Raw genomic sequence first — 446,462 nt, 5'->3', positions numbered from 1 at the left:
CTGCTCGACGAGACCTGGTGCTCGACCCCGCGGGGGGCGATCTGCCACGAGGCGCTCATGCGGCTCTTCAGCACCGAGGGCACCCTGCCGCGCATCGGCTTCACCGACCCGGACTTCGCCACCCACGTCGCGCTCGCGGCCGACGGCGCGGCGCTCGCCCTCGTGCCGCGCCTCGGCCGGCCCGAGCTGCCCCCGGGCGTGGTCGCGAGGCCGCTCGCGGGCGAACGCCCCCGGCGGCTCGTCTCGGCCGCCTACCGCCGGACGATGTCCGCGAGCCCCGGCGTGCAGCTCGTCGTGCGGCTCCTGCACGAGGCGGCCGGGGGACTAGCCCCCGCGACCGCGGCGTAAGCGCGTACACTTTTCGCCATGCGCATGACAGCCTTCGAGGACGTGAGCCTGCGCGCCCTCATGCTGCTGGGCGCCCTCGATCACCGGCAGCCGCTCGCCACGCGGGCGATCGCCGACGGGATCGGGACGCCGTACAACCATGTGAGCAAGGCCGTGCTCCGGCTCAGGGAGCTCGGCTTCATCGAGGCGACGCGGGGGCGTTCGGGCGGGGTCCGGCTCAGCGCGGCAGGGCGCCAGGCGACGGTCGGCAGCGTCCTGCGGGCGCTCGATACCCGCGAGGACCTCGTCGAATGCGAGTCCCCGACCGGCCACTGCCCGCTCAACACCGAGTGCGGGCTCCGCGGCGCGCTGCGCCGCGCCCGCGAGGCCTTCTACACCGCCTTGGACGACGTCGTCATCGCCACACTCCCGCACGAGCGGCAGATGCAGCCCATACTCCTCCAGCTCGGCCTGCGGCCGCCGGCCTGAGCCTGCTGCCTCAGTTTGCCTTTCTCTACGCCGCGCAGAAGACTGGGGTCCAATTCAGCGCGTGCAATGCTGGATTAGACCCCGGCCGGGGGGCAATCGGGGGCTTCGGGGGAACGAAGGGGGGCCGCCTCCGGGACCATATGGGGGGTCCCGGGGGCGGCCCCTGCCGCATCACCGTTGCGGGGTCACCTCCCTGCGTTGCGGGGTCACCTCCCAACGATGCAGGGTCACCTCCCAACGATGCGGGGTCAGTTGGCGGCCGTGAACCACTGGCCGCGGAACTGCGGCTGCTCGAGCTCGTCGAGGGCGGCGACGGCGTAGTCCTGGCTCGAGATCGAGTGCCCTGCTGCGGGGACCCCGACGGCGGTCGTGTAGGCGCCGGTGCGCTCGCCCGGCGCGATGACCGCGGCAGGCGCGTGGACGGTCACCTCGACGCCCGCGTCACGGAGCGCCTCGTAGGCGGCGAAGACGGCGTCCGACTCGCCCTTGTACTCGGCCGGGAAGCCCGGGGCATCCTTGATCTGCACACCGTCGGCGTTCTTGAGGCCGCCGAAGCCGCCCACCATGTAGACGCGCGCTTGGCTCGGGACCTGCCCGATCGCCCGGTGCGCCTCGACGAAGGGCTCGCGCGAACCGCCGGTGCGGTCCGGCACCGTCGCGAGCACGACGACGTCGTGCGCCTCCGCGACGGAACGGTACGCTTCGACGTCGGCAAGGTCTGCGGCGCGGGCCGCGGCCCCCTCGACGGCGGCGCCGCTCCGGCTCAGGGCGGTCACCTCGTGACCACGGCGGACGGCCTCGGCTGCGATCTGGCTGCCGATCATGCCGGTGGCTCCATAGATGGCGATCTTCATGCGGGCTCCTAAGTTGAAGGGTCAAGCAGTTGCCCGGCAACAGTATCCAATTGATACCAAGTACTTCAACGTTCTATAGTTACCAGATGGAAACCAGGCCCTTCGACGTCATGAGCGCGGACTGCCCCTCGCGCGTGGTCCTGCAGCGCATCGGGGACAAGTGGACCCCGCTCATCGTCCAGGCGCTCAAGGACGGCCCGCGCCGCTTCTCCGCTGTGCGCTCCGCGGTCGAGGGCGTCACGCCCAAGGTCCTCACGCAGTCTCTGCGCTCCCTCGAGCGCGACGGGATCGTGGCCCGATCCGTCTACGCCGAGGTCCCGGTCCGCGTCGAGTACCGCCTGACCCCGCTGGGAGAGAGCCTCCTCGTGCCCCTCGACGCAGTCCGCGAATGGGCGGAGTCCCATGCCGGGCGCATCCTCGAGGCCCGCGAGGCGTTCGACGCCGTCGCGGACTGACGCGTCCCACGGCTCCCCCCGCTCCTGGTCACCTCGGGCGGTACGCGGCCGACCCCGCAACACAGGAACGTGACCCCGCAACGTTGGGACGTGACCCCGCAACGTTGAGAGGTGACCCCGGAACGCTGGGAGGTGACCCCGCAACGGTGGGTGCGGGCCTCAGAAGAGCTGCCTCCAGTTGGTCTTCGCGAGGTTGAGCAGCTCGTCGCCCCTCCCCGAGAGGACGGTCCGCAGGGCGTAGAGCGTGAAGCCCCTGGTCTGCTCGAGCGTGATGGCCGGCGGGATGGCGAGCTCCTGCCGGGCGGTCACGACGTCGACGAGCGCCGGCCCGTCGTGCGCGAACGCCTCCTTGAGCCCGGCCTCGAGCAACGCCGAGTCCTCGATCCGCACGCCCCTGATCCCGATGGCCTCCGCGAGCGCCGCGAAGTCGGGGTTCTCGAGGCCGGTGGCATAGTTGACAAACCCCGCGGACTTCATCTCGAGCTCGACGAAGTTCAATGACGAGTTGTTGAACACGATCACCTTGACCGGCAGCCGGTTCTGCGTGAGCGTGAGCAGCTCGCCGAGCAGCATCGCGAGGCCGCCGTCGCCCGAGAGCGAGACGACCTGCCGGCCGGGGAACGCCGCCTGGGCGCCGATGCCGTGCGGGAGCGCGTTGGCCATGGTCCCGTGGTTGAACGAGCCGATGAGCCGTCGCCTCCCGTTCATCGTGAGGTAGCGCGCGGCCCACACGACCGGGGACCCGACGTCGGCCGTGAACACCGCGTCCTCGGCGGCGAGCCCGTCGAGGACCCGCGCGACGTACTGCGGGTGCAGCGGCTCGCCTGCCGGGGTCGGGGTCGCGAGGTCGTCGAGCCTGGCCCGCGCCTTGGCATAGTGCTTGAGCGCGGACTCGAGGTGCGAGCGGCGGCGCTTGCGCTCCAGGAGCGGGAGGAGGGCGGCCGCCGTCGTGCGCACGTCCCCGACGAGGCCGAGGTCGAGCGGCACCCGCCGGCCGAGCTGCTCGCCGCGCACGTCGACCTGCACGATCTTGGCCTTCTCGGGATAGAACTGCCGGTACGGGTAGTCGGTGCCGAGCATGAGCAGCGCGTCGCAGCCCTCCATGGCGCGGTAGCCGGAGCTGAAGCCGAGCAGGCCGGTCATGCCGACGTCGAACGGGTTGTCGTACTCGACGTGCTCCTTGCCGCGCAGCGCGTGCACGATCGGGGCGCCGAGCGCGTCCGCGAGGGCCAGGAGCTCGGCGTGGGCGCCCTCGGTGCCGGCGCCGGCGAGGATCGTGACCTTCGAGGCGCCGTTGAGGATCGCGGCGGCCTCGGCGAGCTCGGCCTCGTCGGGGACGATGCGCGGGCGGGCGCGGCGCACCGTCGCGATCCGGTCGGACACCGCCTGCGCGAGCGCGACGTCGCCCGGGAGCACGACGACGGCGACTCCGCGCCGCTCGACGGCGGCGCGGAGCGCGATCTCGAGGATCCGCGGCATCTGCTCGGGGTCGCTCACGTGCTCGGCGTAGACGCTGCACTCGCGGAAGATCTCCTGCGGGTGCGTCTCCTGGAAGTAGGTCGAGCCGATCTCGGCGCTCGGGATGTGCGCCGCGAGCGCGAGGACGGGCACGCGGGAGCGATTCGCATCGTAGAGGCCGTTGATGAGGTGGAGGTTGCCGGGCCCGCACGAGCCCACGCACACCGCGAGCTCGCCGGTCAGGGCGGCCTCGGCCGCGGCCGCGAACGCCGCGGCCTCCTCGTGGCGGACGTGGACCCAGTCGATGCTCGGGGTCCCGCGGAGGGCCTCGGTGAAGCCGTTGAGGGAGTCGCCCGGGATGCCGTAGACGCGCTGGATCCCGTTGGCGGCGAGGGTGTCGACGATGTTCTGCGCGATGGTCGCCATGCGGCCACGCTAGTCCGGCCGGCCGCGGCCGGGTACCCCTGACGGATCACTCGCGCGTGAGCAGCGGCAGCACGACGTCGTCCACCACGCTTTCGAGGAACTCGGCGTCGAGCAGGCCCGGCCCGAGGAGGAAGCGCATGCGCAGGAGCGCTGGGCCGGCCTCGAGCCGCTGCTCAGTGAGGGCCGACGCCGGGCACTCGCCGCGCGCGGCGGCGCGCTCGGCGATCGTGCGCATCATCGCGAGCGCGCTGCCGCGGCTCAGGGCGGCGAGCCGGTCCGGCGCGGGGTCGCGCAGCGCCTCGCCGAGGAGCCCCCGGAGCGCGAGCCCGACCGGGCCCCGCAGCTGCTCGGCGGCGAGGGTCATGACGGCGAGCGCGTCCCCGCGAATGCTTCCCGTGTCGGGGAGCCGGCCCGGGCCGGGCATGGCGTCGCGGACTGCATCGAGGACGAGCGCCGGAAGGCCGTCCCAGCGGCGGTAGAGGCTCGCCTTCCCGGTCCCCGCCCGGGCGGCGATGCCCTCCATGCTCAGCCCCGCGTAGCCCTCCTCCGCGACGATCGCGAGGACGGCGTCGAAGATGGCCCGGTGCAGGGCGGCCCCGCGGCGCCGGGGCAGGCTCCGGTGGTCGGGCGGGGCGGCCGACGGCGCGTGCCCGCCGATTGGCTGGGCGGTCACCGCGCCGCGTCCGGGGACGTCGAGGCGCCCGGCGGCGTCGCGGCGCCCGCAAGCTCCGCGCCGCCCGCCGGCTCAGCCCCATCCGGGAACACCGCGCCCGCCGAGCCGTCGACGACCACGCGCTGGCCGTCCCGGAGCACGGCCGTCCCCCGCCCCGTCCCCATGACGGCGGGAATCCCGTACTCGCGCGCGACGATGGCCGCGTGCGAGCCGAGCCCACCCGTGTCGACCACGACGGCCGCTGCGCGCTGGAACAGCGGCGTCCAGGACGGGTTCGTGTAGGGGCACACGAGGATCTCCCCCGCCGCGAGACTCCCGAACTCCTCGGGCCCCCTGACCAGGCGAGCCGGCCCGGAGGCCCGGCCCCGGCTCGCGGGCGTCCCGGTCACGAGGGCCCCGTCGACGCTCCGGCGGCCCGCGAACAGCAGCGCCGGCTCGAGCAGCGGGAGCCCCTCGAGGCTGCGCCGCTTCTGCGCCCGCGCCGCGACGAGCGCCCGGTACGCCTCGCGCACCCAGGCCGGCAGCGCCCCGCCGTCGTCTGTCCCGCCGTCGTCTGTCACCGCGGCGAGCTCGCCGAACGTTAGGTGCCAGACGTCGTCGGGCGCGTCGAGGACGCCGGCCTCGGTGAGGCGCCGCCCCAGCTCGAGGAGGGCGCCGCGCAGCGGCGGGAGCACCATGGTCGCGCAGAAGTGCGAGTCCTCGCGGAAGGCCATCCCAGCCCGCGCGCGCTCGACGCCCTCGAGCAGCGCGCGCCGCAGCGGCGGCAGGGCCCGCACGAGGGGGTGCGCCCGGAGCTCGTCGAGCGCCGCGCCCGTCTGGTCGGCGGGCCTGGGCCCCTCCCCCAGGAGCGTGCGCACGATCCCGAGCACGGTCTCCGGCGTGTCCCGCCACGTCGGCGCGCTCGCAACGACGACGCTGACGGTCTCGCGGTGCCCGAACTCGGCCAGGAACTCCTCGAGCGCGTGCCGGAACTCGGCGAAGCGCGGCTCGGTGCGCACCCGCTCGAGGACGGCCGACGGCGGGCCGGCGGCGATGGCCTGGGACAGCTCGCCGTCGGCGGCGGCGCGCCGGGCGAGGGCCGAGAGGGCCTCGTTGGCCGCACTCGTGCGCGTCGGCGCCCCTGCGACGAGGGCAGGGCCGAGGCGCCGGAGGCCGAGGGCCGCGAGTGCGATCCGGAGCGGGGCCTGCGGGAGGAACGAGCTCGGGAGGTACGAGACCCGCAGCTCCGCGACGAGGGACGTCGCGGCGAGCGCGTCCTCCGCGGCCCCCACAACCCCGCGCCATGGCAGCGCCCGGAGGTCGGCGGCCTCGAGCCGGCGGATCTCGGCGAGGAAGGCGGCGAGCCGCGGGTCCTCCGTCCAGTGCCGGGCGTCGTAGCGGCGCACGCGCCTCAGGATGGACGCGGGCGCGGCGAGGGTCCGCAGCGTGGGCCGCGGCACCGGGGGCACGAGCTGGACAACGACGCCGTCCTCCTCACGCAGGAGCCGCGACTCGTCGGGGAAGACGACGCCGACGCTGCCGGCCATACGTTGCAGCATGTCCACGATCCCGTGGCGCAGCCAGCCCGTGACGTCGAGCGGGTAGGGGCGGACCTGGAACATCTCGAGGAAGAAGGGGCCGACGAGGCGCTGGAAGCGGTTGAGGCGCGGCGGCTCGGGCGGGAGTCCCGTGAGCGGGCGGGACTGGACGACCCACACGCGCCCGCCGGCGAGGGCCCACTCGAGGTCCTGGGGCCGGCCGAAGTGCTCCTCGGCGCGCCGGGCGAGCCGCGCGAGCTCCGCCAGCTGAGCGGGTGCGAGGAGCGGCCGGGGGCCGCCGCCGTCGCCCGGCGCATGCTCGAGGACCCGGCCGTCCGGCGCGAGGACCCAGTGCTCGGGCGTCACGAGGCCCGAGACGACCGCCTCGCCGAGCCCGGCGGCCGCGTCCACGACGGCCGTCCCCCGCTCCCCTGTGACGGGATTCGCGCTGAACAGCACGCCCGCCGCCTCGGCCGGGACGAGCCGCTGGACGACGACGGCGATGCGCACCTCCGCGTGGTCGACGCCGGCCCGGGTGCGGTACGCGACGGCGCGATCCGTCCAGAGCGACGCCCAGCAGGCGAGCACGGCGTCGAGGACCGCCTCAGCGCCCACGACGTCGAGGAAGGTGTCCTGCTGGCCCGCGAACGCGGCGTCGCCGAGGTCCTCGGCGGTGGCGCTCGAGCGCACGGCGACGGGACCGCCGCCGAGCCCGGCGTACGCGCGCACCACGGCCTCGCGCACGTCCTCGGGCAGGCCCGCTGCCCGGACGGCCTCCCGGAGGCGGGCGGCGGCGCCGGCACCGTCAGGGGAGGCCGCAAGGGATGCCGCCGCCACGGCCCGGCCGGATCCCTGCCCGGCCGCGCCCGCGCCGAGGGCCTCCTCGACGAGCGCCGCGAGCCCAGCCCGGTCGGCCATCTGGGCGTACGCCGCCGTCGTCACGAGGAAGCCCTGCGGGACGGGGAACCCCGCCCGCATGAGCTCGCCGAGGTTGGCGCCCTTGCCCCCAGCGAGCGGCAGGTCGCCGGCGCCGAGTGAGGCGAGTGGACGGACGAGCTGCTCAGGCATGGCGGCCCCCGGGGGTCGTTCCGTGGCCCTCGGCGAAGGCCTCGGTGCGCAGTTCGCGCTCGGGCAGGAACAGGGTCAGGACGAATGCGCCAGCGAGCATGACGGCGGAGAGGGCGGCCACGGGCGGCATCGCCGCCCCGAAGGCGGCGGAGACGTCTCCCGCGAGCCCGGGCGGCAGGGCCGCGAGGGACGCCGGGTCGAGGGAGCCCGCGCGGTCGCCGAGGGCACGCGCGGCCCCCGCGGGCAGCCGGGACGTGAACCCGGCCGTGAGGACCGCGCCGAGGCCCACCACCCCGGCCGCCGCCCCCACCTGGCGCACGAGGGCGACGGCGGACGTCGCGGCCCCGAGGGTCTCGCGGGTCGCGGCGTTCTGGGCCACGACGACGACGATCTGCATCGTGAGCCCCACGCCGAGGCCCGTCAGGGCGACGGCCACGACCGCGGCCGGCACTCCCCCGGCGGGGCCGAACAGCGCGAGCGTCCCCTGGCCCGCTGCTGCGAGCGCTGTGCCCAGGACGGGGAAGGCCCGGTAGCGGCCGGTCCGGCTCACGATTGAGCCCGAGGTGATGGCGGCGGCCAAGAGTGCGGCCATGAGGAGCAGGAGCACGGCGCCGGAGGCGGTGGCGGAGAGGCGCAGTGCAATCTGCAGGTAGGCGGGCAGGTAGGCGACCGCGGAGAACATCGCGAAGCCGAGCAGGAAGCCCAGAGCGACCGCGAGCGTAAACGACCTGTCGGACCACAGGGCGCGCGGAAGCGGCGGGCCGCCGTGCCGAGCGGGCGGCGGAAGGCGGATGCCGATCAGGACGGCGTATCCGGCCGCGGCGACGAGCGGGAGGTAGCCGAGGAAGACCCACCGCCACGAGGCGAAGTCCACGACGGCTCCCCCGGCGAGGGGCCCGACGACCGCCGCCGCCATGAAGGCGATCCCGAGCAGGCCCAGGTACCGCCCGCGCTCGCGGGGGCTCACGAGCTCGCCGAGCGTTGCCTGCGCGCCGATCATGAGCGTGCCGCCACCGAGGCCCTGGAGCGCGCGGTAGGCGGAGAGCTGGGGCACGCCCGTGGCGGACGCGCACAGCGCCGCGCCGAGCGCGAAAACCGCGAGCCCACCGAGCAGCATGTTCCGGTGGCCCATGCGGTCGCCGAGGAAGCCGGCCGCGGGCATGGCCGCCGTCGCCGCGACGAAGTACGCGGCCAAGATGAGCGGCATGTGCTCGGGACCGCCCAGGTCCCCCGCGACGCTCGGCAGGGCCGAGGCCATGGCGGTCTGGTCCACGGTCCCGAGGAACATGACGAGCATGAGCCCCGGGAAGGCCTGGCGGACGCGCTCGGGGATGGGTTCCCTGCCCTCCATGCGGCCACGGTACGCCCGCTGGTTAGAGAACGCAACGTCCTCTAATGGCAATCGTCCGAGAGGTGGCGAACACGACGACGGCGGCGCCCCCACGCGAGGTGGGGGCGCCGCCGTCGTGCGGTCAGTCCGGGACTACGAGAGGCGCGCCTTGAGCCCCTCGAGCTCGGCCAGGATGCTGTCCGGGAGGGAGCCGCCGAACCGGTCGAACCAGTCCTGCAGGCCCGCGAGCTCGGCCACCCACTCGTCGCGGTCGAAGCGGACGGCCTCCTCGACCTCGGCAGGGGTCATGTCGAGGCCCGTCAGGTCGAGGCTCTCCGGGGTCGGCACGAAGCCGATCGGGGTCTCGACGGCGTCGGCGGTGCCCTCGATGCGCTCGATGGCCCACTTGAGCACACGGGCGTTGTCACCGAAGCCCGGCCACGCGAAGCCGCCCTCGCGGGTCCGGCGGAACCAGTTGACGAGGAAGATCTTCGGCAGGCGCGCCGGGTTCGCCTTCGCGGAGAGGGTCACCCAGTGGTTGAGGTAGTCGCCCGCGTCGTAGCCGATGAACGGCAGCATCGCCATGGGGTCGCGGCGCACGACGCCGACGGCGCCCGCGGCGGCCGCGGTCGTCTCCGAGGAGAGCGTGGCGCCCATGAAGATGCCGTTGGCCCAGTCGCGGGACTGCGTCACGAGCGGAACGGTCGTCTTGCGCCGGCCGCCGAACAGGATCGCCGAGATCTCGACGCCCTCGGGGGCGTAGTACTCGTTGGCGAGCATGTCGATCTGATCGATCGGCGTGCAGAAGCGTGAGTTCGGGTGCGCGGCGGGGCGGCCGGACTCCGGGGTCCAGTCGTTGCCCTGCCAGTCGGTGAGGTGGGCCGGGACCTCGTCGGTCATGCCCTCCCACCACACGCCGCCGTCATCCGTGAGCGCGACGTTCGTGAAGATGCTGTTGCCCTTGGCGATGGCGCGCATCGCGTTCGGGTTGGTGCCCCAGCCGGTGCCGGGGGCGACGCCGAACAGGCCCGCCTCGGGGTTGATCGCGCGGAGCTCGCCCTCCTTGCCGAAGCGCATCCAGGTGATGTCGTCGCCGAGGGTCTCGACCTTCCAGCCCTCGATCGTCGGGTCGAGGAGCGCGAGGTTGGTCTTGCCGCACGCGGACGGGAAGGCCGCCGCGACGTTGTAGACCTTCTTCTCGGGGCTCGTGAGCTTGAGGATGAGCATGTGCTCGGCGAGCCAGCCCTCGTCGCGGGCCATGACCGAGGCGATGCGCAGGGCGTAGCACTTCTTGCCGAGCAGCGCGTTGCCGCCGTAGCCCGAGCCGAAGGACCAGATGGAGCGCTCCTCGGGGAAGTGCACGATCCACTTCTCGGGGTTGCACGGCCAGGCCACGTCCTCCTGGCCTGGCTCGAGCGGGGCGCCGACCGAGTGCAGGGCCGGGACGAAGAACGCCTCGGTGGACTCGATCTTGTTCAGAACCTCCGTGCCGATGCGGGCCATGATGCGCATCGAGGCGACGACGTAGGCCGAGTCGGTGATCTCGACGCCGAACTTCGGGTCCTCGGCGTCGAGGTGGCCCATGACGAACGGGATGACGTACATGGTCCGGCCACGCATGGAGCCCTCGAAGAGGCCGCGCAGCTTCTCCTTCATGGTGGACGGATCCATCCAGTTGTTGGTGAAGCCGGCGTCGCGCTCGTCCTCGGAGCAGATGAAGGTCTGCTCCTCGACGCGGGCCACGTCCGCGGGGTCGGAGAAGGCCGCGAAGGAGTTCGGGAAGAGCTCCTGGTTCAGCGGCGTGAGGGTTCCGGCGGCGACGAGCTCGTCCGTCAGCTGGCGGTACTCCGCCTCGGAGCCGTCGACCCAGTGGATGCTCTCGGGCTTGGTCAGCTCGGCAACTTCCTCGACCCAGGAGAGCAGCGGCTCGTACGTGGTGGGGGCTTCCGCGAGCAGCGGCAGACGAGTTTCGCCCATGTCTTACTCCTTTGATCGGGTCGGCGTGTCCTTCCACTGTAGGGAAGGTGGTCTGTACCACCGGGCGCCCAAGTCCTATGAAACGAGAGCGAAACATCCGAAATCGCGAGATCTCGGGGGACCACGCGTCCAGACGCTCGATTTAAGTGATGAAGGTCACATAGACCGGTCTAGCTGCGAAACGTCATGTTTACGTGCCCAGGGCCACAGCCGCTCGATTTGGAACTGCGGGCGAGTTCGCGTAAAGTTATTCGAGGCCGAGCGGGGCGGGAAACGCAACGAACGGCAGCAAGCGCCCATAGCTCAGCTGGATAGAGCGTCTGTCTACGGAACAGAAGGTCAGGGGTTCGAATCCCTTTGGGCGCACAGAATGTCGGAATCCCCCGGTCCCTCGGACCGGGGGATTCCTGTTTCCCGCCGATTATGCCTCGCGCTTCCCCTGGCTCTCGGGGCTCTTCATCTCGCGCTCATCTGTTTTTCTCTGCCTTTCCTCTGGCATCTCCCTGCTTTCTTCCTGCTGTCACGTCTGCTTTCCCCGCCCACGCCGGATCCCCCTGAACCCCGTAGCATGCTGGAGTGGACAGCGAGTTTGACGTCATCGTGATCGGCGGCGGCGCCTCGGGCGAGAATGCCGCAGAGCGCGCAGCCAAAGGGGGCCTGACCGTCGCGATCGTCGAGGCCGACCTCCTGGGCGGCTCGCACTCCTACTGGGCCTGCCAGCCCTCCAAGGCGCTCCTGCGTCCCGGGACCGCCCTCCAGGCCGCCCGCTCGGTGGCGGGGGCGCGCGAGGCCGTGACAGGCCCGCTGGACGTCGCCGCCGTCCTCGGCCGGCGCGACGCCGCCGTCAACGGCTGGGACGACTCCGCCCAGGCGGAGTGGGCCTCCGACGCCGGCGTCACGCTCATCCGCGGCCGTGCCCGTCTCTCCGGCGCCCGCCGCCTGAGCGTTACCGACACCCATGGCGACCGCCTCACGCTCACGGCTCGGCACGCCGTCGTGCTCGCGACCGGGTCCGCGCCCGCCGTTCCCCGCATCCCCGGCCTGCACGACACCCCCTTCTGGACGACGAAGGACGCCACGAGCGTGCGCGAGGTGCCTGAGAGCCTCCTCGTCGTGGGCGGCGGCGTCGCGGGCGCCGAGCTCGCGCAGGGGTTCGCCCGCCTCGGCGCGGACGTGACGGTCGTGGCGCGGGGGCCGCTCCTCGCGGGCTTCCCGGTCGACGCTCGCGAGCTCGTCGCAGCGGGCCTGGCTTCGGACGGGGTCACGATCCTGGAGGGTGCCTCGACGGAACTCGTCGAGCTGACCGAGCAGACGGGGCGAACCGAGCAGATAGCGGGGACGGAGCGGACCGAGCAGACGGGGCGGATCGGGCAGACGGACGACGGCGGCGCGCGGCAAGGCGTCCGGCTCACGCTCACGGACGGGCGCACGCTCGAGGCCGCGCGGCTGCTCGTCGCGACCGGCCGCCGGCCCGCCCTGGACGGCCTCGGCCTCCCGGCCTTCGGGATCGAGCCCGTGTCGATGCGCGTGGACGAGACCGGGCGCGTGCAGGGGCTCTCGTGGCTCTACGCCGTCGGCGACTGCGCCGGCGGGGCCAAACTCACCCATCAGGGCAAGTACCAGGCGCGCATCACCGGCGACGCGATCGCCGCCCGCGCCCGGGGCGAGCTCGACGCCCGGGCCACAGCCGAGCCCTGGAGCCGGTGGGCCCGCACGGCGGACAGGCTGGCCGTGCCCCAGGTCGTGTTCACCGATCCCGAGGTCGGAATGGTCGGCCTCAGCGAGGAGGACGCGTGGGAGGCAGGCCTGCGCGTGCGGGCCGTGGCCGTGCCGCTCAACGTCGCCGGCGCGTCGCTGCGCGCCGAGGAGTACGAGGGCTGGGCGCAGATCCTCGTCGATGAGGATCTGCGCACGATCGTGGGCGCGTGCTTCGCGGGGCCGGACGTCGCCGAGCTCGTCCAGGCGGCGACGATTGCGATCGTCGGGGAGGTGCCGCTCGACCGCCTCTGGCACGCCGTGCCGGCGTTCCCGACGCTCTCCGAGGTCTGGCTGCGGCTCCTCGAGGCCTACGGCCTCTGACGCCGGACGAGGCGCTGGACGGCGCGCCGGCCGACACGCCGGCCTGCTCCGCGAGGGCGTGAGAGCGCGCCTCGACGCGTGAGCGCGCCGCGCCGGGAATTGTCGGTGGGCGCTGCCAGAATGAGGGCATGGCCGCCCCGCACCCCCGCTTCCAGCCCCTGCGCACGAGCGCCCGGGCGACCCTCTGGTCTGCGGGAGCGGCGGCCGCCTCGGCCTTCGTCACGGCCCTGACGCTCGACGGCGGCGCGGCCTCCCTGACGCTCACGGCCCTCGGCGCGTTCGTCGCGTGCGCGCTGTACGCGATCCTCGGCATGTCCCGCTACGCGGTCGCCGCCCTCGCGGCCGTCGGCGCTGCCCTGTCCATCGGGGCTGGGCTGGCCTTCCTGCGACTCATCGGCCTTGCGTGGGACCAGGACCCCGAGGTGGTCTCCGCCGTCTCGAGCCGGGATGCCGACCCTTTCTTCCTCGGGGCCGTCCTGGCCGCCGGCATGACGCTCGCCGTGCTCTTCGCGGGGGCCGTGTGGCCGCAGCCGCGGCGGAAGGGGCGCGCGTTCCGCCCCAGCGGGCACCGGCCGGCGGCCGCATCACGGCGCCCGCGCCCGGCTTCGCCCGCGTCGCGGTCCGCCCAGCGGGGGGCGGCCGCCAGAGCAGCCACCCCGCGCGGACCCGCGGTCAGCGTCCCGCAGCGCGCGGCACAGCGAAGTCGGTGAGCCGGGCGTCCTGCCCGTCGAGCTCTGCCCACGGCCCCTCGACCTCGAAGACGGCGAGGCCCGTGGTCGGGAAGTGGCTCGCAGCATCCATGTAGGCCTCGTGGTCTGAGTCCCGCGAGGCGAGGCGAAGCACGAGGTCCTGGACCCCGGGCATGTGCGCGATGAGCAGGAGCGTCCGCACGGTCTCGGGAACATGGTTGACGACGGCGAGCATGCGCGCCGCGCCGGCGGCGTAGAGCCCCGACTCGAGCTTGGGGGTCGGTGCAAGGTCGCCGAGCTCGTCGCAGACCCACGTGCACGTCTGCCGGGTGCGCAGGGCGATCGAGCAGAGGATGAAGTCTGGGACCACCCCGTGGGCCAGGAGCCACTTGCCTGCCTCGGGCGCGTCGGCGTGGCCGCGCTTGGCGAGCGGCCGCTCGAGGTCCGGCACGCCATCGGGCCACGCCGCCTTCGAGTGGCGCAGGACCACGAGCCGCTTGAGATGGTGGTTGCTCATGGGGCAAGCCTAGGCCCCGCCCCGCTGGCCCCCGTCAGATGGAGTACTCGGGCGCAGCCCAGACGATGACCTCGGGGTGCTCGTAGAAGCGGTAGCCCTGGCCGCGGACGGTGCGGACCGTGTTCGCGAGGCGGCCGAGCTTGGAGCGCAGGCGACGGATGTGGACGTCGATCGTGCGCTCGTTGGGCACCTCCTCGGCGTTCTTCCAGAGGCCGTCGAGGAGCTCGTCGCGGCTGACCGTGCGAGTGCCGTTCTCCACGAGGTAGTTCAGGAGCTCGAACTCCTTGAACGTGAGGTTGAGGGTCTCGCCGTCGAGGTGCACCTCGCGGCGGGCCAGGTCAATGAGGACGCCGGACGGGCGGGCGTCCTGCTGCGGGGCCTGGCGGGGCTCGGGGCGCTGCTGGCGCGAGGCGATCGTCGGATCGCCGAAGGTCGAGCGGACGACCTCGAGCGAGGAGCCGGGGGCGTTCGCCGGGGCGACCGCGACCGCAGCGTAGCTCTCGACGCCTTCGACGAGGTTCTGGGCATAGGCCCTGATCTCCTGGGCGATGCGGGCGATCGAGGTGCCGGCCGCAGCGGCCTCCTGCTCGGAGAGGCCGACATAGAGGACGAAGCCGTGCGCGACATTGTCCGCGGCGACGGCGCGGACGGGCTCGGCCGAGGGCGCGATGACCGGCGTCGGAGCGGTGAGCGGCGCATAGTCCTCGGCGACAGGCCGCAGCGGCTGCTGCTGGGGGCGAACGGGGTGCGCGGCGCCGTAACCGGGGGCGTACGGATCGGCCTGCCCCGGAGCGCGGGTGCCGAACGGCTGGCGCTGGGTTCCCTGCTGGGCCTTCTGGGCGTTGCGGACGGAGATGTGGACGTAGCCGGATGCAACAGACATAGTGTGCTGACCTCGTTGGTGACTAGCCGCGGTCGCGGCTTCGAATGCGGAGCGTTGACGCCCGCGTGGCGGAGGATGCCCGACGCTGGGCTGTGGACGTGCGACGTGCGGGGGTGGTGCAGTCAGCTCGACATTCGACAGCAGCACATTGCCCGCGCGGCAGGTGAGCTCGCTGGGCGGTCGGCGGCGACAGGTGCTGCTGAGTCCATGTTCACAATCACGAGTGTGTCCCGTAACAATGCCTACAAGCAAGTAACAATGCTCGATTTGTCTCACATTCTGAGACGCAGAGTTGCGATGTGATGATTGTCACCATTCGGCAGAATAGCCTTGCGCTTTCCTTTTTTCGCCGCTAGCGCTCTTTTCTCGCTCTGCGTCGAAGATTATTCGACAGCGTCGCACCCAGCCCCCGACGAGGCGCGTCAAATGCGGGATCTCATAATGCGGACAGGGCTGGACGCGTGAGCGGTTCAACGCTTGTTGGCTGGACTTGGCCTCGGAACTTGATGTATCAAGCGCAAACCGCTGTTATCCAAATGTGACTTTCCGTGATCGTTCCGTTACCGTGGAACGGTGCCCGCGCCACCGCGGGCAACCCCCAGGCCCTGTCCGCCGAGCTCTGCCGACAGCCTGAGAGGACGTATCAGGCAGAGACGGAGGACCCACGTCCGGCCGCGCGCCCCCGCCCCCCCAGGGATCAGGCGCGGCCTCGGGGTGAAGCCCATGCCCTCGGCTGGGCCGGATGACTCTCATCCGAACCCGACAGCTAACTTCGCAGGCGCCAACGAGAGGCCCACACGCTTGAGCAAGTCCCCCTTCCGCGCTGCCGCGCGCCCTCAGGGCCGCCGCCGCGCAACGCACACCACGCACAGCCCCCACAGCACATCTGCCCTGGCCCGCATTGCGGCGTCCACTGGCGCCACCCCGGGCAGCCCCGTCGAGCGGCTCGGCCACCGCAGCGCCGCCGTCGCCCTCTCCCTGGGCCTCATCGCCCTAGCCGGGGGCGGAGCGGTCGCGACGACCGCCGGCAGCGACTTCGCCGCAGCCTCCCATGTCGAGGCGGTCCCGGCCGCCACCGGCATCGAGAACACAGCCATCGCAGCCGACGCCCAGGCCCGCGTGAAGGCCGAGGAGGTCCGTGCTGAGGCGGCAGCTGCCGCTGCTGCGCAGGCTGAGCTCCAAGCCGCTGAGGCCAAGGCAGCGGAGGCCAGCAAGGCCGAGGCGGCCCGCGCTGCCGAGCAGGCGCGCAAGGCCGAAGAGGCGCGACAGGCCGAAGCGGCCGTCGCGGCCGCGCGGCCCGTCGACGATCCGGCCGCCGCCAAGGCCTACGCCGCCTCCCGGCTCGCCGCCTACGGCTGGGGCCAGAACCAGATGAGCGCGCTCGAGATCCTGTGGACCAAGGAGTCTGGGTGGCGCACCACCGCCACGAATCCCACGTCCGGTGCCTACGGCATCGTGCAGTCCCTGCCCGCCAGCAAGATGAGCTCGGTCGGCGCGGACTGGCAGACCAACTTCCGCACGCAGATCGACTGGGGCCTGAACTACATCAAGGAGCGGTACGGCTCGCCGTCGAACGCCCTGAATTTCCACTACGCCAACAACTGGTACTGAGCCGACCCCAGCCTCCCGTGCAGCACTAGGCTTGCGTCCACAGCTCATTCACAGCTGCGGCTCAGGCTCGGACTACGACTGCACGGGAGGCTGGATCCATGGCAAGGCCCTACTCCGCGAACAACCTGCCCGCGCTGAGCCACCCGGACGGCACGCCGATCCGCGCCCTCGTGGTCGACGACGAGCCGAGCCTTGCCGAACTCATGAGCATGGGCCTGCGCATGGCGGGGTGGAGCGTCCAGGTGGCGGGCGACGGCCCCTCGGCCGTCACGGCCGCCCGCGAGTTCCGGCCCGACGTGCTCGTGCTGGACGTCATGATGCCGGGATTCGACGGCGTCGAGGTCCTCACGCGCATCCGCCAGTTCCTGCCCGAGGTCCCCGCGCTGTTCCTCACCGCGAAGGATGCCGTCGAGGACCGCATCACGGGCCTCGCCGCGGGCGGCGACGACTACGTGACGAAGCCGTTCAGCATGGAAGAGGTCATGCTCCGGCTGCACCGCCTCGTCCAGCGCTCGGGCGCCGCGGCCCAGGACGACGCCGATCTCGTCGTGGGCGACCTCGTCCTCAACACGGACACGCGTGAGGTCACGCGTGGCGGCGAGGACATCCAGCTCACGGCGACCCAGTTCGAGCTCCTGCGCTACCTCATGGAGAACCCGCGCCGCGTGGTCAGCAAGGCCCAGATCCTCGACCGCGTCTGGCAGTACGACTTCGGCGGGCAGGCCAACATCGTCGAGCTCTACATCTCCTACCTGCGCAAGAAGATCGACGTCGACCGCGCGCCCATGATCCACACGGTCCGCGGCGCCGGCTACGTCATCAAGCCCGCGGAGGGGTGAGCGCGCGCATGGGCACGCTCTCGGCCGCAGAGCGCCGCACCGGCCGCTCGTGGCGGCACCCCGACACGTGGCACCTGCGCACCAAACTCCTGCTCGCGACCATGCTCCTGCTCGTGGGGGTGTGCGCGGTCGTCGGGGCCCTCCTGTACACCTTCATGGACCGCCAGCTCACCCGCCAGCTCGACGCGGACCTCGCCCACGCCAGCCGCCGTGCAGCCGAGTTCCGCACACCACCCGGTCAAGTGGGCAAGCGCCCGGACCCGCTCGAGGCCAGGGGCCAGGGCGCCGGAACCCTCAACGCGCGGCTCAGTGGCGGGCGCGTCGAAGTCAGCGGCCTCATCAGCGCGGACGGCACACGCGTGCCACTCCGGCCGTCGGACATCGCCGTCCTCGCTGCGCTTCCGGTCGCGGGAGAGGACGCCTCGAGCGGCGACCGCCTCGCGGCCGTGGACCGCTCGCTGAGCGCCGGCGACTACCGCCTCATCGCGGTCGAGACCGCGTACGGCGACGTCGTCGTCACGGGCCTGCCGCTGTCCCAGAAGCAGGCCACGCTCGACTCGCTCGTCCTCACGACCGTGCTCGTCTCCGGGGCCGGGCTCGTGCTCGCCGGGGTCATGGGGACCTGGATCATCCGGCGGACCATGGCCCCGCTCGAGCAGCTCTCGACGGTCGCCGGGCAGGTCGCCAGGCTGCGGCTCGACTCCGGCGAGGTCGCCCTCGCGATCCGCGTCCCGCCGTCGGCCGCTCACCCCGCGACTGAAGTGGGGCAGGTCGGGCTGGCGCTCAACCGCATGCTGGACAACGTCGCCGGCGCCCTCGAGGCCCGTCAGGCCTCGGAGACCAAGGTCCGCCGATTCGTCGCGGACGCCTCGCACGAGCTGCGCACGCCGCTCACGGCGATCCGCGGCTACACCGACATGCTCCGGCTCACCGAGCCGCTCACCGCCCAGGGCTCAGAGTCCCTCGGGCGGGTCGAGAGCCAGTCCCTGCGGATGAGCCGCCTCGTCGAGGACCTGCTCATGCTCGCGCGGCTCGACGAGGGCCAGCCGCTCAAGCTCGGCCCCGTGGACCTCACCCAGCTGCTCGTCGAGACTGTCATGGACCAGAAGGTCATCGCCCCGGACCACGTGTGGCGGCTCGACCTCCCCGAGGAGCCCCTCGAGGTCCGCGCCGATGGCGCGAAGCTCCATCAGGTCCTCGTGAACCTGCTCTCGAACGCGCGCAAGCACACGCCCGTCGGGACCACCGTGAGCGCCGCTGTCGCCCGCTCGGCCAGGGGCGATGCCATCATCACCGTCACGGACGATGGCCCCGGGATCCCTGCGGAGCTTCAGGAGCGGGTCTTCGCCCGCTTCGCCCGGGCCGACCAGGCCCGCTCGGGGCACGAGGGTTCGACCGGGCTCGGGCTCTCGATCGTCCGGGCGATCGTCGAGGCCCACGGCGGCACGGTCGAGCTCACGTCACGGCCCGGGCGGACCGAGTTCGCCGTCCGCCTTCCGGCGTAGGGCCGCCGTCATCGTGGGCGCCCGCCCGAGTCGCGAGGAACGTCCCGGCGAGCACGAGGACCGCCCCGGCCCCAATGAGCGGGGTGAGCGGGTCCCCGTGCAGGGCGACGCCCAGGGCAAGGGCGACGACGGGGTTCACGTAGGCGATCGCCGTCGCCCGTGAGGGACCGGCCGCGGCGATGAGCCGGAAGAACAGCAGGAAGGCGAGTGCCGTGCACAGCACGGCGAGGAGCGCGAGCGAGCCGAGCGCCGTCGCGCTCGGGACGTCCGCGGGCCACGTGAGCGCCGCGAACGGGGCGGAGATGACGGCCGCGATGCTCAGGCAGACGGCCGTGAGGGACAGCGGCGGGACCTCGCGCAGGCGGACGGCGGCGATCTGGGGTGCGATGCCGTAGCCGAGGGCGACGAGCAGCATCTCGACGACGGGCCACGCGCCCGAGGCCTCCATGCCGCCCCCGCCGAGCGCCGCGACACCGCCCACGGCCAGCACGAGGCCCAGGACGCGCACCCGGCCGATCTTGCCCTCGAGCCCGGTCACGCGGGCGACGACGAGCGCGATCACCGGCGCGAACGCGATGAGGAGTCCTGCGAGCGAGCTCGTGAGATGGCGCTCCGCGTCGCTGAGCAGGAACCACGGGCCCACCATCTCGATGAGCGCGAAGGCGAGCACGGGCCAGCGGTGCTCCCACACGGCGCGCAGGCCGCGCCAGGCGAACGGGAGGAGCACGACGGCGCCCACAGCCGTCCGCGCGAAGACGACGACGGCGGGGCTCACCTCCTCGACGGCCTCACGGATGAGGAGGTACGGCACGCCCCAGATGAGGCCCATGGCGACGAAGAGGGCCCACGTGCGGCGGGTCATGGGCAGCCTCGCCGAGAGGACCACGCGGATGAGGTGCAGATCACTCGACCACCATAGGAGCCGCCTCCGACAGTCGTCACCCTTCGGCAGGAGCCGAATCCTCGGCCAGTGCTCACAGTGGCTGGGCCCCTGACGGACCCCCCGAAAAAAACTTTGCGCACCGCGTGACCTCCCGGGGGTCCACGTCGGTTGAGAGGGTGTCGGCCGCTTCCGGGCGGCCGCCCACAGACCTGAACGCAAACTCCCCAGGAGCAAGAGCATGTCCCTCTTCACCCTCATCGCCTCGAGCAAGCTCGCCGCAAGCGCCGTCGCCCTCGGCACCCTCGCCGTCGGCGGCGTCGGCACCGCCGCCTTCGCCGGCGCGCTTCCGGAGCCCGCGCAGCAGGCGGCCCACGAGCTCATCGGCGCCCCCGCCCCGAGCGTCAAGGACGTCGTCGCTGCCGCTCCGGAGCTCCCGACGGCCACCCCGTCCGCCTCCCCGTCGGCCTCCGCCAACGCCAAGGCCTCGGCCGCGCCGGTCGGCCCGGACGCGCTCGGCCTCGAGGCCTCCGCCCTGTGCGAGGCGTACGGCGCGGGTGGGCTCGACGTCTCCTCCGTCGCATACCGCAACCTCACCGCCGCCGCCCAGGGCGAGGCGAACATCAAGGCGTACTGCGAGGTCGCCGGCACGTCCTCGACCAAGGCCGGTGTCGGCGCCGAGGCCAAGGTGGACGCGCAGGCCCAGGTCGGCGCTGCCCTGCCGGACGCCGCCAAGGCTCTTCCGTCGCTCCCGGCCGAGGCCGCCGTTCCGACCGCTCCGGCCCTGCCGTCCGCCCCGGCCGTGGACGCCAAGGAGCTCCCCTCCACGGAGCTGAGCAAGTAGCACTGAGGTAGGCTGTCTGACCGTGCGCGCCCTGGCACGATCCGCGGGCGCGCACGGTGGACAGATCCATCCCGCACGGACTTCCCTCGTGCGGGCCAGCACCACGAGAGGGAGACGGCTTGCAGCTGTGGAAGGAACGCCGCCGTGCACGCGCGCCTGAGGACGCCGACACTGCCAGCGGGCTCTTCACCACCGCGTACCGCACGTACTCCCCTGCCATCCTTGGCTACCTGCGGGCACGGGGCGTCGACGACCCCGAGGCCGTGACCCAGGACGTCTTTCTCGCCTTCTATACGCGCATCACGCCACAGCCGAAGGCAGAGAACGAGGCAGAGAACGACGCCGCGTTCGCGGCCCCGGCCGATATCGGGGAAACCGAGAGCGAGCGCGAGGGCGGATTCGCCGCAGACCCCTCCGCGCAGCCCCCGCGGCTCACAGGCGGACTGGACGGGGCCAAGGCCCTCCTCTTCACGATCGCCCACTCACGGGCCGTGGACCACCACCGCCGGCGCGGCCGCACGCCGTCGCTCGTCCCGCATGAGGCCGAGACGGACCCCCGCACCGCCCCCGCCACCCCCGAAGACCTGACGATGTCCCAATCGGACACGCTCCGCCTCCTCGGCTCCCTCACCGAGGACCACCGCGAGGTCCTGCTCCTGCGCGTCGTCGCCGACCTCTCGATCGAGCAGACCGCGGACATCATGGGCAGGTCCACGGGCGCCGTCAAGCAGCTCCAGCGCCGAGCCCTCGACGCCCTCAAGACCCACGCGCTGAGAACGGAACTGAGTCCCGCATGAACGCCACCCGCGATCCCAACGGCCTGACCGCCGTCGATCAGCTGCTCGCCGAGCTCGACGCCGAGGACGCGACCGCGCTGCGGCCCGTCCTGACGGGCCTTCGCTCCCTCGGCCAGGGGGACCCCGTGGAGCCGAGCCCTGCCATCCAGGCCCTCCTCGAGTCCGCCGACGAGACGCCCGTCGCTCCCGTCGTGAGCCTCGATGCGGCCCGTGAGCGGAGAGGCCGCCGCGTGGGCGGTCGGCGCCGCACGCTCGCCGCGCTGGCCCTGACCGGCGCTCTCGGCGTCGGAACCGCCGCTGCTGCCGTCGCGGATGCCGACTTCCGGGAGAACCTCGGCCAGGGCATCGCGACGATCATCGGCACCATCACCGGCCAGCCCGCGCCCAGCGCCCCGGCCCCGCAGTCGCCTGCGGCGGAGCACATCCCGGCACCGCCGTCCACGGTGCCCGTCCAGCCCTCCGCAACGGCGCCCGCTCCGGCTCCCACGGCGCCCGGCGCCACGACCGCCCCGGCCGGGACTCCGACGTCGTCCTCGGCGCCGACCCCCGGGCTCAACGCACCGACCCTGCCGAGCCTGCCGATCGAGGCGCCGCTGACCCCGCCGACGCTGCCCGCCCAGCTCCCGGCCCCGCCGGCGGGCACGCTGCCGTCGCCGGACACGGGCCAGGTCCCGGGCACGCGCGTGCCCTGACAGGTCCGCGGGCCTCGGGTGGGCTCAATCTCGAGGCGGTGCAGCTACTTGGCGAGCCCGTACAGCCGGTCGCCCGCGTCGCCGAGCCCGGGGACGATGTACGCCTTCTCGTTGAGGCGCTCGTCCACCGAGGCGAGCACGATCGTGACGTCCTTGTCGGAGAGCTCCTCCTCGAGCGTCGCGAGGCCCTCGGGCGCGGCCAGGAGGCAGATGCACGTGACATCCGAGGCGCCGCGGCGGAAGAGGAACTTGATGGCCTCGCGCAGCGTCCCGCCCGTGGCGAGCATCGGGTCCAGGACGAACACCTGGCGGCCTGTGAGGTCCTCGGGCAGCCGCTCGGCGTACGTGATGATGTCGAGCGTCTCCTCGTCCCTGGCCATGCCGAGGAAGCCGACCTCCGCCGTCGGGACGAGCTTGACCATGCCCTCGAGCATGCCCAACCCCGCGCGCAGGATCGGCACCACGAGCGGCGTCGGCTTCCTGAACGCCGTGCCCACGGTCGTCGCGATGGGGGTCTCGATCGTGACCGGCTCCGTGCGCACGTCCCGCGTGGCCTCGTAGGCGAGGAGGGTCACGAGCTCCTCGGCCAGCTGACGGAACACCGGGCTCGGCGTGTTCCTGTCCCGCAGGATGGTCAGCTTGTGGGCGACGAGCGGGTGTTCCACGACAAGGGTGCGCATGCGAGACAAGCTACCAGTCTCAGGATGCGGACGGTGGCGACTCCGCCGACCCGGCGCCGTCGTCCTGCACGGCCTCCCGCGACGCCCGCAGGGCCCGGGAGAAGGCCCGGCGGTCGCGCACGACCCGGAACACCCGATGGGCGAAGATCACCATGCTCAGCCAGGCGAGTCCGATGAACCACGCCGCGACGACGTCCGTGAGCCAATGGTGGCCGAGGTAGACCCGCGACAGGCCCATCATCACCGCGTAGAGGCTGCCCAGCGCGATGGCCGCCGCCCGCTGCCATGCGTCCTTGAGCCGCAGGCAGACGAGGTAGACGACGATCCCCGCGAGGACAGTCGCGTTGAGCGTGTGGCCGCTCGGGAACGACGCCGAGTACTCATACGGGGCGACGGCGGACTCGAGCGGCGGCCGGGTGCGGCCCGCGAGGCCTTTGCCGAAGACAGTCACGAGGAGGGCTCCCGCCGCCGCGGCCGGCATGAGGACGAGGGCCCGCCAGTGCCGCGTGCGGATCGCGATGAGCAGCATCGCCGCAGCCGCGGTGATGGGGGCGATGACCCCGCCGCCAAGGTTCGTGAAAGCGGTGATCGCGGCCATGAGCTCGGGAGTGCGCAGGCCGACCGCCGCCTCGAGCACGGGCTGGTCCATCGACGCGAGCGCGCCCTTCTCGACGACCGACTCGTAGACCTCGCCGCCTGCCCAGCTGAAGCCGAGCGTGAGCGCCGCGCCCACCGCGAGCAGCATCCACATCGAGGCGTTGGGCCCCAGCCGGTGGGCCAGGGCCTCGATCAGGCGGCGCACGCTTCCTCCCCAGGGGTCGACTGGCCTCGAACCTATCATTGGAGCCATGCCCGTCCCCGACACCATGGACCTCGACGCCGACGCCGGACCCCTCGGCCAGGACCGCCGGCACGAGGCCTGGATGCGGCTCGCGCTTGAGCAGGCCAGGGCCGCGGAGGGTACCGGCGACGTGCCGATCGGCGCCGTGGTCATCGGGCCCGACGGCGGGGTCCTCGCCGTAGGGCGCAACGAGCGCGAGGCCGTGGGCGACCCGACGGCCCACGCGGAGGTGCTTGCGATCCGCGCGGCGGCCGCCCGGCTCGCACACGACGGCGCCGGCGACGGCTGGCGGCTCGAGGACTGCACCCTCGTGGTCACGCTCGAGCCGTGCGCGATGTGCGCGGGGGCGATCGTCCTCGCGCGGATCCCGCGGGTCGTATTCGGCGCGTGGGACGAGAAGGCCGGCGCCGCCGGGAGCGTCTTCGACGTCCTGCGCGAGCGGCGACTCAACCATTGGGTCGAGGTGTTCGGGGGTGTGCTCGCGGCCGAGTGCGGGGACCTGCTCCGGGCCTTCTTCGAGAAGCACCGGCACAATCAACAAGACAGTCAGCCCCGGTAGACCAGTGGCCGAACCCGACCTCACATTCCGGGCCTCTGCGGCGTCTGCAAGGTGATGGACACGAAACAGCCCTTCGAGAAGCTCGTCGACCTCCACGGTGCGACCGTGCTGAGGGTGTGCCGTGCCGTCGTCGGGCCGGGCGAGGCCGACGACGTGTGGCAGGAGACCTTCCTCTCGGCCCTGCGCGCCTACCCCGAGCTGCCGGCCGACGCGAACCACGAGGCCTGGCTCGTGACGATCGCGCACCGGCGCTCGCTCGACTCCGTCCGCGCCGCCGGGAGGAGGGCGATGCCCGTGGGCGAGATGCCGGACGGCCGCTCGCCGCTCGGCAACCCCGGCCCGGAGGGCGACGGCGTGTGGGAGCACGTCGCGCGGCTGCCCGACAAGCAGCGGCGCGTCATCGCCTACCGGTACCTCGCCGACCTGCCCTTCGCGGACATCGCCGGGATCCTCGGCGGCACGCCGGCCGCCGCACGCCGCTCGGCGGCAGACGGCCTCAAGAAGCTCCGGACCCTCATGGCGGAGGCACCGCCGCAAGGAGGAACACCATGACCAGCACGGACCGCGAGCCCAGCATGGGCCCCATCGACTTTGCGTTCGCCCCGCACCTGATGGCCATCGAGCCCGGGGCGCTGCACCGCCTGCGCAGCGCCCTCGCCGAGAGCGCGACGCGCGAGGGGGTCCTCGACATCGCCTACCGGATCGTCGACTCGCCCGTGGGGCCGCTCCTGCTCGCGGCCACGGGCCGGGGCCTCGTCCGGGTCGCCTACGAGCGCGAGGACCACGACGCCGTCCTGCAGCAGCTCGCCGAGCGCCTGAGCCCACGCATCCTCGAGGTGCCCGGCCGCCTCGGCGCGGTGGCGGCGCAGCTCGAGGACTACTTCGCCGGCAGGCGCCGCGGCTTCGACGTCCCGCTGGACCTGAGCCTCTCGGCCGGCTTTCGCCGCACAGTCATCCAGCACCTCGAGGGCATCCCCTTCGGGGCCACGGAGAGCTACACCGAGGTCGCCCGGGCCGTGGGCAACCCCAAGGCCGTCCGGGCCGTCGGCAGCGCGTGCGCGACCAACCCGCTGCCCGTCGTCGTCCCGTGCCACCGGGTGCTGCGCTCCGACGGCAGCCTGGGCGGCTACATCGGCGGCCTCGAGGCGAAGTCGGCGCTCCTGGCCCTCGAGGCGGCCGCATGAGCACGCTCTTCGGCGATGAGCTCCTGTCCAGGCCGCGCCGCGAGATCTCCCCGGGGGCGGTGCACGTACCCGGCTGGCTCAGGCTGGACCAGCAGGCGTGGATCGCCGAGAGGTTCCGCGAGTGGGCCGCCGGGCCGGTGCCGCCGCGCTCCGCCTCGGTGCGCGGGCACCCCATGTCAGTGCAGACCGTGTGCCTCGGGTGGCACTGGCAGCCCTACCGGTACACGCGCGAGGCCACCGACGTGAACGGAGCCCGCGTGCTCGGCTTCCCCGACTGGCTCCTGCGCGTCGGGCGCCTGGCGCTCGCCGAGGCCTACGGGGACGACTATCCCGCCGGGGACTACACCCCGGATACGGCGCTCGCGAACTTCTACGACGCCGAGGCACGCATGGGCATGCACCAGGACAAGGACGAGGTTTCCCGCGAGCCGGTCGTCTCCCTGTCAATCGGCGACAGCTGCCTGTTCCGGTTCGGCAACACGGACACGCGGGCCAAGCCCTACGAGGACCTCCTCCTCGCCTCGGGGGACCTGTTCGTCTTCGGCGGGCCCTCGCGGCTCGCCTACCACGGCGTCCCCGCCGTGTACCCCAGAACGGCCCCCGAGGGCTGCGGGCTCGAGGCGGGGCGCATCAACATCACCCTGCGTGTCACGGGCAAGGCCTGACGCGCGCCACCTGGATGGAAGGAGAACGGCATGAGCGAGGCACTCATCACGGGAGAGGACGGCCTGGCCAGGCCGTCCTGGGCGAGCGCGGACGCGCTCATGCGGGAGTACTACGACACCGAGTGGGGCATGCCCGTGACGGACGAGCAGGGCCTCTACGAGCGGATCTGCCTCGAGGGCTTCCAGTCCGGGCTTTCCTGGGCCACAATCCTCCGGAAGCGGCCAGCCTTCCGCGCTGCCTTCGCGGACTTCGACCCGGACGTCGTCGCGGCCTTCACCGAGGACGATGTCGAGCGGCTCCTGCAGGACGAGGGCATCGTGCGGAACAGGGCCAAGATCAACGCGGCCATCACGAATGCCAGAGCGACCGTCGCCCTGCGGGAGGAGGGCGGGCTCGTGCAGTTCGTCTGGTCCTTCCAGCCGGACGAGACCCCCGCGCCGCTGACCTACGCGGACATCCCCTCGACCTCGCCGGAGTCCGTGGCCCTGTCCAAGGCCCTGCGGAAGAAGGGCTTCTCCTTCGTCGGCCCGACCACAATGTTCGCGCTCATGGAGGCCATCGGCATGATCGACAACCACCTCGTGGGCAGCCACCGGCGCGGGAGCTCGGGAATCTGGCCCCTGGCCGCCAAGGGCTAACCGGAGTCGCTGCCGGATGTGCTGGAACTGCTGCCCGTCCGGTTGGCCCTGATGCGCTTGACGACCCAGACCGCCACCATGAGGCCCATGGCGACGAGGATGAGGTTGCTGAAGCCGCCGACATAGGGCCGCACGGCCTGCCAGTTCTCCCCCAGCAGGTAGCCCGCCAGGATCAGCCCGCCGTTCCAGAGCAGGGAGCCGCCCGCCGTCAGGAGGGTGAAGAGCACCGGCGCCATCTTGGTCATCCCGGCGGGGATGGAGACGAGGCTGCGCACCACTGGAACCATCCGGCCGAAGAAGACGCTGCTCTTGGCATGCTTGCCGAACCAGTCCTCGGCCTTCTCGACGTCCTCGAGCTTCACGAGCGGCAGCCTGTCGAGGAGCCGATGCGTCCGCCTGCGCCCCAGAAGCGCGCCGAGGGCGTACAGCGCCCAGGCGCCGGCGAGGGACCCCGCCGTGCACCAGAGGATCATCTCCACGAGGCCCAGAGGGCTCTTGGATGCGGTGAAGCCGGCCAGGGGCAGGATGAGCTCGCTGGGTATCGGCGGAAAGAAACTCTCGAGGGCAATCAGCAGGGCCGCTCCGAATCCGCCGAGCGCCTCGATTACGCTGACAGCCCACGCTCCGAATCCGCCGAGCTCGTCGGCCGAGGACCACTGGGCGAGAATCAGGGCTCTGTCCTTCCCTACGGAGGTGCTATCGAGGGCAATACCCACTCGGTCCTGCGTGAACCTCAGGACGTGCGTCTGGCCGCCTCCCGCAGGCCCCGGATATCCAGCACCACGACCCGGCCGCGCCCCTGCCGGATCAGGCCCTCGGCCGCCAGCTCTCCCATGGCCTTGCTCGTGGCCTCCCGGGTGGCCCCCAGCAGGCCGGCGAGCTGCTCGTGCGTGAGCCGGACGGCGGGCGGAAGCCCGATCCGGGACGGTGGAGCGGTTTCGGCCAACTCCAGCAGCATCGACGCCGTCCGGGCGTTCAGGGGCCGCAGTGCCAGATCCGCGAGGCGTGACTCCAGCCGCACCACCTGCTCGGCGAGAAGGCGCGAGACGCGGACGGCGATCCGGGGGTCGGACAGGAGATGGGTCTCCACGTCGGCGGCGGTGAGCTCACAGATCACCGAGTCCTCGATCGCCTCCGCGTAGTTGTCGTACATGCGCTGGCCCACCAGGACCATCTCGCCGAACACCGCGCCCGGCTCGAGGATCGCCATGGTCAGCGCCTTGCCGTCTTCGGCCAGGCGGAAGATGCGTACACGGCCCTGCTTGAGGATGAACAGGGCGTTCATCGGCTGGCTCTGGCTGTAGATGATCTCACCCCGGGCGAACCCGCGCAGCGGCACCGCCCGCCCGAACGCCTCCATCTCCTCCGGGGAGAGGTCGGCGAACAGGTCCACCTCCGTCAGGCAGCTGAAGCCCCCGGGTGACTGCAGCATCTCTCCTGCGCCCTCCTCGTGGGCGGCGCCCAGGTCGGCCGCCCCTGCCGGCCATCCGGGCGCCGCGGGCTTCATTCACGCGCGGCTTTGAGCACCCGCGCGGCGGTCAGGGCCAGAATAGCCCCGTAGGCCAGATGCCCGAGCAGCGACATGAGGGCCATTCCGTCCACCATGAACAGCGGCATGCCGAGCATCGCCGGCATGATCACGAGCGCCCCCAGCGCCCACCACACGACACCGTAGGCGAGGCCCACGAGCACTGCACGGCCGTAGCCGGACAGCAGCCGGGCGAACGGCACCGTCAGGCCCCAGCCGATCAGGACGGAGATCACCAGATGGACGGCGAAGCCGATCCACGGCGAGGACGACCTGACCAGCGCGGCGACCATCGGCAGGATGCCCGTCACCGCCATCAGCACGCCGAACACCAGGCCTCCGGCAAGGCCGCCGAGGGCACCGGCCGCCAGACGCCGACCGAAGGACCCGAGGCCCACCCGTCTCGGGTAGGCAGCAGCATGGGACTGTGACATCGGACTCTCCCTTCACTTCCAGCTTCCCCTTCAACCGTAGGAAGGGCGGTCCCGACGCTTCAGCAATCCAGGACACACACCAACAGGGCCGGACGAGAGGGGCTCCGGGAGGCCGGTTTGGTCTTGCCACGAGTCCCGGGTAAAGTAATCACCTGCTGGTGGTGTGTCCGAGCGGCCGAAGGTGCATCACTCGAAATGATGTTTGGTGTAAAAGCCAACGGGGGTTCAAATCCCTCCACCACCGCACAGTGAGAGCCCGCCCCGGGAGACCGGGGCGGGCTCTCGGCCTTTCTCCGGGCGGGCCCCGAAGGCACTGGACAGGCCCCGGGAACGCGCCCACACTGGCCGCATGCGAGCCAAGATCAGCACCACCCACCGGCCGCACCGGTCCCAGACGGCGACCCGGAGCACCCCAGCGGCAGGCTCCCCAGAAGCCACCGCCGCGCCCTCGCCGTCGTCGGCCGCCGCTCCCGCCGCGGACGCCGCACGGCCTGCCCCCGCCGCAGCCCCGAGCACGGGCCCGCTGACCTCGGAGGAGCTCGAGCTCGGCCGCCGCAACCACTCGGCCCCGCTCGAGGCCCTCCGCTGGGCCGTCACCCCGCCCGGCATGCACTACACCCTCATCCACTTCGACGTCCCGCAGATCGACCCGGAGACGTGGCGGCTCGGGATCCACGGCGCCGTCGAGCATCCCCTCGAGCTGAGCCTCAGCGACCTCCGCCGCCGTCCCCGCCGCACCGTCCCGGTGACCCTCGAGTGCGCGGGCAACGGCCGCGCCCGCCTCGACCCCCGCCCGGTCAGTGTCCCCTGGGACACCGGCGCGTTCGGCACCGCGGAGTGGACCGGCACCCCGCTCGCGCCCCTCCTGCACGAGGCCGGTCTCGCGTCCGAGGCCGTCGAGCTCGTCTTCACCGGCGCCGACCGCGGCATCCAAGGCGGCGTCGAGCAGGACTACGCCCGCTCCCTGAGTGTCGCTGACGCCTCGGCCGACGAGGTCCTGCTCGCGTACGAGATGGGCGGCCAGCCGCTCCCACCGCAGCACGGGTACCCGCTCCGGCTCCTCGTCCCCGGCTGGTACGGGATGGCGAGCGTCAAATGGCTCGTCTCGATCGAGGCCGTGACCGAGCCGGCCCGGCTCTTCCAGAACGAGATCGCCTACCGCATCCAGGACGCCGCGGACGAGGCCGGGGCACCGGTCACGCGCCAGCGGGTCCGCTCCCTGCTCGCTCCACCCGGGATCCCCGACTTCCTCACCCGCCGCCGCATCGTCGACGCGGGGCCCACCATGCTGACAGGCCGGGCGTGGTCCGGCGCTGGTCCCGTGCGCCGGGTCGAGGTCGCGATCGACGGGCAATGGGCGGACGCCCACCTCGAGCCCGCCCCCGGCCCGCATGCGTGGCAGGGGTTCAGCTTCCCCTGGGTCGCGACGCCGGGGAGCCACACTCTCGCCTCCCGCGCCACGGACGATGCCGGCAATGTCCAGCCGGCAGAGCAGGCCTGGAGCTATCAGGGAATGGCGAACAACGCGGTGCAGGAGATCGAGGTCGAGGTCAGGCCCGCCTAGGGGGCCGGCCGGGAGAACGCGGCCGAGGGTCCCCGGTAGAATCGTCGCTGGCCCGCTACGGGCCGCCGTCGATCCCGGGAGGTGCCGCATGCGAGCCATGCCGCGGCCCGGGTGCGCCCGCAGGCCCCTCACGGCCCTCGGCAGCGCGAGGGCGACGGCGGTCGGCGGCACGGTTATGGCCCTCGCCGCCGGGGCCCACGCCTGGGCGGGCGGCGGGCTTCCGCACCCGCTCATCTTGGCCGCGCTCCTCGCGCTCGTGGCCCTCGGCTCGACGGCGCTCGCCCGCCTGACGCTCCGCCTCCCGGCGCTCGCCGGCGTCCTCGGCGCGGGCCAGCTGGCCCTGCACGAGGCCTTCACCGCCTTCTCCTCCTCGCAGGCGGCCTCCCCCGAGGCGGCCGCGGCGCTCGCCCGCGGCCGGCACCAGCACGCAGGCGACGCCGCCGCCGCGCTGGGCTCGCTGCACTCTGCCCCGGACGTCCTCGCCGGCCACTCGCACGCGTCGCCGGCCATGCTGGGGCTGCACGTCGCCGCGACGCTCGCGTGCGCCGTCGTGATCCGCCGCGCCGAGTGCGCCGTCGAGGCCATGGCCGCGTGGCTGCGCCCGCTCGTCCGCCTGCCGCTGCCGGCCGCCGTCGTGCCCGCCGCCCGCCTGCGGCCCGTCCCGCCGCGGCCGGGCCGCCGCGTGCTGCCATGGCGGCAGCTCGCCCCGCCGCCCCTGCGCGGCCCACCCGCAGCACCCGCCTTCGCCTGACCCGCGCCCCGGCTCCGCCGGCGGCGCCCCCTCTCTTCCTCTGGCGCGCCCTGTGACGCGCCGCGAAAGGCCCTGCTGTGAAGAACACCTCCCTCTCCCCTGCCCCCTCCCCTGTGCGGAAGGCAGCCCGTCTCGCGGCCCCCGCCGCCCTCGCCGCGGGCCTCCTGCTCGCCGGAGCCGGGGCGGCCTCGGCCCACGTCGGCATCGACCCCTCCACGACCGAGGCCGGCGGCTACGCCCTGCTGAGCTTCGGGGTCCCCCACGGCTGCGGCGCGAGCCCCACGACCAAGGTCACGATCTCGCTCCCGGCCGAGCTCACCGACGCGACCCCCACGGTCAATCCCAACTGGGACGTCGAGAAGGTGACCGAGAAGCTCGCGACCCCCCAGACCCTCCCCGATGGGTCCCGGATCACCGAGCGCACCGGATCCATCGTCTACACGGCCAAGACGCCGCTGGATGCCCATCTGCGCGACGCGCTCGTGCTCTCGGTCAAGCTGCCGGAGGATGCGGCGGGCAAGACCCTGTACTTCCCGACGCTGCAGACGTGCGCCGAGGGCAAGACGGACTGGGCCCAGATCCCGGCCCAGGGCCAGGACGCCCATTCGCTGGACTCCCCGGCCCCCTCGGTCGCAGTGACGGCGGCGTCCGACGGCGGCTCCGGGCACGGCGCGCACGGCGCCGCTTCCGGGATGGCCGGCACCGGGACCACTGGCACCGGGGCCGCCGGAACCGAGGCCGCCGTCGCGACCGACGGCGGCTCCGCGGCCGCGGGCTGGATCGGGCTCGGGGCGGGCCTCGCGGGCCTCGGCCTCGGCGGGGCCGCCCTCTACCGCACGCGCTCGCGCGGGGCCTGACCCGCAGCCCAGGTTGGGGGCAGCTGCCCTGCCCCCGACCTCCGGGCTGGTGAGGGGCCGGAGTCTTGACGCAGGTGTGACGGGAGTGAATGGTGGGACTATGACTCTCCTGCCCAGGGCCGCAGCCGGCCTCGCACCGCTCCTGCTCGTCGCCGGGCTCGCCGGATGCGGCCAGGGCACTTCCACGGGAACCACCTCGTCGCCCTCCCCGACCACGGCGTCGCCGTCGCCCACCAGCGCGAGCGCAAGCCCTACGCCGTCGGGCACGCCGGCCGAGACGACCGCATCCCCGACGGCCTCGGGGGGTCTGGCCCGCTGCCTCTCGACTCAGCTCGAGGGAAGCATCCAGCCCGGCTCGGGCGGCGCGGCCGGAACCGTGTACCAGAAGGTCGCGCTCAAGAACGTCTCGCAGACCCCGTGCCTCCTCGAGGGCTTCGCGGGGCTCTCCCTCACGGCCGGGCCGGAGGGCGCCCCTATCGGCGCGCCCGCGGACCGGGACGCGGCCGCGCCCGTCGTGCCGATCGTCCTCGCGCCCGGGCAGAGCGGCGCGGCCGACTTCGGGCTCGCCCAGGCCGCGAACTACGCGAACTGCACCGTCGTCGAGGCGGCCGGGTTGCGGGTCTACCCGCCGGAGGACTACGGCTCGCTGTTCATCCCGGCCGCCTTGACGGCGTGCAGCAACGAGGACATCCACCTGCTCACGCTGCGCGCCTTCCAGCCGGCCTGACCCGCTGGGCGCCGCAGCGCCCTGATCCTCCGACGCCCCCGCGAGGACTGTCGGCGGGGTGGGGGATGATGGACGCGTGACGGAGAGGACGCCCACCGGAGGGAGCGGGGACGCCGCGGTCATGGAGCGCTTCGGCGCTCCGACCCGGGAGTGGTTCCTCGGCGCCTTCCGGGCCCCGACCCCCGCGCAGGCGGGGGCCTGGGAGGCCGTGTCCTCCGGCAGGCACGCCCTCGTCGTCGCGCCGACGGGCTCGGGCAAGACGCTCGCGGCGTTCCTGTGGTCCCTCGACCGGCTCATGCGGCACGACGGCGGTCCTCACCGGGAGAATCGGCCGGCACCGGAGGCTCGGGGCAGCGAGGACGACGGCGCCCTGCCGGGCCTGGATGCCGCATCCCTGCCGCCGAGCACGGCGGCGGGCGAGACGCAGGAGGGCGGGAGGCGGCGCCGTCGGCCGCCCAAGGACCGCACCAAGGTCCTCTACATCTCCCCGCTCAAGGCGCTCGGCGTCGACGTCGAGCGGAACCTGCGCGCGCCCCTCATCGGCATCTCGCAGACGGCGCGGCGGCTCGGCCTGCCCGCCCCCGACGTGAGCGTGGGCGTCCGCTCGGGGGACACGAGCGCCTCGGACCGGCGGGCGCTCCTGGCCAACCCGCCGGACATCCTCATCACGACGCCGGAGTCCCTCTACCTCATGCTCACGTCCCAGGCACGGGACACCCTCGCGGGCGTCGAGACGGTGATCGTGGACGAGGTGCATGCCGTCGCGGGGACCAAGCGCGGCGCGCACCTCGCGGTCTCGCTCGAGCGGCTCGACGCGCTCCTGCCCCGCCCGGCCCAGCGGATCGGGCTCTCCGCGACCGTCGAGCCGCGCGCGCTCGTCGCGCAGTTCCTCGCGGGCCAGGCCCCGTGCGAGATCGTCGCCCCGCCCGCGGCCAAGACGTGGGAGCTCACCGTCACCGTCCCGGTCGAGGACATGAGCGACCTTCAGGGCGCGGCCGCCGCGCACGACTCCGGCCCGGCATCGGGCCTGCAGCCGCAGGCGTCGATCTGGCCGCACGTCGAGGAGAAGATCGTGGACCTCGTCCTCGAGAACCGCTCGACGATCGTGTTCTCCAACTCGCGCCGGCTTGCCGAGCGGCTCACGGGCCGGCTCAACGAGATCTACTCCGAGCGGATGCAGCCGAGCGTGTGGGACGAGCCGCTGCCCGAGGAGCGCGGGCTCACGACGGCGGGCGCCGCCGCCGGTGTGGCCGCGGCCGCGGTCGCCAAGCGCACGCCCGCCGAGATGATGGCCCAGGCCGGGCAGACCTCGGGGGCCGAGCCCGTCCTGGCCCGCGCGCACCACGGCTCGGTGTCCAAGGAGCAGCGGGCCCAGATCGAGGACGACCTCAAGTCCGGCCGGCTGCGCTGCGTCGTGGCCACGTCGAGCCTCGAGCTCGGCATCGACATGGGCCTCGTGGACCTCGTGGTCCAGGTCGAGTCGCCGCCCTCGGTCGCTTCGGGCCTCCAGCGCGTGGGCCGCGCGGGCCACCAGGTCGGCGAGGTCTCGCAGGGCGTGCTGTTCCCCAAGCACCGCGCGGACCTCGTGCACACGGCCATCACGGTCGAGCGCATGCTGGCCGGCCGGATCGAGCCCCTGCGCATCCCGGCGAACCCGCTCGACATCCTCGCGCAGCAGACCGTCGCGGCCACGGCGCTCGGACCGGTCGACGTCGAGGAATGGTTCGACGTCGTCCGCCGCGCCGCGCCGTTCGCGACCCTGCCCCGCTCGGCGTTCGATGCGACCCTCGACCTCCTCTCGGGCAAGTACCCCTCCGACGAGTTCGCCGAGCTGCGCCCACGCATTGTGTGGGACCGCACCGAGGGGGTCATCGAGGGCCGGCCCGGCGCGCAGCGGCTCGCCGTCACGAGCGGCGGCACGATCCCGGACCGCGGGCTCTTCGGCGTCTACATCGTCGGCTCGGAGGAGGGCACCCGCGGCGGCCGGCGCGTGGGCGAGCTCGACGAGGAGATGGTCTACGAGTCGCGCGTCGGGGACGTGTTCGCGCTCGGGGCCACGAGCTGGAAGATCGAGGACATCACCCACGACCGCGTGCTCGTCTCCCCCGCCTTCGGCCAGCCGGGCAAGCTGCCGTTCTGGAAGGGCGACGGCGTGGGGCGGCCGGTCGAGCTCGGCCGCGCCCTCGGCGCGTTCCAGCGAGAGGTCTCCGGCGCGGACCGCGAGCGCGCTTTGGAGAGGATCGAGGCGGCGGGACTTGACGCGTTCGCCGCGGGCAACCTCCTGCAGTACCTGGACGAGCAGCAGCAGGCCACCTCGGTGGTCCCGAGCGACCGGACGCTCGTCGTCGAGCGCTTCCAGGACGAGCTCGGGGACTGGCGGGTCGTGCTGCACTCCCCCTTCGGGATGCCCGTGCACGCCCCGTGGGCCCTCGCCGTCGGGCGCCGCCTGAGCGAGCGGTACGGGCTCGACGGCTCGGCCATGGCGGCCGACGACGGGATCGTCCTGCGCGTGCCGATGATGGAGGACGAGCCGCCCGGCGCCGAGCTGTTCGTCTTCGAGCCCGAGGAGCTCGACGGGATCGTCACGGAGGAGGTCGGCGGCTCGGCGCTGTTCGCGGCCCGCTTCCGCGAATGCGCCGCCCGCGCCCTCCTGCTGCCCCGGCAGAACCCGGCCAGGCGCCAGCCCCTCTGGCAGCAGCGCCAGCGCGCGTCGCAGCTGCTCGACGTCGCCAAGAAGTTCCCGCAGTTCCCGATCATCCTCGAGGCGGTGCGCGAGTGCCTCCAGGACGTCTACGACCTCCCGGCCCTGCGCGACGTCGCCGCGGCCGTGCAGCGCCGCGAGCTGCGCCTCGTCGAGACGACCACGCAGCAGCCCTCGCCGTTCGCCCGCTCCCTGCTCTTCGGCTACGTCGCTCAGTTCCTCTACGAGGGCGACTCGCCCCTGGCCGAGCGCCGGGCGGCCGCCCTCTCGCTCGACTCGACGCTCCTGAACGAGCTCCTGGGCCGCGCTGAGCTCAGCGAGCTCCTCGACGCGAAGGTCATCGAGCAGACCGAGCGCGAGCTGCAGCGACTGGCCGAGGACCGCAAGCTCAAGGGCCTCGAGGGCGCGGCAGACTTGCTGCGCCTCTTGGGGCCCTTGTCCGTCGAGGAAGTTGCCGCACGGCTCGTTGACGACGGCGATGCGCGGCTCCGCGCGCACCTCGCCGACGTCGCGGGTCACCTTGAGGAGCTGGTGGCGTCCCGCCGCGCCCTTCTTGTTTCTCTTGGGGGAATCGAGCGGTATGCCGCGATCGAGGATGCCTCCCGGCTGCGGGATGCCCTTGGCGTTCCCCTGCCGATTGGGGTTCCCATCGCGTTCCTCGAGCCGGTCGCCGACCCGCTCGGGGACCTCGTCGGCCGATACGCGCGCACGCATGGCCCCTTCACGGCAGGCGAGGCGGCGGCGCGGCTGGGGCTCGGAGTCGTCGTCGTCCACACGACCCTCAGGCGCCTCGCGGCGGACAGCAGGGTCATCGAGGGAACCTTCCGCCCGGCCAGCTCACCCGAGCTGCCACGAGACCAAGGCGAGCCGACTGCGAGCCGTGGCCCAGACGCCGAAGGTGAACCGACAGCAAGCGGCGGCCCCCACTCCGGTGGAGCCGCGGAGGCGACAGAAGCAGCAGAAGCGACGACAGCGCCGAAGGCAACCGTCCACCGCGAGGAGTGGTGCGACGCCGAGGTCCTGCGGAAGATCCGCCGGCGGTCGCTCGCCGCGCTGCGGGCCGACGTCGAGCCCGTGGACCAGCCCGCCTTCGCGCGGTTCCTCGCCGCCTGGCAGCACGTGGGGGACGTCGGCCCGGCCGCTGCGGGCCGGGGAGCGCGGCGGGGCGGGGCGGCGCTCAAGGGGCACGACGGCGTGCTGACTGCCGTCGACCAGCTCGCCGGGGTGCCGGTCCCGGCGAGCGCGTGGGAGCCGCTCATCCTGCGCTCGCGCGTGCAGGACTACACGCCCGCGCTGCTCGACGAGCTCATGGCCAGCGGCGAGGTCCTGTGGACCGGGGCCGGCGCCCTCCCCGGCAACGACGGGTGGATCAGCCTGCACGTCGCGGAGTCGGCGGCGCTGACCCTCTCCCCTGACGAGGAGTTCGCGCCCGACGACGCCCAGCAGCGCGTGCTGGACTTCCTCGCCGGCGGCGGCGGGTACTTCTTCCGCCAGCTCGCCGAGCAGGCCGGCGGGATGGACGCCGTCCTCTCCGACCAGGCGGCGGTGCAGGTCCTGTGGGACCTCGTCTGGGCCGGGCGCGTCACCGGGGACACGTTCGCCCCCGTCCGCGCGCTGCTCGACGGCGGCCGCACGGCGCACCGGCAGCCGGCCCGGACGCCCCGCGCGCGGTCCTACGGCGGCGGCTACGGCTCGGTCCGGGGCGGCCGCCTCCCGCGGCTCGGCCGGCTCGGGGCCGTCTCGGGCCACGGCTTCGACGCGCCCTCGACCGCCGCGCCCCCGCTTGCCGCCGGCCGCTGGTCCGCGGTCCCGCGGGCCCCCCTCGACCCGACGGTCAAGGCGCACGCGTACGCCGAGCTCCTCATGGACCGCTACGGGGTCCTGACCCGGGGCTCGGTCATGGCCGAGGAGGTCCCCGGCGGCTTCGGGCTGCTCTACAAGGTCCTCACCCGGCTCGAGGAGGCCGGCAAGTGCCGCCGCGGCTACTTCGTCGACCGGCTCGGCGCCGCGCAGTTCGCGGTCCCGGCGACCGTGGACCGGCTGCGCTCCTTCTCGCGGGACGAGACCCTCGGCGCCGAACCGCCGCGGGAGCCCCTCGCCCTCGCCGCCACGGACCCGGCGAACCCGTACGGCGCGGCCCTCGCGTGGCCTGAGGTCCCGGGCGCGGCCACGGGGCACCGGCCCGGCCGCAAGGCGGGCGCCCTCGTCGTGACGGTCGACGGCGCCCTGGCCCTGTACGTCGAGCGCGGCGGCAAGACCCTGCTCGCCTTCACGGACGACGACGAGGTGCTCCGCCCTGCTGCGGCCGCACTCGTCGGGGTCGTGCGCTCCGGGGCGGTGGACAAGCTCGCGATGGAGAAGGTCAACGGCCACGACCTCCTGGACACCCCGCTCGCCCGCGCCCTGACGGACGCGGGGGCCTACTCGACGCCGCGGGGGGTCCGGATCCGTGCCTGAGGGGGACAACGTCTGGAACGAGGCGGCCCGCATGCACGCCGCCCTGGCCGGGAAGGTCCTGGCCGCATCGGACTTCCGCGTCCCCGCGTTTGCGACCCTGGACGTGGCCGGGTGGACGGTGCTCGAGGTCGTCTCGCGCGGCAAGCACCTCCTCCATCGCCTGGCCGGCCCGGACGGGGAGGCCCTGAGTGTCCACTCGCACCTCAAGATGGAGGGCACCTGGCAGGTCTATGCCCGCGGCGAGCGGTGGCGGAAGCCGGCCCACACGGCCCGGGCGGTGCTCACGGCCGAGGACGGCACGAGCGCCGTCGGTTTCTCCCTCGGCACGCTCGAGGTCATCGCGACTGAGGAGGAGGGCGGCGTCGTCGGGCACCTCGGCCCGGACTTGCTTGGACCCGATTGGGACCCTGCCCTCGCCGAGGCGAACCTGCGCGCGCAGCCCGACCGCGCGATCGGCCAGGCCCTCCTCGACCAGCGCAACCTCGCCGGGATCGGCAACGTCTACCGCTGCGAGCTGTGCTTCCTCGGCCGGGTCCACCCCGCCGACCCGGTCGCAGCGGTCCGGGACCTGCCGGGCATGGTCGCGACCGCCAAGCGGCTGCTCGAGGCCAACAAGTCCCGGCCCCGCAACACGGTGGGCGGCTTCGGCCCCCGGAACGGCACGTGGGTGTACGGCCGCACGGGCCAGCCGTGCCTGCGCTGCCGGACCCGGATCCAGCACGCGACGCTCGCCGAGCCCACCGAGGGCACGGGGGCCCGGCTCGGGGACACGCGCGAGCGGGACATCTGGTTCTGCCCGAGCTGCCAGCCGCGCGAGAGGGGTTAGGCGTAGAGGCCCTCGAGGTACTTTCCCCACGCCGCCTCGTGCTGGGCGGCGCGCTCCCGCCGCTCGGCGTCGGAGCCGGTGCCGAGCGAGAAGTCGTGGACGGTCAGGCCCACGCGGTCGCCGAACGCGTTGCGCCCGAACACCCGCACGAGGGCCGTTTCGGTGCGCAGGCCGAGGAAGTTCTCGTCGAGGTAGTCCACCGTGGCCTCCGAGAGGCCCAGACCGGGCAGGTCGAGGTCGCGCTTCTCCCCGGGCATCGCGCCCTCTAGCCCGAGCGCCGTGAGGAGCCGGGTGAAGGCGTCCGCCGAGGTCGCGCCGTCGGGCCCCAACGCCTCACCGAACGCGACGGCCCGTCCGTCGAAGTGCTCGAGGTACTCCCCGAGCGTGTGGAGATAGAACCGCGTGTGCTTCACGGCGCCGTCGTACTGCCGCTCCCAGTCGTCGGTGAGCACGCCCGAGTGCACGTAGTGCAGGTGCGTCCCGTCCGGGCCCGGGATGAGGACGTGCTCGAGCTGGTTGTACCAGCCCTCCGGGCCTTCCATCCGCTGGACGAGCCGCGTCGGGTAGTCCTCGGCGATCCGCTCGTGCGGGTAGCGCTCCTGGAAGGGGTACATCCACGCGGCCGTGCCCTCCGTGATGGCACTCCAGATCCGCTCGGGCGATGCGCGCAGCACCGTGTCCTGGACGATCTCGAACGGGTGGTTCTGCGGGGTCTCGTTCTCGGTCATGGCTCGACCTCCTTCTCGGCGGGCTTCTCTACAGGCTTCTCGGCAGCTGTCTCTACTGGCCTCTCGGCTGCGCCGGAGTCCTCCTTGAGGCTCGGGTGGAGGGCGACGACGAGGCGGTGCCTGCGCGCGCCCGGCGCCCCCGCGTCGTGGTACTTCGCGGCGAGCCTGGCCACCTCGGCGCCGAGCTCCTCGGCAAACGCCGCCCGCGACGCCGCGGACGCGAAGGCGATCTCGCCGTCGACCGCGAATGTCGCGAGCTGCTGCCGCACCGCGACGGCGCCCGCGATGAGCCGGCCGACCTCGCGCACCATCCGCGAGGCCAGCGCGAGGAGCCAGTACGCGCTGAACCTGTCCCGCAGGTGCGCGGGGTCCGGCTGGACCGCGGCGAGCGCGGCCGGCGAGATGACGTAGGACGCCGCCGTCGCCTGCAGCACGCGCTCCATGACGTTGCCCTTGCGCCGCTCCTCGACGAGCGCCACGAGCCCGTGCTCCTCGAGCGAGCGCAGGTGGTAGTTGACCTTCTGCCGCGGCAGGCCCACCCTGGCGGCGAGGCCGGCGGCGGACGACGGCGTGGCCAGCTCCCGCAGGAGCCTCGCCCTGAGCGGGTCAAGACTCGCGGCGGCGGCTGCCGCATCCTCGATCACCAGGACGTCCTGCACGCTTCGAGGGTCGGACCGAAAAATCTTTTTGTCAAGAACGCTAAGTGATTCGGAAGGGGACTCCTGTTCGAACCCCCGCGGTCGTACCCTGAGGGCAGCCGCCGCGTCGGCGGCCCAGCCGCAGCGCATCCGCGGGAGGCAGCCATGGGCGCCAGTCAGGACCTCGAACTCGGCCATCTCGACGGGGACCTGCCCGCCGGAGTCGCCGCCTACACCGCCGCGGGTCTCGGCGCCGTCGCCTCGGCAGCCCTCGCGGTCATGTTCGCCGTCGAGGTTCCGCGCAACGGCCCGTATGTCTTCGGGGGCATCAACGACCTCACGGGCGGGCTCTTCTTCGCGGCCTCGATCCCGGCGATCGTCCAAGTGCACCGGCGGCTCGGGGACGGCCCCGGGAGCCGGGCTGCCCTGGCGGGGGTTGCCGCCGGCTCGGCCGCCGCGGCCGCGAGCGGCGTTCTGCTCTCGGCGCACCTCATCGAGTATGCGCCGTCGACGGCGGTCTCCATGGTCGGCATCGTCAGCCAGGCAGCGTGGCTCGCCGCGGCAAACCACAAGCTCGCCTCGAGCCCCGCGTACCCGCGCCGGCTCGCCCTTGCGGGGCGCGCGATCGGCGTCGGCATGCTCGCCGCGCTGCCGGTCCTCGGGGTGGGATACGCCGCCTCAGGCGCACCGGCCCTGCGCACGGCGCTCTTCACCGCCGGCGGTGCCGCCGCGGGCGTGGCGTACCTCGCATGGCCGGTGTGGCTCGCAGCCGCGGGCCGGCACCTCACGGGTGCCGCCGGGCGCTCGCCCAGACGGAGGGCCACCTTCCGGCCGAACGGGCTCCACCGCGCCTGACGCCCTGGCGTCTCGGGCGCGGATCTCGCCGCCCCTTCGGGTTCCTGGCACGCACGACGCCGGGTGCCCGCCCCGCGTGGGCCGGGCACCCGGCGTCGTCCTTCCGTCAGCCCCGGGTCACCTGGATCTTGGACGACGGCGGCGGGCTCGGCTGGGCGGGGACAGGAACCCGGACCTCGAGGACGCCATCCCTGTAGGTCGCGGTGACATCGTCCGCCGTGGCGCCCTCGGGGAGCGGGAGGGTGCGCGAGAAGGAGCCATAGCGGAACTCCGTCCGGTAGGAGTCCTTCCCCTTCTGCTCTGCGCGCTCCTGTCGCTCCGCCCGGAGGTGCAGCGCGCCGTTCGCGACGCTCACATCGACGTCCTTCTCCGGATCAATGCCGGGCAGTTCCGCCCTGACCACGAGGGTGTCGCCCTCCCGGACCTCCTCGACCTTGATCGCCGCGCTCGAGGCCTCGCCCTCGAAGAGCCGCTCGAGCAGCTCGAACGGCGTGCGGCGGCTGTCGAACCACTTGGTCAGCTCTGACATTGGTCTTCCCCTTTCCGCTCGGGGGCCGCCGGGCGCGGCCCCGGTGCTTCCAGCATTACCCAGGCAGGGGCAGCTGGCGAGCCCCGGGGCCCCGTCTACCCCGTGTTGCGCAGGCCGGCCGCGACGCCGTTGATCGTGATGAGGAGCGCCCGCTGAAGGCTCTCGGCCATCTCGGGCTCGCTCGCTGAACCCTCCTCGCGAATCCTGCGCAAGAGCTCCACCTGCAGATAGCTGATCGGGTCGAGGTACTGGTCCCGGATCTCGAGGGTGCGCTTGAGCGTCGGCGCCGCGTCGAGGAGCTCGGACTCGCCCGTGAGCCACTCGACCTCGGCCACCGTCAGCTCGTACTCCGCCCGGATGGCCTCGAACACGTGGTGCAGGGCCGGCGGCACGAGCGTCGAGACGTAGTGCGAGGCGATCTCGAGGTCTGTCTTGGCCAGCGTCATCTCGACGTTGGAGATCACCGAGCGGAAGAAGTGCCAGCGCTCGGCGATCTCGCGCAGCTCGGCCTCCTTGCCCGCCTCCCGCGCGGCCCGGAGGCCGGAGCCGACGCCGAACCAGCCCGGGACGATCTGCCGCGACTGGGTCCAGCCGAACACCCACGGGATGGCGCGCAGGCCCTCGAGGCCCGCGCCCGAGTCGGGACGCTTGGACGGTCGCGAGCCGATGTTGAGCTGGCCGAGCTGCTCGACCGGGGTCGAGGCCACGAAGTAGGCCGGCAGGTCCGGATCGTCGATGAGGCTCCGGTACCGCGCGAACGCCGCGTCCGAGATGAGGTCCATGACCTCGGAGTAGCGCTCTCGCTCGTCGACGGTCGTGCGCGGGGCGACGTGCAGGGCCGAGGCGCGCATGACGGCGGCGAGCGAGAGCTCGAGGTTCTCCCGCGCGAGCTCGGGCAGCGAGTACTTGTCGCTGATCACCTCGCCCTGCTCGGTGAACTTGATCTCGCCCTCGAGGACGCCGTTGGGCTGGGCCAGGATCGCGTCGTAGGTCGGGCCGCCGCCGCGGCCCACCGAGCCGCCGCGGCCGTGGAAGAGGCGCAGCCGCACGCCGTGGCGGGCGGCGACGTCGCGCAGCTTGCGCTGGGTCTTGTGGATCTCCCACTGGCTCGTGAGCACGCCGGACTCCTTGTTCGAGTCCGAGTAGCCGAGCATGACCTCCTGCACATCCCCGCGCAGGCGCACGATCTCGCGGTACGCCGGCTCCGAGAGCAGCTGGTCGATGATCTCCGCCGAGGCGCGCAGCTCCTCGACGGTCTCCAGGAGCGGCGCGAAGCCCACGTGCGCGTACGGCGCCTCGCCGTAGAGCCGCACGAGCCCGGCCTCGCGGGCCAGGAGCGCGGGGGCGAGGACATCGTCCGCGCCGCGGGTCATGGACACGATGTAGGTCTCAATGACGTCCGGGCCGTAGACGCGGCGGGCCTGCCGGATCACGCGCATCGTCTCGTACACGCGGCCGGCGTGGCCGGGCAGCTCGACGGGGTGGCCGGAGAGCGGGCGGCGGGAGCCGAGCTCCTGGGCCAGGACGCGGCGCCGCTCGGCGCGCGGGAGCTCGGTGTAGGGCCGGGACAGCTCGCCGAGCGGGTCGAGCAGGAGCCCGACGGCCTCGTGGTGGTAGTCCGCGTGCTCGCGGATGTCGAGCGTCGCGAGGTGCAGCCCGAACGAGGCGAGGACGCGGCGGGTGGTGGCCAGCACGCCGTCGGCCGCGAGCGGGGCATGGGTGCGCAGGGAGCGCTCGAGGACGGCGAGGTCCGCCCCGAGCTGGTCCTGGTTGACGTAGTCGCGGCCGGGCTCGTGCGGGGTGCCGGCGGCGGCGCGGCGGCCGGTGTTGAGCAGCTTGGCCTTGATGCACGTGAGCTTGAGCCGGTAGGGCTCCTGGGCGTTGAGCTCGAGGATGCGCCGGTCGAGGCCGGGGAGCTTCTCGAGGTCCACGCGGATGGACTCCTCGAGCTCGGGCTCGACCCCCGCGAGCGCCGTCGAGTTGGAGAGCGTGCTGATGAGCTCGTCGATGAGGCCGACGGCGATGCGCACCGCGGCCTGGTTCTGCAGCGCCAGGATCTCGCGCGTGACCTCCGGGGTGACGTTCGGGTTGCCGTCCCGGTCCCCGCCGATCCACGAGCCGAAGCGCAGCGGAGCCCGGTCCTCGGGCAGGGCCACGCCGTGCTCCGCGAGCAGGCCCGAGAGCTCGTCGAGGACGTCGGGCATGGCCCCGGTGAGGATCTCGCCGAGGTAGTAGATGGCGTTCCGCGCCTCGTCGATCGGGGCGGGACGGACCTGCCGCAGCTCGTCCGTCTGCCACATCTGGTCGATGAGCTCGGCCAGGTGCCGGTCCTGGCGGCGGCGCAGGGTCGAGCCCTCGGCCGACGGCACCGCGAGCGTCCGGGAGATCGCGCGCAGCTTGTCCAGCACCGAGCGGCGCGAGGCCTCGGTCGGGTGCGCGGTGAACACGGGGCGGACGTCGAGGCGGTCGACGGCGTGCTGGAGCCCCTCGGGGCCCACCTGCTCGGCGATGTCCCGCACCGCGGAGGCGAGCCAGGCCGAGTCCTCCGGCCGGCCGCCGAGCTCCCGCACGCGGTGCAGCTGCTCGGCGGCGTTCGCGAGGTGGAAGTAGAACGCGAAGGCGCGCACGAGCTCGGTCGCCTCGTCGAGCGGCAGGGAGGCGAGCAGCTCGCGGACCTGCTGCGCGACGTCGGCCGCGTTCCACGGCCCGAGCGCGCCCGCGCCGCCCCGCGCGGCCTCCTTCGACTCCTTGGTCAGGAGCCGGACCTCCTCGACGAGCCGCAGGAGCTCGGGGCCGTGCTGGCGCACGAGGGACTCGCCCAGGAGGGTCGAGACGCGGCGGACGTCGGCCCGGAGCTCTGCCGCGGGCGCCGCGGCGGGGGCTGCCGCGTCGGCCCGTTCTCTCGGGTCGGCGTCGGCGGCGGCTTCTGGGGCATCGGCGGGCGCGGGCATGGCGACTCCAGCGGGTGAGGGGCTCGTATGCGGCGCTGGATACTGTGAGCCGGACTACTAGTTTCCAGCGAATGAGGATACCGGAGCCCCTCGCGCCCCGCGCCGGGTGTCCGCATGCTGGCGGGCCCGCCCCGTACCCTAGAGGGGTGATGAAATCCCCCCTGCCCGTGCGCGACGGCGTCAACGCCACGCGCCTGCGCCTGCCCGCGCACGGCTGGGACACGGCGCTGGACTACATGCTCGACCGCTGGGGGCACATCGACCCGGAGGGGATCCTTGAGAGGTTCGACGGCGGGGAGATCGTCGCCGCCGACGGCTCGCCGCTGCACCGCGGCACGCCCCTGTCCGAGCACACCTTCATCTGGTACTACCGCACGCTCCCCGAGGAGGAGCGCCTGCCGGTCGAGCTCGCCATCCTGCACCGGGACGAGCACGTGCTCGTCGTGGACAAGCCGCACTTCCTGCCCACGACCCCGGGCGGGACCTACATCCAGGAGTCGGCGCTCGTGCGGCTGCGGAACGCCCTGAACCTGCCGGACCTGATCCCCATGCACCGCCTCGACCGCATGACCGCCGGGGTGCTGCTGTTCTCGGTCAACCCGGCGACGCGGGGGCGGTACCAGGTGCTCTTCGAGCGGCGCGCCGTGGAGAAGGAGTACGAGTGCGTCTCGGCCTTGGATCCGGCGGGTGGCGCGCACGATGCCGGGTGGGCGGTCGAGCGGTTCTCCTCGCCCGTCGTCGTGCGCAACCGCATGGAGAAGCGGCGCGACTACCTGCTCGCCTCGGTCGTGGATGGGGAGCCGAACGCGGAGACGCGGGTGACGCTCGAGCGCGTGGGCGGGCCGGGGGACGCGCCACGGGCGCTGTTCCGGCTCGAGCCGCACACGGGCAAGACGCACCAGCTGCGTGTGCACATGGCCGGGCTCGGGGCCGGGATCATGCACGACCCGTTCTACCCCGTGCTCCTGGACAAGGCCCCCGATGACTACGCGCGCCCGCTCCAGCTCCTGGCCCGCGGGATCCGGTTCCGCGACCCGCTCACGGGCGCCGAGACAGAGTTCCGGAGCCGGCTCGAGCTCCAGGAGGCCCCGCCGGCCTGACCCGTGCCGCACACTGGTTCCATGCGCATCGAGATCGTCGAAGGGGACATCACCACGCGGGGGGTCGACGCGATCGTGAACGCCGCCAACTCCTCGCTCCTGGGCGGCGGCGGCGTGGACGGCGCCATCCACCGGGCCGCCGGGCCCGAGCTGCTCGAGGCGTGCCGCGAGCTCCGCCGCACCGAGCTGCCGGACGGGCTGCCGGTGGGAGCCGCCGTCGCGACCCCGGGCTTCCGGCTCCCCGCGCGGTGGGTCATCCACACGGTCGGCCCCAACTGGCACGCGGGCGAGCGGGACCATTCCCTCCTCGCCTCGTGCTTCGCGGAGAGCCTCCGGGTGGCCCGGGACCTCGGCGCCACCTCGATCGCGTTCCCCGCGATCTCCGCCGGCATCTACGGCTGGGACCGCCGGGTCGTCGCGGAGACCGCGATCGGGACGGTGCACTCCGCCGAGCCTGGACCGCTCGAGCTCGTCGAGTTCGTGCTCTTCGGCGCCGAGATGGCGGCCGCGTTCCGCACAGCGTTCAACGAGCTGGGCTGAGCCGCGGCCATGGGACCCGACGTCGCGGCGGACCTCACGGGCCCCTGGCTGTTCGCGTGGCTGCTCCCGATCATCGTGCTCGACGGCTTCCTCCCGCCCGTGCCCTCGGAGATCGCGCTCATCACCGCCGGGACGATCGCCGCGGAGGGCCGGGCCCACCCCGTCCTGCTCGTCGCGGTCGCGGCCGTGGGGTCCTGGCTCTCCGATCTCGGCGTCTACCTCGTGTTCCGGCGCCGTCTCACCGGCCTCCTGGACCGGACCGGCTGGGGCCGGCGCACGCACAAGACGATCCACGACGCCGTCGAGCGCTTCGGCAGGTCCTCGACCTACGGGGCGATCATCGGCGCGCGCTTCCTCCCCGGGGGCCGGCTGGCCACGAGCGCGACGGCGGGAATCGCCGAGGTGCCGCTGCGCGGCTTCGCGGCGAGCGCCGCGGTCGGCGGGCTCCTGTGGGCTGCCTGGCACGTGGGGCTGGGCTTCGTGACGGGCCATGCGACGGGCCTCCCTTTCTGGGCGAGCGGGGCGATCGGGGCGGGCATCGGCCTCACCGTGGGCCTGTGCATCGCGGCCGTCGCGGCGGCGCGGCACCGCCGGCGCCGGGACCGCCAGCGGCCGCTCGGCAGCGAGGCCGCTGAGTAGCGCGCGAAACTGCACAAGTCGGGGCCGTCTGGCCCCCGAAACCGCCGACAAGGCCCTCGAGTGATGCAGTTTCGTACGGCCCTCGCTGCTTCGCGCCTACACGGGCACCCAGGCTCCGCGGCGCCTGCGCAGCACCTGGAGCCGCCCGGTCGTGGCGACGTCCTCGACGGCGTCCTGCATCACGAGGGCTGCCGTGCGGGCTGCGGCGAGCTCGTCGTCGTCGTTCGCCGCCTCGACGAGGTACCGCACGGTGATCTGGGGGACCCCGCGGACGACGTCGAGGCGGTCCGCCTCGACGAGGTGCAGCGAGCCGACGGCCTCCTTCGCCGCCTCCATGACCCGCTCGGGGGCGTTCCCCGGGCGCAGGCCGGTGATCTGCAGGACGGCGCGGTAGCTCGGCATGGGCCCACCGTATCCTTGGACGGTGACCCTGACGGACTCCCTCCTCGGCTTCGCCGCCATCGCCGCGCTCATCACCGTCATCCCCGGGACCGACACGGCGCTCGTGCTGCGCTACACCCTCAGCCAGGGCCGCCGGCACGCGTACACGGCGGCGCTCGGGATGATCACGGGGGCGTTCGTGTGGGGCGCCGCGGCCGCGACGGGCGTCTCGGCCCTCCTGACCGTCTCGACCGTCGCCTACGACGCCGTGCGCCTTGCCGGCGCCGCGTACATGGTGTGGCTCGGGGTGGGCCTGTGGCGCGCCTCCTTCGCGAAGGACGACGCCGACCTGCCGCCGGGCGTCCTGGCGCACCACAGCCTCGAGCCGCTGCGGCGGACGTGGGTCAAAGGCTTCGTCTCGAACCTCCTGAATCCGAAGTACGGGATGTTCTGCATCGCCGTGATCCCGCAGTTCCTCGTCCCGGGCGTCCCGCCCGTGCTCATGGGCCTGGCGCTGACGGTCGTGAGCAACCTCGAGGCGATCGTGTGGTTCGCCGCGATCGTCTCAGCTGCGCAGTTCTTCTCCAAGTGGCTCAACGGGGCACAGTTCCGGACGTGGATCGACCGCGTCACCGGGACTGTGCTGGGGGCGTTCGGCATGGTCGCGGTGCTCGAGACGCGGCACGCGTAGGCGCCCCGGGAACAGAACCGTCTGCGGGCGGGTTGGGGACTCTCGTGATGACTTCCCAGGACCTCGCCCCGAACCCGACCGACGCCGCCCCCTCCGCCGCCCCCGCGCCGTCGTCCGCGGCGAGCCCCACGGCGCCGCGGCTGCCCAGCGTGCATGAGCGCGCGCTCGTGACGTGGCTTGCGATCTTCCCGCTCGTGGCGCTCGGCCTGTGGGCCCTCGGCCCGGTCATGGAGGGCTGGCACCCGGTGCTGCGCGCGCTCGGGCTCACGCTCGTCGTGGTCCCGCTCGCGGTGTACGTCGTGGTCCCGCGGCTCATGGAGGCCTACCTCCGGGCGCGGGCCCGGCTGCGGAAGTAGCCCTCAGGGTCTGGGAATACCCCCGGCACGCGTGGCATTGTCGGAGCATGACCGAGGATTCTCAGCTCGCCCGCTGGCAGCGCTTCCGCGAGAACCGCAACAACGCCCTCGCCGAGGAGCACGGCTGGCTCTCCCTGACCTCCCTCCAGTGGCTCACGCCCGAGCCCTCCCGCATGGAGTTCGTGCCGGGCCTGTGGCACACGGACGAGTCCACGGGGCTCGAGACGGCCGTGCTCACGGCGCGGGCCGACGAGGGGCTCATCTTCGTCGAGGAGGGCGACCCCGTGGACGGGACCTTCGCCGCGCACCTGGACAACGAGGAGTCGCTGAACTGGGTGCGGTACGGGACGATCGTCGTCGAGCTCGTGATGCGCGGTGGCTCCTACGCGATCCGCACGCGCGACTCCCAGTCCCCCACGCTGACCGAGTTCCGCGGGGTTCCGGTCTTCGACTACGCCCCCGAGTGGGTCGTCGAGGCCCGGTGGGAGCCGTACCCCGAGCCCCACAAGGTGCCGATCTCGACGGCGAACCCGCTCGTCGACGGCGTGCATGTCACCGCCGGCGAGGTGGTGTTCCATCGGCACGGGCACGAATACCGGCTCCAGGCCGAGCAAGGCCGCATGAAGGACCTGACGATCACATTCCACGACGAGACGAACGGCCAGAGCACCGACGAATGGCGCAAGGTCACGACTGCCGCGCCCCGGCCGGACGGGACGGTCATCGTGGACTTCAACCGGGCCATCAACTACCCGAGCGCGTTCACGCCCTTCGGCACGTGCCCGATGCCTGTCAAGGGGAACTCGCTCGACCTCGCCGTCGAGGCCGGGGAGAAGCTGCCGAACCCGGTGTAGGTCTCGCGCGATCGCGCTCGACGTCTGAGTAGGCGGCGGGCAGTGCGCCGACGGTGGCCCGCGCCGTTACCGCGGTGCCATCCGGATGGCGCCGTCGAGCCGGATCGTCTCGCCGTTGAGCATCGCGTTGTCCACGATGTGCGCGACGAGGGCCGCATACTCCTGAGGCCGGCCGAGCCGCGACGGGTGCGGGACCTGCTTCCCGAGGGACTCCTGCGCCTCGGCGGGCAGCCCGGCCATCATGGGGGTCTCGAAGACGCCTGGGGCGATGGTCACGACGCGGATGAGGTGCCGGGCGAGCTCGCGTGCGAGCGGCAGGGTCATCGCGTGCACGCCGCCCTTGGACGCCGCGTACGCGGACTGGCCGATCTGCCCGTCGAACGCCGCGACCGAGGCGGTGTTGACGATGACGCCGCGCTCGGGCCCGCCGAGCTCCGTCTCGACGGGCTCGGTGGCGGCCATGGCCTCGGCCGCGAGCCGGACGACGTTGAACGTCCCGACGAGGTTGACCCGCACGACGCGCTCGAACTGCCCGAGCTCGAGCACGCCCTCGCGCCCCAGTACCTTCCCCGGCGTGGCGATCCCCGCGCAGTTGACGACGACGCGCAGCGGCCCGAGCTGACCGGCGCGCACGACGGCGGCGCGCACCTGCTCCTCGTCCGTCACGTCCGCAGGCGCGAACGCGGCCCGCTCCCCCAGCTCGGCCGCGAGCTCGCTCCCCGCGCTGCCGGGCAGGTCCACGACGACGACTGCCGCGCCGCCCGCGTGGAGCCGCCGCGCCGTCGCCGCGCCGAGCCCCGAGGCGCCGCCGGTGACGAGCGCAGTCGTTCCCTGAAGCTCCATCGCTCCCCCTGTGAGTTAATCAGCGCTAACTGGGGCCATCCTAGCCAGCGGCGGTGGATGCGTCACGGGGCTGGTCCACGTCAGTAGGCTGGCGGGCATGGATCAGGCCCCCGGAGTCCAGACCAGCGCGGCCGAGTGGGCCCGGCGCGCCCAGGCGGCGGCCGACAGCGTCAACGCCGGCTATGGCGGCCGCCTCTTCGGGTTCGTCCCGGGCACGTGGCTCGCCCGGACCGCCCGTCCGGCCCCTGCCCGCGGCGGGCCGTGGCACTACTGGTGGCAGGCGCACTACCTCGACTGCCTCGTGGACGCCTCGTGGCGTCGGCTCGGTGACCCCGCAACGCAGGGACGTGACCCCGCAACGTTGGGAGGTGACCCCGCAACGGAGGCGCGGGAGCCGCGGGAGCTGGCGCTCGCCCGCCGGCTCCTGCGCACGATCCGCCTGCGGAACGCCTTCCGCTTCCAGAACGCCTACTACGACGACATGGCGTGGCTCGCCCTCGCCGCCGGCCGCGCCGAGGCGCTCAGCGAACGCGTGCGCAGGCGGGGCCTGCGGGCCGCGCGCACGGCCGCGCGCGTCCTCGGCCGTCAGCTCGCCTCCGCGGACACGGCCGACCTCGACGGCGGGCTCTTCTGGAACACCCAGCGCGACTTCAAGAACACCCCCGCGACGGCCCCGGCCGCCCTCTTCTTCGCCCGCGCCGGGGAGCGCGGGCGTGCCCAGCGGCTCGTCGACTGGCTCGGGGCCCGGCTCTTCGATCCGGACCTCGGCCTCTACCTCGACGGACTGCGGATCGGCCCGGGCGGTGCCGTGGACCTCGTGCGGGACGTCTGGACGTACAACCAGGGACCCGTGCTGGGCGCCCTCCTCGAGCTCGGCGGCGAGGCCAACCTCGCCCGCGCCGAGGCGCTCATCGCCGCGGTCGGGCGCGGCCTCACTGCCGAGGTGCGGCTGCACCGCGGCGCGCACGACGGCGCCGCAGCCGGCGGCGCCCAGGCCCCCGGCGGCGTCGTGCGCGCGCTCCATGCCAACGGCGACGGCGACGGCGGGCTCTTCATGGGCATCCTCGCCCGCTACCTCACGGTCGCCGTGGCGCACGGCGGGCTCCGGGCGCCTGCGCGCGACGAGGCGGCGCGGCTCGTCGTCGGCACAGCCGAGGCCATCTGGCAAGGGGCCGAGGAGCGGCCGGACCCGCGCGGCCGGAGACTTCTCACATTCCCCATGCACCCGGGCCAGCCGGCCGCGGCGGCCTACCCGCCGGGCGCACGGGTCGAGCTGTCCACGCAGCTTCAGGCCTGGATGGTGCTCGAGTTCGCGCACCAGATCGCGCGCGATTCCCGCAACGCCGAGAAATAGAGCATGCGCCAATTGCCTATTTGAGGCGGTTTCGGTCAGAATGGCGGCCAGATCTGCCGCCACTTAGGTGTGGCTAACCTTTGGTGAACGCGGCGGCCACCAGGAAGAGAGACCACCATGACGTTCCGCCCCCGAGCCCTCGCCAGCATCGCGCTGGCGGCAGCCGCCGCCCTCGGCCTCTCCGCGTGCGCAGGCTCGCCCCAGAGCCAGCAGCCCGCCGAGGACCCCAACGCCCTGATCGTGTACAACGCCCAGCACGAGTCCCTCACGAAGGAGTGGATCGAGGCGTTCACGGCCGAGACGGGCATCAAGGTCACCTACCGCCAGGGCTCGGACACGGAGATGTCCAACCAGATCATCCAGGAGGGCGCCAACTCGCCGGCGGACGTCTTCCTCACGGAGAACTCCCCGGCCATGACCCAGGTCGAGAACGCGGGCCTGTTCGCCGACATCGACGCCGCGACCATCGCGCAGGTGCCCGCCGAATACCGGCCCTCGACCAACAAGTGGACCGGCATCGCCGCGCGCTCCACGGTGTTCGTCTACGACAAGACCAAGCTCACCGAGGCGGAGCTGCCGAAGTCCCTCGTGGACCTGCAGAACCCCGAGTGGAAGGGCCGCTGGGCCGCCTCGCCGTCGGGCGCGGACTTCCAGGCCATCGTCTCGGCGCTCCTCGAGCTCAAGGGCGAGGCCGCCGCGAAGGAGTGGCTCGCGGGCATGAAGGAGAACGCGAAGCCCTACAAGGGCAACGTCACCGCCATGAAGGCCGTCAACTCCGGCGAGGTCGAGGGCGCGGTCATCTACCACTACTACTACTACGGCGACCAGGCGAAGACCGGCGAGAACTCCACGAACGTGGGCACGCACTACTTCCGGAACCAGGACCCGGGCGCGTTCGTCTCCGTCTCCGGCGGCGGCGTGCTCAAGTCCTCCCACAAGCAGGAGCAGGCCCAGGCCCTGCTGAAGTTCATCACCGGCAAGAAGGGCCAGGAGATCCTCGAGAAGGGCACCTCGTTCGAGTACGCCGTCGCGACCGGCGCGCCGTCGAACCCCAAGCTCGTCCCGCTCGCCGAGCTGCAGGCCCCCGCGGTCGATCCGGCCAAGCTCAACTCCGCCAAGGTCACCGAGCTCATGACCGAGGCCGGGCTGCTCTAGACCGTGGACCCAGTTCCAGCCGCCGCCCCGCCTGCCGCTCCACGGCAGGCGGGCGGGGCGCGCACGACGGCGGGTGGGGGCAGGCGCCCCCGCCCGCCGCAGGCGCGACCACAGCAGGCGCGGCCGCCGCAGTCACGCCCGCAGCAGTCACGACCGCCGGTCGGGGTCGTGCTCGTCGCGTGCCTCGTCGCGGCGGCCTCCCTCGTCCCGCTCGGCTTCATCGTCGCGATGACGGTCGCGACCGGGTGGGACACCGCCGTCGCGCTCATCCTGCGGCCGCGCACGGGCGAGCTCCTCGGCAACACGCTCGCGCTCATGGCGCTCACGGTCCCGCTGTGCATCCTGCTGGGCGTCGGCGGCGCGTGGCTCGTCGAGCGGACCGCACTGCGCGGGAGCAGGGTCTGGGCGGTCGTGCTCGCCGCGCCGCTCGCGATCCCGGCGTTCGTGAACTCCTACGCGTGGGTCTCCGCGGTCCCGAGCCTCGAGGGCGTCCTCTCCGGCGTCCTCATCGCGACGCTCTCCTACTACCCGCTCGTGTACATCCCCGCGGCCGCGACCCTCGCCCGGCTCGACCCGGCAATCGAGCAGTCGGCGGCCTCGCTCGGGCTCGGCCCGTGGGCCGTGTTCCTCCGGGTCGTGCTGCCGCAGCTGCGGATCGCCGTCTCGGGCGGGGCGCTGCTCGTGGCGCTGCACCTGCTCGCCGAGTACGGCGCCTTCGCGATGATCCGCTTCGACACGTTCACGACGGCGATCATGGAGCAGTACCGCTCGACCTTCAACGGCACCGCCGGGAACATGCTCGCGAGCGTCCTCGTGGCCGCGTGCCTGGGCCTCCTGCTCGTCGAGGCCCGCATCCGCGGAAGCGCCCGATACGCCCGCCTCGGCTCGGGCGCCCAGGCCGTCCCGACGAGGCTCGCGCTGGGCGCGTGGCACGTGCCCGCACAGGCGGCCCTCGCCGCCGTCGGGGGCCTCGCCGTCGGCGTCCCGCTGTGGATCGTGGGCCGGTGGGCCCTCGCGGGCGGCGCCGGGATCTGGCAGACGGCGGAGCTCGGCCGGGCCCTCGGCTCGAGCCTGTGGCTCGGGCTGCTCGGGGCCCTGGCGGCGACCGCCGTCGCGTTCCCGATCGCCTTCCTCGCCGTGCGCTACCCGGGCCGGCTGAGTCGCGGCCTCGAGCTGGCCAACTATGTGACGAGCGCGCTGCCGGGCATCGTCGTGGCCCTCGCGCTGGTCACGGTGTCGCTGCGCTCCGTCCCCGGGGTGTACCAGACGACGGGCCTGCTCGTGGCGGCGTACGTGCTCCTGTTCCTCCCGCGCGCCCTCGTGAACCTGCGCGCGGGCCTCGCCCAGGCTCCCCGCGAGCTCGAGGAGGCGGCCCAGGCCCTCGGCACACCGCCGCTGCTCGCGTTCGCGCGCGTCACCCTCCGGCTCGCGGCCCCCGCGGCAGCCGGCGGCGCCGCGCTGGTGTTCCTCGCCGTCGTCAACGAGCTCACCGCGACGCTCCTGCTCTCGCCGATCGGCACCAAGACGCTCGCGACCGAGTTCTGGAGCCTCTCGAGCGAGATCGACTACATGGGCGCGGCCCCCTACGCGATCCTCATGATCGCGCTCTCGGCGCCCATGACATACCTCTTGTTCCAGCAGTCCAAGAAAGCGGCCGGACAGTGACCGAGCAGAGCCCCACCCCGATCGCCGCGGCCCGCCTGCCCGAGCCCCGGATCGCACCCGAGATCGCCGAGACGGCAGACCACCATTTCGAGATCGAGGACGTCACCAAGTCCTTCGGTGGCCAGCAGGTGCTCAAGGGCATCAACCTCTCGGTCGCGCGCGGGGGCACGACGGCGATCGTCGGCCCGAGCGGGTCCGGCAAGACGACGCTCCTGCGCCTCATCGCGGGCTTCGAGGCCCCGGACGCGGGCCGGATCCTCCTCGACGGCCGCGAGGTCGCCGGCGGCACGTGGGTCCCGGCGCACCGGCGCAACATCGGCTACGTCGCGCAGGACGGCGCGCTGTTCCCGCACCTCTCGGTGGGGCAGAACGTCGCCTTCGGGCTCGACGGCGCCCGGTACCGGGGGCGGCGCGCCGTCGCCACGCGCGTCGAGGAGCTCCTGCACATGGTGGCGCTCGACGGCTCGTACTCCCGGCGCCGACCGCACGAGCTCTCCGGCGGCCAGCAGCAGCGCATCGCCCTCGCCCGGGCCATGGCCCGCGAGCCCGAGGTCATGCTCCTCGACGAGCCGTTCTCCGCCCTCGACGCGGGCCTACGGGTCGCGACCCGGCGGGCGATCGGCAAGGTCCTCGCCCACGCTGGCGTGACGACGATCCTCGTGACCCACGACCAGGCCGAGGCGCTCTCCTTCGCCGACCAGGTCGCCGTCATGCGCGGCGGCCGGCTCGCGCAGATCGGCAACCCGTTCGTCGTCTACACCCGGCCTGCCGACCGTGCGACGGCCGAGTTCCTCGGCGACGCCGTGATCCTCGAGGCCTGGCTCGAGGGCTCGCTCGCGATGTGCTCGCTCGGGGCGATCCCCGTGCGCCGCCCGCCCGCGCAGGGCCGCGTCCAGCTCATGCTGCGGCCCGAGCAGATCCGCATCGCGGCCGACTCGCACATCCACGGCACGGTGCTCGACTGGGACTACTTCGGCCCGGAGTCGTCGGTGCGGATCAAGCTCCCCGAACGCCCCGCGGATCCCCGCATCCCCGGCGGCGGCGAGGTCATCACGATCCGCCACTGGAACGCGGCCATGGCCAGGGCGGGCATGGACCTCGCGCTCAGGGTCATCGGCGAGGGAGTGGCCTTCCCCCTCGACTGACCCCGCCGCCCTCGCGTGGCCGCGCGACGAGCAGTCCGCTTCCGGCCATCAAGCGCGCTTGAAGAGCACTTGACGGCGAAAGGCGAACTGCCGGCGGGCCCCCGCCGGCGTCCCCGGCCACGCACGCGCGGCTAGGCTAGCCCCATGGCCGACGACGCTGCCCCCGACCGCTGGACCGCGAGCTCAGCGCTGACTCGCTCCCGGCTCGCGCCGAACCCCGGCCCCATGAGCCTCGACGGGACGAACTCGTACGTGATCGCCGCGCCGGGCTCCGACTCCGCCGTCGTCGTGGACCCGGGTCCGCTCGACGGGGAGCACCTCGCCGCGCTGGCCGGCGCGGGCCGCGTCGAGCTCATCCTCCTCACGCACCACCACCCGGACCACACCGAGGCCGCCGCCGAGTTCCACCGGCTGACCGGCGCGCCCGTCCGCGCCCTCGACGCGGCCCTGTGCCTCGGCGCCCCTCCGCTGGCCGACGGAGAGGTCCTCGAGGCGGCCGGCGTGCGGATCGAGGTCCTCGCGACGCCCGGGCACACCGCCGACTCCGTCTGCCTCTACCTGCCCGACGACGGCGACCAGGGCTCCGTCATCACCGGCGACACGATCCTGGGCCGCGGCACGACCGTCATCGCCTTCCCCGACGGGCGCCTCGGCGACTACCTCGCGTCGCTGCGCCGCCTCGAGACCTTCGGCGACGCCGCCGCCCTGCCCGCGCATGGGCCCGTGCTGGAGAGCATCGGGCAGATCGCGCGCGCCTACCTCGCCCACCGCGAGGAGCGGCTCGGCCAGGTCCGCACTGCCCTCGCGCAGCTCGGCCCGGACGCGCCGATCGCAGCCGTCACCGACGCCGTCTACACGGACATCGACCCCTCCGTGCGGCGCGCGGCCGAGAACTCGGTCGCGGCACAGCTCGACTACCTCCGCGGCTGGGCCTGAGGCTCGGCGGCGGCGAAGAGGACCCGGCGCGCACCTCAGAACAGGCTGAACCGCGTGAACTCGCCGGTCGCCGGCCCGATCGTGGCGTCGACCCCGTCCACGCGCCCCGGCGTGTTCCCCGAGCGCAGCCAGTCCAGGAGGGCCTCGACGTCGTCGCGGGTGCCCTCCGCCGTGACCTCGACCGTCCCGTCGAGCAGGTTCCCGGCGGAGCCGACGAGCCCGCGCTTCTCCGCCTCGCCGAGGGTCCAATAGCGGAAACCGACCCCCTGCACGACCCCCCGCACCGTCGCATGCAGCCTTGCCTCGGGCACCTCGACGGGCTCGCGCCCCGTCGCCTCCGCTGGCTCGCGCTCCTCAGACTCCCCGCCCCTGCGGCGCCCCTGCCGGAACCACGTCATGGTTCCAGTGTCGGCCGGACCTGCGCGCCCGGCCACCCCTCCCGCAGCCCCGGCGGGTCCAGTAGCGTGGCCCGCATGAGCGCCCAGGCACCGCTTCAGCCGTCCCTGCACCGCCAGCACGTGGCCCTCGCGGCCCCCACCCAGCTCTGGCTCGATGCCGACGGGCGGCTCGAGCCCGGCCCGGCAGGCGGTGGCCTCACCGGCATCTTCCACGGGGACACGCGCTTCCTGGCGCGGGCTCTCGTCACGGTCGGCGGCGCCGAGCCGCAGCCCGTCGGCGTCTCCGGCTCGGGCTCCCGGCTCACCGTCGACGGCCTCGCCCGCGCCATCCCCGGCCCCACCCTCGACCCGGCCGTCCGCGTCCGGCAGCACTGGAGCGTCGAGCCTGGGCGGGTGCGCCACAGGATCGAGCTCAGCACGTCCCTCGAGCGGCTCGAGTGCACGCTCGCGGTGCACCTCGGAGCGGACTTCGCGCCCATGGACGCGGTCCGCGTGGGCGGGGCCGGCGAGCCGGTGCCGCCGCAGGCGCACGACGGCGCGCACGACGCTGGGCAGGTCGCCGGAAGCTCCGTGCGGGGCCAGGCCGCGGCGCACGACGGCGCCGGGCTGGCGTGGTCGCACGGCGCGCATTCCGCCGTGGTCGCAGCCCGCCCGGGCCTGCCCTCGAAGACCCCGGCGGCCGCGACGACCGCCCTCGACGAGGACGCCGACGACACGGACGGCTTCCCCACCGGCCACCCGGCCCTCACGTGGGCCGCGGTGCTCGGCCGGGGCGAGCCGTTCCGCGCGGAGTGGAGCCTGGCGCTCGAGGACGCGGACGCCGTCGTGCTCCCCGCCCCGGACGCGCCGCTCGCGGCGGACGCGCGGCAGGACGCCCTCGGGCGGCTGCTCTCGACGTCGCTCGAGGAGCTCGCGGGCCTGCGGCTCGCGACCCGGCGCGTGCCGGACGCGCCGTTCCTCGCGGCGGGCGCGCCGTGGTACTTCACGCTGTTCGGCCGCGACTCGCTCTGGGCCGCCCGGCTGCTCCTGCCGCTCGACACCGCGCTCGCGTCCGGGACGCTCCGCGCGCTCGCGGCCTACCAGGGCGGCGAGCACCGGCCCGAGTCGGCCGAGGACCCGGGCAAGATCCCGCACGAGGTGCGCGCCCGCGAGCTCGTGCTCGACGGCGGCCCCGGCGGGGACCAGCTGCGCCTGCCGCCGGTGTACTACGGGAGCGTCGACTCGACCCCGCTGTGGCTGTGCCTCCTCGGCGAGCTGTGGCGCACGGGCCGCTCGCCGGACGCCGTGCGGGCGCTCGTGCCGCAGGCCCGGCTCGCGGCCGAGTGGCTCCTCGGCGCGGGGGCGGGGAGCGCCGAGGCCACCGCCGGGTTCCTCTCCTACCGCGACGAGACCGGCCACGGGCTCAGCAACCAGGGCTGGAAGGACTCGGCGGACGCGATGCAGTTCCTCGACGGGCGGCGGGCCCAGGGGCCGATCGCGCTCGCGGAGGTGCAGGCGTACGCGCACCAGGCCGCGGTCGAGGCGGCCGCGCTCTTCGAGGAGCTCCGCCCGGCGGGCGGCGGCGAGGGGCTGCGGGCGCAGGCGACGGCGCTGCGGGAGTTCGCCGCGGCGCTGCGGGCCCGCTTCCGCGAGCGCTTCTGGGTCGAGGACGAGGCGGGCCGGTTCCCCGCCATGGCGCTCGACGGCGCCGGGTCGCCGCTCGATGCGCCCGGCTCCAACATGGGCCACCTGCTCGGCACGGGGCTCCTGTCCGAGGAGGAGGCCGGGCTCGTCGTGGCCCGCCTGACGGGCCCGGAGCTGTTCAGCGGCTTCGGGATCCGCACGCTCTCGACGTCCGCGGCGGGGTACTGGCCACTGAGCTACCACTGCGGCTCGGTGTGGAGCCACGACACCGCGATCGCCGTGCGCGGGATGCTGACCGATGGGTTCCGGGCGGAGGCCGCCGCGGTGGCGCGGGGGCTCGTGCGGGCCTCGGAGTCGTTCGGGCATTCGCTGCCCGAGCTGTTCTCGGGCGAGGGCTCAGAGGAGACCGACCACGCCCTGCCGTACCCCTCGGCGTGCCGACCGCAGGCGTGGAGCGCGGCCGGCGCGGCGGTCGCGGCCCAGGCCCTCGGCCGCTGAGCGGGGCTACCCTGGCCTACGGCCTGCGCTTCTGCGGGTACACGGTCTCGTGCCGGGCGAGCATGTCCACGAACTGGGCGATCTTCCGTGCCCGGGTCTCGGGCCGCTTGACCTGGGTCGTGCGGTAGATGAGCGCGAAGCGGTTGGCCGAGGTCAGCACGTCGAACATGGCCTGGGCCTCAGGCACGGCGGCGATCGCGGCGGCGAGGTCCTCGGGCACCTCGGCCGTCGCGGGGCCCGCGTAGGCCATCTCCCAGCGGCCGTCCGCCTTGGCGGCCTCGACCGCGGAGCGTCCCGCGGGCGTCATGCGCCCCTCGGCCTCGAGCCGGGCCACCCGCTCGACGTTGGAGGTGGACCAGCGGCTCGTCTTGGTCCTCGGGGTGAAGCGGATGGCCGAGCTCCCCGCGTCCCGCGGCCGCAGCTGCCCGTCGATCCAGCCGTAGCACAGCGCCTCGAGGACGGCCTCCTCGTACTGCAGCGCGGTCACGGTCCCGCCCTTCTTGGACAGCACGAGCCAGACTCCGGGGGTCTCGGCGTGGTGCTCGGCGAGCCAGTCGTGCCACGCGGCGGCGTCGGGGACGAGGAGCTCGGGCAGTTCGGGAGCCATGGGCCCCACTCTGGCGGGCCCTGCGCCACAGCACAAGACGCCGGGAATCTGCCCCTGTGGTGGGAGGATGGAGCGAGCCGAAAGGAAACTCTCTATGCTGCGCGTCCGCCCCACCCGCTACACGTCCGCCCTCCCGCAGCTGCGCGGGCTGCTCGAGTCCCTGGGCCTCGTCGCGACCGAGGAGGGGAACGGCTGGACCACGATGGACTCCTCGAGCGGCCGCATCCTGCTCCGCTCCGTCACGGCGGGGGCCACCGGAGCCGCGGGCGACGGCGTGACCGAGTTCGGCGTCGAGATCCGCGAGCCCGAGGAGTTCGCCCGCCGCACCCTCGAGGACGGCGGCACCGCGGTGCTCGAGGACGGCAACGGCGGGCAGCGCGTGCGGGTCACCGGGCCGGACGGGCTCACATTCCTCGCCGAGCCGTCCCAGCACGGCGCCCAGTGCGCCGACGCCGACCCCGCCATCGCCGTCCGGCTCGAGTGGCTCACCCCGGACGTGCCGGGCGCGCTCGCGACGCTCGCCTCGATCGGCGCCCGGCCCCGCACCGCGCACACAGCCCCCGAGCCCGCCCTCGCCACCCCGGCCGTCCAGCCCGGCGCCGAGCCGCTCGGCACGGAGTTCACGGCGAAGAACGGCGGGGTCCTCGCCGCCCTGCCGGCGCCGGTGCCCGCCGTGAGCGGGATCGTCCTCGAGTACGACGGCGACCTGGCCGCCTTGGGCGAGCGCCTCGCCGCCGACGGGTGGCAGCCCGGCAGGGGCGAGGCACCCGGCCAGCCGGGCGCCGTCGTGCGCCTCACGGTGCCGATCGCGGACGGAAGTCCGATCGTCATTCTCCCGGCCCCGCCGACGCATACGGTAGAACAGTAGGCATGGCAGTGCGCACCCCAGACCCGTACCCCGGCTGGCTCTCCCCCGAGGACCTCTACGAGGCCAGGAATCGGCTGCCCATGCTCTATGTCGAGGCCCTCCCGGTGCGCCTCGACCCGCTCGGCTACGTGAGCGAGGTCGGGCTCCTGCTCCAGGCCGACGACGAGGGCAACATGATGCGCAGCCTCGTCTCGGGCCGCGTCCTGTACAAGGAGACGATCCGGGCCGCGCTCCTGCGCCACCTCGAGAAGGACCTCGGGCCGCTCGCACTGCCGCAGCTGCCGGTGAGCCCGGTCCCCTTCACGGTCGTCGAGTACTTCCCCTCGCCGTCCCAGACGGGCTTCGTCGACGAGCGCCAGCACGCCGTCGCCCTCGCCTACGTGATCCCCGTGGCCGGCGAGTGCCAGCCCCGGCAGGACGCGCTCGAGCTCACCTGGATGGCGCCCGCCGAGGTGCTCAGCGTCGAGGTCCAGGCCGAGTTCGTGGGCGGCCGGGGGGAGCTCGTGCGCCAGGCGCTCGCGTTCGCGGGGTACACGCCGTAGGGGTCTGACAGCCTCCGGCGCCGCACAGTGCTCCCCGGCGCCGCGCGCCTCAGCCGGGCCGTTATCGATTCGTCATAGGCTAGAAGGCGGACCGACAGCCAGCCCGGAGGATCCCCATGCACCACTCAGGACCGCACGAGACGCACGGAGCCACCGAGTTCCACGAGATCGACGCCCACGAGCTGCGGCCCGGACAGCGCCTCCTCCTGCCGGACGGGGAGGCCAGCGCGGAGATCCTCGAAGTCGACACGGTCCTGGACGACTACGACAACCCCGCCCTGTACTTCGTGGTCCTCGACAACCACGCGAACCTGCGCGCCGCGCACGGGACGCGGGCCAGGGTGTCCCGCGGCAAGGCCCCCCGGCCGGCGGACCTGCTCTTCTCGGGCCCCACCGCCGAGGCCGGGTCCCCTGACGCCGAGATGGGGTCCCCCGACCGCGAGATGGGGTCCCCCGACGCCGAAGCGGGGTCCTCTGTCGCCGAGATCGGGTCCGCGGCGCACGACGCCGGCCGCTCTCCGTCGTCGTCCGCCGCACCGGCGGAGGCGGCCACCCTGCTCGACCCCACCCCGCTCGCCCCCGCCCACGCGGCCCCCGCACGGCCCCTGCTCCCGCCCCGCGGCCCGTCCGAAATCACGCTCGACACGGGGGACGTCGTCGTCGTCCCGGGCGCCGCGCCCGTCCGGGACGGCGGCCCGAGCCCCGAGCTCCTCGCCCGCATCCCGGCCCGCGAGGAGAAGCCCGAGGACCTCATGCGCCGCCTCGATGCCGCCCACCCCGGCCGGCACACGGTGCACGAGCTCGCGGAGCGGCTCGCGAAGGGCATCAACGTCAAGTCCGGCGCGTGCCTCGCCGACCTGCGCGCGCTCGCCTATGAGCTCTACATCGGCCAGCGCGACACTGAGGGCGCGCTCTCTGTCGCCGACCTGCTCGCCGTCCTGCCCTACGACGGCAACCCCGCGCGGTGGGCCTCGATCGAGTCCGCGCTGAGCCTCGCCGCCCACCTTGCCCGCGAGCGCGGCGAGACGGACCGGGCGGACGCCTATGGCGAGCTCCTCCGAGCCCCCGAAACGGCGGAGACGGACCCTTTCCGGGCCCGCATGGCCGAGCGCGTGCGCCAGCGCGCCCTCAACGAGCCGAACCTGTACGACAAGGAGATCACGCGCGCCGTCGAGTCCAAGGACCACGGCGAGGAGCGCGGCTGGCGCATGCTCCGCCTCGGCGCGCTCCTGCACCTGCGCGCGCACGGCGGCTCCGAGTCCCTCGCCCAGGACGAGCTGGACCGCCGGATCGAGGTCGAGCTCGACGCCGTGCGCGCCTGAGGGGGCGGATCAGTACAGCTAGGAGGCCTGCCCGAGCGCGCCGAGCGGCCCCTTGAGCCGGTCGAAGAGGATGGCAGGGCCGTTCGGGTTGGGCAGCTGCGTGTTGATGAGGATCGCGATGGTCGTGCCAGCGGCCGGGTGGTGCAGGGTCAGGGCCTGGTAGCCGAGGCCGGTCCCGGTGTGGCCCCACCAGCCATTGATCTCCCCTGCCCCGAGCCCATAGCCGGTGTAGTAGGGGCTCCCCGGGCTCTCCACGGAGGGGTTGGAGAGGGAGGCGAACCGCTGGTCCTGCAGCGGGGGCGGCAGCAGCTGCCCGGAGCCGAGGGCCCGTCCCCACGACAGGAGGTCCCCGACGTCGCCGAAGAGGCCACCCGAGGCCCCGTAGAGGCTCGGGCTGACCTGGGCCAGCCCGATCAGACCGGCTGCACGGGACGCGTAGGGTTTGGCCACGGCGCCCGCCTCGGCGGGGTCAGCGCTGCCGGCGTAGTCGACGGAGGACAGGCCCAGCGGCTCCAGGATCCGTGAGCGGACGGCCTCGTCCCAGCTCTGGCCGGTCACCTCGTGCACGATCTCGGCCAGCACGAGCGTGTTCGAATTGCTGTACCCGTAGGCCGTTCCCGGGAGGAACCCGAGGGGGACGCTGAGGGCGTAGCCGAGCAGCTCGTCGTCGGTGAAGGCGCCCGTGTAGTCCCTCTGGAGGCGCGCGGAGAAGGCCTTCGTGGAGGAGAACTCGGCCAGCCCGGTGCGCATCGCGAGTGCCATGCGCACCGTGATGTCGCGCCCCACCGGCTTGCCGCCATAGGTGAGCGTGGCGATCCCGGGGACCCACTCGGCGACCGAGTCGTCGAGCCCGATCCTGCCCTCGGCGGCGAGCTGCAGGACAACGGTCCCCACGAGGCTCTTCGTGATGCTCCGGTAGGCCGAGCGGGTCTCGAGGGTCCACGGCTGTTGAGCGTCGGCGGTCCCGAGGGCCGTGGCGTAGCGCGCGGTCACCCCGGAGCCCGTGTCCGCCCCGGTCGATACAGCCACCGCGATCCCAGCGGCCCCCTGCTCGTTGAGGAACCCCCGGACCGTCGCCTCCATCTCCTGGGGGAGGTCCTGCCAGGCGGGCTGCCCGGAGGACGCCGCAGGGCCGGTGCCCCGCATGCCGGCACCGGCCGTCTGGGCTGACGGGGTCTGGGCCGGCGCGGCCTCCGCCAGCGCAGTCTCTGCCGGAGGGGCCTTGGATGGCGCCGCCTCCGCCGGCGCCGTCTGAGCCGCCGCTGCCTCTGCTCGCTCCGTCTGGGCCTGCGGAGTCTCTGCCGGAGCAGTCTGGACCAGTGGAGCCTGGGCCGGCGCGGCGCCGAGGTCGGTCGGTCCGCCGCCCCTCGGCCCGACGATCAGGGCCCCGACCGTCGCCACCGCGAGCAGGAAGAGCGCGACGACCGCCCGCGCGGGGCGCCGTCGGCGTCGTCCTCGGTCTCGGTGGCCCACAATCGTCCTTCCAGAGTGTGCGGCCCCCCGCTCGGCCCACGATAGGCGCGCAGGCTGTGCCCACGCTGTGGATCGGCTGAGAGACGTTCCTCCCCCGGGGGTGCGGCAGACTGGGTGGGTGCATGATTCCGTCCCGCGCCACCCTCGCCAGTCCGAGTTCTCCTTCACGGTCGGCGCCCGCCTCGGCGGGGAGGACGGCGCCCACGACGGCGGGCCCTCCCTGGGCAGAACCGGGACCATCCGCACGCCGCACGGGGAGATCCGGACGCCCGCGTTCATCGCCGTCGGCACGAAGGCCACCGTCAAGGCGGTGCTGCCGGAGTCGATGGCCGAGCTCGGCGCGCAGGCGCTGCTCGCGAACGCCTACCACCTCTACCTCCAGCCCGGCGCGGACATCCTCGACGAGGCCGGCGGGCTCGGCCGGTTCATGAACTGGCCCGGGCCCACGTTCACGGACTCGGGCGGGTTCCAGGTCATGAGCCTCGGCTCGGGGTTCAAGAAGGTCATCGACATGAAGGGCCCGGCCGCGGACGGCCCGGCCCCCGGCGGCGCCGGCTCCAGCGACGCGGATCGGGACAGCGCCGTCGCCCCCGGCAAGGAGCGCCTCGCGCACGTCGACGACGACGGCGTGTGGTTCAAGAGCCACCTCAACGGCGACCGCCACCGGTTCACGCCCGAGATCTCGATGCAGGTCCAGCACCAGATCGGCGCGGACATCATGTTCGCGTTCGACGAGCTGACCACCCTGCACAACTCGCGTGCCTATCAGGAGGAGGCCCTCGAGCGGACGCGGCGCTGGGCCGAGCGCTGCGTCGCGGAGCACTTCCGCCTGACCGACGAGCGCACGGGCAAGCCGTACCAGGCCCTGTTCGGCGTCATCCAGGGCGCGCAGTACGAGGACCTGCGCCGCAAGGCCTGCTCCGATCTGGGAGCGATGCCGTTCGACGGCTTCGGGATCGGCGGGGCGCTCGAGAAGGAGAACCTCGGCACGATCGTGGGCTGGTGCTCCGAGGTCCTGCCCGAGGACAAGCCGCGGCACCTGCTGGGCATCTCCGAGCCGGACGACATCTTCGTGGCCATCGAGGCCGGCGCCGACACGTTCGACTGCGTCTCCCCCACGCGCGTGGCCCGCAACTCCGCGTTCTACACCGCCGAGGGCCGGTTCAACCTCGCCGGCGCGAAGTACCGGCGCGACTGGGGCCCGCTCCAGGACGGCTGCGACTGCTACACGTGCGCGAACTACTCGCGCGCCTACATCCGGCACCTGTTCAAGGCCCAGGAGATGCTCTCCCACACGCTCATCTCGATCCACAACGAGCGCTTCATCGTGCGGATGGTCGACGGCGCGCGGGCGGCGATCGAGGACGGCACCTTCTGGGAGTTCAAGGCCGAGACGCTCGGGCGGTACTACGGGGCAGGGACCAGCCCACCGAGATAGCCCTTCTCCTTCGAGATGGTCCCTCTGATCCCGTGGAGAAACGACCATCTCGAAGGAGAACGACCACCTCGTCGGACGGCCGCTCTCGGGGTCAGGCGGCGGCCCCCAGGATCAGGCGGCCGCCCTGGAGGATCAGGCGGCCGCCCTGGAGGATCAGGAGGCGGACCGGCCGGACCGCGCCTGGTGCCGGGCCGCGAGCCGCACGGCCACGAGCGTGCCGACGCTGAAGGCCAGCACGGACCCGAGGATCACGAGCAGCGGCGGGGTCCACGATCCGGAGGCGTCGTGGACCAGGCCGACGAGGGTCGGGGCCGTCGCGGCCGCGGAGTAGCCGAGCCCCTGGACCCACGCGGACATCCGTCCCGCCGAGGCCTGGTCGGGGGCGATCCGCATGACGGCCGTGAAGATCAGCGTGATGCCCCCGCCCTGGGCGGCCCCGCCCAGGGAGCACCATAGCGCCCAGAGCTCCGGCGCCATGAGGAGCCCCGCCGGCACCGTGAGCCAGAGCGCGGCCAGGACCACGGCCGCCGTCGTCGGCCCGGCGAAGCGGGCGAGCAGCGGCGTGCCGAGCGCGCCGAGGATGGCGAGGATCTGGAACAGCGAGGCGCCGGCGCCCGCGGCGTCCGCGGAGAGCGCGAGCTCGTCGCCCAGGAAGCTAGGAAGCCACGCGGTCACGCCGTAGTAGGAGAACGCCTGCCCGCCGAAGCCGACCACGAACGCCACGAGGATCCCCCGCCCCGGTCGCCGCACGCCCTTCGGGGCCGGCGCGGGAGGCGGGGTCGCGGCGGGGGCGAAGGCGCCGCGGAGGCCGACGGCGGCCGCCCAGACCGCGAGCGCCACGACGGCGAACACCGCGCTCGCCGCGAGCGAGAGCCGCCACCCCACGGCCGCGGCGAGCGGCGCCGAGGCCACCGAGGTCAGGAACGCCCCGACGTTGAGCGAGGCGGTGTACACGCCGAGAGCCATGCCCTGGCGGGCGGGCGTGAAGTCGCGCCGGACGATGAGCGGGACGGCAATGTTGCCCACGGTGATCGCCACGCCGATCAGGACCGTCCCGAGCATGACGACGACGGTGCCGTTCACCGAGCGGAGCACCACGCCGGCCAGGACGCCCAGGAGCGTGAGTGTCACCGCGACCTCGGCCCCGAGCCGGCGCGCGCACAGGGACGCGAGCGGCGAGGCGAGGGCGAAGCACAGGACGGGGATCCCCGTGAGCAGCCCGAGCTCCGAGGCCGAGAGCCCCAGCTCCGCCGCGAGGGGCCCGACGACGGGCGCGACGGCGACGAAGGGGCCTCGCATGGTCAGGGCGATGAGCCCGATGGACACGAGCAGCAGCCCCGCGCCGACGGCCCGAGCGCGTGCTCGGGAGGACGCGGGGGCAGGGCTGGGATGGGGGCGCATTGCCTTTCGGTCTATCACGGCCAACCCCACCGCCTCCCCGGAAGGCCCGGTCAGCGCCGTAGGAACACGTTTTCCCGGCGTGTGATCTTCACCCCACCGGCGTCTGACAGACTGGCAGCATACGGCACACGCTCGGGGAGGGGGGCGCGTGGCATCGAGGGGAACAGAGCGCGTGGCGGTCGATGGCCGGGCGATTGCCCTGGGGACCGCCGTCACGTGGCTGACGCGCGGCCCTTCCCAGGCGTTCGCCGTCCTGACGCTCCTCACCGCGGTGTGCGCCGCAGTCGGGCGCGCGTCGCTGTGGGGCCTCGCCCGGCGCGAGTCCGTCGCCGCACCTGCGCAGGCGGAAGGCCCCGGGCCACGCGGAGCGTGAACCGGGGCCTTCCGAGAAGCTCACCCGAGGCGAGGACGATGGCGGGTCAGCCGACGCGCTCGAGCTCGCCGTCGTCGTCGTGCGCGGCACGCGCCGTGCCACGATCTGCGCCAGTCCCCGCCGCGGCGCCGAAGGCGGAGCCCTGCTCGGCGTCGAGGTGCGTGTCCTTGCGGTTCTTGAGGCAGAACACGTAGACGAGCAGGGACGCCGCGATGCAGACGGTCACGTAGGTGAACAGCGCCTCGACCTGGCCGGCCTTCTGCAGGGCCGCGCCGATGAGCGGCACGGTCCCGCCGAAGAGCGAGTTGGCGATCGCGTAGCCGAGGCCCACGCCGAGGGCGCGGATCGAGGCGGGGAAGAGCTCGGCCTTCACGAGCGCGTTGATCGACGTGTACCCGCCGACGATGACGAGCCCGCCCATCATGAGGAAGAAGGCCGCGACCGGGTCCTGCGTGCCGCCGAGGGTCGAGAGCAGCGGCCACGTGCACAGCACGCCGAGGATGCCGAACCAGAGCAGGAGCGGCTTGCGGCCCACGCGGTCCGAGATGAGCCCGTACACGGGCTGGAGGCACATGAAGATCAGCAGCGCCCAGAAGTTGATCTGGCTCGTGGCCTCCTTGGGGATGCCCGAGGTGTCGTTCATGAACTTGAGGATGAAGTTCGTGTACGTGTAGAACGCCACGGTGCCGCCGAGGGTCACGCCGATGCACACGAGGAGCGCCTTCCAGTGGCGCGTGAGCAGGAGTCGCATCGTGCCGGGCTGGGCCTCGGGCGAGGCCGCTCCCCCGGAGGCACCCTTGCGGGCCGCAGCCACCTGCTCCTCGGAGACGGTCTCCTCCATCGAGCGGCGAAGCCACAGGACGACGAGCGCCGCGACGCCGCCGAGCAGGAACGGGATGCGCCAGCCCCACGCTGTGAGCTCCTCCTTGGACAGGACCTGCTGGAGGATCACGAGGACGAGGAGCGCGAGCATCTGCCCGCCGACGAGCGTCACGTACTGGAAGCTCGAGAAGAACCCGCGGCGGCGGGCGGTCGCGGCCTCGGACATGTAGGTCGCGCTCGTGCCGTACTCGCCGCCCACGGAGAAGCCCTGCAGGAGCCGGACCGCGATGAGCGCGACGAGAGCGAGGATGCCGATCTGCTCGGTGGTGGGCAGGATCGCGATGGCGAACGAGCCCGCGCTCATGAGGCTCACGCTGAGCGTTAGGGCGGCCTTGCGGCCCTTGCGGTCCGCGTACCGGCCGAAGAACCACGAGCCGATGGGCCGCATGAGGAACGTGACGGCGAAGACGGCCATGGCCTCCATGCCGGCCTGGAGCTCGTCGCGCGAGCTGAAGAAGTGCGACTGGAAGTACGCGGCGAAGACCGTGTAGACGTAGAGGTCGTACCACTCGACGAGGTTGCCCGCCGAGCCCTTGAGGATGTTGCCGACGGCGCGCCGCGTCTGCGCGGCCTCGCTCGTGGGCTGAGTCTGGGTGCTGGTCATGGCTTCGACGCTAGGGGTGACCCGGACCACAGCCCAAGGCGCGGGCCCGGATCCTAACTGTTTCTTAAACCTCACCCTCGGCGGGGAGAGTAGGCTCCTACGGACGCGGAAGGTCGCCACGCGGAAGTAAGGAACCCGGGATGCGAGTGCTCATCGTCGAGGACGACGACGCCATGGCGTCGGCGCTGCTCGCGGCTGTCGGCTCAGCGGGCCTCGACGGGCACCGGGTGGCGCGCGGCGCCGACGCCCTCCTGGCCCACCGGGACTTCGACGTGGTCCTGCTCGACCTCGGCCTGCCGGACATGGACGGCCTCGAGGTCCTGCGCAAGCTGCGCCAGGTCACGCACTGCCCGATCCTCATCCTCACGGCCCGGGACGACGAGCGCAGCGTGGTCCTCGGCCTGCGCCAGGGCGCGGACGACTACCTCGTCAAGCCCGTCAAGCTCGTCGAGCTCCTCGCGCGCATCGAGGCCGTCGCGCGGCGCGTGGCCCGGGGCGGCGGGACCGTCGCGCACAGCCTCCGCGCGGGCCCGGTGAGCGTCGACCTCGACCGGCGGGAGGCCGCCGTCGACGGCCGCGCGCTGCACCTGACGGCGACCGAGTTCGAGCTCCTCGCGCTCCTCGTGCGGCACGCGGGCTCGGTCGTCACGCGGGAGCAGATCCTGGACGCCCTCTGGGGCGACGCCTTCCTCACGACGTCCCGGTCCCTCGACGTCCACCTCTCCGGCCTCCGCTCGAAGCTCGGCCTCCCGGGGTTCATCGTCAACGTCCGCGGGGTGGGGTACCGCGTGGAGAACGACGGCGGGGCTGCCGCCGGCGGCGGGACGTGAGGCGCCCGTGAGGCTGAGGGTCCTCGGCATCCTGAGCGTCGTCACTGCGCTCATCGTCCTCGCGGTCGCGGCCTCGATCCTGGCCTCGGCGAGCCGCGAGCTCACCCAGGAGCTGCAGATCAACCGCGCCGCGGCCCTCGGGCGCTTCGCCCAGGTGGCCTACGACTCGACCCTCGATGGCGACTCGGCCCAACTGCAGCGGGACATGGACCGGTACTCCTCGCTCTACGGCGAGGGCCTCGTCATCCGAACCCCGACGGCGACCCTCACCTCGGGCGGCCTCAGCCCGGCCCGGCCCGACATCGCGGAAGCCCTCGCCCGGGCGCGGCTCAACCTCGACGACACGGCGCTCTCCCCGCTCGCGCCCTTCGGCCCTGCCTCCGAGACGATGTCCCGGCCGTTCGGCACCGGGAGCCAGGTGCTCGGCGAGGCCGTGCTCGACGTCGACCTCGAGCCCGCGCGGGCGAGGCTGCGGGAGCGCTGGGCGTTCGTCACGCTCGGGGCGGCCGCCGTGTGGGCGCTCCTGCTGCTCGGCGCGGGGCGCGTGACCGGCTGGGTGCTGCGCCCGGTGCACCGGCTCACCGAGGCCGTCACTGAGCTAGGCTCGTCGGGCCGCGCGGCCCCGCTGCCGGAGGACGGCCCGCCCGAGCTCCGGGCGCTCAGCCGGGCCTTCACCTCGATGTCGCAGACCGTGGCCGAGAGCCTCGAGTCGCAGCGCCAGTTCATCGCGGACGCGGCGCACCAGCTGCGCAATCCCGTCGGCGCGCTCCGGCTGCGCACGGACCTCCTCGGGCTCGAGCTCGCCACGGAGGCGCAGCGGGAGGCCGCCGGCAGGGCGTCGGCCGAGCTCGAGCGCGTCGAGTCCGTCCTCGCGGACCTCCTCCGCCTCGCCGCCGCCGAGCACCGGGCGTCGGAGCTCGCGGCGCCGGCGGAGGCCGGAGCCCCCATCTCCCTCGACCCGTACCCGGTCCTCGCCGAGGCCGTCGAGCACGCCGGGCCCGAGGCGCGCCGGGCCGGCGTCGAGCTTCGCCTCGCCGGGCCTCCGCCGGAGCCCCTGCGGATCCGCTGCGACGAAGGGGACCTGGCCGACATGGCCGGCGAGCTCATCGGCAACGCCCTCAAGTACGCGCCCGGTGCACACGTCACCGTGTCCGCTCGGGCTCGCGGCGGGGTCGTCTCCGTCCAGGTGGCCGACGACGGCCCCGGCCTGAGCGCGGACGAGCTCGCCGCCGCGACCACGCGCTTCTGGCGGTCCCCGCGGCACCAGGGCATTCAGGGCACGGGGCTCGGCATGGCGATCGTGGAGCGGCTTGCAGGGGCGAACGGCGCCCGCCTCGTCCTGGCGCCGGCCGAGCCGCACGGGCTCGTGGCCCGGCTCGACTTCCCCGAGGCGGGGCCCGGGGAGACCGCGCCCGGGGAGACCGCGCCCGGGGAGGCCGCGCCCGGGGCGGCCGGGCCGCGAGGGACCAGGCCCGGGGAGGCTGCGCCAGGGGAGGCGGGGCCATGAGCGACAGGGCCATGAGAGGCGGGCCCGTCATCGGGCGGCGCACACTGCTGCGCGGAGGCGCCGGCGCGGCCCTCGCCGGCCTCCTCCCGGGATGCACCCGGGCGCCGGCACCGGGGGCGGTCACCGTCGCCGGCGGCGAGCCCGGCGGCTTCTACCTCGAGTTCGCCTCCCTGCTCGCCGATGCCCTGACCCGGCACGGCGTGGCCCAGACGTCCAGGGCGCTCGAGACCGGCGGCAGCCTCGACAACATGGACCGGCTCGCTGCCGGCCAGGCCACCCTCGCGATCACCCTCGCCGACGCCGCGGCCGAGCGCCTGGCCGGCCCCGCGCCGTCGTCCGCGCCCGGGCGGCTCGTCGCGCTCGGGAAGGTGTACGAGAACTACGTCCACTGCATCGTCCGGCGCGACGCGGGGATCTCCACCCTCGCAGACCTCGCGGGCCGCTCGGCCGCGGTCGGCGATCCCCGGGCGGGCACCTCGCTCACGGCGAGCCGGCTCATCGAGGCCTCGGGCATCCCGGAGGGGTCGCTGCGCGAGGAGCCGCTCGGCCTGAACCAGGGGCTCGCCGCCCTGCGCGACGGTGCCGTCGACGCGCTCTTCTGGTCGGGAGGCGTCCCGACGGCCGCGATCGCCTCGGCAAGCAGGGAGCTGAGCCTGGCCCTCCTCGACCTGTCGCCGCTCATCGCTCCCACTCGGGCCCGGCACGGCGCCTTCTACGACCGCGTCCTCATCCCGGACGGCACCTACGCCGGCATCCCTGCGACCTGGACGGTCGGCGTGGCGAACCTGCTCCTGTGCCGCGAGGACCTCGACACCGACGTGGCCCGGCGCACGGTCGAGCTCCTGCTCACGCGGGTCGCCGAGCTCGTGCCGCGTTCGAGCCTCGGCGTCCAGTTCCTGAGCCCGGACACCCTCATCAACACCGCGGGCATCCCGCTGCACCCGGGCGCCGAGGCCGCATACAGGGCCTTCCACGGCTGAGCGCGGCCCATCGCCTACCCGCATGCCACCTCCAACCGCAATTGTCGAGTTGAGGACGGTCCGCGCCCTCGGCACCGACCCCCAGCCGACAATTCCGGAACGGTTGGGACGCGCCCGAGGAGGCACCCACTAGATTTCCGCCACCGTGGGCGTAAGGTGAAAAGGTGAGCCAGCTCACACCACGCGTCGGGAGGTCACCATGAGCCTGTTCAAGAAGCGCAAGGATGCCGAGGCGGGCGCCGAGGCGCCAGAGAAGCCCAAGCGCGAGGTCCATGCCTTCCGGCAGATTCCTCCGTACGAGATGGACGAAGAGCTCGCCCGGCGCATTGCGATGCGCGCCTACGGCGACGACGACCACGACGGCGAGCCCGACATCCCGGCCGCCCAGTTCCCCGGTTGAACAGTTCCCGGCTGACCAGTCCCGGCTGACCAGTCCCGGCTGAACTCCGACCCCGGGCTTGACCCCCCGCAGGCGACAGCCGTCCCCTGCGGCTGCCCCTATGAGCCCGAGTGCGCCTCGAGGAACGCGTACACCTCGGTCTCGTCCACACCGGGAAACGCCCCGGGCGGCATCGCCGCGAGCAGGTGCGAGTGCGCCCGCGCGGAGGGCCACGCGTTGCCGGCCCAGTGCTCGCTCAGCTCGGCGGGCGGGCGCTTGCAGCAGTCCGGGTCGGGGCAGCGAGAGGTGGCGCGCGCCGTCGTGTCCCTCCCTCGGAACCACTTCACGTGCTGGTACGGCACGCCGATGCTGAGCGAGAACTCGCCGCTCGCGCTGCGCTCGGTGCGGGCGGTGCACCAGAAGGTCCCGTTGACCGTGTCGGTGTACTGGCTGTAGGCGCTGAACTTGTCCGGCACGTCGAACACAGCCCGGCTCGTCCACGCCTTGCACGATGGCTGGCCCTCGATGGCGCCGGTGTGGTCCATCGGGAAGTTGACGCCGTCGTTCTCGTAGGCCTTGTAGATGATCCCGGACTGGTGCGTCTTCTGGAAGTGCGTCGTGATGCCGAGGTGCTGGGTCGCGAGGTTCGTGAACCGATGCGCGGCGGTCTCGTAGCTCACGGCGAACGCGTCGCGGATGTCCTCGACGGCGATCTCCTTGGCCGCCTTGGCGCGCTGCAGGAACTCGACCGTGGCCTGCTCGGGCAGCAGGAGCGCCGCGGCGAAGTAGTTGGTCGCGACCCGCTGGGCGAGGAAGTCCCCGTAGGAGCTCGGCGTCCCGTGGCCCAGGACGTAGTGCCCGAGCGCCTGGAGCAGCACCGAGCGGGGGTCGTGCTCTGAGCGCTGGTTGTGCGTGAGGTAAATCCTGCGGTTCTTCAGGTCGGTCACCGACCGGGTCGAGTGCGGCAGGTCGCCCACATGGTGGAGGCTGAAGCCGAGGTGGCTCGCGATGTCCGAGATGACGTGCTGGCTCAGCGGCCCCGACGTGTACCCGACCTGCGCGAGGACCTTCTGCGCCTCGGCCTCGTACTCGGGGAAGTAGTTCCCGCGCTCGCGCATCATGCGGCGCAGCTCGCCGTTGGCCCGGCGGGCCTCCTCGGGCGTGGCCACCTGCTCGTTCATCTTCCGCTCGAGCTCGCGCAGGAGCCCGAGCTGGGCCTCGAGCACGTCGAGCGGGAGCCGCGAGGACACGCGGATCTTGGGCAGGTTGAGGTTCTCGTACAGGGGGCTGCGCTGGTACCGCTCGAGCTCGATCTCGAGGGCCGCGCGCCGGCTCGGCGGCTCCGCGCCGAGGAGCGCGTCGACCCCGACGCCGAGGGCGCCCGCGAGCTGGTTCAGGAGGCTCAGCTTGGGCTCGCGCTTGCCGTTCTCGATGAGGCTCAGCTGGCTCGCGGCGGCCCCGACGGCGGCGCCGAGCTCGTCCAGTGTCAGGCCCGCGGCCTTGCGCAGGTGGCGCACGCGGCGGCCCAGGGCGATGACGTCCAGATCGTTGGTCGTGGGCGCGGCAGCTGGGGCTGGCTGGGCCCAGGAGGCTTGACGAGGCATTTCTTGAGAATACGTGAAGAACTGCAATTCTTTCCAGCAAATTTCCCTGTTGCACGGCTTGCAGAGGCGGAAAAGTTGTTCTCACGAAGAAGCCACTGGCACCCACGAGTCGAAGGAGACCGCCATGACCGCAGCGTTCGAGGCCCCGAACCAGACCCCCGAGCAGCAGGCCGAGGCCCTGGCGCTCGAGTGGTCCGCCGACCCCCGCTGGGACGGCATCACCCGTGACTACACCGCCGAGGACGTCGTCAAGCTGCGGGGCCGCGTCCCCGAGGAGCACACGCTGGCCCGCCGCGGCGCGGAGAAGCTGTGGAAGGCCGTGACCGAGGGCCGAGCCGACGGCAAGGGCTACATCAACGCCCTCGGCGCCCTCACCGGCAACCAGGCCGTCCAGCAGGTCAAGGCCGGCCTCAAGGCCATCTACCTCTCCGGCTGGCAGGTCGCCGCGGACGCCAACCTCTCGGGCAACACCTACCCCGACCAGTCGCTCTACCCCGCGAACTCCGTGCCCGCCGTGGTGCGCCGGATCAACAACGCGCTCCAGCGCGCGGACCAGATCGAGTTCTCCGAGGGGAAGCAGAGCGTCGAGGACTGGCTCGTCCCGATCGTGGCCGATGCCGAGGCCGGCTTCGGCGGCCCGCTCAACGCCTACGAGCTCATGAAGTCCATGATCCAGGCCGGCGCCGCGGGCGTTCACTGGGAGGACCAGCTCGCCTCCGAGAAGAAGTGCGGCCACCTGGGCGGCAAGGTGCTCATCCCGACCCAGCAGCACATCCGCACCCTCAATGCTGCTCGGCTCGCCGCCGACGTCGCCGGCGTGCCGAGCGTCATCATCGCCCGCACCGATGCCGAGGCCGCGACCCTCATCACGACGGACGTGGACGAGCGCGACCGGGAGTTCATCACGGGTGAGCGGACGGCGGAGGGCTTCTACCGGGTCCGCAACGGCGTCGAGCCCTGCATCGCCCGCGCCAAGGCCTACGCCCCGTACTCGGACCTCATCTGGATGGAGACGGGCACCCCGGACCTCGAGCTGGCCAGGAAGTTCGCCGAGGCCGTCAAGGCCGAGTTCCCGGACCAGATGCTCGCCTACAACTGCTCGCCGTCGTTCAACTGGAAGAAGCACCTCGACGACGCGACGATCGCGAAGTTCCAGCGCGAGCTGGGCGCGATGGGCTTCAAGTTCCAGTTCATCACGCTCGCGGGCTTCCACGCCCTCAACTACTCGATGTTCGACCTCGCCCACGGCTACGCCCGCACCGGGATGAGCGCGTACGTCGACCTCCAGGAGCGCGAGTTCGCCTCCGAAGACCGCGGCTACACCGCAACCAAGCACCAGCGCGAAGTGGGCACCGGCTACTTCGATCTGGTCTCCACGGCGCTGAACCCGAACGCCAGCACCCTCGCCCTCGTGGGATCCACCGAAGAGGGCCAGTTCCACTAGCCGCTACGGCACAGCACAGTTTCGGCATAGGCCGACGACGCCGGTGTGCAGCTTGCGCGAGCTGCACACCGCCGTCGTACTCACCCAGGAGACCCGCCATGAACAGCTTCACCGACACCTTCAGCATCAACGGCGTGACGCTCACCGCACAGCCGATGGCGCGCCAGAACGAGGTCCTCACCCCCGACGCGCTCGAGTTCATCGCCCGCCTGCACCGGGCCACGGCCGAGCGCCGCCAGGAGCTCCTCGAGGCCCGCCACGCCCGCCGGGCGGAGATCGCCCGCGGCGTCGACCCGCGGTTCCTTCCCGAGACCGCGGAGATCCGCAACGACCCGAACTGGCGCGTCGCCCCGCCGGCGCCCGGCCTGACGGACCGCCGCGTCGAGATCACGGGCCCGGTGGACCGGAAGATGACGATCAACGCCCTCAACTCGGGCGCGAAGGTCTGGCTGGCGGACATGGAAGACTCCCAGACGCCGTCGTGGCGCAACGTGGTCCGCGGGCAAATCAACCTCATCGACGCGCTCGAGGACCGGATCGACTTCACGTCGCCCGAGGGCAAGGAGTACCGCCTCCGCCCGTTCGCCGAGCGCCCCACGATCGTGGTGCGCCCGCGCGGCTGGCACCTGCCGGAGAAGAACATGCTCGTGGACGGCAAGCCGGTCGCGGGCGGCATCGTGGACTTCGGCCTGTTCTTCTTCCACAACGCCAAGCGCCTCCTCGCGCTCGGCCACGGCCCCTACTTCTACCTGCCGAAGATCGAGAACCGCCTCGAGGCGCGCCTCTGGAACGACATCTTCATCCTCGCCCAGGACCTGCTCGGCATCCCGCAGGGCACGATCCGGGCGACGGTGCTCATCGAGACCATCACGGCCGCGTTCGAGATGGAGGAGATCCTCTACGAGCTGCGCGACCACGCGGCCGGGCTCAACGCGGGCCGCTGGGACTACATCTTCTCGATCATCAAGAACTTCCGCACCCGCGGGCCGCGCTTCGTGACCCCGGACCGCGGCCAGGTCACGATGACCCAGCCGTTCATGCGGGCCTACACCGAGCAGCTCGTGCGCGCGTGCCACCGCCGCGGGGCGATGGCGATCGGCGGCATGGCCGCCTTCGTGCCGAACCGCAAGGACCCCGAGGTCAACGCGATCGCCTTCGAGAGGGTCCGCGCCGACAAGCAGCGCGAGGCCAACGACGGCTTCGACGGCTCCTGGGTGGCCCACCCGGACCTCGTGCCGGTGGCGCGCGAGGTGTTCGACGCCGTCCTCGGCGACCGGCCGAACCAGATCGACCGCCTGCGCGAGGACGTCGTCGCCGACGACCGCGCGCTCATCGACCTGAGCACGTGCGAGGGCACGATCACCGAGGCCGGCATCCGCAACAACATCGAGGTCGGCATCCGCTACATCGAAGCCTGGCTGCGCGGCTCCGGCGCCGTCGCGATCCACAACCTCATGGAGGACGCCGCGACCGCAGAGATCTCCCGCTCGCAGATCTGGCAGTGGATCTACTCCCGGGCCATCACGGACCAGGGCGAGATCGTGACCCGGCACTGGGTCGAGGAGATCCTCGACGAGGAGTTCGCCAAGCTCGAGCGCTTCGACGGCGACCGCTTCCGCGACGCCCGCGAGCTCTTCGAGGAGTGCGCCCTGGGGGCCGAGTTCCCGACCTTCCTCACGATGCCGGCCTACGCTCGCTACCTGTGCGAGACGGCGGGCAAGGAGGACGAGTTCGAGGCCGGCCTGCCCGAGCGGCAGTTCGCCGCGGCCTAGAGGCTTTCCCATTCCCTGCGCGCGGAATCGCAACACGCACCCCGAAGGACGGGGGCAGGGCAACGGGGAGGAACGCCGAGGGGCTGCTCCCGCGTAGTGGTGCTGCGCGGGGGCAGCCCCTCGGCACGTGCGGGGCCGGGAATACTTCCCTGGCCGGAAGAACTTGAAGCTTCCATGAACGTAGACATCTGGTCCGACATCGCCTGCCCGTGGTGCTTCATCGGCAAGCGCCGCTTCGAGAAGGCCCTCGCCGGGTTCCCGCACCGCGACCAGGTCACCGTGACGTGGCACAGCTACCAGCTCGACCCCTCCCTGCCCGAGCACTACGACGGGACGGAGCTGGACTACCTCAGCGAGCGCAAGGGCCTGGCGGCCGAGCAGGTCCGGCAGATGTTCGACCACGTCACCCGGGTGGCCGCCGCCGAGGGCCTCGACTACGACTTCGGGCGGATCGTCGTCGCCAACTCCTTCGCTGGGCACGAGCTCATCCACCACGCCCGGGAGCACGACGCCGCCGCGGGGGGCTCCGGCTCGACGGCCGACGCCGTCAAGGAGGAGCTGCTCTCGGCCCACTTCGAGCGCGGGCTCGACATCGGCAGCCGGGAGGTCCTCGTCGGGATCGGCGCCGCCGCCGGGCTCGACGCCGCCGAGGTCGAGGCTGCCCTCGACTCCCACCAGCACGCCGACGCCGTGCGCGCCGACATCGCCCACGCGCGGGCCCTCGGCATCCAGGGCGTGCCGTTCTTCGTCCTGGACAACAGGTACGGGATCTCCGGGGCGCAGTCCCCCGAGCTCTTCGCCCAGGCGCTCGAGACGGCGTGGGCCGAGGCCAACCCGCTCGTCATGGTCGGCGCTGCTGGCGGCGGAGCCGCACATGACTCCGCGGACGACGGCGGCTCCGGACTGGACGGGCAGGCCTGCGGCCCCGAGGGCTGCTAGTCCCCCCGCGCGGGGCCTTGCACGGGATCGGCCGACCCGATAGGAGTCGTGCATGGACGATCACGAGCACCCTGCGCATGGCCCCACCCCGCGTCCCTCGGAGTTCTGGGACGGCTTCTACCGCGAGCGCGAGCAGGTCTGGAGCGGGAAGCCGAACGCGGCGCTCGTGCGCGAGCTCAGCATGCTCGCGCCCGGCACTGCGATCGACCTCGGCTGCGGCGAGGGGGCCGACGCGATCTGGCTCGCATCCCGCGGGTGGCGCGTGACCGGCGTCGACATCTCCCCCGTCGCGCTGGGCCGAGCGGCCGAGCACGCGGCAAAGGCGGGCGTCGGGGACCGCGTGACGTGGCTCCACCGCGACCTCGCGACGTGGGAGCCGGAGGCGCAGTACAGCCTGGTCGCGGCCCTCTTCCTGCACTCTCCGGTCGAGCTGCCGCGCGAGCACATCCTGCTCGCGGCAACACGGGCCGTCGCACCGGGCGGCCTGCTGTTCGTCGTCGGGCACGGGGCCTTCCCGCCGTGGTCGCGCCACCCCGCCCCGGAGGGCGGGCTGCCCTCGGCTCAGGAGCTCGCGGCCTCCCTCGGGCTGCGGCCCTCGGAGTGGGCGGTCGAGACGGGCAGCAGCGAGGGCCGTGTCGCGACAGGGCCCGAAGGGCAGACGGCGGTGCTGACCGACACCGTGCTCAAGGCCCGGCGCCTGGCCTGAGCCGGCGCCGGGCCTCAAGCCTAGTGCGGCTTCTCGACGGCGAAGTCGCCGCCGGGGAAGACGACGGATTCGTGCCCGTCGTCGAACTTCACGAGGTACGGCGGTTCGCCGTTCTCGCCTTTCACCTCGATGATCTGGCCGTGCCTGTCGGCGGCGCCGACGGTCCGGCCGTGGATAATGATGCGGTCTCCTTGCACTGCGTTCATGCAGCATCACCTCCCTGCCAACGAGCGTACGCAGGCGGCCGCACCGCGTGAAGGGCCTGTCACGGGCCCGGCCGGCTCCCCCGGCAGATCACTCCCAGCGCAGGATCACTCCCAGCGCAGGAGCGCCCCGACGCCGTGCCCCGTGCCGAGCACGCCCTTCGGCACGAGGACCGTGTCCGCGTCCGTCAGCACGGCCGCGCGCAGGAGCGCCGGGGCGGGCCGGGCCCGGCCGAGGATCGGAGCGTTGAGGCTCTCGCCCTCGTGCAGGGCGATCCACGGCTGCGCCCCGAGCGCGAGCAGCGAGCGGTCCGCGACCCCGTCGGGGTCCAGGAACAGCGTGTCGACCCGCGCCTGCTGGAGCGCCGCGACGGTCTCGCCCCAGCCCCGGGCGCCGAGCGCACCGTTCCCCTCGGCCGTCCGCTCGAGGACCCGGGCCTGCCGCCTGGCCGCGGCCTCGGCGACGAGCAGGCCGACCTCATGCTGGAACCGCTCGCGGTCCGCGCCGGGCGCGGCGGAGTTCATGTCCACGGTGCGCAGGAGGCTGCGGGCCCGCTCGCCGAGGGCGTCGCGGATCTTCTCCTGCGCCCGCTCGTCTCCCGCGAGGACCACGAGGGCCACGCTGCCGTCGGCGACGAGTGCGTCGACCTCACGCGCGACGTCGGCCCCGTTGCGCCGCCAGATCTCCTCGGTGCGGTGCTGGTACCGGCCCTGGGACCACCCGCCGGAGGGCACCTTCGTGAGGTTCTCGGTCGTTCCGTGCAGCTCCTGGACGTCGAGGGCGCCCCCCTCCGAGGCCCGGTGGCGGCGGATCTCGGCGTCTGCCCGCTCGGCCTCGACCACGAGGTAGACGAGGTCCCCGCCCAGGTGCACGGCGAGCGGCATGAGGTCGGGGATCGGCCCGACGTCGACGAGAGTCCCCGTGGGCGGCGCCCCGGGAAGGACCTCGTTGACCACGACCTCGCCGCCGCCGATGACGACGAAGCGCGAGACCGGGGCGGGCATCCCCTTGGCAGCCCACGTGAGCCGCCCGGCCGCCGTCGTGCTCGCCTTGTCCGCGCCCGCGTCGGCGAGCGCCTTCGCGACGTTGTCCCCGAGGACGTCCGTGGCCTCGAGGCTGTCCACGGTGCCAGTGCTGACATCAGCGTGGATCGTGCACCACGGACCTTCCCCCCTGAGCAGGTCCGCATACTGTTCGAGCGCGCGCATGGTTCCTCCTTGATCGGCACTGGTCGGCAGTGTTCGGCGCATGGCCTCTGATTCCGTGTCGTGCGACTCAGGCGCCTCTTACCCCGTCGTGCCGGCCCTACGCGCCGAGCCGCGCCGAATCAGCCGGCGCCGACGGAGGCGCCTGAACTGCCGGCAAGGGCGGCCTCGATGCCCGCCGGGGAGAGGACGTGCTGGGCCACGAGCTGGCTCGCGCCCATGACGGCGGCGCGCTCGCCCGCCCGGGAGAGGACGACGCGCAGGTTCGTCGTCGCGAGCGGCGGCGAGCGGTGGTAGACGACCTCACGCACGCCCGCCATGACGTGCTCCCCCGCCGCGGCCATCGAGCCTCCGATCACGATCACGGCCGGATTGAGCAGGTTCACACACGTCGCGAGGACCTCGCCGATGTCCCGCCCGGCCTGGCGCAGGGCCTGGACAGCGGGCAGGCTCCCGTCGGCGGCGAGCGCGACGACGTCGGCGCCGCTCGCGGCGGCGACGCCCTGGGCAGTGAGGGCCCGGGCCACCGCCGTCCCCGAGGCGACCGCCTCGAGGCATCCGATGTTCCCGCATTGGCACACCACGCCGTCGCCCCTCGCCACGCGCACGTGGCCGAGGTCGCCCGCCGTCCCGTCGGCGCCGCGCTGGAGCTGCCCGCTCGAGATGATGCCCGAGCCGATGCCTGTGGCCACCTTGACGAAGAGGAGGTCGTCGACGTCGGGCCAGAAGCCGGCCCGCTCGCCGAGCGCCATGATGTTCACGTCGTTGTCCACGAGGACGGGGACGGCGAAGGAGTCCTGCACGAAGCCGACGACGTCGAAGCCGTCCCAGCCGGGCATGATCGGCGGCTTGACCGGCCGTCCGGTCGAGTGCTCGACGGGCCCGGGCAGGCCGATCCCGACGCCCGCGAGCCGGGTGCGGGGCCAGCCGGCGTCGGCCATGAGGCGCGTTCCCGTCTCGACGACATGCCCGAGGACGGCCTCGGGGCCGTCCGCGACGGGCCTCTGCGCGCGCTCCTCGGCGAGGACCGTCCCGCCGAGGTCGGTGAGGGCCACGCGCACGTGGCTCGCGCCGACGTCGGCCGCGAGGATGGTCCGGGCCTGCCGGTGGAAGGCGAAGCGCGACGGCGGGCGGCCGCCGCTCGAGAGCGCCTCGCCGACGGAGACGACGAAGCCAGTGTGCATGAGCAGGTCCACGCGTCCCGCGACCGTCGAGCGGGCGAGCCCCGTCGTGCCCGCGAGCTCCGCCCTCGTCCACGGCCGGCCGTCCCGCAGGAGCTGGAAGAGGTCACCCGCCCGCGCCGCGAAGACCCTCTCCGCCGGGCTCAGCTCGGCGGCGTCGCGCGCGGCGTCGTCGTGGTTCGGCATGCGCCCCAGTGTCCCACGGGGCACTTCTGATCGTCCAGAATCAACTTTTGCTTGTCCATCGACAAAAGGGGTCCTAGTCTGGTGAGCAGCATCACGCCGGCGCGGGCCATGGCAGGCCGCCGGGAGAATCTCCTGACGAAGGGACATCTGTGACCAGCTACTCCGTCCAGCTCTACACGGTCCGCGACGCCGTGGCCGCGGACCTCCAAGGCACCCTCGGCCGGCTCGCGCAGATCGGGTACACGCAGGTCGAGCCGTACGACTTCGTGGCCCGCACCGACGAGCTCGCGGCCGGCTTCGCCGAGCACGGGCTGTCCGCGCCCACGGCCCACGCGCCCCTGCTCAGCACGGACCAGGACGCGGTCTTCGCCGCCGCGGTCAAGCTCGGCATCGGCACCGTGATCGATCCCTACATCCCCGCGGAGCACTGGCAGGACGCCGAGACGATCCGCGGCACGGCCGAGCGGCTCAATGCCGCGGCGAAGGAGGCCGCGGAGCACGGCCTCCGCGTCGGGTACCACAACCACGCGTGGGAGCTCGAGTCCACGATCGAGGGCACGACGGCCCTCGAGTACTTCGCCTCGCTCCTCGATCCCGAGGTAGTCCTCGAGGTGGACGCCTACTGGGCCGCGGTCGGCGGGCAGGACCCGGCCGCGCTCGTGCGCCGGCTCGGCCAGCGCGTCATCGCCCTCCACCTCAAGGACGGCCCCATCTCCACCGACACGTCGGCGCAGCTGCCGGCCGGCCAGGGCGCCATGGACCTCTGTGCCGTCCTCGACGCGGCCGAGGCCCTCGAGGTCGGAGTCGTCGAGTTCGATTCCTACGCGGGGGACATCTTCGAGGGCGTCGAGGCCTCGCTGCGCTACCTCCAGGCGGGTGCCCGATGAGCCGCGGCCCCGTCGGCGTCGCCGTCATCGGCGCCGGAAACATCAGCAAGCAGTACCTCGACAACCTCACGCGCTTCCCGGACCTCCAAGTCCACGTCGTCGCGGACCTCTTTCCCGAGGCGGCCGCGGCGCGCGCAGCGGAGTACGGCATCGCCGAGCACGGCGCCCCCGAGCTCGCCCTCTCGCACCCGGACGTCGAGATCATCGTCAACCTCACCATCCCCGCCGCCCACGTCGAGGTCGCCACCGCGGCGGTGCGCGCCGGCAAGCACGTGTGGAGCGAGAAGCCGTTCTCCCTCGACCGCGAGAGCGGGCTCGGGCTGCTGAGGGAGGCAGACGACGCCGGGCTGCGGCTCGGCTGCGCGCCGGACACCTTCCTCGGGGCCGGGCTCCAGACGGCCCGCCGGGTGATCGAGCGTGGCGACATCGGCGTGCCCCTCACGGCCCAGACGGTCTTCCAGACCCCGGGCCCCGAGTCCTGGCACCCCAACCCCTCGTTCCTGTTCCAGCGCGGCGCGGGCCCGCTCTTCGACATGGGCCCCTACTACCTCACGGCCCTGGTCCAGACGTTCGGCAGCATCCGCCGCGTCGCGGCGCTCGGGTCCACGGCCAAGGCCACGCGCGTCATCGGCACCGGCCCCAAGGCAGGCGAGTCCTTCGAGGTCGAGGTCCCCACCCACGTGAGCACGCTCGCCCAGTTCGAGGGCGGCGCCTCCTCGCACAGCATCTTCAGCTTCGAGTCGCCCCGCATGCGCATGGGCTTCGTCGAGATCACGGGCACCGAGGCCACCCTCTCGCTCCCGGACCCGAACTACTTCACGGGCGAGCTGCAGATCTGCCGCACCGGGGAGACCGAGTGGACCTCCATCCGCGCCACCGGGCCGGCCGACGGCCGCGGCATGGGCGTGCTCGACATGGCACGCTCGATCCGCAGGGGGACCCCGCACCGCGCGACGGGCCAGCTCGCCTACCACGTCCTCGATGCGATGGTCTCGATCTCCGAGTCCGTCGACTCCGGCGCCTTCACCGAGGTCGCCAGCAGCGCGCCGCCGTCCCCGCCCCTGCCCGAGGACTGGGCGCCGACGGAAGCCACGCTCGGCGGGGTGCGCGCGTGAGCGCGGCCCGGCCCGAGGTCCGGCCGCTGGGTGTCGCGGCCGTCGGCTACGCGTTCATGGGCAAGGCGCACTCGCACGCGTGGCGGAACGTCTCCGCCTTCTTCGACGTCCCGACGGTGGAGCAGAGGGTCCTCGTGGGCCGCAACGCCGACGAGGTCGCCGGGGCCGCGGCCCGCTACGGCTGGGCCGAGTCGGCCACGAACTGGCGCGAGGTGATCGCCCGGGACGACGTGCACATCGTGGACATCTGCGCGCCGGGCTGGCTGCACGCCGAGATCGCCATCGCGGCACTCGAGGCGGGCAAGCACGTGCTCGTGGAGAAGCCGCTCGCGAACACGATCGAGGAGTCCGAGCGCATGGTCGCCGCCGCGCAGGCGGCCCGGGAGCGCGGCGTGGTCTCGATGGTCGGGTTCAACTACCGCCGCGTGCCCGCCTTGGCCTACGCGAAGCGGCTCATCGCCGAGGGCCGGCTCGGCACCGTCCGCGAGGTCCGCGCGTCGTACCTTCAGGACTGGCTCGCGGACGCGACGGCGCCCATGACGTGGCGCCTCCGGAAGGAGACCGCCGGGTCGGGGGCGCTCGGGGACATCGCCTCGCACGCGATCGACCAGGTCCAGTTCCTCACGGGGGACACCGTCACGGAGGCGTCCGGGCGCCTTCACACCTTTGTGGGCCAGCGGCCAGGGCCAGGCGGTGCAGAAGCCGTGACGGTCGACGACGCCGCGTGGGCCACGCTGTCCCTCGCCTCGGGCGCGGTCGCCTCGGTCGAGGCCTCCCGCGTCGCCACCGGGCGGAAGAACTCGCTGCGGATCGAGGTCTACGGCTCCGCCGGGGCGCTCGCGTTCGATCTCGAGCGCCTCGGCGAGCTCGAGTTCCTCGACGCGACCGCCCCCGCCGAGGAGGCCGGGTTCCGCCGGATCGTCGTGACCGAGCCCAGCCACCCGTATGCAGGAGCGTGGTGGCCGCCGGGCCACATGATCGGCTGGGAGCACACCTTCACGCACCAGGCGCGGGACTTCCTCGCCGCCATCCGCGACGGCTCGCCCCTGAGCCCCTCCTTCGAGGAGGGCCTGCAGGTCCAGCGGGTTCTGGCCGCGATCGAGGAGTCCGCCGCCGCCAAGTCCGCAGCGGTGCAGGTCTGACCCGCCGCCCACCCACCCGAGCCCACCCCGCCCGAGAGGAGCATCATGACCCGCCCGTTCACCCTGTTCACTGGCCAGTGGGCCGACCTCAAGCTCGAGGAGGTCGCCGAGCTCGCGGCTGGCTGGGGCTACGACGGCCTCGAGATCGCCGTCTCCGGCGAGCACCTTGATGCCTCCCGCTGGGACGACGGCGCCTACGTCGCCGAGCGCCTCGGCATCCTCGCCCGGCACGGCCTCAAGCTGTTCGCGATCTCCAACCACCTCAAGGGCCAGGCTGTGTGCGACGACCCGATCGACTTCCGCCACAAGGCGATCGTCGGCTCGGCTGTGTGGGGCGACGGCGACCCCGAGGGCGTGCGCCAGCGCGCCGCCGAGGACCTCAAGAACACCGCCCGCCTGGCCAAGGCCCTCGGCGTGAAGACGGTCGTGGGCTTCACGGGCTCGAGCATCTGGCGGTACATCGCCATGTTCCCGCCCGTCGGCGCGGACGTCATCGAGGCCGGCTTCCAGGACTTCGCCGACCGGTGGAACCCGATCCTGGACGTCTTCGACGAGTGCGGCGTGCGCTTCGCGCACGAGGTCCACCCCTCGGAGATCGCCTATGACTACTGGTCCACCCAGCGGGCCCTCGAGGCCATCGGGCACCGCGAGGCGTTCGGCCTGAACTGGGACCCCTCGCACATGGTGTGGCAGGGCCTGGACCCGGTCGCATTCATCACCGACTTCGCAGACCGGATCTACCACGTGGACTGCAAGGACACGCGCATGCGGATGGGCAACGGCCGGGCCGGGATCCTCTCCTCGCACCTGCCCTGGGGCGATCCGCACCGCGGCTGGGACTTCGTCTCCGCCGGCCGCGGCGACGTGCCGTGGGAGGACTGCTTCCGCGCCCTGACCGCGATCGGCTACGACGGCCCGATCTCGGTCGAATGGGAGGACGCGGGCATGGACCGCCTCGTCGGCGCCCCCGAAGCCCTGGCGGCGCTCAAGAAGTTCGACTTCGCCCCGAGCGGCCAATCCTTCGACGCCGCCTTCAGCAGCCAGGCCTGACCCTTTCGGGTACGGACCTCAACGCCATCCCGCGTTTTCGGGGTCGGAGCCGCTCACGGCAGGATCGTGAGCGGCACCTCCCGGGCCGCACACGAGGCCAGGACGACGGCGCCGGGCCGCCCCGCCATCGTGCCCGCCGCCCGCCCGACGCGGTTGTTCCTCCCCGTGTCGTCGCACCAGTCGAGGCCGTACGGGTATGCCGACACGTGGCCGGGACCCGGCACCGCACCCGCGGGAACGACGACCTCGAGGCGGAACCCGCCGGCGTCGCGCATGGGGGCGAGCTCCCGCACGAGGGTCCGACCCTGGGCGTCGACCAAGGTGACCTCGATCCGCGCGCCGCCGCCGTAGCGGGGGTCGCACGTCGCGTCGGGGGCCGATACCGTCACGCGCTGCCCCGCGGCGGCCCTGTCCGGCGTCACGGTGTACTCCGGCGGGAAGCATGGCGGGGCGGATGGCTGGCCGGCACATGACGTGAGGCCCGCGGCGGCCAGCGCGATGATCAATCCAGTCGCCCTGAGCTGGAGCACGTGCCCAGCGTAGCCACGGGACACACCGCGAGGTAGATCGCGGCCTGCGGCCTCCTCAGCCGATGCTGTTGAACGTGAAGAGGTGGATCCCCGCAAGCTCCGCGCGTGCCGCCTCGAGCTCCGCCACGAGCCCCTCCGGCGAGTAGGTCCCGCCGCTCAGGAGCCGGCGGGCCAGGGGCCCCTTGCGGCTGAGGAACGTCAGCGACTGGCCGACGCCGATCTTGGCCGCGAGCGCGACGAGCCGCGCCCGTGGCACACGGCCCGCCACGCCCGCCCACACGGGCAGGTCCACGCCTTCACCGCGAAGGAGCGCCACCTAGTCCGTGATCGCGGCGGCGGAGAAGCACATCTGGGTGACGACGCTCGAGGCGAGGTGCTGCTTGGCCAGGAGCGCGTCGAGGAGCTCGGCGCCCGTGCGGTCGGGGTGCCCCTCGGGATAGCCGGCGACGCCGATGGCGAACACCTCGGTGATTCCCGCGGCCTCGAAGTCCGCGATCATCCGGGCGAGGCGGGGGCGCTCGCCGATGCTGCGGGCGGCGAGGTGCGGAACCACCCGGTAGCCGAGGTCGGCGAGGCGGAGCGATGTGTCCGAGGTCGGCTCGATCCCATGGTGCGGCAGGCACGCGACCGTGAGGGCCGAGCTCGGGGACGGCGGCCGCGACCTTCGCGACGACGCCCTCGGTCGGGACGGAGTTTCCGCGGACCTGCTGGCGTCCGCTTGCACCGTCGGTGAGCCCTGGTGGGCTGCTTTCCAGAGGTGCCTCACCGCGGCGGTACGCGGGCCTGAGAGATTCCTGGGGAGGATTTGCTCCTACGGCACCCGCTGGCCGCGCCGGCGGGACTCTCCCGCCCCGGATCATCGGCGTCTTCAGTTGTGCTAGCGGCCGCGGCGGCCGCATCCGTTCAGTGTCTCGGACGCCCCAGCAGTGTCAAAGGATCCGCCCTTGACGTATGCCGTCACGGCGACATGCGGCGCCATGACGGGTGTTTACTGACACACCGACATAAAATGTGAACATGCCCCGCATACAGGCCGAGTCCAATGCAGCACAGCGCGCGCTCACGCAGCGCCGGATCCTGGACGCCTTCGGCGAGCTGCTCTTCACGCGCGGACTCCCCGGCCTGACCATGACCGACGTCGCCCGTCAGGCTGGCGTCGGGCGCACCGCCGTCTACAACTACTACGCGGACATGGAGGAGCTCCTCATCGGGTACGCACTCGACGAGACGGGCCGCTTCCTCGCCGACCTCAAGGCCGAGCTCAGCAGCCTCGAGAACCCGATCGACCGGCTCGCCGTCTACATCCGGGCCCAGGTCGAGGACCTCTCCCGCCGCCACCTCCCCCCGGGGCCGGCGATGCGGGCGGTGCTCTCGCCGTCGTCCTTCGCCAAGCTCGGCGACCACGTCGGCGAGCTCAACGCCCTGCTGACGCAGATCCTGCTCGACGCGATGGCCGAGGGCTACCTGCCGCAGGCGGACGTCGAGGAGCTCGTCCGCCTCGTCCACGGCTCGCTCACCGCGAGCGCGGACCGCGGGCGCGGCGAGGATGGCGCGGCGGACGACGACGATGCCGAGCGCCGCACGGCGGCCACCGTGCGCTTCATCCAGCTCGGCGTGGGCGCGCGCTTCGATGCCGAGGGCAGGCCCGTGCGCCGCTGAGCGCGGGCAGGGCCGGATCCGGCTCAGCGCACGGGTTTCGTTGCCGTATGGGTCGGGGCGGTGCAGGAGATCGTGCCCGGCGTCTGGTCGACGAGTCCCGGGTCCGCGAGGGCCTCGTAGCCGGGCCCGAGGATGAGGTCCACGCTCGCGTCGCCGCGCTCGTCCCGAACGAAGACGCTTCCGGGGACGTTGCGCTGGAGGGTGAAGGCCGCAGGCTCCCCCGCGAAGCCGCCCCGGATCACGGCGGTCGCCTCGGTCAAGTAGCGCTCGTTGCCCACGTTCCCCACGGCGAACTTCCGCTCGATGAGCTGATCGGCGACCTCCCGCGCGAGCCCCTCCCGCCCGGCCGCGTTGAGCACGTTGACGCTGACCTGCTCGGGCGGGAGGTAGTCGTAGGTGCCCGTGGGGCAGGGCGCGAGGCTCGGGGCCTCGGCCGCGTCTGGCAGGCGGATGAGGCCGGTGATGACGGCCAGGGCCGTCCCCGCCGCGGCCACCACGATGAGGGCCAGCAGGATGATCACGGCTCGGTGGCGGAGGTGGCGCCACATGCGGGGGCGGTCCTCGGCTGCCGGCTCCTCGTCGGGGAACTTCGAGCGGAGCTCCTTCCAGGAGACCACGCGGTGGCCGTGATGGACGCTCAGGTCCTTGGGCTTGCGGGACATGCAGGCCTCACTGGTCGAGATCGAGGACGCGGGCGTGGATCGCGGTGCGCTGGTGGAGGGCCGTACGGACGGCGCGGTGCAGCCCGTCCTCGAGGTAGAGCACTCCCCGGTACTGGACCACATGCGGGAAGAGGTCGCCGAAGAAGGTCGAGTCCTCAGCCAGGAGCGCCTCGAGGTCGAGCGTGCGCTTCGTCGTCACGAGCTCGTCGAGCCGGACCGGCCGGGGCGGGAGGGACGCCCAGTCCTTGGGCGAGCTGTAGCCATGCTCCGGGTACGGACGTCCCTCGCCCACCGCTTTGAAGATCACCTGACAAGATTATTCCCGGCCGCGGCTCGCGTCAGTGCCTCCCTCGATGCCCCGCGCATTGTGGCCAAACGGTTACTCGCTGCCAGAATGGGGCCATGAACGCCAGCCCCGCCTTCGCCCTGCTGCTCGACGTCGACGGCCCGATCGCGAGCCCGGTGACCCGGGACGTGAAGCCCGAGATCATCGAGCTCCTGGGCGAGCTGGGCAGCGCGGGCATCCCGATCATCTTCAACACTGGCCGCTCGGACACGTTCATCCGCGAGCAGGTCATGAAGCCCATGCTCGCCGCCGGGATGCCCGAGGGCGTCACGGTCCACGCGATCTGCGAGAAGGGCGCGACGTGGTTCTCGTTCTCCGCACGCGGCCCGGGCATGGTCCACGTGGACCACGATCTCGCGGTCCCGACCTCCTACGCGGACGACATCCGCGCCCTCGTGGCCGAGCGCTACGCGGGACACATGTTCTTCGACGAGACGAAGCGGGCCATGGTCTCGGTCGAGCAGCTCGTCGAGGTCGCCAACTCCGACTACCGCGAGGAGCAGCAGCGCTTCGACACCGACGCGATGGCCGTCATGGCGCGGCACGATCTCGGCGTCGTGCGCCTGGACCACCACGTGCCCGGAAGCGACGACACGGTGGACTACCGCGTGGACCCCACCATCATCTCGACGGACATCGAGTCCGTCCGGCTCGGCAAGGACCTCGGCGCGAGCCGCGCGTGCGAGCTGCTCGGCCGGGACGGGATCGTGCCCGTGGCCTGGTACACCGTCGGGGACTCCCGCACGGACTACGCCATGGCGGACTGGCTGCACCACAACGACCACCTCGTCAGCCACGTGGACGTCCGCCCGGCGGACGGCGTCCCGGACAAGCCGTACGAGGTGCTCACCGCCGCATACCTCGGCCTCGACGATGACGTGATCCACGACGACGCCGGGCTCGCGTTCCTGCGCCGCTGGCGGGATTCCCTCGCCCTCGCGGACTGAGCGGACGACGGCGCCCGGCCGGGTCCGGCGTCAGCCCTCGGCGCGGGCCTGGGCCTCCTTCAGGGCGCGGGCGCCGGCGGCATGCTGGCGCTGCCTGGCCGTGGCCGTCCCCGGGCCCACGGGGACGTGCCCCGTCGCCCGCGCGAGGCCGAACCGCGGCATCCCGCTGTAGATCGTCTCGATCCCGGCGGCCGGCACCTGGTACGTCTCGTGCCACACCCCGACGTCGCCTGTGCCGGCGACCGTCTTCGTGAAGCGGCGCCACGGCTCGAGGTGGGGCGCCTCCCGGTCTGCCGCGAAGCGCATGAGGTGCTCGGCGCTCTCCCAGTAGCTCACGAGCAGCGTGGTGCGCCCGAACCACTGGTGGAACCCGAGCATTCCCGCCTCCGGCTGCGTGGCGAGATACCGGAGCATGCGCGGCATCGCCGAGGCCACGCGCATCACCGTCCCGAGCTTCCACCACCTGTTGGCGCGCATCCCGATGAGGAACACGGTCACGGAATCGCGCCCCGGCTCTGCTGTGAAGCGCCCCGGGAAGACCTCTTGTTCCACAGCCCCTCCTTCTTGCCCTCCCGCCGTTACCGGTTTCCGTAACGCTGTTACAAAACGATGTTACGGATAGGCTGAGGGCATGGCAAGACCCGTTGTGCACGACAGCGCCCTCCGCGACCGCCTCCTCGAAGTCACCGCCGAGCTCGTGGACCGGGACGGCCCCGCACGGCTCGCGCTCCGGGACGTCGCCCGGCAGGCAGGGACCTCGACGACAGCCGTCTACTCGCTCTTCGGCGGCAAGGCAGAGCTCGTGAGCGCAGTGCTGGATGCCGGGTTCGCCTCGTTCGCGGCGTCCCAGCGCGCGGCGTCCGATGGCGGGCTGCGCGCCTTGGGCGCGGCCTACCGCGAGTGGGCGGTGGCGCACCCAGCGCTCTACCGGCTCATGTTCGGCGGCGCACTGGCGCTGTCAGAGGGGTGCTCGCCGACGCCGGAGATCGCTGACAGCGCCATTGCGCCGCTGCACGCCGCCGTCGCCGATGGCCAGCGTGAGGGGCGGGTCCGCCCTGGCCCCGTCCCCGAGATCGCCCTCGTCATCTGGGCGCAGGTCCATGGCCTCGTGAGCCTCGAGCTGAGCCAGATGGCCCCTCCGGGCGTCGACTGGGCTGCCGGGTTCGAGGCGGCGCTCGACGCCGTCGGGCGGGCGTGGGCGGCGACCCCCGGGAGCAGTGGGCGCTAGACGCCCGCGGGCTCGGGAAGAAGGGCCTCGATGGCCGCGCGCAGCTCGGGGGCCTCGGGCTCGACCGACGAGCGGAAGCGGCCCACCGTCTCGCCCTCCGCGCTCACGAGGAACTTCTCGAAGTTCCACGCGACCTTCTCGCCGCGCTCGTCCCCCGCAGGGAACCGCGTGAGGGCCGCGTAGAGCGGGTGCTGGTTCTTGCCCCGAACGTTGGCCTTGGCGGCGAGCGGGAAGCTGACACCGAAGTTCAGACGGCAGAACTCCTCGATGTCCGCGTCCGTCCCGGGCTCCTGGCCCGCGAACTGGTTGCACGGCACGCCCAGGATCACGAGGCCGCGGTCGCGGTACTGGCGGTAGAGGGCCTCGAGCCCGTCGTACTGACGCGTGTAGCCGCACTTGGAGGCGACGTTCACCACGAGGACGGCGCTCCCGGCGAACCGGCCGAACGTCGTCTCGGTGCCGTCGTTGAGGGTCAGGGCGATCTCGTGCAGGCGCATCCGGCCAGTCTAGGCCCGCCGGCGGAGCCGCACACACCAGCGGGGCCGGCCGGGATGCTCCCGGCCGGCCCCGCTCGAGGGTGCCTACGACGCCGGCGCGGCGGCAGTCGGGTCGACGACAGCCGGGGCGGGCTCCGCGGGGACGGCGGTCGGGTCGGCGGTGACCGTCGACGGCGCGGCGATGACCACCGGCGCAGGGGCCGGAGCCGGTGCGGGCGCGACAGCCACGACCGGGGCCGGCTCGTACACCGGCGCGGGCGCAGGGGCCGGCTCGTACACCGGCGCGGGCGCAGGGGCCGGCTCGTACACCGGGACCGGCTCGAGAACCGGCGCGGGGGCCGGCTCGGGCGCGGGGGCAGGAGCGGGCTCAGGCGCCGGTTCAGGCGCAGGAGCCGGAGCCGGAGCAGGCGCAGGAGCCGGCGCGGGTTCAGGTGCGGGAGCCGGCTCAGGCGCGGGTTCAGGTGCGGGAGCCGGCGCGGATTCGGGTGCGGGAGCCGGAGCCGGAGCAGGCGCCGGAGCCGGCGCAGGAGCCGGCGCAGGAGCCGGAGCGGGAGCCGGCGCCGGAGCAGGCGCGGTGCTCTGCCTGGTGTATGGCCTCGTCAACGGCGCAGCCGCCGGCGGGCCGACGGGGGTCGGATCGAAAAGCTGCGGGGCTGCCGGCGGCTGCCAGGTGGGGATGACGACCTCGTCGTCGAGCGGCTGGGCCGCCCGAGCCGGGATGGCCCAGCTCTGGCGCTCGTTCGTCGCGACGCCGTCCCTGGGCGTGTAGTCCGTGACTTCGAGCGGCTCGTCGAGGAGAGCCTCTTTCGGGATCGGGATGAACTCAAAGGTTCCCGGATCGACATGCTCGTCGTCACGAATCGTCTCGAAATGCAGGTGGCAGCCTGTCGAGGAGCCAGTGGAGCCCACGACGCCGATGACCTGCCCGGGCTTGATCACGTCGCCCTTCTCCACGGCGATGCCCTGCATGTGGTTGTAGGTCGTGATGAGGCCGTTGCCGTGGTCGATCTCGACACGGTTCCCACCGCCCCACGGATGCCAGCCCGCGGCCCGTACCTCGCCGGCGTCGGCCGCGTAGACGCGCTCGCCGCACGGGGCGGCATAGTCCTGTCCCCAGTGGAACTCGCCCGCCTCGCCCGTGATCGGGTTCGTGCGGTAGCCGAAGACCGAGCCGGGGGTGAAGGATTCAAGCGGCGTGTAAAGACTCCCAGCCTCGGGCCGCTTGAGGTCTGTCGACTCTGCGGCGACGGGCGTCGCTGTCGCCTCCGAGGTATCCGGGCTGGCCGTTACGGTGCGGACGTCGCTCCGGTAGAAGGCCACCGCGGCGTCGGGGTCCGCGGTGATCGACCGGATGTCGCCAGCGAAGGCGGGCATGGCCGTGAGGGCAGTAGTGCCCAGGGCGGTGAAGAGAGTTGCTGCTGCCCTCACCCGGGCTCGCCGGAGTTTGGCGGGTGTGGCGCGGTGCATAGCGCGGTGCATGATCGGACTGCCCCCATCGGTCATGGCGCCGCAGGCACGGCGCATCAATCGGATTTAATTGGTCCGCGCACCCAGCCTGCGCAATGCGATAATTCTCACGTCCTCGGCAGCGGCTTGAACACCCCTTTTCCGCCAAGTCACGTACTCGTCAGAGGCAAACAAGTAGTCCTCGAAGGCGAAGCCACGTAGTCGTCGGAGGAGACCACGTACACATCGGGAGCGACAAGAAAAAAGACACCCCCGGTCATGGACCGAGGGTGTCTGCGCGCGGAGGATGGGGGATTTGAACCCCCGAGGGCTGTTAACCCAACACGCGTTCCAGGCGTGCGCCATAGGCCGCTAGGCGAATCCTCCAGGCTTGCTCGTTCAGAGCAGACTCCAGAATACCCGACCCTAGCGCGTGGACCGAATCGGCGGTCTCAGGCCCCGAAATCCGGGCCTTCTGCGCCAGTGACAGGGCACCCGGATGCGTCGGGTAGACTGTTCCCCGGCCCCTCATGTGGCGTCATCCTGCTGAACTCCCCCAGGACCGGAAGGTAGCAAGGGTAGGTGGGCTCTGGCGGGTGCATGAGGGGTCCTTTCGTTCCCCCGGCCGGCAGCCGGCGCCTGTGGATAACTGGGCTCGGCCCCTGGCGAGATTGGTAGGGTTTCCCTGTGAGTTCTCCCGCTGCCCTCTACCGCCGGTATCGGCCGGACACGTTCAAAGACGTGATCGGGCAGGAGCACGTCACCGAGCCGCTCATGACGGCGCTCCGCAAGGACCGGGTCAACCACGCCTACCTCTTCTCGGGCCCCCGCGGCTGCGGCAAGACCACCTCCGCGCGCATCCTCGCCCGCTGCCTCAACTGCGAGCAGGGCCCGACGCCGGATCCGTGCGGCGTGTGCCCGAGCTGCGTGGAGCTGGCGCGCGGCGGCGCCGGCTCACTCGACGTCATCGAGATCGACGCGGCGAGCCACGGCGGCGTCGACGATGCCCGCGACCTCCGCGAGCGCGCGACGTTCGCCCCCGTGCGGGACCGGTACAAGATCTTCATCATCGACGAGGCCCACATGGTCACGTCGGCGGGCTTCAACGCGCTCCTGAAGATCGTCGAGGAGCCGCCGGAGCACATCAAGTTCATCTTCGCAACGACGGAGCCGGACAAGGTCATCGGTACCATCCGGTCCCGCACGCACCACTACCCCTTCCGGCTCGTCCCGCCCGAGCCCCTGCTTGCCTACCTCGAGCAGCTGTGCGCGGCCGAGAGCGTGCCGGTCGCCCCGGGTGTCCTCTCCCTCGTGGTCCGTGCGGGAGGCGGCTCGGTGCGCGACTCGCTCTCCGTCCTCGACCAGCTCATGGCGGGTGCAGGTCCCGACGGGCTCGACTACGAGCTGGCCGTCGCACTCTTGGGCTACACGCACGCGGCCCTGCTCGACGACGTCGTCGATGCCGTTGCGGCGGGCGATTCCGGCACGGTGTTCCGCGCCGTCGACCGCGTGATCCAGACCGGCCACGACCCGCGCCGCTTCGTCGAGGACCTGCTCGAGCGATTCCGCGACCTCATCATCGTCCAGGCCCTGCCTGACGCCGCCGAGTCGATCCTGCGCGGCGTCCCGGCCGACCAGCTCGCGCGCATGCGCGTCCAGGCCCAGAACCTCGGCGCGGCCGAGCTGTCCCGGGCCGCCGACGTCACGAACGAGGCCTTCAACGAGATGACCGGCGCGACCTCGCCCCGGCTGCACCTCGAGCTCCTGTGCGCCCGGCTCATGCTCCCGGGCGCGGAGGCGACCGAGCGCGGCTGGGCGGCCCGCGTCGACCGGCTCGAGCGCCGTCTCGCGTTCGCGCACGACGGCGGGGAATCGCCTGCCGCGGTAACGGCACCGGAGCCGGGACCGAAGGAAGCCGGCGCGCACCCGCGTCCGGAGGTTCGAGCCGCGGTTGCCCCGGTTGTGGCTCAGGCCTCCCAGCCGGCCACGGCGGACGGTCGGACCGAACCGCCCGCGGTCGTTGAGCGGACCGATTCCCAGCCGGAGCGTGGGGTAGATGCCCCCATCTTGGCGCCGCAGGCCCCCACCCCGGCGGCACAGGCCCCCACCTCGGCGCAGCAGGCAGGCGGGGGCGCCGGCAGCGTAGAGATGTTCCGCCGGGCGTGGCCCGAGATCCTCGACACGCTCGCGAAGGTCAAGCGCAGCACGTGGGCACTCGTGGGCCCGAACGCCTCGGTGGCGGGCTTCGACGGTCGCACCCTGGCTCTCGCGTTCGGCACGTCGGGCCTGGCCTCGGCGTTCATGCGCAGCGACCACGCCGACAACCTGCGCCGCGCGATCCAGCAGGTCCTCGGAGTGGACTGCCAGATCGACGCCGTGACCGGAGGCAACGGGCCCGGCGTCGCCCCGTCCGCGGCGGCGAGGGGTGGCGGCTCCCCAAAAGCACCGGCTGACCCGGGTCGGGGCACACCTGTGCCCGCGCCCGAGTCGCCTGCTGCCGAGTCACGCGGCGCGACGCCCGAGGCGGCCCAGCCGACGACGGGTCGACCCGCGGAGGCCCAGCCCGGCACCGCGGGGGCGGGCAACGAAGCCTCCGGTGCGTCTGCCAACAGCACGCGCTCCAGCACTCCCGAGGGCAGCCCGGCCTCAACACCGGCAGCGGCTAGCGCACCCCCGACGCCCTCCGAGGCAGACATCGCGTGGGGCCTCGCCCCGGCACCGGCCCAGAGCCCGGCGCCCAGCCAGAACCCAGCGACGATCCCGAGCCCGGGGCGGATTCAGACGGCGGGGCCTGCCCAGAGTGCGGCTGCCAGGCCCGCCGCCCCGTCCCCGAGCGCCGACCCGTCCCCGAGCACTGCCCCAGCCCCGAGCACTGTCCCTCCGGCCGCTGTCCCCTCCAGCCCCCCGAGTCCCGCCCAGGCCAGCCCGTACGACGACATCCCGTACTCGGACGAGGAGCCGCCCAGCGAGTGGGACGAGCCGTACCCCGAGGACGACGGCTATGCGCCTGCCCGCGGGGCATCCCGTCCGGCGCAGGCGCCCTCCCGGCCCGCGGCCGCCTCCGGCTCCCCCGGCCCAGCGCCCGAGACGGACGCCTCCTCGCCCACGTCGTCCCCCACGACGGCGGACCCCTGGTCCTACGCGAGAGAGTCCTCGCCCGGCGTCTGGAGCGTCGGCTCCGAGACCAACGTCCGGACGGAGGGCGGCCCTGCCGCCGCAACGTCAGCGGCACCCGTCCCGTCAGGCACCCCCGCGGGTGCCGGCTCGTCGCACACGTCGCCCGGCACGGGCATCGCGCCCGCGCCCTCGGCGCCTCAGGCATCGGCCCCCGGCCCGACGCCGTCGTCCGCGACCGCCTACGCGCCGGCGGCGGCGCAGCTGCCCCGGAACGGGAGCTCCGCGACCCATGCAGCGTCGAACGGCGGCTCCCCCAACGGCGCCTCCGAGGGCGGCCGCCGGCTGAGCATGTACGAGAGGCTGAGCCGGTCCGCGGCCGAGCGTGGGACGCAGGAACAGCCGCAGGCCCCGCAGGCCTACGTCGAGGACGTCCCGAGCGCGGACGACGAGGCGATCGAGGTCTCGAGCCTCTTCGGGCGGGCGGCCGTCGAGCGCATCCTCGGCGGGAAGCTCATCGAGGAGCGGGCCCTGGACGGGACTGTCATCGCTCCGCGCTAGCTACAGAGGGCTGTAGCGTAGAGGAGTGTATGAAGGCGCAGTCCAAGACCTGATCGACGAACTCGGCCGGCTCCCCGGCATCGGCCCCAAGTCGGCCCAGAGGCTCGCCTTCCACATCCTCGAGGCGGACAAGGACGACATGCTTCGCCTGGCGGCCGCCATCACCGGGGTCAAGGAGCGCGTCAAGTTCTGCCAGATCTGCGGCAACGTCTCGGAGCAGGACACGTGCTCGATCTGCCGCGACCCGCGTCGGGACGCGAGCGTGATCTGTGTCGTCGAGGAGTCAAAGGACGTCCTCGCCGTCGAGCGCACGAGGGCCTACCGCGGCCGCTACCACGTGCTCGGCGGGGCCATCAACCCCATCGCCGGGATCGGGCCGGACCAGCTGCGCATCCGGGAGCTGCTCACGCGGCTCAACGACGACGCCGTCACCGAGATCATCATCGCCACGAACCCCAACCTCGAGGGCGAGGCGACCTCGACGTACCTCGCGCGGATGCTCAAGACCATCGGCGTCACGGTCACGCGCCTCGCCTCGGGCCTGCCGGTCGGCGGGGACCTCGAGTATGCGGACGAGGTCACCCTCGGCCGGGCCTTCGAGGGGCGCCGCAGCGCGATCAGCTGATCGAGGCCGCCGCGTCGAGTCTCGGACTCGAGCGGGCGAGGGCATGACGGTCGCGGCCCAGACGGAGCATGCTAGGAGGCATGAGCACCGCGCGCACCTCCATCCCGGTCCTCGACCTCTCCGCCGCGAAGGCGGCGGACGGATCCTTCGCCCCGGGCTTCCTCGACGCCCTGCGGGACGCCGCGCACAGCGTCGGCTTCTTCCAGGTCACCGGCTACGGGGCGCGGCACGGGCAGGAGCAGGAGCTCCTGGACACCGTGGCCGAGTTCTTCCGCCTCCCGCTCGAGGACCGGCTCGCGCTCGACAACCGCAACTCCCCGCAGTTCCGCGGCTATACGCGGCTCGGCACCGAGATCACGCGCGGGCGGGCGGACGCGCGCGAGCAGATCGACTTCGGGCCCGAGCTCGATCCGCTCCCGGACGTGCCAGCCGACAGGCCCTATCTCCGGCTCCAGGGGCACAACCAGTGGCCCGCCGGCTTCCCGGCCCTCGAGAAGGCCGCGATGGAGTGGGCCGACCTGATGTGCCACGTGGGCGCCGAGCTCCTCTCCGCGATCGCCGTCTCGATCGGCCTGCCTGCGGACCACTTCGACGAGCCCTTCGCGGGCACGCCGGCCTGGATGGGCAAGCTCGTCCACTACGTGGGCACCGGGGTCGTCCCGGAGGCGGGCGAGCAGGGCGTGGGCCTGCACGCGGACTACGGCTTCGTCACGCTCCTCCTCCAGGACGCCGTGGGCGGCCTCGAGGTCAAGCCCTACGGGCAGGAGACGTGGATTGAGGTCCCGCCCATCCCGGAGGCGCTCGTCGTGAACCTCGGCGAGATGCTCGAGGTCGCGACAGACGGCTACCTCATGGCCACGATCCACCGGGTCACGGCCCCGCGAGCGGGCGTGGACCGCTACTCGGTGCCGTTCTTCTGGTCGCCGCGGCTCGACGCCGTGATCGAGAAGGTCGAGCTCCCGCCCGCCCTCGCCGCCGACGCCCGCGGCGTCTCCGACGACCCTGAGAACCCGATGCTCGCCTCCTACGGCGCGAACGTGCTCAAGGGCTGGCTGCGCGCGCACCCGGAGACGGCGCGGATCCACTACCCCGAGCTCGTCGGGCAGGCGGGCGGGGGCGGCGCGGCGGGGTAGACCCCCTCAGAGGCGGGCTCAGGCTACGCGCGTGCCCTTGGCCAGGCGGCGCGCGGGGGTCACGAGCCGCCCGCGCGCGGCGGCGAACAGCCCGCCGGCGAGGACGATCTGGAGCCCGAGCCCGAGCGGCCACAGCGGCGTTGTCTGCACGAGGTACGAGGGCTTGGGCTCCCCGTTCGCGCACGGGTAGACGGCGTCCGGTCCCGCGAGCGCGGCCCGAGCGCCCTGGCTGATCGACTCGATCGCGCCCTGCGGGTATGGATTCGTCTGGCCCCTGCGGTCCGGGTACGGGATGGCGTCCGCGACCACGACGTACGGGTTCATCGCGAGGAACCACGCGACGCGCTCGGTCCGGACCACCTCCCGCTGGGTGAGCGGCCCGCTGCACGTGTACCCCGGGGACGCCGGGTCTGGGATGTGCTGGGCAGGGGTGCTCTCGAGGTACGACGGCGTGTTGGCCCGGATCGTGCCTCGGGCGAGGGACGCGCCGAACCCGAACGCGATGAGCGTCCCGACGACGAGCAGCGCCACGAGCAGGTAGGTCACGACGATCGAGAACAGCGGCCTGCCGGCGAGCGCCGAGACGCCGACGCCGATCGAGCACACGACGGCGAGCTCGACCGCGAGCATGAGCAGCGAGACCGCAATCGTGGCCGGCGACATCCCGCCGAGGGCCACGCCGATCCCGAGGAAGGGCGCCGCGGCCGCGAGGAAGGCCAGGGCCGCGACCCACGCGGCGGCGAGCTTCCCGGCGAGGATCTGGCCCGGGCTCAGGAGCGTGGCCTGGACGACGGCGAGCGTGCCCTGCGCCCGGTCCCCGTTGACCGCGTTCGCGGACAGGGCCGGGGCCACGATGAGCGCGAGGAACAGCACGAACGCGAGCACGACCTCGAAGATCATGCTGCCCGGGCCGGCCGATTCCGGCGGCAGGTCGGGGACCACGCCGTCCGGCGAGGTGACGGAGCGGTTCAGCTCCTGCTGCGCCTTCCAGCTCGCCCAGGTCAGCCAGGTCACGAGCCCAATCACGACGAACCACACCGCGAGCATGATGTACCAGCCGCGCGAGCGCAGCCGCTGCTTCGCCTCGAGCACGACGACGTCCCACACGCCGCGCAGCCACGCCCCCACGCCTGCCCGCTCCCGGGCGCCGGCCACGTGTGCGCTCATCGCCGCTCGACCCCCATCTGCAGGTACGCCTCCTCGAGCGCCCCACCGGCGGGGGCGAACGCCGTCACGGCGACGCCTCCGGCGACGAGGTCGCGCAGGAGGCGCGCGGCGTCGTCCTCGGTGGCGAGCACGATGCTCAGCCACGGCCGCCGCCCCTGCTCGTCGGCGAAGGCGACGCCGAGCTCGGCCAAGCGCATCCGCGCTGCGCCGAGGTCGAGGGCGTGCAGCGCGTAGCGGCGGCCGCCGGACGTGTCGTCGACGCGCTGGTGCCTGACCGTGCGCCCGGCGCTGACGAACACGGCCGAGTCGGCGACCTCGTCGAGCTCGCTCAGCACGTGGGACGAGACGAGGATCGTCGTCCCCTCGGCCGCGAGGCTGCGCAGGAGCCGGCGCAGCTCGACGCGCGAGGCGGGGTCGAGGCCAGCGGCGGGCTCGTCGAGGAGGAGGGTCGTGGGGCGGTGGATGAGCGCCCGGGCGAGGCTCAGGCGCTGCTGCTGCCCGCGGGAGAGCACTCGCGCGGGCTGGTCGGCGAGCTCGCCGAGGTGCACGAGCTCGAGGAGCTCGGCGGCGCGGGCCGAGGCGTCGGCGGAGGGCAGGCGGTAGAAGCGGCCGATCTGGACGAGGATCTCGCGGGCCGTGAGGGACTCCCACACCCCGAGCGTGTCCGGCATCCAGCCCACGCGCCGGCGCACCTGGGCACGGTCCCCCATCGGATCGAAGCCGTCGATCCGGAGGCTGCCGGCGTCCGGCGCGAGCAGCGACGCGAGCATGAGCAGGAGCGTCGTCTTGCCCGCGCCGTTCGGCCCGATCAGGGCCGTGACCTGCCCGGGCGGCGCGTCGAAGTCCATGTCGACCACGGCCTGCACGGGGCCGAAGCTGCGCGCGACGCCCCGCACCTCGATCCCGGCCGCTGGCGCCCTGCGCCCCGGTGCGGCGCCAGGCTCGGCCAGCGCGCCGCCGTCGTCCGTGCCGTTGTCCGCCGGGGCGGGTTCATCACTCACGGCAGCTTCCCCCTGGATCCTGCGCCTGACGTCCTGCGCCCACCCTACTGCGCCTGGCCCGCCCGCGCAGGGCCCCGATGCCCACGAGGACGGCGGCCGTGGCGGCGAGCTGCGTGTGGCCGAGCACGTCGAGGGGCGCCGGCGTGCCGGGACTCGTGCTGTGCCCCTCGAGGCAGGGCTCCCACGCGGACGGGCCAACGGCGGCGGCCTTGTACGCATCCGCCGTCCACGCCACGACCGAGCCCCGCGGCATGGCGTCCCCGGTGGCCGCCACGGCCACGAGGACGGGGTTGGCGGCGGCCAGCCAGACCACCATCTCGGGCCGCTGCCCCGTGTACGGGGTCAGCTCGAAGTCGGTGCACTCGTAGGAGACGAGCATCCCGTCGGCGTCCCGCTCGACGTTCACAGCGTAGTGCCGGGCGATCGTGTCCTCGGTCGTGGGCAGGAGCCAGGCCGCGGCGGCCGCGTTCCCCGCGCCCAGCCACAGGACCGCGGCCGCCGCAGCGGCCCAGGACCAGGCCCGATGCACGACGGCGGCCCGCACCCCGGTGCCGACCGCGGCCAGCAGCGCCGCGGTCCACGCGCCGGAGGCAGCCGACGCCGCGACGAGCGGCCCGTAAGCCCCGAGGGCGGCGCCGGCCAGCGCGTGCACGGCGGCCGCGGCGGCGCCGACGAGCAGCCCGCGGCCGACGATCCGGGCGAGGGCCGCATGGGCCGTGGCGTGCCGCGGCCGCAGCGGGGCCGCGACGCCTGTCAGGAGCGCCCACGGGCACACGGCGAGCGGGAGGGCCCAGAGCGCGAGCACGGGCAGTGCCTCGGCGACGGCCACCTTGGGGTCGCGCCAGGGCTCGGTGTAGTCGGCCGCGGCGAGGAGCAGGGCGTGGAGCGGCCCGATGACGGTCCCGACGGCCACCGCGACCGAGACGGCGAGCCCCAGCCACCAGCCGGGGGTCCGGGCGAGGGAGACGAGCTCGCGGCGGGCCCGCGAGAGGACGGCGAGAGAGTGCCATCGCAGCGCCGCGCCGCGCTCGAGGCGCCGGGAGCCGCGCTCGGGGGGCACGCCGTCGGCCATCACGGCTCCCGCGGGCGCGAACCGCCCCACGGCGCCGAGGTCCTCGGCGGCCGGGTCGGGTCGGCGGGCCCCCTCCGGGGCGCGCGCTGGTTCCATGTCCTAGCTCCACTCTGGCCCCAGCAGCCGTACAACCATCCTAGGTCCGGGGCTCTGGGCGGGCACCGGGCGGACGTCACGATTTCATCGGCGCCCCCTGCCGGACGGTAGAATGGCGGGGACCATCCCTGAAGTCTTCGAGCCCTGTGAGCGTGCCCGCATGTCGATGCCCCTCGAATTGCCCACCCGGCAGCTGATCGTCCAGAAGTTCGGCGGCTCCTCCGTCGCGGACGCTGCGGGCATCAAGCGGGTGGCGCAGCGCGTGGTGGACAACCAGCGCGCCGGCCACGAGGTCGTCGTCGTGGTCTCCGCGATGGGCGACACGACGGACGAGCTGCTCGACCTCTCGGCCGAGATCACGGACAGCGCCCCCGCGCGCGAGATGGACATGCTCCTTTCCGCGGGCGAGCGCATCTCGATGGCCCTGCTCGCGATGGCGATCAACCAGCTCGGCTCCAGGGCGCAGTCCTTCACGGGCTCGCAGGCCGGCATGATCACGGACGGCATCCACGGCAAGGCGCGCATCATCGACGTCGACCCGCACCGCGTCCGCACCGCCCTCGACAAGGGCAACATCGCGATCGTCGCAGGCTTCCAGGGCATGAGCCGCGAGAGCAACGACATCACGACGCTCGGCCGCGGCGGGTCGGACACGACCGCCGTCGCCCTCGCCGCCGCGCTCGACGCGGACGTGTGCGAGATCTACACCGACGTCGACGGCGTCTACACCGCGGACCCTCGCGTCGTCCCGGCCGCGAAGAAGATCGACCGCATCTCGAGCGAGGAGATGCTCGAGCTCGCCGCCTCCGGCGCCAAGATCCTCCACCTGCGCTGCGTCGAGTACGCGCGCCGCTTCGGAGTGCCGCTGCACGTGCGCTCGTCGTTCAGCCAGCATGAGGGGACGTGGGTGCTGCCCAGCCCCGAGGACAAGACCACCGTCAGCGAGGGAGTCGCTTTGGAACAGCCCATCATCTCCGGCGTCGCGCACGATCGCTCCGAGGCCAAGGTCACCGTCGTCGGCGTCCCGGACACCCCGGGCAAGGCCGCGGAGATCTTCCAGGTGATCGCGGACGCCCACTCGAACATCGACATGATCGTGCAGAACGTCTCGACGCACGGCCGCGGCTCGACGGACATCTCCTTCACCCTGCCGATCGTCGAGGGCGCCGACGCCCTCGATGCGCTCAAGTCCGCCCAGGACCGCATCGGCTTCGAGAGCATCGAGTACAACGCCGAGATCGGCAAGCTCTCGCTCATCGGCGCCGGCATGCGCTCGCACCCGGGCGTCTCCGCGACGTTCTTCAAGGCCCTCGCCGACGCCGGGATCAACATCGACATGATCTCGACCTCGGAGATCCGCATCTCGGTCGTGACCCGCGCCGACCTGCTCGACGACGCCGTCCGCGCGATCCACTCGGCCTTCGAGCTCGACGCCGAGACCGAGGCGACCGTCTACGGCGGGACGGGCCGGTGACCGCGGTTTAGAGCCCGCATCGCGGCGCCCGCTCGGCGCCCGCCGCGCACGACGACGGCCGGTGGCCTTCCGCAGGGGAGGTCGCCGGCCGTTGTGGTTCAGTGGGACTGCTGGTTCGGTGGGACTGGCTGGTTCAGCGGGGGTGTTTCGGAGGGGACGCTTCAGTGGTGCGTCCTTGGAGGCTTCTCGTCCTTGCGGACGGCGTAGTGGTGTCCGTCGGAGTCGGTGACAACCTCGAAGGTCGTGAGCTCGATATCCGAGGCATCCTCATAGGCGTCGTGCTTGTGCAGGACCGGCGCGTTGGGATCCGACCTGGCCGCCGGTCCCCAGATCGCAGCAGCCCTTCCGGTTGCGCGCATGAACGTCTCGAGCACTCCTCTGCGCGTGCGGGGCATCCTTCTTCACCCCCTTTCCGGTAGGCGTCATTGTACGCCCGGAGGTGATGCGGGTCTCAGGGTGGAGGCGCCCCGATCGGCAGGCTCCGCGACGATCAGCGCAGCGACTGGTCGCCCGGGTCCTTCGGGACGACGTAGGTGCTGCCGTCAGGCCTCGTGACCGTGACCCACTGCTGGGTCTCGGCCTCGCGCTGGGCGAGCAGTGCGCGGTTCGTCTCGGTCATCTCATGGGTGAGGGAGCTGCGGTGTGCCGGGCCGAAGATCGCCCGGAGCTTCCCCGTCACGTTCATGAACTTGTGGGTGAAGCTCTCCCCGGCCATGGCAGGTCCTTTCCTCGGCGCGAATCGACAACCAGTCGCACAAACCATAGTACCCTGATGATTAGTGCACTAATGAATCGCGAAAGGGGTGCCATGGCCGCCCAGGATGAGGACCTCCTGCTCGAGAGGCAGCTGTGCTTCGCGCTGAGCGTCGCGAGCCGCAGCGTCGTGGGCGCCTACCGGCCGGTCCTCGAGAAGCTCGGGCTCACGCACCCCCAGTACCTCGTCATGCTCGCGCTGTGGGAGCGCAGTCCCCGCACCGTCCGGGACATCAGCGAGGCGCTGCTGCTTGAACCGGCCACAGTCACGCCCCTGCTCAAGCGGCTCGAAGAGGCCGGGTTCGTGACCCGGACCCGGCAGCCGGGCAACGAGCGGGCCCTCGACGTCGCCCTCACCCCCCGCGGGGCGGCCCTGCGCCGACAGGCGCTCGACGTGCCGGGGACCATGATGACCCGGCTCAATATCTCCCGCGAGGAGGCCGTCGAGCTGCACGGGTCGATGATGCGGCTCATCGCCGCGGCCCAGGCCAGCCGCACGGCGGACGCCCTCCCCTAGATCCGGGGTCACCTCCCTGCCTTGCGGGGTCACCTCCCAGCGATGCGGGGTCACCTCCCAACGATGCGGGGTCACCTCCCAACGATGCGGGGTCACCTCCCAACGATGCGGGGTCACCTCCTAGAGTTGAGTTGTGCCGCCTGACCAGCCAGGAGGAAGCATGCAACTCCATGCCCGCGCGCTGATGCTCGCCACAACGGTGCTCGGTCTGCTGACGGCCTGCGCGCTCGGGCCCTCGACCCCCGGTCCCATTGGCCCCACACCATCCACGCCGAGCCCCTCCAGTTCCACGCCTTCCACCTCGGGGCAGTCGAGCGGCACCCAGGGCGGGCAGATGGCGGACCTCGAGGTCGTCGTCGTCCCTGCCCCAGGCGAGCCCGAGCACCGCTGGACGCTGCGCTGCTCGGGTTCCACGCCACTGCCGGAGAGCACGCATCCGACCGCCGCCGCGGCATGCGCGCTCGTCGACGCGAGGCGGGACGTGCTCGCGCCGCCGGTCCAGAACCGGCTCTGCACGCAGCAGTACGGCGGACCGGACGTCGCGACGGTCACGGGGACACTCGATGGCGCCCACGTGGACCGCCGGTTCACCCGCACCGACGGCTGCCAGATCGCCGACTGGAACGCGGCTGAGGCGCTCATCGGACCGCCGAGCGGCGTCGTCTGACCCCGCATCCTAGGGACGTGACCCCGCAACGCTGAGACGTGACCCCGCATCCTAGGGACGTGACCCCGCAACGCTGAGAGGTGACCCCGCAACGCTGGTGGATCCGGGGGCACGCCCCACTGCCCCTCACCTCTCGGGCGTCAGCACCTTCGAGAAGACGGTCTCGCCGAGCGCGTTGCGCAGGCTCACGGCGAAGGTGTCGCCGCCGTCGATCTCCACGTGCCCGAAGAACTGGCTCTTGCCGTCGCGCGGGGACTGGTTGGCGCGCACGCCGGCCTTCGCGAAGACGACCTCGGGCCCAAACGTCAGGTCCATCGCGTTGGGCCCGAAGGAGCCCGCGTTGATGGGCCCGGCCACGAATTCCCAGAACGGGTCGAAGTCCCGGAACGCGGCGCGCTGGGGCGAGTAGTGGTGCGCGGCGCAGTAGTGCACGTCCGCCGTGAGCCACACGATGTTCTTGACCCCGGCGTCCTTGAAGGCCTTGAGCACTCGGGCGAGCTCGAGCTCGCGGCCGAGCGGGGCGCCGTCGTTCCGGTTCGCGATGGACTCCTGTGCGGCACCGTCCGGCACGACGATGCCCAGCGGGAGGTCCGCGAGGATCACCTTCCAGGTCGCCTTCGAGCGCGTGACCTCGCGGATGAGCCACTGGACCTGCTCCTCGCCAAGCAGCGGGGTCGCCGTCGGTTCGAGGCCGGCGGTATTCTCGCCCTTCGACGAGCGCATGTCGAGCGCGAAGAGGTCCAGCTGAGGCCCGCGCGGGACGTGGCGGTAGATGCGCGCAGGCTCGAACCCCGTGATCCCCGGCGCCATGGCCCGGCGGTCCGCGATGGGCTGGTACTCCTGCCAGGCCTGACGCCCGCGCGCCGCGAGCGTGTCGACGCTGCGAACCGTGTAGCGCGGGTCCTCGATGACCTCGCCGTGCCACCAGTTGTTGTGCGTCTCGTGGTCGTCCCACTGCGCGATGACGGGGACCTCGGCGTAGAACGCGCGGACGTTGCGGTCCATGAGGTTGTAGCGGTGCCGGCCGCGGAACTCGTCGAGCGTCTCGGCAACCTTGGCGACCTCGGGCGTGACGAGGTTGCGCCACACCTGCCCGTCCGGCTCGGTGACCGAGGCCTGGATGGGGTTGTCGGCATAGACCGTATCGCCGGAGTGCACGAAGAAGTCCGGACGCGTCGCGTGCATCGCCGCGTAGGCGAACATGCCACCGATCTCCTCGTTGATCCCCCAGCCCTGGCCCGCCGTGTCGCCGGTCCACACGAAGCTCTGCCCGCGGGGGACCTCGTGGCCGAGCGCGGCGGTGCGGCCCGCGGCGTCCGCGCCCGCCGGCGTCGTGAAGGAGCCCTGGGCCGCCTCGCCGAGGTTCCCCTCCGGGTCCTCGAACTGGAGCGCGAGCTGGAAGCGGGTCCCCGAGGGGAGCTGGTCGGCGGCGATCTTGGCGGTGAAGTCCGTGTCCGCGCTGGCCCACGAGCCGCGCAGCGTGCGCTCGAACGCCCCCTTGCCGCGCAGAATGGCGCCGTCCGCGTCGACGGCGCGGAGCGTCGCGACGAGGCGGCCGGGACCCGACGCGCGGGACCACAGGACGGCGGAGTCGGTCGTGACGTCGCCGGTCTGGATGCCGGACGGGAGGGTGAGGCGGCTGCGTACGAGCGGCGCCGCGGGCACCGAGGTGGCGGCCGACGCCGGCCCCGCGGCGGCGGCGGTCAAGGCACCGGCGGCGCCGGTGGCGAGGGCTCCGAGGACGAGGGAACGACGTGAGATGTCAGTCATGTCCCCGACTGTCGCGCGCCGAGCTGACGGGGCAGTGACGCCGGGGTGAATTCAGCCCGGCGCCGCCGTGCCGCTTTCGGGGATAATCGATGGGTGCCCTCCCCCGCTCCCGCGCCGCCCGCCGTCGTCCTGTTCCAGGACGAGTGGCTCCCGCGCGCCCGGGCGCACGCTGAGCGGGTCGCGGCGTTCGCCGAGCCGTTCGTGGCGCGGCGCAACGCGGGGAGGAAGCACCCCGTCGAAGACTTCCTCTTCACGTACTACACGCACAAGCCGGGGCAGCTCGGGCGCTGGCACCCGGGTGCGGGGATCGCGCTCGCCGGGGACGCCGCCGTCGAGCGCCTGGGCTGGAAGCACTACCGCGCGCTGACCGACGCCGAGCGGGAGGCGGCGCAGATAGCGCCCGGCGCGCCCGCCGTCGTGCTCGACGTGCCCGCCTACGCCGCCGAGCGCGAGGAGACGCTCCGCTTCTGCGGGGTCATCCTGCGCGGGACCGCGGCGCGGCCGGCGCAGTTCGGCTGCTTCGGGCTGCACGAGTGGGCGATGGTGTACCGCTCGGAGAAGTTCGGGATCCGGCACGAGTACCTGCCCCTGCGGCTCGGGGCCGAGGGGACGGACCGAGTCGTGGAGGAGCACCGGATCCGCTGCACGCACTTCGACGCGTTCCGCTTCTACACGCCGGACGCCGCGCCGCGCAACGAGCTCCAGCCCACCCGCGCGACCCAGCGCGAGCTCGAGCAGCCCGGCTGCCTGCACGCGAACATGGACCTGTACAAGTGGGCGTACAAGCTCGGCCCCGCCGTCCCGAGCGAGCTGCTCATGGACTGCTTCGAGCTGGCCTGGCGCGTGCGGACCATGGACATGCAGGCCTCCCCTTACGACCTCTCGGAGTGGGGCTACGCGCCCATCCCCATCGAGACGGCCGCCGGCAAGGCCGAGTACGTCGAGGCCCAGCGCGGCTTCGCCGCCGAGGCCACCGTGCTGCGGGAGCGGCTGACGACGGCGCTCGCGCCCCTCGAGGCCGCCCTCGCCTGAGCGCCCGCTCCCCCGGGGGAATGGCCCAGAGGTTCCGTCGCCAGGCAGGGCTGACCCCGCATCCTTGGGAGGTGACCCCGCAACGTTGAGACGTGACCCCGGATCGTTGAGACGTGACCCCGCAACGCTGGGACGTGACCCCGGATCGTTGAGACGTGACCCCGCAACGCTGGGACGGGACCCCGCAAGGGTGGAGGGGTGAGCATGCAGGAGAGGGGCGCACCGCTTGCGGTGCGCCCCTCCTATGGCATCTGTAGTTGTTTTGTACTACCGGCCCCTGGGGGCGGGACCGTCGGCAGCCGAGGCCTAGTCCTGCCGCGGTGTCCCCGTGTCCGTGCGCTGCGCTGCCCGTGCCTCCCTGTCCTCTTTGATCTTTCTCAGGACCATGCGCGCGAGCCCTGCAGCGACGGCCACCGCCATGATGAACGGCAGCGCCGTCTGGGGCCTGCGCGCCACGAGGGCTACCGGTGCTCGTAGGTGAGGCAGTCGGCGGCGTCGGCGCCGGGGCCGACCCTCACGTCATGCGCGTTGCACATGAGGTGGTCGTTGTGGATGCACTCGTTGCGCTGGCACGCGCCGACGTGCGCGAGGACCTTGGGCAGGCCACCGAGCGACGACGTGTCGATGAAGGTCCCGCAGCTCGCGTGGTCCTGGCCGCCCGCGACGGTGATCGCGAAGGCGTTGCACTCGTGCTCGTGGTTGAAGGCGCAGTTGTCGACAGTACAGCCGGAAACTTCGGTCACATGCATCGTCATGGTTCCTCCTCAAGCCGGTGGGACGTGGTCAGGAATTTACTCCCCTCCGGGCCCGAAAGCGCCGGCGGAATAGCGCACTTTTTCCGTGCGGTTTCCGCCCCGCCCTCCGTCATTCGGCGATGTCCCCGTCGAGGTAGAACCACTGCCCGCCCTCGCGCACGAAGCGCGAGTGCTCGCGCAGGACGCCCCGCTCGCCGTCGGGTGCCTGGGTGTAGTGGGCGGCGAAGTCCACGGTGCCGTGCGCGTCGAAGGGGCCGCCCGCCGTCGTGCGAACGACGTCGAGGCGTCGCCATCGCGTCGAGCCGTCCAGCTCGAGCGTGGCCGGCCTCGTCGACGCGTGCCACGTCGCGAGCAGATATCGGGTCAGCTCCGGGCCGCCGATCGCGTAGGCGCTGTAGCGCGAGCGCATGAGCGCCTCGGCCGTCGGCGCCGGGGCGGGGCCCACGTGGAACCGGCCGCAGCACGCGGCGTAGGTGTCGCCGCTGCCGCAGGGGCAGCGGGAGTCTGGATCGGGGGTACCGGGGTGCATGCGGGCCATGGTAAGCGGCTGGCGTAGAATCGGGTTGCAAGCCCCAGTGCTTGCCCAACCACCCCCAAGCACAGGAGCCCCTTTCGATGCCGCGGATCGTTGTCGATGTCATGCCCAAACCCGAGATTCTCGACCCTCAGGGGAAGGCGATCGTGGGTGCGCTGCCGCGGCTCGGATTCACCGCGTTCAGCGGCGTCCGCCAGGGCAAGCGCTTCGAGCTGACCGTCGAGGGCCCGGTCACGGACGAGGTCCTCGAGCAGGCCCGCAACGCCGCGACGACGATGCTCTCCAACCCGGTCATCGAGGACGTCGTGAACGTCGAGGTCCTCGCAGAAGACACAGAGGATGCCGAGGCCAAGGGCGCTGCCGCCGCGACCGCGGGTGCCGAGGCCTGAGCATGAGCGAGACTCCCCTCATCGCCGACCTCGGCGGAAAGCCCGAGGAGGCACGCCTTTCCGGTGCCCGGATTGGTGTCGTGACCTTCCCCGGCACGCTCGATGACCGCGACGCCGCCCGCGCCGTCCGGCTCGCGGGCGGGACGCCAGTGGCGCTGTGGCACGCCGACGAGACCCTCGGCGACGTCGACGCCGTCGTCCTCCCGGGCGGCTTCTCCTACGGCGACTACCTGCGCGCCGGCGCGATCGCGCGCTTCGCCCCGCTCATGTCCAAGATCGTCGATGCGGCGAACTCGGACGCGAAGCTGCCGGTGCTGGGCATCTGCAACGGCTTCCAGATCCTGACCGAGAGCCACCTCCTTCCGGGCTCGATGATCAAGAACGACCACCTGAAGTTCATCTGCCGCGACCAGGTGCTGCGCGTCGAGAATGCCGAGACGGCCTGGACCAACGAGTTCGAGGCCGGCCAGGAGATCACGGTCGTGCTCAAGAACCAGGACGGCCAGTACGTCGCCGACGAGAAGACGCTCGACGAGCTCGAGGGCGAGGGCCGGGTCGCATTCCGCTACGTCGGCTGGAACCCGAACGGCTCGCGCCGAGGGATCGCGGGCATCACGAACGCCGCGGGCAACGTCGTCGGCCTCATGCCGCACCCCGAGCACGCGGTCGAGGCGGGCTTCGCCCCGCTCGACGGCGACACCGGTGCCTACTCGACGGACGGCCTCGGCTTCTTCACGTCCGTCCTCAACCAGCTCGTGGGAGGCTCCAAGTGACCCAGACTGCTCGGAAGTTCAACATCGACACCGTCGAGCACGCCGCCGAGACCCCGGACACCGAGCTGCCCTGGGCCGAGCTCGGCCTCAAGCAGAACGAGTTCGAGGAGATCGTCAAGCTCCTCGGCCGCCGCCCCACCGCCGCCGAGCTCGCGATGTACTCGGTCATGTGGAGCGAGCACTGCTCCTACAAGTCCTCCAAGGTGCACCTCCGCCAGTTCGGCGAGAAGCTCACCGAGGAGATGAAGAAGGACATGATGGTCGGCATCGGCGAGAACGCCGGCGTCACCGACCTCGGCGACGGCTGGGCCGTGACCTTCAAGGTCGAGTCCCACAACCACCCGTCCTTCGTCGAGCCCTACCAGGGCGCCGCGACCGGCATCGGCGGCATCGTCCGCGACATCATCTCGATGGGCGCCCGCCCGGTCGCCGTCATGGACCCGCTCCGCTTCGGCGCGATCGACCACCCGGACACGGCCCGCCTTGTGCACGGCATCGTCCACGGCATCGGCGGCTACGGCAACTCCCTCGGCCTGCCGAACATCGGCGGCGAGGTCGTGTTCAACTCGGTCTACCAGGCCAACCCGCTCGTGAACGCGCTCGCCGTCGGCGTCCTGCGCCACGAGGACCTGCGCCTCGCGAACGCCTCGGGCGTGGGCAACAAGGTGGTCCTCTTCGGCGCCCGGACGGGCGGCGACGGGATCGGCGGCGCCTCGGTGCTGGCCTCGGAGTCCTTCGACGACACGAAGCCGTCCAAGCGCCCCGCCGTCCAGGTCGGCGACCCGTTCGCCGAGAAGGTCCTCATCGAGTGCTGCCTCGAGCTGTTCAAGGCCTCCCTCGTCGAGGGCATCCAGGACCTCGGCGCGGCCGGCATCTCGTGCGCGACCTCCGAGCTCGCGTCCAACGGCGAGGGCGGCATGCAGGTCGAGCTGACCTCGGTCCTGCTGCGCGACCCGACCCTGACCCCGGGCGAGATCCTCATGTCCGAGTCGCAGGAGCGCATGATGGCGATCGTGCGCCCCGAGAACGTCGAGGCGTTCGAGAAGGTCATGGAGAAGTGGGCCGTCGAGTTCTCGTGGCTCGGCGAGGTCACGGACACGGGCCGGCTCATCATCACGTGGGACGGCGAGACGATCGTCGACGTCGACCCGCGCACCGTGGCCCACGAGGGCCCCGTCTACCACCGCCCGTACCACCGCCCCGAGTGGCTCGACGTCGTGCAGGCTGACACCTTCCGCTCCTCCGAGGCCGGCAGGGACCTCCCCTCCACGGGCGAGGAGCTCAAGGCCGCCGTGCTCGAGCTCATGGCGAGCCCGAACATGTGCGACAAGTCGTGGGTCACCAAGCAGTACGACCACTACGTGGGCGGCAACACGGCCCTCGCCTCGCCCGACGACGCCGGCGTGATCCGCGTCGACGAGGAGACCGGGCTCGGCGTCGGCATCTCGACCGACGCGAACGGCCGCTACGCCTACCTCGACCCGTACACGGGCGCCCAGCTCGCCCTGGCCGAGTCCTACCGCAACGTCGCCACCTCCGGCGCCGTGCCGATGGCCGTGACCGACTGCCTCAACTTCGGCTCCCCCGAGGACCCGGAGGTCATGTGGCAGTTCGCCGAGGCCGTGCGCGGCCTCGCCGACGCGTGCCAGACCCTCGGCATCCCGGTGACCGGCGGCAACGTCTCGCTCTACAACCAGACGGGCACGACGGCGATCCACCCCACGCCTGTGGTCGGCGTCCTCGGCAAGTTCGACGACGTCGCCCGCCGCACGCCGTCGGGCTGGCGGAAGGACGCCGACGGGCAGGCGATCTACCTGCTCGGCACGACGCGGGACGAGCTCGACGGCTCCGAGTTCGCGAACCTCCGCGGCCACCTCGGCGGCCTCCCGCCGAAGCTGGACCTCGAGGCGGAGAAGACGCTCGGCGCGATCCTCATCAACGCCTCCCGCGACGGCATGGTCGACGCCGCGCACGACCTCTCCGAGGGCGGCCTCGCCGCGGCCCTGTCCGAGATGGCGCTGCGCTTCGGCGTGGGCGCGCGGGTCTCGCTCGACGAGCTGTGCGAGCGCGACGGGATCGACGTGTTCACAGCGCTCTTCTCGGAGTCGCAGGGCCGCGCGGTCGTCGCGGTGCCGCGCTCGGAGGAGGTCCGCTTCAACGACATGGCCACGGCCCGGAACTACCCGGTGATCCGCCTCGGCGTGGTGGACGTCCTCGCGACCTCGCTCGACGTCCAGGGCCAGTTCGAGCTCCCGCTCGAGACGCTCCGCGAGGCGCACGAGGCGACGCTGCCGAAGTACTTCGGCTGACGCCCTCGGGCTCGCCCCCAGAGAACCCCGTCTTTCGGACAGGACACCGCGCCACGGCACGGGGTTCGGTCCGAAAGGCGGGGTCCTTTCGTCTGCCCGGCGTCAGCGCCCCGAGCCCACGTCAGCCCGCCCCGATCTCGAGGACGGCAGCGCCCGTGATCCTGCCCGCGGCGAGGTCCGCGAGCGCGCGGTCGGCGTCCTCGAAGGGGTACGGCACCGTCGTCGTCCTGACGGGGATCTCGGCGGCGAGCCGGAGGAACTCCGCGCCGTCCTCGCGCGTGTTGGCCGTGACGCTGCGCAGCTGGCGCTCCTGGAAGAGGTGCTCCTGGTAGTTCAGCGCCGGGATGTCGCTGAGGTGGATGCCGGCGACGGCGAGCGTCCCGCCGCGGTCGAGGGCGCGCAGCGCCGGGGGCACGAGGCCGCCGGCGGGGGCGAACAGGATGGCCGCGTCGAGCTTTTCCGGCGGCTCCTCGTCGGCCGCCCCGGCCCACGCGGCGCCGAGGGCCAGGGCGAGCTCCCGCGCCTCGGGCGCGCGGGTCATGACGTACACCGTCGCTCCGCGGTGGAGGGCCAGCTGGGCCGTGATGTGGGCGCTCCCGCCGAAGCCGTAGATCCCGAGCCTCCCGCCCGCCGGGACCTCGGCACGCTCGAGCGCGCGGTAGCCGATGATCCCCGCGCACATGAGCGGCGCGGCCTCGCGGTCGCCGAAGGCCTCGGGGATCCGGTAGGCGAAGGCCTCGGGCACGACGGCGAGCTCCGCGTAGCCGCCGTCGTCGTCCCACCCCGTGAACCGGGGTGCTGTGCAGAGGTTCTCCCGGCCCGAGCGGCAGAAGCCGCACGTCCCGCACGTGCCCCGGAGCCACGCGATGCCGACCCGCTCCCCCGGCGCGAAGCGCGCGGCCCCGGGGCCCCCTGCTACGACCGTGCCGATCACCTCGTGGCCGGGGATGACGCCGTGGCGCCTCGGCGGGAGGTCTCCCTCCGCGAGGTGCAGGTCCGTGCGGCACACGCCGCACACCGACACCCTGAGGAGGACCTCGCCGGGCCCCGGGACGGGGTCGAGCCGCTGGCCGAAGACCAGCGGCCCGGGCCGTCCGCCCGCGGGGCCGGGGACGTCCACCCACCATGCGCGCATGCGGCCATTGTGCCGCGGCTCCCGGCGCAGGGGCAGGGGCGTCGGCCCCCGCTCCTCCTTGCCCGGCCTGGGGCTACAGCTGGACCACCGTCACGAGGTGCGTCGCCGGGTCGTAGCGGAAGGCGAGCGGCCCGCCGTCGTGCGAGAGTTGGATGTTCGCACCGTCCTGCACGCCGTTCTCGCCGTAGTTGACCGTCCACGCGCCGTCGTGGGCGACCTTGAACGAGTGCTCGCCTGCCGGCAGGGAGGCCAGGCGCAGGATCCACCCGCCCGAGCGCGGGTCCCACGTCGCCTGGGTCGCGGGGCATGCGGGATCCCAGTCGGCGGCGCAGCCGGCCTCGGTCTGGTACGTGCCCGGGAGGTTGACGCTCGCGGGCTGGAGCACGGGCCAGCCGAACGAGAGCACGTGCGTGGCCTCGTTGTAGCTGAAGGTGATCGGCCCGCCCGGGTGCTCGACGGCGATGTTGGGCCCGTCCTTGACCCCGCCCTCGCCAAAGTTGACCGTCCACGAGCCGTCGAGCGCGGCCTTGGCGGCGTAGGAGCCGGCGGGCAGGTCGAAGGTGCCGCGCCACACGCCCTGCCCGGCGTCGTACGCGAGCTGGGCCTGGGGGCACGCGGGATCCCAGTCGGCGGCGCAGCCCATTTCACTGTTGAGCGTCCCCGGCACCGAGACCGCGCCGGGCTGTCCTGCCGGGGTGGTGGTCAGGGTCAGGTGCGTGTCGTGCCGGTACGTGAACGTGACAGGCCCTCCCGGATGCGCCGCGAGGGCGATGTTGGCCCCGTTCGGGGTGCCGCCGTCGCCGTAGTTCTCGGTCCAGCCCCCGTTGAGGGCGGCCTTGAACTGCCAGTCCCCGGCCGGGACGTCGAGGGTGAGCCGCCACTCCTGCGCCACGGGATCGTAGGTCGCCATGGTCCCCTCGCAGCCGGGGTCCCAGTCGGCGGCGCAGGCGGCCTCGCTCTGGAGGTCCCCGGCGATCGTGACGGAGAGCGGCTGCCGAGCCGGGCCCTTCGGGGCGTTGGGGTCGACGGGCTCGGGCACGACGCCGGCCACGGCTGCTGAGGCGGCGGTGTGCCCCGCGTTGTCGAGGGCCACGGCGCGGTACTCGACCGTGTCCCCGGGGGTCATGCCCAGGGTCGCGTGGAACACCTGGTACGGGTAGGTGTCGTCCGTGCCGATGTTCTTCCACTGGCCGCTCTCCCCCTGGCCCCCGGGCGTCCGGGCCTGGAAGGTGACCTCGTAGAACGAGTCCGTGGGGAGGTCCGCGACGACGTTGAGGCGCGAGTTGTCTCCGCCCTTCGCGACGGGCGTCCGGAGCACGGGCACCGGCGCGGCCTCGGAGTCGGGGATCCGGCCCTGGGAGGCGTAGACGACGGCGGAGAAGGGGGGCACCGTGACGGGCAGCGCGCCGTCGGTGTCCGCCTTGGCCCGGTCCGGGGCCTCGGTCCCGCCGTAGACCTTCTCGAAGGGGCGCTGGGGGAGGTATGTCGGGACGCTCGCGGTGCGGGGTGCGCCCGTGTTGTTCACGGCCACGACGTACTCGCGCTGCGCCACGGCGTCGATGCGGGAGAACGCGTAGATGCCAGCGGTGTCCTCGGCGTACCGGTCCTGGTGCGCGCCCGTGCGCAGCGTCGGGTGGTCCCTGACGAGCTGGGCGAGCCGGCTGATCGAGGAGTACAGCGGGTGGCCGGGCGAGTAGTTGTCCTGCTCGTGGGTCGCGTCGGTGCCGAGGAGGTCGTCGTCGCGGTACTCCGACGTCCGGGACGCGAACATGTCCTGGCGCGCAAGCTGGTCCCCCGCGGCATTGCCGTCCCTGTCCAGGCCCGTGAAGCCCTGCTCGTCGCCGTAGTAGATGACGGGGTTGCCGCGCGAGAAGTACATGAGCTCGTGGGCCAACCGATCTCGGGCGACCTTCTCGCCGTCGTCCGCCCCCGCGTTCCCGTCCGCGATGAACGCGCCGATCCGCCCCATGTCGTGGTTACCGAGGAACGTGGGCAGCTGGTAGACGTTCGAGTCGGCATCGGTGTACCAGTCGTCGCCGAGGAACAGCGAGCGCAGCGTCGTGGCGGGCTCGGAGTCGGCGGCGTAGGAGCGCGCCGCGAGCTGGAACGGGAAGTCCAAGACGGCCTGCATGCTGTTCGACGTGGTGTACTTCGAGGTGAAGTCGCGCGAGGTGTCGAAGACCTCGCCGAACATGAAGAAGTCCTTCTTCCCGGCGTCGTGCGCGGACTGGAGGACCTCGGGGCCGAACTTCTGCCAGAACTCGTCGTTGACGTGCTTCATGGTGTCGATCCGGAAGCCGTCGACGCCGAAGTCCCGGATCCACGCCGTGTAGATGTCGATCATGCCGTCGACGACCTTGGGGTTCTCGGTGAAGAGGTCGTCGAGGCCCACGAAGTCGCCGTAGTAGGCGCTCTCCCCCGCGAAGCTCGAGTCGCCGCGGTTGTGGTACAGCGTGACGTCGTTGAGCCAGACCGGGACCTTGAGGTTCTCCTCGCCCGGCGCGACCTCGGGGCGGTAGGGGAACGAGACGTCGGGGTCGAGGGCCGGGAACGTGTCCGTGCCCGCGTAGTCGGCGTCGTCGAACGGGTTGCCGGCGGCGTCCCGGTAGGGGCTCGCGGTCTTCGAGACGTATGCGACGCGCTCGCCCTCCTCGAACCCGACGACGTCCGCCGTGTGGTTCGTGATGATGTCGAAGTAAACCTTCATGCCGCGCGCGTGGGCTGCCTCGATGAGGTCCGCGAGGTCTTGGTTGGTGCCGAGGTGCGGGTCGATCTGGGTGAAGTCGGTGACCCAGTAGCCGTGGTAGCCGGCGCTCCCGTCCTCGGTCTGCACGGCCTTGTTCTTGAAGCTCGGAGTGAGCCAGAGGGCGGTCGTGCCGAGGCCCTGGATGTAGTCGAGCTTGCCGAGCAGGCCCTGGAGGTCGCCGCCGTGGTAGAAGCCCTTTGAGGTGGGGTCGAAGCCCGAGACCATACGGTCCGCGGGGAGGCCGCCCGTGTCGTTCGCAGTGCTGCCGTTCGCGAAGCGGTCCGCCATGACGAAGTAGTAGTTCTCCTTCCCAGCCGCCGTCCGCATCGAGTGCTCGGCGCCCGTTGCGTCGACCGGCCCGGGCGGTGCCGGCGGCGGGACGGCGGCAGCGGGCGCGACCCCCGCCGTGAGCATGCCGGCGGCGAGGACGACGGCGGCCGCGGCCGAGGCGGCCCGGCTGCCGGTGCGCGAGTGGCCAGGGCGGGTACGGGAGGGGCAGGGGCGGCGGCGGTGCGTCATCGAGACCTCCTGGGGAAGTGGTGCGCCGGGGCCAACTATGGTCGAGGTCACACGGGCTGACAAGTGCCGTCATGGACGCGACAAGGACGACTGCGCAGACCGATCAGGAATCGAGAAGCCCGGCCCCTCGGCGCGGGAGTAGCGTGACAGCCATGGACATCACCATTCATGCGAGCTTCCTCCCCCACACCGACCCCGAGGCGTCGCTGGCCTTCTACCGAGACATCCTGGGCTTCGAGGTCCGCAACGATGTCGGGCAGGGCACCATGCGCTGGATCACCGTCGGCCCCGCCGGGCAGCCGGACACCTCCATCCTCCTGGCCCCGGCGGCCACCGACCCCGGCATCACCGACGAGGAGCGCCGCACCATCTCCGAGATGATGGCAAAGGGCACCTACGGCTGGATCCTGCTGGCCACTGCGGACCTCGATGCGCTCTTCGAGAAGGTCCAGGCGACCGACGCCGAGGTCGTCCAGGAGCCGGTCGACCAGCCCTATGGGCTGCGGGACTGCGCCTTCCGCGACCCGGCCGGGAACCTCGTCCGCATCCAGGAGAGGCGGTAGCCACCCATGGCGACCCAGAAGACCGAGGCGACCGAGCCGGCGTCGTCCGCGTTCAGCGCCCAGGAGCGCGCGGCGATGAAGGAACACGCCGCGGAGATGAAGAAGGCCAAGGCCCGTGCGGGCGCGGCGGACAAGGCCGCGGCCGAGGCGGCGGACGTGCTCGCGAAGATCGCCGCGATGGACGAGCCCGACCGCGCGATGGCCGAGCGCCTGCATGCGATCGTCGCCGCCGCTGCGCCTGATCTGGCCCCGAAGCTCTGGTACGGGATGCCGGCGTATGCGCGGGCCGGCAAGGTCGTGTGCTTCTTCCAGGAGCGGAAGAAGTTCAAAACGCCCTACGCGACGCTCGGTTTCAGCGAGGAGGCCAACCTCAACGACGGCGCGATGTGGCCGACGTCGTACGCGCTGACCGAGCTGAGCGACGAGGTCGAGGCGCGGATCACCGAGCTCGTGACGAGGGCGGTGAGCTGACGTGCTCAGGGTGCGGTCAGGGACAACCCTGACTGCCCGCCCTCGCCCTGACCGGCGATAATCGAAGGGTGAGCATCCCCGGACAGCCACCGCGGCGGAATCCCTACCGGGACCCGAGCGCCTACTGGCCTGACGGTGTCCGGCCAGGCAGTGTGCCGCGTTCCGCCGATCCCGACGGCCTGCTGGCCGACGATGGCCTGCTGGCGGAGGGCTGGCACGGCGGCGAGCTCGTCCCGCGGCCCGGCCACGCGCCCTCGTCCGAGGTTCAACGTGCCCCGCGCCCGGCCCGCGCCCGAAAGCCCGCCTCGCGCCTAGCGACCTTGCTGGGCGGCGTCTCGCTCGGCTTCGGCCTGTTCGCCCTCATGCTCGGGCTTGTTCCGTATATCGGCCCGGTGCTCGCCGCGGCCCCGCTCGCGATCGCAGTCCTTGCCGGCTGGGGCGGCCTCGCCCGGGCCCGCGCGCGGGCGGCGCGCTACCCTGCAACGGCGTTCACTGGGCTGGGCCTGAGCCTGCTGCACATCGTGCTCATGTTCATGGGCTGACCCGCATCACAAGCCACGATGCGGGGTCACCTCCCTACGATGCGGGGTCACCTCCCTACGATGCGGGGTCACCTCCCTACGATGCGGGGTCAGTCCTCGCTGTGGAGCTCCCTCCGGCGGGCGCTGAGCAGCTCGAGCTCGGGCCGGCCCGCGACGAAGCGCTCGACGGCGTCGAGCACCTCAACCGCGTGCGCCCGGTCCGCGGTCACGAGCCCCGCCCCCACCTTGGCCCGCCGGTAGAGGTCCATCTCCCCGACCTCGGCCGCAGACACGTCAAAGCGGCGCCGCAGCTCGGCCACGAGCGGCCGCACGACGGAGCGCTTCTCCTTCAGCGTGTGCACATCTCCGAGCAGGAGGTCGAACTCGATCCAGGCGATCCACATGGGCCCATTTTCCGCACGCTCCCACCCGCAGTCACCTCGCGGCTAGCGGGGTTCCTGACCCCGCATCCTTGGAAGGTGACCCCGCATCCTCGGGAGGTGACCCCGCGTTGAGGGGTCAGCCGAGGCCGAGCCGCGCGAGCCGCCGGCGCGCGGCGGCCTCGCTCGGCGGCATCGGGTCCAGGGCGCGGGCGACGACGGCGAGCGTCACCTTCGCGGCGGCCGCGGTCGGGAGGGGTACCGGGCCCACGCTCGGGCGCTCGAGCCCGAGGAGGTCGAGGTACCGCTGCGGCATGGTGCCGATGGCGGCGGCGAAGAGGAGCCGGTAGCCGGGGCGCAGGAGCGGATCTAGCGGGGGCCGCCGGAGGAAGGCGACCACCTCGTCGAGGCGCGGGCCGCCGCCCAGCTGCCCGGCGTCGTCGTACGCCGCGAGCCGCTCCCCGAGCTCCCGCTCCGTGCGCGGCGGGTCCTTGACCCCCATGAGCCTGCCCGCGCGGGCCCACTCGGCCACGTAGCGGTCCGCGCCGCCGGGCACGGGGCCCTCGAGGGCCTCATAGGTGCGCAGGAACGCGTCGGTGAAGGCGAGGTGCACCCAGGCCTCGAGCTCGGGATCGTTCGCCGAGTAGGGGCGGCGGATCCCGGCGGCGTCCGTGTAGGTCCCCCGGACGGGGCGGTGCCGCCGGCGCACCCAGGCACAGGCCCGCGCCGCGGCGGCAGTGTCCCCGTAGGTGACAGTGAAGATCCAGCGGATCGTGCCGGCGAGCCGGGCGAGCGGGTCGGCGCGGTAGTCCGAGTGCTCGGCGACGCCGGCCAGGACGCCAGGGTGGAGGGCCTGGGTCAGGAGCGCGCGGATGCCCCCGACGATCGGGGACATGCCCCCGTGCACGGCCCAGACGGCGGAGCCGGGGCCGAAGTAGCCGGCGTCGTCGCCCTCCTCGAGGGCGAGCTGCCACGACGGGATGCCCTCCGACTGGCCGGAGAAGGTGAGCAGGAGGCGGCGCCGCAGGGGAGCGATGAGGCGTTCGACGGGCGGGCTGGGCTGTGTGCGTGTACGCACACTTCCAGCGTACGCCGCGCCCGCGGCAGCATCACAGCACGCCTGAGAGGGGCCCATCAGATGGGTGCCGCGATGCCGCCCGCGGGGTGGATGTGGCGCGCGCGGCCCCCTCCGATGAGGGGAGCCGGGGCCGCAGGCGCGTAAGGGCTACTTAGCCCAGAACACGTGGTTCGTGAGGGGGACGAAGCCGTCCGGATCCGAGACGTTGACTACCTCGCCGATCAGGATGACGTGATCCCCCGCGTCCACCGTCTGCCAGAGTCGACACTCGAGGCGCGGCACGTCGTCGGCCACGATCGGCGAGCCGAGCACGCCGGGCTCCCAGTCGAGCCCCGCGAACTTGTCCGTCCCCTTAGCCGCGAACCGCTTCACGAGGTCCCGGTGGGACTCGGAGAGGATGTGCACGGCATAGTTGTCGGCGCGGTTCCAGGTCTCGAAGGAGCTCGACGCGCGGTCCACCGCCCAGGAGACGAGCGGCGGGTCGAGGCTGATCGAGGTGAACGAGTTGCTCACGATTCCCGCGAGCGTGCCGCCGTCCGAGGTCGTGATGACGGCGATGCCCGTGGCCCAGTGCGCCATGGCGCGGCGGAGATCCGCACCCTCGACGAGGTCCAGGGGTGTAGCTGTCATGCTGCCCTCCAGCATTTCGGCCGGACGCCCAGTGTCTGGACGCCGTACTTGCCGCGGATGTCCACCGCGGCCGGATCCTCATCTGGGGCACCCCACTACGGGAGAGGGTTGCCGCCCGGCCAGCCAGAGCTTCGCGCCGGGACTCTTGATCCTGTCCTCAACCCTACGAAGGGGTTTCGGAGCGGTCCACCCTAGCGGAAACAGGGGGACACATGTGCTTTTGTGACGCCAGGGACGAGGGCCCTCAGGCGTCATATGTGCTTTTGTGACGTGAGGGACGAGGACCCTCCAGCACCGCCGGGGCTGGGCTCCTAGGGCAACGAAAAGGCTCCCCGGAACCGGCCGTCTTCTTCAGCCAGTTCCGGGGAGCCTTACCGTTGTTCGTCCGCTCAGAGCACCTTCTCGAGGAAGGACTGGGTGCGGGCCTCCTGCGGGTTGCCCAGGACCTCGCGGGCGTCGCCGCGCTCGATGATGTAGCCCTCGTCCATGAACACGACCGTGTCGCCGACCTCGCGGGCGAAGCCCATCTCGTGGGTGACCACGACCATGGTCATGCCCGCCTTGGCGAGGTTCTTCATGACGGCGAGGACCTCGCCGACCTTCTCCGGATCCAGCGCGGAGGTCGGCTCGTCGAAGAGGATGATCTCCGGGTCCATGGCCAGGGCCCGGGCGATCGCGACGCGCTGCTGCTGCCCGCCGGAGAGCTGGGCCGGGTAGTGGTCGCCGAAGGCGCCCAGCCCGACGTCGGTCAGGAGCTCCTGGGCGCGCTTGGCAGCGGCCTTCTTGTCCCCGCGCTTGACCAGCACGGGCCCGGCCATGACGTTCTCCCGCGCGGTCATGTTCGGGAACAGGTTGAACGACTGGAACACCATCCCGATCCGGGTCCGCTGCTCGGCGAGCTTCTTCTTGGGAAGGGCGTGGTAGGCGTGCTCGGTCTCGTGGTAGCCGAAGTCCTCGCCGTTGACCCTCAGCACCCCCGAGTCGACCGTCTCGAGGCCGTTGAGGCAGCGCAGCAGGGTGGACTTGCCCGAGCCCGAGGGGCCGATGATGCAGGCGACCTCCCCGCTGGCGATGTCGAGGCTGATGTCCTTCAGGACCGTCTTGTGCCCGAACGACTTCTTCAGGTTCCGGACGTGGATCGTGCCGTCAGGGATGGTGCCGGTGGGGGTGGTCATCGTGCCGCCCCTTCCGGGCTCGTCAGCGCCACACGCTTGGCCTTCCTCGGAAGGGTCGCCGCGGAGCGGTTGTACTTCTGCTCGAGCTTGGACTGGGGGTAGCTCAGCAGCAGGGTCATGACCAGGTACCAGAGGCTGGCCACGATCAGCAGCGGGATGGTCTCGTAGGTGCGGGCGTAGATCAGCTGCGCGCTCTGCAGCAGCTCCGCCACGCCCAGGACGGACACGAGCGAGGTCTCCTTGAACATGCCGATGACCTGGTTGCCCGTGGCCGGGATGATCGAGGGCATCGCCTGCGGGATGATGACCTTCCGCATCCGCATCCCGGCGCTCATGCCCAGGGAGTCCGCGGCCTCGAGCTGGCCCTTGCCCACGGCGGAGAACCCGCCGCGGATGATCTCGGCCATGTAGGCGGCCTCGTTCAGGGTCAGGCCCACCAGGGCCGCCGTGATCGGGCCCATGATCGCGTTCGTGTCCACGGCCACGCCGAGGTCGGTGAACGGGATCCCGATCCGCAGGTCCGGGTACAGGGCGGAGATGTTGAACCAGAAGATCAGCTGCACCAGCACCGGGGTGCCGCGGAACAGCGTGATGTACAGGTTCGCGGCGATCGAGACCGGCTTCACGTGCGAGGAGCGCATGACCGCCAGGGCCAGGCCCAGCAGCGTGCCCAGGGCCATGCTCGCCACGGTGAGGAAGATCGTGAGCATCAGGCCGCGCAGGATGGACTCGGCGAAGAAGTACTTCCCGACCACGCCCCACCTGAAGTTGGGGTTCGTCAGGACCGAGGCCAGGATCCCCAGGCCGAGCAGGATGCTGAACGCCCAGCCCGCGTATTCCGAGGGCGTCCGCAGCCGGATCCGCGGCTTGAGCGCAGAGCCGGACGCGTTCGCCGTGGGCTCGCTTCCGCGAGTGATGGTTTCCAGCATGGACATCCCCTAGTTGAGCTTGGCGTCGGTGATGGCGCCGGACTCGAGGCCCCAGGTCTCGAGCGCCTCCTTGTACTCCGGGCTGTCGAGGACCGACTGGGTCGCCGCCTGCAGGGCGGGGGTCAGCGGGGAGTCCTTCTTGATGCCGATCGCCGTCACGTCGCTCGAGCCGACGTTGACCCGGCCGATCACGGTGAAGCTGTCCGGCTGCTGCTTGGCGGCCCACCCGAGGGCGGTCGTGTCGTAGAGGATGCCGTCGACCCGCTTGGAGTGCAGCTGGGTCAGCGCCTCCTGGATGTTGGGCAGCGTCACGGCGTTGATCTCCGGCTGGCCCTTGGAGGTGCACGTCTGCTCGTTCAGGGCCGGGAGGCGCTTGAGCTGGCCGGTCGAGCCCTGGGTGACGGCGATGTTCTTCCCGCACAGGTTCTCGACGGTGAGGTTCTGCGGGTTGCCCGCGGCAGCGGCCACGGAGGTGCCGGCCTTGAAGTAGTCGATCATGTCCAGGACCTTGAGCCGCTCATCGGTCTTGGACATGGTCGTGGCGGTGAAGTCGAAGCGCCCGCCGTCCAGCCCCGGGACGATCGTGTCGAACTTCGTGTCCACGAACTCCAGCTTGAGGTCGAGCTTCTTGGCGATGAGCCGGGCGATGTCCGGGTTGAGCCCGATCGCGGTCTGGTTGTCCTCGGCCAGGAAGGTCGTCGGCGGGTAGTGCAGGTCCATCGCGACCGTGAGCTCGCCCTTTTCCTTGAAGGACTGCGGGACCAGGCTCACTGCCTTCGGATCCGGCTGGACACCCTCCGAGATGTCCCTCGTGAGGTTCGTGAGGCTCTCGGACGCTGCCGGGGCGCTGGTGGCCTCGCCGCCGCAGGCACTCAGAGCCAGGATCGCGGCCAGACCCGCCGCAGCGGCGTGAACCTTGTTGATCTTCTTCACGGTGCTTCCCTTCGAATGGCTTCAGCACATGACGTGTTAGGGGTATGGGTGAGATGGTGCCGCACCATCCGACGGGTTCCTCCGCAGCCGTCTCCGTCGAGGCCTCGAGGTAACCAAGCCTGAGCGCTGAACGATGCCTCAGGCTTGCCGGCGAGAGTTGATGTGGTGTGCATCTCGTCACGCTGTGTCTGATGCAATAGAACCCCCTGATCGCTCGGTTGTCAACAATCGACCGTCACTGCGTTGACAATCTACAATCCCGGTCCTAGAGTCCAACTCACCGCTTGCCCGCGTCAGGAACCGAGAAAGCTATGACATCTAGGACGTCACGCTCCCCGGAGAGCAGAGGGGCAGGGGGCCCCGGCAGAAGCAGACTCGAAAGGGACGCCGCCGGGATCCGCGAGATCCCGGCTGACGTGTATTGGGGCCTTCAGACGCTACGCGCGCTGGAAGCGGTACCGATCGCCTGCACACAGATCTCGTCACGACCGGCGCTGGTCAAGGCACTCGCCCAGGTCAAGCGGGCATCTGTCCTGGCGCACGCCGGCCCCTGCCCCATGGACGAAGCGAAGAAGACGGCGATCGTGCAGGCATGCCGGGAGATCGAGTTGGGCAGACTGCTGGACCACTTCGTGGTCGACGTCCTCCAGTGCGACGCCGCTGGGGCGACGAATGCCAACGCAAACGAGGTCATCGCCAACCGCGCCCTCGAAATCCTGGGGCACGAACGGGGCACGTATTCAGTGATTCACCCCCACCATGACCTGGATGCGGGACTGTCTGCGAAGGACGTCTATTCGACCGCCACCAGGCTCGCGGCCATCGAAGGCACCCACGAGTTCCTCTCCGTCATGGCGGAACTCCGCCAGGAATTCGTGGCGCCCGCTCTGGAGGCGCACGAATGCCAGGTCCGCGAGGCCCTCGGCTTCCTTGACCCCATCGAAGCCGGCGGGCACAATGCCGGCCCCGGAGGGTTCGTGCTCCTCTCGGATGCGCTCACCCAGGCAGCAACCGGGCTCTCGAGATTCGTCCCATGCGTCGAACCTGCCCTTGCGGAGGTCATGGACCACGTGGCCTTCGATGTCATGGGCAACGACCTGACCATCAGGCTAGCCGCCGAGGCGGGACGGCGGACTGCCTTCGAGCCCGTCATCGCGGAGGCCCTCTTCGGGAGCCTGAGCCGCCTCACGTCGGCCTGCGCGGCACTCGCCGAACACACGCTTTCACCCGCACTCGAGACCCTGCCACTTCTGACAAGGAACTGACGATGCCCTCTCTCGCTCAGGCGTACATCGCCCACTCGGCGGACTCCCCGCTCCAGCCCGGCGTCATCGTGCGCCGCGATCCGGGCCCGTTCGAGGTGCGGATTGCCATCAGATTCACGGGGATCTGCCACTCGGATATCCACACGGCCCGAGGCGACTGGTCCAGTGTCCGGTACCCCGTCGTCGTCGGCCACGAGATCGCCGGGGTCGTGGAGGCGGTCGGAGCCGAGGTGAGGCGCCACGCGGTCGGCGACCGGGTCGGCGTCGGCTGCTTTGTGGATTCCTGCCGCGAATGCGACAACTGCCTCGCCGGCGAGGAGCAGTACTGCCTCAAAGGTTCGACCAGCACCTACAACTCCATCGGTCCCGACGGGCTCCCCACCGCAGGGGGCTACAGCACGAGCATCGTCGTGGACGAGAAGTACGTCGTGCGGATCCCGGACGGCCTCTCGCTGGAATCGGCCGCGCCCCTCCTGTGCGCGGGGATCACCATGTACTCACCCCTGGTGCAGTGGGGGGCGGGGCCGGGGACGCGGGTCGCGATCATCGGCATGGGCGGTCTCGGCCACATGGGGGTCAAGATCGCCGCGGCTCTCGGTGCAGAGGTCTCGGTCCTCAGCCAGACCCTCAAGAAGGAAGAGGATGCGCGGCGGCTGGGCGCAGCCCACTACTACGCCACCTCAGACCCCTCGACCTTCGAGGCCCTCAAGGGCCGCTTCGACCTGATCATCAACACGGTCTCTGCGACCCTCGACCTCGACGACTACCTCTCCCTCCTCGCCTTGGACGGGACCCTGGTCCTCGTGGGGCTTCCCACCGAGCCGATGAAACAGCGCGCCTGGTCCTTGGCCAGCATGCGTCGGAACCTCGCCGGCTCGAAGATGGGCGGAATCAGGAAGACCCAGGAAATGCTCGACTTCTGCGCCGCCCACGGTCTCGGGTCCGAGGTCGAGGTCATCGCGGCCCACCAGATCAACGAGGCGTTCGAGCGTGTCCTCGCCAGCGACGTCCGCTACCGCTTCGTCATCGACGCGAGCACTTACTGAAGAGGTGACCGGGGTTCAGACGTAGCGGGTGGGCGCGAGCCCCGAGCGGAGCATCGCGGCCGAATCCTCGTCCCGGCGGGCCCGCAGCCTGGCGTCCGTCCGGGCGGCGGCGCGCACGCGCCCGATGAGCCACCCGCCCGCCCGCCCCAGCCCCCGGCGCAGGGCCGAGAGGTCCGGCAGCCCGAGGAGGTCGCCGGAGACATCCGGCACGGCGGTCGGAGCGACAAGGGGCCGCGTCGAGGCGTCGGCTCGGTTGCCCGCGTCCGTCTCGCCCGGTGCGGGGCGGGCGGACGACGGCGCGGGGCCGGCCGGCGTCGTGAGCCGGCCTACGCCCGCGCCGACCCCGAGGACGTGGTGCGGGTCGCGGACGGGCCGGCGGGAGGCCGGCCGGACCGGGTGCAGGGCCCGCTCAGCGGCGGGGTCGGTCGTGTGCTGGGTGCGGGTGTTGGTTGTCATGTCCACGAGTCTCCGCCGCCGAAGCGGGCCCAGAAACGATTCGGTGAGCGCCGAATCCTCGCCGCCGCGCGCCGAAAGTCCCTACGCTGGATCCATGTTCATCACGCTCACGAGCGAGGACCTGACCCGGGTACGCTTCGAGGCCTCGCCCCTGTGGGAGACGGTGACGAGCCTGCGCGCGCTCCAGTCCGGCACGCCCATGCACCGCCCATGGATCACGGAGGCCCGCCGACGCATCACTGCGAGCGAGGACCCGCTCGCGCGCGAGCACCTGCGCATCCTCACGACGCTCGTGGCGCCCCAGGGCTTCATCGCCGACTCGCTCACCCCCACCCCCGAGCGGCAGGCCACGTTCGCGGAGGCGCTCGACGCCGTCGCCGCCGTCCCGGGCGAGCTGTGGCTGCGGGACTTCGGGTACCTCGAGCGGCGCAAGCCCACCGGCCACGTGCTCGCGACGCTCGAGGAGCTGCGCGCGGACGTCGGCGCCGCCGTGCCCCGCATCGTGGCGGCGCTGGGCTGGTACTTCAGGACCGCGGTCGAGCCCTACTGGCCACGGCTGCGCTCGGTGCTGCTCGCTGACATCGATTCGCGGCTCGAGGAGCTCGCGCACCACGGCATCCAGGAGGTCTTCAAGACGCTCCACCCGAGCGTGCGGCCCACGGCGACCGGCCTCGAGATCACCCGCGGCTGCGAGGCCACCGACCTGCCCGAGCCCGGCCGCGGGCTCATCCTCGTGCCGAACGCGTTCGTGTGGCCGAACACGCTCGTGATGAACATCGCCCCGTTCGTCCCCACGATCACGTACGCGCCCCGCGGCGTCGGCCGGCTGTGGGAGGCCACGCGCGAGACCCGCGAGAGCCCCGTCTCGCGCCTGCTCGGCCGCACGCGCGCGCAGATCCTCGCGCAGCTGGACGTGCCGATGACGACGACGCAGCTCGCCTGCGCGCTCGACCTCGCCGCCGGGACGGTGAGCGAGCACCTCAAGGTTCTCGCCGAGTCGGGCCTCGCGGAGGCCCTGCGCTCGGGCCGCGAGGTGTTCTACCAGCGGGGGCGGGTCGGCGAGGAGCTCCTGGCCCGCGCCTGAACCCGGCTCGCCTTCTGCACAGAAGGCGACCCGCCGCCGTCGTGCTTAAGCACAGTGATGTGACGTGGACAACGATGGATGATGGTGTCATGACTACCACCGCCAGCAACCCGAGCACTCGCGACGAGCCCGGCTACCGCGTCCTCAACCCCGCGACCGGCGAGATCGTCGAGACCTTCCCCACCGCGACCGACGCCGAGGTCGAGTCCGCGATCGCCGCCGCCCAGTCGGCCTTCGAGTCGTGGCGCGAGACGCCGATCGAGACGCGCGCCAAGGTCGTCGCACGGGTTGGCGAGCTCTTCACCGAGCGCGCCGAGGAGCTCGCGGCCATCATCACCGAGGAGATGGGCAAGCCGCTGGGCCAGGCCAAGGACGAGGCCGAGTTCTGCACCGACATCTTCAGCTACTTCGCCACCGAGGGCCCCACCCTCGCCGCGGACCAGGAGATCAAGACGTTCGCGGGCGGCCGCGCGTTCGTCCAGAAGCTGCCCATCGGCCCGCTCCTGGGCATCATGCCGTGGAACTACCCGTACTACCAGGTGGCCCGCTTCGCCGCGCCGAACCTCATGCTCGGCAACACGATCATCCTCAAGCACGCCGAGTCGTGCCCGCGCTCGGCCCTCGCGATCCAGCAGATCATGGACGACGCCGGCGTGCCGAAGGGCGCGTACGTCAACGTCTTCGCCTCGCACGCGCAGATCGCGGACATCATCGCGGACCCGCGCATCCAGGGCGTCTCCCTCACCGGCTCGGAGCGGGCCGGGGCGATCATCGGCGAGCTCGCCGGCAAGAACCTCAAGAAGGCCGTCCTCGAGCTCGGCGGCTCGGACCCGTTCGTGGTCCTCGACGCCGCGGACGTCAAGGCCATCGCGGACACCGCGTGGGACACGCGCATGGAGAACACCGGCCAGGCCTGCAACTCCAACAAGCGCATGATCGTCATGGAGGACATCTTCGACGACTTCGTCGCCGAGCTCACGGCCCGCGCCGCCGCGCTCAAGCCCGGCAACCCGGCCGAGGACGCCGAGAACACCTTCGCGCCGCTGTCCTCGCGCGCGGCCGCCGAGGGCATCGCCGCCCAGGTCCGGGACGCCGTCGAGAAGGGCGCCACGCTGCACGCCGGCGGCCAGCTCGCCGAGGGCGACGCCGCCTACTTCTCCCCCGCCGTCCTCACGGGCATCACGCCGGAGATGCGCGCGTACCACGAGGAGCTCTTCGGGCCAGTCGCCGTGGTCTACAAGGTCGGCAGCGACGAGGAGGCCCTCAAGCTCGCCAACGACACCCCGTACGGGCTCGGAGGCTGCGTCTTCTCGACGGACACGGCCCGTGCCGAGCGCATCGCCCGGCGCCTCGAGGTCGGCATGGCCAACGTCAACATCGCGGCCGCCGAGGGTGCGGAGGTGCCGTTCGGCGGGGTCAAGCGCTCGGGCTTCGGCCGCGAGCTCGGCCCGCTCGGCATGGACGAGTTCGTGAACAAGCGCATGTACTTCGTCGCCGACTGACGCCCCTGACAACGCCACGTCGCAACACGGGGCTTTCGGGCGCGCGACGGCGGCCGGTCGCCTTCCCCACGGAAGGTGACCGGCCGCCGTCGTACTTTTCGAAAAGTCAGCCGCCGGCGGCACGGGCAGCCTCGATGCCCCGCCGCGCCCAAGCCTGCTGGGCCGGCGTGCCGTAGCGCTCGGCGTACTGCTCGGCGAGCTGGAACTCGACGAGGGCGCGATGGTGTTCCCCGGCCTCGGCGAATCGGTGGCCGAGGTTGCCGTGGAGTTCCACACACCAGCGGCGGGCGCGGAGGCTGTGGGCGCCGGCGGCGTACTCGATGCCGGAGCGGCTCCAGGACTCGGCATGGGCCTCGTCGGCGAGGGCGAGCATGTGGAACGCGTCGGCGGCGAGGAACTCCTCGCCGAGGTGCTCGCCGAGCTCCGCGGCCTGCTCGAAGAGCGGCACGGCCATCTCGCGGTGCCCCGCGGAGTGCAGGAGCCGGCCGCGCTCGAGGAGCACCCGGACGGCGATGGTCGGGTCCGGGCCGGCATCGATCGCGTCCAGGAGCGCGTCCGCCTCCTCGATCCGGCCCTGCAGCCCGATCGCCCGCCCAAGCTGGGTCGTGAGCTCGGCACGCTCGGCCCGATCATAGGCCGGGTCCTCGAGGGCCGCGCGGAAGGCGGCCTCAGAGGCCCCGGGATGCTCGAAGTCCCAGAGGGAGTCGAGGACGGACTGGTCCAGCATGCGGGCCTCCTCGGGGCTCCTCGGGCGCGGGCGGGCGAGGGCGAGTTCGGTGGGACGCCCCCAATCTAGCAAGCGCGCGGGGGTGGGACCGCCCTGCCCGGCCGCCTACCGCGCGAGGCGGCTCCAGCCGAGCGCCTCGCGCTGGGCCTTGGGCAGGGACGCGACCACGAGGTCGTACGAGTCCTCGACGAGGTCACGCACGTCGTCATCTGAGAGGGCTCCGTCGAGCCGGACGTCGCTCCAGTGCGTCTTGTTCATGTGGTACGCGCCCGTGATCTCGGGGTGGGCGGCGCGCAGCTGGACGACAAGCGTGGGCTCGCCCTTGAGCGCGACCGTCAGCGGCACGGCGTCGAGCACCGAGAGCGCGAACATCTTCCCCGGCCGCTCGGCGCCGCCAGCGGGCGCGCGGACCTTGAAGACCGAGGCGTCGGGCCCGAACGGGAAGTCCTCATACGCGCCGGGGAAGCTGAGGCACAGGGACTTGAGCGCCGCGGCGTCCATCAGGCGCCCGACCGGCCGACGGTCCGGATCTCGCGCTGCGGGCATGAGTCCATGACGACGTCGAGCCCGGCAGCCTTGGCGCGCTCGGCGGCAGCCTCGTCCACGACACCGAGCTGCAGCCAGACGGCCTTCGCGCCGACCTCAATGGCCTGGTCCACGACGGCGCCGACGCGCTGGGAGTTGACGAAGCAGTCGACGACGTCGATCGGGTGCAGCTCCACGGGGATGTCCGCGAGCCGGGCGTACCCGGTCTCGCCGTGGACCGCCTCCGCGCGGAGGTTCACGGGGATGATCCGGTGGCCGAGCCGGTCGCGGAGGAACTCGGCGACGCTGTAGGCCGCGCGCCACTCGTGTCCGCTCAGACCGACGACGGCCCACGTGCCGGGCGTCGAGATGAGCCGCTCGATCACTGCGGGGTCGTTGACGTGCGCCATGGGGCCCACTCTACGCCCGGCGTGCTGCGGCGCTGGGCCGGGCCGCCGTGACGGTTCGGCGGCTCAGCGCCCCGAGCCCTTGCCCTGGCCCTGACCCTGCTGGCCCTGGCCCTGGCCCTGCTCTTGCGTCCCGGGAGCCTCGCCGCGGGAGACGCGGGCCAGCTCACGCAGGGCGGCGAGGGAGTCCTCGGCCGCTGCCGTCTCCGGAGCAAGCGCCGAGCCCGCCCCGGAGCCGTCCTCCGTCCCGGAGCCGACGTTCCCGGACTCGGGCCCCGGCGCGGAGTCGCCCCCACCGGCCTCGGCACCGGAAACCGCGCCGCCAGGCGCGTCCGACGCCGAGCGCTCCGCCGCGGCGAGGCCGCCGCCAGCGGCGTCCTTCGCGGCCTCGCGGCCCCCTCCCGCGGTGCCGTCGAGGAGGCCCTGGCCGGTCTTCGCCGCGGCGGGCTTCGTGGGGTGGGCGCCCTTGGCCGCGCCATGGCCGGCGGCGCGGCGCAGCCAGGGCGGGAGCACGCCGTCGTCCTCGGCCTTGCCGGCCACGGGGGCTGGGGCGGGCGCGAGGGGCTCGAGGGCGGGCGACGGCGTGGCCCCGGCGGGCGCGGCGGCCGGCGGCTCGGACATGGCTGCCGGAGGGTCGGGGATGAGCCAGCCGAACGGGCCGCCGCCGAGGGCGGCGACGCCCGTCGCTCCGAGGCCCATGCCGGCCACGACGATCGCGCTGATCATCGCGCCCCGGTGGCGCTTGACCGGGCGCGGGAGCAGCGGTTGGACGACGGCGGCCGGCCGGGCCTCCGGGATGGCCGGCACGGTCGTCGACGCCTTGGCGAGCAGGGCCGCGAGCGGCCCGGACGGAACCGGAGCCGATGCCGGGCGCAGCGCACGGATCCCCTCGAGCGCGCCCGCGAGCGCGCCGTCGTGCGCGAGGCCGGCCTCCGCGAGGACTTCCTGCACCACGGCGCTGGGCTGCCGAGCACTCATCGAACCCATTCCTCCTCCGACACATGATCACGCAGGGCCTTGAGGGCCCTGCGCTGCAGCTGCTTGACCGCGCCGGGGCTCTTCCCGAGCACGTCAGCCACCTCTTCGATGCTCAGCTCCCCGACGATGCGGAGCATGATCACCTCCCGCTGATCGCCCTTGAGCCGGCCGATCAGCAGTTCGGCGTCCGTCTGCCCGGTCGCGACGAGGGCCTCGTGCTCGGCCGAGGAGGCCCTGCGGTCGTCCTCGTCCGGGTCGTAGTCCACCGTCCGCGGCCTGCGTTCGGTGCGCCGGTAGTGGTCCACCACGCGCGCGTGCGCGACGGAGAACACGAAGGTCCGCAGCCCGGCCATCCCCCCGGTGATGCCGTCGAGCCGCGGCAGCACGCTCAAGAAGACGTCCTGGGCGAGTGCCTCGGGGTCGTCGACTCCCCGCCCCCTGAGGTAGCCCAGCACTGCCGGGGCGAGGGCGCGGTACACGAGGGTGAACAGCTCATGCTGCGTGCGGGCGCCGGGGCCTAGGTCTGATTCACTCAGTTCTTCCACGGTGTTCCCCCATGGTCCTGCTGCTCTCGGCGAGGCCACCGGCGTTTCTGACCTGCCGCTGTCACAGTGCGCTCGTCACAGCATATGAGAGAAGCCGGGCTGGAACATGATGGGGGACAGATTCCAGCCCGGCTTGCACTCTGGTTATCGTCCGGGGACGGCTCAGGGTTACGCCGTTCCACAAATTCTTTTTTGGACTAGTCGATGAGGTCCCGGACCACGATCGTCTGGTCCCTGTCCGGGCCCACGCCGATGGCCGAGAACCGGGTCCCGGAGAGCTTCTCGAGGCTCTCGACGTAGTGCCGCGCATTCGCCGGCAGGTCGTCGAGACTCTTGGCCCCCGAGATGTCCTCGGTCCAGCCGTCGAAGTACTCGAAGATCGGCTTCGCGTGGTGGAACTCGGTCTGGGTCATGGGCATCTCGTCGTGCCGCACGCCGTCGACGTCGTACGCCACGCACACGGGGATCCGCTCGATGCCCGTGAGCACATCGAGCTTGGTCACGAAGTAGTCCGTGAAGCCGTTCACGCGGGAGGCGTGGCGAGCCAGAACGGCGTCGTACCAGCCGCAGCGGCGTGGGCGGCCCGTGTTGACGCCGAACTCGCCGCCGGTCTTCTGCAGGTACTGGCCCATCTCGTCGAAGAGCTCGGTGGGGAACGGGCCGGCGCCGACGCGGGTCGTGTACGCCTTGATGATGCCGATCGAGCGCGAGATGCGGGTCGGGCCGATGCCCGAGCCCACCGAGGCGCCGCCCGCCGTCGGGTTCGACGACGTCACGAAGGGGTAGGTGCCGTGGTCGACGTCGAGGAAGGTCGCCTGGCCGCCCTCCATGAGAACCACCTTGCCCTCGTCGAGGGCCTGGTTCAGCACGAAGGTCGAGTCGATGACGAGCGGGCGGAGGCGGTCGGCGAAGGAGAGGAAGTAGTCCACGATCTCCTCAACGAGGACCGCGCGCCGGTTGTACACCTTCACGAGCAGCTCGTTCTTCTGCTTGAGCGAGCCCTCGACCTTCTGGCGAAGGATCGATTCGTCGAAGACGTCCTGGACGCGGATGCCCAGGCGCGCGACCTTGTCCATGTAGGCGGGGCCGATGCCGCGGCCGGTCGTGCCGATCGCGCGCTTGCCGAGGAAGCGCTCGGTGACCTTGTCGAGCGTCTGGTGGAACGGCGCGACGAGGTGCGCGTTCGCCGAGACGCGCAGGCGCGAGGTGTCGGCGCCGCGGGCCTCGAGCCCGTCGATCTCCTCGAAGAGCGCCTCGAGGTTCACGACGCAGCCGTTGCCGATGATCGGGATCGCGTTCGGGCTCAGGATGCCGGCCGGGAGGAGCTTGAGCTCGTACTTCTGGCCGCCGACGACGACGGTGTGCCCCGCGTTGTTGCCGCCGTTGGGCTTGACCACGTAGTCCACGCGGCCACCGAGCAGGTCTGTGGCCTTGCCTTTGCCCTCATCGCCCCACTGGGCTCCGACGATCACGATTGCTGGCACTGGGTCCCTCCCCGGACTCCGCCGCGGCCGGATGCCGGCGGCCTACATGGGAACGCCCCGGGACTCGCCGCGACGACAGCGCTGCAAGAAAGGCCGGGGCTCTTGCCACCCAAGTCTACCGAAGGGGCGCGCCGAGCCGCGAAAATGGGCGCAAAGGGCGGGTGAGGAGGCTCTCGATGGTCGGCGGAGGCCAGGCGGGGCGTGCGGCGGACGACACGGTGCGCGCGGCGCGCTCGCGGGGCGGCCGGATCCTCGCCCGCGGCGGCTTCGTGTTCGTGGGGCTCGTCCACCTGATCATCGCCTACCTCGCCCTGCGCGTGGCGCTGGGCGGCCGCGCGGCGCTGCGCGGGGGCGAGCACGCCGACCAGAGCGGCGCGGTGGGCGCGATCGCCGATGCGCCGTTCGGGCTGGCACTCCTGTGGGCGGGGGCGGTGTGCTGCGCCGCGCTCGGGCTGTGGTGGATCAGCGAGGCGGTCCTCGACGCGCGCCGGCGCTCGAGCGGGACGTGGGACGTGTTGAACTCGGCCGGGAAGGCGGCGCTGTTCCTCGCCGTCGGCGGCCTCTTCCTCTCCTTCGCGCTCGGTGGCGGGCTGGACTCGCGCGAGAAGGCGCAGGAGATCACGGCGACGATCCTCGCGGCGCCGGGCGGCCAGCTCGTGCTCTTCGCGATCGGCGCCGTCCTCGTGGGCGCGGGCGCCTACTACGTGTGGCGCGGCCTGACCAGGACGTTCCTCAAACACGAGGTGCATGCCCACGGCCGGGCCCGCCGGCCCGTCGCCGCGGTGGGCGTGCTGGGCTACGTGGCCAAGGGCGTCGCGCTCGCGATCGTGGGGATCCTCGTCGTCGTCGCGACGGCCCGGCACAACCCGGCCGAGTCGACGGGGCTCGACGGCGCCCTCCGCGGCCTCGCGGCGCAGCCGTACGGGACGTGGCTCCTGGCAGCGGTGGCCCTGGGCCTGGCCTGCTTCGGCGTCTACTCGATGGCCCGGGCCAAGTACGGCACCATCTGACCCCGTGCCCCTTCCGGGTACATGTCCCGCAGGGACACGCGACCCTGCACGCCCCGGACTAGGCGTACTGCCTGCGGAGCTCGGCCTTGCGGATCTTCCCGCTCGCCGTGCGCGGCATCTCCTCGACGAACACGACCGACTTGGGGATCTTGTACCGCGCGAGCCGACCGTCGAGGTGGGCGCGGATGTCCTCCGCGCTCAGGGACGTGCCCTCCCGCAGGGTCACGATCGCCTTCGGGACCTCGCCCCACTTCTCGTCCGGGACGCCGATCACCGCGACGGACGCGACCTGCTCGAGCTCGACGATGAGCGCCTCGACCTCGGCCGGGTAGATGTTCTCCCCGCCGGAGATGATCATGTCCTTGAGCCGGTCCGAGATGTAGAGGAAGCCCTCATCGTCGAGGTAGCCCATGTCCCCGGAGCGGAACCAGCCCTCGTCGAACGCCGCACGGGTCCCCTCGGAGCGGTTCCAGTACTCGCGGATCACGTTCGGGCCCATGATCTGGATCTCGCCCACCTCGCCCGGCCCCACGCGGTCCCCGAGCGGGTCGGCGATGCGCATGTCCGTGAAGAAGTGCGTGAGCCCGGCCGAGCCGGCTTTCTCCCGCGAGCGCTCGGCCGGCAGCATCGTCACGCCGGGCGCGGTCTCGGTCATGCCGTAGCAGCTCGTGAACCCGATGCCGCGGGCCTCGTAGGCCTCGAGGACCCGCGCCGGGATCGCCGAGCCGCCGCACGTGAGCTTCTCGAGCGTGCTGAGGTCGGTGCCCGCCCAGTCGGGGTGCTCGGCGAGGAGCTGGAACGTCGTCGGGACGCCGCTGAGGCTCGTGACCCCGTGCTCGGCGATGAGCGCGAGGGCCCGGCCCGGGTCGAACTTCTGCTCGAGGACCACCGTGGCGCCCTTGAGCAGCATGGGCAGGAGCCCCATATCGAGCGAGCGACGTGGAACAGCGGCGAGATCATGAGTGCGACGTCGTTCCGGCTCAGGTCCATGTCGACGAGCACGTTGTAGCAGTTCCACGTGAGGTTGCCGTGCGTCAGGAGCGCGCCCTTAGGCCGGCCGGTGGTGCCGGACGTGTAGAGGATCATGGCGCCGTCGTCGAGGCTCACCGCCTCGTCGATCGGCTCGGCCGGGGCGGCGGCGAGGGCGTCGTCGTAGCGTTCGACGGCCGACGCCGGGCGGGCGGCGCCGGGGGACCCCACGTGGGAGGTAGGGGCCCCCGTCTCGGCGGTCCAGTCCCCCATCTCGGCGACGACGAGCCGGTGCTGGACCCCCGTGCCCTCGGCGGCGGCCGCGGCGAGGGCCTCGAGCGGCGCCGCGTTGACGAGCACCCGCGCGCCGGAGTCCTGGAGCTGGAACTGCAGCTCGGGCGCCGCGAGCCGGGTGTTGAGCGGGACGAAGATGGCCCCGAGGAGCCCGGCGGCGAAGAACGTCTCGACGAAGGCTGGATCGTTCTCGCCCAGGTACGCGACCCGGTCGCCGCGGGAGACCCCGCGGCGGCGCAGGGCGTTCGCGAGCCGGTCGGCGCGCTCGTCGAGCTCGGCGTACGTGAGCGCGCGCTCTCCGGCGACGATCGCCGTCTTGCGCCCCGACTTGGGCCGCCGGCGGCGCAGCCAGGAGCCAACTCCGTTGTTGTGCACGTGGTCCTCCTTTGAGGAGAGGGCTTGGAGAGAGAGTACGTCCGTCAGCGGACGGTGGTGAGGTCGTTGTCCTTGGATTCGCGGGTGAGCAGGATGAACACCGCGGACACGGCGGCCATGACGGCCAGAAACGCGACGACGGCGCCGATGCTCTGGCCGGAGTCCTTGTAGAGCGAGGCCACGATGCCGGGCGTGAAGCCGGCGCCGATGAGGGTCGCGAGCTGGTAGCCGAGGGCCGCGCCGGTGTACCGCGAGGTCGTCCCGAACTGCTCCGAGACGAACGCCGCGAGGGGGCCGTACAGGGTGGAGTGCAGGATGAGCGCGACCGTGAAGGCCAGGAACACGAGCCAGACGTGGCCTGAGCCGAGCAGCCCGAACATCGGGAACAGGTACGCGACAAAGGCCACGAGGCCGGCGACCATGACCGGCCGGCGCCCGAACCGATCGGAGAGCCGGCCGCCGAAGAGCACGAACGCGATCGAGAGGGCCGAGGCCGCCGCGAACGCGTAGAGCACGCCCTGCTGCGGGGCGCCCTGCGAGACCGCGTAGGTCACCGAGAACGTCGGCAGCACGACCTGCAGCCCGAACCCGGCGGCGCCGGCGAGCATGATGAAGATGAGCGCCTTCGGCCGGCGCAGGACGTCGAGCAGCGGCACCTTGGGCTTGTGCTCGGGACCCATCCCAGCGGCCTCGGCAGCCTCTTCTGCCGCAACAGCCGCCTTGAAGATGGGGCTCTCCGAGACCCGCATCCGGATGAAGAGTCCCACGATCAGCAGCACGAACGAGAGCAGGAACGGCACGCGCCAGCCCCACGCGAGGAACGAGTCCTGGGGCAGTGCCGAGAAGATGCCCATGACGACGGTGCCGAGCACGGCGCCCGAGGGCGCGCCGGCGTTGACGAACGACGCCGAGAAGCCGCGCCGCTTCGGGTCGGAGTGCTCGAGCGCCATGAGCGCCGCCCCGCCCCACTCGCCGCCGACGGCGATGCCCTGGAAGACGCGCAGGACGACGAGGATCACCGCGCCCCACGGGCCGATCACGTCCGCGCCGGGGATGACGCCGATGAGGGTCGAGGCGACGCCCATGACCGCCATGGACACGATGAGCATGCCCTTGCGGCCGAGCCGGTCGCCGAAGTGGCCGAAGATGATGCCGCCGAGCGGACGGGCCACGTAGCCGGCTGCGAACGTCGCGTATGCGGCGACGACGCCGACCCACGGGTCCGTGCCCGCGAAGAACACCTTGGGGAAGGCGACCGCCGCGGCGGTTGCGTAGAGGAGGAAGTCGTAGAACTCGATCGTGCTGCCCAGGTAGCTGGACAGGATGACGCGCCGGGCTTCCTTGCGCTGCGCGCCGGTGCCCAGGGAGGAGAGCTGGGAGGTTCCGGACATGGCGGCCTACTTGTAGAACCGGGCGAGGAACTCGGCGACAACCGCAGGCCGCTCCTGGCCCTCGATCTCGATGGTCGCGGCGACCTTGATCTGGGCCCCGCCCTTGACCTCGGTCACCTCGGCGATCTGGCCGGACATGCGCACCTTCGAGCCGACCTTGACCGGCGAGGTGAAGCGGACCTTGTCGAGACCGTAGTTGACCTTGGTCGTGACGCCCTCGACGTCGAACAGCTCGCCCCAGAACGGGATGATGAGCGAGAGCGTGAGGAAGCCGTGCGCGATCGGGGCGCCGAACGGGCCCTCCTTGGCGCGCTCGGGGTCGACGTGGATCCACTGCTGGTCGTCGGTCGCGTCGGCGAAGAGGTTGACGCGGTCCTGGGTGATCTCGAGCCAGTCGGTCGCGCCGAGGTGCGTGCCGGACAGGGTCAGGAGCCTGTCGAAGTCGACGACGAGCCTGGGCTCGATGGTCCGGGGGGTGGTCATGGGGATTCTCCTGGAGTTGGTGATCACTGGGTGAAGGCGCTCGTGCCGGTGAGGGCCCGGCCGACGATGAGGGCGTTGATCTCGTGGGTGCCCTCGTACGAGTAGACGGCCTCGGCGTCGGCGTGGAAGCGGGCCACGTCGGTATCGAGGATGATGCCGTTCCCGCCCACGACCTCGCGGGCGAGGGCGACGGTCTCGCGCATGTGCAGGCACGTCTGCATCTTCGCGAGCGCGGAGTCCTGGTCGCGGTAGACGCCCTTCTCCTGCTGCTCCGTGAGCCGGACGACGAGCGAGAGGCTCGCGGTCAGGCTCCCGAGCATCCGGGCGAGCTTCTCCTGGACGAGCTGGAACGAGCCGAGCCGGCGGCCGAACTGCTCGCGCTCCTTCACATAGGCGAGGGCGGCCTCGAACGCGCCGGCCTGGATGCCGGTCGCGATCCAGGCGACGTCCGAGCGCATCGCGCGGAGCATCGCCGCGACGTCCCTGAACGAGTCCACGCCCTGCAGGCGGTCAGCGTCGGTGACCCGGACGCCGTCGAGCGTGATGTGCGCGTTCTGCATCATCCGCAGGGACGTCTTGCGCTCGATCTTCTCCACCGTGACGCCGGGCGCCGTCCGCGGGACGAGGAAGGCCTTGACCTGGCCGTCCGACACGTCCCGGGCGAAGACCGCGAGGACGTCCGCCGTCGCGGCGCCGCCGATCCAGCGCTTCGCCCCGTCAATCACCCACTCCTCGCCGTCGCGCCGGGCAGTCGTCGCGAGCCCGCCGGCGATGTCCGAGCCGTGCTCCGGCTCGGTGAGCGAGAAGACGCCCTTGAGCGAGAAGTCGACGACGCGCGGCATCCACTCCCGCTGCTGTTCCGGCGAGGCGCCCACGCGGATCGCGGTCCGGAAGAGCCCGGCCTGCGCGGTGTAGTACGTCGCGAGCGAGGCGTCGGTGCGGGCGAGCTCGAAGATGCGGAAGCCGTGATAGAGCCCCCGGGCCGGGGTCCCGCCACGCGTGAGCTCCGCCGGCTCCATGAGGTCCAGGTCCACGAGCGGCTGCCGGAGCTGATCGGGGAACTCGCCGCGCTCCCAGTGGTCGGCCAGGAGCGGACGCGCCGTCTCGTCGAGGAACCTCCGGAGCCGGCCGAGCACGCGGCGCTCGTCGTCGGTCAGGAGGGACGCGGCGTCGTACCAGTCGCAGACGTCGTAAAGGCTGTCGTCAAGGGTGTCGGCACCCACGGCAGGCTCCGCCGTCGTCGTCATCTCGCCCCTCCGAGCCCGAGGACGCGCATGGCGTTCCCCTTGAGGATCTTGGGCCGGACCTCGTCCTTGAGCGGGAGGTCCGCGAACGCGCCGAGCCACTTCGCCGGCGTGATGAGCGGGAAGTCTGTGCCGAAGAGCACCTTGTCCTGCAGGACCGAGTTCGAGGCGCGCACGAGCGACTCGGGGAAGTACTTCGGCGACCAGCCGGAGAGGTCGATGAACACATTCGCCTTGTGCGTCGCGATCGAGTTCGCCTCCTCCTGCCACGGCACCGAGGGGTGGGCCATGATCACGGTGAGCTCGGGGAAGTCCGCGGCGACGTCGTCGAGCAGGAGCGGGTTCGAGTACTTGAGCTTGATCCCGTGGCCACCGGGGAGACCCGCGCCCATGCCGTTCTGGCCGGTATGGAAGATCGCCGGAAGGCCGAGCTCGGCCAGCGTCTCCCACAGCGGGTAGAACTCCTCGCTCGAGGGGTCGAAGCCCTGCAGCGACGGGTGGAACTTGAACCCCCGCGCGCCGAGCTCGAGGGCCTGGTGCTTGGCGCGGGCGATCGCGTCCTCGCCCCTGCGTGGGTCCACGGACCCGAAAGGGATGAGGACGTCGTTGTGCTCCGCGGCGCCGGCGATGAGATCCTCGATCGAGTTCGGCTCGTGCCTGAGCTGGGTCCGCGCGTCGACGGTGAAGACGACGGCGGCCATGTTCAGCGCGCGGTACGTGTCCGCGATCTTCTCAAGGGTCGGGTGCCGGTCCTCGGCCTTGAAGTACTTCGAGGAGGCCTCGTTGAGGTCGTCCGGGAGCGAGCAGTGCCCGTGGCCATCGATCTCGACGTGCACGTGCATGTCGATCGCCTCGACCGAGGCGACGTCGATGCCGAGCTCGTAGCGGGCCATGTCAGCGCGCCCCCGCGTTCTCGGGCTGCGCTGCCTTCGCAGCCTCCGGCTGCAGTTCCGCTGGGAGCGGGAGGAACTCCTCGCCCACGCGCTGCAGGTGGGAGCCGATGACCTCGGCCCCGCGCTCCTGGAGGGCCTCGTAGGTCCAGCCGCCCTTGCGGTAGTCAGTCGAGGCGGGCTCGGGGTGGGTCCAGACCTGGAGGCGGTCGCCGCCGGCGCCGATCGCCTGGCCCGTGATGCCGGCCGCGGCGTCCGAGGCGAGGTACGCGACGAGGCCCGCGACGTCGTCGGCCGTGCCGAAGCCGAGGTCGTGGCGGAAGAACGCCGGCATCGCCTCGCCGCGCTCGTCGGCCTCGACGGCCTTGGCGAAGTACGGGACGGTCTTGGTCATGGCGGTCGCGGCGACGGGGATGACCGTGTTGACCGTGACGCCACTCTTCTTCATTTCCAACGCCCAGGTGCGGACCATGCCGACGATGCCGGCCTTCGCCGCAGCGTAGTTGGTCTGGCCGAAGGTGCCGCGCTGGCCCGTCGGCGAGCCGATCGTGATGATCCGGCCCTGCACGCCGTTCTCCTTGAAGTACGCGAACGCCTCCCGGACGCACGTGAAGGTGCCCCTGAGGTGGACGCCGATGACGGCGTCGAAGTCGTCGTCGGTCATCTTGAGCAGGCTCTTGTCGCGCAGGATGCCCGCGTTGGTGACGAGGATGTCGAGGCGGCCGAACGCGTTCACGGCGCCCTCGACGAGGGCCTTCGCGGCCTCCGTGATGCCGACGGGGACGACGACCGCGGTCGCCTTCCCGCCGTCGGCCTCGATCCGCGCGACCGCGGCGGCGGCGGTCTCCTCGCTCACGTCGTTGACGACGACAGCGGCGCCCTGCCGTGCGAGCTCTCGGGCGTAGGCGAGGCCGAGGCCCTGCCCGCTGCCCGTGACGATCGCTACCTTGCCTGCCAGGCTCATGCCGTGCTCCCTTGCACTCGATTCCCGGTCCCACCGGCGGCGTGAGACCCTTGTCACGATCCATGAAAAGCCCGATCATTGAAAAAGTCAATGATTGATTCTGAAGACTGTTGGAGGCGGACGTGAGCGTAGAGAACGGGGTGGAGGCGGGCGCTCCCCGGCTCGCAGAATCGGCGATCGCGGACGACGTCGGCCTGCTGCTCGCTAAGCTGCACGCGGCCGGGTCGGCGCTCAACAACGCGGCGCTCGCCCAGTTCGAACTGCGTGAGCGCTCCTACTCGGTACTGCGGCTCGCGTGCAGCGGGCTCGAGCCGACGCAGCGCGAGCTCGCCGAGTTCCTGAGCCTGGACCCGAGCCAGATCGTCGCGCTCGTGGACGAGCTCGAGAAGCGCGGGCTCGTGGCGCGCGAGCAGGGCCGCAGGGACCGGCGGCAGAAGATCGTGCTCGCGACCGCCGACGGCGAGCGGCTGCATGCGAAGGCCGAGGCCGTGCTCAGGGAGTGCGAGCGAGAGCAGCTCTCCTCGCTGACCCGCCCGGAGGCGGACACCCTCAGATCACTGTTGAGGAAGGCCCTCTGGGGCTGAAGGGACTCAGCGTCACGAGCCGCATACGTTTCGGCGGCAGTTCGCCCCGAACCCCATCAACCGGCCTCAGGCCGCTCCACAATGAGCTGACCCACACGGTTCGTCCTGAGAGCGAGAAGTGCCATGAACCGGTCACGTGCCTTCGGAGCAGCGATGTCAGCAGCGGTCTGCGCGGCGGGGCTTCTCGTGGCCTGCGGCCCGCCCGCTTCAGCGCCCACGGCCAGCCCGGACCACGTCTCCGCGTCCCCGGCCACGCCGACCCCGGGGACTTCTTCCCCCGCTCCAGCGGATTCGGGAACCGCTGATCTCGGCACCCGAGAGGCCGCTCCCACCACTCCTGAAGCGCCGGCGGCTTGGACGAGCTACACGACGGCGGACGGCGACCTGACCTTCGACCTGCCCCGAACCTGGACGATCAAGGACCCGGCCGGAGAGCTGCCCGAGGGGGGTGGGGTCTTTGTGGAGGTCTCGAACGAGGCAGGCAAGCCGATGGCAACGCTGCGCACCAACATGGCGACAGGCTCGACCTGCACCGAGCGGCATCCGTACTCGGTGCTGCGGTCCCAGCCGCTGGCGGCCCTGGCGCAGGGCGGAGAGACACCGCGCTTCGTCTTCGAGACACGAGGCGATCCCTCCGCCGCCGAACCCAGCCACACCACCGTCGCCGGCTACGGCATCGTGACAGGCCAGGAACCCACCGGCGACACGGCCTGCCCCCTCTTCCACTTCTTCCGGTGGCCTCCCAGCGCGGCCATGTTCGGGGCGTTCTACAACCCGGAGAACAACGCGACCCCGCGCGATCCCTCGGCGCCCTACCTCGAGAAGGCCAAGCTGTACGCCGGCACGCAGGAGTTCCAGGACATCGCGCGGATGATCACCTCGCTCCGGCCTGCCGGGTAAGCCAGGGCTTGGGCGCGTCAGGCACCGCCGACTCAGGGTTCGAGCAGGTCCTTGAGGTTGCCGAGCACGATGCGCCAGGTCTTCTCCGATTCCCGCGCCTCGTCCTCGCTGCTGTTGTTGCCCTGCGTGATGGTCACGTTCGATCCGGCGGGGACCGGATCGATCCGGTACTCGACTGTGTGGTAGTTCTCCGCGAGATCCGGCTTGCCACTCAGCGGGCTGTAGTGGCTGATCCGCAGGAGCGTTGGGGGCTCCGAGGCCAGGATCTCCCCGTGGTCCTCGTAGTGCCTGCCCTGCCACTCCCCCTTGAACGTGATCGGGCTGCCCACCTCCCACGTGGACTCGGCATCCGTGCCGAGGAAGTACTCCTTGATCTGCTCCGGAGTGGTGAGGGCCTCCCACACGCGCTCGGGCTGTGCCTCGATGGTCATGGACGCGACGGCGTCCCTCGCGATGTTGTTCATGACGTCCTCCTCGCCGCCCAACGTACGCCGGGCGGCGGGGCGTGCCAACGTTTCAGGAAGGCGGTTTGTAAGCGTCAGCGCTTGGAGCGGCTCGGCCCGGCCTTGTCGTAGCTGGCCCGGGCCTCTTCAATGCTCGGGTAGTTGGCAATGGCCCAGCTCGCGAGTGCCAGGGACGGCTCGATGAGTGTCCGGCCCACGCTCGTGAGCTCGTACTCCACGCGCGGAGGCACCTCGGCGTGGACAGTTCGGTCGATGAGGCCGTCCCGTTCGAGCTGCCGCAGCGTGAGGGTGAGCATCCGCTGGGAGATGCCGGGGATGTGGTGCTGGAGCTCGGTGAAGCGGAGCCTGCCGTCCATGAGGGTGCCGATCACGAGCAGCGACCACTTGTCCCCGATGCGGTCGAGGACCTCCCGGATGGCCTTGCCATGGCTGTCGTTCCCCTTGCACGAGCCCTCGTACGCGCTCTTCGGCTCCTCGGCCCTCAGCTCGGCGGCGTCCATGGACTGCTCCTATCCGTCATCCTGATGTGCCCCACGCACACGGAAGTGCCTTTTGTAGGCCTCTTCCAGGTGGCGCATCATGGCGTTACTTACTCATCGTAACAGTACACATGTTTTGTCTGTTACCCAACGAAGGAGAAGCTGCCATGCTCGTCGCCCTGTGGATCATCAACGGCCTCCTCGCACTCCTCTTCCTCGCAGCCGGAACCGTCAAGACGGTCCGGCCCAAGGAAGCCCTGGCCAGCGCGGGCATGCCCTGGGTCGAGGACTTCGGGCCCCGCACGGTCAACCTCATCGGCCTCGCCGAAGTGCTTGCGGCAATCGGACTCGTGCTTCCCCTGCTGCTGGGCATTGCGCCGGTCCTGACGCCGCTCGCGGCGCTCGGCTTGGTCATCGTGATGATCGGCGCCGCCGTCGTCCACCTCCGCCGAAGCGAGAACGCCAGCGTGCCCGTCGTCCTCGCGGCCTTGGCCGCCGCCAGCGCGGTCATCGGCTTCGCCGTCGTCCTCGGGTGATCCGCCGGATCCGGCCTCAGGCCGGAGTCCGGGTGTTATCGGGAGGGTCTCGATGCCACGCCTGTCGCGGGCCGTCGACGTGGCACGGCCGAGCCAGATCGTCGTCTCCGGGTCCCACCCCGGCTACAGCCACCTTGAAGGTCGCTCGTTGATTCCGGCCGAACGATGGTGAGGGTCCCACCTGCCTCCGCGTGTCAGAACGGTGGTGGTTCTTGCCCAGATGTGCTGGGCGGTGGGCTCTTGGATGGGTTGTCGGGTGGACTCTCGGGCGGCCTTTCGGGCGGGCGGGGCAGACCGGGCGTCGTGATGTGGGTGCGGCCAAGGGGTGAGGTCCAGGCGATCGTCCCGTCGGTGCCGGGCTGGGAGGCGGTCCAGTGTCCGAGGGTTTTGAAGCGGTGGTGCTCCGAGCACAGGAGGGCGAGGTTGGCGGCGTCTGTGGTGCCGCCGCGGGACCATTCATGGGTGTGGTCGGCCTCGGTGTGGGGGTGGGTGCGGTCGCAGGCGGGGAAGCGGCATCCGGTGTCCCTCGCGGCGAGGAAGCGCCGCAGCGCCGGGGGCGGGGTGTAGCGGGTTCGTCCGAGGGCGAGCGGGGTGCCGGTCTGCGGGTGGGTAAGGATCCGCAGCCAGGTGTCGGCCTGGGCGGCCAGGCGGCGGGCGGTGGCCGCGTCGATGGGGCCGTAGCCGAGGATCTCGCCGGGTGCGTCGCCGAAGGCCAGGCCGGCCGCGGCGAGCTCGACGGCCAGGCCGTCGGAGGGGCTGTCGGCGGAGGGGCTGTCGGCGAGTTCGCTGGTGGAGCTGCCGGCGGGAGCGTCGGCTGGGGCTGGGAGCGGCTGGGGGACGAGCGTCGTGGCGGGGACGGTCACGACGATCTCCATGCGGACTCCACCGCGGGGCGAGCCACCGGCCGGGGCGCCGGCAGCCGGGGAGCCATCAGCCGAGGAGCCGTCGGTCGGGGCGAGGAGGATGTCGGTGAGGGCGTCGGCGCGGCGCTGCGCGGTGGTGCGGGGGTCCTGGGGGGATGCCTGGGCTCGGGCGGCGGCCTGGAGCCGGGCGTCGATGGCGGCGCCGGCCTCCAGCGGGAGGTAGGCCCAGAGGTGGCACATCCCGTCGTCGCCGGGCTCGAGGTCGACCCGGCGATGCTCCCGGGCCTGCCGGGCCCTGGTGGTGAGGGTCTGGGCGCTGTGCTCCTCGGCCATGCGCCGCAGCGCCCTCGAGAGCGCGGGCACGGAGGGCCGCTCCGGGCCCTGGGCCGCGGGCTGGGCCGGGCCGCCGGCGGGCTCGCCGGCGGGGGCGGCGAGGGCGACGGCACGCTCGAGGAACCCCGCGACGTCGGCCGCGGGGACGGGGGCGGCGGAGCGCAGGATGGTCTGGGCCCGGGGCCGGTCCAGCCGGCCCTGCTGCAGCGCGGTGAGCACGGGGGCGGCCTCGGGCGCCGTCATCTCCAGGGCCTCGGCCACGAGCGCCCTTGCGGCCCGCGGGGGGAGGGAGCGCTCGGCGGCGATCTCGGCCGCCGTCAGGGACGGGGCCTGGGAGCGCTCGAGCGCGCCCGGCGCGTCCGCCCCGAGGAGGTTCGCGATCCCGCGGACCATGAGGACCCGCAGGGCGTGCAGCTGTGCCTCGGCCGCGTCGGCGCCGGCCAGGCCCGCCATCAGCGCCTCGATCGAACGCTGCCGTCTGCGGGCAGCGGCCGCCGCCGGATGGAGGATCACGGGGCCGCCCTCGGCATCCTCCTCCTCGGCCTCCCAGTCCCGGCACTCGTAGTCGGCCCGGCCGGGATCCGAGGCGGGGTCGTCAAGATACGCCGGGTAGTCCCTACCGTCACACGCCTCCGCCTCGTCAGAGAACAGCTCGGGATCCTCAAACCACGGCTCTGAGTCCTCGGATATCGGCCCCGGATCCCCGAGCCACGGCCCCGGATCCCCGAGCCACGGCTCCGGATCCCCAATCGGCAGCGGGACGGGCCCGGGCGGCATGGACGACGCCCCCAACGCGTCGTCGTCCGCCATCCCCCGGAACTCCTCCATGACCCCACCCCATCACAGGGGTCCGACATTTCTCGCGGCCGCGAACTACCTGACCATCCGGACGTCGACGAACGCCCCGGTCAGCTCGTCCACGACCTCGGCGCCGTCGGCCACGAAGCCGTTGCGCCGATAGAACGCCTGGGCCCTCGCGTTGTCCTGCGCGACCCAAAGGAAGCCGGGCCGCATGCCGAGCACCTCGTCGAGCAGCGCCTGCCCGATGCCAGTGCCGTGGTGCGAGCGCAGGACGTAGAGCATGTTCAGCGCCGTGGGCCTCGGCGCGTCCGCCCCCTCGACGGGGCCCGCGAGGGCGAACCCGACGATGAGATCAGCATCGGTCTCCGCCACCGCGGCCCGCCACTCCGCGGACACGTTCTGGACGATCCACGTCCACTGGCGCCGCCGCTGCTCGAGCACCGCGGCCGAGAAGTAGTCCGCCGGCAGCAGGTGGGCGTAGGTCTCCTTCCACGTGACGACGTGAAGGCTCGCGAGGACGTCGACGTCGTCCTCCCGCGGCGGCCGGATGCTGAACGAGGGCGATCCCATAGGCAGAGCCTAGGCCAGCACCCGGTCCAGGAAGGCGTTGCGGAACGTGCCCTCCGGGTCGCGCTTCGCGACGAGGTCGCCGAAGTCCCCCAGGCGCGGGTACGCCGCGGCGAGCTGCGCGGCGTCGGCGGCGAAGAGCTTGCCCCAGTGCGGGCGCGCGCCGAACGGGGCCAGGGCGGCTTCGAGCTCGGGCAGCACCGCCTCGACCTCGGGCTGGCGCGGCTTCCACGTGAAGTGCAGCGCGACGCTGTCCTGCCGGTAGCTCGGGCTGAGCCAGAACTCGTCGCCGGCCACAGTGCGCACCTCGGAGACGAACAGCAGCGGCAGGAGCGTCGGCGACAGCCGCCGCAGCTCCCGGAGTGCCTCGGCCGCGTGCCGGCGCGGGAGCAGGTACTCGGTCTGCAGCTCGTCGCCGTTGCTGGGCGTGAACTCGTGCCGGAAGTGCGGCAGCCGGTCCAGCCATCGGCCGGGGACGTCGAGCTGCTCGGTGCAGTTCTCGGCGGACATGTCGGGCAGCGGGTGCCGCGAGCGCGTCGCGGGAACGGCGCCGTGGAAGGACGACGGCGCCGCCTCGCCCCCGCGGGCCAGGCCGGCGCGGTCGTGGGCGGCGCCGTCGTGGGCGGCACTGTCGTGGGCGGCACCCTGCACGCGCACCTTCCGCCACACCTGCGGGATCGTGTCCCCGGCGTAGTCGGTGAAGAGCGAGACGCTGTAGCCGTCCCCGGCGACCTCGTCGAAGGAGGCGAGCGCCGCCTCCCAGGGCAGGCTCTCGAAGACCTGCTGCCGGATCTGGTAGGTGGGCTCGACGGCGAGCTCGAGCGCCGTGACGATGCCGAGGGCACCGAGGCCGACGACGCTCGCGAGGAACTCCTCGCCGTCGGCCTCCTCGAGCCGCTCGACCTCACCCGAGGCCCGGACGAGCTCGATCGCCGTCACCGCGGAGGCCAGCGCGGGGCTCGCGATCCCCGAGCCGTGCGTGCCCGTCTGCACGGCGCCGGCCACCGAGATGTGCGGGAGGGAGGCCATGTTGTGCAGGGCGAAGCCCTCAGGCTCGATCGACCGAGCCAGCTCGCCGTAGCTCATGCCCCCGGGCACGCGGACGAGGCGGCGGGCCGTGTCGAGCTGCGCCTCCCCCGGCAGCCGATCCAGGACGACCTGCATGCCATCGGTGTCGGCGATGTCGGTGAAGCAGTGCCGAGAGCCGAGGGCTTTGACCCGCTCCCCCCTCTGTGACGCGCGGGCGACGAGCTCGGAGAGCTCCTCGACTGAGCCCGGGCGCTCCACGGCGGCCGCGGCGTAGTCCAGGTTTCCGGCCCAGTTCTTCATGCGTCTCGCTTTCCAGGGGTCTCTGCCGCCGCTGCCGCCGCTGCGCGGTAGCGCGCGAGAACGTCGGGGATGGGCTCGGCCGTGACGGTGGTCGTGGCAGCAGTCTGCCAGGCCGGGAACGCGCCGAGGAGGACACCGGCGGCCTGCCGCGCGGCGCCGTCGGCCACGTACTCCCCCGGCTCGGGCACGGCGACGGGCAGCCCGAAGATGCCCGCGGCGCTCTGCTGGAGGGCGGCCGAGCGGGCGCCTCCGCCCACGAGCACGATCCGCTCCGCCGCGACGCCCAGGTCTGTGAGGGCCTTGAGCCCGTCGGCGAGGGAGCACACGATGCCCTCGACGGCGGCGCGGGCGAGGTTCGCGGGGGTGAAGCTGTGCAGGGTCATGCCGTGCAGCGACCCCGTGGCGTCCGGCAGGTTGGGCGTCCGCTCCCCCTCGAAGTACGGCACGAGGGTCAGGCCCCCGGCGCCCGCGGGGGCGGACAGGGCGAGCTCGGACAGCTCCGGGAGTGTGACGCCGAGGAGCGCCGCCGTCCTGTCGAGCACCCGGGTCGCGTTGAGGGTGCAGGCGAGCGGCAGGTAGTTCCCCGTAGCGTCGGCGAAGCCGGCGACGAGGCCCGAGGCGTCCGCGGTGGGCTGCTCGGCGACGGCGAAGACCGTGCCGGAGGTGCCGACCGAGACGACGACGTCGCCGACGCCGGCCGCGACGCCGAGCCCGGCGCCCGCGTTGTCCCCAGCGCCGGGGGCGATGAGGGCCCCGCCCGGCGTCTTGAATTCAGGGGCCAGGGGCGCGAGGACCTGGGGCAGCACGGGCACGTGGCCGAGGGTCCGCTCGAGCACCTCGGGAAGATACTCCCCCGTCCGCGGCGACCAATAGCCGGTGCCCGAGGCGTCGGAGCGGTCGGTGCGCAGGGCGGCGAGGCCCTCGGCGCCGCTGCCCGGGCCGAAGCCGGCGAGGCGCCAGCTCAGCCAGTCGTGCGGGAGGCAGACGGCGGCCGTGCGGGCGGCGTTCTCGGGCTCGTTCTCGGCGAGCCAGCGCAGCTTCGTCGCCGTGAGCGACGCGACCGGGACGGTGCCCGTGGTCTCGGCCCACCAGCGGGCGCCAGCGTCGGCGTCGCCGTTCCCTGCTTCTACGACGAGCGACGCCGCGGCGCCGGCCGAGCGTGTGTCGTTCCACAGCAGGGCAGGGCGGACCACGGCGCCGTCGGCGTCGAGGCACACCATTCCGTGCTGCTGGCCGCCCACCGAGATGGCCGCCACGCCGTCGAGCCCGCCGGCCGCGGCGATGGCGGACTGCAGCGACTCCCACCACGCGTCGGGATGGACCTCCGTGCCCTCTGGATGCCGGGCGGAGCCCTCGCGGACGAGGGCCCCGGTCTCGGCGTCCCGGATGACGACCTTGCAGGACTGCGTGGAGCTGTCGACTCCGGCGACGAGTGGCATGTGTTGATGATCCTCTGTGACAGCGCGGCTGGGCGGGCCGTGAGCGGGCGTGACGAGGGCGGGCGGGCGGATCTTAAGGTAACCGCTCAGCGGGCCCCAAGCAGGTGCTCGATCGCGAGCTGGTTGAGCCGGATGAAGGCGTACGAGCGCTCGGCGGCCGCGTCGGCGTCGAACGCCTCGAAGGCCGAGGCGTCGGCGAGCAGCTCCGCCGTCGTCTCCCCCGCGGCGAGCGTCGGCTCGGCGAGCTCGCCCACGCCCGAGACGGCGAGCGCCTCCTGGACCTCGGCGTCGGCGCGGAAGGCCAGCGCGCGCTCCTTGAGCAGGAGGTAGGTGCGCATGTTGGCGCGCGCGGACTCCCACACGCCGTCGTACCCGTCGGTGCGGGAGGGCTTGTAGTCGAAGTGGCGCGGGCCCTCGTAGCGCGGGCCGCCGTTGGGGAAGCCGTTCTCGAGCAGGTCCACCGTGAAGAACGCGCTCGTGAGGTCGCCGTGGCCGAACACGAGGTCCTGGTCGTATTTAATGCCGCGCTGGCCGTTGAGGTCGATGTGGAAGAGCTTGCCGGCCCACAGCGCCTGGGCGATGCCGTGGGTGAAGTTCAGCCCCGCCATCTGCTCGTGGCCCGTCTCGGGGTTGAGGCCCACGATGTCGCTGTTCTCGAGCTCAGCGATGAAGGCGAGGCCGTGACCCACGGTCGGCAGGAGGATGTCGCCGCGGGGCTCGTTGGGCTTGGGCTCGAGCGCGATGCGCAGGCCGTAGCCCTTCTCCTTGATGTATGCGGCGGCGGTGTCGACGCCCTCGCGGTAGCGGTCGAGGGCCGCGTTGAGGTCCTTCGAGCCGTCATACTCGCTGCCCTCGCGCCCGCCCCACATCACGAACGTCTCGGCGCCGAGCTCGGCCGCGTGGTCGATGTTCCGCAGGACCTTGCTCAGGGCGAAGCGTCGCACCGAGCGGTCGTTGGAGGTGAAGCCGCCGTCCTTGAAGGCGGGGTGGCTGAAGAGGTTGGTCGTGACCATCGGGACCTTGAGGCCCGTCTCCTCGAGGGCGGCGCGGAAGCGCTTGAGGATGAGCTCGCGCTCTGCGGCGGGGGCGGCGAACGGGACGAGGTCGTTGTCGTGGAACGTGATGCCGTAGGCGCCGAGCTCGGAAAGCTTGTGCACGGCCTCGGTGGGGTCGAGGGCCGCGCGGGTCGGGACGCCGAAGGGGTCGTTGCCGGTCCAGCCGACGGTCCAGAGGCCGAAGGTGAACTTGTTCTCAGGCGTGGGGGTCAGGGACGTCATGGGCACCTCGTTGGGCTAGTTCCCGGGCGGGGGAAGAATTAGTATGAGTTCTGAACTATATGAGGACTATAGGGGCCGTGATGTGATGTGGTCAACAGCCCTGAGGGAGGGACCATGGATTCTCGCGCCGCCGAGGCCCCGGGCCGCGTCGGGGACGTGCGCCGCCGCAACCTCGCGCTCGTGCTCGGCCGGCTCGAGCCCGACGGCGTTGCGACGCGCGCGGACATCGCCGCTGCGACCGGCCTGACCAAGGCCTCCGTCTCGAGCCTCGTGGCGGACCTGCTCGAGACGGGCCTCGTCGAGGAGCTTGGGGTGACCCGGGCCGGCGAGCGCGGCCGGCCCGGCGTCGGCCTCGCGCTCAGCGCTCGGCGCGGGGCCCTCGGCGCGGAGGTCAACGTGGACTACCTCGCCGTCGGCGTCGTGGACCTGCGCGGCGCGCTGCGCTTCCAGGAGGTCGCCGAGCGCGTGAACCACGGGCGCCCGCCGCACGAGGTCCTCGCCGACCTCGCCGGCCTCGCTGCCCGCGCGGCAGAGGCCGCGGCCGGGGAGGGCATCGAGCTCCTGGGCGGCGGACTGGCCGTCCCCGGCCTCGTGGACCCGGACCGGGACACGGTCCTGACGGCTCCCAACCTCGGCTGGCGCGGCGCCTCGCTCGGTCCGGCCCTGGGTGCGCTCGCGCCGGACGCCCCGTTCGGCGTCGTCCTGACGAACGAGGCCAACAGCGCTGCCCTCGCCGAGCTCTGGTACGGCCGCGGCGCCGAGCTCGGCGACTACCTCTACATCTCCGGCGAGGTCGGCGTGGGCGGCGGGCTCGTCATGGGCACGGAGCTGTTCCCGGGTCCGGGCGGCCACGCGGGCGAGGTCGGGCACCTCGTCGTCGCGCCCGGGGGCGAGCGCTGCAGCTGCGGGGGCCGCGGGTGCCTCGAGACCGTCGCGGGCCAGGACGCGATCCTCGCCGCGGCGGGCATCGCGGCCGACGCCGGGGAGTCGGCGGCGGCGCGGATCGCCGCCCTCGCGGACGCGCTCGCCGCGGGGGACGCGAGGGCGCTCGACGCCGTCGGCCGCGCGGGCGCGGCGCTTGCGGTCGCCGTCGTGGGTGCCGCCCGCCTCGTAGACCTCTCCGCCGCGGTGCTGGGCGGGCACTTCGCCGCGCTGCGCGAATGGATCGAGCCCCCGCTCGCCGCGGCCCTGGCCGACCTCGCGCCCGGCCTCCTGACCCCCGGAGCCATCGCCTTCTCGGACCTGGGCACGACGGCGGCCCTCCGCGGGGCCGCGGGGGCCGCCCTGCGGCGCGCGCTCGAGGCGCCGCATGTCCTCATCCCGTCGGGGGCGGTCGCCGGGTAGATGCGGGGTCACCTCCCAACGATGCGGGGTCACCTCCCAACGATGCGGGGTCACCTCGGCCCGTGGCGGGCTGGGGACCGCTCTGACTCCTGACATCGATGCCGAGGAGGACGACAATCTCGCCATGGACAACCCACCCGTGCAGAACACAGCCCCCGTCCTCGTCGTGGGCGGTACCGGCTTCCTCGGGAGCAAGGTCGCCGCCGAGCTCCTGGCCCGGGGCAAGCAGGTGCGAGCCCTCGTGCGCCCGGGCTCGGACGCAGGCCGGCTCGAGCAGGCCGGGGCCAGCATCGCGCGGGGAGACATGATGGACCCCGCCTCGCTCGATCAGGCCATGGCGGGCGTCGACGCCGTCGTCACCTCCGCCGCCGGCTACACGCGGCACCGCAAGGGCGACACCGCGGTGACGGACACCGTGGGCAACGCGAACCTCATCACCGCCGCGCACCGCGCCGGAATCCGGCGGTTCGTCCTCACGAGCATCCTCACGTGCGACAGGGTCCCGGAGGCGGCACACTTCTGGCACAAGAAGCTGGCTGAGGACCGACTCGAGCACCTCGGCGTCCCCTTCGTGGCCCTGCGCCCGGGGGCATTTCTGGACATGGTCGGCCAGTTCGGGGGCGATCCGTTCGCGAAGGGCCGGCTGATTTGGCCGGGCTCTCCTCTCGTCCCGCTGACCTACGTCCTCACCTCCGACGTGGCCGGCTGCCTCGCCGCCGCCGTCGACGCCCCGGGCATCGAGGGGCAGCGGATCGACATCGGGTGGGACCGGCCCGTGAGCATGCAGGACGTCGCGGAGATCTCGGGACGGCTGCTCGGCCGGCGGATCCGCGTCCGCCGCATCCCGCTCGCGCCCCTCCGGGCCCTCGGGGCGCTGCCCACGCCGGCCAAGCCCATGCTGCGGGACCTCACCGCGATGCTCGACTGGTTCCAGACGGGCGGCTACGTCGCAGACACGGCGCGGCAGCGCGAGGTCTTCGGGGCGGTGCCGCGGGCCGAGGATGCCATCGCCAGGATGCTGAGCGCCTTGGGCCACACGCCGGCCTCGCAGTCGACTGCCTAGCGAGTCGGCTGCCTAGGAGGTCCTCACCTCGGCCCGCGCGATCTCCGCGAGCCCGACGGCGGGCGGCCGCTCGGCGGTGCTCTCGATGGCCATCGCCCGGCCGCTGTGCGCCGAGTCGAGCAGGGACTCCATGATCTCGAGCACGTGATAGGCCAGCTCCCCGCCGGCCCGGGGCTCCTGCCCCTCGGGCGCCGCGGCCAGGTCCGCGATGCCGAAGCCGCGCCCGGAGTCAACGTAGCCGGCGGAGACCGGGAGCGTCTCCCACTCGGAGCCGCCGAGCGCGAAGAGCCGCACATCGCCGTCGAAGTGGTTCGGATCCGGGACCGCGAGCGTCCCCTTCTCGCCGTGGACCTCGATGTTCGACGACGTCGTCGTGACCGCGTCGAAGCTCATGACGAGCGTCGAGAGGGCCCCCGAGGCGTGCACGAGCACGCCGGTGACGTGCGTGTCGGTCGTGACCGGGATGCGCTCCCCCTGCCGCGGCCCGGAGCCGATGGTCCGCTCGGCACGGGTGTGGCTCGCGGCCCCGACCACGGAGACCACCGGCCCGAGCAGCGTCACGAGGGCCGTGACGTAGTACGGGCCCATGTCCAGCAGCGGCCCGCCGCCGGGCTGGTAGTAGAAGTCGGGGTTGGGGTGCCACCGCTCGTGCCCCGGGGTGACCATGGTCGCCGTCGCGGCGACCGGCGGCCCGATCAGCCCGTCGTCGATCGCCTTCCGCGCGGTCTGGATGCCCGTCCCGAGCACGGTGTCCGGCGCGCAGCCGACGACGACGCCCGCCGCCCGCGCGGCGTCGAGCACCTCGCGCGCCTCGGCGGCGGTCGCGGCGAGCGGCTTCTCGCCGTAGACGTGCTTGCCCGCGGCGATGGCCCTGAGTGCCACCTCGGCGTGGGCGGCCGGGACGGTCAGGTTCAGGACGAGGTCGACGTCGTCGGCGGCGAGCAGCTCGTCGACGGCGAGCGCGCGCACGCCCTGCCCGTACTCGGCGGCGACGTCCTGCGCCCGCGCCGGGTCGAGGTCGGCGACGGCGGCGAGCCGCACACCGTCGAGCCTGCGGAAGCTCTCCAGGTACTGGCCGACGATCTTCCCGCAGCCGACGATCCCGACGCGCAGCGGCTCTTCAGTGGTCAGCGGCTGGCCCACAGCAGGCCCCTTTCGATGATGGTGCGGACATTCGGATCCTGCAGGACCTCGACGCGATGCCCGGGCGTGCAGACGAAGATGCGGCCCCGGCCCCACTCGCGCGTCCAGATGGCCGGCGAGGTCACCTCGCGGTGCCACGGGTCCCACTCGCGGACCTTCTGCGTGGTGGTGGCGAGGACGTCGATGTAGTCGTCGGCGAGGACCCAGTACTGCTCGGTGACGAGGTCGAAGTCGGAGATCCCCTGGGTGATGGGGTGCGAGGCGGCGGCCGGCAGCATGGTCACCGTGTACGGGACGTAGTTGTCCGACTGCTCGCCGATCCGCTCGTCCGGGTGCTTGCCCGGATGGCACGCGAACTGCCCCCCGATGAGGTGCAGGTAGTCCGAGGTGTTCCGGTACGAGTCGGCGATGCCGCCGTGCCAGCCAGCCAGGCCCGTGCCGTTCTCGACGGCGGCGCGGAGCCCGGCGAACTCGTCCTTCTCGATCGTGGACATCGTCACGCACTGCATGATGAGGTCCACCCCGGCCATGTACTCGGCGTCGGCGTAGATCTTGGGCGACTCCTCCACGCGGACCTCGTAGCCATGCTCCGTGAGGAACGGGATGAAGAGCTCGGTGGCCTCGACGGGCTGGTGCCCGTCCCAGCCGCCGCGCACCACGAGCGCTGTCTTGGATGTTGTCATGTGGTTCCTTTGCTGCTGAAGGCGGCGTCGAACGCCGCGGCGGGCGGGGCGATGGCGGCGAGCTCCCTGACCAGGGCAAGCGCCTGCGGGGCGCCGACGAGGCGGTCCATGCCGGCGTCCTCCCACTCGATGCTCGTGGGGCCCTCGTACCCGATCGCGTTGAGGGTCCGGAAGATCGGCTCCCACTCCACGTGGCCGTGCCCGGCGGTGACGAAGTCCCAGCCGCGCCGCGGGTCGGCCCACGCGAGGTGCGAGCCCAGCAGGCCGTTGCGCCCGTTGAGCTGGCGCACCGACTCCTTGACGTGGACGTGGAAGATCCTGTCCGCGAAGTCCTGCAGGAACATCACGGGGTCCAGGTCCTGCCAGATGAAGTGCGAGGGGTCGAAGTTCAGCCCGAAGCTCTCCCGGTGCCCGATCGCCTCGAGCGTGCGCTTCGCGGTCCAGTAGTCGTAGGCGATCTCGGACGGGTGCACCTCGAGGGCGAACCGGACCCCGGCCTCGTCGAAGACGTCCAGGATCGGGTTCCACCGGTCGGCGAAGTCGCGGTAGCCGGCGTCGATCATCCCCTCCGGGACCGGCGGGAACATCGCGACGGCCTTCCAGATCGAGGAGCCGGTGAAGCCCGTGACGGTCTGCACGCCGAGCCGGGCGGCGGTGCGGGCGGTGGCCTTCATGACCTCGGCGGCGCGCGTGCGCACGCCCTCGGGGTCGCCGTCACCCCACACCTCCGGAGAGAGGATGCCCTGGTGGCGGGCGTCGATGGGGTCGTCACAGACGGCCTGGCCGGTGAGGTGGTTGGCGATCGCGTAGACCGTGAGATCGTGCTTCTCGAGGATGTCGAGCCGGGTCTGGAGGTAGGCGTCGTCCTCGGCGGCCCGGACCGGGTCGAGGTGGTCGCCCCAGCAGGCGATCTCGAGGCCGTCGAAGCCCCACTCCCCCGCGAGCCGGGCCACCTCCTCGAAGGGCAGGTCGGCCCACTGGCCCGTGAACAGGGCGATAGGTCGCGTCATGGTCAGGCCCCTCCTACTTTCGTCCATCGCGAATCGTCCGCCGCGCTCGCCTCGACGGCGGCGAGCACCCTCTGCACCTGCAGCGCGTCGGCGAACGACGGCGCGGGCTGCTGCCCGCGGGCGATCGCGCCGACGAGGTCCACGACCTGGTGGGTGAAGCCGTGCTCGTAGCCCAGGCCGTGGCCGGTGGGCCACCAGTTGCCGGCGTAGGGGTGGTGCGGCTCGGTGACGAGGATCCGCCGGAAGCCCGCGTCGGGGTCCGCGCCGTCGTAGAACCACAGGACGTTCAGGTCCTCGAAGTCGAACGCCAGCGAGCCCTTCGAGCCGTTGAGCTCGAGCCGCATCGCGTTCTTCCGTCCGAGCGCGAAGCGGGTGGCCTCGAACACTCCGACAGCAGTCGAAGAACCAGTGGCGCCGTCGAAACGGACGGAGAAGATCGCGGCGTCATCGACCGTCACCGGCCCGCGCTCGACGTCGCTCTTCTCACCCGCCCCGCCACCCAAGCCGTGCCCGCCCAGCCCCACGAAGTCCCCGCCCACGGGGCGCTCCTTCACGAACGTCTCGAGCAGCGCCGAGACGCCCGCGATGCTCTGGCCGGTGATCCACTGGGCGGCGTCGATCGAGTGCGCGCCGATGTCGCCGAGGGAACCCGAGCCGGACTTGGACCTGTCGAGCCGCCACGTCAGCGGCGCGTCGGCGTCGGAGAGCCAGTCCTGGAGGTACTGCGCCCGCACGTGCCGGATCTCGCCGAGCCGGCCCTCCTCGACGTACCGCTTGGCCAGCGCGAGCGCGGGCGTGCGGCGGTAGGAGAACCCGCACATCGAGAAGACCCCGCGCACGGCCGCGGAGTCCGCGGCCGCCGTCATCCGCTCGGCCTCCTCGACGGAGTTCGCGAGCGGCTTCTCGCACAGCACGTGCTTGCCGGCCTCGAGTGCCGCGATGGCGATCTCGGCGTGCGTGTCGCCGGGGGTGCAGATGTCGATGAGGTCGATGTCGTCCCGCTCGATGAGCCGGCGCCAGTCCGTCTCGGCGGACTCCCAACCGAGCTTGGCGGCCGCGGCCTGCACGGCGTCGGCGTGCCGGCCGGCGACGGCGGTGAGCTGCGGCGCGAGCGGCAGGTCGAAGAAGCGCGGGGCGGTGCGCCAGGCGTGGGAGTGGGCGGCGCCCATGAAGGCGTAGCCCACCATGCCGACGCGCAGCGGCTTCGGCTTGGTCATCGGTGAGTTCCTTTCACTTGCTGAATCCGGCGGTGAGGCCGCTGAGCAGCTGGCGGCGGGCGACGACGTAGATCACCAGGAGCGGCAGGGTCGCCAGCACGACGGAGGCCAGCACCGCAGGGATGTTCGCGGTGAACTCGCCCTGGAAGGTCCACAGGGACAGCGGGAGGACGCGGGTGGACGGGCTCTGCGTGAGGATCAGCGGGAAGAGGAAGCCGTTCCACACGTGCAGGGCGTTGTAGATGCCCACGGTCACGACCGCCGGGCGGACGAGCGGCAGCGCGAGCCGCCACATCATCGTCCAGTCGCTGCACCCGTCGAGCCGCATCGACTCGAACAGCTCATTCGGCACGTCCCGCAGGAAGTTGGAGAGGATCAGCACCGAGATCGGGATGGCGAACGCGATCGAGGGCAGGATGAGCGCGAGCAGCGTGTCGTACAGGTGCGCCCGGGTGATCATCCAGTAGATCGGGATGATCGTCGCGTGCAGCGGGATGGCCAGGCCCAGCAGGAACAGCTTGTTCGTGAAGGACAGGAAACGACCCCTGCCCCGGACGATCGCATAGGCGGCCATGAACGAGACCACGAGTGTGGGGACCACGCTGCCCACCGTGACGATGAGGCTGTTCGCGAAGTACAGGGCGAAGTTGTTCTCGAGCACGAGCTGGTAGTTCGCGAGCGTCGGCTCGGCCGGCGGGGCCATCGGGTTCGTCGTGAAGAACCCGGCCTGGTCCTTGAGGCTCGTGATCACCACGTAGTAGATCGGCAGGATGATGACCGCGAGCCAGATCCAGCCGCCGAGCCCGCCGAGGAGGTTCGGGGCGGAGCGCCGCGCCCGGGCCGGCCACGCTTCGTCGTGCGCACGACGACGCGCGGGCGCCGCCGGGGGTGCAGGGGCTTGCGTCGTGGACACCATCAGGCACCTTCCAGTTGGCTCGCGCTGGCGTTCCTGCCGCCGAGGCGCTGCAGGAGCAGGGCCAGGACGAGGCCGATGACGACGAGGATCACTCCGAGGGCGCTCGCCGCGCCCATGTCGTTGGCCTTGAAGCCCGTGAGGTACATGTGCAGCGGCAGGAGGCGGGTCGAGTAGCCCGGGCCGCCCGCGGTGAGGACGAACACGAGGTCGAAGTAGGCCAGGGAGCCGACGACCATGAGCGTCGAGGACGTGATGACCGTGTACTTCAGCTGCGGAAGCGTGATGTGCAGGAACTGCTTGACCCGGCCGGCGCCGTCGATCTGCGCGGCCTCGTAGAAGGACGCCGGGATCTGGCGGACGCCGCCCTGGTAGATGAGCGTGTGGAACGGCACGAACTGCCACGCGATGACGAAGACGACGACGAACAGCACGAGGTCCGAGCTGCCGAGCCAGTCCTGCGCGAGCGCCGGGACGCCGAAGCCCGGGCCGACGCCGAAGTTCGGGTCGAGGAGGGCCTTGTAGGCGATGGCGACGGCCGCCGAGGAGAGCAGGAGGGGCACGAAGTACAGGACGGCCAGGGCGGCGCGGTACTTCTGCCCGCCCGCGGTGAAGACGCCGAGCAGGAGGCTGATGGGCGCCTGGACGATGAAGGAGAAGAGCATGATCTTCGCCGTCACGACGAGCGCGTTGAGCGTGAGCTCGTCGGTGAGGACGCGCGCCCAGGAGGCCACGCCGTCGAGCGTGATCTCGCTCAGCCCGTCCCAGCGGGTGAAGCTCAGCGCGAGGACGCCGAGCAGCGGGACGATCGCGAAGACCACGAAGAACACAAGGGCTGGGGCGGCCAGCCACCCCGACGGGCCCGCTGCACGGGCCCGCCGGGAGGCGGTGGAGGTGAGGGCTGTTGTTGGTGCCAAGGCAATTGCCTACTTGCCGATCGTGGCGTTCATCGCGGAGACGAACTGCTCGGAGGTGATCTTCTTGAGGAAGATCTGGTCGAGGTTCGAGAGCATCGTGTCGCCCTGGGCCGGGCTCAGCGCCTGGTCCCACGAGAGCGTGAAGCTCGGGGCGTCCTTGGCCATGCCGTAGACGAAGGTCAGGAAGTCCTTGTCCGGGGAGGCCTCGAGCTTGCTCTCGATGCCCTTGACCACGGGCACGGCGCCCGAGTCGATGAGGTCCTGGGTGTTCTGCTCCGTGAACATCCCATCCTTGATGTAGTCCAGCGCGGCCTTCTTCTGCTCCCCGGTGGCCTTCGAGGACACCGACCAGAAGTTGGAGGGGTTGCCGACGATGTTCTTCGGGTCTCCCACGCCGCCCTCGACGGTCGGGAAGGTCGTGAAGCCGAGCTTGCCGCTGCCGACGAACTGCGCGGCGTCCTTCTTCATGCCCTGGTAGATCCAGCCGCCCTGGAGGATCATGGCGGCCTTGCCCGTGTACAGGAGGGCCTGGTCGGCGCTGCTGTCCGCGGCGATCGAGGAGAAGCCGTTGACGAAGCCGCCGGCGTCCACGAGCTCCTGGATTTTGGTCAGGGCCTCGGTGACGGCGGGGTGGGACCACGCTCCGGGCTTGTTCGCGGCGATGTCCGCGAAGACCTGGGGGCCGCCGATCCGCTCGACGAGGTACTCGAGCCACATGAGGTTGGGCCACTTGGACTGGCCGCCGAGGGAGAACGGGGCGACGCCGGCGGCCTTGAAGGTCGGCACGAGGGCCATGAGCTCGTCCCAGGTCTTGGGCGGCTGGGCGCCGACCTTCTCGAAGACGTCCTTGTTGTAGTAGAGGACGATCGGCTGGGCGTTGTTGTTCGGCAGCGCGTAGGTCTTGCCGTCGATCTCGCCGTTCTTGAGCACCGAGGGCAGGTAGCGGTCCCTGACGTCCGGGTTGTCCTTGAGGAACGTGCTGAGATCCTCAACCTGGCCAGCGTCGACGTAGGACTTGAGCACGCCGCCGCCCCAGCCGTAAATGAAGGTCGGGCCCTGCCCTGCGCCGACGGCGGTGCGGACCTTGGTCTTGTAGGCGTCGTTGGCGAAGAACTCGAGCTTGATGGACTCGGCCGGGTGCTCCTTGTTCCACGAGTCCACGGACTTCTGGAGCGAGGGCTGGTTGCCGCCTGTCAGCCCCCACATCGTGGCCGAGCCGGCGCTCACGGCCCCGCCGGGACCGGCGCTGCCGCAGGCGGCGAGGGTGAGGGCCAGGGCACCAGCGGCGGCGGCCGTCGCGGCCGCGCGCAGTTTCCGAATGTTCATGGTCTTCCGTTCATCCTCAGGGGTCGTCAGCGACCGCAAGGCTCCGAAATCTTTCGAATAGCTTTCGGCGTGTAGTGCCACGGTAGTGGGTGATCCAGCTCACGGTCAACGGGATCATGTCAAAAAGTTCAGGGCGTAAACCAAACGGGGTTTGACGCCATCGCCGTGAACGCGGACACTGGAGTGGATCGAAATATTTCGAAAGGTGGAGGGCCATGGCCAGCACGGAAACCCGGGCGAAGCCCACGCTCGCCGACATCGCACGCCTCACGGGCGTGTCCGCCCCCACGGTCTCGAAGGTCGTCAACGGCCGCCAGGACGTCGCCCCGGAGACGCGGGCCAAGGTCCTCGCGGCGCTCGAGCAGACGCGATACTCCTCCCCCGTTCAGCGCCGCTCCGCGGCCTCAGGGCCGGACATGGTCGAGGTCGTCTTCGACGCCTTCACCTCGGCCTACAACACGGAGGTGCTCACGGGGCTTCTCGAGGCCGCCGCAGCGGCCGGCGTCGAGATCGTGCTCAGCATCACGGGCGGGCAGGCAGGCGGCGGGGCCCACCCTGGGCCTCAGACAGCCAGCCCCGAGCGCCGGGCCCAGCGTCTGCTCGACGAGGGCCGGGCCGGGCTCATCGTGGTCACCTCGGCCTTCAACGAGGCCCAGCTCTCAGCCTTCCGCCGCCGGCAGATCCCCGTCGTCGTCATCGACCCGCTCAACCCGCCACCGCCGGACCTCGTGAGCGTCGGCGCGACGAACTGGGCCGGGGGCAAGGCGGCCGCCGAGCACCTGCTCGAGCTGGGGCACCGACGCATCGCCTACCTCGGCGGGCCCGAGGCCGCCGAGTGCAACCAGGCCCGCCTCCACGGCTACCTGTCCGCCCTCATGTCCCGGGGCGTGACCGTCGAGCCCGAGTGGATCATCCACGGCCAGTTCCGCACCGAGCACGGCGTCGAGGGGCTCCGGGCGCTGCTCGGGCGCAAGGAGCGGCCGACGGCGATCTTCGCCGCGAGCGACAGCATCGCCGTCGGCGTCCTGCGCGAGGCCCGCAGGCAGGGCGTCCGCATCCCCGACGAGCTGAGCCTCGTCGGGTTCGACGGCACCGCCCAGGCCGAGGACGCCGTCCCCGCGCTGACCTCGGTCTCGCAGCCCCTCCAGGACATGGGCCGCGCCGCGCTGCGCGCCGTCCTGCGCCAGGCGCGCGGCGAGGAGCTCGACTCGCACCGGGTCGAGCTCGCGACCCAGCTCGTCGTTCGCGAGTCGACCTCGGCGCCGGTGGACGCCCCGAAGGAGTCGCCCCGTAGCTGAGGGCGGCTGTCAGATCCAGCGGGGGGCCGCCGGGATGACGACCAGGTTGCCGTCGCGGGTTGCTGCCAGAGTCTGGCCCGGCTCGGCGCCGCGGCCGGCGGCCCAGCGGACGACGGCGGCGAGCGGCCCCTCGACGACCGTCACCCCGGCTGCGTCCACGCCTTCTGCGCCGGGACCGCCCTCGCCGAACGCGAGCCCGGCGTCGTCCCCACCGTCGATCCGGACCGCGAGGCCCGCGGTCTCGCCGCGTTTTTCCCACGCGCCCCAGATGTCGCCGAGGAGGCGCCGGAGCACGTCGGCGGGGATGTCGGCGAAGCGCGCGCCGTTGTCGAGGTCGACGGCGTGCAGCCAGACCTCGCGCGTGCGCATCCACACGGTCTCGGACACGGGCACGAGCCGGCCCTGCGCCGTGCGGACCTGCTCGCCCCAGCGGTCGGCGGGCAGGTCGCGCCACTCCACGGAAAGGTGCACGGCCGAGTGCTCGAAGAGGTTCAGCAGCGCGATCGGCGGCAGGGTCGCGCCGAACTCGATCTCCTCGTTGCGCGCCTCGGGCGAGGCGTACATGGGGGTCTCGACGCCGGTCGCGGCCCACTCGACGAGCCGGGCGATCGCGCGGGCGTTGTAGCCCACGTGCGCTATGACGTGCCGACGGGACCAGCCGGGCAGGAGCGAGGGCTCGTCCATCTCGGCGTAGGAGAGTTCGCCGAGCTTGCGGGCGAAGAACGCCGTCCCCCGCCGGGCCGTGAGCAGCCCCGCGCGGATCTCGGCGTCCTCGGCACGGTCGTGTCGAGCAGCCATGTCAGGCCTGCACGGAACCCACGACGCCGGCCGGCGGCACCGCGGGCAGCTCGGCCTGGGCGCGGGCCAGGTTGCGCAGCTCGCCGATGCCCTCGATGGCCACCGTCACGGTCTGCCCGTCGGCGATGTACACCTCGGGCGTGCGGGCGCGGCCGACGCCGCCCGTCGTGCCGGTGAGGATGAGGTCCCCCGGGTTGAGGGTGATCATCTCCGAGATGTAGGAGACGAGGTACTCGGGCCCGTGCACGAGGTCCCCGATCGAGCCGAGCTGCATCTGCTGCCCGTCGAGCTCTGTCGTGATGGCGGCATTCCGGTCGAGCTCGTCCGGGGTCACCATGACCGGGCCGACCGGCGTCGAGCGCTCCCAGATCTTGCCCTGGAGCCACTCCTTGGTGCGGAACTGGTAGGAGCGCATCGAGATGTCGTTCGCCGCCGTGTACCCGGCGATGTACTCCCCCGCCTCCGCCTCGGAGACGCGCCGCGCGCGCCTGCCGATGACGACGACGAGCTCAGCCTCCCAGTCGATCGCATGGTCGGCCGCGGGCAGCTCGATCTCGTCGTACGGGCCCGTGAGGGTCTCGGCGAACTTCGCGAAGAGGGTCGGGAACTCCGGCAGGTCGCGGCCCATCTCCTTGATGTGCGAGGCGTAGTTGAGCCCGACGCACAAGACCTTCGACGGCGAGGGGACCACCGGCGCGAGGTCGGCGCCCTCGAGCGGGTGCCGCACGCCGTCGGCCTTCTGGGCGATCTCGCGCCAGCCCTCGACGGCGAGCAGCGCGCCGAGGTCGGCGTACCCGGTCACCTCGACATTGGCGTCGGCGTCCTGCCGCACGGCGACGGTGCCGACTGTGGGGGCGGGGAGGCGCAGCGTCGCGAGCTTCACTTGTTTTCTCCTTCGATGAACGTGCGGTTGAAGTGCAGTCGCTCGAAGATCGGCTGATCGCCGAACCTGAACAGGTCGAACTGGGTCTCGGCCTCGATGGACCATGCGGCCCACGAGGGCACCACGATCATGTCGCCCTTGCCGACGGCGGTCCGCTCGCCGTTGAGGACGAATGCGCCCTCGCCCTCGAAGACCTGGTAGACGCTGGAGCCGACCTCGCGGGTCGTGCGGGTCGCGACGCCCGCACGCAGGCGGTGGAACTCGGCACGGATCGTGGACATGACGTCGCCGCCCGTGGTCGGGTTGGTGAATCGCACAGCGGCGTGGCCCTGGCTGACGGTCGCGGGATAGCCCTCGTCCTCGAGCGCGAGCTGCTCGGTGAGGGCCCGGTCGGTGTGCTCCCACCGGTAGGCGCCGATGGGCGAGCTCACGGTGTTCTCGAGCTGCGAGATCGGGCGCAGGCCGGGGTGACACCACAGCCGCTCCGAGCGGGAGATCTCCGGGGTCGCCTCGTCGGTCACGCGCTCGGTGCCGAACTCGAAGAAGCCCGCGTCCATGCCATGCACGAACGGGATGTCGAGCCCGTCGATCCACGCCATGGGCTGGTCGGTCTCGTTGTGGTGGCCGTGGAAGTTCCAGCCCGGGGTCAGCAGGAAGTCCCCGCGCGACATCCGCACCGGGTCGCCGTTGACGACCGTCCACACGCCCTCGCCCTCGACGACGAACCGGAACGCGTTCTGCGAGTGCCGGTGCTCGGGGGCGACCTCGTGCCCGCCGAGGTACTGGATCGCCGCCCACAGCGTCGGCGTCGCGTAGGGGCGCCCGCCCAGGCCCGGGTTCGCGAGCGCGATCGCGCGCCGCTCGCCGCCGCGGCCCACCGGGACGAGGTCCCCGGCCCGCTCGGCCAGCGGCAGCAGTGTGTTCCAGCGCCACACATGCGGCACCGCCGCGGGCGCCGGGACCATGGGCATGAGCTCGTCCAGCTGCGTCCACAGCGGGATCATGTTCTCCTTCGCCATGGTCGCGTACATCGCCTCGAGCTCGGCCGCCTCTTCGGGCGTCGGCTCGCTCGCGACCATGGCGTTCGTCGCGGTTCCATGGGTCACGTCGCCGTGGATCCTCACTCTGGCCTCCTTGCCGTATCGGTGTGTCCTGCCTCTCACACTAGGAAGCCCGGCCGCAGGCGTGCCAAAACATTCTGCTGTCCAGAAGGAGGTTCCGCGGAGATGCGCAGGAGAAGAGGAACAAGCTGTTGAGCAGCATTCCGCCATGCAGAATCACTTTGCCGCCCTGCACGGCCCTTCCCATCCTGAGACGCATGACACAGCTCAACCCCACCAAGCTTCCTCCCACCCCCACCCAGCAGCCCTCCGCCGTCGTCGTGGGAGGCGGTATCGGCGGCGTCGCCGCCGCCCTGCGCCTCCGCCAGAGCGGCGCCGCAGTGACCCTGCTCGAGACGGCGCCCGAGTTCGGCGAGGTCGGCGCGGGCCTCCAGCTCGCGCCCAACGCGACGCGCCTCCTCAAGGACTGGGGACTCCTCGAGAAGGTGCTCGCGACCGCCGTCGCGCCCCGGCGCCTCGTCTTCCGCGACGCCGTGACGGGCCAGGAGATCCTGCGCCAGGACGTGCGCGGCGAGTTCGAGGAGCGCTACGGCGCCCCGTACATCGTGGCGCACCGCGCCGACCTGCACGCGATCCTCGTCGAGGCCGCGCGCGAGGCCGGCGTCGAGCTCGTCAACGGCGTCACCGTCGTCGCTGCCGAGAACACGCCGGCCGGCGCGAAGGCCGTGGCCGAGGACGGCCGCGCGTTCGAGGCCGACGCCGTCATCGCCGCGGACGGCACCCGTTCCGTCGTGCGGGCGGCCTTCGCGGGCGACGACGAGCCCGTCCCCTCGGGGTACGTCGCCTTCCGCGGCGCCCTGCCGATCGCTGACGTCCAGCACGCCTCGGACTTGGAGGACGTCGTCGTGTGGCTCGGGCCGCGCTGCCACCTCGTCCAGTACCCCCTCCGCCGCGGCGAGATGTTCAACACCGTGGCCGTGTTCCAGTCCCCCGCGTTCCTGCGCGGCGAGGAGGCCTGGGGCTCCGAGGACGAGCTCGAGGAGGCCTACAGGGACTGCGTTCCCGAGGTCCGTTCCGCCCTGAAGAACCTATGGCGCGTGCGCTCGTGGCCCATGTTCGACCGCGTGCCCGTGGCGAAGTGGACGGACGGGAACGTGGCCCTGCTCGGCGACTCGGCCCACGCGATGCTCCAGTACCTCGCCCAGGGCGCGTGCCAGGCGCTCGAGGACGTCGAGGTCCTCACGCGCGAGGTCCGCGAGACCGTGGTCCCCGCCTCGGCACCGGAGCGCCGCGGGGCCTGGGCCCGGGCACTGCGGGCCTACAACGAGGTCCGCGAGCCGCGCACCACGCGGGTGCAGACGATCGCGCGGATCTGGGGCGAGTCGTGGCACGTCGACGAGCCGGTCGCGGTCCTCGTGCGGAACATGCTCTTCCAGGCCGCCGAAGCGCGCGGCGGATTCCCCTACGCGGACTGGCTCTACGGCGTCGACTCCCTCGCTGCAACAGAGCGCGTCCGCGAGGAGCTCGCCGCCGTCGCCCAGAACGCCTGAGCGCACCCTTCCTTTTATCCATTCGATAGATTTATACTCGAGGAGTCGGCCGGCATCCCACCCAGCACGCGCAGCGTGCGCAACAGGAAGGAGACCGCCATGGCCAGATTCGTGGGCTCGTGGTGGATCAAGGACGGGATCGATGGCCGCCGGCTCGAGGCGCAGGGGTTCGCCTCGACGCTCGGCGGCCTGTCCCACTTCGACTGGACCCAGGACCACGGCGATTCGGGCGTCGTGCGCAAGGACTTCGTCACCACGAGTGGGCTGACGCAGCGCACGGACTCGGTCGACGCCTTCCAGATGTCCAGCCACGGCTGGAGCGGGGGCTTCGCGACGTGGGACGGCAACGTCACCACGGCAGACGCCGTCGACTTCGGCAAGAACGACCTCGAGATCTTCGCGACGCACGCGTGCGACCTCCTCGAGCACACCTCCTCGAATTCCGTGGGCCGCTGGATCCCCGCGTTCCAGCGCCTGCACTACATGCTCGGCTTCCACAACTCCTCGTACTCGGGAGGCGGCCAGGACTCGCGCGGCACGTGGTTCGCCATCTACGCGGCGTGGGCGCACTACGCCCTGCCCTTCGGCTGGTGGGACCTGCCGGTCCGCGAGGCCTGGGCCGAGGCGAACGAGATCGTCGAGGGCTCCAACGTCCAGTGGGCCTACCTGCGCGCCACGAGCCCCACGGCCCCGACCTACAACGAGTTCCTCCGTGCCGGCGAGCCCGCCGATCCCACCTCCAACCGGTCCTTCTTCACCGCACGCGGCACCTGCTAGGAGTCAGCCATGTCACCGACCATCCATGACATCGACTTCCGCACCCAGCTCCCGGACGTCTCGGGCAGCCTGCCGGTGGCCCGGGTCGCGGCGCCCTGCCCGGGCGGACGCACCGAGGCCGCCCGCGCCCTCGCGGACGTCCTCGGCCTCGGCGGCACGACGCACGTCGACCTGCCGTTCGGCCATGCGCTCGCCTCGAAGGCCGGGCAGGTCGAGGTGTTCGCCGCGAGCGGCGCCGTCCGCGCGCGCAGCACCGAGCGCCTCAGGGCGCACGACGACGAGCGGCGGCGCTGGCCCGACGCTCACCGAAGCGACCGGGACGGCACCTGGGAACTCGACCCCGGCATGGGGCGCAGACTGCTCTCCGAGGCCTCGGAACTGCTGGGCAAGGCGGGCCTGTTCGAGGAGCCGGCGCGCACCGACGTCGTCCTCGGCCAGTGGGCCGAGCTCGACGAGAAGGGCAACGAGGTGGACTCCGGTCCCGGCCGGGCGACCGTCCGCTTCGCCTACGAGGCCGCGGGCGTCCCGTTCATCGGCCCGGGCGCGAAGACGCTCCTGCACTACGACCCGGTCGACGGCGGTGCGGCGCTCGCGCGCCTGTTCCACGTGTGCCGCCGAACCGAGGAGAGGGGCGAGGTCGCGGGCACGGATCCCGAGCGGCTCTTCGCGCGGTTCCTGGCCGAGCCGATCTTCGCCGTCGACAAGCAGCCGGACGCGAAGATCGCCGTGACCTCGGCGGAGTTCGGCCTCCTGGCCCTGCCCGCCGACGTCCCGCAGCGCGCGGCCCTCCCGGCGCTCGCCCTCGAGGGCGTCATCGAGGGGCTCGTGGACCCGGAGGGGCGGCCGTACGAGCTGCGCTTCGCGCGCTACCTCACAGTGCCCGAGCCCGAGGCGCTCGCGAAGGCGGGGTTCGCCTCCGCCCCCGCGCTCGCCACGAGCACCCCGGTGAAGAGCCGGGGCGAGGCGGCATAGCCCAGCGGCGGCCTCGAACGCGAGGAGCCCCCGCGTCGGGAAGGCGCGGGGGCTCCTGCTCGTCAGGCCAGATCGGGCATCAGCCGGGCCGTCAGGCCCCCACCCGGACCTCCACAGGGGCCTCTGCGTTCTCAGGCTCCGCCTCCAGCGGGTAGATCGTCTCCGCGGGGGCGCGGTTGGTCGCCGTCGCCCACGGGTAGTAGACGGCCGCGGTCACCGCGATGCCGACGAGCCATGAGATGTCCGCCCCGCCCAGGAGCTTCGTGATCGGCCCCGTGTACATCGCCTGGGCGAGGAACGGGATCTGGACGACGACGCCGATCGCGTAGGAGACGAGCGCGACGGCGTTCCACTTCCCGTAGCGCCCCGCCGGCGAGTACAGGGCGGGGATGTCGAGCCGGTCGCGGGAGACCTTGTAGTAGTCCACGAGGTTGATGACGGACCACGGCGTGAACACCATGAGCAGGAGCAGGACGAAGTTCTTGAAGACGTTGAGGAAGTCCTTGGTAGCAAGCAGGGCGACGAGGACGCTCACGGCGATCACGGCGATGACGAACAGCGCGCGGACGATCGGCCGCACCCCGTTGCGCCCCGAGAACGCCGTCGAGATGGTCACCGAGCACATGAAGGCGCCGTAGGCGTTGAGGCAGTTCACGGTGAGCTTGCCGGTCACGATCATGAGGTAGACCGCGAGGGCGAGCATGCCGCCGCCGGCGAGGTCGCCCATGTAGCCGACCTGGTTCTTGATGAAGTCGCCGCCGAGGCCCGCGGCGGAGAGCCCGCCCGCGAGGGCGCCGAGGGTCATGGCCCACTGCGCGCCACCCACCGAGCCGGCGAACGTGTACCAGAAGGTGCGCTTCTCGGGGGTGTCCTGCGGGAGGTAGCGCGAGTAGTCGGCGACGTACGGGCCGAAGGTCAGCTGCCAGCCCGCGGCGAGCGAGATGGCGATGAGGAACGTCGGCAGCTCGAACGGCTTGATGAAGATGGCCTGCGAGATGTCGAAGCGCGTGAATGTCACGACCGTGAGGTACAGGAAGCCGGCGAGGCCGAGCACGGTCGCGACGCGGCCCATGGCGTGGATGTACTTGTAGCCCATGATGGCCAGGACGGCCGTGGCGCCGCCGAAGATGAGGATGCCGACGGCGGGGGCATCCGTGCCGAGCATGAGGTTGATGGCCTGCCCGGAGAGGACCGTGCCCGTCGAGGCGAAGCCGATGTACATGAGGATCACGAGGATCAGCGGGATCACGGCACCGTAGACGCCGAACTGCGCGCGGCTCGAGATCATCTGGGGCAGGCCCAGCTTGGGGCCCTGCGCTGAGTGCAGGGCCATGACGATCCCGCCGAGCACGTTGCCCACGAGCAGGCCGACGATCGCCCAGAACGCGTCGGCCCCGAACACGACGGCGAGCGCGCCGTCGACGATTGCGGTGATCTGGGCGTTGGCGCCGAACCAGAGCGTGAACTGCCCCCAGGGGCGGCCATGGCGCTCGCCCTTGGGCACCATGTCGATGGATCGGGTTTCTACGGCTGCACCAGCCATGTTGACTCCTCGGGAGGGAACGGAATAGTCATCAATGTCACATCACGGGCTGCGGTCGGGCCACGGCTTGCCGCCCATACGCGTCCGGGTTTCCAGACACCGACTGTCGCGCGGATCCGCGTCTCGCCTCGGTAGAGTGGAGAGCATGAGCGAGGGAATCGTCGTCGGCGGCACTGAGGACATCCAGGAGGGCAGCGCGAAGGTCGTGGAGCCCGAGGAGTCGGGGTTCGACGAGCCGATCGCCGTCTTCCGCACTGAGACCGGCTGCTTCTTCGCGCTCAACGACACGTGCACGCACGAGGAGGCGTCCCTCGCGGACGGCTGGATCGAGGGCGAGGACGTCGAGTGCCCGCTGCACTCCTCGACCTTCAGCCTCCGCAGCGGCAAGGTGAAGGGCCTCCCCGCGACCGAGGACGCCCGCACGCACCGGGTCGAGGTCCGGGACGGGCAGATCCTCCTCTTCCCAGGCACCGACGCGGACCCGGACGCCTGCCCGAGCCAGTAACTCCATGAGCGCGCCCCGCCGGGTCGTCATCGTGGGCGGGGGCGTCGCTGGCTTCAGCGCCGCGGCCGAGCTGCGCGCCCGCGGCTACGACGGCGCCCTCGATCTCATCGACCCCTCGGGCGCGCCCTATGACCGGCCTCCGCTGAGCAAGGGCTACCTCCTGGGCACGAAGGACGCCGCGGGACTGCGCCTCGCGCCCGAGTCCTGGTACGCCGAGCACGCCGTCGAACTGCACGCTGCCCGCGCCTCCGCGCTGCGCCCCACCGAGGCCGCCGTGGAGCTCGACGGCGGGCGCCTGCTCGCCGCTGACGCCGTCCTCCTCGCCTCGGGCGCCCTCGCCCGCCCGCTGCGCGTCCCCGGCGGCGAGGCCACCCTGACCCTGCGCACGCGCGACGACGCCGACCGGCTCCGCGCCGCCCTCGCGCCCGGGGCGCGCATCGCCGTCGTCGGCGGCGGGCTCATCGGCGCCGAGACCGCCTCGGCTGCCGTCGCCCTGGGCGCCGAGGTGACCCTCATCGAGCCGCTCGACCCGCCGCTCGTCCCCGCGGTGGGCGAGGCGCTCGCGCGCCGGCTGCATGACCAGCACGCCGAGCACGGCGTCCGCGTGCTCACGGCGGTGCCGGAGCGGATCGACAGCGCAGGCAGCGCCGGGCGGGCAGCCCATAGGGTCACCCTCTCCGACGGCACGGCGGTCGGGGCCGACGCCGTCGTGGTGGGCATCGGCGTCGTGCCCGACACAGCCCTCGCCGCCGCGGCGGGGCTCGTCGTGGACGACGGCGTGCTCGTCGACGCCTCGCAGCGCACCTCGAACCCGGCCGTGTTCGCCGCCGGTGACGCGACCAGGCTGCGGCGCCCTGACGGGACCCTCGCCCGGCGCGCCGAGCACTGGGAGGCGGCCGTGCGCTCGGGCCAGGCCGCGGCGGCGGGGCTGCTCGGCCAGGCCCCGCCCGAGTTCGGCGCCCCCTGGTTCTGGTCCGATCGGCACGGCGTCCACGTCGAGGCGGTGGGCAGCCTCGAGGGGCCCGGCGCCGTCGTCGTGCGCCGGACGGACGACGACGTGCCCTCCGCGGCCTTCCGGCTCGCCGAGGACGGGCGGCTGCTCGGGTGCGCGGCGGTGGACGGGGGGCTGCTCGTGCGAGCGGCGCGGCGGCTCATTGACCGCGGCACGCCTGTGGATCCCGAGGTCCTCGCCGATCCGACAGCGGATCCGCGCAAGCTCGTGCGCTAGCCCTACGGCAGCTCGGCCGCGATCGCCGCGCAGCACGCGTGCAGCGCCTCGACCACGGCGGGCTCCTCGAGGGCGGCTGCACGCGAGCGCGGTGCGCTGAGCGAGACCCCGAGCCAGACCCGGCCGCGCGGCGCCGGGACGATCGCCCCGATGGCCGCGATGTCCGACTCCGTCCTGCCGATGTTGAGCGCGTACCCCTGGGCGCGGACGCTCCCGAGCTCCGCCACGAGCGCCGCGAGCGCGTCAGGGGCGAGGTAGTCCCCCGAGAGCTGGGAGGAGCGGCCCGAGTAGATCTGGCGCACGGCGTCGTCGTCGAGGTCGGCGAGCATGGCCCGGCCGGCCGAGCTCAGCGACGCCGGGAGCACCGTCCCCGTCCTGTCCCCGATGCGCAGGAGCTGGGGCCCCTCGACGCTCGCGAGGAAGCGCGCCGTCGTGCCCGTGCGCGTCACGAGGTTGGCCGTCTCGAGCGCGGTGGCGGCAAGCCGCTCGAGGTGGGGCAGCGCGATCGTGACGATCTCGCGGAGCCGCCCCTGCCGGCCGGGGCCGAGCAGGGCGGGGCCGGCGGAGTAGCGCCGCGACTCGTCCTGGAGCGCGAAGCCACGGTAGACGAGCGTCGCGAGGAGCCGGTGGGCGGTCGACGGCGCGACCCCGAGCCGCTCCGCCGCCTCGCCCACGCGGACGGCCTCGCGCTCCTGGAGCATGAGCAGGAGCTGGAGCGCGTTGTCGACGGACTCGACCGCGTACGTCGGCTTCTTCACGATCCGCATCTTCTGCACTCCAGAATCTTATGGTCGTGGCGCTCGCCACAACAGACCCTTGATGGCATGACTTCTTCTGCCGCGGCGACGTCGGCAACGGCGCGGAGCCGGCAGGGCCGCCGGTCGTCGATCATCGCCATCGCCATCTGCTGGTCGCTCATCGTCTTCGACGGCTACGACCTCATCGTCTACGGGTCCGTGCAGAACGTCCTCATCGAGAAGGCCGGCTGGGGGCTCACCGCGGCCTCTGCGGGAACGCTCGGCTCGATGGCCTTCGTGGGCATGATGATCGGCGCGGTCTTCGCGGGCCGACTCTCCGACGCGTGGGGCCGCCGCAAGGCGATTCTGCTCTGCGGGATCGTGTTCTCGGTGGCCACGGTGCTGTGCGCCTTCGCGCCGGGCGCGGTGGCGTTCGGCGCCCTCCGCCTCATCGCGGGCCTCGGCCTCGGCGGGCTCGTGCCCTCGGCGAACGCGATGACCGCCGAGCTCATCCCCGACCGCTGGCGCGGATCGATGGCCACGCTCATGATGTCCGGCGTCCCGATCGGCGGCACAGCCGCCGCCCTCCTCGGCCTCGTCCTCATCCCGGCGTTCGGCTGGCAGTCCATGTTCCTCGTCGCCGTCCTCGCCCTCGTCGTCCTCGCCGCCGGGTATCGGTACCTGCCGGAGACCCTGCCCTCCACGCAGCCCCCGGCGGCCAGCGACGCGGGCGGCTCCGCGGGCCGGCCCCGCAGCCAGACCGAGAAGGCCGGCTTCGGCGGCCTCTTCCGCGCCCCGTTCCTGGGCCTCACCGTCCTCTTCGCGGCCTCGACCCTCTTCACGCTCTTTGCGTGGTACGGCCTCGGCACGCAGCTGCCCAAGATCATGCGCGACTCGGGCGCGGACCTCGGCCCCGCGCTGACCTTCACGATCGCGCTCAACCTCGGCGCCGTCGCGGGCTCCATCGTCACGGCATGGGCCGGCGACCGGTTCGGCACCGTCCGCACCTCAGTCGTCGCGGCCTTCCTCGCGGGGGCCGCCCTCGTGGCCCTCATGGGCGGCACGACGAACAGCACGCTGATCTACGCGGCCCTCGTGCTCGCCGGCGTCGGGACGCACGGCACGCAGTCCCTCGTGATCGGCGCGATCTCCTCGCACTACCCCGGCCAGCTGCGTGGCACTGCCCTCGGCTGGGCGCTCGGCGTGGGCCGCGTCGGCGCCGTGCTGGCCCCGCAGATCTCGGGCCTCCTGCTCGCGAACAAGGCGATCCCGCCGGCGCTCAACTTCCTCATGTTCGGGGGTGCGGCGCTCGCCTCGGCGGCCTTCCTCGCCGCCGTCGTCCTCCGAGACGCACGACTCCGGGCGGCCGGGCTCTCGGTCGCATCCTCGCCGGAGCGGGTGCCCGCCGCCCATTAGACAGCCGGCCACATGCCGCGGCGCCCGGCCCCACGAAGGGGACCGGGCGCCGTCGTGCGCGAGGGTGCTAGGTGCGTGAGCGCCGCTAGCCCGCCAAGCCCGCGAGGCCGAACACCACGGCCGCGATCGCGAAGCCGCTCACGCCGATGAGGGTCTCCATGACGGTCCACGTCGCGAGGGTCGTCTTGACGTCCATGCCCATGAACCGGCCCACGAGCCAGAAGCCGGAGTCGTTGACGTGCGAGACGACCACCGAGCCGGCCGCGACCGCGATGACGAGCGCCGCGAGCTGCATGCCGTTGAGGCCAGCGGCGGCGACGGCCGGCGCGATGAGGCCCGCCGCGGTCGTGAGCGCGACGGTCGCGGAGCCCTGGGCGATGCGCAGGATCGCGGAGATGAGGAAGCCCGCGACGATGAGCGGGATGCCGAGCCCACCGAGCACGTCGGCGAGCGCCTTGCCAATCCCGGACGTGCGCAGCACGCCACCGAACATGCCGCCGGCACCGGTGATGAGGATGACGGAGCACACGGGGCCGAGCGAGGACTCGAGGAGCTTCTCGAGCACAGAGCCGTGCACGCCGCGGCGCGTCCCGAGCACGACGGCGGCGACGAGGAGCGAGATGAGCAGCGCGACGGGCGTCTCGCCGAGGGTGCGCAGGATCTGGTACCAGGACTGGCCCTTGACGGACTCGTCAATAACGCCGGACGTGGCAAGCGTGTTGAGGCCCGTGTTGAGGAAGATGAGCACGAGCGGCAGGAGCAGGACGCCGACGACGGTGCGGAACCGCGGCGGGTGCGCCTCGGCGTCGGCACTCGCGTGGCCGAGGATCTCGGGCACGGGCAGCACGAGGCGCTTGCCCATCCAGAGGCCGTAGAGGTAGGCGGTCAGGTACCACGTGGGGATCGCGGCAACGAGGCCCGCGATGACGACGAAGCCGACGTTCGCGTCGAAGAACGCCGACGCCGAGACCGGGCCCGGGTGCGGCGGGACGAAGATGTGCATGACCGAGAAGGCGCCCGCGGCGGGGAGGCCGTAGCGGAGCACTCCCCCGCCGAGGCGGTGGGCGACGGCGAACACGACCGGAAGCATGACCACGAGGCCGGCGTCGAAGAAGATCGGGAAGCCGAAGATGAGCGACGCGAGGCCGAGGGCGAACGGCGCGCGCTTCTCGCCGAAGATGCCGATGAGGTAGTCCGCGAGCACCTTCGCGCCCCCGCTCGTCTCGACGATCCGGCCGAGCATCGCGCCGAGGCCAACGAGGAGCGCGACCGAGCCGAGGGTCGTGCCGAACCCGTGCACGAGGACCGGGACAATCTGGTCTGCGGGAATGCCGGTCGCGACCGCGGTGCCGAGGCTCACGAGGATGAGCGCGACGAGCGCGTGCATCCGGAAGCGGATGATGAGGACGAGCAGGAGCGCGATGGCCGCGGCCGCGATGAGCAGCAGCGGGCCTGCGCCCAAGGTCTGGGTCCATCCTTCGATGGTCATGGTTCTCCTTTGAAACGGGGGAAAGCAGAAGGGGGAAGCTCAGGGCCCGGGCTCAGGCCGGGGTGAGGTGCAGCGAGGCGGTGATTGCGCGGACGAGCTGCTCGGGGCTGACGGCAATGTCGAGGCGCATGCTGCCGGAGGCGTACTCGTCGGCAGTGAGGGGCTCGAGGGTCGCGAGCTGGCTGGGCAGGAGCGTGGGCGGCATGAAGTGCCCACCGCGCGAGGCCATGCGCTCGGCGAGGAGCTCGGGGGCGCCGTCGAGATGGGCGAAGACGACCCGGCCCTCGGCCTGGGCGAGGAGGCGCCGGTAGGAGCGCTTGAGCGCCGAGCACGTCAGGACGGTGCTGCGGCCCTCGCGGGCCTGCTCGGTCATCCAGTCGCGGATGCTGCGCAGCCAGGGCCACCGGTCCTCGTCGGTGAGCGGCTGCCCGCCGGCCATCTTGGCGATGTTCGCCTCGGAGTGGAACTCGTCCGCCTCGGCGAGCTGCCATCCGAGCTGCGTGGCGAGGGATGCGGACACGGTCGACTTGCCGGCCCCGGCAACGCCCATGACCACGATGTGCAGTGGGCCCATGGCTACCTCCAGTGAAGACGTCGTTGGCTTCCGAAGAAGCGCGTGCCGGGTGCGCTCTGCCGCCGGCCGACAAGAAAGGTATCACCATTGCTTCGGCATTGGTAGTACTTTTTGTGCCAAAGGTCATATTTTTCCGCAGGCCCCGGTAGGCTGGTCTCCGACGAAGGAGGGCACAGGTGTCAACGGGGACAGGGCCGGCCGCGACGGAGCCGAAGGGCTTTTCGCCCGCGGGGGAAGGCGGCCTCCACGAGCGCATGCTCGATACGCTCGGAGAGCGCATCGCCTCGGGCCTCCTGGCGCCGGGGACCCGGCTCACGCTCGAGGAGCTGCAGCAGGAGTTCGCGGTCTCCCGCACCGTCGCCAGGGACACGATGCGCGTGCTCGAGTCCATGAACCTCGTCTACTCGCGCCGCCGGGTCGGCATCGTGGTCCAGGACCCCTCTCGCTGGAACGTCTACGACCCCAAGCTCGTGCGCTGGCGGCTCGCCTCGGGCCGACGCGAGGAGCAGTACGCCTCGCTCACCGAGCTGCGCATCGCCATCGAGCCCATCGCCGCCGCGGGCGCTGCGCAGCGGGCGACTCCGGCCCAGCGGGCCGAGCTCGCGGCCCTCGCCGCCGAGCTCCGCCGCTCGGGCGAGGCCGGCGACCTCGAGACCTTCCTCGCCGCGGACATTGCCTTCCACCGGCTCGTGCTGCACTCATGCGGGAACGAGATGTTCGCCGCGCTCGACGACATGGTCGCCGAGGTCCTCACGAGCCGCACGCGCCAGGGCCTCATGCCCTTCCACCCGCGCCCCGAGGCGCTCGCGGCGCACGAGGACGTCGCCGCCGCCGTCGCGGGCGGCAAGGCCGTCGACGCCGAGGAGTCGATGCACCGCGTCGTCGTCGAGGTCCGGCAGGCCATGGGGCTGGAGTAGCGCTCGCCCGTAGACACAGACGCACGACGGCGCGTGGCCGGCCTCCGTGCGGAAGCCGGCCACGCGCCGTCGTGCGTCAGAGTGGGCCTGGGGAGCCCGGCGCTGTCAGGGCGTCAGAGCGCCTCGATCGCGGCCTTCGCCGTCGGGTCCGAGCCCTCGAGGAACTTCTCGATGCGCTCCGGCTCGTCGGCCTCGCCGATGGCCGAGGAGGCCCGGCCGAGGGCGTAGAGCGCGCGCAGGAAGCCCTGGTTCGGCTCGTGCTCCCACGGCACGGGCCCGGCACCGCGCCAGCCGTTGCGGCGCAGGGCGTCGAGGCCGCGGTGGTAGCCCACGCGGGCGAACGCGTAGGACTCGATCGTGCGGCCCTCGTTCCAGGCCTGCTCAGCGAGGATCGCCCACAGGAGCGAGGACTCCGGGTGCTCGACCACGAGGTCCTCGGCCTTGTGGCCGAGGGCGAGGCCCTGGTAGACCTCCGACTCGGCCGGGAGCCGCGTGGGCTCGGGGCCGAGGAGGTTGGTGCGGAACTCGTCGCTCATGCGTCCCCCCGAATCCCGCGCTACTTGATGGACTTGCCGGCGGAGCCGAGCTGCTGCGCGGCCTCGACGACGCGCGCGGCCATGCCGGCCTCGGCGCTCGCGCCCCACACGCGCGGGTCGTAGGTCTTCTTGTTGCCGAGGCCGCCGTCGACCTTGAGCACGCCGTCGTAGTTCGAGAACATGTGGCCGGCCACCGGGCGGGTGAACGCGTACTGCGTGTCCGTGTCGATGTTCATCTTGATGACGCCGAAGGAGACGGCGTCCGCGATCTCCTGCTCGGACGAGCCGGAGCCGCCGTGGAAGACGAGGTCGAACGGGTTGGCCTTGCCGATCCGCGCGCCGACCTGCTCCTGGATGTCCTTGAGGAGCTCGGGGCGGAGCTTGACGTTGCCCGGCTTGTAGACGCCGTGGACGTTGCCGAAGGTCAGGGCCGTGATGTAGCGGCCGTTCTCGCCGGCGCCGAGGGCCTCGATGGTCGCGAGGGCGTCGTCGACCGTCGTGTAGAGCTTCTCGTTGATCTCGTTCTCGACGCCGTCCTCCTCGCCGCCGACCGTGCCGATCTCGACCTCGAGGATCATCTTCGCGGCGGAGGTGCGGGCCAGGAGGTCCTTCGCGATGCGGAGGTTCTCGTCGAGCGGCTCGTGCGAGCCGTCCCACATGTGGGAGTTGAACAGCGGGTCGCGGCCGGCCTTGACCTCGGCCTCGGAGGCCTCGAGGAGGGGCAGGACGAAGCCGTCGAGCTTGTCCTTCGGGCAGTGGTCGGTGTGCAGGGCGATGTTGACGTCGTAGTTCTTGGCGACCTCGCGGGCGAACGCCGCGAAGCCGAGCGAGCCGGCGACCATGTCCTTGACGGACGCGCCGGACCAGTACGCGGCGCCGCCGGTGGAGACCTGGATGATGCCGTCGGAGCCAGCCTCGGCGAAGCCGCGGATCGTCGCGTTGAGCGTCTGCGACGAGGTGACGTTGACCGCCGGGAACGCGAAGCCGCCAGCCTTGGCGGCGTCGATCATCTCGGCGTACTTCTCGGGAGTGGCGATAGGCATAGAGGGCTCCTCGATCTGGGTCCACACGGGTCCACGCGGTTGTACGCGTGCTGGCCACTGCCCATCCTAGCGAGGCCCCGCTGCGGCCGGGTGCCCGCGCTCACACATGACGGACGACGGCGCGCTGGTCGCCTTGGTTCGGACTCTCACCTCCCGAGAAACTCTCGAATCCTTCTCTAGAAATGATGACCCTCATTCGATAGAGTTAGAACATACGTTCGATTCATGCACAGCTCAGCAAGGCATCCAGGAGGGGGCCCGAATGTCCGTGGAAGCAGTCGCGCCTGCCGATGCGCTCGTCTTCGGCTCCCGCGACCCGGACGTCCTCCACGGCGCCCTCTGGATGGATATCTCGACCCTCAACACTGCCGAGGGTGCCGCGCGTGGCCTCGCTGCTCTTGCCGATCTGGACGCCTTCAGGGCGAGCTTGGCCGCCCTCCTGGTCACGGGTCTGAACGACCACATCGCCGAGCAGCCGCTCGAGGGCCGGGATGGCCAGCCGACGCGGCTCGGGGGCGAGCTGGCTCACGCGGCCACGGTCTCCGAGCTAGCGCTCGTCCACGGGACGTCCGAGGCCGCTGCCGCGCGGACCCTGAACTTCTCCACCGCACTCGTGGGAACGCATCCAGGCGTCCACGAGGCACTCGCCTCCGGGGACATCACCGAGGCCCATGCGCGGGTCATCGTCGAGCAGGCCGCAACACTGCCTGAGGAGGCAGCGCACGCGTTCGGCATCGAGGCCCTCACGAAGCTGCGCTCGAGGAAGGGCCTCCTGCGGACGCCGAGCGAGCTCCGCACCATCGTCCGGAACCTGCGGGAACGACGTCATCCCGAGTCGATCGTCGCGCGTCGGGCGCGGGCCCGATCCGACCGGGGCGTGTGGTTCCGGCCTGAGGACGACGGCATGTGCTCCCTGGCCGCCCTCCTGCCTGCCGAGACCGGCCTCGCCATGTACGAGCGCATCGACGCCCTCGCCCGGGCGGCCCAGGCCCCCGAGGACGAGCTCCGGACGCTGCCCCAGCTGCGGGCCGACGCCCTCGCCCAGCTCACGCTCACCGCCACGGGATGCGGCCCCGACGGAACCGAGGCCACATCAGACCTCCAGCCCGGGGGAATGCCGGAGCAGATCGCAGACCTCGAGGAGCTCACCGGGCGCGTCAAGGCCGAGATCGTCGTGCACATCCCGGTTGCCGTTCTGCTGGGGGGCTCCGACGATGTGGCCGAGCTCGAGGGCTACGGCGTCGTCGATGCGACGACCGCCCGGCAGCTGGCTGCGGCGGCGCCCACGTGGGAGCGCCTCCTGACGGACGACGAGGGGGTGCCGGTCAAACTCGCGCGCACGGCGTACCGCCCACCGGCCGGATTGAGGCGCTTCATCAGATACCGCGATGGGACCTGCATCGTTCCCCACTGCACCTGCCCCGCCGAGCGGGCCGAGGTCGACCACACGATCGAATGGCAGGACGGCGGCACCACTGACGCGGACAACCTGGCCCTCCTGTGCCGGAAGCACCACGCCCTCAAGTCGCTCGCACTCTTCCACCTGCGCCGCGAGGCGGCCGAGCGGGGGGACAACGCCCGGGTCAGCGGCCATCTCGTCTGGGAGACGCTTCTCGGGCGGAGGTATCCGGCCGAACCCGTGGACCGCGGCCACATCCTGGGACCCGAATCGCCCCCGTTCTGACGGGCCTTCCTGACGGGCCTTGACCGCCGCCTGGTTTTGCGGCACGCGAGGGCCTGCCCCTACACTGAACACTGCGCAGGGGAGTATCCCAAGCGCTGCACACGTCAGCACGTCGGGCGCGGGAGCCCGGCCGGGTGCAGCGGCCAGCCCAGTTGTTCAGGGGATGGCGGAGAGACTTGTGGCGATCGCGCCTACCTGCGAAAGGGACTCACTACACATGTCCGTCTCACCCCTTGTCTGGGGCATCACGATCGTTCTGATCCTGGGGCTTCTGGCCTTCGACTACTTCTTCCACATCCGGAAGGCCCACGTGCCGACGCTCCGCGAGGCCGCGATCTGGTCGTCGATCTACGTCGGTACCGCGATCCTTTTCGGCATCCTCGTGCTCGTCTTCGGCGGGGTCCAGATGGGCAGCGAGTTCTTCGCGGGCTTCATCACGGAGTACGCCCTCTCCGTGGACAACCTCTTCGTGTTCCTCGTGATCATGGCCAGCTTCCGCGTGCCGCGTGAGGACCAGCAGAAGGTCCTGCTGTTCGGCATCGTGTTCGCGCTCATCGCCCGCGCGGCGTTCATCGTCCTCGGCGTCGCGCTCATCAACAGCTTCTCCTGGATCTTCTACGTGTTCGGCATCATCCTGCTGATCACGGCGGGCAACCTGCTCAAGCCCGAGGACTCGGGCGAGGAAGAGGCAGACAACTTCATCATCCGTCTGGCCCGCAGGTTCCTGCGCACGTCCGAGCACTTCGACGGCGACAAGCTCTTCACCATCGAGAACGGCAAGCGCGTCCTGACCCCCATGCTCCTGGTCATGGTCGCGATCGGCGGCACGGACCTGCTCTTCGCGCTCGACTCGATCCCCGCGATCTTCGGCCTGACTCAGAACCCGTACGTCGTCTTCACGGCCACGGCGTTCTCGCTCATGGGCCTGCGCCAGCTGTTCTTCCTCCTCGACGGCCTGCTGGACCGCCTCATCTACCTCTCGTACGGCCTCGCCGCGATCCTCGCGTTCATCGGCGCGAAGCTCGTCCTGCACGCGCTGCACGAGAACACCCTGCCGTTCATCAACGGTGGCCAGCATGTCCCGGTCTTCGAGATCACGACCGGCCTGTCCCTCTCGGTGATCGTCAGCGTCCTGCTCGTGACGATCTTCGCCTCGCTCTTCAGCAAGGCCGGCAAGGCGCACGCCGTGGTCAACAACGCCCGCCGTCACGCTGAGAGCTACCTCGACCTCGAGTACACGACCGACGCCGGCGAGCGCGAGCGCGTGTACCGCGATCTCATGAACGAGGAGCAGGCCATCCAGGCCCTGGACACGAAGTACCGCGACAAGGTCAAGGACATCGAGGAGATCCGCGAGAAGATCGCCGAGGCGCACGCCCGGCACGCGGAGTTCGTCGCCAAGTAGCCCCAGCTCCCGCATCGAGCGGGAAAGACGCACGACGCCGGGCGGTCACCTTCGGGTGGCCGCCCGGCGTCGTCTTCAGACCCACGGCCTCACGTGCCCTGGGGAGCGGAGCTGACAATCCCGTGGTCGATGGCACGCGTCGCGGCCTGCGTCCGCGAGCTCACGCCGAGCTTGTCGAAGATGTTGCTCACGTGGCGGTGGACGGTCCGCTCGCTGAGGAACAGCTCGCGCGCGATGGCTCCGTTCGTCAGCCCGCGCACGATCAGCCGCAGCACCTCGACCTCCCGCGGCGAGAGGCCGAAGGGCACTTCATGCGGCCGGAGCAGGCCCTCGACGGCGGTCAGATCGGGCCCGGCGCCGAGGTGGGAGAATACCTCCCGGGCCGCGCCCAGCTCGAGCATGGCGGCCTCCTCGTCGCCGACGGCGCGGTACGCGGAGGCGAGCAGGACCGACGTGCGGGCCGTCTCGTAGGGCACGTCGAGGGCACGCCACAGGTCGGCGGATCTCCGCAGGGTGGGCAGCGCGGCCTGCCAGTCCCCGGCGGCCACGGCCAGCTCACCCGCTGCACGCGCATGCCCTGCCCGGAGGCTCTCGGAGTCGAAGGCTTCCGCCAGCGCGCCCAGCTCGTCGGCCGCGGCGCCGGCCTCGTCGAGCTCATCGGCGGCGATGAGGACCGTGACCGCGGCAGGCAGCAGCCCGACCCGCGCCGCCGGGAGCTCGGACTCCGCCAGGGCACGGCGGATCCCGGCCAGGGCCGCGGCGATGTCGCCGCGCGAGAGCCTCAGCAGGGCGAGCCCGGGCTGAGTCGGGCCACCGGAGAACGCCGCGGCCCGGTACGCCGCCTCGGCCTCTGGGACGTGCCCGAGGAGCCGGTGGGATTCGCCGAGCTCGTAGCGCGCATGCCCGATCACGAGCGCCCCGGCCCCCTCCTCGAGGCCCCGGCAGGCTGATTCCAGGGCCGCGAGCGCCTCGGCCCAGCGCCCGGCCTGCCGGAGGTCGACGGCCCGGTAGGTGAGGCAGTTGCCGTAGAAGGGGCCGCCGAACGGGGGCACCGTGTCGAGCCACGCCCCGAGGGCGGCGCTCCACTCCCGCACCCGCGCGTCGTCGTGCGCCTCCTCGTGGCAGTTGCCGATCGCGGCGCAGAACAGGAGGCTCGTCCCCCGGGGCGAGGTCTCCCTGGCCAGGACGCCGACCATCGCCTCGTCGATCCGCTGAAGGCCGCCATGGAGGTGGCCTGACTTGAGCAGGACCCGACCCGTGAGGAGCGTCGAGAAGGCGAGCAGGTCGGCGTCGCCCGCCAGCACTGCCTCCTCGCGCGCCCGCTTCAGGAGGGGGAGGGCCTCCTCGAAGGCCCCCGACCTGATCATGCCCTGGGTCTGGGTGATCAGCAGCCAGCCCGGCTCTGCCCACGCCGTCGGCGGTTCCCCGGCCGTGTGACCCCGGGACGCCGGCTCCCTGAAGGCCTGCTCCCTGAAGGCGTGCTCACTGAGCTCGCGGGCCCTGGCCACCCAGCCGCTGCCGCGCGCGAACTCGCCGTTCAGCGTGTAGGCCTCCCACAGCCAGAAGGCCGAACCCCATGCGGCATGCAGCTGGCCCGCCTGCAGGCGCAGCGCGAAGGAGCGCTCGAGGGCCTCGATGGCCTCAGGGCGGAGGCCGACGATCTGGGCGCATTCCGCGAACTGCTCGAGGTCCTCGACCTCGAGCCCCTCGACGCCGCCCGCGGCACGGAACTCATCGCAGGCCGGGCCCCACTCCGAGTTCCGGCGGAGCTCCCGGGCGCGGGCCAGATGGACTGCTGCGTCCGCCACGTCAACCTCCGGCACCACTATGGCACCGGCGGACTGGGCAGAACTACCCACGAGCGCATGCCCAGAGTCGGCCCGGCCTGCCGATGCCCGGGCCAGGCGCGAGCGGGACCCTGAAGGTGACCCGCACAGGGCGGGTCCAGCACCGAGGAGGCCGTCATGTCCGAGCCGTTCATCTACCTCAGCACGTACATCGTGCGCCCGGGTCACCTCGACGAGGCGCTCGAAAGGTGCCGAGAGGTCGCGAGGCTCGTCGAGAGCCGCGAGCCCCGGATGCTCGTGTTCCAGTTCTTCGCCGACGAGGCGAGCCGGCAGATCACGTGCGTCCAGGTCCATTCCGAGCCGGAGTCGATGGCCCACCACATGTCCGTGATCAGCGAGCACCTGGCGCAGTCGGGATCGTGGCTCGAGTCGCTCACCAATTCTGTAGCTATGGGCCAGCCCCCCGCGGTCCTCGCCCAGTGGTACCGGGAGGCCGGCGAGCCCCTGGCCCAGTTCCCGCAGCATGTTGCGGGAGTCATGCGCGTGGGGTCGCCGGTCGGGTGAGCGCAGCCGAGCTGGCCCTGACCTGGGACACTCACCCGAGCCGGGCGAGGACTTGCTCCCGGGTCGGGTACGCGGCCTGGGTGCCCTTGGCCGTCGTGGCGAGGGCGGCGGCCACCGCACCGTAGCGCGCAGCCTCCGCGAGGGAGTCGCCCGCCGCGAGGCGCGCGGCGAGGGCACCGGTGAACGCGTCGCCGGCGCCGGTCGTGTCCACGGCGTCGACGCGCAGCGGCGCGATGGGGACGACGCGCTCGCCCGCCGCCTCCCCGGCGTCGAGCACGACGGCGCCTGCCGCACCGAGCGTGACGACGGCCAGGCGCACGCCGCGGGCGGCGAGGGCCCTGGCGACCGGCCGCCACGCCTCGGCCGGCTCGTCGGCCGTGGGGAGCCCGGCCGTCGAGTGCCCCGAGCCGTGGAGCAGCTGCGCCGCCTCGTGGGCGTTGACGAGCAGGACGCCGACGGCGTCGAGCAGCTCGGGTGCGAGCTCGCCGAACGGCGACGCGTTGAACACGACCGTCGCCCCCGCCGCCCGGCCGGCGCGCGCGGCGGCGAGGACGGCGTCGTCGGCCACCTCGCGGCACAGGCACACGACGGCGGCGCCCTCGAACACAGCGCTCGCCCGCGCGACGTCGTCCGCCGAGACGAGCCCGTTGGCGCCCGCGGTGGTGACGATGCAGTTCTCGGCGGAGTCATCGACGGTGATGATCGCCATGCCGGTGGCCTCGCCGGGGACGGTGCGCACGTGGGTGACGTCGACGCCCGCCGCGGCCACGGCGTCGCGCAGCATGGCGCCGTTAGCGTCGTCGCCCACGGCCCCGACGAGGGCGACCTCGGCCCCCGCGCGGCTCGCGGCCACGGCCTGGTTGGCGCTCTTGCCGCCCGGGCCGAGGACGGTGCCCGTGCCGGCGACGGTCTCCCCCGGCCGCGGCAGGCGCGTGCAGTACACCGTCAGGTCGGCGTTGAGCGAGCCGACGACGACGACCCTGTGCCCTAGTGGCCCGGTCACCCCTGCTTCGTGAACTTCCCGACGAGCTTCGCCGTCGCGAGCGTGTGCGGCTCGACGGCGGCGAGGAAGTGCTTGAGGTCCCCCCTGCCGCGGACGTCGACGTGCTCGGCGTCGAGCGCGTAGAGGATGAAGTCGTAGTCGTGCGTCCCGGCCGGCGGGAACGGCCCCTCATAGGGGGAGACCTCGCGCGCCCCGCCCGGCAGGCCGGCGTCGTGCGCCCCCTCCTCGAGCCCGCGGGCGTCCGCCGGGAGGTCGACGACGAGCCAGTGCACGTAGCCGCGCGCGACAGGGTGCCAGTCGACGACGGAGAGGGCGAACGAGCGCGTGCCCTCGGGCGGGTCGGTCCAGGACAGCTCGGGCGAGACGTTCTGGACCTTCTTGCCGTGCTTCTGAGGGATCTCCTGCCCCTGGGCGAAGGACGCCGAGCTGAGCCCGAACACGGCTACTCCGCCGGTCCGTAGCAGAGGTGGACGACCCCGTTGCTGTACGTCTCGGAGTCCTTGAGTGCGAGCTTCGTCGAGTCGACGCCCTCGCCCCAGAGCTTCTCGCCCTTGCCGAGCGCGATCGGGTAGACGAAGAGGTGGAGCTGGTCGATCAGGCCGTCGGCGAGGAGGGCGCGCACGAGCTGGCCGCTGCCGCTGATGTAGATGTCGCCCTCGGTCTCCGACTTGAGCCGGCGGATCTCGTCCGGGTTGTACGTGCCGATCCAGTGCGAGTTGTTCCAGTCCACCGTCAGCTCGTTCGAGGCGACGACGTACTTGGGCGTCTCGTTGAAGAACGGCGCGCCCGGATCCTCCTCGGCCGTGCGCGCGCTCCACGCGGGCGCGAACATCTCGTAGGTGGTCCGCCCAAGCAGGATCGCCGTGGAGGCTGCCGTGATGCCGCCGACCGCCTGTTCCATCCGTGGGTCCCATGGCCACCACTCGGCCGTCCACGCGGGGTTCTCGAAGACTCCGTCAAGCGCAATGAACTCGTGTACCTGGATCTGACCCATGGCTCGACACTATCGAGGGGTTCCGACAGTTCCAAGGACCCGCCGACTTCTGCGCGGCCATGGGCTCAGGGTGGCCCCGCGGCCATACTGGTCCGATGGAGCTCTGGCAGAAGCTGCAGATCAAGCCCGACATGACGGTCGCGGTGCTCAACGCCCCGGCCGACGGCCCCGAGATCTCCGGCCCCTTCACCCTCACGGCCAATCCCTCGACGGCGGCCGCGACCATCACCTTCGTGCGGACCGCCGAGGACCTGACCGCCCAGCGGGCCGCCGGCGTCGTCGCCGCCCGCGAGGACCGGATCTCGTGGTTCGCCTACCCCAAGGCCGGCAAGCTCGGGACCGACCTCAACCGGGACACCCTCAACGCCACGCTCCTGCAGGAAGGCGTGCGCGGCATCCGGCAGGTGGCGCTCGACGACGTGTGGTCGGCGCTGCGCTTCCGTCCGGCGGACTAGGGGCTCCGCTCCCGCCATGCGCCGATCGTCCGGCTGGTTCCTGGCCCTCGGCCTCGGGGCCTGCCTCGGCCTCATGGCCTGCCTCGGCCTCGTCGCGGGCCCCGGGCTGGGACCGGCGTCGGGCCCGGCCCGGGCCGAACCGGTGCCCGCGGATGCGTTCCGCGCCCTCGACGAGTACCTGCGCGAGCAGATGGCGGCCATCGGGTTCCCCGGCGCCGCCGTCGTCGTCCTCGAGGCCGGCCGTCCGGTGCACGCGTCCGCCGTCGGCCGCACGGGTGGCGATGGGCGGTCCATGACCGTCGAGACGCCCGTGCTCCTGGCCTCCACGACCAAGTCGCTCACGGCGATCGCGGTCCTGCAGCTCGCCGAGGCCGGGCGGCTCGAGCTGGACCGGGCCGTGGTCTCCTACCTGCCCTGGTTCAGGGTGCGGGACGCGAGGTCCGACGAGATCACCGTCCGCCACCTGCTCCAGCAGAGCAGCGGGCTGTCCACGGCGGGCAGCACACCGTTCGAGGCGTCCGACGCCCAGGACCCCGGTGCCCTCGAGCGAGGGGTGCGGGACCTGGCCGGCGTCGGGCTCGTGGGCCCTCCCGGAGAGGCGTTCTCGTACTCCAACGCCAACTTCAACGTCCTCGGCCTGCTCGTGCAGGAGGTCTCCGGCCAGCCCTTCGGCGACTACCTCCAGCAGCATGTGTTCGGCCCCCTCGAGATGGAGCACGCGCACGCGACGAGGGCCGCCGCCCGGGCCGACGGCCTCGCCCCCGGGCACACCCTCTGGTTCAGCGCGTTCTGGAGCGAGACCGCCACGCCCGCGTCCGCGGCCGGAACGCCCTCGACGTCGGTCTACGCCTCGGTGCAGGACCTCGGCCGCGAGCTCGAGGCGCTGCTGGGTGGGGGCCTCTACCGGGACCGGCGGGTCCTCCGGCCCGAGAGCGTCGACGCGATGCTGAGGCCTGCCATCCGGGTGGACGAGTCCAAGGACTACGCGATGGCCTGGTTCGAGCGGCCCCTGTGGGAGGCGGCGGATCCCGCCGCGCCGCCGCCCGAGGACCAGGTGCCCCGGCTCCTCGAGCACCAGGGGGAATGGGGCAACACGCACACCTACCAGGCGATCGTGCCGGAGACCGGCCTCGGCCTCGCCCTCGTCATCAACGGCAACGACCCTGCCGCGCCCTCGCGGCTCAAGGCCGTGGACTCCAACCTCCTGCGGATCCTCCATGGCCAGGAGCCCCAGCCGATCCAGCCGCAGGAGGACTGGCTGCAGCGCTACGGCTGGGCCCTCGCCCTCGCGCTCCTGCTGGCGGAGCTGGCGAGCCTCGCGCTGTCGGTCGCCGTCCTGCGCAGGAGGGGCACCGCCGCGGCCGGCCGACGGTGGCGGATCTGGCTCCTCGCCGCGGCGGCGCTGGCCCTCGACGGGCTGCTCGTGTGGCTGAGCTTCGTCCACGCGCCGGCGCACTTCGCCGTCGACCTCGCCGTGTTCGTGACCCAGCTCCCCGACGTCGGCGTCGCGCTCGTCCCGGCGCTCACGCTCGCCGTGCTGTGGTCGGTTCCCCGGACCGTCCTGCTGAGGGTCAGCGCCCTCAGCCGGCGCGCTGCCCGAACACGTGCCGCCGAACCCACGCGTGCATCGCGATCGCCGCGGCCGACGCGGCGTTGATCGAGCGGGTCGAGCCGAACTGCTCGATCGAGAGCGTCGCGTCGGCGGCGTCGTGCACCTCGGGCGTCAGGCCGGGGCCTTCCTGGCCGAAGACGAGCACGCAGCGGCGCGGGAGATCGTAGGTCTCGAGCGGGACCGAGTCGGGGAAGAGGTCGACGGCGAGGATCGGCAGGCCCTCGGAGTGGGCCCACGCGACGAAGTCCTCGACCGTCGGGTGGTGGCGGACGTGCTGGTAGCGGTCGGTGACCATCGCGCCACGCCGGTTCCACCGCCGTCGTCCGATGATGTGCACCTCCCGGGCGAGGAACGCGTTCGCGCTGCGCACCACCGTGCCGATGTTGAGGTCGTGCTGCCAGTTCTCGATCGCGACGTGGAACTCGTGCCGGCGCGTGTCGAGCTCGGCGACGATCGCCTCGTGCTTCCAGTACCGGTACTTGTCCAGGACGTTGCGGCGGTCGCCGTGCGCGAGGAGCTCGGGGTCCCACTGCTCGCCCTCGGGCCAGGGGCCCTCCCAGGGGCCGACGCCTACCTGATGCACGACGACGCCGGTGTGCTCGGGGTCGCCGCCCGCCTCACGCTCTTCGATCACCGGACTAGCGTAGGGGCTCCTCCGGGCATCTTCATTGTTGAACAATCACTTGCCGTGATTGTTCAACAACCTATAGAGTGGTCGGAGTCATACACTGTGACTCCGGTCACCCGACACTCGGACGGTTCCCATGGCAGCAGACACCCAGCCGCACGTCGTCATCAAGGCAACGTCGGGCAAACGCGCCGCACTGCTCGGCGCCATGTTCCTCATGGCCACGAGCGCCATCGGCCCCGGCTTCATCACCCAGACCGCGGCGTTCACGGTCCAGCTCGGCGCAGCTTTCGCCTTCGCGATCCTCGTGTCGATCCTCGTGGACATCGCCGTCCAGACGAACGTGTGGCGAGTCATCGGCATCTCAGGCCTGCGGGCCCAGGAGCTCGGCAACAAGGTTCTCCCGGGCATCGGGTGGTTCCTCGCGGGGCTGGTCTTCCTGGGCGGACTCGTCTTCAACATCGGCAACATCGCGGGCACCGGCCTCGGCCTCAACGCGATGATGGGCCTCGACACCAAGCTCGGCGGCATCATCTCCGCCGTGATCGCCATCCTCATCTTCCTCAGCAAGAAGGCCGGCCTCGCCCTCGACCGCATCGTCGTGCTCCTCGGCGCCGTCATGATCCTCATGACCCTCTACGTCGCGATCGTCTCCGCTCCGCCGCTCGGCGAAGCCCTCGTGAACACGGTCATGCCGAAGGAGGTCGACTTCCTCGTCATCACGACCCTCATCGGCGGCACGATCGGCGGCTACATCACCTATGCCGGCGCGCACCGCCTTCTCGCCTCCGGCGCGACCGGAGCCGAGCACGCCGCCCAGATCACGCGCTCCTCGATCGTCGGCATCCTCGTCACGTGTGTCATGCGCGTCCTGCTCTTCCTCGCGATCTTCGGCGTCGTGGCCGGCGGCGTGACCCTGACGGGCAACAACCTCGCGGCCTCGGCGTTCTCCGCCGCGGCCGGCGAGATCGGCATGCGCATGTTCGGGGTCATCCTGTGGGCCGCCTCGATCACCTCCGTGATCGGCGCCGCCTACACCTCGGTCTCCTTCGTCACGAAGCACACGACCAGGGAGCGCACCTCCAACCTGATCACCGTCGCGTTCATCGCCGTCTGCGCCGTGGCCTACATGCTCATCGGCCAGGCGCCGCAGCAGCTGCTCATCTTCGCAGGCGCCTTCAACGGCCTCATCCTCCCCGTCGGCTTCGCGGTGCTCCTGTGGGTCGCGTGGCGGCGCCGGGACCTCCTGCACGGCTATGTCTACCCGAAGTGGCTCCTGATCATCGGCGCCCTCGCGTGGCTCCTGACCCTCTACCTCGGCTGGAACTCCCTCTCGGGCCTGGCCAAGCTCTGGGCCTAGGAGGAGGACGGTGACCATCCCCGCCCAGTCCCCCGCCGCCGTCGTGCGTCCCGCGCTCCCCGAGGACCCCAGCGCCCTCTCCCCCGCCAAGGCGCGCGCTCTGTTCCGCGGGGGCCTCGTGACCCCCACGGCGGGGTGGAGCGCCGGCTACGCGCAGGCGAACCTCATCATCGTCCCCCAGGCCCAGGCCTTCGACGTCCTGCTGTTCGCCCAGCGGAATCCCAAACCATGCCCGATCCTCGGCGTGCTCGACGCCGGCGAGACGTCCGGCCCGCTCCTGGCCGGCGGCGACATCCGCACCGACGTCTCCCAGTACACGGTCTACGAGAACGGCGTGAAGATCGCCGAGCCGACCGACATCACCCCGTACTGGCGGGACGACCTCGTAACCTTCATCGTCGGCTGCAGCTTCACTTTCGAGGCCGCGCTCCAGGAGGCCGGCATCCGGATCGCGCATATCGACCAGGGCGTCAACGTGCCGATGTACCGCACGTCGGTCCGGTGCGAGCCCGCGGGATCCATGGCGGGCCCCCTCGTCGTCTCGATGCGCCCTATCCCCGCCTCGCAGGTGGCCGACGCCGTCCGCGTCACCTCCCGCTACCCCGCCGTCCACGGCGCGCCCGTCCACGTCGGGAACCCCGCCGAGCTAGGCATCGAGGACCTCTCCCGGCCCGACTTCGGCGACCCCGCCGACATCCCCGAGGGCCACGTGCCCGTGTTCTGGGCCTGCGGAGTCACGCCGCAGGCGGCCGTCATGGAGTCCCGGCCCGAGCTCGCGATCGGCCACGCGCCCGGGCACATGCTCATCACGGACGCGAGGGACAGCTCCTACCTCGTGCCGTAGCGCCGGGCATCAGGGTCTGGGCTCCAGGGTCTGGGCATCGGGGCGGCGCCGCACATGCGGTGCCGCCCTTCGTGTTGATCAGGTTGGGCGTACCGATCTCCCCATCTTTTGGTACCAAGTTCCCCAGCTTTGCCCCCAGTCCAGGACGGCCTCGCTGCGGATCCCCATGATGACGCGGCTCCTTCAGGACTTCCTCGACCGGGACGGGGCCAAAGATGGGGAAGTCCGGCGGCAATGCCGGGGTGGTCTGCGCTCTGCGCCCCCGCTCTCCTCACCCCGCTCCGTCACGCCGCGCCGATGTGGACGAGGAGCTCGTGCTCGGCGGCCTCAAGGTACTCGCGCAGGTCTTGGGCCGCGGCCTCGCGCTCTCCGGCCCGTATCCGGTCGACGAGGGCCGCGTTCCGCTCGACGTAGTGGCTGTGGAAGTCCGGCGTGGTGGCCATCGCGTGGAACACGAGGCGCATCTCGGCCAGCACGCGCTCCATGAGCTCCTCGAGCGATGCGCTGCGGCCCATGGCGACGATGGCCTTGTGGAGCTCCTGGTTCGCGTCCGCCATGCCCGGGACGGAGCCCTCGGCAAGGGCCAGCCGGGCCCGCGCGATGACGGCGTCCATGGCAGCGAAGTCGGCCTCGTCCGGCTCGCCCCACAGGACGGCCGCGGGCTCGATGAGCCGCCGGACGCGGTACATCTCACGCACGTCGTCGGCGCCGGGGGAGGCCACGAAGACGCCCCGGTTCGGGATCCGCTGCACCATGGACTCGCCCGCGAGGACCGTGAACGCCTCGCGCAGCGTGTTCCGGGAGACCTTGAGGGCCTCGGCGAGGGCCTGCTCGGAGAGCTTCGTCCCCGGCGGGAGCTTGCCCGCGGAGATCCGCTCGCGCAGCACGGCAGCGACCCACGCGCCAGTGTGCGCGTGGGTCGCGTGGGTGCTCTCGATCCCCTCGAGGGCGGCGTTCATCGGCATGCCCCCAATCTACCGACGCGCGCGCCCTCCGGGCGCTGCGGGTCAGCCGATCGTCGCGAGCGTCTGCCCGCGCACGACGGCGCCGCCCGGCTCGAGCTCGGCCCTCGCCACGGTGCCGGCCCGGTGGGCCGAGACGGTCGTCTCCATCTTCATCGCCTCGAGCACGGCGACGGGCTGGCCGGCCTCGACCTCCGCCCCGTCCTCGATCAGCCAGGCCACGAGCGAGCCGGCCATCGGCGAGGCGAGCTCGCCGTCGTCGTCCGTGTTCCCGGAACCGGCAGCGGACGTTGCAGCGCTTGCGCCGGCTCCCCCTCCGGTGAGCAGCGCGTCGTAGAGCCTCGCGGGCAGGCCGAGCTGGACGGCGCGGCCGTCGATCTCGACCGTCAGGGTCGTGCGGGCGGCGTCCGGGGCGGTGCGGGCGATCTCGGGCGAGGCCGCGAGCGGCTCGGCGAACTCGGTCTCGATCCACGTCGTGTAGACGCCGAGGCGCTCCGGGGAGGAGAACTCGGGGGCGCGGACCACGGCGCGGTGGAACGGCAGGACGCTCGGGATGCCCTCGATGGCCATCTCGTCCAGGGCGGCCCGGGCGCGGCGCAGGGCCTGCTGCCGATCCTCGCCGTGGACGATGAGCTTGGCCATGAGCGAGTCGTACTCGCCGGGAACGGTCGAGCCGGAGCGCACCCCCGTGTCGACGCGGATGCCCGCGCCGGTGGGCGGCTCGAACCGCTCGACCAGCCCGGGCGCGGGGAGGAAGCCGCGTGCCGGGTCCTCGGCGTTGAGCCGGAACTCGAAGGCGTGGCCCTGCGGCTCGGGGTCCTCGGGGAGGTCGAGGACAGCGCCGGCGGCGATGCGGAACTGCTCGCGCACGAGGTCGACGCCGAAGACCTCCTCGGTGACGGGGTGCTCGACCTGGAGGCGCGTGTTGACCTCGAGGAAGCTGATGGTCCCGTCCGCGCCCACGAGGTACTCGACCGTGCCCGCGCCGTGGTAGCCGGCCTCGCGGCAGATCCGGCGGGCGGACTCGTGGATCTCGCGGCGCTGCGCGTCAGTCAGGAACGGGGCCGGGGCCTCCTCGACGAGCTTCTGGTGGCGGCGCTGGAGCGAGCAGTCGCGCGTGCCCAGCACGGCGACGTTGCCGTGCATGTCCGCGAGGACCTGGGCCTCGACGTGGCGGGGCCGGTCGAGGAAGCGCTCGACGAAGCACTCGCCGCGGCCGAACGCGGCCACGGCCTCGCGCACGGCGGAGCCGAAGGCGTCCTCGACGTCCTCAAGCCGCCGGGCGATCTTGAGCCCGCGCCCACCGCCGCCGAAAGCGGCCTTGATCGCGACCGGGAGCCCGTGCGCCTCGGCGAACGCGCGCACCTCGGCCGCGTCCGCGACGGGACCGTCGCTGCCGGGCACGAGCGGGGCACCGGCGCGGACGGCGATCTCCCGGGCCGTCACCTTGTTGCCGAGCGCACGGATGGACTCGGGGTCCGGGCCGATCCAGGTCAGGCCCGCGTCCGCCACGGCCTGGGCGAAGTCGGCGTTCTCGGAGAGGAAGCCGTAGCCGGGGTGGACGGCGTCGGCGCCCGCGCGCCTCGCGGCGTCGATGACCTTGGTCATGTCGAGGTAGCTCTCGGCGCTCGTCACGCCGCCGAGCGGCACGGCCTCGTCGGCGAGGCGTACGTGCAGGGCGTCGGCGTCGGGCTCCGAGTACACGGCGACGGAGGCGAGGCCCTCGTCCGAGCACGCGCGGATGATCCGCACGGCGATCTCCCCGCGGTTGGCGATGAGGACTTTCTTCATGGCTGGGTTCCTTCTTCAGGTCTGGGCGGGGTCGGCGATGCGGAACCGGAGGCGGGCTCCGGGCGGGGTCTGCGCGGCGAGCGGGAGGTCCTCGGGCACGACGACGGCGATCACCGGGTAGCCGCCCGTCACCGGGTGGTCGGGGAGGAACAGGACGGGATGCCCGCTTGGGGGGACCTGGAGGGAGCCGGTCGCGGCGCCCTCGCTCGCGAGCTCGCCTGTCCGGGACCTCTCGAGGGCAATTCCCTCAGGCCCCGGGCCCTCGCCCCCGTCCCCTCGCACGGGCCGGAGCCTGATGCCGATGCGGTTGGACTGCTCGGTCACGAGCCAGTCCTGGCCCGTGAGGGCCACGATGGCCTCGGGCGGGAACCAGTCGTCGCGCGGGCCCAGGGTCACGCGGAGCTCGGTCGGTGCGCCTGCCTGCACGACGACGGCGGGCCGCTCCGGCACGCCGACGGCCGCGAACGGGGCGGCGGGCTGCGCGACGGGCAGCCGAGTCCCGGCGGCGAGCGGGGCCGGGCCGAGCCCGGACATCGTGTCGGCCGAACGGCTCCCGAGGGTCTCGGGGACGTCGAGGCCGCCGCGGGCCGCGAGGTAGCAGCGCAGCCCGGCCTCGGGCGTGCCGAGTTCGAGCACCTCGCCGTCGAGAAGCGCGAAGGGAGCGTTGGCAGCGGGCCGGCGCAGGAGGGCGCCCTCGGCGTTGCGGATCTCGAGGCGAGCGGCCGCGCCCGCGAGGGCGAGGACCTGATCCCCCTCGGCGCGGAGGGCGAGGCCGCCGAGGAGGTTCTCGATCACCGCCGCGCCCGGGGCGTTGCCCACGAGCCGATTGGCCTGGCGTGCCGAGACCTCGTCCGCGGCGCCGGCGGCCGGGACGCCGAGGTCCCCGCGGCCCGGGCGGCCCAGGTCCTGCACGAGCGACTGCAGCCCCGGCGAGAGGACGACGAGGCCCGGCCGGGCAGCGGCCGGGGACACGCCGTCGTGCGCCGGAGCGGAGGCCGGCTCAGGGGTAAGCACGGCCTGCTCGCGCACCGCGACGTAGCTGACGGTGTCCCCGGGGCGCACAAGGGCGGGCTCGTCCCGGCCCAGGTCCCACATGCGGGCGGACGTGCGGCCGATGAGCTGCCAGCCGCCCGGGGACTGGCGGGGATAGACGGCGGAGAACTGCCCGCCGAGGGCCACCGACCCCGCGGGGACCGCCGTACGCGGAGAGCTCCTGCGGGGCACCTCCAGACGGCGGTCCTCGCCGACGAGGTAGGCGAAGCCCGGAGCGAAGCCGCCGAACGCGGCGGTCCAGACCTGGCCGGTGTGCGCGGCGACGACGCCCTCGGAGCCGAGGCCCGTGAGCCGGCCGACCTCGGCGAGGTCCTCGCCGTCATACACGACCTCGATCGTGAGGTGCCTGGTCGCCGCGGCTGCCGCCCCGGCGAGCCCCGCGTCAGCGAGCCGCACGATGGCGCCGCGCGCTGCGCGGGCGTGGGCGGCGGTCGCGAAGGTGACGAGGATGGTCGTGGCCGCGGCGACGGCGTCGACCTGACCGGGCAGCGGCTCGGCCGCGAGCCGGCCGTGGAGGCCCAGGACGGCCTCGAGCGGATCGGGACCCCTGAGCTCGACGAGCAGGCCGCGCGGCCCGGCCCAGCGCAGCTCGACCGCCGCCTCCCTGCGTTGCGGGGTCACCTCCCTGCGTTGCGGGGTCACCTCCCTGCGTTGCGGGGTCACCTCCCTGGGTTGCGGGGTCACCTCCCTGCGTTGCGGGGTCACCTCCCTGGGTTGCGGGGTCACCTCTCGAGGATGCGTGGTCATGCGAAGCTCCGGACGGCCACGCCGGCGGCGTCGAGGGCAGCCCGGACCGCGGCGGCCATCGCGACCGCACCGGGGGTGTCGCCGTGGACGCAGATGCTCTCGGCGTCGGTGCGAAGCTCGGAGCCGTCCCGGGCCACGATGACGCCCTCGGTCGCGAGGCGCACCATGTTCTTGGCGATCACCTCGGCGTCGTGCAGGACGGCGCCCTCCTCGCGGCGCGAGACGAGCGTGCCGTCGGGGTTGTAGGCGCGGTCCGCGAACGCCTCCGCCACGGCGCGCAGACCTTTGGCCTCGGCCTTCGCGAGCGCCACGGAGCCCGGGAGGAGCAGGAGGGGCAGGCCCGGACGGAAGGCCGCGACGGCGTCGACCACCGCCTGGGCGTGGGCCTCGTGGTGGACGATCGTGTTGTACAGCGCGCCGTGCGGCTTGACGTAGCGGACCTCGCCGCCGGCCGCGCGGGCGAGGGCCTCGAGGGCGCCGAGCTGGTAGAGCACGTCGTCGGCGAGCTCGCGCGGCGTGCAGTCGAGGAAGCGGCGCCCGAAGCCCGCGAGGTCCCGGTAGCCCACATGACCCCCGATGGCGACCCCCGCCGCGACGGCCTCGCGGCACGTGGCGGCGATCCCGCTCGGGTCTCCCGCGTGGAAGCCGCAGGCGACGTTGGCGCTCGTGACGTGGCGGAAGACGGCGGCGTCGTCGCCCATCGTCCACGCGCCGAATGACTCCCCGACGTCGCTGTTCATGTCGATGACAGGCATCGTGACCTCCGTCTCAGTGTGTTCTGACTCCATGATCCACGAAGACGGAAGATTGTTCAACAATTTCTTCTTGAGCATCGATGTCCCAGGGTCACAGCGTCAGAAACTGCACAAGTCACCACCGCGAAGGGGCGTTCCGGACCTCCCTGCGCCCCGAGTTGTGCAGTTTCTGACAGCCCCGGACGCCTAGACGCTGTAGAGCGCCACCGATGCCGCCTTGACCGACAGGACCACGGCCGAGCCCGGCGCGAGGTCCAGCTCGGCGGCGGCCGCGGGGGTCACGTCGGCGACGAGGTGCACCGTCTCCCCTTCGGCAACCTCCCCCTCGACAGCCGCCGGCCCCGCCTCGCAGTGCACGCGCACCTGGGCTCCCCGCGGCTCGAGCTCGCGGACGGTCCCGGTCCACGCGTTGCGCGGGGACCCGTGCGGCGCCTCGCCGGGGCGGAACACCGAGACCCCCTCCGGACGGAACACCGCGACCGCCTCCCCCGCGCCCCGCAGCTCGGCGCCCTCCGGGACGGTGCCCGCGACCTCCCCCAGACCCGGCACGTCGAGGCGACCTCCCGCCGTCGCCCGTCCCGCCACGAAGTTGAGCCCCGCGAGCCCGGCGGCGAACCGGCTGCGCGGCCGCTCGAGGAGCTCCGCGGTGGCTCCCGACTCGGCGACGCGCCCGGACTCGAGGACGACGACGCGGTCCGCGAGCAGGTGCGCATCGAGGGGCTCGTGGGTGACGACAAGCGCTGTCCTGCCCGCGAGGACGCGCCGCAGGAGGCGCCGCAGGGCGGGGGCGGCGGCGGCGTCGAGGGCCGCGAAGGGCTCGTCGAGCAGGAGGACGCGGGGCCCGGCCGCGAGCGCCCGCGCGATCGCGACGCGCTGCGCCTGGCCGCCCGAGAGCTCGGCGGGGCGGCGTGCGGCGAGGTCGGCGGCGTCGGCCTCCTCGAGCCAGCGCTCCGCCGCGGCGCGTGCCGCGCGGCGCGACACGCCGGCCGCCCTCGGAGCGAAGGCGACGTTCTCGAGCGCGCTCAGGTGCGGGAACAGGAGCGGCTCCTGAGCGAGCAGAGCGATGCCGCGCCGATGCGGCGGGACCCAGGCCCCCGAGGCGTCGGCGAGCACGCGCCCGGCCAGCCGCACGGCGCCCTCGTCGGGCCGCAGGAGCCCGGCGCAGAGCCCGAAGAGCGTGGACTTCCCGGCGCCGTTCGGGCCCATGACGGCCACTGTCTCGCCCTCTCCCACGCCGAGGGCGAGCCGCACGCCGCGCGCCGCCACGCCGGCGTCGACCGCGAGGAGCGGCGCGCTCACCGCAGGCCCCCGGCCCGGCGCCCGTAGGCGAGGCCGACGACGGCGGCAGCCACCGCGACAAGCACGAGGGCGAGGGCGACCGCGGCGTCCGGGTCGGCCTCGCGCTGAAGGTACACCTCGAGCGGGAGGGTTCGCGTCACGCCCTGAAGGCTCCCCGCGAAGGTGAGCGTCGCGCCGAACTCGCCGAGCGAGCGCGCGAACGCGAGCACGAGGCCCGAGGCGAGGCCCGGCAGCACGAGCGGGAGCGTCACGCGGCGGAACGCATGCGTCGGGGACGCGCCGAGGGTCGCCGCGACCGCCTCGTACCGCCCGCCCGCAGTGCGAAGAGCGCCCTCGAGGCTCACGACGAGGAACGGCAGCGAGACGAACGCCTGCGCCATGACGACGGCGGCGGTCGAGAAGGCGAGCTGCACGCCGAGGACGTCGAGCCACCGCCCCACGAGCCCGAGCCGCCCGAACGTGTACAGGAGCGCGAGGCCCCCGACGACGGGCGGCAGCACGAGCGGCAGCAGGACGAGGGCGCGCAGGATCCGCAGCCCCGGCACGGTGCCGCGGGCGAGGGCCATCGCCATCGGCACGCCGAGGAGGAGGACGACGGCGGTGCTCGCCGCCGCGGTGCCCAGGCTCAGGCGCAGGGCCGCGAGCGAGGGCTCGGAGGTGACGAGCGGGAGGAAGTCGATCCAGTCGACGCGGGCGAGGATCCCCACGAGGGGCACGACGACGAACAGCGCCCCGAGCGCCGCGGGGAGCCAGATCCAGCCGGGAAGGCCCGTGAACCCGCGGGGGGTTCCTTTGCGTCGCGCGGCCCCCGATGCGGGGTCACCTCCCTGCGATGCGGGGTCACCTCCCAACGATGCGGGGTCAGGGCGCGCCGAAGCCGGCATCCTCGAGCACCTTCCGCGCCTCAGGCCCGGCGACGAAGTCCGCGAACTCGCGCGCGAGCCCCGGCTCGCGGGACCCGCGCAGCGCCACAATCGGATACCGGTTCACGGCCGCCGCCGATTCGGGGAACGCGACTCCCTCGACGGCGCCACCGGCCCCCCGGACGTCCGTCACGTACACGAGGCCCGCGTCGGCCTCGCCGGAGGTGACCTTGCCGAGCACGTCCGTGACGTTCGGCTCCTCGCTCACGGGCTTCAGGGCGACGCCGGCCCGGGACGCCGCGGCCTGCGCGGACGCCCCGCACGGCACCTGCGGCGCGCACTGCACGAGCCTGAGCCCCGGCCGCGCGAGGTCGGCGAGGCCCGCGATGCCGGCCGGGTTCCCGGAGGGCACAGCGATCGTGAGGACGTTGGTCGCGAACACGGCCGCCTCGCCGTCGGCGAGCCCGGCCCCCCTGACATTGTCCATGGTCGCCGTGTCCGCGGAGGCGAAGACGTCCGCGGGCGCGCCCTGGGTGATCTGCGCCGCGAGGTCGGAGGAGCCCGCGAAGTTGAACGCGACCTCGACGCCCGGATGGGCGGCCTCGAACTCCTCGCCGATCCGCGTGAGGCTCTGCCGCAGTGAGGCGGCGGCGTACACCGTCAGGGACCGCTGCCCCGACCCCGGCGAGGACGACGACGCGGCGCCGCCCGCCGTCGTGCATCCCGCGAGCAGCAGGGCAGCGGCGACGGCGGCAACGGCGGAGAGGGCGCGGCCGACGGTTCGCTTCACTAGGCCTTCCTTCCCGAGGTCTCGACGATCACGGTCGTGGCCTTCACGACGGCGGTGGCCACGCTGCCCGGCTCGAGCCCGAGCTCCCGCACGGCCTCGGCGCTCATGAGCGACACGACGCGGTGCGGGCCGCACTGGAGCTCGACCTGGGCCATGACCCGGTCCTGGACCACCTCCGTCACGAGGCCCACGAACTGGTTCCGGGCCGAGCGTCCGACGCCGGCCTGGTCGGCGGGCGCCGAGGCGGTGCGCCGGGCATGCGCGGCGAGCTCGGCGCCGTCGACGGCGGCGCGCCCGGAGGCGTCCCTGGTCCCGGTGAGCGTGCCGGCGTCGATCCAGCGGCGGACCGTGTCGTCGCTCACCCCGAGCAGCCGAGCTGCCTCTGCAATGCGGATGAGTGTCATAGAGGCATTCTAGATCCGCTGATGCGGCCCCTTCACCTTCAATCCACCGCAGACGCGGAGATCCTCTCAAGCCCGTCCTTCCGCGCTCACATGCTGGGCGCGCCGCTGTCTCGCACGGGCGCCGGATGGAAGACTTGAGCTGTCCGTGCCCCCGATCCCTGGAGCGTCCATGAGCGAGTCCCCCGCCGTCGAGCCTGCACGTCCCCTCTACCGCAGCGGCCAGGAGATCGAGTGCTGGCTCACGGACATGGACGGCGTGCTCGTGCACGAGAACCACCCGATCCCCGGCGCGCCTGAGCTCATCCAGCGCTGGGTCGACACGTCCCGGCGCTTCCTCGTCCTGACCAACAACTCGATCTTCACGCCCCGCGACCTCGCGGCGCGGCTCAGGTCCTCGGGCCTGTCCATCCCCGAGGAGAACATCTGGACGTCCGCCCTCGCGACGGCGCAGTTCATCAAGGACCAGATGCCGGGCGCGCGCGTCTACGTGATCGGCGAGGCGGGGCTCACGACGGCGCTGCACGAGGTAGGCGTGATCCTCACCGACCAGGACCCGGACTATGTGGTGCTCGGCGAGACCCGCACCTACTCGTTCAACGCGATCACGACGGCGATCCGGCTCATCCTCGCCGGCGCGCGGTTCATCGCGACGAACCCGGACGCCACGGGCCCGTCCCGCGACGGCGTCCTTCCGGCCACGGGAGCGATCGCGGCCCTCATCACGAAGGCGACCGGCCGCGAGCCCTACACGATCGGCAAGCCGAACCCCATGATGTTCCGCTCCGCCATGAACCAGATCGACGCGCACTCCGAGACGACGGCGATGATCGGCGACCGCATGGACACGGACATCATCGCCGGCATGGAGGCGGGCCTGCACACGGTGCTCGTGCTCTCGGGCATCACCCAGCGCCAGGACATCTCGACCTTCCCGTTCCGGCCCAACCAGGTCGTCGGCTCCGTCGCGGAGCTGCTCAACCAGCTCTGACGCACGACGGCGCGGGGTCGCCTCCCAGCGTTGCGGGGTCACCTCCCAGCGTTGTGGGGTCAGTGACCCCGGATCCTTGAAAGGTGACCCCGCAACCTTGAGACGTGACCCCGCAACGTAGGGACGTGACCCCGCAAGCTTGGGACGTGACCCCGCACTGTGGAGCGGGTGCGCGGGGTCGGGCGGGTTTCAGTACAGCTAGCCCGCGCCGCCCCCGCGGCCTCCCATGCTGTGCGCGAGGGGCAGGAGCTCGGGCAGGAGCCGGCCCAGGACCTGGTTGTAGACGATGCCGCTCCACTGTGGGCTCGCGTGGGCGGGGAAGGCGCCGATCGTCTGGAGGTCGGAGCTCACGAGGTTCGCGGCGAAGTACCGGCCCCACCGGGACCGGGCCGCGGCGTAGTCCACGGTTTGGTCCCCCGGGTTGCCGATGAACGCCATCCTCGCGGTCCCCATCCCGTCCCCGAACCGCGTGCCGTCCCACAGGTAGATGTACTCGGACTGGCTCTGGATGAGGACGCTCGAGGGCGCGAGCGGCGAGAGCTGCTCGAGCGTCTGGTCCACAACTTGCCCCCAGGTGCGCTCGTTCTTGTGGACAATGCGCTCGCCGAGCTCGTACCCGCCGCGCACCACGGACGGCACGCGGAAGCCGAACTCGTACAGGTGCACGATGGACTCGAACATCGCCTGGTCGAGCACGTCGAACTTCGACGCCGGCGAGGAGTCGAGCACGATCACCCGCACCTGCACGCCGTCGTCCTCGAGGAGCCGCGCCGCGACCTCGGTCGCGACCATCCCCCCGAACGAGTGGCCGTAGAAGTACAGGCGCCGCAGGCGCCGCTGCCGCACGTAGGCGCGCAGGGCGTCGAGGATCTCGTCGAGGTCCAGGCCCAGGTTGGAGTAGCCGACGGCGGCGAGCTGGCCGCGCTCGGCGAGCGAGCCGCGCAGGGAGGCGAGGATGATGCGGGCCTCCTCCCAGCTCGTCTTGTAGCCGGGGAACAGGATCCAGGAGGCGTCGGGGAAGCGCTGCCGCGCGGCGTCGTCCACAAGCTCGAGCAGCGCGACCTGGCGCCGCCGGTTCTGCACCTCGCGGGTGACGAACATGTCCGCCGCGAGGAGCGCAGAACCCGTGAGGCCGCCGAGGAAGGCGCGCCGGGAGAACGCCTTGAGCCGCAGCGCGGCCCTCAGCATGGCCGGATCCACAGTCCCGCCTTCCCCCTCGGCGCCCTGGCGCGTGCCGTGCGTGTGCCCTTCCGGCGGGCCTCAGTCGAGGCCGAGCTCGTCCTTGCCGAACGCGTACAGGTACGGCACGCCGGCCTCCGCCTCGATGCGCTCCTTCGCGCCCGTCGCGCGGTCCACGATGACGGCGACGGCGGTCACCTCGCCGCCGGCATTGCGCACGCCCTCGACGGCGGCCAGGGCCGAGCCGCCCGTGGTCGAGGTGTCCTCGAGGACCACGACCTTGCGGCCCTCGACGCCCGGGCCCTCGACCTGGCGGCCCATGCCGTACGACTTCTGCGCCTTGCGCACGACGAACGCGTCCACGGCGCGCCCGGCCTCGCGCGCGGCGTGCATGACGGCGGTGCCCACCGGGTCCGCGCCCATCGTGAGCCCGCCTGCGGCGTCGACCTGGACGCCCGCCTTGTCGATGAGGTCGAGCATGACCTGGCCGACGAGCTGGCTGGCCTCGTGGTGCAGCGTGATGCGGCGCAGGTCCACGTAGTAGTCAGCCTCCTTGCCGCTCGAGAGGACCACCTTCCCCCGCACGACGGCGAGCTCCTTGATGAGCTCGAGCAGGCGGGCGCGGGCAGCGGCGATGTCCAGGGGTGCGGCGTCAGTCATGGCACCGATTCTAGAGGGCGAGGCGTTCCGCAGGTGGGCGCGCGGCGTCGTGCGCCTATCATGAGCGTGAACCTTCCATGCCCTAGGAGGCCTGTGAACACGTCCCTGACCCCTGCCGAGGTCTACCACGCGACCACCGATGCCGAGGAGGCCGCGCCCCTGGCGCTCGAGGTCACCTCAGCCGCGGCGGGCCGGCGCCTCGCGGACCGGGACGACGTCGTGCGGCACAAGAAGCGCGGCTACGCCCTGATCAACCGCACCCAGACGCCGCACGAGGCCATGGTCGAGGACCTGCTGTTCGTGCGTGACGTCCTCGAGAAGGCCGAGATCCCGTACCTGCTCGTGCGCGGCAACGATGCGCGGCCGGTCATCGCCGTCGACTACGAGCTCCGCAAGGACCTGCGCCGCGCCCTTGTCGAGGCCTGCCGCGACGAGCCGTTCTACTCCTTGACGGTCGACGCGCGGAAGGACCGCGCGCTGCTCGTGGCCGACGGCAAGCTCGCCGAATCCGGGCAAGCGCGCATGTTCCGGCTCTACCGGCCGCGTATCGAGCCCAACGGCGGCCTGCACTACGGGCAGGAGACCGGCGTGCAGATCGAGCTGTGGAAGTGGGAGGGGGACGTCCTCCACCTGCCGATCGAGAACTCGCTCACGCGCCGGACCCTGCCGGTCGCCGAGGCGGTGCGCGGGACGGTCGAGCGGTTCGGGATGACCTGGCCGACGATCGAGAACATGTTCGCCGACCACGCGACGGACATCGACTTCGAGATCGACATCGTCTTCTCGTGGGTGGACGGCTCCGACCCGGAGTTCCGGAAGTACCGCTCCTCGTTCCTGCCCGGCGTCGTGCACGGCGAGGGCGACGACGCCGAGGCCCGCTTCCGGCAGATCGATGAGCTCAAGTACGCGCTGCGCAGCGTGCACATGTTCGCCCCGTGGATCCGGCGGATCTTCATTTGCACCGACTCCAAGGTCCCCGCGTGGCTCGACGACGCGCACGAGAAGATCACGATCGTGCGCGCCGAGGACCACTTCAAGGACAAGTCGGTCCTGCCCGTGTTCAACTCGCAGGCCATCGAGGCCCAGCTGCAGCACATCGAGGGGCTCTCCGAGTACTTCCTGTACTCGAACGACGACATGTTCTTCGGGCGCCCGCTCGGCCCGGACATGTTCTTCTCCCCCGGCGGGATCACGAAGTTCATCGAGGCCACGACCCGGATCGGGCTCGGCGACAACCACCTCGACCGGTCGGGGCACGAGAACGCCGCGCGCGTGAACCGGCGCCTGCTCTACGAGCGGTTCGGCCGCATCACGACGAGGCACCTCGAGCACACCGCGGCGCCGCTGCGCAAGAGCGTGCTGCTCGAGCTCGAGCAGGAGTTCCCGGCCGAGTTCGCCAAGACAGCGGCCGCGCGCTTCCGCACGTGGGACAGCATCTCGGTGACGAACTCCTTCTACCACTACTACGCCCTGCTCACGGGGCGGGCCGTGACGAAGGTCGGCTCGAAGGTGCTCTACGTCGACACGACCGTGCAGTCCGGCCTCGACCTCCTGCCGAAGCTCCTCAAGAAGCGCAACCAGGACTTCTTCTGCCTCAACGACGGCTCGTTCCCCGAGGTCTCGGCCCAGGAGCGGCAGGAGCGCGTGACGGACTTCCTCGAGAAGTACTTCCCGATCCCCGCGCCGTGGGAGCGGCTCGACACCCCCTAGACAGGGGCGCTCAGACGATCGGGAGCATGCCCGTGGTCGGGTGCCGGCGCGTTTCCGCCCCGGTGTCCTCGGGGATCACGACGCCGGCGGCGTCGAGGATGCGGGCGATCTCGTCGGCGTCGTGCGGGGCGCCCACGGTCTCGCCGCCCGCGGCGGGGACCACGGAATGGACCACCGTGTCCGGGTACACGTGCACGAGGTTGTACGCCTGCGCGGCGTCCCGCCCACGCGTGGGCCGGATGCCGGAGACCGGGTCGACCAGGCCCGCGAGGTCCTGCGTGTAGCAGGTCGCGGAGGCCACCGAGACGGGGATCCCGGCGAACGTCCCGGACGTCGAGTAGTGCAGGTGGCCGGCGAGGATCGCGCGCACGTCGCTGCCCTGGAGCACGTCGGCGAGGGCCGGCTGGCCGCGCAGCTCGACGAGCACCGCGAGGTCCTGGACGCACGGCACCGGCGGGTGGTGCATCGCGAGGATCGTCCCGTCCGGGGCCGGGAGCTCGAGCTCGGCCCCGAGCCACTCGAGCTGGGACTCCTCGAGCTCGCCGTGGTGGTAGCCGGGGACCGTCGTGTCCAGCGTGATGACGCGCAGCCCGCCGAGCCAGTGGATCCTGTCGTAGGGCTCCTCGGTCGGCGCCTCGCCGAGCAGGTGCTCGCGCATGGCCCCGCGCTCGTCGTGGTTCCCCATCGCCCAGATGAGCCTCGCTCCGAGCGCCTCGGCGGCGGGCTCGGCGATCTTCTTCAGGCGGGCGTAGGCCTCGGGCTCGCCGCGGTCGGCGAGGTCGCCGGTGACGATGATCGCCCCGGGCGAGCCGCCGGCGTCGCGCATCTGGTCGAAGAGCGCCACGAGCCGGGCTTCGGGATCAAGCGTGCCATGCAGGAGGCCGTCGCCGATCAGGTGGGTGTCGCTCACATGGAGGAGGAAGTGGCGTGGCCGGGGATGCTCGGCCTGGATACTGCCCATCGTCTCGAGCCTTCTCACATCGATCGGGTCGGTCCCTAGGAAACTTATACAAGGACATTTCCAAGTTAAAATGTCCAGTAAACGCCGCAAATCTGGGAATTCGCCGAAATGTTGAGAAATGCTCACGGGGCGGAGGACGGCGCGTGGTGCGATTCGTCGTCGTCCGCCCTTGCGCTGGGCGCGGGAACTTCCTACTCGGCGCGCAGCCAGGCCGCGGCCTCTTTCGCGATGCGCTGCGGCGGCTCGGCGATGTCGAAGGCGGCCCCGCGCTCGTCGGGCCCGAGCTCCTCGAGCGTCTCGAGCTGCGAGTCGAGGAGCGAGAGGGGCATGAAGTGGTGCGGGCGGGCCGCCATGCGGGCGGCGAGGAGCTCGCGCGTCCCGTGCATGTGCACGAACACGGTGTCGGGGGCCGCGGCGCGGATGATGTCCCGGTACGCGCGCTTGAGCGCGCTGCAGCCGATCACCATCGTGCCCGGAGCCGCCGCCATGCGGGCGCCGATCTCGCGCAGCCACGGTTCGCGGTCGGCGTCGTCCAGAGGGATGCCCGCCGCCATCTTGGCGACGTTCGACGGCGGGTGGAGCTCGTCGCCATCGAGGAAGTCGCCGCCGAGCTCGCGGGCGAGCAGCGCCCCCACCGTGCTCTTGCCCGAGCCGGCGACGCCCATCGCGATGACGTGGAGCGGCGCTGCACGGGATGACTCTGCGCTCACCAGTCGTGCACCGTGCCGTCGACGAGGCGGTTGTAGGGCAGGTAGGCCTGCTGGTACGGGAAGGAGTTCGCGGCCTCCTCGTTGAACTCGACGCCGAGGCCCGGCTGGTCGCCGGGGTGCAGGTAGCCGTCGACGAAGGTCATCGACTGCTCGAAGACCGTGTTCGTCTTGTCCGAGTGCTGCATGTACTCCTGGATCCCGTAGTTGTGGATCGCGAGGCCCACGTGGAGCTGCGCGGCGAAGCCCACGGGCGAGATGTCGGTCGGGCCGTGGAAGCCGGACTTGATCTGGTACTGCGCCGCGTAGTCCATGACCTTCTTCAGCGGCGAGATGCCGCCGAAGTGGGTCGAGGCCGCGCGTACGTAGTCGATGAGCTGCTCGCGGATAAGGGTCTGGAAGTCCCACACGGTGTTGAAGACCTCGCCGATGGCGAGCGGCGTCGTCGTGTGCTGGCGCACCAGGCGCAGGGCGTCCTGGTTCTCCGCCGGGGTGCAGTCCTCAAGCCAGAAGAGGTCGTAGGGCTCGAGGGCCTTGCCGAGCTTGGCGGCCTGGATCGGGGTCATGCGGTGGTGGCCGTCATGCAGGAGGGGGATCTCGGGGCCGAACTCGTTGCGGACGGCCTCGAAGACCGTGGGCAGGTGGCGCAGGTAGGCCCTCGTGTCCCAGTCCTCCTCGAGCGGGTAGGCACCGCGGCCGGCGGGCTCGTAGTCGTAGCGCTCGCCCGAGGCCTGCGCCTGGGCCGCGACGCCGTAGACGGCCTTGATGCCGGGTATCGCGGTCTGGATGCGGATGGACTTGTAGCCGAGCTCGAGGTGCTCCCGGATCGAGTCGAAGAGCTGCGGGATGTCCGTGCCCGAGGCGTGGCCGTAGGCGCGCAGACCGTTGCGGGAGGCTCCGCCGAGGAGCTGGTAGACCGGCATCCCGGCGGCCTTGCCCTTGATGTCCCACAACGCCATGTCGACGGCGGCGATGGCCGCCATGGTGACCGGACCGCGGCGCCAGTAGGACGAGCGGTAGAGGAACTGCCACGTGTCCTCGATGCGGTGCGCGTCCCGGCCCACGAGCAGCTGGGCCACGTGCTCCTGGAGGTAGGCGGCGACGGCGAGCTCGCGGCCGTTGAGGGTCGCGTCGCCGATGCCGGTGATCCCGTCCTCGGTCGTGAGCTTGAGGGTGACGAAGTTGCGGGTCGGGCTGGTCACGAAGACTTCGGCGGAGACGATCTTCATGGACGGTCCTTTCTCATCAGGTGCGCGGGGGTCAGTCGGCCGCGAGCGAGCCGCGGAGGTCGTCGATGCGGCCCACGACGGCGGGGTCGGCGGCGAGCGCGGGCGAGACGAGGGCCAGGAGGGCGCGGGTCCGCTCCGTCCCCTCGAGGGCGACGGCCTCGAGGACGGCGTCGCGGAGCGGGTCCTGGAAATCCTCCGCGGCCCGGCCGTCCCCGGATCCGGCCGACGAGACGAAGTCCATCCAGGCCGCGATCATGCGGGCGGCGCCCGCGCCGGAGCGGCCCGCCGCGAGCTCCGCGCGGAGGACCGGGGCGGCGCGCTCGCGCAGTTTGGTGGTGCCGTCCGCCGCGATCTGGGCGAGGTGGTGGGCGATCCGGGGGTTGGAGAACCTCGCGACGAGCGCTTCGCGGTAGCCGGGCACGTCGAGCCCGGGGTGCGTGAGGTGGCGGGCGGCCTCGTCCCAGAACTCCTCCATCGCCGCACGGCACGCGGCGTCCGCGAGGGCCTCGGCGACAGTCGCGTGCCCACGGAGCAGGCCCGCGTAGGCCAGGAGCGAGTGGGCGCCGTTGAGCAGCCAGAGCTTGCGGTTCTCGAACGGCTCGAGGTCCGTCACGAACTGCGCCCCGGCGTCCTCCCAGCGCGGGCGGCCCGCGGGGAATTCGCCCGCGAGGATCCAGGAGGCGAACGGCTCCGCCACGACGGGGGCGGCGTCGCGGTAGCCGCAGCGGGCCGCGACCTCGGCGACGTCGTCCGGCGTCGTGCGCGGAGTGATGCGGTCCACCGAGGTGCCCACGAAGCTCACGTGCTCGCGGATCCACCCCGCCAGACTGCCCTTCGCCGCGCCGGAGCCGGTGGCTCCGTGCGCCAGGCGCTGCGAGTCGAGCGCGGCGGCATCAATCCTCTCGGCGATCCGGCACACGGCCGCCTCCGCGACCTCCCCATTGCCCGCGAGGTTGTCGCAGCTCACGACGGCGATCGGCCCGGCCCCCGCGGCACGCCGGGCCGCGAGGCCGCGCACGAGCCGCGCAAGGGGCGAGTCGGCGTCCTCGCGCTCGTACACGGCCTCGGTCACGGTGAGGGTCACGATCGCCGTGGCCGGGGCGGCGAGCAGCTCCTCGAGCCTGGCCGTGTCGGCGCCGTCGACCGCCTCGGCGATCGAGCCGACGAGCTCGAAGCGGTCGCCGTCGGGCCCCCGCTCGACGAGCGTGAAGACGCCGTCCTGCGCCGCGAGCGTGCGTGCCGCGTCGGGGCGGCGTCCCGTGAAGGACGCGACGCCCCACTCAGCGGCGTCCGGCGCGTGCGCCGTGAACCAGGCCTGATGCGAGCGGTGGAAGGCGCCGAGGCCGAGGTGGACGATGCGGACGGGCGGCGCGGGCTCGCCGCCCCGGCCCACGAGGGGCAGCGCGGTGGCCGTGGGCTGGACCGCGGTCACAGCTTGAACACCCGTCGGGGTGCGGCGTCGACGAGGTCGACGATGATCTCGTGGGCCCGATCCTCGGTGATCCGGTGCTCGGCGACGAGGCGGGCGAGGAAGCTCGCCTCGATGCGGCGGGACGCGTCGTGGCGGGCGGGGATCGAGCAGAAGGCCCGCGTGTCGTCGATGAATCCCGAGGAGCGGGAGAAGCCCGCCGTCTCCGTCACGGCCGAGCGGAAGCGCAGCATCGCGTCCGGCGCGTCGAGGAACCACCAGGGGGCGCCGAGGTACACCGAGGGGTAGAAGCCCGCGAGGGGAGCCAGCTCCCGCGAGAACACCGTCTCATCGAGGGTGAAGAGCACGAGGTGGAAGCCCTCCGCGGTGCCGAAGTCCGCCAGGAGCGGGCGGATGCCCTCGGTGTAGTCGATCGCGAACGGGATGTCGTGGCCCGAGTCCGCGCCGTAGGCCTCGAAGGTGGGCGTGTGGTGGTTGCGGAACGAGCCGGGGTGGATGGTCATGACGAGGCCGTCCTCGACGCTCATCCGGGCCATCTCGTACATCATGTGCGCCTCGAACGCGTCCCGGTCCGCGGCCGTCGCCTCGCCGCGGCGGGCCTTGGCGAAGAGGGCCTCGGCGTCGGCCGGCGCGAGCTTGAGGGTGAGGGGCGTGCGGACGCCGTGGTCGGCGCTCACGGCGCCGTGGTCGATGAAGTAGCGGCGGCGGTTCTCAAGGGCGCGGAGGTAGCCCCGGTAGCCGTCGACACCGTCGGCCGCCTCCGCGGTGAGCCGGTCCACGTTCGCAGACCAGGACGGGTGGGCGATGTTGAGGTACGCGTCCGGGCGGAAGGTGGGCAGGACCCGTCCGGCGAAGGACTCGTCCTTGGCGAGGAGGGCGTGCGGCTCGAGCGTGTCGAGGGGGTCGTCCGTCGTGGCGAGGACCTCGAGGTTGAAGTCCCGGAAGAGCTGCCGGGGGCGGAAGCCGGGCTCGGCGAGCTTGGCCGCGATGGCGTCGTAGGCCGCGTCGGCGATGTCCGAATTGTCGCCCAGCCTGTCGACCATGCTGGCCGGCAGGCCGAAGACGTGCTCGAACTCGCCGCGGAGCCAGTACCCCGAGGCGGTCCCGTCGAAGAGGGGCCACGCCGCGGCGAAGCGCCGCCAGACCGCCCGGGAGTCGACGGAGTCATCCGGCACGCCCACGCCGAGCTCGCCGAGGGAGACCCCGCCGGAATGGACGAGGCGCGTCACGTAGTGGTCGGGGCCCACGAGCAGCGCCGCGGGATCCGGGAACGGGGTGTCCTCGGCAATCCACTCGGCGGGCACGTGGCCGTGCGGGGAGACGATGGGCAGATGCTCGACGTCGGCGAGCAGCTCGCGCGCGATCGCGCGGGTGCCGGGGTCGGCGGGCAGGAGGCGGTCCGGGTGGGCCGCGAGGGAGGCTGTCATGGGTCCCTTCCGTGTGTCTGTCAGTCCGCCGTGACGGCGGCGCGCTCGAGGAGCCTCGCGAAGGCCCTCGCCGCGACGCCGAACGCCTCGGGGCCGCTGAAGCCGCCGAGCGCGAACGCGTCGGCCAGGTGGGGTTCGAGGGAGGCGAAGCCCGAGTAGCCGCTGTCGCGCAGCGCCTCGACGGTGGCGAGCACCTCGCCGTCGCCCTCGCCGGCCGGCACGACCTGGCCACTGCCGGCGAGCGCGTCCTTCACCTGGAGGTAGACGACGTGGGGGCGGAGCATCTCGTAGCCCTCGGTGAACGGCTTGACGCCGACTTGGACGAAGTTGGCCGGGTCCCACGCGAGCTTGAGCGCCGGGGAGTCGACGGTCTCGACGATGTCGCGCACGCGCTCGGGGATGTCCCCGAAGATGTCCTTCTCGTTCTCGTGCACGAGCACGACGCCGGTCCCCTCGGCTCGGCGGGCGAGCGCCGTCATCCGCTCGATCACGGCATCGCGGACGTCCTCCGGGGACTTGCCCTCGTAGTAGAAGGAGAAGATCCGGATGTACGGCGCGCCGAGGACCTCGGCGGCGCGGAGGGCCCTCCCCAGGCGCCCGACCTCGTGCTCGACGGGGAGCCCGACGTCGACCTTCCCGATGGGCGAGGCGATCGCCGAGGCCTTGAGCCCTGCCCCGTCGAGGACGGCCTTGAGCTGGGCGAGCTGCTCCTCGGACAGGTCCACGATGTTGGTGCCCCACGCGCTCCGGACCTCGATGTGCCGCGCCCCGAGGGCGCGCAGGACCGCCGCCTGAACCCGCGGATCCGGATCGATCTCATCGCCGAACCCCGAGAGGTCCCAGTGCACAGCCGTATTTCCCGCTGCCTTCTCTTCCGCTGCGCCCATGGTGGTCACTTCACTCCTCCGGCGGTCAGGCCGCCCACTAGATACTTCTGGAAGAACAGGTAGAGGATCACGACGGGAGCGGCGCACACGAGCGCGCTCGCCATCATCTGGCCGTAGTACGGGACCGCGCCGCCCTCGGTGCTGGTCGCGAAGATCTGCAGCGCGACGGCCGCCGTCTGGCTCTCGGGCCGGGTCATGATCGAGGCGAACAGCACGTCGTTCCAGCCGAGCAGGAAGGCGAAGATGCCGGAGACGATGATCCCGGGCCAGCTCAGCGGCAGGATGATCCTCGTGAGGATCCCGAGGTTGCTCGCGCCGTCGATCCTGGCCGCCTCCTCGAGCTCCTTCGGCAGGCCGCGGAGGTAGGTGACCATGACCCACGTCGAGAACGGCAGGGCGAAGGTCAGGTAGGTCAGGAAGAGGCCCCAGTGCGTGCCGATGATCTGGATCTTGAGGTAGGTCGCGGCGGACGAGTAGAGGACGAACACCGGCAGGAGCAGGAGCGTGCCCGGGATGCTCTGGAGCGCGAGGAGCCCGCGCAGCATCGTGAGGCGGCCCCGGAACTCATACCGGACGAGGACGTAGGCCGTGGCGACGGCGAGCGCGGCGGAGACGACGGCGGTCGCGCCCGCGACGACCACAGAGTTCGCGAGGCCGTTCGCGAGGCCCACGCTCGTCCAGATCTTCGAATAGTTCTCGAGCGTGAACGCCTCAGGCCAGAAGTCGCCGCGCGCGACGCTCAGATCCGTGTTGACGGACGCGAGGAAGATGTAGGCCAACGGCAGGAGAACGAAGGCGCACAGGGCCGCGATGACGACGGCGAGCAGCCACGTCGGCAGGAGCCGGGTCACCTCCTTCTGCTGGCTTGAGCCAGGGCGATCGACCTCGGGCGGGGCCGGGAGGACGGGGACGTCGAGGGTCGCGCTCACTTGGTGCCTCCGCTCCCGCCGTCGTCGAGCTTGACGGCGCGCAGGTAGATGAACAGGGGGATCGCGATGAGGATGAGGGACACGACCGCCATCGCGGCGCTGAGGCCGAAGCGGAAGCTCTGGAAGCTCGTCACGTAGGTCAGCATCGGCAGGACCTCGATGTCGTGCGGGGCCGGGATGCCGAAGAGCACGAACGGGAGCGTGAAGTTGTTGATGTGGTGCAGCATGCCGATGAGGAAGGCGAGCGAGAGCGGGCCCTTGAGGTAGGGGAAGACGACGAAGCGCAGCTTCTTCCACCACAGGGCGCCGTCGAGGGCGGAGGCCTCGTGCACCTCGTGGTCCACGGCCTGGAGTCCGGCGAGGGCCAGGAGGTAGATGAATGGCCACGAGGCCCAGATCTGGACGAAGATGATGGTCCAGTAGGTGTTGGGCCCGTTGAGCCAGAGGCCGGGATCCATGCCGAGGCCGTTGAACGTCCGGTCCACGACGCCCTCGGGCTGGAACATGGTGCGCCAGACGGTCGCGACCACGAAGGTCGGCAGGACGTACGGGATGAGGAAGATCGACCGCACGATCCCCCGGCCCCGGAACGCGTTCTGCGTGGCCACGGCTGCCCCGACTCCGAGCGGGAGCGTGATGAGCATGGCGATGAGCGAGTACGAGACGCTGAGCCAGACGGACCGCAGGAGCCCAGAGCTCACCACCGACTCGATGTAGTTGCCCAGGCCGATGAACGGCGAGGACACCCAGCGGCGCAGCGTGTACTGGTCGAGGTCGAGCATCGACATGTAGATGCCGAGGATCATCGGTCCGACGATCACGATGAGCATGAGCACGCCGCCCGGGATGAGCATCCACAGGGGCCGGTTGCGTCGCGAGAGGCCTCGGCGGGGCGCCTCGGGGGCGGGCCCCCGGCCGGCCGCGGTGGCGGCGGGCCGGGTGCGCGTTGCTGAGTCTGTCTGCATGAGGGCCATGTCCTGGGGGGCCTACTTGGAGCCGGCGCGGTCGAGGGACGACTGGGCCTTGTCCTGGGCGTCCTTGAGCCGCTGGCTCAGGGAGGCGTCGGGGACGTTCCCCGCCTCGAGCTCGGGCACGCTCTGGACGGTCACGTTGAGCAGGCCGAGCTGGATGTCGCCCCACGCGCCGGTGAACGGGGTCGCGAAGGACTTCTCGGCCGCCTCGGTGATGGCGCCCATGTGCGGGGCGCTTTCGAGCGCCGCGAGGCCCTCCGCGTTGGCCGGGAGGTCGCCGAACGTCTTCTGGTAGTTCAGCTGGACGTCCTTCGAGGTGACCATCTCGATGTACGCGAACGCGAGGTCCTTGTTCGGTGAGTAGTCGGCGACCACGATGTTGTCGCCCGAGAGGATCGACGCCGCGGGCTTCGCCCCGGCCCGGGGCGAGGAGTCGCCGGGAGCCGCGACGGGCATGAGGGCGTACTCGTACTTGCCGGCGAGCGGGGACTTGTCGAGCGTCGGGATGGAGTTCGACGTCGTCATCGGGAAGAACGCGGCCTTGCCGGCGGCGAACTCCGCGAGTGCCTGGCTGTTGCTCCAGCCGACCGCGGCCGGGTTGACCACCTTGTCCCGGGTGAGCCAGCCGAAGTACGTCTCGTAGGCCTTCTTCATCGAGGGGTCGTCGATCGCTGCCTTACCGTCGTCGACGATCCCGTTCCCTGCCTGGACCGACATGGCCCAGATGAACTTCCACGGGTCGAAGTTGTCCTTGTAGGCCACCGCGAGACCGTACTGGCCCTTGGACGCGTCGGTGGTCTTCTTCGCCTGCTCGAGGAGGCCATCCCACGTCGTGGCCGGCTTGTCGATGCCGGCGGCGGCGAGGATGTCCTTGTTGTAGGCCATGACGAAGGGACGCGAGACGAAGGGGACGCCGTAGAGCCTGTCCTCGCTCGGGCCGGAGATCCCGAGGGTCGCGGGGTTGAAGCGGTCCTTGCCGCCGACCTTCTTCCACTCCTCGTCGCCGAGCTGGACGAAGGCGCCCGTCGCGACGGCCGTCGGCGTGAAGGTCGTGCCGAGCGAGTAGACGTCCGGGCCCTGGCCGGAGACGACCGAGGTCTGGATGCGCTGGAGCTCCTCGTTCGCGGACGTGAAGGTCTCGTACTTGAGCTCGGCGCCCGTCTTCTCCTTGAACTTCTCCTGCATCTCGGCGAACCACTGCTTCTGCTGCTCCGGGTAGAGCGTGTTGACGTTGACGAGCACGTTGAGCGTCTTGCCCGCGCCGTCGACGGCGCCGCCAGAGCTCCCGCCCTCCGGGCTCCCCCCGCTGCAGGCGGTCAGGGCCAGGGCCGCCGCCGCGGTGACGGCGGCCAGGGTGGCCGAGATGCGCATTCGCATGATGTCTCCTCTTCGAGAACTCGAGGCTTCAGGTTTGCGTGATCCGCATCACGCCCCCGCTTCGGTACTGGGAGTCTAGGAAGGACGGAAACAACTCGGCAAGCGATTGCCAAAATTTGCCACGGCTGGTGCAATTGAGTGCATGACCGAGGAATCGCCGATGCCGCAGGACCGGATGCCCACGATCCGCGACATCGCCGAGAAGGCGGGCGTCGCGACGTCGACCGTCTCCCGCGCCCTCTCCAACCCCCAGCGCGTCAACGCGCGCACCCGCGAGAAGATCGAGCGCATCGCCGCCCAGCTCAACTACGTGCCGAGCACACAGGCCCGCGGCCTGAGCTCGGGCCGCACCGGCGCGATCGCCGTCCTCGTCCCGGACGTGACGAACCCGTTCTACTTCGACATCATCCGCGGCACACAGAACCAGCTGAAGGCGGCCGGCTACACGCAGCTGCTCGTCGACACCGAGGAGGCCACCGACGTCGAGCTCGAGGCCCTGCGCCGGCTGCGCCGCACCGCCGACGGCATCATCCTCGCGGCGTCCCGCCTGACCGACGACCAACTGGCCGACGCCGCGTCGCGGCAGCCGCTCGTGACGATCAACCGCGCGACGGCGGACGCGCCCACCGTGCTCATCGACACGCCCGGCGCCATGGTCCAGGCCCTCGAGCACCTCGAGTCGCTCGGACACGCGAAGGTCACGTACGTCAGCGGCCCGACGAGCTCGTGGTCGACCCACCAGCGGTGGCACGCGCTCCAGGAGGCCGCTGCGCAGCGGGGCTTGGAGGTCACGAAGATCGGGCCCTACTCGCCCAAGACGTCCTCTGGCGCCGCCGCGGCGGACTCGGCGCTGCGCACCGGCGCGACGGCGTTCATCGCCTTCAACGACCTCATTGCCATCGGGATGCTCCAGCGCTTCCGCGCGCGCGGCGTGCGCGTCCCGGAGGACGTGAGCATCGTGGGCTGCGACGACATCTTCGGCGCGGACTTCTGCAACCCGCCGCTGACGACGATCGCCTCGCCGATCGAGCAGGCCGGCCGCACCGCCGTGTCGATGCTGCTGGCGCAGCTCGACCCGCTGCGCGGCGGCACGCCGCGCAGGCTCGCGGTCATGCCGACCCACCTCACGATCCGCTCCTCGACCGGCCCCGCAAAGGCCTGACCGCCGCCCCTCGCGGGACGGCGGTCAACGGGCGGGCCGGGGCAACGGGCGAGCGGCGTCTCAGGAACGCTGGGGGAACTTGCCCTCCTCGGCGATCCGCTTGTTCAGCTCGGTGAGGAACTCGTTCTCGTCGAAGTCCATCGGCACCTCCCTGCCGGTCCATGCCGAGAGGTGGATCGCGTTGGCCAGCCGCACGCCGAGCATGCCGTCGCTGCCGGGGGCGATGAGCGGCGTCCCGTCGAGGATGTTCGCGGCGAAGTTCGTCAGCACCGCGGCGTGCTGGCCACCCCAGGCGGTGTCGACGTCGAGCGTCTCGTGCGTGTAGTACTCATCCGGGTCGAACTGGTCGCTCGTCATCTTCCAGATGTCCTCGGCGGGAATGCCGGCGCTGATCTCCTGCTCGGTGGAGCGGAACCGGGTCACGACGGCCGTCTTCGAGTTCTCGACGACGATCTTGCCCCTGTCCCCGGTGATCTCGAAGCGGTCCGTCCCGACGAGCTCGTGCGTCGCGGTGGTGAAGGTCCCCGTCGCCCCGCCCCCGTAGTCGACGACGGCGACGACCTCGTCCTCGACCGCGATGTCCCGGCGGAAGCCGAAGCCGGCCTTGGCGAAGACCTTCTCGGGGACGCCGCAGATCCACTGCCAGAGGTCGAGCTGGTGGGGCGCCTGGTTGACGAGGACGCCGCCGCCCTCGCCTCCCCACGTCGCGCGCCAAGCGCTCTGGTCGTAGTAGGCCTGCGGGCGGTACCACGTGGTGATGATCCAGTTGGTGCGCCGGATCGCGCCGATCTGGCCGGTCTCGACGATCTCCTTGAGCCGCCGGTACAGCGGGTTGGTGCGCTGGTTGAACATGATCGCGAAGGTCAGCTCGGGCTTGGAGGCGGCGAACTCGTTGAGCTCGCGGACCTGCTTGGTGTAGACGCCGGCGGGCTTCTCGACGAGGACGTGGATGCCCCGCTCGAGGGCCTGGATTCCCATCTGCGGATGGAGGTAGTGCGGGACGGTCGTGACGACGGCGTCCACCCGCCCGGACTCGAGCATCGCCACGTAGTCGTCGAAGACCCGCACGCCGGGGTGCCGCTCGGACACGAGGTCGCGGCGGGCCGCGTTGGTGTCCGCCACCGCGGTGAGCACGATGTTCGGCACCGCCCCCTCGGTGAGGAACTTCGCGTAGGCGCTGCCCTGTGTGCCGAAGCCGACGATACCGAGGCGGACTGTCCTGCTCATTGATGCGTGCTCCTTTTCTAGAAGAGATCGCCGAAGCCGAGGGCGACGAGGTTGTCGTGGGAGGTCTTGAGGGCCTCGAAGACCGTCCGGCCGTAGAGCTGGTCCTGCTCGACGAGGAGGTACTCCGCGCCGGACTCGAGGGCCGCGGGGACGATCGAGGCGAAGTCGAGGTTGCCCTCGCCCACCTCGGCGAACTGGACGACGTCGGCGAAGTGCCGCATGAAGGCCGCATGGTCCCCGGCCTCGTAGGCAGCGATGCCCTCCTCGGAGAGCGCGCCGATGCGGTAGTCCTTGAGGTGGACCATGGCCGTGCGTCCCGCGTACTTCTCGAGCGTGCGCACGGGGTCGAGGCCACCGCGGGCCACCCAGTGGACGTCGATCTCGAGGCCCATCGCCGGGGCGGTGTCCGCGAGGATGTCGAGGACGTGGCGGCCGCCCATCCTCGCGAACTCGACGTGGTGGTTGTGGTAGTACAGCGCGATCCCGTGCTCGCCGAGGGCCTCCGCGGCATCGTTCGCGCGCCGGGCGTAGTCCCGGACCTTCCGCTCGTCGCGCAGCTGGCCCATTGGCAGCATGCCGATGCGCAGCATCTTCGCGCCGAGCCGTCGGCAGTCCTCCACCGTGCGCTCGAGGTCGCTCAGGACTGCGTATGGGGTCGAGCCCGCCTCGCCGTCGACTTGCGCCGAGAGGGCCGCGAACTCGATGCCGAGCTCGGCCCTGGCCCGCTCGAGCTCCGCGACGTTGCCCTCGTCCATGGGGATCTGCGACACCTCGACGGCCCGGTAGCCCAGCTCCGACACCGCGGCGAGCGTGGCGAACGGGCCGCTCTCCGCAAAGCTCTCCTTGAGCATCATCGCCTGCACGCCGATTCTGGCCATGGTTCTCCTTCGTCCGTGCGTCCTGCCATCGTCTTGTGCGTGGCGGTCCGGCCTGTGGCGGGCGTCACCTCACCTCTCGACCACCGTACGCAGGCAGGCTGCTGATGGAAACCGTTTGCCATCAATTGCCATTGAGCTCTTCCGTCAGGCGGGAGATCCGGCGGGAAAGCTGGGGAGTTTCGGCGCGCGATCATGCTGCAGCAGGATTCAGTAGGACGGCAGTCCGCCGAGAGGCCCGACCCCGGCCCGAATCCCTCAGCAGCCGCCTAGACCCACTCCCCCGGGGCGTACGAGCGCGCGTACACGTCCTTGATGAGCCGCAGCGACTCGGCCGCCTCCTCGGCCCCGATCCAGAAGCGCTCGCCCGCACGCACGGCACGGTAGAAGTCGGCGATGAGCAGCTCGTGGGACACGCCCCAATAGCTCCGCTCGCCCGTCTGGACGCCACGCTCGCGCACGGTCTGCGAGCGCCCGTCCGCCCAGCGGACCGTGAGGTCGCCCCGCAGGCTCAGCTCCGCGGCCTCGGTCTGGATGTCCAGGGTGGCGGGCGCGTTGAGGCCGTTCGCGTTCGTGGCGAAGAAGACACTCCGCACGGGCTCGGGCACCGCGCCGTCGTGCGCGGGCACCGCGTGCTCGAGCAGGAGGTCCGCGGTGTCCTCGACCTCGATCGCGCCCGCGAGTGCCCGCGTCGAGGCACCGCCTCCCACGACTCGGGCCGGGCCCAGAAGCCACTGGAGCAGGTCGAGGGTGTGGATGGCCTGGTTCATGAGGAGCCCGCCGCCGCTGCCCGCCCACGTGCCGCGCCATGGGCGCGCAGCGTAGTACGCGGGCGTGCGGTGCCACATGACGGTGGCCTGCGCGCCGAGCACGCGGCCGAGCTCCCCGCCGTCGAGCATGGCCCGCATCGCCCGTACCGGCGCGTTGTAGCGGTTCTGGAAGCACACGCCGAGCTGCACCCCGCTCCCAGCGAAGGCCTTCCCCGCCGTCTCGGCGAGGCGTTCGGCGTCGGCGAGGGTGTGCGCGACGGGCTTCTCCGTGAGCACGTGGACGCCGGCCTCGAGCGCCTCCTCGGCGAGCGCGGCGTGTGTGCTGTGCGGGGTGCAGAGGTGGACGACGTCGATCCCTCCCTCCGCGAGCAGCTCGCCGAGGCTCGCGGCACCGGGCACGCCGTGCGCTTCCTGCGCGGCGCCGCGCGCCTGGCCATCGGGGTCAACGACGGCGGCGAGCACCGCGCCGTCGTTCGCCACGACCGCCGCGGCGTGCACGGCTGAGATGTCCCCGCAGCCGACGACGGCGACCCGCAGCGGCGCGGGCGAGTCGGGCACGGACAGCGGGTCGGGCGGCGCGTCGGCGGGCATAGCGTCACGGTAGTGACCCGGCCGGCGGGAGGGCAAGCGTTTGCCAACTCGTTGCCTGAGCCCTCCCCGTTCCTGTCGGACCCCTGCAGTACGCTAGGCCGTATGCGCGAACTCCAGGCGAAGATCATCGAGGAGATGGGCGTCAAGCCCGAGATCGACCCCGCCCAGGAAGTGGCGGACCGCGTCGAGTTCCTCAAGGACTACCTCAAGGCGACGCACACGAAGGGCTTCGTGCTCGGCATCAGCGGCGGCCTCGACTCGTCGCTCGCGGGCAGGCTCGCCCAGCTCGCGGTCGAGTCCCTGGCCGAGGAGGGCATCGACGCGGACTTCGTGGCCGTGCGCCTCCCCTACGGCGTCCAGCATGACGAGGAGGACGCCCAGGCTGCCCTGGCGTTCATCCGGCCCAAGACGCAGTGGACCTTCAACGTCAAGGCCGCCGTGGACGGCATCGACGACCAGTTCGCCGAGTCGACCGGTGCCGAGCTGAGCGACTTCAGCAAGGGCAACGTCAAGGCGCGCGCCCGCATGGTGGCGCAGTACGCCCTCGCGGGCGAGCGCAACCTGCTCGTGATCGGCACCGACCACGGCGCGGAGTCGGTGACCGGCTTCTTCACGAAGTACGGCGACGGCGGCGCGGACATCCTGCCGCTCTTCGGCCTCAACAAGCGCCAGAACCGCCAGATCCTGCACTACCTCGAGGCCGTCGAGCGGATCTGGAAGAAGGTTCCGACGGCGGACCTCCTCGACGACCAGCCCGGCCGCACGGACGAGCACGAGCTCGGCCTGAGCTACGACCAGATCGACGACTACCTCGAGGGGCGCGAGGTCCCGGCGGAGATCGCCGAGACCATCGAGCACAAGTACCTGCGCACGCGGCACAAGCGCACCGTCCCCGTGACGATCTTCGACACGTGGTGGCGAGAGACCTCGGACGTCCCCGCGAGCTGAGCCTGCAGGGGGACGGCGCCGCTAGCCCCGCCCGCTCGCGCGGATGATCGCGGCGATCTCGGCGTAGCCGAGCCGCTCCGCGTTCTGCAGCGCGGTGCGGCCCTGCGGGTCCCTGATGCCCGGGTCGGCCCCGGCCTCGAGCAGGAGCCGGACGGTCTCCTGCTGGCGCGGGCCGCCGTCGTTGAGCAGGATCGCCTCCTGCATGGCCGTCCAGCCGAGGTTGTTCACGTGGTCCACGGGCACGCCCGCGGCGATGAGGATCTGGACGGTCTCGACGTGCCCGTGCTCGCTGGCCGGGATGAGGGCCGTCCCGCCGAAGCGGTTGGTGCTGCGCACGTCCGCGCCGTGGGCGAGGGTCAGCTCGAGAATCTCGTTGAACCCCTCCGCGCCCGCGTACAGGAACGCGGAGTCCTGGATCGCGTCCTTCGCGTTGACGTCGGCGCCGGCGTCGACGAGCCGGCGCACCTCGGCGCCGTCGCGCCGCTTGGCCGCGGCCACGAGCTCCTGGTCGATCACGCGCTGCTCCTCGGGGCTCAGGGCCGGGCGGGTGGGCGCCGGCGGCGGGGTGGTTGCCGGTGGCGTGGCTGGGGCCGCCGGGGCTGGCGCCGCCGCGGCGACGGCCGACGACGGCGACGCGGCCTCGGCGGGGCGCGTCGCCGTCGTCGTCGGTGCAGCGTTCCCGGCGCAGCCTGCGAGCAGGACCGCGGCCAGTCCCATCGCGGCCCCGCGTCCGACGGTCCCGCTGCGCGCTCGCGTCACAGGCCTCACCCGGCGAGGATCGCCTCGGCGCCGGCGGTCGCGCACGCCTCGTCGAGGGCGCCGTCGGGAGCGCCGCCCACGCCGATGCCCGCGACGGAGAGGCCGTTGACCTTGAGCGGAACGCCGCCGGCCAGGAACAGGGTGCCCGGGAGGTCCGCGATGGAGGGCTTGCCGTTGCCGCTGATCCGGCCCGCGAGCTCGCTCGTCGGGGCGCCGAAGGCGGCGGCGGTGTAGGCCTTCTGCTGGGCGGCCTCGATCGTGTGCTCGGCGGCGTTGTCTCCGCGCAGGAGCGCCTGCACCGTGCCGAAGCGGTCCACGACCGCGATCGTCACGAAGGGGAGCTTGTCGGCAGCGCACTTCGCGAGCGCCGTCTGGACGGCCTTCGCGGAGGCCGTGGCCGAGACGCGGTTCTGCGCGACGGTCGTGCCCTCGCCAGCCGGGACGTCGACGGCGGGCACGGCCTGGGGCGCGGGCTGCTGCGGCGCTGCTGCACTTGTCGCATTCGCGGCGATGATGATGCCGCCCGTCAGGACGAGGGCGCTGACGGCTGCGGCGAGAGAGGTGCTCTTCTTCACGGTTCCTCCGGAGGTTCGGGAAAGGTCTGAAAGCAGCGCCGGGCGTCGGGCTGCCTCTCGCTTCCATGCTTCCGGTCCGGGCGGGCGCCGGGCATCGGCCGGGTGGGTGGCCCGTACTAGACGAAAGGATGAGATGCGCGCGGAACCCGCCGAAGGGGCGCGCGGGGGCTGGGCACGGGCCTAGCATGAACGGCATGCCCGTCGCGCCTCCAGCAGTCAGCCCCGCCGGCCCCCGCCGGATCGAGGCCGTCGTGCACGTGAGTTTCGCGGTGCTCCTCGTCGCTGCGGGCGTCCGCTACGTCATGCGGCACAGCCCCGAGGAGAACGTCCTCGTCCTCGTGCTCTCCGTGACCGCGAGCGCGCTCTACGCCGTCTTGGCCCTCGTGCCCGCCGGCGCCGCGGCGCGCCGTGCCCTGGGCTTGGCCGTGCTCGCGGCCTGGAGCATGCTCGTCGTCCTCGCGCCGAGCTTCGCATGGTGTTCCCTGCCGCTGTTCTTCCTGTTCCGCTCCGTTTTTTCGGGCCCCGCCTTCTCCGGCTCCGCCTTCTCGGGCTCCGCGGGTGGGTGGGCCGTGCGGGCGGCGACCGCCGTGCTCGCGGTGGCGACCGCCGTCGGACTCTTCAAGCTCAGCGGATACACCGACCTCGCGATGCTCCTCGGGCCGCTCGCGGCCGGCGCGCTCCTGACGCTCGTCTCGGAGCGGATCGAGGAGGACGCGCTCGAGCAGGCGCGGCTCGAGCAGACCCTCTCGGGCACGCGCGCCGAGCTCGCCGAGAGCCAGCGGCGCGCGGGGGCCGCCGAGGAGCGAGCCCGCGTCTCCCGGGAGATCCACGACACCGTGACCCAGGGCCTCGCCTCGAGCCTGCTCCTCCTCGAGGCCGCGCAGCGCTCCGGCACAGCATCGGCCCGCGAGGGCATGGGCGGCGAGGGCGTAGGCGGGGAGGTGCGCGAGGCCGCGGCCCTCCTGCGCGAGAGCCTCGCCGACACGCGCGCCCTCGTCCACGACCTCGCGGCCCCCGGCCTCGACGCCGCGCCGCTGCCCGAGGCCCTCGTCCGCGCCGCGGCCCGCTACGTCGAGGCGCCCCGGCTACTCGTGAGCGGGCCCCCGCGCGAGGTCCCGGCTGAGGTGCGGCACGCCCTCCTGCGCGTCGTCGCGAGCGCGGCCGCGAACGTGCGCCGGCACGCGGGGCCCGCCGAGGTCACCCTCAGCGTGGGGTTCCTGCCCGACGCCGTGACCGTGGACGTGCACGACTCGGGCCGCGGCTTCGACCCCGCCTCGGTCGCGGAACCCTCGGCCTCCGGCGGGTACGGGCTCCGGGCGATGCGCCAGCGCGTCGAACAGCTGGGCGGCACGTTCTCGGTCGAGAGCGCGCCCGGCGAGGGGACCATCGTGGCCGCCGAGGTGCCCACCGGGTGGGGCGAGGCGACCGCCCGGGGCGAGGGGCCGGCGTCGTGAGCGGCGGGCGCCTGACGATCCTCCTGTGCGACGACCACCTCGTGGTCCGCTCGGGGCTGCGCGCCCTCCTGCGCACGCAGGAGGACCTCGAGGTCGTCGCCGAGGCCGGCAGCGGCGCCGAGGCCCTCGAGCTCGCCCAGCAGCACCTGCCCGACGTCGTCGTCATGGACCTCGGCATGGGCGCGGGGATGGACGGCATCGAGGCCATCCGGCGCCTGCGCGCGGCCCGGCCCGGCCAGGCCGTCATCGTCTTCACGACGTATGACTCGGACGCGGACATTGTCCGGGCCGTCGACGCCGGGGCCATGGGCTACGTGCTCAAGGACGCCTCGCCGGAGGAGATCTTCGCGGCCGTGCGCGGCGCTGCCGCGGGCCGCCCCGTCATGAGCGCGCCCGTCGCGTCCAAGCTGTTCCGCCAGCGCGCACGCCCCGAGGAGGCCCTCACGCCGCGCGAGGCCGAGCTCCTGGGTCTCCTCACGGAAGGCCTGAGCAACCGCGAGCTGAGCCGGCGGCTCTTCATCTCCGAGGCCACCGTGAAGTCGCATCTGGCCCACATCTACGCGAAGCTCGGCGTGGACTCGCGCGCGGCCGCGATCGCGGCGGCGCTGCGCCGGGAGGGCATGCGCTGAGTGCTGCCTCCGGTGTGCCGTTTCGCCTGCCGCGGGCAGAGTGCCGGATCCCGCGCGGGTTGATAGCGTGGGCGCGTGAAGATCGCTACCTGGAATGTGAACTCCCTCCGAGCCCGCGCCGACCGCGTCGAGAGCTGGCTCCTGCGCAGCGACGTGGACGTCGTCGCACTCCAGGAGACGAAGTGCAAGGACGACAACTTCCCGTGGGAGCTCTTCGAGCGCAACGGCTACGAGGTCGCGCACTTCGGCGTGAGCCAGTGGAACGGCGTCGCGATCGCCTCGCGGGTGGGCCTGACCGACGTCGAGCGCACCTTCCCCGACCAGCCCACGTTCGGCAAGGGCGGCAAGGACCCGGTCCAAGAGGCCCGCGCGATGGCCGCCACGTGCTCAGGCGTGCGCGTCTGGAGCCTCTACGTCCCCAACGGCCGCTCGCTCAACGACGAGCACATGCCGTACAAGCTCGACTGGCTCAAGGTCCTCAACGGCCACGCCGCCGAATGGCTCTCGGCGGACCCGAAGGCCCAGATCGCGCTCATGGGCGACTGGAACATCGCCCCGCGGGACGAGGACGTGTGGGACATCGAGCTCTTCCGCACTGAGGGCTACACGCACGTCTCCGAGCCCGAGCGGGACGCGTTCCGCGCGTTCGAGGCCACGGGCTTCGAGGACGTCGTGCGGCGCCACGCGCCCGGCCCGGGCGTCTACACCTACTGGGACTACACCCAGCTGCGCTTCCCGAAGAAGGAGGGCATGCGCATCGACTTCGTGCTCGCCTCCCCCGCGCTCGCGGCACGCGTGGTCAACGCGCACATCGACCGCGAGGAGCGCAAGGGCAAGGGGGCCTCGGACCACGCGCCGGTCGTCGTGGAGCTGGCGGCGGAGCAGCCATGACCCCCACGGGCCCCCTCGGGGCCGCCGGACGCCGGAGGCCGAGATGAACGCGCCGAACCCCAGCGCGGGGCGGCCGTTCGCCTCGCAGCTGCGCGTGTACGAGCCCCTCGAGGCTTTCGGCGCCGAGGAGCGCGCCCGCATGGAGCACAGCATCTCCGAGCGGGGGCCGGGGCGCCGCAAGCTCGACGCCGCCGAGGCCGTGGCGGCGATCGGCCGGATCATCTCCGCCTCGGGGGACCCGTTCCCGGACAGCGGCATGGAGTTCACCCGGACCCTGACGATCGACGGCCGCACACTCTACTGCCCATCCCAGCTCGTGCTCCGCGCGGGCCTTGCCGCCGAGTCCGTCCTGACGACCGCCCCGGCCTCGCTCGCCGACGTGCTCCTGCCCGAGGACGCGCGCTCGCGCCACCAGGAGCGCGTGGACCGCATCGCGGCCGAGTCCGCGACGCCGCGGGTGAACACGCGCGAGTCGCTCTGGGGCATCCCGTTCAGCTGGTTCGTCCTCTTCCACCAGCAGGACCCGACCGAGGTGGTCGAGGACGAGGGCCACATCCGCACCGTCCGGATCACTGCGACGTGGTCCCGGGCCATCGGGCGGGCACGGTTCGCCGTGGCCAACCTCGCGCTCGCGGCGCCCGAGATGAACATGCTCGACGAGCTGACGACCCTCACCGAGTGGCTCGAGGAGTTCCACCCGGACTCGGCCATCGAGCTCGACTACGGCGCGGTCGCGGAGCGGGTCCACCCCGACGAGTCCCCGCTCGACGTCCTGCTCGGCATCGAGTGCCTCGCCGAGGGCGACATGACGGGGGCCGCCGCCGCGTACCGCCGGCTCGCCTCCCGCTGGATCCCGATCCGCCAGCTCGCGCGAGCCTCCTGACGCGCCGAGGCCGCGGAGACATCGGTCTCCGCGGCCTCGGCCTGACGTCCTGGTCAGGTCAGGTCTCGCGCAGGTTCTGCCGCGCCTGCTGCGTCCGGTCCTGGACCGCGGCGCCCTGATCCTGGGCTTCCTCCTTGACCGCCTGCACCCCCTCGGTCGCCGACTGCTTGACGTTCTCGACGGCCTCACGGGCGGGCTCCCTGAGGTGCTCCGCCATCTCGGACGCCGCACCGGAGAGCTCCTGCGTCAGGGGCTCGGCCTTCTCCTTGAGGGCCCGCGCCGCCTCACGCTCCTTCTCGCTCGGCGGGATGAGCGAGGAGACGAGCATGCCGGCGCCGAAGGCGATGAGGCCCGCGGCGAGAGGGTTGCCCTGCGTCTTCCGCACGACCTTCTGCTCGGCACGGTCGACGGCGGCCCCGGCGTCGTGCGCGGCGCCGCGGGCGCCCGCTGTCATGTCGTCGGCGGTGCCCATGATGCGGTCCTTCATGCCGCCCATCGCACCCTTGATCCGCTCAGTCCGGCGGTTGATGATGTGCGACGGGCTGACCTTGTCGGCCACCGCATCGACGTCGTAGCCGAGCCGCTCGCGGGTCTGTTCGATATTGGCTCGGATGGCATCGGGATTCTGGCTCATCGTGGCTCCTCACTCGGCTTGAGCGATTCAGGAATCTTCTTCACGGTCTCGGTGGTGCGGGGCATGCCCCGGACGGCCTCCATCTCCTTCTTGGCGCGGGCCGCGAGGACGGCGGCCACGATCGCCCAGATGACCGCGACGATCACGGCGGACCAGCCGAAGCCGGTCAGGTACGCGCCCAGGGCCCACCACAGGGCGATCGAGAGGAACGCCAGGACGAAGATGCCCGCGACCGCTGCGCCGCCGTACATGCCCGCGCCCTTGCCGGCCCGCTTGCCCGACTCCCTGAGCTCCGCCTTGGCCAGCTCGAGCTCCTGGCGCATGAGCGTCGAGAGGTCCTGGGCGACGTCGCCGATCAGGTCGCCGAGGGAGTTCGAGGCGGCCTTGGACTCAGCGGGCGGAACGCCCGCCGGGCCCGCCGTGCCGGGTGTACCAGGAGCGGACCCCGGGACCCCGGGGCCCCCCGGCGAGCCGTAGTCCGGAGGATAGGTCATCGCTGATCATCCCCCTCACGGCGCATCCGGTTCTCCTCGTCGAGCGGGATCTTCCCCTGCTTGTCCCCGACGCCCGGGATCGGCTTCCCGGCGGCCTCGGACGGGGTGGCGTACTCGGAACCCCGATCAGTGGTGCCGTACTGGGCCGCGTTCTCGGACTCCTCGGTCGGCGGGTTGGCGTCGCCACCCGTGGGCGCCCCGTACGGGGCCTCTCCCGGGCCGGTCTGGTAGGCGTCCCCTGCGGTTCCGCCGTAGGAGCCCTGGGTTCCGGCGCCCTCGGTTCCGGCGCCCTCGGTTCCCCTGCCCTGGCCCATGGCTCCCTCGTCGTAGCTCTGGGAACCGGCCATGAGGCCCGCGGAGGCCGCTGCCTCGCCGTAGCCCTTCGACCCTGCGTAGCCGCCCTCGCCGGTGGTCTGGCCGCTGCTCGGGGTTGCATCCTCGCCCATGCTGCCCGTAGCGCCAGCGGTCTGGCCGTAGCCCTGGGTCCCGTACTCACCCTGGGCACCCGTAGGCTGGCCGTAGCCTTGGGTCCCGTACGCGCCCGCAGTGGCCGCGGTTCCCGCGGCGCCAGCGGTCTGGGGGTAGCCCTGGGTCCCGTACCCGCCCATCGCGCCCGTGGTCTGGCGGTAGCCGCCGGCATCGACGTACTCCCCGCCGGGCATGCGGGTCCGGTCGTAGCCCTCCGGGACTGCCGTGCGGTAGCGCATCCCCTCGGTCCGGTCCTCCGTGGCCTCCGCCACGAGCGAGCGGCTCAGCCGCCCGGCGAGGAGGCCCGCACCCGCTGCGATGGCAAGGAACATGCCCGGACGGCGCCGCGCGTAGGACTTCACCTCGTTCAGGAGCGAACCCGGGTCGCGCTGGTCGAGCCAATCGGCCAGTGACGCCGTCCTGTCCGCGGCCTGGCGGACAAGGTCGGTGCCGACGCCGGGCTGCTCGCTGTTCGAGGCCATCGAGCTGAGCTCACGGTGGATGGACCTCAGGCCCTCCGCAGCGCGGGACTGCTGTTGGGCTGCCTGATCCATGAGCTCCCTGCGGCTCTGCGCCAGCAGGTCCTTGGCCTGGTAGGCCGCCTCGTGGGCGACGGTGGACGCTTCTTGCTTCGCGACGTCACCCACTGCGCTCGCCGATGCGGCGGCCTCGTGGGCGACTCCTCTCGCTTCTTCCTTCGCTGCGGCCGTGGTGGGCTGGTTCCGTTCCGGGACACCGGTGCCGCTGTACAGGGGATCAGTGGTCATCGCTTTTCCTCGCACTCCGTATCTGGATTGAGCGGGTGACGTTCCTAGCACTACCCGCTTGCAGGAGACTCAGACACGAATTGCGCATCACGGATGCTGGTCGGCTTCCCTGAGCCGGCTCCTGACCCCGCTCCTGACCGGCTCCTATGACCGGGAGGGAGGCGCGGTGCTCTCTCGGATGACGAGGCGCTGCTCCGCCGTCTCGCTGTGGACGGCACCGGCCTGGCCGGCAAGCTCCGCCAGAAGCATCTGGGCCCCGCGGCGCGCCTGCGCCGTCGGGTCCTGCCAGACTGTCGTGAGGCCGGCGGCGACGCCCATCTCGTGGCCGTCGATGCCGACGACGGAGAGCTCCTCCGGGATGCGGACCCCCTGGCGTCGGGCCTCGAAGAGGACGCCGAGCGCCATCTCGTCCGAGGCGCACACGATCGCCGTCGGCCGTGGGCCGGGCATCTCCATGAACCGGCGCATGGCCTCGACGCCGCTCTCGACCGTGAAGTTGCCGAAGAGGGATGCGTCCGGGTGCAGCTCGAGGCCCGCGGCGTGGACGGCGTCGTGGAAGCCCTCGACGCGGATCCGCGGGACCGAGAAGTTCAGGTCCGAATCGTCCTGACCGTGCAGGAGCGCGATGTGCCGGTGCCCGAGCGAGATGAGGTGCTCGGTGATCGTGCGGGCGGCCAGGTAGTCGTCGATGCCCACGTTGGAGCATCCCGGCACCGGTCCGCCGACGACGACGAGCGGCATGTCGATCGCGTGCAGGTCGTCGATCTCCTCCTGGTGGAGGAACATGCACAGGAGCAGGAGGGCGTCGATCTGCTTGTGCACCATGGCACGGCTGAAGAGGCGCTCGCGGGGCGCGGTGCGCCCGCCGAGATTGAAGAGCGAGAGGTTGTAGCCATGTCCGTGGAGCTCTTCGTCGACTCCCGCGATCGCCTTGCCGAAGAACCAGCGGTCCACGTACGGGGCGAGGACGCCGATCGTGCGCGTCTTCCCGCTCGCGAGGCGGGAGGCAGCGGAGGACGGGACATAGCCGAGCTCCTTGGCCGTTTCGAGGATCCTCGCCCTCGTCTTGGGCGAGACCCTCGGCAGGCCACGGATGGCCCGGGAGACCGTCGCCGTGGAGACTCCCGCAGCCGCGGCAACGTCCTCGATCCCTACCACCGTGGCCCTCCCGAACCTCTTCCGTCCTTCCGGGCGGCCGGGCGATCAGCCCTTGTCTTCGTGCTGCTCCCCACGGAGCACCTTGCGCCGCAGGGCCCACAGGCCCACCATCGCGAGCACGACGGCGAGGAGCCCGAGCGCCCATCCGAGCGCGAACTGGCCGGTGATCTCGTGCCACACGGTGACCACGAGCAGAACAAGTCCCCAGAATGCCAGAAATCCCATGAAGATCTCGAACTGCTCGACCACGGCCTGGCGGTGGCGGTGGGAGCGGCGGTAGGCCGCCCCTCCCACCGACAGCGGGTCGATTCCCGATCCGCCCATCACTTCACGGCACCCGCTGTCAGGCCGGCGACGATCTTGCGCTGGAAGACGAGGACGAGAATCACGAGGGGGATGGTCACGATCGTGCCTGCGGCCATGACGGCCGTGTACGGCTCCTGATGCGGCTGCGCGCCGGCGAAGGACGCGATCGCCACCGTGACGGTCTTCGTGGCATCCGACGAGAGCTGGCTCGCGATGAGGAACTCGTTCCACGCCGAGATGAAGGCGAGGATCGCCGTCGTGAAGGTGGCCGGAGCGGCGAGCGGGAGGATGACCTTCCGGAACGCCTGCCCCTGGGTGCAGCCGTCGATGCGCGCCGACTCCTCGAGCTCCCACGGCATCTCGCGGAAGAAGGAGGTGAGCGTGTAGACGGTCAGCGGGAGCACGAACGAGATGTTCGGGATGATGAGCGCCTGGTAGGTGCCCATCCAGCCGATGTTGGTGAACAGCTGGAACAGGGGCGTGACGAGCGCGACGCCGGGGAACATGGATGCGCCCAGGACGAAGCCCATGACCGCGAACTTGAACCTGAAGTTCAGGCGCGCGAGGGCATAGGCCGCGAAGACGCCGACCACGAGGGCCACGAGCGTCGTCACGCCCGCCACGATGAGGCTGTTCAGCAGGTTCCGGCCGAAGTGGTTCCCGAGGTTCTCGTCGAACACTGTGGCGAAGTTGTCCCACGTGACGTGCGTGAAGAAGAACGTCGGGTCGAAGGTGAAGGCCGTGTCGCGGAAGGCCGTGACGATCATCCAATAGGCTGGCGCGAGGCACCAGATGAGGATGATGGCGGCCGAGATGTACGTGCGGACCTGCCCCCAGTCGAAGGGGCGCTTGCGGACGTCAAGCGTCTGGCTGGAGCCGGAGCGAGTGCCGGCCGCTGTTGCGGTTGCCATCTCACTTCCCCTTTCCGGAGGCGGTCGCGGCTCCGACGGCATTCGCACCGAGGAACCGGACGAAGATGAACGCCACGAGGAAGATCACGAGGAAGGTGATCGTCGATAGCGCCGCGGCGCTGTTAAACCCTTGGCGGATTTGGTCGACCACGAGGATCGAGAGCGTCGACGTGTTGTTGGCGCCCTGGGTCATGATGTACGGGAGGTCGAACATGCGCAGCGCGTCGAGGACGCGGAACAGGATCGCCACCATGAGCGCTGGCTTGACGAGCGGAAGCGTGATCTGGGTGAACCGCTGCCACGTCGAGGCTCCATCGACCTTGGCCGCCTCGTAGACCTCGTCCGGAATGAGCTGGAGCCCGGCAAGGATGAGCAGGGCCATGAACGGCGTGGTCTTCCAGACGTCGGCGATGACGATCGCCCACTTGGCCGGCCACTCGGATCCCGTCCACAGGATCTGCGTGTTGAAGAGCTTGTTGGCAATGCCCTCGAACGCGAAGATGAAGAACCACAGCTTCGCCGTGACGGCCGTCGGGATGGCCCACGGGACAAGGACGGCGGCGCGGATGGCGCTGCGCCCCCGGAAGCTGCGGGCCATGATGACCGCCATCCAGAAGCCGAGCACGGTCTCCAGCGCAACGGTCACGACCGTGAAGAAGAAGGTCGTGCCCATGGAGTTCCAGAACTGGGCACCGAGCGTGCCGGGGGGGCACGGCGCGCCGGCGCATTGCTGCAGGAGCCAGTGGGCGTAGTTGTCAAAGCCGGCTGGGCCGCCTTCGACGAAGAAGCCCGTCGCAGGATCGAGCCCTGAGTCCTTCTGGAAGGACATGATGATGGCGTTGATCACCGGGTAGATGATCACGACGGCCAGCAGGATGAGCGTCGGCGCCAGCAGCGTGGCCGCCCATCGGCCCTGTGTCACCTGCTTGCGGTCGGCGCTCTCGCGGCCGGGCATGTGATGATCAGCGCGTGCTGTCTTGCGACCAGTCCGCTCGGGGAGTGTCGTGGACATGGATCCTCCTGTTCGGACCCGATGGCCCGGCCGCCCAGGCGGCCGGACCATCGGCTCACGAGCGTTTTACTTAGCTGCCTCGATGGCCGACTGCATGTCGCTCAAGGCCTGGTCCACCGACTTCTCCCCCTTGAGGGCGGCGTAGGAGTTGTCCTGGACCGCCTTCGTCACGGCCGGATAGAACGGCGTGATCGGACGCGGTTCCGCGTTCTCGATGGACGTCTTCAGGACAGGAAGGAAGGCGAGCGTCTTCACCAGCTCGGGATCGGTGTACAGGTCACCGAGGACCGGCGCGAGCGATCCCTTGGTCGCGAAGAACTTCTGCTGCTCTGCCTCCGTGACGAACTTCAGGAAGTCGAGCGCAGTGGCCTTGTTCTTGGAGTAGACACTGATGGCTGAGCTGTGGCCGCCGAGCGAGGAGGCGCCGGGGCCGTCCTTGCCCGGGAGCGGGGCGATGCCGAACTTGTCGGCGACCTTGGATGAGCCGTCAGTCTTGGACACGAGGTTGTAGACGTAGGGCCAGTTGCGCAGGAACAGCAGGTTGCCGTTCTGGAAGGCCGTGCGGCTGTCCTCTTCCTTGAACGTGATGGCCTCGGCCGGGATGTTCCCGTTCTTGAAGGCCTCGGCGAGCTTCCCGAGGCCGGTCTTCGCCTCGGACGAGTTGACGGAGGCCTTGCCATTTTCGTCGACGACCTTGCCGCCGAAGGTGTTGATGGCCTCAGAGGCGTTGACCGTGAGGCCCTCGTACTTCTGGAACTGCCCCGCGTAGCAGCCGATGTTGTTCTGCTTCGCGATAGAGCACATGCCCATCATCTCGTCCCACGTCTTCGGCGGCGTGGGCACGAGGTCCTTGCGGTAGTAGAGCAGGCCGCCGTCGGAGGACTGCGGCGCCGCATAGAGCGTGCCGTTGTAGGTCGCAGCCTTGACTGTCGGCTCCAGCATCTTCGAGGTGTCAAGCGCCATCTTGTCCTTGAGCGGCTGGAGCCAGCCCTTCGCGGCGAACTCGGCGGTCCAGACAACGTCGACGCTCACGACGTCGTAGTTGGGGTCCTTGGCCTGGAAGTGCTGCACGAGGTCGTCGTGCTGCTGGTCGGCGCTGTCCGACTGCTCCTTGAAGGTGACCTTCTCGTTCGGGTGAGCCGCGTTCCACTTCTCGATGAGGGGGCGGACGACATCCGAGTTGTCCTTGCCCTGGACGTAGGTAATGGGTCCCCGGCCGTCGAGGTTGGCATTGGCGTCGCCGCCGGCCTGGCCGCCGCCCCCGCCCCCTTGGCCCCCGCCGCCGCCACCGGCACAGGCAGAGAGGGTCAGGGCGAGGACGCTTGCCGCTGCGAGCGGGTAAGTCATCCTGGAGAACTTGCGGTTACTCATGTGCTCGACTCCCATGTCGGTCAAAGGCAGCTGCCACTCGTGACACAACCGCCTCAAAGGGTGTGTGGTGGACCTCACACTAGGCGGGAGCGCGCTACGAGTGCAAGCGCTTACGCATTTCGTGTCCAGTCCGTGATCCAGAAGAGGAGACAGGACGGGGATGCGTGTTCACAAGTTGAAGCGATAGCGCGCTTCGCGCACAATGCACCGCGAAAGGCGGCGCAAACAGCGGGACGCCGTCTTCCGACGGCGCCCCGCTGGTGGCTTTCTGGGTGGCCCGGCTGGACCGATCCGGCCTCGGCGGATGCCCTAGGCGCTCTTGTCTCCCCTGAAGATCCCGGCAATCCTCGACCCGAGGTCCTTCACGTTCTCCGCGACGTCGCCCGCGAGATCCTTCGCGTGCTGCCCCACGTCCCCTGAGAAGAACTCCTTGACGTTCTCGACGGCGTCCACCGTGAGCTCCTTGCCCTTCTCGACCGCCTCGCCCGCGAACTCCTTGGTCTTCTCGGGTGCCTCGCCGGCGAACTCGCGGATCTTCACTGCGGCCTCGCCGGCGAACTCCCGGCCCTTCTCGACCGCCTCGCCGGCGAACTCCTTGCCCTTCTCCACCGCGGCGTCGAATCCCTGCTTCGCACCCTCGGTGCCGTTGGTCTCGCTCATCGTTCCTCCTTGTGGGGCCGGTGTGGGCTCTTCTGGGAGCGCGAATATGCGTCTCCACGCATTCAACCTAGGCAGGCTCCTGCGGGCGAATCAAGGCTCATGACAGAGGCACGTCCCATCCCGCCAGAAGGGGTCAGCGAACCCGCTCTGTCCGGCTGAGCCGGGCTCGTGCGCCGGACGCGATGTGGACGAGGACCGGGGTGCGGATGCCCATGACGACCTCGAGGCTCGCCACGAGCCGCTCCGCCTCGGCGGCGAGGGAACCGGGATCGGCGCCCTGCCGCGCCACGATCTTCAGGCGCAGCGCGGTCCGCCCCTCGAAGCCGACCGCCGCGACCGAGGTGCCGAGGACGTCCTTGCGCTCGGCGAGGCCCGAGCGGAGGGCCTGCTCGATGGCGCTCGCTGCGATGCTCACGGTGCCGGGCACCTCCCCGTCGGCAAAGGAACCGTCCGGCCCCGCACCGCCGTCGGGCGGCGTGGCCGCGACCAGGTCCCGGCGCCCGCGGCCCTGCTCGGCCAGCCACCACACCATGAGGAGCGCGATCAGGACCGTCACGACCATCGCGCCGATCCACAGCCAGCTCACGCTCGTTCCGGGGACGCGCGCCCCCTCGAACACGCGCCCGACGGCGTGGGCCGCCTGAGACGCCCAGGCCCGCCACCACGTGGCGACGGCCGGGACGGCGGCTAGCAGCACGAGCAGAACTCCGGCGGCCAGCAGAACGAGCCCGGCCAGGAGGATGAGCACGCGGTTGAGCGTTCGCGGTGTTGCGTTCATGCCCCGACGACCCCCGTTCCCTCGACGCGGACGCGCAGCACGGGGTACGGGTCGGGCTGGAGCCGCACGAGCTCGTCCTCGACCGCGGCCAGCACATCCTCCGCCCGCACGGGGATGCCCGATGTCGGGCGGACGTTGACCACCGCCTCCCGCTCAGTGAGGACGACCCTGACCTGCTCCCGGCGCACGACGGCGGCGGTGCGCGCCCGCACGGCGAGGGCCGAGGCGAGCACCTCGTCGTCGACCACGACGGCGACCCGCCCGCCCGGGAGCGAGCGCCGGCCCCGGCGGCCCTGGCGCACGGCGAGGCCGACGAGGACGAGCCCGGCCATGGCGACGACGGCACCGACGAGGCCGAGGACGCCCCGATTCGTGCCCTCGGGCAGTCCGGCGACCGCGCGCGCGGCGGACTGGGGGTCGATGAGCCACGACGGCTGGCCGAGGGCCTGGAGCGTCGACTCGAGGAGGATGTAGGCGCACAGGGCGATCACGGCGAGGGCAACGAGGGCCGCCGTGGACGAGCGCGAGGAGGTCGTCTCGCGGCGGACCGCGGCGTCGAGGCCGTGCGGCGATGTGCTTCGGGCGACATGGTCAGCCATGGTGACCCCCTTCCGCGGGGACGGCCGGGCGCCGGTCCACAGTCCTCAGGCTAGGGCTGACCCGCACCCCGGAGACCCGCAGGTCCACGCGGCTAATGAGGGCCCCGCTGAGCGAGGCCACCGACTCGAGGATCTGGCCCTTCGCCCGAGCCGCGCGCTCCCACACGCTCCCGCCCCACGGGGCGAGATCCGCCGGAGAGCTGACCGACGCGAGCGGGGGCACCGCGACGGGCGTGACGAGGGACAGCGCGAGCAGGCCGGCGTCGTCCGCCCACTCCGCGCGCACGTCGGCGGGCTCGACGCCGAGCTCTGCCGCGGCGGCCGCGCGCGCGAGGGACGTGAGCGCCTGGGTGCTGACGCGATTGTGCCCCGCGAGCGGCGGCGAGGCGGCGGCCGGCGGCCGTCCCGGCGGCACGGGGATGGCGGGCCCGGTGCCGGCGTTCTCGGGGAGGCCGTTCACGACGACGAACGCCGGCCCGTCAGCGCCTCCCACACTCGGCGCAGGTCGAGCCTTCCCTCTGCGGCCCGGCCGAGGATCGCGCCGATGATGATGAACACGAGGGACCCCAGGAACCCCCCGATGCCGAACTGGAACGACATGAAGGCGAGGAACGCCCCTACTGCCATGCCCACGACCACCAGATTCACTGGACCTCGATTCCCGGCTTGCCGCCGTGGCGCGGCTCGCCGATGAAGACGTCGGCGATCTCGACGTTGACCTCGATGACCTGCAGGCCCGTGAGCCGCTCGACCGCGCGGTACACGGCGGCGCGGACCTGGTCGGCGAGCCGCTGGAGCGGCACGCCGTAGGAGGCCACGAGCGTCACGTCCACGGCCGCCTGCGTCTGCCCGACCTCGGCGCGCACGCCGGCGATGTGGTCGGGCTGCCCGACCGCGTCCCGGATCGCACCGAGCGCCCTGATTGGCGCCGTTCCGAGGGAGTGCACGCCGGGGACGTCGCGCGCGGCCGCCGCCGCGACCTTCGCGACGGCCGCCTCGTGGATCACCGTCCGCCCCGTCGCGTCCACCGAGAGGAGGGGATGCTCCGGCTCGGCGGCGTCCCCGGGCATGGCGCTCCTCTCGGGCACACCGCCCTCCGCGCCTGGTACCTGGACCACCCTGCACTCCCGTCGCCGTCGTCCGGCCGCGCCGAGCCCGTGCGCCTCGCGCACGGAGCGGGCCCCTTCACGCATGGAGGCGGACCCTTCCGCGGCTCTCGCGCTCTACCTTAGTACGGGCTCCCGGGCCCGCATCCTCTCCGCGCCGCTCGGGATCTTTCGTGCCGCATAACCCTGTGACAGCATGACGCTAGCCGTTTAACTCTTGGTGTCAGGCTGGCTGGGGAGCCCATGCCCGACGAAGGAGACAAGCATCAGTGGTGACCGGCCCAGCGCCCGCTCCGACGGGGCCGTCGGCCGGCGGCGGGTGGCTGATCGAGCACCTGGCCGCCGAGCCGCTGCCGCCTGAGGTCTTCGACCTCTTCCCGGACGCACTGCTCGCGCTCCTGGACGCCTATCTGCTCACCGCCCCGCCCGTGGCCTCCCCCGCGCTGGTCACCGTCGAGCTGCCCGCGCACGCGGGCGCGGCGGAGACTGCCGTCGTCGTCCTGCGCCCCGGCGCGCGGCCCGAGATCGCCCCGGGCCAGACTGTGGACCTCGGCGCCGCCCTCACCGTCCGGCTCTGGCTCACAGCGGGCGACGACGGGACGCTCCTCGCGGTGCTCGCCGTCGGCCGGGTGCCCCTCGGCGAGCCTCCACCGATTCCCCGGGCGCCCGTCGAGGCCTTCCCTTCCGCCCCTCCCCCGCCGCCGGCCATGGCACCGCCGCCGGCGATGGCGCCGCCACCTGCCATGGCGCCTCCTCCCGCCATGGCACCTCCTGCGCCACCGGCACCGCCGACCGCCGCGCCCAGCCCTCCCGCGCCCAGTCTGCCCACCGACAGCCTGCCCGCGCCGCGGCACGTGCCCGCGTGGCTCGCGGCGGGCATGCCCTCGGCCCTGAGGCCGGGCGAGCGGGCCGCGGTGAGGGTCCGCGTCTCGCGCGCCGAGCTCGGCCCGCTCGGCGACGAGGCGCATGCGAGCAGGAGCCTCCTGGGCCGCCCCGACCAGCCGCTCCGGGTCAAGCTGCGTCGCCGGAACCTCGGCGTCGTGCCCGGCACGCCCGACCGCCGCGAGGTCCCCTTCCCCGCCATGGACGAGGTCGTCACCTGCACGTTCGATGTCGTGGCCGGTCAGGAGGGCATCGCCGAGGCCGAGGTCGTGCTCGAGCAGGGGGCCTCGGCCATCCCGCTCGCGGTCGTGCGGCTCGCCGTGGCGGTCACGAACGACGCGCCGGAGCACGCCGGGCAGGCGGAGGCCGTCGCCGCCACCTCGGCCCCGGACCCGCGGCTCGCCGGCCTGCCTGTCCTGCGCGTGGACGAGGACCAGTTCGGCGACCGCTGGAGCCTCGAGTTCGACCTCACGCTCGGCGACGACCTCGTCACCCACTACGAGATCGCCCCCGAGGTGCCCAAGGACGCGTTCCTCGACGCGCTCTACGCGCGGATCGGCGAGGGCTGGGCTGCCTCGGGCCAGTCGCCGGCGGGCGGGGAGGCGGCGGACTTCGACGCCCGCCTCGCCGCCCTCGGCTCCGAGCTGGCCGAGGCGCTCATGCCCGAGGGGCTCCGCGCCGACCTCGACGCCGCGTGGGACCGGCTCGCCGGGCTTGCCGTGCTCAGCAGCGAGGGGCGCATCCCCTGGGAGCTCGCCCAGCTCTCCCGGCCCGGGGAGCCGGCCCGCTTCCTCGGCGAGACGGGGCTGGGCAGGTGGGTGTACGGCGTCGTGCATCCCCACCGGCTGCGCGTCCGCGCCGCGAGGAGCCGCTACCTCTGCCCCGCGTACACCGGCGAGCTCGCGTTGCCGCAGACCCCGCTCGAGGCCGAATTCCTCGCCGGGCTCGGCGCCTCTGCCCTCGAACCCGGCGACGCGGGCTCCCTCTCGAGCCTGCTCGCCGGGCGAGGGTTCGACCTCCTGCACTTCGGCGGGCACGGGGCCTCCGACGCCCAGGGTCAGCGGATCCTCCTGGCGGCGGCGGGGGCCTACCCGGCCGCCTCGCTCGCGACGGACTTCCCGCGCCGGGCGCCGGATCCCTCGGGCGAGCCGGGGCCCGTCGTCGTGCTCAACGCGTGCCGGCTCGCCGACGCGCCCCGCACCGGCGCCGAGGCCTTCGCGCCGGCGTTCCTTGCGGGCGGCGCCGGCGCGTTCATCGGCTGCCTCTGGAGCGTGGGCGACCGCCCGGCGCTGGGCTTCGCCGAGGCCTTCTACTCTGCGCTGCGCGGCGGCGAGACGGTTGCCTCGGCCGTACGCGCCGCGCGCCTCGCCGCGCGCGCCGCGGGGGACGCCTCGTGGCTCGCCTACACCGCCTATGCCCACCCGCTCGCGACGGTGGAGTTCGCGCCCTGACGCGTGCCGCCGTCGTCCGTGGCACCCCTCACGTCCCCCGTCCAACACCTGCCAGCACACGGAAGGACCGCCATGACCACCACCGCCACCGACCCGGGCGCGGCCCGGGGCTCCGGGCTGAGCGCCGAGGAGCTCGCCGCGCTGAAGCCGCATGTGATCAACCTGCGCCGCGGCTTGCTGTCCGAGGGGACAGGGGGCCCGGACGGCGAGTACTGGACCACGGCGGACGAGGTCCGCGCGATCTTCGAGACCCACCTGCCGGCCTTCCTCGCCGGGCGGCAGGGGCCCGTGCCGCTCCTGGTCAACGCCCATGGAGGCCTCGTCACGGAGGCCTCCGGGCTGCGAGCGGCCGCCTCCCGGATCCCGTGGTGGACGGCGAACGGCGTCTACCCGGTGTTCTTCGTGTGGGAGACGGGCCTCGTGAGCTCGCTCGCGGACGCCCTCGCCGGCTGGCTCGGCGGGAGCCGGGGGCCGGGCGACATCAAGGACCGCATCGTCGAGCTCGCCGCCCGGTTCGGGCAGGGCGAGCGCGTCTGGGGGCAGATGAAGGAGTACGCCCGCGCTGCGAGCGACGACGGCGGCGGCGCCTCGTTCTTCGCCGACCTGCTCGGGACGTTCATGACGGACAGGCCCGACGCGCTCACGGTGCACGCCGTCGGGCACAGCGCCGGGTCGATCTTCCACTCGCACTTCATCCCCACCGCGCTCAAGGCAGGGGTGCCGCGCGTCGAGACCGTGAGCCTGCTCGCCCCTGCCGTGCGGACCGACCTCTTCAAGGCCGCGCTCCTGCCCGAGGTCGACGCCGGGATCGGCAGGCTCTCGATGTTCACGATGACCGACGAGCTCGAGCGCGCCGACAACTGCGTCCGCGTGTACGGCAAGAGCCTGCTGTACCTCGTGCGGGCGGCGTTCGAGCCCGCCGTCGGCGACCCCATCCTCGGCCTGCAGGACTCCGTGCGGGCCGACGCCGAGCTGAACGAGTGGTTTGGGGCGCCCGGCTCCGGCTCCTCGGCCGAGGTCGTGTGGGCGCACGCGGACGAGGGGCCGTTCAGCAGCACCGACGCCTCGAGCCACGGGGCCTTCGACGACGATCCGGCCACCATGGAGTCCGTCATGCGGCGCATCCTGGGCAGGAAGGACATCCAGCCCATGCCGGCCGCCCGCGGCGTCGAGGCCCTGTGGCCCGCGCAGCCGCGAACCACGAGCCTCGACACGTGGCCGCGGACAGCCTCCAAGAAGGCCCTGTGTGTGGGCATCAACGCGTACGAGCGGCCCGACGACCGGCTCAACGGCTGCGTCGCCGATGCCGGGACGTGGGGCACCGAGCTCGAGAAGCTCGGCTTCGCGGTGCACGCGCTGACGGACGCGGAGGCCACGCGCGAGGGGATCCTGCTCAAGATCCTCGAGCTCGTCTCCACGAGCGCCGCCGGGGACACGCTCGTGGTCCAGTACGCGGGGCACGGCACGACGGCGCCGGACCTCGACGGCGACGAGGCCGCGACCGCGCAGGGCGGGAACCAGGAGGACGAGGCGCTGTGCCCTGTCGACTTCCGCTCGGGCGAGCTCATCCTCGACGACGACCTGGCCCGGATCTGGGACGTGCTGCCCGAGGGCGTCTCGCTCACGCTCTTCTTCGACTCATGCCACTCCGGGACCGCCCGGCGGAACGTCGTCTCGCCCGCGGAGCTCGACGCCGCCACGACGGCCCGGAGCCTCCCGCGCCGCGTCGTCCTGAGCGAGGAGGACCGCGAGCGGTTCCGGGCCCGCCGGGGGGCCGCCGGGGGCAGGGCGTCGGTGACGCGGACGACGGCGGGTGGGTCGCCGTCGTCGTCCGCTGACCGCTATCGGATGGCGCGGGAGGTGCAGTTCGCCGCATGCGCGCCGGACGAGCTCGCGTACGAGACGGCGGGCCACGGCGACTTCACCTCGAAGGCCGCACCGCTGCTTGCGGAGGCGGCGGAGAAGCTCACGAACGCGGAGTTCCTCGAGCGCGTGGCGGACGGCTTCGGCAACCGGCAACGTCCTGGCATCCACGCCTCCGAGGAGTGGCACGCCCGCCTCTTCCTGGGCGCGCCTGACGGTGCGCAGGCCCCCACCTCGGCGGCACAGGACCCCACCTCGGCGGCACAGGGCGCCATCTCGGCGGGGATGCGGGCGGACGATGCCGAGCTCGCGGCCCTCGACGCGGCCCTCACCGGGGAGGCGGCGGCCGCCGGACACCGTTCGGCCAAGGTCGCGGCGCTCCTGCGCGCGATCGCCGACGTGCTCGAGTAGTCCGGGACACGTTCCCGGAAAGCAGAAGGACCCCCACAGAGTGGGGGTCCTTCACGTGCTGGTGGCTCCGACCGGCGTCGATCCGGTGACCTTTCGATTTTCAGTCGAACGCTCTACCAACTGAGCTACAGAGCCTCGGTGATCGCTCACCGAAGGCAACGTGACCGTAAGCCATGTCGCCGAAGCGACCCTGACGGGACTTGAACCCGCGACCTCCGCCGTGACAGGGCGGCGCGCTAACCAACTGCGCTACAGGGCCTTGTTTGTTCCCGGGGCTTCCCCCGCTCACAAGACCTAAATCCTACCAGAGCCTCAGGCCCGGTCAAAATCAGCTCTTGCGAGTACCCCCAACGGGATTCGAACCCGTGTCGCCGCCGTGAAAGGGCGGTGTCCTAGGCCACTAGACGATGGGGGCGAGTGGACCCTCAAACTATAGGGCGGGCCGGCAGTACCACACAAATCGCTAAAGTGAGGTGCATGGACGCGGCGTGGATGGACGAGGACGAGTTCGAGGAGGCCGTCGATGCGGCCCTCGCGCAGATCCCCGATCGGATCGCGCGGCACATGGACAACGTCGCCGTCTTCATCGAGGACCGCTATGTGCCGGGCCCGCACGAGGACCCGGACACGGTCCTGCTCGGGCTCTATGAGGGCACCCCGCTGACCGAGCGCGACACCTGGTACGGCGCCGGCTCCCTCCCGGACCGGATCATGGTCTACCGCGAGCCCCTCCTCGAGATGTGCTCCTCGCGCGAGGAGGTCGTCGAGGAGATCCTCGTGACCGTGGTCCACGAGATCGCCCACCACTTCGGCATCGACGACGAGCGGCTCCACGAGCTGGGGTGGGGCTGACATGGGCCACGCACACGCGCACCACGGCCACGCTCATACTCACGGCCACAGCCACGGCGCGACGACCGCGACGGGGAGGCACCGGCGTCGTCTGCTCACGGTCCTCGGGATCACGCTCGCCGTCGTCGTCGTGCAGCTCGTGGCCGGATTCCTCTCCGGCTCGCTCGCGCTGCTCGCGGACGCCGGGCACATGTTCTCGGACGCCGCCGGGCTGGGGATCGCGCTCACGGCCGCGTGGATCGCCGGGCTGCCGGCCACCGACCAGCGAACGTTCGGCTTCCTGCGCGCCGAGGTGCTCGCGGCCCTCGCCAACGCGCTCGTGCTCATGGTGGTCGCCGTCGTGATCTGCATCGAGGCTGTCCAGCGGCTCGGTGGGGACCATGAGGTGCAGACGACGACGATGCTCGCCGGCGCGGTGCTCGGCGCCGTCGCGAACCTGACGGGGCTGCTCATCCTGCACGGCGCGCACCGGGAGAGCCTCAACGTCCGCGGGGCCTACCTTGAGGTGCTCGGAGACCTCCTGGGCTCGCTCGCGGTCATCGCCGCGGGAGTCGTGATCCTGACGACGGGCTGGGTGCAGGCGGACGCCGTCGCGTCGCTGCTCATCGCCGTGCTGATCGTGCCCCGCGCGTGGGCCCTCCTGCGGGACGTCGTCGACGTCCTGCTCGAGGCCACGCCGAAGGGCGTGAGCGTCGAGCGAATCCGCGAGCACATCCTCTCCGCGCCGGGCGTGGTGGACGTGCACGACATCCACGCGTGGACCATCACCTCGGGGATGCCGGCGTTCTCGGCGCATGTCGTGGTCGAGGACAGGCTGCTCGATGCCGAGGGCATGGACCGGGTCCTGGACCGGCTCGCCGCGTGCCTCGGGGAGCACTTCGACACCGAGCACTGCACGTTCCAGCTCGAGCCCGCCTCGCACCGCGACCACGAGCCCGACCAGCACGCCTGACAGGCCAGCCCGCCAGCGATACGATCGAGCCGTGACGCAGGTCACGATTGCCCGAGGCTCAGCGTCGGGATCCGGCGAACCGGGAAGCACCATGAAGACGAGTCGCAGACTTCACGCCGCCGCGGCGGCCCTGGCCCTGGCCCTGACGCTCAACGCCTGCGGTGACTCCGCTGGCGGCGGGCCGACGGCCAGCCCCACCGAAGTGGGCCTGAGGGACATCTCGGAGGGCGTCCAGCCGGACCCCAAGGCAGTGAGCCTGCTCCCCCAGTCGTACAAGGACAGGGGCGAGCTCACGGTCGCGATGGACCTGCACTACCCGCCGACCACGTTCCTGGCCGAGGACAACCAGACCCCGATCGGGCTCAACCCCGACATCGCCCGGCTCATCGCCAAGAAGCTCGACCTCAAGCTGAACTTCGCGGACACGAAGTTCGACACGATCATCCCGGGCCTCGACGGCGGCCGCTACGACTTCACCGCCACCACCATGTCCAAGACCGAGGAGCGGCTCAAGGTCCTGGACATGATCGACTACTTCAAGGCCGGCAACTCCGTGGCCGTGGCCGCCGGCAACCCGCAGAACCTCACCGTCGAGAACCTGTGCGGCAGGAACATCGCCGTCACCCAGGGCTCCACGGGCCAGCTGCTGCGCCTCCCCGCCCTCTCGGAGCAGACCTGCACCTCCAAGGGCCAGCCCGCGATCAATCCGGTGACGCTGCCCAACATCCAGGAGGCCCTGACCCAGCTGCACTCCAAGCGGATCGACGGCATCCTCTACGACACGACCTCGCTCGGGTGGGCCGCCAAGCAGCAGCCCGAGAGCTTCACCGTGATCGGCCGGGTCGAGGTCGGCTCGAGCGACGTGACGGCGATCGGCCTCAAGAAGAACTCGCCGCTCACCCCTGCCCTCCAGGCGGCGACCCAGTCGGTCCTGGACAGCCCGGAGTACAAGGAGGCCCTCGAGACCTGGGGCCTCGAGTCCGGAGCCATCACCGAAGCCAAACTCAACTAGGGCGCCTCGACGGGCATGGCCTAAGCATCAGGAAGTGAGGCGACGATGAGCGGCACGGACGCAGCCCTCAAGCCCCGGATCCGGCGTCGAACGCCAGCTGAATACGCGGGATGGGCCTTCGGCATCCTGGTCGGCATCGGGATCCTCTTCTCCGTCCTGACCAACCCCAACTTCAAGTGGCACGTCGTCGGGAGGTACTTCTTCGCCGAGTCGATCCTGCGCGGGCTCATGCTCACGATCTTCCTCACGGTCGCGAGCATGGCCCTCGGAACGCTGCTCGGCCTGGTCCTCGCGATCATGCGGTCGTCCAAGGTGAAGCCCGTCTCCATGGCAGCCGGGCTCTACATCACCCTGTTCCGGGGCACCCCGGTACTGGTCCAGCTGATCTTCTGGTTCAACATCGCGGCCCTCTACCCCGACCTGACGATCGGGATCCCGTTCACCGACATCGGCGTGGCGGTCGACGTCAATGCACTCATGGGGCCGATCACGGCTGCCCTCGTCGGCCTGACCCTGAACGAGGCCGCCTACATGGCCGAGATCATCCGCGGCGGCTTCTCCGCCGTGGGCAAGGGCCAGATCGAGGCCGCGGACTCCCTCGGGATGAGCGAGAGCATGAAGATGCGCAAGGTCATCATCCCCCAGGCCATGCCCTCGATCATCCCGGCCACGGGCAACCAGGTCATCGGCATGTTCAAGGAGACCTCGCTCGTGAGCGTCCTAGGTGTCGCCGAGCTGCTGCAGAGCGCGCAGCTGATCTACGCCCGCACCTTCGAGACCATCCCGCTGCTGATCGTGGCCAGCCTCTGGTACCTCGTCATGACGCTCCTGCTGAGCTACCCGCAGTCCAAGCTCGAGCAGAGGTACGCGCGGGCGACGGCGCCCCTCCCCCGCAAGATGAAGGGCGTTCAGCTCACGGACACCGAAGGGGCGGCCCGGTGATTCCGGACGGAATGCCTGTCTGCAGTTAGCCGGTTGGGCTGCAGTTAGCCGGTTTGGTCAGGGCGCGAGCATCGGGCCGAAGGCGGCGCGGTCCTTGAGCCGCTCGTCCTCGCGGTCCGGGACGACCATGATGGGGCCCTTCGCATGGTGCAGGACGCCATCCGTCGTCGATCCGAGGAGCATGCCCGTGAACCCACCGCGGCCGCGCGTGCCGAGCACGAGGAGCTCGACGGTGCGGCTTACGCCGACGAGGACATCGACGGGCGGGCCGTCGAGGAGGCTCGTCTGGACCTCGAGCCGCGGGAAGTGGCTCTGGAGCCAGGCCGTGCCTGCCTTGAGCTGGGAGCGGATGTCCTCGAAGAGCTGCTCGCGGTCGATCGGGGCGGGCACCCACGCGAGGCTCCCGCTGAACTGCGGGACGGCGCACACGATCCGCAGGGGCATGCCCAGGAGCATGGCCTCCTCGGCCGCGGCGAGCACCGCGACGCGTGCCTGCTCCGAGCCGTCGACGCCGACGGCCACGACGCGCTCGAGCTCGCTCGGACCCTCCTTGGCCTGCTCCGCGAGCACGTGCTTGTCCTCGACCTTCTCGCCGATGCGCTCGGCGTAGCGCAGCGGGACGGTCACGGTCGCGCAGTGCGCGTGGGCGGGCAGGGCGCTCGAAACCGAGCCCAGGAGCCGGCCCACGAAGCCGCCACGGCCGCGCGTGCCGAAGACGAGGAGCTCGGCGGCCTTGGAGAACTCGAGGAGCACGCCCGAGGCGTCGCCGGACTCGACGGACGAGGTGACCTCGACGCCGTCGAGCGGCCCGAGCCCGTCGAGGGCCTCCTTGAGGACCGCCTCGGCGCCGTCGCGGATCACCGTGTCGTCGAAGGTCGCGTAGCCGCCGTCGAGGCCCGACGCGGCGAAGAGCGGGACGCTGTATGCGGTCACGACGTGGAGTGAGGTGCCCCGGCGCCCGGCCTCCCGCGCGGCCCATTTGAGCGCGCAGTTGCCATGCTCGGAGCCGTCGACGCCCACGACGATCCCGGTCGGAAGATCCGCATCCTCGGGGCCGTTTCCGGCCGTGCCGTCCTGCGGGTGGAGCTGGTCTGCCATGGCTGCCTCCTCGACTCGCTGCGAGCCTAACACCAGGCCCCTCAGCTTCCATGGTGGACCGTTTCCCGGGCGGGTCAACCCTCAAGATCGCTGGGCTCTGGGGCACTTCCACGGGGCTGCCACAGGGTCTCGTCAGCCCTCTTACGAAAGCCCTCGGAGGGCCCGTGAGTCGCCTACCCATGGGGGTGGGTTTTTCTGTAGGGTTCAACACGTTGCCGCCGCGCACCGGCTCTTGTTCAAGGTGGGGCGCGCTGGCAGCTGTGACCTGCAAGCCGCTGGGGGGCTACGCGAGCAGCACCACATCCAGTCCGTCTCGCCGGAAGGAACACGCTCGTGCCGACGCCCCGCTCCGAGGACCTGCCTGCGTCCCTCCCTCACGGCGAGTCGACGGCAGCGGTCGTGATCGGCACAGGCCTCTCGGGCCTCGCCGTGGCCGCCGAGCTCAACCGGCACGGCGTCCCAGCCACCACCCTGGGCGGCCTCGAGAGCGCCTCGCCGAGCACGGCGACGAGCCCCCTGCGGGTCGCCGACCTCTCGAGCGCCGAGTCGGCCGAGTACCTCGACGTCCTGCGGCACGTGCGCAAGTACGCCGTCAGCCACGCGCTCGACGTGCGCCACCACGTCCACGCCCGGCACCTCGCGCTCGTCGAACCGGCGGAGTCGGGAGATCGCGGGACCGTCCGCTGGGCGGTCAGGACGGACGACGGCGTGCTGTTCGCCGACGCCGTCGTGCTCACCCGCTGCGCGCACAACCAGCTGCGGCGCTTCCTCGCGGACCTCGGCTACTCCCTCGGCGAGAACCTCATGGCGGCGCTCGCGGAGATCGGGCTCTACCTCATCGGCGTCGCCGAGCTCGAGGCCCCCACCACCCGCGACCTCGTCCGTCAGGCCAAGTCCGTCGGGGCCGAGGTGGCCGGCCGCATCGCCGGGCTCTCGGCCGACGGCCGGGATGGCGGCTCGGGCGGTCCCGACGGCGGCGAGCGCCGGACGGCCTGAGCGAGCCCTAGCTAGGAGACCGCTGAAGAATTGGGTTGGCCCGTAGTCCGGGCTGGGAGCCGTAGCCGGTGCTGTGAGCAATTCCGGGGGCTCGCCGCAGTTCCCCAGCTTTAGGCTTCAAGTCCAACCGGCACGGAGTCCCGGCCCCGTCATCCCGCGGCCCCTGCTCGAATGATGGGGAGGTCCCGCGGTAAAGCTGGGGAGCTTCGGCGCGCCATCAGGCTCCCGGAGGATTCAATAGGCCCGGGCGCGAGTCCCTTCCCGCTCACGCAGGAGCGGGCAACAGGCCCGAATCCTTCAGCAGCCTCCTAGGACTCGTCCCCCGCCCGCAGCCGACGGCGTGCGCCCCAGCCGAGGGCCGCGAGCAGCGCGACCGCGACGATCGCGAAGACGATGATCAGCCACGGGACATCCTGGGAGGGTGCCCGGGACGCGGGGGCCGGCGTGGCCGTGGCACCGGGCTCGGCGCTCTGGATGGCGGGGCCCGAGACGCCCGGCGAGCCGGAGGCAGCCGGGGAGGCGGCCGGCGTCGTGCTTCCCTCGGCGACCGTGAAGCCGAAGGTGCCCTCGATGGGGTGCGAGTCCGAGCTGACCACGCGCCACACCACCGTGTACGCGCCGGCGGGGGCGCCCGCACGGAGCGGCTGGTGGACGCTGCGGTCCACAACCTCGGGCGCGCCCTCCGACCACGATGCCCCGGAAGCGTCAGTGACCCGGACCTCGACGCCGACCCCGAGCGGGCGGTTGCTGAAGTCGAGCCGGACCTCGGACGGCGCCGCCTGCAGCGTCTGGCCCGACGCGGGAGCCGAGCCCTCGAGCGCGTCGTGGGCCATCGCGGGGCCCGCCGGAGCGAGGAGCACGAGCGCACCCGTGAGCACGGCCGAGGCCAGAATCGCGAGGAGCGACGGGAGGGCCAGGACGGGGCGGAGCCGCGTGAGGAGATGCATCACACCAGCCTAGATTTCGACCGCCTGTAGAAACAACTGGACAGTAGGATTGACCGCGCGGCCGCCCCGGCGCGCTGCCCTCCCCGTTCTTCCCCGCCACCTGCCCCAGGAGAAGCCATGGCATCGGCCCTGGACCGCTATTTCAAGATCAGCGAACGCGGTTCCTCGATCAGCCGCGAGATCCGCGGCGGTCTCGCAACGTTCTTCGCGATGAGCTACATCGTGGTCCTCAACCCGCTCATCCTCGCCGGCGCCGACTCGGCCGGGGACACGCTCGGGATCCCGCGCGTCGCCGCGGCGACCGCGCTCGTCGCCGGCATCCTGACCATCACCATGGGCCTGTGGGCCAAGCACCCCTTCGCGATCGCGACGGGCCTCGGCGTCAACGCGTTCCTCGCCGTCACGGTCGCGACCCACCCCGGCGCGACGTGGCGGGACATGATGGGCCTCGTCCTCGTCGCGGGCGCGGTCATGTTCGTCCTCGTGCTCACGGGGTTCCGGACGGCCGTGTTCAGGGCGGTGCCCGAGGGGCTCAAGACGGCGATCGTCGTCGGCATCGGCATCTTCATCGCGCTCATCGGGCTCGTCAACGCCGGGTTCGTGCGCCGCATCCCCGACGCGGCCGGCACCACCGTGCCGCTCGGCCTGGGCGAGGGCGGACGTCTCCTGGGCTGGCCCACGCTCGTGTTCGTCGTGGGCCTCGTCCTCACGATCGCCCTCATCATCCGCCGGGTCCCCGGCGCCCTGCTCATCGGCATCCTCGCCGCGACCCTGCTCGCGAACGTCCTCGAGCTCGTGTTCCGGATCGGGCCGTCCGTCGCGCCCGGGCAGGAGCCGAACCCCGCGGGCTGGTCCCTCGTCGTGCCCGGCCTCGGGACGGTCGCGCCCGTGGACCTGAGCCTCATCGGGCAGGCGGACCCCGTGGGGGCCTTCACCAACCTTGGCGTGCTCGGGGCCTCGATCATGGCGTTCGTGATCCTGCTGAGCATCTTCTTCGACGCGATGGGCACGATGGTCGGCCTCGCCCGCGAGGCAGGGAGCATGGGCCCCGACGGGCAGATCCCGAACGTGGACCGCGTGCTCCTCGTCGACGCGTTCGGCGCGATCGCCGGCGGCGGCTCCTCGATCTCCTCGAACCAGATCTTCGTCGAGTCCGGCGCGGGCATCGGCGAGGGCGCACGGACGGGCCTCGCATCGGTCGTGACGGGCGTCCTGCTCCTGCTCGCGATGTTCCTCACGCCGCTCATCAACCTCGTGCCGTTCGAGGCGGTGGCCCCGGCGCTCGTCGTCGTCGGGTTCCTCATGTTCCAGCAGGTCGCCCGGATCGACTGGAAGGACCTCGGGATCGCGATCCCTGCGTTCCTCACGATCGGCCTCATGCCGTTCACGTACTCGATCGCCAACGGCCTCGGCGCGGGCTTCGTCTCCTACGTCCTCGTCCGCGCCTTCCAGGGCCGCGCCCGCGAGGTGCATCCGATCATGTGGGCCGTCGCCGCCGCCTTCCTGCTCTTCTTCGGCATCGGGCCTGTCGAGGAGCTGCTCGGGCTGTAGTCCGGGATTCCGGACCGCTCCTCCCCTGGGCCCTTCCGCGGCACGTGCCCGATGCTGTGTGCTGGGAGCATGAGCCCTGCCCCCGTCTCCCAGATCCCCTTCACCCCCTGGACTGGCCGCCACGACGGCGACTCCGCCGAGCACCGGCGCTGGTGGCAGGCCGTCCGGGAGCACACGCCGAACGCCCTCGCCGAGGCGGTGGCGCGCGCCTGGGACGGGGTCCCGGACGGCCGCGGCGCGGGGACGCACGACGCCGGCGGGCCGGGCCGCGCGGGCGGGGCACCCGCCGTCGTGCGCGCCCCCGCGGTGCTCGTGGGCTTCTCCTCGGACGAGGGCGTGCGGCGGAACAAGGGCCGCATCGGCGCCGCCTCCGGGCCCGCGGCGATCCGCTCAGCGCTGGGCCCGCTCGCGTTCCACCTCGACCGCGAGGTGTTCGACGCCGGAGATGTCGCCGTGCCGATGAGCTTCAACGACTCCGCCGGGCCGCTCGAGGAGGGCCAGGAGCGCTTCGGCGGGCTCGTCGCCTCGCTGCTCGACGCGGGCGCGCTCACGATCGGGCTCGGCGGCGGGCACGAGACCGCCTTCGCGAGCTACCTCGGGGTGGCGGGCTCGCAGCGCACGGGCGGCGCCCGCGTCGGCGTGCTCAACCTCGACGCGCACTTCGACCTGCGGGACGAGGAGCTGCCCAGCTCGGGCACCCCGTTCCTGCAGATGGCCCGCGCCGAGGCCGCCGAGGGGCGCACGCTCGACTACGCCGTCGTCGGGATCTCGCGGCCCGGCAACACGCGCGCCCTGTTCGAGCGCGCCGACGAGCTCGGCGTCCGCTACCTCCTCGACGAGTACACGACGCGCGAGACAGCGGAGTCGTTCGTCGAGGACTTCCTTGCCGACCTCGACGCCGTGTACCTCACGATCGACCTCGACGTCCTCCCGGCGGCCGTCGCCCCCGGAGTCTCGGCCCCCGCGGCCCTCGGCGTGCCGCTCGAGGTGATCGTCGCCGTCGTGCGCCGGGTCGTGGCGAGCGGCAAGCTCCTGCACGCGGACCTCGCCGAGCTGAACCCGGCCCTCGACATCGACGGGCGCACGGCCCGCGTCGCGGCGCGGCTCGTGGACACGCTGCTGGGCTGAGGCCCACCTGCACACCGCACCGCCAGCACTGCGTCAGTGCTGGCGGTGCGTGCATTCCGGCCGGCCATCGGGCGCGGGCCTGCCTTTCGCGAAGGTCAGCGGCCCCCGCCGATCACCCCCTTCTCGACGGCCTTGGCCGCGCCGTCAGCCTCGGCCTGAGTCAGGGTGCCGTTGGCGACGGCGGCATCGAGGCGGGTCTTGAGGGCAGCCGCCCGCTCGGCCTGGCGCTGCGCCTGGATCTCGTCGAGGGCCGTCTGGACCGTGGCCTGGTCGACGCCGAGCGTCTGGGCCAGGGAGGCCGCGAGCGCGGACTCGAGTGCGGCGCGGTCGGGCCTGGTCCCGGTGTGGGCCGCCGACGAGGGCTTGTTGGCCTCGCGGTAGGACTTGAGGGCATCCTTCACCTTTGCCTCGTCCACGCCGAGCTTGCTGGCGAGCTCCGCGGCGTTGACGCCGAAGACCCCGAACCCGTGGCCGCCCCTGCCCTTGCCGTCGGTCGCCGGGCCGTCCTCTGGTGCCGAGGCGTCGGTGCTCACGCTCACGCTGGCCGACGGCGTCGGCGCGGGTGTCGTGGCCGCGTTGGCCGCTCCCGCGGCCCCGAGCCCCACGCTGAGCGCCACGGCGCTGGCCGCCAGGCCCAGGGCGATCTTCTTCTTCTCGATCATGTCTTCTCCTCGGATCTCGCGTCCCACCGGCTGCTGGGCAGCCGGGTCAATGGGCGGTACCCAGTCAGGATCGAGACGGAAGATAGGGAGGCACTTTGGGGAACCTGTCGAGCGGCTGTGAAGCCAGGAGCGGCGGCGTTGCCGGGCCACCGAACGTTGACGGCCGCCCGAGGAACGGCGAAGGGGTCCGCACCTGTTCGGTGCGGACCCCCTCCCGGTTGCGAGCGTCTGCAGACGCTGCCGCCGACGGCCGCTTGTCAGGCCCGGCGGACGAGCACGCCCTCGGACTTGAGGAAGAGCTGGCGCTCCTGCCTCGATGCGGGGACGATCCACAGGACGTTCCCGCTCAGCGAGACCTCCTCGACCTCGCCGCTGGCGATGACCTGTGCGTGGCGGACGATCTCCACCGCGTCACCTGCCCGGAGCACCCCCCAGTTCTCAACCGGCGCCTGATGCGCTCCGCGCCTCGTGAGAACTGCTCCTCGTGCCTTCATGTAGACGTCACTCCTTTGTGGTGTCTGCGTGCTGAATATTGCGGTTCTGGTGGATCACTCTGCCCCCAGACAAGTCCCGACTGTGGGATTTGTCATAGTGACACTCCCTTTCTATCGTGTCCGCGAGGCCTCCGCTATGTGGAGGCTGACGAGGAACGGCAGAAAGTGCTGTGCAGTAGGCCAACGACTTACTGACACAGTGTCACGAAAGGGGTCAGCGAAGGCCGCCGACGGCGTCGTTCACCGCGGCGAGGAGCTCGCCAGAGGCGAGCACGCGGTCCGCCTCCTCGAGTTCCGGGGACATGAACCGGTCGGTGCCCGGCCCCTGGACCGTCCGGCGGAGCACCTCGAGGGCCGCGGCGCCGCCCGGGCCGGGGACCAGCGCGCCGTCGGACATCGCAGTGCGGATGTCAATGGCGCGGGCCGCCGTGACGAGCTCGATCGCGAGGACGCGGCGCAGGTTCTCCACGGCCTTGCGGAGCTTGCGTGCCGCATGCCAGCCCATCGAGACGTGGTCCTCCTGCATGGCCGAGCTCGGGATCGAGTCCACGGACGCGGGCACTGCGAGGCGCTTGCAGTCCGAGACGAGGCCGGCCTGCGTGTACTGGGCGATCATGAGGCCCGAGTCCACGCCCGGATCGTCGGCGAGGAAGGCCGGCAGGCCGTGCGAGCGGGCCGGGTCGAGCATGCGGTCGGTGCGGCGCTCCGCGATCGAGGCCAGGTCGGCGACGGCGATCGCGAGGAAGTCGAGCACGTACGCGACCGGCGCCCCGTGGAAGTTGCCGTTCGAGCTCACGCGCCCGTCCGGCAGCACAACCGGGTTGTCGATCGCGGCCTCGAGCTCGCGCTCGGCCACGGTCGCGGCATGCGCGATCGTGTCCCGGACGGCGCCGGAGACCTGCGGGGCGCAGCGCAGCGAGTACGCGTCCTGGACGCGCGAGTCGCCCTCCTTGTGCGAGGCCACAATAGCCGAACCGGCGAGGACGGCGAGCATGTTCGCGGCCGCGTCGGCCTGGCCCGGGTGCGGCCGCAGCGGTGTGTGCAGCTCGGGCAGGAACACCTGGTCCGTGCCCATGAGCCCGTCGATGGAGAGCGCGGCCGTGACGTCCGCGGTCTTCACGAGCTGGCCGAGGTCGTGCAGGGCCAGGAGCAGCATGCCGAGCATGCCCTCCGTCCCGTTGACCAGCGCGAGGCCCTCCTTCTCCGCGAGGGTGATCGGCGCGATGCCCGCCTCGGCGAGCAGCTCCGCCGTCGGGCGCTGGACGCCGTCGGGGCCGACGGCCTCGCCCTCGCCCATGAGCACGAGCGCCACGTGGGACAGCGGCGCGAGGTCGCCCGAGCAGCCGAGCGAGCCGAACTCGCGCACGACAGGCGTGATGCCCGCGTTGAGCAGCTTGACGAAGGTCTCGAGGACCACGGGGCGCACGCCCGTGCGACCCGAGGCGAGGGTCTTGGCGCGCAGAAGCATGAGGGCCCGGACCACTTCGCGCTCGACGGCCGGTCCCATGCCGGCCGCGTGCGAGCGGATGAGCGACTTCTGCAGCTGGGTGCGCTTCTCCTGCGGGATGTGCAGGGTCGCGAGCGCGCCGAAGCCGGTCGAGATGCCGTACGCGGGGGTCTCGGAGGCGGCGAGCTCCTCGACGTGGGCGCGGACGCGGGCGACGGCGTCGAGCGCCTCGGGCGCGATGCTCACCCTCGCGCCGTGGCGGGCGACGGCGACGACGTCCGCGGGCGTGAGGCCGTGGGTCGAGAGGGTGACCTCGGTGGGGAGGTGGGTCTCGGGGGATGCGGTGAGGGTCATGTCAGTGTCTCTTCTGCGTCTCTCTGTTGTTCTCAGCGGCCGGCCATCGGGATCTTGACGCCGCGCTCGGCGGCGACCTCGATGGCGCGCTCGTAGCCGGCGTCGGCGTGGCGGATCACGCCCATGCCCGGGTCGTTGGTGAGCAGGGCGGTGAGCTTCGCGGCGGCGAGCTCCGTGCCGTCGGCCACGGAGACCTGGCCGGCATGGATCGAGCGGCCGATGCCGACGCCGCCGCCGTGGTGGATCGAGACCCAGGTCGCGCCGGAGGACGCGGCGGTGAGGGCATTCAGGAGCGGCCAGTCGGCGATCGCGTCGGAGCCGTCCTTCATGGCCTCGGTCTCGCGGTACGGGGAGGCGACGGAGCCGGAGTCGAGGTGGTCGCGGCCGATGACGATCGGGGCCTTGACCTTGCCCTCGGCGACGAGCCGGTTGAACAGCAGGCCGGCCTGGTGGCGCTCGCCGTAGCCGAGCCAGCAGATGCGGGCCGGGAGGCCCTCGTACTCGACGCGCTCGGCCGCGGCGTCGAGCCACTTGTGCAGGTGCTTGTTCTCCGGGAAGAGCTCCTTGATCGCCTCGTCGGTGACGCGGATGTCCTCCGGGTCGCCCGAGAGCGCGACCCAGCGGAACGGGCCGAGGCCCTCGCAGAACAGCGGGCGGATGTAGGCCGGGACGAAGCCGGGGAACTCGAAGGCGCGCGAGTAGCCGCCCTTGCGGGCCTCGTCGCGGATCGAGTTGCCGTAGTCGAAGACCTCGGCGCCGGCGTCCTGGAACTCGACCATGGCCTGGACGTGGCGGGCCATCGAGGCCTGCGCCTTCTTCGTGAAGCCCTCCGGGTCGGCCTGGGCCTCGTGGTGCCACTGCTCGACGGAGTACTCGGTGGGCAGGTAGCTCAGCGGATCGTGGGCGGAGGTCTGGTCGGTGACGACGTCGATCGTCAGCTCGCCGGCCTTGTGGCGGCGCAGCAGCTCCGGGAAGACCTCGGCGGCATTGCCGACGTAGCCGACCGACCAGCCGCGGCGCTCCTCCTTGGCCTTGAGGACCTTGGCGATGGCGGCGTCGAGGTCCGTCTCGACCTCATCGAGGTAGCGCTTGCCGGCGCGGCGGCGCAGGCGGGTCTCGTCGACGTCGACGATGAGGCACGCGCCGTCATTGAGGGTCACGGCCAGCGGCTGTGCGCCGCCCATGCCGCCGCAGCCGCCCGTGAGCGTGAGGGTGCCGGCCAGCGGCCCCTCCGTGGAGCCCTCCGCCGGGGCGGCGGGGTGGCGGCCCTCGGCAATCAGCTTGTTGCCGACGGCGGCGAACGTCTCGTACGTGCCCTGCAGGATGCCCTGCGTGCCGATGTAGATCCAGGACCCGGCGGTCATCTGGCCGTACATCATGAGGCCCTCGGCCTCGAGCCGGCGGAACTCGGGCCACGTGGCCCAGTCGCCCACGAGGTTCGAGTTGGCGATGAGAACGCGCGGCGCCCACTTGTTGGTGCGGAAGACGCCGACCGGCTTGCCCGACTGCACGAGGAGGGTCTCGTCGTCGTCCATGTCCTTGAGGGTCTCGACGATCGCGTCGAACGCCTTCCACGAGCGGGCGGCGCGGCCGGTGCCGCCGTAGACGACCAGGCTGTCCGGGTGCTCGGCGACCTCCGGGTCGAGGTTGTTCATGAGCATGCGCAGCGGCGCCTCGGTCTGCCAGGACTTGGCCGTCAGCTCGGTCCCGCGGGGGGCGCGGACGGGACGTGCGCCGGTGGTGAAGTCCGCCTTGGGGGTGGTGTGGGTGGTGTCCGTGGTCATCGTGACTCCTGCGTCAGCGGTTCGGTGTCTGGTGGGCGGGGCCTTGCCGGCCTTCTAGATCAATGACACCGCGCCGGAGTCCCCGGAAACAGGGCTTTCGCGAGGGTCTGGTCTGGGATGACAGACAGGCCCCCTGCTGCCGTGGCGGGCGGACGACGGCGGGTGCATACCGCCGTCGTCCGCCCGCCAGTGACCCGCACGCGGCGGCGTGGTTCACTGGGAGCGGCGGTCGCGCCGTGGCGTGAGGGGGCACATGGACTGGTCCGATCCGGAGGCCTGGCGGCGCCTCCTGTTCGACGGCGCGTGGGGCCGCGCGGCGCGGGCGGGCAATCCGCGCGGACGGCACATCCTGGGCGCGGCCTCGGCCGTGTGCGGGGCCTCAGCTCTCGCGGGTGCCCTCGCCATCTCGTGGTTCCTGGGCTCGGGCCTCGGCTGGTACGGGCCGCGCGCGGAGGCCGAGCTGGGCCTGTGGCTCATGGTCCAGTGGAACGCGATGTACGGGGCCTGGGTCTGCGCCGGGGTGGCCGTCGGCGGGCTGGCGTGCGGGATCTCCTCGCTCTTCCTGCGCTGGTCGCTCGGGCTCACGCTCGCCGGCCTCGGCCTCTCGGCCGGCGCGGCCGCGGCGACGGTCCACGCCTACGGGCTGTTCTTCTGGAACCACCTCTGACAGCCGATGCGGGGTCACCTCCCTGCGATGCGGGTTGCTCCTATGTCAATGGGCGGCCCGTTCCTCGGGCTGTGAGTGTGCCCGTGTCCTTGCCGTGGTCAAGGCCGGGGCCCTCCGGGTGGCCTGCGGCCAGCCTTGACCTCGGCTGCGGCTTTCGGGCGGGCAGCCTGGATCGGGGACGGGCCTTGTAGTGGTGGTCAGGCGGCGGCTGGGAGGGAGCTGCTGTTTTGTGGGTATGGGCGTCGGCGAGCAGGGCCCGGTAGACGGTGTTGCTGATCCGGCGTTTGAGGCAGCGCAGGGCTTCGCGCCTGCTCTTGCCGGAGCTGAGCTGGCGCTTGTAGTAGTCCTGTCCGGGGCCGGGCAGGCGGGCTTGGGTCACGGCGATCCGGTGCAGGGCGGCGTTGGCCTTGCGGTCGCCGCCGCGGTTGAGCCTGACCCTGCCGTGGGTGGCCCCGGACCAGGCCTGGATCGGCGCGGTGCCGTTGAACATCGCGAACGCGTCCGCGGACCGGAACCGGGCCACGGGGCCGGTATCGGCGATCAGCCGGGCGGCCGACAGCGGCCCGCAGCCGCGGATCTGCAGCAGGGCGCAATCCCTGACCAGCGCGGCGATCTCCTTCCCCAACGCGGCGATCTTCGCGGTGAGGTCCTCGATCCGGGCCAGCTCGTCGCGGGCGATCCGCGCCACCACGCCGGCCTGGCCGTGGAGCCACCGGGCCAAGGCGGCGCGCACCTTGGCCCGGTCCAGGGTCCGCGGCGCGGGCTCCCGCTCGGGGTCCAGGCGCTGCAGGAGCTCGCGCAGCCGGTTCTCGTCCCGGGTGCGTTCGCCGACCACCGCGTCGCGGTAGTCGACCAGCAGCTTCAGCTCCTCGGCGGCGGCATCGTGCGCTGGGCCGGGCAGGCCGGGCTCGCGCAGGACCGCCCTGGCGATGGCGAGGGCGTCGATCGGGTCCGACTTCCCCCGGGTCCGGGCCGAGGCGCGGGTGCGTGCGGTCAGCTTCGCCGGGACCCGCACCACGTGCTCCCCCGCGGCGCCCAGCTCGGCCTCGAGTCGCGCGGAGACGTCCGGCAGTCCTCGATCCCCCAGATCCGCTCGCCGTCGCCCAGCCCGATGGCCCAGGCCAGTGCTTGGCGGTGTCCGGCAGCGGTTGCCGGGACGGTGATCTCGTCCAGGCGCCGGCCGTTGCCGTCGACCGCGACCAACGTGTGGGTCTTCTTATGGACGTCAATGCCCAGGACCACGACCATGGTCAGTGACCCTCCCTTTCAATCCGCAACTTGCAGGGGCTCGGGTCGGGACCGGTCGGCGGGCACACCTTGGTGGGGAAGCGCACTCCACGCTCCTATCAAGCCATTGCCGACCGGAACCCTTCCCTCCGGGGGCGCCGGCAGAACCCGCACAAGCCGCCCACCGCGGCAGTCACTTCAAGAGCCAGACGCCCTCGGACGGAAGGATCCAACCACCGGGAACGCCCCGGCACCAGAGAGCATCACACCAAGGTCACCTCCCGGCGATCCGGGGTCACCTCCCTGCGATCCGGGGTCAGACGTGACACCGCACCATTGAGGCGTGACCCCGCAACGTTGGAAGGTGACCCCGCAACGTTGGAAGGTGACCCCGCGTCGCCGGAGGGCAGGGTTCACCCGCGGCCGTAGATCCTTGCCGAGAGCTCGCCCGCCACGCGGTGCACGCGCTTGGCGAGGTCCTCGCGGTCACCGAGCGGCACCCGCTCGGTCTGGAAAGTCACGGCGACGGCCGCCGTCGGCCATCCCGTGTGGTCGAGGACGGCCGAGGCGACGGACGAGAGGCCGGGGGTGACCTCGCCGTCCTCGGTCGAGTAGCCGCGCTGGCGGACCTGGTCGAGCTCGGACTGGAGGGACGCGTAGGAGCGGATCTGCTCGCCCTCCTCGGTCCGACTCGAGAACGCCGCGGCATTCGGGTAGAGCGCGCGCACCTGCGACTTGGGCAGCGCCGCGAGGATGGCCCGGCCGCTCGCGGTGAGGTGGCTGGGCAGGCGCACGCCGACGTCGGTCACGAGCGAGGGGCGGTTCTTCGCCCGCTCCTCGACGATGTAGAGCACGTCGCGCCCGTGCAGGACGGCGAGGTGGGCGCTCTCCCCGATCGCGTCGACGAGCGCCGCGAGCACGGGCCGGCCCAGGCGCGAGAGGGGCTCCTGCCGGGAGTAGGCGCTCGAGAGCTCGAAGGCTCCGATCCCGAGCCCGTAGCGCTGCTCCTCGGCGAGGTGCAGGACGAAGCCGTTCTGCTCCATGACCGAGAGCAGGTGGTACACGGTCGAGCGCGGGAGGCCGAGCTGCGTCGCGATGGCCGAGGCAGGCTGCGGCCCGCGCCGCGACGCGAGCAGGCGCAGGATGCGCAGCGTGCTCTCGGCCGCGGGGACCTTGGACTTCTGGGCGGGCTCGGGCATGGCGGGGACCTCGGAGTCGGGTGTCTGTAATACCGAACTCCAGTGTGCGCCCGGACGACGGCGGCGCGCACCCGCCGTCATCCCCTCTCCGTCTGGAATACCGGACACGGCAAGTCTGCGATGCGAGACGGCGAAGGCCCGTGACAGCACTCACAGGCGGTTCCGGACCCCGAGAGTGGAAAGGATCCTTCCCAGAGTCGTGAGGAACCCCCCATGCAGCACACTCCCCCAGGCAGCACCGCCGCGCTCAGCCGCGGCCTTAACGTCCGCCACATCCGGTTCATGGCCCTCGGCTCGGCCATCGGGACCGGCCTGTTCTACGGCTCGGCCTCCGCGATCCAGGCCGCCGGCCCCGCCGTCCTCATCGCCTACATGGTCGCTGGCGCCGCCGTGTTCATGGTCATGCGCTCCCTCGGCGAGATGGCCGTCCGGCACCCGGTCTCGGGCTCGTTCGGGCAGTACGCGGGCCGCTACCTCGGCCCCTTCGCTGGCTTCGCGACCGGCTGGACGTACGTGTTCGAGATGGCGATCGTCGCCCTCGCGGATGTCACGGCGTTCGGCATCTACATGGGCTTCTGGTTCCCGGACGTGGACCGCTGGATCTGGATAGCGGCGGTCATCCTCTTCCTGACCGCCGTGAACCTGCTCAGCGTCAAGGTCTTCGGCGAGCTCGAATTCTGGCTCACCCTCATCAAGGTCGCCGCGATCGTGGCGATGATCGTGGGCGGCGCGGCGCTCATCGTGTTCGGCTTCTCCTCCGCCGGCGGCCAGGCCGGCCCGCACCACCTCGTCGAGCACGGCGGGCTCATGCCCAACGGCTTCGGTGGCCTGCTCGCGGCGTTCTCGGTGGTGGTGTTCGCGTTCGGCGGCGTCGAGACGCTCGGCGTCACTGCGGGCGAGGCCGCCGACCCCAAGCGGGCCATCCCCGGCGCCGTCAACACGGTGCCGGTGCGCATCCTCGTCTTCTACGTCCTGACCCTCGCGGTGCTCATGAGCCTCTTCCCGTGGAACCTGGTCGGCGCCGAGGGCAGCCCGTTCGTGCAGATCTTCGACGGCCTCGGCATCCCCGGCGCCGCGCACGTGCTCAACGCCGTCGTCATCACGGCCGCGCTCTCGGCCATCAACTCGGACATCTTCGGCGCCGGGCGCGTCCTGTTCGGCCTCGCCCAGCAGGGGCACGCGCCGTCGTCCTTCGCGAAGGTGTCCCGCCGTGGCGTACCGTGGATGACGGTCGTCGTGATGACCGGGGTGCTGGCCGTCGGCGTGGTGCTCAACGCCGTCATCCCGAAGGACGTGTTCACCGTGATCGCCTCGATCGCGACCTTCGCGACCGTCTTCGTGTGGTGCATGATCCTCGCGAGCCACGTGGCGATGAAGCGCGAGCTCCGCCGTGACGGCCTGGCCCCGAGCGAGTTCCCCTCGCCGCTGTGGCCCGCGGCGTCGGTGGCGGCGATCGCGTTCCTCGCCCTCGTCGTCGTGCTCCTGGGCTGGTTCGAGGCCACGCGCGTCGCCCTCGTCGTGGGCGGGGTGTGGATCGGGCTGCTCGCGGCGGCCTACGCGCTGTGGGTGCGCGGGGACGGACGACGCCGGCCCGCCCTCCGCGACGAGACCTCGCCGGTGCCAGTGGTCGCCCCGGCCGGCGAGGAGGTCCGCGTCTAGGTGACCTGGGTGTGGGCGCCCCTGCCTGCAGATGCTGCGGGCGGAGGCGCCCACGCCGTGTCACATCGTCATCGTTTCTTCCTCCGCGATCCTGATCAGGCGGAGCTCGTCCTCCACGGCATGGGCCGGCCAGTAGTCCTTCGCCAGCTCGTCCGCCCAGGTCTTGTCCGCCGCCGGGAAGAGCTTGGCGAGCAGCCCGGCCGCCTGGAGCAGGGCGATGAGGGCCACGGTTCTGTCATCGGGCGCCTTGGCGCGCGGCTTCGCGGCCTCGGGCATCCCTGCCTCGGGCGTCGATGCCTCGGGCGTCCCGGTCCCTGCGGTCGCCGCCTCGGCCGCCCCTGCCTCGGCCGCCATGGAGCCCGCCGCCCCGGGACCGTAGGGGGCGCCGCTGAGCGCGGCCTCGATCCTCGCCAGGAGCGCCGCCTCCGGGGCGTGGTCCTTCTCCGCGTACCGTCTGGCCCGGAGCCATCCCCGGTGCCCCTCGCCGACGCGCTCCAGGATGCCCAGGGACTCCATCCCCTCGTAGACGCGCTGCACCTCGGCGCGGCCCTCGAGCATGGCGACCCACTGCTTGGGCGTGTGGGGCCGGGACTTGCCGCGGATGAGCTCGAGCTCCTGCTGGAAGTCCGTGGCGGGGGCGGTGCCGGTGGCCCTGACGTGCTTGCCCTGCAGCTCGATCGCGCCGAGCAGGTCCAGCTCGGCCAGGATGGCCCCTGCCAGAGTGGTCCTCAGAGCGAAAACCGGCACCTCGGGCCTGCCGTCCTTGTCGTTGGTGGCCAGGAGCAGGAAGGCCTGGGGGAGGCTCAGTTCCACGGCCCGGGGCGTCTCGGCATCCATACGTTCATGGTGGCGCAGCCCGGCTGCCACGACAACGAGTGACGCCGAGGCGCGTGAGGCGCACGAAACTGCACAACTCAGGGCCGATCCCGCCTCTGTGGAGAGAGAATCGGCCCTGAGTTGTGCAGTTTCCGACGGGTGCCCACTACCGAGCCGACCAGCCGCCGTCCATCGTGTACGACGCGCCGGTGACCATGCCGGCGTCGTCCGAGGCGAGCCACGCGACGAGGGAGGCGACCTCCTCGGGCTCGACGAGGCGCTTGACGGCCATCTCGGCCAGCATGACCTTCTCCAGGACCTCGGCCTCGGGGATGCCGTGTGTCGCGGCCTGGTCCGCGATCTGCCGCTCAACGAGGGCCGTGCGCACATACCCGGGGCTGATGCAGTTCGAGGTGACCCCGTGCTCCGCGCCCTCGAGGGCCGTGACCTTCGAGAGCCCCTCGAGCGCGTGCTTGGCCGTGACGTAGGCGCCCTTGAAGGCGGAGGCACGGATCCCATGGACCGAGCCGAGGTTGATCACCCGGCCCCAGCCCCGCTCGTACATGTGCGGAAGGGCCGCGCGGATGAGGAGGAAGGGCGCCTCGACCATGAGCCGCTGGATGCGGCGGAAGGCCTCCGGCTCGAACTCGTGCAGCGGGGCGACCTTCTGGATGCCCGCGTTGTTCACGAGGATGTCGCAGTCGAGGCGCAGGTCCTCGAGGGCGGCGGTGTCGAGCAGGTCCACGGCCCACGCGCTGCCGCCGAGGTCCGCGGCGAGCTTCTCGGCGCCGTCCCGGTCGAGGTCCGCGACGACGACGTGGGCGCCGCTCTCGGCCAGCGCCCGGGAGGCGGCGGCGCCGATGCCCGCCGCTCCCCCGGTCACGAGGGCCTTGCGCCCGGCGAGGCTCACGCCGTGGCCTTCGCGTCGGCGGACTCGCCGCGCAGCTTGGCGGCGTCCGCGGCGTCGAGGGCGTGGAGCGAGGCGCCCTTGGTCTCGCGCATGCTCACCACCGCGGCGGCCGTGATGACGCCCGCGACGAGCAGGTAGACGGCGGTTGGCCACCACGAGCCCGTGGACTTGAGCCACTCGGTGGCGAAGACCGGGGCGAGCGAGCCCGCGACGATCGAGGTCACCTGGTAGGAGATCGAGACGCCCGAGTAGCGCATGCGGGTCGGGAACATCTCGGCCATGATGGCCGGCTGGCTGGCGTACATGAGGGCGTGGAAGGCCAGGCCGACGATGATGGCCAGCAGGATCACGGCCGTGTTCTGTGTGCCGAAGGCCGGGAAGGCCCAGAAGCCCCATGTGCCGCCGAGCACGGCCCCGGCGAGGTAGACGGGCTTGCGGCCGAACCGGTCCGCGAGGCGCCCGACGACAGGGATGAACACGAAGTGGGCGACGTGCGCGATCGCGATGACGCCGAGGATCGAGGACGTGTTCATCTTCAGGCCGGTGCCGAGGTACACGATCGAGAAGCTGACCACGAGGTAGTACATGATGTTCTCCGCGAAGCGAAGGCCCATGCCGGTGAGGATGCCGCGCGGGTAGCGCTTGATGACCTCGAAGACGCCGTAGCCCACGGCCTTCTCGCTCTCCAGCTCGGCCTTGGCCTTCTCGAAGATCGGGGCGTCGGTGATCTTGGTGCGGATGTAGTAGCCGACGAGGACGACGACGGCGGAGAGCCAGAACGCGACCCGCCAGCCCCAGCCGAGGAACGCGTCCCCGGTGAGTGTCACGGACATGATCCACAGGACGGCGGTCGCGAGCAGGTTGCCCACGGGCACGGCGGCCTGGGGCCACGAGGCCCAGAACGCGCGCTGCCTGTCCGGGGAGTGCTCCGCGACAAGGAGAACGGCGCCGCCCCACTCGCCGCCGAGGGCGAGGCCCTGGACGAAGCGCAGGAGCACGAGGAGGATCGGGGCCCACAGCCCGATCTGGGCGAAGGTGGGCAGGCAGCCCATGAGGACGGTCGCCGCGCCGATGAGGAGGATCGTGATCTGGAGCGTCGCCTTGCGCCCGAGCCTGTCGCCGAGGTGGCCGAACACGACGCCGCCGAGGGGGCGCGAGATGAAGCCGACGGCGTAGGTCAGGAACGCGGCGATGATCGCGTCGTACTCGTTGCCCATCTTCGGCAGGAGCACCTTGTTGAACACGAGGGCCGCCGCGGTGGCGTAGAGGAAGAAGTCGTACCACTCCACAACCGTGCCGGCCATCGAGGCGGAGACGATGCGCTTGAGGAGCGAGGGATCTGTCTGGCCTGGCTGGCCGATGGAGCGGTGGTCGACGCTCATGGGGTCCTCCTGGTGTCTTCGGTGACACGGGCTCACACTTCTGAAGAGCTCACATATCTGCGGCTCACACTTCTGCTCGCGGGGGCGTCTTCCTTGTGTGACAGCCCTCACGCTACGGACGAGTATTTCCCGCACATCGATGCGCACTCAATGGCCAACTCGGCACCGGTCCTGTGCAGAAATGCAGACAGGGCCCCTCCCGGTCGCCGTCACGGATCGCTACCGTTGGCCCCATGACGACGGCGCCCCCTTCCCCGGACCTGCTCCTGGTCCTCCTCGAGGTGTCCCGCAGCGGGAAGTTCACGACGGCGGGGGAGAGCCTGGGCCTCAACCACACCACGGTCGCGCGCAAGATCGCCGCGCTCGAGAAGGCCCTCGGCGGCCGGGTGCTCGCTCGCGCGGCGGGCGGCTGGGAGCTGACGCCGCTCGGGGAGCGGGCGGTGGGGGTCGCCGGGCAGGTGGCGCAGGCCGTCGCGCGGCTCGGGCCGGGGGCGGCGGACCCGGTGGCGGGGGTCGTGCGCATGACGGCGACGGACGGCTTCAGCGCGTACATCGCCTCCCCGGCGGTGGCGGGGCTGCGGGCGCGCCACCCGGAGCTCACGGTCGAGCTCGTGACGGTGACCCGCCGGGCGATGCAGCAGCGCTCGGGGGTAGACATCGAGGTCGTCGTGGGCGAGCCGCAGGTGCACCGCGCCCAGGCCGTCCGGCTCGGCGACTACACGCTCGGCATGTACGCCTCCCTGGACTACCTCGAGCGCCACGGGACCCCGACGACGCCCGAGGAGCTCGCCAGGCACGGGCTCGTCTACTTCGTGGACTCGATGCTCCAGGTCGACGACCTCGACGCGCCCCGGCGCCTCGCGCCCGAGATGCGGGACGGGCTCACCTCGACCAACCTCTTCGTCCACGTGGAGGCGACGCGCGCGGGGGCGGGGGTCGGGTTCCTGCCGTGCTTCATGGCGGACCGGCACCCCGACCTCGTGCGGCTGCTGCCGGACTACTTCCGCGAGCAGCTCCCGTACTGGATGGTGCTGCGGCCCGACTCGCTGCGGCAGCCTGCGGTCGCCGCGGTGGCCGAGGCCCTCCGCGCCGAGACCGAGCGGGCCCGGCCGATGCTGCTCGGGAGGGCTTCGGCGGGCGGCGACTCGGCGGGCGGGGATTCCGCCGGCGGCGCCTCGGCCGGCAGGGACTCCGCCGGCGGGGACTCGGCGGGCCGGGACTAGGACGTCCCGGGGCTAGGACGTCCCGGGGCTAGGGCGTCCCGGGGCTAGGGCGTCCCGGGGACGTCCTCCGGCGCCTCCTCACGCGGATCCCGTCGGGGAGGCGCATCCCCGATCCAGGCGCGGACCTCGGCGTCCTCCCACACCTGCGCCGGGAGGCCGCCGCCGAGCAGGCGGCGACGCAGCGCGGGCGAGGCGGGGATCGGCGTCGTGCTTCCCGCGATGATGATGTTGCCGTAGCGGCGGCCCTTGAGCATGGCCGCGTCCGCGACGATGGCGGTGTGCGGGAAGACCTCCGCGATGGCGGCGGCCTCGATGCGGGCTGAGACGTGGTCCGGTGCGCTGCCGACGTTGGCCAGGTACAGGCCCCCGGGGTCGAGGAGGCGGGCGGAGGCATGGGTGAATTCGACGGTCGTGAGCGGGCTCGGCGTGAAAGCGCCCGAGAAGACGTCGCGGATGACGACATCGCGCGTGTGCGGCGTGAGGGACTCGGTGACGGCGCGGGCCTCGCCGACCCGGATCCTGACGAACGGGGCCCGCGGAAGGTCGAACCACTGGCGCACATAGTCGGCGAGCTTCGCGTCGAGTTCGACGACGACCTGCCGCGCGTCCGGATAGCGGGCGGCGAGGTAGCGCGCCATGGAGCACCCTCCCCCGCCCTGGTGGAGGACGCGCATCCGGGCTACGGGCTCGGGTGCGAAGCGGTCCTCGATGAGGGCAGTGATCCACCGCATGTACTCGAAGTCCAGGCGCAGCGGATCACTGAGGACGATGTGCGAGCTCTGCACCCCGTTGATCTTGAGGAGCCAGCCGTCGGGCGAGTCGCCGTCCGCGATGAGCTCCGCGAAGCCCGTGCTGATCGGATAGAGCCCGGGCTGGGGGCCGGGGGCCGACGGCTGGGCCTCCGCTCGCTCGCCCTCGGCCCCGCGCGTGCGGGCCGCCTTCCGCCCGCCCTGCCTGCGGGCCATCAGGCCCCGTCCGGGTGTGTGCGCATGGCTCTTAAGCTAGTCCAGTCGGCAGGCTGGGCGGACCGCGAAGGTCCCGGCTGCCCCCTCCGAATCGGATGACATTCCGCGTCATGAACATATTGGAAACAGTATTGGGACATTTCCCTATGGGTTGATATTCATTCGCGACGGCTGACACGATGGCAAAGGGGACAGAAATCCAACCGATTCTCAAGGAGGGCCTATGGGTTTCCCGTTCATCAAGAGTGCGGCAGCCGTCGCCGCGGCAGTTGCCATCACGGCAGGCGGTTCCACCGCAGCATTTGCAGCAAACACCACGACCCACGCGCCCGCAGCCGTTGCAGCCGAGCGCACTGCTCTCGTGCCGCTCGTTGAGCACGACGACGCGTATCCGCCCCCTCCGCCCACCGACCCCATCGTGACCGAGGAGGAAGTGGCGGCCGCCAAGGCCGCATTCGAGGCTGCCCGCGAGGCGGCCCGGACGTCGGAGAAGGCGGCGCTGGAGGCCAACCGCGCCGAGGAGAAGGCCCTGCTCGACGCGGCCAAGGGCAGCGACGCGGACAAGAAGGCTGCCCTCGAGGCGTTCCACGCGCTGAAGGAGCAGAACAAGGAGGAGCTGACGGACCTCAAGGAGGCCAACAACGACGCGGTGGACGACGCCAAGGCCGAGTACCAGCACCTCGTCTCGCTGTGGGGCCAGCAGCACAGCCTGAACAACAACGGGGACGGCCACGGCAGCGATTCCTGAGTCTTCCCTTCACGAGGCCCCGTCCGGACTGCTCCGGACGGGGCCTCGCCTTGTGCGGATTTATCGACATAATGACCGCGATTCACCGCCAAATGCCCGCCATGGCGGGATTCTCGGCTATCGCCAGGGGATATCATCCTCAGGATTGTGCACGAGAAATGAAATTCTGATATGCGCAGCATCCGCCCCTCGCGCATCCATCGACATGCACAGTGACCTTGCGCACCCCCGGACTAAGAGCGGGAGCCTCCTGCGTTAAGGTCAGAGCCAGAGTCAAGCCTCCGGCTCAACCACCCCCGACAGACAGCGGCAGCCTTCGCAATGACAGCCCTCGGATACCTCGCGGCCTCGATACCGCCCAGGATGGCCTTGGCCGGCTCGGCCGTCGCCATCCCCATCCTCGCGGTGCAGGAGCTCGGCGACATCGGCCTCGGCGGCGCCCTGGTTGCCGTCTCGCTGGGCCCGAGCATCGTCGCGGCCCCGCTCGCGGGGGTTGCCCTCGACAGGGCCCGCCGCCCCGGCCTCCTGGTGGCGGCCGCCGGGCTGCTCACGGCGGCGGCATTCCTGCTCATGGCCTTTCTCGGCGACGTGCCGCTCCCGCTGGCCTTCGCCGCCCTCGCCGTCGCTGGGGCCGTCTCGCCGTTCTTCATGGGAGGGCTCTCGAGCTTCGTCTCGGACATGGTCCCCGACCAGAAGCGCGCCTTCGCCTACGACGCCCTCTCCTACAACGTCTCCGCCGTCGCGGGGCCGGCCCTCGTCGCCGCCATCGTCACGGTCCTCCCGGCTCCCGCCGCGATGGCCGTGCTCTCCGCAGCCGCCCTGGCCGGCTCGGCGAGCGTGGCCTTCAGCCCCCTGCCCTCCCACCACGGGACGGACATCCCGCTCTGGGGGTCCGTGGCGGCCGGCTTCAGGCACATCTTCGGCCACCGCCGGCTCGCGGTGGTGACTGTCTCCTCGACCCTCACCCAGCTCGGGCAGGGCGGGCTTGCGGTCGCCGCGATCGCCCTCTCGATGGAGCGCGTCGGCTCCCCCGGGCAGGGCGCGCTGCTCGTGACGGCGTTCGCCGTCGGCAGCCTGCTCGGCGCACTCGTCGAGACGGCCCGCCCCACGCGGGCCCGGCCGCACGTCGTCATGGCTCTCGGGTTCCTCGCCACGGGCGTCTTCACGGTCCTCGCCGTCCTGGACCTCGGGCTGGTCTGGACGGTCCTCGCCATCGGGCTCTCGGGCGCGTTCACGGCCTCCACTGCGGCGGCGATGCTCTACCTGCGGAGCGCCCTCAGCCCTGCCGAGCTCCGGTCCCAGGTCTTCACCGTCGGCGCGGGGCTGCGCGTGAGCGCGTCCGCCGCGGGGGCGGCGCTCGCCGCGTCGGCGATCAGCCTCGGCGGCGGGCTCTCCGTGGCGGCGGTGGGGGCAGTATGGATCGCCTCGGCGGCACTCATGGCCGCCTACCCAGGCGGAGCGGAGTAGGCGGCAGCGCCCCTACACCGCCTCGAGCACGCTCACGTAGTTCGCAATGCCCACGCCGCCCATGTTCTGCACGACGGCCCGCCGTGGGTCCGGCAGCTGCATCGCCCCCGCGGTCCCGGTGAGCTGCATCGCGGCGAGCACGTGCTGCGAGACGCCCGTGGCGCCGACCGGATGGCCCTTGGCCTTGAGCCCGCCCGAGGCGTTCACCGGCAGCCTGCCATCCCTGGAGACCCAGCCCTCCTCGATGGCCCGCGCTCCTTCGCCCGGCGCCGTGAGCCCCATCGCCTCGTACATGAGCAGCTCGGCGATGGTGAAGCAGTCGTGCACCTCGGCGAGGTCGACGTCGTCGAGCCCGACGCCGGCCATGGCGAAGGCGCGCTCGAAGGACAGCCGCGTGGCCGCGAACGCGGTCGGGTCGCGCCGCGCGGCCGGGAGGAAGTCGTTGGCATGCCCGAAGCCGGCGAGCCGCACGGGCGCGGTCGCGGCCCCCGCGGACGGCGCGACGCTCAGCACGACGGCGGCGGCGCCGTCGGACACCGGGGAGCAGTCCGTGCGCCGCAGCGGGTCGGCGACCATCGGGTTCTTGTCCGAGACGGTCCGGCAGAACTCCTCGCCGAGGTCCCTGCGCAGCTGGGCGTAGGGGTTGTCGACGCCGTTGCGGTGGTTCTTCGCGGCGATCGAGCCCAGGACGTCGCCGACCGGCCCGTACCGCTTCGCGTAGTGCTTGGCCACCTCGGCGAAGAGCGCGGTGAACCCGGCCGACGACGGCTGGCCGGCCATGTCGTAGTCCGCACCCAGGAGCGCCGCGCCGACCTTCTCGGCACCGGCCGGCGTCATCATCTCGGCCCCGATCACGAGGACGTTCCGTGCGGTGCCGGCTAGCAGCGCCTTCACGCCCTGCTGGACGGCCGCCGAGCCGGACGCGCACGCGTTCTCGACCCGCGTGGCCGGCACCCCGAGCAGGTCCGGGGATAGCTGGAGCGCGAGCGAGGATGGGAAGGCCAGCGGCATCATCCCCACGTTGAACTGGCCGACGTAGACCTCGTCGACGTCGCCCGGCTCGAGCCCCGCGTGCGCGAGGGCCTCGCCCGCAACCTGCACGATGAGGGACTCGAGGGTCTCGTCGGCGAGCCTGCCGAAGCGGCTGTGGCCCCAGCCGGTGATGAGGACGTCCCTGCCGAACTGCTCCTTGAGGCTCATGCGAGCGCCCCTTCCTGTGCATCTTCGAGTACGACGGCGAAATCCGGCTCCGTCTTCTCCCGCACCTCGGCGAGGTCGACGCCAGGGGCGAGCCTGCGCAGCACGAGCCGCCGGCCGCCGTCGTCCTCCACCACGTCGAAGACGGCGAGGTCCGTGATGATGCGGTCCACCACGCGCTGGCCCGTGAGCGGCAGCGAGCACCGGCTGACGATCTTGGGCGAGCCGTCCTTGGCCACGTGCTCGGTGAGCACGACGATCCGCGGCGTCCCCGCAACGAGGTCCATCGCCCCGCCCATGCCCTTGACCATCTTGCCGGGGATGGTCCAGTTGGCCAGGTCGCCGTCGCCGGAGACCTGCATCGCCCCGAGCACGGCGACCTCGACGTGCCCGCCGCGGATCATGCCGAAGGAGGTCGCGGAGTCGAAGATGCTCCCCCCGGGCAGTACCGTGACGGTCTGCTTGCCCGCGTTGATCAGGTCGGCGTCCTCCTCGCCCTCGTACGGGAACGGGCCCATGCCCAGCAGCCCGTTCTCGCTCTGCAGCACGACCCGCACGCCCTCGGGCAGGTTGTTGGCAACGAGCGTCGGGATGCCGATGCCCAGGTTCACGTAGTCCCCGTCGTTCAGTTCCTCGGCCGCGATCGCGGCCATCTCATCCCGGCTCCAGGCCATGGTGGTCTCCTCCTCGTCAGTTCTGGGCCGCGGCGGCCACGGGACGCGGCCTGACCGTGCGCTGCTCGATGTCCTTGACCCGCGGCCGGGCCCGGACGAGGTGCTGGACGTACACGCCCGGCGTGACGATCTGGTTCGGGTCCAGCTCCCCCGGCTCGACGATGGCCTCGGCCTCGGCAATCGTGACCCTGCCCGCCGTGGCCACGACCGGGTTGAAGTTCCGCGCGGTGTAGCGGTAGACGAGGTTCCCTTCCGTGTCCGCGGTGTGCGCGTGGACGAGCGCGACGTCGGCCACGATCGCGCGCTCCTGGACGTACGTCACGCCGTCGAACTCTGCGTGCGGCTTGCCCTCGGCGACGACCGTCCCCACCCCGGTCCGGGTGTAGAAGGCCGGGATGCCTGCTCCCCCGGCCCGGAGCTGCTCGGCGAGCGTGCCCTGCGGGGTGAACTCGACCTCGAGCTGCCCCGAGAGGTACTGCTCGGCGAAAAGCCTGTTCTCCCCTACGTACGAGGCGATGACCTTCCGCACCTGGCCGGCCTCGATGAGGATCCCCAGGCCCTTGCCGTCGACGCCCATGTTGTTGGACACGACCGTCAGGTCCCGTACGCCGCTGTCCCGCACGGCCTCGATGAGGTCCGCCGGGATTCCGCTGAGCCCGAAGCCGCCGACGGCGAGCGTCACGCCGTCGCGCAGCACGCCCCCTTGCAGAACACCGCGAAGAACCTCCGCCGCGTCCCCTCTGAGCTTTCCCATGCCCCTCTCCTTCCTGCACTGTCACCACGTTGTGGACAGGCGTGAGCCTCCATCGAGGCTAGGAAAGACGATGGCGCGCGGCAACGCTGGCCATACCGGCTGCTGCACACTGTGGACGTCTCCTTTAACAACGTCCACAATGTGGAGGATTTCGCTACTTCACCACGGCGAGCGCGAAGCCGTCCCAGCCCTTCGACCCGGCGGTCTGGATGACAGTCGCATCGAAGAGCGGCCCGCCGAGCAGCTCGAGGGCCTCCACGATCCCGGGGCCGTTCTCCTCGTCGCGGCGCGGGTCAAGCATGATGCCCTCCCACACGGCGTTGTCGAGCACGACGACGGTCCCCGGCCGCCCGAGCCGGACCGCCCACTCGAGGTACGCGGCGTCGTTCTGCTTGTCGGCGTCGATGAACACGAGGTCGTACGGCCCCTCGAGCCGCGGAAGGGTCTTGAGCGCGGCGCCGACGTGCACCGTGACGCGCTGGGCGAGCCCGGCAGCGGCGAAGTTCTCGCGCGCGACCTCGGCGTGCTCGGGCAGGTACTCGAGCGTGTCGAGGTGCCCGCCGTCGGGCAGGGCCTGGGCCATCCAGACAGTGCTGTACCCGGCGAGCGTGCCCACCTCGAGCACGCGCCGCGCCCCCGAGATCCGCACGAGCAGCGAGAGCAGCTTCCCCGCCGTCGGCTGCACCTCGATGGCCGGCATGCCGCGCTCGACGGCGGAGCGCAGCGCCCGCTCGTGCTCGGGGCCCGGCCTCACGATCGTCTTCGTGAGCCAGCGCTCGGCGTCGGTCCACTCGGGCTTGGCGACGTGCTCGATCATGCGGCCCAGTCTGTCCCGGGCCGCCTCTTCCCGCAATTGCCGGCGGGGCTCAGCCCTCCTGGGCGGCGATCGCCCGCTCAAGCCTCTCGACCTTGCCCTCGATCTCGCCCGTGTGGCCTGGGCGGATGTCCGCCTTGAGCACGAGGGACACCCGCGAGCCGTAGCGGCCCACGGCCTCGGTCGCGCGCTTCACGACGTCCATGACCTCGTCCCACTCGCCCTCGATTTCGGTGAACATCGAGCTCGTGCGGTTGGGCAGGCCTGACTCGCGCACGATCCGCACGGCGGCCGCGACGGCCTCGTGGACCGAGTCGCTCGCGGCGCTCGGAGAGGTGACGGACGACGGCGCGTCCCCGGCTGCGGAGGCGGCGCCGGCGTCGGGCGCGGGGCCCGAGGGGGCGACGGAGAAGGCGACGATCATGCGCCCAGTCTCCCACGCCGTCGTGCGCGGGACAGTGCCGGAATCCGCCCGCCGGGGGCACGGAGGCGCCCGTCACACAGGCGACTGAGCCACTCTCGGATGGGTACTGTGAAGGCATGCAGGAACGAGCGTGGCGCAAGCCGATGCGGGCCGACGCAGCGCGCAACATCGAGAAGATCATCTCAGCAGCGCTCGAATGCTTCCGCGAGGAAGGCCCGCACGTCTCGCTCAAGACCGTCGCCGACCGGGCCGGCGTGGGCCCCGCGACCCTGTTCCGGAACTTCGCGGACAAGGAGGAGCTCGTCCTCGCGGCGATCGAGCGCCAGCTCAAGGTCAAGGTCGACCCAGTCACCGAGCTTGCCCTCGAGAACGCCGACCCCGCCGCCGGCCTCGTCGAGGTCCTCGGCGCCGTCATGCAGGTCGCCAACGAGGAGCACCACCTCCTCTCCGCCGTCGCGGGCCGCCGGGCGCTGCTCGTGGGCCTCGCGGGCAAGCTCATCGAGTCCATGGGCGTCCTGCTCTCCCGCGGCCAGCAGCAGGGGACGCTTCGCGAGGAGCTGCGGCTCATCGACATGGTCCGGCTCGTCGCGATGCTCATCGGCGCGGGGGACACGGTCGAGCCCGGCTCGATGGCGTGGCAGCGCTACGTTGCCCTCGTCGAGGACGCCATCCGCACCCAGCGCGAGGACCGGCCGCTGCCGCCGCTCGAGCCGATCCCCGACGTCGACCTCCCGCTCTGAGGCGCCGGACGGCCGCCGGGCAACAACTCTGTAAATTCTTCGGGAACGGGGCAGTTCTCCCCATGGGGCGGGCCATGCTGAGCGGCTAGTGTCTCCCCCATGACAACCTTCTCTGTCGCTGCTGCGACAACCTACGGAGACTCCGGCGCGGCCGTCGGCCTCGTCATCCTGACCACGGTCATCAGCCTCGTCTTCGCGTTCGCCATCACGGGCCTCATGTGGATGGGCGTGTTCACGAAGGCCGGCAAGCCCGCGTGGGCGGCCTATGTGCCCTTCTACAACTACTGGATTGTCATCACGGAGATCGTCGGGCGCCCCGCGTGGTGGTTCTGGCTCTTCCTCGGCGGAACGCTGCTCTCCTTCATCCCGTTCCTCGGGTTCCTCCTCGCGATCGGGCTCCTCGTCCTGTGGGTCTTCATCATGAACGACGTCTCCAAGTCGTTCGGCAAGGACACCGGCTGGACCGTGGGCCTCGTTCTCCTGCCGATCGTCTTCCTGCCGATCCTCGGCTACGGCTCGGCCCAGTACCTCGGCCAGGGCGCGCTCTTCGGCGCGGGCGGCTACGGCGTGCAGGGCTTCTACGGCCAGCCCCAGCAGGGCGTCCCGCAGGCGTACGGCCAGCCCTACGGCCAGGCGCCGCAGCAGCAGCCCTACGGCCAGCCGGGCCAGCCGGGCCAGGAGCCTTATGGCCAGCCGGGCCAGCCGGGCCAGGAGCCCGCGCCGTACGGCCAGCAGCCCTACGGCCAGCAGCCCTACGGCCAGCAGCCTTACGGCCAGCCCGGCCAGCAGCAGCCGGGCCAGCAGCCGCCGCAGACGTAGGCCGCCCCGGCCCCGGCGGCAGACCTGCCCCGGGTTTCGGACTAGGCCCCGCGCCACGGCGGGGGGCATCGTCCGAAACCCGGGGCATTTTCTGTGTCGTGGCCCCGCCCCGCCGGCGTGGGCTCGGCCCCAGCGGAACCGCTCAGCCCCAGCCGAGCAGGCGCAGGAGCGCCGCAGCCCCGGCCCCCGCGATGACGACGACGAGGAACGGCGCCCGCAGCGAGAGCGCCACCGCGGCGGCCGCGAGGGCGCCGATCCGCGCGTCGAGCACGAGCGCCTGGCCGCTCGCGACGGCGTTGACCGCCGTGAGCGAGGCCAGCAGCCCGATCGTCACTGTCCCCGCGATCCGCAGCATCCGCTCGTTCTCCATCCACCGCCGGGGCAGGAGATAGCCGAGCAGCTTGAGCCCGTACGCCGCCGCGCACGCGATCAGGATCCATGCCCACAGAGTCACGGGGTTTCCCTCTCCCCCTGCGCGTCGTGCCTCGCCTGCGCGTCGTGGCGGCCGTGCCCGTGACGGCCGTACGGATCGAGGTCGGCCTCGAGGCCCTCGGCGCCGCGGCCCAGCTCGCGCGCCGCGACGGCCCGCGCATGGCTCACCCAGCCGAACACGGCGGCGACGAGGGCCGCGACGAGGATCGGCACGCCGGCCGGGACGAACGGCACGACGAGGACCGTCGCGAGCGCGCACACGACGGCGATCGCGGCCGGCTCGCGGCCCGTGAGCCGGGGCCAGAGGAGCCCGAGGAACGCGGCGACGGCCGCGCCGTCGAGGCCCCAGAGCTTCGGGTCGCCGAGGGCGTTGCCGGCCAGGGCGCCGACGGCCGTGAAGAGGTTCCACAGGACGAACACGCCGAGCCCCGCGACCCAGAAGCCGCGCCGCTGCTCCACCGGCCCGTCCTGCCCCAGCGCGGTGGCCGTGGACTCGTCGATCGTGATCTGCGCGGCCGCGAACCTGCGCCAGCCGCGCGGGGCGAGGGCTGCGTTCATCTGCATGCCGTACACCGCGTTGCGGACGCCGAGGAGCGCCGCCGCGGCCGCCGCGGCCGCGCCCGATCCGCCGCCGGCCACCACCCCGATGAACGCGAATTGCGACCCGCCCGTGAACATGAGCACGCTCAGGGCGATGGTCTGGAGCACGTCCAGGCCGGAGGCGACGCCGAGGGCGCCGAAGGAGACGCCGTAGAGGCCCGTCGCGACGGCGATCGAGAGCCCGACCCGCGCCGCCGGCGAGCGCCGCAGCGCGACCGCGCCGCCGCCGTCGTCCGCCGTGCCGGGCCCGGCATGACCGTCAGCCAACGGCCGCCGCCACCTGCGCGAGGACCTCGGCGGGCCGGTTGGTCGTGATCTCCTGGACGCCGACGGCGAGGCAATGCTCGACGTCTGCAGGGTCGTCCACCGTCCACACGCGCAGGCGCAGGCCCGCCTTGAGCCAGGCCCGCACCCGGTTCGGGTTCTCGCGCACGTAGGAGACGGCGGGGCCAGCGAGGCCGGTGCGGCCGGCGTCGAGGATCGCCTCGGCGTCCTGCTGCATGGCCTTGAGCGCGTTCGCGACGGCCCCGCCAGTGAAGCGGCCGAGGGCCGTGGCCTCGCGCAGTTCCTCGACGGTGACGTCGTCGACGAGCATGCACACGTGCCGTGCCGGGACGCGCTCGAGCAGGTACTCGACGGACTCTGGGTCGAAGCTCATGAAGCTCACCGTGACGTTGCCCAGGACCGAGGACTCGGGCTCCCAGCCGCGCGCGGCCAGGAGGGCGAGGACGCGCTCCTCGACCTTGAGCCGGTACGGGGACGGGTGCTTGAGCTCGATCGCGAGCCCCACGGGCCGGCCGGCCGCGGCGAGGAGGTCGATGAGCTCGGGCAGGGTCAGGAGCTGCTGGCTCGTCGCGCCGTACTCGTCCGGGATCCGGGTGCCCTTCCACGACGAGAAGTCGAGCTCCCGCAGCTGGGCGAGCGTGCGCTCGCCCACGGGCCCCGTACCGGTGGAGGTGCGGTCGAGGTTCGCGTCGTGGATGAGCACCGCGTGCTGGTCCCGCGTCAGGTGCACATCGCACTCGACGCCGTCCGCGCCGTCGGCGAGCGCCTGCAGGTAGGCGGCGCGGGTGTGCTCGGCGAACCGTGCGCTCGCGCCACGGTGGGCGTAGACGAGGGGACGCGGGGAGGTCATGGGAACCACCGTACCGAATCGGGTTCCGCCGGCTGAGGCCCGGGCGGGCGGACGACGGCGGGCGGGCGCCCGGGCCTGCGGCGGACGGTTCGGCTGTCGGCGGGCGCGGGTAGGGTGAGTCCATGGCGACGCTCAGCAGCCCACCCACCATGCGGCCCGGGCCGGGCCGGCCCGCAGCGCCCGGCCCCACCGACGCCGAACGCGCCGTGGCCCTGCGCCGCATGAAGGCCCTCGCGCTCGGCCTCCTGCTGGCCATGGCGGCGGTCTTCCTCGTCTCCTTCGCGTTCCAGGACCAGTACCCCTGGCTGCAGTACGTCCGCGCCGCGGCGGAGGGCGGCATGGTCGGCGCGCTCGCCGACTGGTTCGCGGTCACGGCCCTGTTCCGCCACCCGATGGGCCTCAAGATCCCGCACACGGCGATCATCCCGACGCGGAAGGACGCGATCGGGGCCTCGCTGAGCGGCTTCGTGCGGGACAACTTCCTCTCCGCGGAGATCATCAAGGCCAAGCTCGACTCGGTGGACGTCGCCCGGAAGGCTGGCACGTGGCTTGCGAGCCCTGCGGGTGCCGAGCGGGTCGCGAAGGAGGGCGCGGCCGTCATCCGCGGCGCGTTCACCGTGCTCAACGACGAGGACGTCCAGACCGTGGTCGAGGGCATGGTGCGCCGGCACCTCGTCGACCCGCCGTGGGGGCCCCCCATGGGCCGGCTCGCCGAGCGCGTGTTCGACGCCGGGCACCACCACGCGCTCGTCGACATCCTTGTGGACCGCGCCTCGGAGTGGGTCGCCGGGAACTACCAGACCATCACCCAGCTCGTGACCTCCCGCGCCCCCTCGTGGGTGCCGCACTTCGCCAACGACCTCGTGGGCGACAAGGTCTACGTCGAGCTGGCCAAGTTCGTCGCCGCGGTCCAGTCCGACCCGAACCATCAGGTCCGCCGGTCGATCGACGCGTACCTGAAGGACCTCGCGCAGGACCTCCAGCACGACCCGGTCATGATCGCCCGGGCCGAGGGGGTCAAGGCGCAGGTGCTCGGCGACCCCGAGGTGCGCCAGCTCGCCGGGCGCACGTGGGCCACGGTCAAGAAGGCTCTCCTCGAGGCCGTCTCCGACCCGCACAGCGAGCTCCACCACCGCTTCACGACGGCGGTACGGGACTTCGGCGCGCGGCTCGTCGAGGACGATGAGCTCGCGGGCAAGGTCAACGCGTGGGTCGGGGACGCCGCCGGCTATGTCGTCACGACCTACCGGCACGACATCGCGGGCGTCATCGAGGACACGGTCGCCCGCTGGGACGCCGAGGAGACCTCGCGCAAGATCGAGCTCCAGGTGGGCCGGGACCTGCAGTTCATCCGGCTCAACGGCACCGTGGTCGGCGCGCTCGCGGGGCTCGTGATCTTCGCCGTCGCCCACGCGGTGTTCGGCTAGGGGCCGCGCAGCTCCGCCTCGGCCTGCTCGCGCAGGCGCGCCCGGCGCTCCTCGATCTCGCGCTCGACCTGCTGCTCTGGCGTCTCGCCCGGCAATCCAGCCGGCCTCTCGGCCGGCGTCCCCATCCCCAGGATCGCCTTCGGTACCGACGCGGCGCCCGGGCGCGTGCCGGCGTCGTCCGCGAGCTCGCCGGGCAGGACCTCCGGGGCCGGGCCGAACGCCTCGCGCGTGGCGCGGATGACGGCGCGGCCCATCATGAGGTTGCCCGCGCCGCCCACGACGGCGCCGACCCCGAAGGGGATCGCGCGGCCGAGCATGGCCGTGCCCTGCCGCTTGAGCAGCCACGCGAGGAAGCGCTTCTTGATCCGACCCTGGACGGCCCTGACCGCCGAGGACGGCAGGGACCTGTTGAGCGCGGTCCCCCAGGCCCCGTTGGGGCCCCCGCCGCGGCCGAGGGCCTGCCCGCTGAAGGCGCTCAGCAGGGCGGTGCCCTCCTCGCCGAGCATGATCGCCATGACCGTGGTCCGGGCCCGCTCGGGATCCTCGAGGTGCACGCCATGCAGCTCGGCGATCGACGCCGCGTAGAAGGCCGTGGCCTCGAGGAAGCCGATAGTCGCCGCCGCGGAGAGGCCCAGGGAGGCGACGGTCCCGACGCCGGGAATCGCGGCCGAGCCGCCCACCGCCGCGCCCGCCCCGGCGACGGCTGTCAGGTAGTCGCGCTCGAGCCGGGCGCTCAGCTGCGCTGGCGTGTCCTGGGGCCGCTGCCGGCGCAGGCGTCGCAGGTTGGCCAGCACGAGCGGGCGCTGGATCTCGACGGCGCGCAGGAGGGCCTTGTGGACCCCCGGCGTGGCACGCCCCTCGGCATCGAACATGGCCTGATGGGCGGTGTCCTGCGCGATCCGCAGGGCGCGGTTCTGTCTCGCCATGTCCCCAAGCGTAGCGCCGCCCCGGTGCCGGTGCCCGAGCAGAATCACCCGCGATGTTTGGCCCCCTGGGGCCCGGGAAAGGGTGGAGCAGGGCCGGCCCGTCGGTGGGCTGGCACGCGCTGCCAAGCGCCCAGTGGAAGGAGTTCGACATGGGCATCGGTGCTTCCATCTTCCTGATTGCCGTTGGAGCGATCCTCGCCTTCGCCGTCACGCCAGGTCTCATCCCGTTCGTCGACCAGACTCTCATCGGCTACATCCTCATCGGCGTGGGCGTCCTCGGCCTCGTCGTCTCGCTCGTCATGATGAACACCGGCCCGCGGCGCCGCGTGACCGAAGCGCGCAACTCGGTGGATCCCGCTACGGGTGACACGGTGACCCGCCGCGACACGCGCGAGGTCTAGCACTTCCTCAGCCGCCTCACCCCGGAGCCCGCGTCGCCGGCTCCGGCTCTGGCCGCGACGCCGCGCGTGAATCCCGGCTGATGGCCGCGAACCTCACTGAAGACAAAGAACCATCCGCATCGGCTCGGCGGAGGGGCATCACAGCCCCCCTGCCGGGCCGATCTGTGTTTGTGTGGGAACCGTTGACAATGCCACACAAACAAAGATAAAGTCGATCAATCCCAAGTTGATGTGACTGGCGCCACAGGCGCTGGCGACAAGGGCGTCGAGGAGAGAGTGATGTTCGCAGAGGAGCGGCAGCGGCTCGTGGCCGCGCGCGTGGCCGAGGCCGGCCGCGTGAGCGTCACCGAGCTCGCCGAGCGCTTCTCCGTCACGACCGAGACCGTCCGCCGCGACCTCGCCGCGCTCGAGGCGGCCGGAGTCCTCCGCCGCGTCCACGGCGGCGCCGTCCCTGCCGACCGCGCGAGCACCGCCGAGACGGCCCTGTTCGAGCGCCAGGTTCAGAACCTCGCCGAGAAGCAGCGGATGGCTGAGGCCGCCGCCGCGCTCATCACCTCCTCGCGGGCGGGCAGCATCCTGCTCGACGCCGGGAGCTCGACCGAGGCGGTCGCCGAGCGCCTCGTGGGTTCCCGCGCCGACAACGGCCACGAGCTCGTGGTCATGACCAACGCCCTCCCGATCGCGGACAAGCTCGCCGCGGAGCCCGGCCTCGCGGTGCACCTCCTCGGCGGCCGCATCCGCCCCGTGACCCGCGCCGCCGTCGGGCAGGCGACGATCGACGCCGTCGAGCGCCTCCGCCCCGACCTCGCCTTCGTCGGCGCGAACGGCGTGCACCCCGCCTTCGGGATCAGCACCCCGGACGCCGAGGAGGCGGCCGTGAAGGCGGCGTTCGTGCGCTCGGCGCGGCGCGTCGTCGTGATCGCCGACCACACGAAGTTCAACGTCGAGACGCTCGTGCAGTTCGGGCGCCTCGACCAGCTCGACACCCTCGTGACCGACCGTGCCCCCGACGGGGACTTGGCCGCCGCACTCGCGGAGGCCGGAGTGGAAGTGGTGACCTCATGATCGTGACCCTGACCGCCAACCCGAGCCTCGACCGCACGGTCGAGCTCGGCGCCCCGCTCGCCCGCGGGGAGGTGCAGCGCGCTGTGTCCGTCCGGCAGGAGTCGGGCGGCAAGGGCGTGAACGTCTCGCGCGCGCTCAAGGCCTCGGGCCTCGAGACGCTCGCCGTGCTCCCGGGCGACGCGGGGGATCCGGTCCTGGCCGGGCTCACCGCGACGGACGTGCCGTTCACGGCGCTGCCGATCGGGGCGCCGCTGCGCTCCAACGTGGCCCTGACCGAGCCGGACGGCGTCACGACCAAGGTCAACGAGCCGGGCCCCGAGCTCTCGGAGCAGCTCACGAAGGAGCTCGTGGACCTGCTCGTCGAGCGCTCGCGGGGGGCCGCCTGGGTGGTCCTCGCGGGCTCGCTCCCGCCCGGCGTGCCGGCGGACTTCTACGCGACCGTCGCCGAGCGCCTCCGGGCGGACGACGGCGGGGCCTCGCCGAAGATCGCGGTCGACTCCTCGGGCGGGCCGCTGGCCGCCTCGCTCGCGGGCCGGCCCGAGCTGCTCAAGCCCAACGCCGACGAGCTCGCCGAGCTCGCCGCGATGGCGGGCCTGCCCGACGTCGGCACCCCGGCGGAGCTCGAGGCTTCGCCGGAGCGCGCGGCGGCGGCGGCCCGGGCACTCGTCGAGGCCGGCGTGGGTGCCGTCCTCGCGACCCTGGGCTCCAAGGGGGCCGTCCTCGTGACGGCCGAGGGTGCGTGGCACGCGACGCACTCCCCCATCCGGGCCGTCAGCACCGTGGGTGCCGGCGACTCGTCCCTGGCCGGGTACCTCCTGGCCGACCTCTCCGGGGCGGACGCTGTGGGCCGCCTGCGCCAGGCGGTGGCACACGGTGCCGCGGCCGCGTCCCTGCCGGGATCCACCGTCCCCGCAGTGCACCAGACCGATCCCTCTGCCGTGACCGTCACGGCCCTGTAAGAAGGACTGACCATGACCGATCTCCTCACCACCGAGCTCGTGGTGCTCGACGCCTCCCTCGGCGCCGGGTCCGCGGACGTGATCAGGCACCTCGCCGGACGCGTGGCCGACGCCGGCCGCGCCACCGAGGTGGAGGGCCTGTTCGCGGACGCCTACGCCCGCGAGCAGAAGACCGCGACGGGCGTGCCCGGCGGCATCGCGATCCCGCACTGCCGCTCGGCCGCCGTCACCGTCCCCTCCCTTGCGATGGCGCGCCTGGCCCAGCCGGTCGACTTCGGCGCGAAGGACGGCCCGGCCGACCTCATCTTCTTCATCGCCGCCCCCGAGGGCGCCGACCAGGAGCACCTCAAGCTCCTCGCCAAGCTCGCCCGGAGCCTCATCAAGAAGGACTTCACGGCGGCCCTCCGCGCGGCCTCGACGGAGCAGGAGGTCGTGGCCCTCGTCAACGACGCGCTGGGACTTTCCACTCCCTCCCCCGCTGAGGTGGGCACGACGTCGACGGCGGCCACAGCGGCGGCCGGCACCGGCGTCCTGGCCAAGGACAGCCTCCCGGCCAAGCGCATCGTCGCCGTCACCGCGTGCCCGACCGGCATCGCGCACACGTACATGGCCGCCGACTCGCTCGTCGCCGCGGGCAAGGAGCGCGGCATCGACGTCCAGGTCGAGACCCAGGGCTCGGCGGGCGCGACGCCGCTCGCGCAGTCGGTGATCGACGCGGCGGACGCTGTCGTGTTCGCGGTCGACGTCGACGTGCGCGGCAAGGAGCGCTTCGCGGGCAAGCCGTACATCCAGTCCCCGGTCAAGCGCGGGATCGACGAGCCCGGCGTCATGCTCGACGAGGCCCTCGCGACCGCCGCCGACCCCAACGGCCGGCGCATCGCAGCCACGGCGGGCGCGCCGTCGTCCGCCGCGGGCGGGGACCGCGAGGAGTCCATCGGCGGCAAGCTCAAGCGTGCCCTGCTCACGGGCGTGAGCTACATGATCCCGTTCGTGGCCGGCGGCGGTCTGCTGATCGCGCTCGGCTTCCTGCTCGGCGGCTTCGACATCACGGCGTACGCGGACAAGATCGTCCTCGCGAACAATCTCGGCAACCTGCCGACGGAGTTCGGCCCGCAGGCCTGGGGCCCGCTCGGCGCCTACCTCGGCGCGGTGCTGTTCAAGATCGGTGCCCTCTCGATGGGCTTCCTCGTCCCGGCGCTGGCCGGCTACATCGCCTACGCCCTGGCCGACCGGCCGGGCATCGCCCCCGGCTTCGTCGCCGGTGCGGTCGCGGGCTTCATGGGCGCGGGCTTCCTCGGCGGCATCGTCGGCGGCCTGCTCGCCGGGTACGTCGCGCACTGGCTCGCATCGCTCCCGGCCCCGCGCTGGCTGCGCGGCCTCATGCCGGTCGCGATCATCCCGCTCGTCGCCTCGATCATCGCCTCGGGCCTCATGTTCCTCGTCCTCGGCGGCCCGATCGCCGGGCTCACGCAGGCCCTCAACGCGTGGCTCACGGGCATGAGCGGTGCGACCGCCGTCGTGCTGGGCGTCATCCTCGGCCTCATGATGTGCTTCGACCTCGGCGGCCCGGTCAACAAGGTGGCCTACGCCTTCGCCGTGGCCGGCCTGAGCGCCGGCAGCGCCGACAACACCGCGCCGTACCTCATCATGGCCGCCGTCATGGCCGCGGGCATGGTCCCGCCGCTCGCGATGGCGCTCGCAACCGTCCTCGACCACCGGAACTTCAACGTGACGGAGCACGAGAACGGCAAGGCCGCGTGGCTCCTGGGCGCCTCGTTCATCTCGGAGGGCGCGATCCCGTTCGCCGCAGCCGACCCGCTGCGCGTCATCCCGGCCTCGATGCTCGGCGGTGCCGTGACCGGCGCCCTGTCGATGGCGTTCAGCGCGGGCTCCAAGGCCCCGCACGGCGGAATCTTCGTCTTCTTCGCGATCGACAACTTCCTCCTGTGGCTCGTCGCGATCGCCGCCGGCGTGGTTGTCACCGCTCTGGCCACCATCGCGCTCAAGCGCTACGTTGGCCGGAAGGCCCCCGTGGCCGCCGAGCCGGTCCCCGCCGCCGCCTGAGCGGCAGACACGAGAGGTCGAATCAATGCAGCAGTTTCACGGCGTCGGTGTGACCCCGGGGCGTGTCCTGGGCCGGGTGCGGCAGATGCCGGCGCCGGTCTCCGAGCCCCCGGCGGGGGCGGTGGCGGGGGCCGACCCGCTGGAGGAGGCCGAGCGGATCCGGACCGCGGCCAAGGCCGTCCAGGCCGAGCTCAAGGCCCGCGCCGCGACCGCGACCGGTGACGCGCGCGGGGTGCTCGAGGCCACCGCGCTCATGGCCGCGGACCCGATGCTGGTCAAGGGCGCCGTGAAACTGCTCGACCCCGCCGCCGACGGCGGGCCCCGCACCGCCGAGCGCGCGGTGTGGGAGTCCGGCACCGCGGTGGCGGAGAAGCTCAAGGCCCTCGGCGGCTACATGGCCGAGCGCGCGACCGACGTGGCCGATGTCCGGGCCCGGATCGTCGCCGAGCTCGCGGGCCTGCCCGCCCCCGGCATCCCCGACTCGCCAGAGCCGTTCGTCCTGGCCGCCGAGGACCTCGCCCCCGCCGACACCGCGACCCTGGACCCCACCAAGGTCCTGGCCCTGGTCACCTCCGGCGGCGGCCCCCAGTCCCACACCGCGATCCTCGCCCGCGCCCTGGGCCTGCCCGCCGTCGTCGCCGCCCCCGGCGTCGACGAGATCCCGGACGGGACCCTGGTCTACGTCGACGGCGCCGCCGGCACCGTCGCCACCGACCCCGGCCCCACCGAGCGCGACGCCGCCACCGCCTGGAAGGAGCAGGCCGCCGCGCTGGCGGTGTTCGAGGGCCCCAACACCCTCGCCGACGGCCACCCCGTGCCCCTGCTGGCCAACGTCGGCACCGGCAAGGACGCGGCCAAGGCCGCCGCCGCCGGCGCCGAGGGCGTGGGCCTGCTGCGCACCGAGTTCTGCTTCCTGGACCGCGACACCGAGCCCCGCCACGACGAGCAGGTCGCCGCCTACTCCGCCGTCCTGGCCGCCTTCCCCGGCAAGAAGGTCGTCATCCGCACCCTCGACGCCGGCGCCGACAAGCCCCTGCCCTTCCTGACCAACGCCGACGAGCCCAACCCCGCCCTGGGCGTGCGCGGCTACCGCACCGACTCCACCACCCCCGGGGTCCTGGCCCGCCAGCTCGCCGCCATCGCCGACGCCGCCGCCAAGAATGACGCCGACGTCTGGGTCATGGCCCCCATGATCGCCACCCCCGACGAGGCCGCCCACTTCACCCGCCTCGCCCGCGAGGCCGGCCTCAAGACCGCCGGGGTCATGGTCGAGGTCCCCTCCGCCGCCCTCACCGCCGAGCACATCCTCCACCACGCCGACTTCGCCTCCCTCGGAACCAACGACCTCACCCAGTACGCCATGGCCGCGGACCGCATGCTCGGCCCCCTCGCCACCCTCAACGACCCCTGGCAGCCCGCCGTCCTGCACCTGATCAAGGCCACCTGCGACGGCGCCGCCCGCGCCGCGGAACGCACCGCCGACAACCCCGACGGCCGGCCCAAGCCCGTCGGCGTCTGCGGCGAGGCCGCCGCCGACCCCGCCCTGGCCGCCGTCCTCGTCGGCCTCGGCGTCACCACCCTCTCCATGTCCCCCCGCGCCCTGGCCGCCGTCAACACCGTCCTGAAGACCATCACCCTCCCCCAGGCCCAGGACCTCGCCGCCCTCGCCCTCACCGCCCCCACCGCAGCAGACGCCCGCACCGCCGTCCGCACCCACCTCCCCATCCTCGACACCCTCGGCCTGTAACCTGCGGCACATGCCGCGGCGGGCCCCTGTAGCCTGTCTCCAAACCCTTCCCCGACGACAAGGAGCACTCCATGGCAGAACGCACCGCAACGATCGGCTCCCGCGTGGGCCTGCACGCCCGCCCGGCGGCGATCTTCGCCGAGGCCGCTGGCGAGGCCGGCCTCGAGGTCACGATCGCGAAGGTCGGGGACCCGGCTGACGAGGCCATGGACGCCTCGAGCATCCTGTCCCTCATGAGCCTGGGCGCCGAGTTCGGCGAGCAGGTCGTGCTGCGTGCCGATGGCCCGGGCGCGGACGAGGCCCTCGCGCGGCTCGTGACGATCCTCGAGACGGACCACGACGCCGCCTAAAGGGCACGCGCCAGAGGCCCCCGCCCCGGACTGACCCAAGGTCAGACCGGGGCGGGGGCCTTCTGCGTTTGGGCCTCCACGAGGCCCCCTGGGCGTCGAAACATCACAAAACGGTAACGGTCCCGACTCTCACTTGATGCCGCGACTGGGCGCGAACAGGGGGCGGCGGGCATTCGGCGTCGTTCTCTCCGGATCCGCATGAGGATGGGATGCACGACGGCGGGCGGCAGCACCTCTCGCACCACGGTGGGGCGCGTGGGACGGGCGAGCGGGGGTGACCCACATCACGCTCAAAGGCGAGAGTGTGCCCTCATATGCCGTTTCGGTGCACTAGACTTGATGGCCATGTCACGAGACCGCAGTCAGATGACCGCCCCCGCCCGCCCCGGCCGCGTCATATTCCGCAAGCGCCGCCTCAGGGTCGACGACGTCAACGTCGTGGACCAGCCGATGCTCAAGAAGGCCATCGGCGGAACCATCGTCGGCAACACGATGGAGTGGTTCGACGTCGGCGTCTTCGGCTACCTCATCACCACCATGGGGCCGGTGTTCCTGCCGGAGGCCGACCCGTCCGTCCAGACCCTGTTCCTGCTCGGCACCTTCGCGGCGACGTTCATCGCCCGTCCGGCCGGCGGCGTGTTCTTCGGCTGGCTGGGCGACAAGATCGGCCGTCAGCGCGTGCTCGCGGCGACGCTCATCATGATGGCCGCCTCGACGTTCGCGCTCGGCCTCCTGCCAGGCTACGCGCAGATCGGCGTGTGGGCCGCCGTCCTGCTCGTCACGATCAAGCTCGTCCAGGGCTTCTCGACCGGCGGCGAGTACGCCGGCGCCACGACCTTCGTGAGCGAGTACGCGGCGGACAAGCGCCGCGGGTTCCTCGCGAGCTTCCTCGACATGGGCTCCTACCTGGGCTTCGCGCTCGGCGCGGCCCTCGTCTCGGTCCTGCAGATCACCCTCGGCCAGGAGGCCATGGAGGCCTACGGCTGGCGCCTCCCGTTCCTCATCGCCGGCCCGCTCGGCCTGGTCGCGATCTGGTTCCGCCTCAAGATCGAGGAGAGCCCCACGTTCCAGGCCGCGCTCGAGGCGCAGGAGCAGGCCGGCAAGGAGCTCGCCGCGAACGACGAGGCCGCCGCGAAGGGCCCGATCGGGATCGTGCGCAGCTACTGGCGCGAGCTCCTCGTCGCCATGGTCCTCGTGGCCGCCGCGAACACGGTCGGCTACGCCCTGACCTCGTACATGCCGACGTACCTGACGGTCTCGAAGGGCTACGACGAGGTCCACGGCACCCTCCTCACCATCCCGGTCCTCGTCGTCATGAGCCTCTGCATCCCGCTCACGGGCAAGCTCTCCGACCGGATCGGCCGCCGGCCCGTGCTGTGGATCGGCGCCGTGAGCACGATCGTGCTCGCCGTCCCGGCGTTCTGGCTCATCGGTCTCGGCACCACGGCCGCCACGATCGCGGGCCTCGCGCTCGTCGCGTTCCCCGTGGCGTTCTACGTGGCCAACCTCGCCTCGGCGCTGCCGGCGCAGTTCCCGACCGCGAGCCGCTACGGCGCGATGGGCATCGCGTACAACGTGGCCGTCGCGGTGTTCGGCGGCACGACGCCGTTCATCGTCGACGCGCTCATCCAGGCCACGGGCGACGACATGGCCCCGGCCTACTACCTCATGGGCACCTCGGCAGTGGGCGCCGCGGCGATCTGGTTCCTGCGCGAGTCGGCCCAGTGTCCGCTCCCGGGCTCGCTGCCGAGCGTGGACACCCCGGCCGAGGCGCGCGAGGTCGTCGAGATCCAGGACGAGGATCCGCGCCTCGACCTCCCGCACATGCCGCTGCCTGAGGTGCCGCTGGCCGTGACGGACGACGGCGAGGCGCTGCAGCTCGCGCTCGACCACCCGGCGGCCGTCGAGGCCGCCGAGCGCGAGGGCATCGACCTTCAGGCGACTGCACTGGAAGCGCAGGCCCGCGGGGAGGAGCCCATCGCCTCGGGGCCGGTCTCGGGCCAGATGCCCGTCGTGGCCGCCGCGGGGGCGGCACGCTAAGACGCCCACTCGCACCACGCCAGACCCCTCCGCCTGGATTCAGGCGGAGGGGTCTGGCGTCGTGCACTTACGGCTTCAGCTCCTGCGTGAGCACCTCGTACTCCTCGACATTGAGGATGTTCATGTGCTGCTCGGCCGCCGTTTCGGCGCGGATGGTGTCTGCCGCGTCCCTGCTGCGCTCCATGGCCTCCCTGTCCTCCCACAGCGAGAGGGACAGCGACGTGCCGCCCTGGGAGAGCAGGTAGTAGAGGCCCCTGCATCCCGGGAGCGCCAGGACGCGCTGGACGGTCTCGTCGGAAGGCTTCCCGGTGCTTCCAGCCTCGGGCCTGTACGTGCTGACTCTCATGAACATCGCTCTCTCCCTTTCGTTCCGGCGTATCGACGGACACCGTGCGCCTCCCTACCCAGTAGGGACCGGAACGCCGGAGGCCACAAGGAACGGTGCAGACGAATCGGCCGAGGCTGTCCCGGCCTAGGCTGTCCCCATGACGCCTGAGACCCCGATGCTCAAGATCGCCATCCTCGACGACTACCAGGGCGTAGCCCGCGAGCTCGGCGACTTTTCCCGCCTCGAGGCCGCGGGCGCCGAAGTCACCGTCTTCCGCGAGCACCTCGGGCACGACGACGCCGCCGTCGCCGCCGCGCTCGAGCCGTTCGACGCCCTCGTGGCCATGCGCGAGCGCACGCCCCTGCGTGCCGAGCGGCTCGCGCTCCTGCCGAACCTCAAGCTCATCGTCTCGACGGGCCGCCGCAACGCCTCGATCGACCTCGCGGCGGCCGCCGAGCGCGGCATCACGGTCTGCCACACGGGCTACCTCCCCTCCCCCGCCGCCGAGCACACGTGGGCGCTCATCCATGCGGCGACGCGGCGGCTCGACGCCGAGCTGGGCGGCGGCGGGGCGGGGTGGACGGACGACGGCGGGTGGCAGAGCACCATGGGCCGCGGCCTCGAGGGGCGGCGGCTCGGCGTCGTCGGGCTCGGAAACCTGGGCTCCCGCGTGGCCCGGGTCGGGCTCGCCTTCGGCATGGACGTCGTCGCGTGGAGCCAGAATCTCACCGACGAGCGCGCCGCCGAGGTGGGCGTGCGGCGGGTGGAGAAGGAGGAGCTCTTCGCGACGTCAGACATCGTGACCGTGCACCTCGTTCTGTCCCAGCGCTCCCGGGGCATCGTCGGGGCAGAGGACCTAGCGCTCATGAAGCACGACGCGATCCTCGTCAACACCTCCCGCGGGCCCCTCGTCGACGAGGCGGCGCTGCTCGAGGAGCTGCAGGCGGGCAGGATCGGGCTGGCGGCGCTGGACGTGTTCGACGTCGAGCCCCTCCCCGCCGGCCACCCCCTCCGCACGGCGCCGCGGGCGATCCTCACGCCGCACATCGGCTACGTGACCCGGGAGCAGTACGAGGTCTTCTACCGCGACGCCGTCGAGGACATCGAGGCCTGGGCGGCCGGCTCGCCGATCCGGGTCATGGAGCCGGCGGCGCGGTAGCCGCTCAAGCCCCGTTGAGAAGGGCCCGGCCCGGCGCTCACTGATCCATGGGCCGGCGGGCCGGGAGGCCCAGGATCCGGTCCGGCAGGATCTTCGAGGCGAGCACGCCGACCTTGTACCGCAGCGACGGCACGGACACGCTCCGGCCGGCGAGGCTGTCCCTGAGCCCGTCCCGCACCACGCGCTCCGCGCTGAGCCACGTCCAGCGCGGGATCCAGCGCGTTTCCATGCCCATGCGGTGGTGGAACTCCGTGCGCGTCATGCCCGGGCACAGTGCCGTGACGCTCACGCCCGAGCGGCGGTAGTGCGCGTTGGCCCAGCGGCTGAAGTTCACGACCCAAGCCTTCGCCGCCGAGTACGTGCCGCGCGGGAGGAACGCCGCGATCGAGGCGACGTTGATGATCCGGCCCTCGCCGCGCGCGAGCATCCCGGGCAGCACGGCGTGGCACAGGCTCATGACCGCCTCGACGTGCAGGCGCAGGTGGGCGACCTCCTCCGCGAGCGGGTTGTGGTGGAAGTCGTGCAGGAGGCCGTGGCCGGCGTTGTTCACGAGGATGCCGACCGGCCGGCTCGGGTCCTGGGCGCGCAGGACGGCGGCGGCGAGCCCCGCGGGGTCGGTCAGGTCCGCGGCGAGCACCTCGACCTCGACCCCGTGCCGCGCCATGAGGTCCCGGGCCGCCGAGTCGAGCCGGTCGCGGTGGCGGGCCACGAGCACGAGGTCATGCCCCTGGGCCGCGAGCTGGCGGGCGAACTCCGCCCCGATGCCGGAGCTCGCGCCGGTGATGAGCGCCGTCGTCATGCGCCCCAGCCTACAGACCGGCCGCGCGCCCCTACCCGCGCAATTGTCGGCTTGAGGCCGGTGGTACGCGCCGGAAGCGACCTCAAGCCGACAATTGAGAGGGGACAGGCCGAGCGAGGGGCCGGGCCCAGCGAGGTGATCAGCCCCGGAGGGTCGCGAGGACGTCCCCCGCGACCCGGCCCGCCGCCGTCGACCACTCGGCGAGCAGCCCGGCGAGGTCCTCGCCGTCGGCCTGCCGGGCCGCGACGCTGCCGGCCACGGAGGCGAGGACGGCGGTGCGCAGCTCGGTGTTGACGTTGACCTTGCCGACGCGGAACGAGGCCGCGCGCGCGAGGTCCGCGGCCGGGATGCCCGAGGCGCCGTGCAGCACGAGCGGGACCGGCGACTCCTGCGCGATCCGGCCCAGGACGTCCCAGCGGATCTGCGGCTCGCCCTTGTACCGGCCGTGCACGTTGCCGATCGCGACGGCGAGCAGCTGCGCGCCGGAGCGCTCGACGAAGCCGCGCACCTCGTCCGGGTCGGTGAGGCCGGCGGCCTCCTGCGCGAACGCCTTGTCCTCGTCCCCCGCGAGCCCGCCGAGCTCGGCCTCGAGGACCGTCTCGGGCCCGACGAGCGAGCGCACGTGGCGCACGAAGGCGATGTTGTCCGCCAGCGGCAGGGCCGAGCCGTCGGCGAGTACCGCGTCCGCTCCGGCCGCGACGGCGTCGGCGATCACGGCGGCGTCCGCGGCGTGGTCGAGCTGGACGGACACCGGCACGAGAGCGCGGTCGGCGAGCGTGCGCAGCGCGGCGATGAGCCGCAGCCCCGCGCGCATCGCGGCGGTCTTGGGCGCGACGTTGAGCACGACGCCGAGCCCCGCCTCCTCCGCGGCGGTCACCACGGCCGTCGCGGTGGCGAAGTCGTAGCACGTGAACGCCGGGACGGCCCCGCCCGCGAGGAGCGAGGCCGCCACGGTCTCGTCGAGGCGAGCACGCATCAGTGTGCGAGCCCGCCGACGAGGATCCACGCGACGTACGTGAGCACGAAGCCCGCGACGCCGAGGATCGTGGTGAGGACGGTCCACGTCTTGAGCCCATCCGCGACCGTGATGCCGTAGTACCGGACCACGACCCAGAAGCCGGCGTCGGTCACGTGGCTCAGGCCGAGGGAGCCGAAGCCGATCGCGATGACGATGACGGCGATCTGCGCCGGCGTGTAGCCGCCGGACTGGATCGCGGCGGTGAGCAGGCCCGTCGTCGTGACGATCGCGACGGTCGCGGAGCCCTGGGCGGCGCGGAGGGCGAGGGAGATGATGAAGCCGAGGAGGATGATCGGCAGGCCGAGCCCGTCGAGGGTCGAGGACAGGGCCGCGCCGATGCCGCTCACGCGCAGCACCTCACCGAACACGCCGCCGGCGGCGACGATCATGAGGATCGAGGCGATCGGGGGCAGGGACTCCTCGAAGATCTCGCCGGTCTCCCGGAGCGACCAGCCGCGGCGGACCGCGAGGGTGAAGAACGCGAGGCCCACGGCGACGAGGAGGGCGAAGAACGGGTTGCCGATGAACGAGGCGACGCCGTAGAGCGGGTCGGTCTTCGGGATCGTGAGCGTGCCGATGGTGCCGACCATGATCTGCACGATGGGCGCTGCGATGAGCGCGACGATGAGGCCGGGCTTCGGCGGGGCGACGACCTTGGTCTTCGTCTTGGTCTTCGTGGCGACGCCGCCAGCGGAGCCGGCGGAGCCGTGGTGCACGGCCTCGTCCTCGGTCTCGCCGTACTCGTCCAGCTGGGCCTTGACCGAGGGCAGGAGCTCCATCTCGCGGCGGTTCATGATGCGCCCCACCCAGTAGGAGAGGAAGCCGAGGGGCACGCAGATGGCGAGGGAGATCATCGTGATGAGGCCGATGTCCGCGCCGAGGACGCCGGCGCCGGCCACGATGCCCGGGTGCGGCGGGACGGCGACGTGGATCGCGAGCATGATGCCGGCCATGGGCAGGCCGAACTTGATCGGGTGCACGTTCAGGAGCTTGGAGAACGCGTAGACGATCGGCACGAGGACGATGATGCCGACCTCGAAGAACACGGGGATCGCGACGAGGAAGCCGACGAGCGTGAGCGAGACCGCGACGCGGGTGCGGCCGAAGCGCTCGACGAAGTGATCGGCGAGCGACTGCACGCCGCCCGAGACCTCGATCATCCGGCCGAGCACGGCGCCGAGGGCGATGAGCAGGGCGACCTTGCCCATCGTCGAGCCGACGCCCGTGGAGACCACCGTGAAGATGTCCTTGAGCGGGATCTGCGCGGCCACGGCGACGGCGATGCTCACCGTGAGCAGCGCGACGAACGCCTGGATCTTGAAGCGGATGATCATAACGAGCAGCACCGCGACGCCGAGGGCGGCGATCGTGAGCAGGAGTGGGGTGCCGAGCTCGACGGCGGGCTTGATCGGCGGGGTCTCGGCGAGCGGGACCGCCGCCGCGAGGCCGAGGGTGGTCAGGGGGTTCACGTCTCTAGTCTCCTTCGACTGGGAGCCGGGTGCGAGCCGGCGAGGGTGGGGGTGGGGGGGATGAGTGGAGGTGGGGGGATGAGCGGTGGAGCTGGAACTCAGGCCGTGCGCTTGGCGGGCGCGACGACCTTGATGACGGCGGAGTCGTCCGCGGCGGCGAGGCCCTGGGCCTGGCCGATGAGGTAGAGCTGCTCGGCGGCCGCAGCGACCGGGGCGGCGAGGCCCACGGAGCGCGCGGCCTTGCCGACGATGCCCATGTCCTTGACGAAGATGTCGAGGCGCGAGAGGACGTCGGCGCCGTCCTCGGTGTAGGCCTCGAGCATGCGCGGGCCGCGGTTGGAGAGCATGAAGGAGCCCGCCGCGCCGGCGCCGAGCGCCTCGAGGGTCTTGGCGGTGTCGAGCCCGAGCGCGTCGGCGAGGGCCAGCGCCTCGGCGGCGGCCGCGATGTGGACGCCGCACAGGAGCTGGTTGACGGTCTTGAGGGCCTGGCCGTCGCCGGGCTTGTCGCCGACCACGGTCAGGGTCGAGGCGAGGAGCTCGAGGACGGGGCGCGCCTTCTCGTAGTCCGACGGCGTCGCGCCGACGACGATGAGCAGGTCGCCCTCCCCTGCGCGGACCGGGCCGCCGGAGAGGGGGGCGTCCACGAGGCCGACGCCGAGCTCGGCCAGGCGCGCGGCGGTCGCGGGGATCGCGTCGGTGCCGACGGTGCTCGTGAGGATCACGACGGCGCCCGGCGCGAGCGAGGCGGCGACGCCGTTCTCGCCGAAGAGGACCTCGTCGAGCTGCTCGCCGTTGCGCACGGCCAGGAGGAGCGCGTCGGCGCCCCCGACGGCCTCGCGGGCGGAGCCGAAGGTCGCGATGCCCGCGGCGGCGGCGAGGTCGAGGCGGGCCTGGGCGATGTCGAAGCCGTGGACCGTGAGGCCGGTCGCGAGGCGCGTGGCCATGGGCAGGCCCATGGCACCAAGGCCGAGGACGGCGACGGTTCGCGTCTGGGTCTGGGTCACAGCGGGGGCAGAAATGTCGGACACGGGTGTTCTCCTATGAACGCGGGGCGGGATTCAGGGGGCCAGGGGGTCAGAACGTGGAGCTGAGGGTCCGGGTCACGGCCGCGAGGGACTCGTCGTCGCCCACGTTGCCGGCGAAGACGATGTACGGGATGCCGCGCGCGGGGCCGTCGACCGGCTCCCACAGCGAGACGATGCCCGGCAGCATGGGCCCGCGGACGATCGCGCGGCGGATCTCGAGGCCGTGCGCGGCCACATCCGAGGATGTGATGCCGCCCTTGGCGATGACGAAGCGCGGCGGGGTCGTCTTCAGGACGGTGTTGACCACGCGCACGACGGCGGCGCTCACCGTGCGCGCGATCTCGAGGCTCTCGGCCGGGTCGTCCGTCTTGACGAGGCCGCGGCTCGTGTGGACGATCACGTCGCCGTCCGCGAGGGCGCGCACGACGGCGTCGACGGTCGCCGCGAGGTGGGCCTCGGCGCGGGCGGGGTCGAGGAGCTGCTCGACGTCGAGCTCGACCGTGCGCGCCGAGGAGTGCTGCTCGGTCAGGCGGCCGAGCTGGCGGGTCGTGAGGCCCACGTGCGAGCCGACGACGATGAGCCCGCCCGCGGCGAGGTCGTCGCGCACCTCGGAGGTCTGGCCGGCGCCGGAGGCCCGGCCGCCGTAGATCTCCTCGGCCGTGAGCGGCTCGCGGACCTCCTGGCCGATGCGGCCGCGGACGAACGGCGGGCCGACGCGGTAGAGGAGGGACTTGCCGCGGCGCTCGGCCTCCTCGAGGCCGAGGGCGAGGGCGCGCATGTCGTTCTCCCCCACGACGTCGGCCACGATGGGGGTCGAGCCGGTCGCGGGGGCGATCGCGTCGGCGATGGCCTCGGCGCCCGCGCGGATGATCCCGAGGTCCAGGACGATCACGTCGTCGGCGTGGAAGCGGCCGCCGGACTTCTCCTCGACGTACGCGGGGAGGAAGGAGGTCGAGAAGCCGAAGGTCGCGTCGCGGGCGAACTCGGTCTCGCTCACAGGGGTGAGGCCAGGCTGGGAGCCGGGGGCCGCCGTCGTGCGCATGTAGTGCTCGCCGCCGATGGTGACGCGGCCGGCGTCGGGGAAGGCGGGGACCATGACCACGCCGTCGACGCCCGCGCCGGGGGCGTCGCCGCCCAGCTCGGCGACGGTGCTCGCGATGACGTCCGTCTCGAGCGGGAAGTGGCCGCGGAGGGTCGAGTCGCTGCGGCTCACGAAGGCCAGCGGCGTGCCGCTCTCGCGGGCGGCCTCGAGCGCGGCCGTGACGACCTGGCGGTTGCGCTCGGCCGCCTCGGCCGGGTCGAGGCTGCGGGTGTTCGTCAGGACGTAGACGGCGGCCGGGCGGGCGCCGCCCAGGCGCGTGGCGAAGGCCCAGCGGAAGTCCTCGACCTCCCAGCGGGTGAGGACGGGCAGGTCGGCGACAGACTGCGTGCCGGTGGGATCGTCGTCGAGCACGACCAGGACGCGGCCTGAGGCGGCGACGGCCGCGGCGACGTCCGCCGCCGGGACCTGGCGCTCGGACGGGTAGGCGGCGAGGGCTTCGGCTTCGAGGAGCATGTGGCGACACTTCCTTGTGCGGGCAGATCGGCGGCTGCGGAGTAGCTAGTAAGATGTCAGACATCTAATATCTGCACTCAGGGTGACATAGAACGCGTTTCCGCGCAAGGGGCCCGTAGACTGGCCGCAGCCGGGCCGGAACCAAGCCGGCGGACCGCAGCGAGCGGCCGCGCGCGCGGCGGAAGGGGTAGGACGCGGTGGCACGGAAGTCCCTCGTGGTCGAGGTCGCGGAGGAGCTCCTCGACCGGATCCTGGCCGGGGAGTTCCCGCCGGGATCGGTGGTGCCCGGGGAGCTCGAGCTCTCGTCGCGGCACGAGGTGAGCCGCATGACCGTGCGGGAGGCCGTCAAGACGCTCGCGGCCCAGAACATCCTGCGCGTCGAGCGCGGGCGCGGCACCTACGTCAACCCGGTCAACCGCTGGAGCTCGCTGCACGCCGTCCTGCGCGCGACAACCGAGGGCACCGACGCCGCCTCGGCCGCCGTCCAGCTCATCGAGCTGCGCCGCATGCTCGAGACGGGCGCGTGCGAGCTCGCCGCGACGCGCATCTCCGACACCGACCTCGCCGCGCTCGACGTGTTCGTCGCGCAGATGCGCGCCGCGCATGACGCGCAGGACCTCGAGTCCTTCGTCGAGGCGGACCTCGCGTTCCACGACGTGATCCTGCACGCCTCCGAGAACGCGTTCGTCGCCGTCCTGTTCGAGCCGCTGAGCCAGGTGCTCGCCCAGCGCCGCGCCGAGACCTCCGCCGTGCCCGAGATCCAGGAGCACGCGATCGCGATGCACGAGGGCATCGCCGAGGCGCTCCGCAGCCGTGACCCGCAGGCCGCCCGCAGGGCCATGGACGTGCACATGCAGCAGACCCTCGACGACCTGCGCACCTACGTCCTCAAGGGTTGAGGGCACGAAGCTGAGGACGCGAAAAAGCCCCCGGGAATCGCCTCCCGGGGGCCGCATCGCGCTCTGGTGGTGACGCGAGCGCTCTGACTACGACAGCGTCGCCGTGTCGATCACGAAGCGGTAGCGCACGTCCGAGGCGAGGACGCGCTCGTAGGCGTCGTTGATCTTCTCGGCGGGGATGACCTCTATCTCGGCGCCGATGCCATGCTCGGAGCAGAAGTCGAGCATCTCCTGCGTCTCGCGGATGCCGCCGATCATGGAGCCGGCGAAGGTCTTGCGGCCCGGGATGAGGGAGAAGGCCTGCAGCGAGAGCGGCTCGGCCGGAGCGCCGACGTTGACCATCGCGCCGTCCACCGCGAGCAGGGACAGGTACGCGTTGAGGTCGATCTGGGCGCTGACCGTGTTGAGGATCAGGTCGAATGAGCCCGCGAGCTGCTCGAAGGTCGAGGGGTCGCTCGTGGCGTAGTAGTGCTCCGCGCCCAGGCTCAGCCCGTCCTCCTGCTTCTTGAGCGACTGCGAGAGCACGGTGACCTCGGCGCCGAGCGCGGCGGCGATCTTCACGGCCAAGTGGCCGAGCCCGCCGAGGCCGACGACGGCGACCCGCTTGCCGGGACCGGCGCCCCAGTGGCGCAGCGGGGAGTAGGTGGTGATGCCGGCGCACAGCAGGGGCGCGGCGATGTCGAGCTCGAGCGCCTCGGGGATCGACACGACGAAGTCCTCCGTCACGACGACGTGGCTCGAGTAGCCGCCCTGGGTGATCGTGCCGTCGCGGTCCACGGCACCGTAGGTGCCGGTCATGCCCTTGAGGCAGTACTGCTCCTCGCCGCGGAGGCAGCTCGCGCACTCGCGGCAGGAGTTGACCATGCAGCCGACGCCGACGCGGTCGCCGACGGCGTGCTTGGTCACCGCGGTGCCGACCTCGGTCACGACTCCGGCGATCTCGTGCCCGGGCACGAGCGGGTAGGACGCGGGACCCCAGTCGCCGCGGACGGTGTGGATGTCGGAGTGGCAGATGCCGGCGTACGCGATCTCGATGAGGACATCGTGCGCGCCGAGCTCGCGGCGCTGGATCGTGGTCGGCACGAGGGGCTCGGTCGCGGAGGTGGCGGCATAGGCGTGGGCGGTGAGCATGCTTCTCCTGGTCTGGATCTGCCCGGATCTCGGGCGGGACACCGTTCCATCAAAGCGCACCCGGCGAGGGGCAGGGAGATCCTGTTGAACCGGGGTCTGGCAGAACCCCCCTCGCAGTGGGAGCCTGTCAGTGTCCATCTTCGACGTCCAGTTCTCATGCGAGGAGGCGGCCATCATGGCCGAGAACAACTGGTCCGTGAACATCGTCATCGACGAACACCAGGGACAGACGCGGGCGACGGCGAAGCTGTCGGCCGAGGGCCGCGCCGGGTGGGAAGGCGTCGGCCTGGCACGGCTGAATCCGGCGGATACCGACGTCCCGGCGATCGGCGAGGAGCTCGCGGCGGCACGGGCCCTCGCGGACCTGGCGCATCAGCTCATCGAGACCACCGCTGCCGACATCGAGAAGTCGACGCACAACCCGGCGCGGCTCGAGGCGTAGCCACAAGCCCCGGTCTCGCCACCGGCTCAAACCTCGCCACGGGCCTAGGTCTCGTCACGGGCCGGCGCCTCAGACCGCGTCGGTGGGCGCGGCGCGGTGGTCGATCTCGGCCGTGAGGCTGTCGATGCGCTCGAGCGCGGCGTCGAGCTTCTGGACCGTCGACCACAGGTCAGGGTGCTGGTCCCGGACCTCCTCGAGGGTCTTGCCGGCTGATCGCAGGGAGGCCAGGTCGAAGCTGACGTTCGTGCGTGCGCCGGCGACCGCGGCCCGCAGGGCCCCGAACGCGACGACGACATCGGCAATGAGTGCCGGGTTGCCGTTCGAGGCGAGCCACGCGAGATCGCCGATGGCGTCCATGGCCCGCTCCCCCAGCGCGGCGGACGAGCGGGCGGCCTCCACCGAGGCGCGGTGCACGGCGTCGTCCCGCTCGGGGCCCGGGGCCAGCCGGAACGCGGCACCGAAGGCCTCGGACGCCGCGGCGTCGTCGTCGGCCAGTCCGAGGGCGGCCTGCCGGAGGGACTGCGCCCGCGCGCGGACGGCGTCGGCCTCCTCCCTGTGCTCCTTCGCCTCGGTGTAGCCCGCCACCATGGACGCCAGGGAGGCGGCGACGGCGAGCATCACGCCCGTCCCGGCGCCCCCGCCCGGCGACCCGGTCGACTCGGCGAGGGCCCGGGTCCATTCCTCCACCGTTGAGCTCTGTGTGCTGACCGCCTGCGCATCGTCCATGCGGTCAGTGTTTCCCGGTGCTGCGTCAACGACACGGCCTGCTGGCAGGCATGTGTGCCTCGCGAGAGGCTCAGTCCTCGCGGCGGTCGAAGGTCAGGCCCCCGGGCACCTGGAACGTCGGCATGATCTCGATCAGGCCGAGGTTGACGTGGCGCGGGGTCTGGATCGCGTAGTCGACCGTGTCGGTGATGTCCTCGGTCGTGAGCGACTCGTAGCCCTCGTAGTACGTCTTCCAGGCCTCCTCCATGGCCTCGGGGCTGCCGCCCATGTTCCGGCCGAAGATCTCGGTCTCGACCCGTCCCGGGCAGATCTCGGTCACGCGGATGCGCTTGCCGACGGTGTCGTTCCGGAGCTGGCGCGAGATCTGGTGCACGGCGGCCTTGGTCGCGTGGTACACGGTGTGCCCGTAGAAGTTGTAGAGGCCCGCGATCGAGCTGATGTTGACGATATGACCGCGGTCGCGCTCCGCCATCCCGGGCAGGACGAGGCGCGTGAGCTGCAGGAGGCCGCGCAGGTTGACGTCGATGAGCTCGTCGATGTCGCCCTCCGAGGAGCTGAGGATGTTGCCCGGGCGGGACACGCCGGCGCAGTTGACGAGGACGTCGACCTCGAGGTCGCCGACGGCGGCCGCGAGCTCGGCCGTGCTGGTGAGGTCGACGACGTGCGGCACGGCCCCGGTCTTCGTCGCGAGCTCGGCGAGGCGCTCCTCGCTGCGGGCGAGGGCGTGGACGGTCAGGCCGCGCTTGGCGAGCCGCTCGGCGATGGCGGCGCCCATGCCGGTGGAGGCACCCGTGACGACGGCGGTCTGGTAATCGGAGTAGGGCATGGAAGTCTTCCTCGAGGAGTGGGGGGCCGGGCCCGCGCCCGCGGCGCGGGCCCGGCGATGGTCACCGGACGGCGATGGTCACTGACGGCTCAGGCGTCGCGGAGCGGCTCGTGCGCCCGGTCCTTGACCTTCATCACCGCGGCGAAGGTGACGAGCGCGGTGAGGACGGCGTAGAAGGCGGGCATGTAGATGTTGCCGGTCGTGGAGATGAGCCAGGTCATGAGCAGCGGCGCGGTGCCGCCGAAGACCGCCGACGAGATGTTGTAGCCGAAGCCGTAGGCCGAGTAGCGCACCCGGGTCGGGAACAGCTCGACGATGAGGATGTGGATGACGGCGGTGTGCCCGGCGAAGACGACGGCCATGAGGCACGCGCCGAGGATGGCCAGGGCCATCTCGCCGGTCGCGATGAGGGCGTAGGCGGGGATTCCGACGAGGGCCATGGCCAGGGCGGCGCCCGCGATGACCTTCTTCCGGCCGAGGCGGTCGGAGAGGGCCCCCATGAAGGGGATCGCGATGCAGATGACGACGAGGCTGCAGGCCGTGACGAGGAGCGCCTCGCCGATGTCGAAGCCCAGGGCCTTGCTCTTGAGGAACGTCGGCATGTACGAGAACAGGACGTAGTAGCCGGAGCCGTTCATGAGCGGGATGAAGAAGGCCAGAGCCATCGCGCGGCGGTGCACGGGGGACTTGAAGGCCTCCTTGAGCGGGTTCTTGGCGAGCCCGCCCTCCTCCTTGAGCTTCTCGAAGTTCGGGGTGTCGCTGATCTTCCGGCGGATGTACCAGCCGATGACGCCCATCGGGATGGCGACGAGGAACGGGATGCGCCACGCGAAGGAGCCGAAGCCGCCGCCGTCGATCGCCGCCTGCGTGAGCCACGGGGACATCGAGTAGGCGACGAGGGTGCCCGTGAGCAGGGCTGCAAAGGAGGCGATCTGGGCGTAGGAGGTGATGAGGCCGCGCTTGCCCTCGGGGGCATGCTCGGCGAGGAAGGTCATGGCGCCGGCGGCCTCGCCGCCGACCGAGAAGCCCTGCGCGAGCCGCAGCAGGACCAGCAGGATGGGGGCGGCGATGCCGATGGCCGCATACGGGGGCAGGAGGCCGATGCCGGCCGTCGCCACGCTGATGAGCATGATGACGAAGACGAGCATCTTCTGCCGCCCGATCCGGTCGCCGAGGTAGCCGCAGACGACGGCGCCCAGCGGCCGGATGAAGAACGAGACGGCATAGCCGGCGAAGACGAGCAGGAGCGCGCTGTCCGGATTCCCGGGGGCCAGGAAGACGAGGGCGAGGGTGCTCGCCATGAAGGCGAAGATGCCGTTGTCGTAGAGCTCGACGAAGATGCCGACGCAGCCCGCGACGACGACCTTCCTGGTCTGCCGGCCGGTGAGGCGCTCATGCGGCTGGGCCGCGGTAGTGGATGTCATGCGCTTGTCCTTGATACGTGGAGCGTACAGCGTGCTCCTAGCGGGGGATGGTGGTCAGAGACCGATGGCCGGCTCGAGGTCCTGCCAGTGGGCGGGGCCTCCGACGCCGAGGAGTCCGAAGACGGAGGTGACCGTCTCTCTGAGCTGGTCGATGCGCCGCAGCGAGTCCTGGTAGGACGCCGTCGCGGCCTCGACAGTTGTCTTCCTGAAGGTGACGCGGTCCCCTGGCCTGGCCTGGGCCAGGGTGTCGAGGGAGGCCGTCGTGACCACCGCGAGGACGGGGTACCCTGCGGTCACCCCCCGCCCGCGGTGCAGCACGAGGAGCTCCTCCTGGGAGGGCACCTCGACGGCGCCGACGGGCACCCCGCGCGAGAGCAGCTCCCGCTCCGTCGTCCGGCGCGGCAGCGTGCCGCCGAGCCGGAGTCCGATGTGGTTGCTGCGCCCGCTCACGGTGTAGGACGAGCCGTAGATGAGCTCGGCGGTGTCGCCGAACTCCTCGACGTCGGGTCCTTCCGTGGCCTCGACCACGAGGTCCGGGCCGAAGTCGGGCCGCTGGACGCCGAGGCGGAACAGCGGGAGGTCGAAGTACGGGTGCCGGATCGGCGGGCACGTGGTCCGCAGGCCGAGCCGGGTCCCGTCCTGGAGCCTGAGGCCGAAGCCGATGACGGTGTCCGGCGCGCAGCTGCCCAGGAGCGTCGGCGCGTCGACGGAGCCGTGGACGGCGATGTAGGTCCGCAGGCCCTGGCTGATGCCGCGCACCGAGAGGATCTCCCCGGCGCGGACGGAGACGGGTTCCCACTGGGGCCGGGGGCGCCCGTTGACCGTGACCGACGCAGGGGCGCCGGTGACGGCGACGAGGGTGTCGGCGTCGGTCGCCACGCGGAAGCCGAGCGCGGTCAGTTCGATGAGCGGGGCGCCGTCCGGGTTCCCGGCCAGGACGTTGGCGATCCGGGCGGACTGCTGGTCGAGGGCCCCGTTGACGGGGAGCCCGAAGTGCGGCCCGCGGAAGCGGCCGAGGTCGGTGACGACGGAGTTGCCGGCCTGCTGGACGGTGAGGGTGCCCTTCATGGCGTCTCCTCGGGGCTCGGCCTCGATGGCGCCGCCTCCAGTTCCCGGCCCGCGTAGAGGGCGAAGTCCTCGGCGGGGATGGGGCGGAAGCGCAGCGTGTCGCCGGGCGCGTACGGAACGAGCGGCTCCCGCGCGATGTTCAGGACCTGCAGCGGGGTCTGCCCGATGACGCACCAGCCGCCGGGCGCGGTGGCGGGGGCGATGACGGCCTGCCGGCCGGCGACGGCTACGGCGCCGGCGGGGACGCTCAGGCGCGGGTCCTTGAGCCGGGGCACGGGGAGCGGGAAGTCGGGGCCGTCCATCATGGGCGAGCCGGCTGGCGCGCCGAGGCAGCGGACCGTGTAGGTCGTGGCCGAATGCAGCGCGACGACGTCGTCCGCCGCGAGCCCCTCGTGCTCGGCGACCCGCTCGAGGTCCGGGCCGTACTCGCCGCCGTAGACGACGGGCACCTCGAACTCGCGGGGCTGGCGCCGGCCCGAGCCGGAGACCTCGAGCATCTGCAGGCCGACCTGGACGAAGGAGCCGATCTGGCCGGCCGTCGTGACGACGGGGTCGAACTCGATGAGGACGGAGTCGTAGGTCGGCACCGTGCCCCGGAGCCCCACGATCCCCGCGGCGTCGAGCCACTCGCCGAGGCGGTGGACGAGCCGCCAGTTGAGCTCGACGTCGTCCGAGGAGGCCACGGCGCGGACGGCCGCGTCCCCGGAGGCGAAGACGTCCACGGGGGCGCTACGCATGCTGGGCTGCTTCCTCGCGGGCCGCGAGCACCTCGGCCAGGGGCGCGATGCGCACGCCGGCCTGCTCGAGCTCGGCGCGGATGAGCCGCGCGAGGCGGACGGCGGACGGCGTGTCCCCATGCAGGAGGACGGTGTCCGCCTGGATGGGCAGGAGCGTCCCGGCAACGGTCTCGATGACGCCCTCGGCGACCATGCGGACGGTCCGCTCGACGATCGCGTGCGGGTCGTGGACGACGGCGCCGGGCTGGCTGCGCGGGACGAGTGTGCCGTCCTCCTGGTAGGCGCGGTCCGCGATCCCGACGATGCCGACGCGGAGGCCGCGCCCGGCAGCGGCGCGGGCGAGCTCGCCGTCCTGCGCCAGGACGATGAGCTCGGGTTCCACGCGGACGGCGGCGTCTGCCACGGCCTCGGCGTAGTCGGCGCGCGTGGCGACGAGGTTGCCGAGCCGGCCGTGCGGAGCGACGTGAGCGACGCGGGTCCCGTGGTAGGCCGCGAAGCCCGTCAGGGCGCCGAGCTGGTACAGGACGTCGGTGCGCACCTCCTCGGCGGCCAGGTCCATGGCACGGCGGCCGAAGCCGCGCAGGTCGGGGAAGCTCGGGTGGGCGCCGACGGCCACGCCGCTCTCAGCGCAGCGGGCCACGGTCGCGTCCATGATGGCCGGATCGCCGGCGTGGAACCCGCACGCGATGTTTGCGCTCGAGACGATGTCGAGGAGGGCGGCGTCGTCCCCGAGGGTGTAGGCGCCGAAGCCTTCGCCGAGATCTGCGACGAGATCGATGACGTGGTTCATGGGTGCCTCTTCCAATGAATCGGGAAAATCGGGAACGCGGCGCAGGCAGAAACAAACTCCGGATTCCGGGGAATCCTGATTTCCTTGGTTTCTCCGCTTTTCTCAGCGGTACGCCGGGAGCTGGCCTGCTTCGATTTTTCCACCGGCGTCGGGGCCCCGACAAAGACATGTTGACTATTGGGGCATAGGGGAAGCGTATGACCCACGCCACCCTATGATGGATGGATCGCCCCGCACGTCGACGGGGACCAGGGAAGTTGGTAGCGATGGACACGAGGAAGCTCGCCTATTTCGTGGCGATCGTCGATGCGGGGAGCATCACGAAGGCCGCGAGCGCCCTCCACGTGGCCCAGCCGGCCCTCAGCCAGCAGCTCTCGGGGCTCGAGAGCGAGCTCAAGCAGCGCCTGCTCATCCGCAGCAAGCAGGGCGTCACCCCGACCGCAGCGGGCAACACGCTCTACCGGCACGCCCAGGCCATCCTCCGCCAGGTCGAGCAGGCCCGCAGCGACGTCGCGGCCTCGGGCGCCGCGCCGTCCGGCCGGGTGTCGATCGCCATCGCGCCGTACAGCATGGCCTCGAGCCTCACGCCGCAGATCGTCGCCGCGGTCAACGAGCGGTACCCCGACATCATGCTGCACCTGACGGAGATCTACGGCGGTGTCCTGAGCGAGGCCATCAAGAACGGCCGGCTCGACATGGCGCTCATCTACGAGCCCGGCAAGATCCGGGGCGTCCAGTTCACGACGATGATCGTCGAGGACCTCCACCTCGTCGTGGGCCCCGGGGCGGACGCAGATCCGGACGCCACCGAGATCACCCTCGCCGAGGCGGCGCGGCACCGGCTCTTCCTGCCCGAGAGGAACCACACGCTCCGCCAGCTCGTCGAGCGGTCGATGGTGGGCCAGTCCCTCGAGCTCCGGCTCGCGGCGGAGGTCGAATCGGTCCCGTCCCTGACGCGCCTCCTGAGGGCGGACATGGGGGCGACGATCATGCCCCGCTCGGCCGCGGACGCGCTCTTCCACGAGGAGGACTTCCGGGTCCTGCGCATCGTGGACCCGGTCATGCAGTGCCGCACGGCGCTGTGCACGCCGGACCACGAGCCGCTCTCGGAGGCCGCCTCGGCCGTCCTGATCATCCTGAAGGAAATGCTGCAGCAAATGCTGAGCCGGAAATACATGTCGCAGCCCGCAGCGGCGGAATCGGCAGCGGCGGAATCGGCATCATAGCCTTCCCTTATCCCCTCACCGCGTTTCGATCTTATTCATGCCCGCGGAATAAACCTACGATTGAGGCAAAGCCGGGGACATTCCCTCGACGCCGATTATCGAAGGGGAAATCATCATGAAGAAGAGGAACAACCCGCTGCGCAGCACGGGTGCCCTGGGTTCCGTGCCGACCGCCCTGACCGGATACCACTGCCCGTCGAACGGCTTCTGGCAGCCCGCGGGCCAGTCGACTGAACCGCTCTTCATCTTCGAGGGCAGCATCATGTCCACGAGCGGCGGCGAGAGCACGCTGTGGCACCTCGTCGACCCGGCGCATCTGTCCCCGGCGCGGGGCTCCCAGACTGTGTCCCCCGCGTCCGCGGCCTTCGCCATGGGCAGCCCGGCCTTCGGCTGAACACCCCACGCCCGAATGGCCCCGGTGAGTCTCCGCACCGGGGCCATTCTGGGGTCCGGACCTACTCCTCGACGAGCAGGCCCTTCCGCTTGAGCACGTCGGTGAGGTTGCACAGCTCGATCGTCGTGCCGCCCGCGCGGTACTTCTCGATGAGCTCGCGCTCGTGGTTGTCGCGGGCCTGGGAGAGGGCGATGACCTCCTCGGCCTCCTCGCGGCGCACGACGACGACGCCGTCGGCGTCCCCGCGGAGGATGTCCCCCGGGTAGATGATCTCGTCGCCGAACACGACCGGGTGGTTGATGGGGCCGAGGGTCTCCTTGACCGTGCCCTTGATGCAGACGTTCGCCGAGAAGACCGGGAGCCCGAGCTCGATGAGGTCATCCGTGTCGCGGACGCCGGAGTCCGTCACGAGCGCTGCGAGGCCCTTGGCCTTCATGGCGTTGCCGAGGACGTCGCCGAAGATCCCGGCCTCCTCGTACTCGCCCGTGGCGACGAGGACGACGTCGCCCTCCTCCGCGTAGCTGATGGCCACCTGCAGCATGAGGTTGTCCTGCGGGGCGCAGCGCACGGTCACGGCCGGGCCGCAGAAGGACATGGACCGGTCGATGGGCTTGACCTTCGAGCTCAGGGCGCCCTTGCGGCCCTGGGCCTCGTGGATGGTCGCCGAGGAGAACTGGGCGAGCTTCTTCACGAGCAGCGGGTCCGGCCGGTCGATGCGCGTCTTGACGTGGATCATGGGAGCTGTCCTTCGGTTGTTCGGGAGGGGATCAGGAGAGGGCGCGGACGGCCTTGTCGATCGCGGCGACGGCCTCGTCGATGACGTCCCGGCTCGTCGCGAAGGAGATCCGGAAGTAGGGTGAGAGGCCGTAGGCCGAGCCCTGGATCACCGCGACGGAGGCGGCCTCGAGGAGGTAGAGGGTGAAGTCCCGGTCGTCGGCGATGACCGTCCCCTCCGGGGTCGTCTTCCCGAGGGCCCCGGAGCAGTTCACGTACGCGTAGAACGCGCCCTCGGCCGGGATGCACGAGAGGCCCGGGATGGCGTTGAGGCCCTCGACGGCGGCGTCCCGGCGGCCGCGGTACACCTCGACGCTCGAGGCGATAAACCCCTGGTCCCCGGACAGCGCGGCGGCCGCCGCGGCCTGGCTCACGGACGAGGGGCACGAGGACATCTGGGACTGGAGCTTGTTGATGGCCGCGACGAGGCCGGCCGGGCCCGCGCCGTAGCCGAGGCGCCAGCCGGTCATGGCGTAGGCCTTGGAGACGCCGTTGACGAGGAAGATGCGGTCCTTGAGCTCCGGGGCGACCTCCACGAGGCTCGCGATCCGGCCCTCGCCGAAGTAGATCTCGTCGTAGATCTCGTCCGTCAGGACGTGCACGGCCGGGTAGTCGGCGAGGACGTGGGCCAGGGCGCGCAGCTCGGTGCGCGAGTACACGGCGCCGGTCGGGTTCGATGGCGCGTTGAGCACGAGCCACGTGGTGCGCTCCGTGATGGCCGCGCGCAGGGCCTCGGGCGTGAGCTTGAACCCGGTCTCCTCGCCGCACGGGACGATGACGGGCTCGCCCTCGTTGGCGAGGACCATGTCGGGGTACGAGACCCAGTAGGGGGCCGGGATGATGACCTCGTCACCGGCGTCGAGGGTGGCCATGAAGGCCAGGAAGATGACCTGCTTGGCCCCGCCGCCGATCGTGAACTCGTCGCCGGCGTAGCGGATCCCGGTGTGGCGCTCGAGCCGGCCGAGGATGGCCTCGGCGAGCTCGGGTGTCCCCGTCACGGACGTGTACTTCGTCTCCCCGCGGGCGATCGCGGCGATCGCCGCGTCCTTGATGTGGCCGGGGGTGTCGAAGTCCGGCTCGCCGACCGTGAGGTCGAGGATGCGGCGGCCCTCGGCCTTGAGCTCGCGGACGCGCGCCGCAGCGGCCACGCTGGGCGACGACTTGATCCGGGTGACGCGGGACGCGGGGGAAATGTTCGGCATGGTCTCTTCCGTGACTGTCCAGGGCGGGCGGGGGAACGCCTCTGAGGGCGCGCTTCGACCGCGGCTTCCTTCGAGCCTAGGGACGCCGGAGGCGCCGTGGATAAGACCGAAAGTGCGTGGACGGATAAGGCGCGCTTATGGCTCGCGCGCCTCCGATCCCCATAAGGAACCGCTATTGGTCCACGCACGATGCGTCTTATCCACTGCCCTCCGGCCCCGCCTACGATTCACGGCAGACACTTCCTCCGCCGAAAGGACTCGGGCATGCACTATGCAGGACCGCCGCTCATCGTCATGGGGGTGTCCGGCTGCGGCAAGAGCACCGTGGGCGCCCTCCTGGGCGATCGGCTCGGGGTGCCGTTCGTCGACGGCGACGACCTCCACCCGCAGGCCAACAAGGACAAGATGCGGGCGGGCCAGGCGCTGGGCGACGACGACAGGCGGCCGTGGCTCACCGCGATCGGCCAGGCCATTCGCGAGGCCCTCGCGGCGGGGACGCCGACGATCGTCGCGTGCTCGGCGCTCAAACGCGCCTACCGCGACCGCCTGCGCGACGCCGTGCCCGGCCTCGTGTTCGTCCATCTGGCCGGGGAAGCGACCACGATCGCCTCCCGGCTCGCCGCTCGCAGCCACGAGTACATGCCCGCGGGCCTCCTCGCCTCGCAGCTCGCCGCGCTCGAGCCGGTGCAGGACGACGAGCCGCACCTCGTCGTCGACCTTCGCGACACCCCCGAGGCGATAATCGATCGGATCGCCGCGCACCCGCTCCTGGCCCCCGCCCTCCCGGCCGCCCTCGATGCCTCCGGGAGCGCCCGATGAGCACCCTCTTCGACCTGACCGGCCGCGTCGCCCTCGTCACGGGCTCCAGCCGCGGCATCGGCAAGGCCATCGCCGCCGGGCTGGCCGAGGCCGGCGCGACGATCGTGCTCAACGGCCTCAGCGAGGAGCGGCTGAAGGCCGCGCACACCGAGTTCGCCGACCGCTTCGGCGACGACCGCGTCCACGCCGTGGCGTTCGACGTCACCGACGCTGCCAGCGCGGCCGACGGCGTCGCCTGGGTCGAGGAGCACGTCGGGCCCCTGCGGATCCTCGTCAACAACGCGGGCATCCAGCACCGCGTCCCGATGCTCGAGCTCGACCCGGCGGACTGGGACCGCGTCATCGCCGCCGACCTCACGAGCGCGTTCCTCGTCGGCCGCGAGGCCGCGCGCCGTATGATCCCCCGGGGCCAGGGCAAGATCATCAACATCTGCTCGGTCCAGACCGACCTCGCACGCCCCACCATCGCCCCGTACGTCGCGGCCAAGGGCGGGCTGCGCAACCTGACCCGCGCCATGACGGCCGAGTGGGCCGCGAGCGGCCTCCAGGTCAACGGCATCGCGCCCGGCTACATCCACACCGAGATGACCCAGAACCTCGTGGACGATCCCGACTTCAACGCCTGGATCCTCGGCCGCACGCCCGCCGCCCGCTGGGGCACCACGCAGGACCTCGTCGGCCCGTGCGTGTGGCTCGCCTCCGACGGCGCCGACTACGTCAACGGCCAGACCATCTTCATCGACGGCGGCATGACCGTCGTCGTCTGACGGCCGCCGCACGATCCCCCGAAAGAGAACCTATGACCGTGACCATTCCCCATGAGTCCCTGGCCGTCGTCGCCCATGCCGCCGGCGACCTCCGCCTCGAGGCCGTCCCGCTGCGTGCCCGCCGGACCGACGAGGCGGTCGTCCGTATCGCCTACGGCGGGATCTGCGGCTCCGACCTGCACTACTGGCTGCACGGCGCGGCGGGCGAGTCCGTGCTGCGGGCCCCGCTCGTGCTCGGCCACGAGATTGTGGGCACGGTCGTCGAGGCGGCGGCCGACGGCGCCGGGCCGGCTGTGGGCATGCGGGTCGCCGTCCACCCGGCGACCCCGGGCGGCGACCCCGCCGCCTACCCATCCGACCGGCCGAACCTCTCCCCCGGCTGCACGTACCTCGGCAGCGCGGCGCAGTTCCCGCACACCGACGGCGCATTCTCAAGCCACGCCGTGCTGCCGGCCCGCATGCTCCGTCCGCTTCCGGAGGGCCTGTCCCTGCGCGACGCCGCGCTCATCGAGCCCGCGAGCGTGGCCTGGCACGCCGTCGCCCGCGCCGGGGACGTACGCGGCAAGCGGGCCCTCGTGATCGGCAGCGGTCCCATCGGCGCCCTCATCGTAGCCGTGCTCAAGCGCGCGGGCGCGTCGGAGATCGTCGCCGTCGACGTCCACGAGAAGCCCCTCCAGATTGCCCGCGAGCTCGGCGCGACGCGCACCCTCAGGGCCGGAGACGCTGGGGCGGCCGACGCCGTCGCCTCCGTCGCGGCGGACGTCACCTTCGAGTCCTCCGGGAGCCCTCGCGGCCTCGCCTCCGCGATCCGCGGCACCGCCCGCGGCGGGCGCCTCGCCATGGTCGGGCTCATCCCGACCGGGGACCAGCCCGTGCCGATCGCCCTCGCGATCACGCGCGAGCTCGAGCTCATCGGCTCCTTCCGCTTCAACGACGAGATCGACGAGGTCATCGCGGCCCTCGCCGACGGGTCCCTCGACGTCCGGGCCGCCGTCACGCACGAGTTCGACCTCGGGGACACCCTCGAGGCGTTCGAAACCGCGAAGGACTCGTCCCGGTCGGGCAAGGTCCTCCTGCGGTTCACGTGACAACTGAGGCGACGGCCGGGCCGACACCTGCACTCACGACGGCGCCGCCAGCGGCGCGGGACGCCTCGCCCGCGGCGGCCGCCCTCGCGGAGTGCCGCGACCGGCTGCGGATCTCGCTCGCGGCTGAGCGGCAGGCGCGGGCCGTCCTCTTCGCCTCCGTCGCCCACGCCCTGGGCGAGGGCGTCCCGCCCGAGGCCATGGCCCACGCCGCGGGCATGAAGCCGGGCAGGCTCGCCCGCATCCGGCGCACCGCGACGCTCACGGACGAGTGGCCGGCGTCGAGGTCCGCGGACGAGCACCTCACGGCGGTGGACGCCGCCCGCAGCCGCCTCGAGGATCTCGTCTTCGAGCGCCGGTGTCTCGAGGACGAGCGGCGCCGGCGGGTGATCGAGGCCCTCGGCCACGGGCTCCTGAGCGCGCACGACGCCTCCGCCCTTGCGGGCCTGTCCCTCCTGAGCGTGCGCGCCCACCTCCAGCACGCATCGCCGTAAAATCCTTGGCGGCCGTCCTTCGAGCTAGGCGGCGACTGCCTGAACTACGCGGCCGCCTGCGGGAGGCCCACGGGCGGCGTCGGCTCGACGGGCCACTCGATGCCCAGCCGGGGCAGGCCCTGCAGCACGTCTGCGAGCACGGCCCGCTCGGGAACCTTGGCGGCAGAGGCGTCGATGGTGACCCGAGGCACGGGGTCGAAGGCTCGGACGCGATCCACGACGGCCCGCAGCGCAGCGACATTCTCAGGGGTGACGGTGCCCTCGACGACGACAACCGCGGCGGCGCGGTCGAGGTCAAGCTGGACGGTGAGGCTGAGCTTGGGGTGCAACGGATCTCCTTCATGGACTCCGGCCGCTGCTCAACCGCCCGATGATTCTAGCGCCGTGTGAGCCAGATCTCATAGTGGACATCGTGGTCCTCACTGACGGGTCTGGGCCGCGCTCAGCGTTCCCACCGCGGCGGCGGCATCGAGCTCCTCGTCCTCCTCTACTCGCGCCTCAAGTCCGACGCCGGCGAACAGCCCCGCCGTGATCCGCGCCTGGGCGGCACTCGCCTCGAGCACGACGCTGCCGCCCGGGGCAAGCCACTCCCCCGCCTCCGCTACGACGCGGCGGTGCAGGGCCAGCCCGTCGGCGCCGCCGTCGAGGGCCGCTAGCGGCTCGTGGTCGCGGGCCTCGGGCGGCATCGTCGCCACGGCCCCCGTGGGGACGTAGGGCGCGTTCGCCACGAGGACGTCGATGCGGCCGCGCAGAGAGTCCGGGAGCGCGGCGAACACGTCCCCGACGTGCACGCGCCCAGACCACGGCGCCACGTTGCGCCGCGCGTACTCCGCCGAGACGGGGTCGATGTCCGCCGCGTGCAGCTCGCATCCGCGGCCCTCGGCCGAGAGCGCCGCCGCGACCGCGGCCCCGATCGCGCCCGAGCCGCAGAACAGGTCGACGACGACGGGCGCGTCGACAACCGGTGCGCTGGCGGCGGCAGCCGTGCGACCGCCGTCGTCCCGGTGCCCGCCGTGCGCGCGCCTGCCGTCGCGCGCGAGGGCCAAACCCGCGGCGAGGCGCACGAGCAGGCGGCTGCGCTGCCGCGGCACGAACACCCCGGCGCCCACGGCTATCCGTAGGCCGGCAAAGTCGGCCCAGCCGAGGACGTGCTCGAGCGGCTCGCCCGAAGACCGCCGGCGCACGAGCTCCTCGAGCTCGGCCGAGGTGCGCGCGGCCTCGAGGACGAGCCGCGCCTCGTCCTCGGCGAAGACGCATCCGGCCCCGCGAAGACGCGCCACGACGGCTTCCTCAGGAGGCAGCGCGGCACGCCGTCCGGGCTCTGGCCAAGCACTCACCACGGGGATAGTCTGCCAGCACGGTCCGGCCTCCGGCCGGGCGACGGCCGCCCCGGCGGCCCCCCGCACGATGCACAGGAGGAACCATGGCAGGGCACACCTACAGCGTCTCGGAGATTGTCGGAACCAGCCCGGATGGCGTCGACGACGCCATCCGGAACGCCGTCGCGGCGGCCGCCCAAACTGTTCGCCACCTCGACTGGTTTGAAGTGCAGTCGATCCGCGGGCACCTCGAGGAGGGCAAGGTGGCCGACTGGCAGGTGACCGTCAAGCTCGGCTTCCGCCTCGAGCGCTAGGAAGGCCCGCAGCGCAGGTCCACTCTGGAAGGGCCCCTCACCGCTGAATCGGTGAGGGGCTCCTTCGCGTCAGGAGTCCGAGAATCCTGGCAGGCCTGTTCCCCCATGGTCAGAAGGGTGGGGATGGGTCGCTGTGGGGGTAGGTCCTGTGCTTCCGGCCTGAGGGTCCGGTCCATTCGAGGGTTCCGGGTGGCGGTGGTGGGCTCTTCTGGTCGGCCTCCTGCTCGGCCGTTTGCTGGGTGGCGCCGATGTGGCGGACTTTCCAGTAGCCGAGGGTCTTCTGGCGGTGGTGTTCGCGGCAGAGGAGGGCGAGGTTCCCGACGTCTGTCTCCCCGCCTTGGGACCATGCGTGGGTGTGGTCGGCCTCGCAGGCGGGGCCGGGCTTGTCGCAGGCGGGGAAGGTGCAGGTCGCGTCCCGGAGGGTGAGGAAGCGCCGCATCGCGGCGGTGGGGGCGTAGCGGGTGCGCTCGATGGCCAGCGGGGCCCCGGTGAGGGGGTGGACGACGAGCCGGGTCCAGAGCTCAGTCTGCGCCGCCAGCCGGCGGGCGGCCTCGGGGTCGATGGGCCCGTAGCCGAGGATCTCCCCGGGCGTCTCTGAGGTGCCGGCCAGGGTGGCTGCAGGGACGGTGACGACGAGCTCGGTCCGCACGCCCCCGGCCGGGCCGCTGGCCGAGCCGGTCCCGGTGGTGAGGAGGAGGTCGGTGAGGGCGTCGGCGCGCAGCTGGTTGACGGTGCGGGCCTCGTCGGGGGCCTGGAGGGAGCGGGCGATCGCCGTCAGGCGGGTGTCGATCAGGGCCCCGGTCTCGAGCGGGATCAGGGCGGTGAGGTGGGCCATGCCGTCCCCGCACGGGGTGATGTCCACGCGCCGGTCGGCCATGGCCTTGGCCTTGCGCTGGGCGAGGGGCGTGTCGGCGTAGCCCTCGGCGAGGCGGCGCAGCCTCCTCCCGAGGGCGCCGGGGGTGGGGACCAGGTCGGCGTCCTCGGGGACGGCGATTCCCGCGGCCGCGGCCGCGAACTCGGCCAGCTTCGACCTGGGGATGGGGATGGCGGCGTCGAGGATGACCGCGGCCCGGCGCCGGGTCATTCTGCCGGCGCGCATGGCGGCCAGGACGGGGGCCATGCTCGGGTGGGTGAGGGCGAGGGCCTCCTCGACCATGGCGCGGGTGGTGCGCTGGGCGAGCTTGAGGACCGCGGCGGCCTCGGCGGCGGCCACGGCGGGGGCGTCGAGCCGTTCCACGGGGACCTCGCTGGAGGAGCCCTCGGCGCGGGCGAGCGCGGCGAGGAGGAGGACCCTGTCGGCGTCGAGGCGGGCCTGGTCGGCCTCGTTCGCCTCGAGCGCGTCCAGGACCTCCGCGGCGCGCTCGAGCCGGATCTGCGCCATCGCCGCCTCCGGGGAGGGCAGCTCGCCGGATGGGTCCATCCCGGGAGCGGCAGCCGGTTCAGGTGTCTCGCGTGCCTGCCCGCAGGTGCAGCCGCAGCGGCAGCCGCCGTCCGTCGTCGTGCCCGCGGTGCCGGGAAGGGGATCGAACAGGTCCGGGTCGAACCGCGGGGCCTCGACCCACCGCACCTTCCCGGAGCAGATCGCGGCGAAATCCTCCGGACTCATCGGGTCCACGACCCCGAGCTCCTCGGGGCTCAGGTCATCCCAGTCCACGGGCTCGACCACCTCCAGATCCTGGTCCCAGTCCGGCACAGGCGACCCGGGGAGGTGCGCGCCGCCGGCCGCCCCCTCCTCGAATCCGTGTTCCCCTGCCATGGACATACCTTCGCACAAGGCTCCGACAATTCTCGCGACCCCTGACAGGAGCACGAATCAGACTGAACGGTTGTCCTGTGGGGATCCCTCATCTGGATTCAGGCCTAGGAGAAACGCCATGACTGGGACATACGTGAGGGGCCAGCTCATAGCCACGCCGCTCGTTGGTGTCGTCCTCTTCCTTGCTCGAGCCGTCAATGTGCTGATGATCATCGCTGGTCTCGGCTTGATTGTCTGGATGCATATGTGGTCCCAGAAGGTGATCGCCGCCTATCCAGTCAAGCCGGACAACGATGACGCGGGGGTTCGTCATCGGTATGGCGGAGGCCTGGGTATAGCAGGACTCTCAGTCATAGCGCTGGTCGGTCTGGCGCGGGGCCGGCGTTGGGGCGGGATACTAGATGTATTCCAATGGTTGGCCATCTGGTGGCCCTTCGCAGTTGGTCTTCGCCAATTCACGGCTGACTCTTACTCGATCTCCACTGCTGTTTCCGTCGTCGGCGCCATCGTGGGCGCGCTAGCCATAGTTGTCCCCAGAGAGCGTATGCCTGAGACAGAGTCCTGACGGACTCACATGCTCGTCGAGCGAAGTCACCTAAGGGCCTCTCGACCAGAGCGCTCGTCGATGTGTCCGGCCGGTCACCTTTGACGAAGTCCAGTGAACTGGGTCCTGGTCCATCCCGCTGCAGGGGGAGGCTGCCCCGTTTCCCCTCGGGGTGCCTCCCCCTTCCCCCTCCGTGGACCCCCAGCGGCGCGAGTCGGGGCTCCACGGACATCACTGTGGCGCGCTCTAGGCACGCTCCCGGCCGGTCACCTTCGGCTCCTCGGACGTCGTCGATGAAGACGTGGCTGGAGCGGAGGATGACGCGCTGGCCGTCTGCGCCGTGCCCCCGGCATCCGAGGTGCCGGCATCCGGAGTGCCCGCCCCGCCGTCGCCCGTGCCGGCGAACTGGGCGTCGTCCGTGCGGTAGCGGACCGATTCCACGGAGATGGCGACCGTCCCAGGCGTGCCCCAGCCGAACAGGCCGGTCCCGCCGTCGGCCAGCGGCGAATTGAACTGCACCGAGCCGAGCACCTGCCCGTCCAGGGCAACGGTCACGACCGTGGCCTTGATGGTCAGCGCGAGCCGGTAGTCCGCCCCTGCCACGAGCGGCCGGGCGAAGGAGCGGTCGACGACGACTCCGCGGGGTGAAACGTGGCCCACGACAACGCGCTGCCCAGTCAGGTCGAGGGCCACGAACTTGTAGTCGGACGGGCCGTACCAGTCGATCACGACCCCCGAGAAGCCCGTCGCCCGCAGCACGACCTCGAGGTCGAGGTACGCGAGCGGGTCGAGGGCCTCCTGCCCGAAGGAGAACAGCGACAGCGCGAGCCCGGAGGCCGCCGTCGTGCCCTCATAGCGCACGGACCCGTTGGCCCGGGTCGCTGTCCAGGTCCCGGTCTCGGGTGCGAGACCGGGGGCCTCGCCGTCCTCGAAGTCCGCGCCGTCCTCGAACTCCACGGCCGCATCGAGCGTGATGGCCGGGGAGATCACGGTGAGGGCGACGTTGTCGAACCGGCCGCGCGCCTGCTGCGAGCCGAAGCCCACGAGCCCGCGGTTGAGCGCGACCTGGTCCCCGCCGAGGATCCGCGGGGCGAACGTGTGGCTGAAGGCGTTCCGGCCGTCGATGGTGACCGTCACGACGAGCCCGTTCACGACGACGGCGAGCGCGTAGGACCTGCCGGCCACCACGGAGCCCGGCACGACGCCCTGCGCGTCGTACCTCCAGCCGCTCGCGTCACGGTGGCCGATGACCATCTTGTTGATCGACTGGTCCACGCCGGCGAACTTGAAGTCGGTCGGGCCGAAGTAGTCGAACACGACGAACGCGTTCGCCCTCCAGCCCGCAGTCGGCTTGTCCATGGAGATCGTGGCCGCGAGCTCGTAGTACACGCTCCGGTAGACGTCCGAGTACCAGACGGCGACGGCGTCCCCCGAGCTGTCCGTGGCCGTCACCTGCAGCACGCCCTGCTGGACCGTGAAGGCGCCCGAGTCGGTCGCGAAGCCCTGGAGCGTGCCGTCGTTGAAGTCCGCGCCGCGCAGGGTGTCCCGCCGGCCGCCCGGGATGTTGCCGGCCTGCGGGTCCGTGGGCCCGCCGGTCTGCGTCTGCCAGTGGCCGTGGTCGTGCTGGGTGATGAGCCCGAGTTCCCCGTACGGCTCGCCTCGGCGGGCCTGCTCGGTGCCCTCGTCGGACCAGCGCGTCGGATCGGCGCCCTGGCTCGCGCCGAGCGCGTAGAGGAACTCGGGAAGCTGCGGCTCGACCTGCCGGGACACCGTCGCGATGCCGAACGGGGCGAACGGCACGAGGTAGGTGTTGAACTCGCCGACCCAGTCGATGAGCCGGTCCCCGCCCGTGTTGCCGATGAGGACGTCGAGCCCGGCGCCGCCGAACGCGCGGTCCTGGTAGGTCGAGTTGACGCCGTCGGGGACGTCGTTGAGGCCGCCGTTGGTGCGCAGGTCGTCGTCCGCCTGCGAGAGGTCGTTGCCCCACCCGGCCCACAGGGTGTCCTTGCCGGTGCCGCCCACGAGCCAGTCGTTGCCGAGGTCGCCGAACACCGCGTCGTCCCCGTCAGACGGCTGGTTGGCGACGGTCTGGGTGCAGTTGCCCTGATGGCCGACGGCGGTGCACGCCGTGGTCCAGTTGCCGTCGGTCACGTCGTTGTTGAGGAAGAACGGGCGGGCCCAGGGGGCGGTGCCGGCCTTCCACACGGTGCCGTCCGCGGTGAAGAGGATGGCCCGGCGGGGGTCGTATTCGTCGTAGAGGTAGAACTCGCCGAGGCGCAGCTCGTTGTGGTTGTTCGCGTGCCACGGGTTGGTGTCCGCGCCGAAGTGGAGCACGTCGCCCGGGTTCCACGGGTGCCAGAAGTCGAGGTACTCGAGGCCGAGCACGTCCCCATCGGCGTCGAAGTGCTGCACGAAGCCCGACGGCGTGGTCCCGGCACCCAGCGCCTCGGCACCGGAGACCGCGTCGTCGCCCGCCCCGCCGTGGATCCAGTCCGACCCGAGGCCGCCGAAGATGATGTCGTCCGAGTTGTTCGCGTCGAGCGTCGGCTGGTTGGCCACGTGGTGCTGGGACTGGTTGGTGTCCGGGCCGAGGTTGTAGACCGTGAGGTCCGCGGCCTTGGCGAGGGCCCCGGCCACGTTGATCGTCGCGGTCTGGACCTGGCCGGGCGTGTAGATGAACTCGTTGAGGACGTCGCCCTGGCTCGTCTTCGTGTCCGGGTCCACCGTGCGGAGCCGGTAGACGCCGTAGAGCGGCTCGGCGTACTCGGTGCACGGTGTTGAGGAGGCCACCGAGCAGCCCGCGTTGCGGGAGGTGAAGATCCGCCCGTCGTCGCCGAGGATGCCGTCCGCGCCCGTGCCGCCCGAGATCCAGTCGTTGCCCCAGCCGCCGATGAGGTCGTCGTCCTGCGCGTCGCCGTAGATCGCGTCGTGGTCGGCGCCGGTGTAGACCGTGTCGTCGCCGGTCTCGCCGTGGACCTCGTCCCGGCCCCCGATCTGCGTGTACTTCCAGGCGCCGGAGGAGGTGTCGAGGATCGAGGAGCATGTGGGCTGTGTCGCGGAGCCGTTGCAGTCTGCGCCGACGGGCAAGCCGAAGTTCTCGGGCCTGTAGTCCGGGCCGCCGGGCGTGTAGTCGAGCAGGTGGACGCCGCGGACCACGATCTTCTGCGTCGGGCTGTAGCCGAAGGCCGGCGAGTCGTAGACGAAGGCGACGTAGTTCGCCCAGGCTTGGGCCGCCGTCGTGCGCCCCGTCCCAATGGCTGTGATCTTGTCGATTTCATCGACACCGTTCACCCCGACGATCCGGATGATGCGCCCGTTGTCGCCCACGATCGTGTCCGCGTCCCGCGCGTGCACGGCGGACGACGGCGTGGCGTCGCCGAGGGTGCCCCCGGCCAGGCCCGGGACGCTCGGCACGCCGGAGACCTGGTTGCCGATGCCGATCTGGAGGCCCGCGCCGCCGAAGAGCAGGTCCGCGCCGCGGTCGTCGCCGGGCAGGTACGCGAGGGCCGGGGACGCGACGCCGTCGGGGCGCAGGTCCGGCGTCGTGAGCGAGAAGAAGTCGCTGCTGCCGCCCACGATGTCGTCCTGCCCGAGGCCGCCGAAGACCACGTCGTTGCCCGCATTGCCCTCGAGGTAGTCCTCGCCGTCCGTGGCCGCCTCGGCCGAGCCGAGCGTGAACAGGACGCCGGTGTAGTCGCAGACCATCGAGCCCGGTGCGCCCACGCAGCCGGCCGGCTGGCGGGAGGCGCCGACGTGGTAGGCGGCCGTGCCGCCCGAACGAGGTGAGTCGTCGACCCAGCGGCGGAACGCGGAGTCGATGCCGCCGTCGCCCTGGATCACGTCGTTGCCGAGCTGGCCGAGGACGACGTCGTGTGCCTGGCCGCCCGCGAGGTAGTCGTTGCCGAAGCTGCCGGCGCCGGCCGTGCCCTCGTCGAAGGCGATCGTGTGGAATTGGTCCGTCACGTCGTACTCGGCCCACCACGGGGCGCCGTCCGGGTCGCGGTAGGCGCGCGGGGTGCCGTCCGTCAGGAGCAGGCCCGAATCGTTCTCCGTGCCCGTGATGCCGCACGCTGTCCGGTCGGAGCGCGAGTAGAGGAGCGTGCCGCACAGCGTCTGGAAGTGCGGGCTCGTCCAATCGCCGATCGTCCGGGCCAGCGTGACGCTGTCGCCGAAGAGCAGGTCGTCGGCCTCGTCGCCGTCGGCCATGTCGTGGCCCGCTCCGCCCACGAGGAGGTCCTGGCCGAGGCCGCCGAAGACGATGTCGTCGTCGCCCTTCTGGAGGTTCTTCGACTCGATGCGGCGCCACGTGTCGCCGGTCGGGTCCTCGCCGAGGCCCGCCCAGCGCGTCGTCTGGATCTTCTGCAGGAGCGGGCTCGGGGTGTTGGTGTCCGCGACGTGCTGCACGACGGCGCCGTGGTCGCCGAAGATCACGTCCTCGAAGGCGCTCTCCGGGCCGGAAGAGCTGCCAGCGCTCTCGCCGAAGAGGAGGTCGCGCCCGGCCACGAGGAGGTCGTCGACGACGGCGGTCACCCCGCCCGCGACGGGCGGGAGCGTCGTGCCGTTGTTGAGGTATCCGGCGCCCGTGATGGTGGGCCGCATGGCCTGGTTGACGGTCGCGATCTGCAGGGCGCGGGTCAGGACGTCCACGTTGACGCCCGAGTCGCCGTAGACCTGGTCGGTGCCGCGGCCCCCGCGGATCTCGTCGTCGCCCGAGCCGCCCGCGAGGAAGTCGCCGGCCTGGGAGCCGATGAGGAGGTCGTCGCCGCGGCCGCCGTAGGCCGTGATGCCGACCGTCGGGAGCTCCCAGCCCTGCAGGCCCGTGGGCAGGTCGGCGAAGAGGCCGGAGGCGTCGATGATGTCGTTGCCGTGGTGGTCGAACGGGTTGGCGAGCCCGAAGACCCACTCGTCGTCCTCGTTCTGCGCATCCGGGATGGCGGTGAACGGGTCGAACGGCTTGGGGCCGAACTCCATGCCGAGCGCGTCGCCCGGACGTCCCGAGTACCAGACGCCGTCCTGGGACGTGTCGCCATAGACGACGAGCGGCGAGCCGGGCCCGGCGGTGTGCGAGCCGTCGCACGCGATCGGGTCATCCTCCGCGCCGTCGCCGTCCGCGTCGATCCGGAACAGGAGCGAGGAGCGGTTGCAGACCGTGATGACGTCCCCGCCAATCGAGGCACCCCCGTCGCGGCCCTCGTCGAGGCCCGTGACCGTGAACATCGGCGCGTGCCACACGGCCACGCCGCTCGAATCGAGCGTCACGGTCGGGGCGAGCGCGGCGTTGGCGAGGAACATCTCGGAACGGTCCGCGGAGAAGCCCGCGATCGTGAACGGCCCGGCGAGGCCAGAGACGCGGACCTGCATGCCGACGAGGAAGTCGGCCGAGAAGGCGCCGGAGGTGATCTTCAGGGACGAGGTCCCAGCGGAAGGCTGCGTCCGCACCTGCATCGGCGCAGTCACCGTGGCGGTGTGCGGGACGGCGACGTGGATGTCGGTCGCGACGGTGCCGGTCACGCCCGTGAGCGGGCCGGAGAGGACGACGACGGCACCCTCGCCGCAGTGCGGGAACGGGTCTGCGAACGGGCACGCGGCGTCGGCGAAGCCCAGGATCATCCGGGTGAAGGACTCCCCCGCGAGCTGGACGTGCTGGTACGTGCCGTACGGGGCGCCGGCGACGTAGCCCGAGCCGGGCAGGAAGTCGGTCACGGCCCATGGGCGGCCGTCGAGGCGTGTGAGCACGAGGCCCGCGCCCGGGTACTGCGCCGCCTGAGCCGGTGTGGGCTGCGAGCGCTGCATCTCGAAGGCGTTCTGCAGCGGGGCGTTGCCGCCGCCGTGCACCGAGGTCAGGCCGCCATGCGGGCCGGGGACGAAGGCCGTGAGCGTGCCGCTCACCACAGTGCCCAGAGGCCCGACGGCGTCGCCGCGCCGGAGCGTGAGCGTGAGCCCGTCGGCGGAGATGCCCATGATCCGCCACCGGCCGACGAGTTCGGGGACGCCCGCAACCCCGAGCCGCTCGAGCATGAGCAGCTGCCCGACCACGAAGCCGTCCGCGGCCCACGAGCCGCCCGCCCGGGTGAGCGTCCCGCCGTCGACCGTGCCCGCCGCGTTCACCAGGTTCGCCGTGAAGGTGAGCTGTCCGGTGAACGCCACGGGGGTGTCGAGGCCGACGACGGTGCGCACCGCGGTGCCGCTTGTCACTGTGCTCGTGTCGGTGCCCGACAGCAGCGCGAGGTACATGACCGTGCTGTCGGTCGTGTCGGACGGGTCGTCGTCGCCGAAGCCCACGACCCTCCAGGCGCCCGTCATGCCTGTGTTCTGATCTTCGATCCTCACCGGCTGCCCGACCAGGAAGCCCTGCGCCTTCCAGTCGAACGGCGCGGGCCGCGAGAGCCGGTGGGTCGAGCCGAACTGGCCCGCCGAGGCGGCGAGGACCACGGTGCCGGTGAGCTTGACGGCATCGTCCGGCTGGAGCGTGCCCTGGATGTCGAGGCGGTCGTTGCCCGAGCCGAGGAGGACGGTCAGGACCTCGATGCTGCTCCGGCCGCCGTCGGTGACGTACGCGCCGTCGACCACGGCGATCGAGCCGAAGCTGATGCCGCCCGGGAAGATGCGCGGCTCGCCGAACGTCTCGCCCTGCGCCCCGCCGTAGCCGGCCCCGAAGTCGAGGTCCGCGGCCATGCCGAGCCCGCGCAGCGCCGTCGAGGTCATGGCGCCGCGAGTGTGGGCCTGCGAGCCGTCGCCGTAGACGGTGAGGACGTCGATCTGCTTCGACTCGGGTGCCTGGGCGCCGATCGCGAACAGCGGGCCGTCCTGCTCGCCGGGGAGCTTGAGGCCGAGCTCGAGGCTGCGGTCGGCGCCGGAGACCCCGCCCTCGACGGCGAGCGGGCCCCGCAGCCGCGTGAGCAGGTGCTGGCTCACGGGGAACTGCTTGACGCCCTGGCGGACGATCGGCTGGTAGTAGCCGAGGTCGGCACGGAGGACGACCTGCTGGTCGCGGAACCACGCATTCGGGTCAGCGTCGACGTTGCTGAACGTGGCCTGGGCCGCGATCCGCGCGACGGTGTACGGCCCGGCGCCGAGGGCGGCGAGCGAGTCGTAGGACGTGGGCCGGAACTCGAGCTGCTCGTCGTGGCCCGCGTTGGTGCCGCGGATGTTCTGGATCTTGACCCGCACGCACACGCTCGCGGCATCGCAGACCTGGACCCACTGGCCCTCGAGGAACCCGTCCGCGAGCCAGCCCGAGGCGTCGGCGCGCGTCAGGCGGTAGTGCGGCAGGCCGTCGTCGCCCGTCACGACGCTGAACGTCGCCGCGCCGTCCCACAGGCCCGAGCGAGTGAGCACGTTGATGGACGTGCCCAAGACAACACCGGCACAGCCCGCCCCCAGCGCGGGCGTGACGGTGAAGGATTTCCCGTCGAGGGCCACCGTGAGCACGGTGTAGACCGTCGCGGGGCAGGCCGCGAAGCGCAGCCGCTGCCCGGGCGCGAGGCCCTCCTCGAGGAAGCTTCCAAGATCCGAGCCGCTGGCCCGGGAAACCGTGCTGGTCGTCGCCGTGCCGGCGAGGAAGCTCAGGTTGCCCAGGAACAGCCGGGACGGGAGGTCGCCGCCGACCACGGCGTAGTCGGCCGGGGTGACGAGCTGCAGGACGCCGTTGACGACGATCCCGTACACGTCCACGAGGCCGTCCGGCGTGATCGCGACGGTGACCGGCGCCGTGGGCTTCGCCGTGAGCCGCAGCCAGTACCCATCCGTCTGGTTCGGGTAGGTGCCCGGGAGGCTGCACGCCGCGTCGCCGCACTGGACGACGACGGTGTCCACGCCCGTCGGGATGGTCACCGCGCCGGCAGTCTCGTCGTCGTACACGAGGACGTCGGTGCGCTGCACGCCCGAGCGGAGGTTCGGGAAGCGGTAGGCGGCGGTCGGGTTCGCCTGGCCCCACGTGATGACGGCCGTCGTCGGGTCGCCCGGGTCGGAGTTCGGGCGGGCCGTGAGCCGCAGCAGGACGGGGACGTCCCAGTTGGTGCCGTCGAACGTGAGCAGGTAGTGCGTGCCGTCGGCGTCGACGACCTGGGTCCAGCGGCCGGCGGCGAGCGGGCTCACGAGGGCCAGCTGGAGGAGGACCTGCGAGGCTGCGTCCATCGTGATCTTCACGGTCACGGTCGTCGCGCCCGGGTCCTTCGCGAGCTGGACGAGGAGGTCGTCCTGGCGCTGGGTTGTTCCGGTCCCCTCGATCACGAGCGAGCGGTCGTCGAGGACGCGCCCGGCCGTCGCGTTGTTGGGCGCGCCGACGCCGGGCTCGACCTGGGTCACGTAGGCGCCCGGGGTGTCGTTGTCGTAGACCCGGACGTTGACCTGGCGCACGGCCGCGCCGTGGAACTCGGCGTCATTGACCCGGTCGGCGGCTATGACGGTGTGCTGGACGACGACGGTCCGGTCGCCCTCCGAGCGCGGGTCGTCGACGGCCCACACGTAGACCCGCTGCGGGACGTTCCACGTGCCGGGGAGGAACGTGAGGACGACGGCGCGCCCGGCCTCGTCGACGACCACGCCGTTGACGATCAGGTGCCGCTGGAACTCGGAGAGCTCGTCGCACTGGGCGTCGGAGGCGCCCACGCACAGCCAGACCGTGTCCGCCTCGCCGTCCGTGAGGCCGAACCCGGCCGGGTTCGCGAACGCGTCGTCGGCCTCCTCCTGCGGAGAGCGGGCGGCGGAGACGGTCACGTAGACGGGGGCGTTCGGGGCGTGGCTCAGCTCGACGGTGTAGTAGTCCACCCGGGTGACAGGGCCCGCCGCCGTGCCCTCGCGGACGCTCGTCGACGTGCCGGTCTCGCGGATCACGACGACGCCCGTCTCCGGGGTGGCCAGGTTGTACGGCACGCCGTCGACGACGATGCCGTCGTAGCGCGGGTCTGTGCTCGTGACGATGTGGTCGACGGCGCCGGAGAGGCCCTCGAGCTCGCGCGTGACGATGTCCGCCGTGACGTCCCCCGCGGCCGAGATCTGGTCGGAGCCGAGCCCGCCGATGACCCGGTAGGCGACGCCGAAGGCGGTCGAGAGGACGAAGAACTGGTCGTCGCCCTCGAGGCCGTCGACCTCGACGATCTCGATCGTCGCGTACCTGACGTTGAGGCCGGCCCCGAAGATGCCCTTGTCGGTGATCGCGAAGTCGTCCGCGAACTCGGTGCCGACCACGACGAGCTTGTCGAAGCCCGTGCCGCCGTCGACGTTGACGGGCGCGTTGACGTTGTACTGAACCTCGTCCTCGCCGCCTCCGGCGCGGATGTCGAGCGGGCGGGCCACCGAGAAGCCCAGGCCGATGACGGGGACGGCGACGCCGTTCGCGTCGAGAGGGATGACATCGTCGGCCCACATCGTGTGGTCGAGGTCGATTCCGGAGCCTGGCGCGTGGTTGAAGGTCGTGTGGGCGTCGGCGTTGTTGCAGACGCCGTCGCCGTTCGTGTCGTAGCGGACGTACCCGTTGGCGAGGCTGCACTGGCCGAACGGCACCGTGGTCGGGAAGGCGCCGGTGACCGGGTCGCCGGCGAAGGTGACGTCGGAGAGGCCGCAGCCGGCGATGTTGTCCGCGTCCGTGTCGCAGACCGCGGCGATCGCGAAGGCGCGGACCACGAAGAGGTCGTTGTCGTCGTCGCCGTTGAGCTGGAGCTCGGCCTGGTTCGAGTAGACGGTGAAGCGGTCGTTGCCCGTGCCGCCCGTTGCGAGCAGCGGGGCGTGCGTGCCCGGGCTGAGCCAGCCGCGCGTCGTCGGGATGAGGGCGGGGAAGGTGTCGGCGGGGAGCAGCGCCCCGCCGTCGGGAGCGTTCTCCGAGTCCCGCTGGGTGCCGAAGATCTGTCCGATCTGGAACGTGTCGTTGCCCGCGCCGCCGTCGAGGGTGATCGTCGTGGTCGTGTCGTCCGAGTAGAAGGCGTCGTTGCCGCCGAGGCCGAAGACCGTGAGCCGGCCGTTGAGCGCGGCGTCGTACGTGATGCGCTGGACCATCCAGGACGGCTCGTTCCCGGCGATCCGGTCGCGGTAGGCACCGATGCCGCCGTCGGCCGCGCCGCTGCCGGCGAGGAGGGCCACGAACGCTGGCCGGTCCGCGGCCTCGGTCGGGCTCGTGCACGTGCCCGGGACCCCGGCCGCGAGGCCGAACGGGCTCTGGTTGTCGATGCAGGTCAGGGCGCGCAGCAGGAAGATGTCGTCCGTGGCCCGGTTGACGCCGGGGGCCGAGGAGCCGTTGACGGCGGGGTCGGCGTTGTCGTGGCCGTAGACCTCTGCCTCGTCGACGCCGTTCGCGGCGTGGCCCGTGTCGAGGATCTGGACGATGTAGTTGCGGATGCTGCCGTGCGAGCCGTTCGTGAAGACGCGGTAGTGGTCGGTCTCGCCCTGGCCGTCGAGGGTCAGGACGTGGCCGGCTCCGGTGCCTGTTCCGATCGCGGGGCTCGGGTTCTGCAGACCCGTGGGCGACGTGAGCACATCCATCGACTGCAGGTACCAGACCGTGAAGCGGTCCTCGCCGTCGGCCGCCAGCGTGTTCGGGGCGAGGGCCGCGGCGCCGTGCACCGTGGTCTTCGAGCCGAGGAAGACGTAGCCGGCGCTGCCCCACGTGGTCTTCGCGCCCGGCTGGGCCAGGTCGAGGCCGGACGGGTCGCCGAGGTCGAACGTGTCGGCGTCGGCGTTGCCCCAGACGTTGGTCGCGTGGGCGGGGACCGGGGCGGACGACGGCGTGTAGGTCCCCATCGGCTCGCCCGTCGCCGCGCCGGCGCTCACGACGGCGTCGGCAACGATCGCACCGCGCAGGATCATCGTCGTCCCGTGCTCGTCCGCGACGTCCGGCGAGGCGACGTTGCCGCCCACGGTGTCGAGGTTGAGCCAGTCGCCGCGGAGGTCGATGTTCCCACTCGCGACGATCTGGGTGAACTCGTGCAGGGTCACGTCATCGCCGACCCGGAGCTCGACGTTCCCGCTCTCGGCGAAGACCGTGCCGTTCGGGATGACGCGCGGGTGGTCGAGGTCGTTGCCCGGGAGGGTCGAGTTGTCCTCGGCGAACGTCGCGCTGCCGTTCCGGATGAGGAAGAGGTCCTCGTCGAGGTCGCCGGACTCGCGGACGGTGAGGCGGATGTCCCCGCTCGTCGCGTGGGCGAGGAGGAGGCGCAGGTAGGCGTCGGTCTCGGTGAGCCAGATGCCGGTCGCGGCCTCGAGGGCGACGTCGTCCGCCACGGCGGCCAGGCCGGCGTCGGACGTCCCCGCCGCCGGACCCGGGCCCGGGCTGTTCGCGCAGTTCGCGTCCGTGCACGCGAACGGCGAGCCGACGAGCGAATCGATCTCGAGGTCGTTCGCGCTCCCGCCGATCGAGCCGCCGTTCGCGTCGAGGTCCACGGTCTGGCCGATCACGTCGGCCGCGGCGTCATTGAGGGCGTCGAGGATGCTGCCGCCGCGGGTGCGGAGGGAGACGTTGCCGGTCGCGAGCGAGGCGTCGCCGGCCGTGTGGACGATCCCGATCCACAGGTCGTCGGCGACCTGGTCGAGGTAGACGCCGGGCGTCTTGTCGTCGTCGGCCGCGGTGTCGGAGGCGTCGAGGTGGCCGAGCGGACCGCCGACGGCGTCGACGTGGACCTCGAGGAAGTTGCCGGGGAGGCCGACGCCGCCGACGCCCGAGACGCTGCCGGCCTCGCCGAGGCCGTTGTCCCCGGCGACGAGCGTGATGTTCCGGCCGGTCACGTCGACGCCGTTCGCGACGCCCGAGATGTCGAGGTCGTAGGCGTCGGCCTGGAGGCCGTCGTCGTCGGTGTCGATCACGCCGGCGTCGAGCTCGGCGTCGAGGATCCGGGCCGGCGAGCGCAGCGTCACGTCGGCGGCGAGGGCCGCCGATCCCGCGGTGCAGGCCTTCGGCGTCGCGCCGGTGCACAGGCCGGTCGCGTGGATGTGGCCGACGCGCAGGTCGCCCTTGCCGGACTGCTCGACGACCGTGATCGTGCCGTTGGTGAGGACGTCGGTCTTGCCCGAGCCGTCGATGAGCCCGTGCACGGCGCCGGTGTCCCCGTCGGTCCAGGCCGCGTCGACGTCGGTGTACGCGACGACGTTGACCTCGGCGGCCGCGGAGGCGTGGAAGACGCCGATGTTATGCCCGGCCCGGAGGTCCGCGAACGTGACACTCGAGCGCTGGGCGGCGAGGTCGGTGCCGAAGGCGGTGGCGACGATCGCGCCGCCGACGATCACGGGGGCGTCGGCGCAGCCGGCCGCGTCGGGGCGGAAGTAGCACGTCGTGTCGACGCTCTCGGCGGGGCTGCCGCTGCCGTACGGAGCGGGCATGCTGTTCGGGGTGTACACGTCGACACGGACGTCGCCGACGGCCGGCGGGGTGACGCGCTCGCCGCTGTCACGCAGGATCACGACGGCGTCGTGGCCGGCCTTGATGCTCGCGAGGACCGGCGCGTAGGGCGTGGTGCTCGCCGTGGTCGAGCTCGCGCGGACGGCGCGGAGGTCGAGGTAGGCGTCCTGGCCGGCCTCGGCGTCGAGGTGGATGGGCTTGAGGACGGGGGCGACGCCGGGGGTGCCGGTGTGGAAGATCTCGAAGAGGACGATCGCGAGCGGGTTCGGGACGGTGCCGATCGAGCCGTTCTCGGCGTCGAGGGTCAGGCGGTTGGTGTACACGGTCTCGCTGCCGGCGTCGGTGCCGCGCAGGATCGAGCCGCGCTGGTTCGTGATGCGGGTGGAGCCGATGTTGTTGACGATGTCCCCGTCGAGAGTGATGTCGTGGCCCGTGGTCGTCGTTGTCCGCAGGCTCTCGATCACGACGTCCGTGGCGGGGAAGAGGTGCTCGAGGTGCCAGCACCAGTAGCTGGCTCCGGTGCCGGGGCAGGCCGGGGGCGCGTTGGCGCCGTTCGTGAGGGAGACGCTGATGACGGCCTCGGGGGTCGTGCTCAAGTGGCTGTTGAGCGTGTTGATGGAGACGCTCTGCGGATCGGCCGTGCCCTTGATGACGATCTTCTTGTCCGAGCTGTTGCGGATCAGGACGGAGTCCCACGTCTCCTGGAGGTAGAAGATGCCCCGGTTGCCGTGGATGAGGCTGTTGCAGTCGGCGTCGCAGCCGTCCTGGGGCGCGTTCGCATGGAACAGCGCGGCGGGCAGCTCGTCGTAGAGGATCGGGTCGATCCAGATCGTGTCGGAGCCGATGAGGTCGCCGACGCTGAGGGCCGGGCCGAACTGGCTCGCGCGCACGGTCACGTTGTAGGTCTTGGCCACGATGCGGCCCGCGGCGTCGACGACGAGCACGGGGTTGGGCTCGCCGAGCAGGTACACGGTGGACTCCCACGCGATGTCCCGGCGCGGCGTGTACTGGATGTCGGTGTCGGCGTCGCCCACGTCGAAGAAGCCGCCCGAGCGGTGCGCGTGGACATACAGCCGGCTGTACGAGGTCAGCGCGTAGACCACGAGCTCGGCGGTGCGGATCGTCGACTCGTCCGCCCCCACCACGGACGAGTCGCCGACGAACTGGACCTCCGCGTACGCGTCCGTGTCGCCCCCGCCGCAGCCGCAGTTCGCGTTCGCGTCCGCGGTGAGGTTCAGATTGGCGTGCTCGGCGCGGATGGTGACGGCGTCGCCCTCCGTGAGCGAGCCGCCCTCGAGGGTCACCGTGACGTTGTCGTTGACGTAGACGTAGGCGCTCGCGTCGGAGTCGGCGCCGAGGGCGTACGCGTCGGCGTCGGAGGCGGCGAGGGCGCGGACCGTCTCGTCCACGCGGTCGATCGAGCCGTCGCCGAGGTCGATCGTCCAGCGGACGCCCGAGCCCGCGGACTCCTGGACCGTCGCGCCGCGCAGGCTCGCTGTCGAGCCGATGACCGTGTCGGCCTTCGCCGTGTGCTCGCGGCCGACGCCGACGCCCTGGTTCGAGTCGTCGTTCGCGTCGGAGTTGGTGCCGAGGCCGCCCGAGCCGGAGGACGCGCGGGCGACGCCGTTGTAGCCGGCCGCCGCGTCGGCCAGGACCGAGCGGTTGGCGGTCAGGCCGCCGTCGACCTCGGTCAGGACGGTGTAGCCGATCTCGACATCCACGTCCGTGTCGGCGCCGGCGATGAGGCCGCCGGTGCGGTTGACGGCCTCGCCGTTCGCGCTCGTCATGGCGAACGAGGTGGCCTGGAGGTCGGTCGCGGAGAAGACGCTCGCGCCGCCGGCGATGCGGGTCGTGACGTTGTTGACGGCGTCGACGATCGCGTTGGAGGCGCCGAAGCCGAGGAAGCCGCCGCCCTTGCCCACCGACGAGGCGGAGGTCTTGAGGTAGGAGCGCCCGTCGACGACGACGGCGCCGCCCCGCAGCGTCCCGCCCTGGACCTCGACCGTGACGTCGATGGTCACGTTCGTCTCGGAGTAGACGTCGCTGAACCGGAAGAGCCCGCCGCCGATGCCCGTGCTCGTCGCCTCGACGACCCCATTGACCCCCGTCGCGCTCGGCGAGCCGAGGCCGCCCACGCCGAGGAGCTGGTGCGGGGACCCGTTGAGCGTCGTCGAGGGACCGAGGTCGAGGTAGAGCTCGTGGATGCCGGTGCCGGGGCCGGTGATGCCGAGGCCCTGGTTCCGCAGGACGTGCGTGCCGAGCTTCGTGCTCAGGCCGCCGATCGTGTTGCCGGCCGCGTCGCGGAGCTGGATCTTGTTGTCGTCGGCATCGTCGATGAGGTGCACGTAGTACATGTGCCCCTCGGTGAGGCCAATGGATTCGTAGCCCACGCGCCGGAGCGTGTGGCTCGCGATGATCGCCTTGAAGAAGTTCGCGTCGAGCGGGTTCGTGATGGTCGAGAGGCTGATGGCCTGGATGTCCGAGGCGCCGCAGTCCTCGAGGTCGACGCCGGGGCCCGGGTCGACGTCCTTCTGCCCGAGGCCCGTCGCGCACAGGGACGTGGCGAGGCGGATCATGTGGGCCCCGCTGGGATCGAGCGGGCAGAAGAAGGGGCACGAGCCGTCGGGGTCGGCGGTGAGCACGTAGTAGGTCTGGCCGTTGACGAGCCCGCCGATAGCCATCGCCGGGTCCGTCACGGTGTACACGACGGCGTCGCCGTTGCTCCAGCCATGGGACGGGGCGTAGATCGTGTTCCACGAGCCGTCGCGGACGATTCGGCCGTCGCCGTCGACCTCGAGCTGGCCGCTGCCGTTCGCGTCGATGTCGATGAGGGTGCTCTTGAAGTCCACCGTGGCGGGCGCGTAGTACACGACCGCCTGGCCCTCGGTGAGGCCCGCGTGGCTGCCGACGTTGATCGTGTTCCCGCCCGTGAGCGTCGAGCCGTCGGGGGTGAAGGAGCGGACGATCACGCCGTCGGCGTCGAGCAGGCTCGTCGAGAGCCGGATCCGGTTCGGGTCGACGACGAAGATGTAGTAGGAGGCGCCGCACACGAGTCCGCCGGCCGGCGACGTGCCCAGGGCCGCGCCGCCCGCGCCGCACGAGTAGACCACGCGGTCGCCCGTGCGGAAGTGATGCCCGTTCGGGAAGTAGAGGCTGCCGGTGTCGAGCTGGATGAGCTGGCCGTCGTACGGGATCGTCGGGTCGTCCGGGTTGGACGCGTCGAACCGCTCGCCGAGGCGCAGGGTCGCGCCGTCGACGACGATCACGCCGTAGGTGCGCCCGTCGCCGAGGCCGCCGATCGCGAGCGGGTTGGGGACCACGCCGTCGTCCACGAGCGGGTTCCCCGTCACGGGGGCGCTGTAGGTGACGATGTCCCCCGTGTCGATGCCGTGCGCTGCCGAGAAGCACAGCGTGTCCGCGCCGCTGCAGTTCACGCCCGTGATCGTGCCGTCGGAGACGGTGCCGGGGACGACGCCGTGCAGCGCCGTGATCCTCAGGGTTCCTCCGGCCTGGACGAAGCCGCCCGTGACGGTCGCGAAGACGTCCGGGTTGGCGTGCGACTCGGCCGTGAAGCCGGCCTGGATGTCGATGAGCCCGCCGGAGACGGCGTCGGCGAACGAGTCGGCGTCGGTCAGGGACTGGGCGAAGAGCGTGACGCTGCCCGAGGCGGTGACGTGGCCGCCGCCGAAGGTCGCCCGGACCACGGGCTCGGTGCGGGCCTCCGCGGTCGAGGTCGAGACGGCGATGAGGCCGATCCCGAAGGAGTCCACGCTCGCCTTCGTCGCCGAGTCGCCGACGGCCTTGGCCTCGACCTCCGCGGCGCCGGCGTCCCCGACGGTGCCGAGGGCGGGGTCGGTGTGGGTCGAGCCGACGTGCCCGTCGATCGCGGCCCGGGTGACGGAGGAGTCCGTCGCGAGCGGGTACATGACCGTGATGCTGATGCCGCCGAAGCCCTTGCCGCCGGCCTTGGCCGTCGAGCGGTTCACGGCGTGGGCGTAGACGAACACCTTGCCGGTGACGCCCGAGACGCTGCCGGTCGAGCCGATCACTGCCGAGGTGTCCGCGCCGGAGGTGACCTGCGCCGTCGACGCGCCGCCCGTCACGGCGGCGATGCCGGTCGCGAGGACCTTGGCCGTCGCGGTCGCGGTGTTCTGCGCGTCCGCCTCGAGGGTGAGGGACGACGCCGCGGTGAGGCTCCCGCCGTACGCGGCGGACGTGGGGGCCGAGACGTCCGCGACCGGCGAGCTCACAGCGACGCCCGCGAGGAGGCCGCCGGTGACGATGTTGGAGACGGCCGTCGCGCCGTTGTGGCTCGTGGCCTTGAACGTGACCGGGGCCCCGGAGGCCGAGATCCCGCCGGCGCCGTTGGCGACCGTGCCGCCCGTGATCTTCGAGTCGGCGGCGCCGATCGCGAGGGCGCCGAGGCCGATCGCGGTCGAGAGCGCCCGGGCGTCGGTCGTGTTCGTCGAGGTGGCCAGGACGTCGACGCTCGCCGCGCCGGTGACGGCGCCGTCGAGCGTCGCGCGGGTCTCGTTCGCCACGGTGGCGATCGCGACCATGGCCTTGAGGTCGAGCAGGCCCACCGAGATGGACTCGACGATGCCCTTGGCGAGGTTGCCCGCGCCCTGGGTCTCGGCCTTGATCGTGATGGCGCCGGTCGAGCCGAGGCTCGAGCCCGCCTCGGCGATGGCCCGGATGGAGGCGCCCGAGGTGATGCGGGCGCTCGCCCACGCGCCGCTCAGGCCGAGGAGGGCGCCCTTCTCGAGGATGACGTTAGCGTCCGCCGTGTTCGCCGCCCGGGCGCGGACCTCGATCGACAACGCGCCGGAGACGGAGCCCACGGCGCGGGCCAGGGTGTGGCCCGCGAGCTCGGCGAAGACGACCGTGATGCCGATGTCGACGCCGGCGATCGCGAAGGCCGGGGCGCGGACGGTCACGGTGTTCGTCGCCGTCGCGGTGGACGCGACGGGACCCGACGTGGTCACGGCCCCGCCGACCGTGGACTCGAGATGCCGGGCCGAGTTGGCCCGCGCCACGGTCACGCCGACCGTCACTGCGCCGAAGGTCACGTTGTACGCCCGCGAGGTCACGGCGCGCGTGCCCGTCGCCGTCGCGTGGACGCCGTGGGCGCCGACCGTCCCGACCGGCGAGGCGCTCGCCGAGGCCGTCCCGGAGAGGAACACGAAGGCCACGACGCCGCCGATCGCCGCGATGCCGCCTGCGGCGCTCACGGCGAGCGCGTTGACGGTGATGTTGTCGGTGACGCTCGCGTCGAAGCCGGTCACCGTCCCGGCGGAGCCGACGGCGACCGCGCCGGCAGTCGCGGTGTTGTCGCCCGAGACGTTGACGACGGAGACCGAGACGCCCGCGCCGACGGCGCCGATCGCGGCCGCGATCGTGTACGTCTCGAGGCTGCGCTCGGCGGTCGAGCTCACGAGGACGCCGCTGCCCCCGGCGGCCTTGCGGATCTCCGCGCCGCCGTCGACGTGGGCCCGCTGCGTCCCGGAGTCGTTGACGACGACGACCTGGCCCGAGATGCCCACGATGCCGCCCCCGCCCGCGAAGCCGATGCCGACGCTCGTCTCGTGCATGCCGGCCGCGACGACGACGTCCCCCGCCGCGGTGATGCGCGCGGCCGCCCCTATCCCGGCGTCCGTGACGGACTTGATGTTGAGGACGAGGACGGAGACGCCGATGCCCACCGCCCCGCCGGCCGCGGCGCCGGCGACGCCGAGGACGCGCAGGCGGTCCGTCGCGATGACGCGCACGTTCCCGCCCGCGGTCACGGTCGCGTTGAGCGTCGCCGTCGTGCCTCCGGTCGGCGGCATGCCGAGGGCCGTCGCCGCGGGGTTCGCGGCCGGGGCCGCGCCGGAGATCCGCGTGCCGACGCCGCCGAGGTGGCCCGCGAGACGGCTGTTGGTCTTGAGCTCGGCACCGGAGATCTCGCGCCAGTTCGTTGGGTCGGCGGTGGGGTCGGTCGCGCTCGGGCCCACGGCGTTCTTTGCGGCGAAGGTCCGGCCGCCGAAGGTGACGCGGTCGCCCTCGTCGTAGGAGGCCGCGGCGCTCCACGCGGCGACGGGGCCGGAGGACGCCGTCGTGCCCGTGAGCGTGCTGTCCCGGTAGCCGCCGCTGCCGCCCTGGGCGGCCTCGCCGCCGGCGGTCGCGGAGCCGAGGACGCCGCCCTTCTTCCAGTGCGTGCTGTTGCCGTCGCTGTCGTAGGCCTGGCCCACGGGGTCGACGCCCCCGAGGCCGTCGGTGCGCGCCGTGTAGTAGTTACCGTCCGAGCCCTTGACCTCGTCGCCCTTGTTGTAGACGGCGCTGGCGCTGTAGTCGCCGCGGCCGAGGGCGCTCGTCTCGCCGAGCCACTGAGCGGGGTTCGCCTCGGGGTTCGTGCCCACGGCAGGGTTGTCCACCTTGGCGGAGTAGCGCTTGCCGTTGTGGGTCACGACATCGCCCTGCCGGTACGTCGTGCCGGCGTCCCACGCGCCGCGGTCGTCGCCGCCGTCGGCCGCGTGGTAGGCGCCGGTCGGCGTCGTGCCCACGGTCCAGACCGAGACCGCCGCGGCGACGCCGACGAACCCGCCCGCCGCGCTGACCGCGAAGGTGCTCACGTCCTTGGTCGAGACCGCGTAGACCTGGACGTCGCCGCCGACCGTCACGACGAGCCCGCCGCCGAGGGCGGCCTGCACCGAGGTGTTCGCGACGCCGATGTCCACGCCGCCCGCGACGCCGACGAAGCCGCCGGCGATGCCGCCCGCGATGGTCAGCGAGGTGAAGCGGTCCGTCGAGGAGACGTTGAGGCCCGCGCCGTCGAGCGTCCCGCCGCCGCCCACGAAGGCCTTGACGTCCACGGTCAGGAGCGTGACCTGGACGCCGCCTGCGACGCCGACGAAGCCGCCGCCGATCGAGGGGGCGAGGCCGAAGACGCTCTCGGAGGAGCCGGCGCGGACGACGGTGCCGGAGAAGGTCTGGCGGCCGAAGCCCGTGGGATCCCCCGTGCTCACTGTGCCGTCGGACACCCCGGCGACGCCCGCGCCCTGGCCCAGAGCGGTCACCGCGCCGTCGCCTCCGAGGTACGCCCGGACCTCCTTGTCGAGGACGAGGACGCCCACGGCTGCCCCGACGCCGACGAGGCCGCCGGCCATCGCGATCGTGAGGAGGACCGCCTTCGTCTCGTCGGTCGCGGAGACGACGACGTTGTTGTCCGCCCGGAGGGTCGCGCCGGCGCCGAGGCACTCGTACGCGTCAGCCCCTGTCGGCGTGCCGGTGCACGCGAAGGTGTGGACGGTGAGGACGGTGACACCGACGGTGCCGGCGACGCCGACCGTGCCGCCGCCCGCGCCGGCCGCGACCGAGACGACCGTGTCCTTGCCCTGGGCGAGGACCTCGATGGTCCCGCGGGCCCGGACCGTCGAGCCGGTCGCGATGTAGGCGTAGGTGTCGATGTCAGCGACCCGGACCGCGACGGGGACGGCGACGCCGGCGGTGCCGCCGATTGCGAGGGCCGCGGCGATGCCGAGCTCGTAGTAGACGTTCGCCGCGGCGACGCGCACGCCCTGGGCGGCGTCGGCCCCGGCGACCGTGCTCGCGCACGTCACGCCGCAGTTGACCTTCGCGTTCGCGCCGATGTGCGCCGAGGTGTTGACCGTGTTGACGGCGACGGAGCCGGTGATGGCGACGCCGGCCGTGCCGCCGATCGCGAAGCCGATGCCGTAGGCCCCGATGTCGTCGACGTTGTTGGCAGTGACGGCGACGCCACGGAAGCCGGCTTGGGTTCCCGAGGTGATCTCACGGGGGCCGAAGGCGCTCGGGTCGCCCGAGGGGGCCGTGCCGGTCGGGGTGAGGCTGTGCGCCCGGCCGAGTTGGGCGAGGCTCAGGCCCGTGATGTCGAGGTCGACGATCTGCGAGCCGGCCTCGGTGCTCTTCTTGGTGCGGAGCTTGAAGGTCGTGCCCGAGAGGTCGGAGATAAAGTAAGTGCCGCCGTCGACGAGGCCCCCGATCGGCGTCCCGCCGCCGGCCGTGTAGACCACGGCGTCGTCGTTGGCGATGGTTCCGAGGTCGTGCGTGATCGTGTCGGCGCCCGAGTTGACGGCCGTGGCGGGGTTGAAGCGCGGTGTCGAGTCGGCGGTGACGTTGGCCTCGTCGGCCCGGTAGAAGCGCTGGTTGACGCTCGTGCCGGTGCCCGTGATGTCGACGGGTGCGCCGCCCCTGGTGAGCGAGACCTGGAACGTGTTCGCCGTCGCGCCCACGATGTAGTACGCCTGCGTGCGGTGGGTGAGGCCCGGCGTCGTGCAGGCGGGGACGTTGGCGCAGCCGGCGTCGAAGTAGACGACGTCGCCGTTGGCGAAGCCGTGGTTCGCGAGCGTGATCGTGTCCGTGCCCGTGTTGACGTCCGCGGGGGCGAACCGCATGTCCTTGGTCGTGACGGTCGTGCCGCCGGTGGCGACGGTGAGCGGCGAGCCGCCCTTGGCCGCGACCGTGGCCCAGGCGCCGATCCAGGCGTGGGTCTCCTTGGTCGTGACCGGGACGGCGACCGAGGCGCCCACGCCCGCCGTGCCGCCGGCAGAGATGTTGCCGCCGATCACGTCAAGGTCGAGGGTCTCGCCCGCGGCGACGCGCACGCTGCCGTCGACGGCGACGTTCGCGGCGTCGAGCGCGCCCGTCCCGTCGGCGATGAACGCCTTCGTCGTGATGGTCAGGGCCGAGACGGCCGCGTTGACGTTGACCGCGGCGGTGCCCGCGAAGCCGCCGCCCACGGAGATCGAGGTGATGTCCTCGCTCGAGACTGCGTCGACCGTGAGGCTGCCGCTGCCGACGACGTCGGCCGTCTTCGCGAGCCAGGCCTGCGTGTCCTTCGTGATCACCTCGACGTCGACGCCAGCGCCGACGCCGGCCGTGCCGCCGATGGTGAGCTGCCCCGCGAGGGAGAGGATCGCCGTCGTGTCCTGGGCGAGGACGGCGACGTGGGTCGTGGGGGCGCTCGTCGCGCCGTCGAGATGGGCCTTGGTCGAGTGGTCGATGACGTCGACGACGACCGAGCCGGCCACGCCGGCCGTGTTGCCGCCCGCGCCGGCGACGGCGATGAGCGTGAAGTCCGCGGACTGGACCGCGGAGACGGTCAGGCCCGCCCCGCCGGCCTGGAGGTCGGCGCCCGCGAGCACGCGGGCCTCCACGTCCGAGCCGCGCACGTTGACCACGGCGGCGGCGCCGACGCCGGCCGATCCGCCGCCGATCGAGAGGTTGCCGGAGGAGAAGGCGCCGGTCGCGGTGCGCGAGGCGGTGACGTTCACGGCGCCGAGGGCGTGCACATCGCTGTCGCCGATGCCCGCGAGGACCATGGGCGAGGAGCCGCCCTGGTTCACGACGACGACGAGCACCGAGCCCGAGACGCCTGCCGAGTTGGCCGAGATGGCGCCGGCGACGGCGAGGGCGAACCAGTCCTCCGCCGCCGCGGCGGCCACGGTCACGGCGCCGCCCGCGCGGACCAGCGCCCAGTCGCCGATCCACGCGCGGACGTTCGAGTTCACGATCGCGACGACGACCGTGAGGCCGATCCCGGCCGAGTCCTTGCTCGCCGCCAGGGCGCCGCCGACGTCCACGAGCCGCAGGGCGTCCGTGGCCCGGACCGTGAGGGTCTGGCCGGCGCCGCCGATCGCTCCCTCCTGGTTCACGAGCGCGCCGTCGGCGATCCAGGCCCGCGTGTCGAGGCTCAGGATCTCGACGATGAAGCCGCCCGTGACGGCCGCGCCGCCCGAGCTGGCCCCGCCTGCGATCGCGACGGACGAGAGCTTGAGCCAGTCGACCTTGCCCGCGAGCGGCGCGGGGAGGTCCGGGACGAGCGGGTTGACGCTCGTGCGGGCTGTCACGGAGGTGGCGCCCGAGGCGTCCGTGCGGGTCTGGGTCACGGCGGTCGAGTCGATCCACGCCGTCGTGTCCACCTCGAGCCAGTTGACCGAGAAGGCCGCGCCGACGGCGGTGCCGCTGTTGGTGGACAGAGCGCCGACGATGGCGGGGTTCTGGAACCGGATTGGGGCGTACGCGCCGACCGTGATGCCGCCGGCCGGGGCGTCGAGCTCGGCGCCCGCGCCGACCCAGGCGTTCGAGGAGATCAGGAGGATCTGGACGGCCGCGCTCCCGGCCACCGAGGTGCTCTTGCCGCCCGCTGCCGAGAACGACCAGACGACGAAGTCGTTGTAGCTCGGGTCGGCGACGTCGGCGTTGAAGGGGTCGTCGTCGGCGTCCGGCGTCGGGACGGTGGCCTGGACGGTGATGCCGGTCTGGCCCGTGACGTGGGCGCCGGCGCCGATGCTGGCCTGGTTCGTGAGGTCCTGGACGTTGAGGCCGATCGTCGCGGCGACGCGCGTGCCGTCCTTCTGCAGGTCGATCGACGAGCCGAGGGCGAGGGCGTTGGCGCTCGCGAGGAGCGTCGAGCGGACGGTGACAGCGCCCGCCGTCGCCGTGACGGTGCGGTTCGCGGCGATCCGCGCCGCCGAAGTCGCGACGACCCAGTTGACGGCCAGCGCCGCGGCGACGCCCGTGCTCGAGCCCGAGGCCCCGGACTCGCTGCTCTGCTGCGAGTTCGCGCCGCTCGCGCCGTTGGAGCCGTTCGTCCCGCCGCTCGAGCTCGGCATCGACGAGGTCGAGGACTGCGTGCCGGACGTGTTCGGGTTCGAGCCGTTGACCTGGCCGTTGGCCTTCGAGTCGCCGCTCGAGTCGCCCTCGTCGGAGCCCTTCGCGCTCGCCACGGACTTCGCCTCGGTCGTGATGGCGGAGACCGCGAGGACGTCCACCGCGGTGCCCTGGGTGTTGCGGGCGATCTCGGCGAGCGTGTCCCAGCCGACCACGGCGTTGATCGCGAGGTCGATGCCGACGGCGGTGGACTTCCCCGCGGCCTCAGCGTTGCCCTCGGTGACGATGCGGCTCGCGTGGGCGGCACGGACGGTGACGGCGCCGGTGCCGGAGTACCCGGTGCCCCCGAGGCCTGCGGCGCCGAGGCGAGCCGTGACGGCGTCGTCCACGCTGACGACCATCGCGAGGACCGGGGTCACGCCGGTCTTGCCCTCGGATCCGCCCTCGGCCTCGGTGAGCATCTCGCGGAAGCCGACGGCGAGGACGGCGAGCGAGGTGCCGCCCGTGAGCACGGCCGTGTCCTCGGCCTCGGCCCTGACCGTATTTGTCGGGGCGGAGCCCCCGACAATCTGCATGGCGACGGAGGCCCCGACGCCCGTCGCCGAGCCGACCTCGGCCCTCGCGGTCGCCGTCGCCCGGTCCAGCTCGTTGGCCTTCGCCGAGATCTCGACGGCGGCGCCCGTGAGGGTCGCGGAGGAACCGGCCCCGAGCACAGCCCGGGTGGTGTTGCTCAGGATGTTAAGGGCGAGGGCGCCAGCGATCCCGACGCTCGTGGACTTGGACGCGCCGGCCCGGGCGGTGGCCGTGACCTCGTGCTCCCAGAGCCGGAACATCTGGTCTGCCGTGGGGCTCGTGGGCAGGGCGTCGCCGTCGGCCAGCGTGGCCGCGGCGAATTTGAACTCCCACGTGTGGTCGTCCTTGCGCTGGTAGAAGCCGGCCGCATTGGCCCCGTCCGCCTCGGTGAGGTGGAACCAGGACTTCTCCTCGATCGTGTCCCGCGGGAGCTCGACCTTCTCCTTGACCGCGTGGCGCGTGACGAAGACCCAGTTCCCGGCCTCGCGCTTCCAGATGCTGCCGGCCGGCTTGCCGTCCTTCGCGGCGGCGAGCCAGTAGTGGTCGCCGTCGGAGGCCGAGCCCGGCAGGGCCGCTACGGGCTTGGTCTTGTCGGCCTGGGCAAGCGAGACGTCGGTCGTGAGGTTCCAGGCCGTCCCGTCGAACGTGTAGAGGCCGTCGTTGCCGTCGTCGGTGCCATCGCCGTCGGAGTCGCCGCCGTTCGTCGTGACGAAGGTGGCGTCGTTCTTGCTCGGGCCGGGCAGCTGCTTGCCCTCCTCGACGATCTGCCATTCCTTGGCCTCGTCGTCCCACCGGCGGATGACGTCGTTGCCGTCGCCGCCGCGTAGCCCCGCGGAGAGGACGAGCCCGGCGCCCGTGATCGTCGCGGTGCCCGTGAGGGCCTCGTTGACGATGGTCACGCGGTTGACGGCGACCCCGGCCCCGACGCCGACCGAGCCGTCGGTCGCGGAGTCGCCCTTGGCCTCGGCCTTCACGTCGGTGTTGGCGAGGCTCTTGACGGTCACGACGCCGCCGGAGGAGAACGTGGCGCCGTTCCCGAGCCAGGCACGGACCGTGCTCGTGACGAGGTTGATCGCGATGGCGCCGGCGATCGAGACCGAGTTGCCGCCGTCGTCGTTCGTCGCGGCCTTCGGGGTGGACGACTCGCTCGTCGAGCCGCCATTCGCGTTGCGGGAGGCGTTGGCCTTGGCGAGGTTGGCGTCGGCCTTCTCATTGACGTCCTTGCCACCGCCGTCAGAGCCCTCGGACGGGTCGGCGCCCTTCGTTGCGGCCTCGGCGAGGGTCGTGGCGGAGACGCTCTGGGTCGCCGTGAAGGCGACGGCGCCGGTGGCGGTGATGCTGCGCGCGCTGCCCGAGTCGGCGACGACGTTGTCGAGGACTGCGAGGGCGAGCGAGACGCCGATGCCCGCGGTGCTGCCTGCCTGGGTCGAGCCCTTCGCGGTCGTGCTCGCGGTGACGGTCTGGGTGGCCGCGGCGGTGACGCTCGCGGCGATGAGGGGCGCCGTGCTCGCGCCGAGGGAGGCGCTGGCGGTGAGGGTCGCGAGGGTGATCGCGACGGCGGGGACGATCGTGACGCTTCCGGACTTTCCGCCGGCCTCCGCCTCCGTGGTCAGCGTCGCGACCTGGGTGGCGGTGATGCTCAGTGCGCCGGCGTCGGTGAGCGGGGGCCCGCGGGTCGGGTCGAGGACCTGGTCGATGCCCGCGTAGACGCGCGAGGTGATGAGGTTGAGCCCGAAGGCGGCGCCGATGCCCGCCGTGCCGGTGCCGGACTGGCTCGCCTTGCCCGAGGCCTTGTGGGTCGCGGCCGAGGCAGCGGTGAGGGCGACGGCGCCGGAGCCGAGGATCGCGATCCCGGGCACGGGCTGCGGCGCGGGGCCGGGCGTCTGGTCGCCGTGGATGACGGCGAGGGTCGTCTCGTCGACGAGGTTGAGGGCGAACGCGCCGGCGATCCCCAGCGTGCCGCTGCCGTCGGTCGCGCCAGCCTTCGCGGTGGCCTCGAACGCATGGATGGTGTCCGCCGCGACGGGCTTGACGGTCGCGCTGAGCGTGAGGCCGCCCGCGGTGACGGATGCGCCGACGCCGATGCTCGCCTCGTTCACGAGCGTGATCCGGTTGACGGCCAGGCCAGCACCGATGCCGGCGCTCGTCGCACCCGTCGAGGTGCCGTCGGCGACGGCCTTCGCGTCGGTGTTGTTCGTGGTCGTGAACGAGACGGGGCCGGTCGCCTTGAGCGCCGCCGCCGGGGCCAGGAGCGCCGTCGTGACGCTCGTGACGAGGTTGAAGGCGATCGCGGCGGCGACGGTGACGGCGGTGCCGTCCTCGTTCTGCGCCGCCGGGGTGCTCGAGTCCCCCGAGCCGCCGCTCGAGCGCGAGGACGCGTTCGCGAGGTGGCCGTCGGACTTCTGGTTCGCGGTCTTGCCCGTGCCGTCGCCGCTCTCGTCCGGCGCGCCGGCCGCGGAGGCCGTCGCGGTCGTCGCCGTCGCGGAGACTCCGTGTGCGGCCATCGCGACGGCGCCCGTGACGTCGGCGTCGCGGTAGAGGGACGCGTCGACCTCGTGCGTGGCCGAGGTGAGCGCGAAGGAGACGGTTGCCCCGAGGCTCGCGCCAGCGCCGGCGGTCGTGGCGCCCGTCGCGGTCGTCGTGGCCTTGGCCGTCTGGTCCGCCGTCGCCGTGAGGGCGCCCGCGGTCGTGAGCTCCGGGCCCGCCAGGATCGAGGCGACCGTGCGCACGTTGTGGATCGCGATGCTCGCGACGCCCGTGAGCGAGGCGGAGGAGCCGCCGCCGGCACCGCCCTGGGTCTCGGTCGTCGTCTCGTCCGTGCCGGTCGCGGTGAGCGTGAGGTTCCTGATGCCCGTCACGGCAGCGGCGGCCGCAAGGCCCGCCCGGACGGTGGCGTTGACGATGCTCAGGGCGACGGACGCGCCGACGCCGACCGAGCCGCCGTCCTGCTTCGCGCTCGCCTTGGTGTGGTTCTTCTGGGCGCCGCGGGCGGTGAGCGTCACGTCGGCGGCATTGAGCGCCGTGCCCGCGCCGCGGAGCTCGGCCGCCGTGTACGCCGTGAGGAGGTTGACGGCGAGCGAGCCGGCAATCGAGGCACTGCCGCTGTTCTTCTTGCCCGACACGGCCGTCGCGGTGAACGACGAGTCCCCGGCGGCGGGCCCGGCGGCCTCGACCGTGAGGCCCGAGGTCTCGAGCCCGGTGCCGGCGCCGACGAACGCCTCCGTGAGGAGGTCGATGATGTTCACGGCCACGCCGATCGCGAGGCCGAAGCCCGTCGAGCCGCCGCTGCCGTCGGCCGTGCCGGCGTCCGCCGACGTCGTGACCGTGTTCTTCGCGGTGGACTTGACCGACTGCGCGCCCGGGGTGTGGACCTTGGCACCGGCGATGAACGCCTTCGTGTCCGTCGTCAGGGCGGAGACGGACAGGGCGCCCGCGACCCCGATCGCGCCGTCGGACGTCGACGACTGGCCGTTCGCCCGGTCGGAGCTGTTGGCGTCCTTGTTGTTCTGGGTCGCGCCGCCCTTGCCGGCGTTCGAGCTGGCCGTCAGGGTGGCCTCCTGCTCGGCGAGCACGGCCAGGGTCGCGGCGGTGGTCGGCGTGGTGCTCGCCGAGTCGATCGAGGCGCGTGTTGTCTGGTCGAGGTGGACGACGGCGATGCCCGCGCCCGCCGCCGCGTCCTTCGCGTCGGCGACGCCGTTGAGGGTCGCGGCGTTCTTGGCCAGGACCTCGAGGGCGCCGATGACCGCGAGCCGGGCCGTGCCGGTCACGGCGCTGATCGCGGTCGCCGTCACGGTGAGGAGGGCGACGGCGGCATCGAAGCTCGCGCTGCCGTCGGAGCCCGCGGTGCCCTCGTCCTTCGCGGCGTCCGAGCCGGGGGTCGCTCCGGCGTCGACCGTCGAGGTCGAGGTGATCGTGGCCTTCCCGCCCGCGGTGACGACGGCCGAGCCGCCGACCGTGACGGTGGCGTCCGAGGCGATGATGGCGGCGTCGCCGTACTTCTTCGAGAGGGTCACGGGGCCGACGGTCGAGGCGGCTGACAGGAGCGCGTCGCCCGTCATCGCCGTCAGCTGCGAGGAGCCGAGGACCGAGACGGCGGCCTTCGAGTCGACGACGACCGCGTAGGCCGTCGCGTGCGACGCGTCTGGCGTAACGGCCGCGGTGGCCGTGAGCGAGATCGTGTCCGCCGTGATGGTCGCGCCGTCGACCGTGACCGAGGCGTCCGCGCAGTGGGTCGCGAGCGCCAGGACGCAGCCGAGGCTCGGCCCGCCCGTCGCGGAGGCCGCGGCGGTCAGCTCAACCCCGGCGGCGGTGACGGCCGCACCGGACGCGACGGTGATCTTCTCGACGTTGATGACGAGCTTCGCGCCGAGGAGCGCGATCGCGCCCGTGAGCGTGATCGTGTCAGCGCCGTCGCCGCCGTTGATCGTGAGCGTGGCGCTCGGGGCGGTGAAGTCCGTCTGCTCGAAGGTGCCGTTGAGACTGCGCAGCCGCAGGCCGCCGACGATCTCCTCGAGCACGGCCTCGTCGTCGCTGCCGCTGAGGGTGAAGAGGATGTCCGTGGCTGTGCCGGCGTTCGTGATCGGCTCGATGTTCGCGTAGACCACCGTCGTGGCGCCAAGATGCAGGGTGCCGGAGCTGCCGTTGACCGGGAGGGAGCGGATGCTCCCGCCGCCGACCGTGACGAGCGTGTCGAAGCCCGCGGCCCCGTCGAAGGAGACCGTGATGGCCGCGTCGGCGCCGCTGCGGTCGAGCGTGAAGACGTCGTCCCCGGCCGAGCCCCGGACCTCGATGGCCGTGAGGCCCGCGAGCGCGCGGGTCGTGTAGCCGGTCGCGTCCGAACCGAAGCTCACGGTGCCGTCCGCATGGAAGGCGAGCGTCGCCGTCGTCCCCGCCATGGCGAGCTGCCACACGGTCGACACCGCCGCCCCCGCCGCGCCCGCTGAGATGGGGTCCTGGGACGCCGGCCCGGCGGCGGGCTCGGGCACGACGGCGGGCGCCGGCTCCACCGGCTCGGGCACGACGGCGGGCGCCGGCTCAGCGACCGGCGCCGGCTCGGCAACCGGTGCGGGCTCGGCGACCGGCTCAAGGACCGGCTGGGGCTCGACGATGGGCTCGACCGGCTGGACGGGCTGGACCGGCTCGACGGCGGCAACGGGCTCCGGCGCTGGAGCCGGAGCCGGGCTGAGGACCGAGGCGTACCGCCGCTCGCCGGGGTAGAGCACCCGGCTCATGAGGTCGCTCCCGCCCTCGAGGTCCGGCAGGCCGAGGACGTGGCCGAGTTCGTGGGCCACGACGGTCAGCAGGTCCATCCGGTTCGGGTCGGTGCCGCCAACGCTCCAGCCCCAGCCCGCTGCCGTGGCGTCCACGGTGATGGTCGTGCCGGAGGTGACGGCGAGGGCCGTGCCCGGAAGGTCCGCGAGCACGAAAACGGCGGCATCCACATTCTGGCCTGGCCAGAGTGCGGCTGCCGCCGGGAGGACCGCGAAGAGGTCGCCGTACCCGATCGCGGTGCCATCGGGCACCGCCGGGAGTGACGCCGCGTCCTGATGCTCTCCCACGGGGTCCAGCTGCGGATACCCCAGGGTGGCTGCGCCTGCGGCGTCTGCCGCGGTGGACCCGGGGGCCGTGACCGTGAGGACCATGCACAACGACGCGAGGACGGCGATGAGCCGCCTCAGCGTTCGTCGAAGCACAGTCCAGAGCACGCGATCACTTCCCCCTCGGGCGCGCCGAAGCGCGCCGAATCGCGGAGCAGGCCAGAGCCCAAAAGGTATCGGTCGCTGGCCTGAGACAGGGGCCGCGAGAGCGATGTGCGGATCTCATGCCGGACGTACCGGCGGTGCGAGCCGAGCGGGCGGCCTGAGGCCGCATTCCCTTCCAGCCACCGGCGTCCGGTGGTTCCCCCTGGTTGGGTTTCGAGGCCCCGTCGGGGGTCTCGAGCACGACGGTAGACCCGGCTCCGAATGCCGGTCAACAGATTCGAATTACTTTGTACATATGTTTTTTCTGACGATGGAGAAAACGAGCGTGCTGTCCCGCGCAAACGCACCTGAAGTCCCGATCGTCGCCCCGCGATCCTCCCGTAATGCCTACCTCGGGGTAATGCGCCGGAAGCCGCCCCATCCGTGACCTGAACGGGTCCGATTCCACCCCGTTCCGCGACATCCCTCACGGTTGGGGAGCAATGGGCCCAACCCTGTTCCAGCCGTCCAGAAGCGCGCCCTACGATCGGCTCATTCCCGCAGAATTCCGCGGGTACAAGCACCGCACCCTCAGGAACCAGCCATGAACAAGACCCTCGCGGCGCTCGGCGTCGCAGCCCTTCTCGCAGCGGGACTCGGCACCGCAGCCGCCCCCGCCAATGCCACTACCACGACGCCGTACTGCGGCATCACGTGGGGATCGCTCCCCAAGGTCGACGAGGAGTATTCGCAAGCCGCCCTCACCAACGTCCGAGCGGGCCGGCACGAGTGCTTCGACCGCCTCGTCCTGGACTTCTCGGGCGCCGTGGACGGCTACCGCATCGAGTACGTGGACCAAGTCGCGGAGGACGGCAGCGGCCGGCTCGTCCCGGTGGCCGGCGGTGCCCGCCTGCGCATCGTCGCGCTGTCTCCTGCCTACGACGCCAACTACGGCCCAACCTACTCCCCCGCCGACCCGGCCAACCTCGTCGACGTCAGCTGCTTCTCGACCTTCCGTCAGGTGGCCTGGGCCGGGAGCTTCGAGGGCCAGACGACCATTGGCCTCGGCGTCCGGGCGCGCCTGCCGTTCCGGGCCTTCATCCTCGACGGCGGGCCTGGCGGCGCCGCGGGCGGCTCGCGCCTCATCGTGGACGTCGCGCACCGCTGGTAGGCGCCGCTCACCCAAACCCGGGTCGCCCGAACTGGGTCACCTAAGCCCGGGTCACCCGAACCCCGTCGAACCGCGCGGCACGAGCCTGAACGCCGACTCGTGCCGCGCGGGCCCGTCTTGGGGCAGCACGGAATCCCCCGACAGCCCGGAATTCCCGAGCAGCAGCGCCGCGTCCTCGGGCATGGCCAGCCCCGCCCGAGCGAGCACGACGGCGACAGCCCGGTCGGCGATCTCGGCCATGCCCGGGTCCACGGTCGTGAGCCCCGGGACGGCGAACTCGCTCTCCTCGATGTTGTCGAACCCGACGACGGCGACGTCCTCCGGGACCCGCACCCCCGCGAGCGCGAGCCCGTGCAGGGCACCGAGCGCGAGGACGTCGTTGAGGCCGAACACGGCGTCGAACTCGAGCCCGGCCGCGAGCGCCTGCCTGACCGCCTCGGCACCCGCGTGCCGGTCCCACGCGCAGGGCACGACGAGCGCGTCGTCGTACGCGAGGCCCGCCTCGGCGTGCGCGGCGCGCACGCCAGCGAGCCGCAGCCCCGCGGTCCCCTCGGCAGAGGTGGGCAGCGCGCCGAGGACGAGCACGCGCCGTCGTGCGCCCGCCTCCGCGGAGAGCAGGTGCGCGACGGCGGCGCGCGCCCCCTCGGTGTTGGCCATGCCGACGCGGTCGAAGGGCGCGTCCATGAGGTGCTCCCCGAGGAGCACGAGCGGCTTGGTGCCCGCGTTCGCCGCGAGGGCCTCGGCCGGGAGCGCCAGCGGCATGAACAGGAGCCCGTCCGTGAGCGCGCGCAGCTGCCCCGTGAGCGCCGCGAGCTCGCCCGCCGCGCGCTCGGAATCGCCCCCGCGCGCGCCGCCGAACTGCTCGACGACGACCCGGTAGCCGCGCCGCTCGGCCGCCCGCATCGCCTCCGCGGCGAAGGACGCGTAGTACGGGATGCTGAGGTCCGCGAGCGCGAGCCCGAGGAGCCCGGATCGGCCCGAGCGCAGGCTCCGCGCGGCCAGATTCACCTCGTAGCCCACCTGTGCTACGGCCGCCTCGACCTTCTCCCGAGTCGCCGCACGGACGTGCGGGTACCCGTTGAGCACGTTGGAGACGGTCTTGAGGGACACGCCCGCGAGCGCGGCGACGTCCCTGATCGTCGGCGAGGGGGTCGGCGCGCCTGCAGGGCGAGGGGTGGGGCTGGGGTCGGGGCTCACGCTCGGCAGGCTACCCGAGCCGGAACATCGTCCAGCTCACGGGGGCCAGGAGGGCGGTGAGCGTCCCGCCGTCGAGCGCCGCGCCGTCGAGCGGGGCGGGCAGGACGGACGTCGAGTCCTCCTCGCTCGCGCGCCACAGCGGGTCGGGCCCGGTGTACGTGACGGCCTCGAGGAGCCGAAGCCCCTGGAACGCCGTGAGGTCCACGGTGAGCGGCAGCGCAGCCTCGGTGCCGCGGTTGACGGCGAAGACGGCCACGGCGCCGGCCTCGGCGTCGTGCGTCGCGACGGCGGAGAGCGCTGGCACGTCGCCATGCGTCGGCGAGGCGAACGACGGCGACTGGACCGCGAGCCGGAGCACCTCGCCCCGCGCGTGGGCCGAGGTGAGCGCGAACGGGTGGAACGTGGTCTGCTTCCACGCCGCCCCGCCGGGCGCCGTCATGATCGGGGCGATGACGTTGACGAGCTGGGCGAGCGAGGCCGCGTGGACGCGGTCGGTGTGGCGCAGGAGCGTGATGAGCAGGTCCCCGACGACGACGGCGTCTGCGACGGTGTAGAGGTCCTCGAGCAGCGCCGGCGCCTCGGGCCAGTCCGAGCCCGTGGGCACGGGGACGCGCGGGGAGGACATGTGCCACACATTCCACTCGTCGAAGGAGATGTGGACGTCCTTCGCGGACTTCCTGGCGCTCTTGACGTGGTCGATGTGCGCGGCGATGTCCCGGATGAAGGCGTCCATGACGGCGCCCGCGGCGAGGTGGTCCTCGAGCGGGCCGCTGTGGTCGAAGTACTGGTGGGCGGAGATGTAGTCGACGACGTCGTAGGCCTCGGTGAGCACAGTGCGCTCCCACTCGCCGAAGGTGGCCATGGCCGGGCCCGAGCTGCCGCACGCGACGAGCCGGAGCTCGTCCCCGCCCACGAGGCGCATGGCGCGGGCCGTCTGGGCGGCGAGGTGGCCGTACTCCTCGGCGGTCTTGTGGCCGATCTGCCAGGGCCCGTCCATCTCGTTGCCCAGGCACCAGAACGTGACGCCGTGCGGCTCCTCGGCGCCGTTCTTGCGGCGCAGGTCCGAGAGGGCTGTGCCCCCGGGGTGGTTGCAGTACTCGAGGATGTCGAGGGCCGCCTGGACCCCGCGCGTGCCGAGGTTGACCGCCATCATGGGCTCGACACCGGCCTTCGCGCACCAGCGCATGAAGTCGTCGAGGCCCACCTGGTTGGTCTCGGTCGAGTGCCACGCGGGGTCGAGGCGGACGGGCCGCTCGCTCCTGGGGCCGATCCCGTCCTCCCAGCGGTAGCCCGAGACGAAGTTGCCGCCCGGGTAGCGCACGGTGCTGACGCCGAGCTCGCGTGTGAGCTCGAGGACGTCGCCGCGCCAGCCGTCCTCGTCCGCGCTCGGGTGGCCGGGCTCGTAGATTCCCGTGTAGACGCAGCGGCCGAGGTGCTCGACGAAGGCCCCGAAGGTCTCGCGGCGGACGGGGCCGACGGCGAACGCCGGGCTGGCGGTGACGGTCGCCGCGGCGGGGGCCGGATGGGGCGAGGCAGGGCGGGGTGAGGCAGGGCGGGACGAGGGTGCCATGGGGCCTCCTGGGAGTTCTTGAACCTGCGAATTTACAACGTTGTAGATCCCTCATAGTCACGTTCGCACACCGCGGTGTCAACCCTTTGCCGTGCGTCCCGCCTTGCCTATCTGGAGCCCTCCCTTGCCCGGGACGGAGGCCTGCGTTTGAGTGGGTGACAGGCTGGCAGCGCCCCCGCCCGGGAGGAGACACCCATGACCCGCACACACCCGTCCCCCAGCGCGCATCTTCGCCTCGTATGGCCCCAGTGGCAGGGCGCCGGGACGTCGAGCGTGCGCGATCTCGCGCCGGAGTTCCCGTTCGACGTCGCCCGCCGGGGCTACACCGTGGGTACGAGGGTGCTGCAGGCGGTGCTCCCCGAGCATGAGGGGCCGACCGCCGTCGTGCCCGTCGAGTTCGGCGACTCCGGCCTCGAGGAGCGGGACGGAATCGAGGCCAAGGCCGCCATCCTGGACCAGCTCGACGCGGCCCTGTCGATCATCCGACAGTACCGGCCCGAGCGGATCACGACCCTGGGCGGCGACTGCGGGGTCAGCGTGGCCCCCTTCTCCTCGCTCGCCCAGAGGTACAGCGACGATCTCGCCGTGCTGTGGATCGACTCGCATCCCGACATCGGCACGGGCCAGGGCGCCTACCCCGGGTACCACGCGATGGCCGTCTCGGCGCTCACGGGCCATGGCGACCCCGACGTCCTCCGCCGGCTCCCGGCGACGCTCCCGCCGAGCCGCGTCGCACTCGTCGGGATGCACGACTGGACGGACCGCTCCCTGCCCGCGGTCGCCGAGGCGTGGGGCCTGCCCGTCTTCCCGCCCGACACGCTGCGCTCGGACAGCTCCGGGCTCCTCGACTGGCTGCGGGACACCGGCGCCTCCCGCGTCGCCATCCACTTCGACGTCGACACGATCGACGCCGACGAGGTCCGGCTCGGCCTCGGCGCCGGCCGCGGAGGGCTGACGAGCGCCGAGGCGCGCCGTGTCGTCGCCGACGTCAGCGCCGGGGCGGAGGTCGTGGGCCTCACGATCGCCGAGTTCTTCCCCCGCCAGGTGATGCACCTGAAGCAGATCCTCGCGGGCTTCCCCCTCCTCGATTGAGGCTGCCGCCCAGAGGGCGTCGGCCAGTGGCTCCGGAGGGGTTGGGCGGCGGGCGCACTGAGATGGAGCGCGTGACCCACTAGCGCGTTCACTAGAAGGGTGGTGGTGGGTCGGCGTGGGGGCAGGTGATGTAGCGCTTGCCCGAGGGGCCGGTCCATTCGAGGGTTCCGGGTGGGGCGCCTGGCGGATCGATTCCGGCCGGTTGGTCGTTCGTCTCGTCCGTCCCGGTCGAGGCTGCCTCGTCCTCGGTCGGGGTCCCCGCCACGGCGTCCGCCCCGATGTGGCGGACGGTCCAGAGGCCGAGGGTCTTGAGGCGGTGGTGCTCGGGGCACAGGAGGGCGAGGTTGCCGACGTCGGTCTCCCCGCCCTGGGACCATTCGTGGGTGTGGTCGGCCTCGGTCGCGGCGGCGGGCTTGTCGCAGCCCGGGAAGCGGCAGGTGCCGTCGCGCAGGGCCAGGAAGCGGCGCATCGCCGCGGTCGGGGCGTAGCGGACCCGCCCGATCGCCAGCGGCGCCCCGGTGAGGGGCGCGACGACGAGCCGGGTCCAGAGCTGGGTCTGCGCGGCGAGCCGGCGCGCGGCCTCGGGGTCGATGGGGCCGTAGCCGAGGATCTCCCCCGGCGCCTCCGAGGCCCCGGCCAGGGTCGCGGCCGGCACGGTCACGACAAGCTCCATCCGCACCCCGCCGGCCGGCGTCGGGACACCCGCGGCACCGTCGCCGACGGACCCAGGGCCGTAGGCCGCAGGACCACTGCCGGGGGCAGGGCCACCGGAGGCGGCAGGGAAAACGGGCGAGCCGGTTCCGGTGCCGGTGAGGAGGTCGGTGAGGGCGTCGGCGCGGAGCTGGTTGACCGTCCGCGCCTCCCCGGGGGCCTGCAGGCTCCGGGCGATCGCGGTCAGGCGGGTGTCGATCAGCGCGCCCGTCTCCAGCGGCAGGTAGGCGGTGAGGTGGCACATGCCGTCCCCGGCCGGGACGAGGTCCACGCGCCGGTCGGCGGCGGCCTTGGCCTTCCGCACGGCCAGGGGCTCGTCGGCGTAGTCCTCGGCCAGGCGCCGCAGCCGCCGCCCCAGCGCCGGGACGGTGGGGACCCGGTCGGGGTCCTGCAGGGCGGCGATCGGGGCCGCGGCCGCGGCGAAGTCGGCCAGCCGGGACGCCGGGACCGGGATCGCGGCGTCAAGGACCACGGCGGCGCGGCGGCGGGTCAGCCGGCCGGCCTGCATGGCCTCGAACACCGGCGCGTACGCCGGGGCGGTCAGGGCCAGGGATTCCTCGACCAGGGCCCGGGCGCTGCGCTGGGAGATCCTGAGCCGGGCGGCGATCTCGGACGCGGCCAGCCCCGGGGCCTCGAGCCGCTCCCCGGGGTCCTCGGAGTCCCCGCCGTAGGCGCGCACGAGCCCGGCGATGCCGAACGCCCGCCGGCCTCCAGCCGCGCGACGGCGGCCTCGGCCCCGGCGATGGAGTCGACCAGGGACGCCGCGTGCAGGACCCTGGCCCGCGGCATCGCGCCCAGGGCCGGGCTGGTCAGGGTGCACTCCATCAGGTCCGCGTCCGGGTCGAAGTCCGGCACGTCCCGGGCCAGGGCCGCCAGCCCCGCCTCGTCCCGGGCCTCCATCAACCGCTCGTACCCCGGCTCCCCCGGGTCCATCCGGTCCGGATCGACATACCGGGCCGGGTCCTCGTCCCACGGCGCCGGATCCGGCGGCACGGACGCCAGCCACCCATCCGGATCCTCCCGGCCCGGCCCTTCGCCGAAGACGTCTTCCCCTCCCATGCACCAACCCTCGCACCCACCTCCGACAATTCTCACCGGAGGCCATGGACTCCTGGTTGGACCGGGAGCGCAACCCGGCCCACCGCCGTCGTGCGCGTCTGTCTCCGGCAGCTGACGCCGGACAAGTGAAGCGGGACACCGAGCCGCGGCATACACCCGACCGCAGTCAGCTCCCCCGCAGCCTCGCGATCGCCTCCGGCTGCGCGAGCTTCTCCTGCCGGTACTCCTCGAGGACGACGGCGAGCATCGCCTCGGCGCTCTCGGGCGCCTCCGCGCCCATCGCCTCCTCGGCATAGAAGGCGCGGAGGTTGAAGGCGTACGCGTCCACGGCGGTCTGGGCGAGGCACAGGTGCGTCGAGACGCCCGCGAGCAGGACGGAGTCGGCGCCCCACGTGTGCAGGCGCTGGAGCAGGTCCGTCCCCGCGAAGGCGCTGTCGCGGTGCTTGACGAGCTGGGGCAGCCCGTCCGCCTGCAGCTCCGGGAGCAGCTCGGCCTGCTCGGTGCCGCGGAAGGCGAAGCCCTGCTCGTCGTCGAGCATCGAGAGCGTCCAGGTCGAGCCGTCGCGCTCGTGCTCGGTGCGGACGAGGAGCACGGGGGCTCCGGAGTCCCGGGCCGCGGCGATGAGCCCGTTGCACGCGGAGACGATGCGCTCCCGCTGCGCGGCGAGCCCGGGGAACTCGAAGAAGGCGTTCTGCATGTCGATGACGAGCAATGCGGTGCGCATGCGCCACTCCTTACCCAGTGGGGCCATGTGCTACCCAGTGGGCCCCGTGGGCCTCGAACCCACGACCCGCGGATTAAAAGTCCGCTGCTCTACCAACTGAGCTAGAGGCCCGGCCCGGCGCACAGCCGGACACCAGTACTCTAGCGCAGCGGCCCGCCCAACCCCTCCGCGTGGGCAGCCGCAGGCAACAGGAGTACCGTACTGGCATGAGCGAGCAAGGCATGCCAGGCAAGGGACCGGTCAGGCACCACAAGCCCAAGCCGTTCGCGCCGATCGACTTCGAGCCCTTCGCCGGCGGCGCGGATCCCGCCCGCGTCTCGGAGGCGGCGCACCTCGCGGCCCAGGCCCTGGTCCACCGCGGCCGCGAGAGCGAGGACCCGGAGGTCACCCAGCGGCTTGTGCGCCTCGCTGACGAGCAGGGACTCGAGGCCATCGCCGAAATGTGGGCCGAGAGCCCCGCCCGGTCCCTCCCGGGGGTGCTCTGGCGCCTCTACGCCCTCCGGGCCGCGACGAGGCAGGACCCGGAACGCATCTCCGTCTACTTCAAGGCCGGCAAGGACACCGCCCAGGTCTCGCACGCCGTCGCCGGCGTCGCCGAGCCCCCGGGCGCGGACGAGCTCACGACGATGGCAGACGCGATCCTCTCGGGCGCGTTCGACGGCGACTTCGACGTCGCGCTCGAACGCTCGGCTGCGTTCTGCCGCGTCGTCGCGCTCGGCCAGGCGACCGTCGCCGACAGCGCCGAGTGGGCCAATTCGCTGCACGCGACCAAGCTCACGAAGAGCGCCCACCAGCTCGTCAAGACCGCCGAGGACCTCGAGGCCTCGGCCAAGGCCTGGCGCCGCGGCCAGCTCGACTGAGCGCGCGTTCCTCGGCCTCCCCGCAGCCCTCCAGTGGCCTTCCAGCGGCCTTCCGGCGCTCCGCCATAGCCTCCCGGGCGCGGAATCGCAAGGTTGACTCTGCCCCGCAGCGGGGGCAACACTGAAGGTGGCGTCGGACCGTGGTAGCCCCGGGCTCCAACTTTTAGCCGCCTAGAGCGGCCTTCCGCCGAGAGGCGCTCCCGGTCCGGCGCCTTAGCTTTGCCCTCATGAGCCCTGTGCGCCGGGGGTGCATTCACGCTCGTCGCGTAAGATGCCCATGCCGGCCGCACCGCCGGACGGACGGCTTGGGACCTCGAAGGCTCTGAGCCGTCGCGAGAGGACCGGCCCCAGCGGCCCTGCTGCACCGCCACACGGAGATTCATGAAGTTTCGGCTCTTTCCCCAGGAGACGGCGGGGCTCGAGCTGCTCTCCTCGATGGCACAGCAGTCCGTCCTGGCGGTCCAGACGCTCTCCGAGATGTTCGGCGCCCGCCGCTCCGACTATGAGGGCCTCGTCGAGGAGCTTGCCTCGATCGACACGCGCACGAGCGAGCTCGCCCGCTCGCTCCTGACCCAGCTGCGCACGAGCTTCGTCAACCCGCTCCCCCGCGAGGACCTCCTGATCCTCTCCGAGAACCTCCAGCTCACCGTCGAGCGGCTCGGCAGCGTCGGCGAGCTCGTCCTCCTGCATGGGCTCGACCGGCTCCCCCGCGAGGCCGCGGACCTGCTCGAGATCGTCACGCGCGAGGCGGAGCTGACCGTCGCCGCCATGCAGCAGCTGAACAACCTCGACGACCTCGAGGACTACTGGCTCGACATGACGCGGCTGGCCAAGCGCGCCGAGCACACTCACCGCGTATGGAGCACGTCCGCACTCCGCGAGGTCTCGATCACGGCCTTCGCCCGAAACATCGACGTCAGCCGCGAGCTCCTGGCGGCGGGCCGGGCCCTGCGTGACGTCGCCACGCACGTCGGCCGGATCATCGTCAGGGAATCCTGAGTGGGCCTCGTGCTCGCGGCGACAGTCGTCACCTTCACCGCCGCCTTCGGCTTCCTCAACGGCTTCCGCGACGCCTCCGCCGCCATCGGCCTCACCGTCCGCACCCGGGCCCTGACCCCGAGCATCGCAGCGGCCCTCGCGACCCTCTTCAACGTCGCCGGCACCGTCACGAGCGCGTGGCTCCTGGCCTACTTCGGCGCCTTCTGGCTCAGCCCGCCGGACGGCAGCGGGGGGCTCATCATGCTCCTCGCGACGCTCGCGAGCGCGATCCTGTGGAACACGTACGCCTGGTGGCGCGGCTACCCGTCGTCGTCGACGCACGCCCTCGTCGGCGGGCTCATCGGCTCGTCCATCGCCGCCTCGCTCCTAGGGCACGAGGCCGTCGCCCAACTCGACCGGGTGTTCTGGGTGCAGGTCGGCCTGCCGCTCCTGTTCTCGCCCCTGCTCGCGTTCGGGGCGGCGTTCTTCCTCACCGCCGTCGTGACGTGGGCCGTGCGCTACGCCCAGCCGAGCCACGCCCACGCGGGCCTGAGGGCGGCGCAGTCGGTGGGCACGAGCGCCGTCGCCTTCGCCCACGGGCTCCAGGACGGCCAGCGCATCATCGCCGTGCTCATGATCGCGACCCTCGGCGCCGGCGCGGACTTCCGTGACATCCCGGCGTGGACCGCCGTGTTCGCCGCCGTCGTCCTCGGCGCGGGCACGCTCGCCGGGGGCTGGCGGATCACCTACACGCTCAGCCACCGCCTCGTGCGCGTGGACCCGCTGCGCGGCTTCGTCTCGCAGCTCGTGACCTCGGGGATGCTGTTCTTCGGCGCCCTCGGCCTGCACTGGCCGCTCTCGACGACGCACACCGCCGTCTCGTCCGTGCTCGGCGCCGGCTCGAACCAGGACTATGCCGCCGTCAAGGGCAGCCTCGTGATCCGGCTCGTCCGCTTCTGGCTCGTCACCCCGCTCACGACGGCGGTGCTCGGCGCGGTCTTCGCGCTCGCCCTCTCGCCGCTCGGCTGAGCGGGTGAAGATTCTCCGTCAATGCATGACGGCGGCTGCCGAGCCCCCAAGGTTCGGCAGCCGCCGTCGTCCCCCCATCCCGGGCGCCTGCCCGCCGAGGCGGCGCCCGGGTGGTCTAGTGCGGTCCTTCTGGACCGGTCGCCCCGGTAGCCCAGATCACCCGAAGCGGCCGGAGACGTAGTCCTCGGTCGCCTTCTGGGTCGGGTTGTTGAAGATGACCGAGGTGTCCGAGTACTCGATGAGCTTGCCGGGCTTGCCCGTGCCCGCGATGTTGAAGAAGGCGGTCTTGTCCGAGACGCGCGCCGCCTGCTGCATGTTGTGCGTCACGATCACGACCGTGTAGTTCTCCTTGAGCTCGTTGATGAGGTCCTCGACGGCGAGCGTGGAGATCGGGTCGAGGGCCGAGCACGGCTCGTCCATGAGGATCACGTCGGGCTTGACCGCGATCGCGCGGGCGATGCAGAGGCGCTGCTGCTGGCCGCCCGAGAGGCCCGAGCCGGGCTTGTCGAGGCGGTCCTTGACCTCGTTCCAGAGGTTCGCGCCGCGCAGCGAGGACTCGACGAGATCGTCCGCCTCCGACTTGGACATGCGCTTGCTGTTGAGCTTCACGCCGGCCAGGACGTTGTCCCGGATGGACATGGTCGGGAACGGGTTGGGCCGCTGGAAGACCATGCCAATGTGGCTTCGGACCGCGACGGGATCCACGCCGGGGCCGTAGAGATCGTCCCCGTCGAGGAACACCTGGCCCTCGACGCGGGCGCCCGGGAGCACCTCGTGCATGCGGTTGAGGGTGCGCAGGAAGGTGGACTTGCCGCAGCCCGAGGGGCCGATGAAGGCCGTGACGGACTTGGCCTCGATGTTGATGGTGACGCCCTCGACGGCGCGGAAGTCACCGTAGTAGACGTTCAGGTCCTTGACGTCGATTCGCTTCGACATGGTTCCTCAGTTCTTGAGTTCAGGAAATGGTCTGCGTGGGGCGCGCTCAGCGGCCGGTCTTCGGGGCGAAGGCCCTCGCGACGAGCCGGGCCACGAGGTTCAGCAGCATGACGAGGATGATGAGGACGAGGGCCGCCCCCCACGCGCGCTGGTCCGACGGCGCCGGGTTGGACGGCGACGTCGGGTTCAGGATCTGCGTGTAGATGAAGGTCGGCAGCGAGGCCATCCAGCCCGCGAACGGGTTGTTGTTGATGCTCGTCGCGAAGCCCGCGGTCACGAGGATCGGGGCGGTCTCGCCGATCACGCGGGCGATCGCGAGGGTCACGCCCGAGGCGATGCCGGAGATCGCCGTCGGGATGACGACCTTGAGGATCGTGCGCCACTTGCGCACGCCGAGGGCGTAGGAGGCCTCGCGCAGCTCGTTGGGGACGATCTTGAGCATCTCCTCGCTCGAGCGCACGACCACGGGGATCATGAGCACCGAGAGCGCGACGGCGGCGACGAAGCCCGTCTTGGTGCCCGGGCCGACGACCAGGAAGAAGAACGCCGCCGCGAAGAGGCCCGCGACGATCGAGGGGATGCCGGTCATGACGTCGACGAAGAACGTGATGGCCCGGGCGAGCGGGCGGTCGCCGCCGTACTCGACGAGGTAGATCGCGGTGAGCAGGCCGACGGGGACCGAGATAAGCGTCGCGAGGAGCGTGATCTGGACGGTGCCGAGCAGGGCGTGGTAGATGCCGCCGATGACGGGCGCCCCCTCCTCGACGGCCCGGTTGTCGTACACGCCCGTGACGCCGTTCATCGACGTCGTGAAGAATCCGGGCGCGAGGATGCCGGGGATGCCGGCGACGAGGACGGTCCAGATCACCGAGACGAGCGGCAGGAGCGCGATGAGGAACGCGCCGACGACGAGGCAGGTGGCGAGCTTGTCGGCCGCCTTGCGGCCGCCCTCGACGGCGCGGCTCCAGCCGACGTAGACGAGCGTGAACACGATGGCTGAGGCGATGCCCCACCCGAACGCGGTGAAGCCAGGCACGGCCACGATGGCGGCACCCAGCACGAGGGCGACGGCGAGGGAGACCCAGGGGGCGAAGCCGGGGAGGCGGCCGCGGGTCAGCTTGGAACGGCGGGGGGCAACGTCGGTGGTCGTCATGTCAGTTCGCTCCCGAGAATTCCTTGTGGCGGCTGATGATCCAGCGGGCCACCATGTTGACCGCGAGCGTGATGACGAACAGCACGAGGCCCGCCGCGATGAGCGTCGAGACCTTGAGGCCGGACGCCTCGGGGAAGTTGAGCGCGATCTCGGCGGCGATCGTCTGGTTGCCGGACTGGATCAGGCTCACCGTGAGGGCACCCGAGGAGAGCACGAGCGCGACCGCCATGGTCTCGCCGAGCGCGCGTCCGAGGCCGAGCATGATTGCGCTGATGACGCCGGGGCGGGCGAACGGGAAGACGGCCATCTTGATCATCTCCCAGCGCGTCGCGCCGAGGGCCAGGGCGGCCTCTTCGTGCAGCTTCGGCGTCTGGAGGAAGATCTCGCGCGAGAGCGAGGTGATGATCGGCAGGACCATGACGGAGAGCACGATGCCGGCGGTGAGGATCGTCTTGCCCGTCGCCGAGGCGGGGCCGGAGAAGATCGGGATCCAGCCCAGATTCTGCGCAAGCCACCCGTAGGCCGGCGAGATCTCCTTCGCGAGGAAGGCCGCGCCCCATGCGCCGTAGATGACGGACGGGATGGCCGCGAGGAGGTCGACGACATAGCCCAGCGCGGTGGCGATGCTGCGGGGCGCGAAGTGGGTGATGAAGAGGGCGACTCCGATCGAGATCGGCGTCGCGATGACCAGGGCGATCGCGGCGGCGATGACGGTGCCGATCACGATCGGGGCGATGTAGGCGAGGAAGCCCTCGCCGCCCTGGATGTCCTCGGGGTCGGCCACGAGGGCCGGGATGGCCTGGACGACGAGGAAGACGGCGACGCCGAAGAGGACGGCGAGGATGAGGCAGCCCGCGGTCAGGGCGAGCGTGGAGAACACCTTGTCGCCGCGCGGGCTGTCCTGTGCCGCGATGGCGGCAGGGACGCCGGCGCGTTCGGCCTGGCGTGGTGGCGCTGTGGTCACTGGGGACCCTTCCTTCTGGCTGCAGGCAACGGCGGGACCTGCATGAGTGGAACGGCTGCGCCCGGAACGGCTTGGGGGAACGCTCCGAACATGGGCAGGTTCCCCGCCCCTGGCCCCGCCGCTGCGCGGTGTGCGGCAGCGGCGTCGGGCGGGACGGGGAACCGGGGTATCGCGGTCGTTACAGGCCCGGGGCCTGGACTCAGGCTAGGCCTTGACCTTGATGGCGTCGATGGCCTTCTTGGCCTTCTCGGCGAGGTTCGCCGAGAGCGGCGCGGACTTGGCGGCGTCGGCGGCGGCCTTCTGGCCCGCCTCCGAGACGACGTAGCTCTCGAAGGCCTTCACGAGGTCCACGGTCTTCTGGTCGGCGTAGGTCGAGCAGACGATGTGGTAGGAGACGAGGACCACCGGGTAGGCGCCGGCCTCCTTCGTCGTGCGGTCGAGCTTGATCGACACGTCGCTGGCCGGGCGGCCCTCGACCTGCTTGCCGGCCTCGACAGCCTTCGAAGCAGCCTCGGCGGAGATCTTCACGAACTCGTCGCCGACCTTGATCGAGGCGGTGCCGAGCTTGCCGGAGACGGCGGAGTCGTCCGCGTAGGTCACGGCACCGGGGGTGTCGGTGACGACCTTGACGACGCCGGACGTGCCCTTGGCGTTCTCGCCCTGGAGCGAGGACGGCCAGACGCCCGAGGCCTTGTCGGTCCAGACCGACGGGGCCGCGGCGGCGAGGTACTCGGTGAAGTTGGTGGTCGTGCCCGAGTCGTCGGAGCGGTTCACCGGGGTGACCTTGAGGTCCGGCAGCGTGACGCCCGGGTTGAGGGCGGCGATGGCCGGGTCGTTCCACGTGGCGATCTGGCCGCGGAAGATCTTGGCGACCGTCTCGGCGTCGAGCTTGAGCTCCTTGACGTCCGGGAGGTTGAACGCGACCGCGATCGGGGAGATGTAGACCGGGATGTTGAGGGCGCCGTCGGGGCCGCACTTCTCCTTGGCCGAGGTCATCTCCTCATCCTTGAGGTACGCGTCGGAGCCGGCGAACTGGGCCGAGCCGTCGATGAGCGCCTTGCGGCCGGCGCCGGAGCCGTCGGGCGAGTACTGGACCGTGGCGCCGGAGTTGGCCGAGGCGAAGCCGGCCTTCCAGGCGTCCATGGCAGCGCCGGTCGAGGAGGCGCCGATGCCAGTCAGAGTGCCGGTGACGGCCGGCCCCGACGCGGCGGGGGACTGGTTGCTGCCGGTCGGATTGTCCGTGCCGCACGCCGAGAGAGCGAGCGCGCCGGCGGCGACGACAGCAACGGCCGAGAGGCGGCCGAAACGGATAGCCTTCACAAAGAACCCCTTCCAGGGTGGTCTGGGTGCGTACGAGCCGTACTGTTCTCGACGGTAGGCCTGTCAGGTAAAGACTCTCGGCGGCGATGGTGAACGCAAGGTGAACGCCACGCGGATTCCTCGTGACGAGGCCGGGGCCCGCTTGCCATCTGCGTCACATCCGAGTAGCGGATCCCGCGGCATTCCGCGCCAGAGCGCGAGGGTGGACTCCGGATCCCTCCCTAGACTTCCCTGTATGGACAAGAAGGCGCAGGCTGACCGGGGTGTCCGCGGCCAAGGTCTCCGCGATGCCGCAGGTGCCTACGCCCGGGACCTCGCGACGTCCGGGATGACGCGGGTCCGTCGCTCGGTGCTGCCCGCCATCGGGATGACCCTCGGCGCGGTCCTCGCCTACGTCATCGCAGAACAGGTCCTCGGGCACACGGGCCCGATCTTCGCCGCCACATCCGCGCTCATCGCCCTGGGCTTCGGGCGCGACCTCGCGGTGAGGAAGGTCCTCGAGGTGGCTCTGGGCTGCACGCTCGGCATCGCCGTCGGCGACCTGCTCATGCACCTCCTCGGCGCGGGCCTGTGGCAGGCCGGGATCATCCTCTTCGTCTCCCTGCTCGTGGCGCGGTTCCTCGACCGCGGCGTCATCTTCGCGACACAGCTCGGCCTGCAGTCGCTCCTCGTCGTCCTGCTGCCGGCCCCCGCGGGCGGGCCCTTCACCCGCAGCCTCGACGCCGTCGTCGGCGGGCTCATCGCGCTCGTGCTCACCGCGCTGCTCCCCCGCGACCCGCGGGTCGAGCCGCGGCGCGACCTCAGGAAGCTCGTCGACGCGTTCTCGACCATGCTGCGGGAGTGCGCGGCGGCGCTGGCCGACGCCGACTCGACCCGGGCGTGGCACGCCCTCGTCCGCGGGCGCAGCTCGCAGGCGCTCGTGGACACGATCCGCGCAACCCTCAAGTCCTCGTCCGAGGTGGCCACGATCGCCCCCGCCTACCGGCGGCACCGCGGCGAGCTCGAGGAGGTCGAGCACGCCGTCGAGTACCTCGACCTCGCGCTGCGCAACGGCCGCGTCGTCGCGCGCCGGCTCACGTCCGTCATCAACAACGCCGCCCTGACCCAGACGGCGGCCGAGCGGATCGCGGGCCTGCTCGAGGACACCGCCGACGCGCTCGACGACGTCGCGCTGGGCCTCGTCGCCGAGCGGCGGGAGGACCGCGAGGCCCAGATGCGCACGGCGCGGCTCGAGCTCGCGGACATCGCCTCGCGGGCGCACCCGCGGCGGCTCGAGGTCGAGCGGCTCGAGGGCGAGGCGCTCGTGATCCTCCTGCGGCCCATGCTCGTGGACCTCCTCGAGGCCACCGGGCATGCCCACGAGGAGGCCGTGGCGCTCCTGCCGCGGCTCTGAGTTCTGCGGGGCGCCCGCGGCGGGCGAGGAGTGTCGGAGCCCTCCCGTAGCCTTGGGGGCATGGCGACGAAGACCGCAACCCGTAGCACAACACGCGCAGCCGGTGCCTCCCGCGGCAAGGCCCCGGGCTACCGCTGCGCCGAGTGCGGCTGGACCACGGCCAAGTGGGTCGGCCGGTGCGGCGAGTGCCAGGCGTGGGGCACTGTTGAGGAGGTCGGCGCCGTCGTCGCACGCACGACGGCGGCCGCGACAGTCCTCGAGCCGGCCCGCCCGATCGCCGAGGTCGACGCGACGGACGCCGCCTTCCTGCCCACGGGTGTCGGGGAGCTCGACCGCGTCCTCGGCGGCGGGCTCGTGCCCGGCGCGGTGATCCTGCTCGCCGGGGAGCCCGGCGTCGGGAAGTCGACGCTCCTGCTCGACGTCGCGGCAAAGGTCGGGGCGGGATCAGCTCAGGCGCGGGAGGTCCTCTACGTCACCGGCGAGGAGTCCGCGGCGCAGGTCAAGCTGCGCGCCGAGCGCATCGGCGCCGTCGCGCCGCGCCTGTTCCTCGCGGCGGAGACGGACCTCGCGCAGGCGCTCGGCCACGTCGAGAAGGTCCAGCCGCAGCTGCTCGTCGTCGACTCGGTCCAGACGCTCTCGAGCCCCGAGGTGGACGGCAGCGCGGGCGGGGTCTCGCAGGTGCGCGAGGTCGCGGCGTCGATCATCGCGGCCGCGAAGCGCCGGAACATGACCACGCTGCTCGTCGGCCACGTGACGAAGGACGGCTCGATCGCGGGCCCGCGCCTGCTCGAGCACCTCGTCGACGTCGTGTGCCAGTTCGAGGGCGAGCGGCACTCGCGGCTGCGGCTCCTGCGCGCCGTCAAGAACCGCTACGGGCCCACTGACGAGGTGGGCTGCTTCGACCTCGCGGAGACGGGGATTGTGAGCGTCTCCGACCCGTCCGGGCTGTTCGTCTCGCGCACGCGGGAGCCAGTCTCCGGCACGTGCATCACCGTGACGCTCGAGGGCCGCAGGCCGCTCCTGGCGGAGGTCCAGTCGCTCCTCGCCGAAAGTGCGGCGGGGCAGCCGCGCCGGGCCACGAGCGGGCTCGACTCCTCGCGCGTGGCCATGCTGCTCGCCGTGCTCCAGCAGCGCGCAGGGTGCCTCCTGCACAAGGACGACAGCTACGTCGCGACAGTGGGCGGCGTGAAGCTCAGCGAGCCCGCGACAGACCTCGCCGTGGCCCTGGCCGTCGCCTCGGCGAAGACCCGCACGGCGCTCCCCCAGCGCCTCATCGCGTTCGGCGAGGTGGGCCTCGCGGGCGAGGTGCGCCCGGTCCCCGGCATCAACAGGCGCATCCAGGAGGCCCACCGGCTCGGTTTCACCCACGCCATAGTGCCCGCGAGTCCCACGGGGCCGGGCGAGGTGCCTGAGGGGTTCAAGGTGCGCGAGGTGGGGCACGTCGCCGAGGCGCTCGAACTGCTCATCCCGGCAGGCTGACTTCTTGCCCGAATCGTTGTAGTCTTTCGGGCTCTCAAGGCCGAAAACCGCAGAATCACGGGCCTGACGCCGTTAGCATGGGGTTCGGTGCCTGCGCAGGCACGCGGCCGCGTGAAGGGACATCGAATGGCTCGGACCCCCGAGGAAGTGCTCAAAGCCACCTTGGCCCGGGTCGCACCCGGAACCGCGCTGAGGGACGGGCTCGAGCGGATCCTGCGGGGCCGGACGGGCGCGCTCATCGTCCTCGGCTACAACCCCACGGTCGAGTCGCTCTGCTCGGGCGGCTTCGAGATCGGGATCGACTTCTCCCCCACCCGCCTGCGCGAGCTCGCGAAGATGGACGGCGCGATCGTCACCGACCGGGACGCCCGCACGATCGTCAAGGCAGCCGTCCATCTCGTGCCGGATTCCTCCATCGAGACCCACGAGTCCGGCACCCGCCACCGCACCGCGGAGCGCGTCGCCATCCAGACCGGCCTGCCCGTGATCTCCGTGAGCCAGTCCATGCAGATCATCGCGCTCTACGTCCAGGGGATCCGGCACGTCATCGAGGGCTCCGAGAAGGTCCTCGCCCGCGCCAACCAGGCCCTCGCGACGCTCGAGCGCTACAGGGCGCGGCTCGACCAGGTCACGAACTCGCTCTCGGCCCTCGAGATCGAGGCGATGGTCACCGTGCGGGACGTGGCCCAGACGCTCCAGCGGCAGGAGATGGTGCGGCGCATCTCGGAGGAGATCGCCCAGTACGTCCTCGAGCTCGGCGACGACGGCCGGCTCCTGGCCCTCCAGCTCGAGGAGCTCACGGCAGGCCTCGGCGTGGGCAGCGACGTCGTGCTGCGCGACTACGCCGGCGACGAAGCGACGCCGGAGACGGTCGAGTCCGCCGTCCAGGCGCTTGTGGACCTCTCGAGCGTGGACCTCATCGACCTCAACCGGATCGCCGCGATCCTCGGCTACGCAGGCGGCGCCGAAACGCTCGACGCCGTGGTCCAGCCGCGCGGCTACCGTCTCATCTCCGGGCTCAAGCCCGTCCCGCGGGCCGTCGCGGACCGCCTCGTGGACCACTTCGGCGGCCTGCAGAACCTCATGGCCGCGACGATCGAGGACCTCATGATCGTCGACGGCATCGGCGAGCAACGCGCGCGGACCGTGCGCGAGGGCCTCTCCCGCATGGCCGAGGCGAGCCTCCTCGACCGCTTCCTCTAGGCCGAGGCCACGGACTGAGCAGGACGCGGACTGAGCGGGACGGCGCTCAGCCGAGCGAGAAGACGGCCTTGCTGCTCGTCGTCGTGCCCAGCGATGTGGTCAGGACGTACACGCCGGGGCGGGGCTGCACCGGCACCTCCGTGCAGCCCGCGACGCTGCGCACGCGGGGCCACGGGAAGTTCGCAGTCTCGGAGCCGCCGGCGGGGAGCGTCTTGACGAGGTCCGCGGCCTCGGCCTGGCAGTCCTTCGACGAGAAGATCCGGTCCACGCCGCTGACCACGAGGAACTCCATCTGCGTCGTGCCCACGTTGACCTCGCACGGCATCGGGTTGCCGTTCGTGACCTTGAGCGAGAACACGGGGTTCTCGCCCGCGGCGTAGGCGGGCTTGTCCGTGGCCGCGCTCACGGTGATGAGCTGCCAGTCGCAGGCCGAGGTCGGGGACGCGCCCGGCGAGGCGGTCGCACCCGGGGAGGCACCCGGCGAGGCCGTGGCCCCCGGCGATGCCGTCGGGCTCGCGGCGGCCGACGACGACGCGCCGGGGGTCGCGGGCACCACACCGTCCGCGGCACCCGCCAGGGGCGAGGCGGGCGGCGGGCCTGCCGGGGCGGGCTCGGATCCCACGGCGCGGGCGATCCCCCACGCGCCCAGGACGACGGCGCCGATCACAGCCACGAGCGCCACGAGGACAACGAGCCGGCGCCGGCGGTAGACCGCGGGGCTCTGGCGGCGGGTTCCGGGGCGAGCCCTCGTCGGGCGGGCACCCGGCGGGCGGGCCTTGCAGTACGCCCGCGGGCCGCCCGTGCCCCGGGAGCCGCCTGCGCCCCTCGGGCCATCCGTGCCCCTCGTGCCTGATTCAGACATGCCTGTTGTCCCCCTGCCCTGCAAATGCCACGCCTCTAGGCTAGGATCCGCCCGGGCGCGGAACGGCCCGGCACGCCGCCGGTACAGTGAACCTGTCCCGCGAGAAAGGCTTCCGTGACCCTCAGCCCGCCCGCCCCCGCCTCCCAGGCCCCGGTCCTCGATGCCGCCGTGTGCCCGGCCGAGCCCGCCGGCCCCCACGCCGCGCCCGCCGCCGGGCGCCGCCCCGCCCCGCACGCCGTCGACCGCGAGCGCCTGAGGCGCCTGCACCGCACCGTCTCCGGCTGGTTCACGGCGGAGTCCCGGGACCTGCCCTGGCGCGACCCCGACCGGACCCCGTGGGGGGTCCTCGTGAGCGAGGTCATGCTCCAGCAGACGCCCGTCGTGCGCGTGCTGCCCGTGTGGCACGCGTGGATGGAGCGCTGGCCCGAGCCCGCGGACCTCGCGGCCGAGCCGCCGGGCGAGGCCGTGCGCGCGTGGGGGCGCCTCGGCTACCCGCGCCGGGCGCTGCGCCTGCACGCCGCGGCCACTGTCATCGCGGCCGAGCACGGCGGGCGCGTCCCCGACACGGAGGAGGGCCTGCTCGCACTGCCCGGCGTCGGCTCGTACACGGCGGCTGCGGTCGCGGCGTTCGCCTTCGGGCGCCGGGCCACGGTGGTGGACACGAACATCCGGCGGGTCCACGCACGGCTCATCGGCGGCGAGGCCCTGCCCGCGCCCTCGCTCACGGCCGCCGAGCAGCGCCGGGCCGCGGAGCTCCTACCCGAGGACGAGGCCCTCTCCGTCGCCTGGAACGCCTCGACGATGGAGCTCGGCGCCCTCGTCTGCACCGCCCGCTCGCCGAGGTGCTCGGAGTGCCCCGTCGCGGCCGACTGCGCGTGGCGCGCCGCGGGCGAGCCCCCGCCGTCGTACACGCCCAAGGGCCAGGCCTGGCACGGCACGGACCGCCAGGTTCGCGGGGCCGTCATGGCGGTCCTGCGCGCGGCCGAGCATCCAGTGGCCCGGGAGCTGTTCGCGGTGGCTGCGCAGCAGCCCGAGCCAGGGCTCATTCCCACGGAGCGAAGGTCCGCGCACGGCTCGGCGCTCGCCCGGCTGCACGCCCTGAACACCGGGCCGGAACAGCTCGAGCGCGCCATCTCGGGGCTCGTCGCGGACGGCCTCGCGGTGGACGACGGCGGGCGGCTCGCGCTGCCCTGATCGCAGGCTCGGGCGATGCCGCCCTGTGCCCCCGGCTGTGACCAGGGTGCGCCTGCGAGACCGGACTGTGCCCGGATCGACGCCAACGCAGGCCTGTGCCGGGCAAGGGGCTGGGCCTAGCGTGGGGGCATGAGGATCCTCGCGCGCGGGAGCGGCGCGGCCGGCATGAAGGCCGCCGGCGCTGTGGCCGCCGGCCTGGCCGCCGCCACGCTCCTGACCGGCTGCGGCTTCTTCCCCTCCCCGTACCCGCCGCCCTGCCCGGCGATCGCCGCGGCGCCGTTCGTGAGCATCGAGATCAGCCCCGAGCGCGCCGCCGCCATCACGACTCTGCACGGACGAGGCTGCCAGGGCGGGTCCTGCCGGGAGGCGGACCTCGAGCTCCTCTCGTTCCCCGGCACGCCGGGCCGGACGGCCCAGCTCGACATGGGCGTCCTCACCGAGGAACCGATCGAGCTGACCCTCACCGCAACCGGCCCCGGCCCCGGGCCCGCAGGCGGCGTCACGCAGACGACCGCGCAGCTGACCTTCACCCCCGTCGTCGACTACCCCTTCGGGGAGCACTGCGGGAAGTTCGTCCACGCCGTCGTCGAGTGGGACGCGCAGGGCCTCCGGCCCAAGCCCTGATCCCAGGTGCCTCACGGGGCCCTCTGGAGAGTCCTCCCCATGGCACGCCGCCGTGCCATGAGGCAGGCTGGGGGACGTCAGACGTCCATGACCGGGGGGTTCACCATGCTGACGAGCGGCGCGACACCAGAAGAACTCAGGGCCTTGGCCAAGGCCCTCGGCAAGCACGCGGCCTCGCTGGGCCGGATCGAGCAGGACCTCATGGTCCTCGTGAACCGGGCCGAGGTCTGGTCCGGGCGCGACGCCGAGGAGTTCCGGCACCGGTTCGCGTCCGTCCAGCGGCGCGGCCTCGTGGCCTGTCGAAGCTCTCTCGACGCGGCGGCCCGCACGCTCGGGGCCAACGCCGCTGCCCAGGAGGCCACCTCGAACGAGCTCGCTGGCGGCAGTGCGGCCGGGGCGCCGGGGGATGCCGGAACCACTACCCTCGCCGGCACGACCACCCTGGCGGCACCGGACGACGGCTCCGACAGCAGCAGCACGGACTCCGACGACGAGAAGCCCCCCGCCGACCCGCCGCGCCCGAGCGCGAGCGAGATCGAGCGCGAGTACCAGGTCAGCGACAGCCCCATGACCGAATGGCCGGGAGAGTGGGACCCCATGCGGCTCGCCGTGGACCCGATCCCCGTGACCGAGAACGAGGCCGAGCTGCTCGACGGGCTCGGCCTGCTCAACCTCCAGGACTTCAAGGACTCGAAGGAGGACGCCTACGGCGAGTCCGAGCGCCGGTACGACGGCGCGGGGGCCGAGGACGGGCACCAGGACGCCTTCCGCCACGCCTACTGGAACGCGCTCATGTCCACGCGCATCGGGCCCGAGTTCGCCGAGGACTTCGGCACGGCGCACGAGCAGCGCCCCGGCAACCCCTCGGACCGCGAGGCCATGGACCTGTACAACAACGAGGTCGGGCGGCGCATCGCGGCCGAGAACCCCGACGCGAGCGCCGAGGAGCTGGCCGACAAGGTCCAGCAGGCGATCGAGAACGGAGACATGGTCGTGATCGGGCCGGACGGCCAGCTGCACCGCTCCGACGAGGTGCGCGTGGGAGACACCGGCGACGCCGACGGCGCGCCCGCCCAGGGCCAGGAGCCCGACTTCAACGACTCGGCGGTGGGCTGATGCGCGCCGCACTCGCCCTCGTGCTGGCCCTTGCCCTCACTGCCTGCCTCCCCGCCCCGAAAGGACCCACCGTGCAGATCGGAACCGAGCTGAGCCGCGAGATCGCCACCGCCGCCACGGAGGGCCGCGCCCTCCGCATCGCGGACCACACGGACTTCGCGTGGGACAGCGTCACCTTCGTGACCGAGGGCACCAAGGCGGAGGAGATCGAGCGGCGCTTCGGCGAGCGGATCATCAAGGACGAGCGGTTCACCGCCGCCGCGAACCTGCTCGTGTTCAGCGAGGGCGGCAGCGTGGTCAACGCCCAGACCGTCACCGCGGATGCCTTCCGCGCCGCGGACTCTCGGCGCACGTACGGGCACACGGCGACCCTCACGCCCGTCGAGGGCCGGCCTGGCTACCTCGCCTGGTCGGACTGACCGGCCGGGCCTGCACGTGCCCCGCCTACTCGCGCGCCCGCCCCGCGAGCCACTTGATCATGCGCGTGTTCCCGAGCGTGTTCGGCTTGACGCGGGCGAGGTCGAGGAACTCGGCGACGCCCTCATCGTGCGAGCGCAGCAGCTCCGAGTAGACCTCGGGGTCGACGCCGGTCTGGTCGGCCATGACCTCGAAGCCGTGCCGCTCGAAGAAGCCCACCTCGAAGGTGAGGCAGAAGACCCGCTGCACCCCGACGTCGTGCGCGTCCGCGAGGAGCTGCTCGACGAGCGCGTGCCCGACCCCGCGCCCGCGCCAGGCGTCCGAAGCGGCGAGCGTGCGGATCTCGGCGAGGTCCTCCCACATGACGTGCAGGGCGCCGCAGCCGATGACCTCGCCCTCGGGCGTCTCGGCGATGCGGAACTCCTGGATCGCCTCGTAGTAGGCCACCGACTCCTTGGAGATGAGGATCCGCCGGTCCGCGAGCGGGGCCACGAGCCGCCGGATCGCCGCGACGTCCGAGGTGCGCGCGCGTCGCAGGCTGAACGGCGGCGCGTCGGTCGCTGGCGTCCCAGCGTTCTCTGAGGTCGTCTCGGCGGCTGTCATGGGCCAATCCTAGTGGTGGGTATCCGCGCCGCCCGGTCGGTCCCCGCCCCCGCCCGGCCCGGCGCGCCTGCCCCCACCCGGCCCGCCCAGCTCTCGCGAGTAGTAGAGCTGGGGCTCCGTCTGGCCGGGCTCGCGGTTCGCGTAGCCGTGGCGCTCGTAGAAGCGGCGCGCGTCCACGTCCTCGCCGTCGACGTTGATCTCGAGCAGCTCTGCGCCCCGCCGCCGCGCCTCGGCCTCGACGGCCGCGAGCACCGCGGATCCGATGCCGCCGCCGCGCCGCCCGGGGACGACGTACAGCTCGTCGAGGAGCGCCACTCGGCCCTCGTACCAGACGCTGGGCCGCAGGGTCACGAGGGCGACGCCGAGCGGCGGCTCCCCGGCGAGGACGGCAAACACGTCCCCTCCCGCGAGCAGGCGCTCGAGCCGCGGGGCGAGGACCTCGGGCCCGGGAGTGGGTGAGCCGAACTCCCGGTTGAAGTCATCCAGGAGGCCGGCGACGGCCGCCGCCTCGCCCGCGGCGGCGAGACGGGGCGCGCCGTCGTCCGGCTCGACGGCAGGGGCGCCCGGCTGGGTGCCGGCCATGCGCCGGCCCCTACAGCCCCAGCTCAGCGGGCAGCGGCCGGCTCTCGCCCAGGACGTGCTCGGCGAGGAACGCCTCCACGACCCCGTACCAGACCTTCGCGTGCTGCGGCTGCAGGATCCAGTGGTTCTCGTCGGGGAAGTACAGGAAGCGGTGCGGGGTCGAGCCGTCCTCGCCGACCGCGAGCTGCGAGCGCGAGAGGAGCTCGTACCAGAGCCGCAGCCCCTCCCCGATCGGCACGCGGTAGTCCTTGTCGCCGTGGATCACGAGCATCGGGGTCCTGATGTCCTCGACGAAGCGGTGCGGCGAGTGCTCCGCCGTCATGGCCTCGTCCATCTCCTTGGCCCAGTACAGGGCCATGTCCGTCGTCGGGCCGAAGCCCTCGAGCGCCCACAGGCTCGCGTGGGTCACGATGGCCCGGAACCGGTCCGTGTGCCCCGCGACCCAGTTGGCCATGTACCCGCCGAAGGATCCGCCCATCGCGGCCGTGCGCTCCGGGTCGAGGTCGCCGCGGGCGAGGGCGGCATCCGTGATGGCCATGAGGTCGGTGAACGGCTCGGCGCCCCAGCGGCCCCAGCCGCGCTGGATGAAGTCCTGGCCGTAGCCGGTCGAGAGGGCCGGGTCCGGGAGCAGGACGGCGTAGCCCCGGGCCGCGAGCAGCCACGGGTTCCACCGCCACGTCCACGCGTTCCACGACGCGATCGGCCCGCCGTGGATCCACAGGAGGAGCGGATGCCTGGCTCGCTCGCCCGCGCCCTCCGGCTCGCCGGACTCCGCCGGCAGGGCGAGCCACGCGCGCAGCGGCGTGCCGTCCTCGGCGGTCGTGGTGACCTCCTCGAGCCGGCCGGGGATCTCCGGGCGCTCCGTCGGGTTGGGCAGGCGCACGGCCTCGCCCGTCGCGAGGTCGATCCGCACGGCCTCGGGCGGGAAGAGGTACGAGCTGCGCAGCGCGTAGGCGCTCGCCCCGTCCGGGGCGACGACGACGTCGGTGTACGCCGCGTCGTCGTGCGTCACCCGGGCGACGTCCCCGCTCGCGGCGTCGACGCGGAACACCGGCGAGCGCCCGCCGTCGTCCGCGGTGACGAGCAGCGCGGAGCCGTCCGGGAGCCACTCGGCGGGGTGCGCGTACCGGTCCCAGCCGGCGCCGACCCGCCGCAGCTGCCCCGTCGCGAGGTCGAGGAGGTGCAGCTCGGAGCGGTAGGCCTGGGTCGGCGTCGTGTGCGGCTCGACGACGACGGCGAGCGTGCGCCCGTCGGGGCTCACGGGCCCAGGGTGGTAGTCGGTGCGGTCGGCAGAGAGGAGGATGCGGCTCTCGCCGGTCGCGGCGTCGATCGCGACGAGCTCGGTGCGCAGGTCCGCCTTCGCGAGCGGCTTGGCCACCGAGGCGTAGAGCGTCGCGCCGTCGGGGCTCGGGAACACCGAGCCGAAGCGCAGTCCCGCGCCGAGGCGCGGCGCGAGGGGGCGCAGCTCGAGGTCCGGCCCCTCGTCCACGGTGGACGGGCGGCCGGGCTCCGGCTCCGTGCGTGAGCGCTCGACGGCGAAGAGCCGCGGCTCGGCGGGGCCGAGGTCGGCGTCCCAGAAGCGGACGGGGTAGGCCGAGTGCAGGATCGCGGCGACCTTGCCGTCCTTGCGCGTGCCGCGGCGCTTCTCGTCGTCGGCCTCGTCGGCGCTGCCCGGCAGGACCGGCGCCTGGACGAACGCGGCGTCCGCCGCGCGGGCCGCGAGGACGCGCTCGACACCGCCGGCCCGGGAGAGCACGACGCGCGCCTCCCCGCCCGCCCGCGGCAGGAGCCAGAGGGCGTTGACGGGGTCCTCGTCCGGCTTCTCCGGGTCGGGGCGCGCGGAGGTGAAGTAGAGGTCGCCGTTGGCGGCGAACGCGGCGCCCGCCTCGCCCTTCGCGCTGCGCGTGATGCGGCGCGCGGATCGCTGGCCCGCGGGGTCGATCTCCCACAGGGCCGTGCCGTACTCGGTGCCCTTGCCGTTGAGGGTCGCCACCGTCGTGACGAGCCGCGTCCCGTCCGGGCTCAGGACAAGGCCCGAGATCCGGGGGATGGCGACGTAGTGGTCGAGGTCGTGGAACGGCGTCTCCGGGTGGGGCGCGGTCTCGGGGGCGGCGTGCCCGCCCGCGGCGTCGAGGGTCTGGGGCTCTGCACTCATGCCCCCGATTCAACTCCCCCGCGGGCCGGCAGGACAGGGGCGTTCACTCTTGGTGAAACGCTTCTTTCACACCCCCGGCGCCCGCTGGGGTTTCGGCCTAGATCTCGCCGAAGCCCGCCTCGACCTGGTCCCGCACGAAGGCCACGGCCCGCGCCGCGTCCGGCCCCGAGGCCTCCACGACGAGCTGCTCCCCGAGCCCTGCGCCGAGCGCCATGAGGGCCATGACGGACTGGCCGTCGACGCCGTTGACGGTCACGTCGACGTCGAACGCCGAGAGCCTGCCTGCGAGGACCGCCGCCGGCCGGGCGTGGAGCCCGAGCGGGTTCACGAGGGTCAGCGCCGCCGATTCCGTGGGCTCCCGCAGCTCAGGGGGCTCCTCCGAGAGGGCCGCGGGAACGGCCTCCTCGGCGGCGCGCGCGACGGCGTCGACGCCCGCCCCCGCGGCGGAGGCCACGGCAGCGGCCACGGCGCCCTCGACGAGCGCCGCGTCCGCGAGCCGGACCCGCGAGCGCTGGTCCTCATCGAGGAACTCGAGCACGGACTCGGCCGTCATCACGGCGGAGCCGAGGTCGGCGAGGATCACGACTCCCTCCCCCGAGTCCGCCGCCCCGACGCCGCCCATGACCTTCTCGAACGAGGTTCCCACCCCGCCGTCGTCCGTGCCGCCGGCCGCGACGAGCGGAACCGAGGCGGCCATCTGCTGGGCGACCTCGACGACGCCCTCGGCGAGCCGCGCGCTGTGCGAGACGATGAGCAGGCCGACCGGGCTCATCGGCCGCCCCCTGGCCCGCCGGCGCCGATCTCGCTCATCGCGGCGGTGACGGCGGCCCGGAGGATGAGCGAGGTCGAGACGGCGCCCGGGTCCAGATGGCCCGCGCTGCGCTGGCCGAGGTAGCTCGCGCGCCCCTTCCGCGCCACGAGCGGCCTGGTGGCCTCGGCGCCCTTCTCCGCGGCGTTCGCGGCCTCGCCCATCGCGGCCTGGCCATCGCCCGCGCGCCCGGCGGCGTCCACGGCGGGGGCCCACGCGTCGACCATCGTCTTGTCGCCCGGCTCGGCCCGCCCGCGCGCGATGATGCCGTCCCGGGCCGCGGCGAGCATGGCCGCGACGGCGGGGCCGTCGAGGGCCGCCGCCTCGCCCACGGCCGTCGCCGCGCGCAGGAACGCCGTGCCGTACAGCGGGCCCGCGGCCCCGCCGACCTTGCTCATGAGCATCATCGCCGCCATCTTGAGCGCCGCGCTGACCGAGTCCGGCACCTCCTCGTCGAGCTTCGCGACGATCGCGGCGAAGCCGCGGTCCATGTTCTCGCCGTGGTCGCCGTCCCCGATCGCGCGGTCGAGCTCGATGAGCTCCTCGCGGTGGAGCGCGATCACGCGGGCGGACTCCCGCAGCCAGCGCACGGCCCAGGCCGTGTCCAGGGCCGTCATCACGCGCCCCAGCGGAGGGCCGGGGTATGCACGGGGGCGTCCCACAGCTCGAGGAGCTCGTCGTCGAGCCTGAGGACCGTGACGGAGCAGCCCTGCATCTCGAGCGACGTGATGTAGTTCCCCACGAGGCTGCGGCGCACGGCCACGCCCCGCTCTGCGAGGAGTTGGGCGGCGCGGCGGTAGACGATGTACAGCTCTGACAGGGGCGTGCCGCCCATGCCGTTGACGAAGAGCAGGACCTGCTCGCCCTCCGCGACGCCGAGGTCCTCCGCGACCGGCGAGAGCAGGTGTTCGGTGAGCGCGTCTGCCGGCTCGAGGCCGACGCGGTGCCGGCCGGGCTCGCCGTGGATGCCGATCCCGATCTCGATCTCGTCGCCGGCCAGCTCGAAGCTCGGCCTGCCTGCGTGCGGGACCGTGCAGGGGGCGAGGGCGAGGCCCATCGAGCGGACGTTGGCCGCGACCCTGGCAGCGACGGCCTCGACGGCGTCGAGCGAGTCGCCCCGCTCGGCGGCCGCCCCGGCGATCTTCTCGACGAGGACCGTGCCCGCGACGCCCCGCCGCCCGGCGGTGTAGAGCGAGTCCTCGACCGCGACGTCGTCGTTGACCAGGACCGTGCGCACCTCAATGCCCTCGGCCGCGCAGAGCTCGGCGGCCGTCTCGAAGTTCAGGACGTCGCCGGTGTAGTTCTTCACGATGTGCACGACGCCGGCGCCTCCGTCCGCTGCCTGCGTCGCCGGGACGATCGCGTCCGGGGTCGGCGAGGTGAAGACCGCGCCGGGGACGGCGGCGTCGAGCATTCCGAGGCCCACATAGCCCGCGTGCAGCGGCTCGTGCCCGCTGCCGCCGCCCGAGACGAGGCCGACCTTGCCCGGGACCGCCCCGCCAGCGCGGGTGACGTAGAGCGGGTCGGGGTGGACGCTCACGAGGTCCGGGTGGGCCATGCCGAAGCCCTCCACGGATTCGTCCACGACCGCCTTGGGGTCATTGATCAGCTTCTTCACATGGCGCTCCTTGGCACGTACGTCGCACGCGTGCAGTGCTGGTTCGGAGCCTACCGGCCGCACCGGGGCTTGGACAGGAAGACAGGCAGGCACAGCGCCTCGTGGGGGCGCCGCGCCTGCCTGATCGGGTGACGGCTCTCTCCTGAAGTCCGCCTCAGTCCGAGGGCTCGACCGGCGGCGGGGCGGCAGGGTCGGCCTTCGTGTCCCGCTCCTCCGCGGCGAGCTCGTCGGCGTCCGCGCGCTGGCCGTACTCGGCGGACGGGTTCTCGCCGGTGCTCTGGCCCTCGTCGCCGGCGCGCTGGCCCGCGTCTGCCGCGCGCTGGCCCGCGTCGGCGCCCTGGCTTCCTGTCCGGCTCTGACTCCCTGTCCCGGCCTGGCCTTGGACAGCGTCCTGACCGCCCATCTCCTGTTCCGGGGTCGGCTCGCCGTAGCCGCCTCCGCCGGGGCCGCCCCCGCCTGCGCGCTCGGGCTTTCCGGCATTCCCGGCGTTCCCGGCATTCCCCGTGCGCTCTGTGCTCTCTGTGTTCTCGGGAGTGTCGTTGCTCATGGACTTCCCTTTCCACTCACGTCGCCGCCGGACGGAGCCCCAGTCGCTGGCACCACGGCGGCCCGGCCCGGGCGGGCCGGATCCCACGACCCTAGGCATACCCGTCGGGCGGGGCCAGAAACGCCCGACGGCCCTTCTGGCCCCGTGCTTAGTGAGGCAGGACGGGGGCGCGCCGGCGCAGGAGGCCCTGCGGGTCGAGCTCCGCGCGCGCCGCCGCGAGCAGCGCGCCGACCTCGTCCGTCCAGGCGGCCGAGGCGTCCTCGAGGTCCCCGAGGAAGTTCCGCGGTGCGCGGCCGTTGCCGAACGGGGCCAGCGCCCCGAGCACGGCCTGGATCGCGCCCGGGACGGCCTCGGCGATCGGCGGGGCGAGGACGCCGACGGTGTGCACCGCGTAGCCGAGGCCGTGCGCGGAGGCCGCTCGGCCGGCGTCGGACGTCATCGCGCCGCCGAGGAGCCGGATGTCGACGAGCGGGAGCAGGCACTGCGCGGCGGGGCCGGCGACGGCGAGGATCGCCTGGATGGCGCCCTCGTCGAGCGCGAGGAGCCCAGCCCCGCCGGTGAGGTACGGCATGGGTGTCTCGGGATCGGAGAAGACGCGGTCCACCTCGGCGTACGGCAGGGTGCCGACGGCGTCGATCAGGACGGGCGCGGCCGCCCGCATCGGGGCGAGCGCCGCCTCGCCGCCCCTCCCCACGTGGGCGAAGCTGATGTGCACCGTGAGCCGCCCGGCCAGCTCGCGCGGGACCTCCGGCGCGTCGGGCGCACGGAGGAAGCGGATCGCCGTGTTCGAGGCGTCCCCGAGCCGGGGCGCCCACGCCGCGAAGGAGCGCAGCACGGCCTCGGCGTGCTCGCCGTCGAACACGAGGGCGCCGCCGTACAGCTCAGCCACGCGGTAGAGGCGGAAGGTCACGGCGGTAACGACGGCGAGCCCCGCCCCGCCGCCGCAGAGCAGGTCGAAGAGGCCCGGCTCCTCGGTGCGGCTCACGGTCCGCGCGTCGTCGTCCATGGTCACGATCTCGAAGCTCACGACCGAGTCAGCGGCGAAGCCGAAGGTCCGGCCGAGGACGGGCAGGCCGCCGCCGAGGGTGTAGCCGACGACGCCGACGTCCGAGCTCGAGCCGTTGAGCGGCGCGAGCCCATGCAGAGCTGCCGCGTCGATCACCTCGCGCCAGCGGGTGCCCGCGCCGACCGTCGCGGTGCGGGCGGCGGGGTCGACGGTGACCGAGCGCAGCCGCTTGGTGCTCAGGAGGATGCCGCTGGCCAGGGAGCGCTCGGCACCGTGGCCCGTGGTCTGGACCGCGAGCGGGACCTCGTTGAGCGCGGCCCAGCGGACGGTCGCGACGACGTCTGCCGCATCGAGGGCCGCGACCACGACGTCGGGCCGGTGGACGACGGCGAGGTTGTAGCCCGCCGCCTCGGCGGCGTACTCGGCGTCGGCGGGGTCGAGGACTCGGCCGCGCACGAGGTCCTGCAGGGTGATGAATTCGAGCTGGAGGGTCATTGGCGTCTCTCTGGAGGTGGGATGGATCACAACGAGACCAAGAGAGACCCTACGCTCAGTTCCACAGTTTGTCTAGAGAATGGATAAACCATGGTGGGGCAACGCGAAGGCCCCCCACCCGCATCGGGTGGGGGGCCGCCGTCGTGCGCGTTGCCGTGCCGGCTCCAGCGCTAGGCGCCGAGCTCCTTGCCGCTGCCCTTGGCCAGGGAGACGACCTCGGGGACCTGCGGGCGTGGGGTACCGGTGAAGGTGAACTTCGCCTCGTCGCCCTCGCCCTCGGTGTCCACCACGACGATGTCGCCAGCGGACAGGTCGCCGAAGAGGATCTTCTCGGAGAGCTGGTCCTCGATCTGCGACTGGATCGTACGGCGCAGCGGGCGGGCGCCCATGGCCGGGTCGTAGCCGCGCGTCGCGAGCAGGACCTTGGCCGACGGCGTGAGCTCGATGCCCATGTCCTTGTCCTTGAGGCGCTGCTCGAGGCGGGCGATCATGAGGTCGACGATCTCGATGATCTCCTCCTGCGTCAGCTGCGGGAACACCACGACATCGTCCACGCGGTTGAGGAACTCGGGGCGGAAGTGCTGCTTGAGCTCCTCCGTCACGCGCGCCTTCATCCGCTCGTAGCCGGTCTTGGTGTCCGTGCCGGACTGGAAGCCCGTCATGACGCCCTTCGAGATGTCCCGCGTGCCGAGGTTCGTGGTCATGATGATCACGGTGTTCTTGAAGTCCACGACCCGGCCCTGGGAGTCCGTGAGGCGGCCGTCCTCGAGGATCTGCAGGAGCGAGTTGAAGAGGTCCGCGTGGGCCTTCTCCACCTCGTCGAACAGCACCACGGAGAACGGGCGGCGGCGGACCTTCTCGGTGAGCTGGCCGCCCTCCTCGTAGCCCACGTAGCCCGGAGGGGCGCCGAAGAGCCGCGAGACCGTGTGCTTCTCGGAGAACTCGGACATGTCGAGGGTGATGAGCGCATCCTCCTCGCCGAACAGGAACTCCGCGAGGGCCTTGGCGAGCTCGGTCTTGCCGACGCCGGTCGGGCCGGCGAAGATGAACGACCCGCCCGGGCGCTTGGGGTCCTTGAGGCCCGCGCGCGTGCGGCGGATGGACCGGGACAGCGCCTTGATGGCGTCGTCCTGGCCGACGACCCGCTTGTGCAGCTCGGCCTCCATGTGGAGCAGGCGGCTCGACTCCTCCTCGGTGAGCTTGAACACCGGGATGCCGGTCGAATTCGCGAGCACCTCGGCGATCAGGTCCTCGTCCACCTCGGCGATGCCGTCCATGTCGCCGGACTTCCAGGCCCGCTCGCGCTCGGCGCGCTCCGCGATGAGCTTCTGCTCCTTGTCGCGCAGCGAGGCGGCGCCCTCGAAGTCCTGCGCGTCTATCGCGGACTCCTTCTCGAGCTTGAGTCCGGCGATCCGCTCGTCGAGCTCCTTGAGCTCCGGCGGCGCCGTCATGCGGCGGATGCGCAGGCGCGCGCCCGCCTCGTCGATGAGGTCGATCGCCTTGTCCGGCAGGAACCGGTCGGAGATGTACCGCTCGGCGAGGTTCGCCGCGGCGGCGAGGGCGCCGTCGGTGATCGTCACGCGGTGGTGCGCCTCGTAGCGGTCGCGCAGGCCCTTGAGGATCTCGATCGCGAGGGCCACGTTCGGCTCCGAGACCTGGATCGGCTGGAAGCGGCGCTCGAGCGCGGCGTCCTTCTCGATGTGCTTGCGGTACTCGTCGAGCGTGGTCGCGCCGATGGTCTGGAGCTCGCCGCGGGCGAGCATCGGCTTGAGGATGCTCGCGGCGTCGATCGCGCCCTCGGCGGCGCCCGCCCCGACGAGGGTGTGGATCTCGTCGATGAACAGGATGATGTCGCCGCGGGTGCGGATCTCCTTGAGGACCTTCTTCAGGCGCTCCTCGAAGTCGCCGCGGTAGCGGGAGCCGGCCACGAGGGAGCCGAGGTCGAGGGTGTAGAGCTGCTTGTCCTTGATCGTCTCGGGCACGTCGCCGCGCACGATCGCCTGGGCCAGGCCCTCGACGACGGCGGTCTTGCCGACGCCGGGCTCGCCGATGAGGACGGGGTTGTTCTTGGTGCGGCGCGAGAGGACCTGCATGACGCGTTCCATCTCGTGCTCGCGCCCGATCACCGGGTCGAGCTTGTTCTCGCGCGCGGCCTGGGTGAGGTTGCGGCCGAACTGGTCGAGCACGACCGAGCCGGCCGGGGTGCCCTCGGGCTGGCCCGCGCTCGAGCCCGCCGACGCCTGCTCCTTGCCCTGGTAGCCGGAGAGCAGCTGGATGACCTGCTGGCGGACGCGGTTGAGATCGGCGCCGAGCTTGACGAGCACCTGGGCGGCGACGCCCTCGCCCTCGCGGATGAGGCCGAGGAGGATGTGCTCCGTGCCGATGTAGTTGTGGCCGAGCTGGAGCGCCTCGCGCAGGGAGAGCTCGAGGACCTTCTTGGCCCGCGGCGTGAACGGGATGTGCCCGCTCGGAGCCTGCTGGCCCTGGCCGATGATCTCCTGCACCTGCTCGCGGACGCCGTCCAGCGAGATGCTCAGGGATTCGAGTGCCTTGGCCGCGACCCCTTCACCCTCATGGATCAGGCCCAGGAGGATGTGCTCGGTACCGATGTAGTTGTGGTTGAGCATGCGGGCCTCTTCTTGGGCCAGCACGACCACGCGGCGGGCGCGGTCTGTGAATCTCTCGAACATTGCTCGAACTCCCCGGTTTAGCTTGGGTGCGGTTGTGCGTAGTTCGATGCTACGTGCCGGTTGCCCTCCGGCCGAGGGCTGTTCGCCACAGGGTGAACGGCGGACGACGGCGCGTGCTGCGCGCCGTCGTCCGTGTCGCCTTCTGGCGTGCCTCGCCGTCGATTCATTCGGCTGTGGCGTGAGGCTGCGGGAAAGTCCGCTCTCGAAACGGGAGATCCCCCATGGAATCCCGCTCAAATGCCTTTGACTGGATCAGCCGTTGGCCTTGTGGTAGGCCTCCTGGATCTCTGCCTGGATACGGCCACGCGCATTCACGTTGTAGCCATTGTCTCGGGCCCACTGGCGGATCTTCGCGGAATCGGAATTGCGCGAAGAAGAACCGCCCGCGCGGGCCTTCGGGGCAGCGGCCGAACGTCCCGTGGACGCCTTCCGTCCGGCCGAAATGTAGTCCGAGAGCGAGTCACGGAGCTTGGCGGCGTTTGCCGCGGAAAGATCGATCTCGTAGTTCGTCCCGTCGAGCCCGAAGCGGACTGTCTCCTCGGCGGAACCGCCGTCGACGTCGTCCACGAGGATGATCTTGACCTTCTGTGCCATGGTTGGGGTTCTCTTCCCTGTCAGTGCTGGGGGTAGGCAATTAACAGTTCAAGCACTCGGCTGCCCCTGGCCGTGTTCGCATGCCGCCTTCATGCGATGAGTTCACGGGGAACTGGCGCACGATCTAGGCATGAAAGTACGGCCGTTTGCCGAACATGTTCATTATGTCGCCGCTAAAGGGCATGCGTCAAAAAGAACACACCCGCACTGGGGAAATAGAGATCAATTGGGCTCAATCGTTATCGTGCGATTCCCGCTCGGCCTGAGCGAGGGCCTCCCGCTCGGCCTTGTCGGCGTTGAAGATGGCCCTCATGACAAACCAGAAAATGGCGCCGACGACGGCCGAGGGGAGTAGGACCAGGATGTATTCCATCAGTTTGCCTCGGGCTTGAGCAGGGGGAAGAGGATCGTCTCGCGGATGCCGGCCTGGGTGAAGAGCATCACGAGGCGGTCGATGCCCAGTCCGATCCCGCCCATGGGCGGGGCGCCGTACTCGAGGGCGCGCAGGAAGTCCTCGTCGAGCTGCATGGCCTCGTCGTCGCCCTCCGCCGCGAGCCGCGACTGCTCCGTGAGCCGCTCGCGCTGGATCACCGGGTCGATGAGCTCGGAGAAGGCCGTGCCGCGCTCCATCCCGCCGATGATGAGGTCCCAGGCCTCGATGAGGCGGGGGTCCTCGCGGTGCGGGCGCGCGAGCGGCTGGGCCGAGGGCGGGTAGTCGTAGACGAAGGTCGGGTTGAGCAGGGTCGGCTCGACGATCTCGCCGAAGAGCTCGACGACTGCCTTCTCCTGGGTCCAGAGCGCATCGGTCTTGACGCCGTGCGCGTCGCCGATCTCGAGCAGGCGCTCGAGCGGCGTGTCGGGGGTGATCTCCTCCCCCACGGCCTCGGACAGGCCGGGGTAGACGCCCACCCACTTCCACTCGCCGTCGAGGTCGATCGTCCCGGCCTCGGTCTCGATCTGGCGCGTGCCGACGACGTCGGCGACGTTGAGGATGATCTCCTTCATCCGCTCGGCCATCGTGAACTGGTCCGCGTAGGCCTCGTAGCACTCGAGGGTCGTGAACTCGGGGCTGTGCGTCGAGTCGACGCCCTCGTTGCGGAACACGCGGCCGATCTCGTAGACCCGCTCGATCCCGCCGACGACGGCGCGCTTGAGGTAGAGCTCGGTGGCGATACGCAGGGTCATGCCCTGGTCGAAGGCGTTGAGGTGCGTCTGGAACGGACGGGCCGTCGCGCCGCCGTGGATGAGGTTGAGCATCGGGGTCTCGACCTCGACGTAGCCGTGCGCGTCGAGCGTGTCGCGGACGGCCTTCGTGACCTTCGAGCGCGTGTAGACCATCTGCCGGGCCTCCTCGCGCACGAGGAGGTCCACGTAGCGCTGGCGCACGCGGGTCTCCTCGTTGAGGCCCGCATGCAGGGTCGGCAGCGGGCGCAGGGCCTTGGAGGCCATCTGCCATGAGTCGACCATGACCGAGAGCTCGCCGCGGCGGGAGGAGATGACCTCGCCCGTGACGAAGACGTGGTCGCCGAGGTCCACGAGGGACTTCCAGTCCGCGAGCCGCTCCTCTCCTACGTTCGCGAGCGAGAGCATGGCCTGCAGGCGCGTGCCGTCGCCCTCCTGGAGGGTCGCGAAGCAGAGCTTGCCGGTGTTGCGGATGAACACGACGCGGCCGGCGACGCCGACGGTCTCCCCGGTGGCCGTGTCCGGCTCGAGCTCGGGGTACTTTGCACGGACCTCCGCGAGCGAGTGCGTGCGCGGGAGCTTGACCGGGTACGGCTGTTCGCCGTTGGCGAGAAGCTTCTCCCGCTTGTCCCGGCGGATGTGCATCTGTTCGCTGGCGTCGGCGGGCTCGAGATTCTCTGCAGTCACAGTCTTCCATTCTAAGCCAGCCCTCTGGGCCGCCAGAATGGCCGGCCTGCGGGCCACCGGCGGCCCGCTCCGCGCGATGCGTGGGGCCCCGGGCGGAATGCAGCTAGGCTCGGTGCATGGCCGTCACCCAGCTCTCAGCCTCGACCGTGAAAACGCCGGACGGTGCCGTCCTCGAGCTCTTCACCGCGCCCAACGGCAAGGACGCCACGGAGGCGGGCGTCGTCGTCGTCCACGGGTCCATGGTGACGGCGGAGCTCTACAAGGAGTTCTCGCAGCGGCTCTCCGAGGCCGTGCACGCCCCCGTCCACGTCTACAACCGGCGGGGCCGCGGGGGCTCGTCGCCGCAGCCTGCGGACTACTCGCTCGCGACCGAGATCGCGGACCTCGGCGCCATTCTCGAGCACACCGGGACCCAGGCCGTCTTCGGGCACAACTACGGCGGGTGCATCGCGCTGCACGCGGGCCGCGCGCTCGAGATCAGCCAGCTCGCGGTGTACGACCCGATCATCTCGTTCGAGGGCAGCATCAAGGCGGCCTGGCTCAAGGAGTTCGAGGAGTCCCTCGCCGCACACGACGAGGACAAGGCCCTCGCCGTGCTCCTGCGCGGGCTCCAGACGGCCGGGCCGGTCGCCAAGCTCCCCCTGCCGATCCTCACGGTGCTCAACCGGATCGGCAGCCGCACGCCGCTGGGCAAGGAGCTCTCGCGGCTCCTGCCCACGGGCCCGAAGGAGATCCGCGCGGTCGTGGACGCCGACGCCGAGGCGCGCGGCTTCGACGAGCTGCCCCTAGAGTCCCTGTTCCTCGTGGGCGGGGCGAGCCCCGAGTACTTCGCCGAGGCGTCGCAGAAGCTCGACGGCGTGCTGCCCGCCTCGGACTTCGACGTCCTGCCCAAGCTCGCCCATGACGCCCCCACGCGCCCGGCGAAGGCCCTCATCGACCGCCTGGCGGACTTCTTCAGGAGCTGACCCGCCGGATGGGGGTCTAGGACGCCGAGATGGGGTCCCGAGACCCCACCTCGGCGGCTACCGCGCGGCGAGGGGCATGTTGTCGATGAGCCGCACTGGGCCGACCTTGGCTGCGACGATCGCGAGGGCCTCCCCCGTGAACGGCGTCTCGCGGCAGTTGAAGGCCAGCGGCTCGAGGGTGTCCTGGTCCACGACGTCGAGGTAGTCCAGCTCGACGAGCGGCTGCGAGCGGACGAGGGCCTCGGCGTCGTCCGGCAGGAGCGGCTCCCGGGCCGCGGCCCGCTCGACGAGGAGCCGCAGCGCCCGGGACAGGACGAGGGCGGCCTCGCGCTCCTCGGCGGACAGGAAGCGGTTGCGGCTCGAGAGGGCCAGCCCGTCCTCGGCGCGGACGGTCGGGACGGCGACGACCTCGACGGGGAAGTCCAGGTCCCGGACCATGCGCCGCACGACGGCGACCTGCTGGGCGTCCTTCTGCCCGAAGTACGCCCGGTACCCCGCCCGGCGCCCCTCGAAGCCTCCGGGAAGGGCGAGGTGGAAGAGCTTGGACACGACCGTGCACACGCCGTCGAAGTGCCCGGGCCGGGACGCGCCTTCCCACTTCCCGGCGAGCGGGCCCGCGGTGACCCGGACCTCGGGCTGCCCGCCCGGGTACATCTCCTCGATGTCGGGCGCGAAGACGAGGTCGACGCCGGCCTCCTCGAGGAGCGCGGCATCCGCCTCGAGGGTGCGCGGGTAGCGGTCGAGATCGGCCTGGTCGCCGAACTGGAGCGGGTTGACGAAGACGCTCGCGACGACGACGTCGTCCTGCGCGACCGCGGCGTCGGCGAGCGCCCGATGGCCCTCGTGCAGCGCGCCCATCGTCGGGACGAGCCCGAGCGACGGCGCCGCCCCGCCGGCCCCGGCGCGGGCCCTCTCGGCGAGCAGCCGAGCTGTGTGCTCGCGCAGCTCCCCGCGGGTGTGCACGATCTGAATCGGCCGGACGGGCTGGGCGGGCCGGGTGGGCGTGGGCTGCGTGGGCATCTAGCGGTCTCCTCCTGCGTCGCGGGGGGCCTCCTCGGGGCCCCGGCCCGGCCCGAGCGCCCGCTCGAGCTGGGCACGCACGTCGGCGGGCCACAGGCGCCGGCGCTCCGAGCGCACGGCCGTGGCCCGGGCCATCGCGCGGTACGCGTCAAGGATATCCGCGGCGCCGCCGGCGTCCTCGAGCTCGGCGAGCGCCTCCACGTGCGCCTCGACGGTACCGACGTCCCCGCGCGCCACTGGGCCCGTGAGGGCGCTCTCCCCCGCCGAGAGCGCGTTGTCGAGGGACGCGCGCAGGAGCGGGCCGAGGACCGCGGCGGGGCTCTCGATCCCGATCCGGCCCAGCACCTCGGCGGCCTGGGACGCGAGCGTCACGAGGTGGTTCGAGCCGTGCGCGAGGGCCGCGTGGTAGACGACCCGGTCGGCCTCCGCCACGACCACCGGCTCGGCGCCCATCTCCACGACGAGCGCCTGCGCGATGGGCAGCATGGCCGGGTCCGCGGTGACGCCGAAGCAGCAGTCGGGGAGCCTGCCGAGGTCCAGGCTCAGGCCGGTGAAGGTCATGGCCGGGTGGATCGCGAGCGGGATCGCGCCCGCGGCCCGGGCCGGGGCGAGGATCCCGACGCCGTGCCGGCCCGACGTGTGCACGACGAGCTGCCCCGGCTGCCACGCGCCGAGCGTCGCGAGGCCCTCGACGAGGGGGCCCAGCGCGTCGTCCGGGACGGCAAGGAGCACGAGCTCCGACCGCTCGACGATCTGGGGGATCTCGAGGACCGGGACCCCGGGGAGCAGGAGCTCGGCCCTCTCGCGGCTCGCCTCAGAGACCGCCGAGACGCCCACGATCGCGTGCTCCGCCGCCCGCAGCGCCGCCCCGAGGACGGCGCCGACCTTCCCCGCGCCGATCACGCCGATGCCCAGCCGGCCGGGCCTGCGCGGTCCGCGGTGGGTGCCGTCGGGTCCGGCGGGGGTGCTCATGGTCGCTCTCCTTCGTGGGGGGCTGGGCTGTCGGGGGTCGGGCTCTGGGGTGCAGGGCCGGCCGCCGGCGGAAAGAATTCACGCTGGTCGGGTGCCAGCTCGCCGGGGTTCGACGGGGCCGGAGGCTGGGCCAGCGGACGACGGCGCGCTGCCGCGGCCCGGGCGGCCTGCTCGGCGAAGAGCCGCTCGGCGGCCTCGACGGACAGGTGCCGAACCGACGGCCGGACGGGGCCCGGCGTCGAGTGCAGCTCGACGCCGGCGAGGCCGAGGCTGCGCTCGAGCGGGCCCTGCCGCAGGGCGAGCGACTGGGTGCGCTCGTGCGGGACGAGGGACAGCTCGCGGGCGAGAACGCCGCTGCGGCACAGGAGGGCGGTGCGCGTCGCGCGGACGCCCGTGCGCCGCCAGGCGAGCGGATCGAGCCAGCGGGCGGCGGGCGGCGGCGTCGTGAACCCGTGCGCGGGCCCGGAGCCGGCGAGCCCCGCGAGGACGACGTCCCGGGCGGACTCGCCGTCGGTCCCGGGATCGGGCAGGACGAGGCCGAGCACCTTGAACACGTCCTCGGCCCCGCCGGCGGGCAGGACCACCGACTTGCCCTGCGCCTGCCGCGAGGCCCCGCCGTAGCCGGCGACGTTGACGCGCACGCTCCACCAGCCGGCCGGCCGCCACAGGAGGGGCTGGCGGATGCTGATCGCCTGGATGCGTCCCGCGGGGACCGTCTGGCTGCGGGCCTCGAGCAGGCCGTAGCGGAGGCGCAGCCCCTCGCCGGTGGCGAGGACGCGGAAGTGCCACGACTCGTTCACGCGTCCCCATGCGGAGGCGACGGCCGCGAGGGCCGCCGGGACGATCATGACCGGGACGAACGGGACTCCGGTCATCGCCTGGGCGATGCCTGCCGCGACCGCGGCGACGGCCGAGCCGACGACGCCGCTGGTCAGGGCAGTCGAGGCGAGCACTCGTGCGACGGGCACGGCGACGACGAGGGTCTCGTCGCGGTCCGCCGCGGGGGTGCCTGAGGCGGCCTGGCCGGGGACCCCGGCGCCGGGCACGGGTGCGCCGGAAAGGGGCGCACCCGGAGGGCCGGGGACCGGTGCGGCCGAGGCGGGGGCGCCTGGCGCGCGTCGCCTCGCCCGCGCGGCGGCGGCCATGACGGTCTCGCGCAGCTGCTCGGCCTCGGGGAGGCGGAGGAACGCGAGCCGCAGGGCGCTCTCGTCGGCGTCGGCCACCTCGATCCGCAGCTCGGCGAGGCCGAAGAGCCGCGCCAGGAGGGGCTGGGCGAGGTCCACGGCCTGGACGCGGTCGAGCCGTGCCTGGCGGTGCTGCCGGAAGACGATCCCCGTGCGCACACGCACCGTGTCGTGGCCGACCTGGAAGCGCGTGGTCCACCACGAGAGCAGAAAGCCGCCGCCGACGAGCACGACGACGGCGGCCCCCGCCGCGCCGAGCAGGGGAACGGGCACGCGCTCCCACCAGCCCTGGGCCGGGCGCCCGCTCAGGACCGCCTCGAACCAGTCCCGGCCGATCCCGAGGAAGAGCGCGAGGAGCAGGATCCAGCCCCGCACGAACGGCGAGAGCGGGTGCACACGCCGCCACGCGCCGTCGTGCGTCGCGTCGGGCACGCCGGGCGCCGCGGGCTCGGGCACGCCGGCCGGGCCCGGCGCCGCGTCCCCGGGCTGCCCGCTCACAGGCCCGCCAGGCGCGCCTCGCCGCGGGCGCTCAGCTGCTCGCGCAGCCGCGCGGCCTCGGCCTCGGGGAGGCCCGGGATCGAGGCCTGGGTCGCGGCAGCCGCGGTGTGCAGGCGCACGGTCGCGAGGCCGAGGGCGCCCTCGAGCGGCCCCACAGTGACGTCCACGTACTGCATGCGCCCGTACGGCACGACGCTCACGCGCCGCACGAGGAGGCCGGAGCGGACGAGCAGGTCGTCGGCGCGCTCGGCGTAGCCCATGGCCCTGACGCGCCGCGGGGTGAGGACCAGGAGCGTGAGATTGAGCGCCGCGACGGCGGCGGGGAGGCCGACGGCGAACCACGCCGGGAGCGCCGCGAACGCCAGGAGCCCGATGCTGCGGGCGCCGAGCGGCAGGCACGCGATCGCCGTCCACACGACGGTCCCGATCGCTCCCGAGACGAGGCGCAGGGTGAGGTAGCGGGGCGAGAGCCGCCGCCACTCGACCCCCTCGGGGTCCACGGCCCTGCTAGGCAAGCCCGCCCTCCGTGTCCGGGGCGCGGCGGCCGGGCCCGTCGGGCGTGCCCTCGGCCTCCTCGCCTTCCTCCGGGGGGATGCGGCAGAAGCGCTCGACGATGAAGCCGATCGCGATCATGGCGATGCCCCCGGCCATCATGCCGAAGGCCTGGCGGAGCACTGGGTTGCCGGCCCGCGCGGCCAGGAACGGGATCTGGTCGGCGATGACGCCGGCGTGCCAGCCGAGCAGGACGGCCCCGGCGTAGGCGCACGCGTGCGCGAGGACGAGGGTGCGCGCGGCGAAGATCGGGTCGAGCATGTGCGTGCGCTTGCCGTTGCGCCAGCGGAGGACCCGGATCCCCAGGGCCAGGGTCATGACGCCGATGAACGCCATGGACCCGAGCGCGCTCAGGGGCAGGACGGCGGTCGGCGCGGAGGCGCGCTCGGTCACGACGGTCGCGCCCATGCCGACGAGGCCGAGCACGACGACGATGACCCCCAGGACCCACGGCTTGAGCGGCTTCACTGCGGCTCCTGGTCCAGGAGCATGTCGAAGTCCTCGATCCCGTCCGCGTCCGAGCAGTATTCGAGCAGCTCGACCACAGGGTGCCCCTCGAGCACCGCGAGCGGCTCGATCACGAGCCACGGGAACAGCACGAACGCCCGCTCGGCGGCCCGAGGGTGCGGGATGGTCAGGTCGGGGTCGTCGAGCTCGAGGTCGCCGTACGTGATGATGTCGACGTCGAGCGTGCGCGGGCCCCAGCGCACCTCGCGCGTGCGGTGGTGCTTGGCCTCGACGGCGTGGCAGTGCTCGAGCAGCTCGTAGGGGCCGAGGGTGGTCTCGACGATCATGACCATGTTGAGGAAGTCCGGCTGGCCCTCGGGACCGCCGACGGGCTTGGTCCGGATCACGGGCGAGACGTCCACGAGGCGGACCTCGGGACGGTCGACGAGGTCCGCGGTGGCCTCGGCGAGGGTCTCGGCGCGCGCGCCGAGATTGCTGCCGAGGGCGAGGACGGATCGCACCCAGTCATGACGCGTCGAGTTCATCTCAGTCCCCCCGGCCCCGCTCCCGGAAGACCGTCACCGAGACGTCGTCGAAGGGCACAGAGATCGGCGCCCTCGGCTTGTGCACCGTGATCTCGACCCCCTCGACCGGGAACTCGGCGAGGACGGCCTCGGCCAGCCGCACGGCGAGGGTCTCAATGAGGTCCACGGGCTCGCCGCCGACGATCTCGACGATGCGCTCGGCCACCTCCGCGTAGCTCGCGGTGCTGCCGATGTCGTCAGTGCCGGCCGCCGTGGAGAAGTCGGAGTGGAGGACGGCGTCGACGACGAACGGCTGCCCGTCGCGGCGCTCGAAGTCCAGCACCCCGTGGTGCCCGACGGCGCTCACGCCCGTGAGCGTGATGAGGTCCGGGCGCCGTCCCGGCGAACCGCTGCCCACCGGCGCCCCCTAGGCCTTCGCCTTGGCGGCGACCTTGACGGCGTCGAGGTTCCCGGCGACGTCGTGCACGCGCACGCCCCATGCGCCCGCGGCCGCGGCGAGCGCGCTGATCGCGGCGGTGGCCGCGTCCCGCTGCTGCGGCGGGGCGGCCTTGCCGCCGGAGGTCAGGAGCTCGCCGAGGAAGCGCTTGCGGGACGCGCCGACGAGCACGCGGTGGCCCTGGGCCGTGAAGCGGCCGAGGCCGCGCAGGAGCTCCCAGTTCTGCTCGCCGTCCTTAGCGAAGCCGAGGCCGGGGTCGAGGATGAGCTTCTCGTCCGTGACCCCGCCCGCGCGGAGGCGGTCGCGCACGGCGAGCGTCTCGGCGAGGACGTCCTCGACGACGTTGCCGTACGTGGCGAGCGAGCCCATGGTCTTGGAGTCGCCGCGGTTGTGCATGAGGACGTAGTAGGCGCCGCGCTCGGCGACGACGCGGACCATCTCGTCGGAGACGAGCTTCCCCGAGACGTCGTTGATGATCGTGGCGCCGGCCTCGAGGGCCTTCTCGGCGGTGGAGGCGCGGCGTGTGTCCACCGAGACGAGGGCACCGGCCTTCACGAGGGCCGCGACGACGGGCAGGATCCGGCGCTGCTCCTCGTCCTCGGGCACCTCGTCGGAGCCAGGACGCGTGGACTCTCCGCCGACGTCGATGATGTCCGCCCCCGCGTAGAACAGGCGCAGGCCCGCCGCGATGGCCGTGTCCGCGGTCGCGTGGGCGCCGCCGTCGCTGAAGGAATCCGGCGTGACGTTGAGGATCCCCATGACGACGGCGCGCTCCCGGGGGAGCCCGTCGAAGGTCGCCTTGGGGCGCGGCTTGCGCAGGACGGGGAGGGGAGACGTGTTGGGCCCGGTTCCGGGCGCTGCTGCGAGCGAGTCCATCATCGTAGTCACCTTCCGAGAATGAGGCTCATGGCTTCGGCGCGGGTTGCTGGGTCGTGGAGCTGGCCGCGGACGGCGCTGGTGACCGTGTGCGCCCCCGGCTTGCGGACACCGCGCATGGACATGCACATGTGCTCGCAGCTGATGACGACGATCACGCCGCGCGGCTTGAGGTGGTGGACGAGGGCGTCCGCCACCTGGGTCGTGAGGCGTTCCTGGACCTGCGGGCGGCGGGCGAAGATGTCCACGAGCCGCGCGAGCTTGCTCAGACCGGTCACCCGCCCGTCATGGGAGGGGATGTACCCGACGTGCGCGACGCCGTGGAACGGCACGAGGTGGTGCTCGCACGTCGAGTAGAACGGGATGTCCTTGACGAGCACGAGCTCCTCGTGGTCGAGGTCGAAGGTCACCCCCAGCACGTCCTCCGGGTCCTGGTGGAGGCCGGAGAAGGTCTCGGCGTAGGCCTTGGCCACGCGCTTGGGGGTGTCCAGGAGTCCGCTCCGGTCGGGGTCCTCCCCGACCGCGAGCAGGATCTCGCGCACGGCCGCCTCGATGCGCGCCAAATCCACGCCCGTAGCCTCCGCCGGCAGCTCGAGCACGTCGTCGTCGTCAATATGGGTCACGGATCGATCCTAGCTGGGGTTCGGGACGGGGCTTGCGGCCCGCGTCACACGTCCCCAGGCTCCTGGGCGTACTCCTGCTCCCCGTGCGGGTGGTGGGCCTGGCCGACGTCGAGCGGCTCCTCGCGGCGGGCGTTGGCCGCCTCCTCCTGGTTCTCGCGCGCCTTGCGCTCCGCCTCGGTCTCGACCGGGGGGAGGTCCTGGACGGGGCGGGACTCCTTGGAGAGCCACACCTCGCGGAAGTCGCGCCGGCGGATGTCGGCGAAGATCTCGGCGATCTCCCGCTGGTTCAGGGTCTCGTGCTCGAGCAGGGCGAGGGCCAGCCGGTCCAGGACGTCGCGGTTCTCGGTGAGGATCGCGTACGCCTCGTCGTGCGCCTGGTCCATGAGGCGGCGAACTTCCTCGTCGACGACGTAGGCCACCTGGTCGGAGTAGTTCCGCTCGTGCGCGGCGTCGCGGCCGAGGAACGGCTCCCCGCCGCCCTGGCCGAGCTTCACGGCGCCCACGCGCTCGCTCATGCCGTACTGCGTGACCATCTTCCGCGCCGTGGAGGTGGCCTTCTCGATGTCGTTCGAGGCGCCCGTGGACGGGTCGTGGAAGACGATCTCCTCGGCGACGCGCCCGCCCATCGCGTAGGCCAGCTGGTCGAGGAGTTCGTTGCGGGTCACCGAGTACTTGTCCTCCTCGGGCACCACCATGGTGTAGCCGAGGGCGCGGCCGCGCGGGAGGATCGTGATCTTCGTGACCGGCGCCGAGTTGCGCAGGGCCGCCGCGACGAGCGCGTGGCCGCCCTCGTGGTAGGCCGTGATCTTGCGCTCGAGGTCCTTCATGACGCGGCTGCGCTTCTGCGGGCCGGCCATGACACGGTCGATCGCCTCGTCCAGCGCGCGGTCGTCGATGAGCTGCGCGTTGGAGCGGGCCGTGAGCAGGGCGGCCTCGTTGAGGACGTTCGCGAGGTCGGCGCCGGTGTAGCCGGGGGTCTTCTTCGCGACGGCCTTGAGGTCCACGCTGCCGGCCATCGGCTTGCCCTTGGCGTGCACGGAGAGGATCTGCTCGCGGCCCACGAGGTCCGGCGCCTCGACCGGGATCTGGCGGTCGAAGCGGCCCGGGCGCAGGAGCGCCGGGTCGAGCACGTCGGGCCGGTTGGTGGCCGCGATGAGGATGACGTTGGTCTTCGGGTCGAAGCCGTCCATCTCGACAAGGAGCTGGTTGAGGGTCTGCTCGCGCTCGTCGTTGCCGCCGCCGATGCCGGCGCCGCGGTGGCGGCCGACGGCGTCGATCTCGTCGACGAAGACGATCGCCGGGGCGTTGGACTTGGCCTGCTCGAAGAGGTCGCGCACGCGGGACGCGCCGACGCCGACGAACATCTCGACGAAGTCGGAGCCGGAGATCGAGAAGAACGGCACACCCGCCTCGCCAGCGACGGCGCGCGCGAGCAGCGTCTTGCCGGTGCCCGGGGGGCCATAGAGCAGCACGCCCTTGGGGATCTTGGCCCCGACCGCCTGGAACTTGCCCGGCTCCTGGAGGAACTCCTTGATCTCGTGGAGCTCCTCGACGGCCTCGTCGGCGCCGGCGACGTCGGCGAAGGTCACCTGCGGCATGTCCTTCGTGATCATCTTGGCGCGGGACTTGCCGAACTTCATGACCTGGCTGCCGCCGCCCTGCATGCGCGAGAGGAGGAACCAGAAGACTGCGCCCAGGAGCAGGACGGGGACGAGGAGCGAGAGGATCGAGCCGAACCAGTTGCTCTCGACGGGCTGGTCCGTGTAGCCCTTCGCGAGGTTCGCGTCGTTGACCGCCCTGATGACGTCGTCACCGCGCTGGGTGATGAAGTAGAACTGGACGTTCTTGCCCTTGTTCTGCCCGTCCTGGACGTAGTCGTCCTTGAGGACGAGGTCCACGCGCTCCTCGCCGTTGAAGATCTTGGCCTGATCGACCCTGTTGTCCTTGAGGAGCTGCATGCCCACCGACGTGTCCACGCGCGTGCTTCCGCCCGGCGCCAGCGTCCCGAAGGCGAGCAGGAGCAGGACGATCACGACGACGATCCAGATCCCCGGACCCTTGACGAAGCTCTTGACTTTCATGAATTCGGGGCCGAACCCCGTCCCTTCTCTCCAGCGCCGGTTCACGCACGCACTGGGCGTGTGCCTTCACAGCATGCCACCGTTCGGAACCGTTCACGCACAGATGGACAGAAAAGTTCCCGAGGATCGGGTGCGGGCCCGCCGGCCTACTCGTAGACGTGCGGCGCGAGGGTGCCCACGAAGTCGAGGTTGCGGTACTTCTCGGCGTAGTCGAGGCCGTAGCCGACGACGAACTCGTTGGGAATGTCGAAGCCCACGTACTTGACATCGATCTGGACCTTCGCCGCGTCCGGCTTGCGGAAGGCCGTGCAGATTTCGACCGAGGCCGTGCCCCGGGACTCGAGGTTCGTCTTGAGCCACGAGAGGGTCAGGCCCGAGTCGATGATGTCCTCGACGATGAGGACGTGCTTGCCCATGAGGTCCGTGTCGAGGTCCTTGAGGATCCGCACGACGCCGGAGGACTGCGTGCCCGATCCGTACGAGGACACGGCCATCCAGTCCATCGTGACGTGGCTGTGCAGGGCGCGGGCGAGGTCCGCCATGACCATGACGGCGCCCTTGAGGACGCCGACGATCAGGAGGTCGCGGCCCTCGTAGTCCCGGTCGATCTCCGCGGCCAGCTCGGCGATGCGGTTCTGGATCTGGTCCTTCGTGTAGAGGACGTGCTTGAGGTCAGCCTGGACATCGGTCGATTCCACGTGCGGCTCCTGTGTTTCGTCGAGCGTGTGAAGACTTGGGGGATGCTCGGATCAGCGGTGCGTCTCCAAGACTAGCGCCCCGTATGGCGTCCCCGGCGGGGCACCCCGCTTGCGCGGCTGCCGGTAGGCCCGCACGTGCCCGGGCAGCTCCACGGGCCCCGCCGAGCCGCGGCGGTCCAGAAGCCCCTCGAGGGCCGCGAGGCGCTCGAACGTGGGCCGCCCGCCGAGCTCGGTGAGGGCCAGCGCGAGGACCCTGCCGCGCAGGGCGTCGGGCAGCGCCCGGAGCGCCGGCCCGGGAAGCACGACGGCGCGCGCCCCCTCCCTGCGATGCGGGGTCACCTCCCTGCGATCCGGGGTCACCTCCCTGCGATCCGGGGTCACCTCGGCGCCGCCGGGCCTGATCTCGGCGAGCGAGGCGTAGACCTCCTGGGCCTCGGCGTCGAGGTGGTCGGCGTCGGCGGCCAGGAGCGACGCCGTCCGGGCGAGCCCCTCCGCGACCCCCGGGCCGAGCTCCGCCTCGAGGAACGGCATGACGCCGACGCGCACGCGCGAGCGCATGAAGGCCGGGTCCTCGTTCGTCGGGTCGAACCATGGCGAAAGGCCCTCGGCGTCGCACACGTCGAGCGTGTCCTCGCGGCGCAGGCCGAGGAACGGGCGCACGAGGATCCCGCGGACGCGCCGCATCCCCGCGAGGGACCGCGGCCCGGAGCCCCGCGCGAGGCCGAGGAGCACCTGTTCGGCCTGGTCATCGAGGGTGTGGCCGAGCAGGACCGCGCCCGCGCCCCACGCCGCCGCTTCGGCCTCGAGGGCCTCGTGCCGCGCCGCGCGGGCCGCCGCCTCGGGCCCCTCCCCCGTCCGCCGGACCTCGACGGCGACCACCCGCACCGGTGCGAGGCCCAGCTCGGCCAGCGCGGCCGCCGTCGTGCGCGCGACCTCGCCGGAGCCGGGCTGGAGGCCATGGTCGACGACGACGGCGCCGGCCTCGAGCGGGTGGCCGGCCGCGCTGCCGCGCCGGGCGAAGTGGGCGACGGCGGCGGCGAGGGCGAGCGAGTCTGGCCCGCCCGAGCAGGCGACGAGGACGCGCGGCGGCCAGCCGGCCTCCGCGAGCGCGGCGGTCACGGCGTTGCGGGCCCGGCCTACGGCGGGATGGAGCCGCCGCCGGGCAGGCGTCGCCCTGTCGCGGGGGTGGTCGCCGGGCCGGGGCGGGCCGTCTCCGGTCACAGCCCCATCCGGGCGGCCCACTGCTCGGGGGCGTGGATCTCCTCCTCGGTGGGCAGGTTCTCCGCCCGCTCCCACACGCGGTTGAACCCCGCCATCCCGGCCTTCTCGACGATGGCCGTGACGAACTTCGCCCCCTCGGTGTACTGGCGCATCTTGGCCTCGAGGCCGAGGACGCGGCGGATGAAGGTCTCGATCGGCCCGCGGTTCTGCGTCCGGGCGGTGTAGCGCTGGCGGATCGTCTTGACGGTCGGGACCACGGAGGCGTCGACGGCGTCCATGACCACCGTCGCGTGCCCCTCGAGCAGGCTCATGACGGCAGTGATGTGGGAGATCGCGGCCTTCTCGACCGGGTCCTGCAGCAGGTCGATGATGGCGCCCCGGCTCGGGATCTGCCCCGTCCCGCCGGCCCTGTCCCGGAGCGACTTGGCGACGGCGGTGGCCCGCTCCATGAGGGAGTCCATGTTCGCGACAAGGCTCTCGGAGAGCAGCGCGATCTGCTGGAGCAGGTGGTCGCGCAGCCACGGCGCGGCGGCGAACTGGACGCGGTGCGTCTGCTCGTGCAGGCACACCCACATCCGGAAGTCCTCAGGGTCCACCTCGAGCTCGCGCTCGATCTGGACGATGTTCGGGGCGACGAGCAGGAGCCGTCCGGCCGGCGAGATGCCCGAGCGGGGCGCGAGGGCGGCATAGGGCTCGTACTGGCCGAGGACCTTGTTGGACAGGAACGCGAGGACGGCGCCGAGCTGGGCGCCCGTGATCGCCCCGCCCACGCGGGCCGCGGCAGGCGTGAGCTCGCTCGCGCGCTTCGCGACGAGCTGGGTCAGGATCGGGTCCATCATGACGGCGAAGCCGCGCGTGTTCGCCCGGGCCCAGGCCGCCCTGTCCACGACGAGGACCTCGGAGTCGCGCAGGTCCTCGGCGACCGCGAGCTCGGTGATGCGGTGGACGTGGGGAACCGACGCGTCGGCGAGGCGGCGCAGGCTCGCGACGGCCTCCGCCGCTTCGGCGAAGGATAGCGCCGGCCCGGGCGGGGACAGGCGGGCCGCCGTGGCTGCAGCGAGGTCCCAGTTGATGAGTCGGCTGGCCATCTGCGAGGCATCCATGCCTCCATCAGACCACACGCCGCCGACACCCATGGAGCCTCAGCGGCAGCAGTCGTCGTTCAGCCTCACCGGCAGCCGCATCCCGCGAGGTGGGCCGCGGCGCCGTCGATCGCGGCGAGGGCCGCCTCCCGCGTGTCACCCGTGAGGCCGTTCGCGACGAAGGAGAAGACGAGGAGCCGCCCGTCGGCGTCGACCGCGTAGCCCGTCAGCCCGACGACGGCGAGCAGCGTGCCCGTCTTGGCCCGCACGACGCCGGCCCCGGCCGCCGTCGCGCCCGTGCCGAACCGGCTGCCGAGGGTCCCGGTCAGGCCGGCCACGGGCAGCCCTTGGAGGGCGGGCCGCAGCCGCGCGTCCTCCCCGACGGCCATTTCGCGCACGATTCCCGCGAGCGTCTCGGGGCCCACCCGGTTGCCCGAGGCCAGGCCCGAGGCGTCCTGGAGCACGAGGCCCTTCGCCGAGCCGAGCACGCGCTCCGCGGCCGCCCGCAGCGCCCGGACCGCGCCCTCGTTGCTCGCGGGGCCGCCCGCGGCGGCCGAGGCGAGGCGGGCGAGGGCCTCGGCGGTGTAGTTGTCCGACTCGCGCAGCATGTAGCCGACCTGGTCGGCCACGCTGGCGCTCTCGACGGCGGCGACCTCCGCGCCGTCCTCGGGCGCGGCGGCCCGCTCGACGCCGGGCGCGACCCGGATGCCGGCGGGGGCGAGGGCCTTCTCGAGCGCGGACCGGAACGCCGAGGCGGCGTCGAGGCCCGCGTCTGCGGGGCGGGGGGCCGGCGCGTTCGGGGCTGTGCGACCGGCGTTGAGCGCGAGCGCGTGCAGCGGGGCCATCTCGCCGGCGGCGACGTCCTCGGACGCCCAGGCCGGATTGAGGGCGGGTCCGGTGAACAGCGAGTCGTCGAGGCGGACGCTGACGGTCGAGGCGGCGGGTGGGGCGGCGCCGTCGTCCGCGCCAGCCGGGCCGGCCGTTCCTGCGGTGCCTCCGGTGAGCGCCTGAGCGGTCGCCGCCGCGAGCGTCGCCATGCCCGCCCGGCCGAGGACCTCGACCGGCTGGGACTCCCCCGCGCCGAGGAGGACGTCGCCGCCGGCCACGAGCACGACCGTCCCCGGGTCCTCCCCCCGGACGACGCGTGTGCGCAGGACGGCGTCGGGGCCGAGCGTCGTGAGCGCCGCCGCGGCGGTGAGCAGCTTGAGGTTCGAGGCGGGGACGCGGGGGGTGGCACCGTCCCGGCTGAAGAGGGTCGCACCGGTCGCGCCGTCGAGCACGACGGCGCCCAGGGACGCGCCCTCCGGCGCAGCGAGCGGGGCGAGGATCGGCGCGAGCTGCGCGGAAAGCACCGCCGGCGCCGGCGCGGGGGCGGTGGCGGCGAGGGGTGCGGCTCCGGCGAGCGTCGGGGCGGACGACGGCGGGGCGAGCCAGGCCGGCGTCGTGCCCGTCGGCGTCGGGGCAGGCTGGAGGAGGCCGCGGGCGGCGCCCGCGAGGCCGGTCGCGGTCAGGGCGGCGGCGACGCCGAGCGCGAGGACGAGCGAGGCGGCGATGACGACGACGAGGGGAAAGCCGCGCAGGAAGCGCCCGGCGGCACCGCGGCTTGCGCCGTCCGCCTCGGGGCGGCCCTCCGCGCCGCCCGGGGCGGGGCGGCCGTCATCGCTCGTCAATGTCATCCTCGGGGGTCGGGGAGGCCCCGACGGGGATCCGAAGGCCCGGGGCAGATATCCTCATGGTAGTCGCCGCAGCCGTGTGCCCCCGCTGGCCCGGGTGCGGCCTGCCATCACGCTGCCAGCCAAGGAGCACCATGAAGCACGATGTCACCATCGAGATCCCCAAGGGCTCGCGGGTCAAGTACGAGGTCGACCACGAGACCGGCCGCGTCCGCCTGGACCGCGTGCTCTTCACCGCAATGCAGTACCCGACCCACTACGGGTTCTTCGAGAACACCCTCGGCGAGGACGGCGACCCGCTCGACGCGCTCGTCCTCCTGCAGGACTTCGACCTCCACCCGGGAGTCATCGTCGAGGCCCGCCCGATCGGCGTCTTCAACATGACGGACGACGGCGGCGGGGACGCCAAGGTCCTCTGCGTCCCGGCGGACCCGCGCTTCGACCACATCCAGGAGGTCTCGGACGTCAACGAGTTCCTCATCAAGGAGATCGAGCACTTCTTCACCCGCTACAAGGACCTCGAGCCGGGCAAGTGGGTCAAGGCCGAGGGCTGGGCCAACCGCGCCGCGGCCGAGGCCGAGCTCGAGGCGTCGATCAAGCGCTTCGAGGCCCAGGGCCACTGACTGTTCGGGGCCGTCGACAAGGGCCACTGAGCTGCCGAGAGGGGGCCACTCAACCATTCATGGTGAGTGGCCACCTCTCGCGTGTTGAGGGGTCGTATCCCGCGCGTTGAGCGGCCAATCCGTGAGTGGGCGCCGCTAGGCTGGCGCCCATGTACACGGTCACGATCAACCAGCGCGACCGGGGCGCCGGGGACCGCGTGGCCGAGCTGCTCAAGGGCCTCGCCCGGGCCAGGCCCGACGTGCCGTTCGCCAGGACCGTGGGCGACGAGGCCCAGGGCGTCTTCGCGGCGCCCGCGCCCGCTGTCGACGCCGCCTTGGCCGCCCTCCGGCCCGACGCGTGCGGCGGGGTGCGCTGGAACGTCGGAATCGGCGTCGGGCCCCTCGACGCCCCGCTGCCCGCCGACCTCGACGACGTCCGCGGGCAGGGGCTCGTGTACGCGCGCCGCGCCGTCGAGCGCGCGCAGTCCTCGCACGAGGAGGCGGCGATCGCCGTGGACGGCCCCGACCCGGAGCTCGCCGCCGAGGCGGAGGGTGTCCTGCGGCTGCTCGGGCTCGAGGTGGCCCGGCGCACGACGGCGGAGTGGCGGGTCCTCGAGCTGCTCACCCCTGGCGTGCGCGGGCAGCAGAAGGCGGTGGCCGAGGCGCTCGGGATCACGGCGCAGGCCGTCTCCAAGGCGATCTCGCGGGCGCACTGGCACGAGGAGCTCGCCGCCCGGCCGGCCGCCGCCCGGCTCCTGGGGCTGCTCGACGCCGCCGGCGCGTGAACCGCATGGCGCGGGGGCGCCGTCGTGCGTCTGGCCGACGACGGCGGCGAGGCGGCAGCGCGTGGCGGGCGCCCGCCGTCGTGCGCGGGAAAGGCTAGAGGAGCGAGCGGAGGATCGCGGCGGCGCCGTCCTCCTCGACGGGGGCGGTGACCTCGTCGGCGGCGGCCTTGACCTCGTCGGGGGCCTGGCCCATCGCGACGCCCCGGCCGGCCCACTGGAGCATCTCGATGTCGTTGCGGCCGTCGCCGATCGTGACGGTGTCCTCGATCGCGACGCCCAGCGTGGAACGCAGCGCCTCGAGCCCGCTGGCCTTCGTGACGCCCTGCGCGGCGATGTCGAGCCAGGCGGTCCAGCCGACCGAGTAGGTCACGCCGTGGAGGCCGATCGACTCGACGGCGGCGCCGAACTCCTCGGCGGTGGAGTCGGTGGAGAACACGACGAGGCGGACGGCGGTGGCCTCGAGCAGCTCGTCGAAGGTCACGCCAGTGGCCTCGACGCCGAAGCTCGCATCCTGGAAGCGCTCGGTCGAGAGGAAGTTGCCATCGATGTCCTCGAGGGCGTACTTCGCGTTGGGCAGACGGCGGCGGAGGGCCTTGAGGGCCGGCGCGGGGTCGAAGGAGCGGCGGTCGACGACCTCGTAGCCGCCATTGCAGCCCGCGTTGATCCGGACGGTCACGCCGCCGTTGCTGCACACGGCGTAGCCGTGCTCGATGCCGAGCAGTTCGACGATGGGCAGGGTCGCTCCGAGCGAGCGCCCGGTGGCCACGACCACCTCGTGGCCGGCGGCGACGACGGCGTTGCCGACCTCGCGGATGGCCGGGGACATGTGGCCGTAGTGGTCGACGAGGGTTCCGTCCACGTCGAGGCCGATGAACTTGCGGTTGACCGTCTTGAGCTGGTCCTCGATGCCAGCATTCAGCGTTGTAGTCATAGGCAATAGTAGACCACCCGGTCCCAGAAGGCCCGTAGGACGGCCGCCACACGGGCTGTGAACATGGGGTGAATATTCACAGCCCTGCCCACAGTGTGGGTGTTCACCTGCGCTTGGCTCGTCCCCGCAGGCGACGCCGAGAACCGGCCCCCCGTTTCGGAGAATGCCTCGTCGCACGGCAGGGGGCACTTACCGAAAGTCGGGGCATAGCTCCACGATCGCCGCGGTACAGGCTTGTCACTGCCGACGGGGGACTCCCGCCCGATGGAGGATCGCGGCGAACCGCGTCGGCTCGAGCAGGTCCGCCCAGACCCAGCGAACCATCCCATACCCGGCCGCACGCACCCCATCCTCACGGCGCTTCTCCTCGACCACGACCTCGGCCGCAGCCTTCCCGCTCAGCTCCTGCGACCTCAGGTACTTCATGAGGCCGTCGAACTCGCCAGTGAGCCGGATCTTAGGCCAGATATAGTCCACTCGCGCAATACGCTGTCCGTCCAGGGTCACCCAGAACTGCAGTTCAGGCATCTCGAATCCGAGCTCCCACATGAGAGCCCTGCTGAAGGACTCGCCCACGGATTCCGAGGCGCCGTTCGCGAAGCCGAGGACGAAGGCCGTCCGGGCGCGGGCGCTTGCGTTGGTCATTCCATCGCAGACAGCCTGGAGCTGCTCCGGCGTCCGTTGGACCTTCAGTCCCGCCCTGCCCGCCAGGAGCGCATCTGCGACGGCAACGGCCTCGGTGAAGGGAAGCCTGTGGAGGGTGTCTGCGAAGACATCGTCGAAAGGCTCGAGCCGGAGGGCCAGACCGAGATGCGGCAGCAGCAGTTCCGTGGAGGACCCCTGCTGCCAGTAGTGCTTCGCGTCAGGAAAGCCCACCGGGAGTGAGCCTGAAGCCTTGTGGGATGACTTGAGCCAGACCTCCCGGGAGGCCGTTTCGTTGCCATAGATCCTTCGCAGCGGAATGGCTCCGACTTCGGGGCGTCTGGAGGTGCGGTAGCGGACGTGCGTCGGCACGCGTGCCAGCTCAATTCCCCAGGCCATGAGAGCGGTCTCGCGACAGAGGACTGGCGCCTTTCCGCCCACGGCGAGCGACGCCGTCGTGATGGCATAGCGGTCGTGGGCCGTTCCCGCAAGCCACTCCTCGCTTGCCACGTAGACCCCGCGCCTCGGGCGGACCAACCGCCCGGCGGCGTACTCCTGGCTGAGCTGACGCGGCGTCCTGGCCGTGCGGTACTCCGAGGTGGAGCTCAGAAACGTGACCCTGGGGAACCTCATGCCTCTAAGCCAAGCCTCTGACCGGGCTGCCTGCTACTGCTATCCGCTCATCTGTGCATAACTCCCGCAAGGGCAATGAGGATGCCCCGCGTTTCGGACGATGCCCCGGCCCAGGGCGGGGGGAACTGTCCGAAACACGGGGCACTTTCGACAGCCCAGTGAACGAGCGGGGAGCCCTAGAGGACCGGGAGGACCTCGAGGCCGCCGAGGTACGGGCGCAGGGCCGCGGGGACGGTGACCGAGCCGTCGGGGTTCTGGTGGTGCTCGAGGATGGCCACGATCCAGCGCGTGGTCGCGAGCGTCCCGTTGAGAGTCGCGACGGTGCGTGTCCCCTTCGGCGAGCCCTCGGCGTCGAACACGCGCTCGCGCACGTTGAGCCGGCGCGCCTGGAAGCCCGTGCAGTTCGAGGTCGAGGTCAGCTCGCGGTACCGGCCCTGGGTCGGGACCCACGCCTCGCAGTCGAACTTCCGGGCCGCGCTCATGCCGAGGTCCCCCGCGGCGGTGTCGATCACGCGGTAGGGCAGCTCGACCTTCGCGAGCATCTCCTCCTCCCACGCGAGCAGGCGGGCGTGCTCGGCCTCGGCCTCCTCCATGGGCACATAGGAGAACATCTCCACCTTGTTGAACTGGTGCACGCGGATGATCCCGCGGGTGTCCTTGCCGTGCGAGCCGGCCTCGCGGCGGTAGCACGAGGACCAGCCGGCGTAGCGCACGGGACCGTCGCCGAGGTCCATGATCTCGTCGGCGTGGTAGCCGGCGAGGGCCACCTCGGAGGTGCCCACGAGGTAGAGGTCGTCCTCGGCGAGGCGGTAGATCTCGGCGTCGTGCGCGACGTCGAAGCCCGTCCCCTGCATCGTCTCGGGCCGCACGAGGGTCGGGGTGATCATCGGGATGAAGCCGGCCTGGACGGCCTGGTCCATGGCCATCTGCAGGAGCGCGATCTCGAGCCGCGCCCCGACGCCCTTGAGGAAGTAGAACCGCGAGCCGGAGACCTTGGCGCCGCGCTCCATGTCGATCGCGCCGATCAGCTCGCCGAGCTCGAGGTGGTCGCGCGGCTCGAAGCCGTCCGCGGAGAAGTCGCGCGGCTCCCCGACGGTCTTGACGACGACGTAGTCGTCCTCGCCGCCGGCGGGAATGCCGTCGATGATGAGGTTCGGCACGGTCCGCATGAGCTCGTCCATCTCGGCCTGCGCCTCGTCCGCGGACGCCTGGGCCTTCTTGACCCGGATCGCCAGGTCCTTGACCTCGGCGAGCAGCGCCTGCTTCTCCTCGCCCTTCGCCGCCGCGACCCTCTTGCCGAACGCGTTCTGCTCGGCGCGGAGCGTCTCGTACTCGGTCAGGGACGCACGACGGCGGGAATCGGCGGAGATGATCCGATCCACGAGCGCTTCGTCCGCCCCGCGGGCGCGCTGGCTGGCTCGGTACTTCTCGGGGTTCTCGGTGAGGTCCTTGACGTCGATCACGAGTCCAAGAGTATCGGGAAGGCGACACAACGCGGCGCTAGAGTGAGAGCACCATGCGCAACCTGATCATTGCGGGCATCCTCTGCGTGGCCGGCGGCTTCGCCCTGGCCAGCTGGTGGGGCGTGCGCAGGCTCGCCGAGCAGCATGCGCGCTCGGCGGTCGGGGAGCCCGCGGCCGCACCGAGGCCCGGGCCGCAGCAGGTCGCCGTCGTGCTCAACCCCATCAAGGAGCGCGCGCAGGAGGCGCGGGTGCTCATCGAGGCGGCGTGCCGGGGCGCGGGCTGGCCGGCCCCGCTCGTCTTCGAGACGCTGGCCACGGACCCCGGGCACTCGATGGTGCGCCAGGCGGTCGCGGCGGGCGCCGACGTCGTCATCGCGTGCGGCGGCGACGGCACCGTGCGCGTCGTGGCGGAGGGCCTCGCCGGGACGGACGTTCCCATGGGCCTCGTGCCCCTCGGCACCGGCAACCTGCTCGCGCGGAACCTCGACCTCGACGTCTGGCGCCTGTCCCAGTGCGTGCACACCGCCGTGTTCGGTCGGCAGCGGCGCATCGACACGGCCACGATGCGGCTCTCCAACTCCGCTACAGGCCAGGTGTCGACGCACCCCTTCCTCGTCATCGCAGGGGTCGGGATGGACGCGGAGGTCATCAGGGACACGAACGAGGAGCTCAAGAGGGCGATCGGCTGGATCGCCTACACCGAGGCCGGCATCCGGCACATGCCTGGCCGGGAGCGCAAGCGTGTGGAGATCTCGCTCGACGGCGGGGAGTTCCAGTCGCGCCGCGTCCGCGCCGTGCTCTTCGCGAACTGCAGCAAGCTCCCCGGGGGCATGGACTTCATCCCCGAGGCGTACATCGACGACGGCGTGCTCGACGTCGTCGTCATGAGCCCGCGCAGCCTCCTCGGCTGGATCGCGATGTACGTCAAGATCGTGATCCAGCACAAGCGCCAGCTCGCCGTCATGACCTCCTACGGGGCGCAGCAGGTCACCATCCGCAGCGCCGAGCCGATCCAGACCCAGGTCGACGGCGACGTCGCCGGCGCGGCGACCGAGATCCGCGTCGAGGTCCACCCGGCGAACCTGCTCGTGCGGGTCGCGTAGGCCCGGCCGGCTCTCCCGTCTGGCCCCGGCCCGTTCAGGCGCCGCCGAGGATCCCGTCGACCCACGAGCGCGCGGCGGCGAACGCGTCGTCGGTCACGTGCCCGGCGACGTGCGGCTCGGCGCCGTCGGTCCGCGGGTACGAGCCGAGGAAGCGCGTCTCGGGGCTGATCCGGTGCAGGCCCGCGAGCGCGTCGGCCACGCGCGCGTCCTGGGCGTGGCCGTCCACGTCGATGCTGAAGAAGTAGTGGCCCAGGTACTGGCCCGTGGGCCGGGACTCGATGCGGGACAGGTTGACCCCGCGCGCGGCGAACTGCTCGAGGATCTCCATGAGCGCGCCCGGTCGGTCCTCGGGCAGGGGCACGGCGACCGTCGTCTTGTCCGCGCCCGTGCGCTCCGGGAGCGGCCCCGGCCGCGAGACGAGGATGAACCGCGTGACGGCGCCCGGGTTGTCCCCGATGTCGGTCGCGAGGACCGCGAGCTCGGGGTGCTCCTCGGCGACGATGGGCGCGCAGATCGCGGCGTCGCCCGGCTGGGAGGCGGCGTCGAGGAGCGCGAGGGCGCCGGCCGCCGTCGAGCTCGAGGCGAGGTGCACGGCGTCGGGCGCGTTCGCCGCCGCCCAGCCTCGGCACTGCGCCCACGCATGCCCATGGGTAGCGATGCGGCGCACGTCCGCGACCCGCGTCCCGGGCCGGGCCACGAGCACGAACGTGATCGGCACGACCTCCTCGCGCACGATCCGCAGCTCGGGGCCGGTGGAGATCGCGTCGAGGGTCGCGGTGACGCCGCCCTCGACGGAGTTCTCGATTGGGACCATCGCGGCGTCGGCGTCGCCGGAGCGCACAGCGTCGAGCGCGGCGTTGACGTTGGGGGCGGGGATGCGCCGGGCGTCGCGTGAGCCGGGGACCTTGAGCAGGGCGGCCTCGGTGAAGGTGCCCTCGGGGCCGAGGAAGGTGTAGGTCAAGTGCGCCACGTCAGAGGACCGCGGGCGTCTGGCCGTTCTCGGACACGATCGGCTTGCCGGCCGTGAGCCAGGCGTCCATGCCTCCGGCGACATTCATCGCCGAGTAGCCCTGCGCGACGAGCCAGTGCGCGACGCGCGCGGACCGGCCGCCCGTGCGGCAGATGATGAACAGGTCCTCGTCCGGGTCGAGCTCCTCGAGGCGCGCGGGGATCTCGTCCATGGGGATGTGCACGGCCTCCTCGGCGTGGCCGGCCTCCCACTCGTAGTCCTCGCGGACGTCGATCAGGGTCCCGCCTGCGGGCAGCGCGTCGACGCTGACGGTCTCGAAATCAGCCATGGTTGCCTCCTTGTGCCGTGCTGACTCCAGCCTATAGTGGCCCGGTGACAGACGACGCCGGCCCCCTCCCACGCGCGGATCTCGCCGGGGGCGCGGCGCGGGATCCGGCCGGGGACGGGTGGCCGGGATCGGCGCACGCGCTGCGCGACGCCCTGCGTTCCGGCGAGGTCTCGGCACGCGAGGCCGCCGCGCACTTCCTGGCCCGGATCGAGGACCGCAACCGGCTCCTCGGGGCGTTCGTCACAGTCACCGCCGAGCGCGCGCTCGACGACGCCGCGGCCGCCGACGCGCTGCACGCCCGCCTCGCGCGGGCCGGCCGGCTCGACGAGCTCCCGGCCCTGCATGGGGTGCCGACGGCGTTCAAGGACCTGACCGACGTCGAGGGCGTGCCCACGACGCACGGCAGCGCGGCCATCGACCCCCGGCCCGCCCCGGCCGACTCGGCGCTCGTGGCCCTCCTCCGCGCGGCCGGGGCTGTGAGCCTCGGCAAGACGCAGGTGCCGGAGTTCGGGCTCACGGCATACTCGGAGAACCGGGTCGCCCCGCCGTCGCGCAATCCGAACGGGCTCGCGCTGGGCTCGGGCGGGTCCTCTGGCGGATCGGCCGCGGCGGTCGCCGCCGGCCTCGTGCCCTTCGCGGCCGGGAGCGACGGCGGCGGCTCCATCCGTATTCCCGCGGCGGCATGCGGGATCGTCGGGCTCAAGCTCGGGCGCGGGCTCGTCCCGGCCGGGCAGGCCGCGGGCGAGTCCGGGGCGTCGCGGTTCGTTGTGACCGGCCCGCTCGCGGCCAGCGCCGAGGACGCGGCCCTCCTGCTCGACGTGCTTACGGGGGACTCTGGCCGTCCCCGCGGCGACCACCCGCCCCACGGACGGCACGCCGGGACATACGCCGACGCCGTCGTGCGCGAGCCTCCACGGCTGCGGATCGCCGTGAGCCTCTCGAGCCCGTGGGACGCGCGCTACTCCGTGGAGCCCGACGCCGACGCGCACGAGGCGCTCCGCCGCGCCGTCGTGCGTCTCGAGGGGGCGGGGCACCTCATCGCGGAGGCAGACCTGCGGTTCGACAACCGCTACCCGGACGCGTTCACGGCCGCCTGGACCGCGGGCGTCGGGATGGCCCGGATCCCGCCGTCGCGAGAGCCGCTCCTGACCCCGCTCACGCGCTCGTTCCGGCGCCGGGCGCAGCAGCGCAGCCGGGCCAAGCTCGAGGAGTCGCTCGTGTTCCTGCACCACTTCGAGCGGGACATGGTCGCGCAGCTCTCGGGCTGGGACGCGGTGCTCTCCCCCGCGCTCGCGCAGTCCCCACGGCCCGTGGGCTGGTTCTCCGGCGGCCCGGACTGGCGCGCGACGGCCGACGACGACTATCGCCGCCAGTGCGAGTTCGCGCCGTGGTCGTCGTGGGTCAACGTGTGCGGGCTGCCCGCCGTCGTCGCGACGACGCACTGGGACGGGGCGGGCCTGCCGGCCGGCGTGCAGCTCGTGGGGCATGCCGGGTCCGAGGCGCTGCTGCTCCAGCTGGCCCGCCTACTGCACGTGCCGAGGGTCAGTACGGGTACTGGCTGAACGACGAGGCGAAGATGACGAAGAAGGCCAGGACGGCGAGGGTCAGCGCGATCCCGATGTAGCCCATGACGAGCCCGGCGATCGCGAAGCCCCTGCCGCCGGGCTCGCGGGCGAGCCCCATGTGGCCCAGGACGACCGCGGCGATCTGCGGCAGGATGAAGAACCCGAAGCCCGCGTAGACCGCGATCCCGCAGATCATCGACGCGATGCTCAGGCCCTTGGGCTCGGCCACGGGGGCGTAGTAGAGGGGCTGGCCGTAGGCCTGGGCCGGCGGGTAGCCCGGGTAGCCCTGGGCGTACGGCTGCTGCGGGTAGCCCTGCGGCGGGTACGGCTGGCCCTGGTACGGCTGCTGGCCCTGGTACGGCTGCTGGCCCTGGTACGGCTGAGCGGCGGAGGGGAACTGGTGGGCTCCGCCGGGGAACTGGGCGCCGTGGCCCGCGTTCTGGCCGGGGTAGCCGGGGTGCTGCCGGCCCGGCGTCGAGTGCGGCTGGGGCTGGCCCGGGTAGCCAGAGGGGCGTCCCGGCGCCGCCCCCATGGGATAGCCGGGGTAGCCGTGGGGCTGGCCGGGCTGGGGCTGTGCCGGCTGCGGCTGTCCCTGTGCCGGCTGCGGTTGTGCCTGTCCCTGATGAGGCTGGCCCGGCGCAGACGACGCCTCTCGGGCGTGCTGGGCGGGCTCCTGCTGGCCCTGTCCCGTGCCCTGCTGCCCCGTGCCCTGCTGCATCGCCCCCGGGAGGGGCGGCGCGCCTGGCGGGAGGTCGCGCGGGATGGGCCGCGTGGGGTGGCTCGGGATCGGCTCGGTCGCGTTGGCGTCCTTGGTGAGGTCAACGGGCGGGACGTATGACGGCGGGGTGTACTTCGGGCGCTCGGGGGCGGTCTCGTTCCCAGGCCTGGCTGTGCCCTCCGCTGCGGGCCCGTCGGCCGGCTTCTGCGACGCCCCGGCGTCCTTGCCGCCCGTCTGCACGCTGCCGGGCTGCCCGGCGCGTTCCTGCTCCGGCTCCTGCGACATTGATGCCCTCCTGCCTTACGCGCTCGCGGCGCCCCCTGCCTAGCGTGTCCAGACTACTCGCTGGTCCGCCCGCTGGGGTGGGTGTGTGCGTCGGGCCCGACACCCCCGGACACCCGGGCCGCTTTCGACTGTCAGAGGCTGGTGCAATGCTGATGGCAACGCACCACCCGGGGGCCCGCACAGACCCTCGGCACACCGGAGGACCGCACCGAGCCGAAGCGAGGAAGCCATGTCCCAGCAGGAGACCACCCCCAGCCAGTTTGAGCCGGCCGCCGCAGCATCGGCCGCGCCAGCGACCGCCGAGCCTCTCCGCAGCAGGCCGGGCGGCGAGGGCTACGACCCCGAATTCCTCGGCACATCCCAGGCGGTTCCCATGCCCTCGGGGCCGGGACTCCTCGAGCTCGACTACACGCACTTCACGATCCATCAGGACCCCGAGCGCCGGCTGGCGGCCTCGACGGCCGTGAACATCGACGGCGCGAGCCTCGTGGCGATCACGCGCGGCGGCGAGACGTGGGACCTCGACCCCCGGATCCGGCCCGACCAGCAGTGGGGCAACGAGCTCTACAAGGACAACCGGTTCGACCGCGGCCACCTCGTGCGGCGCCAGGACCCCATCTGGGGCGATCGCGACACCGCCGAGCGGGCGAACCTCGACACGTTCCACTACACGGTCTGCGCGCCGCAGGCCGACTTCTTCAACCAGGGCCGCGAGCTCTGGCTGGGCCTCGAGGACTACATCCTCGAGCACGCCGACACCCACCGGCAGCGCCTGAGCGTCTTCTCCGGCCCGGTCTTCGATGTCAGCGACCCCGAGTACCGTGGCGCCATGATCCCCCGGAAGTTCTTCAAGATCGGGGCCTGGAACTCGGGACCAGAGGACGACGGCGGCCGCCTCGCCTGCACGGGCTACATTCTGGACCAGAGCAACGGGCTCGAGCAGGTGCTCCGGCCGGGGGCGCGCGAGGCCCCCGCCCTCGGCGCGTACCGGACCTTCCAAGTCCCGGTCGAGGACATCGCCCAGCTTACGGGCCTCGACCTCGGCCCGCTCGTCGCCGCCGACCGCTACTCCGTGCCACGCGGCGCCCGCGGCGTCGCCCAGCGCTGGCACGAGATCACGGGGTTTGCCGATGTCGCGCTCTGAGCACACGCCGCGCCCCGCGCCGCCGTCGGCCGGGCCGTCGTCGCCCGCGCCGCCGTCGCCCGCGCCGCCGTCGCCCGGGCACCGCCACCACGGTGCCATCCCGCCCTACCTGCTCGAGCGGCTTGCCCAGAGCGCCACGGTGCGCCCGACGGCGATGCCCGCAGCCGAGCCAGAGGAGGGCGAGTGGGGCACGGGCGCGGCGGGCCTCGACGTCGTCGCTGAGCTCGCGCGGCGGACGCTCCTCGCCGACGAGCGCATGCGGAGCCGGCGCGAGGCGCCCGCCCGGCGCCACACGGGCATGCTCGCCGAGCCCGGGACCCTGCGCCGGGAGATCAGCGACGCGGAGAACACGGAGCGGCTCCCGGGGCGTCTCGTGCGGAAGGAGGGCCAGGAGCCGGTCGCGGACGTCGACGTCAACCGCGCCTACGACGGGCTCGGGAGCACCTACCGCTTCCTCGAGGAGATCTTCGAGCAGTCCAGCATCGATGGCGCCGGGCTCGCCCTCGAGGGCACGGTCCACTTCGGCGTCGGCTACGACAACGCCTTCTGGGACGGCGAGCGCATGGTGTTCGGCGACGGCGACGGGAAGGTGTTCAACTCCTTCACGGTCTCGCTGAGCATCATCGCGCACGAGCTGGGCCACGGCCTCCTCCAGCACACAACAGACCTCGTGTACCGGGGGCAGTCCGGGGCGCTCAACGAGTCGTTCGCGGATGTCTTCGGTGTCCTCGTCGAGCAGTTCGCGCGGGGGCAGACCGTCGAGGAGGCGAGCTGGATCGTCGGGGAGGGCATCTTCGCCCCCGGCATCCAGGGCCGCGGCGTCCGCTCGCTCAAGGCCCCAGGGACCGCCTACGACGACCCGGTGCTGGGCAAGGACCCCCAGCCCGCGCACATGGACGCGTTCGTCCGCACGCGCGAGGACAACGGCGGCGTCCACGTGAACTCGGGCATCCCCAACCGCGCGTTCTACCTCGCGGCCGAGGCGCTGGGCGGGCACGCGTGGGAGAGGGCCGGGAAGATCTGGTTCCAGACTGTGGCGCTGCGCAAGCTCCCCGTGGACGTGGACTTCCGCGGCTTCGCGCGGGAGACTGTGCGAGTCGCCCGTTCCCTGTACGGCCGCGAGTCCTTGGAGGAGAAGGCCGTGCGGGCGGCGTGGCGAGGCGTGGGGCTCACGGTCCGGCTCGCCGAGACCGAAGGGAAGAACGGGAAGAACGGCGCCACCGGGAAGAACGGCAAGAACGGGAACGGAAGGGGCGGCGGTTCCGGGGGGCGCTAGGAGGCGCGCGTGCGATGAGGATCCAAGTCACCCGCTCCGGCGGCGTCGCGGGCATCTCCCGCACCGGCGCCGTCGAGTTCCGGCTGGGTGCCACATCCGATGGGCCCGACGCCGAGTGGGCAAAGCTCTACCGCGCCGCCCGGATCGAGGGCGAGAGGTTCGTCTCCAGCGGCGGGCCCGACGCCGGCGGTGGCGAGGCCGGTGCCTCCCGCGCCCGGGACGCGTTCCAATGGACGCTCCGCCTGGGCTCCCGGCGCCTCGACGTCCCGGACAGCTACCTGTCGGGGGCGCTGCGGGAGCTCGCTGAGCGGGTGCTGGCCGAGGGGCAGGGCTGACATCGGCAGCCTGACGACGCCGCGGAGGCTCGCGCGCGTCTCACTGCGGCACATTCGGACATTCTTCACCGAGCGGCCACCGGTTCGTTGCCTTCTCTGCAAAGCTAGGTCCATGGCGAACCGAGCAGGCACCGTTGCCCTTCCCAGCGACCTCGTGGACATCACCGCACTCCTGGACGCGTACTACGACGTGTCCCCGGATCTGAGCGATCCCGGCCAGCGGGTGGCCTTCGGCACCTCGGGCCACCGCGGCTCGAGCCTCAAGGCCTCGTTCAACGAGAAGCACATCGCCGCGATCACCCAGGCCATCGTCGAGTACCGCGCCGGGCAGGGCATCCGCGGCCCCCTGTTCCTGGCCCGGGACACGCACGCGCTCTCCGAGCCGGCCACCAACACGGCTCTCGAGGTCCTCGCGGCCCACGGCGTCCAGGTCCTCGTCGACGCCCGGCACGGCTACACGCCCACGCCCGCGGCGAGCCACGCGATCCTCAAGTACAACGCCGGGCGCCCGGAGGACGACCCGGGCCGCGCCGACGGCATCGTGGTCACGCCGAGCCACAACCCGCCGTCGGACGGCGGCTTCAAGTACAACCCGCCCCACGGCGGCCCCGCCGACACCGACGCGACCGGCTGGATCGCGAACCGGGCCAACGAGCTCCTCGAGGCCGACCTCAGCGGGGTCAAGCGCATCCAGCTGGCCGACGCCCTCGCCGCCGACACGACGGGCCAGTACGACTTCCTCTCCTCGTACGTCGACGACCTCCCGCAGGTGCTCAACATCGCGGCCATCCGCGATGCGGGCGTGCGCATCGGCGCCGACCCCATGGGCGGGGCGTCCGTGGACTACTGGGGCGAGATCGGCGAGCGCCACCACCTCGACCTGACGGTCGTCAACCCGACGGTCGACCCGCAGTGGGCGTTCATGACCCTGGACTGGGACGAGAAGATCCGCATGGACTGCTCGTCGCCCTCGGCCATGGCCTCGCTCATCCAGAAGGTGGCCTCCGGCACCGCGAGCTACGACATCGCGACGGGGAACGACGCCGACGCCGACCGGCACGGCATCGTCACGCCCGACGCCGGGCTCATGAACCCGAACCACTACCTCTCGGTCGCGATCGACTACCTCTACCGCAACCGCACCGGCTGGCGGCCGGACACGGTCGTCGGCAAGACGCTCGTGAGCTCGTCGATGATCGACCGCGTGGCGGCGGGCCTCGGCAAGCCGCTCGTCGAGGTCCCTGTCGGCTTCAAGTGGTTCGTGCCCGGCCTGCTCTCGGGACAGGGCGCGTTCGGCGGCGAGGAGAGCGCCGGGGCGAGCTTCGTCAAGCTCGACGGCGGCGTCTGGACCACCGACAAGGACGGCATCCTCCTGTGCCTGCTCGCCTCCGAGATCAAGGCCGTCACGGGGAAGTCGCCGAGCGAGCTCTACGGGGAGCTCACCGCGCAGTACGGCTCGCCGTCGTACGCCCGCATCGACGCCGCGGCGAGCCGGGAGCAGAAGGCCAAGCTCGGCAAGCTCTCCGCCGCCGACGTCACGGCGACCGAGCTCGCGGGCGAGCCGATCACGGCCAAGCTCACCGAGGCGCCGGGCAACGGGGCCAAGATCGGCGGGCTCAAGGTCACGACCGAGAACGCGTGGTTCGCCGCGCGCCCGTCCGGGACCGAGGACGTCTACAAGATCTACGCCGAGTCGTTCAAGGGGGACGCGCACCTCGCCCAGGTCCAGGCGGAGGCGAAGGCGCTCGTCGACTCGGTCATCGCGTAGGGACCTGACCCCGCAACGTAGGGACCTGACCCCGCATCCGGCCTTCGGATGCGGGGTCGCCTTCCTGCGATGCGGGGTCACGTTCCTGCGATGCGGGCTCACCTGATCGCCACGATAGGGGTGACTCGGGCCATATCCTTAGCAAAGGTAATGAGCTAGGCTAAGTATCGATGACTCCCCCCGACGCTCCCCCGCTGACCCCGACCACTCCGTCCCCCGGCACCCTCGAGCTCGCCGCCGAACTCCGGGCGGCCCTCATGCGCACGTCCCGGATCCTGCGCACCGAGGCGAGCAGCGACGTCGTGAGCCCGGGGCAGAACACCGTCCTGGCGCTCCTGAACTCGCGCGGGCCGCTCACCATGCGCCAGCTCGCGGACATCGAGCACGTCCAGGCGCCGAGCATGACCCGCACCGTGAACCACCTGTGCGAGCGCGGGCTCGCGACCAGGGCGGAGCACCCGACGGACGGGCGGCAGGTCATCGTGAGCGTCACGGACGAGGGCCGGCAGGTCCTCGAGGAGTCCCGCCGCCTCCGCGCCGCATGGCTCGCGGGGCGCATCGAGGGCCTGCCGCCGTCCGACCGCGCCGCCCTGCACCGGGCCGCCGAGCTCCTGCTGGAGATGACCGCCCGATGAGCCACATGTTCCGGTCCCTCAGCCACCCGAACTACCGGCTCTGGGCCGCGGGCGCCCTCGTCTCCAACGTCGGGACCTGGATGCAGCGCATCGCCCAGGACTGGCTCGTCCTCACGGCGCTGACCAACCACGACGGCGCCGCCGTCGGCATCACGACCGGCATGCAGTTCGCGCCGATCCTCGTGCTCGGCCCCTACGCCGGCGTCCTCAGCGACCGGCTCGACAAGAGGCGCATCCTCCTCGCGACCCAGTCCGTCCTCGGCATCCTCGGCCTCGTCCAGGGCCTCCTCGTCCTCACGGGCATCGTCGAGCTGTGGCACGTCTACGCGATCGCCCTGGGCCTCGGCGTCGCGAGCGCGATCGACGCGCCGGCGCGCCAGGCCTTCACCTCCGAACTCGTCGGCTCCGCGGACCTGCCCAACGCCGTCGCGCTCAACAGCACATCGTTCAACCTTGCGCGCCTTGCGGGCCCTGGCGCCGCGGGGCTGCTCATCGGCGCGATCGGCACGGGGTGGGCCTTCCTGTTCAACGCCGCGAGCTTCGCCGCGGTGCTCGTCTCCCTCCTGCGCCTCCGGCCCGAGCTGCTGCACCGCTCGGCGCCTGCCCCGCGCGGGCGGCATCAGGTGCGCGAGGGCATCGCGTATGTCCGGAGCCGGCCGCGGGTGCTCCTGATCCTGGTGATGGCGGGGATCGTGGGCACCTTCACGATGAACTTCCAGATCACCAACGCGGTCATGGCGGCCCAGGTCTTCGCCGTCGGGCCGGACGGCTTCGGCCTGCTCGGCTCCGTCATGGCCGTCGGGACCCTGGCCGGGGCGCTCCTCGCGGCACGACGGCGGTCGCTCCGGATGGCGCTCGTGCTCGCCGCCGCGTTCGCCCTGGGCCTTGCCGCGATCGGCTCGTCGCTCGCGCCCGGCTACGCCTGGTTCGCCGCCTCGCTGGTCCTTGTCGGGATCGCGGCGATCACCTTCCTCAACGGGTGCAACACGCTCGTCCAGCTCTCCACCGAGGCCCAGTACCGGGGGCGCGTCATGGCGCTGTACATGGCGGTGATCCAGGGCGGCTCGTTCCTCGGTGCGCCGCTCATCGGGTGGCTCGCGAGCGCGGCGGGCCCCCGCTGGGCCATCCTGGCGAGCGGGGTCGCGGCCCTGCTCGCGGGGGCCGTCGGCGTCGTCGTGCTCGTGCGCTGGGGCGAGGGGTCGCTCCGCGATCAGCTGCGCGCCGTCTGGGCCGCCCGGCGGGCGGCTGCCGTGGGAGGTGACCCCGCATCGCTGGAACGTGACCCCGCATCGTTGGGACGTGACCCCGCATCGCTGGGAGGTGACCCCGGGTCGGCGAGGCGCGACCCGGGGCGGGCAGATCAGACGGTCTCGACGACGTCCTCGTAGGCGAGCTTGGCCTTCGCAGGGCCCCACGCGTCGTCGCCCGGCTTGCCGATGTTGACCACGAGGAAGCTCTTCCGGCCGCCGGCGGGGAAGAACTCGGCGTCGATCGCGGCGAAGTCCGCGCCGGTCATCGGGCCCGCGGCGAGGCCGAGCGAGCGCACGGCGAGGATGAAGTAGCCGGCCTGCAGGTGCGCGTTGTCCCGGCCCGTGCTCGCGCGGAGCTGCTCGTCGTCGTCGTACCGGGACTTGCCGCGGATCGCGGCGGGGAGGAACTCGCCCCAGCGCTCGTGCCACTCGGCGTCGACGCTCAGCAGCGCGACGAGCGGGGCCAGCCGGGTCTTCTCCTGGTTGCCCGTGCTCAGGTGCCGCACGAGCCGCTCGCGCGCCTCGGGGGTGCGCACGTACGTGATGCGCAGCGGCTGGGAGTTGAAGGCCGTCGGGCCGTACTTGGCCAGTTCGTAGATGGCCCGGGCCTGGGCGTCGGTCACCTCGCCCGTGAACGCGTTGGCCGTGCGGGCCTGTGCGAACAGGGCGTCGACCGCCGTCTCGTCGAGGACAGATTCGTCGTGCGCGATGCTCATGCTGTCTCCTCCCGGCGGCGCCCTCGCACCGCCCTCTCCATCGTGGCAACCGGGGCGGGCCGCCCGGGAATCCCGTGACGGAGGGTGACGTTGGGCACACTGGCGCACGACGCCGTCGCCCGCCTCCGCGCCGGCCCGCACCACCCGCTCGGGCCGGCGCCGGGACGGGACCCGACTCGCCGGTAGGATGTCCGCGGAGACCATCCCTCCCCTCCCATCCCATACCGCTCGGAAGGCGTCCCATGAGCCTGCTCGGAACCCGATGGACAGTGCACGGCGACGGCAGGTCCGTGCGCCCCGGCGAGGTCGTCGCGCCGCAGGAGCGGCTCGCGTGGCCGATCACGGTCGGGGTGGGCCTCCAGCACGTGGTCGCGATGTTCGGCGCGACGTTCCTCGTGCCGATCCTGACGAACATGCCCCCGGCCACGACGCTGTTCTTCTCGGGCGTCGGGACGCTCCTCTTCCTGGTGCTCACGCGCGGGCGCGTGCCCTCGTACCTCGGGTCCTCGTTCGCGTTCATCGCCCCGATCCTGGCCTCGCAGCAGCAGTTCGGCGTGGCCGGCGCGCTCGGCGGCGTGGTGGTGGCCGGCGTCGTGCTCGCGGCGGTGGGCGGGATCGTGCAGGCGTTCGGAGCGCACTGGATCAACATCGTCATGCCTCCCGTGGTGACCGGGGCCATCGTGGCGCTCATCGGGCTCAACCTTGCCCCCGCGGCGAAGGCGAACTTCGACGCCGCGCCCTTCACGGCGCTCGTGACGCTGCTCGCGATCATCCTCGTCTCCGTCCTGTTCCGCGGGATCCTCGGGCGGCTGAGCATCCTCGTCGGCGTCCTGATCGGGTACGCCGTGGCAGTGGCGCGCGGCGAGGTGGACTTCTCGAAGGTCGACTCGGCGGCGTGGATCGGCCTGCCGTACTTCCAGGCGCCGGAGTTCCACGTGGGCGTGCTCGGGCTGTTCGTGCCGGTCGTGCTCGTGCTCGTCGCCGAGAACATCGGGCACGTCAAGAGCGTCGCGGCAATGACGGGGCAGGACCTCGACGACATGGCCGGCCGCGCGCTCATGGCCGACGGCGCCGCGACGGTGCTCGCCGGCGTGGGCGGCGGCTCGGGCACGACGACGTACGCCGAGAACATCGGCGTCATGGCCGCGACCAAGGTGTACTCGACGGCGGCCTACTGGATCGCGGGCGGCACGGCCCTCGCGCTGAGCTTCTCGCCGAAGTTCGGCGAGCTCATCGCGACCGTCCCGCCCGGTGTCCTCGGCGGCGCCGCCACGATGCTCTACGGGATGATCGGCGTGCTCGGCGTCCGGATCTGGGTCCAGAACCGCGTGAGCTTCTCGAACCAGATCAACCTCACGACGGCGGCCGTCGCGCTCGTCGTCGGCATCGCCGACTACACGTGGAACGTCGGCGAGCTCTCGTTCGCGGGCATCGCCCTCGGCTCCGCCGCGGCGCTCCTCGTGTTCCACGGCATGACGGCGATCGCACGGTGGCGCGGGACCGTGACCGAGCCCGGGACGGAGCCGGCCGCCGTCGAAGAGGGCCCGTCGCACTGAGGCCGTGCGGCCCGGCGGGCCGCGGCTGGGAGAATGGACGGATGGACGCACCCATGGAGCTCGTACAGCTCGTTGACGATGACGGCCGCCCCCTCGGCACGGCCCCCAAGGCGAGCGTCCACACCGCGGAGACCCCGCTGCACCTGGCCTTCTCGTGCCACGTCTACGGGCCCGACGGGCGGGTCCTCGTGACGCGGCGCGCGCTGTCCAAGGCCACGTGGCCGGGCGTGTGGAGCAACGCGTTCTGCGGGCATCCCGCCCCGGGGGAGCCCTTCGAGGAGGCGATCCGGCGCCGGGGACGGCAGGAGCTGGGCCTCGAGCTCTCCGGGATCGAGCCCGCCCTGCCCGACTTTCGGTACCGGGCGGTGGACGCCTCGGGCATCGTGGAGCACGAGATCTGTCCTGTCTACCGCGCCGTCTCCGCCGCGGACCCCGTGCCCGCCCCGGACGAGGTCGCCGAGTGGGTCTGGGCCGAGCCCGAGGCCTTCCGCACCGCGGTGGCCGCCGCGCCGTATGCGTTCAGCCCGTGGCTCGTGCTCCAGCTCGACGCCCTCGCGGCCCAGGGTCGGTAACGGCACTCCCGGGCCGGGCCCACCCCAGATGCGGGGTGACCCCGCATCTTTGGGACGTGACCCCGGATCCTTGGGACGTGACCCCGCATCGTTGAGAGTGACCCCGCATCTGTGGTTGGGGGTGGGCGCTGGGGTCAGGCGCCGGCGAGGAGCTCCTTCACCGCGCGGCGGAGGTACTGCGCTCCCTCGGCGATGGCCTCCGCCGGGCTCGGGGCCAGGTCGACGAGGGCCCCGGCGGTCTCGATGCCGTGCTCGGCAAGCTGCTCGGGGGTCGCGAGGAGCCGGCCGGCGACGGCGACGACGGGGATGCCGCGGTCGCGGGCACGGTCGGCGAGGGCGATCGGCGCCTTGCCCGTGAGGGACTGCCCGTCGAGCGAGCCCTCGCCGGTGATGACGAGGTCCGCGAGGGCGAGCCGGCTGTCGAGGCCCACGAGCTCGGCCACGAGGTCGAAGCCGCTCTCGAGCCGGGCTTCGGTGTAGGCCAGGAACGCCGCGGGGAATCCGCCGGCGGCCCCGGCGCCGGGGACGTCGACGTCCCGGCCGGTCGCCTCGGCGAGGACGCGCGCCCACGTGACGAGGCCGGCGTCGAGCGCCTCGACGAGCTCGGGGTCCGCGCCCTTCTGCGGCCCGAAGACGTGCGCCGCGCCGTCGGGGCCGGTGAGGGGGTTGCGGACGTCGACGGCGATGCGCAGCGTCGCGCCGGCGAGCCGCGGATCGAGGGCGGAGGCATCCACGGAGGCGATGTCGCTCAGGAACGCCCCGCCGAGGGGCACGACGTTGCCCGCCGCGTCGAGGGGACGGAGGCCGAGGGCCCGGAGGGCGCCGGACCCGCCGTCGGTCATGGCCGAGCCGCCGAGGCCGAGGATGATCTCGGTGGCGCCGGCATCGAGGGCGGCGGCGATGAGCTGGCCCGCGCCGTAGGAGTGGGCGCGGCCGGCGGTCTCCCGGTCGGGCTCCTGGCCGAGGGCCGCGAGGCCCGAGGCCTGCGCCGTCTCGATCACGGCGGTCGTGCCGCTGATGGCCCATGCGGCGCCCACGGGCTTGATGAGCGGCCCCGTCACGGCCTGGATGCGCTCCTCGAAGCCGGCTGCGACGGCGGCCTCGAGCGTGCCCTCGCCGCCATCGGCGATCGGCGCCCGGAGGATCTCGGCGTCGGGGTAGACGCCGAGGGCGCCCTCGGCCATCGCCTCGGCGGCCTCGGCAGCGGTGAGCGAGCCCTTGAACTTGTCCGGGGCGATGAGAATGCGCATGGGCTCCATCATGCCATCCCGGCATCCTGGGAATGTGTTTTCCACCACTCGGTTACCGCCCCGGCGGCCACGCCCCCCGCGCCTCGAGCACCCCGAGCAGCACGTCTGCCCGGTCGGTCACGAGTCCGTCCACCCCGGCGTCGAGCAGCCGGGCCATGTCGCCCGGCTCGTTGACCACCCACACATGCAGCTGCAGCCCGAGGCGGTGGGCCCGGGCCAGGGTCCCCGGCGTGACGACCCGCAGCCGGCCGGCGCGCTCGGGCACCTGGAGGCAGTCGACGTCGTGCAGGACCCTCCGCAGCACCCGGTCCGCGAGCGATGAACCGAGCAGCCGGAAGGCCGCCGAGCCGCGCAGGCCCGCCGAGGACGCCACCCGCCGGGACAGGCGCGCGAGCACGGCCCTCCTGCGCGCCTCGGAGAACGAGGTCACGAGGATCCGGTCGTGCAGCCGGAGCCGCTCGATGGCCGCGGCGAGGGGCACGACGGCGTCGGCGGACTTCACGTCGACGTTGAACAGGGCGTCGGGCAGCTCCTCGGCGAGCTCCTCGAACCGTGGGACCCGCTCGCTCCCGCCGATCCTCGCCGCCGAGACCTCGGCCCACGGGAGCTCGCGCAGGGAGCCGAGCCGGTCAGTGACGCGGTCGAGCCGCTCGTCGTGGAAGGCGACCAGCACGCCGTCGGACGTCGCCCGCACATCCGTCTCGAGGTGCGTGAAGCCGAGCTCCGCGGCCGCCCGGAAGGCGGTGAGCGTGTTCTCGAGCCCCTCGGGCGAGAACCCCCGGTGGGCGAACGCCATCGGTGCTCCGGTCAGGAACCCCACACGGACACGGTACCCGGGTAGGCTCGGAGGCATGGAAGAGCTGAGCCCCGTGAGCCGGGAGTACTTCCGCACGCTCCCCCGCCGCCGCCTCGCTGCAGGCCTCGTGATCCGCGACGAGCACGGCGCCGTGCTCGCCGTGAAGCCCAACTACAAGGAGGGCTGGCTCCTGCCCGGCGGCACGGTGGACCCGGGCGAGGCGCCCCGCAACGCCGCGCGCCGCGAGGGCCGCGAGGAGCTTGGCCTGGACATCGAGCCGGGGCCGCTTCTGCTCATCGCCCACTCGGCCTTCCCGGACCCGATCGGGGACGGGCTGAGCTTCCTGTACGACGGCGGAAGCCTCCCCGACGGCGCGCAGGTCACCCTGCAGCAGGAGGAGCTCACCGAGTGGAAGTTCGTCGGGCCGGACGAGTTCGACGAGCACTTCGGCGCGCACGGCGCGGTGCACATCGCCGCCGCCCTGACCGGCCTCGCGGAGGCCCGGACGCTCGAGCTCGAGGACGGCATCGAGATCCTCTAGCGCTCACGCGGCCCGGGCGGCAATCTGGTCCGCGACGGCCGCGGCGTCCCTGCCGACGCCGAACAGGATCCCCGACGCGCGCGAGCGCATGAAGTGCACCCCGCAGAAGTACAGGCCGGGCACGGCGGTGCTCGCGCCGTCGCGCGTCACGGGGAAGCCGAGCTCGTCGCACACGGGGGCGTCGATCCATGAGTAGTCCGGCCGGTAGCCGGCCGCGAGGACGACGGCGGCGAGGTCGCGGGTGCGCACCTCGCCGACCGCCTGGGGCCGGAAGGGCTCGGGCTCGGGCAGGCCAGGCACGGGATGGCCACGCGCGGGGAGGCGGGCCGCCAGGAACCCGCGGAGGTCCGCCCAGCGCTCGTCGCCGAACGCGACGGATGCGGCGAGGTCGTCCCGGAAGGCGATCCGTTCGCCGTCGGCCGCCTCGAGCCGGCCGGCGAGCTGGACGCCGAGGGCCCCGAGCGTCCGCAGGTTCAGGTCGTGCCCGCCCGCGCGCCCCGTCACGAGCGGGTTCGCGATCAGCCGGGCGGCTGGGGACGGCAGGTCGGCGAGGGTCGTCTCGAAGAAGCCGGAGCGCTCGAGCCACGTGACCGTGTCGGTGCCCTCGAGCCGCCGCGGGATCCACGGGGCCCGGCTGGCCGCGAGCACGACGTCCCGGCCGGCGAGTGCGAGCTCCTCCGCGAGCTGCACCCCCGTCTGGCCGCTGCCGACGACGAGGAGGCGGCCCGGCGGGAGCTGGTCGGGGCTGCGGTAGTCTCCCGCGTCGAGCACGAGCCCGGCAGGGACGCCCTCGAGCCCCGCCGGCCGGTGAGGACGGCGGAAGGACCCCGTGCAGACCACCGCGGCGCGAGTGCTCAGCGGCCCCTCGGAGGTCGCGAGCAGGAGCCCACCCTCGCCGTCGGGCGTGAGGGCGGTGACCTCCACGCCTTCGGTGACGGGCGCGGCCAGGCCGCGCGCATAGTCCTCGAGGTACGCGACGATCGCATCGCGGGGGTCGAAGCCCTCGGGATCGGGGCCCGCGTAGGGGCTCCCCGGGAGGGAGAGCGACCAGTTCGGCGTCACAAGCGTGAACGAGTCCCACCTGTCCCGCCACGCCTGGCCGACCCTGGCGCGGTCGAGGACGATGTGCTCGATCCCGCGGAGGCCAAGCTCGTGGCTCACGGCGAGCCCCGCCGAGCCCGCGCCGATCACGACAACCGACATGCGCGCAGTGTAGGCCCGGGCCGTTGCGGCGGAACAGGCCGCGGCGCACGCATGAGGGGCCGCGGCCTGGCTGGCCGCGGCCCCTCACGTGCTTGCGCTGGTGGGAAGGGTCCAACCGGATGGCGGGGGCGTTCGGCGGTCGGGGGATCCCGCCTTGGCCCCACGCCATCCGGCGCCTGGTCGCGGGCAGCCGCTAGTCGGCGTGCTGCCTGCGAAGCCTCCGCGTGTATCCCGTGAGCAGGACCCAGACCATGAGCAGCCCGCCCGATCCGATCAGTGCGCCGGAGACAGTGTGGTCTGCGCCGCCGCTCTCGGCCGCCGTGTCAGCCGCGATGCTCACCTGCGCCGGGGCGGCCTTCGCGGCTCCCAGCGGAACCCTGGCCGCGGCCGCACCGATCGGCTGGGCCTGGTCCGGCGTCACCGCCGGGGGCACGACCGTCGGCGGCTCGACCGTCGGCGGCTCGACGGTCGGCGGCTGGATCGTTGGCGGCGGTGGTGGTGGGGTCACCACCGTCGGGACACAACCGGCATCGAAGTTCGCCTGCCCTTGGGCGTCCCAGTTCTGCCCGGGCTGATGGATCGTCTCGCCCTTCTTTTCATGGGTGAACGGCGGGATGATGTCGTCGCCGCTCTGGTGCGAGTTCCCGGCGTGGCCGTTGACGACGCCGGCCTTGGCCGGGGTGATCTCGACATAGGGGTTCTTTGCAGACCCCGTGGCGTGACAGATGGTGTGGCGATGGTCGGGCGGTGTGTCTCCGGCAGCGAAGGCAGGGCTAGTGGCGAGGCCCCCCGCCATCAGCACGCACGCCGCCAGGGAGAAGATCCCCGTGGAATGCTTCTTGAGCTGAGAGAGCAGCATTGCTGCTCGCCTCCTTTCACTATTGTTAGCCCCGCGCCCCAGTGCGCGGCGAAAAGTGGCTGCTTCCTCGAGCGGAATTCATCCGCAGCGGAAGGTCACCAAAGTAATTTCGTCATTTGGCCTGTCGATATTGCAGGTGAAAGCCACGACAAGGCCCGGATCATTGGGGAATGAGAATTGCGTTGACTTATCGACGATCCTCCGATCTTCGAGACTGCAGGGAATAACGCGGCCGTTGGCATCGGAAATCGATGCCGCCTGCCCTTTTTCCCATCCGGGGAAACTCAGGCGGTTGAAGGGGAACGTGGACGGGTTGCACAGGGGGTCCACGCCGAAGCACGTGTGCGCAGCCAGGACCACGGGCTGAAGGTCCTCGTTCTCGCCGGTTCCCGTGAGCCAGTGCGCCACGGGGTCGAACCCGTTCGCGTCCAGAGGCGGGTTGACCCTCTCGTCCCGTGTCCACGCCATCGGCACGACGCCGACCGAGAGCCCGGCCGCCGGCCACGAGAAGCCCGTGGGCGGAAGGGGCAGGCGCGGGAGCTGGACGGCTTCCGGCTCCACGGACGCAGACGACGGCGCGGGGCCGGGTTCGGCGGGCGGCTCCGGCGCCGCCGTGGCGGGATCCGCCGGCTGCGCCGACGGCACGTCACTGCCCGATGGCACGTCACTGACTGACGGCACGGCGCCGGCCGACGCCTCGGCGAGCAGCCGGGCTGCTTCCGCCCGACGGCTCTCCGCGGCGCCGACCTGGGCCTGGTGCACGCAGGCCACACCAAGGAGGCCGATGGAGCAGGCCAGGACCGCAGCCCTGACCCACGCCCAGCGAGCAGCGATCGCCACTTTCCGACGCATGACGTCCCCCGACATCACAACTCTCGCGAATTCCGGCTGAATTCGTCTGCCCTGGCCCGGAATGAATGACCTCCGAGCCGGGTGCATGTCAGTTCAACATTTCCACGAGATCGGCTTCCAGCACCCGGGGCTGTCCGCTTCTAGAAGACCTCCGGCGAAATTCCTCCGGCGCCGGAGGGAATTCTCATGCCTCGGCCAATGCGCGCATTCGCGGATTCGGCCAGCGCAAGGCCATCGCCGGTGTCCACAACGGACGAGAGCAGGGCCAGCGCGGCGGTGCCGAGCAGAGACGTCCCGCGGGCCCGGTTCACGAGAGGCTCGTCGACCCCCGCGAGGACGCGGAGCCCGATCCCCTCAGCGAGGGCCTGGAGGATGATGTTGAGGTCCTGAGCCCGGACGCCGGGCCGCAGCCGCAGGCCGAAGTGCTCGACCACCTGCTCATAGAGGCCGTACCACGCTGCGGTCATCGACGCGTAGAGCTCGCGCAGGGCCTCCGCGGCCGTGGGATCCGCCTCGGCGGAGGCCGTGAGGAGCAGCTGCAGCCGGTAGGCGGGCTGTTCGGCGATGAAGGACATGCCCTCGAAGGCCACCCGGTGGATCGCGGTCGCGAAGTCCCCGCCCGAGCCCACCAGCTCATCCGCCCACGCGTCGATGGCCCGGCGCAGGTAGCCCTCCCGCGCCTTGATGGCGTACGCGACGAAGTCCGAGAGGAAGTCCTGCTGCCCGGCCCAGCGGTCCCGGAACTTGGCCTCGGTCGGCACGAGCTCCGGACAGGCCTCGCGGGCCCGGCCCACGATGCGGGGCCGCGAGAGGTAGGCGAGGGACTGGCGGGCGACCTCGGCGGGGTCCTCTCCCCCGGGCCCGAGGACGTGGTCTGTGAGGCTCAGTGCCGCATTGAGGAAGGCGCGCGTAAGGTCGGAATTGGCGAGCCGCGCGCGATTCTTCGATTTCACCCGGCTCAGATTCGTCACGGTCTCCGAGAGATCGACGACGTCGATATCGAAGGCCGCGAGCCTCGGCGTTCCGCTGTCACTGCCCATCGCTGCCCCTGGGATCAGGGGGCGTGCACGCACGCCCGCACCTTATTTCCCAAGACCGCGCCGGCCGTCTCCCCCCTGAAGAATTATGATACGAGGCGTTCTAATAACGGAAGAGGCTGAAATGCATGTGGGCCGTAGCCACCGGTCCGGGAAGCGCGGACAATGTGGGCATCGGCGGTCATCGGGAAGGAGCGCATCATGATCATGCTCGTCTCGGGCCTCGCGGCCCTCGCCTTCTGGGTCCTGGGGATGTTCTGGGACCTCGGCCCCGGCATCCACATGTTCCTCGTCATCGGCACCATCTGCGTCACGATCGGCCTGACGCAGGTCGCGCACCGCCACTCCTGAGGTCGCCCTCCCTCAGCCGATCGCGCGATGGCTCCTCCGGCCGGCCGCCGGGCGGCCGGCTGACGGCGCCTCGGCGAGCTTGCGCTCGAGGACCTGCGCGACGCCGTCGTCCTCGATGCCCGGCGCATGCAGCTCCGTTGCCGCGAGCGCGAGGGGGTGCCCCGAGGACATCGCGTAGCCCTCGCCCGCCCACGTGAGCATCTCGACGTCGTTCGGCATGTCCCCGAAGGCGACGACCTCCTCGGGCCTGATCCCGAGCGCGTGCGCGTACTCGGCGAGCGTGACGGCCTTGTTGACCCCGAGCGGGGCCATCTCGAGCATCGTCATGTCCACGGCCGAGTGCGTTACGGCCACGAGGTGCGCGACGTGCGGCGCGACGTGGTCGAGGTACTCCTCGGCCGAGATCCCCTCGATCTTGGCCATGAACTTGACCACCTCGTCGTCGCCCACGAGCCCGGCGAGGTCCCCGTGGCGCACGGTCTCGAGCAGGTGGCGGTGCCGGGGATCGGCGAAGGCGGTCTCCATGACGAACTCCACGGTCGTCTCGGCCGCGAAGGAGGTCTCCGGGAAGAGCCCGCGGATGATGTCGCGGACCTCGAGCATCGTCTCCCGCCGGATGGCCTCGGCGCTGACCACGGACATCGTCTCGAGGTCGTAGACCAGGGCCCCGTTCGAGCAGATCACGGTGCCGGAGTGTCCGAGCTGGTCGACGAGGGGCGTGAGCCAGCGGGCCGGGCGGCCCGTCACGAAGACGAGCTCGACGCCGGCGTCCTCGCACGCGTGCAGGGCCCGCACCGTGCGCTCGGTGATCCGGCCGTCGCGGCCGAGGATCGTGCCGTCGATATCGCTCGCCACGAGGCGCATGCCCGGGCCTTTGACCTGGGGGCCCGCGCCGGCGGCCTCAGCGCGGGCCTCAGCGCGCCGCTGGGTGCTCATAGTGCGCCGTGAAGCCCGCCCGCGCGAGCTCGTGCGCGGCGATGTCGTCGAGGAGGCGCACGCCCTGGGTGCGCGGCGTGGCCGGGAGCGAGGCGACGTCGAGCGCGTGGACGGTCACGACGTAGCGGTGCCGCGTCCCCGGCGGGGGCCCGGCGCCGACGAAGCCCGCGTAGCCGGCGTCGTTCACGAGCTCTACCGAGCCGGCGGGCAGCCCGGCGGCGTCCCCCGAGGGCCCCATGCCGTCCGGCGCGCCGCCCGCGCCCTCGGGCAGCTGGTCCACCTCGGCGGGGATGTTCACGACGGCCCAGTGGCAGAATCCGCCGGCCCGGGGCGCGTCCACGTCCACGACGGTCACGGCGTAGCTGCGGGTCCCCTCGGGCGCGCCGCTCCAGCCCAGCTGCGGCGAGAGGTCCTGCCCGCCCTTGATCCCGAAGTACGCGCTCGCCTGCGCCGCGGGCAGCTCCGCGCCGTCAACGAGATCCTGGCTCGTCGCCTCGAAGCTCACGCCGCGCCCCCGCGGGCGGACGGTGCGGCGGGCGACGGCGCGGGCACGCCGGCGCGGACCTCGGCCCGGGTCGGCGGGTTGGCTCCGCGGCGCGAGACGGTCACGGCCGCGGCCCGCGCGGCGAAGTCCAGGATGCGGCGCAGCTCGGCGGCATCGAGACGGCGCAGCTCCGGCCGCCGCTGCGCGCCGTCGAGCTCGCGGTCCACGACGCCGGAGAGCAGGGCCGCCATGAAGGAGTCGCCCGCGCCGACCGTGTCTGCCACGCGAACGGCGGGAGCCGCGACCTGCTCCTCGCCGTCCGCGCAGGCGCCCCACGGCCCCTGGGCGCCGCGGGTCACGACGACGAGGGCCGGGCCCTCGGGCGCGCCGAGCCGGAGCCAGCGGCGCGCGGAGTCGAGCGGGTCGACGCCGGGGTACAGCCACGCGAGGTCCTCGTCCGAGGCCTTGACGACGTCCGCGAGCGCGACGAAGCGCTCGACCCGGCTGCGGACGGCCTCGGGATCGGTCGTGATCGTGGGCCGGCAGTTCGGGTCGAAGCCGATGGTCGCGCGGGGCCGGGCGCGCTCGACGACGGACATCACCTGGTCCGCGCCGGGCTCGAGGACGGTCGCGATTGAGCCGGTGTGCAGAAGGGTCGTGGCGCCGAGGATCCCGGAGAGCCGCTCGCGGAGGTCGGGCAGGTGCCAGTCGAGGTCGAAGTGGTAGGTCGCCGCGCCGTGGTGGTCGAGCTCGGCGGTCGCGACGGACGTCGGGGTGCCGTCGGGGGGCAGGGGGACGAGGACGCCCGAGGCCTTGAGGTGCTCCGTGAGCATGCGCCCGTGCGCGTCGTCGCCGTAGCGGCCGATGAACTGGACGGGGTGGTCGAGCCGGGCCAGGCCGATGGCGACGTTGAGCGGGCTCCCGCCGGGGTGCGATTCCGTCCCGGACGGGCGCCGGACGACGTCGATGAGGCCCTCGCCGATCACAGTGAGCATGCGCCTTACGGTAGCAGCCGGGAATGAGGCGCGGCTCACATGAAGGGCCGCCGGTGGCACCGGTCAGCCGGTCGGGGGCGGCGCCGTCGAGCCCCGCACGATGAGACGCGGCAGGCTGCACTCGTCCACGGCCGGCGCGTCGGGGTGGGCCAGGCGGGCGAGGGCGGCCCTCCCCGCGGCCAGCCCAAGCGCGCGTGCGCCGAGGTCCACCGAGGTCAGGTCGATCCCGGCCAGGCCCGCGGTCCGCGAGTCGTCGTACCCCGTGAGGGAGAGGTCCTCGGGGACGCGCAGCCCGAGCCGCAGGGCCGTCTCGCGCACGCCGAGGGCGAGCTGGTCGTTGTGCGCGACGACGGCGGTCGGCCGGTGCGGGCGCGCGAGAAGCTCGCGGGCGGCGGCCTCCCCGGCGGCGAGCGAGTAACCCGGCGCGGTGACGACGCGCGGCGGCAGGCCGGCGTCGTGCATCACGGCGTCATAGGCCCGCCGGCGCGCGTGCATGCCCTCGTGGTACGGGCCGGTGACGTGGGCGATCCGGGTGTGGCCGAGGGCGAGGAGGTGCTCGGTCGCGGCGCGGGAGCCTGCCGCGTCGTCCGAGTAGACGCTGTCCACGCCCTCGACCCGGCGCGCGACGCTCACGATCGGCACGTCGAGCGCGAACTCGCGCACGCGCTCGTCCGGGTCGATGAGCGTCGCCGCGATGACGACGCCGACGCGCGCCTCGATGAGCGGGCCGAGGTCGGCCTCGTCGCCGCCCGTCCCTCCATCCCCGACGCTTTCTCCGACTCCGTCGGAAGTGCGCGCGACGCCGAGGATGATCCGGTGCGCGGTGGGGGCGAGGGCCTCGCGGACCCCCGCGAAGATGTCCGCGTAGACCTCGTTGCGCAGGTCGAGGAGGTGGAGCCCGACCGCGGAGGCCCGCTTGCGCGCGAGGTCCGCGGCGGCGGCGTTGGGCCGGTACCCGAGGCGCTTGGCCGCGTCGAGGATCGCCTGCCGGGTCTCCTCGCCCACGCCGGGCGCGCCGCGGAAGGCGAACGAGACGAGGGTGCGCGAGACGCCGACGGCGCGCGCGACGTCGGCCTGCGTGGCCGGGCGGCGCGGATCCGAGGCGGGCATGGACCCATCCTGCCACCGGGCGGAAGAGACCATTTTTGAAAAGATGTCCCTATGTCCTTACAAATGTTCCTTTCGCGCGTTAGGCTAGGACGAGATGCGGGTCACAGACCCGTGGTCCACACGACAAAGGAGTCCCGATGTCCGCCACGATCACACCGTCCAGCGGGTCCAGTCAGCTGCCGCCCCTCACGAACGGTCCGCACACCCGGCGCCTTGGCGTCGTCGCCCTCATCGCCACCTTTGGCGGCCTCCTCTTCGGCTACGACACCGGAGTCATCAACGGCGCGCTGAGCCCGATGGCGGCGGAGCTCGGGCTGACCGCGTTCACCGAGGGCGTGGTCACGAGCTCGCTCGTCTTCGCCGCAGCGGTCGGCGCCATGGCGTGCGGGCGCCTCTCCGACGCCTGGGGCCGCCGCAAGACGATCATCCTGCTCGCCGTCCTGTTCTTCGTCGGGACGCTCGCGGTCGTCCTCGCGCCGAGCTTCGGCGTCCTCGTCGTCGGCCGCATCCTCCTCGGCCTCGCTGTGGGCGGCGCCTCGACGGTCGTGCCGGTCTTCCTCGCCGAGCTCGCGCCCTACGAGATCCGCGGATCGCTCGCGGGCCGCAACGAGCTCGCGATCGTGGTCGGCCAGCTCGCCGCGTTCGTGGTCAACGCCATCATCGGCAACGTGCTCGGGCACGTCGAGGGCGTGTGGCGCATCATGTTCGCGATCTGCGCCCTGCCGGCGATCGCTCTGTTCTTCGGGATGCTCCGGATGCCCGAGTCGCCGCGCTGGCTCGTCGAGAAGGGCCGCCACGCCGAGGCCCTCGCGGTCCTGCGCGCCGTCCGCTCCGAGGAGCGCGCCGTCGCCGAGCTCGCCGACGTCGAGCACGTCGCCAAGGAGGAGCTCGAGAGCCACCAGATCGGCTGGCGCTCCGTCTTCTCGAACAAGTTCCTCTTCCGCATCCTGCTCGTCGCCATCGGCCTGGGCGTCGCGCAGCAGCTGACCGGCATCAACTCGATCATGTACTACGGCCAGACCGTGCTGAAGGAGTCCGGCTTCAGCGAGAGCGGGGCGCTCATCGCCAACATCGCCCCCGGCGTGATCTCGGTGGTCGGCGGCATCATCGCCCTGACGCTCATGGACCGCCTCGACCGCCGCAAGACCTTCGCGATCGGCCTCACGCTGACCACCGTCTGCCACCTGCTCATCGGTGTCGCCTCGATGGCCCTGCCCGTCGGCAGCCCGGTCCGGCCGTTCGTGATCCTCTTCCTCGTCGTCGCCTTCGTCGGCTCGATGCAGACCTTCCTCAACATCGCCGTGTGGGTCTACCTCTCGGAGATCTTCCCGCTGCACATGCGCGGCTTCGGCATCGGCGTCTCGGTCTTCGTCCTGTGGGTCACCAACGGGTTCCTCTCGCTCTACTTCCCGTCGCTCGTGCAGGGGATGGGGATCACCGGGACGTTCTTCCTCTTCGCCGCCGTCGGCGCGCTGGCCCTGCTCTTCGTCCTCACCCAGGTCCCCGAGACCCGCGGCCGCACGCTCGAGGCGCTCGAGGAGGACGTCACGACCGGCGCGATCTACGTCGTGGGCAAGAAGTAGGCGCCCACTCACCACCAGCACGGGCCATCGGCCCACCGGCACGGCGCTCACGCGGCCGGCGCTCAGCGGCGGAACACCACCGTCCCGCGGGCGTTGGCCCACGTGAGCGTCGTGCCGTCGTAGGTGTAGGAAACGGGCTCGGCGATGAGGTCCCACGCCCACTTCTCGTAGTCCCCGTGGGGGCCGAGACAGGCCATGAGCGTCACGGCGAACTGCGAGTGGTCCACCGTCAGCGTCGTCCCGTCGAGCTCGGCCGGGCCGCCGCCGCCGTTGCAGGGCGTCCCGATGCCCACCGTGACCCGGCCGTCCACCGTGCGCACCGAGAATCGGAGCGGGTCGGTGCCGAGCCACGGCAGCGGCCCGGACGGGTCCGAGCCTGAGACGGACGTGAAGGTCACGCAGCCGGGCAGCCCGCCCACGTCGGAGCAGTCCTCGCTCGGAACCGGGTCGGTCGTGCGCGACGCGGACGACGGCGTGTCCCCGGCTCCGTCGGGCGGCGACGCGGACGACGGGGCGTCCGGAGGGACGCCCGGCGCGGACGTGGCCGCGGGGCCAGGGGGCTTCGCGCCGACGCCGTCCCCGCAGCCGGCCATTAGCGACGCCGCCGCGATCCCGGCGGCGAGCATCGCCGTCGTGCGCCAGACGATCCTGCGCCAGACTTCCGGGCTCCCCCACCGCGCCGCCATGGCTCCACGGTACGTCCGGCGCTCCAGCAGGTGAACACCGCAGGGCGCCCACCGCGGCAGCTCAGTCGACGAGCTCGGTGGGCTCGGTGATGACGTCGACCATGGCCTCGCCGCGCAGCACCGTGATCTCGGTGCGGCGGCCGATCGCGTCCTCGAACATGTGCCGCTGGAGGGACTGCGCGTCGGCGAGCGGCGCGCCGTTGACCGCCAGGAGGAGGTCGCCGGGACGCAGGCCGCTCAGCGCCGCCGGGCTCCCGGGGATGACCTCGGCGACCCGCAGCGCGCGGCGCGTTCCGGCCCGCACGGCCCAGCGCTCGTCGAGCGGGGTCGGCACGCTCACGAGGCCCAGGTAGGCCCGGCGCACGCGGCCGTCCTCGCGCAGGGCGGCCAGAATGCGCCGCGTCGTGGCGTTGATCGGTACGGCCAGGCCGAGCCCGATCCCCGCGACGGCGGTGTTGATCCCCACGACCCGCCCGCGCGAGTCCGCGAGCGCCCCGCCGGAGTTCCCTGGGTTGAGCGCGGCGTCGGTCTGGATGACGTCCTCGATGAGCCGGGACGCCGTCCGGCCGCGCGCGGGCATCGACCGGCCGAGGGCGCTGACCACCCCGGCCGTGACGCTGCCCTCGAGGCCCAGCGGGCTGCCGACGGCGACGACGAGCGAGCCGACGAGGAGCCGGTCCGCGTCGCCGAACTCGGGCGGCTCGGGGACGGCGATGCCCGTGCGCAGGACGGCGAGGTCCGAGAGCGGGTCGCGGCCGATCACTGCGAACGGCCCGGACGAGCCGTCGGCGAACGCGACCTCGCCGCGCGGCAGCCGCCCGACGACGTGCGCGTTCGTCACGAGGTGCCCCTCGCCGCTGAGCACGACCGCGGAGCCCGAGCCGCGCTCGGTGCGCACTGAGGCCACACGCGGCCTCAGGTGCCGGGCCACGGATGTCACGGTCTGCGAATAGGCGTCCAGCGCCTCCTCATCGCCCACGCAGATGGAACGTGCCGCGACGGGGCGCGATTCCCCTGATCGCTCCCGGCGTAGCGGGCTTGGCGAGGGACGGGAGGGCTCAGGCTGCCGGGCCCGGCAGGACGGCCAGGCCGTCCGCCACGACCCTCCCCGCGTGGATCACGGTGCGGTCCTGGCCACGGTCCATGACGGTGCTCGTGACTGTCTCGCCGTCGACCAGGACGATCTCCGCCGGGTCCCCGGGAGCGAGCCCCGGCCTGTCGTCCGGGCTCGCGAGCCGGGGGACGTCGCGGTCCATGATGGAGGCGCCGCCGATAGTGGCGATCGCCGCGCAGTGCTCGATAAGCCGGTCCTTGCGGAGGCGGTGGGTGAAGGCGAGCTGCCATGTGCGATCGAGCATGTCGCAGTTGCCGTAGGGGCTCCAGTAGTCGCGCTGGCCGTCCTCGCCAAGCCCGACGCGGATCCCGGCCTCCGTCATCCGGGCCAGCTCGAACTGGGTGCCGGCGGTGGCGGGAGCGACCGTGGCCCACGCGACGTCGAGCTCGGCCATCTGCTCGACGACGCGGGCGGTCACGTCGGGGTGGACGTTGGCGAGGTCGTAGGCGTGGGAGAGGGTGACGCGGCCCTGCAGGCCGAGGGCGCGCGTGCGCTCGAAGACGAGCTCGGCGCTGAAGACCCCCAGGTGGCCGGGCTCGTGGAGGTGGATGTCGACGTCGACCCCGTACTTCTCGGCGAGCCCGAAGACGATGTCGAGGTGCCGGACGGGGTCGCGGTCCAGCTGGCAGGGGTCGATGCCGCCCACCGTCGTCGCGCCGGCGCGGAGGGCCTCCTCGATGAGGGGCACGGTGCCCTGCTCGAGGAGGAGGCCGGCCTGCGGGAAGGCCATGACCTCGACGTCGGCGTGCTGCGCGAAGCGCTCCTTGGCGGCCATGACCGCCTCGAAGCGCTCGAGCTTGCAGTCGACGTCGATCTGGGCGTAGGAGCGGACGCGGGTCGTCCCGCGGGCGATCATGCGCTCGAGCGTCCCGGCGACGACGTCGCGGTAGGGGACGGGGGTGTCGCGCCAGTGGGCGCGGTCGTTGCTCATCATGTTCCAGACGCCGGGCGCCCCGGTGTGCTCCCGGAACGGCAGCCCGATGCGCGTCGAGTCGAGGTGGACGTGGACGTCGGAGAACGCCGGCAGGGCGAGGCGCCCGCGGCCGTCGACGGCGTCGCGCGCCTGCCCCGCGGCGGTGGCGGTCCCGCGCGGGTGGACCGCGGCGATCCTCCCGTCGCGCACCTCGAGGTCGACGGCGTCGCCTCCCCACGGGCGGACGTTGGTGATGAGCATGGACTGTTCCTCTCGGCAGGTCTGGCGGGGCGGGTGAGGGGCGGCGCCGACCGGCGCCGCCCCCAGGGCGAGACGGGTGTCAGAACCGGAGCGCGACCTCGGCGATGGCGGCCGCTGCCACGAAGCTCGCCGTGAACGTCATGAGGGCGACGATGACGATCTTCCAGCTCAGGGAGCGCAGCGCCTTCACGTCCCGGCCGAGCGACATGCCGACGAGGGCGATCATGGGCAGGCCAGCGTACAGGACGTTGATGTTGTGGGTCACGGACGCGACGAAGGGCCCGGTGGGCAGGAACGTCGCGGAGGCGATCGTGGCCAGGGCGAGGACCCAGATGCTGGACGGGACCGCGGGGACGAGCTTGGCGAGCACGAGCGCGATCGCCGTGAGGCCGAGGAGGACGAGCACGCCGACGGAGTCCTCGGGCCGCAGGGCGCCGGTGCCGAGGGCGTTGAGCAGCAGGCCCGCGCCGCCGGCGGCGGCGAAGGAGACGATCCACGTCAGGGGCGTGCGCTTGAGGACGGGGTCGGCCTCGATGCCGTGGATGTCGACGGCGTCGACGGCCTGGTTGCCAGACGTACCGCGCTTGGCCAGCACCGTTGCGGCGGCGGCGCCCGGGCCGCGGCGGACGCGGCGGCCGAGGTCGTCCCGCCCGAACAGGCGCGACCACATCCTGTAGAGCTTCTGGCACATCGGCAGGGCGATGAAGACGCCCGCGTAGAAGCCGACGATGTTGGTCACGAGGTTGGACAGCGCGGCGAGCGCCGCGATCTCCCCCGCCATCTCGGGGTAGAGGATCGAGAGGGCGCCGACGCCGCCGAGCATCATCGAACCGGACCCGAGGCCGAGGCCCAAGGCGAGGGCCCGGGGGTCGAAGAAGTCGAGCCCGCCGAGCAGGCCGGCCAGGATCGAGATGAACACGGCGCCGAAGACGCTGCCGAGGACCCAGACGGCAAAGACGCCGCGGTACTCCGGGGAGCGGACGCCGAAGCGCTGGATGGCGAACGCGAGGTAGGACTCGCGGTCGATCGACCACGTCGCGCCGATCGCGGCGCGCCCCATCCCCAGGGCCACCGCGACCGGGAGTGCCAGGATCACGGTGCCGACGACGTGCCCTACCTCCTGCAGGAGGATCGCGGGGCCGAGGTTCGTGAACTTCATGAGCGAGGGCCCGATCTGGGTCCCGAGCCCGGCCAGGAAGAAGACGATCGAGACGTCCTGGAGGTGTGTGGAGACCGCACGGGCGCGGCCGCCGATCGGCTTCCACTTCTGGACGCCGAGGAACCCGCCGATGAGCACGGTCCAGAGGATGGGCATGAGGACGATCGCCGCGTGGCCGATCTGGAACTTGTGGGTGCCGATGCTGATGGCGACGGCGCAGACGGCCGTGGAGACCCCGATCATGGCGAGCCACAGGGCGGGGCGGGCCCGGAAGGAGGGGGACGGTGGGGCGTCGACGAGGGTGGCGTCGGAGCCGGCTGCAGTCTTCGCATCATTGCGCATGACGCTGGCCTTTCGGTGGGAGACTGGGTGGCATACCATTTTGGTATTCCAATTCGACTGTAAGCCTGCACACAATGAGAGGCAAGTCACCTTCGAGGACAATCTGGCACCCCGGACAAAAGCGCTCAGTCCAGCCGCAGGACCTGACCTTCGCCGGTCACCCTCAACATCAGGCCCCGTGCGACCTCGGCATCGGGCCCACGTGCAAGGAGGCACATATGTATACCAAAATCACCGCCCGGTACGTCCTCGGCTCCGACGGAGCGCGCCACGCCCTGATCGAGGACGCCGAGGTCGTGGTCCAGGGGGACACGATCGTCTTCGTGGGCCGCGGCTACGACGGGCCCGTGGACGAGGAGCGGGACTACGGCCAGAGCATCGTGATGCCCGGCCTCATCGACCTCGACGCGCTCGCTGACATCGACCACCTGATCCTCGACTCGTGGGCCTCCCCCGACGTCGCGCCCGGGCACCTGTGGTCCGAGGACTACTTCGACCACGGCCGGCGCGACGTCTTCACCCGCGCCGAGCGGGCGACAGTGCGGGAGTTCGCGCTCGCGCAGCTCGCGCTCCACGGCGTCACGACCTACATGCCCATCGCGTCCGAGATCCACAGCTCCTGGGCCGAGGGCTTCGACGAGCTCGCCGACATGGCCGAGACGGGCCGGCGCCTCGGGCTGCGCGGCTACCTCGGGCCCGCCTACCGCGCGGGCGTGCACGTCACGACGGCCGACGGCGGGCGGACTGTCCGCTTCGACGAGGCCGAGGGACGCGCGGGCCTGCGCGACGCCGAGCGCTTCCTCGACCACGCCGCCGCCCTCGCCGATCCCCTCGTCACGGGCGTCCTGCTCCCCTGCCGCATCGAGACCCTCACCGAGGAGCTCATGCGCTCCACCGCCCGGATCGCCCGCGAGCGGGACGCGCTCGTCCGGCTGCACTGCCTCCAGTCGCCGCTCGAGGAGGGGCTCGTGCGCGGGGCCACGGGGCGCGGGGTGTTCGAGCTGCTCGAGTCCACTGGGCTCCTCGGCGCCCGCCTCCTCATCCCGCACGGCGTCGAGATCGACGCCCGCGACCGGCGGGCGAGCGCACCCGGCGGCCCGCTCGAGACCCTCGCCCGGCACGGCGTGAGCATCGTCCACTGCCCGCTGACCTCGTTCCGCTACGGCAAGCAGCTCGTCTCCTTCGACCGGTTCCGGGCCGCGGGCGTCAACGTGTGCCTCGGCACCGACTCGTTCCCGCCGGACCTCATCCGCGGCATCGACGTCGGCTCGCACCTCGCCCGCCTGGTCGAGGGCAGGCCCGACGCCGGCAGGCTCGCCGACTACCTCGACGCCGGGACGCTCGGCGGCGCCCGGGCCCTCGGCCGCGACGACCTCGGCCGGCTCGCCCCCGGCATGCAGGCCGACATCGCCGTCGCCTCCCTCGACGCCTTCGCCGACGGCGTCGTCGAGGACCCCGTGCGCACCCTCGTGCTCAACGGCACAGCCCGGAACATCACGGACACCTTCGTGGCGGGACGCCCCGTCGTCGTCGACGGGACCCTGCCCGGCGTCGACCTCAAGGCCCTGCGGGCCGAGGCTCAGCGGCTCTTCGGCGCGATGCGGGCCGCCTACTCCGAGCGGGACCTCGGGCGCCGCTCGCCCGACGAGCTGTTCCCCCCCGTGTACCCGGGCGCGGCCGTCCCCGCACCTGTGCTCTGACACCGTCCCTACGCAAGGAGCTCCCCTGTGGCGTCGTCCCCGCCCGACACCCTCCCCACGGTGCCCGCCCCGCGCGCGGCGCCCGTCCCGCCGACGGCAGCGCCCGCCGTCGTCCGCCCCGGTGCCCCGCCCCGGTGGCCGATCGTGCTCGCGGCGGTCCTCGTCGCGCTCAACCTGCGGCCGGCGGTCACGAGCGTCGCCGCGGCGTTCCCGGAGCTCGGGGCGGCCTTCGGGCCCGCCTTCGCGGCCGGCTCGCCCTGGCTGCTCGCGCTCGGGTCCGCCCCGGTGCTCGCGTTCGGCCTCTCGGCGGGGCTCGGGCCGTGGCTCGCGTCGCGGTGGGGGCTCGGCCGCGCGCTCACGACGGCGATGCTCGGCCTCGCGGCGGCCCTCGCCCTGCGCGTGGCGGCCCCCGAGCTGCTGCTGCCGGGGACGGTCCTGGCCGGGGCGGCGATCATGGTCGGCAGCGTCCTCGTGCCGCAGCTCGTCAAGCAGCACGGCGGAGCGGCCTGGTTCTCGGGGCTCACGACCATGGGCATGGGCGGGGGTGCCGCCGTCGGGGCGGCGCTCCTCGCGCCCTCGGCGGGGGCGGCCGGCGTCCCGGCCGCCCTGGCCTCGTGGGCGGTGCCGGCCGTCGCGGCGGCCGCCGTCGTCGCGCTCGCGCTGCGGCGCCGTCGTTCCTCTGCTGCCCCGGCCGGGGAGACGGTGCCGGCCGGATCCCCGGCTGAACCCCACCCTGCGGTGCCAGCGGCGGCCGTGCCCGCTTCAGCCGCGGCCTCCCGGCAGGCGCGGCTCCTGCGGAACCCGACGGCGCTCGCGATCGCCGCGTACTTCGGGGTCCAAGCCACGCTCTACTTCGCCCTGACGTCGTGGCTCCCGAGCTTCCTCGTCTGGCGCGGGGCGGAGGCGGGGGAGGCGTCGGCGCTGCTCGCGTGGTTCAGCGTCGCAGGGCTGCCCGCGACCCTCGCTGTGCCGATGCTCCTGGGCCGCCGGAGGTGGCGCGCGGCGCTCGGGCCGGGGATCGGCGTCGTCCTCGCGGCCTCGATCCTGTGGGTGCTGGCCGCCCCGCTGCCCGTCATGCCGCTGGCCGTCGCGGTGCTCGGGCTCGCGCAGAGCGCCGCGCTGGGCTATGCGCTGGCCATGGTCGTGGTGCGCACCTCGAGCGCGCCGACGGCCGGGAGGCTCTCGGCCCTGAGCCAGGGCGGCGGGTTCACCCTCGCGGCGGCCGGGCCCTACGCCGTCGGCGCCGTCGCGCAGCTCGCCGGGGGCTGGGCGGTGCCCTTCGTCGGGATGGCCGTCCTCGCGCTCGTGCTGGCCTGGCTCGGGGTCGTGGCCCACCGCGGCCGGGAGGTCGTGTAGGCACTCGGCGGTATAGCGTGTCGGTGTGACACCGACAGCTCCCGGGGTGCGGCGATGACGGGCGACGGCGACCGGCTGGCCCTCGGCCGGCGGCTGCGCCGCGCCGTCCTCCTCGTCGCCGGGCTGAACCTCGCGTACTTCGTCGTCGAGGCCGGCGTGGCCCTCGCGATCGGGTCCGTGTCCCTCTTCGCGGACAGCGTGGACTTCCTCGAGGACGCCTCGATCAACGTGCTGATCTTCATCGCCCTCGGCTGGTCGCTGCACCGGCAGGCGGTGGCTGGGAAGACGATGGCGCTCATCATCCTCGTCCCCGCCCTCGCCGCGGCGTGGCAGGCCTTCAGCAAGATCGCCGACCCCGCCCCGCCCGATCCCCTGGCCCTCGCCGTGACGGCGGGCGGCGCCGTCGTCGTCAACCTCGCCTGCTCGCTGGTCCTGGCCCGGTTCCGCCACCACGGCAGCTCCATGGCCAGGGCGGCGTTCCTGTCCGCGCGCAACGACGTGGCCGTCAACGTCGCGATCATCCTCATGGGCCTCGTGACCGCGTGGACCGGCTCGGGGTGGCCGGACCTCGTGCTGGGCGTGCTCATCATCGTCCTCAACATCCGCGCGGCGAAGGAGGTCTGGGAGGTCGCCGAGGAGGAGCGCCTGGCCGCGAAGGCGCTCGCGGGCGAGGAGATCGACTGACGCTGGCCTGGGCCTGAGGCATGGTGCGCCGTCGGCGGCGGTCGTACCCTCGGAAGGGTCGCCGCAGGAACGCCTCACGAACGCGAGAGGGACACCATGCCAGACCTCACCGTGGACTTCATCATCTCCCTCGACGGCTACGCCTCCGCCGAGGGCTGGCCGGGGTACTGGGGCATCGAGGCGCCCGAGTACCTCAAGTGGCTCGACTCCTCGCCCGAGAAGGGCCATACGACCCTCATGGGCGCCAAGACCTACCGGCTCATGTCCGGGTTCGCCGAGGACTACCCCGACGAGCCGGCCTTCCAGATGCTCGCCGGGATGCCCAAGGTCGTGTTCTCCTCGACGCTGCAGGAGCCGCTCACGTGGGCCAACTCGCAGCTCGTGGCGGGGGACGCCGTGGAGGCGGTGCGGGCGATGAAGCAGGACGGCGGGTCGCCGCTGCGGACCCTGGGGAGCGTGAGCCTGTGCCGTTCCCTCATCGGAGCCGGGCTCGTGGACCGGCTGCGCGTCGTCGTGTTCCCCGTCGTCACGGGCAAGACCGGCCGCGAGCGGATCTACGACGGCTACCCCGACCTCATGCTCGACCTCGTGGAGAGCCGGACGTTCGACGGCAAGCTGCAGCTGCTCGAGTACGCCCCGAGGATCATCACCGAGCCGCCGCCCGGAGGCGTCGCGGGGCCTGACCGTAGTCAGTAGCGGACGTCTGCCTGCACGGCGTAGTGGTCCGACGGGTGGATCCCGCCCACCGGGTGCACGCCCAGGAGGGCCGCCGCGAGCGGATGCCCGGCCCCTCCCCGGCCAGCGGCGGTGAAGATGTAGTCGATCCGGCGGTCCGGCCACCCCAGAGCCCGGGCCCAGGGATTGGCGTTGGACCAGGTGGAGCCGGGCTCGGTTCCGCCGGCGGCCTCCCACGCGTCGTCGAAGGAGAGGCCGTTGGCGGGTCCCACAGTCCGTCCGCTGATCATGCGGATCTCCTCGCTCGCGGGATCGGCATTGAAATCGCCGCAGACCACGAGCGGGATCTGTTCCTGGCGCTCGGAGCGCACGTGGTCGAGGAGGCCGCGGACGGCCTGCTGCCGCGCCCGGCCCTCGCCCAGCCGCCACGCGTCGACGGCCACGCCGAAGACGCGGATCGGGCCGCGGGGCCCCTCGAGCTCCGCAAACTGGGCCCGCAGCTCGCCGAAGGCGTGGCTCGAGGCCCTGCCGATCGGCCATCTCGACAGGAGGGCGACGCCGGAGAGGGCCGACTCGTCCTCCTCGGCCGGCACGCCCGTGAAGGCGTGGTGCGGCAGCCCGAGGGGCGCAACGAGCCGCTCGCGCTGGCTGTCCCCCGCACGCGACCACGACTCGGTGAGAACGACGACGTCGGGGCGGGCCGCGGCGAGCGTCGCGGCGATCGCAGGCTCGCGCTCGCGCCAGGGGCCGTGGAGTCCCCAGACGTTCCACGTCACGATGCGGGCCGTCGTCTCGGTCGGTGGCGCCATCCACCCATGCTGACGCACCTCCCAGTGTCGGCGCGCGTTGCTACGGTGATTGCATGACCACCAACTACGAGCGGCTCGACGCCGGCCAGCGCGCGATCGTGGACGCCGCCGTGCAGACGTACGAGCGCGTGCGGCCGGCCCTGAAGAACGTCACGCGGGACGTGCTGTACACGCTTCGGGACATCTTCGCGGACGCCGAGGTGACGCCCCTGTTCATCACGGGCCGCACCAAGACGGTCGAGTCGTTCAAGGAGAAGATCTCCCGGCTCGACCCGCCCGCCGAACCGGGCGGTGAGCCGGTGCTCAAGTTCCCCGACCCGTTCCGGATGCTCAACGACATGGTCGGCGTGCGGGTCATCACGAAGCTCCCGAGCGAGAACGCGATGGTCGCGAACCTCATCAAGCGCCAGCGGCAGATCTACGACTGCCGCGGGGACCGCGAGAAGGCCATCGGCTCGATCGAGTCCGGGACGTACGGCTACTCGAGCCGCCACCTGATCCTGCGCACGATCCAGAACGACGCCGTGCGCGCCTACCAGGCGGTGTTCAACCCCGAGCTGCCCGCCAACGGCAACTACTTCTTCGAGTGCCAGGTCCGCACGATCTTCGCGCACGCGTGGAGCGAGATCGAGCACGACATCCGGTTCAAGAGCCAGGACCCGCGGGCGTGGAGCCCGCAGTTCGACCGGCAGTTCACGGCGACGGCGGCGATGCTCGAGGTGGTCGAGAAGGAGTTCGCCGAGCTGCACGAGCGCTACGAGACGGTGCGCAGCTTCTGGGACCCGGCGGGCGAGGGCGGCGAGCCGCTGAGCCCGGACCGCGTCCGCGACGTGTGGCAGACGCTCCTGCCGCACGTGGACCGCAAGGTCGACGACGACTGGGGCTGGGCGGCCGAGCTCGTCGAGGCGCACGGCTTCACCGAGACCCGCCAGCTCGTCGAGCTGCTCGACGCCGAGCGCATCACCGAGGTCCGCAAGGCCCTCGACCACCGCTACTCCCCCGGCCCCGACCGTCTCCTCGACGACCTGCTGCTCTGGCGGTTCGGCCGCCAGCACATCGAGCTCACCGCCGAGCCGGCCGGGACCGAGCCCCACCCGCGGCGGGACTCGCTCCTGCGCCGGCTCAAGCAGATCGAGCGCTACCGGCTCACGTGAGGCGGTGCCCCCGGGCAGGGCCGCGTGTCACTCCCGCTCGCCGAAGATGAACTCCTCTGCGTGCCGGACGGCTTTGCGGAAGGAGTCGTTGCGGAGCATGGCGCTCTTGTCGTTCCTCTCGCTCGCCCCCGGTCCGCTGCCCACGACCTCGGCATAGCTGTGCAGGCCCGGCGGCCGCAGGACCCAGATGCCGCCCTGCGGGGGCAGGTAGAAGACAGCGAAGGACCTGGCCGTAGGATCGTCCTCCCAGACGGGCACGACGGCCACGGCCGCACCCGTGTCCACGTTGATCCACTGTGCCCTCGGCCGGGGCTGGTCCTTGTCGTAGACGCTGGGATCCAGGAACGGCGCGGTCCCCTCGCCCCATTTCTCCTCGAACCTCTCATGGAAGACAGGGAAGAGAGTGTTGTCGTAACGGCGCCATCCGCCGCGTGCTGCGCTCACCGCGCGTCCTCCTTTGCTGCGATCCCTTCTGCTGTCCTGGCGACGCTGCGCGTCGGCGGAATTTAATGTAGCTCCGCGCGCCCGCGGCGAGGAGATGCACAGCGTGGGATGGGCCCTGCCCGGGTGAGTCCCCTTTTGAACCCCGCCGCGATGGGTAGGGGAACCGCACACACCACCGAGGGGAAGGACTGACCCATGAAGGCATCCGAGGAACTCGCCAAGGGTTTGCAGGCCGTGCTCGTGGACCTGATCGAGCTTGCGGTGCAGGGCAAGCAGGCGCACTGGAACATCGTCGGGACGAACTTCCGCGACCTGCACCTCCAGCTCGACGAGATCGTCGCGGCGGCCCGCCTGCACACGGACGTCATCGCCGAGCGCATGCGCGCCCTGCACGTCGTGCCGGACGGCCGCAGCGGGACCGTGGCCAAGACGACCTCGCTCGACGAGGCCTCCGAGGGCCTCGTCACGACGGGCCAGGCGGTCGACGCCGTCGTCAAGGCCCTCGACGCGACCGTGGCGACGGTCCGCGGGATCTATGACTCGGTCGAGGAGAACGACCCGGCCACGACCGACCGGCTCAACGAGATCATCCTGCAGCTCGAGCAGTTCTCCTGGATGGTCGGCGCCGAGAAGATGAAGACGACGACTCCCTAGCAGCGGCGGCAGCTGCCGCAGCTTCGGACTCGCCGCTCACGGGCGCACGACGGCGGCCCGGTCACCTCGTGGGTGACCGGGCCGCCGTCGTGCGTGGGTATCGCGGCGCCTCTGACGCGGCTAGCGCGTGGCGGCGGCCTCCTCCCCGACCTGGCGCTGCATCTCCTCGAACTCGGCGTCGATGTCGTCGTGCCGGTTGGTGGCGCGGGAGACGAGGACGGCGACAAGGACGTTCAGGATGAAGCCGGGCACGATCTCGTACATGGCCGAGTGCAGGGCGGGGATGTTGCCCCACACGAACACCGTCACCGCGCCCGTGAGCAGGCCCGCGAGGGCACCCGCGGCCGTGAGGTTGCGCCAGTAGAGGCTCAGGATCACGATCGGGCCGAAGGCGGCGCCGAATCCGGCCCATGCGAAGGAGACGAGGTCGAGGATCTTCGAGTCGGAGTCGAGGGCCAGGATCGCCGCGACGACCGCGATCACGAGCACGCCGAGGCGGCCGAGCGTGAGCTGGGCCTTCTGCGAGGCCTTCTTGCCGACGATGTTGTAGAGGTCCTCGACCAGGGCGGACGAGCACACGATGAGCTGGCTCGACATCGTGGACATGATCGCGGCGAGCACCGCCGCGAGGACGAGACCGCCCACGAACGGGTGGAAGAAGATCTGGCTCAGGAGCAGGAACACCGTCTCAGGGTCCTCGAGCGGGCGGGCCGGGTTCCCGGCGAAGTAGGCGATGCCGATAAGCGCCGTGCCGATCGCGCCGGCGGCCGTCATGATCATCCAGGTGGTGCTCACGCGGCGGCCGGCCTTGGCCTCGGCCGGGGTGCGCAGCGCCATGAAGCGCACGATGATGTGCGGCTGGCCGAAGTAGCCCAGGCCCCAGGCCGCGGTCGAGAAGATCGCGAGGCCCCACAGCAGGCCGCCCTTGTCCTCGAGGCCCGCGAAGAGGTTAAGAGCGTCCGGGTTGACGGACTGCATCGTGGCCGTGGCCGTGCCGAGGTCGCCGAGCTGGAAGAGGACGACGATCGGCACCGCGATGAGCGCCGCGAACATGAGCAGGCCCTGCGCGACGTCGGTGAGCGTGGCCCCGAGGAACCCGCCGAAGAGCGTGTACAGGAGGGTGATCACGGCGACGAGGAGCATGCCCGAGAGGTACGGCCAGCCGAACGAGCTCACGAAGAACTTGCCCGCGGCGACCATGCCCGAGGAGACATAGAACGTGAAGAACACGAGGATCACGAGGGCGGCCGCGATGCGGAGGAAGTGCTTGTGGTCCTTGAGGCGCTTCTCGAAGAAGCTCGGGATCGTGATCGCGTTGTCCGAGATCTCGGTGTAGGCGCGAAGGCGCGGGGCCACGAACTTCCAGTTGAGCCAGGCCCCGATGGTCAGGCCGATCGCGATCCAGGCCTCGATGAGCCCGGAGGCATAGATGGCGCCCGGGAGGCCCATGAGCAGCCAGCCCGACATGTCGGCTGCGTTCGCGGAGAGCGCCGCGACGGACGGGCGGAGGCCGCGCTCGGCGAGCATGTAGCCGTCGATGCTCGTCGTGCGCCGGTAGGCGTAGTACCCGATGCCCAGCATCGCCGCGAGGTATACCGCGATGGCAATGAGCTGGAAAGTCTGCTCGGTCATGCTTGTGTCTTCCTCGGAATCATGGGTGCCTGCGCATGGGGGGATCCCAATGCGTCAGGGGGTGATCGCTTCAGTGTGGCAGCGCGCACAGGGGCGCAGTGGGCCGTTACCGTTCTGTGATACGTCTTTCCGGCCGTCTCGCGGCCGTCGGGCTCACCCGGCCGCCGGGCCCACGAGCTGGCGCGCCGTCTCCTCAAGGACGCGCCGCACCGCGAGCATGACGGGGTGCTGGGCGCTCGAGGACCGCATGGACGTGAACACCGTCCGCTGCGGCGTCCCCTCGAGCATCACGAGCCGCGCGGCCGGGACGCGCCCCACCCAGACGAGGTCCGGGAGGAGGGCCACGGCGTTGCCCGACTCGACGAGCCGCACGTGGGCCTGGAGGTCCGCGGTCTCGTAGCGCACGTCGGGGTCGAAGCCCGCCGAGCGGCAGGCCTGCTCGGCCCAGTGCCGGGAGGCCGCGCCGCGCGGCTCCATGACCCAGGGGACGCGGCCGGCGTCCGCGAGCCGCTTGACGCCGTCGAACTCGGCACCGGAGCCGCGGGGCGGCAGGGCGAGGCGGATCGTGTCCCGCGTGAGGCCCTGCCGGTCGAGGCCGGGGTAGTGCGGTGCGGCGTGGTGCGGGTACTGCTCGGCGACGACGAGGTCGAAGTCGCGTGCCCAGGTCTCGTGCAGCCCCGTCTCGGGCTCGTGCTGGACCATCTCGACGCGCAGCTGCGGGTGCCGCTGCCGCAGGGTCTTGAGCGCGGCCGGCATGAGGGCCAGGGCCGCGGTCTGGAACACGGCGAGCCGCACCGTCCCGCGCACCTCGCTCTGGCTCGCGGCGAGCGCGGCCTCGGTGCGCTCGAGCGAGTCGAGCAGCTCCGACGTGTGGGCGACGAGGACCTGCGCCTGCGGCGTGAGGAGCACGCGCCGGCCGGACTTCCGCAGGAGCTGGACCCCGGTCTCCTTCTCGAGGAGGGCCAGCTGCTGGGACACGGACGAGGGGCTGTACTGGAGCGCGTCGGCGACCTCGGCGAGGGTGCCCCGGATGCTGAGCTCCCTGAGCAGGCGCAGGCGGCGGATCTCGAGCACGGGGGCCTTTCGCGACGGGTGCGGCGATGGTCCTGATCGGTTCCTGATGGTTTTCCTGACCGATCAGTTTGCCTCACCATTATGCATCACTAAAGATCACTTTTGCTTCTGAAACCGCAGGGACATACTGGCTTCAGGCCCGTCGGCGCGCGATGCGAACCCGTCGCGCGGGAAGGAGCACCGCCCCATGACCACGCACGCTCCGGCGCCGGCATCCGGCGACCAGCAGCCCACCGGCGCGGTCCCGGGCGCCGCTTCTGACGATGGGGTCCGCCCCCAGGACCTCGCCGAGGCCGCCGTGGCACAGGTCCGCGCGTGGCTCGACGCCGCGGCCGCGATCCCCGCGGACCCCGCGGCCGCCCGGCTCGCGGCCGTGCTCCAGGACCCTGACGGGCTCGCCTTCACGGTCGGCTTCGTCGACGGCGTCGTCCGGCCCGAGGACCTCGGCGTCGCCGCCCGGAACCTCCGCGCCCTCGCCAAGAGGGCCCCGGCCTTCCTGCCGTGGCCCCTGCGCCGGGCCCTCGCCCTCGGCGGCGCACTCGCCCCGGCGCTGCCCCACGTCGTCGTGCCCGTGGCCAGGCGGGTGCTGCGCGGCATGGTGGGACACCTCGTCGTCGACGCCTCCGACGCGAGGCTCGGCCCGGCCATCGCGAGGATCCGCAGGCCGGGCATCCGGCTCAACGTCAACCTCTTGGGCGAGGCGATCCTCGGGCGGGGCGAGGCGACCCGCCGGCTCGAGGGCACGCGCCGGCTCCTCGAGCGCGACGACGTCGACTACGTCTCGATCAAGGTCTCCTCGACCGTCGCCCCGCACAGCCGCTGGGCCTTCGACGAGGCCGCCGAGCACATCGCGGACACGCTCGCGCCGCTCTACCGCCTCGCGGCGGCCGGCGGCCGGGACGGGACGCCGAAGTTCATCAACCTCGACATGGAGGAGTACAAGGACCTCGGCCTCACCCTCGCGGTGTTCACGCGGCTGCTCGGGCGCGAGGAGTTCCGCGGCCTCGAGGCCGGGATCGCGCTGCAGGCGTACCTCCCCGACGCACTCGGGGCGATGATGCGCCTCCAGGAATGGGCCGGCGAGCGCGTCGCGGCCGGCGGCGCGCCGATCAAGGTCCGCGTGGTCAAGGGCGCGAACCTGCCCATGGAGCGCGTCGACGCCGAGATCCACGGCTGGCCGCTCGCGACGTGGCACACCAAGCAGGAGACCGACACCTCCTACAAGGCGGTCCTCGACTACGCCCTCGTGCCCGAGCGGCTCGCGAACGTCCGCGTGGGCGTCGCGGGGCACAACCTCTTCGACGTCGCGCTCGCGTGGCTGCTCGCGAAGGCCCGGGGCGTGCTGATTCCGGCGGCCGCGGAGCACGGGGATGCGGCGGGTCTGGCCCGGTCTGCCCCCGTCGAGTTCGAGATGCTCCTGGGGATGGCGTCGGCGCAGGCGCAGGCCGTCCTCGCGGACGTCGGCCACCTGCTCCTCTACACGCCCGTCGTCCATCCGGACGAGTTCGACGTCGCGATCGCCTACCTCGTGCGCCGGCTCGAGGAGGGCGCGAACCGGGACAACTTCATGTCCGCGGTGTTCGGGCTGGGTACGGACCCGGCCCTCTTCGAGCGCGAGAAGGAGCGGTTCCTCGCGTCCCTCGCCGCGCTCGACGCCCCGCCCTTCGCCGACGCCCGGGGTGCTCGCACGACGCCGGCCCCGCACCGCGATCAGGACCGCCGGCACGAACCCGGGGTCACCTCCCAAGAATCCGAGGTCACCTCCCAAGGATCCGAGGACACTGTCCAGACTTTGACCCCGCAACGCAGGGACCTGACCCCGCAACGCAGGGACCTGACCCCGCAACGTTGGGAGGTGACCCCGCATCTTGGGGCGGGGTTCGCCAACACCCCCGACACCGACCCGGACCTGCCGGGCAACCGGGAGTGGGGCCGGGCGATCATCGCCCGCTCCGAGCATTCCCAGATCGGCATGGACACCGCGGACGCCGCGGAGGTCGCCACGGAGGGCGAGCTCGGCGCCGTCGTGCGCGCCGCTGCAACGGCCGGCGAGCGGTGGGGCGCGCTCACGGGGGCGCAGCGCGCCGTCGTGCTCGATGCCGCCGCCCGCGCGCTCGAGGCCCGCCGTGCCGAGCTCCTCGAGGCGATGGCGAGCGAGTGCGGCAAGACCCTCGACCAGGGCGACCCCGAGGTCTCCGAGGCCGTGGACTTCGCGCGCTACTACGGCATGCTCGCACGCGAGCTCGACACCGTGGACGGAGCGGAGTTCGTGCCCTCCCGCCTGACCGTCGTGACGCCGCCGTGGAACTTCCCGGTCGCGATCCCCGCCGGCTCGACCCTGGCCGCACTGGCCGCGGGCTCCGGCGTCGTCATCAAACCCGCGAAGCAGGCGCGCCGCTCCGGCGCCGTCATGGTCGAGGCGCTCTGGGAGGCCCTCGACGCGACGGCGGGCGAGACGGGCGTGGGCCGGGACGTCCTCCAGCTCGTGCAGTTCCCGCCAGGCGAGCGCGGGCGGGACCTCGGGCGGGCGCTCATCGCGCACCCGGACGTGGACCGCGTGATCCTCACGGGCGGGTACGAGACGGCTCGGCTCTTCCGCTCCTTCCGCAAGGACCTGCCGATCCTCGCGGAGACCTCGGGCAAGAACGCGATCATCGTGACGCCGAGCGCGGACCTCGACCTCGCCGCGAGGGACGTCGTCGCCTCCGCCTTCGGGCATGCGGGGCAGAAGTGCTCGGCGGCCTCGCTCGTCGTCCTCGTCGGGTCGGTCGCGACCTCCCGCCGGTTCCGCAACCAGCTCCTCGACGCGGTCCAGTCGCTGCACGTCGGCCACCCGTGGGACCCGCAGGCGCAGATGGGCCCGGTCATCGAGCGGCCCTCCGGCAAGCTCCTGCGCGGCCTCACGACCCTCGGCGAGGGCGAGGCCTGGGTGCTCGAGCCGAGGCCCCTCGACGGCTCCGGCCGGCTCTGGAGCCCGGGCGTGCGCTCGGGCGTGCGGCCCGGCTCGGAGTACCACCTCATCGAGTACTTCGGCCCGGTCCTCGGCGTCATGACGGCCGCGACGCTCGAGGAGGCCGTCGCCCTCGTCAACCAGGTCGACTACGGCCTGACCTCGGGCCTGCACTCGCTCGACGCCGACGAGATCGCCTCCTGGGCCGAGCACGTCCAGGCAGGCAACCTGTACGTCAACCGCGGCGTCACGGGCGCGATCGTCCGGCGGCAGCCCTTCGGGGGATGGAAGAGGTCCGCCGTCGGCGCGGGCGCGAAGGCCGGCGGCCCGAACTACCTCGTGGGCCTCGGCTCCTGGCGGGACGCCCCGGTGCGCGCCCCCGCGGCCGCGCCCGGACTCAGCCCCGCCGCCGCGGAGCTCCTCGGCGCGGCGCGTGCCGCCGCCGGCCGCGGGATCTCCGCGGACGACGCCGAGTGGCTCGCCGCCGCCCTCGGCTCGGACGCCGCCGCGTGGGCCTCCGAGTTCGGCGCCTCGAAGGATGTCACGGGCCTTGCCTGCGAGCGCAACGTGTTCCGCTACCGCCCCGTCCCGGTGACGGTGCGCTTCGAGGCCGGCACGTCCGGCCACGGCACGGCCGAGCTGCTCCGGGCCGCCGCCGCGGCACTCGTGGCAGGCTCGCGGCTCACGGTGAGCACCGCCGTCGTGCTTCCGCCGGGGACCGGCGAGGTGCTGCGCCGGCACGGCGCGGGGGTGACGGTCGAGGACCCGGCGGCCTGGCTCGCTCGCGCCGGCGCCATCGGGGCGGGCCGCATCCGGCTCATCGCCGGCGACGTGGACGCCTCGCGGGCCGCCGCCCTCAAACTGGCCGAGGCCTTGGACGGGAACCCCGAGGTCTCGGTGTATGCGCATCCGGTGGTCTCCGCGGGCCGGGTCGAACTCCTGCCGTTCCTGCGCGAGCAGGCCGTCTCGGTGACGGCGCACCGCTTCGGGAACCCGAGCCCGGTGGCCCTCGCGGTGGACCTCTAGGCCTCGTCGACCTGTCAAGGTCAGAAGTTGATATTGACAGCGTTTTCATTTGAGCTTCGCAAATCTGTCACATGAGCCGATGACACGGCCGGAATGCCCTGCCAACCATGGAAGGGCAAGGAAAAGCTGATGGGGGACGTGTCACGACAGGAGGTCTCATGTCCAGATACGCAACTCGAAAGCTCATCATTGGCGCCGTTTCGGTGGGCGCCGTCGCGCTGGGGGGCGCCGGGGTCGCAGCTGTTGCCGCCCCCGGCGACGACACCGACGATCAGTCGCTGATCGCGAACGTCGACACCGGCGACGCCGACCTCGACGAGATTGGCGACGTCGATGATCCGGCCGCCGACGATCCCGCCGACGTCCCTGACGACGACGCGGACGATCCGGCCGACGACGCCGACGACCCCGCCGACACCCCCGAGGACGACGCCGAGGACGACGCCGACGACCCCGCCGACGACCCCGCCGACACCCCCGAGGACGACGCCGACGACCCCGCCGACGACGGCGAGCCGGCAGGCGACGGGCCGTCCGAGAACGCCTCGGTCGTCGCCCAGCAAGCCTGGGAGGCCGCGCACGCGCCCGCGGAGGAGCGCTATCCCGGGTCGGTCGCCGACGCCGTGCACCAGGTCGTGCCGGCCGGCCAGTCGGAGCCTCAGTCGGTCCCGCAGTCGGTCCTGCAGGCAGAACCGCAGTCCGAGCCGCAGGGCGGCCCGCAGAAGGGGGGCCACGGCAACGCCAAGCACGGGCGTTAGGGGGAATCGAGAGTCAGGAGGCGAACCCACGAAAGGGTGCCGGGAGAAGCCCCGGCGCCCTTTCCCTGTGCCGCATTCTGTGCCGCGGCCGCATGGGGCCCGGCTACATTGGGTCCATGGAGACGCCATGCCCGTGATGAGCGCGGGCCTCCTGCTGTACCGGCGCGCGGGAGCCAGCGGGGTCGAGGTCCTGATCGGGCACATGGGCGGCCCCTTCTGGTCCCGGAAGGACGAGCGCGCCTGGTCGATCCCCAAGGGCGAGTACGACGACGGCGAGGACCCGCTCGCTGCGGCCCGGCGGGAGTTCGCGGAGGAGATGGGTTCCGCGGCACCGGACACGGACTACGAGCTGCTCGGCGAGTTCCGCCAGCCCTCGCGCAAGGTCGTCACGGTCTTCGCGGCCGAGGCCGACTTCGACGCCGAGCGGATCGCGAGCAACACGTTCCCCCTCGAGTGGCCCAAGGGCTCGGGCCGGGTCATCGACGTCCCCGAGATCGACCGCGCCGAGTGGGTCCCTGCATCGGCCGCGCGCACCAAAGTCGTGGCCGGGCAGGTGCCCGTCCTGGACGCGCTGCTGGCCCGCCTCGGCCTCGACGGCCCGGGCACTGAACAGCCTGGCCCTACCCGATGACGATCGTGAGCTGACGGAACCCACTGAGGTCGAGGATGATCCGCCCGCCGCGCTCGTCGAGCCGCAGCAGCACGCCGTCGCACGAGGGACAGCGCAGAAGCTTGGCCGGGGCGTGGACGTAGAGCCGGGCCTCGGCGAGGGGGCGGACGTCCCCGCAGTTCCCGCACGTTCCCAGGGCCGCCGTGATGTCGATCGCGAAGACCTCCGAGAGCGGCCCGGCGAGGGCGTTGCCGTCGAGGAAGTCGTCGTCGGGTGCCGCGGGGATCGGGGCACGCCCGGGCTGTGGATTCCAGTCGGTCACGATGCGCCTCCCAACCCGCCGTACCGCTCGGTCCTGATCCGGCCGGGTGCGTGGCCCAGGTCCACGAGCCAGCCCGAGACCGCCTCGACGAAGCCCGTGGCCCCGCACACGTAGATGGCCGGGCCCGCGCCGCTGTCGAGGACGCTCGCCTCGAGGATCCGGGCGTCGATCCGCCCCACCGGCTGGCCGTCCGGCGCGCTGCGCGTGTACACCGAGGTCAGCTCGAAGGTCTCGGATGACTTGGCGAGGGACTCGAGCTCGTGGCGGAAGACGGCGGTCTCCGGGCTCCGCACCGAGTAGAGCAGCCGGAGCGGCGCCGGATGCATGGCCCCCTGGTGCGCGCGCACCATCGCCATGAGGGGCACGACGCCGGACCCGCCGCCGATGAGCTGCACGGGCGAGGAGTCCTCGGGGCGCCACACGAACCACCCGCCCACGGGCCCGCGGACCTCGATCTGGTCCCCGGCGGCGAGGTCCCGCACGAGGTACGGCGAGACCTCGCCGTCGGGCAGCTCCTCGACCGTGATCTCGAGCCCGTCCGGCGGCACGGCGGCCGAGACCGAGTACGAGCGCACGGCCTGGTACGCGTCTGGGGCCGTGAGCCGGATGTCGATGTGCTGCCCGGCCAGGACGTGCACAGGGGCCGGCAGGCGCAGGCCGATGGTGCGCGCCGTCGGCGTCTCGTCGCGGAGGCCGACGACGTCGGCCACCTGCCAGCCGCCGCTCACCCGTAGCGCTCCTCGCGCCACGGGTCCCCGTGCAGGTGGTAGCCGCGGCTCTCCCAGAAGCCGGGCCGGTCCTCGGGGATGAGGGTCACGCCGCGGACCCACTTCGCGCTCTTCCACAGGTACAGGTGCGGCACGAGCAGCCGGACCGGGCCGCCGTGCTCGGGCGCGAGGTCGGCGCCGTCGAACGTGTGCACGAGCCACGCCCGGCCGCCGCGCACGTCCGAGAGCGGGAGGTTCGTCGTGTAGCCGCCGTAGGAGTGGAAGAGGGCGAACTCCGCCTGCGTCTCGACGCCCTTGAAGAGCGCGTCCACGGGGACGCCGCGCCACCGGGTGCCCAGCTTGGACCAGCTCGTGACGCAGTGCAGGTCCGCCGTGAACTCCTCCTGGGGCAGGGCCATGAACCCGTTCCAGTCCCAGTGCCGGCTCGTGCCGGCCTCCGTCCTGAGGGAGAAGACCCAGTCCTCGCGCTCGATCCGGGGGGTCGGGCCGGCGGACAGCACGGGGAAGTCCTCCGTCACGTACTGGCCGGGCGGCACGCCCGGGACGTCCCTCTTCCTGCGGCCCTGGAAGCCGGAAGAAACAATGCCCATCGCTGTGCTCCTCGCGCGGATGAGGCCCGCCCGGGGAGGGGTGTAGGGCCTGCGAGGACCATACGCCCCGCGGCGCGGCGGGGCCAGAGGCTGCGCGGCATCGCCAGCTGTTCGGGGCCCGCGGGGGGTCGGATGCCGTCAGGCCCCGTCGAGGAAGCCGAGGACGTCCTGGGCGAAGCCCGGGGCGTGCTGGGCGGAGACGTGGCCGCGGCCGGCGTAGAGCCGCAGCGCCCCGTGCGGGAGGGCCTGGGCCGTCTCGCAGAAGACGATGGGGCCGTACGGCGCGTCCTCGTCGCCGCCGACGACGAGGGTGGGCACCGCGATGCCCGGCAGCCGCGCGGTGAGGTCGTACGTGTCCTCGGCGAGGATCGTCGCCGCGAGGTCGGCGGTCGCGCCGTGGAACATGAGCGGGCCCACGAGCCAGCCGAGCCACCCCTCGAGCTGCCGCGCGACCGGCCGCACGTCGAGCAGGCGCATCATCTCGGAGCCGGCGCCGCGCCGGTCCCCCGCGTCGAGCCTCGCGAGGACGGCCCGCTGCCCCGCGCGGCCCTCGGGCCCGAGGCGGCAGCCGGCGGAGACGAGGACGAGGCGCCGGACGACGCCGGGATGGTCCGCCGCGAGCTGGAGCGCGGCCGAGCCGCCGGTCGAGAAGCCCACGACGTCGACGGGGCCCCCGAAGCCGCGGAGCGCGACGGCGTAGTCGGCGGCGATGTCAGCCATCGCCGCCCCGCGCGGCAGCCCCGGGCGGCGGCCGATCCACCACACCTGCCGCGCGTGCGCGAGCCCGCGCAGCGGCCGCTCCTCGGCCGCCCGGTCGAGCCCGTGCGGCACGGCGTGCCGGGCGCCGAGCCCCGGCAGGACGACGAGCGGCGGCCCCTGGCCGAGGCAGAAGGCGGGCAGGCCGGCGGACGGCGACGGCCCGCCGTCGTGCGCGTCCGGATGCGCCTCAGTCGCCACGGCCGGCCTGCATGCCCGCACCCGGCGAGGCCTGCGGGGGCGTGGACGCGAGTGGCAGCCGCAGCGTGAACGTGGTCCCGACCCCGAGCTGGGACGTGCACTCGAGGCGGCCGCCATGCTGCTCGGCGACCTCGTGCGCGAGCGCCATGCCGAGGCCGATCCCGGGGATCCCTGCGACCTTCGCGGCCGTGCTGCGGTGGAACCGTGTGAAGACGCTCTCGACGTCGGACGGAGACATGCCGATGCCGTCGTCGGAGACGGTCAGGACCACCCACCCGTCCTCGCCGGCGGTGGCCAGCCGCACCTCGCGGCCGCTGCCGGAGTACTTGATCGCGTTCGAGACCAGGTTGTCCACGGTCCGCACGATCGCGATCCGGTCGCCGTGCAGCCGCGCGTCCCCCGAAGCGCTGACCTGGAAGGCGATCCCGCGGCTCGCGGCCTCGGGGGTCGCGCTCGCGGCCGCCTCGCGGACGATCTCGGCGAGGTCGATCGGGGTCCAGAGCACCGAGGCCGCCGTGCCGGTCGCCGCCGCGAGGACCTCGTCGACCATGAGCTGGAGGTGCCGGGCGCTGCGGTCGATCACGAGGACGTCCTGGCGGGCCGCGGACGGGAGGGACGGCTCGTCGAGCAGGAGCTCGGCGTAGCCGCGGATGCTCGTGAGCGGGGTGCGGAACTCGTGGGACATGCTGGCCACGAAGCTGTCCTTCGCGCGCACGGCTGCGACGATGTCGGTCACGTCCGAGAACGCGAGGACCGTCCCCGCGGGGCTGCCCTCGGCCTTGCGCAGCGAGCGCGCCGAGACGGAGACCAGGCGGGAGCCGTCCCCCCGGCCCAGGCGGAAGATCTCGTGGGTGAACACCTCCCCAGAGATGGCGCGCGCGGCGGGCCGGCGGCGCGGCGGCACGAGTTCGCCTGTGGAGTCGTCGATGACGACGAGCTCGGCCTCGGAAGCGTCCTCGACGCCCTCGGGCAGGGCGGCGCGGTGGAAGTCGCGCTGACGTCGGTTGAAGAGGATGTCGTTGCCGCCGCCGTCCATCGCGACCACGCCGACGTCGACAGTGTCGAGGATCGTCTCGAGGAGGCGTTCCCGCATCTCCGAGCGCTCGAGCAGCTCGGCGATATGGCTCTGCTGCTCCATGCCGCTCTTGGTCATGACGGAGACGGCCACGGCGATCGCGAGCATGAGGAACGGGGTGACGAGCTCGGCGACGAGGTCGCCCAGCCCGACGTCCGGCCGGCCGGCGAGGGGCGCCCAGACCATCAGGAGCACGGCGAGCCCGCCGGCCGGGACCATGATCTTCGGGTGGATCCCCGAGCCGGCCAGCCACATCATCGGGAACACCGCGAGCAGCCCGAGCCCGGGCACCTCGCCGGCCGCCGAGGAGCGGACGAGGGCGATCGGGACGAGGTCGAGGAACGGGATCGCGAGGAAGAGCCCATAGGGGATGCGGTCCCACGGCAGCAGGGCGCACAGGGCGAGCAGGAGGAGCGCGAGCGCCTGGCCCACGAGGAACTCGGTGTGGACGGGGTGTTCGTCGTGGTGGACGACCGCCATGATCCCCCACACGAGGAGAAGGGTCAGGTTCAGCGGCAGCTGGCTCAGCACCACCCGGCCGCGCATGCTCAGGTCGTGGAAGCTCTTCTTGCCCAGCACGAGGACATTCAGCAGCTTGTCCATGCGCCCCCTCCCCCGGATTGCGACCGCGCACCCATCGCCGCAGGGGGTCTGCGCTCTGCTGCGCGTCGCAGCCGGGCGTGCCCGGCCTTCCCAGCAGGGTATCCCGGAGGCGGACGCTGACCGAAGGGCCTACGCCGTTGCGTCCCCCGCCGCGAAGTCGATCCGCATGACGGCGCGCCGCGGGGACGGGCGGCTGACCTCGGCGAAGCCCGCGTCCGCGAAGGAGTTCCGGCTGCCCACGAACAGCTCGCCCCACGTCACCTCCCGGCCTGGCTCGGTGACCATGGGGTAGCCCTCGACGGCGCGGGCCCCCCGCGAGCGCGCGAAGTCCACCGCCGCGGCCGCGAGGGCGGCGCTCACCCCCTGCCGCCGGTAGCCCACCCGGGTGACGAAGCATGTCACCGCCCAGACGCCGTCGTCCTCCTTGTCCTCGTCCCGCCCCGCCCACGGCACCTTCATGCCGGCGAGCCGCGGGTACGCGGTGCGGGGCTCGACGGCGCACCACCCGGCGGGCTCGCCGTCGAGGTACGCGACGAGGCCCGAGGTCGTCCTCGCCCGCGGGCTGCCGCAACGGGTCTGCTCGCGCAGGGCCTCCGCGCGGGCCTCGCGGGGGATCGAGCGCCACTCCCGGGCTGAGACCTTGAACCACTGGCACTGGCAGCGCGCGGGATCCCCGCGCTCGCCGAAGATCGCCTCGAGGTCCTCCCACGAGGCCTTGTTGGCCGGCACCGTGGTGATCTTCGGTTCCCTGGTCCGGTGTTCCATCCTGCTCACGATAGGCCGCGACACGCCGCGCCGGGAGGGGCGGCGCGCGGCCTGCGGACGGTTCCCGTCCTCAGGCCGAGCAGGAACGGGCGGCTCGTGATCCGCGGGTCAGCGCGGACGACGGCGGGCAGCGCCCGGGCGCTTCCCCTTGCCTGCCGCGGGCCGCCCCTTGGCGACGCCCCGGCCCGAGCGCGCCGCCTTGGCCGCGCGGCTCGCCTCATTGCGCGCCTTGGCCTCCTTCGCCTGGGACGCGGCCCGGTCCGCGCGGCGCTCCTTCGCGGCCTCCTCCTGGTCGCGGCGGACGGAGGCCTGGCGGGAGCTGTTCGCCCCGCGCCCCCGGACCACGCCGATGAACTCCTGGATCGCCTCCGACTCGTTCTCCCTGAGCCACGCGACGCCCACGCCGTAGGGCTCGACCCCGGTCACCGGCCGGTAGCGCAGCTCCTTGCGGTTGAAGTGCCGCACGACCGACATCGGCAGGATCGCGAGCCCCGCCCCGCCTTCGACGAGGTCGAGGCGCTCGGAGGGCCCGCCGTCGTACTCGAAGAGCTCGTCCTCGACCTCGGCGAGCGGGATCTCCTCGAAGGCCTGGATCTCGTGGCCCTTCGGGGCGACGACGACCGGAAGCTCCTCGTAGAGCGGGATGACGTGCAGGCTCTGCCTGTCCTCCTCGTCCACCGGGA

409 protein-coding genes, 7 tRNA genes, 1 other RNA gene, 3 pseudogenes and 3 riboswitches (2 of these 423 cut by a window edge) are annotated in these 446,462 nt (G+C 72.3%); of the genes and pseudogenes, 176 read left to right on the top strand and 244 right to left on the bottom strand.

Going from position 1 to position 446,462, the window contains the following annotated elements:
- Positions 1–348 carry the end of a LysR family transcriptional regulator gene (locus tag ACUYMY_RS03435; protein WP_481702239.1) on the top strand. It extends 570 nt beyond the left edge of the window, so the window shows 348 of its 918 coding nt (coding positions 571–918); the start codon falls outside the window, past its left edge; its stop codon occupies positions 346–348.
- A gap of 18 nt (positions 349–366) precedes the next feature.
- The gene (locus ACUYMY_RS03430; protein WP_481702238.1) at positions 367–816 is read left to right on the top strand and encodes an RrF2 family transcriptional regulator; all 450 of its coding nucleotides are present in this window, start codon (positions 367–369) and stop codon (positions 814–816) included.
- 248 nt (positions 817–1,064) lie between these two features.
- Here the strand turns inward: ACUYMY_RS03430 and ACUYMY_RS03425 are convergent, their stop codons facing one another.
- On the bottom strand, positions 1,065–1,670 hold the full coding sequence (locus ACUYMY_RS03425) for an NAD(P)-dependent oxidoreductase (RefSeq protein WP_481702237.1): 606 nt from the start codon (positions 1,668–1,670) through the stop codon (positions 1,065–1,067).
- Positions 1,671–1,756: 86 nt separating this feature from the next.
- Here ACUYMY_RS03425 and ACUYMY_RS03420 point away from each other — a divergent pair, with 86 nt between their 5' ends.
- A complete protein-coding gene (locus tag ACUYMY_RS03420) occupies positions 1,757–2,125 on the top strand; it encodes a winged helix-turn-helix transcriptional regulator (protein ID WP_481702236.1) in 369 nt (122 codons plus the stop codon).
- Positions 2,126–2,284: 159 nt separating this feature from the next.
- Here the strand turns inward: ACUYMY_RS03420 and poxB are convergent, their stop codons facing one another.
- From poxB to ACUYMY_RS03395, 5 genes are all read right to left on the bottom strand, one after another.
- Complete coding sequence (gene poxB, locus ACUYMY_RS03415; RefSeq protein ID WP_481702235.1) at positions 2,285–4,009, bottom strand: ubiquinone-dependent pyruvate dehydrogenase; 1,725 nt, start codon at positions 4,007–4,009, stop codon at positions 2,285–2,287.
- Positions 4,010–4,055: 46 nt separating this feature from the next.
- Positions 4,056–4,682, bottom strand: a complete 627-nt coding sequence (locus ACUYMY_RS03410) for a TetR/AcrR family transcriptional regulator (RefSeq protein ID WP_481702234.1) — start codon at positions 4,680–4,682, stop codon at positions 4,056–4,058.
- Positions 4,679–7,267, bottom strand: coding sequence for a PEP/pyruvate-binding domain-containing protein (locus ACUYMY_RS03405; protein ID WP_481702233.1), 2,589 nt, complete (start codon positions 7,265–7,267; stop codon positions 4,679–4,681). The genes ACUYMY_RS03410 and ACUYMY_RS03405 overlap by 4 nt, the downstream gene beginning before the upstream one ends.
- A complete protein-coding gene (locus ACUYMY_RS03400; RefSeq protein ID WP_481702232.1) occupies positions 7,260–8,618 on the bottom strand; it encodes an MFS transporter in 1,359 nt (452 codons plus the stop codon). Before ACUYMY_RS03400 ends, ACUYMY_RS03405 begins: the two co-directional genes overlap by 8 nt.
- Positions 8,619–8,750: 132 nt before the next feature.
- Positions 8,751–10,574, bottom strand: a complete 1,824-nt coding sequence (locus ACUYMY_RS03395; protein ID WP_481702231.1) for a phosphoenolpyruvate carboxykinase (GTP) — start codon at positions 10,572–10,574, stop codon at positions 8,751–8,753.
- A gap of 292 nt (positions 10,575–10,866) precedes the next feature.
- Between ACUYMY_RS03395 and ACUYMY_RS03390 the strand changes: the two genes are divergently transcribed.
- From ACUYMY_RS03390 to ACUYMY_RS03380, 3 genes are all read left to right on the top strand, one after another.
- Positions 10,867–10,940, top strand: a tRNA-Arg gene (locus ACUYMY_RS03390).
- A 210-nt stretch (positions 10,941–11,150) separates the two neighbouring features.
- Entirely contained in the window at positions 11,151–12,653 is a 1,503-nt protein-coding gene (locus ACUYMY_RS03385; protein WP_481702230.1) for a dihydrolipoyl dehydrogenase family protein, read from the top strand.
- Positions 12,654–12,781: 128 nt separating this feature from the next.
- Entirely contained in the window at positions 12,782–13,363 is a 582-nt protein-coding gene (locus tag ACUYMY_RS03380) for a hypothetical protein (RefSeq protein ID WP_481702229.1), read from the top strand.
- Here ACUYMY_RS03380 and ACUYMY_RS03375 read toward each other — a convergent pair.
- On the bottom strand, positions 13,326–13,859 hold the full coding sequence (locus ACUYMY_RS03375) for a SixA phosphatase family protein (RefSeq protein ID WP_481702228.1): 534 nt from the start codon (positions 13,857–13,859) through the stop codon (positions 13,326–13,328). The genes ACUYMY_RS03380 and ACUYMY_RS03375 overlap by 38 nt on opposite strands.
- Positions 13,860–13,893: 34 nt before the next feature.
- Entirely contained in the window at positions 13,894–14,742 is an 849-nt protein-coding gene (locus ACUYMY_RS03370) for a winged helix-turn-helix domain-containing protein (RefSeq protein WP_481702227.1), read from the bottom strand.
- Positions 14,743–15,352: 610 nt separating this feature from the next.
- Positions 15,353–15,534, top strand: a riboswitch (cyclic di-AMP (ydaO/yuaA leader).
- Positions 15,535–15,543: 9 nt separating this feature from the next.
- Here ACUYMY_RS03370 and ACUYMY_RS03365 point away from each other — a divergent pair.
- The 3 genes from ACUYMY_RS03365 (at position 15,544) to ACUYMY_RS03355 (ending at position 18,697) form a co-directional block, all read left to right on the top strand.
- Positions 15,544–16,353 (top strand): aggregation-promoting factor C-terminal-like domain-containing protein, encoded by an 810-nt coding sequence (locus ACUYMY_RS03365; protein WP_481702226.1) that lies wholly within the window; start codon positions 15,544–15,546, stop codon positions 16,351–16,353.
- Positions 16,354–16,451: 98 nt separating this feature from the next.
- Positions 16,452–17,192 carry a response regulator transcription factor gene (locus ACUYMY_RS03360; RefSeq protein WP_481702225.1) on the top strand — a complete coding sequence of 247 codons (741 nt, stop codon included), beginning with the start codon at positions 16,452–16,454 and terminating at the stop codon, positions 17,190–17,192.
- Between the two features lie 8 nt (positions 17,193–17,200).
- On the top strand, positions 17,201–18,697 hold the full coding sequence (locus tag ACUYMY_RS03355) for a sensor histidine kinase (RefSeq protein WP_481702224.1): 1,497 nt from the start codon (positions 17,201–17,203) through the stop codon (positions 18,695–18,697).
- On the opposite strand, the gene ACUYMY_RS03350 is transcribed toward ACUYMY_RS03355, so the two are convergent.
- Complete coding sequence (locus ACUYMY_RS03350) at positions 18,648–19,559, bottom strand: DMT family transporter (RefSeq protein WP_481702223.1); 912 nt, start codon at positions 19,557–19,559, stop codon at positions 18,648–18,650. The genes ACUYMY_RS03355 and ACUYMY_RS03350 overlap by 50 nt on opposite strands.
- A 259-nt stretch (positions 19,560–19,818) precedes the next feature.
- Between ACUYMY_RS03350 and ACUYMY_RS03345 the strand changes: the two genes are divergently transcribed.
- From ACUYMY_RS03345 to ACUYMY_RS03335, 3 genes are all read left to right on the top strand, one after another.
- Entirely contained in the window at positions 19,819–20,421 is a 603-nt protein-coding gene (locus ACUYMY_RS03345; RefSeq protein WP_481702222.1) for a protein tyrosine phosphatase, read from the top strand.
- Between the two features lie 125 nt (positions 20,422–20,546).
- Complete coding sequence (locus tag ACUYMY_RS03340) at positions 20,547–21,218, top strand: RNA polymerase sigma factor (RefSeq protein WP_481704943.1); 672 nt, start codon at positions 20,547–20,549, stop codon at positions 21,216–21,218.
- Complete coding sequence (locus ACUYMY_RS03335; RefSeq protein WP_481702221.1) at positions 21,215–21,910, top strand: hypothetical protein; 696 nt, start codon at positions 21,215–21,217, stop codon at positions 21,908–21,910. The genes ACUYMY_RS03340 and ACUYMY_RS03335 overlap by 4 nt, the downstream gene beginning before the upstream one ends.
- A 44-nt stretch (positions 21,911–21,954) precedes the next feature.
- Here ACUYMY_RS03335 and upp read toward each other — a convergent pair whose 3' ends face one another.
- Positions 21,955–22,590 (bottom strand): uracil phosphoribosyltransferase, encoded by a 636-nt coding sequence (gene upp / locus ACUYMY_RS03330; RefSeq protein ID WP_481702220.1) that lies wholly within the window; start codon positions 22,588–22,590, stop codon positions 21,955–21,957.
- Between the two features lie 19 nt (positions 22,591–22,609).
- Positions 22,610–23,392, bottom strand: a complete 783-nt coding sequence (locus ACUYMY_RS03325) for a phosphatase PAP2 family protein (protein WP_481702219.1) — start codon at positions 23,390–23,392, stop codon at positions 22,610–22,612.
- A gap of 64 nt (positions 23,393–23,456) precedes the next feature.
- Here ACUYMY_RS03325 and tadA point away from each other — a divergent pair, with 64 nt between their 5' ends.
- From tadA to ACUYMY_RS03300, 5 genes are read left to right on the top strand one after another with little or no spacing between them, the layout of a single operon-like run.
- Positions 23,457–23,990, top strand: a complete 534-nt coding sequence (tadA, locus tag ACUYMY_RS03320) for a tRNA adenosine(34) deaminase TadA (RefSeq protein WP_481704942.1) — start codon at positions 23,457–23,459, stop codon at positions 23,988–23,990.
- A 54-nt stretch (positions 23,991–24,044) separates the two neighbouring features.
- Positions 24,045–24,542 carry an RNA polymerase sigma factor gene (locus tag ACUYMY_RS03315; protein ID WP_481702218.1) on the top strand — a complete coding sequence of 166 codons (498 nt, stop codon included), beginning with the start codon at positions 24,045–24,047 and terminating at the stop codon, positions 24,540–24,542.
- A complete protein-coding gene (locus ACUYMY_RS03310) occupies positions 24,539–25,174 on the top strand; it encodes a methylated-DNA--[protein]-cysteine S-methyltransferase (protein WP_481702217.1) in 636 nt (211 codons plus the stop codon). Before ACUYMY_RS03315 ends, ACUYMY_RS03310 begins: the two co-directional genes overlap by 4 nt.
- Positions 25,171–25,839, top strand: a complete 669-nt coding sequence (locus ACUYMY_RS03305) for an alpha-ketoglutarate-dependent dioxygenase AlkB family protein (protein ID WP_481702216.1) — start codon at positions 25,171–25,173, stop codon at positions 25,837–25,839. Before ACUYMY_RS03310 ends, ACUYMY_RS03305 begins: the two co-directional genes overlap by 4 nt.
- A 30-nt stretch (positions 25,840–25,869) precedes the next feature.
- On the top strand, positions 25,870–26,478 hold the full coding sequence (locus ACUYMY_RS03300; RefSeq protein ID WP_481702215.1) for a DNA-3-methyladenine glycosylase I: 609 nt from the start codon (positions 25,870–25,872) through the stop codon (positions 26,476–26,478).
- Here the strand turns inward: ACUYMY_RS03300 and ACUYMY_RS03295 are convergent.
- From ACUYMY_RS03295 to ACUYMY_RS03285, 3 genes are all read right to left on the bottom strand, one after another.
- A complete protein-coding gene (locus tag ACUYMY_RS03295) occupies positions 26,475–27,194 on the bottom strand; it encodes a DedA family protein (RefSeq protein ID WP_481702214.1) in 720 nt (239 codons plus the stop codon). The genes ACUYMY_RS03300 and ACUYMY_RS03295 overlap by 4 nt on opposite strands.
- A gap of 17 nt (positions 27,195–27,211) precedes the next feature.
- Entirely contained in the window at positions 27,212–27,910 is a 699-nt protein-coding gene (locus ACUYMY_RS03290; RefSeq protein ID WP_481702213.1) for a Crp/Fnr family transcriptional regulator, read from the bottom strand.
- A 71-nt stretch (positions 27,911–27,981) separates the two neighbouring features.
- Positions 27,982–28,440, bottom strand: coding sequence for a hypothetical protein (locus tag ACUYMY_RS03285; protein WP_481702212.1), 459 nt, complete (start codon positions 28,438–28,440; stop codon positions 27,982–27,984).
- A gap of 157 nt (positions 28,441–28,597) precedes the next feature.
- On the opposite strand from ACUYMY_RS03285, the gene ACUYMY_RS03280 reads away from it, so the two are divergent.
- The 7 genes from ACUYMY_RS03280 (at position 28,598) to ACUYMY_RS03250 (ending at position 38,323) form a co-directional block, all read left to right on the top strand.
- Positions 28,598–28,684 (top strand) — tRNA-Ser (locus ACUYMY_RS03280).
- Between the two features lie 105 nt (positions 28,685–28,789).
- Positions 28,790–30,004, top strand: coding sequence for a sulfite oxidase (locus ACUYMY_RS03275; RefSeq protein ID WP_481702211.1), 1,215 nt, complete (start codon positions 28,790–28,792; stop codon positions 30,002–30,004).
- 88 nt (positions 30,005–30,092) lie between these two features.
- A complete protein-coding gene (locus ACUYMY_RS03270) occupies positions 30,093–30,755 on the top strand; it encodes a hypothetical protein (RefSeq protein WP_481702210.1) in 663 nt (220 codons plus the stop codon).
- A gap of 77 nt (positions 30,756–30,832) precedes the next feature.
- Positions 30,833–31,612 (top strand): YcnI family copper-binding membrane protein, encoded by a 780-nt coding sequence (locus ACUYMY_RS03265; protein ID WP_481702209.1) that lies wholly within the window; start codon positions 30,833–30,835, stop codon positions 31,610–31,612.
- A 100-nt stretch (positions 31,613–31,712) separates the two neighbouring features.
- Positions 31,713–32,339 carry a DUF4232 domain-containing protein gene (locus ACUYMY_RS03260; protein ID WP_481702208.1) on the top strand — a complete coding sequence of 209 codons (627 nt, stop codon included), beginning with the start codon at positions 31,713–31,715 and terminating at the stop codon, positions 32,337–32,339.
- A gap of 121 nt (positions 32,340–32,460) precedes the next feature.
- A complete protein-coding gene (locus ACUYMY_RS03255) occupies positions 32,461–37,497 on the top strand; it encodes an ATP-dependent helicase (protein WP_481704941.1) in 5,037 nt (1,678 codons plus the stop codon).
- Positions 37,490–38,323, top strand: coding sequence for a DNA-formamidopyrimidine glycosylase family protein (locus ACUYMY_RS03250; protein WP_481702207.1), 834 nt, complete (start codon positions 37,490–37,492; stop codon positions 38,321–38,323). The genes ACUYMY_RS03255 and ACUYMY_RS03250 overlap by 8 nt, the downstream gene beginning before the upstream one ends.
- Here the strand turns inward: ACUYMY_RS03250 and ACUYMY_RS03245 are convergent.
- The gene (locus ACUYMY_RS03245; protein WP_481702206.1) at positions 38,320–39,051 is read right to left on the bottom strand and encodes an SRPBCC family protein; all 732 of its coding nucleotides are present in this window, start codon (positions 39,049–39,051) and stop codon (positions 38,320–38,322) included. The two genes, ACUYMY_RS03250 and ACUYMY_RS03245, sit on opposite strands and share 4 nt — an antisense overlap.
- Positions 39,048–39,710 carry a winged helix-turn-helix domain-containing protein gene (locus ACUYMY_RS03240; RefSeq protein ID WP_481702205.1) on the bottom strand — a complete coding sequence of 221 codons (663 nt, stop codon included), beginning with the start codon at positions 39,708–39,710 and terminating at the stop codon, positions 39,048–39,050. The genes ACUYMY_RS03245 and ACUYMY_RS03240 overlap by 4 nt, the downstream gene beginning before the upstream one ends.
- 144 nt (positions 39,711–39,854) lie before the next feature.
- Between ACUYMY_RS03240 and ACUYMY_RS03235 the strand changes: the two genes are divergently transcribed.
- On the top strand, positions 39,855–40,544 hold the full coding sequence (locus tag ACUYMY_RS03235; protein WP_481702204.1) for a hypothetical protein: 690 nt from the start codon (positions 39,855–39,857) through the stop codon (positions 40,542–40,544).
- Positions 40,545–40,650: 106 nt separating this feature from the next.
- Here the strand turns inward: ACUYMY_RS03235 and ACUYMY_RS03230 are convergent, their stop codons facing one another.
- Positions 40,651–41,073 carry an Hsp20/alpha crystallin family protein gene (locus ACUYMY_RS03230; RefSeq protein ID WP_481702203.1) on the bottom strand — a complete coding sequence of 141 codons (423 nt, stop codon included), beginning with the start codon at positions 41,071–41,073 and terminating at the stop codon, positions 40,651–40,653.
- Positions 41,074–41,168: 95 nt separating this feature from the next.
- Entirely contained in the window at positions 41,169–44,024 is a 2,856-nt protein-coding gene (gene ppc, locus ACUYMY_RS03225) for a phosphoenolpyruvate carboxylase (protein WP_481702202.1), read from the bottom strand.
- A 149-nt stretch (positions 44,025–44,173) separates the two neighbouring features.
- Between ppc and ACUYMY_RS03220 the strand changes: the two genes are divergently transcribed.
- From ACUYMY_RS03220 to ACUYMY_RS03210, 3 genes are read left to right on the top strand one after another with little or no spacing between them, the layout of a single operon-like run.
- Positions 44,174–45,124, top strand: coding sequence for a pseudouridine synthase (locus tag ACUYMY_RS03220; protein WP_481702201.1), 951 nt, complete (start codon positions 44,174–44,176; stop codon positions 45,122–45,124).
- A 21-nt stretch (positions 45,125–45,145) separates the two neighbouring features.
- Entirely contained in the window at positions 45,146–45,664 is a 519-nt protein-coding gene (locus ACUYMY_RS03215; protein WP_481702200.1) for an O-acetyl-ADP-ribose deacetylase, read from the top strand.
- Positions 45,665–45,673: 9 nt separating this feature from the next.
- Positions 45,674–46,303 (top strand): DedA family protein, encoded by a 630-nt coding sequence (locus ACUYMY_RS03210; RefSeq protein WP_481702199.1) that lies wholly within the window; start codon positions 45,674–45,676, stop codon positions 46,301–46,303.
- 96 nt (positions 46,304–46,399) lie between these two features.
- Here the strand turns inward: ACUYMY_RS03210 and ACUYMY_RS03205 are convergent, their stop codons facing one another.
- Positions 46,400–46,705, bottom strand: a complete 306-nt coding sequence (locus tag ACUYMY_RS03205) for a hypothetical protein (RefSeq protein WP_481702198.1) — start codon at positions 46,703–46,705, stop codon at positions 46,400–46,402.
- 22 nt (positions 46,706–46,727) lie between these two features.
- Between ACUYMY_RS03205 and ACUYMY_RS03200 the strand changes: the two genes are divergently transcribed.
- From ACUYMY_RS03200 to ACUYMY_RS03190, 3 genes are read left to right on the top strand one after another with little or no spacing between them, the layout of a single operon-like run.
- A complete protein-coding gene (locus ACUYMY_RS03200; protein ID WP_481702197.1) occupies positions 46,728–47,375 on the top strand; it encodes a LysE family translocator in 648 nt (215 codons plus the stop codon).
- A gap of 47 nt (positions 47,376–47,422) precedes the next feature.
- Positions 47,423–47,731, top strand: a complete 309-nt coding sequence (locus ACUYMY_RS03195; RefSeq protein WP_481702196.1) for a hypothetical protein — start codon at positions 47,423–47,425, stop codon at positions 47,729–47,731.
- 47 nt (positions 47,732–47,778) lie between these two features.
- Complete coding sequence (locus tag ACUYMY_RS03190; RefSeq protein WP_481702195.1) at positions 47,779–48,585, top strand: DUF1684 domain-containing protein; 807 nt, start codon at positions 47,779–47,781, stop codon at positions 48,583–48,585.
- A gap of 66 nt (positions 48,586–48,651) precedes the next feature.
- Here the strand turns inward: ACUYMY_RS03190 and ACUYMY_RS03185 are convergent, their stop codons facing one another.
- Positions 48,652–49,428, bottom strand: coding sequence for a 3-hydroxyacyl-CoA dehydrogenase (locus ACUYMY_RS03185; protein WP_481702194.1), 777 nt, complete (start codon positions 49,426–49,428; stop codon positions 48,652–48,654).
- A gap of 97 nt (positions 49,429–49,525) precedes the next feature.
- Between ACUYMY_RS03185 and ACUYMY_RS03180 the strand changes: the two genes are divergently transcribed.
- From ACUYMY_RS03180 to ACUYMY_RS03160, 5 genes are all read left to right on the top strand, one after another.
- Positions 49,526–50,782, top strand: coding sequence for a glycoside hydrolase family 76 protein (locus ACUYMY_RS03180; protein WP_481702193.1), 1,257 nt, complete (start codon positions 49,526–49,528; stop codon positions 50,780–50,782).
- A gap of 117 nt (positions 50,783–50,899) precedes the next feature.
- The gene (locus ACUYMY_RS03175; protein WP_481702192.1) at positions 50,900–51,937 is read left to right on the top strand and encodes an iron ABC transporter substrate-binding protein; all 1,038 of its coding nucleotides are present in this window, start codon (positions 50,900–50,902) and stop codon (positions 51,935–51,937) included.
- Positions 51,938–52,165: 228 nt separating this feature from the next.
- Positions 52,166–53,602, top strand: a complete 1,437-nt coding sequence (locus tag ACUYMY_RS03170) for an ABC transporter permease (protein ID WP_481704940.1) — start codon at positions 52,166–52,168, stop codon at positions 53,600–53,602.
- Positions 53,603–53,637: 35 nt separating this feature from the next.
- Entirely contained in the window at positions 53,638–54,747 is a 1,110-nt protein-coding gene (locus ACUYMY_RS03165; protein ID WP_481704938.1) for an ABC transporter ATP-binding protein, read from the top strand.
- A 144-nt stretch (positions 54,748–54,891) separates the two neighbouring features.
- Positions 54,892–55,683 carry an MBL fold metallo-hydrolase gene (locus ACUYMY_RS03160; protein WP_481702191.1) on the top strand — a complete coding sequence of 264 codons (792 nt, stop codon included), beginning with the start codon at positions 54,892–54,894 and terminating at the stop codon, positions 55,681–55,683.
- Between the two features lie 35 nt (positions 55,684–55,718).
- On the opposite strand, the gene ACUYMY_RS03155 is transcribed toward ACUYMY_RS03160, so the two are convergent.
- Positions 55,719–56,081, bottom strand: coding sequence for an acylphosphatase (locus ACUYMY_RS03155; RefSeq protein WP_481702190.1), 363 nt, complete (start codon positions 56,079–56,081; stop codon positions 55,719–55,721).
- A 75-nt stretch (positions 56,082–56,156) separates the two neighbouring features.
- Between ACUYMY_RS03155 and ACUYMY_RS03150 the strand changes: the two genes are divergently transcribed.
- Complete coding sequence (locus ACUYMY_RS03150) at positions 56,157–58,202, top strand: glycogen debranching N-terminal domain-containing protein (protein ID WP_481702189.1); 2,046 nt, start codon at positions 56,157–56,159, stop codon at positions 58,200–58,202.
- A 16-nt stretch (positions 58,203–58,218) separates the two neighbouring features.
- Here the strand turns inward: ACUYMY_RS03150 and ACUYMY_RS03145 are convergent, their stop codons facing one another.
- The gene (locus ACUYMY_RS03145; protein ID WP_481702188.1) at positions 58,219–58,809 is read right to left on the bottom strand and encodes a YdeI/OmpD-associated family protein; all 591 of its coding nucleotides are present in this window, start codon (positions 58,807–58,809) and stop codon (positions 58,219–58,221) included.
- A 94-nt stretch (positions 58,810–58,903) separates the two neighbouring features.
- Between ACUYMY_RS03145 and ACUYMY_RS03140 the strand changes: the two genes are divergently transcribed.
- The 3 genes from ACUYMY_RS03140 to ACUYMY_RS03130 all read left to right on the top strand — a co-directional run bounded on the left by ACUYMY_RS03140 (position 58,904) and on the right by ACUYMY_RS03130 (position 61,541).
- Positions 58,904–59,677: a VOC family protein gene (locus ACUYMY_RS03140; protein ID WP_481702187.1), complete on the top strand. Its 774-nt coding sequence runs from the start codon at positions 58,904–58,906 to the stop codon at positions 59,675–59,677.
- Positions 59,678–59,679: 2 nt separating this feature from the next.
- Complete coding sequence (locus ACUYMY_RS03135; RefSeq protein ID WP_481702186.1) at positions 59,680–60,219, top strand: NUDIX hydrolase family protein; 540 nt, start codon at positions 59,680–59,682, stop codon at positions 60,217–60,219.
- Positions 60,220–60,335: 116 nt separating this feature from the next.
- Complete coding sequence (locus ACUYMY_RS03130) at positions 60,336–61,541, top strand: DUF6707 family protein (protein WP_481702185.1); 1,206 nt, start codon at positions 60,336–60,338, stop codon at positions 61,539–61,541.
- A gap of 18 nt (positions 61,542–61,559) precedes the next feature.
- Here the strand turns inward: ACUYMY_RS03130 and ACUYMY_RS03125 are convergent, their stop codons facing one another.
- Entirely contained in the window at positions 61,560–63,014 is a 1,455-nt protein-coding gene (locus ACUYMY_RS03125; RefSeq protein ID WP_481702184.1) for a serine hydrolase domain-containing protein, read from the bottom strand.
- Between the two features lie 118 nt (positions 63,015–63,132).
- On the opposite strand from ACUYMY_RS03125, the gene tgt reads away from it, so the two are divergent.
- Positions 63,133–64,452, top strand: a complete 1,320-nt coding sequence (tgt, locus tag ACUYMY_RS03120; RefSeq protein WP_481702183.1) for a tRNA guanosine(34) transglycosylase Tgt — start codon at positions 63,133–63,135, stop codon at positions 64,450–64,452.
- 153 nt (positions 64,453–64,605) lie between these two features.
- On the opposite strand, the gene ACUYMY_RS03115 is transcribed toward tgt, so the two are convergent.
- Positions 64,606–65,853, bottom strand: a complete 1,248-nt coding sequence (locus tag ACUYMY_RS03115; RefSeq protein WP_481702182.1) for an MFS transporter — start codon at positions 65,851–65,853, stop codon at positions 64,606–64,608.
- A 148-nt stretch (positions 65,854–66,001) separates the two neighbouring features.
- On the opposite strand from ACUYMY_RS03115, the gene ACUYMY_RS03110 reads away from it, so the two are divergent.
- Positions 66,002–66,226, top strand: coding sequence for a hypothetical protein (locus ACUYMY_RS03110; RefSeq protein ID WP_481702181.1), 225 nt, complete (start codon positions 66,002–66,004; stop codon positions 66,224–66,226).
- Between the two features lie 46 nt (positions 66,227–66,272).
- Here the strand turns inward: ACUYMY_RS03110 and ACUYMY_RS03105 are convergent, their stop codons facing one another.
- Positions 66,273–67,712, bottom strand: coding sequence for an MFS transporter (locus ACUYMY_RS03105; RefSeq protein WP_481702180.1), 1,440 nt, complete (start codon positions 67,710–67,712; stop codon positions 66,273–66,275).
- Positions 67,713–67,852: 140 nt separating this feature from the next.
- Between ACUYMY_RS03105 and ACUYMY_RS03100 the strand changes: the two genes are divergently transcribed.
- The 4 genes from ACUYMY_RS03100 to ACUYMY_RS03085 all read left to right on the top strand — a co-directional run bounded on the left by ACUYMY_RS03100 (position 67,853) and on the right by ACUYMY_RS03085 (position 71,429).
- On the top strand, positions 67,853–68,542 hold the full coding sequence (locus ACUYMY_RS03100; protein WP_481702179.1) for a response regulator transcription factor: 690 nt from the start codon (positions 67,853–67,855) through the stop codon (positions 68,540–68,542).
- 7 nt (positions 68,543–68,549) lie between these two features.
- Positions 68,550–70,049 (top strand): sensor histidine kinase, encoded by a 1,500-nt coding sequence (locus tag ACUYMY_RS03095; protein ID WP_481702178.1) that lies wholly within the window; start codon positions 68,550–68,552, stop codon positions 70,047–70,049.
- Positions 70,046–71,029 carry a TAXI family TRAP transporter solute-binding subunit gene (locus ACUYMY_RS03090; RefSeq protein ID WP_481702177.1) on the top strand — a complete coding sequence of 328 codons (984 nt, stop codon included), beginning with the start codon at positions 70,046–70,048 and terminating at the stop codon, positions 71,027–71,029. Before ACUYMY_RS03095 ends, ACUYMY_RS03090 begins: the two co-directional genes overlap by 4 nt.
- Positions 71,030–71,228: 199 nt before the next feature.
- On the top strand, positions 71,229–71,429 hold the full coding sequence (locus tag ACUYMY_RS03085) for a hypothetical protein (RefSeq protein ID WP_481702176.1): 201 nt from the start codon (positions 71,229–71,231) through the stop codon (positions 71,427–71,429).
- Positions 71,430–71,527: 98 nt separating this feature from the next.
- Here the strand turns inward: ACUYMY_RS03085 and ACUYMY_RS03080 are convergent, their stop codons facing one another.
- A complete protein-coding gene (locus ACUYMY_RS03080; protein ID WP_481702175.1) occupies positions 71,528–73,039 on the bottom strand; it encodes a helix-turn-helix domain-containing protein in 1,512 nt (503 codons plus the stop codon).
- A 97-nt stretch (positions 73,040–73,136) separates the two neighbouring features.
- Here ACUYMY_RS03080 and aceA point away from each other — a divergent pair, with 97 nt between their 5' ends.
- The 4 genes from aceA to ACUYMY_RS03060 all read left to right on the top strand — a co-directional run bounded on the left by aceA (position 73,137) and on the right by ACUYMY_RS03060 (position 77,873).
- Complete coding sequence (aceA, locus tag ACUYMY_RS03075) at positions 73,137–74,456, top strand: isocitrate lyase (protein ID WP_481702174.1); 1,320 nt, start codon at positions 73,137–73,139, stop codon at positions 74,454–74,456.
- A 98-nt stretch (positions 74,457–74,554) separates the two neighbouring features.
- Positions 74,555–76,228 (top strand): malate synthase A, encoded by a 1,674-nt coding sequence (aceB, locus tag ACUYMY_RS03070; RefSeq protein WP_481702173.1) that lies wholly within the window; start codon positions 74,555–74,557, stop codon positions 76,226–76,228.
- 174 nt (positions 76,229–76,402) lie between these two features.
- Positions 76,403–77,167, top strand: a complete 765-nt coding sequence (locus ACUYMY_RS03065; RefSeq protein WP_481702172.1) for a DsbA family oxidoreductase — start codon at positions 76,403–76,405, stop codon at positions 77,165–77,167.
- Positions 77,168–77,219: 52 nt separating this feature from the next.
- Positions 77,220–77,873: an SAM-dependent methyltransferase gene (locus tag ACUYMY_RS03060; protein ID WP_481702171.1), complete on the top strand. Its 654-nt coding sequence runs from the start codon at positions 77,220–77,222 to the stop codon at positions 77,871–77,873.
- A gap of 20 nt (positions 77,874–77,893) precedes the next feature.
- On the opposite strand, the gene ACUYMY_RS03055 is transcribed toward ACUYMY_RS03060, so the two are convergent.
- The 3 genes from ACUYMY_RS03055 to ACUYMY_RS03045 all read right to left on the bottom strand — a co-directional run bounded on the left by ACUYMY_RS03055 (position 77,894) and on the right by ACUYMY_RS03045 (position 80,649).
- Positions 77,894–78,079 carry a DUF1918 domain-containing protein gene (locus tag ACUYMY_RS03055; RefSeq protein ID WP_481702170.1) on the bottom strand — a complete coding sequence of 62 codons (186 nt, stop codon included), beginning with the start codon at positions 78,077–78,079 and terminating at the stop codon, positions 77,894–77,896.
- Between the two features lie 105 nt (positions 78,080–78,184).
- Positions 78,185–79,285, bottom strand: a complete 1,101-nt coding sequence (locus tag ACUYMY_RS03050; RefSeq protein WP_481702169.1) for a baeRF2 domain-containing protein — start codon at positions 79,283–79,285, stop codon at positions 78,185–78,187.
- Between the two features lie 119 nt (positions 79,286–79,404).
- On the bottom strand, positions 79,405–80,649 hold the full coding sequence (locus ACUYMY_RS03045) for an ROK family transcriptional regulator (protein ID WP_481702168.1): 1,245 nt from the start codon (positions 80,647–80,649) through the stop codon (positions 79,405–79,407).
- Between the two features lie 149 nt (positions 80,650–80,798).
- Here ACUYMY_RS03045 and ACUYMY_RS03040 point away from each other — a divergent pair, with 149 nt between their 5' ends.
- Genes ACUYMY_RS03040 through ACUYMY_RS03025 form a run of 4 tightly spaced genes read left to right on the top strand, consistent with a single transcriptional unit; the run spans position 80,799 to position 84,843 of the window.
- On the top strand, positions 80,799–81,536 hold the full coding sequence (locus ACUYMY_RS03040; protein ID WP_481702167.1) for a sugar phosphate isomerase/epimerase family protein: 738 nt from the start codon (positions 80,799–80,801) through the stop codon (positions 81,534–81,536).
- Positions 81,533–82,651: a Gfo/Idh/MocA family protein gene (locus tag ACUYMY_RS03035; protein WP_481702166.1), complete on the top strand. Its 1,119-nt coding sequence runs from the start codon at positions 81,533–81,535 to the stop codon at positions 82,649–82,651. Before ACUYMY_RS03040 ends, ACUYMY_RS03035 begins: the two co-directional genes overlap by 4 nt.
- On the top strand, positions 82,648–83,793 hold the full coding sequence (locus ACUYMY_RS03030) for a Gfo/Idh/MocA family protein (RefSeq protein ID WP_481702165.1): 1,146 nt from the start codon (positions 82,648–82,650) through the stop codon (positions 83,791–83,793). Before ACUYMY_RS03035 ends, ACUYMY_RS03030 begins: the two co-directional genes overlap by 4 nt.
- A 45-nt stretch (positions 83,794–83,838) precedes the next feature.
- Complete coding sequence (locus tag ACUYMY_RS03025) at positions 83,839–84,843, top strand: sugar phosphate isomerase/epimerase family protein (RefSeq protein ID WP_481702164.1); 1,005 nt, start codon at positions 83,839–83,841, stop codon at positions 84,841–84,843.
- A gap of 53 nt (positions 84,844–84,896) precedes the next feature.
- Here the strand turns inward: ACUYMY_RS03025 and ACUYMY_RS03020 are convergent, their stop codons facing one another.
- Genes ACUYMY_RS03020 through ACUYMY_RS03010 form a run of 3 tightly spaced genes read right to left on the bottom strand, consistent with a single transcriptional unit; the run spans position 84,897 to position 85,926 of the window.
- Entirely contained in the window at positions 84,897–85,373 is a 477-nt protein-coding gene (locus tag ACUYMY_RS03020) for a hypothetical protein (protein ID WP_481702163.1), read from the bottom strand.
- A 55-nt stretch (positions 85,374–85,428) separates the two neighbouring features.
- Positions 85,429–85,665: a hypothetical protein gene (locus ACUYMY_RS03015; protein WP_481702162.1), complete on the bottom strand. Its 237-nt coding sequence runs from the start codon at positions 85,663–85,665 to the stop codon at positions 85,429–85,431.
- A 24-nt stretch (positions 85,666–85,689) separates the two neighbouring features.
- Positions 85,690–85,926, bottom strand: a complete 237-nt coding sequence (locus ACUYMY_RS03010) for a hypothetical protein (RefSeq protein ID WP_481702161.1) — start codon at positions 85,924–85,926, stop codon at positions 85,690–85,692.
- 208 nt (positions 85,927–86,134) lie between these two features.
- A riboswitch (glycine riboswitch) is annotated at positions 86,135–86,232 on the bottom strand.
- Positions 86,233–86,390: 158 nt separating this feature from the next.
- On the opposite strand from ACUYMY_RS03010, the gene ACUYMY_RS03005 reads away from it, so the two are divergent.
- Positions 86,391–87,032 (top strand): TetR/AcrR family transcriptional regulator, encoded by a 642-nt coding sequence (locus tag ACUYMY_RS03005; protein WP_481702160.1) that lies wholly within the window; start codon positions 86,391–86,393, stop codon positions 87,030–87,032.
- A gap of 23 nt (positions 87,033–87,055) precedes the next feature.
- Here the strand turns inward: ACUYMY_RS03005 and ACUYMY_RS03000 are convergent, their stop codons facing one another.
- Positions 87,056–87,694, bottom strand: coding sequence for a LytR C-terminal domain-containing protein (locus ACUYMY_RS03000; protein WP_481702159.1), 639 nt, complete (start codon positions 87,692–87,694; stop codon positions 87,056–87,058).
- A gap of 7 nt (positions 87,695–87,701) precedes the next feature.
- Positions 87,702–88,001, bottom strand: a complete 300-nt coding sequence (locus ACUYMY_RS02995) for a type II toxin-antitoxin system VapB family antitoxin (protein WP_481702158.1) — start codon at positions 87,999–88,001, stop codon at positions 87,702–87,704.
- Between the two features lie 95 nt (positions 88,002–88,096).
- Here ACUYMY_RS02995 and ACUYMY_RS02990 point away from each other — a divergent pair, with 95 nt between their 5' ends.
- On the top strand, positions 88,097–88,987 hold the full coding sequence (locus tag ACUYMY_RS02990; RefSeq protein WP_481702157.1) for a Cof-type HAD-IIB family hydrolase: 891 nt from the start codon (positions 88,097–88,099) through the stop codon (positions 88,985–88,987).
- Between the two features lie 30 nt (positions 88,988–89,017).
- Here the strand turns inward: ACUYMY_RS02990 and ACUYMY_RS02985 are convergent, their stop codons facing one another.
- A complete protein-coding gene (locus ACUYMY_RS02985) occupies positions 89,018–89,539 on the bottom strand; it encodes a DUF4188 domain-containing protein (protein WP_481702156.1) in 522 nt (173 codons plus the stop codon).
- A 79-nt stretch (positions 89,540–89,618) separates the two neighbouring features.
- On the opposite strand from ACUYMY_RS02985, the gene ACUYMY_RS02980 reads away from it, so the two are divergent.
- A complete protein-coding gene (locus ACUYMY_RS02980; RefSeq protein WP_481702155.1) occupies positions 89,619–90,215 on the top strand; it encodes a TetR/AcrR family transcriptional regulator in 597 nt (198 codons plus the stop codon).
- Here ACUYMY_RS02980 and ACUYMY_RS02975 read toward each other — a convergent pair.
- The 3 genes from ACUYMY_RS02975 to ACUYMY_RS02965 form a co-directional block, all read right to left on the bottom strand.
- The gene (locus ACUYMY_RS02975) at positions 90,212–90,712 is read right to left on the bottom strand and encodes a glutathione peroxidase (protein WP_481702154.1); all 501 of its coding nucleotides are present in this window, start codon (positions 90,710–90,712) and stop codon (positions 90,212–90,214) included. The two genes, ACUYMY_RS02980 and ACUYMY_RS02975, sit on opposite strands and share 4 nt — an antisense overlap.
- 84 nt (positions 90,713–90,796) lie before the next feature.
- Positions 90,797–92,140: a M23 family metallopeptidase gene (locus tag ACUYMY_RS02970; RefSeq protein ID WP_481702153.1), complete on the bottom strand. Its 1,344-nt coding sequence runs from the start codon at positions 92,138–92,140 to the stop codon at positions 90,797–90,799.
- Positions 92,141–92,459: 319 nt separating this feature from the next.
- Positions 92,460–92,545: transfer RNA gene (locus ACUYMY_RS02965), tRNA-Ser, on the bottom strand.
- A 132-nt stretch (positions 92,546–92,677) separates the two neighbouring features.
- Between ACUYMY_RS02965 and ffs the strand changes: the two genes are divergently transcribed.
- The 4 genes from ffs to ACUYMY_RS02945 all read left to right on the top strand — a co-directional run bounded on the left by ffs (position 92,678) and on the right by ACUYMY_RS02945 (position 97,591).
- Positions 92,678–92,774, top strand: an RNA gene (gene ffs / locus ACUYMY_RS02960) — signal recognition particle sRNA small type.
- Positions 92,775–92,845: 71 nt separating this feature from the next.
- Positions 92,846–95,833 (top strand): DNA polymerase III subunit gamma and tau, encoded by a 2,988-nt coding sequence (locus ACUYMY_RS02955; protein ID WP_481702152.1) that lies wholly within the window; start codon positions 92,846–92,848, stop codon positions 95,831–95,833.
- Positions 95,834–95,858: 25 nt separating this feature from the next.
- Positions 95,859–96,458, top strand: coding sequence for a recombination mediator RecR (gene recR / locus ACUYMY_RS02950; protein ID WP_481702151.1), 600 nt, complete (start codon positions 95,859–95,861; stop codon positions 96,456–96,458).
- 80 nt (positions 96,459–96,538) lie between these two features.
- Positions 96,539–97,591: an isopenicillin N synthase family dioxygenase gene (locus ACUYMY_RS02945; RefSeq protein ID WP_481702150.1), complete on the top strand. Its 1,053-nt coding sequence runs from the start codon at positions 96,539–96,541 to the stop codon at positions 97,589–97,591.
- A gap of 18 nt (positions 97,592–97,609) precedes the next feature.
- Here ACUYMY_RS02945 and ACUYMY_RS02940 read toward each other — a convergent pair whose 3' ends face one another.
- The 3 genes from ACUYMY_RS02940 to ACUYMY_RS02930 are packed head-to-tail and all read right to left on the bottom strand — an operon-like array spanning position 97,610 to position 100,927.
- Positions 97,610–98,758, bottom strand: coding sequence for an ABC transporter permease (locus tag ACUYMY_RS02940; protein WP_481702149.1), 1,149 nt, complete (start codon positions 98,756–98,758; stop codon positions 97,610–97,612).
- A complete protein-coding gene (locus tag ACUYMY_RS02935; protein WP_481702148.1) occupies positions 98,755–99,759 on the bottom strand; it encodes an ABC transporter ATP-binding protein in 1,005 nt (334 codons plus the stop codon). Before ACUYMY_RS02935 ends, ACUYMY_RS02940 begins: the two co-directional genes overlap by 4 nt.
- On the bottom strand, positions 99,752–100,927 hold the full coding sequence (locus ACUYMY_RS02930) for a hypothetical protein (RefSeq protein ID WP_481702147.1): 1,176 nt from the start codon (positions 100,925–100,927) through the stop codon (positions 99,752–99,754). Before ACUYMY_RS02930 ends, ACUYMY_RS02935 begins: the two co-directional genes overlap by 8 nt.
- Before the next feature lie 160 nt (positions 100,928–101,087).
- Between ACUYMY_RS02930 and ACUYMY_RS02925 the strand changes: the two genes are divergently transcribed.
- A complete protein-coding gene (locus tag ACUYMY_RS02925; protein ID WP_481702146.1) occupies positions 101,088–102,401 on the top strand; it encodes an aspartate kinase in 1,314 nt (437 codons plus the stop codon).
- Positions 102,402–102,562: 161 nt separating this feature from the next.
- Here the strand turns inward: ACUYMY_RS02925 and ACUYMY_RS02920 are convergent, their stop codons facing one another.
- Both ACUYMY_RS02920 and ACUYMY_RS02915 read right to left on the bottom strand, forming a co-directional pair.
- The gene (locus ACUYMY_RS02920) at positions 102,563–102,760 is read right to left on the bottom strand and encodes a hypothetical protein (RefSeq protein WP_481702145.1); all 198 of its coding nucleotides are present in this window, start codon (positions 102,758–102,760) and stop codon (positions 102,563–102,565) included.
- Positions 102,761–102,891: 131 nt separating this feature from the next.
- On the bottom strand, positions 102,892–103,116 hold the full coding sequence (locus ACUYMY_RS02915; protein ID WP_481702144.1) for a hypothetical protein: 225 nt from the start codon (positions 103,114–103,116) through the stop codon (positions 102,892–102,894).
- A gap of 93 nt (positions 103,117–103,209) precedes the next feature.
- Between ACUYMY_RS02915 and ACUYMY_RS02910 the strand changes: the two genes are divergently transcribed.
- Positions 103,210–103,671, top strand: coding sequence for a MarR family winged helix-turn-helix transcriptional regulator (locus tag ACUYMY_RS02910; RefSeq protein WP_481702143.1), 462 nt, complete (start codon positions 103,210–103,212; stop codon positions 103,669–103,671).
- 160 nt (positions 103,672–103,831) lie between these two features.
- Positions 103,832–104,338 carry an SSI family serine proteinase inhibitor gene (locus ACUYMY_RS02905; RefSeq protein ID WP_481702142.1) on the top strand — a complete coding sequence of 169 codons (507 nt, stop codon included), beginning with the start codon at positions 103,832–103,834 and terminating at the stop codon, positions 104,336–104,338.
- Between the two features lie 126 nt (positions 104,339–104,464).
- Here ACUYMY_RS02905 and ACUYMY_RS02900 read toward each other — a convergent pair whose 3' ends face one another.
- A complete protein-coding gene (locus ACUYMY_RS02900; protein WP_481702141.1) occupies positions 104,465–106,108 on the bottom strand; it encodes an alkaline phosphatase D family protein in 1,644 nt (547 codons plus the stop codon).
- A gap of 93 nt (positions 106,109–106,201) precedes the next feature.
- On the opposite strand from ACUYMY_RS02900, the gene ACUYMY_RS02895 reads away from it, so the two are divergent.
- Entirely contained in the window at positions 106,202–107,140 is a 939-nt protein-coding gene (locus ACUYMY_RS02895) for a 3-methyladenine DNA glycosylase (RefSeq protein ID WP_481702140.1), read from the top strand.
- Between the two features lie 461 nt (positions 107,141–107,601).
- Here the strand turns inward: ACUYMY_RS02895 and ACUYMY_RS02890 are convergent, their stop codons facing one another.
- Positions 107,602–107,895: a DUF1540 domain-containing protein gene (locus ACUYMY_RS02890; RefSeq protein WP_481702139.1), complete on the bottom strand. Its 294-nt coding sequence runs from the start codon at positions 107,893–107,895 to the stop codon at positions 107,602–107,604.
- Positions 107,896–108,004: 109 nt separating this feature from the next.
- A complete protein-coding gene (locus ACUYMY_RS02885; protein ID WP_481702138.1) occupies positions 108,005–108,424 on the bottom strand; it encodes a YchJ family protein in 420 nt (139 codons plus the stop codon).
- Between the two features lie 86 nt (positions 108,425–108,510).
- Between ACUYMY_RS02885 and purS the strand changes: the two genes are divergently transcribed.
- Genes purS through purL form a run of 3 tightly spaced genes read left to right on the top strand, consistent with a single transcriptional unit; the run spans position 108,511 to position 111,901 of the window.
- A complete protein-coding gene (purS, locus tag ACUYMY_RS02880) occupies positions 108,511–108,819 on the top strand; it encodes a phosphoribosylformylglycinamidine synthase subunit PurS (protein WP_481702137.1) in 309 nt (102 codons plus the stop codon).
- Between the two features lie 2 nt (positions 108,820–108,821).
- Positions 108,822–109,592, top strand: a complete 771-nt coding sequence (gene purQ, locus ACUYMY_RS02875) for a phosphoribosylformylglycinamidine synthase subunit PurQ (RefSeq protein WP_481702136.1) — start codon at positions 108,822–108,824, stop codon at positions 109,590–109,592.
- Positions 109,589–111,901 carry a phosphoribosylformylglycinamidine synthase subunit PurL gene (gene purL, locus ACUYMY_RS02870; RefSeq protein ID WP_481702135.1) on the top strand — a complete coding sequence of 771 codons (2,313 nt, stop codon included), beginning with the start codon at positions 109,589–109,591 and terminating at the stop codon, positions 111,899–111,901. The genes purQ and purL overlap by 4 nt, the downstream gene beginning before the upstream one ends.
- Positions 111,902–112,022: 121 nt before the next feature.
- Here the strand turns inward: purL and ACUYMY_RS02865 are convergent, their stop codons facing one another.
- Both ACUYMY_RS02865 and ACUYMY_RS02860 read right to left on the bottom strand, forming a co-directional pair.
- Complete coding sequence (locus tag ACUYMY_RS02865) at positions 112,023–113,036, bottom strand: zinc-dependent alcohol dehydrogenase family protein (RefSeq protein WP_481702134.1); 1,014 nt, start codon at positions 113,034–113,036, stop codon at positions 112,023–112,025.
- Between the two features lie 73 nt (positions 113,037–113,109).
- A complete protein-coding gene (locus tag ACUYMY_RS02860) occupies positions 113,110–116,301 on the bottom strand; it encodes an alpha-amylase family glycosyl hydrolase (protein WP_481702133.1) in 3,192 nt (1,063 codons plus the stop codon).
- 152 nt (positions 116,302–116,453) lie between these two features.
- On the opposite strand from ACUYMY_RS02860, the gene ACUYMY_RS02855 reads away from it, so the two are divergent.
- The 3 genes from ACUYMY_RS02855 (at position 116,454) to ACUYMY_RS02845 (ending at position 117,877) form a co-directional block, all read left to right on the top strand.
- Positions 116,454–116,864: a VOC family protein gene (locus ACUYMY_RS02855; RefSeq protein WP_481702132.1), complete on the top strand. Its 411-nt coding sequence runs from the start codon at positions 116,454–116,456 to the stop codon at positions 116,862–116,864.
- A 6-nt stretch (positions 116,865–116,870) separates the two neighbouring features.
- Positions 116,871–117,335, top strand: coding sequence for an iron chaperone (locus ACUYMY_RS02850; RefSeq protein WP_481702131.1), 465 nt, complete (start codon positions 116,871–116,873; stop codon positions 117,333–117,335).
- Positions 117,336–117,403: 68 nt separating this feature from the next.
- A complete protein-coding gene (locus ACUYMY_RS02845; RefSeq protein ID WP_481702130.1) occupies positions 117,404–117,877 on the top strand; it encodes a hypothetical protein in 474 nt (157 codons plus the stop codon).
- 89 nt (positions 117,878–117,966) lie between these two features.
- Here ACUYMY_RS02845 and ACUYMY_RS02840 read toward each other — a convergent pair whose 3' ends face one another.
- The 6 genes from ACUYMY_RS02840 to ACUYMY_RS02815 form a co-directional block, all read right to left on the bottom strand.
- Positions 117,967–118,260: a DUF503 domain-containing protein gene (locus ACUYMY_RS02840; RefSeq protein ID WP_481702129.1), complete on the bottom strand. Its 294-nt coding sequence runs from the start codon at positions 118,258–118,260 to the stop codon at positions 117,967–117,969.
- A gap of 115 nt (positions 118,261–118,375) precedes the next feature.
- Positions 118,376–119,314 carry an oxygenase MpaB family protein gene (locus tag ACUYMY_RS02835; protein ID WP_481702128.1) on the bottom strand — a complete coding sequence of 313 codons (939 nt, stop codon included), beginning with the start codon at positions 119,312–119,314 and terminating at the stop codon, positions 118,376–118,378.
- A 147-nt stretch (positions 119,315–119,461) separates the two neighbouring features.
- Positions 119,462–119,944: a flavin reductase family protein gene (locus ACUYMY_RS02830; protein ID WP_481702127.1), complete on the bottom strand. Its 483-nt coding sequence runs from the start codon at positions 119,942–119,944 to the stop codon at positions 119,462–119,464.
- Between the two features lie 39 nt (positions 119,945–119,983).
- Positions 119,984–120,095: riboswitch (SAM riboswitch) on the bottom strand.
- 238 nt (positions 120,096–120,333) lie between these two features.
- Complete coding sequence (locus ACUYMY_RS02825) at positions 120,334–121,119, bottom strand: amino acid ABC transporter ATP-binding protein (protein ID WP_481702126.1); 786 nt, start codon at positions 121,117–121,119, stop codon at positions 120,334–120,336.
- The gene (locus ACUYMY_RS02820) at positions 121,116–122,048 is read right to left on the bottom strand and encodes an amino acid ABC transporter permease (protein ID WP_481702125.1); all 933 of its coding nucleotides are present in this window, start codon (positions 122,046–122,048) and stop codon (positions 121,116–121,118) included. Before ACUYMY_RS02820 ends, ACUYMY_RS02825 begins: the two co-directional genes overlap by 4 nt.
- A 9-nt stretch (positions 122,049–122,057) precedes the next feature.
- Positions 122,058–122,981, bottom strand: a complete 924-nt coding sequence (locus ACUYMY_RS02815; RefSeq protein ID WP_481702124.1) for an ABC transporter substrate-binding protein — start codon at positions 122,979–122,981, stop codon at positions 122,058–122,060.
- Positions 122,982–123,292: 311 nt separating this feature from the next.
- On the opposite strand from ACUYMY_RS02815, the gene ACUYMY_RS02810 reads away from it, so the two are divergent.
- The gene (locus tag ACUYMY_RS02810) at positions 123,293–124,246 is read left to right on the top strand and encodes a lyase family protein (protein ID WP_481702123.1); all 954 of its coding nucleotides are present in this window, start codon (positions 123,293–123,295) and stop codon (positions 124,244–124,246) included.
- 2 nt (positions 124,247–124,248) lie between these two features.
- Positions 124,249–125,292, top strand: coding sequence for an NAD(P)-dependent alcohol dehydrogenase (locus ACUYMY_RS02805; protein WP_481702122.1), 1,044 nt, complete (start codon positions 124,249–124,251; stop codon positions 125,290–125,292).
- Positions 125,293–125,307: 15 nt separating this feature from the next.
- Here the strand turns inward: ACUYMY_RS02805 and ACUYMY_RS02800 are convergent, their stop codons facing one another.
- Complete coding sequence (locus ACUYMY_RS02800) at positions 125,308–125,748, bottom strand: hypothetical protein (RefSeq protein WP_481702121.1); 441 nt, start codon at positions 125,746–125,748, stop codon at positions 125,308–125,310.
- 94 nt (positions 125,749–125,842) lie between these two features.
- Between ACUYMY_RS02800 and ACUYMY_RS02795 the strand changes: the two genes are divergently transcribed.
- Entirely contained in the window at positions 125,843–126,832 is a 990-nt protein-coding gene (locus tag ACUYMY_RS02795) for an ArsR/SmtB family transcription factor (RefSeq protein ID WP_481702120.1), read from the top strand.
- An 89-nt stretch (positions 126,833–126,921) separates the two neighbouring features.
- Positions 126,922–128,334 (top strand): NAD-dependent succinate-semialdehyde dehydrogenase, encoded by a 1,413-nt coding sequence (locus ACUYMY_RS02790; protein WP_481702119.1) that lies wholly within the window; start codon positions 126,922–126,924, stop codon positions 128,332–128,334.
- Positions 128,335–128,440: 106 nt separating this feature from the next.
- On the opposite strand, the gene ACUYMY_RS02785 is transcribed toward ACUYMY_RS02790, so the two are convergent.
- From ACUYMY_RS02785 to ACUYMY_RS02760, 6 genes are all read right to left on the bottom strand, one after another.
- Complete coding sequence (locus tag ACUYMY_RS02785; protein ID WP_481702118.1) at positions 128,441–129,061, bottom strand: hypothetical protein; 621 nt, start codon at positions 129,059–129,061, stop codon at positions 128,441–128,443.
- 105 nt (positions 129,062–129,166) lie between these two features.
- Positions 129,167–129,562, bottom strand: coding sequence for an MmcQ/YjbR family DNA-binding protein (locus ACUYMY_RS02780; protein ID WP_481704937.1), 396 nt, complete (start codon positions 129,560–129,562; stop codon positions 129,167–129,169).
- Positions 129,562–129,996 (bottom strand): CoA-binding protein, encoded by a 435-nt coding sequence (locus ACUYMY_RS02775; RefSeq protein ID WP_481702117.1) that lies wholly within the window; start codon positions 129,994–129,996, stop codon positions 129,562–129,564. Before ACUYMY_RS02775 ends, ACUYMY_RS02780 begins: the two co-directional genes overlap by 1 nt.
- 63 nt (positions 129,997–130,059) lie before the next feature.
- Complete coding sequence (locus tag ACUYMY_RS02770; protein WP_481702116.1) at positions 130,060–130,971, bottom strand: hypothetical protein; 912 nt, start codon at positions 130,969–130,971, stop codon at positions 130,060–130,062.
- The gene (locus ACUYMY_RS02765; protein ID WP_481702115.1) at positions 130,968–131,516 is read right to left on the bottom strand and encodes an RNA polymerase sigma factor; all 549 of its coding nucleotides are present in this window, start codon (positions 131,514–131,516) and stop codon (positions 130,968–130,970) included. Before ACUYMY_RS02765 ends, ACUYMY_RS02770 begins: the two co-directional genes overlap by 4 nt.
- Before the next feature lie 197 nt (positions 131,517–131,713).
- Entirely contained in the window at positions 131,714–133,000 is a 1,287-nt protein-coding gene (locus ACUYMY_RS02760; protein ID WP_481702114.1) for an adenylosuccinate synthase, read from the bottom strand.
- 176 nt (positions 133,001–133,176) lie between these two features.
- On the opposite strand from ACUYMY_RS02760, the gene ACUYMY_RS02755 reads away from it, so the two are divergent.
- Positions 133,177–134,010, top strand: a complete 834-nt coding sequence (locus tag ACUYMY_RS02755) for a DUF1206 domain-containing protein (protein ID WP_481702113.1) — start codon at positions 133,177–133,179, stop codon at positions 134,008–134,010.
- A gap of 58 nt (positions 134,011–134,068) precedes the next feature.
- On the opposite strand, the pseudogene menE reads toward ACUYMY_RS02755, so the two are convergent.
- The 6 genes and pseudogenes from menE to ACUYMY_RS02725 all read right to left on the bottom strand — a co-directional run bounded on the left by menE (position 134,069) and on the right by ACUYMY_RS02725 (position 140,620).
- A pseudogene (gene menE, locus ACUYMY_RS02750) lies at positions 134,069–135,648 on the bottom strand (o-succinylbenzoate--CoA ligase).
- 44 nt (positions 135,649–135,692) lie between these two features.
- A complete protein-coding gene (locus ACUYMY_RS02745) occupies positions 135,693–137,039 on the bottom strand; it encodes an MFS transporter (RefSeq protein ID WP_481702112.1) in 1,347 nt (448 codons plus the stop codon).
- Between the two features lie 6 nt (positions 137,040–137,045).
- Positions 137,046–137,522, bottom strand: a complete 477-nt coding sequence (locus ACUYMY_RS02740; protein ID WP_481702111.1) for a MaoC family dehydratase — start codon at positions 137,520–137,522, stop codon at positions 137,046–137,048.
- 23 nt (positions 137,523–137,545) lie between these two features.
- Positions 137,546–138,769: an acyl-CoA dehydrogenase family protein gene (locus ACUYMY_RS02735; RefSeq protein ID WP_481702110.1), complete on the bottom strand. Its 1,224-nt coding sequence runs from the start codon at positions 138,767–138,769 to the stop codon at positions 137,546–137,548.
- Entirely contained in the window at positions 138,766–139,659 is an 894-nt protein-coding gene (locus ACUYMY_RS02730) for an amidohydrolase family protein (protein WP_481702109.1), read from the bottom strand. Before ACUYMY_RS02730 ends, ACUYMY_RS02735 begins: the two co-directional genes overlap by 4 nt.
- A gap of 1 nt (position 139,660) precedes the next feature.
- Positions 139,661–140,620, bottom strand: a complete 960-nt coding sequence (locus ACUYMY_RS02725; protein ID WP_481702108.1) for an SDR family NAD(P)-dependent oxidoreductase — start codon at positions 140,618–140,620, stop codon at positions 139,661–139,663.
- A 122-nt stretch (positions 140,621–140,742) separates the two neighbouring features.
- On the opposite strand from ACUYMY_RS02725, the gene ACUYMY_RS02720 reads away from it, so the two are divergent.
- The gene (locus ACUYMY_RS02720; RefSeq protein ID WP_481702107.1) at positions 140,743–141,204 is read left to right on the top strand and encodes a MarR family winged helix-turn-helix transcriptional regulator; all 462 of its coding nucleotides are present in this window, start codon (positions 140,743–140,745) and stop codon (positions 141,202–141,204) included.
- Positions 141,205–141,357: 153 nt separating this feature from the next.
- A complete protein-coding gene (locus tag ACUYMY_RS02715) occupies positions 141,358–142,104 on the top strand; it encodes a hypothetical protein (RefSeq protein ID WP_481702106.1) in 747 nt (248 codons plus the stop codon).
- 32 nt (positions 142,105–142,136) lie between these two features.
- On the opposite strand, the gene ACUYMY_RS02710 is transcribed toward ACUYMY_RS02715, so the two are convergent.
- Complete coding sequence (locus ACUYMY_RS02710) at positions 142,137–142,568, bottom strand: SRPBCC domain-containing protein (RefSeq protein ID WP_481702105.1); 432 nt, start codon at positions 142,566–142,568, stop codon at positions 142,137–142,139.
- 74 nt (positions 142,569–142,642) lie between these two features.
- Positions 142,643–143,068, bottom strand: a complete 426-nt coding sequence (locus tag ACUYMY_RS02705) for a winged helix-turn-helix transcriptional regulator (RefSeq protein ID WP_481702104.1) — start codon at positions 143,066–143,068, stop codon at positions 142,643–142,645.
- A gap of 146 nt (positions 143,069–143,214) precedes the next feature.
- Between ACUYMY_RS02705 and ACUYMY_RS02700 the strand changes: the two genes are divergently transcribed.
- Positions 143,215–143,583, top strand: a complete 369-nt coding sequence (locus ACUYMY_RS02700) for a DoxX family protein (protein WP_481702103.1) — start codon at positions 143,215–143,217, stop codon at positions 143,581–143,583.
- A gap of 194 nt (positions 143,584–143,777) precedes the next feature.
- Here ACUYMY_RS02700 and ACUYMY_RS02695 read toward each other — a convergent pair whose 3' ends face one another.
- The 5 genes from ACUYMY_RS02695 to xylA all read right to left on the bottom strand — a co-directional run bounded on the left by ACUYMY_RS02695 (position 143,778) and on the right by xylA (position 150,192).
- Positions 143,778–145,607, bottom strand: a complete 1,830-nt coding sequence (locus tag ACUYMY_RS02695; protein ID WP_481702102.1) for an HNH endonuclease — start codon at positions 145,605–145,607, stop codon at positions 143,778–143,780.
- A gap of 45 nt (positions 145,608–145,652) precedes the next feature.
- Entirely contained in the window at positions 145,653–146,150 is a 498-nt protein-coding gene (locus tag ACUYMY_RS02690; RefSeq protein ID WP_481702101.1) for an N-acetyltransferase family protein, read from the bottom strand.
- 9 nt (positions 146,151–146,159) lie between these two features.
- Positions 146,160–147,476 carry a D-arabinono-1,4-lactone oxidase gene (locus ACUYMY_RS02685; RefSeq protein ID WP_481702100.1) on the bottom strand — a complete coding sequence of 439 codons (1,317 nt, stop codon included), beginning with the start codon at positions 147,474–147,476 and terminating at the stop codon, positions 146,160–146,162.
- Entirely contained in the window at positions 147,473–148,915 is a 1,443-nt protein-coding gene (locus ACUYMY_RS02680) for a xylulokinase (RefSeq protein ID WP_481702099.1), read from the bottom strand. Before ACUYMY_RS02680 ends, ACUYMY_RS02685 begins: the two co-directional genes overlap by 4 nt.
- A gap of 86 nt (positions 148,916–149,001) precedes the next feature.
- Positions 149,002–150,192, bottom strand: a complete 1,191-nt coding sequence (gene xylA / locus ACUYMY_RS02675; protein ID WP_481702098.1) for a xylose isomerase — start codon at positions 150,190–150,192, stop codon at positions 149,002–149,004.
- Positions 150,193–150,306: 114 nt separating this feature from the next.
- Between xylA and ACUYMY_RS02670 the strand changes: the two genes are divergently transcribed.
- Together ACUYMY_RS02670 and ACUYMY_RS02665 are read left to right on the top strand one after the other, a co-directional pair.
- On the top strand, positions 150,307–151,536 hold the full coding sequence (locus ACUYMY_RS02670) for an ROK family transcriptional regulator (RefSeq protein WP_481702097.1): 1,230 nt from the start codon (positions 150,307–150,309) through the stop codon (positions 151,534–151,536).
- A 124-nt stretch (positions 151,537–151,660) separates the two neighbouring features.
- Positions 151,661–152,599 carry an SDR family oxidoreductase gene (locus tag ACUYMY_RS02665; RefSeq protein WP_481702096.1) on the top strand — a complete coding sequence of 313 codons (939 nt, stop codon included), beginning with the start codon at positions 151,661–151,663 and terminating at the stop codon, positions 152,597–152,599.
- Positions 152,600–152,611: 12 nt separating this feature from the next.
- Here the strand turns inward: ACUYMY_RS02665 and ACUYMY_RS02660 are convergent, their stop codons facing one another.
- The 7 genes from ACUYMY_RS02660 to ACUYMY_RS02630 are packed head-to-tail and all read right to left on the bottom strand — an operon-like array spanning position 152,612 to position 159,808.
- Positions 152,612–153,742: a Gfo/Idh/MocA family protein gene (locus ACUYMY_RS02660; protein WP_481702095.1), complete on the bottom strand. Its 1,131-nt coding sequence runs from the start codon at positions 153,740–153,742 to the stop codon at positions 152,612–152,614.
- A complete protein-coding gene (locus ACUYMY_RS02655) occupies positions 153,727–154,425 on the bottom strand; it encodes a ThuA domain-containing protein (RefSeq protein WP_481702094.1) in 699 nt (232 codons plus the stop codon). Before ACUYMY_RS02655 ends, ACUYMY_RS02660 begins: the two co-directional genes overlap by 16 nt.
- Positions 154,422–155,435: a sugar phosphate isomerase/epimerase family protein gene (locus ACUYMY_RS02650; RefSeq protein ID WP_481702093.1), complete on the bottom strand. Its 1,014-nt coding sequence runs from the start codon at positions 155,433–155,435 to the stop codon at positions 154,422–154,424. The genes ACUYMY_RS02655 and ACUYMY_RS02650 overlap by 4 nt, the downstream gene beginning before the upstream one ends.
- 2 nt (positions 155,436–155,437) lie before the next feature.
- Positions 155,438–156,652 (bottom strand): Gfo/Idh/MocA family protein, encoded by a 1,215-nt coding sequence (locus tag ACUYMY_RS02645; RefSeq protein WP_481702092.1) that lies wholly within the window; start codon positions 156,650–156,652, stop codon positions 155,438–155,440.
- A 13-nt stretch (positions 156,653–156,665) separates the two neighbouring features.
- On the bottom strand, positions 156,666–157,568 hold the full coding sequence (locus ACUYMY_RS02640) for a carbohydrate ABC transporter permease (protein WP_481702091.1): 903 nt from the start codon (positions 157,566–157,568) through the stop codon (positions 156,666–156,668).
- On the bottom strand, positions 157,568–158,482 hold the full coding sequence (locus tag ACUYMY_RS02635; protein WP_481702090.1) for a carbohydrate ABC transporter permease: 915 nt from the start codon (positions 158,480–158,482) through the stop codon (positions 157,568–157,570). Before ACUYMY_RS02635 ends, ACUYMY_RS02640 begins: the two co-directional genes overlap by 1 nt.
- A gap of 9 nt (positions 158,483–158,491) precedes the next feature.
- Positions 158,492–159,808: an extracellular solute-binding protein gene (locus ACUYMY_RS02630; RefSeq protein ID WP_481702089.1), complete on the bottom strand. Its 1,317-nt coding sequence runs from the start codon at positions 159,806–159,808 to the stop codon at positions 158,492–158,494.
- 215 nt (positions 159,809–160,023) lie between these two features.
- Between ACUYMY_RS02630 and ACUYMY_RS02625 the strand changes: the two genes are divergently transcribed.
- Positions 160,024–161,106, top strand: a complete 1,083-nt coding sequence (locus ACUYMY_RS02625) for a LacI family DNA-binding transcriptional regulator (RefSeq protein WP_481702088.1) — start codon at positions 160,024–160,026, stop codon at positions 161,104–161,106.
- 9 nt (positions 161,107–161,115) lie between these two features.
- On the opposite strand, the gene ACUYMY_RS02620 is transcribed toward ACUYMY_RS02625, so the two are convergent.
- Genes ACUYMY_RS02620 through ACUYMY_RS02610 form a run of 3 tightly spaced genes read right to left on the bottom strand, consistent with a single transcriptional unit; the run spans position 161,116 to position 163,866 of the window.
- The gene (locus ACUYMY_RS02620; RefSeq protein ID WP_481702087.1) at positions 161,116–161,904 is read right to left on the bottom strand and encodes a maleylpyruvate isomerase family mycothiol-dependent enzyme; all 789 of its coding nucleotides are present in this window, start codon (positions 161,902–161,904) and stop codon (positions 161,116–161,118) included.
- Position 161,905: 1 nt separating this feature from the next.
- Entirely contained in the window at positions 161,906–162,787 is an 882-nt protein-coding gene (locus ACUYMY_RS02615; RefSeq protein WP_481702086.1) for a fumarylacetoacetate hydrolase family protein, read from the bottom strand.
- Positions 162,784–163,866: a cupin domain-containing protein gene (locus ACUYMY_RS02610; RefSeq protein ID WP_481704936.1), complete on the bottom strand. Its 1,083-nt coding sequence runs from the start codon at positions 163,864–163,866 to the stop codon at positions 162,784–162,786. The genes ACUYMY_RS02615 and ACUYMY_RS02610 overlap by 4 nt, the downstream gene beginning before the upstream one ends.
- A gap of 239 nt (positions 163,867–164,105) precedes the next feature.
- Here ACUYMY_RS02610 and ACUYMY_RS02605 point away from each other — a divergent pair, with 239 nt between their 5' ends.
- From ACUYMY_RS02605 to ACUYMY_RS02595, 3 genes are all read left to right on the top strand, one after another.
- Positions 164,106–165,398, top strand: a complete 1,293-nt coding sequence (locus tag ACUYMY_RS02605) for an FAD-dependent monooxygenase (protein ID WP_481702085.1) — start codon at positions 164,106–164,108, stop codon at positions 165,396–165,398.
- Positions 165,399–165,497: 99 nt separating this feature from the next.
- A complete protein-coding gene (locus ACUYMY_RS02600) occupies positions 165,498–166,175 on the top strand; it encodes a DUF6345 domain-containing protein (protein WP_481702084.1) in 678 nt (225 codons plus the stop codon).
- 9 nt (positions 166,176–166,184) lie between these two features.
- Positions 166,185–167,147, top strand: a complete 963-nt coding sequence (locus ACUYMY_RS02595) for a hypothetical protein (RefSeq protein ID WP_481702083.1) — start codon at positions 166,185–166,187, stop codon at positions 167,145–167,147.
- A gap of 91 nt (positions 167,148–167,238) precedes the next feature.
- On the opposite strand, the gene ACUYMY_RS02590 is transcribed toward ACUYMY_RS02595, so the two are convergent.
- Positions 167,239–168,690 carry a purine-cytosine permease family protein gene (locus ACUYMY_RS02590; protein WP_481702082.1) on the bottom strand — a complete coding sequence of 484 codons (1,452 nt, stop codon included), beginning with the start codon at positions 168,688–168,690 and terminating at the stop codon, positions 167,239–167,241.
- Positions 168,691–168,835: 145 nt separating this feature from the next.
- On the opposite strand from ACUYMY_RS02590, the gene ACUYMY_RS02585 reads away from it, so the two are divergent.
- Positions 168,836–169,195, top strand: coding sequence for a non-heme iron oxygenase ferredoxin subunit (locus tag ACUYMY_RS02585; protein WP_481702081.1), 360 nt, complete (start codon positions 168,836–168,838; stop codon positions 169,193–169,195).
- A 4-nt stretch (positions 169,196–169,199) separates the two neighbouring features.
- Complete coding sequence (locus tag ACUYMY_RS02580) at positions 169,200–170,423, top strand: NAD(P)/FAD-dependent oxidoreductase (protein ID WP_481702080.1); 1,224 nt, start codon at positions 169,200–169,202, stop codon at positions 170,421–170,423.
- A 2-nt stretch (positions 170,424–170,425) separates the two neighbouring features.
- Here ACUYMY_RS02580 and ACUYMY_RS02575 read toward each other — a convergent pair whose 3' ends face one another.
- A complete protein-coding gene (locus ACUYMY_RS02575) occupies positions 170,426–171,190 on the bottom strand; it encodes an IclR family transcriptional regulator (RefSeq protein WP_481704935.1) in 765 nt (254 codons plus the stop codon).
- 57 nt (positions 171,191–171,247) lie between these two features.
- Here ACUYMY_RS02575 and ACUYMY_RS02570 point away from each other — a divergent pair, with 57 nt between their 5' ends.
- Complete coding sequence (locus tag ACUYMY_RS02570) at positions 171,248–172,576, top strand: MFS transporter (RefSeq protein ID WP_481702079.1); 1,329 nt, start codon at positions 171,248–171,250, stop codon at positions 172,574–172,576.
- Positions 172,577–172,661: 85 nt separating this feature from the next.
- Here the strand turns inward: ACUYMY_RS02570 and ACUYMY_RS02565 are convergent, their stop codons facing one another.
- Both ACUYMY_RS02565 and ACUYMY_RS02560 read right to left on the bottom strand, forming a co-directional pair.
- Positions 172,662–174,065, bottom strand: a complete 1,404-nt coding sequence (locus ACUYMY_RS02565; protein ID WP_481702078.1) for a GntP family permease — start codon at positions 174,063–174,065, stop codon at positions 172,662–172,664.
- A 52-nt stretch (positions 174,066–174,117) separates the two neighbouring features.
- Positions 174,118–174,639, bottom strand: a complete 522-nt coding sequence (locus ACUYMY_RS02560; protein WP_481702077.1) for a gluconokinase — start codon at positions 174,637–174,639, stop codon at positions 174,118–174,120.
- A gap of 176 nt (positions 174,640–174,815) precedes the next feature.
- Here ACUYMY_RS02560 and ACUYMY_RS02555 point away from each other — a divergent pair, with 176 nt between their 5' ends.
- The gene (locus ACUYMY_RS02555; RefSeq protein WP_481702076.1) at positions 174,816–175,556 is read left to right on the top strand and encodes a FadR/GntR family transcriptional regulator; all 741 of its coding nucleotides are present in this window, start codon (positions 174,816–174,818) and stop codon (positions 175,554–175,556) included.
- 113 nt (positions 175,557–175,669) lie between these two features.
- Here ACUYMY_RS02555 and ACUYMY_RS02550 read toward each other — a convergent pair whose 3' ends face one another.
- The gene (locus tag ACUYMY_RS02550; RefSeq protein WP_481702075.1) at positions 175,670–176,092 is read right to left on the bottom strand and encodes a DUF3151 domain-containing protein; all 423 of its coding nucleotides are present in this window, start codon (positions 176,090–176,092) and stop codon (positions 175,670–175,672) included.
- A 20-nt stretch (positions 176,093–176,112) separates the two neighbouring features.
- Entirely contained in the window at positions 176,113–177,135 is a 1,023-nt protein-coding gene (fbaA, locus tag ACUYMY_RS02545; protein ID WP_481702074.1) for a class II fructose-bisphosphate aldolase, read from the bottom strand.
- 262 nt (positions 177,136–177,397) lie between these two features.
- On the opposite strand from fbaA, the gene ACUYMY_RS02540 reads away from it, so the two are divergent.
- Positions 177,398–178,819 (top strand): HNH endonuclease, encoded by a 1,422-nt coding sequence (locus ACUYMY_RS02540; protein WP_481702073.1) that lies wholly within the window; start codon positions 177,398–177,400, stop codon positions 178,817–178,819.
- Positions 178,820–179,036: 217 nt separating this feature from the next.
- Entirely contained in the window at positions 179,037–180,224 is a 1,188-nt protein-coding gene (locus ACUYMY_RS02535; protein ID WP_481702072.1) for a TerC family protein, read from the top strand.
- 89 nt (positions 180,225–180,313) lie between these two features.
- Here ACUYMY_RS02535 and ACUYMY_RS02530 read toward each other — a convergent pair whose 3' ends face one another.
- The gene (locus ACUYMY_RS02530; protein ID WP_481702071.1) at positions 180,314–182,032 is read right to left on the bottom strand and encodes a LuxR C-terminal-related transcriptional regulator; all 1,719 of its coding nucleotides are present in this window, start codon (positions 182,030–182,032) and stop codon (positions 180,314–180,316) included.
- Positions 182,033–182,188: 156 nt separating this feature from the next.
- Here ACUYMY_RS02530 and ACUYMY_RS02525 point away from each other — a divergent pair, with 156 nt between their 5' ends.
- A complete protein-coding gene (locus ACUYMY_RS02525; protein WP_481702070.1) occupies positions 182,189–182,575 on the top strand; it encodes a hypothetical protein in 387 nt (128 codons plus the stop codon).
- A 31-nt stretch (positions 182,576–182,606) separates the two neighbouring features.
- On the opposite strand, the gene ACUYMY_RS02520 is transcribed toward ACUYMY_RS02525, so the two are convergent.
- Genes ACUYMY_RS02520 through ACUYMY_RS02510 form a run of 3 tightly spaced genes read right to left on the bottom strand, consistent with a single transcriptional unit; the run spans position 182,607 to position 184,572 of the window.
- Positions 182,607–183,578 (bottom strand): ribokinase, encoded by a 972-nt coding sequence (locus ACUYMY_RS02520; protein WP_481702069.1) that lies wholly within the window; start codon positions 183,576–183,578, stop codon positions 182,607–182,609.
- Positions 183,575–184,018 (bottom strand): YbhB/YbcL family Raf kinase inhibitor-like protein, encoded by a 444-nt coding sequence (locus tag ACUYMY_RS02515; RefSeq protein ID WP_481702068.1) that lies wholly within the window; start codon positions 184,016–184,018, stop codon positions 183,575–183,577. The genes ACUYMY_RS02520 and ACUYMY_RS02515 overlap by 4 nt, the downstream gene beginning before the upstream one ends.
- Positions 184,019–184,020: 2 nt before the next feature.
- Positions 184,021–184,572 (bottom strand): dihydrofolate reductase family protein, encoded by a 552-nt coding sequence (locus ACUYMY_RS02510; RefSeq protein ID WP_481702067.1) that lies wholly within the window; start codon positions 184,570–184,572, stop codon positions 184,021–184,023.
- Positions 184,573–184,667: 95 nt separating this feature from the next.
- Between ACUYMY_RS02510 and ACUYMY_RS02505 the strand changes: the two genes are divergently transcribed.
- Entirely contained in the window at positions 184,668–185,027 is a 360-nt protein-coding gene (locus tag ACUYMY_RS02505; RefSeq protein WP_481702066.1) for a hypothetical protein, read from the top strand.
- A 16-nt stretch (positions 185,028–185,043) separates the two neighbouring features.
- Positions 185,044–186,684, top strand: coding sequence for a serine hydrolase domain-containing protein (locus ACUYMY_RS02500; protein WP_481702065.1), 1,641 nt, complete (start codon positions 185,044–185,046; stop codon positions 186,682–186,684).
- Here the strand turns inward: ACUYMY_RS02500 and ACUYMY_RS02495 are convergent.
- Positions 186,608–187,273, bottom strand: a complete 666-nt coding sequence (locus ACUYMY_RS02495; protein ID WP_481702064.1) for a TrmH family RNA methyltransferase — start codon at positions 187,271–187,273, stop codon at positions 186,608–186,610. The two genes, ACUYMY_RS02500 and ACUYMY_RS02495, sit on opposite strands and share 77 nt — an antisense overlap.
- A gap of 130 nt (positions 187,274–187,403) precedes the next feature.
- Between ACUYMY_RS02495 and ACUYMY_RS02490 the strand changes: the two genes are divergently transcribed.
- Both ACUYMY_RS02490 and ACUYMY_RS02485 read left to right on the top strand, forming a co-directional pair.
- A complete protein-coding gene (locus tag ACUYMY_RS02490; protein WP_481702063.1) occupies positions 187,404–188,627 on the top strand; it encodes an NRAMP family divalent metal transporter in 1,224 nt (407 codons plus the stop codon).
- Positions 188,628–188,643: 16 nt separating this feature from the next.
- A complete protein-coding gene (locus tag ACUYMY_RS02485) occupies positions 188,644–189,471 on the top strand; it encodes a putative hydro-lyase (protein WP_481704934.1) in 828 nt (275 codons plus the stop codon).
- A gap of 284 nt (positions 189,472–189,755) precedes the next feature.
- Here the strand turns inward: ACUYMY_RS02485 and ACUYMY_RS02480 are convergent, their stop codons facing one another.
- The 8 genes from ACUYMY_RS02480 to ACUYMY_RS02445 all read right to left on the bottom strand — a co-directional run bounded on the left by ACUYMY_RS02480 (position 189,756) and on the right by ACUYMY_RS02445 (position 198,135).
- Positions 189,756–190,436, bottom strand: a complete 681-nt coding sequence (locus ACUYMY_RS02480; protein ID WP_481702062.1) for a GntR family transcriptional regulator — start codon at positions 190,434–190,436, stop codon at positions 189,756–189,758.
- Positions 190,437–190,478: 42 nt separating this feature from the next.
- Entirely contained in the window at positions 190,479–192,224 is a 1,746-nt protein-coding gene (locus tag ACUYMY_RS02475) for an acetyl/propionyl/methylcrotonyl-CoA carboxylase subunit alpha (protein ID WP_481702061.1), read from the bottom strand.
- Positions 192,225–192,239: 15 nt separating this feature from the next.
- Positions 192,240–193,898, bottom strand: coding sequence for a 5-oxoprolinase subunit B/C family protein (locus ACUYMY_RS02470; RefSeq protein ID WP_481702060.1), 1,659 nt, complete (start codon positions 193,896–193,898; stop codon positions 192,240–192,242).
- A gap of 122 nt (positions 193,899–194,020) precedes the next feature.
- Positions 194,021–194,779 (bottom strand): LamB/YcsF family protein, encoded by a 759-nt coding sequence (locus ACUYMY_RS02465; RefSeq protein ID WP_481702059.1) that lies wholly within the window; start codon positions 194,777–194,779, stop codon positions 194,021–194,023.
- A 186-nt stretch (positions 194,780–194,965) separates the two neighbouring features.
- A complete protein-coding gene (locus ACUYMY_RS02460; RefSeq protein WP_481702058.1) occupies positions 194,966–196,078 on the bottom strand; it encodes a sulfate/molybdate ABC transporter ATP-binding protein in 1,113 nt (370 codons plus the stop codon).
- Positions 196,075–196,962: an ABC transporter permease gene (locus tag ACUYMY_RS02455; protein ID WP_481702057.1), complete on the bottom strand. Its 888-nt coding sequence runs from the start codon at positions 196,960–196,962 to the stop codon at positions 196,075–196,077. Before ACUYMY_RS02455 ends, ACUYMY_RS02460 begins: the two co-directional genes overlap by 4 nt.
- Complete coding sequence (gene modA / locus ACUYMY_RS02450) at positions 196,940–197,731, bottom strand: molybdate ABC transporter substrate-binding protein (RefSeq protein WP_481702056.1); 792 nt, start codon at positions 197,729–197,731, stop codon at positions 196,940–196,942. The genes ACUYMY_RS02455 and modA overlap by 23 nt, the downstream gene beginning before the upstream one ends.
- Positions 197,731–198,135, bottom strand: a complete 405-nt coding sequence (locus ACUYMY_RS02445) for a TOBE domain-containing protein (protein WP_481702055.1) — start codon at positions 198,133–198,135, stop codon at positions 197,731–197,733. The genes modA and ACUYMY_RS02445 overlap by 1 nt, the downstream gene beginning before the upstream one ends.
- A gap of 169 nt (positions 198,136–198,304) precedes the next feature.
- Here ACUYMY_RS02445 and ACUYMY_RS02440 point away from each other — a divergent pair, with 169 nt between their 5' ends.
- Positions 198,305–199,123, top strand: a complete 819-nt coding sequence (locus ACUYMY_RS02440) for an HAD-IIA family hydrolase (RefSeq protein ID WP_481702054.1) — start codon at positions 198,305–198,307, stop codon at positions 199,121–199,123.
- 198 nt (positions 199,124–199,321) lie between these two features.
- Here ACUYMY_RS02440 and ACUYMY_RS02435 read toward each other — a convergent pair whose 3' ends face one another.
- Together ACUYMY_RS02435 and pyrE are read right to left on the bottom strand one after the other, a co-directional pair.
- Positions 199,322–200,311 carry an alpha/beta fold hydrolase gene (locus ACUYMY_RS02435; RefSeq protein WP_481702053.1) on the bottom strand — a complete coding sequence of 330 codons (990 nt, stop codon included), beginning with the start codon at positions 200,309–200,311 and terminating at the stop codon, positions 199,322–199,324.
- Positions 200,312–200,383: 72 nt separating this feature from the next.
- Complete coding sequence (gene pyrE / locus ACUYMY_RS02430) at positions 200,384–200,962, bottom strand: orotate phosphoribosyltransferase (protein WP_481702052.1); 579 nt, start codon at positions 200,960–200,962, stop codon at positions 200,384–200,386.
- A gap of 60 nt (positions 200,963–201,022) precedes the next feature.
- Here pyrE and ACUYMY_RS02425 point away from each other — a divergent pair, with 60 nt between their 5' ends.
- Positions 201,023–202,672 carry a stealth family protein gene (locus tag ACUYMY_RS02425; protein WP_481702051.1) on the top strand — a complete coding sequence of 550 codons (1,650 nt, stop codon included), beginning with the start codon at positions 201,023–201,025 and terminating at the stop codon, positions 202,670–202,672.
- A gap of 10 nt (positions 202,673–202,682) precedes the next feature.
- Here the strand turns inward: ACUYMY_RS02425 and ACUYMY_RS02420 are convergent, their stop codons facing one another.
- The 9 genes from ACUYMY_RS02420 to ACUYMY_RS02380 all read right to left on the bottom strand — a co-directional run bounded on the left by ACUYMY_RS02420 (position 202,683) and on the right by ACUYMY_RS02380 (position 212,589).
- Positions 202,683–203,633: a phosphodiesterase gene (locus tag ACUYMY_RS02420; protein ID WP_481702050.1), complete on the bottom strand. Its 951-nt coding sequence runs from the start codon at positions 203,631–203,633 to the stop codon at positions 202,683–202,685.
- 191 nt (positions 203,634–203,824) lie between these two features.
- Positions 203,825–204,343, bottom strand: coding sequence for a gluconokinase (locus ACUYMY_RS02415; RefSeq protein ID WP_481702049.1), 519 nt, complete (start codon positions 204,341–204,343; stop codon positions 203,825–203,827).
- Positions 204,340–205,569: a D-mannonate dehydratase ManD gene (gene manD / locus ACUYMY_RS02410; RefSeq protein WP_481702048.1), complete on the bottom strand. Its 1,230-nt coding sequence runs from the start codon at positions 205,567–205,569 to the stop codon at positions 204,340–204,342. The genes ACUYMY_RS02415 and manD overlap by 4 nt, the downstream gene beginning before the upstream one ends.
- Before the next feature lie 31 nt (positions 205,570–205,600).
- On the bottom strand, positions 205,601–207,001 hold the full coding sequence (locus ACUYMY_RS02405) for a mannitol dehydrogenase family protein (RefSeq protein ID WP_481702047.1): 1,401 nt from the start codon (positions 206,999–207,001) through the stop codon (positions 205,601–205,603).
- Positions 206,998–208,425: a glucuronate isomerase gene (uxaC, locus tag ACUYMY_RS02400; RefSeq protein WP_481702046.1), complete on the bottom strand. Its 1,428-nt coding sequence runs from the start codon at positions 208,423–208,425 to the stop codon at positions 206,998–207,000. The genes ACUYMY_RS02405 and uxaC overlap by 4 nt, the downstream gene beginning before the upstream one ends.
- Before the next feature lie 20 nt (positions 208,426–208,445).
- Complete coding sequence (locus ACUYMY_RS02395) at positions 208,446–209,312, bottom strand: sugar phosphate isomerase/epimerase family protein (protein ID WP_481702045.1); 867 nt, start codon at positions 209,310–209,312, stop codon at positions 208,446–208,448.
- A gap of 5 nt (positions 209,313–209,317) precedes the next feature.
- A complete protein-coding gene (locus tag ACUYMY_RS02390) occupies positions 209,318–210,241 on the bottom strand; it encodes a carbohydrate ABC transporter permease (RefSeq protein WP_481702044.1) in 924 nt (307 codons plus the stop codon).
- Complete coding sequence (locus ACUYMY_RS02385; RefSeq protein ID WP_481702043.1) at positions 210,238–211,206, bottom strand: carbohydrate ABC transporter permease; 969 nt, start codon at positions 211,204–211,206, stop codon at positions 210,238–210,240. Before ACUYMY_RS02385 ends, ACUYMY_RS02390 begins: the two co-directional genes overlap by 4 nt.
- 21 nt (positions 211,207–211,227) lie before the next feature.
- A complete protein-coding gene (locus ACUYMY_RS02380) occupies positions 211,228–212,589 on the bottom strand; it encodes an ABC transporter substrate-binding protein (RefSeq protein ID WP_481702042.1) in 1,362 nt (453 codons plus the stop codon).
- Between the two features lie 142 nt (positions 212,590–212,731).
- Between ACUYMY_RS02380 and ACUYMY_RS02375 the strand changes: the two genes are divergently transcribed.
- On the top strand, positions 212,732–213,751 hold the full coding sequence (locus ACUYMY_RS02375) for a LacI family DNA-binding transcriptional regulator (protein WP_481702041.1): 1,020 nt from the start codon (positions 212,732–212,734) through the stop codon (positions 213,749–213,751).
- A 60-nt stretch (positions 213,752–213,811) separates the two neighbouring features.
- Here ACUYMY_RS02375 and ACUYMY_RS02370 read toward each other — a convergent pair whose 3' ends face one another.
- The 3 genes from ACUYMY_RS02370 to ACUYMY_RS02360 form a co-directional block, all read right to left on the bottom strand.
- Positions 213,812–214,978 (bottom strand): Gfo/Idh/MocA family protein, encoded by a 1,167-nt coding sequence (locus ACUYMY_RS02370; RefSeq protein WP_481702040.1) that lies wholly within the window; start codon positions 214,976–214,978, stop codon positions 213,812–213,814.
- Positions 214,979–214,995: 17 nt separating this feature from the next.
- On the bottom strand, positions 214,996–215,856 hold the full coding sequence (locus ACUYMY_RS02365; protein WP_481702039.1) for a sugar phosphate isomerase/epimerase family protein: 861 nt from the start codon (positions 215,854–215,856) through the stop codon (positions 214,996–214,998).
- A 266-nt stretch (positions 215,857–216,122) separates the two neighbouring features.
- A complete protein-coding gene (locus ACUYMY_RS02360; RefSeq protein ID WP_481702038.1) occupies positions 216,123–217,214 on the bottom strand; it encodes a Gfo/Idh/MocA family protein in 1,092 nt (363 codons plus the stop codon).
- A gap of 102 nt (positions 217,215–217,316) precedes the next feature.
- On the opposite strand from ACUYMY_RS02360, the gene nadE reads away from it, so the two are divergent.
- Positions 217,317–218,162, top strand: coding sequence for an ammonia-dependent NAD(+) synthetase (gene nadE / locus ACUYMY_RS02355; RefSeq protein WP_481702037.1), 846 nt, complete (start codon positions 217,317–217,319; stop codon positions 218,160–218,162).
- 21 nt (positions 218,163–218,183) lie between these two features.
- Here nadE and ACUYMY_RS02350 read toward each other — a convergent pair whose 3' ends face one another.
- Both ACUYMY_RS02350 and ACUYMY_RS02345 read right to left on the bottom strand, forming a co-directional pair.
- Complete coding sequence (locus ACUYMY_RS02350; RefSeq protein WP_481704933.1) at positions 218,184–218,879, bottom strand: ankyrin repeat domain-containing protein; 696 nt, start codon at positions 218,877–218,879, stop codon at positions 218,184–218,186.
- A 47-nt stretch (positions 218,880–218,926) separates the two neighbouring features.
- The gene (locus ACUYMY_RS02345) at positions 218,927–219,496 is read right to left on the bottom strand and encodes a GlcG/HbpS family heme-binding protein (protein ID WP_481702036.1); all 570 of its coding nucleotides are present in this window, start codon (positions 219,494–219,496) and stop codon (positions 218,927–218,929) included.
- Positions 219,497–219,690: 194 nt separating this feature from the next.
- Between ACUYMY_RS02345 and ACUYMY_RS02340 the strand changes: the two genes are divergently transcribed.
- The 4 genes from ACUYMY_RS02340 (at position 219,691) to ACUYMY_RS02325 (ending at position 223,353) form a co-directional block, all read left to right on the top strand.
- Positions 219,691–220,950 carry a sensor histidine kinase gene (locus tag ACUYMY_RS02340; RefSeq protein ID WP_481702035.1) on the top strand — a complete coding sequence of 420 codons (1,260 nt, stop codon included), beginning with the start codon at positions 219,691–219,693 and terminating at the stop codon, positions 220,948–220,950.
- Positions 220,947–221,579, top strand: a complete 633-nt coding sequence (locus tag ACUYMY_RS02335) for a response regulator (protein WP_481702034.1) — start codon at positions 220,947–220,949, stop codon at positions 221,577–221,579. Before ACUYMY_RS02340 ends, ACUYMY_RS02335 begins: the two co-directional genes overlap by 4 nt.
- 75 nt (positions 221,580–221,654) lie before the next feature.
- The gene (locus ACUYMY_RS02330; RefSeq protein WP_481702033.1) at positions 221,655–222,470 is read left to right on the top strand and encodes an exodeoxyribonuclease III; all 816 of its coding nucleotides are present in this window, start codon (positions 221,655–221,657) and stop codon (positions 222,468–222,470) included.
- Between the two features lie 43 nt (positions 222,471–222,513).
- Positions 222,514–223,353 carry a DUF8083 family protein gene (locus tag ACUYMY_RS02325; protein ID WP_481702032.1) on the top strand — a complete coding sequence of 280 codons (840 nt, stop codon included), beginning with the start codon at positions 222,514–222,516 and terminating at the stop codon, positions 223,351–223,353.
- A 58-nt stretch (positions 223,354–223,411) separates the two neighbouring features.
- On the opposite strand, the gene ACUYMY_RS02320 is transcribed toward ACUYMY_RS02325, so the two are convergent.
- From ACUYMY_RS02320 to ACUYMY_RS02255, 14 genes are all read right to left on the bottom strand, one after another.
- A complete protein-coding gene (locus tag ACUYMY_RS02320) occupies positions 223,412–223,987 on the bottom strand; it encodes a DUF3618 domain-containing protein (RefSeq protein WP_481702031.1) in 576 nt (191 codons plus the stop codon).
- Complete coding sequence (locus ACUYMY_RS02315) at positions 223,984–224,481, bottom strand: phage holin family protein (RefSeq protein WP_481702030.1); 498 nt, start codon at positions 224,479–224,481, stop codon at positions 223,984–223,986. Before ACUYMY_RS02315 ends, ACUYMY_RS02320 begins: the two co-directional genes overlap by 4 nt.
- A complete protein-coding gene (locus ACUYMY_RS02310) occupies positions 224,478–225,716 on the bottom strand; it encodes a hypothetical protein (RefSeq protein WP_481702029.1) in 1,239 nt (412 codons plus the stop codon). The genes ACUYMY_RS02315 and ACUYMY_RS02310 overlap by 4 nt, the downstream gene beginning before the upstream one ends.
- Positions 225,717–225,860: 144 nt before the next feature.
- Positions 225,861–226,874 carry a LacI family DNA-binding transcriptional regulator gene (locus tag ACUYMY_RS02305; protein WP_481702028.1) on the bottom strand — a complete coding sequence of 338 codons (1,014 nt, stop codon included), beginning with the start codon at positions 226,872–226,874 and terminating at the stop codon, positions 225,861–225,863.
- A gap of 45 nt (positions 226,875–226,919) precedes the next feature.
- Positions 226,920–227,198 (bottom strand): hypothetical protein, encoded by a 279-nt coding sequence (locus ACUYMY_RS02300; protein ID WP_481702027.1) that lies wholly within the window; start codon positions 227,196–227,198, stop codon positions 226,920–226,922.
- On the bottom strand, positions 227,198–228,091 hold the full coding sequence (locus ACUYMY_RS02295; protein ID WP_481702026.1) for a carbohydrate ABC transporter permease: 894 nt from the start codon (positions 228,089–228,091) through the stop codon (positions 227,198–227,200). The genes ACUYMY_RS02300 and ACUYMY_RS02295 overlap by 1 nt, the downstream gene beginning before the upstream one ends.
- Position 228,092: 1 nt before the next feature.
- Positions 228,093–229,103 carry a carbohydrate ABC transporter permease gene (locus ACUYMY_RS02290; protein ID WP_481702025.1) on the bottom strand — a complete coding sequence of 337 codons (1,011 nt, stop codon included), beginning with the start codon at positions 229,101–229,103 and terminating at the stop codon, positions 228,093–228,095.
- A gap of 66 nt (positions 229,104–229,169) precedes the next feature.
- The gene (locus tag ACUYMY_RS02285; RefSeq protein ID WP_481702024.1) at positions 229,170–230,474 is read right to left on the bottom strand and encodes an ABC transporter substrate-binding protein; all 1,305 of its coding nucleotides are present in this window, start codon (positions 230,472–230,474) and stop codon (positions 229,170–229,172) included.
- Between the two features lie 309 nt (positions 230,475–230,783).
- Positions 230,784–231,134, bottom strand: coding sequence for a hypothetical protein (locus ACUYMY_RS02280; RefSeq protein ID WP_481702023.1), 351 nt, complete (start codon positions 231,132–231,134; stop codon positions 230,784–230,786).
- 133 nt (positions 231,135–231,267) lie between these two features.
- Positions 231,268–231,912, bottom strand: a complete 645-nt coding sequence (locus ACUYMY_RS02275; protein WP_481702022.1) for a hypothetical protein — start codon at positions 231,910–231,912, stop codon at positions 231,268–231,270.
- Positions 231,909–232,511, bottom strand: a complete 603-nt coding sequence (locus ACUYMY_RS02270) for a hypothetical protein (RefSeq protein ID WP_481702021.1) — start codon at positions 232,509–232,511, stop codon at positions 231,909–231,911. Before ACUYMY_RS02270 ends, ACUYMY_RS02275 begins: the two co-directional genes overlap by 4 nt.
- Complete coding sequence (locus tag ACUYMY_RS02265) at positions 232,504–233,004, bottom strand: hypothetical protein (protein WP_481702020.1); 501 nt, start codon at positions 233,002–233,004, stop codon at positions 232,504–232,506. Before ACUYMY_RS02265 ends, ACUYMY_RS02270 begins: the two co-directional genes overlap by 8 nt.
- Positions 232,968–233,159, bottom strand: a complete 192-nt coding sequence (locus tag ACUYMY_RS02260; RefSeq protein WP_481702019.1) for a hypothetical protein — start codon at positions 233,157–233,159, stop codon at positions 232,968–232,970. The genes ACUYMY_RS02265 and ACUYMY_RS02260 overlap by 37 nt, the downstream gene beginning before the upstream one ends.
- Positions 233,156–233,581, bottom strand: a complete 426-nt coding sequence (locus ACUYMY_RS02255) for an Asp23/Gls24 family envelope stress response protein (RefSeq protein ID WP_481702018.1) — start codon at positions 233,579–233,581, stop codon at positions 233,156–233,158. Before ACUYMY_RS02255 ends, ACUYMY_RS02260 begins: the two co-directional genes overlap by 4 nt.
- A gap of 308 nt (positions 233,582–233,889) precedes the next feature.
- Here ACUYMY_RS02255 and ACUYMY_RS02250 point away from each other — a divergent pair, with 308 nt between their 5' ends.
- Both ACUYMY_RS02250 and ACUYMY_RS02245 read left to right on the top strand, forming a co-directional pair.
- On the top strand, positions 233,890–235,950 hold the full coding sequence (locus ACUYMY_RS02250; protein WP_481702017.1) for a CHAT domain-containing protein: 2,061 nt from the start codon (positions 233,890–233,892) through the stop codon (positions 235,948–235,950).
- 72 nt (positions 235,951–236,022) lie between these two features.
- On the top strand, positions 236,023–238,224 hold the full coding sequence (locus ACUYMY_RS02245; protein ID WP_481702016.1) for a caspase family protein: 2,202 nt from the start codon (positions 236,023–236,025) through the stop codon (positions 238,222–238,224).
- Positions 238,225–238,283: 59 nt separating this feature from the next.
- On the opposite strand, the gene ACUYMY_RS02240 is transcribed toward ACUYMY_RS02245, so the two are convergent.
- The 3 genes from ACUYMY_RS02240 to ACUYMY_RS02230 all read right to left on the bottom strand — a co-directional run bounded on the left by ACUYMY_RS02240 (position 238,284) and on the right by ACUYMY_RS02230 (position 238,639).
- Positions 238,284–238,359, bottom strand: a tRNA-Phe gene (locus ACUYMY_RS02240).
- Between the two features lie 50 nt (positions 238,360–238,409).
- Positions 238,410–238,483 (bottom strand) — tRNA-Asp (locus ACUYMY_RS02235).
- A gap of 83 nt (positions 238,484–238,566) precedes the next feature.
- Positions 238,567–238,639: transfer RNA gene (locus ACUYMY_RS02230), tRNA-Glu, on the bottom strand.
- Positions 238,640–238,701: 62 nt separating this feature from the next.
- Here ACUYMY_RS02230 and ACUYMY_RS02225 point away from each other — a divergent pair.
- From ACUYMY_RS02225 to ACUYMY_RS02210, 4 genes are all read left to right on the top strand, one after another.
- Positions 238,702–239,076 carry a metallopeptidase family protein gene (locus ACUYMY_RS02225; protein ID WP_481702015.1) on the top strand — a complete coding sequence of 125 codons (375 nt, stop codon included), beginning with the start codon at positions 238,702–238,704 and terminating at the stop codon, positions 239,074–239,076.
- A 1-nt stretch (position 239,077) separates the two neighbouring features.
- The gene (locus ACUYMY_RS02220) at positions 239,078–240,028 is read left to right on the top strand and encodes a cation diffusion facilitator family transporter (protein ID WP_481702014.1); all 951 of its coding nucleotides are present in this window, start codon (positions 239,078–239,080) and stop codon (positions 240,026–240,028) included.
- 91 nt (positions 240,029–240,119) lie between these two features.
- Entirely contained in the window at positions 240,120–241,040 is a 921-nt protein-coding gene (locus ACUYMY_RS02215) for an ABC transporter substrate-binding protein (RefSeq protein WP_481702013.1), read from the top strand.
- Positions 241,041–241,085: 45 nt separating this feature from the next.
- The gene (locus ACUYMY_RS02210) at positions 241,086–241,982 is read left to right on the top strand and encodes an amino acid ABC transporter permease (RefSeq protein ID WP_481702012.1); all 897 of its coding nucleotides are present in this window, start codon (positions 241,086–241,088) and stop codon (positions 241,980–241,982) included.
- Between the two features lie 57 nt (positions 241,983–242,039).
- On the opposite strand, the gene ACUYMY_RS02205 is transcribed toward ACUYMY_RS02210, so the two are convergent.
- Positions 242,040–243,080 carry a universal stress protein gene (locus ACUYMY_RS02205; RefSeq protein ID WP_481702011.1) on the bottom strand — a complete coding sequence of 347 codons (1,041 nt, stop codon included), beginning with the start codon at positions 243,078–243,080 and terminating at the stop codon, positions 242,040–242,042.
- 333 nt (positions 243,081–243,413) lie between these two features.
- Between ACUYMY_RS02205 and ACUYMY_RS02200 the strand changes: the two genes are divergently transcribed.
- A complete protein-coding gene (locus ACUYMY_RS02200) occupies positions 243,414–244,076 on the top strand; it encodes an FAD-binding protein (RefSeq protein ID WP_481702010.1) in 663 nt (220 codons plus the stop codon).
- 308 nt (positions 244,077–244,384) lie between these two features.
- Here the strand turns inward: ACUYMY_RS02200 and ACUYMY_RS02195 are convergent, their stop codons facing one another.
- Entirely contained in the window at positions 244,385–245,023 is a 639-nt protein-coding gene (locus ACUYMY_RS02195) for a copper resistance CopC family protein (protein WP_481702009.1), read from the bottom strand.
- Between the two features lie 117 nt (positions 245,024–245,140).
- Between ACUYMY_RS02195 and ACUYMY_RS02190 the strand changes: the two genes are divergently transcribed.
- A complete protein-coding gene (locus ACUYMY_RS02190; RefSeq protein WP_481702008.1) occupies positions 245,141–246,574 on the top strand; it encodes an NCS2 family permease in 1,434 nt (477 codons plus the stop codon).
- A gap of 69 nt (positions 246,575–246,643) precedes the next feature.
- A complete protein-coding gene (gene hutG, locus ACUYMY_RS02185) occupies positions 246,644–247,702 on the top strand; it encodes a formimidoylglutamase (RefSeq protein WP_481702007.1) in 1,059 nt (352 codons plus the stop codon).
- 95 nt (positions 247,703–247,797) lie between these two features.
- Here the strand turns inward: hutG and ACUYMY_RS02180 are convergent, their stop codons facing one another.
- From ACUYMY_RS02180 to ACUYMY_RS02165, 4 genes are all read right to left on the bottom strand, one after another.
- The gene (locus ACUYMY_RS02180) at positions 247,798–248,364 is read right to left on the bottom strand and encodes a hypothetical protein (RefSeq protein WP_481702006.1); all 567 of its coding nucleotides are present in this window, start codon (positions 248,362–248,364) and stop codon (positions 247,798–247,800) included.
- A 257-nt stretch (positions 248,365–248,621) separates the two neighbouring features.
- Positions 248,622–248,771, bottom strand: coding sequence for a hypothetical protein (locus ACUYMY_RS02175; protein ID WP_481702005.1), 150 nt, complete (start codon positions 248,769–248,771; stop codon positions 248,622–248,624).
- 301 nt (positions 248,772–249,072) lie between these two features.
- Positions 249,073–250,659, bottom strand: a complete 1,587-nt coding sequence (gene hutH, locus ACUYMY_RS02170; protein ID WP_481702004.1) for a histidine ammonia-lyase — start codon at positions 250,657–250,659, stop codon at positions 249,073–249,075.
- Between the two features lie 32 nt (positions 250,660–250,691).
- Positions 250,692–252,443 (bottom strand): urocanate hydratase, encoded by a 1,752-nt coding sequence (locus ACUYMY_RS02165; protein ID WP_481702003.1) that lies wholly within the window; start codon positions 252,441–252,443, stop codon positions 250,692–250,694.
- Positions 252,444–252,696: 253 nt separating this feature from the next.
- Here ACUYMY_RS02165 and ACUYMY_RS02160 point away from each other — a divergent pair, with 253 nt between their 5' ends.
- Positions 252,697–253,110: a hypothetical protein gene (locus tag ACUYMY_RS02160; RefSeq protein ID WP_481702002.1), complete on the top strand. Its 414-nt coding sequence runs from the start codon at positions 252,697–252,699 to the stop codon at positions 253,108–253,110.
- A gap of 217 nt (positions 253,111–253,327) precedes the next feature.
- Here the strand turns inward: ACUYMY_RS02160 and ACUYMY_RS02155 are convergent.
- Positions 253,328–254,358, bottom strand: a pseudogene (locus tag ACUYMY_RS02155) (IS110 family RNA-guided transposase); the annotation flags it as partial.
- A gap of 392 nt (positions 254,359–254,750) precedes the next feature.
- On the bottom strand, positions 254,751–255,536 hold the full coding sequence (locus ACUYMY_RS02150; RefSeq protein WP_481702001.1) for an IclR family transcriptional regulator: 786 nt from the start codon (positions 255,534–255,536) through the stop codon (positions 254,751–254,753).
- Positions 255,537–255,749: 213 nt separating this feature from the next.
- Between ACUYMY_RS02150 and ACUYMY_RS02145 the strand changes: the two genes are divergently transcribed.
- Positions 255,750–257,195 carry an amino acid permease gene (locus ACUYMY_RS02145; RefSeq protein WP_481702000.1) on the top strand — a complete coding sequence of 482 codons (1,446 nt, stop codon included), beginning with the start codon at positions 255,750–255,752 and terminating at the stop codon, positions 257,193–257,195.
- 60 nt (positions 257,196–257,255) lie between these two features.
- Here ACUYMY_RS02145 and ACUYMY_RS02140 read toward each other — a convergent pair whose 3' ends face one another.
- From ACUYMY_RS02140 to ACUYMY_RS02130, 3 genes are all read right to left on the bottom strand, one after another.
- Positions 257,256–258,032, bottom strand: coding sequence for a GOLPH3/VPS74 family protein (locus tag ACUYMY_RS02140; protein WP_481701999.1), 777 nt, complete (start codon positions 258,030–258,032; stop codon positions 257,256–257,258).
- 145 nt (positions 258,033–258,177) lie between these two features.
- On the bottom strand, positions 258,178–258,921 hold the full coding sequence (locus tag ACUYMY_RS02135) for a 3-hydroxybutyrate dehydrogenase (protein ID WP_481701998.1): 744 nt from the start codon (positions 258,919–258,921) through the stop codon (positions 258,178–258,180).
- The gene (locus tag ACUYMY_RS02130; RefSeq protein ID WP_481701997.1) at positions 258,918–260,303 is read right to left on the bottom strand and encodes an MFS transporter; all 1,386 of its coding nucleotides are present in this window, start codon (positions 260,301–260,303) and stop codon (positions 258,918–258,920) included. Before ACUYMY_RS02130 ends, ACUYMY_RS02135 begins: the two co-directional genes overlap by 4 nt.
- A 233-nt stretch (positions 260,304–260,536) precedes the next feature.
- Here ACUYMY_RS02130 and ACUYMY_RS02125 point away from each other — a divergent pair, with 233 nt between their 5' ends.
- Positions 260,537–261,526 (top strand): LysR family transcriptional regulator, encoded by a 990-nt coding sequence (locus tag ACUYMY_RS02125; RefSeq protein WP_481701996.1) that lies wholly within the window; start codon positions 260,537–260,539, stop codon positions 261,524–261,526.
- Positions 261,527–261,570: 44 nt separating this feature from the next.
- Here ACUYMY_RS02125 and ACUYMY_RS02120 read toward each other — a convergent pair whose 3' ends face one another.
- On the bottom strand, positions 261,571–262,491 hold the full coding sequence (locus tag ACUYMY_RS02120; protein WP_481701995.1) for a spermidine synthase: 921 nt from the start codon (positions 262,489–262,491) through the stop codon (positions 261,571–261,573).
- A 223-nt stretch (positions 262,492–262,714) separates the two neighbouring features.
- On the opposite strand from ACUYMY_RS02120, the gene ACUYMY_RS02115 reads away from it, so the two are divergent.
- Both ACUYMY_RS02115 and ACUYMY_RS02110 read left to right on the top strand, forming a co-directional pair.
- A complete protein-coding gene (locus ACUYMY_RS02115) occupies positions 262,715–263,239 on the top strand; it encodes a hypothetical protein (protein ID WP_481701994.1) in 525 nt (174 codons plus the stop codon).
- A 321-nt stretch (positions 263,240–263,560) separates the two neighbouring features.
- The gene (locus ACUYMY_RS02110; RefSeq protein WP_481701993.1) at positions 263,561–264,706 is read left to right on the top strand and encodes an MFS transporter; all 1,146 of its coding nucleotides are present in this window, start codon (positions 263,561–263,563) and stop codon (positions 264,704–264,706) included.
- 12 nt (positions 264,707–264,718) lie between these two features.
- Here ACUYMY_RS02110 and ACUYMY_RS02105 read toward each other — a convergent pair whose 3' ends face one another.
- The 5 genes from ACUYMY_RS02105 to ACUYMY_RS02085 form a co-directional block, all read right to left on the bottom strand.
- Positions 264,719–265,906 carry an acetyl-CoA acetyltransferase gene (locus ACUYMY_RS02105; protein ID WP_481701992.1) on the bottom strand — a complete coding sequence of 396 codons (1,188 nt, stop codon included), beginning with the start codon at positions 265,904–265,906 and terminating at the stop codon, positions 264,719–264,721.
- Complete coding sequence (locus ACUYMY_RS02100; protein ID WP_481701991.1) at positions 265,903–266,577, bottom strand: CoA transferase subunit B; 675 nt, start codon at positions 266,575–266,577, stop codon at positions 265,903–265,905. Before ACUYMY_RS02100 ends, ACUYMY_RS02105 begins: the two co-directional genes overlap by 4 nt.
- Positions 266,578–266,593: 16 nt before the next feature.
- On the bottom strand, positions 266,594–267,331 hold the full coding sequence (locus tag ACUYMY_RS02095) for a CoA transferase subunit A (protein ID WP_481701990.1): 738 nt from the start codon (positions 267,329–267,331) through the stop codon (positions 266,594–266,596).
- A gap of 154 nt (positions 267,332–267,485) precedes the next feature.
- Positions 267,486–268,148, bottom strand: coding sequence for an O-methyltransferase (locus tag ACUYMY_RS02090; RefSeq protein WP_481701989.1), 663 nt, complete (start codon positions 268,146–268,148; stop codon positions 267,486–267,488).
- A 49-nt stretch (positions 268,149–268,197) separates the two neighbouring features.
- Positions 268,198–268,569 (bottom strand): thiamine-binding protein, encoded by a 372-nt coding sequence (locus ACUYMY_RS02085; RefSeq protein ID WP_481701988.1) that lies wholly within the window; start codon positions 268,567–268,569, stop codon positions 268,198–268,200.
- 116 nt (positions 268,570–268,685) lie between these two features.
- On the opposite strand from ACUYMY_RS02085, the gene ACUYMY_RS02080 reads away from it, so the two are divergent.
- The gene (locus ACUYMY_RS02080; RefSeq protein WP_481701987.1) at positions 268,686–269,309 is read left to right on the top strand and encodes a TetR/AcrR family transcriptional regulator; all 624 of its coding nucleotides are present in this window, start codon (positions 268,686–268,688) and stop codon (positions 269,307–269,309) included.
- Between the two features lie 99 nt (positions 269,310–269,408).
- Positions 269,409–270,128, top strand: coding sequence for a DUF5684 domain-containing protein (locus ACUYMY_RS02075; RefSeq protein ID WP_481701986.1), 720 nt, complete (start codon positions 269,409–269,411; stop codon positions 270,126–270,128).
- 142 nt (positions 270,129–270,270) lie between these two features.
- Here the strand turns inward: ACUYMY_RS02075 and ACUYMY_RS02070 are convergent, their stop codons facing one another.
- Genes ACUYMY_RS02070 through ACUYMY_RS02060 form a run of 3 tightly spaced genes read right to left on the bottom strand, consistent with a single transcriptional unit; the run spans position 270,271 to position 272,295 of the window.
- Complete coding sequence (locus ACUYMY_RS02070; protein WP_481701985.1) at positions 270,271–270,582, bottom strand: AzlD domain-containing protein; 312 nt, start codon at positions 270,580–270,582, stop codon at positions 270,271–270,273.
- Positions 270,579–271,427 (bottom strand): AzlC family ABC transporter permease, encoded by an 849-nt coding sequence (locus ACUYMY_RS02065; RefSeq protein ID WP_481701984.1) that lies wholly within the window; start codon positions 271,425–271,427, stop codon positions 270,579–270,581. Before ACUYMY_RS02065 ends, ACUYMY_RS02070 begins: the two co-directional genes overlap by 4 nt.
- Entirely contained in the window at positions 271,420–272,295 is an 876-nt protein-coding gene (locus tag ACUYMY_RS02060) for a glycerophosphodiester phosphodiesterase (RefSeq protein ID WP_481701983.1), read from the bottom strand. The genes ACUYMY_RS02065 and ACUYMY_RS02060 overlap by 8 nt, the downstream gene beginning before the upstream one ends.
- Positions 272,296–272,444: 149 nt before the next feature.
- Here ACUYMY_RS02060 and ACUYMY_RS02055 point away from each other — a divergent pair, with 149 nt between their 5' ends.
- Positions 272,445–273,722: a DUF445 domain-containing protein gene (locus tag ACUYMY_RS02055; protein ID WP_481704932.1), complete on the top strand. Its 1,278-nt coding sequence runs from the start codon at positions 272,445–272,447 to the stop codon at positions 273,720–273,722.
- Here the strand turns inward: ACUYMY_RS02055 and ACUYMY_RS02050 are convergent.
- Entirely contained in the window at positions 273,719–274,648 is a 930-nt protein-coding gene (locus ACUYMY_RS02050) for a hypothetical protein (RefSeq protein ID WP_481701982.1), read from the bottom strand. The two genes, ACUYMY_RS02055 and ACUYMY_RS02050, sit on opposite strands and share 4 nt — an antisense overlap.
- Before the next feature lie 149 nt (positions 274,649–274,797).
- On the opposite strand from ACUYMY_RS02050, the gene ACUYMY_RS02045 reads away from it, so the two are divergent.
- From ACUYMY_RS02045 to ACUYMY_RS02015, 7 genes are all read left to right on the top strand, one after another.
- A complete protein-coding gene (locus ACUYMY_RS02045; RefSeq protein ID WP_481701981.1) occupies positions 274,798–275,049 on the top strand; it encodes a DUF6458 family protein in 252 nt (83 codons plus the stop codon).
- Positions 275,050–275,328: 279 nt separating this feature from the next.
- Positions 275,329–276,114: a DeoR/GlpR family DNA-binding transcription regulator gene (locus ACUYMY_RS02040; RefSeq protein ID WP_481701980.1), complete on the top strand. Its 786-nt coding sequence runs from the start codon at positions 275,329–275,331 to the stop codon at positions 276,112–276,114.
- Complete coding sequence (locus ACUYMY_RS02035; protein WP_481701979.1) at positions 276,111–277,073, top strand: 1-phosphofructokinase family hexose kinase; 963 nt, start codon at positions 276,111–276,113, stop codon at positions 277,071–277,073. The genes ACUYMY_RS02040 and ACUYMY_RS02035 overlap by 4 nt, the downstream gene beginning before the upstream one ends.
- A 12-nt stretch (positions 277,074–277,085) precedes the next feature.
- On the top strand, positions 277,086–279,137 hold the full coding sequence (locus ACUYMY_RS02030) for a PTS fructose transporter subunit IIABC (protein ID WP_481701978.1): 2,052 nt from the start codon (positions 277,086–277,088) through the stop codon (positions 279,135–279,137).
- 25 nt (positions 279,138–279,162) lie between these two features.
- On the top strand, positions 279,163–280,884 hold the full coding sequence (locus ACUYMY_RS02025; protein WP_481701977.1) for a phosphoenolpyruvate--protein phosphotransferase: 1,722 nt from the start codon (positions 279,163–279,165) through the stop codon (positions 280,882–280,884).
- Positions 280,885–280,955: 71 nt separating this feature from the next.
- A complete protein-coding gene (locus ACUYMY_RS02020) occupies positions 280,956–281,234 on the top strand; it encodes an HPr family phosphocarrier protein (RefSeq protein WP_481701976.1) in 279 nt (92 codons plus the stop codon).
- Positions 281,235–281,579: 345 nt separating this feature from the next.
- Positions 281,580–283,274: an MFS transporter gene (locus ACUYMY_RS02015; RefSeq protein ID WP_481701975.1), complete on the top strand. Its 1,695-nt coding sequence runs from the start codon at positions 281,580–281,582 to the stop codon at positions 283,272–283,274.
- Positions 283,275–283,341: 67 nt separating this feature from the next.
- Here ACUYMY_RS02015 and ACUYMY_RS02010 read toward each other — a convergent pair whose 3' ends face one another.
- Positions 283,342–283,626, bottom strand: coding sequence for an antibiotic biosynthesis monooxygenase family protein (locus tag ACUYMY_RS02010; RefSeq protein ID WP_481701974.1), 285 nt, complete (start codon positions 283,624–283,626; stop codon positions 283,342–283,344).
- Positions 283,627–283,759: 133 nt separating this feature from the next.
- Here ACUYMY_RS02010 and ACUYMY_RS02005 point away from each other — a divergent pair, with 133 nt between their 5' ends.
- Positions 283,760–284,761, top strand: a complete 1,002-nt coding sequence (locus ACUYMY_RS02005) for a D-2-hydroxyacid dehydrogenase family protein (RefSeq protein ID WP_481701973.1) — start codon at positions 283,760–283,762, stop codon at positions 284,759–284,761.
- Between the two features lie 37 nt (positions 284,762–284,798).
- On the opposite strand, the gene ACUYMY_RS02000 is transcribed toward ACUYMY_RS02005, so the two are convergent.
- The 5 genes from ACUYMY_RS02000 to ACUYMY_RS01980 form a co-directional block, all read right to left on the bottom strand.
- On the bottom strand, positions 284,799–285,560 hold the full coding sequence (locus ACUYMY_RS02000; protein WP_481701972.1) for an SDR family NAD(P)-dependent oxidoreductase: 762 nt from the start codon (positions 285,558–285,560) through the stop codon (positions 284,799–284,801).
- Positions 285,561–285,699: 139 nt separating this feature from the next.
- Entirely contained in the window at positions 285,700–286,536 is an 837-nt protein-coding gene (locus ACUYMY_RS01995; protein ID WP_481701971.1) for a class II fructose-bisphosphate aldolase, read from the bottom strand.
- On the bottom strand, positions 286,536–287,912 hold the full coding sequence (locus ACUYMY_RS01990) for a GntP family transporter (protein WP_481704931.1): 1,377 nt from the start codon (positions 287,910–287,912) through the stop codon (positions 286,536–286,538). Before ACUYMY_RS01990 ends, ACUYMY_RS01995 begins: the two co-directional genes overlap by 1 nt.
- Before the next feature lie 233 nt (positions 287,913–288,145).
- On the bottom strand, positions 288,146–289,075 hold the full coding sequence (locus tag ACUYMY_RS01985; protein WP_481701970.1) for an NAD(P)-dependent oxidoreductase: 930 nt from the start codon (positions 289,073–289,075) through the stop codon (positions 288,146–288,148).
- Between the two features lie 46 nt (positions 289,076–289,121).
- On the bottom strand, positions 289,122–290,627 hold the full coding sequence (locus tag ACUYMY_RS01980) for a four-carbon acid sugar kinase family protein (RefSeq protein WP_481701969.1): 1,506 nt from the start codon (positions 290,625–290,627) through the stop codon (positions 289,122–289,124).
- Between the two features lie 197 nt (positions 290,628–290,824).
- Between ACUYMY_RS01980 and ACUYMY_RS01975 the strand changes: the two genes are divergently transcribed.
- On the top strand, positions 290,825–291,526 hold the full coding sequence (locus ACUYMY_RS01975) for a FadR/GntR family transcriptional regulator (RefSeq protein WP_481701968.1): 702 nt from the start codon (positions 290,825–290,827) through the stop codon (positions 291,524–291,526).
- Positions 291,527–291,613: 87 nt separating this feature from the next.
- Here the strand turns inward: ACUYMY_RS01975 and ACUYMY_RS01970 are convergent, their stop codons facing one another.
- A complete protein-coding gene (locus ACUYMY_RS01970) occupies positions 291,614–292,657 on the bottom strand; it encodes an NAD(P)-dependent alcohol dehydrogenase (protein ID WP_481701967.1) in 1,044 nt (347 codons plus the stop codon).
- A gap of 130 nt (positions 292,658–292,787) precedes the next feature.
- On the opposite strand from ACUYMY_RS01970, the gene ACUYMY_RS01965 reads away from it, so the two are divergent.
- A complete protein-coding gene (locus ACUYMY_RS01965) occupies positions 292,788–293,099 on the top strand; it encodes a dsRBD fold-containing protein (protein WP_481701966.1) in 312 nt (103 codons plus the stop codon).
- A gap of 69 nt (positions 293,100–293,168) precedes the next feature.
- Here ACUYMY_RS01965 and ACUYMY_RS01960 read toward each other — a convergent pair whose 3' ends face one another.
- The 6 genes from ACUYMY_RS01960 to ACUYMY_RS01935 form a co-directional block, all read right to left on the bottom strand.
- Positions 293,169–293,825, bottom strand: coding sequence for a cyclodeaminase/cyclohydrolase family protein (locus tag ACUYMY_RS01960; protein ID WP_481701965.1), 657 nt, complete (start codon positions 293,823–293,825; stop codon positions 293,169–293,171).
- 70 nt (positions 293,826–293,895) lie between these two features.
- The gene (locus ACUYMY_RS01955; RefSeq protein ID WP_481701964.1) at positions 293,896–294,651 is read right to left on the bottom strand and encodes an SDR family oxidoreductase; all 756 of its coding nucleotides are present in this window, start codon (positions 294,649–294,651) and stop codon (positions 293,896–293,898) included.
- Between the two features lie 89 nt (positions 294,652–294,740).
- Complete coding sequence (locus ACUYMY_RS01950; protein ID WP_481701963.1) at positions 294,741–296,075, bottom strand: MFS transporter; 1,335 nt, start codon at positions 296,073–296,075, stop codon at positions 294,741–294,743.
- Between the two features lie 54 nt (positions 296,076–296,129).
- A complete protein-coding gene (locus ACUYMY_RS01945; RefSeq protein ID WP_481701962.1) occupies positions 296,130–297,143 on the bottom strand; it encodes a 5-oxoprolinase subunit C family protein in 1,014 nt (337 codons plus the stop codon).
- Complete coding sequence (locus ACUYMY_RS01940; protein WP_481701961.1) at positions 297,140–297,880, bottom strand: 5-oxoprolinase subunit B family protein; 741 nt, start codon at positions 297,878–297,880, stop codon at positions 297,140–297,142. Before ACUYMY_RS01940 ends, ACUYMY_RS01945 begins: the two co-directional genes overlap by 4 nt.
- Positions 297,873–298,670: a LamB/YcsF family protein gene (locus tag ACUYMY_RS01935; protein WP_481701960.1), complete on the bottom strand. Its 798-nt coding sequence runs from the start codon at positions 298,668–298,670 to the stop codon at positions 297,873–297,875. The genes ACUYMY_RS01940 and ACUYMY_RS01935 overlap by 8 nt, the downstream gene beginning before the upstream one ends.
- Before the next feature lie 266 nt (positions 298,671–298,936).
- Between ACUYMY_RS01935 and nac the strand changes: the two genes are divergently transcribed.
- Together nac and ACUYMY_RS01925 are read left to right on the top strand one after the other, a co-directional pair.
- Complete coding sequence (gene nac, locus ACUYMY_RS01930; protein ID WP_481701959.1) at positions 298,937–299,896, top strand: nitrogen assimilation transcriptional regulator NAC; 960 nt, start codon at positions 298,937–298,939, stop codon at positions 299,894–299,896.
- A gap of 115 nt (positions 299,897–300,011) precedes the next feature.
- Positions 300,012–300,290 carry a hypothetical protein gene (locus ACUYMY_RS01925; protein ID WP_481701958.1) on the top strand — a complete coding sequence of 93 codons (279 nt, stop codon included), beginning with the start codon at positions 300,012–300,014 and terminating at the stop codon, positions 300,288–300,290.
- A gap of 61 nt (positions 300,291–300,351) precedes the next feature.
- Here the strand turns inward: ACUYMY_RS01925 and ACUYMY_RS01920 are convergent, their stop codons facing one another.
- Entirely contained in the window at positions 300,352–301,026 is a 675-nt protein-coding gene (locus ACUYMY_RS01920; RefSeq protein ID WP_481701957.1) for a 4-carboxy-4-hydroxy-2-oxoadipate aldolase/oxaloacetate decarboxylase, read from the bottom strand.
- Positions 301,027–301,057: 31 nt separating this feature from the next.
- Positions 301,058–302,266 carry an aspartate transaminase gene (locus ACUYMY_RS01915; protein WP_481701956.1) on the bottom strand — a complete coding sequence of 403 codons (1,209 nt, stop codon included), beginning with the start codon at positions 302,264–302,266 and terminating at the stop codon, positions 301,058–301,060.
- Positions 302,267–302,530: 264 nt separating this feature from the next.
- On the opposite strand from ACUYMY_RS01915, the gene ACUYMY_RS01910 reads away from it, so the two are divergent.
- The 4 genes from ACUYMY_RS01910 to ACUYMY_RS01895 are packed head-to-tail and all read left to right on the top strand — an operon-like array spanning position 302,531 to position 305,431.
- Positions 302,531–303,085: a gluconokinase gene (locus ACUYMY_RS01910; protein ID WP_481701955.1), complete on the top strand. Its 555-nt coding sequence runs from the start codon at positions 302,531–302,533 to the stop codon at positions 303,083–303,085.
- The gene (locus ACUYMY_RS01905; protein ID WP_481701954.1) at positions 303,082–303,852 is read left to right on the top strand and encodes an SDR family oxidoreductase; all 771 of its coding nucleotides are present in this window, start codon (positions 303,082–303,084) and stop codon (positions 303,850–303,852) included. The genes ACUYMY_RS01910 and ACUYMY_RS01905 overlap by 4 nt, the downstream gene beginning before the upstream one ends.
- Before the next feature lie 32 nt (positions 303,853–303,884).
- A complete protein-coding gene (locus ACUYMY_RS01900; RefSeq protein WP_481701953.1) occupies positions 303,885–304,940 on the top strand; it encodes an L-idonate 5-dehydrogenase in 1,056 nt (351 codons plus the stop codon).
- Positions 304,937–305,431 carry a hypothetical protein gene (locus tag ACUYMY_RS01895; RefSeq protein WP_481701952.1) on the top strand — a complete coding sequence of 165 codons (495 nt, stop codon included), beginning with the start codon at positions 304,937–304,939 and terminating at the stop codon, positions 305,429–305,431. Before ACUYMY_RS01900 ends, ACUYMY_RS01895 begins: the two co-directional genes overlap by 4 nt.
- 44 nt (positions 305,432–305,475) lie before the next feature.
- Here the strand turns inward: ACUYMY_RS01895 and ACUYMY_RS01890 are convergent, their stop codons facing one another.
- Together ACUYMY_RS01890 and ACUYMY_RS01885 are read right to left on the bottom strand one after the other, a co-directional pair.
- On the bottom strand, positions 305,476–305,760 hold the full coding sequence (locus tag ACUYMY_RS01890; protein ID WP_481701951.1) for a hypothetical protein: 285 nt from the start codon (positions 305,758–305,760) through the stop codon (positions 305,476–305,478).
- Positions 305,761–305,850: 90 nt separating this feature from the next.
- Positions 305,851–306,711 carry a class I SAM-dependent methyltransferase gene (locus tag ACUYMY_RS01885; RefSeq protein WP_481701950.1) on the bottom strand — a complete coding sequence of 287 codons (861 nt, stop codon included), beginning with the start codon at positions 306,709–306,711 and terminating at the stop codon, positions 305,851–305,853.
- 143 nt (positions 306,712–306,854) lie between these two features.
- Here ACUYMY_RS01885 and ACUYMY_RS01880 point away from each other — a divergent pair, with 143 nt between their 5' ends.
- Entirely contained in the window at positions 306,855–307,064 is a 210-nt protein-coding gene (locus tag ACUYMY_RS01880) for a dodecin (RefSeq protein WP_481701949.1), read from the top strand.
- Positions 307,065–307,173: 109 nt separating this feature from the next.
- Here the strand turns inward: ACUYMY_RS01880 and ACUYMY_RS01875 are convergent, their stop codons facing one another.
- A complete protein-coding gene (locus tag ACUYMY_RS01875) occupies positions 307,174–308,820 on the bottom strand; it encodes an HNH endonuclease signature motif containing protein (protein WP_481701948.1) in 1,647 nt (548 codons plus the stop codon).
- A gap of 118 nt (positions 308,821–308,938) precedes the next feature.
- On the opposite strand from ACUYMY_RS01875, the gene ACUYMY_RS01870 reads away from it, so the two are divergent.
- The gene (locus ACUYMY_RS01870; RefSeq protein WP_481701947.1) at positions 308,939–309,385 is read left to right on the top strand and encodes a hypothetical protein; all 447 of its coding nucleotides are present in this window, start codon (positions 308,939–308,941) and stop codon (positions 309,383–309,385) included.
- A gap of 225 nt (positions 309,386–309,610) precedes the next feature.
- On the opposite strand, the gene ACUYMY_RS01865 is transcribed toward ACUYMY_RS01870, so the two are convergent.
- Positions 309,611–338,596, bottom strand: a complete 28,986-nt coding sequence (locus tag ACUYMY_RS01865) for a carbohydrate-binding protein (RefSeq protein WP_481701946.1) — start codon at positions 338,594–338,596, stop codon at positions 309,611–309,613.
- A 580-nt stretch (positions 338,597–339,176) separates the two neighbouring features.
- Between ACUYMY_RS01865 and ACUYMY_RS01860 the strand changes: the two genes are divergently transcribed.
- Entirely contained in the window at positions 339,177–339,743 is a 567-nt protein-coding gene (locus ACUYMY_RS01860; protein ID WP_481701945.1) for an AMIN-like domain-containing (lipo)protein, read from the top strand.
- Between the two features lie 51 nt (positions 339,744–339,794).
- Here the strand turns inward: ACUYMY_RS01860 and ACUYMY_RS01855 are convergent, their stop codons facing one another.
- Together ACUYMY_RS01855 and arfA are read right to left on the bottom strand one after the other, a co-directional pair.
- The gene (locus ACUYMY_RS01855; protein ID WP_481701944.1) at positions 339,795–340,940 is read right to left on the bottom strand and encodes a LacI family DNA-binding transcriptional regulator; all 1,146 of its coding nucleotides are present in this window, start codon (positions 340,938–340,940) and stop codon (positions 339,795–339,797) included.
- A gap of 10 nt (positions 340,941–340,950) precedes the next feature.
- Positions 340,951–342,510 carry an arabinosylfuranosidase ArfA gene (gene arfA / locus ACUYMY_RS01850; RefSeq protein ID WP_481701943.1) on the bottom strand — a complete coding sequence of 520 codons (1,560 nt, stop codon included), beginning with the start codon at positions 342,508–342,510 and terminating at the stop codon, positions 340,951–340,953.
- A gap of 195 nt (positions 342,511–342,705) precedes the next feature.
- Here arfA and ACUYMY_RS01845 point away from each other — a divergent pair, with 195 nt between their 5' ends.
- Complete coding sequence (locus ACUYMY_RS01845; RefSeq protein WP_481701942.1) at positions 342,706–343,602, top strand: arginase family protein; 897 nt, start codon at positions 342,706–342,708, stop codon at positions 343,600–343,602.
- A 91-nt stretch (positions 343,603–343,693) separates the two neighbouring features.
- Here ACUYMY_RS01845 and ACUYMY_RS01840 read toward each other — a convergent pair whose 3' ends face one another.
- From ACUYMY_RS01840 to ACUYMY_RS01830, 3 genes are all read right to left on the bottom strand, one after another.
- Positions 343,694–344,992, bottom strand: a complete 1,299-nt coding sequence (locus tag ACUYMY_RS01840) for an HNH endonuclease signature motif containing protein (protein ID WP_481701941.1) — start codon at positions 344,990–344,992, stop codon at positions 343,694–343,696.
- 546 nt (positions 344,993–345,538) lie between these two features.
- Complete coding sequence (locus tag ACUYMY_RS01835; RefSeq protein ID WP_481701940.1) at positions 345,539–346,096, bottom strand: cysteine hydrolase family protein; 558 nt, start codon at positions 346,094–346,096, stop codon at positions 345,539–345,541.
- 38 nt (positions 346,097–346,134) lie between these two features.
- A tRNA-Lys gene (locus ACUYMY_RS01830) sits at positions 346,135–346,207 on the bottom strand.
- Positions 346,208–346,302: 95 nt separating this feature from the next.
- Here ACUYMY_RS01830 and ACUYMY_RS01825 point away from each other — a divergent pair.
- From ACUYMY_RS01825 to ACUYMY_RS01815, 3 genes are all read left to right on the top strand, one after another.
- A complete protein-coding gene (locus ACUYMY_RS01825; protein WP_481701939.1) occupies positions 346,303–346,956 on the top strand; it encodes a hypothetical protein in 654 nt (217 codons plus the stop codon).
- A 381-nt stretch (positions 346,957–347,337) separates the two neighbouring features.
- Entirely contained in the window at positions 347,338–347,955 is a 618-nt protein-coding gene (locus ACUYMY_RS01820) for a nuclease PIN (protein WP_481701938.1), read from the top strand.
- Positions 347,956–348,963 (top strand): inorganic phosphate transporter, encoded by a 1,008-nt coding sequence (locus ACUYMY_RS01815; RefSeq protein WP_481701937.1) that lies wholly within the window; start codon positions 347,956–347,958, stop codon positions 348,961–348,963.
- Between the two features lie 156 nt (positions 348,964–349,119).
- On the opposite strand, the gene pstB is transcribed toward ACUYMY_RS01815, so the two are convergent.
- The 4 genes from pstB to pstS all read right to left on the bottom strand — a co-directional run bounded on the left by pstB (position 349,120) and on the right by pstS (position 353,336).
- Positions 349,120–349,899 (bottom strand): phosphate ABC transporter ATP-binding protein PstB, encoded by a 780-nt coding sequence (gene pstB, locus ACUYMY_RS01810; protein ID WP_481701936.1) that lies wholly within the window; start codon positions 349,897–349,899, stop codon positions 349,120–349,122.
- Between the two features lie 46 nt (positions 349,900–349,945).
- Positions 349,946–351,052, bottom strand: coding sequence for a phosphate ABC transporter permease PstA (gene pstA, locus ACUYMY_RS01805; protein ID WP_481701935.1), 1,107 nt, complete (start codon positions 351,050–351,052; stop codon positions 349,946–349,948).
- Position 351,053: 1 nt separating this feature from the next.
- Positions 351,054–351,965, bottom strand: a complete 912-nt coding sequence (gene pstC, locus ACUYMY_RS01800; RefSeq protein WP_481704930.1) for a phosphate ABC transporter permease subunit PstC — start codon at positions 351,963–351,965, stop codon at positions 351,054–351,056.
- A 255-nt stretch (positions 351,966–352,220) separates the two neighbouring features.
- Entirely contained in the window at positions 352,221–353,336 is a 1,116-nt protein-coding gene (gene pstS, locus ACUYMY_RS01795) for a phosphate ABC transporter substrate-binding protein PstS (protein ID WP_481701934.1), read from the bottom strand.
- A 235-nt stretch (positions 353,337–353,571) separates the two neighbouring features.
- Here pstS and ACUYMY_RS01790 point away from each other — a divergent pair, with 235 nt between their 5' ends.
- The 3 genes from ACUYMY_RS01790 (at position 353,572) to disA (ending at position 357,411) form a co-directional block, all read left to right on the top strand.
- Positions 353,572–354,729 (top strand): FUSC family protein, encoded by a 1,158-nt coding sequence (locus ACUYMY_RS01790; protein WP_481701933.1) that lies wholly within the window; start codon positions 353,572–353,574, stop codon positions 354,727–354,729.
- Between the two features lie 60 nt (positions 354,730–354,789).
- The gene (gene radA / locus ACUYMY_RS01785; RefSeq protein ID WP_481701932.1) at positions 354,790–356,208 is read left to right on the top strand and encodes a DNA repair protein RadA; all 1,419 of its coding nucleotides are present in this window, start codon (positions 354,790–354,792) and stop codon (positions 356,206–356,208) included.
- Between the two features lie 126 nt (positions 356,209–356,334).
- Positions 356,335–357,411, top strand: coding sequence for a DNA integrity scanning diadenylate cyclase DisA (gene disA, locus ACUYMY_RS01780; RefSeq protein WP_481701931.1), 1,077 nt, complete (start codon positions 356,335–356,337; stop codon positions 357,409–357,411).
- 46 nt (positions 357,412–357,457) lie between these two features.
- Here disA and ACUYMY_RS01775 read toward each other — a convergent pair whose 3' ends face one another.
- Positions 357,458–358,273 (bottom strand): hypothetical protein, encoded by an 816-nt coding sequence (locus ACUYMY_RS01775; RefSeq protein WP_481701930.1) that lies wholly within the window; start codon positions 358,271–358,273, stop codon positions 357,458–357,460.
- A gap of 252 nt (positions 358,274–358,525) precedes the next feature.
- Between ACUYMY_RS01775 and ACUYMY_RS01770 the strand changes: the two genes are divergently transcribed.
- From ACUYMY_RS01770 to ACUYMY_RS01755, 4 genes are all read left to right on the top strand, one after another.
- Positions 358,526–359,467 carry an HhH-GPD family protein gene (locus ACUYMY_RS01770; protein WP_481704929.1) on the top strand — a complete coding sequence of 314 codons (942 nt, stop codon included), beginning with the start codon at positions 358,526–358,528 and terminating at the stop codon, positions 359,465–359,467.
- Positions 359,468–359,596: 129 nt separating this feature from the next.
- The gene (locus tag ACUYMY_RS01765; RefSeq protein WP_481701929.1) at positions 359,597–360,091 is read left to right on the top strand and encodes a hypothetical protein; all 495 of its coding nucleotides are present in this window, start codon (positions 359,597–359,599) and stop codon (positions 360,089–360,091) included.
- Positions 360,092–360,196: 105 nt separating this feature from the next.
- On the top strand, positions 360,197–361,207 hold the full coding sequence (locus ACUYMY_RS01760) for a WXG100 family type VII secretion target (RefSeq protein ID WP_481701928.1): 1,011 nt from the start codon (positions 360,197–360,199) through the stop codon (positions 361,205–361,207).
- Between the two features lie 71 nt (positions 361,208–361,278).
- The gene (locus ACUYMY_RS01755) at positions 361,279–361,626 is read left to right on the top strand and encodes a hypothetical protein (protein ID WP_481701927.1); all 348 of its coding nucleotides are present in this window, start codon (positions 361,279–361,281) and stop codon (positions 361,624–361,626) included.
- A 25-nt stretch (positions 361,627–361,651) separates the two neighbouring features.
- On the opposite strand, the gene ACUYMY_RS01750 is transcribed toward ACUYMY_RS01755, so the two are convergent.
- From ACUYMY_RS01750 to lysS, 12 genes and pseudogenes are all read right to left on the bottom strand, one after another.
- The gene (locus tag ACUYMY_RS01750) at positions 361,652–362,227 is read right to left on the bottom strand and encodes an amino-acid N-acetyltransferase (RefSeq protein WP_481701926.1); all 576 of its coding nucleotides are present in this window, start codon (positions 362,225–362,227) and stop codon (positions 361,652–361,654) included.
- Positions 362,228–362,314: 87 nt separating this feature from the next.
- Positions 362,315–362,809, bottom strand: a pseudogene (locus ACUYMY_RS01745) (GNAT family N-acetyltransferase); the annotation flags it as partial.
- Positions 362,810–362,819: 10 nt separating this feature from the next.
- On the bottom strand, positions 362,820–364,964 hold the full coding sequence (locus ACUYMY_RS01740; protein WP_481701925.1) for a S9 family peptidase: 2,145 nt from the start codon (positions 364,962–364,964) through the stop codon (positions 362,820–362,822).
- 97 nt (positions 364,965–365,061) lie between these two features.
- A complete protein-coding gene (gene dhaM / locus ACUYMY_RS01735; protein WP_481701924.1) occupies positions 365,062–365,736 on the bottom strand; it encodes a dihydroxyacetone kinase phosphoryl donor subunit DhaM in 675 nt (224 codons plus the stop codon).
- Positions 365,733–366,389: a dihydroxyacetone kinase subunit DhaL gene (gene dhaL / locus ACUYMY_RS01730; protein WP_481701923.1), complete on the bottom strand. Its 657-nt coding sequence runs from the start codon at positions 366,387–366,389 to the stop codon at positions 365,733–365,735. Before dhaL ends, dhaM begins: the two co-directional genes overlap by 4 nt.
- Positions 366,389–367,390, bottom strand: a complete 1,002-nt coding sequence (gene dhaK, locus ACUYMY_RS01725) for a dihydroxyacetone kinase subunit DhaK (RefSeq protein ID WP_481701922.1) — start codon at positions 367,388–367,390, stop codon at positions 366,389–366,391. Before dhaK ends, dhaL begins: the two co-directional genes overlap by 1 nt.
- 154 nt (positions 367,391–367,544) lie before the next feature.
- Positions 367,545–367,937 carry a hypothetical protein gene (locus ACUYMY_RS01720; protein WP_481701921.1) on the bottom strand — a complete coding sequence of 131 codons (393 nt, stop codon included), beginning with the start codon at positions 367,935–367,937 and terminating at the stop codon, positions 367,545–367,547.
- Positions 367,938–368,085: 148 nt separating this feature from the next.
- On the bottom strand, positions 368,086–369,438 hold the full coding sequence (locus ACUYMY_RS01715; RefSeq protein ID WP_481701920.1) for an FAD-binding oxidoreductase: 1,353 nt from the start codon (positions 369,436–369,438) through the stop codon (positions 368,086–368,088).
- A 170-nt stretch (positions 369,439–369,608) separates the two neighbouring features.
- A complete protein-coding gene (locus ACUYMY_RS01710) occupies positions 369,609–372,128 on the bottom strand; it encodes an ATP-dependent Clp protease ATP-binding subunit (protein ID WP_481701919.1) in 2,520 nt (839 codons plus the stop codon).
- A 252-nt stretch (positions 372,129–372,380) separates the two neighbouring features.
- Positions 372,381–372,722, bottom strand: coding sequence for a histone-like nucleoid-structuring protein Lsr2 (locus ACUYMY_RS01705; RefSeq protein WP_481701918.1), 342 nt, complete (start codon positions 372,720–372,722; stop codon positions 372,381–372,383).
- Positions 372,723–372,954: 232 nt separating this feature from the next.
- Positions 372,955–373,095 (bottom strand): hypothetical protein, encoded by a 141-nt coding sequence (locus ACUYMY_RS01700; RefSeq protein WP_481701917.1) that lies wholly within the window; start codon positions 373,093–373,095, stop codon positions 372,955–372,957.
- The gene (gene lysS / locus ACUYMY_RS01695; protein ID WP_481704928.1) at positions 373,095–374,549 is read right to left on the bottom strand and encodes a lysine--tRNA ligase; all 1,455 of its coding nucleotides are present in this window, start codon (positions 374,547–374,549) and stop codon (positions 373,095–373,097) included. Before lysS ends, ACUYMY_RS01700 begins: the two co-directional genes overlap by 1 nt.
- A gap of 158 nt (positions 374,550–374,707) precedes the next feature.
- On the opposite strand from lysS, the gene ACUYMY_RS01690 reads away from it, so the two are divergent.
- Entirely contained in the window at positions 374,708–375,556 is an 849-nt protein-coding gene (locus ACUYMY_RS01690; RefSeq protein ID WP_481701916.1) for an alpha/beta fold hydrolase, read from the top strand.
- Positions 375,557–375,613: 57 nt separating this feature from the next.
- On the opposite strand, the gene panC is transcribed toward ACUYMY_RS01690, so the two are convergent.
- The 14 genes from panC to dacB form a co-directional block, all read right to left on the bottom strand.
- Positions 375,614–376,576 (bottom strand): pantoate--beta-alanine ligase, encoded by a 963-nt coding sequence (gene panC / locus ACUYMY_RS01685; RefSeq protein WP_481701915.1) that lies wholly within the window; start codon positions 376,574–376,576, stop codon positions 375,614–375,616.
- Positions 376,577–377,548 carry a Rossmann-like and DUF2520 domain-containing protein gene (locus ACUYMY_RS01680; protein WP_481701914.1) on the bottom strand — a complete coding sequence of 324 codons (972 nt, stop codon included), beginning with the start codon at positions 377,546–377,548 and terminating at the stop codon, positions 376,577–376,579.
- A complete protein-coding gene (locus ACUYMY_RS01675) occupies positions 377,545–379,230 on the bottom strand; it encodes a PH domain-containing protein (RefSeq protein WP_481701913.1) in 1,686 nt (561 codons plus the stop codon). Before ACUYMY_RS01675 ends, ACUYMY_RS01680 begins: the two co-directional genes overlap by 4 nt.
- A complete protein-coding gene (locus tag ACUYMY_RS01670; RefSeq protein ID WP_481701912.1) occupies positions 379,227–379,745 on the bottom strand; it encodes a PH domain-containing protein in 519 nt (172 codons plus the stop codon). The genes ACUYMY_RS01675 and ACUYMY_RS01670 overlap by 4 nt, the downstream gene beginning before the upstream one ends.
- Positions 379,738–380,250, bottom strand: a complete 513-nt coding sequence (locus ACUYMY_RS01665; RefSeq protein WP_481701911.1) for a DUF3180 domain-containing protein — start codon at positions 380,248–380,250, stop codon at positions 379,738–379,740. Before ACUYMY_RS01665 ends, ACUYMY_RS01670 begins: the two co-directional genes overlap by 8 nt.
- Entirely contained in the window at positions 380,247–380,774 is a 528-nt protein-coding gene (folK, locus tag ACUYMY_RS01660) for a 2-amino-4-hydroxy-6-hydroxymethyldihydropteridine diphosphokinase (protein ID WP_481701910.1), read from the bottom strand. Before folK ends, ACUYMY_RS01665 begins: the two co-directional genes overlap by 4 nt.
- 1 nt (position 380,775) lies before the next feature.
- A complete protein-coding gene (gene folB / locus ACUYMY_RS01655; protein ID WP_481701909.1) occupies positions 380,776–381,171 on the bottom strand; it encodes a dihydroneopterin aldolase in 396 nt (131 codons plus the stop codon).
- Between the two features lie 9 nt (positions 381,172–381,180).
- A complete protein-coding gene (gene folP, locus ACUYMY_RS01650) occupies positions 381,181–382,086 on the bottom strand; it encodes a dihydropteroate synthase (protein WP_481704927.1) in 906 nt (301 codons plus the stop codon).
- An 8-nt stretch (positions 382,087–382,094) separates the two neighbouring features.
- The gene (folE, locus tag ACUYMY_RS01645; protein WP_481701908.1) at positions 382,095–382,709 is read right to left on the bottom strand and encodes a GTP cyclohydrolase I FolE; all 615 of its coding nucleotides are present in this window, start codon (positions 382,707–382,709) and stop codon (positions 382,095–382,097) included.
- A gap of 44 nt (positions 382,710–382,753) precedes the next feature.
- Entirely contained in the window at positions 382,754–384,790 is a 2,037-nt protein-coding gene (ftsH, locus tag ACUYMY_RS01640) for an ATP-dependent zinc metalloprotease FtsH (protein WP_481701907.1), read from the bottom strand.
- Between the two features lie 146 nt (positions 384,791–384,936).
- Complete coding sequence (gene hpt / locus ACUYMY_RS01635) at positions 384,937–385,488, bottom strand: hypoxanthine phosphoribosyltransferase (protein WP_481701906.1); 552 nt, start codon at positions 385,486–385,488, stop codon at positions 384,937–384,939.
- A gap of 51 nt (positions 385,489–385,539) precedes the next feature.
- A complete protein-coding gene (gene tilS, locus ACUYMY_RS01630) occupies positions 385,540–386,607 on the bottom strand; it encodes a tRNA lysidine(34) synthetase TilS (RefSeq protein ID WP_481704926.1) in 1,068 nt (355 codons plus the stop codon).
- A gap of 98 nt (positions 386,608–386,705) precedes the next feature.
- The gene (locus ACUYMY_RS01625) at positions 386,706–387,812 is read right to left on the bottom strand and encodes a zinc-dependent metalloprotease (RefSeq protein WP_481701905.1); all 1,107 of its coding nucleotides are present in this window, start codon (positions 387,810–387,812) and stop codon (positions 386,706–386,708) included.
- Between the two features lie 65 nt (positions 387,813–387,877).
- Positions 387,878–389,467, bottom strand: coding sequence for a D-alanyl-D-alanine carboxypeptidase/D-alanyl-D-alanine endopeptidase (gene dacB / locus ACUYMY_RS01620; protein WP_481701904.1), 1,590 nt, complete (start codon positions 389,465–389,467; stop codon positions 387,878–387,880).
- Between the two features lie 131 nt (positions 389,468–389,598).
- On the opposite strand from dacB, the gene ACUYMY_RS01615 reads away from it, so the two are divergent.
- On the top strand, positions 389,599–390,087 hold the full coding sequence (locus tag ACUYMY_RS01615; protein ID WP_481701903.1) for an inorganic diphosphatase: 489 nt from the start codon (positions 389,599–389,601) through the stop codon (positions 390,085–390,087).
- Positions 390,088–390,236: 149 nt separating this feature from the next.
- Entirely contained in the window at positions 390,237–390,851 is a 615-nt protein-coding gene (locus ACUYMY_RS01610) for an RNA polymerase sigma factor (protein WP_481701902.1), read from the top strand.
- A 94-nt stretch (positions 390,852–390,945) separates the two neighbouring features.
- Here the strand turns inward: ACUYMY_RS01610 and ACUYMY_RS01605 are convergent, their stop codons facing one another.
- The 3 genes from ACUYMY_RS01605 to serS all read right to left on the bottom strand — a co-directional run bounded on the left by ACUYMY_RS01605 (position 390,946) and on the right by serS (position 394,520).
- On the bottom strand, positions 390,946–391,782 hold the full coding sequence (locus ACUYMY_RS01605; RefSeq protein WP_481701901.1) for an HAD family hydrolase: 837 nt from the start codon (positions 391,780–391,782) through the stop codon (positions 390,946–390,948).
- A gap of 237 nt (positions 391,783–392,019) precedes the next feature.
- A complete protein-coding gene (locus tag ACUYMY_RS01600; protein ID WP_481701900.1) occupies positions 392,020–393,057 on the bottom strand; it encodes a hypothetical protein in 1,038 nt (345 codons plus the stop codon).
- 176 nt (positions 393,058–393,233) lie between these two features.
- Positions 393,234–394,520 (bottom strand): serine--tRNA ligase, encoded by a 1,287-nt coding sequence (gene serS, locus ACUYMY_RS01595; protein WP_481701899.1) that lies wholly within the window; start codon positions 394,518–394,520, stop codon positions 393,234–393,236.
- A gap of 53 nt (positions 394,521–394,573) precedes the next feature.
- Here serS and ACUYMY_RS01590 point away from each other — a divergent pair, with 53 nt between their 5' ends.
- Positions 394,574–395,623 (top strand): diacylglycerol/lipid kinase family protein, encoded by a 1,050-nt coding sequence (locus ACUYMY_RS01590; RefSeq protein ID WP_481701898.1) that lies wholly within the window; start codon positions 394,574–394,576, stop codon positions 395,621–395,623.
- A 34-nt stretch (positions 395,624–395,657) separates the two neighbouring features.
- On the opposite strand, the gene pheA is transcribed toward ACUYMY_RS01590, so the two are convergent.
- Entirely contained in the window at positions 395,658–396,593 is a 936-nt protein-coding gene (gene pheA, locus ACUYMY_RS01585) for a prephenate dehydratase (protein ID WP_481701897.1), read from the bottom strand.
- A 1-nt stretch (position 396,594) separates the two neighbouring features.
- Entirely contained in the window at positions 396,595–396,921 is a 327-nt protein-coding gene (locus ACUYMY_RS01580) for a rhodanese-like domain-containing protein (protein ID WP_481701896.1), read from the bottom strand.
- 140 nt (positions 396,922–397,061) lie between these two features.
- Between ACUYMY_RS01580 and ACUYMY_RS01575 the strand changes: the two genes are divergently transcribed.
- On the top strand, positions 397,062–398,483 hold the full coding sequence (locus ACUYMY_RS01575) for an amidase (RefSeq protein ID WP_481704925.1): 1,422 nt from the start codon (positions 397,062–397,064) through the stop codon (positions 398,481–398,483).
- On the opposite strand, the gene ACUYMY_RS01570 is transcribed toward ACUYMY_RS01575, so the two are convergent.
- A complete protein-coding gene (locus tag ACUYMY_RS01570) occupies positions 398,464–399,489 on the bottom strand; it encodes a DUF4190 domain-containing protein (RefSeq protein WP_481701895.1) in 1,026 nt (341 codons plus the stop codon). The two genes, ACUYMY_RS01575 and ACUYMY_RS01570, sit on opposite strands and share 20 nt — an antisense overlap.
- Before the next feature lie 229 nt (positions 399,490–399,718).
- On the opposite strand from ACUYMY_RS01570, the gene ACUYMY_RS01565 reads away from it, so the two are divergent.
- The 6 genes from ACUYMY_RS01565 (at position 399,719) to ACUYMY_RS01540 (ending at position 406,035) form a co-directional block, all read left to right on the top strand.
- On the top strand, positions 399,719–400,633 hold the full coding sequence (locus ACUYMY_RS01565) for a DNA/RNA non-specific endonuclease (RefSeq protein WP_481701894.1): 915 nt from the start codon (positions 399,719–399,721) through the stop codon (positions 400,631–400,633).
- A complete protein-coding gene (locus ACUYMY_RS01560; protein WP_481701893.1) occupies positions 400,620–401,909 on the top strand; it encodes a M4 family metallopeptidase in 1,290 nt (429 codons plus the stop codon). The genes ACUYMY_RS01565 and ACUYMY_RS01560 overlap by 14 nt, the downstream gene beginning before the upstream one ends.
- A gap of 14 nt (positions 401,910–401,923) precedes the next feature.
- Positions 401,924–402,244: a protealysin inhibitor emfourin gene (locus ACUYMY_RS01555; RefSeq protein ID WP_481701892.1), complete on the top strand. Its 321-nt coding sequence runs from the start codon at positions 401,924–401,926 to the stop codon at positions 402,242–402,244.
- A 112-nt stretch (positions 402,245–402,356) separates the two neighbouring features.
- Positions 402,357–404,012: a phosphoglucomutase (alpha-D-glucose-1,6-bisphosphate-dependent) gene (gene pgm / locus ACUYMY_RS01550; RefSeq protein WP_481701891.1), complete on the top strand. Its 1,656-nt coding sequence runs from the start codon at positions 402,357–402,359 to the stop codon at positions 404,010–404,012.
- A gap of 170 nt (positions 404,013–404,182) precedes the next feature.
- Positions 404,183–404,647 carry a MarR family winged helix-turn-helix transcriptional regulator gene (locus tag ACUYMY_RS01545; protein WP_481701890.1) on the top strand — a complete coding sequence of 155 codons (465 nt, stop codon included), beginning with the start codon at positions 404,183–404,185 and terminating at the stop codon, positions 404,645–404,647.
- The gene (locus ACUYMY_RS01540; protein ID WP_481701889.1) at positions 404,644–406,035 is read left to right on the top strand and encodes an MFS transporter; all 1,392 of its coding nucleotides are present in this window, start codon (positions 404,644–404,646) and stop codon (positions 406,033–406,035) included. The genes ACUYMY_RS01545 and ACUYMY_RS01540 overlap by 4 nt, the downstream gene beginning before the upstream one ends.
- On the opposite strand, the gene ACUYMY_RS01535 is transcribed toward ACUYMY_RS01540, so the two are convergent.
- Positions 406,008–406,613 carry a malonic semialdehyde reductase gene (locus ACUYMY_RS01535; protein WP_481701888.1) on the bottom strand — a complete coding sequence of 202 codons (606 nt, stop codon included), beginning with the start codon at positions 406,611–406,613 and terminating at the stop codon, positions 406,008–406,010. The two genes, ACUYMY_RS01540 and ACUYMY_RS01535, sit on opposite strands and share 28 nt — an antisense overlap.
- Positions 406,614–406,855: 242 nt before the next feature.
- On the opposite strand from ACUYMY_RS01535, the gene ACUYMY_RS01530 reads away from it, so the two are divergent.
- Both ACUYMY_RS01530 and idi read left to right on the top strand, forming a co-directional pair.
- Entirely contained in the window at positions 406,856–408,169 is a 1,314-nt protein-coding gene (locus tag ACUYMY_RS01530) for a uracil-xanthine permease family protein (protein WP_481701887.1), read from the top strand.
- A gap of 41 nt (positions 408,170–408,210) precedes the next feature.
- Positions 408,211–408,741, top strand: a complete 531-nt coding sequence (gene idi, locus ACUYMY_RS01525) for an isopentenyl-diphosphate Delta-isomerase (protein WP_481701886.1) — start codon at positions 408,211–408,213, stop codon at positions 408,739–408,741.
- A gap of 134 nt (positions 408,742–408,875) precedes the next feature.
- Here idi and ACUYMY_RS01520 read toward each other — a convergent pair whose 3' ends face one another.
- A complete protein-coding gene (locus ACUYMY_RS01520; protein WP_481701885.1) occupies positions 408,876–409,991 on the bottom strand; it encodes a glycerate kinase in 1,116 nt (371 codons plus the stop codon).
- Between the two features lie 52 nt (positions 409,992–410,043).
- Positions 410,044–410,844, bottom strand: coding sequence for a glycerophosphodiester phosphodiesterase family protein (locus ACUYMY_RS01515; RefSeq protein WP_481701884.1), 801 nt, complete (start codon positions 410,842–410,844; stop codon positions 410,044–410,046).
- On the opposite strand from ACUYMY_RS01515, the gene ACUYMY_RS01510 reads away from it, so the two are divergent.
- Positions 410,843–411,328, top strand: a complete 486-nt coding sequence (locus ACUYMY_RS01510) for an NUDIX domain-containing protein (protein ID WP_481701883.1) — start codon at positions 410,843–410,845, stop codon at positions 411,326–411,328. The genes ACUYMY_RS01515 and ACUYMY_RS01510 overlap by 2 nt on opposite strands.
- 3 nt (positions 411,329–411,331) lie before the next feature.
- Here ACUYMY_RS01510 and ACUYMY_RS01505 read toward each other — a convergent pair whose 3' ends face one another.
- From ACUYMY_RS01505 to ACUYMY_RS01490, 4 genes are all read right to left on the bottom strand, one after another.
- Positions 411,332–412,531, bottom strand: a complete 1,200-nt coding sequence (locus ACUYMY_RS01505) for an NAD(P)-binding domain-containing protein (RefSeq protein WP_481701882.1) — start codon at positions 412,529–412,531, stop codon at positions 411,332–411,334.
- Between the two features lie 193 nt (positions 412,532–412,724).
- A complete protein-coding gene (locus ACUYMY_RS01500; protein WP_481701881.1) occupies positions 412,725–413,390 on the bottom strand; it encodes a hypothetical protein in 666 nt (221 codons plus the stop codon).
- Positions 413,391–413,468: 78 nt separating this feature from the next.
- Positions 413,469–414,230: a sortase family protein gene (locus ACUYMY_RS01495; protein ID WP_481701880.1), complete on the bottom strand. Its 762-nt coding sequence runs from the start codon at positions 414,228–414,230 to the stop codon at positions 413,469–413,471.
- Between the two features lie 152 nt (positions 414,231–414,382).
- Positions 414,383–415,282, bottom strand: a complete 900-nt coding sequence (locus tag ACUYMY_RS01490; RefSeq protein ID WP_481701879.1) for a hypothetical protein — start codon at positions 415,280–415,282, stop codon at positions 414,383–414,385.
- Positions 415,283–415,480: 198 nt separating this feature from the next.
- Here ACUYMY_RS01490 and ACUYMY_RS01485 point away from each other — a divergent pair, with 198 nt between their 5' ends.
- Positions 415,481–415,630 carry a hypothetical protein gene (locus ACUYMY_RS01485; RefSeq protein ID WP_481701878.1) on the top strand — a complete coding sequence of 50 codons (150 nt, stop codon included), beginning with the start codon at positions 415,481–415,483 and terminating at the stop codon, positions 415,628–415,630.
- Between the two features lie 12 nt (positions 415,631–415,642).
- On the opposite strand, the gene ACUYMY_RS01480 is transcribed toward ACUYMY_RS01485, so the two are convergent.
- The 4 genes from ACUYMY_RS01480 to ACUYMY_RS01465 form a co-directional block, all read right to left on the bottom strand.
- On the bottom strand, positions 415,643–416,494 hold the full coding sequence (locus ACUYMY_RS01480) for an HAD family hydrolase (RefSeq protein WP_481704924.1): 852 nt from the start codon (positions 416,492–416,494) through the stop codon (positions 415,643–415,645).
- Positions 416,495–416,543: 49 nt separating this feature from the next.
- Positions 416,544–417,071 carry a YbhB/YbcL family Raf kinase inhibitor-like protein gene (locus tag ACUYMY_RS01475; RefSeq protein ID WP_481701877.1) on the bottom strand — a complete coding sequence of 176 codons (528 nt, stop codon included), beginning with the start codon at positions 417,069–417,071 and terminating at the stop codon, positions 416,544–416,546.
- Positions 417,068–418,045 (bottom strand): carbohydrate kinase family protein, encoded by a 978-nt coding sequence (locus tag ACUYMY_RS01470; protein ID WP_481701876.1) that lies wholly within the window; start codon positions 418,043–418,045, stop codon positions 417,068–417,070. Before ACUYMY_RS01470 ends, ACUYMY_RS01475 begins: the two co-directional genes overlap by 4 nt.
- A gap of 63 nt (positions 418,046–418,108) precedes the next feature.
- Positions 418,109–419,155 (bottom strand): LacI family DNA-binding transcriptional regulator, encoded by a 1,047-nt coding sequence (locus ACUYMY_RS01465; RefSeq protein WP_481701875.1) that lies wholly within the window; start codon positions 419,153–419,155, stop codon positions 418,109–418,111.
- Between the two features lie 137 nt (positions 419,156–419,292).
- Here ACUYMY_RS01465 and ACUYMY_RS01460 point away from each other — a divergent pair, with 137 nt between their 5' ends.
- The gene (locus tag ACUYMY_RS01460) at positions 419,293–420,738 is read left to right on the top strand and encodes a sugar porter family MFS transporter (protein WP_481701874.1); all 1,446 of its coding nucleotides are present in this window, start codon (positions 419,293–419,295) and stop codon (positions 420,736–420,738) included.
- A 62-nt stretch (positions 420,739–420,800) separates the two neighbouring features.
- Here the strand turns inward: ACUYMY_RS01460 and ACUYMY_RS01455 are convergent, their stop codons facing one another.
- From ACUYMY_RS01455 to ACUYMY_RS01440, 4 genes are all read right to left on the bottom strand, one after another.
- Entirely contained in the window at positions 420,801–421,424 is a 624-nt protein-coding gene (locus ACUYMY_RS01455; RefSeq protein ID WP_481701873.1) for an META domain-containing protein, read from the bottom strand.
- 61 nt (positions 421,425–421,485) lie between these two features.
- Positions 421,486–422,403 (bottom strand): S1C family serine protease, encoded by a 918-nt coding sequence (locus ACUYMY_RS01450; RefSeq protein ID WP_481701872.1) that lies wholly within the window; start codon positions 422,401–422,403, stop codon positions 421,486–421,488.
- A gap of 79 nt (positions 422,404–422,482) precedes the next feature.
- Positions 422,483–423,712, bottom strand: coding sequence for an amidohydrolase family protein (locus ACUYMY_RS01445; RefSeq protein ID WP_481701871.1), 1,230 nt, complete (start codon positions 423,710–423,712; stop codon positions 422,483–422,485).
- Between the two features lie 79 nt (positions 423,713–423,791).
- Positions 423,792–425,213 carry a DUF3100 domain-containing protein gene (locus tag ACUYMY_RS01440; protein WP_481701870.1) on the bottom strand — a complete coding sequence of 474 codons (1,422 nt, stop codon included), beginning with the start codon at positions 425,211–425,213 and terminating at the stop codon, positions 423,792–423,794.
- A gap of 218 nt (positions 425,214–425,431) precedes the next feature.
- Between ACUYMY_RS01440 and ACUYMY_RS01435 the strand changes: the two genes are divergently transcribed.
- From ACUYMY_RS01435 to ACUYMY_RS01420, 4 genes are all read left to right on the top strand, one after another.
- A complete protein-coding gene (locus ACUYMY_RS01435; RefSeq protein WP_481701869.1) occupies positions 425,432–426,913 on the top strand; it encodes a chlorohydrolase family protein in 1,482 nt (493 codons plus the stop codon).
- Positions 426,914–426,940: 27 nt separating this feature from the next.
- The gene (locus ACUYMY_RS01430; RefSeq protein WP_481701868.1) at positions 426,941–428,269 is read left to right on the top strand and encodes an MFS transporter; all 1,329 of its coding nucleotides are present in this window, start codon (positions 426,941–426,943) and stop codon (positions 428,267–428,269) included.
- A gap of 54 nt (positions 428,270–428,323) precedes the next feature.
- Complete coding sequence (locus tag ACUYMY_RS01425) at positions 428,324–428,953, top strand: cation efflux transmembrane domain-containing protein (protein ID WP_481701867.1); 630 nt, start codon at positions 428,324–428,326, stop codon at positions 428,951–428,953.
- Between the two features lie 96 nt (positions 428,954–429,049).
- Positions 429,050–429,649 carry a dihydrofolate reductase family protein gene (locus ACUYMY_RS01420; protein WP_481701866.1) on the top strand — a complete coding sequence of 200 codons (600 nt, stop codon included), beginning with the start codon at positions 429,050–429,052 and terminating at the stop codon, positions 429,647–429,649.
- On the opposite strand, the gene ACUYMY_RS01415 is transcribed toward ACUYMY_RS01420, so the two are convergent.
- Complete coding sequence (locus ACUYMY_RS01415; RefSeq protein ID WP_481701865.1) at positions 429,643–430,437, bottom strand: endonuclease/exonuclease/phosphatase family protein; 795 nt, start codon at positions 430,435–430,437, stop codon at positions 429,643–429,645. The genes ACUYMY_RS01420 and ACUYMY_RS01415 overlap by 7 nt on opposite strands.
- 53 nt (positions 430,438–430,490) lie before the next feature.
- Here ACUYMY_RS01415 and ACUYMY_RS01410 point away from each other — a divergent pair, with 53 nt between their 5' ends.
- Positions 430,491–431,591 (top strand): GTP pyrophosphokinase, encoded by a 1,101-nt coding sequence (locus ACUYMY_RS01410; protein ID WP_481701864.1) that lies wholly within the window; start codon positions 430,491–430,493, stop codon positions 431,589–431,591.
- Between the two features lie 27 nt (positions 431,592–431,618).
- Here the strand turns inward: ACUYMY_RS01410 and ACUYMY_RS01405 are convergent, their stop codons facing one another.
- Positions 431,619–432,035 carry a hypothetical protein gene (locus ACUYMY_RS01405; protein WP_481701863.1) on the bottom strand — a complete coding sequence of 139 codons (417 nt, stop codon included), beginning with the start codon at positions 432,033–432,035 and terminating at the stop codon, positions 431,619–431,621.
- A gap of 195 nt (positions 432,036–432,230) precedes the next feature.
- Between ACUYMY_RS01405 and ACUYMY_RS01400 the strand changes: the two genes are divergently transcribed.
- Entirely contained in the window at positions 432,231–432,689 is a 459-nt protein-coding gene (locus ACUYMY_RS01400) for a Dps family protein (protein ID WP_481701862.1), read from the top strand.
- Positions 432,690–432,809: 120 nt separating this feature from the next.
- On the opposite strand, the gene putP is transcribed toward ACUYMY_RS01400, so the two are convergent.
- Both putP and ACUYMY_RS01390 read right to left on the bottom strand, forming a co-directional pair.
- Positions 432,810–434,321 (bottom strand): sodium/proline symporter PutP, encoded by a 1,512-nt coding sequence (gene putP, locus ACUYMY_RS01395; RefSeq protein ID WP_481701861.1) that lies wholly within the window; start codon positions 434,319–434,321, stop codon positions 432,810–432,812.
- Between the two features lie 153 nt (positions 434,322–434,474).
- Positions 434,475–435,395 carry a LysR family transcriptional regulator gene (locus ACUYMY_RS01390; RefSeq protein WP_481701860.1) on the bottom strand — a complete coding sequence of 307 codons (921 nt, stop codon included), beginning with the start codon at positions 435,393–435,395 and terminating at the stop codon, positions 434,475–434,477.
- Positions 435,396–435,582: 187 nt separating this feature from the next.
- Between ACUYMY_RS01390 and ACUYMY_RS01385 the strand changes: the two genes are divergently transcribed.
- From ACUYMY_RS01385 to ACUYMY_RS01375, 3 genes are all read left to right on the top strand, one after another.
- A complete protein-coding gene (locus tag ACUYMY_RS01385) occupies positions 435,583–439,371 on the top strand; it encodes a proline dehydrogenase family protein (RefSeq protein ID WP_481701859.1) in 3,789 nt (1,262 codons plus the stop codon).
- Between the two features lie 158 nt (positions 439,372–439,529).
- Positions 439,530–440,129 (top strand): hypothetical protein, encoded by a 600-nt coding sequence (locus tag ACUYMY_RS01380; protein WP_481701858.1) that lies wholly within the window; start codon positions 439,530–439,532, stop codon positions 440,127–440,129.
- A 127-nt stretch (positions 440,130–440,256) separates the two neighbouring features.
- On the top strand, positions 440,257–440,760 hold the full coding sequence (locus tag ACUYMY_RS01375) for an NUDIX hydrolase (protein WP_481701857.1): 504 nt from the start codon (positions 440,257–440,259) through the stop codon (positions 440,758–440,760).
- Here ACUYMY_RS01375 and ACUYMY_RS01370 read toward each other — a convergent pair.
- The 7 genes from ACUYMY_RS01370 to ACUYMY_RS01340 form a co-directional block, all read right to left on the bottom strand.
- A complete protein-coding gene (locus ACUYMY_RS01370) occupies positions 440,750–441,061 on the bottom strand; it encodes a DUF6510 family protein (RefSeq protein WP_481701856.1) in 312 nt (103 codons plus the stop codon). The genes ACUYMY_RS01375 and ACUYMY_RS01370 overlap by 11 nt on opposite strands.
- On the bottom strand, positions 441,058–441,789 hold the full coding sequence (locus ACUYMY_RS01365) for a ferredoxin reductase (protein WP_481701855.1): 732 nt from the start codon (positions 441,787–441,789) through the stop codon (positions 441,058–441,060). Before ACUYMY_RS01365 ends, ACUYMY_RS01370 begins: the two co-directional genes overlap by 4 nt.
- Positions 441,786–442,379 (bottom strand): molybdopterin-dependent oxidoreductase, encoded by a 594-nt coding sequence (locus tag ACUYMY_RS01360; protein ID WP_481701854.1) that lies wholly within the window; start codon positions 442,377–442,379, stop codon positions 441,786–441,788. Before ACUYMY_RS01360 ends, ACUYMY_RS01365 begins: the two co-directional genes overlap by 4 nt.
- 138 nt (positions 442,380–442,517) lie before the next feature.
- A complete protein-coding gene (locus ACUYMY_RS01355) occupies positions 442,518–443,336 on the bottom strand; it encodes an alpha/beta fold hydrolase (RefSeq protein ID WP_481701853.1) in 819 nt (272 codons plus the stop codon).
- Positions 443,326–445,014, bottom strand: a complete 1,689-nt coding sequence (locus ACUYMY_RS01350) for a sensor histidine kinase (protein WP_481701852.1) — start codon at positions 445,012–445,014, stop codon at positions 443,326–443,328. The genes ACUYMY_RS01355 and ACUYMY_RS01350 overlap by 11 nt, the downstream gene beginning before the upstream one ends.
- 129 nt (positions 445,015–445,143) lie before the next feature.
- Positions 445,144–445,779 (bottom strand): GNAT family N-acetyltransferase, encoded by a 636-nt coding sequence (locus tag ACUYMY_RS01345; protein WP_481701851.1) that lies wholly within the window; start codon positions 445,777–445,779, stop codon positions 445,144–445,146.
- Between the two features lie 108 nt (positions 445,780–445,887).
- Positions 445,888–446,462 carry the 3' portion of a LysR family transcriptional regulator substrate-binding protein gene (locus tag ACUYMY_RS01340; RefSeq protein WP_481701850.1) on the bottom strand. 175 nt of this gene lie beyond the right edge of the window, so only the last 575 of its 750 coding nucleotides appear in the window; its start codon lies beyond the right edge, outside the window; its stop codon occupies positions 445,888–445,890.

Source organism: Sinomonas sp. T428B, assembly GCF_056780155.1.
Note: the sequence above shows the minus strand (reverse complement) of the source record. Positions and strands in the feature narration are given on the sequence as shown.

What these genes read in the sequence shown, in the direction of transcription:
- ACUYMY_RS03430 (WP_481702238.1), top strand. Translation starts at nt 367, where the DNA reads ATGCGCATGACAGCCTTCGAGGACGTGAGCCTGCGCGCCCTCATGCTG.
- ACUYMY_RS03425 (WP_481702237.1), bottom strand. Translation starts at nt 1,670, where the DNA reads ATGAAGATCGCCATCTATGGAGCCACCGGCATGATCGGCAGCCAGATC.
- ACUYMY_RS03420 (WP_481702236.1), top strand. Translation starts at nt 1,757, where the DNA reads ATGGAAACCAGGCCCTTCGACGTCATGAGCGCGGACTGCCCCTCGCGC.
- poxB (WP_481702235.1), bottom strand. Translation starts at nt 4,009, where the DNA reads ATGGCGACCATCGCGCAGAACATCGTCGACACCCTCGCCGCCAACGGG.
- ACUYMY_RS03405 (WP_481702233.1), bottom strand. Translation starts at nt 7,267, where the DNA reads ATGCCTGAGCAGCTCGTCCGTCCACTCGCCTCACTCGGCGCCGGCGAC.
- ACUYMY_RS03400 (WP_481702232.1), bottom strand. Translation starts at nt 8,618, where the DNA reads ATGGAGGGCAGGGAACCCATCCCCGAGCGCGTCCGCCAGGCCTTCCCG.
- ACUYMY_RS03395 (WP_481702231.1), bottom strand. Translation starts at nt 10,574, where the DNA reads ATGGGCGAAACTCGTCTGCCGCTGCTCGCGGAAGCCCCCACCACGTAC.
- ACUYMY_RS03380 (WP_481702229.1), top strand. Translation starts at nt 12,782, where the DNA reads ATGGCCGCCCCGCACCCCCGCTTCCAGCCCCTGCGCACGAGCGCCCGG.
- ACUYMY_RS03375 (WP_481702228.1), bottom strand. Translation starts at nt 13,859, where the DNA reads ATGAGCAACCACCATCTCAAGCGGCTCGTGGTCCTGCGCCACTCGAAG.
- ACUYMY_RS03370 (WP_481702227.1), bottom strand. Translation starts at nt 14,742, where the DNA reads ATGTCTGTTGCATCCGGCTACGTCCACATCTCCGTCCGCAACGCCCAG.
- ACUYMY_RS03360 (WP_481702225.1), top strand. Translation starts at nt 16,452, where the DNA reads ATGGCAAGGCCCTACTCCGCGAACAACCTGCCCGCGCTGAGCCACCCG.
- ACUYMY_RS03355 (WP_481702224.1), top strand. Translation starts at nt 17,201, where the DNA reads ATGGGCACGCTCTCGGCCGCAGAGCGCCGCACCGGCCGCTCGTGGCGG.
- ACUYMY_RS03350 (WP_481702223.1), bottom strand. Translation starts at nt 19,559, where the DNA reads ATGACCCGCCGCACGTGGGCCCTCTTCGTCGCCATGGGCCTCATCTGG.
- ACUYMY_RS03345 (WP_481702222.1), top strand. Translation starts at nt 19,819, where the DNA reads ATGTCCCTCTTCACCCTCATCGCCTCGAGCAAGCTCGCCGCAAGCGCC.
- ACUYMY_RS03335 (WP_481702221.1), top strand. Translation starts at nt 21,215, where the DNA reads ATGAACGCCACCCGCGATCCCAACGGCCTGACCGCCGTCGATCAGCTG.
- upp (WP_481702220.1), bottom strand. Translation starts at nt 22,590, where the DNA reads ATGCGCACCCTTGTCGTGGAACACCCGCTCGTCGCCCACAAGCTGACC.
- tadA (WP_481704942.1), top strand. Translation starts at nt 23,457, where the DNA reads ATGGACCTCGACGCCGACGCCGGACCCCTCGGCCAGGACCGCCGGCAC.
- ACUYMY_RS03315 (WP_481702218.1), top strand. Translation starts at nt 24,045, where the DNA reads ATGGACACGAAACAGCCCTTCGAGAAGCTCGTCGACCTCCACGGTGCG.
- ACUYMY_RS03310 (WP_481702217.1), top strand. Translation starts at nt 24,539, where the DNA reads ATGACCAGCACGGACCGCGAGCCCAGCATGGGCCCCATCGACTTTGCG.
- ACUYMY_RS03305 (WP_481702216.1), top strand. Translation starts at nt 25,171, where the DNA reads ATGAGCACGCTCTTCGGCGATGAGCTCCTGTCCAGGCCGCGCCGCGAG.
- ACUYMY_RS03300 (WP_481702215.1), top strand. Translation starts at nt 25,870, where the DNA reads ATGAGCGAGGCACTCATCACGGGAGAGGACGGCCTGGCCAGGCCGTCC.
- ACUYMY_RS03290 (WP_481702213.1), bottom strand. Translation starts at nt 27,910, where the DNA reads ATGCTGCAGTCACCCGGGGGCTTCAGCTGCCTGACGGAGGTGGACCTG.
- ACUYMY_RS03285 (WP_481702212.1), bottom strand. Translation starts at nt 28,440, where the DNA reads ATGTCACAGTCCCATGCTGCTGCCTACCCGAGACGGGTGGGCCTCGGG.
- ACUYMY_RS03275 (WP_481702211.1), top strand. Translation starts at nt 28,790, where the DNA reads ATGCGAGCCAAGATCAGCACCACCCACCGGCCGCACCGGTCCCAGACG.
- ACUYMY_RS03270 (WP_481702210.1), top strand. Translation starts at nt 30,093, where the DNA reads ATGCGAGCCATGCCGCGGCCCGGGTGCGCCCGCAGGCCCCTCACGGCC.
- ACUYMY_RS03260 (WP_481702208.1), top strand. Translation starts at nt 31,713, where the DNA reads ATGACTCTCCTGCCCAGGGCCGCAGCCGGCCTCGCACCGCTCCTGCTC.
- ACUYMY_RS03255 (WP_481704941.1), top strand. Translation starts at nt 32,461, where the DNA reads ATGGAGCGCTTCGGCGCTCCGACCCGGGAGTGGTTCCTCGGCGCCTTC.
- ACUYMY_RS03245 (WP_481702206.1), bottom strand. Translation starts at nt 39,051, where the DNA reads ATGACCGAGAACGAGACCCCGCAGAACCACCCGTTCGAGATCGTCCAG.
- ACUYMY_RS03235 (WP_481702204.1), top strand. Translation starts at nt 39,855, where the DNA reads ATGGGCGCCAGTCAGGACCTCGAACTCGGCCATCTCGACGGGGACCTG.
- ACUYMY_RS03230 (WP_481702203.1), bottom strand. Translation starts at nt 41,073, where the DNA reads ATGTCAGAGCTGACCAAGTGGTTCGACAGCCGCCGCACGCCGTTCGAG.
- ppc (WP_481702202.1), bottom strand. Translation starts at nt 44,024, where the DNA reads ATGCCCGCGCCCGCCGATGCCCCAGAAGCCGCCGCCGACGCCGACCCG.
- ACUYMY_RS03220 (WP_481702201.1), top strand. Translation starts at nt 44,174, where the DNA reads ATGAAATCCCCCCTGCCCGTGCGCGACGGCGTCAACGCCACGCGCCTG.
- ACUYMY_RS03215 (WP_481702200.1), top strand. Translation starts at nt 45,146, where the DNA reads ATGCGCATCGAGATCGTCGAAGGGGACATCACCACGCGGGGGGTCGAC.
- ACUYMY_RS03210 (WP_481702199.1), top strand. Translation starts at nt 45,674, where the DNA reads ATGGGACCCGACGTCGCGGCGGACCTCACGGGCCCCTGGCTGTTCGCG.
- ACUYMY_RS03205 (WP_481702198.1), bottom strand. Translation starts at nt 46,705, where the DNA reads ATGCCGAGCTACCGCGCCGTCCTGCAGATCACCGGCCTGCGCCCGGGG.
- ACUYMY_RS03195 (WP_481702196.1), top strand. Translation starts at nt 47,423, where the DNA reads ATGACTTCCCAGGACCTCGCCCCGAACCCGACCGACGCCGCCCCCTCC.
- ACUYMY_RS03190 (WP_481702195.1), top strand. Translation starts at nt 47,779, where the DNA reads ATGACCGAGGATTCTCAGCTCGCCCGCTGGCAGCGCTTCCGCGAGAAC.
- ACUYMY_RS03185 (WP_481702194.1), bottom strand. Translation starts at nt 49,428, where the DNA reads ATGGAGCTTCAGGGAACGACTGCGCTCGTCACCGGCGGCGCCTCGGGG.
- ACUYMY_RS03180 (WP_481702193.1), top strand. Translation starts at nt 49,526, where the DNA reads ATGGATCAGGCCCCCGGAGTCCAGACCAGCGCGGCCGAGTGGGCCCGG.
- ACUYMY_RS03175 (WP_481702192.1), top strand. Translation starts at nt 50,900, where the DNA reads ATGACGTTCCGCCCCCGAGCCCTCGCCAGCATCGCGCTGGCGGCAGCC.
- ACUYMY_RS03170 (WP_481704940.1), top strand. Translation starts at nt 52,166, where the DNA reads ATGACGGTCGCGACCGGGTGGGACACCGCCGTCGCGCTCATCCTGCGG.
- ACUYMY_RS03160 (WP_481702191.1), top strand. Translation starts at nt 54,892, where the DNA reads ATGGCCGACGACGCTGCCCCCGACCGCTGGACCGCGAGCTCAGCGCTG.
- ACUYMY_RS03155 (WP_481702190.1), bottom strand. Translation starts at nt 56,081, where the DNA reads ATGACGTGGTTCCGGCAGGGGCGCCGCAGGGGCGGGGAGTCTGAGGAG.
- ACUYMY_RS03150 (WP_481702189.1), top strand. Translation starts at nt 56,157, where the DNA reads ATGAGCGCCCAGGCACCGCTTCAGCCGTCCCTGCACCGCCAGCACGTG.
- ACUYMY_RS03145 (WP_481702188.1), bottom strand. Translation starts at nt 58,809, where the DNA reads ATGGCTCCCGAACTGCCCGAGCTCCTCGTCCCCGACGCCGCCGCGTGG.
- ACUYMY_RS03140 (WP_481702187.1), top strand. Translation starts at nt 58,904, where the DNA reads ATGCTGCGCGTCCGCCCCACCCGCTACACGTCCGCCCTCCCGCAGCTG.
- ACUYMY_RS03135 (WP_481702186.1), top strand. Translation starts at nt 59,680, where the DNA reads ATGGCAGTGCGCACCCCAGACCCGTACCCCGGCTGGCTCTCCCCCGAG.
- ACUYMY_RS03130 (WP_481702185.1), top strand. Translation starts at nt 60,336, where the DNA reads ATGCACCACTCAGGACCGCACGAGACGCACGGAGCCACCGAGTTCCAC.
- ACUYMY_RS03115 (WP_481702182.1), bottom strand. Translation starts at nt 65,853, where the DNA reads ATGCGCCCCCATCCCAGCCCTGCCCCCGCGTCCTCCCGAGCACGCGCT.
- ACUYMY_RS03105 (WP_481702180.1), bottom strand. Translation starts at nt 67,712, where the DNA reads ATGACCAGCACCCAGACTCAGCCCACGAGCGAGGCCGCGCAGACGCGG.
- ACUYMY_RS03100 (WP_481702179.1), top strand. Translation starts at nt 67,853, where the DNA reads ATGCGAGTGCTCATCGTCGAGGACGACGACGCCATGGCGTCGGCGCTG.
- ACUYMY_RS03090 (WP_481702177.1), top strand. Translation starts at nt 70,046, where the DNA reads ATGAGCGACAGGGCCATGAGAGGCGGGCCCGTCATCGGGCGGCGCACA.
- ACUYMY_RS03085 (WP_481702176.1), top strand. Translation starts at nt 71,229, where the DNA reads ATGAGCCTGTTCAAGAAGCGCAAGGATGCCGAGGCGGGCGCCGAGGCG.
- aceA (WP_481702174.1), top strand. Translation starts at nt 73,137, where the DNA reads ATGACCGCAGCGTTCGAGGCCCCGAACCAGACCCCCGAGCAGCAGGCC.
- aceB (WP_481702173.1), top strand. Translation starts at nt 74,555, where the DNA reads ATGAACAGCTTCACCGACACCTTCAGCATCAACGGCGTGACGCTCACC.
- ACUYMY_RS03065 (WP_481702172.1), top strand. Translation starts at nt 76,403, where the DNA reads ATGAACGTAGACATCTGGTCCGACATCGCCTGCCCGTGGTGCTTCATC.
- ACUYMY_RS03060 (WP_481702171.1), top strand. Translation starts at nt 77,220, where the DNA reads ATGGACGATCACGAGCACCCTGCGCATGGCCCCACCCCGCGTCCCTCG.
- ACUYMY_RS03055 (WP_481702170.1), bottom strand. Translation starts at nt 78,079, where the DNA reads ATGAACGCAGTGCAAGGAGACCGCATCATTATCCACGGCCGGACCGTC.
- ACUYMY_RS03050 (WP_481702169.1), bottom strand. Translation starts at nt 79,285, where the DNA reads ATGCGCGCGCTCGAACAGTATGCGGACCTGCTCAGGGGGGAAGGTCCG.
- ACUYMY_RS03045 (WP_481702168.1), bottom strand. Translation starts at nt 80,649, where the DNA reads ATGCCGAACCACGACGACGCCGCGCGCGACGCCGCCGAGCTGAGCCCG.
- ACUYMY_RS03035 (WP_481702166.1), top strand. Translation starts at nt 81,533, where the DNA reads ATGAGCCGCGGCCCCGTCGGCGTCGCCGTCATCGGCGCCGGAAACATC.
- ACUYMY_RS03025 (WP_481702164.1), top strand. Translation starts at nt 83,839, where the DNA reads ATGACCCGCCCGTTCACCCTGTTCACTGGCCAGTGGGCCGACCTCAAG.
- ACUYMY_RS03005 (WP_481702160.1), top strand. Translation starts at nt 86,391, where the DNA reads ATGCCCCGCATACAGGCCGAGTCCAATGCAGCACAGCGCGCGCTCACG.
- ACUYMY_RS03000 (WP_481702159.1), bottom strand. Translation starts at nt 87,694, where the DNA reads ATGTCCCGCAAGCCCAAGGACCTGAGCGTCCATCACGGCCACCGCGTG.
- ACUYMY_RS02990 (WP_481702157.1), top strand. Translation starts at nt 88,097, where the DNA reads ATGAACGCCAGCCCCGCCTTCGCCCTGCTGCTCGACGTCGACGGCCCG.
- ACUYMY_RS02980 (WP_481702155.1), top strand. Translation starts at nt 89,619, where the DNA reads ATGGCAAGACCCGTTGTGCACGACAGCGCCCTCCGCGACCGCCTCCTC.
- ACUYMY_RS02975 (WP_481702154.1), bottom strand. Translation starts at nt 90,712, where the DNA reads ATGCGCCTGCACGAGATCGCCCTGACCCTCAACGACGGCACCGAGACG.
- ACUYMY_RS02945 (WP_481702150.1), top strand. Translation starts at nt 96,539, where the DNA reads ATGAGCACCGCGCGCACCTCCATCCCGGTCCTCGACCTCTCCGCCGCG.
- ACUYMY_RS02940 (WP_481702149.1), bottom strand. Translation starts at nt 98,758, where the DNA reads ATGAGCGCACACGTGGCCGGCGCCCGGGAGCGGGCAGGCGTGGGGGCG.
- ACUYMY_RS02930 (WP_481702147.1), bottom strand. Translation starts at nt 100,927, where the DNA reads ATGGAACCAGCGCGCGCCCCGGAGGGGGCCCGCCGACCCGACCCGGCC.
- ACUYMY_RS02925 (WP_481702146.1), top strand. Translation starts at nt 101,088, where the DNA reads ATGTCGATGCCCCTCGAATTGCCCACCCGGCAGCTGATCGTCCAGAAG.
- ACUYMY_RS02920 (WP_481702145.1), bottom strand. Translation starts at nt 102,760, where the DNA reads ATGCGCGCAACCGGAAGGGCTGCTGCGATCTGGGGACCGGCGGCCAGG.
- ACUYMY_RS02915 (WP_481702144.1), bottom strand. Translation starts at nt 103,116, where the DNA reads ATGGCCGGGGAGAGCTTCACCCACAAGTTCATGAACGTGACGGGGAAG.
- ACUYMY_RS02910 (WP_481702143.1), top strand. Translation starts at nt 103,210, where the DNA reads ATGGCCGCCCAGGATGAGGACCTCCTGCTCGAGAGGCAGCTGTGCTTC.
- ACUYMY_RS02905 (WP_481702142.1), top strand. Translation starts at nt 103,832, where the DNA reads ATGCAACTCCATGCCCGCGCGCTGATGCTCGCCACAACGGTGCTCGGT.
- ACUYMY_RS02900 (WP_481702141.1), bottom strand. Translation starts at nt 106,108, where the DNA reads ATGACTGACATCTCACGTCGTTCCCTCGTCCTCGGAGCCCTCGCCACC.
- ACUYMY_RS02890 (WP_481702139.1), bottom strand. Translation starts at nt 107,895, where the DNA reads ATGACGATGCATGTGACCGAAGTTTCCGGCTGTACTGTCGACAACTGC.
- ACUYMY_RS02885 (WP_481702138.1), bottom strand. Translation starts at nt 108,424, where the DNA reads ATGCACCCCGGTACCCCCGATCCAGACTCCCGCTGCCCCTGCGGCAGC.
- purS (WP_481702137.1), top strand. Translation starts at nt 108,511, where the DNA reads ATGCCGCGGATCGTTGTCGATGTCATGCCCAAACCCGAGATTCTCGAC.
- purQ (WP_481702136.1), top strand. Translation starts at nt 108,822, where the DNA reads ATGAGCGAGACTCCCCTCATCGCCGACCTCGGCGGAAAGCCCGAGGAG.
- ACUYMY_RS02865 (WP_481702134.1), bottom strand. Translation starts at nt 113,036, where the DNA reads ATGCGCGCATGGTGGGTGGACGTCCCCGGCCCCGCGGGCGGACGGCCC.
- ACUYMY_RS02860 (WP_481702133.1), bottom strand. Translation starts at nt 116,301, where the DNA reads ATGACGCACCGCCGCCGCCCCTGCCCCTCCCGTACCCGCCCTGGCCAC.
- ACUYMY_RS02855 (WP_481702132.1), top strand. Translation starts at nt 116,454, where the DNA reads ATGGACATCACCATTCATGCGAGCTTCCTCCCCCACACCGACCCCGAG.
- ACUYMY_RS02850 (WP_481702131.1), top strand. Translation starts at nt 116,871, where the DNA reads ATGGCGACCCAGAAGACCGAGGCGACCGAGCCGGCGTCGTCCGCGTTC.
- ACUYMY_RS02840 (WP_481702129.1), bottom strand. Translation starts at nt 118,260, where the DNA reads ATGTGGATCGCCTGGATCGAGTTCGACCTCCTGCTCGGAGATGTGCAC.
- ACUYMY_RS02830 (WP_481702127.1), bottom strand. Translation starts at nt 119,944, where the DNA reads ATGACAGCTACACCCCTGGACCTCGTCGAGGGTGCGGATCTCCGCCGC.
- ACUYMY_RS02825 (WP_481702126.1), bottom strand. Translation starts at nt 121,119, where the DNA reads ATGACCACCCCCACCGGCACCATCCCTGACGGCACGATCCACGTCCGG.
- ACUYMY_RS02820 (WP_481702125.1), bottom strand. Translation starts at nt 122,048, where the DNA reads ATGCTGGAAACCATCACTCGCGGAAGCGAGCCCACGGCGAACGCGTCC.
- ACUYMY_RS02810 (WP_481702123.1), top strand. Translation starts at nt 123,293, where the DNA reads ATGACATCTAGGACGTCACGCTCCCCGGAGAGCAGAGGGGCAGGGGGC.
- ACUYMY_RS02805 (WP_481702122.1), top strand. Translation starts at nt 124,249, where the DNA reads ATGCCCTCTCTCGCTCAGGCGTACATCGCCCACTCGGCGGACTCCCCG.
- ACUYMY_RS02800 (WP_481702121.1), bottom strand. Translation starts at nt 125,748, where the DNA reads ATGACAACCAACACCCGCACCCAGCACACGACCGACCCCGCCGCTGAG.
- ACUYMY_RS02795 (WP_481702120.1), top strand. Translation starts at nt 125,843, where the DNA reads ATGTTCATCACGCTCACGAGCGAGGACCTGACCCGGGTACGCTTCGAG.
- ACUYMY_RS02790 (WP_481702119.1), top strand. Translation starts at nt 126,922, where the DNA reads ATGACTACCACCGCCAGCAACCCGAGCACTCGCGACGAGCCCGGCTAC.
- ACUYMY_RS02785 (WP_481702118.1), bottom strand. Translation starts at nt 129,061, where the DNA reads ATGCTGGACCAGTCCGTCCTCGACTCCCTCTGGGACTTCGAGCATCCC.
- ACUYMY_RS02780 (WP_481704937.1), bottom strand. Translation starts at nt 129,562, where the DNA reads ATGGACGCCGCGGCGCTCAAGTCCCTGTGCCTCAGCTTCCCCGGCGCG.
- ACUYMY_RS02775 (WP_481702117.1), bottom strand. Translation starts at nt 129,996, where the DNA reads ATGGCGCACGTCAACGACCCCGCAGTGATCGAGCGGCTCATCTCGACG.
- ACUYMY_RS02770 (WP_481702116.1), bottom strand. Translation starts at nt 130,971, where the DNA reads ATGAGTGCTCGGCAGCCCAGCGCCGTGGTGCAGGAAGTCCTCGCGGAG.
- ACUYMY_RS02755 (WP_481702113.1), top strand. Translation starts at nt 133,177, where the DNA reads ATGGTCGGCGGAGGCCAGGCGGGGCGTGCGGCGGACGACACGGTGCGC.
- ACUYMY_RS02745 (WP_481702112.1), bottom strand. Translation starts at nt 137,039, where the DNA reads ATGTCCGGAACCTCCCAGCTCTCCTCCCTGGGCACCGGCGCGCAGCGC.
- ACUYMY_RS02740 (WP_481702111.1), bottom strand. Translation starts at nt 137,522, where the DNA reads ATGACCACCCCCCGGACCATCGAGCCCAGGCTCGTCGTCGACTTCGAC.
- ACUYMY_RS02735 (WP_481702110.1), bottom strand. Translation starts at nt 138,769, where the DNA reads ATGACGACGACGGCGGAGCCTGCCGTGGGTGCCGACACCCTTGACGAC.
- ACUYMY_RS02730 (WP_481702109.1), bottom strand. Translation starts at nt 139,659, where the DNA reads ATGGCCCGCTACGAGCTCGGCATCGACGTCGCCTCGGTCGAGGCGATC.
- ACUYMY_RS02725 (WP_481702108.1), bottom strand. Translation starts at nt 140,620, where the DNA reads ATGAGCCTGGCAGGCAAGGTAGCGATCGTCACGGGCAGCGGGCAGGGC.
- ACUYMY_RS02715 (WP_481702106.1), top strand. Translation starts at nt 141,358, where the DNA reads ATGTCAGCAGCGGTCTGCGCGGCGGGGCTTCTCGTGGCCTGCGGCCCG.
- ACUYMY_RS02710 (WP_481702105.1), bottom strand. Translation starts at nt 142,568, where the DNA reads ATGAACAACATCGCGAGGGACGCCGTCGCGTCCATGACCATCGAGGCA.
- ACUYMY_RS02705 (WP_481702104.1), bottom strand. Translation starts at nt 143,068, where the DNA reads ATGGACGCCGCCGAGCTGAGGGCCGAGGAGCCGAAGAGCGCGTACGAG.
- ACUYMY_RS02700 (WP_481702103.1), top strand. Translation starts at nt 143,215, where the DNA reads ATGCTCGTCGCCCTGTGGATCATCAACGGCCTCCTCGCACTCCTCTTC.
- ACUYMY_RS02695 (WP_481702102.1), bottom strand. Translation starts at nt 145,607, where the DNA reads ATGGAGGAGTTCCGGGGGATGGCGGACGACGACGCGTTGGGGGCGTCG.
- ACUYMY_RS02690 (WP_481702101.1), bottom strand. Translation starts at nt 146,150, where the DNA reads ATGGGATCGCCCTCGTTCAGCATCCGGCCGCCGCGGGAGGACGACGTC.
- ACUYMY_RS02685 (WP_481702100.1), bottom strand. Translation starts at nt 147,476, where the DNA reads ATGAAGAACTGGGCCGGAAACCTGGACTACGCCGCGGCCGCCGTGGAG.
- ACUYMY_RS02680 (WP_481702099.1), bottom strand. Translation starts at nt 148,915, where the DNA reads ATGCCACTCGTCGCCGGAGTCGACAGCTCCACGCAGTCCTGCAAGGTC.
- xylA (WP_481702098.1), bottom strand. Translation starts at nt 150,192, where the DNA reads ATGACGTCCCTGACCCCCACGCCTGAGAACAAGTTCACCTTCGGCCTC.
- ACUYMY_RS02670 (WP_481702097.1), top strand. Translation starts at nt 150,307, where the DNA reads ATGGATTCTCGCGCCGCCGAGGCCCCGGGCCGCGTCGGGGACGTGCGC.
- ACUYMY_RS02665 (WP_481702096.1), top strand. Translation starts at nt 151,661, where the DNA reads ATGGACAACCCACCCGTGCAGAACACAGCCCCCGTCCTCGTCGTGGGC.
- ACUYMY_RS02655 (WP_481702094.1), bottom strand. Translation starts at nt 154,425, where the DNA reads ATGACAACATCCAAGACAGCGCTCGTGGTGCGCGGCGGCTGGGACGGG.
- ACUYMY_RS02650 (WP_481702093.1), bottom strand. Translation starts at nt 155,435, where the DNA reads ATGACGCGACCTATCGCCCTGTTCACGGGCCAGTGGGCCGACCTGCCC.
- ACUYMY_RS02645 (WP_481702092.1), bottom strand. Translation starts at nt 156,652, where the DNA reads ATGACCAAGCCGAAGCCGCTGCGCGTCGGCATGGTGGGCTACGCCTTC.
- ACUYMY_RS02640 (WP_481702091.1), bottom strand. Translation starts at nt 157,568, where the DNA reads ATGGTGTCCACGACGCAAGCCCCTGCACCCCCGGCGGCGCCCGCGCGT.
- ACUYMY_RS02630 (WP_481702089.1), bottom strand. Translation starts at nt 159,808, where the DNA reads ATGAACATTCGGAAACTGCGCGCGGCCGCGACGGCCGCCGCCGCTGGT.
- ACUYMY_RS02625 (WP_481702088.1), top strand. Translation starts at nt 160,024, where the DNA reads ATGGCCAGCACGGAAACCCGGGCGAAGCCCACGCTCGCCGACATCGCA.
- ACUYMY_RS02620 (WP_481702087.1), bottom strand. Translation starts at nt 161,904, where the DNA reads ATGGCTGCTCGACACGACCGTGCCGAGGACGCCGAGATCCGCGCGGGG.
- ACUYMY_RS02610 (WP_481704936.1), bottom strand. Translation starts at nt 163,866, where the DNA reads ATGGTCGCGAGCGAGCCGACGCCCGAAGAGGCGGCCGAGCTCGAGGCG.
- ACUYMY_RS02605 (WP_481702085.1), top strand. Translation starts at nt 164,106, where the DNA reads ATGACACAGCTCAACCCCACCAAGCTTCCTCCCACCCCCACCCAGCAG.
- ACUYMY_RS02600 (WP_481702084.1), top strand. Translation starts at nt 165,498, where the DNA reads ATGGCCAGATTCGTGGGCTCGTGGTGGATCAAGGACGGGATCGATGGC.
- ACUYMY_RS02595 (WP_481702083.1), top strand. Translation starts at nt 166,185, where the DNA reads ATGTCACCGACCATCCATGACATCGACTTCCGCACCCAGCTCCCGGAC.
- ACUYMY_RS02590 (WP_481702082.1), bottom strand. Translation starts at nt 168,690, where the DNA reads ATGGCTGGTGCAGCCGTAGAAACCCGATCCATCGACATGGTGCCCAAG.
- ACUYMY_RS02585 (WP_481702081.1), top strand. Translation starts at nt 168,836, where the DNA reads ATGAGCGAGGGAATCGTCGTCGGCGGCACTGAGGACATCCAGGAGGGC.
- ACUYMY_RS02580 (WP_481702080.1), top strand. Translation starts at nt 169,200, where the DNA reads ATGAGCGCGCCCCGCCGGGTCGTCATCGTGGGCGGGGGCGTCGCTGGC.
- ACUYMY_RS02575 (WP_481704935.1), bottom strand. Translation starts at nt 171,190, where the DNA reads ATGCGGATCGTGAAGAAGCCGACGTACGCGGTCGAGTCCGTCGACAAC.
- ACUYMY_RS02570 (WP_481702079.1), top strand. Translation starts at nt 171,248, where the DNA reads ATGACTTCTTCTGCCGCGGCGACGTCGGCAACGGCGCGGAGCCGGCAG.
- ACUYMY_RS02565 (WP_481702078.1), bottom strand. Translation starts at nt 174,065, where the DNA reads ATGACCATCGAAGGATGGACCCAGACCTTGGGCGCAGGCCCGCTGCTG.
- ACUYMY_RS02560 (WP_481702077.1), bottom strand. Translation starts at nt 174,639, where the DNA reads ATGGGCCCACTGCACATCGTGGTCATGGGCGTTGCCGGGGCCGGCAAG.
- ACUYMY_RS02550 (WP_481702075.1), bottom strand. Translation starts at nt 176,092, where the DNA reads ATGAGCGACGAGTTCCGCACCAACCTCCTCGGCCCCGAGCCCACGCGG.
- fbaA (WP_481702074.1), bottom strand. Translation starts at nt 177,135, where the DNA reads ATGCCTATCGCCACTCCCGAGAAGTACGCCGAGATGATCGACGCCGCC.
- ACUYMY_RS02540 (WP_481702073.1), top strand. Translation starts at nt 177,398, where the DNA reads ATGTCCGTGGAAGCAGTCGCGCCTGCCGATGCGCTCGTCTTCGGCTCC.
- ACUYMY_RS02535 (WP_481702072.1), top strand. Translation starts at nt 179,037, where the DNA reads ATGTCCGTCTCACCCCTTGTCTGGGGCATCACGATCGTTCTGATCCTG.
- ACUYMY_RS02525 (WP_481702070.1), top strand. Translation starts at nt 182,189, where the DNA reads ATGTCCGAGCCGTTCATCTACCTCAGCACGTACATCGTGCGCCCGGGT.
- ACUYMY_RS02510 (WP_481702067.1), bottom strand. Translation starts at nt 184,572, where the DNA reads ATGGGTCAGATCCAGGTACACGAGTTCATTGCGCTTGACGGAGTCTTC.
- ACUYMY_RS02505 (WP_481702066.1), top strand. Translation starts at nt 184,668, where the DNA reads ATGGAGCTCTGGCAGAAGCTGCAGATCAAGCCCGACATGACGGTCGCG.
- ACUYMY_RS02500 (WP_481702065.1), top strand. Translation starts at nt 185,044, where the DNA reads ATGCGCCGATCGTCCGGCTGGTTCCTGGCCCTCGGCCTCGGGGCCTGC.
- ACUYMY_RS02490 (WP_481702063.1), top strand. Translation starts at nt 187,404, where the DNA reads ATGGCAGCAGACACCCAGCCGCACGTCGTCATCAAGGCAACGTCGGGC.
- ACUYMY_RS02480 (WP_481702062.1), bottom strand. Translation starts at nt 190,436, where the DNA reads ATGCCGATGAACGCCGCCCTCGAGGGGATCGAGAGCACCCACGCGACC.
- ACUYMY_RS02475 (WP_481702061.1), bottom strand. Translation starts at nt 192,224, where the DNA reads ATGAAGAAAGTCCTCATCGCCAACCGCGGGGAGATCGCCGTGCGGATC.
- ACUYMY_RS02465 (WP_481702059.1), bottom strand. Translation starts at nt 194,779, where the DNA reads ATGCCTGTCATCGACATGAACAGCGACGTCGGGGAGTCATTCGGCGCG.
- ACUYMY_RS02455 (WP_481702057.1), bottom strand. Translation starts at nt 196,962, where the DNA reads ATGCCGGCTTCGGCGCGCCCTGACCCCGCATCGTTGGGAGGTGACCCC.
- ACUYMY_RS02445 (WP_481702055.1), bottom strand. Translation starts at nt 198,135, where the DNA reads ATGACACTCATCCGCATTGCAGAGGCAGCTCGGCTGCTCGGGGTGAGC.
- ACUYMY_RS02440 (WP_481702054.1), top strand. Translation starts at nt 198,305, where the DNA reads ATGAGCGAGTCCCCCGCCGTCGAGCCTGCACGTCCCCTCTACCGCAGC.
- ACUYMY_RS02435 (WP_481702053.1), bottom strand. Translation starts at nt 200,311, where the DNA reads ATGCTGAGGGCCGCGCTGCGGCTCAAGGCGTTCTCCCGGCGCGCCTTC.
- pyrE (WP_481702052.1), bottom strand. Translation starts at nt 200,962, where the DNA reads ATGACTGACGCCGCACCCCTGGACATCGCCGCTGCCCGCGCCCGCCTG.
- ACUYMY_RS02425 (WP_481702051.1), top strand. Translation starts at nt 201,023, where the DNA reads ATGAGCGTGAACCTTCCATGCCCTAGGAGGCCTGTGAACACGTCCCTG.
- ACUYMY_RS02420 (WP_481702050.1), bottom strand. Translation starts at nt 203,633, where the DNA reads ATGGGCAGTATCCAGGCCGAGCATCCCCGGCCACGCCACTTCCTCCTC.
- manD (WP_481702048.1), bottom strand. Translation starts at nt 205,569, where the DNA reads ATGAAGATCGTCTCCGCCGAAGTCTTCGTGACCAGCCCGACCCGCAAC.
- uxaC (WP_481702046.1), bottom strand. Translation starts at nt 208,425, where the DNA reads ATGACAGCCTCCCTCGCGGCCCACCCGGACCGCCTCCTGCCCGCCGAC.
- ACUYMY_RS02395 (WP_481702045.1), bottom strand. Translation starts at nt 209,312, where the DNA reads ATGGGCGCAGCGGAAGAGAAGGCAGCGGGAAATACGGCTGTGCACTGG.
- ACUYMY_RS02385 (WP_481702043.1), bottom strand. Translation starts at nt 211,206, where the DNA reads ATGCAGACAGACTCAGCAACGCGCACCCGGCCCGCCGCCACCGCGGCC.
- ACUYMY_RS02380 (WP_481702042.1), bottom strand. Translation starts at nt 212,589, where the DNA reads ATGCGAATGCGCATCTCGGCCACCCTGGCCGCCGTCACCGCGGCGGCG.
- ACUYMY_RS02375 (WP_481702041.1), top strand. Translation starts at nt 212,732, where the DNA reads ATGACCGAGGAATCGCCGATGCCGCAGGACCGGATGCCCACGATCCGC.
- ACUYMY_RS02370 (WP_481702040.1), bottom strand. Translation starts at nt 214,978, where the DNA reads ATGAGCAGGACAGTCCGCCTCGGTATCGTCGGCTTCGGCACACAGGGC.
- ACUYMY_RS02365 (WP_481702039.1), bottom strand. Translation starts at nt 215,856, where the DNA reads ATGGCCAGAATCGGCGTGCAGGCGATGATGCTCAAGGAGAGCTTTGCG.
- ACUYMY_RS02360 (WP_481702038.1), bottom strand. Translation starts at nt 217,214, where the DNA reads ATGCCCGCCGACGCGCCGCCCGACCCGCTGTCCGTGCCCGACTCGCCC.
- nadE (WP_481702037.1), top strand. Translation starts at nt 217,317, where the DNA reads ATGCGCGAACTCCAGGCGAAGATCATCGAGGAGATGGGCGTCAAGCCC.
- ACUYMY_RS02350 (WP_481704933.1), bottom strand. Translation starts at nt 218,879, where the DNA reads ATGGGACTGGCCGCGGTCCTGCTCGCAGGCTGCGCCGGGAACGCTGCA.
- ACUYMY_RS02340 (WP_481702035.1), top strand. Translation starts at nt 219,691, where the DNA reads ATGCCCGTCGCGCCTCCAGCAGTCAGCCCCGCCGGCCCCCGCCGGATC.
- ACUYMY_RS02325 (WP_481702032.1), top strand. Translation starts at nt 222,514, where the DNA reads ATGAACGCGCCGAACCCCAGCGCGGGGCGGCCGTTCGCCTCGCAGCTG.
- ACUYMY_RS02320 (WP_481702031.1), bottom strand. Translation starts at nt 223,987, where the DNA reads ATGAGCCAGAATCCCGATGCCATCCGAGCCAATATCGAACAGACCCGC.
- ACUYMY_RS02315 (WP_481702030.1), bottom strand. Translation starts at nt 224,481, where the DNA reads ATGACCTATCCTCCGGACTACGGCTCGCCGGGGGGCCCCGGGGTCCCG.
- ACUYMY_RS02310 (WP_481702029.1), bottom strand. Translation starts at nt 225,716, where the DNA reads ATGACCACTGATCCCCTGTACAGCGGCACCGGTGTCCCGGAACGGAAC.
- ACUYMY_RS02300 (WP_481702027.1), bottom strand. Translation starts at nt 227,198, where the DNA reads ATGGGCGGATCGGGAATCGACCCGCTGTCGGTGGGAGGGGCGGCCTAC.
- ACUYMY_RS02295 (WP_481702026.1), bottom strand. Translation starts at nt 228,091, where the DNA reads ATGGCAACCGCAACAGCGGCCGGCACTCGCTCCGGCTCCAGCCAGACG.
- ACUYMY_RS02290 (WP_481702025.1), bottom strand. Translation starts at nt 229,103, where the DNA reads ATGTCCACGACACTCCCCGAGCGGACTGGTCGCAAGACAGCACGCGCT.
- ACUYMY_RS02285 (WP_481702024.1), bottom strand. Translation starts at nt 230,474, where the DNA reads ATGAGTAACCGCAAGTTCTCCAGGATGACTTACCCGCTCGCAGCGGCA.
- ACUYMY_RS02280 (WP_481702023.1), bottom strand. Translation starts at nt 231,134, where the DNA reads ATGAGCGAGACCAACGGCACCGAGGGTGCGAAGCAGGGATTCGACGCC.
- ACUYMY_RS02275 (WP_481702022.1), bottom strand. Translation starts at nt 231,912, where the DNA reads ATGAACGCAACACCGCGAACGCTCAACCGCGTGCTCATCCTCCTGGCC.
- ACUYMY_RS02270 (WP_481702021.1), bottom strand. Translation starts at nt 232,511, where the DNA reads ATGGCTGACCATGTCGCCCGAAGCACATCGCCGCACGGCCTCGACGCC.
- ACUYMY_RS02255 (WP_481702018.1), bottom strand. Translation starts at nt 233,581, where the DNA reads ATGCCCGGGGACGCCGCCGAGCCGGAGCATCCCCTCCTCTCGGTGGAC.
- ACUYMY_RS02245 (WP_481702016.1), top strand. Translation starts at nt 236,023, where the DNA reads ATGACCACCACCGCCACCGACCCGGGCGCGGCCCGGGGCTCCGGGCTG.
- ACUYMY_RS02225 (WP_481702015.1), top strand. Translation starts at nt 238,702, where the DNA reads ATGGACGCGGCGTGGATGGACGAGGACGAGTTCGAGGAGGCCGTCGAT.
- ACUYMY_RS02220 (WP_481702014.1), top strand. Translation starts at nt 239,078, where the DNA reads ATGGGCCACGCACACGCGCACCACGGCCACGCTCATACTCACGGCCAC.
- ACUYMY_RS02215 (WP_481702013.1), top strand. Translation starts at nt 240,120, where the DNA reads ATGAAGACGAGTCGCAGACTTCACGCCGCCGCGGCGGCCCTGGCCCTG.
- ACUYMY_RS02210 (WP_481702012.1), top strand. Translation starts at nt 241,086, where the DNA reads ATGAGCGGCACGGACGCAGCCCTCAAGCCCCGGATCCGGCGTCGAACG.
- ACUYMY_RS02205 (WP_481702011.1), bottom strand. Translation starts at nt 243,080, where the DNA reads ATGGCAGACCAGCTCCACCCGCAGGACGGCACGGCCGGAAACGGCCCC.
- ACUYMY_RS02195 (WP_481702009.1), bottom strand. Translation starts at nt 245,023, where the DNA reads ATGCATCTCCTCACGCGGCTCCGCCCCGTCCTGGCCCTCCCGTCGCTC.
- ACUYMY_RS02190 (WP_481702008.1), top strand. Translation starts at nt 245,141, where the DNA reads ATGGCATCGGCCCTGGACCGCTATTTCAAGATCAGCGAACGCGGTTCC.
- hutG (WP_481702007.1), top strand. Translation starts at nt 246,644, where the DNA reads ATGAGCCCTGCCCCCGTCTCCCAGATCCCCTTCACCCCCTGGACTGGC.
- ACUYMY_RS02180 (WP_481702006.1), bottom strand. Translation starts at nt 248,364, where the DNA reads ATGATCGAGAAGAAGAAGATCGCCCTGGGCCTGGCGGCCAGCGCCGTG.
- hutH (WP_481702004.1), bottom strand. Translation starts at nt 250,659, where the DNA reads ATGACCCTCACCGCATCCCCCGAGACCCACCTCCCCACCGAGGTCACC.
- ACUYMY_RS02165 (WP_481702003.1), bottom strand. Translation starts at nt 252,443, where the DNA reads ATGACCACGGACACCACCCACACCACCCCCAAGGCGGACTTCACCACC.
- ACUYMY_RS02160 (WP_481702002.1), top strand. Translation starts at nt 252,697, where the DNA reads ATGGACTGGTCCGATCCGGAGGCCTGGCGGCGCCTCCTGTTCGACGGC.
- ACUYMY_RS02150 (WP_481702001.1), bottom strand. Translation starts at nt 255,536, where the DNA reads ATGCCCGAGCCCGCCCAGAAGTCCAAGGTCCCCGCGGCCGAGAGCACG.
- ACUYMY_RS02145 (WP_481702000.1), top strand. Translation starts at nt 255,750, where the DNA reads ATGCAGCACACTCCCCCAGGCAGCACCGCCGCGCTCAGCCGCGGCCTT.
- ACUYMY_RS02140 (WP_481701999.1), bottom strand. Translation starts at nt 258,032, where the DNA reads ATGGATGCCGAGACGCCCCGGGCCGTGGAACTGAGCCTCCCCCAGGCC.
- ACUYMY_RS02130 (WP_481701997.1), bottom strand. Translation starts at nt 260,303, where the DNA reads ATGAGCGTCGACCACCGCTCCATCGGCCAGCCAGGCCAGACAGATCCC.
- ACUYMY_RS02125 (WP_481701996.1), top strand. Translation starts at nt 260,537, where the DNA reads ATGACGACGGCGCCCCCTTCCCCGGACCTGCTCCTGGTCCTCCTCGAG.
- ACUYMY_RS02120 (WP_481701995.1), bottom strand. Translation starts at nt 262,491, where the DNA reads ATGGCCCGCAGGCAGGGCGGGCGGAAGGCGGCCCGCACGCGCGGGGCC.
- ACUYMY_RS02115 (WP_481701994.1), top strand. Translation starts at nt 262,715, where the DNA reads ATGGGTTTCCCGTTCATCAAGAGTGCGGCAGCCGTCGCCGCGGCAGTT.
- ACUYMY_RS02110 (WP_481701993.1), top strand. Translation starts at nt 263,561, where the DNA reads ATGACAGCCCTCGGATACCTCGCGGCCTCGATACCGCCCAGGATGGCC.
- ACUYMY_RS02105 (WP_481701992.1), bottom strand. Translation starts at nt 265,906, where the DNA reads ATGAGCCTCAAGGAGCAGTTCGGCAGGGACGTCCTCATCACCGGCTGG.
- ACUYMY_RS02100 (WP_481701991.1), bottom strand. Translation starts at nt 266,577, where the DNA reads ATGGCCTGGAGCCGGGATGAGATGGCCGCGATCGCGGCCGAGGAACTG.
- ACUYMY_RS02095 (WP_481701990.1), bottom strand. Translation starts at nt 267,331, where the DNA reads ATGGGAAAGCTCAGAGGGGACGCGGCGGAGGTTCTTCGCGGTGTTCTG.
- ACUYMY_RS02090 (WP_481701989.1), bottom strand. Translation starts at nt 268,148, where the DNA reads ATGATCGAGCACGTCGCCAAGCCCGAGTGGACCGACGCCGAGCGCTGG.
- ACUYMY_RS02085 (WP_481701988.1), bottom strand. Translation starts at nt 268,569, where the DNA reads ATGATCGTCGCCTTCTCCGTCGCCCCCTCGGGCCCCGCGCCCGACGCC.
- ACUYMY_RS02080 (WP_481701987.1), top strand. Translation starts at nt 268,686, where the DNA reads ATGCAGGAACGAGCGTGGCGCAAGCCGATGCGGGCCGACGCAGCGCGC.
- ACUYMY_RS02075 (WP_481701986.1), top strand. Translation starts at nt 269,409, where the DNA reads ATGACAACCTTCTCTGTCGCTGCTGCGACAACCTACGGAGACTCCGGC.
- ACUYMY_RS02060 (WP_481701983.1), bottom strand. Translation starts at nt 272,295, where the DNA reads ATGACCTCCCCGCGTCCCCTCGTCTACGCCCACCGTGGCGCGAGCGCA.
- ACUYMY_RS02055 (WP_481704932.1), top strand. Translation starts at nt 272,445, where the DNA reads ATGCGGCCCGGGCCGGGCCGGCCCGCAGCGCCCGGCCCCACCGACGCC.
- ACUYMY_RS02050 (WP_481701982.1), bottom strand. Translation starts at nt 274,648, where the DNA reads ATGGCGAGACAGAACCGCGCCCTGCGGATCGCGCAGGACACCGCCCAT.
- ACUYMY_RS02045 (WP_481701981.1), top strand. Translation starts at nt 274,798, where the DNA reads ATGGGCATCGGTGCTTCCATCTTCCTGATTGCCGTTGGAGCGATCCTC.
- ACUYMY_RS02040 (WP_481701980.1), top strand. Translation starts at nt 275,329, where the DNA reads ATGTTCGCAGAGGAGCGGCAGCGGCTCGTGGCCGCGCGCGTGGCCGAG.
- ACUYMY_RS02035 (WP_481701979.1), top strand. Translation starts at nt 276,111, where the DNA reads ATGATCGTGACCCTGACCGCCAACCCGAGCCTCGACCGCACGGTCGAG.
- ACUYMY_RS02030 (WP_481701978.1), top strand. Translation starts at nt 277,086, where the DNA reads ATGACCGATCTCCTCACCACCGAGCTCGTGGTGCTCGACGCCTCCCTC.
- ACUYMY_RS02025 (WP_481701977.1), top strand. Translation starts at nt 279,163, where the DNA reads ATGCAGCAGTTTCACGGCGTCGGTGTGACCCCGGGGCGTGTCCTGGGC.
- ACUYMY_RS02020 (WP_481701976.1), top strand. Translation starts at nt 280,956, where the DNA reads ATGGCAGAACGCACCGCAACGATCGGCTCCCGCGTGGGCCTGCACGCC.
- ACUYMY_RS02015 (WP_481701975.1), top strand. Translation starts at nt 281,580, where the DNA reads ATGTCACGAGACCGCAGTCAGATGACCGCCCCCGCCCGCCCCGGCCGC.
- ACUYMY_RS02010 (WP_481701974.1), bottom strand. Translation starts at nt 283,626, where the DNA reads ATGTTCATGAGAGTCAGCACGTACAGGCCCGAGGCTGGAAGCACCGGG.
- ACUYMY_RS02005 (WP_481701973.1), top strand. Translation starts at nt 283,760, where the DNA reads ATGACGCCTGAGACCCCGATGCTCAAGATCGCCATCCTCGACGACTAC.
- ACUYMY_RS02000 (WP_481701972.1), bottom strand. Translation starts at nt 285,560, where the DNA reads ATGACGACGGCGCTCATCACCGGCGCGAGCTCCGGCATCGGGGCGGAG.
- ACUYMY_RS01995 (WP_481701971.1), bottom strand. Translation starts at nt 286,536, where the DNA reads ATGCGTGCTCGCCTCGACGAGACCGTGGCGGCCTCGCTCCTCGCGGGC.
- ACUYMY_RS01990 (WP_481704931.1), bottom strand. Translation starts at nt 287,912, where the DNA reads ATGATCATCCGCTTCAAGATCCAGGCGTTCGTCGCGCTGCTCACGGTG.
- ACUYMY_RS01980 (WP_481701969.1), bottom strand. Translation starts at nt 290,627, where the DNA reads ATGCTCCTCGAAGCCGAAGCCCTCGCCGCCTACCCGTCCGAGCGCCAG.
- ACUYMY_RS01970 (WP_481701967.1), bottom strand. Translation starts at nt 292,657, where the DNA reads ATGCTCACCGCCCACGCCTATGCCGCCACCTCCGCGACCGAGCCCCTC.
- ACUYMY_RS01960 (WP_481701965.1), bottom strand. Translation starts at nt 293,825, where the DNA reads ATGGACGATGCGCAGGCGGTCAGCACACAGAGCTCAACGGTGGAGGAA.
- ACUYMY_RS01955 (WP_481701964.1), bottom strand. Translation starts at nt 294,651, where the DNA reads ATGCCCTACTCCGATTACCAGACCGCCGTCGTCACGGGTGCCTCCACC.
- ACUYMY_RS01950 (WP_481701963.1), bottom strand. Translation starts at nt 296,075, where the DNA reads ATGACATCCACTACCGCGGCCCAGCCGCATGAGCGCCTCACCGGCCGG.
- ACUYMY_RS01945 (WP_481701962.1), bottom strand. Translation starts at nt 297,143, where the DNA reads ATGAAGGGCACCCTCACCGTCCAGCAGGCCGGCAACTCCGTCGTCACC.
- ACUYMY_RS01940 (WP_481701961.1), bottom strand. Translation starts at nt 297,880, where the DNA reads ATGCGTAGCGCCCCCGTGGACGTCTTCGCCTCCGGGGACGCGGCCGTC.
- ACUYMY_RS01935 (WP_481701960.1), bottom strand. Translation starts at nt 298,670, where the DNA reads ATGAACCACGTCATCGATCTCGTCGCAGATCTCGGCGAAGGCTTCGGC.
- nac (WP_481701959.1), top strand. Translation starts at nt 298,937, where the DNA reads ATGGACACGAGGAAGCTCGCCTATTTCGTGGCGATCGTCGATGCGGGG.
- ACUYMY_RS01925 (WP_481701958.1), top strand. Translation starts at nt 300,012, where the DNA reads ATGAAGAAGAGGAACAACCCGCTGCGCAGCACGGGTGCCCTGGGTTCC.
- ACUYMY_RS01920 (WP_481701957.1), bottom strand. Translation starts at nt 301,026, where the DNA reads ATGATCCACGTCAAGACGCGCATCGACCGGCCGGACCCGCTGCTCGTG.
- ACUYMY_RS01915 (WP_481701956.1), bottom strand. Translation starts at nt 302,266, where the DNA reads ATGCCGAACATTTCCCCCGCGTCCCGCGTCACCCGGATCAAGTCGTCG.
- ACUYMY_RS01910 (WP_481701955.1), top strand. Translation starts at nt 302,531, where the DNA reads ATGCACTATGCAGGACCGCCGCTCATCGTCATGGGGGTGTCCGGCTGC.
- ACUYMY_RS01905 (WP_481701954.1), top strand. Translation starts at nt 303,082, where the DNA reads ATGAGCACCCTCTTCGACCTGACCGGCCGCGTCGCCCTCGTCACGGGC.
- ACUYMY_RS01900 (WP_481701953.1), top strand. Translation starts at nt 303,885, where the DNA reads ATGACCGTGACCATTCCCCATGAGTCCCTGGCCGTCGTCGCCCATGCC.
- ACUYMY_RS01880 (WP_481701949.1), top strand. Translation starts at nt 306,855, where the DNA reads ATGGCAGGGCACACCTACAGCGTCTCGGAGATTGTCGGAACCAGCCCG.
- ACUYMY_RS01875 (WP_481701948.1), bottom strand. Translation starts at nt 308,820, where the DNA reads ATGGCAGGGGAACACGGATTCGAGGAGGGGGCGGCCGGCGGCGCGCAC.
- ACUYMY_RS01870 (WP_481701947.1), top strand. Translation starts at nt 308,939, where the DNA reads ATGACTGGGACATACGTGAGGGGCCAGCTCATAGCCACGCCGCTCGTT.
- ACUYMY_RS01860 (WP_481701945.1), top strand. Translation starts at nt 339,177, where the DNA reads ATGAACAAGACCCTCGCGGCGCTCGGCGTCGCAGCCCTTCTCGCAGCG.
- arfA (WP_481701943.1), bottom strand. Translation starts at nt 342,510, where the DNA reads ATGGCACCCTCGTCCCGCCCTGCCTCACCCCGCCCTGCCTCGCCCCAT.
- ACUYMY_RS01845 (WP_481701942.1), top strand. Translation starts at nt 342,706, where the DNA reads ATGACCCGCACACACCCGTCCCCCAGCGCGCATCTTCGCCTCGTATGG.
- ACUYMY_RS01835 (WP_481701940.1), bottom strand. Translation starts at nt 346,096, where the DNA reads ATGCGCACCGCATTGCTCGTCATCGACATGCAGAACGCCTTCTTCGAG.
- ACUYMY_RS01825 (WP_481701939.1), top strand. Translation starts at nt 346,303, where the DNA reads ATGAGCGAGCAAGGCATGCCAGGCAAGGGACCGGTCAGGCACCACAAG.
- ACUYMY_RS01820 (WP_481701938.1), top strand. Translation starts at nt 347,338, where the DNA reads ATGAAGTTTCGGCTCTTTCCCCAGGAGACGGCGGGGCTCGAGCTGCTC.
- pstB (WP_481701936.1), bottom strand. Translation starts at nt 349,899, where the DNA reads ATGTCGAAGCGAATCGACGTCAAGGACCTGAACGTCTACTACGGTGAC.
- pstA (WP_481701935.1), bottom strand. Translation starts at nt 351,052, where the DNA reads ATGACGACCACCGACGTTGCCCCCCGCCGTTCCAAGCTGACCCGCGGC.
- ACUYMY_RS01790 (WP_481701933.1), top strand. Translation starts at nt 353,572, where the DNA reads ATGGACAAGAAGGCGCAGGCTGACCGGGGTGTCCGCGGCCAAGGTCTC.
- radA (WP_481701932.1), top strand. Translation starts at nt 354,790, where the DNA reads ATGGCGACGAAGACCGCAACCCGTAGCACAACACGCGCAGCCGGTGCC.
- disA (WP_481701931.1), top strand. Translation starts at nt 356,335, where the DNA reads ATGGCTCGGACCCCCGAGGAAGTGCTCAAAGCCACCTTGGCCCGGGTC.
- ACUYMY_RS01775 (WP_481701930.1), bottom strand. Translation starts at nt 358,273, where the DNA reads ATGTCTGAATCAGGCACGAGGGGCACGGATGGCCCGAGGGGCGCAGGC.
- ACUYMY_RS01765 (WP_481701929.1), top strand. Translation starts at nt 359,597, where the DNA reads ATGAGGATCCTCGCGCGCGGGAGCGGCGCGGCCGGCATGAAGGCCGCC.
- ACUYMY_RS01760 (WP_481701928.1), top strand. Translation starts at nt 360,197, where the DNA reads ATGCTGACGAGCGGCGCGACACCAGAAGAACTCAGGGCCTTGGCCAAG.
- ACUYMY_RS01750 (WP_481701926.1), bottom strand. Translation starts at nt 362,227, where the DNA reads ATGACAGCCGCCGAGACGACCTCAGAGAACGCTGGGACGCCAGCGACC.
- ACUYMY_RS01740 (WP_481701925.1), bottom strand. Translation starts at nt 364,964, where the DNA reads ATGAGTGCAGAGCCCCAGACCCTCGACGCCGCGGGCGGGCACGCCGCC.
- dhaM (WP_481701924.1), bottom strand. Translation starts at nt 365,736, where the DNA reads ATGAGCCCGGTCGGCCTGCTCATCGTCTCGCACAGCGCGCGGCTCGCC.
- dhaL (WP_481701923.1), bottom strand. Translation starts at nt 366,389, where the DNA reads ATGACGGCCCTGGACACGGCCTGGGCCGTGCGCTGGCTGCGGGAGTCC.
- ACUYMY_RS01720 (WP_481701921.1), bottom strand. Translation starts at nt 367,937, where the DNA reads ATGAGCAACGACACTCCCGAGAACACAGAGAGCACAGAGCGCACGGGG.
- ACUYMY_RS01715 (WP_481701920.1), bottom strand. Translation starts at nt 369,438, where the DNA reads ATGACCCTCCAGCTCGAATTCATCACCCTGCAGGACCTCGTGCGCGGC.
- ACUYMY_RS01710 (WP_481701919.1), bottom strand. Translation starts at nt 372,128, where the DNA reads ATGTTCGAGAGATTCACAGACCGCGCCCGCCGCGTGGTCGTGCTGGCC.
- ACUYMY_RS01705 (WP_481701918.1), bottom strand. Translation starts at nt 372,722, where the DNA reads ATGGCACAGAAGGTCAAGATCATCCTCGTGGACGACGTCGACGGCGGT.
- ACUYMY_RS01700 (WP_481701917.1), bottom strand. Translation starts at nt 373,095, where the DNA reads ATGGAATACATCCTGGTCCTACTCCCCTCGGCCGTCGTCGGCGCCATT.
- lysS (WP_481704928.1), bottom strand. Translation starts at nt 374,549, where the DNA reads ATGCACATCCGCCGGGACAAGCGGGAGAAGCTTCTCGCCAACGGCGAA.
- ACUYMY_RS01690 (WP_481701916.1), top strand. Translation starts at nt 374,708, where the DNA reads ATGGCCGTCACCCAGCTCTCAGCCTCGACCGTGAAAACGCCGGACGGT.
- panC (WP_481701915.1), bottom strand. Translation starts at nt 376,576, where the DNA reads ATGCCCACGCAGCCCACGCCCACCCGGCCCGCCCAGCCCGTCCGGCCG.
- ACUYMY_RS01680 (WP_481701914.1), bottom strand. Translation starts at nt 377,548, where the DNA reads ATGAGCACCCCCGCCGGACCCGACGGCACCCACCGCGGACCGCGCAGG.
- folK (WP_481701910.1), bottom strand. Translation starts at nt 380,774, where the DNA reads ATGAACTCGACGCGTCATGACTGGGTGCGATCCGTCCTCGCCCTCGGC.
- folP (WP_481704927.1), bottom strand. Translation starts at nt 382,086, where the DNA reads ATGGACTCGCTCGCAGCAGCGCCCGGAACCGGGCCCAACACGTCTCCC.
- ftsH (WP_481701907.1), bottom strand. Translation starts at nt 384,790, where the DNA reads ATGAAAGTCAAGAGCTTCGTCAAGGGTCCGGGGATCTGGATCGTCGTC.
- ACUYMY_RS01625 (WP_481701905.1), bottom strand. Translation starts at nt 387,812, where the DNA reads ATGGATGCCTCGCAGATGGCCAGCCGACTCATCAACTGGGACCTCGCT.
- dacB (WP_481701904.1), bottom strand. Translation starts at nt 389,467, where the DNA reads ATGACATTGACGAGCGATGACGGCCGCCCCGCCCCGGGCGGCGCGGAG.
- ACUYMY_RS01615 (WP_481701903.1), top strand. Translation starts at nt 389,599, where the DNA reads ATGAAGCACGATGTCACCATCGAGATCCCCAAGGGCTCGCGGGTCAAG.
- ACUYMY_RS01610 (WP_481701902.1), top strand. Translation starts at nt 390,237, where the DNA reads ATGTACACGGTCACGATCAACCAGCGCGACCGGGGCGCCGGGGACCGC.
- ACUYMY_RS01605 (WP_481701901.1), bottom strand. Translation starts at nt 391,782, where the DNA reads ATGACTACAACGCTGAATGCTGGCATCGAGGACCAGCTCAAGACGGTC.
- ACUYMY_RS01600 (WP_481701900.1), bottom strand. Translation starts at nt 393,057, where the DNA reads ATGAGGTTCCCCAGGGTCACGTTTCTGAGCTCCACCTCGGAGTACCGC.
- ACUYMY_RS01590 (WP_481701898.1), top strand. Translation starts at nt 394,574, where the DNA reads ATGCGCAACCTGATCATTGCGGGCATCCTCTGCGTGGCCGGCGGCTTC.
- ACUYMY_RS01580 (WP_481701896.1), bottom strand. Translation starts at nt 396,921, where the DNA reads ATGGCTGATTTCGAGACCGTCAGCGTCGACGCGCTGCCCGCAGGCGGG.
- ACUYMY_RS01570 (WP_481701895.1), bottom strand. Translation starts at nt 399,489, where the DNA reads ATGTCGCAGGAGCCGGAGCAGGAACGCGCCGGGCAGCCCGGCAGCGTG.
- ACUYMY_RS01565 (WP_481701894.1), top strand. Translation starts at nt 399,719, where the DNA reads ATGTCCCAGCAGGAGACCACCCCCAGCCAGTTTGAGCCGGCCGCCGCA.
- ACUYMY_RS01560 (WP_481701893.1), top strand. Translation starts at nt 400,620, where the DNA reads ATGTCGCGCTCTGAGCACACGCCGCGCCCCGCGCCGCCGTCGGCCGGG.
- ACUYMY_RS01555 (WP_481701892.1), top strand. Translation starts at nt 401,924, where the DNA reads ATGAGGATCCAAGTCACCCGCTCCGGCGGCGTCGCGGGCATCTCCCGC.
- pgm (WP_481701891.1), top strand. Translation starts at nt 402,357, where the DNA reads ATGGCGAACCGAGCAGGCACCGTTGCCCTTCCCAGCGACCTCGTGGAC.
- ACUYMY_RS01545 (WP_481701890.1), top strand. Translation starts at nt 404,183, where the DNA reads ATGACTCCCCCCGACGCTCCCCCGCTGACCCCGACCACTCCGTCCCCC.
- ACUYMY_RS01540 (WP_481701889.1), top strand. Translation starts at nt 404,644, where the DNA reads ATGAGCCACATGTTCCGGTCCCTCAGCCACCCGAACTACCGGCTCTGG.
- ACUYMY_RS01535 (WP_481701888.1), bottom strand. Translation starts at nt 406,613, where the DNA reads ATGAGCATCGCGCACGACGAATCTGTCCTCGACGAGACGGCGGTCGAC.
- ACUYMY_RS01530 (WP_481701887.1), top strand. Translation starts at nt 406,856, where the DNA reads ATGAGCCTGCTCGGAACCCGATGGACAGTGCACGGCGACGGCAGGTCC.
- idi (WP_481701886.1), top strand. Translation starts at nt 408,211, where the DNA reads ATGGACGCACCCATGGAGCTCGTACAGCTCGTTGACGATGACGGCCGC.
- ACUYMY_RS01520 (WP_481701885.1), bottom strand. Translation starts at nt 409,991, where the DNA reads ATGCGCATTCTCATCGCCCCGGACAAGTTCAAGGGCTCGCTCACCGCT.
- ACUYMY_RS01510 (WP_481701883.1), top strand. Translation starts at nt 410,843, where the DNA reads ATGGAAGAGCTGAGCCCCGTGAGCCGGGAGTACTTCCGCACGCTCCCC.
- ACUYMY_RS01515 (WP_481701884.1), bottom strand. Translation starts at nt 410,844, where the DNA reads ATGCCTCCGAGCCTACCCGGGTACCGTGTCCGTGTGGGGTTCCTGACC.
- ACUYMY_RS01505 (WP_481701882.1), bottom strand. Translation starts at nt 412,531, where the DNA reads ATGTCGGTTGTCGTGATCGGCGCGGGCTCGGCGGGGCTCGCCGTGAGC.
- ACUYMY_RS01500 (WP_481701881.1), bottom strand. Translation starts at nt 413,390, where the DNA reads ATGCTGCTCTCTCAGCTCAAGAAGCATTCCACGGGGATCTTCTCCCTG.
- ACUYMY_RS01490 (WP_481701879.1), bottom strand. Translation starts at nt 415,282, where the DNA reads ATGGGCAGTGACAGCGGAACGCCGAGGCTCGCGGCCTTCGATATCGAC.
- ACUYMY_RS01485 (WP_481701878.1), top strand. Translation starts at nt 415,481, where the DNA reads ATGATCATGCTCGTCTCGGGCCTCGCGGCCCTCGCCTTCTGGGTCCTG.
- ACUYMY_RS01480 (WP_481704924.1), bottom strand. Translation starts at nt 416,494, where the DNA reads ATGCGCCTCGTGGCGAGCGATATCGACGGCACGATCCTCGGCCGCGAC.
- ACUYMY_RS01470 (WP_481701876.1), bottom strand. Translation starts at nt 418,045, where the DNA reads ATGCTCACTGTGATCGGCGAGGGCCTCATCGACGTCGTCCGGCGCCCG.
- ACUYMY_RS01465 (WP_481701875.1), bottom strand. Translation starts at nt 419,155, where the DNA reads ATGCCCGCCTCGGATCCGCGCCGCCCGGCCACGCAGGCCGACGTCGCG.
- ACUYMY_RS01460 (WP_481701874.1), top strand. Translation starts at nt 419,293, where the DNA reads ATGTCCGCCACGATCACACCGTCCAGCGGGTCCAGTCAGCTGCCGCCC.
- ACUYMY_RS01455 (WP_481701873.1), bottom strand. Translation starts at nt 421,424, where the DNA reads ATGGCGGCGCGGTGGGGGAGCCCGGAAGTCTGGCGCAGGATCGTCTGG.
- ACUYMY_RS01445 (WP_481701871.1), bottom strand. Translation starts at nt 423,712, where the DNA reads ATGCTCATCACCAACGTCCGCCCGTGGGGAGGCGACGCCGTCGACCTC.
- ACUYMY_RS01440 (WP_481701870.1), bottom strand. Translation starts at nt 425,213, where the DNA reads ATGCGCAATGATGCGAAGACTGCAGCCGGCTCCGACGCCACCCTCGTC.
- ACUYMY_RS01435 (WP_481701869.1), top strand. Translation starts at nt 425,432, where the DNA reads ATGTATACCAAAATCACCGCCCGGTACGTCCTCGGCTCCGACGGAGCG.
- ACUYMY_RS01425 (WP_481701867.1), top strand. Translation starts at nt 428,324, where the DNA reads ATGACGGGCGACGGCGACCGGCTGGCCCTCGGCCGGCGGCTGCGCCGC.
- ACUYMY_RS01420 (WP_481701866.1), top strand. Translation starts at nt 429,050, where the DNA reads ATGCCAGACCTCACCGTGGACTTCATCATCTCCCTCGACGGCTACGCC.
- ACUYMY_RS01415 (WP_481701865.1), bottom strand. Translation starts at nt 430,437, where the DNA reads ATGGCGCCACCGACCGAGACGACGGCCCGCATCGTGACGTGGAACGTC.
- ACUYMY_RS01410 (WP_481701864.1), top strand. Translation starts at nt 430,491, where the DNA reads ATGACCACCAACTACGAGCGGCTCGACGCCGGCCAGCGCGCGATCGTG.
- ACUYMY_RS01400 (WP_481701862.1), top strand. Translation starts at nt 432,231, where the DNA reads ATGAAGGCATCCGAGGAACTCGCCAAGGGTTTGCAGGCCGTGCTCGTG.
- putP (WP_481701861.1), bottom strand. Translation starts at nt 434,321, where the DNA reads ATGACCGAGCAGACTTTCCAGCTCATTGCCATCGCGGTATACCTCGCG.
- ACUYMY_RS01385 (WP_481701859.1), top strand. Translation starts at nt 435,583, where the DNA reads ATGACCACGCACGCTCCGGCGCCGGCATCCGGCGACCAGCAGCCCACC.
- ACUYMY_RS01380 (WP_481701858.1), top strand. Translation starts at nt 439,530, where the DNA reads ATGTCCAGATACGCAACTCGAAAGCTCATCATTGGCGCCGTTTCGGTG.
- ACUYMY_RS01375 (WP_481701857.1), top strand. Translation starts at nt 440,257, where the DNA reads ATGCCCGTGATGAGCGCGGGCCTCCTGCTGTACCGGCGCGCGGGAGCC.
- ACUYMY_RS01360 (WP_481701854.1), bottom strand. Translation starts at nt 442,379, where the DNA reads ATGGGCATTGTTTCTTCCGGCTTCCAGGGCCGCAGGAAGAGGGACGTC.
- ACUYMY_RS01350 (WP_481701852.1), bottom strand. Translation starts at nt 445,014, where the DNA reads ATGGACAAGCTGCTGAATGTCCTCGTGCTGGGCAAGAAGAGCTTCCAC.
- ACUYMY_RS01345 (WP_481701851.1), bottom strand. Translation starts at nt 445,779, where the DNA reads ATGGAACACCGGACCAGGGAACCGAAGATCACCACGGTGCCGGCCAAC.